Here is a 461,373-nt window from a genome sequence, read left to right as displayed (position 1 = left end):
GCAGTTGCAAATACCAGACGACCTTATAAATCAATATTTACAAGGCGGTGGTATTGAAAGGCTCGTTATCGATAAAGCGAATAAAAGTTGGCATTTTAATTTACAAGTGCCACGTATTTTGCCTACAGAATTATATGAATTGCTAGAAACAAAGCTTAAGCAATCATTTTCTCATATTGCAAGAACAACATTTGCATTAGAAACAGAGAACAAACAATTTACTGAAGAAGAAGTGAGGGCGTATTGGCCACTTTGTACGGAACGAATTACATTTTCACCTATGTTTGCCTATTTAAAGAAGCAGCTTCCGCAGGTCAATGGAGTGAAGTTACTTATAAATGTGAATAATGAGCTGGAATCTACTGCTTTAAAGAAAAACGTTGCGAAACCAGTAGGGGATCAATACGAGGCTTTTGGATTCCCGCGTTTCCAGTTAGACACACATATACAGCAAAATACAGAAGAAATGCAAAAGTTTCGTGAGCAAACGCAGCAAGAAGACCGCGAGCGTGTTATACAAGCTATGGAAGAAATGGCAAAGAAGCAAGCTGAAGAAAGCAGCGTTGTGCATGAAGGACCGATTACACTTGGGTATCTTATTAAGCCAGATGAAGAGATTACACCGATGCGAGAAATTCAAGATGAAGAAAGAAGAAAAACAGTTCAAGGATATGTCTTCCATGTGGAAACAAAAGAACTTCGTAGTGGACGTACGTTATTAACTTTAAAAATAACGGATTATACAGATTCTATTATGATCAAAATGTTCTCACGTGATAAAGAAGATATTCCAATGCTACAATCCTTGAAAAAAGGAATGTGGGTGAAGGCTCGTGGTTCTGTTCAAAATGATACATTTGTTCGAGATTTAGTAATGATTGCAAATGATATTAATGAAATAACAGGACCGTCTCGTAAAGATAAAGCACCAGAAGGCGAAAAACGAGTAGAGCTCCATCTTCACACGCCAATGAGTCAAATGGATGCTGTTACTCCAGTTTCTAAGCTTGTTGCTCAAGCTGGTAAATGGGGGCATGAGGCTATTGCCATTACAGACCATGCTGTTGCACAGTCATTCCCAGAAGCATATTCAGCTGGGAAAAAAGCCGGAATTAAAGTTATATATGGTGTGGAAGCAAACTTAGTGAATGACGGTGTACCAATAGCGTATAACGAAGCGCATCGTTTACTTGCAGAGGAAACGTATGTTGTTTTCGACGTTGAGACGACAGGTTTATCAGCTGTATATGATACAGTTATTGAGTTAGCTGCTGTAAAAGTAAAAGGCGGCGAAATTATTGACCGCTTTGAATCTTTTGCAAATCCGCACCAACCATTATCGGCAACGATCATTGAATTAACAGGTATTACAGATGATATGTTAACCGACGCACCAGAAGTGGACGAAGTGTTTAAAAAGTTTGAAGAATGGATGGGCGACCATACACTTGTTGCTCATAACGCAAGCTTCGATATGGGCTTTATTAACGTAGGATTTAAAAAAGCTGGTTTAGAAAAAACAAAAAATCCAGTAATAGATACGTTAGAGCTTGCACGATTCTTATTCCCAGAAATGAAAAATCACCGTTTAAATACGTTGTGTAAAAAGATGGACATTGAATTAACTCAGCATCACCGTGCGATTTATGATACAGAAGCAACGGGATACTTACTAGTGAAAATGTTAAAAGATGTAATTGAAAAAGGTTTTGAATATCACGATCAATTAAACGATAGTATGGGACAAGGGGATGCATATAAGCGCGGGCGTCCAAGTCATATGACATTACTTGCTACATCGGATGTTGGATTGAAAAATTTATATAAACTTGTTTCATATTCTCATTTAAATTACTTTTACCGTGTACCACGAGTACCAAGATCACTATTAAAAAAGTATCGTGAAGGTATTTTAGTAGGAACGGCTTGTGATAAAGGTGAAGTGTTTGAGGCGATGATGCAAAAAGCTCCTGAAGAGGTAGAAGAAATTGCGCAGTTCTACGATTACATTGAAGTAATGCCACCAGAAGTGTTACGTCATTTAGTAGAGCGTGAACTCGTTCGAGATGAGGGACAATTAAAAACAATTATTTCTAACTTAGTAAAACTAGGTGAGACGTTAGATAAACCAGTTGTGGCTACAGGAAACGTGCATTACTTAAATCCAGAAGATGCAATGTATCGTAAAATTTTAGTAAGTTCACAGGGTGGAGCGAATCCGTTAAACCGACATTCATTACCACCTGTACATTTCCGTACAACGGATGAAATGTTAGAGTGTTTCTCATTTTTAGGTGAAGACGTAGCGAAAGAAATAGTCGTAACGAATACACAAAAGATTGCATCATTAATTGGTGATGTTCATCCAGTAAAAGATGATCTATATACACCGAAAATTGAAGGTGCAGATGATGAAACGCGTGATATGAGTTATAAAATGGCGCGTAGCATTTATGGTGAAGAGTTACCTGAAATTGTAGAAGCGCGTTTAGAAAAAGAATTAAAAAGTATCATCGGGCATGGATTCGCCGTAATTTATTTAATTTCACATAAGCTTGTGAAAAAATCGTTAGTAGACGGATATCTAGTAGGTTCGCGTGGATCGGTAGGTTCATCATTCGTTGCAACGATGATGGAAATTACAGAAGTAAATCCATTACCACCACACTATGTATGTCCGAAATGTAAGCAATCAGAATTCTTTAATGATGGTTCTGTAGGTTCTGGTTTTGACTTACCGGATAAAGAATGTCCAACTTGTAATATTCCATATGTAAAAGATGGACATGACATTCCGTTCGAAACGTTCCTTGGATTTAAAGGAGATAAGGTACCCGATATCGATTTGAATTTCTCCGGGGAATACCAACCACGTGCCCATAACTATACGAAAGTACTATTCGGTGAAGATTATGTATATCGTGCAGGAACGATTGGTACAGTTGCGGAAAAAACTGCTTATGGATATGTAAAAGGTTATGCAAATGATCATAACTTAACAATTCGAAATGCAGAAATTGACCGCTTAGTAGCAGGATGTACCGGTGTAAAACGTACAACAGGGCAGCATCCAGGTGGTATTATCGTTGTGCCAGATTATATGGACATTTTTGATTTCTCACCAATACAGTATCCAGCAGATTCAATAGGTGCTGAGTGGAGAACAACACACTTTGACTTCCACTCTATTCATGATAATTTACTGAAGCTTGATATACTAGGACACGATGATCCGACAGTTATTCGTATGTTACAAGATTTAAGTGGTATTGATCCAAAAACAATCCCAACGGACGATCCAGAAGTAATGAAAATTTTCTCAGGGCCAGAATCGTTAGGCGTAACGGAAGAACAAATTAACTGTAAAACAGGTACACTTGGTATACCAGAGTTTGGTACGAAATTCGTAAGACAGATGTTAGAAGAGACGAAACCGACGACGTTCTCAGAGTTAGTCCAAATTTCTGGATTATCACATGGTACGGACGTATGGCTTGGTAATGCAAACGAGTTAATTTATAACGGTACATGTACGCTGAGTGAAGTTATCGGTTGTCGTGATGACATCATGGTATATTTAATCTATCAAGGTTTAGACCCATCATTAGCCTTCAAAATCATGGAGTCAGTACGTAAAGGTAAAGGTGTACCAGAAGAATGGGAAGAGGACATGAAAAGTAATAATGTACCAGGTTGGTATATTGATTCATGTAAGAAGATTAAGTACATGTTCCCGAAAGCCCATGCGGCTGCTTACGTACTTATGGCTGTGCGTATCGCATACTTTAAAGTACATTTCGCGCTTTTATTCTATGCGGCATACTTTACGGTTCGTGCAGATGACTTTGACGTAGAAGCGATGGCAAAAGGTTCAGCATCTATACGTGCAAGAATTGATGAAATTGCGCAAAAAGGTTTAGATGCAGCACCGAAAGAGAAGAGTTTATTGACTGTACTAGAAATGACACTTGAAATGTGTGAGCGTGGATACTCATTCCAAAAGGTGGATTTATATCGCTCACATGCAACAGACTTTATTATTGATGGAGACTCATTAATCCCTCCATTTAATGCGGTGCCTGGTCTTGGTACAAACGCAGCTTTAAGTATTGTGGAAGCACGCAAAAATGGAGAATTCTTATCAAAAGAAGACTTGCAGCAGCGTAGTAAGGTTTCGAAAACAATTATTGAGTATTTAGATAGTCAAGGTTGTTTAGGTGATTTGCCGGATCAAAACCAGTTATCGCTGTTCTGATAGGTAGGAAAAGTCTTTGCAAATCAACATTTGGTATGGTATACTATTAACCGAGATAACCATGTCATGTATATTGTGTGAAAAGAAGAGTGGGGAAACCCACTCTTTCGTGTTACTATCTACATTTTATTGATGTGGAGAGGTAAGAAATTTCTGTCGTATATACATATTTTGTTACAAGTTTTACTTCTTAAATTTGGTAATACTAAGACAGATATTCCCTGCTTAACGGCAGGGGCTTTTGTTAGCTAACGAGAAAGAATAAGATAGACCGTTCTATGGACGGGGTCTTTTCTTGTGAATGGTACATGGCGGCAGGAAGGAGGCTGTTTATGGATAAGAAAGTCACAGAAGTTGTAGAAGCATTTGCGCAGCCAATTGTTGAAGAGTTAAATCTTGAACTTGTAGATGTAGAGTATGTGAAAGAAGGACAAGACTGGTTCTTACGCGTATTCATCGATTCTGAAAAGGGAGTCGACATTGAAGAATGCGGTGCGGTGAGTGAACGTTTAAGCGAAGCTTTAGATAAAGAGGATCCAATTCCTCATCTTTACTTTTTGGATGTGTCATCTCCTGGAGCAGAACGTCCATTAAAGAAAGAGAAAGACTTCCAGCAAGCGGTAGGAAAACAAGTGGCAATTAAAACATATGAGCCGATTGATGGTGAAAAGATGTTTGAAGGAAAAATGCTTTCCTACGATGGTACTACAATTACACTATTATTAACAATTAAAACACGTAAAAAAGAAATCCAAATTCCAATGGACAAAGTTGCAAATGCGCGACTTGCTGTTACGTTTTAGTTAGAAGGGGGATCTTCATGAGCACTGAGTTGTTAGATGCCTTGCTCGTATTAGAGTCAGAAAAAGGAATTAGCAAAGATATTATTATTGATGCGATTGAAGCAGCGTTAATCTCTGCTTATAAACGCAATTTTAACCAAGCACAAAACGTTCGTGTGAGCTTTAACCCACAAGTGGGAACAATCCAAGTTTTAGCACGTAAAGACGTTGTTGATAATGTGTTTGATCCACGTCTTGAAATTTCTGTTGAAGAAGCAAGACAAATTAATCCAAACTATCAAGATGGTGACGTACTAGAAATTGAAGTAACACCAAAAGATTTCGGTCGTATTGCAGCACAAACTGCAAAACAAGTTGTAACACAACGAGTGCGTGAAGCTGAGCGTGGTGTTATTTACTCTGAGTTTAGTGACCGTGAAGAAGATATCATGGTTGGTATCGTACAACGTCAAGATGCTCGTTTCATCTATGTAAGCTTAGGAAAAGTAGAAGCTTTATTACCTGTAAGTGAGCAAATGCCAAACGAACAATACAAACCACATGATCGTATTCGCGTATTCATTACGAAAGTAGAAAAAACAACAAAAGGACCACAAATTTACGTATCACGTACACATCCTGGTCTTTTAAAACGTTTATTCGAAATGGAAGTTCCTGAAATCTATGATGGAACGGTTGAAATTCGTTCTGTAGCACGTGAGGCAGGAGATCGTTCTAAAATCTCTGTACATGCAGAGAACATTGATGTGGATCCAGTAGGTTCTTGTGTAGGACCGAAAGGACAACGTGTACAACGCATTGTAGACGAACTAAAAGGTGAAAAGATTGACATCGTTCGCTGGTCAAATGATCCAGTAGAATATGTTGCCAATGCTTTAAGCCCATCACAAGTTGTGAAAGTACTTGTAGATGAAGAAGAAAAAGCAACAACAGTTGTTGTTCCAGACCACCAACTGTCATTAGCTATCGGTAAACGTGGACAAAATGCACGTCTTGCAGCTAAATTAACAGGTTGGAAAATTGATATTAAGAGTGAGTCTGATGCGAAACAACTTGGTATTGTAACAGAAGAAGATAGCGTAGTCGCATTCGGATTCGATTCTGTTGAAGACGAAATCGAATAGAGGTGATGAGTATGAGCAATCGAAAAGTTCCGTTACGAAAATGTGTTGCAACGCAAGAAATGAAATCAAAACGAGAGCTCGTTCGCATTGTTCGTTCCAAAGAGGGAGAAGTGTCTATTGATTTAACTGGAAAGAAATCAGGACGAGGTGCTTATTTATCAAAAGATAAAGAAAGCATTCTTCAAGCTCAAAAGAAAAATGTTTTGGAACATCATCTAAAAGCGAAAATCGACAGTTCTCTTTATGAAGAACTTCTTGAGCTTGTTGAGAAGGAGTCGAAATAAGTGTCCGATTGGAAATCGTTTTTAGGACTAGCAAACCGGGCTCGAAAAATTATTTCGGGTGAAGAACTCGTTTTAAAGGAAGTACGAAGTGGCAAGGCAAAACTTGTGTTGCTATCTGAGGATGCGTCAGTAAATACTACAAAGCGTATCACGGATAAAACGACGTACTACAACGTACCAATGAGAAAGGTCGAAAATCGACAACAATTAGGGCATGCGATTGGGAGAGATGAGCGAGTCGTTGTAGCTGTGTTAGATGAAGGCTTTGCGAAAAAGCTGCGTAGCATGCTCGATACAAATTACCGGGGGTGAAGGTATGAGTAAAATTCGAGTGCATGAATATGCGAAAAAACATAATATCTCAAGTAAAGATCTTATGACAAAACTAAAAGAAATGAATATCGAGGTTTCGAATCATATGACAATGTTAGACGATGAAGTAGTAAACAAATTAGATAATGAGTATCAAGCTGAAAAACCTTCTGTTGCAGATGAGTTTGAAGTAGAAGAAAAAGTTGTTCGTAGTAAAAAGAACAGCAATAAGAAAAAGAAAAAAGGCAAAGGAAATGAAGATAAGCGTCAAGAGAACTTTGCTGGAAGACAACAAACACAAACTGTAGAAACACCAGATAAAATTACTTTCTCTGGAAGTCTTACAGTAGGTGATCTTGCTAAGAAATTAAGCAAAGAGCCATCTGAAATTATTAAAAAGCTCTTCATGCTTGGAATTATGGCAACAATTAACCAAGATTTAGATAAAGATACAATTGAGTTAATTGCTAACGACTACGGTATTGAAGTAGAAGAAGAAGTAATTGTAAGCGAAACTGAGTTTGAAACATTCATCGATGAGCAAGATGATGAAGAGAACTTAAAAGAGCGTCCAGCTGTAGTTACAATCATGGGACACGTTGACCATGGTAAAACAACATTGCTTGACTCTATCCGTAACTCTAAAGTAACTGCTGGTGAAGCGGGTGGAATTACTCAGCATATTGGTGCATACCAAGTTGAAGTAAATGACAAGAAAATTACATTCTTAGATACACCTGGTCACGCGGCGTTTACAACGATGCGTGCTCGTGGTGCACAAGTAACGGATATTACAATCCTTGTTGTTGCAGCTGATGACGGTGTTATGCCACAAACAGTTGAAGCAATTAACCATGCGAAAGCAGCAGGAGTACCAATTATTGTTGCTGTGAATAAAATGGATAAACCAGCTGCGAACCCTGATCGCGTAATGCAAGAACTAACAGAATATGAATTAGTTCCAGAAGCATGGGGCGGAGACACAATTTTCGTACCAATTTCTGCGATTCAAGGCGAAGGAATTGACAACTTACTAGAAATGATTCTTCTTGTAAGTGAAGTAGAAGAGTATAAAGCAAATCCAAACCGCTATGCAACTGGTACTGTAATCGAAGCCCAGCTTGATAAAGGTAAAGGAACTATTGCGACATTACTTGTTCAAAACGGTACGCTTCGAGTAGGAGATCCAATCGTTGTTGGAACTACATTCGGTCGTGTTCGTGCAATGGTAAGTGATATTGGTCGTCGTGTAAAAGTTGCTGGTCCATCAACTCCTGTTGAAATTACAGGTTTAAACGAAGTACCACAAGCAGGAGATCGTTTCATGGCATTCGCTGATGAGAAGAAAGCTCGTCAAATCGGTGAATCACGTGCACAAGAAGCGTTACTTGCTCAACGTGGTGAGAAATCTAAATTAAGCCTTGAAGATTTATTCCAACAAATCCAAGAGGGCGATGTAAAAGAAATTAACTTAATTGTGAAAGCGGACGTACAAGGTTCTGTAGAAGCAATGGCAGCATCACTTCGTAAAATTGATGTTGAAGGTGTTAAAGTTAAAATTATCCATACAGGCGTAGGTGCGATTACAGAATCTGATATCATTTTAGCTTCTGCATCTAATGCAATTGTAATTGGATTTAACGTACGCCCAGATGTAAATGCGAAGCGTACAGCTGAATTAGAGAACGTTGATATTCGTTTACACCGCATTATTTATAAAGTAATCGAAGAGATCGAAGCAGCGATGCAAGGTATGCTAGATCCAGAATTTGAAGAAAAAGTAATCGGTCAAGCAGAAGTACGTCAAACGTTTAAAGTAACAAAAGTTGGAACAATCGCAGGTTGTTACGTAACAGATGGTAAAATTACACGTGATAGCGGCGTGCGTATTATCCGTGATGGTGTGGTAATCTATGAAGGTCAACTTGATACGTTAAAACGTTTCAAAGACGACGTAAAAGAAGTTGCTCAAAACTATGAGTGTGGTATTACAATTGAGAAATACAACGATCTTAAAGAAGGGGACATCATTGAAGCGTACATTATGGAAGAAGTGAAGCGATGATTATCGCTTCTCTCTCATTTGAGTGTATGATTTACGATGTGCATTCTTTAAAAGAGAAACGAGCAATTTTGCAACGGGTGTTAACTCGTGTGAAACAGCGTTATAACGTAGCTGTTTCAGAAGTAGGGCATCAAGATGTATGGCAACGTACAGAAATTGCGATTGTTTCCGTATCCTCAAATCGTGTTATTTGTGAAAAAGAAATGAATCGTGTACTTGAGTATATCGATTCATTTCCTGAAATTGAACGTACGATAACACAATTGGAATGGTATTGAATGAGGTGAAGAGTTATGAAATTACGTGCAAACCGTGTAGGCGAGCAAATGAAAAAAGAATTAGGCGACATCATCAGTCGTAAAATTAAAGATCCACGTGTCGGATTTGTTACTGTAACAGATGTACAAGTGAGTGGAGATTTACAAATTGCTACAGTGTATATTTCTGTTTTAGGTGATGAAGAGCAGAAAGAAAGTACACTAAAAGGTTTAGCGAAGGCAAAAGGCTTCATTCGTTCAGAAATTGGCCAACGTATTCGTCTTCGTAAAACGCCTGAAATTTCCTTTGAATTTGATGAATCTATCGGATATGGTCATCGAATTGATACACTTTTACATGAAATTAATAAAGAAGGTAAACGTGAAGAATAATGGATAGACATTTGTCTATCCATTTTTTCAATGTAAAATAAGTTTTAGGTAATGATTATGAAAGAATTACGATGAGGTGAACATATATGGAAGGTGTAGTATTATTACATAAGCCAAAAGGCATGACATCACACGATTGTGTATTTAAATTAAGAAAGATATTGCGTGAAAAACGAATTGGTCATACAGGAACATTAGATCCAGATGTAACAGGAGTATTGCCTATTTGTGTTGGACGAGCAACGAAGATTGCACAATTTTTAACAAGTGAAACGAAAACATATGAAGGTGAAGTAACATTAGGGTTTTCAACAACAACTGAAGATGCTTCAGGTGAAGTTGTGGAAACGAAACATGTAGATCGTGTTATTACTCGTAAAGAAGTGGAGGAGGTTCTTGCCGCATTAACAGGTACGATTGAGCAAATGCCTCCGATGTTTTCGGCTGTAAAAGTTAACGGAAAAAAATTATATGAATATGCAAGAGCAGGACAAGAGGTTGAACGTCCAGTTCGTACAATTACAATTCATGAATTTGTATTACTAGATGATCGTGAAGTGTTTGAAGGAGAAAATATTTCATTCCGTTTCCGTGTAACGTGTAGTAAAGGAACATATGTAAGAACATTAGCGGTAATGATTGGTGAAAAACTTGGTTTTCCATCACATATGTCTCACCTTGTAAGAACGGCTTCAGGTGAATTTGTATTAGAAGATTGCATATCATTTGAAGAAATTGAAGAAAACGTGCAAAATGGAACAGTAGAGTCTATCTTCATTTCAATTGATGAAGCATTAAGTAAGTTCCCGAAAATGGTTGTAGATGAAAAGCAAGCAGAAAAAATAAAAAATGGTATGTTCTTAAAAAATGAATTGCAAATAACGGCGCCATTTATAACAGTGTTTGATAAAAACGATCGTTGCCTTGCAATTTATGAGCACCATCCAAAACACCCTGGTATGCTAAAGCCGATGAAAGTACTTGTGAATAATCAAGAACTAAAGCTATAATGAATTATTGGAAGGATTATTACAGAAAAAGGTGAATTCAAGCGTGAAACTTATTCATTTAACTCATCCACATGAACAAAATAAATTAGAATTACCACCTACTGTAATGGCATTAGGATTTTTTGATGGCATTCATTTAGGACATCAATGTGTGATTCGAACTGCGAAACAAATAGCGGATGAAAAGGGATATAAAAGTGCAGTGATGACATTTTATCCGCATCCATCTGTTGTTTTAGGTAAAAAGGAAGCGCATGCGGAGTATATTACACCAATGTGTGATAAAGAAAAAATAGTCGAGAGTTTAGGAATCGATATATTATATGTTGTTAAATTCGATGAATCATTTGCAGGCTTATTGCCACAACAATTTGTAGATGATTATATTATTGGTTTAAATGTAAAGCATGTAGTAGCAGGGTTTGATTATTCATATGGACGTTTAGGAAAAGGAAAGATGGAGACTTTACCATTTCATGCAAGAGGGGAGTTTACACAGACTGTGATTGAAAAAGTTGAATTTCAAGAAGAGAAAGTAAGTTCTACGGCATTACGAAAGTTAATTCGAAATGGCGAAATGGAGCAAATTCCATCTATTTTAGGTAGAGCATATACAGTAGGAGGAACGGTTGTACACGGTGATAAACGTGGACGTCAAATTGGTTTCCCAACAGCTAATGTAGGTTTAAGTGATGAGTATCTATTACCACCTGTAGGTGTTTATGCAGTGAGATTAAAAGTTCACGATGAATGGTACGATGGTGTATGTAATATTGGATATAAACCAACCTTTAAAGAAGATGAGCGCCAACTATCTATTGAAGTGCACTTATTTGAATTTAACAAAGACATATATGATCAAAATGTTACAGTAGAGTGGCATATGCGTATAAGAGAAGAGAAGAAATTCAATGGCATCGATGAGTTAGTTGAACAAATCGCAAAAGATAAGAAAACAGCACAAGAATATTTTGCGAACGAAAATAATATACTTGCTTTTTCAAATGAAAAGTAGTATTCTATGTTATGTACTTTATGACAACCATTGCTTGGCATTGCGACTCACCGACGCTTGCTAGGTAATCGGGGGTTTAATTAATAGGAGGTGAAATAGGATGGCTTTAACACAAGAGCGTAAAAATGAAATCATTGCACAATTTAGAACTCATGAGACTGATACTGGTTCTCCAGAGGTTCAAATTGCTGTCCTAACGGAGCAAATTAACACTCTAAACGAGCACTTACGTACTCACAAGAAAGATCATCATTCACGTCGTGGTCTATTAAAGATGGTTGGTAAACGTCGTAACTTACTAACTTACCTTCGTAATAGCGATATCACACGTTACCGTGAATTAATCACAAAGCTTGGCTTACGTCGATAGTCAAAGAAGCGGGAATATTCCCGCTTTTTTGTTAGGTAAAAATATATCTTCTACTCTTTATAGCTTACTTCATTTTCGGTAATACTAGAGGTAGAATATTGTGATATACTATCCATTTACATAGAAGAATTGAATACTTTAAATTGAGAGGGGTACTTAAATGAGTCAAGAAAAGCAAGTCTTCTCGATAGATTTAGCTGGTCGCCAGCTAACAGTTGAAACAGGTCAGCTTGCAAAGCAAGCAAACGGAGCAGTATTAGTAAGATATGGCGATACAGCGGTTCTATCTACAGCAACTGCATCAAAAGAAGCAAAAAATGTAGATTTCTTCCCACTTACAGTAAACTATGAAGAGCGTTTATATGCAGTCGGAAAAATTCCTGGCGGTTTCATTAAACGTGAAGGTCGTCCAAGTGAAAAAGCAATTTTGGCAAGTCGTTTAATCGACCGTCCAATTCGTCCACTTTTCGCAGATGGATTCCGTAACGAAGTACAAGTTGTCAGCATCGTAATGAGTGTTGATCAAGATTGTTCTTCTGAAATGGCAGCTATGCTTGGTTCTTCATTAGCGTTATCGATTTCAGACATTCCATTTGAAGGTCCGATCGCGGGTGCAACAGTTGGTCGTATTAACGGCGAATTCGTTATCAACCCAACAGTAGAACAGCAAGAACAAAGTGATATTCACCTTGTTGTAGCTGGTACGAAAGATGCAATTAACATGGTTGAAGCAGGAGCAGATCAAGTGCCTGAGGAAACAATGTTAGAAGCAATTATGTTTGGTCATGACGAAATTAAACGTCTAATTGCATTCCAAGAAGAGATTGTACAAGCTGTAGGTAAAGAGAAATCAGAAGTGAAACTTTATGAAGTTGACGCTGATCTTAACCAAGCTGTACGTGAAATGGCTGAGAAGGATATGCATTCTGCAATTCAAGTACATGAGAAACATGCACGTGAAGATGCAATTAACGAAGTGAAAAAGCGTGTAATTGAGCATTACGAAGCGCAAGAAGCTGATGCTGATACATTAGGACAAGTAAATGAGATTTTATATAAAATTGTAAAAGAAGAAGTACGTCGTCTTATTACAGTTGAGAAAATCCGCCCAGATGGCCGTAAAGGTGACGAAATCCGTCCATTAGCATCAGAGGTTGGCATTTTATCTCGTACACACGGTTCTGGTTTATTCACACGTGGACAAACACAAGCATTAAGTATTTGTACATTAGGCGCATTAGGCGATGTGCAAATTTTAGATGGCCTTGGTGTAGAAGAATCAAAACGCTTTATGCACCATTACAATTTCCCATCATTTAGTGTTGGTGAAACAAGACCAATGCGTGGACCAGGTCGTCGTGAAATTGGTCACGGTGCACTAGGAGAACGTGCTCTTGAGCCTGTAATTCCGTCTGAAAAAGATTTCCCATACACAGTACGTCTTGTATCTGAAGTATTAGAATCAAATGGTTCTACTTCACAAGCGAGTATTTGTGGTAGTACTTTAGCAATGATGGATGCTGGTGTTCCACTTAAAGCTCCAGTTGCAGGTATTGCAATGGGCCTAGTTAAATCAGGTGAGCATTACACAATTTTAACTGATATTCAAGGTATGGAAGATCATTTAGGTGATATGGACTTTAAAGTAGCAGGTACAGCACACGGTGTAACTGCACTACAAATGGACATTAAAATCGATGGTCTATCTCGTGAAATTTTAGAAGAGGCATTACAACAAGCGAAAGTTGGTCGTATGCACATTCTAGATCATATGTTATCTGTAATTGCAGAGCCACGCACTGAATTATCAGCGTACGCTCCAAAGATTATTACAATGACAATTAACCCGGATAAAATCCGTGATGTTATCGGACCAAGCGGTAAACAAATCAATAAAATTATTGAAGAAACTGGCGTTAAAATTGACATCGAGCAAGATGGTACAGTATTCATTTCTTCAATAAATCAAGAAATGAACGACAAAGCTAAGAAAATTATCGAGGATATCGTTCGTGAAGTACAAGTAGGTGAAATCTACGAAGGAAAAGTGAAACGTGTTGAGAAATTCGGTGCTTTCGTTGAATTATTCAGCGGTAAAGATGGATTAGTTCACATTTCTGAACTTGCACTTGAGCGTGTAGGTAAAGTAGAAGACGTTGTGAAAATCGGTGATGTAATTACAGTTAAAGTTATCGAGATTGACAAGCAAGGTCGCGTGAATTTATCTAGAAAAGTATTGCTAAAAGAAGAGCAAGAAAAAGAAGCTGCTAAAGAAGAAAACAAACAAGAGCAGCAATAAGCAAAAGCCAGTTTAACTGGCTTTTTTTGTTATGTAAAAATATGATTTGCATATATTTTTATGTCAGTATAGGTATAGTTTTCATTATAACGCTCAAATTAACAAAGATAAGAAGAAAAATGGTTTTTTATATAGTTAATGGGAGGGTTTATATGAAAACTCGTATATTGGTATACATATGTATATTCTTTTTATATGTCAGTGCAGGTTCTTATTCTGTTTTTGCACAGGATCACTTATATGAAGAAATTCAAAAGCATGCAAAACAATATGAGATTGCACCGCAAAATGCGATGATTGATAAGATATGGAAAGCAACACCAGGATATAATGGAAGACAAGTTGATATGGAAGCATCCTATAACAATATGAAGAAATTAAAGCAGTTTGATCAAAAACATCTTGAATTCAAGGAAGTATCACCGAGTGTCCACTTAGAAGATTTATCACCAGCACCAATTTATAGAGGTCATCCGGATAAAAAGATGGTCGGGTTAACAATAAATGTGGCATGGGGAAATGAGTATTTGCCTCGTATATTAGAAATATTGAAAAAGCATGATGTGAAGGCGACTTTCTTTTTAGAAGGACGTTGGGTGAAAGAAAATTTACGATTTGCAAAAATGATTGTCGATGCAAATCAAGAAGTTGGAAATCATTCTTACACACACCCTAATATGAAAACGTTATCTTCTGATGAAATAAGAGATCAGTTACAAAAAACAAATCGAATGATCGAAGCAGCTACGAATCAAAAGGTAAGATGGTTTGCACCGCCGAGTGGAAGTTTTCGGGATGAAGTCGTGAAAATTGCAGATGATTTTCAAATGGGAACGATTATGTGGACTGTTGATACAATTGATTGGAAGCGACCTGAGCCAGGTGTACTATTGCAGAGAGTAATGAGAAAAATACATCCAGGTGCTATCGTATTAATGCATCCTACTTCGTCCACAACAGAAGCATTAGATACAATGATTACAAAATTGAAGGAACAAGGATATAAAGTAGGGAATATAACAGAATTACTGGATGAAAAACGTGTAGATTAAATACATTTGCATGACATTCATCCTTAAACTTGTTATCATTAAATAATAGCACTTATTTAGAGAAACTGGCAGTAGGAGGAAAGTTTTTGATTAAAAAATATACTTGTAAAAATGGTGTAAGAATAGTTATGGAGAATATACCAACTGTAAGATCGGTTGCGATTGGTATTTGGATCCATGCAGGATCAAGAAATGAAAATGAAAAAAATAACGGGATTTCTCACTTTTTAGAGCATATGTTCTTTAAAGGAACAGAAACACGTAGTGCACGTGAAATTGCAGAATCATTTGATAGCATTGGTGGGCAAGTGAATGCTTTTACTTCAAAAGAATACACTTGTTACTATGCAAAAGTGCTAGATGAGCATGCTAAATATGCTTTAGATGTATTAGCAGATATGTTCTTTAATTCAACATTTGATGAAGAAGAACTGAAAAAAGAGAAGAATGTCGTATGTGAAGAAATTAAAATGTACGAAGATGCTCCAGAGGATATTGTGCATGATATGTTAACGAAAGCAACATATGAAACGCATCCGCTTGGATATCCTATTTTAGGAACAGAAGAAACGCTTAATACGTTTACAGGTGATACGCTACGTCAATATATTAAGGATCACTACACACCAGAAAATGTAGTTGTATCAATTGCAGGAAATATTGATGAAGCCTTTTTACAAACAGTAGAGCAATATTTCGGTAGTTATGAAGGAACGACAAACCGTGAACAAGTACATAGCCCAATTTTCCATTTTAATAAGGTAGCACGTAAAAAGGAAACAGAACAAGCTCATTTATGTTTAGGATATAAAGGCTTACAAATGGGACACGAAGATATTTATAACTTAATTGTATTAAATAACGTTTTAGGCGGTAGTATGAGTAGCCGTTTATTCCAAGAAGTACGTGAGCAACGCGGGTTAGCTTACTCAGTATTCTCTTACCATTCTTCTTATGAAGATACAGGTATGTTAACGCTGTATGGTGGAACAGGTAGCCAACAATTGGATACACTGTATGAAACAATGCAAGAAACATTAGAAACATTGAAAAATACAGGTATTACAGAAAAAGAGCTTATGAATAGTAAAGAGCAATTAAAAGGAAACTTAATGTTAAGTTTAGAAAGTACGAATAGTCGTATGAGCCGTAATGGTAAAAATGAATTGCTACTTCGTAAGCACCGTTCACTTGATGAGATTATTGAAAGTGTAAACACGGTAACAAAAGAAAATGTAGATGAGTTAATTCGTAACATGTTTACAGATGAATTTTCTGCAGCATTAATTAGTCCAGATGGAAAACTTCCAAAAGGAATAAAACTGTAATTACTATATATGATTTAAAAATAACCGTATCTCTTTTAAATGAGATACGGTTATTTTTTGTGGGTATATAGAATAGGTACTAATTATGGATAACTTAAATGAATAATTTGGGTAGGGGGAGAGAGTATGCGATTAAGTGAACTAAGTGGGAAAGAAATTGTTAATTTAGAAAGAGCAGAAAAAATGGGGGTTTTAGGTTATGTGGATTTAGAGGTTGATGAGAAGGATGGACAAATACAGGCTCTTATTATACCTGCTGGGAAATGGGGAGGTTTCAAAAAGGAACCACAAGAAATAAGAGTAGCATGGAGGCAAATTAAAAAAGTGGGGCATGATATGATTCTTTGTGATATTACAGATCGTTCAAATTCGAAGTGAAAGATGGCCATTTTGGTCATCTTTTTTTGTTCATTTTACTCAGAGCAAAATCCAACAGAATATCTTTTCCTATGCCGAATTTTGAGGTAGGGCCTTCCTACATACAAATAGCGGGATACATGATAGGTGCTTTTTGTTTTTCAATCACCTAAAACTCGTACATTACATATGATGTGGAGGAAAAAGAAAAAGTAGGCACTTTTCTTATAAATGACAGAAAAAGAAGGTGAATTAGGGAATGTTGACTGAGATGCATATTGCTGTCATAGGAGGAGATGCAAGACAGCTAGAAGTAATTCGCAAGCTCGTTGAATTGGATGCGAAACTTTCATTGATAGGGTTTGATCAGTTAGACCATGGCTTCACAGGGGCAGCAAAAGAAAGTATACAAAATTTAGATTTCACTTCTTTAGATGCAATTATTTTGCCAGTTGCAGGTACAAATGCCAAGGGAGAAGTAGATACTATTTTTTCAAATGAAAAAGTTTCTATAACGAAAGAACAAATTGAAAATACACCAGAACATTTTACTATATATTCAGGTATTGGTACGCCTTACTTGGAAAATCTCGTATCTACTACAAACCGTAAACTAATTAAATTATTTGATCGTGATGATGTGGCAATCTACAATTCTATACCAACTGTAGAAGGTACATTAATGATGGTAATTCAACATACCGACTATACAATTCATGGTTCTAATGTAATGGTTTTAGGATTTGGTAGAACAGGGATGAGCGTTGCCAGAGCATTTCAATCATTAGGAGCCCATGTCAAAGTTGGAGCAAGACGATCGGAACATATTGCACGTATTACAGAAATGATGTTTTCTCCTTTTCATATGCAGAACATTGAGAAAGAAGTAGGGGATATCGATATTGTCATTAATACAATTCCACATCTCGTTGTGACAGCAAATGTCATTTCAAAAATGCCGGCCCATACGTTAGTAATTGATTTAGCTTCTAAACCAGGCGGTACCGACTTTAGATATGCAGAAAAAAGAGGAGTCAAAGCGCTGTTAGCACCTGGATTACCAGGTATTGTTGCTCCAAAAACAGCAGGACAAATTTTAGCGAACGTTCTTTCTCAGTTATTAGCAGAAGATGTAATCGCAAGAAAGGAGAATGGGGAATGAATTTAAAAGGGAAAAGAATAGGGTTTGGTTTTACGGGTTCACATTGTACGTACGAAGAAGTAATGCCTCATTTAGAAAAGTTAATTGCTGAGGGAGCTGAAGTGCGTCCAGTTGTTTCTTACACTGTTCAATCAACAAATACGAGATTTGGCGAAGGGGCAGAATGGATTAAAAAGATTGAAGAAGTAACAGGTTTTAAAGCGATTAATTCAATCGTTGGCGCAGAACCACTTGGACCTAAAATCCCATTAGATTGTATGGTAATTGCTCCTTTAACAGGAAATTCTATGAGTAAATTTGCGAATGCAATGACAGACTCTCCAGTACTAATGGCAGCAAAAGCGACGCTAAGAAATGGCAAGCCTGTCGTATTGGCCGTTTCGACGAATGATGCTTTAGGGCTTAATGGAGTAAATCTCATGCGCCTAATGGCCACAAAAAACATCTACTTCGTCCCATTCGGTCAAGACGCACCAGAGAAAAAACCGAACTCAATGGTAGCTCGCATGGAGCTGCTTGAAGATACAGTATTAGAAGCACTGCAAGGGAAGCAATTGCAACCGGTTGTCGTAGAAAAATTCAGATATATGAATTAAAAAACGAAAAAAAACGGACAATTTTTGATGAAACCATCATTCTTACTGTAGAATATGATAAAATTAACGTTATTAAGATTAGAAGGGGTATTCTATACTCCTTCTCATTCTAAGTTATAGAAGGATTGGTATCTAGAAAGGGGCATAGTGATGGAAAAGCAAAAAACTTTTCATGTCGCTGTAGTTGGAGCAACCGGCGCAGTTGGTGAACAAATGTTAAATACTTTAGAGAAACGAGAATTTCCAATCGGGAAGTTAACGTTACTTTCATCTAAACGATCTGCAGGTAAGAAACTTGTATTTAAAGGCGAAGAATTTACAGTTCAAGAGGCAACTCCTGAAAGTTTTGAAGGAGTAGATATCGCACTATTTAGTGCTGGTGGATCTGTATCAAAACAATTAGCGCCAGAAGCAGCAAAGCGCGGTGCGATTGTTGTTGATAATACAAGTGCATTCCGTATGACAGAAAACGTGCCACTTGTTGTACCTGAAGTAAATGAAAACGACTTAAAAGAACATAACGGTATTATTGCAAATCCAAACTGTTCTACAATTCAAATGGTAGTAGCTCTTGAGCCAGTTCGTCAGCAATATGGTTTAAAACGAGTAATCGTTTCCACATATCAAGCTGTATCAGGTGCTGGTGCGGCAGCGATTGAAGAACTTCATGAACAATCACAAGCAATCTTAAATGGTGAAGAAGTGAAGGCGAATGTTTTACCTGTATCAGGTGATAAGAAACATTTCCCGATTGCTTTCAACGCGATTCCACAGATTGATAAGTTCCAAGATAATGGATTTACATTTGAAGAAATGAAAATGATTAATGAAACGAAAAAAATTATGCATATGCCAGAGCTAGAAGTAGCGGCAACATGTGTACGTTTACCAGTTGTATCAGGTCACTCTGAGTCTGTTTACATTGAAGTAGAAAAAGAGGGCGTAACAGTAGAGGAATTAAAGAACTTACTTGCAAATGCGGAAGGTATCGTTCTGCAAGATAACCCAGAAGAGCAATTATATCCAATGCCAGCTACTGCAGTAGGTAAAAACGAAGTATTCGTTGGAAGAATCCGTAAAGATTTAAATAACGATAAAGGATTCCATCTTTGGGTCGTATCTGATAACTTATTAAAAGGCGCTGCATGGAATTCTGTTCAAATTGCAGAGCGCTTAGTAAAATTACAATTAGTGTAAACGGCTAAGAGAAGGTGCAAAATATGAAAATTATTGTTCAAAAATTTGGTGGCACATCTGTACGTGATGAAAATGGACGTAAGCATGCGCTTCATCATATAAAAAAATCGCTAGATGCGGGTTATAAAGTAGTGACTGTCGTATCTGCTATGGGTCGTAAAGGTGAACCATATGCAACTGATACGTTGTTAAGTCTTGTAAATCAAGAGGAATCTCACATTTCTAATCGTGAGCAAGATTTATTATTATCATGCGGAGAATTAATCTCAGCAATCGTTTTCTCTAACATGTTAAATGAGAACGGTATAAAAGCGGCGGCATTAAATGGTGCACAAGCTGGTTTTGTAACAAATGATGATTTTACAAATGCTAAGATTATTGAAATGAATTGTGATCGTATACACGAAGAGCTAGAAAATGTAGATGTAATCGTTGTGACAGGATTCCAAGGACAAACGAAAAAAGGTGATACGACAACACTTGGACGCGGAGGTAGTGATACTTCAGCTTCAGCTTTAGGTGTTGCGCTTCATGCTGAATATATCGATATCTTCACAGATGTAGAAGGTGTGATGACTGCGGATCCTCGCATTGTAAAAGATGCACGTCATCTTCAAACTGTAACGTATAACGAAATTTGTAACATGGCATACCAAGGTGCAAAAGTCGTTCATCCACGTGCAGTTGAAATTGCGATGCATGCAAAAGTACCGCTTCGTGTACGTTCTACGTACTCTGATAGTGAAGGTACGCTTATTTCAGCATCTGACGGCGCTACAAAAGGCCGTGATGTAGAAGAACGTCCTGTTACAGGTATTGCACATGTATCAAATGTGACGCAAATTAAAGTACTTGCAAAAGAAACAGCATATGATTTGCAGCAGCATGTGTTTAAAGAAATGGCGAATGAAGGAATCAGTGTCGATTTAATTAACATTTCACCTACTGGGGTAGCTTATACGGTGAGTGATAATGTATCAAATCGTGCAGTTGAACTATTACAAAACCTTGGATATGAGCCAATTGTGACAGAGCATTGTGCGAAAGTATCTATTGTAGGAGCTGGAATGGCAGGATACCCAGGGGTTACTGCGAAAATCGTTACAGCTTTAGCTGAAAAAGGTATTCAAATTCTGCAATCAGCAGATAGTCATACAACTATTTGGGTTCTTGTAAAAGAAACTGATTTAGTGGAGGCTGTAAATGCATTACATAGTGCGTTTGAGCTTTCAAAAGAAAAGCAACTGGAACAATAAGGAGTGAGACCATGATAGATTTTGGGACAATTGCAACCGCGATGGTAACACCGTTTGATATAAACGGCAATATCGATTTTGCAAAGACAACGAAATTGGTAAATTATTTAATTGATAACGGTACAACAGCAATCGTGGTAGGAGGAACGACAGGAGAATCTCCTACATTAACTTCAGAAGAAAAAGTAGCGTTATATCGCCATGTCGTATCTGTTGTCGATAAAAGGGTGCCCGTAATCGCTGGAACAGGTAGCAATAATACGCATGCTTCTATTGACTTAACGAAAAAAGCAACAGAGGTTGGTGTTGATGCAGTAATGCTAGTAGCACCGTATTATAACAAACCGAGTCAAGAAGGAATGTATCAGCACTTTAAAGCAATTGCTGAAAGCACGCCGCTTCCGGTTATGCTATATAATGTTCCGGGACGATCTATTGTACAAATCTCCGTTGATACAGTTGTTCGTTTATCAGAAATAGAAAACATTGTTGCGATTAAAGATGCAGGCGGCGATGTGTTAACAATGACAGAAATCATTGAAAAAACAGCGGACGACTTTGCAGTATACAGCGGTGATGACGGTTTAACGCTACCAGCTATGGCAGTTGGAGCGAAAGGTATCGTTTCTGTAGCATCTCATGTTATCGGAAATGAAATGCAAGAAATGATTGCAGCGTTCCAAGCAGGTGAATTTAAGAAGGCGCAAAAATTACATCAATTACTTGTAAGAGTAACGGATTCATTATTTATGGCGCCAAGTCCAACACCAGTAAAAACAGCGTTACAAATGGTTGGATTAGATGTAGGTTCTGTACGTTTACCACTTCTTCCATTAACAGAAGAAGAAAGAGTAACGTTACAATCTGTTATGCAATCTATCCCTCGTTAATAAAAAATGACCTAGTGTAGAACTAGGTCATTTTTTTATTGGTATGAAATCTTTTCTTCTCTATTCTCATCTAGATACATTCTTATAAGATCTATATTATGCACCTAACTAATCACTTTTTTGTTATGTATTGCAACATGTATAAGAAAATAATCGTACCCCTTTAAAGGAATTAAAAAATCATAGTCATTATAGAATAAACATTTGTATGAACATAATAAACTACCGGTTTTGTTTTTAGAGAAAATCCTTCAAATAGGATGTAATTCATAAAAAAACTCCATTTTGTAAGTGTTTTTGTTCAATTTTAGAAAAATAAGTCTTTAAAATCTATATTATGAAATAAATTTAGAGTATTTATAGCTATTTCTTCAAAACGATATGGGGTACGAAATCGGAGTAAATATAAAGGACATCAGTTCGATAAGTTTGTTGGGAATGCGTTCTTTTCCTTTTTCTTTCGCACGATTTAACTTGTGTTCTATTTCTTGTATCAGGTATAATATGGCTAAGTAGCTTAGTACGGGTATGCTTAGCAAAATTGGTAAAAATTATAATTTGATTACATTTTCATATCATATCGAATAAGATATTTGATTTATATAATGAAAGAGAGGTGAAACCTGGTTTAAAAAATAAACAAGGACATGATATCGCATAACGGTAAGGACATTCGTCTTGGACGGTGAATATATGGTGGTTGTAGAGTTTCCCCTGGTGTCTCTGCAATTTTAGTGAAATCAGTGTTTGAAAGATTTTTAAACCAGGCAACAACATGAAGAGAAAAGAGAATGAGTCTGTTAAAGTATTTGCTCTTGGTGGAGTAGGTGAAATCGGGAAAAACATGTACTGTGTTGAAATTGATTCTGAAATCTTTATTGTAGATGCAGGGTTAATGTTCCCGGGAGATGAAATGTTTGGAATTGATATCGTTATTCCTGATATTACATATTTAGTAGAAAACCAAGAGCGAGTAAAAGGTTTATTTATTACTCACGGTCATGAAGATCATATTGGTGGCATTGTTTACGTACTTCGTAAATTATCAATTCCAGTGTATGCAACGAAATTAACGGTAGGACTTATACAAGAAAAACTTGGCGAAGCGGGTATGTTAGGCCGTGTAGATTTAAAAACAATCGATTCAAATTCAACAGTAGAGTTCAATACTACAACGGTGTCATTCTTTGGAACGACACATAGTATTCCAGATTCTGTTGGTGTTTGTTTCCATACATCAAAAGGTGCGATCGTATATACGGGAGACTTTAAATTCGATCAAACTCCAATTGGAAATAGTGGAGCAGACCTTGGGAAAATGGCTCAAATCGGAAATGAAGGCGTTCTATGCTTATTATCTGATAGTACAAATGCTGAGCGTCCAGGCTATACAGGTTCTGAAAAAGAAGTTGGTGTAGAAATTTCTAAAGTGTTCTACGGCGCAGAAGGACGTATTATCGTTGCTTCATTTGCATCGAATGTACATCGTATTCAACAAGTATTTGATGCAGCTGCTGAAACAGGACGAAAAGTAGCGGTTGTAGGACGTAGTATGGTGAAAGTGGTAGATATCGCAAGACGTCTTGGTTATTTAGATGTTCCAGAAGGTATGGTTATTTCACTACAAGAAGTAGACAATTTCCCAGAGAAAAAGGTAGCTATTTTAACGACAGGTAGCCAAGGTGAACCGATGGCAGCCCTTTCTAGAATGGCAAAGCAAGCTCATAAACAAATTTCAATTCGTAAAGGTGATACGGTTATTATCGCGGCATCTCCAATTCCAGGTAATGAAATATCTGTATCAAAAATTATTGACTTGTTATTTAGAGCGGGAGCTGAAGTTGTTTATTACGGTGAAAGAAAAGTTCACGTTTCAGGTCACGGTAGCCAAGAAGAATTAAAATTAATGTTAAATTTAATGAAACCGAAATATTTTGTACCCGTACATGGTGAGTTCCGTATGCAAAAAGCACATGCATACTTAGCTGAAGATGTAGGTATTGCAAGAGAAAATATCTTTATTGTAGAAAAAGGCGATGTAATTGCTTTTGGTGACGATGAAGCAAACTTAGTTGGCAAAGTGCAAGCTGGTAATGTGTTAATTGATGGATTAGGTGTAGGTGACGTTGGTAATATCGTTCTTCGAGATAGAAAAATGTTATCTCAAGATGGAATATTAGTAGTTGTTGTAACACTGGGTAAAGATGAAAAGAAAATTATCTCTGGTCCAGAAATCATCTCACGTGGATTTGTATATGTACGTGAATCAGAAGCGTTAATTGACCGCTCTACAGAGATTGTACGTATGATTGTTGAGCAATCAATTAAAGAATATTCAATTGAATGGTCTATGTTAAAACAAAATATTCGTGAATTATTAGGGCAGTTCTTGTACGAAGAGACGAAGAGAAAACCTATGATTTTACCGATTATTATGGAAGTATAAAAAAAATCACCTTTACGGGTGATTTTTTTTCTTTTTTCACTCTATCGAATGAAATTTATAACTTAAGAAATACTAATTATATACGAGTGAAAGGGGATGCGATATGACAGAACGTGATCGTTATACAAATGAAGAGAAAGAGGCTGAGCCGAAAGAAACCGGAAAAGAAGCTTCAATAGTGGAAAAAATTCAGCAGCTTGGACAAACGAATGTACCGCAAATGAATGAATCACGTATTCATTGTTTAACAATTGTTGGACAGGTGGAAGGTCATGTTCAGTTGCCACCGCAAAATAAAACAACAAAATATGAGCATATTATTCCGCAAATTGTTGCGATTGAACAAAATCCGAAAATTGAAGGCTTGCTTTTAGTGTTAAATACAGTTGGAGGTGACGTTGAAGCTGGGCTAGCAATTTCTGAGATGGTCGCTTCACTTTCAAAACCGACAGTATCTTTAGTTTTAGGCGGAGGGCATTCTATCGGTGTACCGATTGCAGTTTCTACAGACTATTCATTTATTGCAGAAACTGCGACGATGACAATTCATCCGATTCGTCTAACAGGTCTTGTTATAGGTGTGCCGCAAACATTTGAGTATTTAGATAAAATGCAAGAAAGAGTCATTCGCTTTGTGACGAAGCATTCGAAAGTAACGGAAGATCGTTTTAAAGAGCTTATGTTTGCGAAAGGGAATTTGACGCGAGATATTGGTACGAATGTAATTGGTGGAGATGCAGTGAAGTATGGTCTTATAGATGATGTCGGTGGTATCGGAAATGCGATTCGAAAATTAAACGAATTAATAGATAATCGCGCGGATGATCATGTAGAAGGGACAATGTTACAATGATTTTATATACAATTATGCCAGAGCAACTCGTGTATCCAGCCGATTATTCGCAATGTGAAAGTCAAAAAGTCGTAAATATAAATGGTGTTGAATTAATGGTTTCAGAGGAAGAACATGGGTATTATTCTATTGTACGCGTGTTAAGTACGGATCCGCTTCACTACTTAGAGTTTCAGCCGGGACAGAAAATAACCTTTTAGCAAAAAGAAGGATTTTGTTTAGAAGCTATGGTATAATATAAAAAACAAGACGGTTGAGCAGCCATGAGAGGGCTGCTTTCTTCTGTTTATTTAACATTTTACAAGAAGTGTAAAAATAGAAGATATAAAGACCTGAAAAAATAGAGAAAACAAACATATAAGCAGAGTTTTTTAGGAATTTTTACTTATATGTAGATCACGAGGTGAAGAAATGGCAAAACAAAAGCAAAGAGGGACGAAGGCAAAGGCAAGACGTACGATAAAGCCAACTTTGTATTATGAAATCGTCGGTTTAACTCTTTTTGCACTTTCAATCATTACGATTTTACAGCTAGGCGTTGTAGGAAAATCGTTTGTGTTATTTTTTCGCTTCTTCTTTGGTGAGTGGTACATAATTGGTGTGTTAGGTGTAATAGCTTTATCCGTTTCATTCGTTATAAAACGTGGATGGCCGAACCTTTTAAATAAACGGTTAATCGGTTTTTATTTAATAGTATTGGCGATATTAATGTTTAGTCATATTACATTATTTAACCTTCTTACGAAAGATGGAGCAGTGCAAAATACTTCTGTTATTGTAAGTACGAAAGATAATTTCTTTCTTGAAATGAAAAAAGGGCCAGATAGCGTTCATTTAGGTGGTGGCATGTTTGGTGCACTTATGTTCGCCACTTGTTACTTCTTATTTGACGAAGTAGGAGCTTATATTATTGGTATTATTTTAGTTATTCTCGGTATACTTTGTATAACAAATAAGCATATTGGAGAAGTGTTAGCTCCAGTTGGTAGAATTCTTAGAAGTCAATTTCAAGTGATGCAAGGGGACTATAAAGATTGGAGAGCCAAAAGAACGGCTGAACAAACAGAAAAGAAAAAAACAACAAGAAGCACAAGGAGCAAACGTGCTGCAGAACATGAAGAAATTATTGAGCCGATGGAAGAAATCTCAATTGATCCTCCGATTATTTCGAATTTCACTGAGAATTATCCTGTAAATGAAGAAGAGGATAAACGAATTGAAGTAGAGGAAGAAGAGTTAATCACTTCACCGTTTATTGAAGAGGCTCCACCAGTTGAAGAGCCGAAGAAAAAGCGTGGAGAAAAAATCGTTGAATCGCTAGAGGGGGAAACACAAGCACCTCCTATGCAATTTTCAAATGTAGAAAATAAAGATTACAAGCTTCCTGCGCTTGATATATTGAAATTTCCAAAGAATAAGCAAGTTACAAATGAAAATGCGGAAATTTATGAGAATGCTCGTAAATTAGAACGTACTTTCCAAAGTTTTGGAGTGAAAGCGAAAGTAACAAAAGTACATAGAGGTCCTGCAGTTACAAAATATGAAGTGTATCCTGATATGGGAGTAAAGGTAAGCAAAATCGTCGGTTTAAGTGATGATTTAGCACTTGCGTTAGCGGCGAAAGACATTCGTATTGAAGCGCCTATTCCCGGGAAATCAGCTGTAGGAATTGAAGTTCCGAACTCAGAAGTCTCCATGGTAACGCTTAGAGAAGTTCTTGATTCTAAAGCTAACAATCATCCGGAAGAGAAGTTGTTAATAGGCCTTGGACGAGATATTACAGGTGAAGCTGTATTAGCCCGCTTAAATAAAATGCCCCATTTGCTAGTGGCGGGTGCGACAGGTAGCGGGAAAAGTGTATGTATTAACGGTATTATTGTTAGTATTTTAATGCGTGCAAAACCACATGAAGTAAAATTAATGATGATTGATCCGAAAATGGTAGAGTTAAATGTATATAACGGTGTGCCTCATTTGTTAACACCAGTTGTAACGGATCCGAAAAAGGCATCGCAAGCATTGAAAAAAGTTGTAAGTGAAATGGAGCGTCGTTATGAGTTATTTGCTCATAGTGGCACGCGAAATATTGAAGGATATAATGATTATATAAAAGAGCATAATAATCAATCAGAAGCGAAACAACCGGAATTACCTTATATTGTCGTAATTGTGGACGAGTTAGCAGATTTAATGATGGTTGCTTCGTCGGATGTAGAGGATGCGATTATGCGTCTAGCGCAAATGGCTCGTGCTGCCGGTATTCATTTAATTATTGCAACGCAACGTCCATCAGTTGATGTCATTACGGGAGTTATTAAAGCGAATATTCCGTCACGTATTGCATTCGCTGTATCTTCTCAAACAGATTCTCGTACAATTCTTGACGGCGGTGGTGCAGAGAAACTGCTAGGTCGTGGGGATATGCTATTTATACCAATTGGTGCATCGAAACCTGTACGTGTACAAGGTGCGTTTTTATCAGATGATGAAGTTGAGAGAGTTGTAGAATATGTTATTGGTCAGCAAAAAGCGCAATATCAAGAAGATATGATCCCGCAAGATGTTCCTGATACGAAGCAGGAAGTAGAAGATGAATTATATGATGAAGCAGTTCAGCTCGTAGTGGAAATGCAAACAGCCTCTGTTTCTATGTTGCAACGTAGGTTTAGAGTTGGTTATACCCGTGCTGCCCGATTAATTGATGCAATGGAAATGAATGGTGTAGTAGGTCCGTATGAAGGTAGTAAACCACGTGAAGTGCTCATTAATGATGTACAAGAAAAAAGTTCATAAAAAAAGCCTAATTGTTTTTACAATTAGGCTTTTTTATATGCTGGTTTTGTTATATACTATATTCAGCGTTAAAGAAAGGGCTTACATTTAAGGTGGTTCTTTAGAATACGAATACTTTTGTATGGTTTTTTGTGAACGTTCGATATTTAATGTAGAAAAATGTTAAATTTTGTTGACACGTATGGGAGCAAGTGGTAAGATTACTTCGAAAAGAATCACTGCCTCATATAATCTTGGAGATAAGGTCCATAAGTTTCTACCTGGCAACCATGAATTGCTAGACTATGAGGGGAAAAGTGTGTAACAAAGGATGTAAGAGATCTTTGTGCCGAACTTTTTCTCGCTATGAGGAATGTTTATGGTGCAAAGTTTTTTTTATGCAGTAAAGAGTGAAAATTTTATTTTAAAAAATTATTAATATTTATTCGACAATTATGCTTATTTTTAGTATTTAGCAATTTTTATTATGTTGTAAGTTGAAAAAAGAGAAAAGAAGTCTTACATCAGAGGTCGAATAATTGAAATGCGGGGGAGTCTTATGTCAGTAAAATCCGATAGTCGTCACCTATATTTACGGGTGATTGATCACATCAAAGAAAAGATTAAAGATGGGGCTTACAAAGAAAGACAAAAGTTGCCATCAGAGTTTGATTTAGCGAAAGAACTTGGCGTAAGTAGAGCGACTTTAAGGGAAGCGCTGCGTATTTTAGAAGAAGAAAATGTTGTCATTCGTAGACATGGTGTAGGAACATTTGTAAATGCAAAACCGTTATTTTCTTCTGGGATTGAACAACTTTCTAGTATTACAGATATGATTTCTAGTGTGGGGAAAACACCAGGAACTATCTTTTTATCATCATCTACAACAAGTTTAACAGAAGAAGAAAAAGAGAAGTTTAATAGTGAAGATGGTTTTAATGCAGTGATGATTGAGCGTGTGCGTACAGCAGATGGGGAACCTGTTGTATATTGTATCGATAAACTTGCAAAAGAAATCTTGCCAGATTTATCGGGATACAACGAAGAATCATTGCTTACAGTGATACATAACAATACGCACAAACGTATCACATACGCAGTTGCTCATATTGAGCCAATTGGCTATCATCCGAAAATCTCACCGATTTTGGAATGTGAACCGGAAACGGCACTGCTAGTATTAAAACAAATGCACTATGATCAAAATGATGAGCCAATCTTATATTCTATCAATTACTTTAGAGCTGATAAGTTTAGCTTCCACGTACTAAGAAAACGTATGTAGGTAAGTTCCTTTTTAGGGAGGTGACAGCAAGAAGTTAGGGACAGCAGCGTATAAAAAATAGACAAATCATTTCAGGAGGGGTTTCTAGTATGAAGAAAAAAACAGGTCTTTTATTATCATTAACATTAGCAGCAAGTGCGGTGTTAGGTGCATGTGGTAACTCGGATAAAGCGAGTAGCGACAAAAAAGAGTTTAAAGTTGGTATGGTTACGGATGTTGGGGGCGTTGATGACAAATCATTTAACCAATCAGCTTGGGAAGGTTTAACGAAATTTGGTAAAGACAATAATTTAAAGAAAAATGAAGGATATCGTTATCTTCAATCAAGTAAAGATGCTGATTATATCCCGAACTTAACGAAGTTTGCGAAAGATCATTATAACACAACATTTGGTATTGGTTACTTAATGGAAAAATCAATCGAAAAAGTGGCTGAGCAGTATCCAAAAGAGCAATTTGCGATTGTAGATACAGTTGTAGAAAAGCCAAACGTAACAAGTATTACATTTAAAGACCATGAAGGTTCATTCCTAGTTGGTGCTGTAGCAGCAATGACGACAAAATCAAATAAAGTTGGTTTTGTTGGTGGCGTGAAGAGTCCATTAATTACAAAATTTGAATCAGGTTTCAAAGCTGGTGCAAAAGCAGTAAACCCAAATATTGAAATCGTATCACAATATGCTGATGCATTTGATAAGCCGGAAAAAGGATCAGTATTAGCTTCAGCAATGTACGGTGGAGGCGTTGACGTAATTTATCATGCTTCAGGTGCAACTGGTAACGGTGTATTCACAGAAGCGAAAAACCGTAAGAAAAAAGGTGAAAATGTTTGGGTAATCGGTGTTGACCGTGACCAAAATCAAGAAGGTATGCCTGAAAACGTAACTTTAACTTCTATGGTAAAACGTGTTGATGTTGCAGTAGCAAAAGTAGCACAAGAAGCGAAAGATGGTAAATTAAAAGGCGGTAAAGTAGAAGAATTCGGTTTAAAAGATGACGGTGTTGGTATCGCGAAAACTACTGACAATGTGAAAAAAGTAAATCCAGAAATTTTAACAAAAGTAGAAGAGTTCGAAAAGAAAATTACTGATGGTGAAATTAAAGTACCTGCAACTGACGAAGAATATAAAGCATATGAAGCTTCTCTAAAGAAATAATAATAGAGAAATAGCAAAGGTTAGTTCATAGAACTAACCTTTGCATATATAAAAATATCTTTAATAGAGTGTAATTGGGGAGTGTTCCCTGCTAAAAGGAGGAACAAAATGGAATACGTAATTGAGATGAACAATATTACAAAAGTATTCCCAGGCATTGTAGCGAATGACGATATTACGCTGCAAGTAAAACAGGGAGAGATACATGCTTTACTTGGAGAAAATGGTGCAGGGAAATCAACACTGATGAATGTGTTGTTCGGTTTGTATCAACCAGAACAGGGAGAGATTAAAATTAAAGGAAATCCTGTTAAAATTACAAATCCGAATATAGCAAATGACCTTGGTATTGGGATGGTCCATCAGCATTTTATGCTTGTTCATAATTTTACAGTTACAGAGAATATTATTCTTGGAAATGAACCGAAGAAAAACGGGAAAATTGCTGTTGAAGAGGCTGCAAAAGAAATTAAGCAATTATCTGAACAGTATGGTTTAGCTGTTGATCCACATGCGAAAATTGAAGATATTTCTGTTGGGATGCAGCAAAGGGTTGAAATATTAAAGACTCTTTATCGTGGTGCAGAGATTTTAATATTTGATGAACCAACTGCGGTGTTAACTCCTCAAGAAATTCATGAGTTGATTCAAATTATGAAAAAGCTTGTGCAAGAGGGGAAATCTATCATTCTTATTACACATAAGTTAAAAGAAATTATGGAAGTTTGCGATCGTTGTACAATTATTCGTAAAGGTAAGGGGATTGGTACTGTTGATGTAGCGGAAACGGATGAGCATAAACTTGCAGAGTTAATGGTCGGACGTCAAGTGAATTTTAAAACAGAAAAAATAGAAGCTAAACCAATGGAAGAAGTACTATCTATTGCAAACCTAATTGTTCATGATACGCGCAAGTTACCTGCTGTAAAAGGCCTTGACTTAACTGTTCGTGCAGGAGAAATCGTTGGGATTGCAGGGATTGATGGAAATGGTCAAAGTGAATTAATAGAGGCGATTACTGGTTTACGAAAAGTTGAGTCAGGTTCTATTGCAATTAAAGGAAAAGAAATAACGAATTGGCCTGTTCGAAGAATAACAGAAGAGGGGATTGGTCATATTCCTGAAGACCGTCATAAACACGGACTTGTTCTCGATTTTTCTGTTCGGGACAATATTGTTTTACAAACATACTATAAAAATCCATTTTCAAAGAAAGGGATTTTAAACTTTAGTAAAATTACAGAAAAAGCGAAAGCACTTATTGAACAGTTTGATGTACGTACACCTAGTGAACAAACGTTAGCTCGCGCTCTATCTGGTGGAAACCAACAAAAGGCAATTATTGCACGTGAGGTAGATCGTAATCCAGATTTACTAATTGCAGCACAGCCGACACGTGGTTTAGATGTAGGTGCGATTGAATTTATTCATAAAAAATTAATTGAGCAGAGAGATAATGGTAAGGGAGTATTGCTTTTATCTTTAGAACTGGATGAAATTTTAAATGTAAGCGATCGAGTGGCTGTTATATATGAAGGGAAAATTGTAGCAATTGTGGATGCGAAAGAAACAAATGAACAACAGCTTGGATTATTAATGGCCGGCGGGACAGGGAAAGAGAAGGTGAACACAAATGGCTAAAAAATTTTTAACAGAACGAACAATTAATATTTTAGTACCTGTGTTATCCGTAGTTTTCGGTTTACTTGTTGGTGCCATTGTAATGTTAGTTAGTGGATATGATCCAATTGTTGGATATGCCGCGCTTTGGGAAGGGATGGTTGGCAATCCACAAGCTATCGGTGAGACGTTGCGTACGATGATTCCGCTTGTATTAGCTGGTCTTTCAGTAGCATTTGCATTTCGTACAGGTCTTTTCAATATTGGGGTGGAAGGACAGTTATTAGTTGGGTGGCTCGCTGCTGTTTGGTTTGGATATGCAGTGTCGTTACCAGCAATTTTGCATATTCCGTTATCTATTTTAGTGGCGGCAATTGTTGGCGGTTTATGGGGCTTTATACCTGGATATTTAAAAGGGAAACTTAAAGTAAATGAAGTAATTGTTACAATTATGATGAACTACATTGCACTTTATGTTACGTATGATCTTATTAAACGTTTTATCCACGAAGGTAATGAAAAATCTTATGACGTACAAGCAAGTGCTTCGTTAGCTTCTGATTGGTTATCTTCATTGACAGATGGATCTCGTTTACACTGGGGAATTATTGTGGCTATTATCATTGCGATTGTAATGTGGTTCTTATTAGATAGAACAACGTTAGGGTATGAATTAAAATCGGTTGGTTTTAACCAAAATGCCTCTCAATACGCAGGAATGAAAGTATCGCGTAATGTTGTATTATCAATGACAATTGCTGGTGCTTTTGCAGGAATTGGTGGAGCTATGGAAGGATTAGGGACATTCCAAAGTATGACAGCAATGTCTTCGTTTACTGGTATTGGATTTGATGGGATTGCGGTAGCACTTTTAGGCGGAAATAATCCATTTGGTATACTATTAGCAGCTTTACTGTTTGGTGGTTTGAAAAGTGCAGCACCACAAATGAATTTCGAAGCAGATGTACCTTCGGAGTTAATTAACGTTATTATTGCATGTATTATTTTCTTTGTAGCGTGCAGTTATGTTTTACGCTGGGCACTTACACGCATGAGCAAGGAGGGGAAATAAATGAGCTTTTTAGATATTTTAGCCATTCTTGTGACGGGTACGTTATATACGGCAGCGCCACTTATTTTTACGGCGTTAGGTGGAGTGTTCAGTGAACGTTCTGGAGTTGTAAATATAGCGTTAGAAGGTTTAATGTTATTTGGTGCATTTATTGGTATTGTTACAACGTTATTAATGGGTGATACGTGGGGATCGATGACTCCTTGGATTGCATTATTATTTGCAGCAATTGGTAGTGGATTGTTTGCACTTCTTCACGCAGTAGCATCCATTACATTCCGTGCAGATCAAGTAGTGAGCGGAGTAGCAATTAACTTCTTAGCACTTGGTTTAACAGTATTTGCGATTAAGAAAATCTTTGGCAAAGGACAAACTGATTTCATTCAATACCGCATTGAAAAAATCGATGTTCCGGGTCTTTCGGATATTCCGGTAATCGGAAAAATCTTTTTCTCTAATGTACCGTTAACATCATATATTGCTATTATTTTAGCGTTTGCCGTTTGGTATATCATTTATAAAACGCCGTTCGGTCTTCGTCTTCGTGCGGTTGGTGAGCATCCAATGGCAGCGGATACGATGGGGATTAACGTATATAAAATGCGTTATATTGCAGTTGCTATATCTGGAATGTTTGCAGGAGTTGGTGGAGCGGTCTTCGCTATGTCGATTTCTGGTAACTTCTCAGGTGCTACAATTACTGGACAAGGTTTCTTGGCGTTAGCAGCAATGATTTTCGGTAAATGGAATCCACTCGGTGCTCTTGGAGCGGCTCTGTTCTTCGGATTTGCTCAATCATTAGGAATAACAGGCGGTACAATTCCAGTACTAAAAGAAATTCCAAGTGTATTCTTAACGATATTGCCGTATGTATTCACAATATTAGCGCTTGTTGGTTTTGTAGGTCGTTCTGAAGCTCCAAAAGCATTAGGAACTCCTTATGAAAAAGGAAAACGATAAGTATAAAAAAAGCTCGCACATTAGTGCGGGCTTTTTTACATAGACTATATTTAATACGGAATTTTACTATGTTCCTTACATATTACAGTTTTTAGAAAGGGCCTAATGTAAGTATAGTGAGGAAGAAAAGTTGATTTTTCATTTCTAAAAACTGTATATTGAAGAGGAATATTCCTATATACGTAAAGGAGGGCTATAAATGAAACTGATGGAACAACAGTTACATGAGTTAGGTGGTTTACGAGTACATATTATTCCAACTGATAAATATAAAACAAATACATTTGTATTTCGTTTGAAAGCACCTTTAAATGAGGAGACGGTGACAGAACGTGCCCTATTGCCATACGTATTGCAAAGTGCGACAGAAAAGCTTCCTTCTGTAATTCGTCTTCGTCAATATTTAGAAGAATTATACGGATCTTCTTTGGCAGTAGATGTAAGTAAAAAAGGAGAAGATCATATCATCTCTATTTATGTAGACATTGCAAATGAAGTATATTTACATGATGCACCACCGTTATTTGAAAAAGCGCTTTCTATGTTATCGGATATCGTTTTACATCCAGCGAAAGAGGGGAATGGTTTTCTGCCTTCTATTGTAGAAAGTGAAAAGAGAGCGCTCTTACAACGAATTGAAGCGACGTATGATGATAAAATGCGTTATGCAAACGAGCGTTTAATTGAAGAAATGTGCAAAGTAGAACCGTATCGTTTAAGCGCAAATGGGAAAAAAGAGAGTGTTTCTTCTATTACAAATGAAAGTTTGTATCAATATTATCAAAAAGTGTTAGCGGAAGATGAAATGGACCTATACATTATTGGTGATATTTCAGAAAACGCAGTTGATCTTGTAAGTAAGTATTTTTCTATTTCAGCACGTCCTGTGAGGGAAAGAAATGTACTTCTTCATAAGAGAAATAATGAAGAAAAAGAAGTTGTGGAAAAACAAGAATTAAAACAAAGTAAATTGCACATCGGATATCGTACATTTATTACGTATAAAGACGAAGATTATTTTGCGCTGCAATTGTTTAATGGATTGTTTGGAGGATTTTCTCATTCGAAGTTATTCGTTAATGTTCGTGAAAAAAATAGTTTAGCGTATTATGCAGCATCTCGCTTTGAAAGTCATAAAGGTTTATTATTTGTCATGTCAGGAATCGAAGCGAAAAATTATGAAAAAGCGGTTGAGATTATTAAAGAGCAAATGCTTGCAATGCAAAATGGTGATTTTTCTGAAGAAGAGATGCATCAAACGAAAAGTGTTATTCGAAATCAAATATTAGAAGCAATTGATACACCGCGTGGATTTGTGGAAATGCTGTATCATGGTATTATTTCAGATCGTACGCGTCCGGTTGAAGAATGGCTTACAGGTATTGAAAGTGTGACGAAAGAAGAGATTGTGAAAGTTGCTAAAAATATTGAATTAGATACAATTTACTTTTTACACGGAACGGAGGGAGAATAAATGGAGAAAATTGTTTATGAGCAATTAAAAGAGACACTCTATTATGAAAAACTTCCTAATGGATTAGATGTATATATTTTACCGAAGCAAGGATTTAATAAAACATTTGCAACGTTTACGACAAAATATGGTTCTGTGGATAATACATTCGTACCACTAGGTAAAGAAGAAATGATTCGTGTGCCGGATGGGATTGCTCATTTTCTTGAGCATAAACTATTTGAAAAAGAAGATCATGATGCGTTCCAATTGTTTAGTAAACAAGGGGCATCGGCAAATGCTTTCACATCTTTCACAAGAACAGCTTACCTTTTTTCGTGTACATCAAATGTAGAACAAAATTTAAATACATTGTTAAATTTCGTACAAGAGCCTTACTTCTCTGAAAAAACAGTTGAAAAAGAGAAGGGTATTATTGGGCAAGAAATTCAAATGTATCAAGATAATCCAGATTGGCGCTTATACTTTGGATTAATTGATAGCTTGTTTGTAAAGCACCCGATTAAAATTGATATTGCAGGTACAATCGAGTCTATTAGTAAAATTACGAAAGACCTACTATATGAATGTTATGAAACATTTTATCATCCAAGTAATATGTTGATGTTTGTTGTAGGTGCAATTGATCCAGAGAAAACGATGGATTTGATACGTGAAAATCAAGCGAAAAAAGATTACAAAAACCAACCAGAAATAGTACGTTCATTTGAAGAAGAACCAGATGCGGTAAATGAAAAGAAGAAAATTATTTCAATGCCTGTACAAACTCCGAAATGTTTAGTTGGTATTAAAGCGACAAACTTAAAAGAAAAAGGGGAAGCCCTTTTAAAACAAGAAATTGCGCTTACGTTACTTCTAGATTATTTATTTGGAAAAAGCTCCGTTCATTACGAATCTTTATATAACGAAGGACTCATTGATGATTCGTTCTCATATGATTATACGGAAGAGAATAACTTCGGTTTTGCAATGGTTGGCGGCGATACGAAGCAACCTGATGAGCTGGAAGAGCGTTTGAAAGGTATTTTATTAAATACAAATTATGATCAATTAGATGAGGCGGCATTAGAACGAGTAAAGAAAAAGAAAATAGGCGGCTTTTTACGTTCCTTGAATTCACCGGAATATATTGCAAATCAATTTACACGATATGCGTTTAATGAGTCGAGTCTGTTTGATGCATTGACTGTATTAGAAAGTTTAACTGTTCAAGATTTACAAGAAGTAGCCAAATTACTATTATCAGAAGAAAAAATGAGTGTTTGCCAGGTTTTACCGAAAAAATAAAAGATTTTATAATAATACCTTCATCTTATCATTGATAAATTGTAAGATGAGGGTATTATTTATTTGTAGAAAAAAGATTTTGTTGAGATAAGAGAGGAATTGTATGAAAAAGTATGCATTAGTAACTGGAGGGAGCGGAGGGATTGGCTCTGCTATTTCGAAACAATTAATTCAAGATGGATATACAGTATATGTTCATTATAATAACAGTGAAGAGAAAGTGAATGAGTTGCAGAAAGAATGGGGTGAAGTAATTCCTGTTCAAGCAAATTTAGCTTCTACTGATGGAGCAGAGCAATTGTGGAAACAAATTGAACATCCTCTTGATGTTATCGTATATGCAGCTGGGAAGAGTATTTTTGGACTCGTAACAGATGTAACGAACGATGAATTGAATGATATGGTAGAACTTCAAGTGAAGAGTATCTATAAATTATTATCGATGGCATTGCCATCTATGATTCAACGGAGAAGCGGTAATATTGTACTTGTTTCGTCTATATGGGGACAAATTGGCGCGTCATGTGAAGTTCTTTACTCGATGGTAAAAGGTGCGCAAAATTCATATGTGAAAGCTTTAGCAAAAGAGGTTTCATTAAGTGGAATAAGGGTGAACGCGGTGGCGCCAGGTGCAATTGAAACGGAAATGTTAAACGTATTTTCAGAAGAGGATAAGAATGAAATTGCGGAAGAGATTCCGTTAGGACGATTAGGATTACCGGAAGAAGTAGCAAAAACTGTGTCATTTCTCGTATCACCAGGTGCATCTTATATAACTGGACAAATTATTGGAGTAAATGGCGGGTGGCATTGCTAAAAATTTCTTACATAAAAAATGAAAAACTGTACAAATTAAGCATGATTCTATTACTAAGTAGTGAGGTGCTTACACATGTCAGTTTTAGATAACTTTGATCAATGGAAGAGCTTTTTAGGAGAACGTTTAGAACAAGCGCAAGGAAAAGGTCTTGATGGTGGTGCTGTATCAGATATGGCATTTCGTGTTGGTGATTATTTAGCAAATGAAGTAGAAGCACGCAACGATCAAGAGAAATTATTAGCTGAACTTTGGAAAGTTGCTGACGAACAAGAGCAACATACAATCGCAAACTTAATGGTAAAGTTTGTACAACATAAGTAAAAAATAGAGAGGGGATTCTCCTCTCTATTTTTTTTGTATAATAATTGAAAGGGATAGATTATACATTTAGCTTCCCTATTAAGGTGAAATCATATAATATAGTACGTAGGTGTAAAGTAAGCAAGGGGAGTGATCTTGGATGATTGAATGGTATTTTGAATATGAAATACATAAAAACCGACCTGGCTTGCTTGGTGACGTTTCTTCGTTAATCGGTATGCTCGGCATTAATATTGTCACAATTAATGGTGTAGATAATGCAAGGCGTGGATTACTCCTTATGTGTGATAATCAAGAGCAAATCTCTAGACTAGAATCAATTTTAAATACGATGGATAACATAACGGTAACGAAATATCGTCCGCCAAAGCTAAGAGATAAGCTAGCGGTTAGACATGGTAGGTACATACAACGAGATGCAGATGATAAGAAGACATTTCGGTTTGTGCGTGATGAATTAGGGTTACTTGTAGACTTTATGGCTGAAATAATGAAAAAAGAAGGCCATAAGCTAATTGGTATACGAGGAATGCCTCGTGTTGGAAAAACAGAATCCATTGTTGCCGCAAGTGTTTGTGCAAATAAAAGATGGTTATTTGTATCGTCTACTCTTATTAAGCAAACTGTTCGTAGTCAATTGATTGAAGATGAGTATAGCGACGACAATATTTTCATCTTAGATGGAATCGTGTCAACAAAGCGTGCTAACGAAAGGCATTGGCAGCTTGTTCGTGAAATTATGAGATTGCCTGCAACGAAAGTTGTGGAACATCCTGACGTATTTGTGAGTCAGTCAGAATACACATTGGATGATTTTGATTATATTATCGAGTTGCGTAACGATTATGATGAAGAAATTCAATATAATTTAGTAGATGAAATTGAGCAAGGTACGCAAAATAATTTCTCTATGTTTGACTTTTAAAGAAATATTGAGGTGTTAGTAGTGACAGAATTAGGACAAAAGCTGAAAGAAGCAAGAGGAACGAAAGGCTTGTCTATTGATCAGCTGCATGAGATTACAAAAATTCAAAAACGCCATTTAGTAGCAATTGAGGAAGGCAGTTATGATGTATTGCCAGGAGCTTTTTATGCGCGTGCATTCATTAAACAATACGCAGATGCGGTTGGATTAAATGGAGAGGAACTGCTTGTAGAATATCAGAGTACGATACCACAATCTGAAAAACGCGACGTTCCACAAGTGTCAACCGGACAAAAAACACAAGAAACAATGCAGAAATCTTCATCATGGCCAATTGCAGATCATATGCCGAAAATCTTAGTTGCGCTGCTAGTAATCGCAGTTGGAGTGGTAATTTGGTTTATTTTCCAAGCGTTAACTGGAAAAGGTGATGAGAAGGTTCCGAATGCTCAAAGTGAGAAAATTGAAGTTAAAAAAGCGGAAAATTCTCCGTTAGATACGAAGAAAGATGAAGTGAAAGCGGAAGAGCCGAAAAAAGAGGAACCAAAAAAAGAAGAATCGAAAAAAGAAGAGCCAAAGAAAGAAGAACAACCAGCGCAACCAACAGGACAACAAGAAATCAAAGTAGTTGGGACAACTGGTAAGGAGTCCACTTTGGAAATTCATAACAATAAAACGTTAGAATTAGAAATTACAACAAAAGGTGCAAGTTATGTAGGTATTAAAAATGAGGCAGGAAATGATATCTTTAGTGGAACAATAGAGGAAGGTCAAACTCAAAAATATGATTTATCAACAGCGAAAGTGGTAAACCTTAATATAGGAAGTGCACCGAATGTTGAATTTAAATTAAATGGCCAAGTGGTTACATTCCCGTTGAATCCAGAAGAGAATTATCATCAAAAATTCTTGATTAAAAATCTAGGGATAGAGCAACCTGCACAATAACAGTCATCGCTTCGATGACTTTTTTCAATGAACAAATGTTTTTGATATGATGGAGGAATAGCTGTGAATTTACCAAATAAAATTACAATATCTAGAATCTGCTTAATTCCAATTTTTATGGTAATTATGTTAGCGCCCTTTGATTGGGGTTCATACACAATTGGTGATGTTGATTTACCAATTCAACATTTAATAGGAGCGCTTATCTTTATTGTTGCTTCGGCTACAGATTGGATTGATGGACATTACGCAAGAAAGTATAATCTTGTAACGAATTTAGGGAAGTTCCTTGACCCGTTAGCTGATAAATTACTTGTTTCAGCGGCACTTATCACGTTAGTTGAGATGCAATACGTACCTGCTTGGATCGTTATTGTCATTATAAGCCGTGAGTTTGCGGTCACTGGTTTACGTCTTGTACTTGCTGGAACAGGGGAAGTAGTTGCGGCAAATCAGCTAGGGAAAATTAAGACGTGGACACAAATCATCGCGATTGCGGCATATTTATTACACGATGTACCTTTAAATTTAATCCATATTCCAGTTGCTGATATCTTTATATGGATTGCATTAATTTTTACTGTTATTTCAGGATGGGATTATTTCTGGAAAAATAGAGCGGCTTTTGTAAACTCAAAATAGAAGTTTATGGGGGAATTGGGATGAACGCTGAAATTATTGCGGTTGGAACAGAATTATTACTTGGACAAATTGCAAATACGAACGCCCAGTTTTTGTCTGAAAAGTTAGCTTCAATTGGAATTAACGTGTACTACCATACTGTAGTTGGTGATAATAACAAGCGACTGCAGCAGGCGATTGAAGTTGCAGAAGAACGTGCGGATATGCTCATTTTCACAGGTGGATTAGGACCGACAAAAGATGATTTAACGAAGGAAACAATAGCGTCTAGCTTAGCGGAAGAGTTTGTATATGATGAAAAGGCATTAGCATCAATAAGCGATTACTTTAAGCGAACAGGTCGAGAGTTCACGGAGAATAATAAAAAGCAGGCGCTCGTTTTGGATGGAGCGACTGTATTTGCAAATGATCACGGTATGGCACCTGGTATGGGATTAAATAAGAACGGAAAAGTTTATATTTTATTACCAGGACCACCGAAAGAAATGAAGCCGATGTATGTAAGTTATGTGGAGCCTTTTTTACGTAACTTTACAACAGGAGAAAACATATATTCTCGCGTGCTTCGCTTTTTCGGAATTGGGGAATCTCAATTAGAGGTGAAAGTTCAAGATTTAATTGATGGACAAACGAATCCGACAATCGCCCCGCTTGCCAATGATGGAGAAGTGACATTACGTTTAACGGCTAAACATCAAAATGCTCATGAAGCGGAGAAACTCATTCAGCATGTGGAAGATTTGATTTTAGAAAGAGTTGGAGAATTTTTCTACGGGTATGACCAAGAGTTTCTACATTATAAGGCGATAGAGTTATTGAAGAAAAAAGGATTAACTTTAGCGTGTGCGGAAAGTTTAACAGGTGGTCTCTTTGGTAATCAAGTAACAGAAAACGCTGGTGTGTCTTCCGTATTTAAAGGCGGTGTCATTTGTTACCATAATGATGTGAAGCAACATGTATTACATGTACCTGAGGAAGTCTTGTCTACTGACGGTGCAGTTAGTAAAGAATGTGCTCGTTATCTTGCTGAAAATGTTAGAGAATTATTAAAAGCGGATATCGGAATTAGTTTCACTGGGGTAGCAGGACCAGATGCTTCAGAACATAAAGAGCCGGGAACTGTATTTGTTGGATTGGCGATTAAAGATGAACCAACTGTAGTCTTTCCTCTAAATTTAAGCGGAAGTCGTCAACAAATTAGGGAACGCTCAGCAAAATATGGATTTTATCATTTGTATAAAAAGCTAGAAGAGATATAAGTCTCTTTTAGCTTTTTTTAATGGTTAAATGTGGTTATATTTAATGAAAAATAAAAAAATCGAATAAATGTTCGATTTTTGTTGGCAAATTGAGTTGAAAATAGGTATAATAAGATTAGCAATTCAGTTAAGGAGGAATTTTGAATGAGTGATCGTCAAGCGGCATTAGATATGGCGTTAAAACAAATAGAGAAGCAATTCGGTAAAGGTTCAATTATGAAATTAGGAGAACAAGCGGAGCGTAGAGTTTCTACAGTTTCTAGTGGTTCTTTAGCACTTGATGTGGCATTAGGGGTAGGCGGATACCCACGTGGCCGTATTATCGAGATTTATGGACCTGAGAGTTCAGGTAAAACAACAGTTTCATTACATGCAATTGCAGAGGTACAGCGTCAAGGTGGACAAGCAGCATTCATCGATGCGGAGCATGCAATGGATCCTGTATATGCACAAAAATTAGGTGTTAATATCGATGAATTACTATTATCACAACCTGATACAGGGGAGCAAGGTTTAGAAATCGCAGAAGCACTTGTACGAAGTGGTGCGGTTGATATTATCGTAATTGACTCTGTAGCAGCTCTTGTACCAAAAGCTGAGATTGAAGGAGACATGGGTGACTCACACGTAGGTTTACAAGCTCGTCTAATGTCTCAAGCACTTCGTAAACTTTCAGGTGCAATCAATAAATCAAAAACAATCGCAATCTTTATTAACCAAATTCGTGAAAAAGTTGGGGTTATGTTCGGAAACCCAGAAACAACTCCAGGTGGTCGTGCGTTAAAATTCTATTCAACTGTTCGTCTTGAAGTACGTCGTGCGGAGCAATTAAAACAAGGTAACGACATTGTTGGTAATAAAACAAAAGTAAAAGTAGTTAAAAATAAAGTGGCACCACCATTCCGTGTTGCGGAAGTTGATATTATGTACGGAGAAGGTATTTCAAGAGAAGGTGAAATCTTAGATATGGCTTCTGAACTTGATATCGTTCAAAAGAGCGGTGCTTGGTACTCTTATAATGAAGAACGCTTAGGACAAGGTCGTGAAAATTCGAAGCAGTTCTTAAAAGAAAATACGGATTTAAGAGAAGAAATTGCCTTCTTTATTCGTGAGCATCACGGAATTAGCGAAGATTCAGGTGCTGAAGATATGGAAGATCCAAGTCTTCTTGATTAAAGTGGGATAAAAGACACGGCTTCGTGTCTTTTATTTTTGTATCATTATGAAAGCGTTGTATATCGTTGGAGATAAAATATTTAATCCATCTAAAACAGTATGTGTACAGAGGGATATATGCGTGTTTTACATGAATAAACTGGAATTTACTAAGGTTTTCCAGGATAATATACTCTCTGCTTTTTAAATTCCTATATAAATTAGAGCTGAAGGTAAAGAAAGTAAAAGTAGACAACGCTTGACAATGAAAATTGCGATAGATACAATGAGAATGTATATTTTTTCTTATATACGAAACACTCTTCTCAAGAAGAGAAGTAATATTCGGAGTAAGACTTAAATCTTGCCGAAATAATAATATGACATTTTAATTGTGAAATGAAGAAAGTCCCTTAAAAAAGCGGGACGACGGTCTTTGCTGTATGTTGGTATTCAATGTACATGCCGACAGTCTTTTTTCATTCATAGCAAGGGGAGGTGAAATCATGAGTAGTACAGTTTGGATACTCATCTCCATTTTGCTTGCAACAGTCGGTGCAGTTGTTGGCTTTTTTGTTCGAAAGTCTATTGCTGAAGCGAAGATTAATGGTGCAGCCAATGAAGCGAAACGTATTCTAGACGAAGCGAATCGTGAGGCTGAAGCACTTAAGAAAGAAGCGCTTTTAGAAGCAAAGGATGAAATTCATACACTTCGTACAGAAGCTGAATTAGAAATTCGTGACCGTAGAAGCGAATTACAAAAACAAGAAAATCGTTTAATGCAAAAAGAAGAGAACCTTGATCGTAAAGACGAAACGCTCGATAAACGCGAGCAACAGTTAGAAAAGAAAGAGGATTCTCTTGTAGCGAGACAACAACAGATTGAAGAGTTGGAAAGCAAAGTGGGAGAGTTAGTTCAAAAGCAACAAACAGAATTAGAGCGCATTTCCAATCTGACACGCGAACAAGCGAAAGCAATTATTCTTGGTAAAGTAGAAAGTGAAGTTTCTCATGAAATTGCCGTAATGGTAAAAGAAAGTGAAGTTCGTGCGAAAGAAGAAGCGGATAAGAAAGCGAAAGAGATTTTATCTCTTGCAATGCAGAGATGTGCAGCTGATCATGTTGCTGAAACAACCGTTTCGGTTGTAAATCTTCCAAATGACGAAATGAAGGGACGTATTATCGGACGTGAAGGTCGAAATATTCGTACGTTAGAAACGTTAACAGGTATTGACCTAATTATCGATGATACACCAGAAGCGGTTATCCTTTCTGGATTCGACCCAATTCGTCGTGAAACAGCTCGTATCGCTCTTGATAAACTAGTACAGGACGGACGTATTCACCCAGCGCGTATTGAAGAGATGGTCGAAAAATCAAGACGTGAAGTGGACGAGTATATTCGTGAAGTCGGAGAGCAAACAACGTTTGAAGTGGGTGTTCACGGTTTACATCCAGATTTAATTAAGATTTTAGGTCGTTTAAAATACCGTACAAGTTACGGGCAAAACGTCTTAAAACACTCTATGGAAGTTGCATATTTAACTGGACTTATGGCAGCAGAGCTTGGTGAGGATGAAAAACTAGCAAGACGTGCTGGTCTATTACATGATATCGGTAAAGCGATTGACCATGAAGTAGAAGGTAGCCACGTTGAAATTGGTGTTGAACTCGCAACGAAATATAAAGAGCATCCTGTAGTTATAAACAGTATTGCATCTCACCATGGGGACACAGAACCAACTTCTATCATTGCAGTTTTAGTTGCAGCAGCAGATGCATTATCAGCTGCAAGACCTGGAGCTCGTAGTGAAACACTTGAGAACTATATTCGTCGTCTCGAAAAGTTAGAAGAGATTTCAGAGTCTTATGAAGGCGTAGAAAAATCTTTCGCAATTCAAGCAGGACGAGAAGTTCGTATTCTGGTAAAACCAGATACAATTGATGATTTAGAAGCTCATCGTTTAGCTCGTGATATTCGAAAACGTATTGAAAATGAACTGGATTACCCAGGGCATATTAAAGTAACTGTTATTCGTGAAACACGTGCAGTGGAATACGCAAAATAAAGTGGTGAAACACCACTTTATTTTTTTGTGTTGGAATTGGTTAAAATAAAGGAAATTAGTTATACCTAGCATACAAGTGAAACAAACTTATAATAAATATATTGTAAGATAATTACTTGAAGCTATAGTAATAAAAAATGTAGTACATAGGAAGGGTAAGACATATGAGAATATTATTTGTTGGGGATGTAGTAGGATCTCCTGGTAGAGGTATGATTCAACAATACGTACCGGCATTAAAGAAGAAATATACACCTACAGTAACCATTATTAATGGGGAAAATGCAGCAGGTGGACGTGGAATTACGGAAAAAATATACCGAAACTTTTTAGAATGCGGAGCACAAGCGGTTACACTTGGAAATCACGCTTGGGATAACCGTGAAGTATTTGAATTTATTGATGATGCAAAATATCTTGCAAGACCAGCTAACTTCCCAGAAGGCACTCCAGGAAAAGGGCTTATTTTTGTGAACTGTAATGGAACAGAAGTTGCAGTTATTAACTTACAAGGACGTACGTTCCTTCCTCCAATTGATTGTCCATTCCGTAAAGTGGATGAATTAATTAACATTGCGAAAAAACGTACGAATATTATTTTTGTTGATTTCCATGCGGAAACTACAAGCGAAAAACAAGCGTTAGGTTGGTATGTAGATGGTCGTGCTACAGCGGTAGTAGGTACACATACGCATGTTCCTACAGCAGATAATCGCATTTTACCAAGCGGAACGGCATATATCACAGATGTTGGTATGACAGGGCCGTACGATGGAATTTTAGGTATGGACCGAGAAGCAGTATTGAAGAAGTTTTTAACAAACTTACCAGTACGATTTGAAGTGACAAATGGTAGAACACAATTAAGTGCAGTGCTAATTGATGTGGACCCTAATACGGGAAAAGCTAAGAAAATTGAGCGTATCTTAATTAATGATGATCAGCCATTTTTTGAGTAATTCCTATTAAAATTTAGATAAATTATTATTTTTTAATTTTTTAGAAAAATTACAGAAATTTAGCAGGAATACGTGTCATTCCTCGTGAATATAAGTTAAAGTGAAATAATTGCTAATACTTTTTATAGAAACGAGGAGGAAACGCGGAATGGAAATATTAAAAGTTAAAGCAACGTCGGTCCCTAATTCTGTAGCTGGTGCACTTGCAGGTGTTATTCGCGAACGCGGAACAGCAGAAATTCAAGCCATTGGTGCAGGTGCATTGAACCAAGCGGTAAAGGCAGTAGCAATTGCAAGAGGATTTGTAGCGCCTAGTGGTTTGGACCTGATTTGTATCCCAGCGTTTACGGATATCATGATTGATGGGGAAGAACGTACAGCAATAAAATTAATTGTAGAACCTCGTTAAGTTTAAACAACCTGTTTGCAGTATGCAAACAGGTTGTTTTTATAATGGAGGAATGAAAATGAAAATTTTTGATGCTCATTGTGATGTGCTTCTTCAGTTATGGAGTGCACAAGGGAAAAAGGATTTTAAACATGATTCGCAATTACATATTACATTTGAACAGTTAAAGAACAGAAAAGGAAGTATACAATGTTTTGCTATATATGTGCCAGAAACAGTGGCATATGAAAACCGATTTGAAGTAGCATTGCAAATGGTAGATATTTTTTATAATGAAATTTTATCCTTACCAGGTGTGAAGTTTATTCAGACAAAAGATGATATGAACATGTTAAAACAGGACGAGATTGGAGCGATATTAACATTAGAAGGATGCGAAGCAATTGGAAAAGATGCAATGAAATTACGGTTGTTGTATCGCCTAGGAGTACGTTCTTTTGGACTAACATGGAATTATGCCAATCTATTAGCTGATGGTGCGCTAGAGACACGTGGGGCAGGTTTAACGACTTCTGGTAAACATGTTGTACAAGAACTGAATGCGTTACATGTATGGACTGATGTGTCTCATTTGAATGAAAGAAGTTTTTGGGATGTGATTGAAATTGCAAAAAATCCTATTGCTTCCCACTCAAATTGTATGAAACTTTGTCAGCACCCACGTAATTTAAACGATGAACAACTTAAAGCTCTTATAAAGCGAAATGGCATGATCGGTGTCACTTTTGTACCGCAGTTTCTAACAAATGAAAAACAAGCGAATGTAGCAGATATAGTAAGACATATCGAATATATTTGTTCATTAGGTGGAGAGAACAATATAGGGTTTGGTTCGGATTTTGATGGGATAGTAGAAACAGTTGTAAATGTATCAGCGTATCGAGATTATGAAAATGTAATGAACGAGCTTTGTAAACACTATGCTGCATCTACTGTAGAGCGATTTTTATATGATAATTTTGTTGAACATATAAGCTTTTAAAATTTTTGTTTTAAAAATCCAGAAAAATTAGAATTAATTCATTTGATATTATTGCTTTTTTTAAGACCTAATACTAGAATGAAAAACAAAATAGCTTTATACTAAAGATTCAGGGAAATCAGAAGAGGCATAATTTGCGTCCATTGTAGTTTATTTGCATAAAAAATGCTAAACTATTACTGTAAAAAAATACACTACAATGAATGCAGCCAAAAGGGGTGTAGGAGATGATTAGTCAACTTTCATGGAAAGTTGGAGGCCAACAAGGTGAAGGAATTGAAAGTACAGGAGAAATCTTCTGTATTGCATTAAACCGATTAGGATATTACCTATACGGTTACCGCCACTTCTCATCACGTATAAAAGGCGGCCATACAAATAATAAAATTCGTGTAAGTACAACAGAAGTACGCGCGATCTCAGATGATTTAGATATTTTAATTGCTTTTGATCAAGAAACAATTGATTTTAACTTCCACGAACTACGTCCGGGCGGGATTGTAGTTGCAGATGCGAAATTTAATCCGACAATACCTGACAATACAGATGTAAATCTATATGTGATACCGTTTACAGATATTGCATCAGAATTAGGCACATCATTAATGAAAAACATGGTTGCTGTTGGAGCATCAAGTGCGGTATTAGGATTAGATGAAACAGCTTATTTAGATGTTGTTGAAGAGATCTTTGGTCGTAAAGGAGAGCAAGTCGTTCAAAAGAACATGGACGCAATTAAGCGCGGCTCTCAATATATGAAAGAGTTACTAGGTGAGAAAGTAAACATGATGCAGCTTGAAAAAGCTGATGGTCAGAAGCGCATGTTTATGATTGGGAACGATGCGATCGCATTTGGTGCAGTAGCTGGTGGTGCTCGCTTTATGTCTGCATATCCAATTACACCTGCATCTGAAATTATGGAATACTTAATTAAAAAATTGCCAAAAGTCGGCGGAACAGTAATCCAAACTGAGGATGAAATTGCAGCTTGTACAATGGCAATCGGTGCAAACTATGCTGGTGTTCGTACATTAACTGCATCTGCTGGTCCAGGTCTATCTTTAATGATGGAAGCGATTGGTTTAGCAGGTATTACAGAAACGCCATTAGTAATTGTTGATACACAACGTGGTGGTCCAAGTACAGGATTACCAACGAAACAAGAGCAGTCTGATTTAATGGCAATGATTTACGGTACGCACGGTGAAATTCCAAAAATCGTAATGGCGCCAAGTACAGTGGAAGAAGCTTTCTATGATATTGTAGAAGCGTTTAACTTATCTGAAGAATATCAAGTACCTGTTATTTTCTTAACAGATTTACAGCTTTCTTTAGGGAAACAGACAGTAGAACCACTTAAGTTAGATAAAGTGGAAATTCGTCGTGGTAAGCTTGATTTAGAAGCGGAATTACCAGAACGTGAAAATAAAGCATACTTCAAGCGTTATGAAGTAACAGAAGATGGCGTTTCACCACGTGTTTTACCTGGTATGAAAAATGGTGTTCACCATGTTACAGGTGTAGAACATGATGAAACTGGTAAACCATCTGAATCAGCATTAAACCGTAAAGATCAAATGGACAAACGTTTCCGTAAAATGGAGAACTTGAAGTTTAATACCCCTGTTTATAAAAATGTTAAGCATGAAGAAGCAGACGTATTGCTTGTTGGATTTAACTCAACTCGTGGTGCGATCGAAGAAGCAATGGAGCGCTTAGAACAAGAGGGTATGAAAGTAAACCATGCTCATGTGCGTTTAATTCACCCGTTCCCAACAGCTGAAATCGATCCACTTGTGAAAAATGCGAAGCGTGTTGTAGTGGTAGAAAACAATGCAACAGGTCAACTTGCTAACATTATGAAAATGAATCTTGGTAACGGTGAGAAAATTTCTAGTCTTTTAAAATATGATGGGAACCCATTCTTGCCGAAAGAGATTTACAACGAATGCAAAAAAGGGGTTGTATTAAATGGCAACATTTAAGGACTTTCGTAACAGTGTAAAACCAAACTGGTGCCCAGGTTGCGGAGACTTCTCGGTGCAAGCTGCAATTCAACGTGCGGCAGCTAACGTTGGCTTAAATCCAGATGAACTTGCTGTTATTTCTGGTATCGGCTGTTCAGGTCGTATTTCAGGTTATATTAATTCATATGGTGTGCATAGTATTCATGGTCGTGCCCTTCCAATTGCACAAGGTGTAAAAATGGCAAACCGTGATTTAACAGTTATCGCATCAGGTGGTGACGGTGATGGATTTGCGATTGGTATGGGACATACGATCCATTCTATTCGTCGTAACATTGACATTACGTACATCGTAATGGATAACCAAATTTACGGATTAACAAAAGGGCAAACTTCACCACGTAGTGAAGCTGGATTTAAAACGAAAAGTACACCACAAGGTTCAATTGAACCGTCACTAAATGTTATGGAAATGGCTTTAACAGCTGGTGCAACATTTGTGGCACAAAGCTTTTCAAGTGATTTAAAAGAATTAACACAAATTATTGAAGCTGGTATTAACCATAAAGGATTTTCATTAATTAACGTATTCAGCCCATGTGTTACTTACAATAAAGTAAATACTTATGATTGGTTTAAAGAGAATTTAACAAAACTAAGTACAGTAGAGGGATATGATCCGTCTAATCGCATGATGGCTATGCAAACATTAATGGAAAACAACGGATTAGTAACAGGGCTAATTTATCAAAATACAGCGCAGCCTTCATACCAAGAACTAGTAAAAGGCTATAGTGAGAAGCCTTTAGTGCAATCTGATTTAAACATGGATCAGAAAATGTTTGATGAGCTTGTTGCTGAATTTATGTAATGTAAGAAGAGGAGGTTGCCATTTGGCAGCCTTTTTTAATGAGTAAAAATATAAAGCAGTCTTATTTACTTGGAAAATTCAGAATGGTAAAATAATATATAAATCGTTGTATGAAAATTGCATGTTCATTAACTAGGAAATGTAATAATAGGATAAGCCTTCTTCTTTGTAAAAATTGGCGAAACACTTCATACTATGGTAATGTGTATAGGGATAAAGCAATATGCTTTTGAGTAGGACAAAAGAAATACAAAAAGGGAATGTCTATTTGTGTGGGGAAGACTTCATTCTTATAGATGATTAGATTGATTACTCAAGTTTCAAAGGACAAGTATCTCTCAAGCTATCTAACCATTTTTGAGGTGGGTCTAAGCGCATTAAAATGGACTACAAAGTGTGTATAGTTAAGGGTGAAAGGAGATTACCGATGAACGAGCAACAACGATTAGCAAGTCAACAAGTGAATTCCTCTACGAAAAAAGAAGAGAAAGATTATAGCAAATACTTTGAAAGTGTATACCAACCACCTTCCTTAAAAGACGCGAAAAAGCGAGGGAAAGAAGAAGTTAAAATTGAACGGGATTTTGGCTTACCTGAAGAGTTTCGCAATTTCGGTACAGGAAGAAAGTTTTATATTCGTACATATGGTTGTCAAATGAATGAGCACGATACAGAAGTAATGGCGGGTATTTTCACTGCACTTGGATATGAACCAACCTTTTCAACTGAAGAAGCAGATGTAGTATTATTAAATACTTGTGCTATTCGTGAAAATGCTGAAAATAAAGTGTTCGGTGAACTAGGGCATTTAAAGGCACTAAAACGAAGAAATCCTGATCTTTTAATTGGTGTATGTGGTTGTATGTCCCAAGAGGAATCTGTTGTAAATAAAATTATGCAAAAAAATCAGCATGTAGATATGGTGTTTGGAACGCATAATATTCATAGATTACCGTACATTCTAAAAGATGCAATGTTCTCGAAGGAGACGGTAGTTGAAGTTTGGTCCAAAGAAGGAGACGTAATTGAAAATCTTCCGAAAGTACGTCGTGGTGATATTAAAGCTTGGGTAAATATTATGTATGGCTGTGATAAGTTCTGTACATATTGTATCGTACCGTATACACGCGGAAAAGAGCGAAGCAGACGTCCAGAAGACATTATCCAAGAGATTCGTCATTTAGCTGCGAATGGTTATAAAGAAATTACGTTACTTGGACAGAACGTAAATGCATATGGTAAAGACTTTGAAGATATAGAATACGGTCTTGGCGATTTAATGGACGAGCTCCGTAAAGTTGATATTGCCCGTATTCGTTTTACAACGAGCCATCCACGCGATTTCGATGATCACTTAATTGAAGTGCTTGGAAAAGGTGGCAACTTAGTAGAACATATTCACTTACCAGTTCAATCTGGAAGCACAGAAATGTTAAAAATTATGGCGCGTAAATATTCACGTGAGCATTATTTAGAGCTTGTAAGAAAAATTAAAGAAGCAATTCCAAACGCGGTATTAACAACTGATATTATTGTCGGTTTCCCGAATGAAACAGATGAGCAATTTGAAGAAACAATGTCGTTATATCGTGAAGTAGGGTTTGATACTGCCTTTACCTTTATTTATTCTCCGCGTGAAGGTACACCAGCTGCAAAAATGAAAGACAATGTACCGATGGAAGTAAAGAAAGAACGTCTTCAACGCTTAAATGCATTAGTAAATAAATTGGCAATTGAAAAGAATAATCGTTATAAAGGTCAAATTGTAGAAGTGTTAGTTGATGGAGAGAGTAAAAATAATCCAGAAGTACTTGCAGGTTATACTCGTACAAATAAACTTGTAAACTTTGTTGCTCCAAAGTCTTTAATTGGTCAGCTTGTGAAAGTAAAAGTAACGGATGCAAAAACTTGGTCTCTTAACGGAGAATTAGTTGAAGAGCCGATTGAGGTGGAATAATAGATGAAAGTATATTCGAAAGATGAAATTGTTGAGCAAGCGAAAGAATTAGCAAAAATGATTTCTGAAACAGAAGAAGTTGATTTCTTTAAGAAAGCAGAGGCACAAATTCATAAAAATGAAAATGTGAAGCGCGCAATTGATGAAATTAAAGCACTGCAAAAACAAGCAGTAAACTTGCAACATTACGGGAAATGGGAAGCTTTGAAAAAAGTAGAAGCTGAAATTGATGCCCTGCAAGATAAGTTAGATAGCATCCCAGTTGTACAAGAATTTAAATCTTCACAAACATATGTAAATGACTTACTACAGCTAGTTGCAAGTACGATTTCTAACAACGTAACAGATGAAATATTAATTTCAACTAATGGCGATGTATTGAAGGGTGAAACGGGCGCAGCGGTAGAAAGTAAAAAAGGAAATTGTGGTTGTTAAAGAGATGTCGAATTGACATCTCTTTTTTTAGTGGATTAAACGTAAGTTCTTCTGAAAAAAAGAATGACACATTCCGCTATTGTCACGCATATGATTAAGTGAATAGTGATTGAGGAGGGTTACGAATGTCCGAATTTAGAGAGATTATTACAAAAGCAGTGGTTGGAAAAGGACGTAAGTATACAAAGTCAACGCATACATGTGAATCGAATAATGAGCCAACAAGTATTTTAGGGTGCTGGGTAATTAACCACTCGTACGAAGCAAGAAAGAATGGAAAACATGTGGAAATTGAAGGTTTCTATGATGTGAACACTTGGTATTCATTCGATGGCAATACAAAGACAGAAGTTGTAACAGAACGTGTAAACTACACAGATGAAGTAAGCATTGGATATCGTGATAAAAACTTTTCTGGTGATGATTTAGAAATTATTGCTCGTGTCATTCAGCCACCAAATTGTTTAGAAGCTCTTGTATCACCAAATGGTAATAAAATTGTTGTAACGGTAGAACGTGAATTTGTAACAGAAGTAGTTGGCGAAACGAAAATTTGTGTAAGTGTAAACCCTGAAGGTTGTGTAGAATCAGATGATGCTTTCCAAATTGAAGATGATGAGTTTGAAGAGTTAGATCCGAACTTTATCGTTGATGCAGAAGAAGAGTAATAGAAAGCTAGGGAGAAGTTCTTCCTAGCTTTTTACTTTACATAAGTGGTGCTTAGATGAACATGATTGCTAATGAAATGTGCTATAATGAAGAAAGACTCCTGAAATAGGAGATAAGAGTGTCCGTGAAATGTGACATATATGAATATAGATTATTATGTAAGAATTATGGAGGATAAGTATGACGCAATATACGCCTATGATACAGCAATATTTAAAAGTTAAGGCAGACTATCAAGATGCCTTTTTATTTTTCCGCTTAGGTGATTTTTATGAAATGTTCTTTGAGGATGCGGTTAAAGCAGCCCACGAACTTGAAATTACATTAACGAGCCGAGACGGTGGTAGTAGTGAACGTATACCGATGTGCGGTGTACCGTATCATGCGGCTAAAAACTATATTGAACAACTTGTTGAAAAAGGATATAAAGTAGCGGTTTGTGAGCAAGTAGAAGACCCAAAAACAGCTAAAGGTGTAGTGCGCCGTGAAGTCGTACAATTAATTACGCCAGGAACGATGATGGAAGGGCGTACGATTGATGAGAAAGAAAATAACTTTTTAGCCGCATTAACACATTTTGAAGATGGATCATATGCGTTAGCTTGTAACGATTTAACGACTGGGCAAAATACAGTAACGTTATTGACTGGTTCAGTAGAGGATATTTTATTAGAAGTGTATGCAACTGGTTCGAAAGAAATTGTTGTAGATTCTTCCTTTTCTAAAGATGAACTAAACAAGTTAACGGAAACGTTAAAAATGACGATTTCATATGAAGATGCAACGGCAATCCCAGAAGGGTTAGAACATCTTGTGAAAAATGTTTCACAAGCAAAGTTAATTAAAGCAGTTGGACGCTTATTTAACTATGTAATAAGAACGCAAAAACGTTCATTAGATCATTTACAGCCTGTGGAAATTTATTATACGAATCAATTTATGAAAATTGATGTGCATTCAAAGCGAAATTTAGAGCTGACAGAAACACTTCGAACGAAAGAAAAAACAGGATCATTATTATGGCTATTAGATAAGACGAAAACGGCTATGGGTGGTCGTATGTTAAAACAGTGGATGGAACGTCCACTTATACAGAAAGAACGAATCGAAGAGCGTTTAGAAATGGTTGAAACGTTTGTAAATGATTACTTCTTGCGTGAAGATTTAAAAGAAAAGTTAAAAGAAGTATATGATTTAGAACGTTTAGCAGGGAAAGTTGCATTCGGTAATGTCAATGCAAGGGACTTATTACAGTTAAGACGATCTTTACTGCAAGTACCAGCTATTTTAGAAGCGATTAGTTTGTTAGATAACGCGTATGCAGCGAGATTAATTCAAGGTGCAGATCCATGTGAGAGCTTAACAGAATTATTAGGAAGAAGTATTCAAGAAAATCCACCGCTTTCTATTAAAGATGGAGATATTATTAAAGATGGTTATAATGACAAGCTTGATCAATATCGCTATGTGAGTAAAAACGGAAAAACGTGGATTGCTGAGCTTGAAAAACGAGAGCGTGATATTACAGGAATTAAATCGTTGAAAATTGGATACAACCGTATTTTCGGTTACTACATTGAAGTAACGAAAGCGAACCTTGGAGCATTACCAGAAGGCCGCTACGAGCGTAAACAAACGCTTGCTAATGCGGAACGTTTCATTACAGATGAACTAAAAGAAAAAGAAACATTAATCTTAGAAGCTGAAGAAAAAATTGTACAACTAGAATACGATTTATTTACAGCGCTTCGTGAAGAAGTAAAAGTATTTATTCCGAAATTACAGCATTTAGCGAAAGTAATTAGTGAATTAGACGTACTGCAAAGTTTTGCAACAGTTAGTGAAGAAGAACAGTTTGTAAAACCTGTACTAACAACGAAGCGCGAAATCTTTATTAAAGATGGTCGTCATCCTGTCGTTGAAAAAGTATTGAACGGGAAATTGTATGTACCGAATGATTGTATTATGCCAGAGAATATGGATGTATTTTTAATTACAGGACCGAACATGTCTGGTAAAAGTACGTATATGAGACAATTAGCACTTGTAACGGTTATGTCGCAAATTGGTTGTTTCGTACCAGCAACAGAAGCAGTATTACCTGTATTTGACCAAATCTTTACGAGAATTGGCGCAGCGGATGATTTAATTTCAGGTCAAAGTACATTTATGGTCGAAATGTTAGAAGCGAAAAATGCCATTGCAAATGCATCAGAAAGAAGTTTAATTTTATTCGATGAAATTGGACGCGGTACATCTACGTATGATGGTATGGCACTTGCACAAGCAATCATTGAACATATTCACGACCAAATTGGTGCAAAAACGTTATTCTCTACGCATTATCATGAATTGACCGTGCTAGAAGACAGTTTAGATCAACTGAAAAATGTACACGTTTCAGCTATTGAAGAGAACGGAAAAGTAGTATTCCTTCATAAAATTCAAGACGGTGCAGCTGATAAAAGTTACGGAATTCACGTTGCGCAACTTGCAGAGCTCCCAGATAGCTTAATCACTCGTGCGAAAGAAGTATTAGCGCAACTTGAAGGACAGGAAGAAATTATTATTCCAAAGCGTGTAGAAGTGAAAGCGCAGGCGCAAGAAGTTATTCCAGAGCCTGTAGTTGTAAAAGAAGAACCAGTAGAAATAGAAGAGACGAAAGCAGAGACTGAAGAAGAATCACAACTATCATTCTTTGGCGGAGAACAATCTTCGAAAAAACAAGACAAGCCAGTTTTAGATGCAAAAGAAACGGCAGTACTGACGCAAATTAAAAAAATTGATTTACTTGATATGACACCTTTAGAAGCGATGAATGAACTGTATCGCTTACAGAAAAAGTTAAAGAAAGGATGAGTAAGTAGATGGGGAAAATTCGCAAACTCGATGACCAACTCTCAAACTTAATTGCGGCAGGGGAAGTAGTAGAGCGTCCTGCCTCAGTTGTAAAAGAACTTGTGGAAAATTCTATCGATGCGAATAGTACATCTATTGAAATCCACTTAGAAGAAGCTGGGTTATCGAAAATTCGTATCATTGATAACGGTGATGGTATTGCAGAAGAAGATTGTATTGTCGCTTTTGAACGACATGCGACGAGCAAAATTAAAGATGAAAACGATCTGTTTCGCATAAGAACACTCGGTTTCCGCGGTGAGGCATTGCCGAGTATTGCCTCAGTTAGTGAATTAGAATTAATCACTAGCACAGGTGATGCACCTGGTACGCACCTTATTATTAAAGGTGGAGACATTATAAAGCAGGAGAAAACAGCGAGCCGAAAAGGAACAGATATTACAGTACAAAACTTATTCTTTAATACACCAGCGCGTCTTAAATATATGAAAACTATTCATACAGAGCTTGGTAATATTACAGATATCGTATATCGTATTGCAATGTCACACCCAGAAGTATCGTTAAAGCTATTTCATAATGAAAAGAAATTGCTTCATACATCAGGAAATGGTGATGTAAGACAAGTACTTGCATCGATTTATAGCATTCAAGTTGCAAAGAAGCTTGTTCCAATTGAAGCGGAATCTTTAGATTTCACAATTAAAGGCTATGTAACATTACCAGAAGTAACGAGAGCATCTCGAAATTATATGTCAACAATCGTAAATGGTCGTTACGTTCGAAATTTCGTATTAATGAAAGCTATTCAGCAAGGATACCATACATTATTGCCAGTCGGACGATATCCAATCGGCTTCTTATCGATTGAAATGGATCCAATGCTAGTTGACGTTAACGTACATCCTGCGAAATTAGAAGTTCGTTTTAGTAAAGAACAAGAATTGCTAAAGCTTATCGAAGAAACATTGCAAGCAGCATTCAAAAAAATACAGCTCATTCCAGATGCAGGTGTAACAACGAAGAAAAAAGAAAAAGATGAAAGTGTGCAAGAACAGTTTCAGTTTGAGCATGCGAAGCCGAAAGAACCATCTATGCCGGAGATCGTTTTACCGATGGGCATGGATGAAAAACAAGAAGAACCGCAGGCTGTGAAACAGCCAGCGCAGCTTTGGCAACCGCCAAAACAAGAATGGCAACCACCACAATCGCTCGTAAGAGAAGAACAAAGTTGGCAGCCATCTACTAAACCGATAATGGAAGAACCGATTCGAGAAGAGAAATCGTGGGACAGTAACGAAGAGGATTTTGAACTAGAGGAATTAGAAGAAGAAGTTCAGGAAATAGAAGAAATCGAAATGAACGGTAATGATTTACCGCCGCTTTATCCAATTGGACAAATGCATGGAACATATATTTTCGCTCAAAATGATAAAGGCTTATATATGATTGACCAACATGCCGCGCAGGAACGTATTAATTATGAATACTTCCGTGATAAAGTAGGACGAGTAGCACAAGAAGTACAAGAACTACTCGTACCATACCGTATCGATTTATCTCTTACCGAATTTTTACGTGTCGAAGAGCAACTAGAAGAACTAAAAAAAGTTGGACTATTTTTGGAGCAATTCGGCCATCAATCCTTTATCGTTCGCTCGCATCCAACGTGGTTCCCGAAAGGGCAAGAAACAGAAATTATCGATGAAATGATGGAGCAGGTCGTTAAACTAAAAAAAGTTGATATTAAAAAATTACGTGAAGAAGCAGCCATCATGATGAGCTGTAAAGCTTCCATTAAAGCAAATCAATATTTAACGAACGATCAAATATTTGCTTTACTGGAAGAACTTCGTACAACAACAAACCCATACACATGCCCGCACGGAAGACCAATTCTTGTGCATCATTCTACTTATGAGTTGGAGAAGATGTTTAAGAGGGTTATGTAGGGATAATATGATTTAATAAAAAGAAGCGATGAAATAAATCGCTTCTTTTTTGTTTAGATATTCTTTTTTTATAAATTCTTCATCTGTAACCAATTATAGAAAAATTATATGAATCCATAGTTTTCATACAGGTTGCATGTAAAAACTTCTTTTTCTCTCAATGTTTTTTCTTTTCCTTATAGAATCCTTATAATTATCATTTATTCTAGAATTACAATATACGAGGAGGAAGTTTAGGATGAATGAGATTATGTTAGAAACAAAAAATCTTTGTAAAACATTTAGAAAGCAAAGTGTCGTACAAAATATTTCGCTTTCTGTACCGAAATATTCAATCTATGGATTGTTAGGTCCTAATGGAGCGGGGAAATCGACCACTTTAAAAATGATAACAGGCATGCTTACACCCACTTCTGGTGAGATTTACTTTGATGGTCATAAATGGACGCGGCACGATCTACATTCTATTGGTGCTTTAATTGAGTCTCCTCCGCTTTATGAAAATTTAACAGCAAGAGAAAACCTGCAGGTTCGTACGACTGTTTTAGGTTTGCCTAAATCAAGGATTGATGAAGTATTGCATATTGTGGAGCTAGAGAATACAGATAAGAAAAAAGCGAAGGATTTTTCTATGGGGATGAAGCAACGACTGGGAATTGCGATTGCATTGCTGAACCATCCGAAATTTTTAATATTAGATGAGCCGATGAATGGACTGGATCCTTTTGGAATTCAGGAATTAAGAAAACTCATTCTATCCTTTCCTGGAAAAGGAATTACGGTCATTTTATCGAGTCATATTTTAAGCGAAGTAAGTCAAATTGCAGATCATGTTGGGATTATATCAGGTGGTGTATTGGGGTATCAGGGGAAATTGAATAAGAATGATGACTTGGAAGATTTATTTGTACAAGTGGCTGGAAAGTATAGAAGGGAGGCATAAGAAATGAATCTATATATTGCATCTGAAAAAATTAAAATTAGACATACTTTTTTGAATAAACTTATATGGCTAGTTCCATTTGCTACAATACTAATTGCCTTTTTATTATCGGCGGATTATTTTCAATTATCTAGTTACAACTGGTGGTACATTACGATGCTTCCGGGAATGGTTTCTTTAAGTTGTGTACTTCTTGCGGAGAAAGATAAAAAAATGAATAATCGTTCCATTTTATCGTTACCAGTTTCATTAAAACGAGTGTGGATTTCTAAAGTATTACTAATTTTAGGGATTTTGAGTTTTTCATGCATACTGTTTTTCTGTGGAATCGAGTTATCTAGTTTACTAGTAAATAAAGAGAATTTCCGCATCATTCCTACGGTAAATGCACTATTAGGAAGCGTTCTTTTAATCGTTACTTTTATGTGGCAAATTCCAATCTGCTTGTTTTTAGGTAACAAAATAGGTCTATTTCCGACGCTTCTGTTGAATGTAGGGGCAAATGGAATTTTTGGAGTTGTATTGGCAACAAAAAATATTTGGATGATTAGCCCATACACATATCCAAGTAGACTGATGATCCCTATTTTGAAAATACTACCAAATGGTTTGTATGCAGAAACCGGAAGTGTAACGTTTAAACCAGAACTACTTTCCTACGATGTGATTTTGCCAGGCATAGTAATTTCTGTTGTGTTGTTCCTGTTATTTACTTATGTGACGGCAAAGTGGTTTGAAAAGCAGGAGGCAAAATAATATGGCGGTTTTGTCGAGGATATTAAGAGCTGATTTTATAAAAATGAAACACACGATTTTTTTCTGGATACATGTAGCGATGCCAATCATCGGTATTGCTCTTTTTTTAAGTTATTATTCCTTTTCAAAATTTGATTCTATAAATAAAGTTTCAGGCTATATACAAGTATTATCGATATCTTTTCCGTTGCTAATTAGCATAGTGTGTTCTTCTGTCGTGGAACAGGAAGCTTTGGCAGGAAATTTTAAAGAACTTTTATCAACGGAATACGGAAGACGTAAAGCGTTAATTAGTAAAGTATGTTTACTTTTAATATGTGGGTTTTGTTCCACTATGTTGGCAGTCGTTGGGTTTGCGACAGGTTTTCATTTTCTGTTAGGACAAAATGAAATTCCATTTGCTTTGTATGTTGAAATTTCCTTCATTCTTTTTAGTTGTCAAATCTTTATGTATATATGGCATCTGTTCTTAAATTTTCGCTTTAGTAAAGGTGCTTCCATTGGGATTGGAATTATAGACAGCTTGCTGGCAGCTTTAATGCTTACAGGGATGGGGGATGTAATTTGGAAATACATGCCATGCGCATGGGGCGCGAGATTATGCAATTATTTTTTGGGATACAAATTAAGTTCTAGTTCTATTCGTGTCTTACCAGTAGAAGCAGCAACTGGAGCAGTGATTTGTGTTTGTTTCACGATCATTGCATTTGTTATTTCTCTTATGTGGTTTTCCTTTTATGAAGGCCGTAAAGAAATGTAAGTACATTTGTATTATAATGGAAGCGAGAGGAGGGATTTTATATGGCAAGAATATTAGCAATTGATGATGAAGAAGGCATCCTTTATATTATAAAAAGTGCTTTAGAGAAAGAAGGCCATGAGGTAACTGCTGTTAGTAATCCTCTTACTATACCAAAGGAGAAATTTTGTCATTATGATTTAATTCTATTAGATGTCATGATGCCAGAAATAGATGGTTTTACACTTTGTAAGGAAATACGGGATTTGGTTGATAGTCCAATTGTATTTCTAACAGCCAAAACAATGGAGAAGGATCTAATCACAGGGCTTAGTCTCGGTGGAGATGACTATATTACAAAACCTTTTGGAATTGGAGAACTGCGTGCGAGGGTATCCGCGCATGTAAGGCGTGAGCATAGAGAAAAGCAAAATGCATTTTTCCTGTCAGGTCTTACATTTCATCTGTCATGTAAAGAAATATGGCATGACGATACATCTATCGCATTTACGAAAAGTGAGTATGGAATTTGCGAATATTTAGCTTTGAATCATGGACAAGTATTTTCAAGAGAAAAGATTTATGAAAATGTTTTTGGTTATGAGGGAGAAAGTGATAACCAAGTAATTGTGGAACATATTAAAAATATCCGTCATAAATTATCTAAGTATGGCATGAATCCAATAGAAACAGTATGGGGAATTGGTTATAAATGGAGAAAGTGAAAAAGCAAGTCAATCTTAGTAAGATTTTAATACAGTATATTTTTGCATTTTCAATAGGGACGATTGCTTTAGTGACTTTTTTTATGATTCTATTCCAAGTTGGAGTTAACGCAGAAATAATCTTACCAGCAAATTATTATGAAAAACAGATTGAGTCGCAAAGAGATGCTATAGTTAAAGCGGAACAGGAAGATGATCAAATTTTAAAACAATATAAATATGCTCTGTATGATTTTTCAGGAAACGTTATACAAGGGAGTATTAATAAAGATTATGCAGGACAAATATGGAATAACATACATAATGATGAAAAAGGTGACAGTACGTACTACTATGCAATTATAGAACGCGATAAAGATATTTGTGTCATTCTATATACGTTACACGCTACTTTTAAAAATCCTATTTTGCAGAAGTATTTACCGAGTCCGGAAGTTTGTGAAATTGTTCTTTTTATTCTACTATTTGTTGCCGAAGTGATATTTCTATCTCGCTCTTTTGGTAAATCATTGTCAAAGGAAATGATGATTTTGAGAAAGGTAACAGATAAAATTCAAAAGGAAGATTTAGATTTTCAAGTGGAACAATCTAAAATAAAAGAAGTGAATGAAGTATTAACTTCTTTAGTAAAAATGAAAGATGAATTAAATCATTCGTTACGTACACAGTGGAATATGGAAACAAATAGAAGAGAGCAGATTGCTGCTTTGGCACATGACATTAAAACGCCGTTAACGATATTGAGAGGAAATGCAGAGCTATTAAATGAATCAATGCTAGATTCAAATCAGAAGAAATGCAATGAGCATATTTTGAAAAGTATTGATGAGATGGAAATATATATGAAATCTTTACTCGATATTACGAAATGTGAGGAAGGCGCTCCACTTCAATTCAAGCAAACAGATCTCCGAGACTTTATTCATAATATTATAGAAGAAAGTGCAATTTGTGTTTTAGGCAAACAGTTAAATCTAATTGAAAATGTTCAGGACATACCAAATTTTATTCCTATTGACGAGACCGCTTTGAAAAGAGCAATTATGAATATAATGATGAATGCAATTGAATATTCTCCGACAAAGGGTGACTTGATGTTCTCAGTGGAAATGATTAGTGAAAAACTGCAATTTATTGTAGAGGACTCGGGAAGAGGGTTTACAGAAGAGGAAATGCATTCAGCTACAGAGCAGTTTTATAGGGGAGATAAAAGTAGAAACTCCAAAGATCATCATGGAATGGGGTTATACATTGCTAAAAGCTTTGCAAAGCAACACGGTGGAAATCTTTACTTAAGTAATTCGAAAAAGCTGTACGGTGCAAAAGTTGTTTTGGAAATATCAGCGAAGTAGAGGGAGGGGGGCAGATTATAACAATTCGCTCCTTTTTAATATACTTCTTTTACAACTATATGTTAAAAATTCATTTATAAACTAGAGATAACCTCAACCTATTTGTAATTTATATGTACGTTCTTAATTTGTTTGTAAGGAAAGAGGTTTTTAATTTACAGACTTATCGGAATTATGTAAAGTGTAGATAAAACCATAAAATGGGGTGTTCTTTATGTGTACTAGTTTGACATTAGAGACAAAAAACGGTCAGCATCTTTTTGCAAGAACGATGGACTTCACATTAGATATGAATCAAGAAGTAATAATCATTCCTCGACATTACCAGTGGAATAATATAACTGGTGAAATCATTAATACGAAACATGCTACGGTCGGAATGGGAATTAATCATCAAGGAAGGATCATTATGGCGGACGGAGTAAATGAAGCAGGTATGACATGTGCAACACTCTATTTTCCAGGATTCGCTACTTATAGTCAAAGCATAGATGACAATAAAACGAATTTAGCTCCATTTGATTTTGTAGCTTGGAGTCTTACACAATTCAATTCTGTCAAAGAGTTAAAGAAATCTGTAGATAGCATTACCTTTTTGGATATACCATTACCGGATTTAGGACTTACGCCACCGCTACATTGGATCTTAGCGGATAAATGGGGAGATTGCATTGTACTGGAGCCGACAAATGAAGGATTAAAGATGTATGATAACCCACTAGGAGTGATGACGAATAGTCCGGAGTTTAATTGGCATTTGCAAAATTTAAGACAATATATTGGCCTTAAATCGCAGCCATTCGCGCCAACAGAATGGAGTAATTTACCATTAAGTGCTTTTGGCCAGGGCTCAGGCTCAATGGGACTTCCAGGGGATTTCACGCCGCCATCGAGGTTTGTGCGGGCAGCATATGGCAAACAAAACATTCAAGGTATAGATAGTGAAGAAGAGGGAGTATCCGCCCTTTTTCATATCTTATCAAATTGCGAGGTACCTAAAGGCGGAGTAATAACAGAAGAAGGTGCATTAGATAATACCATATATACAAGCGTAATGGGTATGGAGTCCGGAACATATTATTATCATACTTACGATTGTAGACAAATTATAGCTGTTCATTTATTTCATGAAAATTTAGATACAGATGAGATTAAAGCCTATCCGTTCCAACGGAAACAAAAAATATTTTATGAAAACTAAGTAGCTTTGAAACAATGTTTGGTGCATTTTTGAATATATATAATAGAGCAATAATGGTTTATATCATTCTTGGATGCTTCTTTAACTTTGGGATTTATCATAAATCTACTCCTTTCTGCAATGACTCCAACGAGTAGAATTTTGCTGCTAGGAGCATTGGCTAAGGAGCAGTGAAGGTGGAATTTATTTATAAATAGTAAAGAACCAAAAAGGTGTGGAAAATATCCATACCTTTTTGGTTCTTCTATTATCTATGTATAAAAAAGCGCTGTATATCAGCACTTTTTAAAAGTACATGAGTTGTATAAGAAAAACTTATATATTACCTATAACTATACAAGGGCTAATATAGATTCTTATTTGATTAATTGTTATAAGAGCCTATACGCTTATTTATTTTTATTATTATTAATTTTTTCCGTATATAGCACCTGCTCTTTATAATGCTTCTTAATTGGGAAAGTATGTGTACCAGAGCCGTTTTTGAAATTTTTATTGATAGGGTTTTTTAGCGGGATTGTTGTAGTTTCGGTAAATTCATATGGGTAGTTTATTTTAGATTTATCTTCAAACATGAAAATGCCTCCTTTTAGGATTTCCTGAATTCTTTACTATAACATGATATGCATATAGATTTTTTTTGGACTAGTTATTTATAGAGGTTAATGGAATTTAATTACGAAACTACTGAAATATTTTAAAGGAAAATAATTTGTGAAATATATGATATTGATTTTTGTTATTTGTTTGGGGAGGTGTTTTTGCATATATATTCGTTATAAATTGTTTTTATAATATGATTCATATAGGTTTTTCCTGATAATATAATGCGGAATATTATAGTGTTATTATGTTATTAGGAACATTTAATGCTGTTTCATAACTGAAAGGGAATTGAAAAAAAACTGAAACTTTTCTCATAAAAATTCAATCTAACTTGAAAAATGAAAGGAAAATGAAATTTTCCAAAAGATATTCTTTGTTAAGATAAAAAGCATACATAAATAAAGTGTTGACATATCTTAAAAATGTATTTTCAAGATATAGTGGGGGAAAAGATGAGAATAGAAAAACAATTAATAAAAAAGATGTATTATGAAACATTCCTAATGGAGAATGTAACAAAACCACCTCTTGACGTACTTGGAGAAGCTTATGTAAACGAAGAAAAAAATGAGATTTCTGATGGATCTTATATTCGTTTTGCGCAAGGTGAATTTTATTATCAGCATCAAGATTTTGAAGCAGCTATTTTTAAATGGGAGAAGGTTAGTAATGAATTAGCACCATGGGCACAAAAAAATATTGCGGATGCTTATTTCGAACTGAATCAATTAGCAGTTGCTGAAAATGTTTATACTTCCATTGCTACTGATAATATAATATTGATGACAGAAATTAGATTACAATTACTTTCTCTTTACATAGAGCAAAATAATTTTGAAGCAGCTTTCGCTGTTATTAAAGAAGCGGTTTCTTTAAATCCGGATTATCCGAATGTCACAAAAATTGCCCGTTCCTTTTATGAGGAACAACAAGATTTTAATAGTGCAGTAGAGCTTGCTGTGAATGAGTTAATTCGAATAGAATCTTATCCGTGGTTTGAGGTGTTAAAAGGATATATCGATAAAGGATTTACTAAACATATTTCACCAGATTATTTTTATGATGCATTAATTACATTAAATAATGTAGATCAAGTACAATTTACGCAAATGGTTTCATCACTTTGGAACAGTTATAAAAATGAACAAAATTACTTATTGTGGCTTAACACAATAAATGAATTTTTCTTACATATTGAAATAGAGTCGTCCGATATATGGGACAAAATTTCTTCTCTTTACGAAGAAACATACTTTGCATTAATTCAAGGGCAATATATGCTTAAACAATTACACGAAATCATTCCAAGTCTTTTAACAAATTGGTTAAAAGTAGTCAATCCGTCTTATGCTGTATTTCCATCAGCAGCTGTATTGGCATGGGATGAGATTTTTCCATCTAAAATAGATTCAGGCGATATACAACATGCGGAAAAGCTACTGTCATATTCTATGAATCATGTGAATGGTTTAGAGTACAGTCTACATCTTTTTGAATCTATTACACAGTGGGCACAAAAGAACAATATAGAAATAGGTCAACGATTTAGATGGTTAGTTGACGAACTTGCAGATTTAAGAACGAATCGTATTTTAGTAACAGGAACTTCAGGGAACGGAAAAACTACATTTATCAACTCTATATTAGGAGAAAATATATTAGAAAAATCAATTTCGAATGTAGTAGTTTTAAAAAATGATGCTCATACAGAAATTAACGCCATAACAGATGCTGCAATTACAACAACGGAAGATATCTCTGATTATCATAATATGATGTCTCAACACCATCAAACGTATAGAGATAGAGCATGTGTTGAATTTAAATTACCATGCAAATTTTTAAGTGAAAATAAACTTACATTTGTAGTTACACCTGGCTTTAATAGGAATAACGACACTAGGGATGAGGTATTTGAATATCTAAATTCCGTGGATGAATTATTGTTTGTATTGAATGCGGATTCACCTTTTACTGATAAAGAGCGTGATATTCTATTAAGCATTCAAGAACATACACCAAATTTACAAATTCATTTCTTATTAAATAAAATCGATAACATTTACAGTGAAGCAGAAGTGAAAAGAGTATTACAAGATACGGCAGCGAGAATAAACACATATTTCCCGCAAGCGAGAATTTTTCCTTATTCTTCGTTATATACAAGTAGTCAACAATTAAATGAGTTAACTGAGTTTATTCATTTTAACTTTAATTATAAAAATATTGATGCAGAACGTACTGAAAAGCTATTGTTCTTCATCCGAAAAACAATTACATATCTTTTAGCTAAACGCGTTGAGAAAGAAAACAATCTAGTGGATGCGATTAAGTGGAATGAAGATATGCTAGTGAAACTAAACGGTAGCATGAATAACCTTACTGCATTTGAGAGGGAAAAAATTCATTTCATTACAGAGTCATATCGTACAATGAAAACGGAAATTACGAATGATCTTACTGAAAATATACCGAAGGTATTACAGAGTTGTTCTGATTTAATAAGTGAAGAAAGCGATTTCGGTCACATGGATACGCAACTAAATAAAGCAATGAATGAAAGAGTGCATAAATATTTAGAACAAACGGTATTACCTCATCTTGCTCTTTCTATGCAAAATTGGATTGCAACTTCTCATAATGAGCTCCTTCAAAGTCAATCGTACTTAGAAGAACTTAGTGAAGGACTTAATTCTTTATTTGGAGAAAATCGAATACAGTTAGAATGTGACTTTAAAGTGTTGGATGACTGGCGCAGAGATACTGACAGAATGACGACTAGAATACAAATGGATGAAGTAAATATTTTACGTCGATTTACGCCAGCACAATTTTTACTGAAAAGTGCCGGTAAATTATTTGGAGTTCTTCCTAAAAATAAAACTATGTTATATAACAAATACAAACAGTATGTAGAAAATGAAGATTATACTGAGGTAACGGATTCTATTATGAAGAAATTTTTCTTGCAATTTGAGCTATTCGAAAACACACAAGAGCGAGATATTCATATCTTCTTTAGGAATCCATTTAACTCCTTGAAACAAGCTGTAGAAAATATGCAATTAGAAATACAAGAAAAACAAGAGATGTTACATAAAATGAAATCAAATCCTGAAGTTTATCATGATTCTATCATGCTCTTTGAATTGAGATTACGTCAATGTGAAGTAATTTTACATATGGGTGATGATCATACTTATACAGATGTAATTTTAGAAACAAGTGCAGAATAAAAGTAAAATATTTAAGATTTTTTATGTGAAATTGCATCACATGTTATAAGAGAGTAAAAGGGAGCAACTGTAATGAGTTGCTCCCTTTGCATATTCACATTATTTTTCAGTTTCTTTAATTTTAGTTTGTACTTCGCCAGTTTTAATTTTATTACTTTCTGAGAAACGTAGTAAATCTCCTTCAATAATTTTGTCAGACATTCGTAATTCATTTTGTGCACGGTTAATGAGTGCTTGAGCTTCTTTTTTTGGTAAATCTACAATTTCACCTGTTATGCGGTCATAGAAAGTGTTGTTTTTGTATGCATATTTGTCTGTAATGAAGCTACCATCACGTAAAACAACAAAACCGGTATATTCATCTGAAAACATATCATGACCAAAACGAATATCGTTCGTAGTATCAATCCCTAATAAATTGAGAATAGTAGGTTTCATATCGATTTGTCCCGTAGGCTTTGAAATCGTTTGACCTTCTGTTTGTCCAGGGACATGAATATATAAAGGTGTACGTTGTAAATTTAAAGTATCAAATTCTGTTATTTGATCTTTTTCTAAAAACTGTGCCATTGCACGATTATGTTTTTCAGAAATGCCATAATGATCACCGTATAATACAATAATAGAATCATCATACATTCCCTCGGCTTTTAAACGCTCAATAAATTTTTTAATTGATTCGTCTAAGTAACGTGCTGTTACGATATAACGATCAAATACGCCATTACCAGAGTTATATGGTTCAATGAATTTTGTATCTTCATCATACGTAAATGGATAATGGTTCGTTAAAGTAAGGAAACGAGCATAAAATGGTTGATCAACAGTTTTTAATATATCTACTGATTGATCAAAGTATTCGATATCTTTTAATCCCCAATTTAAATTAGTTTCGGGCGTAATTTTGTAATCAAGTTCATTATAGTAACGATCATAACCGAGAGCAGAGTACATGATATTACGATTCCAAAATGTTGCGTTATTCGCATGGAATACAGAAGTGAAATAACCTTGCTGACGTAAAATTTCTGGAGTCGCAGTATAATCATTGTTACCGTGTGTGAAGAATACAGCTCCTCGATTTAATGGATATAACGACGTATCAATTAGAAATTCAGAATCGGATGTTTTTCCTTGCCCAGTTTGGTGGAAAAAGTTATCAAAGTAATAGCTTTCATTTATGAATTCATTCAAAAATGGTGTAACTTCTTGTCCGTTAACTGTTGCGCCTATTAAAAAGGTTTGTAAGGATTCAAGAGTAACAACAATTACGTTTTTTCCTTTTGCTACACCAAACATGTTAGGATTCGGCTGACTTTCGTTTGCCTTCACGTAGTTTTCTGTTTCTTGTAATTTACTACTATCAGCAAGTGCCTTTTGTGATCCTGCTTTTACTTGTAGTGTTAAATCATATACTTGATGCGTGTATAGTCCTAAATTTTTAACAAGCATGACTCGGTCGAATGATCTCGTTAGTAATTCAGGTCGCTCTTTTTCTGCAAGATGTAGATTTGCAAAAAATACACCAATCGTTAAGAGAAAATATAACAAGCGTGCCGAATGAGTTACGCGCCCCGTTTGGAAGACTAGTGCCTTCTTCTTTAATAAAATAAAGAAGAAAATAATGTCTGCGAATGCGAGTATAATTTTGTAGTTCAATATTTCTATAATACTACCGCCTAATTGGCCAAAGTTTGATGTTTGTCCAAGTACTGGTAACGTAACGAAATCACTATAAAAATCATAGAACATTACATTCCCAACAAGTACAATTGTTAATAAGAAATTAATACATAGCGCGATATAATTTCGCTTTTCACCGGTTGCAAATAATGCGAATCCGACAAAAGCTAATGATGCAGCGAGTGGGCTAATAAATAAAATCAGCTCTTGTGTAGAAGACTCAATTTTTAAATCAAAACTGAACCTTGTAATAAGATATGTTTTTAACCATACTGCTAAAGCAATTATTAAAACAAAGCTTATATTTTGCATTTGTAAATTGATTTTATTTTTCATTTTTACTCCTTCTTTTTGTAATTTATTTAACTTGTGTTATATATTATGTTTTTATAACTATTAGAGTGTGCTGAACCATTTAGTTAATGGTTTCTAAAGGTAATAATATAAAGTATTCACATACGTACAATGAGGAATTTTAAAGCGTAAATCTATTTTTTAGAACAGAGCAGAAAAAGTCATAGTTATAGTAAAAAATACTTATAGACATCCTAACATATTAAACACTATGGTGATGTTACAAAATATCGAACAAATGAAGGTGGAACTGAATAGAGGCTTGTAAAACTATTGACATTCAATTTGTTAGAATTGAATGTCAATAGTTATATATACACGTTTATATTACATATGTATCTCATGAAATCTCGATTCCTTGTGGGATAATCGTTAGCGGAGGGAGGATAGTGATTTATGCTATTACTACATAAATAAAGCGTTGTGAAACTTAAAATATTTGATTGGTATCTTAATTATGCAATTAGATGTCAGATAAATATTTTCCAACATACAATCCACTTGCAGCAGCTTGAGATAATGAATGAGTGACGCCTGAACAATCCCCAACTAAAAATAGTCCATGTATACTTGTTTCAAAATGATTATTGAGTTTTATCGTAGGAGCATAAAACTTTCCGTCAATTCCATATAATAAAGTATCTGTATCGATCGGTTCTTGGATGAATTGTTCTAATCGTAATAAAAATTCTTTAAGTCCTTCAATATATAACGGAGGAATTTCTGTATTCAAATTTCCATAATCTCCTTGTAGCGTAGGTTGTATACGGTTATATTTCATGTCGTTCGCTATTGTAGGCTGTTTATTTAGTAAGTCCTCTAAGCGCTGTATAACAATCCGATCTCGTCCTTGGTTAATGTTTTTAATAATTGAACTTGCATATATATTTGCTTCTTTGAGAGTTGGAAAATAGCGCGGGATGAATAAAGTGAAATTTAAGTTAGGTGTGCCAGTTCCTTTCTCTCGAAAATTTTGACCGTCAGGCATAACTAAACCTTCTTCGTACTTTCTAATAATGCGTCCTTTTGGATTCATACAGTACGTAGTCGCTGTGAAATCCTCATGCTCATAAGAAAGTTTAGTCTCAAATGTATCTTTTAATATAGAACGTAATTGGTGTTCTTTCATCTCTACTCTAATACCTAAATCTACACGAGTTTGTTCCTGAGAAAGATGTAGAGAAGTGCACATCTCCTTTAACCAATCTGCTCCGGAACGCCCAGTTGCAAATACTAGTTGCCTAGATTGAAATGTTCCTTCATTTGTATCTATAGTAAAATGATCTTTCTGTTTCATAATATGTTGTACATCTATATGAAATTGTATATTTATTTTCGTAAGTAAAAATTCGTAGAGTTGCTGAAAAATTTCCTTTGAAAGGGTAGTACCAAGATGCCGTACTTCTGTTGTTAGCATTTGTAAACCACACGATTCAGCTCTCTTATTGAGATTTGGATTTTCTGTAGAATATTTTGAAACTGAATTTCCTCCGAACTGACATAGAATTTCATCTACTTCAGCCATAAGTTGTATAAAGCCCTCTTTACCAACTTTTTGCTCAAGTTCTCCACCAAATCCGTTTGTATAATTAAATTTCCCTTCAGATTTTCCTAAACCAGCAAATCCGAAATATTTATCACATGTAGTACAATTACACGCTTTTCCTTCGTCTAAAGGACAATGGCGAGCTCCTAGCGCTTTACCTTTATCAAGAATTAAAACTTTTTTGTTACTTTTAACTAGTGAATAAGCCAGAAAAATGCTACTTACTCCAGCGCCGATAATTGTAACATCATACATATTCTTTCACCTGCTAACGAATAGTTTGTTTTTTATTTTTTTAGTGTATAACAATTTTATGAAGGTAAGAAATAAATTTTATTAATAAAGGGGAGTTTTTGAACTTGATGCTTTTTTAATTTCTTAGAGTGATGAAGTAAATACAAGTGTCTTTATTTACAAGAAGAATTAGTTTTCAAAGACCACTATATCACATGATAAATAAATTCTTACATACAAAAAAACAGACCTTTTAAGTGAAGAGGTCTGTTAATGATTTTAAATGTTATTTAGCGAAGACGTGGTTACCAATTACTGCTACTGTTTGACGTGTCGTAATCCATTTGTCTGTTGATGTTTTCGGATTATAGAAATAAAGCCAATCAGAATGTATTCCATTTGTGGAGATAGCCTCTTCTACAGCCATTTTTGCTTCTGCGCTTGCAGGTTGATTAATTCTTCCATCTGTAACAGGAGTAAATGCATATCCGTATTTAATAGGTTCATAAATAACGCCTGTTATTGTATTTGGAAACCCATTTGCATTTACACGGTTTAGTATAACTTTCGCTACAGCCACTTTTCCTCTATATGATTCTCCACCTGCTTCAGCGGTAACTAAGCGTGCCATTAAGTCTTTTTCTTTTTCTGAAATGCTTGAGTTGATTTTCAAATGTTGTCCTGCATAGAGCTTGTTTCCGACTGTATTGTTAATTTGTTTTATAGATTGAACGGTAACATTGTAACGCTTTGCTATCGTTTCCAATGAATCTCCCGGTTGTACTTGATAAATAATTTGCTCAGAAATGTTCGCAGGTTTGGCGTTTTGGTGAACAGTGGTTTCATTTGAGTTGACGGAACCTGGAATATGTAACTGTTCGCCAATGAAAGTTTGATCGTTTCCTTTATGGTTAGCCTGTTTAATGGATTGTATTGAAACGTCGTATCGTTTACTAATGCCCCAAAGTGTATCATTCTTTTTTACTGTATGAATGGTAGAAGCCTCAGCTGTACTTTGACTACATACGAATGTAATTGCAGCCGCAGATAAAGGGATTATATGTTTTATTTTTAATAATTTCATTGTAAATCCTCCTAAGAAAAAATTAAGGTGAAGCTGTTAAGTACTGTAGTTCAAAATGTCTATATATAATATTTTAATGTAAGTATATTAGCACATATAAAATAAATAATCATTATAAGTTTCTTATTTATGTAGTGTAGAGTCCGAATATGAAATATTGCATATGAAAATCCGTTGAAGTTCATATTGCTGATTACTATAATCTATTTAGTAGAGGGGGGATATGTTATATAAATAAAATTATTATAGATTAATATAATGATTAAATATTATTAATAGGAGAAGTGATGTAATGAATATATTTAAAAGAATATTTGTTTCAGCTGTAATCATTTCAATGTTTTTAGGAATAGGAGGCACTGTCAATATTGTAAATGCTGATTCTATAGAACAGCAGAGTAAATTAGGAATAGACCAAGAAACAGATAAGCAAATCATTGTAAAATTCAATGCGGATTTGAAATTACCATATGAAGATGGTATTGAAAAACAAATACAATCTCAAACGAACGATAAAGTACTAGAAGATCTTTTGGTAGAATATCCAGATGTAACATTCATGCGTTTATTCACATCTGTAAGTCCAGAGGAAATAGAAGACCTTGAAGTGAAAGCGCCCAATAATGTATCTACAAGTTTATTAAACTACTATATTCTTCAAACTCAAAATGGTGAACAAGAGGAAGAACTAGTAGATAGGTTAAAGAAATCTTCTTTAATAGAAGATGTGTATATGAAGAAACAAGAAAAAATAACGCCACCAGAAGTGCAACCATCAAGTGTATCTCTTAATCCTAATAACAATCCTAGATTTAAACAACAAGGTTATTTAGAAGCAGCACCATACGGTATTAATGCGCCCTTCGCCTGGGAAGTTCAAGGCGGTAAAGGAAACGGTATAACTTTTGTTGATATGGAATATGGATGGTTATTAAATCATGAGGATTTAGTACATCAAAATATTGAATTAATGTCTGGAATAAATATAGATCAACATGTCGGTCATGGGACGTCTGTACTAGGAATTGTATCCTCTGAGGACAATGAAGTTGGGAATATTGGGATTGCGCCAAAAGCGAAAGCAAAGGTGATTTCTCAAATAAGAGATAACGGACAGTATAATACAGCTGATGCAATATTAAGTGCTGTAAATCAGTTAGAAGCTGGGGATGTTTTATTGTTAGAGGCACAAGCATCTTTCGATGGATATGGTGATAAATATTTACCTGTTGAAGTACAACCAGATATCTTTGATGCGATCCGTGCTGGTACAGATAAAGGTGTTGTCATTATAGAAGCTGGAGCAAATGGTTGGAATGATTTAGATCAATTTAAAGATAGAAATGGTAAACAAATTTTAAATCGTAATAGTAAAGATTTTAAAGATTCAGGTGCAATTATGGTAGGAGCGGGCTCTTCATCTCTCCCTCATGAGCGTATGTGGTTTTCGAATTATGGCAGCCGTATTGATGTGTATGGTTGGGGAGAAAACGTAGATACAACTACAGCAGAGCAAAGTCGAAGTGCTGTAAACCTGTATACATCTAGCTTTAGTGGCACGTCGAGTGCGTCGCCTATTATTGCCGGAGCAGCGACTTTAGTACAAAGCATTGCGAAAGAAAATTTAGGACAACCATATAGACCGAGTGAACTAAGAGCGATATTAAGCAACCAGAGCACAGGAACAAAATCTAAAGATCCATATGCAGATAAAATTGGTGTTTTACCAGATTTGAAGTCTATACTAGTTAACTTAGGGTATGGAAAAAGAAAACCAAACGGTGGGAATGAGTTACAAGTAACAGAAAATGAACCAAATAATGAACGTATACAGGCAAATAAAGTTAACTTTCATACACCGGTGAAAGGAACGTTACATAATAGTGATAGAGTAGATGTATTTACTTTCCAAATTGACTCTATGGAAAATATTAGCATATCCCTACTAAATGAACAAAATATCGGAATGACATGGGTACTTCATCATGAATCAGATTTAAATAACTATGTAGCATATGGTGAAAATGAAGGAAATGTAGTGAAAGGAACTTATAATGCAAAGCCAGGTAAATATTATTTATACGTCTATAAGTATGAGAATAAAGATGGTTCATATGTATTGAATATAAAGTAAACGAAAGGAGCTTCAGATGAAGTTCCTTTAAATTTTTCTAATTCAGGATATATGAATGTTTTTTAACTTTATTTCTATGCAATATTTCATACTTATGAAATGATATTTATTTTTTACTCACTAGATTATATTATATTCAATAAGTTTGATATAAAACAAAAAAAGGAGGAATAATAATGAGCAGTAAGAAATTTATTTTGAAATTATTCATATGTAGTACGATATTTATCACATTTGTATTTGCTTTACATGAGAAGAGGGTCGTTGCGGCTAGCTCTGTTAATGAGCTTGAAAATTGGTCAAAATGGATGCAACCTATACCTGATAATATCCCGTTAGCACGAATTTCAATTCCAGGAACACATGATAGTGGAACGTTTAAGTTGCAAAATCCGATTAAGCAAGTATGGGGAATGACGCAAGAATATGATTTTCGTTACCAAATGGATCATGGAGCTAGAATTTTTGATATAAGAGGACGTTTAACAGATGATAATACGATAGTTCTTCATCATGGGCCATTATATCTTTATGTAACCCTACACGAATTCATAAACGAAGCGAAACAATTTTTAAAAGATAATCCGAGTGAAACAATTATTATGTCTTTAAAAAAAGAGTATGAGGATATGAAAGGAGCAGAAGGTTCCTTTAGTAATACGTTTGAAAAAAATTATTTTGTTGATCCTATCTTTTTAAAAACAGAAGGAAATATAAAACTTGGAGATGCTCGTGGGAAAATTGTACTACTAAAAAGATATGGCAGTAGTAATGAATCTGGAGGATATAATAATTTTTATTGGCCAGATAATGAGACGTTTACGACAACTGTAAATCAAAACGTAAATGTAACGGTACAAGATAAATATAAAGTGGGTTATGATGAGAAAGTAAAATCTATTAAAGATACGATCAATGAAACGATGAATAATAGTGAGGATTTACATCATCTATATATTAATTTTGCAAGCTTGTCTTCTGGTGGTACAGCATGGAATAGTCCATATTACTACGCCTCTTACATAAATCCTGAAATTGCAAACTATATAAAACAAAAGAGTCCTACAAGAGTAGGTTGGATCATTCAAGATTATATAAATGAAAAGTGGTCACCATTACTGTATCAAGAAGTTATAAGAGCGAATGAGTCACTTATAAAAGAATAAAGATGATGAGAGTAAGAAGCGATAAAATACGGCGCTTCTTATTAAAAATACAGTTTGTCTTGTAAACGGGACAATTTTCGAATTATCTCAATCGATGTTTCATTATGAAAAGGCCAAACTTTTAAATCGGATCAATTTTAAGTGAAAAATGAATGTAATTAACTTTACGAAAAAGCAACTGATTATAAGTGATCAGTTGCTTTTTATTTTTAAAGTGGATGAGCAAAAAAACATGAAAGTGGTTGGTCCGTTTTTGGCAAACATCCATTATGATAAGAGAAGAAAGGTAGTATGTTATTAACATTTTAAAGAGGAAATTCTTTATTAAAATAGATTGTCTTTAGAGAGGTGAAAATACAATGATTTTTGCAATTTCACTAGTCGTTATTATTGTAGTTGGATCGCTGTTTGGGACCGTGCTAGTTGCGCGAAATGTGGAGGAGAATTACGGCAAGTCCACAAAGAGAAATGTGAAAAATTTATCTGCAATCTATATTCTCCTTCTTTTTGTTCTACTGCTAGGGGTAACATGGTATGCGGTAATAATTTGATAGTTTGTAACAGAACTAAAGCGAGAGTATGAAGCTGGAATTTCAGAAGCTATCGAGTAATCAGAAACGGGGCTATTTTAATATATCCATTTTAGGATGAGACAATGTGACTAATTAATACTATTTTTACGGTAAATACTGTTAGTAATAAATTGAGGGTAGTTAGCTTTGAAAGGAGGCAACTATATGGAATGGAAACCAAATCGTGCAGATAAGACGCCTGTATATAAACAAATAGCGGATTATATTGAAAGAGGTATTTCTTCAGGTGAGTTTCCTTCTGACAGTAAGTTACCTTCTGAGCGCATGTTAGCAAAAGAATTACAGGTGAATAGGAGTACGATAGTAGCTGCATATGAAGAATTAAAATCACTTGGAGTAGTAGAACGGCAAAAAGGAAGCGGAACACGGGTGAATACAGACATATGGGGTGTTTCACATAAACGAATACCGAACTGGGGTAGGTACGTTGAGGATGGATCATTCTTACCTAACGTACCACTCGTTCAACAAATTAGAACGGAAACACAAAAAGAAGACTTAATTAATTTAGCGAGTGGTGAATTGTCACCAGAATTAATTCCGAGTGATAGATTCCGAACAATTTTGTCGGAGAAAACATTTATGGAAAACCTCGGTTATGACCATCCACTTGGAAATGAAATGTTGAGAAAAACAATTGCGGCACATGTTCAGCAATATAAACAAATTGAATCAGATTCGAATTCTATCCTTATTACATCAGGCGCACAACAGGCACTTAATCTTATCGTTCAATGCTTATTAAAACCTGGTGATGCGATTGCAATTGAGGACCCTTCGTATTGTTTCTCATTGCCGATGTTTAAATCTGCTGGTTTAAAAATATTTCATTTACCTGTTGATCAGCATGGAATGAATCCAGATGACCTAATTGATTTGCATAAAAAGCATCGTATTCGCATGGTATTTTTAAATCCAGATTATCAAAATCCAACGGGAACTGTGCTGTCATTAGCAAGACGTAAAAAGATTTTAGAACTGTCTTCTGAATTTGGTATACCGATTGTAGAAGATGATCCGTATAGTTTAACGTCCTTTAATGGAGAAGTGAATCCAACATTAAAATCAATGGATCAAAACGGGAATGTTCTTTATGTAAGTTCATTATCAAAAATTGTTGCATCGGGATTACGTATTGGCTGGGTAATTGGTCCTACGCGTGTAATAGAACGTTTAGCGGATGCGAAGCAGCAAGTTGATTTTGGGCACAGTGTATTTACGCAGTGGGTGGCAAATCAATTTTTAGAATCAGACGATTTTCATGCGCATATTACAATGCTTCGTAGACAATTGAAAGAAAGAAGAGATGTATTAATTAGAAAGCTTGAAGAAATATTAGGAGACCAGGTTGAATTTTTTGTTCCAGAGGGTGGAATACATTTATGGTGCAAAGTGCAAGGAACGTTTGATGAGTATCATTTATTAGGTGAATCTATACGAAATGGTGTAGCGTTTGTCCCGGGTAGTGTTTTAGGTACTAAAAGTGAATATATTCGTTTTACTTTTGGGAGAGTAAATGCCGAACAAATTCAGCTGGGAATGACGAGGTTTGCTGAAACGTTAAATGAGATTTCATAATAGTGATACGTAATATTGAAATGAGGGAAAGAAATGAAGTACGTGATGCTTTTACTTCAAGTAGGCGTGCTGTATGTATTTAGTTTAGTTGGTACGTGGATTCAAGGAGTATTCCATTTATCAATGCCAGGAAGTTTAATAGGAATGTTAATGCTTTTTCTACTCCTTTCTATTCGTATTTTACCATTAAAGTGGTTTGAGGAAGGTGCGGAAAAGTTAATCGTATTTTTACCGTTATTTTTAATCCCTTCGACAACAGGACTGATGAAATACGGGTCTTTTCTTTTTAGTAAGGGAAGTAGTATATTCCTTTTAGTAGTTGCAAGTACGGTAGTAACTTTGATTGTTTCAGGGTATATAAGTCAATTAGTAGTAACATCCAAAAAATAAAATCGACAAGGTGCAAGATGCAAATGGTCTTAATTATTATTACAGTAGTAATTTATTTATTGGCGACAAAGTTATATAAAAAATTTACGTTTCCATTCACGTTACCGGTGTTAACAGTTACTACAATTATGATTTGTTTATTTTTGATTTTTGGTATTTCTCATCATGAGTATAGGGGAAATGGGGGAGACATTCTTTCAAGCTTATTGAGTCCTGCAATCGTAGCGTTAGCGATACCACTATTTAAAGAGCGAAAGATACTGATGAAAAACTTTTTATCGATACTAATCGGCGTAGTGACAGGTATACTGGCTTTAACGACTATGAATGTAGTGATTGGTGGAATGTTACATATAGATAAGGAACTTATACTAGCCACCCTACCACAATTAGCAACGATGCCTATTGCTATTTCAATAGCGGAGCAAATTGGTGGCATTCCATCTATGACTGCTAGTTTTGTAGTTGTTGCGGGAATAACAGGTGCTATGATTGGACCAACAGTACTTAAGTTGTTCCGTATAACAAGTACGATTGGAAAAGGCGTGGGAATGGGCTGCGCATCACATATTATCGGGGTAAGTCGTCTCGTGAAGGAAGGCGAGAGAGAAGCGACAATCGGTTCGGTGACGATGATTGTTACGGGAATACTTATTAGTATATTCATACCGTTTGGAACGAAATTTATATTTTGACATGTAATGGAGATGATGAAAATGACAACATGGTTTATAGTTACATTATTTGTTTTTGGAGCTATTAAAGTATTAGTTTCTAGTATGCCGACTTCTGTTGTAGAATCAATTATTAGTAAATTTGAATTGCATCAAAAACTTGAGGAAGAGAATACCTCTATATCGATAGATGGAAAAAATATAGAGGGAGAAACGAAACTACAAGTTATTCATGAATTTAATGAGGCTTTATTTTTAGATAAGCATTATTTTCCGCCGCACGGGGAAGGAACACCAATCGTGATTAAAACGAAGAAAGGGAATAAAGAGATTAGCTTTTCTTTATATAGCCATGAAGAACATATTGATGTAATAAAGCAATATAAAAAGAAAATTGTTGCCTATCGTTTACGTTCAAAAAGTCTTCAAACTCTTGCACCATTAGTAATAACCGAAGAGTATGCTTAAGAAGAGATCTATAAGGATTTTTCAGACTGTAGACAAACTATTTTTTAAGAGTGCAGATGCTAAAAATAGTTTGTCTCTTACTTTATAGTGAATTTATCCAATGAGATATATACGTAGTGTTTTCTATGCTACAATTTACTATAAGTGAGGAAGGAAGGTGTCTTATGAGAATATCCGTTTATGTTGCAAGTGCATTTAGCAAGGATCATAAAGGCGGAAATAAAGCAGGAGTGGTATTTACTGAGAATAATACATTGACCACAACTCAAAAAATGGCAATAGCTAAACAACTGGGCTATGCGGAAACCGCATTTATATCAGAATCTGAAATTGCTGATTATAAATTTGAGTATTTTACACCAAAAGAAGAAGTTGATTTATGTGGTCACGCTACAATTGGCTCTTTCGTGATACTGATGCATTTAAATAAACTTTGCCAGAATCGCTATACGATTGAAACGAACAGCGGTGTTCTTACTATTACCATAAAAGATGACATCATATTTATGGAACAAAACAAACCGATATTCTATGATGTTGTATCTCCAAACGAGTTCATCGACTGTTTTGACATGAAAGCTATAGACGATAAATATCCAATTCAAATTGTCTCCACAGGCTTAAAAGATATTTTAATTCCTATAAAAAGCGAAACACGATTACATACACTGCAACCTAATTTTGAAAAAATTAAAGAAATTAGCAAGTATTATAATGTTGTCGGAATGCATCTATATACTTGTAATGACAATCGAATTATATGCAGAAATTTTGCTCCACTATACGACATCAATGAAGAAGCAGCGACTGGAACTTCAAACGGTGCATTAGCTTGCTACCTTTATGAACAGCACAACTTGCAAAAAGAAGTCTATGTATTTGAACAAGGTTATTCTTTACACTCGCCTTCTGAAATATTAGTTAAATTAGCAACCAATAGCAACAATAAAGTAGAAAAAGTTTATGTTGGCGGCAAAGGCTATTACTGTGAAACTAAGTATTTAAATGTAGAAAATATTGATTGAAAATAAAGAGATCTATAAGGATCTCTTTATTTTTGTATGAAATCATATACTTTCCAAATAAAAGAAAAGAAAATCATATAGCCAAATAAAGAATATGTATGATTCCAATCTAAGCTATGAATAAAGAAACCGAATCTTTCAGCAATCTGTTCAAAAATGCTAGCACAAATACCGATTGAAATAATAAAAAGAATTCTAGAAACTGTAGATAATCTTTTTGAAATTTGTATAAAAATCGTTGTTAAAATCGGTAGTACAAAGAGAGTAAAGCCGATGTTAACTGAAAATATGGAGGGAAAGGGTCTAACCGGAAAGGAATATAATTGTTTTGCAACAAAAAATGCATCTAAGTAAGTTCCGATAATAGAAGAGAGTAAGATTGTAATGACTAATGCGAAAAGGTTATTCGTCTTCTCGAAGGAGAACATTTTTCTTTGCAAGAATGGCAAGTTCAATTTTTTCGAGTGTTTTACAGTAGTCTTCTGTAATTTGTCCATTTATATTTTCCTCCTTATCCACTAAGTAATTTACGACTTGCCAGTCCGTAAACCAATCTTCACTGTCAACTTCTTCATGCTCTATATCTCGCCATGCGTAGATGAGTGCAGGACTGTATATACGATAAGCGCCATTACGCAACTGGCATTTCTTTATTCGGCGTTTATAAAACTCACGAGAAAAAGATTCATTCACACTTGAAAATAAATGAGGCCAGTAATCTTTCCTTGAGCCTGTATGAGGATGGTGTTGGGCCCAGCTTATTACTTGAGATAAAACATGTGTATCCCGAAATAATAATGAATACAACCTTTTTCCAATTAAGATCCGTTCGTGTAAGGAAGTGAAATGTTTCATTGTATCACCAAATAGTAATACGTTTTGTTTCTTATCATTTGCGTAGAATGGGAACAGGATATGATTAAACTGAAAGAAATCAAATAGTTTAAATCCAATACTATTTAGTACAGTCTTTTTAAAGTGTACATTTTGAATCACTCTTTTTTCTAAGTAGTTTTGTTCATTAATAATAGTTGCAATTGCTAATGTTTTTTTGTTACCTGTTTTCCAAAAATCGTTCCACATCGTTTCCATAAATGTAGAAACATTTAGGTGAGGGAGAAGGTGAAATAGCTTTTGTGCTCTTTTTACACTTTGTTCATAAAGCAGAAATTGAGGATAGACATCTTGAAAAATAAGCCAATTTCCTCTTTCTAAAAAAGAAAAAAATGTGATTTGCTCTTTCTCTGATAAAATTTTCGTATATAAATCTCCCCTTAAATCAGTCATATTCCAACCGCCGTTACGTGATACCATATGCCCAAGTAGTGCCCAATGTATTTCCGGATATTGAACGTAAAATTGGTAGTATGCACGTGTTCTTGTGACATTATTTTTATTTAGCTGTTCTGTCTGCATTTTTATGTTGTTGATGATGATTTGCTCTTCTTTCGTTAATTTATACATCGTGCCAGAATGAGTGAGTTTACTTTTTTGTTTCAATTCATTTTTCACATCAAATAGGGAGAGAGGCAGTGCCTTGGAAGGTCCGTTATATGTATGATTTGAATTGCTTCGGTACATTCCGTTACCTCCCTTTTCCATAAATTTAAACATGACTATTGGCTATGAATCATTCTATTTATTTTATTACGAGTATAAGAAATAAATGAGCGCTGTTTATTACAAGGAATTTATCATACAAACAGTATAAAAAATCTTACTGTTGTGAGGTGAAATGAAAAACAGAAACTATTTTTAATAGTTTCTGTTTTTTTATTTTGTCAATTAAATGTAACAAACGACGATTATGATTTGAATCAATTGAAAATAATTCAATAAATGTTAATTGAAATGCTTGGTAGGAGGAAAAGGAATGCTAAATAAAATAATTTTAATCACTGGTGGCACAGGTTCGTGGGGACATGAGCTTATAAAGCAACTATTAGAAAAATCACCGAAAGAAATTAGGGTTTTTTCAAGAAATGAAACGGTTCAGTTTGAAATGCAGCAACAGTTTATAAATGATGATAGATTAAAATTTATTATTGGAGATATTCGTGACAAGGATCAATTAGTTTATGCATGCCAAGGTGTACATTATGTATTCCATCTTGCAGCTTTAAAACATGTTCCAGTATGTGAGTATTATCCTTATGAAGCTATAAAAACTAATATACATGGTACGCAAAATGTAATCGAAGCATCTTTACAGATGCAAGTTGAGAAAGTTATATATGTTTCAACGGATAAAGCAGCCGATCCATCAAATACGTATGGGATGACAAAAGCAATTGGTGAAAAGTTGATGGTTCATGCGAATGTACAAACGAAGAAAACAAAATTTATTTGTGTTCGTGGTGGAAATGTTTTAGGGACGAGTGGAAGTGTGGTACCGCTTTTTAAAAAACAAATTAAAAAATCTTCACAAGTAGGGATTACCGATGCGAATATGACTAGATTTTTCTTATCAATTGAAGATGCTGTTGGATTGTTATTTAAAGCCGTATATCAAGGCAGAGGCGGAGAGATCTTTGTTATGAAAATGCCGGCATGTAAAATAACAGATTTAGCAGAAGTGTTAATTGAAGATTCGAAAAAAGAAAATGTGAAGTTAAAAGAGGTAGGGATCAGGCCGGGTGAAAAATTAAGTGAAATGCTTTTATCTGAGGTAGAGAGTAAAACGAGTATAAGTTTTGATCAAAATTATTTTGTGGTACTACCTACTATTCCTATAGAAGGGCTTCAAGAATATTATGCTAGTTTTCCGCTTGTGGATGTGAAGAGTTTTAGTTCACAACAAGACTTACTTGCAAAACATGAAGTGAAACAAATGCTATTAAAAGGAGGATTTTTACGATGAAAAAAAATGCGAGCCTTTTAATAACTGGTGCAAATGGTTTTACAGGACACCATGCTTGCCAATATTTTTTAGAACAGGGCTTTCATGTAATTCCTATGTTTCAAAATCGTACACATAGAGAAAAAAATGAAAATGGTATTACTTGTAATTTAACGAATAAGAGCGAAGTAATGAAGGTAATGAAACAAATAAAGCCAGATTATGTATTACATTTAGCCGGTAGGAATTCAGTCATAGAGTCTTGGACAGCTGCTCTTGAATATGTAGAAATTAATGCAATAGGGACGTTATATTTATTAGAAGCAATTAAGCAAGAAGCCTCGCATTGTAGAACATTAGTTATAGGATCTGCTTTGCAAGCAGATAGTATAAACGAAATAAAAATTTCAAATCCATATAGTTTAAGTAAAACGATGCAAGTCATTATTGCAGAGGCTTGGGGCGAATTAATGGGTTCAAATATTATCATTGCAAAGCCCTCAAACTTAATTGGTCCAGGAGTATCAAATGGCATTTGTTCGATTCTCGCAAAAAAAATGATAGATATAGAATCAGGTAGAAGTAAAGCCATTATTGAAGTAAACAGTTTGAAAGATAGTAGGGATTTTCTAGATGTACGTGATGCGGTTAAAGCGTATCATGTGTTATTACGAGATGGAATAAATGGAAAACAGTATAATATCGGATCAGGAGTGAAACGATCTTTATTAGAGGTACTAGAACAATATAAAGAATTAACTCAGCTGAATTTTTTCATAGAGGAAACAGAAAAAAGTGGCAGTGATTCAAATGATAGTTTAGTAATAGAGGAAATAAAAAGGTTAGGTTGGATCCCAGAAATTCAATTCCATCAATCATTAAAAGATGTACTTGAGTATGCGAAGTGTAGTGACATCTGCATGCAATGAAAAACAAAAAGGGTGTAAGAAATATATGAATGGCTATGAAACAATAAATAATCAAAATACACTATTTCTTTTAATTGTTGATACGCTGGACTGGAAGAATGAAGAAGAGCATGCTTTGCGTATCTATGAGGCGATAAATAAATGTCGAGCCTATGTGGAAGGGAAAAAGGGTGATCGGAAAAATCCAGTAATAGATGCAGGAACTAGGCCTGTAATCCGAGTTTTTGCTCAGTATGAATGTAGTGAGTATGGAAATGATTTTTATGACCTCATGAAAGATTTTTTGCAAGATATAGGATTTGAGTTAAAGGTTTATATAAATAATGCTAAGGTTACTTACATGTAATAGATTAGTATAAAATAAGATTTTTTAATCATAAAGGTGGATATAAATTATGAATAAAAAGATTCTCTTTACTGGGGGCGGTACAGCCGGACACGTAATGATTAATATAGTATTGATTCCTAAATTTATGGAAAAAGGATGGGGAGTTGAGTATATTGGATCTCAAAATGGAATTGAAAAACTATTAGTTCAAAATGTTAAATACAATATTGTTTCAACAGGGAAGCTTAGGAGATATTGGGATTTGGAGAACTTTAAAGATCCTTTTAAAATAATAAAAGGTTGCATTCAAAGCTATAAATTAATGAAACGAATAAAACCAGATGTTATTTTTTCGGCAGGAGGATTTGTTTCTGTTCCTGTAGTAATAGGAGCATGGATGAATAAAGTACCCGTAATAATACGTGAACCAGATAGTACGTTAGGATTAGCAAATAAAATAGCATTACCTTTTACTACAAAACTATGTACAACATTTCCTCAGACAGGAGAAAATGTAAGTAATGAGAAGAAGGTTTATGTAGGACCAGTTGTAAGGGAAGAAATTGAGAGAGGCAACGTATTGCGGGGAAGAAGCTATTGTAAATTTAAGCAAGATAAACCGGTATTGTTAATTATGGGTGGGAGTCAAGGCGCTCAATGGATAAATGATATGGTAAGAAAAAGTTTGGAAACATTGTTATTAAATTTTAATATTGTTCATATGTGCGGTAAAGGGAAGGTAGATTCATCTGTTGGCATGGAAGGTTATATGCAATTCGAATATATAGGGGAAGAATTGCCGCACATACTAAATATGGCGAGTGTTGTAGTTTCCAGAGCGGGTTCTACTGCTATTTCTGAATTGTTATTTTTGAAGAAACCGATGTTGCTTATCCCGTTAACTAACAGTTCCAGTAGGGGAGATCAAGTTTTAAATGCTGAATATTTTTCTCGGCAAGGATATGCGGAAGTTATACTCCAAGACAGAGTAAGTACGAATACATTTATACATGCAGTAAATAAGTTGTATACAAATAAGGAGAGATATATTCAAAACATGAATGGATATAAGAAAACTAATAATGAGGGGATTCATCAATTAATAGATATAATAAATGAAGTAGTGAAGTAATAGAAATGTAAATAAAAAACAAAAGGAAAGAAGATCTCTTCTTTCCTTTTTGCTATAGTTGTTCAAATTCATTATTACTTATAACAATTAGCCATGTACTATGGGTGAATCCCGATTTCTAATAGTTCAGTAAATGCATGCGTATGGATAGGTTTACTATAATAGTACCCTTGAATAAACCGACATTTATTTTTTTGAAGGAAACTCACATGTTCTTTCGTTTCTACACCTTCCGCGATAACTGACATTCCTAATGTATTTGCTAATGTGATGATTGTTTTAATAATTTCCATTCCATCGTCACATGTTTCAGACATTGTAATAAATTCTCGTGGGATTTTTAACGTATCGATTGGATATAAAGGTAAGTAAGCTAGCGAAGAATAGCCTGTACCAAAGTCATCGATTGAAATATGAATCCCTAAACTTTTTAGTGTACGTAGTTTTATTAATGTTTCTCGCTCATCCATCATTGCAATTCGCTCTGTTAATTCAAGATCGAGAGAACTTGCTGGTAAACCAGTATTTGTTAATGTAGCAGAAATAGACTTTACAAAATCTTCTTGTTCAAATTCTTTAGCAGATAAATTTACACCTATTTTCAAATGTGAATATCCGCTTGTGTGCCAACGTTTCATTTGTTCACAAGCTTGTTGTAGTGTCCATTTTCCTATTGGAATGATTTGTAGCGTTTCTTCTGCAATCGGAATAAACTCGTATGGAGAAATAACACCTAATTCAGGATGATTCCACCTAATTAAAGCTTCAGCACCGATAATTTTGTTAGATTTGCTATCAACTTGAGGTTGATATAAAAGGAACAATTCTTCATTTTGAATTGCATTTGGTAAATCTTTTTCTAATCGTAATCGTCTTTCAATTTTTTTGGCAATTACATCATCATAAATAGAGACAGAATTAAGTTCTTTTGCTTTCGCATCATACATTGCAACATTAGCGTTTTTCAGAAGTGTAGCGGTATCGATTCCAGAATGTGGATAAATAGCGATGCCGATACTTATTGATAGAGTTAATGTATGTTCATATATGACAAACGATTTTTCCATGCATTTAAATAACTGGTTGCATAACTGGAATAAGGAATCTTCGTCAGTATAGTTTTCAATTAAGATTGTAAATTCATCGCCACCGATTCTTGATAGATGAGTATGTGATGGAAGACAGGATTGGAATCGCTTCGCTACTTCTTCTAATATGTAGTCTCCTGCCGAATGTCCAAGTGTATCGTTAACTGCTTTAAAGCGATCTAAGTCCAAATATAATAATGCAAACTCGCTTTCTGTCGTTTTAGCATTTTTTATAATTCTTTTTAATTTCTTATGAAAAAAGGCACGGTTCCCAATTTTCGTTACAGTATCATGGAATGCTAAATATTTTATTTCTTCTTGCTGTTTTTTTAGCGCAGTAATATCTTTCATCATAATATAGCTTCCTGAAATTTGCCCGTCTATCATAATAGGGACGATGGTAACGTATAAAGAATAAGTAAATCCATCTTTATATTGAGAACTAAGTTGTAAGGATGCTGATTCTTGTTGTTTCACTTTTTCTAATGCAGATGCTAGTTTATATTTGTCTTCATCTAAAATAATCGAAAAACAAGTTTCACCAAGTAACTCATCCGTTGGTGCACCGAGTAGTATACTTCCAGCTTTATTTACATTTAAGAATACGCCATTTAAATCAATTGTAAAAATAGGGTCAGGATGATATTCATATAATGATTTGAATTTTTGTTGCTTTTGAGATAGAGCCTCTGATTTATGAACTAAATCTGAAGTTCGTAATCTAACTTTTTCTTCCAATTGGGCATTGAATACTTGTAAACGTTTGGTTAGAGAATTGTTTTGCATACGTACAATAGAATGACGAATGAGTACGAAAATAAAAGCAATACAATTTCCCGTAATGAGAATGGAAGATGCTGTTTGTTCTTTTAACGTAAACCCGATTAGTATTGCAACAGCAAGATAGGGAAATACAACTAAAGCCTTTTTTCCTATTATAGGGTTAACAATGAAATAATTTTTATGGCTATTATGATCTTCTGAAATAGATCCAGCTATTGCAATAAGTAATATAGGTATTCTATATAAAAGACGTAATAATGTTATCGTTTCAGTTGATAAATGGTTATGTAAGTAAAAATAAATATAGTTAAAAGTTGCAGAACTTATTAATACAAAAATAAAGATATAAATTTTCCGTTTAGAATTAAAAATTGTTGGACGGAAAAAGAGACTAACACCTAGTAGAAGAAATAATAAATCTGCAATTGGATATAGAAATGAAAGGAAAACATCTCCTAGTGAAAGAGAGAATATATTTAAATTTGGTTGATTAAATAAATACCATTCCAATGTGAATATGGAAGTAAGTACTATGCATATATCACAAATAAAGAACGATTTTTCCCATTTATCGCATTCTTTTAGGATTTTATAGCAGAAAGCGATAAGACAGAAGAGTAGAAAAAGCATATAAAACACATCAGAAATAGTAAAACGATGTATTGGAATTTTGAAGAAGCTCTCTTGATATGTATATACTATTTTTCCTAACAAAAAACTACCAATTGCTATCGTGATACATATCCAAAACGGATTTGAACTAACTTTTTTAGAATATATAGAATAAATGAGTGATACAAATGTAATGGCTTCAACAATAAGGGAAGCGAAGCGTACATCCGAATTTGAAAAATGAGTGGGGAACAGATAGAAAAACATAAAATAGATTGAATAACACATTAATGTTCCAATTAATATACATAGCTGTAAATTTTTATTTAATTTCAATAAAATCACCTTCTTTAATTATGCACTATATTCGTAATATCTATACATAATAATATTATTTAAGAATTGTATCAGATTTCCTTATAAAAATCATGTTTATAAGGAAGTTTTGAAAAGTGTAATTGCTCTAAAAAATGAAAAATATTGCATTTGATAGTATATACTGTATAAAGATTTTAAATAGAAATTGTATATTTAGTCATCTTTTGAATTGTAAAGGTTTTTTAGTGATTTGAAAGTAGAGATGCAAAATTGCATATAAAATGATAAAGGCTTTTTTGAATTTTAATTTTTGACTGATAGAGGTTATTTTAAGTAAGACCTTTGTATGTATTTATTCTTATACTAATGAGTGATTTCAAAAATGTGTTACGTATGTACAATAATACGTAACACATTTTTGAAATTTTTAGTATGGGAGGAAAATCATGAAAAATTTGGTGAAGTTTCGAATTGCACGTCCGACGAATAAGTTTGAAGAGGTTATAGCATTCTATGAAAAAGGATTAGGCTTAAAACGTATAGGTGAATTTTACGATCATGAAGGTTATGATGGGGTCATGTTTGGGCTCCCAGATGAAGAGTATCATTTAGAATTTACAAGACATATTGATGGGAGTCCTTGTCCAGCTCCGACAAAAGATAATTTACTTGTATTTTATATGAGTGAAGATAGTGAAATGAAGAAGGTGAGTAAAAGGCTGCATACATTGGGATACGATGAAGTGGAACCAGAAAATCCATATTGGAAAGATAAGGGGATAACGATTGAGGACCCAGATGGTTGGAGAATTGTGTTGATGAAAATAGAAGAACAAGGTTTCAAATTATGATAGGGTAAAATTAAATTAGCTTCCTTCTATGTAATAAGAATAGGAGGAAGCTTTTTGGTTTTTGTAAACTGAAAATTCATATTTGACAATTAATTAAAGAGGGATGTACATTGAGAACATGTATTCTTATAAGTTTGCTAGTGTTTCTATTCAAAAGGAATGTATAAATAGGGAGGACTTTTTATGTTATTTCGAATTAAAGATGCAGAAATATACTATGAAATCGTTGGAGAAGGAAAACCAGTCATTATCATACATGGCTGTGCGCCCGATCATAGGTTAATGATGAAATGTATGGAATCAGTATTTCAAAAATATGAAGGTTATAAGCGAATATATATTGATTTACCTGGAATGGGAAAGTCGAACGCTCCAGATTGGATAAATAGTTCAGATCATATATTAGAAGTGTTAACTATGTTTATTGAAGAAATCATTCCAAAGAAAGATTTTTTACTAGTAGGAGAGTCTTTCGGTGGATATTTAGCTAGAGGGATACTTTCAAAAATGTTTGAGAGAGTCAATGGACTATTATTAATATGTCCTGTGGTTGTTGCGATGCAAAAAGAAAGATGTTTACCGGATAAACAGATAATTGTACAAGATAAGGAGTTTTTAAATACGTTAACTTCTACCGAAAGAGAAGAATTTAGCGAGTTAGCAGTAGTAGCAAATGAATATACATATAAGCGATTTCAAGAGGAAATTAAGCCAGGACTAGATATTGCTAATTATGAATTTATTGAAAGGTTGCAAAAGAATTACTCTCTTACTATGGATTTTCACCGTAAGAAATATGAGAAACCAGTTCTTTTATTAGCCGGAAGACAAGATATATCGGTAGGTTATCAAGATATTATAGAAATTATTGATGATTACCCAAGAGCGACATTAGCGGTGTTAGATATGGCAGGGCATAATTTGCAAATTGAACAGCCTGAATTATTTGAGAGTTTAGTAGGAGAATGGATTAGACGAACAAATCAGCAAAGTTTATAAAAAACGAATGAATATTTTTAAGGAGGAAGTATGAATACATATATTTATATGGTTAGGCATGGTGAATCACCAAAATTAGAAGGGAGTGAAAGAACACGTGGATTAACTGAAAAGGGAAGTTTAGACGCTCATAGAGTAACGGACATATTAAAAGCAGAGGCAATTGATACTTTTATTTCAAGTCCGTATAAAAGGGCTGTGTTAACGATAGAAAAAGCAGCCAATTTCTATGAAAAAGAAGTATTAATATATGAAAATCTCAAAGAGTGTATGTTTTTAAGTGAGGATCAGGTTATATCAGATAAAGAAGTGTATCCACTTGTAAAGAAGATGTTCTCTAATCCGGATTTTGCACCAACGGAAGGAGAGTCATATACGGATTGCCAGAGAAGAGTAGTGAAAGTATTAAGAGAAATCTTAATGGATTTTCAAGGACAAAAAATTGTAATTGGTACACATGGGCTTGTCATGACATTAATGATGAACTATTTTGATGAACAATATGATTTTGAATTTTTAATGAATACGTCAAAACCAGATATATATAAGATGGAATTTAATGAAGAACAATTAATGAATGTAGAGAGATTATGGAAAGCGGAATAAAGTTGGTTGTATGGATTTTGTTGTAAAAGTTACTTTTATAGCAAAATCTTTTTTATTTCAATAGAAAGCATTTTTATCAACTATTTTTAGAATGTTAAATCAATAAGTAATTATTCAGTTTCTGAATAATATAATTAAAAGTTGGTTTAAGCAAACAATTTTAAATGTGACAAAACTCCAAACGTTGGATTTATATTCAATAGGAGAAAAAGATGTAGAAGTTTGTCTTACTGTCCTCGTTTACTTTTTATTTCATTACATATAGGCTTTGTGGTGTAAGGGAGGACATCACCTTTACGCAAAATCTATAAGGAGGTCATTGTAATGAAACAAATTAAAAAGTTTGCGGGAGTTGCTTTAGCGGGGACGATTGGATTAAGTGGACTACTGTTTTTAGAACCAAGTATAAGCGCTGCGGAATCACAGCAAGTGAAAGAGGAGAATTTCAATGCAATTGATGTATCGATGAATCTAAATGAATTATATGTATTAAGTGGCAGAAGCATTGATATTCTTTCTGGAGATAAAGAAGCAATTCAGCTAAATAAATACACAATTCGTTTTAGTAAACCCGGGAAGTACGTTATTAGGGTAAATGGTTGTATTTATAACGATGTATATACTTTTATTGTGAATGGTTAGTATATCTTCTTAAATTATGGAATAAAAAAGAAACACCCTATTTGCGGTGAGAATCGTAAATAGGGTGAATTTATTTGTATTAAATTGTACTTTAAACATGTTCACTAATTTTCTTTTTGTTATGTAGAGTATGTAAAAGTGTTTGAAATACCTTAAATGATTGCTGAAAGATTGGACTTTGAATAAAGGTATACAGAAAAGTTACGATAAAAACAGGACCCCCTAGCATAAATCCAATAACTAGTACAATGCATTCTACAATGATTCGAGCACGGCTAATAGATAGACCTGTTTTGTCGGAAATAGTAAGCATGAATCCATCACGAGGTCCAGCACCAATTCCAGCCGCAACATACATACCTCCACCGATACCTGTAATGGCAATACCAGAAAATAAAATGAGTAAGTTTATCCATAAATAATCACTAGCGTTTGGAAGAATATTTGATTGTAAGAAAAAGTCCATAATGGGACCGATAAGTAGTGCATTTAAAAATGTTCCCACATTTATATATTTTCGATCTACTAGTAAAGAAATGAGAACGAGACATAACCCACATATGACACTCCACGTACCAATCGTCCATCCAAACCTTTGGTAGAGAGCCATATTTAAAACTTCCCAAGGATGTAAACCGAGAAATTTTACTTTGACTGCAAGAGCATTTCCAAGCCCAAAGAAGATTAACCCTAAGAAAAAAAGAAAATAGCGAAAGAGAGTTAGCCTCATTTTTAAAACCTCCCATATTGTATAATTATGTATATTACATGTAAGGGTTTTAATGTGCAAATTTTACGACTTTTCAGCCGGTATTTAAAATAGCTAAAATACAAATGAAATATATGTATTCACAGTCAAAAAAGTTAAAATATTTCGTCTCAAGGATTATAATAGAGAAAGAAGTATAAAAGGGAGTGAATGAATTTGAAACAAGAACTTATTGAAAGATTTACGAGATATGTAAAGATTGATACGCAATCAAATGAAGACAGTCATACAGTGCCAACAACACCAGGACAAATTGAGTTTGGTAAGTTATTAGTTGAAGAGTTAAAAGAAATTGGGTTAACAGAAGTAACGATGGACGATAACGGATATGTAATGGCAACACTTCCGGCTAATACGGATAAGGATGTTCCTGTAATCGGCTTTTTAGCACATTTAGATACAGCAACAGACTTTACTGGAAAAAATGTAAAACCACAAATTCATGAAAACTTTGACGGGAACGCAATTACATTAAATGAAGAGCTTAATGTTGTATTAACGCCAGAACAGTTCCCAGAATTACCGTCTTATAAAGGACATACGATTATTACAACGGACGGTACAACACTGTTAGGAGCAGATGATAAAGCTGGTCTTACAGAAATTATGGTTGCAATGAATTATTTAATACATAATCCGCAAATTAAACATGGGAAAATTAGAGTTGCGTTTACGCCGGATGAAGAAATTGGCCGCGGCCCAGCGCATTTTGATGTAGAAGCGTTTGGCGCTTCATTTGCTTATACGATGGATGGAGGTCCATTAGGTGGTTTAGAGTATGAAAGCTTTAATGCTGCAGGTGCTAAGTTAACGTTTAACGGAACGAATACACATCCTGGAACAGCGAAAAATAAAATGCGTAACGCAACTAAACTTGCTATGGAGTTTAATAGCTATTTACCAGTAGAAGAGGCACCAGAATATACAGAGGGGTATGAAGGATTCTATCATTTACTTTCTTTAAATGGTGATGTTGAGCAAAGTAAAGCGTATTATATTATTCGAGATTTTGATCGTGAAAATTTTGAAGCGCGTAAACATAACGTTGAAAATATTGTGAAGCAAATGCAAGAGAAGTATGGACGAGATGCAGTCGTTTTAGAAATGAATGATCAATACTATAACATGCTTGAAAAGATTGAACCAGTGAGAGAAATTGTTGATATTGCATATGAGGCAATGAAAAGTTTAAATATCGAACCAAATATTCATCCGATTCGCGGTGGAACAGATGGATCACAATTATCGTATATGGGATTACCAACCCCAAACATTTTCACAGGTGGTGAAAACTATCACGGTAAATTTGAGTATGTTTCGGTAGATGTTATGGAAAAAGCGGTTCAAGTTATTATAGAAATTGCAAGACGATTTGAAGAACAAGCTTAAAAAAGAACCAAGTAGTGCAAAAACGCTACTTGGTTTTTTAGTATAATACTCGCCACAGATAAAAAGTTGCGTAAGACTCCCAGTTGATCCAATTTGCCGCAAAATCTTTTATTTCCTGTTTAGTCGGTTTACTTTCAGAACCTGTTATATATTTAATTGCATTGTGCAAACCAACATCGTCAATTGGAAAAGCGGAAGGGAATCGTAAACAGCGCATTAAAACATAGTGAGCAGTCCACGGACCTATACCATGTATAGCAGTTAATTGTTTTTCAGCAATCTTTACATCTTGTGTTTGTAGTAAAGATTCTTTTGATAGTTTTCCTTCTGTAATAAGCTTTGCAATACCGATTAAATATTCACATTTTCTAGTCGTCATTTTTAAATTTTTGAGATCCTCTACGTGTAAATTGGCAATTGTTTCATGTGATGGGAATATCCAATGCTTTCTATCGTTCCATTCTACATAACTTCCAAATGTCTCGACTAATCTTCTTTTTAGTGTATAAGCATAAGTGAGGTTAATTTGCTGCCCGATAATTCCCCAGGAAAGTGCCTCAAATAAGTCTGGAATACCTAAAGTACGAAGGCCATAATATTGTTCAATTGGTCTTTGAAGGAGTACATCATGTTTAGCTAATGTATAAAAGGGAGCTAAATCAGTAGTTAAATCAAACCATTCAGTTACATAGTTAGCTACAGCATCGCGTATCGGTTTTGCAGAGATATAGGCTTCTCCTAAAAAACGTATTTGAATAGTATCATCCGCATTCATACTAATTTCAACTAAAGGATTTACATCGTGAACAGGGATAACTTTATAAATTTTGTTATCTTCAATGTGGAACATACATTCATTGTTAGAACGGGATAGATAGCGTAAATTTTCTTGAAAACTAAATTCTGTTGGAACTGTTAAAGTTAATGCGTTACTATATTCGGCTGTCATATGAATTCCACCTGTAATTTTTCTAATGCAAGCAATTCTTTCTTCATTTCTAATCCCCCTCTAAAACCAGTTAGTTTACCATTCTTTCCAATAACACGGTGGCAAGGAATCATAATGAGAATTGGGTTGGCAGCAATAGCAGACGCAACGGCACGTACCGCTGTAGGTTTTTGAATTTTATCTGCAATTTCTGTATAAGAATATGTTTTTCCATAAGGAATTTCACGTACCGTACTCCAAACAGATAATTGAAATGCAGTTCCGTAAGCAGCGATAGGGGATGTAAAGGTTTCTCTCTTGTTTTCTAAATACTCGATCATTTCTTTTGTATATACTTGTAAGTAATCTGGACTATGGATCAATATATGTTGAGGCAGTTTTTTTCTAGCCCATATATTTACTTCTTCAAAGGTTTCGTTTTGTGATCCAATGAAACATAGTCCAGTTTCAGTTGCAGCAATATGAAACTTCCAATTTGCATGTGTCAGTAGCGTCCAATATATATAATTATTTTTGTAAGAATTCATTATTGTATCCCTCTTTCATTTCATTCTTTTTTCGATATTCAGTAGGGGTAAATCCAGTTTTCTTTTTAAATAAAGTTGCGAAATATTCTGGGTTTTCTATCCCGACGGCAGTACTAATTTCTTTAATGGGTTGATTTGTGTGTAAAAGGTGTTCTGCTGCTTTAACAATTCTGAACTGCTGTATATATTCTATCGGACTTATTCCTGTCATTTTTTTGAAAGTGCGTTGTAAATGAAAGGGGCTACCATGGCACATTTCCGCAAGTATGTCTAGAGTTAATAATTCATCAAAGTGTTTTTCGATATACTCTTTAATTTGTTCTACCCACTCTTCATTAGGTAAAGTGAGCCCATTTGGTTTACAACGTTTGCACGGGCGAAAGTTTTCACTTAATGCTTGCTCTGCATGATGAAAAATTCGTACATTGTTTTTATTCGGTATTCTTGATTTGCATGACGGTCGGCAAAAAACCCCGGTTGATTTCACGGCATAAAAGAATTTGCTATCATAGGAAGAATCATTATGAATAATTGCTTGCCAATGCTCATTTGTTAACGTAACTCCTTCATTGTGCAAAGAACATCACCTCTGAAATTAGTATAACCTGAATAAAGTGTGTATGTATGTATTCATAAATGTAAGAGCAAGATTACAAAGGTGAAAATATTGGATGGCGTTTAGATTATTTTGTTGTTTCCGAGAGAATGAAAGACCAAATAACAGCGGCGAAAATTAATAGTGAAGTAATGGGGTCAGACCATTGCCCAGTTGAATTACATATAAATTTCTAAAAAAAGAAGTATCTACCTAACATGAGGCGGATACTTCTTTTTTAATTCAGTTTGTTAAAATTTTTCAAATCTTTCTTGAAATAATTGCATATTAAATATATAATTAGTAACGATAATCATTATCAATGAAAAAGATTATCAATGGGTGAGGTATAAAAGAATTATAGCTTAGGGGAAGTGAACGAGAATGAGTTCTGGATAGAATTATTAATCTAATAAAATATATATGTAGGACAAGTTTCATATAGTTAAATTTTATTGAGAATATAGTTTGGAAATTCGAGAGGAGATATTTAAAGATGAATAAGAAGTTATTTACATTAGGTATGGTAACAGTTTTAAGTGTAGGACTAGCAGCATGTAATAGTGCGGATAAAACTTCAGGAGAAAAAACTCAACAGACAAAGGCTAGTGAGACGAAAAAAGACGAAAAACGAAAAATTACATATTTAGGTAAAGAATATACAGTGCCAGCAAAAGTAGATAAAATTGCAACAGCTAGTTTAGAGTCAATGGAAGATGCAGCAGTACTTGGAATTAAACCAGTTGGTGCGATTACGGTTGGTGGTAAATTACCAAAGTATCTGGAGAAAGATTTAGAAGGTGCGAAATCTGTTGGTGAGAAAATGCAACCAAATTTCGAAACATTACTTCAATTAAAACCAGACGTTATTACATCTAGTACGAAATTCCCAGCAGAAACAGCTGAAAAGTTTACGAAAGTAGCTCCTACATTCCCGGTATCACATGTTTCAACAAATTGGGAGGATAACTTAAAGTTAATGGGAGAATTAACTGGTAAAAAAGATAAAGCTGAAAAAATTATTAAAGATTACAATGCGGACGCTGAAAAAGCAAAAGCAAAACTAGGAGATAAGTTAAAAGACAAAAAAGTCCTTGTAATTAGACTAAGAGCAAACGAATTATTCCTATACCCAGAAGGAGTATACTTCAACCCTGTAATTTATAAAGATCTTGGATTAACTGTTCCAGAACAATTGAAAACTGTAAAAGCACAAGAGAAAATTTCATTTGAAAAACTTGCTGAACTAAACCCAGATTATATTTTCTTACAATATGAAACAACTGAAAATAAAAACCCGAAAGTGCTAGAAGAAATTGAAAATAATCCAATTTGGCAAAGTATGAATGCTGCGAAAGAAAAGAAAGTATTTGTAAACGTTGTTGATCCAATGGCACAAGGTGGTACTGCTTGGAGTAAAACAGCGTTCTTAAAAGAAGCAGTGAAAAATTTATCTAAATAATACAATAAGTAAGGTGCGTTGAATGATATGCAGAAAACAAATGCAGTACCAGTAACTATATTATGTATAGCACCCATACTCATCTTATTTACAGTTATACTTTCTATTTTGTATGGGGCGAAAAGTATTGATGCTGAAACGGTGTGGAACGCGTTATTTCATTTTGATTCAAGTGATGTAAATCATAATATTATTATTACTTCACGTTTACCAAGGGTAGTTGCAGCTCTTTTAGTTGGAGCATTTCTAGCCATATCAGGAGCACTTATGCAGGGGATGACAAGAAACTATCTTGCATCCCCTTCTATTATGGGTGTGACGGATGGGGCAGCTTTTGTTATTACACTTTGTATGATTTTTCTTCCGGGAATGTCATCGATTGGTATGGTTGTATGTTCAATGATTGGTTCTGCATTAGGAGCCGGTATCGTATTTGGTTTTGGTTCGCTCCTTCAAAATGGTTTATCGCCAGTTCGGTTAGCGATTATTGGGACAGTTATTGGAACATTTTTAAGCAGTGTGTCTGCTGCAATGGCTTCATACTTCCAAATTTCTCAAAATGTTAGTTTTTGGTTTAATGCAAAATTAGACCAAGTAGACCCTAATATCATTAAAATTACGATACCGTTTGGGATAATTGGAATAGTTTTAGCGCTGTTAATATCAAAATCTATTACGATTCTTTCTTTAGGAGAAGAAGTTTCTATTAACCTAGGGCAGCGTACAAAACTAGTTAAAGCGATGGCTATTTTATCAGTTATCTTTTTAACAGGAACGGCAGTTGCTTTAGTGGGGAAAGTTGGTTTTGTAGGTTTAATTATTCCGCACATTACTCGCTTTATAATTGGGGTAGATTATAAGTGGATTTTGCCATGCGCAGGCGTTATTGGCGGCGTTTTTCTAGCGTTATGTGATATTTTAAGTAGGTTTGTAAACTATCCATTTGAAACACCGATTGGAGTCGTTACCTCCTTAATTGGAATTCCTTTCTTCCTTTATTTAATCCGTACAAGAGGAGGAGAGAGACATGCTTAAAAGTTCAAGTCAACGTTTTGGAATGACGATGGGGATTAGTATATTTTTAATACTATGTGCTATTTATATTAGTTTAACGAATGGTACGTTTGATATTACGATTACAGATGTATGTAAAACACTCCTTAGAATAGATCCAGTACCAGACCATGATTTAGTTATTTTTGAGTTTCGTCTCCCGCGCATCATAATTGCGGGATTAGTAGGGGTAGGTCTCGGTGTTGCAGGTGCTGTTATTCAAGGAATTACGAGAAATGGATTGGCAGACCCAGGTATTTTAGGAGTTAATGCAGGAGCAGGAACAGCAATCGTCATTTTTATGTTTTTCTTCCAAGGGCAATTAAAAAGCACAGACTGGGTTTCTATTATGATGATGCCAATGTTTGGTTTAGTAGGCGGATTAGGTGCAGCTATCATCATTTATCTGTTTTCTTGGAAAAATGGTAAGTTAGATTCGCAGCGTCTTTTATTAACAGGGATTGCGATTGGATCAGGATTTGGAGCCTTTTCTATGTATTTATCACTCAAAATGAAGTCAACCGATTTCGAGATGGCTGCAGTTTGGGTGTCAGGCAGTATATATAGTGCAAACTGGAAGTATATTATTGCAATGTTACCGTGGCTTATCATACTGATTCCACTTATACAAAAGAAAGCTTATTTATTAGATTTATTTCAATTGGAAGAAACGAGTATTACAAGTTTAGGTGTTTCAGTAGAAAGAGAGAAATCAATTTTACTACTAAGTAGTATCGGACTTGTAAGCGCATGTGTTGCAGTTTCAGGAAGTATTGGTTTCATCGGATTAATGGCACCGCATATAGCGAAAAGACTTGTCGGTATTCAGCATAAGCATATCATTCCTACGTGCGGAGTAATTGGAATGTTTCTTGTAATTGCTTCAGACTTTATCGCAAAAACAGTTTTCACACCTGTAGAGTTACCAGTTGGAATCGTTATTTCTATTGTCGGTGTACCTTATTTCTTATATTTACTTTATAAGGCGAAAGCGTAAGAGGAGGAATAAAAGTGAGTATTTTAAGTGCGAAAAATTTAGAAACAAGTTATGAAAAGCTTACAGTGTTTCGCGATTTAAATGTGGAAATACAAGAAGGAAAAGTAACGACAATTATAGGACCAAACGGGTGCGGTAAATCGACACTGTTAAAAACGATGGGAAGAATTTTAAAGCAAAAGAGTGGTAAAGTATATTTGCAAGGACAGGATTTACATACAATTCCAACGAAAGAAATTGCGAAGCAGTTAGCTCTACTTCCGCAAACTCCAATTGCACCAGGAGAGCTTAAGGTAGAAGAATTAATTTCTTATGGACGTTATCCACATCGAAATAATGTAAATAAGTTAACTTCAAAAGATAAAGAGATGATTGACTGGGCATTAGATATAACGAAAACTTCTGCATTTCGAACGAGACAAATTGCAAATCTATCAGGTGGTCAACGACAAAAGGTATGGCTAGCGATGGCTTTGGCACAAGAGACAGAAGTGTTGTTATTAGATGAGCCAACTACATATCTTGATATGTCTCATCAATTAGATGTATTACAAATTGTGGAGAAATTAAATAAAGACCATAATTGTACGGTCGTTATGGTATTACATGATATTAACCATGCAGCAAGGTTTTCAGATGAAATTATTGCAATGAAGGAAGGAGAAATCGTTACAACTGGTAGCCCAGAAGAAATCATTACAAATGAAGTGTTAAAAGAAGTATTTCATATTGATGCACGTGTCATGATTGATCCGTATAATGGGTCTCCTGTTTGCTTCGGTTATGATAGCGTTGTATTTCAAGAAGAAAAAGTAGAAATATATGTAACGAGTTAAGAAGGGGGGATATAAGATGAACACTACGATTGAAAAACAGCAGATTGTAACATCTAATACTGAACAGTGGAACATGTATTCAAAATTAGATGGTAAGGAATATCAAATTCATATTTCAAAGCCGAGGCAACCAGCACTGGATTCAGGATATCCTGTCATTTACGTATTAGATGGTAATGCCTTTTTTCAAACATTCCATGAAGCGGTTAAAATACAATCAGTTAGAGCGGAAAAAACAGGTGTTTCACCAGCCATTATAGTAGGTATTGGTTATCCAATCGAAGGGGCATTTTCAGGTGAAGAAAGATGTTATGATTTTACGCCTAGCGTAATTTCAAAAGATGCGGCTTTAAAACCAGATGGTAAACCTTGGCCTAAAACAGGAGGAGCACATCATTTCTTTACTTTTATTGAAGAAGAATTAAAGCCGCAAATTGAAAAGAATTTTGAAATTGATAAAGGAAAGCAAACACTATTTGGGCATTCTTTAGGTGGACTATTTGCTTTACATATATTATTTACAAACATAAATGCCTTTCAAAATTATTTTATTAGTAGTCCATCTATTTGGTGGAATAACCAATCTGTGCTTGAAAAAGAAGGGAATCTGATAAATGAATTAAACAAGGCAAAGGTTAAAACAGGAGTATTTCTTACAGTTGGTTCACTTGAACGAGAGCATATGGTTGTAGGGGCAAACGAATTATCAGAGCGCCTTTTCAAAGTAAAACACGATCAGTTTCGATTTACGTTTTATGAGGCGGAAGGGGAGAACCATGCATCTGTTGTACCGACTTCTTTAAGTAAAGGATTGAGGTTTGTTAGTCACATATAGAAGAGGGAAAAGGTGAGCGATTGCTTACCTTTTTTTTCATTATTGTTTAAAAGCAACGTATCCATCAATTAAAAAGCTAGTGAGAAAGCGAGTAATTTAATATAAACGAGAAACATTCAAATGAACATTTGAATGTTTCTCGTTTATAAGGTATACTACATACATAATCAAATATATATTTGAATAAGAGGTGTTACATATGAGTGAAGAGTATTGTGAACTTTGTTATCATGATGAGCAAAAAGTAAAACATGCAAGTGATATGCTAGAGAAAGAGAATATAAGTAGTGTAGCGAAGATGTTTAAGGCACTTGCAGATGAAACACGTTTAAAAATTGCTTATGCGTTGTATACAGAAAAGGAACTTTGCGTACGTGATGTCGCAAGTATTATTCATAGTAGTATTGCAACAGCTTCACATCACTTAAGACTATTACAAACGATAGGATTGGCGAAAAAGCGTAAAGAGGGGAAACTTGTTTTTTATTCATTAGATGACTCTCACGTAAATGGATTAATTGAATTAGCGTTTAGTCATAGTAGTGAAATAAACAAAAAAGAACTAAATATGTAACAATGCATTTTCATAAAGATACTTCTTTATGAAAATGCAACTTTCAAAGGAGAGGAGATAATAAGTATGGTTAAACTTGTATTAATAAGACATGGACAAAGTGAATGGAATGTTGAAAATCGGTTTACAGGTTGGACAGATGTTGATTTATCAATGAAAGGTATGAAAGAAGCAAGAGAAGCTGGAATAATGCTGAAAGCTAATGGTTTCTCGTTTGATATCGCATATACATCTGTTTTGAGAAGAGCGATGCGTACTTTATGGATTACTCTCGAAGAAATGGATTTGATGTGGATACCTGTTCATAAAACATGGAAATTAAATGAGCGACATTACGGTGCGCTTCAAGGATTAAATAAGGAAGAAACAGCGAGAAAATATGGCGATGAACTAGTAACATTATGGAGACGTTCAACAAATGTACGCCCACCAGCACTTACAAAAGATGACGAAAGATATGAAGCAGCACATCCGAAATATAGAGATGTAAAAGATTATGAGTTTCCTCTTACAGAAGATCTAGAAGATACAGAAAAACGAGTTGTTTCCTATTGGAATGAAGAGATAGCTCCTAACGTAAAAGCTGGTAAACAAGTAATTATAGCAGCACACGGCAATACAATACGTGCTTTAGTAAAACATTTAGATCAAATTTCAGATAAAGATATAGAAAATGTGAACATTCCAACAGGAACACCATTGGTTTATGAATTAGATAGCGATTTAAAACCGATATGCTATTATTATTTAACTAGAGAAATAGAAACTTTAGAAGGAAGTTTGGTATAAATATACCCTACCTATGTATTGTATATTTATATCGGAGGTGATTTATAGTGTTATATTATACGGTTGTAAATAAAAAGAATTGTGAGGCATGTGGACTATGTATTTCTATAGCACCTGATATATATCAGGTAGACGGAAGAGGAAAATCATTTGGTGTATTAGATAATAACCAAGGAATAATGGGTATTCCAAAAACTTTCTTGCAAGCAATGTTGGCGGCAAGTGACGGCTGTCCAACAAGTTCGATTCAAATAAGAAAAGAGCCATTTGTAAATAAAATAAAAATTTAATAGTGGAATTATGAAAGACAAACAAAATTAAAAGGAGGCATTTATATGGGACATCATCACGGTCACCAACATCATGGGCATGCTCACGGGCATTCCCATGGCCATCATCATTTTGAGGAAAGTAGGAAAGGTAACAGAAAAGGATTAATTACAGCCTTAGTGATTACAGCAACTATCATGTTCCTTGAATTTTTCGGGGGACTAGTTACAAATAGTTTGGCTTTATTATCTGATTCAGGACATATGTTAAGCGATACAAGTTCATTATTATTAAGTTTAATTGCTATTGGATTAGCAGCTAGAACGGTTACTTCTAAAAAAACGTATGGATATTATCGTTTTGAGATTTTGGCGGCATTAATTAATGGAATTACGTTATTTGTTGTAGCAGGGCTTATCGTATGGGAAGCAATTGGTCGGTTTTTTGAACCACCAACTGTTTCAAGTGGTCCAATGATGTTAATCGCATCAATTGGTTTACTAGCAAATTTAATTAGTGCATGGGCACTGATGAGACAAGGTGATGTGAAAAATAATGTAAATTTACGTAGCGCGTATTTACATGTTCTTGGAGATGCTTTAGGGTCAGTGGGAGCATTAGTAGCTGGGGTACTTATGTCGTTATTCTCATGGTATATAGCAGATCCAATTATTTCAGTAGTTGTTGCTTTATTAATTTTAAAGAGCGCGTGGGGAGTAACAAAACATTCCATTCATATACTTATGGAGGGTACACCCGTTGCAATTGAACTAGAGAAAGTGAAGCAAGCGATTAAAGGAGTAGAAGGTGTACGTGATTTACATGATCTTCATATTTGGACAATTACATCTGGATTAGACGCATTAAGCGTCCATGTAATGATTGATAAAAAACAGGATGATCAAGAAGTACTTCAAAATATTATTGATATGTTAAAACAAGAGTTTCATATTGAACATGCTACCATTCAAATTGAAACACTTACTATTAAACATAATGAAATGATCGTCTAATTAAATGTAAGCAAAAGGCTATGGGGAAATTCTCCATAGCCTTTTGTTTGCGTAAGTAGAATTGTCCTTTTTGAAAGTTTTGTTTCAATTTTTCGTCTAAAGAGACAAAAAGTTGTCACAATTCGTTCACAATTAGCATAAACATAAAATAGACGAAATGAACTTATTTCCGAAAAGGCTTGGTTCATTCCAATTATGATTCGTAGAGCTGAAAAAGCACGGATGAAAAGTTCACTATATTCTCAAGGAGGTAGATCGTATGAAAACTATTCTCGCTATCGCTGGACTTATTTGGGTTTTATCGCATGGTATCCCAATTTATGAAGGAGAACAAATTCGCAGTGCTCTAAATAAAAATTTTAATGAATATCATATCATTGATCGGCAAGATAATGTTGTGACAGTTCGTGTAAATGACTGTTTTCATACGGTAACCGTTGAAGGAACTTCAGTAGTGAATGATACAAAAGTATGTGATCAGCAATAATTATATATAGGAAGAAAAAGTCTCAATTTACATGTGTGAAGATTGAGGCTTTTATATTTGGGAATGAATAATAAGCGGGGATGGACAACCCTCGCTTATTATTGTTTTTTGAAAAAAGGAAAGGGTATAATGAAAATTAAGACTGAGAAGCTAACAATGTGTTAAGAATAATCATAAAGTGGAAATATACTCATATGGGGTATCATGCATAGATATTTAATGCTATAATTGGTATACTCGTAAAAGTAATTGTTTTATTGGATGAAGAGAAACTTTAAGAAGGTGATAATATGGGGCATAAAGAGCATGAAGCAGTAACACATAGATCAGAAAAAGAAAAAGAGCAAATTATAAATAGATTGAAGAGAATTGAAGGGCAAGTTCGGGGTATTCAAAATATGATTGAAAATGATCGGTATTGCGTGGATATTTTAGTGCAAATTTCAGCGATTAATGCAGCGATGAAAAAAGTAGGAATGGGTGTATTAAAAAACCATACGAGTCATTGTGTTTCAGGTGCAATTAAAAATGGTAATGGTGACGAAGCAATCGAAGAATTAATGACAGTATTTGAACGTTTTTCAAAAGCGTAAAAACAAGCTAGTGTGTAACTAGCTTGTTTTTTGTTTATCCTTGTATTGGTGTGAAAAAGTGTGTGTAAAATAAACTTTTAGAAAATAATTGAAAAATCATGATAAAAACCATTGATTACCTTAGGGGGGTATGGTAAGATGTAACTGTGATTAACAAACAATGAATAAACAAGAGGAGGATTTTAAATGGAACAGTTAACATTACAAGTTGAAGGTATGTCTTGTGGACATTGTGTAAATGCTATCGAAAGCAGTGTGAAAGAGCTAAACGGTGTTGAACAAGTGAAAGTTCAATTAGCAGAAGGAACTGTTGAAGTTACTATCGACTCGTCAGTTGTAACATTAAAAGATATCGTTGCTGTAATTGAAGATCAAGGATACGATGTTCAATAATTATTTTTAGATATGGAAATAAATCGTACTTTATAGGAAGTACGATTTATTTTGCTAATAATTATACCTCATAAGGGTATATAGAGGTGAGAGACATGAATGAACAAAAAGAGGCCAATCTTCAAATATCAGGAATGACATGTGCAGCATGTGCAAATAGAATTGAAAAAGGTCTAAAAAAAGTAGAAGGTGTTCATGATGCAAATGTAAATTTTGCACTTGAAAAAACTAAAATAATGTATGATCCCCAAAAAACAAATCCGCAACAGTTTAAAGAAAAAGTTGAATCATTAGGATATGGAATTGTAAGTGATAAAGCTGAATTTACTGTTTCAGGAATGACATGCGCAGCATGTGCCAATAGAGTAGAAAAGCGTTTAAATAAGTTAGAAGGTGTGAACGAGGCGACAGTAAATTTCGCTTTGGAATCGGCTACAGTAGATTTTAATCCTGATGAAATTAATGTAAATGAAATGAAGAGTGCAATTACGAAATTAGGATATAAATTGGAAGTGAAATCAGATGAGCAAGATGGATCAACTGATCATCGCTTACAAGAAATTGAGCGACAAAAGAAGAAGTTTATTATTTCGTTTATTTTATCATTCCCGTTACTGTGGGCAATGGTAAGTCACTTCTCATTTACATCGTTTATTTATTTACCTGATATGCTTATGAACCCTTGGGTGCAACTAGCTCTTGCAACGCCAGTTCAATTTATCATTGGTGGACAGTTTTATGTTGGGGCTTATAAAGCGTTACGTAATAAAAGTGCTAACATGGATGTTCTTGTGGCACTTGGAACGTCGGCCGCCTATTTCTATAGTGTATATTTAAGTATTCAATCTATCGGTTCTTCGGAACATATGACAGACTTATATTTTGAAACGAGTGCGGTACTTATTACACTAATTATTTTAGGAAAATTATTTGAAGCAAAAGCAAAGGGACGTTCATCAGAAGCAATTAAAAAGTTGATGGGTTTACAAGCAAAGACAGCTACAGTTGTGCGAGATGGAACAGAAATGAAAATTTTAATCGAAGAAGTAGTAGCTGGTGATATCGTTTATGTAAAGCCTGGTGAAAAAATTCCGGTAGATGGTGAGATTGTAGAAGGAAAGTCAGCAATAGATGAATCGATGTTAACAGGTGAAAGTATTCCAGTTGATAAAACAATTGGGGATGTAGTAATCGGTTCTACAATGAATAAAAATGGATTTTTAAAAGTGAAAGCAACTAAGGTAGGAAGAGATACTGCATTAGCTCAAATTATTAAAGTAGTAGAAGAGGCTCAAGGTTCAAAAGCTCCTATTCAAAGGGTAGCAGATCAAATTTCAGGTATTTTCGTACCGGTTGTAGTTGTGATTGCTATTATTACATTTGCAGTGTGGATGATATTTGTTACACCAGGTGATTTTGGCGGAGCACTTGAGAAAATGATAGCAGTACTTGTTATCGCTTGTCCATGTGCATTAGGTCTTGCGACACCTACATCTATTATGGCTGGATCAGGAAGATCAGCTGAGTATGGTATTTTATTTAAAGGCGGAGAGCATTTAGAAGCAACGCATCGATTGGATACAGTTATTCTAGATAAAACAGGTACTGTGACAAATGGAAAGCCAGTGTTAACGGATGTAATTGTCGCAGATGGATTCAATGAAGAAGAAATATTACGTTTAGTAGGTGCGGCAGAAAAAAATTCTGAACACCCACTTGCAGAAGCGATTGTAGAAGGAATTAAAGAAAAGAAAATTGATATTCCAAGTTCAGAAACGTTTGAAGCGATTCCTGGATTCGGTATTGAATCAGTCGTAGAAGGGAAACAATTATTAATTGGTACACGCCGATTAATGAAGAAATTCAATATTGATATTGAAGAAGTTTCTAAATCGATGGAAGAGTTAGAACGAGAAGGTAAAACAGCAATGCTTATTGCAATTAATAAAGAATATGCTGGTATAGTAGCTGTTGCAGATACTGTAAAAGATACTTCAAAAGCAGCTATTACAAGGCTTAAGAAAATGGGTCTAGACGTTGTTATGATTACAGGAGATAATACGCAAACTGCTCAGGCGATTGCGGGGCAAGTTGGTATTGAACACGTAATTGCAGAAGTATTACCAGAAGGAAAAGCAGAAGAAGTGAAAAAACTTCAAGCGCAAGGTAAGAAAGTAGCAATGGTTGGAGATGGAATAAATGATGCTCCAGCACTTGCTACGGCGGATATCGGTATGGCAATTGGAACAGGAACGGATGTAGCGATGGAAGCGGCAGATATTACGTTAATTCGTGGCGATTTAAATAGTATTGCTGATGCAATCTTTATGAGTAAGATGACGATAAGAAATATTAAGCAAAATTTATTCTGGGCACTAGCTTATAATGGCTTAGGAATCCCGATTGCAGCGCTTGGTTTCTTAGCGCCTTGGGTTGCAGGAGCAGCGATGGCATTTAGTTCTGTATCGGTCGTATTAAATGCATTACGATTGCAAAGAGTGAAGTTAAAATAATAAAACTTTAAATCTATAGAGTAATTGCATATGCTTTTAAACAAAAAACAATACTTTGAAACAAGTATTGTTTTTTGTTTATATAGAAAGAAAAAAGATATAATAAAGCAAAAATATTGAATCATAAATGGTAGAAAAGTTAAATGATAGTGTAGTAAGGAGATTCAAATATGTTAAAAGATACAATCATTAGGGCCTTCCATAAAGATGATTTAGGTCAAGTATTACAGTTGTTCTATGAAACAGTTCATACAATTAATGCAAAAGATTATAACGTGTTACAGCTACAGGCATGGGCACCAGATCAACTAGATAGGGAAAGCTGGTTAAAGTCTTTAGAAAAGAATATTAGTTATGTAGCGGAGCATAACGGTGTGATAGTCGGATTTGGGGATTATAATGATGAGCATTACGTAGATCGTCTATTCACGCATAAAGATTATCAAGGGAAAAGGATAGCTTCATACATACTACAAAAGTTAGAACAAGAAGCAGTGAACTTGGGGCATAGGGAGATATATACAGAAGCGAGTATTACAGCAAAACCTTTTTTTGAAAGTAAAGGCTTTATTTGCATAAAGGAACAAAAGAAACAGCATAATGGTCAGATTTTTATTAATTATGTAATGAAAAAAATAGCCCTCTCGTAAACGAGAAGGCTATTTTTCATTATTTTACAGCTTCTTTTAGTTCTTTACCAGCTTTGAAAGCAGGTACTTTAGAAGCTGCGATTTGCATTTCTTCACCAGTTTGTGGGTTACGGCCTGTACGAGCAGCTCTTTCGCGAACTTCGAATGTACCGAATCCGATAAGTTGTACTTTTTCACCAGCAGCTAAAGTGTTAGTGATTGATTCTACTACAGTTTGTACAACTACAGTAGCTTCTTTTTGAGAAATCTCAGCATTTTGTGCTACGTTTTTGATTAATTCTGTTTTGTTCATGTTTTTCACCTCATATGTAAATAATGCTATTTAAGTTGTTATTATAACGTATAAAACATTCGAGAACAAGTGTACGCACATATATTCATAAAAAAAATGGAATTTGTAATATTTTTCAGGATTGCTGTATAGTCGTTCCATTTAAGCGGATACAGATTTATTCTTTAATTCCGTTTGTTCTTTAGTAGAAGGTAGTTTCTTATTATAAGATATGAAATAAGGTAACGCTACAAATAACATACCTCCTACTAAGTTTCCGAAGAAAACAAAAATGAAGTTTGGAAAATATTCAAACCAAGTTAAATGACCTGCAAAAATTATAGCTGGGATGACAAACATATTGGCTACAACGTGTTGAAATCCAATTGCAACAAAAGTCATAACTGGGAACCAAATGCCGATAATCTTTCCGATAAATTCTTTACTTCCCATACTAAGCCAAACAGCTAAACAAACGAGCCAATTACATCCGATTGCAGAAATGAAGGCTTGTAGTGGTGTATCTTGTAGTTTAGCTTGCGCAATAGAAACTGTTTTTGCTAAAAAAGCTCCCTCTGTTAATCCGACGATATGACCGAAAAAATAAGCAACGAATACAGCACCTATGAAATTGCTCAATGTAACAATAATTAAATTTCGTATGAAATAAAATAAAGTAATTTTCTTTTGAAGCCAGGCCATGGAAACTGTCATCATGTTACCAGTTACTAGTTCACCGCCTGCAAGAATAACGAGAATAAGACCGATAGGGAATACAGCAGCACCTAGAAAACTAGTAAATGATCCCCAAGCCTTTGGCATTGTTCCAATAACATGAATATCGAGTAAATACCCTAATGCTATGAAAGCACCGCCAAAAAAACCAAGAATTAACATAGGGAGTAATGATAAATGAGCTTTTTTTCTTCCGGAATTAGCAGCAAGTTCCGTAATTTCTTCTGGTGTAAATACAGACATGAATAATCTCTCCTTAATAAAATGATAAAAGAATAAATGGAACATTTTTAAGAATCTATGTATTATAAAAATATGTTATGACTTCTGTATAAATTTGTCAAAGTGAGCAGGGCTGGAATTAAATATAACTAACATTGTTCGTGTTGTCACATTCATGTAACAATAAGGTTTTAAAGTACTTCTAGAGGTGAGAACATGAATACGTATCACGTAAAAGAAGAACAAAAAAAATCAATCGTCAAGGTATCTATAATCAGTTTTGTAAGTGTAGTAATGATTTCTATAAGTTTGTATTTCTATGCGACAGAAATAGAACGAAAACTAGTAACAGTTACGTGGAATGAAATAGAATCTTCTACAATTCCTAAAGAGTTTCATAATAAAAAAATATTGCAGTTCTCAGATGTACATTTAGGACCAGAATTCACACTGAAACAACTAGAAAAATTGGTGGAGAAGATGAATGCGTTACGTCCGGATGTAGTAGTTTTTACAGGGGATTTAATAGATAAATTTGGATCGTATCAAGCCGAAAAAGAAGAAGCAAAAGGCATATTACAGCAAATACATGCACCCTTAGGGAAATATGCAGTGTTTGGGAATCATGATAGGGGCGGCGGAGGTAGTTTATTTTATAAAAAATATATGGAGGAAGCTGGTTTCGCTGTGTTAGTCAATGAAGTGCAGAAAATTAAAGCGGAAAACGGTAAATATATTACAATATCAGGTTTGGATGATTTTTTATTAGGTAAGCCGCAAATAGACTCAACTTTAAAACATGTAAGGCAACAAGATTTCAATATGTTATTAGTACATGAGCCGGATGTTGTAAACAAAGTAACACGTTACCCAGTTGATTTTCAAATGTCAGGCCATAGTCACGGAGGACAAGTTCAAATTCCTTTTATCGGTCCATTCATTACGACAAAACTAGCTGAGAGTCATGTTGAAGGTATGTATGAAGTAGAAAGGAAGAGTAAGCCGTTATATTTATATGTAAATCGTGGTATTGGGACAACCCGAATGCCTGTTAGATTTTGGAGTGTACCTGAACTTTCAGTATTTGTATTGAAGCAAAATAGTAACTAATGTATTCAATTCCACATCATCATTCTCAATTTGATTTTGATGAACGAGCGATGTTAATTGGTGGTAAATAAAAAACAACAATAGGTCATATAAAACCTATTGTTGTTTTCATTATTTTTGCAAGGGAATCGCATCGAAATATGTTCTATAGTTACTAGAGAATTCAAAGTTGTTTTTTGCATCCCAATTAATAGACCAAGACATTAGGCCGCGGAATGCAGGATAGCCACTCTCATTTGAAAGTTTATACTTTCCTCCGAAAGGAATTCCCTTAATGATATAATCTAAAGCTTTTTTCATTTCAGTTGGAGAAATATACCCACCACTTGGAGCGGCCGCTGGTGCTGCAGGAAGTCCAATCATTACTTGATCCGAACGAAGAGCTGGGAACATGTTATTTGCATTACCACCTACAGGAAAACCATGTAAGAGCATATCTGCCATAGCGACCTCGTAGTCTGCAGTACCTTGATTGTAGTTATTACCGTCCATTCCAACCCCGCTGCCAGCGTTGTAGTGTTGAACGTGAATGTATGTCAGTTTGTCTTTCACTCCGTAAATAATCGGTAAATATGCACCCCAGATGCTTCCGTATGCACTATAACCGCCTTGAACATAAGCTGTTTCAGGAGCCATGCTTAATAGAAAGTCGGGACCGTAATGATCTGAGATTGTTCGAATAGCCGAAATAAGATTTACGATTTGAGGAGTAGTTGGGTTTTTGAAATTAGTGTCATTTCCGTTTAAGTAAATACCTGATTCAAGGTCAATATCTATTCCATCAAAACCGTATTTATCAATAAGAGATTGTATGGAATTAATAAAGCGTTGCTTAGCGGCATTGTCAGGAAGTAAAACGACTCCATTTTGTCCACCAATTGAAAGAACTACTTTTTTTCCTTTACTCTTTAAATAAGAAATATCTGATTTGAATTCTGCATCTGTACCATACACAGGAGAAAATTCAACAGTAGAACGATCACCACCAGTTTCCCCGAAAGATACATTAATTACATCCCATTTTGGTGAAACGTCTCTTAATTTAATAATGCCAGTACCGTTATCAAAGTTATGCCAGTATCCAACGAGTAGTTTTGATCCTAAATTGTTTGCTGCTTGTGCTTGAAAGGGGGCTAGTGGTAGCAGTAAAAAAATGACTAACGTACAACAAATGAATTTGAACTTGTTTAACATATCAACACTCCTATACAAAAAGTTGTCTAGATGTATAATCTTGTTTATTTAATGATATCTGAAAATTCGTTCTTTCGTAAGGTAGCTATAATTTTCTCAACAATTGTATATGGAAAATTATTAAACCTAATGTAATAATTTTTATAGGAGCTTGCATTACAATTGTTAAATTCAGAATATTTTGATATATTTTAAAGTGTAGGCAAGGTTTTCACATAATACTCTTACATAAATTTCAAAATTACGTTTGGAAGGGGATGTATAAGAGTTGGATAAAAATCTTAAGAAAGACCTCAAAATACGCCACATTACAATGATCTCAATTGGCGGCGTAATAGGAGCTGGTTTGTTTGTTGGAAGTGGGGCAGTTGTGCATTCAGCAGGACCAGGTTCTATCGTTTCATATGCATTAGCAGGACTTCTAGTCGTTTTCGTTATGAGAATGCTTGGGGAAATGGCAGCTATTAACCCGACAAGTGGGTCATTTGCAACATATGCAAGAGAAGCAATTGGTCCATGGGCCGGTTATACAATTGGGTGGCTATATTGGTTTTTCTGGGTAATTGTTATTGCGATAGAAGCCACAGCAGGTGCTGGTATTATTCAATACTGGATTCCAGAAATCCCACTTTGGTTATTAAGCCTAATATTAACGATTTTATTAACATTGACGAATGTTTTTTCGGTGAAATCATTTGGAGAGTTTGAATATTGGTTTTCTTTTATTAAAGTAATAAGTATCGTTTTGTTCCTTTGTCTTGGATTAGCTGTTATTTTAGGATTTGTACCAGGAACGGAAGCACCTGGCACTTCGAATTTAGTAGGACAAGGAGGATTTATGCCAAACGGTATAAGTTCGGTGCTACTTGGAATTACTGTCGTTATATTTTCATTTATGGGATCTGAGATTGTTGCAGTAGCTGCTGGAGAGTCTGCTGAACCTGTAAAAGCAGTAAAAACAGCAACAAATAGTGTAATTTGGCGTATTCTCGTATTTTTCATTGGATCGATTGCTGTAGTTGTTACACTTCTTCCATGGAATTCAGCGAACATATTAAAAAGTCCGTTTGTAGCGGTACTGGAACATATAGGGATACCAGCGGCAGCACAAATTATGAATTTTATCGTTTTAACAGCTGTACTTTCTTGTTTAAATTCTGGTTTATATACGAACTCAAGAATGCTTTTTTCAATGGCAGAAAGAGGAGATGCTCCAAAGGCATTTTTGAAATTGAATAGTAGTGGTGTTCCAGTTCGGGCCGTTTTATTCGGAACGTTCTTCGCTTATATTGGAGTTGTTTTTAGTTACATATCTCCAGATAAAGTCTTTTTATTTTTAGTGAATGCATCTGGCGGGATTGCGTTGCTCGTTTATCTCGTTATAGCTGTTTCGCATTTAAAGATCCGTAAAAAAATGGGGAAAGTAGAACAACAAAATTTGAAAGTGAAAATGTGGTTTTTCCCGTATGTAACGTATGTTACAATTGCCGCTATTATAGCTGTTTTAGTTACGATGCTTGCAATTGAATCTTTACGTTCACAAGCACTTTTGACGATGCTTGTTACTGTTCTTATAATACTTTCTTATTTTATTTTTAATAGAAATAAAAATAGTACAGTATCGAATACTACAAGTAAGAATGAGGAATCTGTTCGATTCTAATTTCTTGTTTTCGAAGAGAGTTACACCCAATCATTGCTATAAAAGAATCATATATAATCATAAAAATGAGTAATTACTATTGTCATAGTGAATATAAACTTTTTTCTTGACTTTTTATGCGAAGGCGAGCAAAATGATAAAAAAGGAAGGGGGGATGACGATGGAAGAGTACGTATTAGAGCTGTATAACCTGCTATATACGACAGAATGGCAAGATATTGTTTCGTTTCTAGGAATCGTATTTTGTATGAAAATTGTAATTGTATATATGGAAGAGCAAGGTATGTTCTATTCCTTCTCATCCCCGTTCGATATGCAACGCGAGCCGTTGCTGAACTATGCCAAGGTAAATTACGAACAATTTCCTTTTGTATTTTTCTTTATGATTCGATTTATTACAGCAATTGTAAAGAAAAAGGAAAGTGACGATGAAGAGTGCCACTCAACTTGTAATATAGCGAATGTTCTTTAAGCTAAATACAAGGAGGAGATTTATATGTGGTTTCGATTTCTTATGATTGGTTTCTTTTCATTAACAGCAATTTCTTTAATGGGATATCAAGTGTCTGAAATTTTTCAAGCATATAGCGATACATTTTTTAACAAAAACTAATCGCATTGCTATTTGAATAATAAAGCGATAAAATCCTTCTTAAGAAGTTTTATTAAGAAGGATTTTTTCTTTGTTTTGTCTTGCTGTGTCAAACTATTGTCACATTTACACTGTGAATAGTATGTTAAAATAGTGAGGTTACGTATACATATTTGAAGGAAGAGGGAGTGACCATTTTGGTGGATCAATCAACAAATCAGAAAAGCTATGCTCCTATTGTGATAACGCTTTCTGTAATTGTAAATGCGATTATTTTATTTTTGTTCTTTGGACCTGTTGGCTATGAAGGAGAAGTACATTTTGATGTAACGATTTTACCAATGTTAAACGCAATTTTTAATAGCTTTACGTTCGTATTTTTATTAGCAGCGTTATTCTCTATTATTAAGAAGAATGTGAAAATGCATCGTGGCTTCATCCTAGCAGCATTTACAACGACGTTGCTATTTTGTGTTTCTTATTTATCGTATCATTACTTGGCGCCAGCAACACATTTTGGTGGCGAAGGATTCATTAAATATGTGTATTTCATCATTTTAATTACACATATTATCCTAGCAGCAATTATCGTACCACTTGCATTGTTTGCACTTGTATTTGGTTTTACAAATCAATTAACACGTCATCGTAAAATTGTACGTTGGACAATGCCGATTTGGTTATATGTAAGTTTATCTGGTGTTATTGTTTACTTAATGATCTCACCTTATTATCAATAAAAAATCTCAGCCTATAGGCTGGGATTTTTTTGTTAGGCAAATGTTTTTGTAAAATGAAAAAAATATGGTATACAAAAGTATAGTTGCTTTTCATATAGAAGGGATGGTAAAGGGATATGCAAAATTTTGTATTTCGTAATCCAACGAAACTTATTTTCGGTAAAGGTCAATTAGAGCAATTGAAAACTGAAATTCCACAGTTCGGTAAAAAAGTTCTTCTCGTATACGGGGGAGGCAGCATTAAAAGAAACGGTATTTATGATAATGTAATTTCTATTTTAAAGGAAATAAATGCAGAAGTATTTGAATTGACAGGTGTTGAACCGAATCCACGTGTATCAACTGTAAAGAAAGGGATTCAAATTTGTAAAGATAATGGTGTTGAATTTATTTTAGCAGTTGGTGGAGGTAGTGTAATCGACTGTACGAAGGCAATTGCAGCTGGTAGTAAGTACGATGGAGATGTGTGGGATATTGTAACGAAAAAAACATTTGCCAGTGAGGCATTACCATTTGGTACTGTGCTTACTCTTGCGGCAACAGGATCTGAAATGAATGCTGGTTCTGTCATTACAAACTGGGAAACGAATGAAAAATATGGCTGGGGTAGCCCAGTTACCTTCCCTCAGTTTTCAATTTTAGATCCAGCTCATACTGCGTCTGTACCGAGGGATCAAACAATTTACGGTATGGTAGATATTATGTCACACGTATTAGAACAATATTTCCATCATGGAACAAATACAGAATTACAAGATCGTTATTGTGAATCTGTTTTAAAAACAGTCATTGAGACAGCTCCTAAGCTTTTAAATGATCTAGAAAATTATGAGCATAGAGAAACGATTTTATACTGCGGTACTATGGCGCTAAACGGTATTTTAGCGATGGGAGTAAAAGGAGACTGGGCAACACACAATATTGAGCACGCGGTTTCAGCGGTTCATGATATACCACACGGAGGTGGCCTTGCGATTTTATTCCCGAACTGGATGAAGCATGTTGTAGATGAAAATGTAAGTCGTTTTAAACAGTTCGCTATTCGTGTATTCGATGTAGAAACAGATGGAAAGACTGATCGAGAAATTGCGTTAGAAGGAATTGAGGCGTTACGTCAATTTTGGACTTCAATTGAAGCACCAGTAACGTTATCTGATTATGCTATTGGAGAAAATGAAATTGATGTAATGGCGGATAAAGCGATGGCTTATGGCGAATTTGGTAACTTTAAAAAATTAAATAAAGACGATGTTTTAAGCATATATAAAGCTTCCTTATAAGTGAAGCGAGTAAAGGAACCCATTTGATATAACAATCCAATGGGTTTCTTTTTTGTTGTTTATAACTGTTTGTGATTGTTTTTGGTTATTTGTGAATGTTTATGGTTGATTTTTGTGATCGTTTTCATTATACTGTAATCAAAGAAGAGGTGAATAAAATGTTAACTCCTGAACGTCATCAAATGATATTGCAACTTGTAAAAGAGCAGAAGGTTGTTAAATTACAACAATTAGTGGAAAGAACAGAAAGCTCTGAATCAACAATTCGTCGTGATTTAGCGCAATTGGAAAAACAACGGTTATTAAAAAGAGTTCACGGTGGTGCAGCTGTTTTAACAGGAAAAGGACAGGAGCCGACGATGGTTGAAAAATCATCCAAAAACATTCAAATAAAACAACAAATTGCGAAGTATGCGGCTAACGTTGTGGAACAAGGTGATTGCATTTATTTAGATGCAGGAAGTACAACATTTGAAATGATTCCATTTTTAATAAATAAGGATGTTACCGTTGTTACGAATGGACTTATGCATATTGAAGCTTTAGTTGAAAATCATATTCGTGCATATTTACTAGGCGGAATGATGAAGAGTAGGACGAAAGCTTTAATCGGTGCTATGGCACAGGAAAGCATGCAGAAGTATCGTTTTGATAAATGTTTTTTAGGAGCGAATGGTGTACATGAACAACTTGGTTTTACAACACCAGATCCGGAAGAGGCACTTTTAAAGCAAATGGCATTAACATTAGCAAATGAAGGATATTTCTTAATTGATGAAAGTAAGTTTTCGGAAGTTGCGTTTGCGAAAATTGCCAATGTTGAAGAGGCGAATATTATTACAAACCATTTAGAAATTGATTTAGAAAAATATAAAAGACAAACCAATGTAATTGAGGCTGATAAACAATGATCTATACAGTAACTTTAAACCCATCTATTGATTATATAGTACAAGTTAATTCCTTAGAGTTAGGCGCAGTAAATCGAGCAGAAAAAGATATGAAGTTTCCTGGAGGAAAAGGAATTAATGTTTCTCGCGTTCTTCATCGTTTAGGTGTTGAAAATGTAGCGCTAGGATTTACTGGTGGATTTACCGGTCGATTTATTAAAGATGTATTACAGGCGGAAGGTGTAACAACAAACTTCGTCCAAGTAGATGGAGATTCTCGAATTAATGTGAAAATAAAAGGGCAAGAAGAAACAGAATTAAATGGGCAAGGACCTAGTGTGACTAAGGAACAATTTGAACAATTAATGAAACAAATTGAAAGTATGCAAAAGGGAGATTGTGTTGTACTAGCTGGAAGTGTACCAGCGTCTATCCCAACTACCTTTTATGAATCAATCGCAGCGTTCGGAGCTGAAAAAGGCATTCGTGTAGTAGTAGATGCAAGTGGTAGTGCGCTGCAGCATGTAGTTAAAAATAAACCATTTTTAATAAAGCCTAATCATCATGAACTTGGTGAGTTATTCGGAGTAGAGATTTCCACAGTAGAAGATGTTTTACCATATGGAAGAAAATTAGTTGAACAAGGTGTAGAGCACGTTATCGTATCAATGGCCGGAGATGGAGCTTTATTATTTACGGCAGAAGGTATATATGAAGCAACTATTCCAAAAGGCGTTGTAATTAATTCGGTTGGGGCTGGAGATTCTCTCGTTGCGGGATTTGTAGGAAGATATGAACAGACAAAAGATATTGAAAAGGCATTTCAATATGGCGTTGCAACAGGGAGTGCAACAGCATTTTCAGCCGATTTATGTGAAAAGGAAAAAGTAGAAGAATTATTGTCGCAAGTAATTGTAACTAAGCGATAGGGGGAAGCAACATATGAAAATTACAGAACTATTAAAAAGGGATACAGTTATTATGAATTTGACAGCTTCAAATAAAGAAGCTGTCATAGATGAGTTAGTTGAGAAATTAAACGGGGCAAATCGTTTAAATAGCAAAGCTGAATTTAAAGAAGCTATTTTAAAAAGGGAGTCACAAAGTACAACCGGCATTGGTGAAGGGATTGCTATACCTCATGCGAAAACAAAAGCTGTTAAGCAACCAGCGATTTGTTTTGGTAGAAGTGTAAGCGGTATCAACTATGAATCGCTTGACGGACAACCTGCGCATTTATTTTTTATGATTGCTGCAAGTGAAGGGGCGAATAATACGCATTTAGAAACGTTATCACGCCTATCTACACTATTAATGGATGAAGGGTTTCGTAAGCAATTGTTAGAAGCGAAGGATGAAGAAGAACTTCTTCGTTTATTTGATGAAAAAGAAAATGAAAAAGAAGAAGAAGAGGTTGAAGTTGCAAAACCAGAAGGGAATGAACCGTACGTATTAGCTGTTACAGCTTGCCCGACTGGAATCGCTCACACATATATGGCTGCAGATAGCTTGAAAGCAAAAGCAGCAGAGCTAGGAATTGCAATTAAAGTTGAAACGAATGGATCAACAGGTATAAAAAACGGTTTAACGAAAGAGGATATTGAACGCGCAACAGCTATAATTGTTGCGGCAGATAAACAAGTAGAAATGAATCGTTTTGCTGGTAAACATGTTATTCAAGTGCCAGTCGCTGACGGGATTAGAAAAACTGAAAAACTTCTTAATCGGGCTGTAAAACAAGATGCACCAATCTTTAAAGGTGTAAAAGAGGATGGAAAGGCAGAAAATACGGAGAAAGAAAATGGATTAGGAATTTATAAGCATTTAATGAACGGCGTAAGTAATATGCTTCCATTCGTTGTTGGTGGCGGGATTTTAATTGCGCTAGCGTTTTCGTTTGGTGGTATAAAAGCAGAAGGTCCTTTAGCTGAATTGTTCATGTCTATTGGAGGAGGGGGAACAGGGGCATTTTTATTCCTTGTACCAATTTTAGCAGGGTTTATTGCTAGTTCTATTGCTGATCGTCCTGGTTTTATGCCCGGTGTTGTCGGAGGATTTTTAGCGGCACATGCGAATGCTGGATTTTTAGGTGGATTAATTGCTGGTTTCTTAGCCGGATATGTTGTTTTAGGATTGAAAAAATTATTTTCAGGCCTACCAGTACAATTAGAAGGAATTAAACCTGTATTGTTATATCCGGTCTTTGGATTATTGATTACAGGAGTTGTTATGCAAAAAGTAGTAATTCCGCCTGTAGTAGCATTGAATGGAATGTTAACAGGATGGTTAAATGGTTTGAACGGTACAAATGCTATATTACTAGGTCTTATTTTAGGTGCGATGATGGCAATTGATATGGGTGGTCCAATTAATAAAGCAGCATTTACGTTTGGTATTGCTGCGATAGAAGCGAAGAACTTTGGGGTACATTCAGCGGTTATGGCTGGTGGTATGGTGCCACCGCTTGCAATTGCGTTAGCAACTACCTTCTTTAAATCGAAGTTTACAGAAGCGGAACGTAAGTCTGGTTTAACAAATTATATTATGGGGGCATCGTTTATTACAGAAGGTGCGATTCCGTTTGCAGCAGCAGATCCGGTTCGGGTAATTGTCAGTTGTGTTGTCGGTTCAAGTATTGCAGGTGCATTATCAATGTTATTCCAAATTACATTACCAGCACCGCATGGTGGATTGTTTGTTATCGCTTTAGTAAATAAACCAGTGTTATATATTTTATCGATATTGATAGGGGCAGTTGTTTCTGCTCTTATGATGGGAATTTGGAAAAAGAAAGTTAAATAATACGTGTAAAGGGAGTAGCTTTTATTAGCTGCTCCTTTTTATTACAAAAAAGGAGGTTGATAATTGGAGAATGATGAATTTTGGTAAAAGATGTAATGAAATATGATTTTTTTGTAACAAAAAAGTAATACTGTAATTTTTTCTGGAAAAAAATTCTGGTGCTTGTATGTGGAAAATATATGAAAACTATTGGGAATTCTATTGGAAATGTAATTCATTAATATGGAAATTTATGTTACAGCTCATTAATCGTATATTACGAATGGTTTGTAATTGTGTGTTTTCTAAAAATCTTAAAAATCCGTTGCTATAATAAAAATACGAAAACAAAGCAAATGGAGGCTATTCATGAAAAAATTATTAGGTATAGCAACGGCGGCAGTTTTTGGTCTTGGGATTTTTGCAGGTTCTGCGAAAGCGGAAACGATTGTAACAACAGACGTATTAAATGTTAGAGAAAACCCAACTGTAGAGTCTAAGCTTGTAGGTAAAATGTTAAGTGGAAATAAATTAGATGTTGTAAATACAGAAAACGGATGGACAAAAATTAAATTAAATGGTCAAGAAGCATTTGTAAGTGCTGAATTTACAAAAAGTACATATTATGTGACGGCGGGTGTGTTAAATGTTCGCGCTGGAGCGAATACTGACTCAGAAATTCTTGGAAAACTGAATAAAAATGATGTAATTGAAACGACAAATCAAGTTCAAAATGAATGGTTGCAATTTGACTATAATGGAAAAACAGGATATGTTCATGTGCCATTTTTAACAGGAACGGCACCAGTGATTGAAAAGAAAGAAGTTGCAACGAAAGAAGAAGCGCCGGAAAGAGTAAATACGCCGGTTAAAAGTAATAAAGTAGTTAAGAGTAAAGAATCTGTTAAGAATGTAGAATCAAGTAAACCTGTGGCAAAACAGCAGTCAACTACGAAACAAGTTGCGAAATCTAATGAAACAAGTGCACCGACTAGTGGACGTGAAATAACGGTAGAAGCGACAGCATATACAGCAGATCCGAGTGAGAATGGTTCGTATGGTGGTCGTGTATTAACTGCAATGGGGCATGACTTAACAGCGAATCCAAATATGAAAGTAATTGCTGTTGATCCTAAAGTAATTCCACTTGGATCAAAAGTATGGGTAGAAGGATATGGAGAAGCGATTGCTGGAGATACTGGTGGTGCGATTAAAGGAAATCGTATTGATGTTTTAGTTGGCTCAGATGGTAGTGCGAATAGCTGGGGGCGCAAATCTGTAAAAGTGAAAGTTATAGAGTAGTATATATGTATTAATATAAAAGGCGGTTGCTTGAAAGTATGTAAGCAATCGCCTTTTATGGATTATTGAAAAGGATAAATAGTTTTACCTGTAATAATTTTATATGCGCTGCAAAATTGGTTTTGTATATACTCTGTATCTTTATTTTCTAGATGTAATGTTGTTTCTTGGAGAGCAGAATGAAAAGAACGTAGTAAACAATTTAAGGCGAAGTATAATTCTTCTTGTGAACAATTGTGTTCTTTTGTAGCAGTAGCTAAAATGAGGTCTTTTGTCAAAGATGAAAAATTGATAGTGGATTGTTTCATAGTTAACTCATCCTCTCGAAGGTATTTTTAATCATGTATATGCGGAATTGGACAAACTATGTTCTTTTTTATTTATAATTTCATGTACCGTAATGAAAGAACTTGCAATCATGCCGTTAAAATTGGTAAGATTGGATATAATCAATAGATGGAGTACATTACATAAAGAGAGTTGAATGATATGGGAGAAGTGCAACGTGAAAAAGTTGCTGTCATCATTGGACCAACTGCTGTTGGGAAGACGAAGTTAAGTATTGATCTTGCCAAAGCGTTAAATGGTGAAATTATAAGTGGAGATTCCATGCAGATTTATCGTACGATGGATATTGGAACCGCAAAGGTGACGAAAGAAGAGATGGACGGAATTCCACATTATATGGTTGATATAAAAAATCCAGAAGAATCATTTTCGGTTGCCGAATTTCAAGAACGTGTTCGTAAGCATATTCGCGAGATTACAGAGCGTGGTAAATTGCCGATTATCGTTGGTGGAACTGGTCTGTATATACAATCTGTTTTATTCGATTATCAGTTTACGGATGATGCTGGTGATGCTATATACCGAGAACAAATGGAAAAGTTAGCATTAGAACGTGGTGTGGAATATGTACATAAGAAATTACAGGAAGTAGACCCAGAAAGCGCTGAGCGTATTCATGCAAATAATGTACGCCGTGTCATTAGGGCGTTAGAAATTTTCCACACGACGGGTGAAAAAATGAGTGATCAACTTGAAAAACAAGAAAACGAGTTATTATACGATGTTTCCTTAATTGGCTTGACAATGGATCGTGAAATGCTATACGATCGCATTAACTTACGAGTTGATATAATGATGGACCAAGGTTTATTAGAAGAAGTAGAAGGGTTGTATAATCGAGGGATACGAGATTGTCAATCTATTCAAGCGATTGGGTATAAAGAGATATATGATTATTTTGAGGATCGTGTCTCTTTAGAAGAAGCGGTATCACAATTAAAGACGAATTCACGTCGTTATGCAAAACGTCAATTAACGTGGTTCCGTAATAAGATGGATGTCACATGGTTTGATGTTACAGACGGTGAAAAAACGTCAGAAATTTTACGATACATAGAAGGAAAGCTACAACTAAAGTCGAATAATAGTAAGTAGAGAAAAAGAGGAGGATTCGACATGAAGCAATCAATCAATATTCAAGATCAGTTTTTAAATCAACTCCGTAAAGAGAATACGTTTGTTACGCTGTACTTATTAAATGGTTTCCAGCTTCGTGGATTAATTAAAGGATTTGATAATTTTACAGTCCTACTGGAAACAGAAGGTAAGCAACAGCTTATTTATAAACACGCAATTTCTACATTTGTACCACAAAAAAATGTTTCAATTGAATTAGAATAGTAATGAATTATTGTACATAACAAAAAAAGAGCGAGTTTCTCGCTCTTTTTTTATTTGCCATAAACGATAAATAGTGAAATTTAAGCGATTCTAAATACAGTTAGACGAATGTTAGTATTTCCTGTTGCAGGGATCGTAATCTCGTTAAGAGTAGATTGGACAGAAATGTTTGCTCCGGCAGCTAATGTTTCGATTGTAGTAAATGAAAGTGAGTCGCCTATTAAATTTGAAGAGAAGTTGTCAGTTGCGACTGCTCCATTTATTGAAATTCCTACTCCGAGTGGCGCACATCCTGGTGCAGTTGTAGAGATGGATACGCTAATTACATAAATACCACCGTTGATAACTGTAACTGTGTCTGTGCCATTAAAGATAATATTATTTACGTTAATTGCAGTACTGAAGATAAAGTTATTAAATTGTAGTACTGTTTGTTGAATGTTGTTTGTTACAACAATTGTTGCTATAGGGAAGCTAGGTCCAGTAGGCCCAGTAGGTCCGGTAACTCCTATACCAGTAGCGCCCGTTGGCCCTTGAACGCCTTGAGGCCCAGTGGCACCAGTAGCACCCGCCGGTCCTTGAGCACCTTGAGGTCCAGTGGCACCAGTAGCACCTGCCGGTCCTTGAACGCCTTGAGGCCCAGTGGCACCAGTAGCACCCGCCGGTCCTTGAACGCCTTGAGGCCCAGTGGCACCAGTAGCACCCGCCGGTCCTTGAACGCCTTGAGGCCCAGTGGCACCAGTAGCACCCGCCGGTCCTTGAACGCCTTGAGGCCCAGTGGCACCAGTAGCACCCGCCGGTCCTTGAATACCTTGAGGTCCGGTAGCACCTGTATTACCTTGAGGTCCCTGAGGTCCAGTAGGTCCAGTAGGTCCACCAGAAGGTCCAGTAGGTCCGGTAACTCCTATACCAGTAGCACCCGTTGGCCCTTGAACACCTTGAGGTCCAGTGGCACCAGTAGCGCCCGCCGGTCCTTGAATACCTTGAGGTCCAGTGGCACCAGTAGCACCCGCCGGTCCTTGAGCACCTTGAGGTCCAGTGGCACCAGTAGCACCTGTGTTACCTTGAACGCCTTGAGGTCCAGTAGCGCCAGTAGCACCCGCCGGCCCTTGAACGCCTTGAGGTCCAGTAGCACCAGTAGCACCCGCCGGTCCTTGAACACCTTGAGGTCCAGTGGCACCAGTAGCACCTGTGTTACCTTGAACGCCTTGAGGTCCAGTAGCACCAGTAGCACCCGCCGGTCCTTGAACACCTTGAGGTCCAGTGGCACCAGTAGCACCTGTGTTACCTTGAACGCCTTGAGGTCCAGTAGCACCAGTAGCACCTGTATTACCTTGAACGCCTTGAGGTCCAGTAGCACCAGTAGCACCCGTGTTACCTTGAGGCCCTTGAGGTCCAGTAGCACCTGTATTACCTTGAACGCCTTGAGGTCCAGTAGCACCAGTAGCACCCGCCGGTCCTTGAACACCTTGAGGTCCAGTAGCACCTGTATTACCTTGAACGCCTTGAGGTCCAGTGGCACCAGTAGCACCTGTGTTACCTTGAACGCCTTGAGGTCCAGTAGCGCCGGTAGCACCCGCCGGTCCTTGAACACCTTGAGGTCCAGTAGCACCGGTAGCACCCGCCGGTCCTTGAACACCTTGAGGTCCAGTAGCACCGGTAGCACCCGCTGGTCCTTGAACACCCTGAGGTCCAGTGGCACCAGTAGCGCCCGCTGGTCCTTGAGCACCTTGAGGTCCGGTAGCACCAGTAGCACCCGTGTTACCTTGAGGTCCCTGAGGTCCGGTAGCACCAGTAGCACCTGTGTTACCTTGAGCACCTTGAGGTCCAGTGGCACCAGTAGCGCCCGCTGGTCCTTGAGCACCTTGAGGTCCGGTAGCACCAGTAGCACCCGTGTTACCTTGAGGCCCTTGAGGTCCAGTGGCACCAGTAGCGCCCGCTGGTCCTTGAGCACCTTGAGGTCCGGTAGCACCAGTAGCACCCGTGTTACCTTGAGGTCCCTGAGGTCCAGTAGGTCCAGGAGGCCCGCCGGAAGGTCCGGTAGGTCCGGTAACTCCTATACCGGTAGCACCCGTGTTACCTTGAGGTCCTTGAGGTCCGGTAGCACCAGTAGCACCCGTGTTACCTTGAGCACCCTGAGGTCCAGTAGCGCCGGTAGCACCTGTGTTACCTTGAGCACCTTGAGGTCCAGTAGCGCCGGTAGCACCTGTGTTACCTTGAACACCTTGAGGTCCGGTAGCACCCGTGTTGCCTTGAGGCCCTTGAGGTCCAGTGGCACCGATAGCACCCGTGTTGCCTTGAGGTCCTTGAGGTCCAGTAGCACCGGTAGCGCCAGCTGGTCCTTGAGATCCGGTAGCACCCGTGTTACCTTGAGGCCCTTGAGGTCCAGTGGCACCGGTAGCACCAGTAGCCCCCGTGTTACCTCGAGGTCCGGTAGCGCCAGTAGCCCCCGTATTACCTTGAGGTCCGGTAGCGCCAGTAGCACCCGTGTTACCTCGAGGTCCGGTAGCGCCGGTAGCGCCCGTGTTACCTTGAGGTCCGGTAGCACCAGTAGCGCCCGTGTTACCTTGAGGTCCGGTAGCACCCGTAGCGCCCGTGTTACCTCGAGGTCCGGTAGCGCCCGTAGCGCCCGTGTTACCTTGAGGCCCTTGAGGTCCAGTGGCACCCGTAGCGCCCGTGTTACCTTGAGGCCCTTGAGGTCCAGTGGCACCCGTAGTGCCCGTGTTACCTCGAGATCCGGTAGCACCAGTAGCCCCCGTATTACCTTGAGGTCCAGTAGCACCAGTAGCCCCCGTATTACCCCGAGGTCCGGTAGCGCCAGTAGCACCTGCTGGCCCAGTAGGTCCAGTAGGTCCTTGAATGAATGAAGCAGAATTAACTAAAGCGGTTTGTAATGCTGCTATTAATTTGAGAAGCTCTTGAAGTGTGCAAGGGTCAATTCGGAATAGTTTTGTAATGGATAGTAAATAATTAATTAGATTTTGAAGCTCGATAAATACAGCGCTTGCTACGAAAGTTGGATTTTTTAATATAGTTATTAAGTTTTTAATAATAGCTAACCCTTGTGCTTTCAGGGAGGAAGTAGCATCTAGTGAACAAATAAATTTACTTAGTAGGTTCAATGTATCAATTAGATCTTCAATATTTTGGGGAGATGGATTTGCGAAAAGTTTTGGGATTATTTTTGTTAAATCGATAATGATTGCGCGGAATGTTCTAAGTTGTGCCTTAGTAACTGGGATTGATGGAGTATTTGGAATTCGTCCAGCGCTACTTGGAAAGCATGGTTTGGAGAATTTGTTCTGACTGTCGTTATAATGAGACATTAAATCTCTCCTTTCTAATGAGGATATGAACGAAACTCATCATAGTAGATGCAAAAATTAGTTAAATGGTCATAGTAAAATCGTTTGTTTGAAGAAAAAATAGAAAAAACGCCTTATAATAAGGCGTTTTTTCTATTTTCTGCGTATTGATAATATCGTTTTAGTGAAATCTTTGATTTGAAGCCAGCTAGCTTTATAATTTCTGACTCCGGAGTTTCTTTTTTTATTAAGTTTAAAATATAGGTGTTACGAAAGTGTTGTCCTGAGATTCCTTTGCGTAAATTAGCTCTGGATACTTCAAGGCGAATCATTTTTTGGATAGCGATTTCTGTTAATCCCTTCGGTGCATCATTTTCGTATACCCATCTATATGTTCCGCGATTAAAATCGAATGCGACAAATAATGGGTCATTACTATGATATTTTGGACGAACGGGTTCGGGGATGCTTTTGTAATAAGTATATAGTTGTTTTTTGTCTTCGCTAGTTAAAGTAATTGTTCTTTCTACTCCTGCGGTTGCAGGTATAGATAATGTGTTAGTTTCAAAGTGGACGTGATGCATAGTTAATGCTGTAAGTTCCTGTAAGGATAATCCATAGTCAATTAATAAATTTAAAATAGCGATATTACGATCCATCAATAAAGGGCGTACAGGACGTTGTTTTTCTGAAAGTCCTTCTAATGAAGTGACTATATGTTTTAATCTTTTTTCTTCATCAGATGAAATGAAATCTTCATTGCGGAGTGTGCGGTCTGGTTGAATAGAAATTTCCATGTTCTTTAATGGGTTGGGAATATTTAGAAAGTGATGCATTCGATTTAATACAATGAATACACGGTGCATCGTTTTCTCTGAGTAATGTCGATTCTTTTTTAAGTCGGAAAAGTAATCTTCGTAGTCTTTTGTACAAAGTGTAGCCCATATATTACTGGAAGGGAGCTTTTTGTTTTTTTCTAACCAATGTCCGAAATCTTCAATGTCATAAACATAACGTTTAATGGTTGAAGGTTTTCGGCCTTTATTCAATAAAAAAATAGAAAAGGCTTGTATTGTATCATGGAATTCCGTTGTCTCCATAGTCCCACCACCTTCATTATTTCTTTTATTATAGCAAACTTTTCTGAAAATAGTCATTTGCAAAGGAGACAAGAATAATAATATTTGGTGAGTGGATAAAATGAGGTGATTGTATGGAACAATCGATGCGAAAGAAAAATAATAATCAAATTAACATTGTGTTAAATCATCGAAAGAAAATTTCTTTACCGGCTGCAGAAAATAAAACAGTAATTTCAAATGAAACTACTACGAAACATGAGATGCTGCAAAGAATTGAAGAAGAGATGGGAAAACTCGTTGGGATGGATGATATAAAAAAGATAATAAAAGAAATATATGCTTGGATTTATGTGAATAAAAAAAGACAAGAAATAGGATTGAAGTCTGAGAAGCAAGTACTCCATATGTTGTTTAAAGGCAATCCGGGTACAGGCAAGACAACTGTTGCTAGAATGATAGGAAAATTGTTATTTGAGATGAATATTCTATCAAAAGGGCACTTAGTTGAAGCTGAACGTGCAGATCTTGTAGGAGAGTACATCGGTCATACGGCTCAAAAAACAAGAGATTTAATAAAAAAAGCAATGGGGGGAATTTTGTTTATTGATGAGGCTTATTCATTAGCACGAGGGGGAGAAAAAGATTTTGGAAAAGAAGCAATTGATACGCTCGTAAAACATATGGAAGATAAACAACACGGTTTTGTATTGATTTTAGCTGGATATTCCAGAGAGATGAATCACTTTCTTTCATTGAATCCAGGACTGCAATCTCGTTTTCCGTTTATAATTGAGTTTGCGGATTACTCAGTAAATCAGCTGTTAGAAATAGGGAAGAGGATGTATGAAGAACGTGAATATCAGTTATCGAAAGAGGCTGAATGGAAATTTAGAGATCATTTACATGCTGTAAAGTACTCATCGCAAATTACATCCTTTAGTAATGGACGATATGTTCGGAATATTGTTGAAAAATCAATTCGTACACAAGCTATGCGGTTGTTACAAGAGGATGCGTATGATAAATATGATTTGATTGGAATATCAAGTAGTGATTTGATGCTTGAAGAGGAGACGCACAGTACGTAAACTGTGCGTCTGTTTTTTTATATAAGTGCTCTACTATTTTTTTGCTTTTTCTTGATAAGATTTATGGAAACGTTCCATTTTAGCGCTTTTTTCGTGTGCAGAATTAGGATCATGTCCAATTTGACCTACTGAGCTTTTTTGAGCCCCTTTATTCACATGGTTTGTCATTTGTGTTCACCTCGCTTTGAGAATTAGTATAAACATTATGTAAGGAAAAACTCGTTAGAAAAGAAAAACCTCTTTACGATCTGTAAAGAGGTTGGATTGCTATTTATGCATTGAACGTTCGTTTGTGTCGATGCGTCTATGCGGTAAATGCCATTTGTAATGAATAGAAACCATGCGGAAGCAAACAATTAAAATGAATAAGGTGTATAGAGCCCAATCGCTAACAATAATTTGAGCGCCGATTAAGAAACCTGCCAGAATCGTCCAAAAAGCATATACATCAGCTCGAAGAACGAGAGGTTTTCTACGGGCTAAAAGATCGCGGATAATACCGCCTCCAATGCCAGTTAAAACGGCTGCTACGATTGTAGCGCTAATTGGTAAATTTAATTTTTGAGCGTATAATGCCCCTTGTACGGCAAATGCTGATAAGCCGATAGCATCAGTGATGTTTTCCCACTTTTTCCAGTGTCTAATTAATTTATTTGGAAAAAGAAAAATAATCGTCATTGATAAAAGTGCGATTTGGAATAACATGTCTTGTTGCCAAAATGCGACAATCGGATAACCAATTAATAAATTACGAAGGGCACCTCCCCCAAATGCGGTTGCCATTCCTAAAATATACACCCCGAAAATATCATAATCCTCTTCCATTGCAACAATAGCCCCGCTTAATGCGAAAGCAATTGTGCCTATGATGCTAAAAATCTCCCATGCCATGAATTTTCTCCCCCGCTAACTAGATGAAATGTGCTTCCTCTGCTATTATATTAGAAGGTTTAAATTTCGAAAAGGATGAGTGAACATATTTGATGGAAGAAAAAGAGAAAGTCATATTAGTGGGCTGTCAATTGCCGCAAGATGATGATGAAAAATTTATGCATTCCATGAAAGAACTTGCATCATTAGCGAAAACTGCACGAGCAGAATTGTTAGTGTCTACAACGCAAAAACGACCGAAGTTTCATCCGGCGACTTATATAGGTAAAGGTAAATTAGAAGAGCTTACAATGTTAACTGAAGAACTAGAACCGGATGTTATCGTATTTAATAACGAATTAACACCGAGTCAAATTCGGAATTTATCCGCAGTATTAGATGCGAGGGTAATTGATCGAACGCAACTCATATTAGATATTTTTGCGCAACGTGCGAAGTCGAGAGAAGGGAAGCTTCAAGTAGAATTAGCTCAGTTGCAATATACAATGCCGCGTCTTATGGGGCAAGGATTGTCTTTATCACGTCTTGGTGGTGGTATTGGAACGAGAGGGCCAGGTGAAACGAAACTTGAGACTGATCGTCGTCATATTCGAGCGCGCGTTGATGAAATAAAGAAGCAACTTGCAGTTGTTGTGGAACATCGAAAAAGATATCGTGAGAGAAGAAAAGATAATAAAGTATTTCAAGTTTCGTTAATAGGATATACGAATGCGGGAAAATCTACACTGTTTAATAGATTAACGGAAGCTGATACGTTTGAAGAAAACTTGTTGTTTGCAACACTAGACCCGACAACAAGGAAGATGCCGCTACCTTCTGGTTATACAGTATTACTAACTGATACAGTTGGTTTTATACAAGATTTACCTACGTCATTAATTGCTGCATTCCGTTCGACGTTAGAAGAAGCTGGTGAAGCGGATGTTATTTTACATGTTGTGGATTCTGCAGATCCTAATTATGTAGGGCATGAGAAAACAGTAAAACAATTATTATCAGAACTCGAAATAAATCATATTCCTATTATTACGTTATATAATAAAAAAGATGAATTACATCAAAACTTTATTCCGTTTCCGAAAAATGACTTCTTAATGACTAGTGCTTTTGAAGAAAAGGATCTATTACATATAAAAGAAGCGATAGAAACGAAAATGAAGGAAGAAATGAATCGTTATCAAGTGGAGATTCCTCCGAGTGAAGGTAAGTTATTAACTCTATTAAAGACGGAGACGCTATTAACAAAAATGGAGTTTTTGGAAGATAAATTTGTATATGATTGCGCGGGGTATATTTTTGCTCATTCATCGCTTAATGTACAATTAAAGAGATTTTTAGTGGAAGAAGGAGAAAATAAAAATGTTTGATCGTTTGAAAAATGGAGAAAAAATTGCTCCAATCGTAAAAGAAGTAGAGAGCCAAATTACAGAAGTACATAAACGTGCGGATGAAGTAATTGAAAGTAATCAGTTTCGTGTGTTAGAAAGTTTTCGTAAACATAAAATTAGCGATTCACATTTTATTCCAACGACAGGTTACGGTTATGACGATATTGGTCGTGATACGTTAGAAAAAGTGTATGCAGATGTATTTGGAGCGGAAGCTGGTCTTGTTCGTCCGCAAATTATTTCAGGTACTCACGCAATTTCAACAGCGCTATTCGGTATTTTACGTCCGGGAGATGAGTTATTGTACATCACTGGTAAGCCGTATGATACGTTAGAGGAAATTGTTGGTGTACGCGGAAAAGGTGTAGGGTCATTCAAAGAATATAATATTGGTTATAATGCAGTTCCGCTTACTGAAGAGGGGCTTGTTGATTTTGGAGCTGTTGCGGCTGCCATTCATAGTAATACGAAAATGATCGGTATTCAGCGCTCAAAAGGTTATGCTACTCGTCCGTCGTTTACTATTTCTCAAATTAAAGAAATGATAGCGTTTGTTAAAGAAATTAAACCGGATGTTGTCGTGTTTGTAGATAACTGTTATGGTGAGTTTATTGAAGAGCAAGAGCCATGTCATGTTGGTGCAGATTTAATGGCAGGTTCGCTTATTAAAAACCCGGGTGGGGGAATTGTTAAAACTGGTGGTTACATTGTTGGTAAAGAACAGTATGTTGAAGCGTGTGCATATCGTTTAACATCTCCAGGAATCGGTGCGGAAGCAGGGGCATCTTTATACAGTCTGCAAGAAATGTATCAAGGTTTCTTCTTAGCGCCGCATGTAGCAGGACAAGCGCTAAAAGGTGCGATTTTTACAGCTGCATTTTTAGAAAAGTTAGGAATGAATACATCACCAGCGTGGAATGCACCAAGAACGGATTTAATTCAATCTGTTCAATTTGATGACAAAGATCGCATGATTGCATTCTGCCAAGCAATTCAATATGCATCCCCGATTAATTCTCACTTCACTCCATATGCTAACTATATGCCGGGGTATGAAGATGATGTAATTATGGCTGCGGGAACTTTTATTCAAGGTGCAAGTATTGAATTGTCAGCTGATGGTCCAATTCGTCCGCCTTATGTTGCTTACGTACAAGGTGGGCTAACTTATTCGCATGTGAAGATTGCGATCTGTTCTGCAATTGATGCATTAATTGAAAAAGAATTATTAACAATTTCTTAAAGGGAAGCTGTCGATTTCGACAGCTTTTTTTCGTGTGAAAGTAATGATTTATTGCATTAGAAAAAAGAATGAAAAAACTTTTAAAAAAATCATGTAAGAAAAGCTAACATCTATTGACATCAAACATAACATGGTATAAAATGAGAAGCAGTTAAGGCGAAGGAGGAACTGAAACGATGAAAGAAGATAGACGTTCTGCCCCGCTGTTTCCTATTGGTATTGTTATGGATTTAACACAATTATCTGCACGTCAAATTCGCTACTATGAAGAGCATAATCTTGTTTCTCCAACCCGTACAAAGGGGAATCGTAGATTATTTTCATTTAACGATGTAGATAAGTTGTTAGAGATTAAAGATTTATTAGATCAAGGCTTGAATATGGCTGGTATTAAACAAGTGTTACTAATGAAAGAAAATCAAACAGAAGCAGTGAAAGTAAAAGAAGAAACGAAAGAAATTTCAAAAACTGAGCTTCGCAAAATACTTCGAGACGAACTACAACATACAGGTAGATTTAATCGAACTTCATTGCGACAAGGTGATATTTCAAGGTTTTTTCACTAAAGAGAACTGATTCTGAAGGTGTTTAGAGGGACTAAGGAGGAATTTATAATGGCTAGGTACACAAAAGAAGATATTTTCCGTTTGGCGAAAGAAGAGAATGTAAAGTATATACGTTTACAATTTACGGACCTTTTAGGAGTAATTAAAAACGTAGAAATTCCAGTGAGCCAATTAACAAAAGCTCTTGATAACAAAATGATGTTTGATGGATCTTCTATTGAAGGTTTCGTACGTATTGAAGAATCTGATATGTACTTATATCCAGACTTAGATACTTGGGTGATTTTCCCTTGGACAGCTGAAAAAGGTAAAGTAGCTCGATTGATCTGTGATATTTACAATGCAGATGGCACTCCATTTGAAGGGGATCCACGTAACAACTTAAAACGTGTATTAAAAGAAATGGAAGCTTTAGGATTCTCAGATTTCAATCTTGGACCAGAGCCAGAATTCTTCCTATTCAAAGTAGATGAAAAAGGAAATCCAACATTAGAATTAAACGATAACGGTGGATACTTCGACCTTGCGCCGATGGATCTAGGGGAAAACTGTCGTCGTGATATCGTTCTTGAACTTGAAGAAATGGGCTTTGAAATTGAAGCGTCTCACCATGAGGTTGCTCCAGGGCAGCACGAAATTGACTTCAAATATGCAAATGCAATTCGTTCATGTGATGACATTCAAACATTCAAACTTGTTGTAAAAACAATTGCTCGTAAACACGGTTTACACGCAACATTTATGCCAAAACCATTATACGGTGTGAACGGTTCAGGTATGCACTGTAACTTATCACTATTCAAAAATGGTGAGAACGTATTCTATGATCAAAACGGTGACTTACAATTAAGTGATGATGCTCGTCACTTCATCGCAGGTATTTTAAAACACGCACCAGCATTTACAGCGGTGGCAAACCCAACTGTAAACTCTTACAAGCGTTTAGTACCTGGATACGAAGCTCCTTGTTACGTAGCATGGTCTGCACAAAACCGTAGTCCATTAGTACGTATCCCTGCATCTCGTGGTATTAGTACACGCGTAGAAGTACGTAGTGTTGACCCAGCTGCAAACCCATATTTAGTAATGGCTACATTATTAGCAGCAGGTCTTGATGGAATTAAAAACAAATTAACTCCACCAGCTGCAGTAGATCGTAACATCTACGTAATGACAAAAGAAGAGCGCGAAGAAGCAGGTATCGTTGACTTACCAGCAACATTAGCGCAAGCTTTAGTTACATTACAATCTAACGAAGTAATTAGTAACGCATTAGGAGATCACTTACTTGAGCACTTCATCGAAGCGAAAGAAATTGAGTGGGATATCTTCCGTACGCAAGTTCACCAATGGGAACGCGATCAATATATGTCTCTTTACTAAGAGGTGAGGAGCCCTGATACTACGGTATCAGGGCTTTTTTATTTGTTGGCAATATAGGTGTTAGTTGAAATGAATTGAATAGATGTCTGAAAAAATTATGACGGTATTTAAATTTCTATTCCATATCTTTAATGTAACGTGGTGAAATTCGAATTGTTTTGTGTTCCAAAAGGGTGGATAAGTAAAAGTAACATGCGTAATATCTATGGATATAAAAAATTGAATGATATGTTGTGTTCGGTATTGGATATGTTTCATACTAAAGTTCGAGTGTTTAAAAATATAGTACCTTGCAATAAACAATACTAAGTGGTATATTATGGATAAGGAAGGTACTGTGTATTGAACAGTACTGAAATGAGAAAGGGGGATTGTCCTTGAACGTTCAGTTTAAAAAAGGTGTGTTAGAACTATGTGTACTGGCACTTGTGAAACGTAAGGATTGTTACGGCTATGAACTTGTTCAGCAAATCTCAAATAAATTTTTAATATCGGAAGGGTCAGTATATCCTTTATTACGCCGTTTAACGAAGGAAGGATATTTTCAAACGTATTTAAAAGAATCTACGGAAGGACCACCTCGCAAATATTATCAACTAACTGAGCAAGGGGAAACGCAACTGAATTTGTTAGTAACAGAGTGGCGTGATTTTGCGAAAGGTGTACAAGAAATTATTGAAGGGGTGGAATGGGATGAGTAAAGAACAGTTTCTTAATGAATTATCAAGTCATCTTAGAAAGTTACCGGACGAAGAGAGGAAAGATATTTTATTTGATTATGAAGAGCATTTTCAGTTTGGGATAGAAGAGGGGAAAACTGAATCGGAAATAATAAAGGGTCTTGGCTCTCCGAAAGTAATTGCAAAAGAATTACTTGCGATGTATCGATTTGATGAAATGAAAAAAGATCCGTCAACTTCAAATGTGACAAGAGCTGTCATGGCAGCGATTGGACTTAGTTTGTTTAATTTCATTATTGTATTAGGCCCGTTAGTTGCAATTATCGCTTTTATATTCTCTTTTTGGGTCGGTGGGATTGTTAGTGTAGTTACACCATTTTTCGTTATTGGAAAAGTATTTATGGGTACATTTATATGGTTAGATGTATTCGTAAGTATAACATTTGTTGGGATAGGTTTGTTGTTATGTATTATCGCTTATTATAGTACGAAGTGGTTTAAAAGGTTATGTGTACGTTATGTCATATGGAACTTCAAAATGATAAAAGGGGAGTAGATGATGAAAAAAATATTGTTAGTAGCGATCGCTTGTATCATTATTGGAGTAATAGGAATTTCACAAACATATGAAAAAGCAGTGCAAACTGCAGAAAAAGGAAACAAAGAAGATATAATTAAAAACGAAACACTAAAAAATATAGAAGTTAAGTTAGATGTCGGGGATATTGTTGTCCAAAAATCTCCTGACGCTTCTTTTTATGTAAAGCAATTAGGAGATGCGCGTAAACAAGAGATTCATATTACTGAAGATGGTGACACATTAAAAATCATTGGGGAAAGAGAAAAAGGTGCTTCATTTGATTTTTCTTTTTACGATTTTAGGTTTCAAACGTCTACATTGACTCTCCTTGTGCCTGAACGCTCTTACCAAGATGTAAAAGTAAATTCATCTGCTGGACAAATTGAAATAAGTGATGTGAAAAGTGACCGTGTAAGTGCTAGAACACTTACTGGAGAAGTGGATTTGAAACATGTAACGGCTAAGAATGTGGAGGGATCTACAAAAGCTGGTGAAGTAAACTTTAAAAAAGTAATAGGGAAAGTGACTGCAAAAACGACCAGTGGGGAAATAAATATTCTAGATCATGATTCTAAGTACAATCTAGAAGCAAGTTCAACTGCGGGAGATGTAAATATTACTTTATCGGAAAAACCAAAAGATGCGGTAATTACTGGGCAAAGTGCTGCCGGGGATGTAACAATTTTTAATGAAGAAAATAAAGACGTAACGATTGGTAATGGGAGTAAAAAGATTAGCGGTAAAACAGCTGCGGGCGATGTGACGATTGAAACGCGTTCGTAAGAAATAGAATGTGTGAAAATCTATCAAAATACAAAAAAGAAGATAATTACCTTATATAAATAAGGTAATTATCTTCTTTTTTATTCTTAATGTAAATCACGATATACGCCAATTACTTTACCGATAACTGACACTTGCTTTAAAATAATAGGTTCTAATGAAGAGTTTTCCGGTTGTAGACGGAAATGGTCTTTTTCTTTATAGAAACGTTTAACAGTTGCTTCATTATCTTCTGTTAAAGCGACTACAATTTCACCATTATATGCAGACTGTTGTTGGCGAACAACAACTAAATCTCCATCGAAAATACCAGCTTCAATCATACTATCTCCAGAAATACGTAACATAAACACTTGATCTGCTCCTGCGACAATGCTAGCTGGAAGAGGGAAGTGTTCCTCAACGCTTTCGACTGCTGTAATTGGTAATCCAGCAGTAACTTTCCCGACAATTGGAACTTGAATAACAGATTGTGTTTCTGTATCCATTCGGTCTTCACCTAAAATTTCAATTGCGCGTGGTTTTGTTGGATCGCGTCGAATGTATCCTTTTTCTTCTAATCTTGATAAATGTCCGTGCACTGTAGAACTAGAAGCGAGGCCGACTGCTTGGCCAATTTCACGTACGGAAGGTGGATATCCTTTTTCTTGTACTTTTAGCTTAATAAAGTCGAGAATGTCTTGCTGGCGTTTCGTTAACTTTTCCATGTTTTCTAACACCTCGTTTTCTTTCATTTTTCTTATTAATAAGTATAACATGTGAAAAAACATTCTACAAACATAAGTTCGAACAAAAGGCGAATTTATGTTACACTAAAGGGAAATTATAGTGAGAAAGAGGGGTTCATAATGAATGCAATTATTTATGCGCGTGTGAGTACAACAAAAGAAGCGCAAGAAACATCATTATTACGTCAAAAAGATGAATTATTGCATTTAGCGGAGCGCTATCAAATGAATGTTACTAAGGTGATTGAAGAGCAGGCTAGTGGCTATACAATTGAACGTGATGGCATATTAGAAGTGCTAGATACAATTCGAGACGAACAAATTGATGTGCTACTTATACAAGATGAAACGCGCCTTGGTAGGGGGAATGCAAAGATTGCGTTAATGCACTGTTTACATAAAGAAGGAATAAAAGTATATACGCATACACATAATGGTGAATTGCAATTGTCGGATTCTGATTCAATGGTATTAGATATTATTGGTATTGTTGAAGAGTATCAAAGAAAGATTCATAATTTAAAAATTAAACGTGGTATGCAACGAGCAGTAGAAAAAGGCTATCGTCCAGAAAATAATTTAAAGAATCGTCATTTAAGTGTAGGACGAGAGAAGAAAGAAGTGCCAATTGAGGAAATTGTACGTTTACGTAAGAGTGAACTTACTTTCGAAGAAATTGCAGCAACACTACGTGGCTTTGGTCATAATGTTTCAAAAGCGACGGTACATCGTAGATATGTAGAGTATACAAAGCAATTGCTTGATAAAGAAGAGTAACTATTGTATGATAATAATCAGTTTTGAGTAGAAGGGGGATTCGAGATGCTTAGTCACGAACTCGTTGAACGCATTAACTTCTTAGCGAAAAAAGCAAAAGCTGAAGGTTTAACTGAAGAAGAACAACGTGAGCGTCAATCGCTACGTGAACAATATTTAAAAGGATTTCGTCAAAATATGTTAAACGAACTAAAAGGAATTAAAGTCGTTAACGAACAAGGTACTGATGTTACACCGGCGAAATTAAAAGCTTTAAAAAAGCAAGATAATGCAAAATTAAACTAAAAGATGGGCGAAGCCCATCTTTTTTTATTTATTTAATAACTTTCCAGTTGTTATTAACTGTTGCTTCTATCTTTTTATGCTTCAATATATAGTTAGCGATAAGTTCAGACATATCTGTTGGTATATCTTTTATTACGGGCTTATTTTGAAACATAAAGAAGTTCCCTCCGCCGCTCGCGCGATAATTATTCATAACGACATCATATTCTTCACTCATATTAAGAGGAGTGCCTTTATGCTGTAAAGATTCTACTCTGTCGCCAATTGGTTTGGAAATGTTTAATACGTACGAAATTCCTTCCCACATATCGTAATTATAGTGTTGCGGTTTTGGTTCTATGTAGCTAGGGTTTACGATGATGGTTCCATCTTCTTTTAATGTGAAATAAGAAGCAGAGAGTTCGAGAGCATCTTTTATATCAGCTCCAGTTATTCTAATTACTTTTAATGTATTTGGATAAATATAATTAGAAACGATGTCACGCATTGTTACATATGTCGGGAAACCCGGAGATGTATTATGGAATAAGCTTGTACAAGAAATAGAAACATTAGCCATATCCATCTGTATTTTATTTATGAATTCAATAAAAGGATGGTCTTGCAAACGAGTTTGCATAGCATCTGAAATTTGCATGTCACCGTGGATGGTTCCAATAGGTTGATCAAGCCATTTTTGTGTTTTCTCTTCATAATCAGTTACCAAGTAAAGAACATCTGGATCTGCCTCGATTTCTTGCACAGTCAATAGTTCGGAATAACTCTCTTTTTTTACCCACTCTTGTTTCATTTTTTCAAATGTTACAGTTACTTTTCCAACTGAATGTCCGTTACATCCAGTCTGTAAAATTGTTACATCATTACCCACTGTTTGAGCCATTTCTCGGTGCTGATGGCCTGTTAATAAAATATCTATGCCCTCAATTTCATGACACATAGCATACCCTTGGTTTTCGCCTGTTAAAACTTCAGTCGGTTCTCCAGTTTGTAAATCGCGTTCAAATCCCCCATGATACGCTACGACTAGTAAATCTGGTTTCTCATGTTCGTGAATGTAAGAAACCCAATTTTTTGTTGTTTCTAACGCATCTTCAAATTGCAAGTCTTTAATGTGATGGGGTTGTTCCCAATTTGGAATATAATGCGTTGTCACCCCTAAAATAGCAATTTTTATATTTGCTTCAATATGTTTTATTATATATGGTTTCCCGAAATAAGGTTTTTTACTGCTTTTGTCTAAAATATTTGCTGATAAATATGGGGAGTTTGCAGTAGAAATAGCATTGTTTAATACATCCATTCCATAATTAAATTCATGATTCCCAATCACTGCAGCGTCATAACGTAAATAGTTTGCTATTAATGACATTGGGTTTTTCTTATCTTTTTCATATGTAGCGTAATGGTAAGTAAATGGTGTTCCTTGTATGAAGTCACCGTTATCAATTAAAAGAACGTTTTTATTTTGGGACCGTTCTTTTTTTATAAGAGTAGAAATCTTAGCTAAACCAATTTCTGCTGGAGAGTTATCTTGGTAGTGAATTGGATAAACAGTACCATGTATATCACTTGTTAATAGGATGTTTAAAGTTACAATTTGATTTTGATTCAATATCATTCACCTTTTCTATTATTATCTACTGATTAAGCATATCAAATATATGGAGAGAATTTTAATGTGAGTGTATAGAATGTGTAAAGATTCTGTAAATAATCAATTATTTGTAAAAATGTGTGATATATTTCTTCATGTTTATGAAAGGTTATTTTATAACAATGAAAAATGGAGGCATTAACATGTTGAAAAAAGTTTTTGCAATGAGCACAACAGTTGTATTAGCAGCGGGTTTGTTAAGTGGCTGTGGAACGAAGGAATCAAGCGCAAGTAAAAATGAAGATACGAAAAAAGGGTATGTACCGAAGACTTTAAATGTTCAATTTGTTCCTTCTCAAAATGCAGATACGTTAGAGGCGAAGGCAAAACCACTTGAGAAGCTATTAAGTGATAAGTTAAATATTCCAGTAAAAGTTAGTATTTCAACGAATTATAATACAATTGTAGAAGCGATGGCATCTAAGCAAGTAGATGTGGGATTTTTACCCCCAACAGCGTATGTGTTAGCACATGAGAAAAAGGCAGCAAACGTAATTTTACAAGCGCAACGTTTTGGCGTAGATGATGAAACGGGAGCTCCTACAAAGGACTTAGTAGACTTTTATAAATCTGAGTTTGTTGTTAAGAAAGATTCAAATATTAATAGTGTAAAAGATTTAAAAGGTAAAAAAATTGGCTATCAAGATGTAACGTCATCAGCGGGATATGTGTGGCCTGCGGCTGTACTATTAAAAGAGGGCGTTGATCCGTTAAAAGATGTGAAACCTGTTACATTAAAAGGTCACGATCAGTCGCTTATTGCTCTTTTAAATGGTGACGTAGATGCAGCTGTTGTATTCCAAGATGCTCGTAATATTGTAAAAAAAGATTATCCGAATATATTCGATCAAACGAAAATAGTGAAATTTACGGAGAAAATTCCAAACGATACGATTTCGGTACGTTCTGATTTAGATGAAGAGTGGAGCAAGAAATTACAGGATGCTTTCATTGAAATTGGAAAGAATGAGGAAGGTCACAAAATCATTAAAGAAGTATATTCACATGAAGGATATGTTAAATCTGATGATAGTAAATTTGATATCGTTCGTGAATATGGAAAGAAAGTAAAAACGCAATAATACATATGGAAATGGCAACTAGCTGGAAAGGTATGTTTTCAGTTAGTTTGCCGTTTTGAATACATAGAAGGTAGGTAAGATGTGTGATAGAGTTTCGAAATGTTTCCAAAGTGTATCCAAATGGTACAAAAGGATTGAATAATATAAACTTGAAAATTCAAAAAGGTGAGTTTGTTGTAATGGTAGGGCTTTCCGGAGCTGGAAAGTCTACACTTCTAAGATCGGTAAATCGTCTTCATGAGATTACAGAAGGAGAAATCATGATTGAAGGTGAGTCTATTACGGCTGCGAAAGGAAAAGGATTACGCCGCATGCGCCGGGATATTGGTATGATTTTTCAAAGTTTTAACCTTGTAAAGCGATCAACAGTATTAAAGAACGTATTAGCTGGCCGTGTTGGGTATCATTCGACGTTGCGTACAACGTTAGGTCTATTTCCGAAAGAAGATTTGGAGCTTGCTTTTCAATCGTTAAAAAGAGTAAATATTTTAGAAAAAGCATATGCGCGTGCTGATGAATTATCAGGAGGACAACAGCAACGTGTATCGATTGCTAGAGCGTTGGCGCAAGAAGCAAAAATCATATTGGCAGATGAACCTGTTGCATCGTTAGATCCGCTAACAACAAAGCAAGTATTAGATGATTTGAAGAAAATTAATGAAGATTTTGGAATTACAACAATTGTAAACTTACATTCTATTGATTTAGCTAGGCAATATGCGACGCGCATTATTGGATTACATGCAGGAGAAATTGTTTTTGATGGCTTAGTAGAAGAGGCAACGGATGAAAAGTTTGCTGAAATTTATGGTGACGTAGTACAGAAAAGTGAATTGTTAGAGGTGGCAGTTAAATGAATGACGTGACGATATATTCGAAATCGATACCGAAGCCACCGAGTAAGTTGAAACATATGTTAACGGCTGTTCTAGTCATTTTACTGTTGTGGGGAAGTAGTGTACAGGTCGATGCATCATTGTCAAAACTAGTAGTTGGTTTTCCTAATATGATGGATTTGTTAAAAGAGATGGTGCCGCCAGATTGGAGTTATTTTCAAGTTATTACAACAGCGATGTTAGATACAATACGTATGGCGATTATCGGGACGACTTTAGGTGCGATTTTAGCTATTCCGCTGGCACTATTTGCGGCAAGCAATGTGTTTACTAGTGCATTTTTGTACAGTCCAGCTCGATTGATTTTAAATTTTATCCGAACGATACCAGATTTATTATTAGCGGCAATTTTCGTAGCGATTTTTGGAATCGGGCCACTTCCAGGTATTCTGGCTCTTACTTTTTTCTCGATTGGGCTCGTGGCGAAATTGTTGTATGAGTCAATTGAATCAATTGATCCAGGTCCTTTAGAGGCGATGACAGCAGTAGGAGCAAATAAAGTGCAATGGATTGTTTATGGAGTAATTCCGCAAGTGAAAGCGCATTTTGTCTCTTATGTTCTGTATACATTTGAGGTGAACGTACGTGCAGCAGCTGTTTTAGGTTTAGTAGGAGCAGGTGGTATTGGATTATACTATGATCGTACACTTGGATTTTTACAATATCAGCAAACTGCATCTATTATTATCTATACCCTTGTTGTTGTATTGTTAATTGATCATGTAAGTACATTGTTGCGGGAGAAATTATAATGAGTAAAACGACGATAATCGTACCAAAACCGAAGAAACCGAGTGTGTATCGCTTGTTTATTTTTATAGCACTTATATTTGTTTACGTATGGGCTTTTTCAGGAGTACCGCTAGAAGGAATTAAGGATACGGCAGGAGAAATTACAAAAGCAATTATGACAGGTGTATTGAATCCAGATTGGGCGTACGTATCTTTGCCAGATGGTGAAGATTTATTACATGGTTTAATTGATACGTTGGCAATAGCAATATTAGGTACATTTATTTCTGCCTTTTTATCTGTTCCATTTGCTTTTTGGGCGGCGACGAATATGAGCAGTGGAAAACTAACTTCAGGAACTGGGAAATTTGTACTTAGTTTTGTTCGTACATTTCCTGAATTAGTTATGGCCCTTTTATTTATAAAGGCTGTTGGACCAGGCTCTTTTGCCGGCGTCCTAGCTTTAGGATTACACTCTATTGGAATGTTAGGGAAATTATATTCAGAAGGAATTGAAAATATAGATAAGGGGCCGACAGAGGCGTTAATAGCTACAGGCGCAAACCGGTTCCAAATACTTTGGTATGCAGTATTGCCACAAGTATTACCAGATTTTCTATCGTATACATTATACAGGTTCGAAATTAATGTACGATCCGCTGCCATTTTAGGTGTTATTGGAGCAGGTGGTATTGGTACGCCCCTAATTTTTGCACTGAGTTCACGTAATTGGTCTCGTGTGGGAATTATTTTATTGGGCATCATTTTAATGGTCATTATCATTGATTTTATTTCAAGTTCGATTCGGAAACGGATTGTTTAACTGATTTGAAAAGCATCGAATTTAGATGCTTTTTTGTATTTTTAACGCATTATCCGAAAGAAATCTCCTTCCTGGGGCGTGTGAAAGACGAATTTCGGTTTGGCGTAGCCAAACATTTGGTTTTCCTATTTATTTGACCCCTGATATAATCAGTCTTATAAGAGGTAAAGTTTGGTATAACAATGAAAGTAGATAATAATCATGTTAAGTGGGGGTAGTTCACAAGTGGGTTAAAAAAAGTTAGTATTGAAGAATTTTGTATATCTGTATAAATATACAGATAATTCCCTTTCTTTCCAAAATAAAAATAATGAAAAAGTATGTCATATTGAATACCCATACATTCCCGAAAACATTGATTTTTTTATAAAAAATCAAAAAAACATCAACATATTTGTCGATACATGTTGTATAATCTTGCGTGGGAAGCTATCATATAAATGTATAAAACGTTTACTAATATAAGCGAAGGGAAGAATAGCATGTCACATTCAATCGAACAACTTTCTATCAACACGATTCGCACATTATCCATCGATGCGATTGAAAAAGCAAACTCTGGTCACCCAGGAATGCCAATGGGTGCAGCACCAATGGCTTATACATTATGGACTCAATTTATGAAACACAATCCAAATAACCCAACGTGGTTTAACCGTGATCGTTTCGTATTATCTGCAGGTCATGGTTCAATGTTATTATACAGCCTACTTCACCTATCTGGTTATGATGTAACAATGGATGACTTAAAGAACTTCCGTCAATGGGGAAGCAAAACTCCAGGACATCCTGAGTACGGTCATACAGCTGGTGTAGATGCAACGACTGGTCCACTTGGACAAGGTATTGCAACTGCTGTAGGTATGGCAATGGCAGAAAGACATTTAGCTGCTAAATATAACCGTGATGCGTATAATGTAGTAGATCATTATACATACGCTATTTGTGGTGATGGAGATTTAATGGAAGGCGTTTCTGCTGAAGCATCTTCATTAGCTGCTCATTTACAATTAGGTCGTCTTGTTGTGCTTTACGATTCAAACGATATTTCATTAGATGGCGATTTAAATCGTTCATTCTCTGAAAGTGTAGAAGATCGTTACAAAGCATACGGATGGCAAGTAATCCGTGTTGAGGATGGAAACGATATTGAAGCTATCGCGAAAGCAATCGAAGAAGCGAAAGCTGACGAAAAACACCCAACGCTAATTGAAGTAAGAACGACAATTGGTTTCGGTTCTCCAAACAAATCAGGAAAATCAGCTTCACATGGTTCTCCACTTGGTGTAGAAGAAACAAAGTTAACGAAAGAAGCATACGCTTGGACTGCTGAGCAAGACTTCCATGTAGCAGAAGAAGTATATGACAACTTCCGTAAAACAGTACAAGATGTTGGTGAAACTGCGCAAGCTGAGTGGAACACGATGCTAGGTGAATATGCACAAGCATACCCAGAATTAGCAAACGAACTGCAAGCAGCAATGAACGGTCAACTTCCAGAAGGTTGGGAGCAAAACTTACCAACTTATGAATTAGGATCAAAAGCAGCAACTCGTAATTCTTCTGGTGCTGTAATTAATGCAATTGCAGAATCTGTACCATCATTTTTCGGTGGATCAGCTGACCTTGCTGGTTCTAACAAAACATACATGAATAACGAAAAAGACTTTACAAGAGATGATTACAGCGGTAAGAACATTTGGTACGGTGTACGTGAGTTCGCAATGGGTGCAGCAATGAACGGTATTGCACTACATGGTGGTTTAAAAACTTACGGTGGTACGTTCTTCGTATTCTCTGACTACTTACGTCCAGCAATTCGTCTTGCAGCATTAATGCAATTGCCGGTAACATATGTATTCACACACGACAGTATCGCTGTTGGTGAAGATGGTCCAACACATGAACCAATCGAGCAATTAGCAGCGCTACGTGCGATGCCAAATGTATCTGTTATCCGTCCAGCTGATGGTAACGAATCTGTTGCAGCTTGGAGACTAGCTCTTGAATCTACAAACAAACCAACTGCTTTAGTATTAACTCGTCAAGATCTTCCAACATTAGAAGGTGCAAAAGACGATACGTATGAAAAAGTAGCAAAAGGTGCATATGTAGTTTCTGCAAGCAAGAAAGAAACAACTGATGTAATCTTACTTGCAACTGGATCAGAAGTAAGTCTAGCTGTTGAAGCTCAAAAAGCATTAGCAGTAGACGGTGTTGACGCATCTGTTGTCAGCATGCCATCTATGGATCGCTTTGAAGCTCAAACTGCTGAGTACAAAGAATCTGTATTACCAAAAGCAGTAACAAAACGTTTCGCAATCGAAATGGGTGCTACATTCGGATGGCACCGTTACGTAGGTCTTGAAGGAGATGTGTTAGGTATCGATACATTCGGTGCTTCTGCTCCTGGTGAGAAGATTATGGAAGAGTATGGATTTACTGTAGAGAACGTTGTTCGTAAAGTAAAAGAAATGCTTTAATGATTTTAGAAAAATCTCTCCGGCATGGAGAGGTTTTTCTATGTAAATGAGTTTTTTCGACAGAAAAAGTTTTTTCTCTCTCCGCAGTCAGACAATCATTGCAAAATTTCTTCTATATAATGAAGAGAAAAGGTTGTCCAGATTGGGAGGCGAAAGATGAAAACGTATGAATTGTATTTAATTCAAGAGGATATTGCGAAAGCTTACTTTGGTCGTGAATATTTGTTTTTTGATTTATTTGCTCGATTTTCAGAATCTGGGTCCCTTTCGGAGAAAAAAGTGTTATATAAACAAATGATGTATATAACGATGCCATTACAAGTAATGAAAATTCATCATAAATTAGAACAAGCTTTGCGCGTTCTTGGTAAATATGATCGAACACATCATACACATACACTTTATACAGGGGCGGAATATGGCGAAATAATGGTGAAACCACACTATATTCGCATGAATACCTCTGGAAATGTTTCTATGGAAACGACTTTCTTTGAGGTGCTTCGGAAGTGTGAATTAACATTTTTAGCTATGGATTATGAAAATACAAAGTACGGATGGCTGAATCCTCTAAAACAAGTACGAACATATGTGTAAAAATGTCGAATTGTATCTTGTCTTATTGAAAAGGTTTTAGTACACTGTAAGGTAGACAACATGAAGGAGGAAAATATATGCCAATTTGGTTAGGTATTCTAGTGGGCGTAGTAGCACTAGTAGCAGGCGTGGCGTTAGGATTTTTCATTGCCCGCAAATACATGATGAATTACTTACAAAAAAATCCACCAATTAACGAACAAATGTTAAAAATGATGATGATGCAAATGGGACAAAAACCTTCCCAAAAGAAAATCAATCAAATGATGAGCGCGATGAATAAGCAACAAATGAAATAAGCGCTAAAAGACACTCGCTAAGAGTGTCTTTTCTTTTTGATATGGACAGAGTTTAAAACTTTTAAAAATTCTGTATTTTTGGTAAACTGAAAACATCGCTCATTTTAAGAGAGGGGGAAAAATATGAAAGTGTTTATGAATTTAGCGTGGTTTTTTAAACAAGAAAAACGAGCGTACATAACCGGAATTATTTTATTATTTGGCGTTGCACTTTTAGAACTTGTAGCACCAAAAGTGATTGGGATTGTTGTAGATGAAATTAATGAGGGAACATTAACGACTGATAAGTTACTAAAATGGGTTGTACTCTTAGTACTCGTAGGTATTACGATGTACATATTACGTTACGTGTGGCGTATTATGATTTTCGGATCTTCATTAAAATTAGCTCGCCAATTACGAAAAAATTTGTATGAACATTTTACAAAGATGAGTCCATCTTTCTATCAGTCAAATCGCACAGGTGATTTAATGGCGCACGCGACCAACGATATTCAAGCAATTCAGCAAACTGCTGGGGCGGGTGTTTTAACACTTGTTGATTCATTGGCTGTTGGAGGATGTGTACTCGTAGCAATGGGTTTTACAATTAGTTGGAAGTTAACATTGTTAAGCTTAATTCCAATGCCGATTGTAGCAATATCGACAAATTATTACGGCACTTTATTACATAAAAGGTTTCATAAAGCACAGCAATCGTTTTCGGAAATCAATGATAAAGTGCAAGAGAGTATGAGTGGGATGAAGGTAATTCGATCGCTTGGACAAGAAAAAGAAGATTTGCAAGCGTTCCGAAAAAAATCAGAAGATGTCGTACATAAAAATATGTTAGTTGCACGTATTGATTCGTTATTTGATCCAACAATCGCTCTTATCGTAGGATTTTCATTTTTAATCGCAGTATGTTACGGGTCAGTATTAGTTGTGAGAGGTGAATTAACAGTAGGTGATCTCGTTACATTTACGACGTATTTAGGTACCCTCGTTTGGCCGATGTTAGCGTTTGGATGGCTGTTTAATATTATGGAGCGTGGGCGTGCTTCGTATGACCGTGTAGAAAAAATTCTCTCACAAAAATCAGATGTAGTAAATAGAGAAAATGCTGTGCATACAGTAGCGAGCGGTGATGTTTCATTTGCGGTCGATTCGTTTTCGTATAAGAAAAATGAACTGTTACATTTAACAGATATTCATTTTGATTTGAAGAAAGGGGAAACGTTAGGGATTGTAGGACGTACAGGTGCAGGGAAAACGACTTTATTAAAATGTTTAATCCGTGAGTATGATCATTTTAATGGTGAATTAAAAGTTGGAGAGCGGGATATTCGCGATGTAACACTTTACGGTGTCCGTTCTGCTATTTCATATGTGCCGCAAGATCATTTTTTATTTTCAGCGAGTATTGGGGAGAATATTGCCTTTGGAAAGGCGGATGCTACATATAATGAAATTACCCGTGCTGCAGAGATTGCTTGTATTCACAATGACATCCTTCAATTTTCAGAAGGATATGAAACAGTAGTTGGGGAAAGAGGCGTTTCTTTATCTGGAGGTCAAAAACAGAGAATTTCTATTGCGCGTGCTTTATTAACGGATGCTGAAATATTAATTTTAGATGATTGTTTATCAGCGGTAGATGCAAAAACAGAAGAAACGATTTTAAATGCTTTAAAGAGGGAGAGAGCAGGGAAAACGACAATTATTACTGCCCATCGTTTAAGTGCAATTCAGCATGCCAATCTTATTCTTGTTGTGGATGAAGGTAAAATTGTACAACGAGGTACACATGAACAACTAATGAAAGAACATGGTTGGTATAAAGAAATGTATGAGAGCCAGCAGTTAGAAGCATTAGTCGAGAAAGGAGGCGTATGATGGCTGAGAAAAAACAGAGCGATTTAAGAAGATTACTGTCTTATATGAGGCCATATAAAGGACTGTTAGCATTAGCATTTTTATTTCTAGTTGGTGCAACTGTAACAGAAATGATGGGTCCTTTTTTAATTAAACAATTCCTTGATGAACACTTAGTACCACGTAACTTTGATCAATCAGCACTTGTTACTCTATTTGTAGTGTATATTGTTGCTCACTTATTAAAAGTATTATTTACTTATTTAGACTTGTTATATTTTCAAAATATCGCTTTTAAAATTGTTCAAGATATGCGTGTTGAAGTATATGAGCATGTTCAAAAGTTGTCATTAAGTTTCTTTGATCGTACGCCGATTGGTACGCTTGTATCGCGCATAACGAATGATACAGAAGCAATTAAAGACTTTTATGTCAGTGTATTATCAACATTTGTTAAAAATATCGTATTTTTAGTAGGGATTTTAGTAGCGATGTTTTTATTAAATGTAAAATTAGCGCTATTTTCTCTCGTATTAATTCCGATCATGTTTGCGATTATGGTATTATATCGCCGGAAAAGTGCAGCTTTTTATTTAGAAGTCCGTAATCAATTAAGTGTGTTAAATGCAAAGTTAAACGAGTCCATTCAAGGGATGAATATTGTTCAAGTGTTCAGACAAGAAAAGCGCATGAGAAAAGAATTTGAAGAAGTGAATAATAAACATTATAGTGCAGGGCGACGTACATTAAAGTTAGATGCATTGCTTTTACGTCCAGCAACTGATTTAGTTCATATTGTAGCTATTGCGTTAGTACTTGGTTTATTTGGAATTGATGCTTTGAAGAGTCCTGTTGAAGTAGGCGTTTTATATGCGTTTGTTAACTATATCCATCGTTTCTTCCAGCCTGTAAATGAGATGATGATGAAATTATCATTTTTCCAACAGGCACTGGTTTCATCATCACGTGTATTTCATTTAATGGATGAGAAAGATTTAGCGCCAGTTCAAAAAGGAGATGGAAATCCTCAAGTTATTAATGGAGATATTGAATTTAAAAATGTTACTTTTTCGTACGATGGAAAACGTGATGTTTTAAAAAATATATCTTTTCACGTGAAACAAGGGCAAACGGTTGCTTTCGTTGGGCACACTGGTAGCGGGAAAAGTACCATTATGAATTTATTACTGAGATTCTATAATATTAATTCCGGAAATATTGTAATAGACGGTGTAGATTTAGAGAAATTTGAAGAACAAGAAATTAGAAAGAAAATAGGACTTGTATTGCAAGATGCATTTTTATTTGCGGGAAATGTAAAGCAAAATATTCGTATGTATAATGAAGAAATTACGGATGAAGAAGTAAAAGAAGCGGCACAATTTGTGCAAGCGAATACGTTTATTGAAAAATTACCAGAGCAGTATGAAACGGAAGTAGTAGAAAGAGGAGCTGCATTTTCTAGTGGTCAACGACAATTAATTGCTTTCGCTAGAACGATAGCAACGAATCCGAAAGTGTTAGTATTAGATGAAGCAACAGCAAATATTGATACAGAAACTGAAGATGCAATCCAAACAGCGTTACAGCAAATGCGAAAAGGACGGACTACGATAGCGATTGCACACAGATTATCTACCATACAAGATGCAGATCAAATTTTTGTTATGCACGATGGAGAGATAGTAGAGAGAGGGACACATCAAGAATTACTGAGTGAACAAGGATTGTATTATAATATGTACTTACTACAAAATAAAGGAAGTTTACAAAAAGCCTTGTAATTACAAGGCTTTTTTACTTTGTTTATAAAATATGTTTGCTCTTTATGTCTATAGTATAAACGTCGTCACAGCAGCGATTTCATTAGAAGCTTTGCAAGGAAATGGAACAAATGGTGGTGGAAATGTTTACCGGCCCAGTAGTGCTACTGCAGTCTATGGTGTTACTGTAATTAATGGCGATAATGTAAATTTATGGGGTGGACCATCTTTACAGTCAAATGTAATCCGTCAGCTAAATAGAGGAGAATCATATGAAGTTTTGGACGAACAAGATAGTTGGCTTGCTTTAGGTGAAAGCGAATGGATATACTATGATCCGAGTTATATTCAGTATAGTGTACAATAAAATGAACGTAAAAGGTATCTCGCTTGAGATGCCTTTTATTATAAATATGTAATTTTTACAAAGTGTATATTAAAAGCATAGTATAATATAATGGATGTTTATAAAAATAATTGAAAATGCAATAAAGGAGAAAAAATATGGAATATGTGCTAATAGGTGTAATTTTATTATTATTAGCTGCAGTATTCGTGCTGTTTTATAAAAATAAACAGTTAGAATCAGAGAGTCAGCAAGCGGAATTTGAAAAAAAACAAGCAATTGAAACGTACGAAAATGAAATTGCAGCTACGGTTACAGAACATAAAGAGCAGCAAAATACATTAAAAAATATAGAACAGAAAAAATATAATGATTTACAAATAAGTGCAGCGAGAGAACTTGAAAATATGCGCATGATGAAAAATCAATTAGCTGTGCAACATAGTAAAGAACGCAGTGAAATGCAAGAAAAACATAGTAACGAAATACATATGTTTCAAAAGTTAATTGCAGATTTGCGAGAGTATACGAAAAATGGAGCCGAAGTGAGTACACACGAAACATTACAGTATATGAAGCGTGGCTTCGTAGAGCAAGGCATAATACTAGATAATGAATTTCATATTATGCCGAATGTTTTTATGAGAAATCAGCATGGAAGAAATGATTTTCGAATTCATCATCTTGTTTTAAGTAAAACGGGTATGTATGTACTTGAAACGAAAGAATGGACAGGGAAATTAATTCATGGCTTAACGAAAGAAAATGCTAGTACATATTCATTTATGATTGATGAAATTGGCAAGTATCAACAAGAGATAGAGAAAGAAGAGACGTTTGAATATATTACAGGTGAAGATTCATTAACGATACAAGTGAAAAATGAAGGGAACCCAGTATATAGAGCGAAGAAACTATCTCATATTCTATACAATTGTTTGAAAGAAATGCAAGTTGATATTGTAAAGGAAAACATAAATCCGATTGTATATTTTTATAATGAGAATGGGAAAGAAGTGTTAGATCTTTCTGAAGAAAAAACGGCGAGATTAAAAGATAGAGAGCAACTTGTATCGTTTTTCAGAAATGAATTCTTAACGGGGAAAGTAATATATACAGGTCAAGAGTTAGAAAAACTTCGAGAAACCATTAATCGAATGAATTATATAATGAATTAAAAAGAGGTGGGCTTTCTGAGTGCTATATTAAGGGGTATTTTGTATGTTTATATTTGTTTGTATATACTCATGTATCTTGCTCTTATGTTTATTATTGGTATGGCTCATACGTCATTAAGTGTAACGAGCATTTTTATAATAGTCATGCCATTTGTTTTATTAGTTATGATTCAAAAGTCGATCTTATATGTTGCTAAAAATCGTAATGAAGAAAAGAAGCAAATGTCGGGAGTATTAATAGTAGCACTTATTCCGTTAGTAGTATGTACTGCACAATTAAGTATGAATACGTACACTTCCAAGTTTAACCAAGATCGGTGGTTACACGCTGAAGATAAACGGGTACATATGGTAGATGATCTATTGCAAAAATATAAATTAACAGGAAAATCAAATGAAGAAATTACACAATTATTAGGAATGCCTACTGAAACGAGAAATGAAGAAAACGGGGTTATCACTTCGTACTATCTTGGAACTGAACGTGGCTTTATTCCCATAGATAGTGAACATCTTGTTTTACAATTTGATAGAGATGGTAAAGTTTTGGAATATAAGGTGCATACCGATTAAAGAACCGTAGAGAGAAGCTATATATTATAGCTTCTTTTTTATATTCCAATATAGTAAATGTAGGCAAATAGTAGTCATTCCTATCTATACGAATTGGAATGAGTCTGTTATATTGTAAATGGTTATGTTGCTTAATAGTTTAGTAGATAATCTATATTTTGGTTGAGGAGGGGAATTTTAACACGAATTTAATGATATGCGTGTTAAGTAGTATGATGAAAAAAGGATTTCATAATGTTTTAGCTGCATCAATTGTATTTAGTATGGTAACGATTCCAAATTATTCCTATGCTAATGAACTTGGAAAAACTGTTACAGTTTCATCTGAAGAACAAGCTTTAAAAAGTATTGAAAACCATATGAAAGATGAAGATGGTCGGGGGGAAGATAAAGGAGTAAGAAGTGAAGTGCAAGGTGAGTTTCTTGTACATATAGTGAAAGAAGTACCTTTATACGATTCTAGTAATTTTCAAAAAGAGACAGGGATTCGTATTTCGAATCAAGTCGTAAAAGCTGAGAAGAGAAAAGGAAACGCTTACTATGTTCAAACTTCATCGGGAACGGGATGGATACAAAATAGTGATGGAAATGTAGAGGTTAAAGAAATTCACCCGTTATTAAGTGAAAAGTTAGTTATTAATGAAGAAAGCTCTACTTACTCTCAACCATTTACTTCATACAAAGAAGAAAATGTACTGGAGCCGCAAACTATTCAAGCAATTGGACAGGCGGGAGAATGGTTTCAAGTAAAAATAAATAATGAGATGAAATGGATTCATTCACCTTCAGCAAAATTTGAAGGAACAAAAGCTTCACTTATACAAGATGCAGCACCAACACGTACAAAACGTGCAGCAGCTATGTATGCTGCGCCAATAGAAGAGAAAACAACGGATATTTATGGTGTACCTTTAAAAGAAATGATTGTACCAAAAGGAAATGAAAATATTCGTCCAGGTTATGCGATGAACCCGAAGTATATTACGATTCATGAGACCGATAATTATAATGTTGGGGCAAATGCTAGAAACCATGCGATATATTTATATAACCAAGCAACGGGAACGGAAGATCGTTCAGCGTCGTGGCACTTTACGGTAGATGATAAAGAGATTTATCAGCATCTCCCACTAAATGAAAATGCTTGGCATGCTGGAGATGGAGCTGAAGGAACTGGGAATCGAGAATCAATTGCGATTGAAATTGCTGTAAACGAAGATGGTGATTATAATAAAGCTGTTGAAAATGCTCGTAAACTAGCAGCTTATTTAATGGGAGAATTAAATATTCCTTTAGAAAATGTGAAAAAACATCAATTTTGGAGTGGAAAGATTTGTCCAGCCATTATGATTAAAAATAATGGGTGGGAACCATTCTTGCAAGGAACGAAAGTTTATTATGATGCGAACCATAAAGATGATATATCGGGTGGTTGGTATGAAGCAGACATTCGTGAATTAGATAAGCGCGGTATTATGGTTGGAGATGGAAAAGGTTCTTATTGGCCAGAGCGCCTTGTGACACGTGGTGAATTTGCAAATTTAATATCAAGATCATTGCAGCTACCTGAAGGATCATCGAATTTTAATGACTTAAATACAGCACATCCATCGCTAATAGATGGTATTAATCGTGCAGCAAGTGCTGGGATAATAAGTGGTAGAGGAAATGGTATATTTGCTCCAAACGATACGATTAAACGAGATGAAGCTGTTATCATGATTGACCGTGCACTGCAATATAAAAAAATTAAAGGTAACTTAGTCTCGTTACCATTTTCAGATCAAGATTTAGCATATGATAAACAAGCTGTACAACGTGTTTATGGATTAGGTATTGTAAAAGGAAATGAAAATAATGAATTTATGCCGAAAGGTTCTGCAACGCGTGGAGAATCGGCAGCATTTATTAATAGAATGTTAAAAGTAATAGAAAGTAAATAATGAAAAAGCATTCGCGATTGCGAGTGCTTTTTTTATTTTTCAATACGTTATGGAAGGGAGAGAAGGGTTTTGAAGGGAATAAGGAATGAAAGCGGAGGTGATGCATATATATAGATGCGTTAAGTTGTTTTTTGCATATTGTATAAATGAAAAGGAGGTAAGACGGTGAAAGCTATACCGACTGATGTCCTGAGTAAAGAATTGATGGAAAGAGAAGGCGTTATATCTATTACAGTAAAGGAATTTGAAAAAATCGAAGTAGCTGGAGTAGTAGTCGCTGGTCCCGCGGTTATTTTGATTAATCAAGATTAAGTACATAGTATTGAAATAAAAAGTATCCTAGATGGATGCTTTTTATTTGTGTAGAAGAAAGAATATGGTGGATAATTGCCTTACTGGAGGGAGAGTATGTGGCAATTATTATAACGATGTTAGTAATGGGGATTTTATTAGGGTTTGTTGGAGCTGGGGGAGCCGGGTTTATTATCGCGATACTCACTTTAGTATTCCATATTCCTATTCACGTTGCACTTGCAACGTCTTTAACTGCTATGGCATTTACGACATTATCTGGGGTTATAAGTCATTATCGTGAAGGAAATGTAGTACTTACTATAGGCGGGATTGTTGGGGGATGTGGAGCGCTTGGTTCTTATATCGGTTCAAAAATTGGTTCACTTATACCAGGACATCTTCTTCATTGGTTTACAGCTGGGATGCTATTTTTATCTGCAATTTTTATGTTTATTAAATTAATTAAGTTTCAAAATAGGGAAGAGTTACTTTTAGCAGAGATTAAAGATTTTTCGAAAGAGAACATAATGAAATGTATATGTCTTGGATTAGTCACTGGAATGATGGCTGGTTCATTTGGGATTGGTTCTGCACCATTTATTCAACTTGGATTAATGGTTCTATTAGGATTGACGATTCAGCAATCTGTAGGAACAACAATGCTTGTTATATTGCCCATTGCGATTGGGGGTGGGTTAGGGTATAGTTCAGAAGGGTATCTAGATTATATATTATTATTGCAAGTATTAATTGGGACGATGCTAGGAGCTTATATCGGTGCGAAGTTTACAAATTATGCACCACGTATGCTTTTGAAGTTTTCAATGATTATGACACCAGTTTTCGCTGGATGTATGTTATTAATGGGATAAAAATAATATAGCAAACTAATATGTTTTACGAATGAATTATGTAAGTAATTCATATTTCCCATATAAAAGGATTTGCTTTAATATAATGAGTGTAAAGTTCGAGTATTCGAAGTACTACTTGAATTATATCCCTATCCCTTTTCTAAAAATGCGAACAAGTTTTGCCCTATTCTATTCAATATTTAATTGTATAGAAATATATTGTTCGATGACCATTATGGAACGTACATAATGGAACGTACATAATGGGAAAATCCCGATCCTTAAAGAGGATGCCCCTAATCTTCATGTGAAAATATGATCGGATATGAAAGCTGACCAATTTATGGTCAGCTTTCTTTTTGTTCAAAAACTATTTCTTCTTTAATTTCAGTTTGTAATAATAAAGCTTTTCCGAAACGACGTTTACATTCTGCACGCACTTTTTCAATGGCTAGTAGCTGAGTAGTAGCAGGAACTGTGACGATAGCTTGGCGAGGTTTTCGATTTTCTTCACAAAAGACACATTCCACAACATATTTAAAAATCATGCTTTCATCCTTCCGTTTTTAATTTCTAAGAAGGAACTGCCTATGAAGTTGATGTAAAATTTCGTCATTGTTTTCCTTTTTTCCTCTTTTTTCAAGGAGAAAATACAAAAGGAGACGAATAGTAGTACGGGAGGGGTGTATATGGAAAGATGGATAGGTTGCGCAGCAGTATGTGTAAATGAAAGAAATGAAGTTTTAATGGTATTACAAGGACAAAAGGATGAAGAAAAAAGGTGGTCCGTCCCAAGTGGAGGACTTGAAAAAGGAGAAACATTAGAGGAATGTTGTATCCGAGAGGTTTGGGAAGAAACAGGCTACAATGTGGAAGTTGTAAGTAAAATATACGAAAAAGAAGCGATTACATATGGGGTTCCTGTATACGTTCATTATTATGTCGTAAAAAGAATAGGCGGTAGTATGAAAATCCAAGATCCTGATGAGTTAATACATGAAATTGCTTGGAAGAGGATAGATGAAATGAAGGAATTAACGTTATCTTTCCCGGAGGATTATGAGATTTTAAACAAATACATAAATAAAAAAGCAAGTGTGTAAACACTTGCTTTTTCAATGTATCCACGATAAGAAAAGCGGAACGATAACTAAACTAGCTCCTGCAGTTAAAAGCATAGATAAACTTGCAATCGTTCCTTCTACAGGGCCGATTTCGAATGCTTTTGATGTACCAGTTCCATTTGCGCTCGTTCCTAACATAATACCTTTTGCAATTGCTGTTTTAATACGGCATATACGAATGAGAGAAGGTCCGAGCAATGCTCCTGTTAACGCAGTTAAAACAACAAATACTGCTGTTAATTGTGACATACCACCAATCATTTCTGAAATGGCCATTGCAATTGGCGTCGTTACAATATGAGGTGCTAAACTATGCTCTAACGATGAATCAATTTGAAAATAATTTGCTAGTAGTGCTGAAGTAATAACTGATAGAAACGAACCGACAATGACATTAAGTAAAATAGCCATTCCATGTTTCTTAAGTAAATCAAAGTATTTATAGATTGGCCATGCAAAAGCAACTGTTGCAGGTTTTAATAATTCTGTTAACCAGTGGCCTCCAGTTTCATACGTTTCATAAGATGTGTCTAGTCCGAGTAATAACGCGATTAAAATAATAGGACATACGAGAAGAGGAGAAAGTAAGCTCCAATTCCAGCGTTGATACATTTTCTTCGATATCCAATATGTGAATAGTGTTAATAGTAAACAAAGAAAGCCGATCATTGCACGGATCCTTTCCGCTTTAGTAGCAATTCTGTTAAGAGTCCTGTAACGAGAGTGACACAAAGTGTACTAATCATAATAATTAAGATGAGATCGATTCCATATTGTGATAGTGTATCTTTGTAGCGTATGACAGCGACTGCAGAAGGAATGAAAAATAAAATAAGTTCTTTTAATAAAAAGTCTGCACCGTCTTGTATCCACTCTTTTTTCACTAGGTTAAATTTTAACGAGATTAATAATAAAAAAATACCGATAATACTTCCTGGAACTGGGAGGTGTGCCTGTTTTGCAATCCATTCACCTGTCCAAGCGAAACAAAATAATAGTAAAATTTGTCCGCTTAATTTCCACCATTTCATACAGTAACCACCTCTTTCTTTTTTTACATAAAAATTGTAAAAAAGAATTAACAATTTCTACTATACGTTCATTCAAAAAATTTGTCTAATATATAAATTATATGTTATTAATATATTAGACGTATTAATTGAAATGGAAAAGGGTGTCCAAAATGGAATTACGGCATTTGCAATATTTTGTTGTAGTGGCAGAGGAGTTACACTTTGGACGAGCAGCTGCTCGTTTACAAATGACACAACCACCGCTTAGTCAACAAATTCAGCAATTAGAAAAAGAAATGGGAGTTATGTTATTTTCAAGAACGAAGAGAAAGGTTGAATTAACAGAAGCTGGAGAAATGTTTTTGAAAGAAGTAAAAAAAGCGTTTGAACAAATTGAAAAAGCTGTAGAAATTGCACAAAGTGCCCAAAGGGGAGAAGTGGGCTCACTTTCAATTGGTTTTGTAGGTGCGGCGATATATGATATTTTACCATCTATCGTAAGGGAGTATAGAAAGAAATTTCCGAGGGTGTCTGTTGCATTACATGAATTATCTACTCCAGATCAAGTGCATGCACTTCATGATAATCGTATTGATATTGGATTTTTGCGTCCACCAATCCCGACACAATTATTAGAATTAGAGCCAATTCAAAAACTATCTTGTACGTTATGTTTACCGAAGGCTCATCCACTTGCAGAGAAAGATGAAATACATATAGAAGATTTACGGGATGAACCGTTTGTATTTATTACGAGACCAGTATGGCCAGCTTTGTATGATACAATTTTATCCCTTTGTAGAGAAGTTGGATTTAGCCCGCGTATTGTGCAAGAAGCAACGGAATATCAAACAGTTATGGGACTTGTAGCAGCAGGGATTGGAATTACAGTCATACCGGTATCGGCAAATAAATTATATAAAACGGAAGTTGTATATAAAGAGCTATATGATTCTAATTTTGTTGCAGAAATGTCAGTCGCTTACAAAAAAATGAATAGCAATCCAGAGCTTTTAGAGTTTTTAAAAATTGCAAGAGAGAAGAAAAGAATAGAAGTTGAGGATGAGATTAATTAAGTTATTGAAAAATACACCTCGTTAAACACTAAAGCGGAAATGTAATTGCATTTCCGCTTTAGTGTTTTTTTAGTTCTATACGAAAGAGATAAACATGTTCATTTTTGTTTTCTAGGACTAAAGACTTAGAGAAAATTCCGATTGTAGTGCGATGTTTAAAATGTCATATTTTTATACACTAGTAGTATAGAATGCGTATGTAATAAGGTAGGGGAAGAATTTTATGTCTTTATGTCGGTTAGCGAGAAAAAATATAAGAACATTTGCTACCAAAAGGATGAAGCAATTTATGTGGATTGCTATGAGTATTATGATTTTGTTTTTTATGATATCGCTACAATTTAATGAAGTAGTTGCTGGGGAATTAGGGACTACACTTTTATTTCAAATGTGTTTTTACACGTTGTTTATCGTAGTCATTTTCATATGTACGTTTATTACATATAAAATGACTTATTCTCTTTTGCAAGCGAGGAAAGAAGAAATTAAATCTTATGTAGCAGAGAATAGGAAGAGAAATGATGTACTATGTTTATTATGTCAGGAGCAATTATTTATTTATGGAGCAGCGTTTGTTTTTGGATTAGTTAATGGGATGTTATTTTTAAAATTATTTACGATTATCTTTATGAAAATAACAGGAATACAAGGGATAAATAGTGCACCGATTACAATATATGCAATAGTAGTAGTGAGTATAATTATGATTGTTATCCTTCTATTATCGATGGTGCAATGTATTCGATTTGTTCAAAGTTTACAAGATGAAAATTCATTTCAGTTTAAAGAAAAGGCATGAGAAATCATGCCTTTTTCCATTTTACACATAAAAATAATCATGTTACAGTGTAAAGACCTGACAAAGAATGGGAAGGAAAGGTTGTATAGCATGACAAATGAACAATCGATTGTAAAGGTTGAGCGGTTAACGAAGCGAATCGGTTCAAAGACACTTGTAGAAAATATTAGTTTCGAAGTTAAAAAAGGTGAAGTAGTTGGTTTGCTTGGACCAAATGGTGCTGGAAAAACGACTTTAATGAGAATGATGGTCGGCATGATTCGTATGACAGAGGGCGAAGTTTGGATTGATGGTCAATCTGTAAAACAGCAATTTGAAAGTACTGCCTCGAAAATTGGAGCGGTAATTGAGACACCGGAATTTTATCCGTTTTTGAGTGGCTATGAGAATTTAACATATTTCGGACGCATGAATGGTAACGTGACAGAAGAACGTATCGATGAAGTAGTGAAACTGCTAGGTATGGGACAAGTCATTGATCGCAAAGTAAAAGCATATTCACTCGGCATGAGACAACGTTTAGGAATTGCCCAAGCGCTTATTCATGATCCAGATGTATTAATATTAGACGAACCAACGAATGGATTAGACCCTAGTGGAATACATGAAATGAGAATGTACATAAAGAAAATTGCACATGAACAAGGAAAAGCGGTACTGGTATCTAGTCACTTACTTTCGGAAGTTGAATTAATGTGTGATAGAGTTATCATTATTCAGCACGGAGAATATGTCGCGATGCAAAATATTCAGCATAATCAAAGTGAAGAGATGGAGACAATCCGTATACGCGTAGATGATGCGAATAAAGCGGCAGAAATGTTAGACCAAGATGTTTTAATAAAAGGTAATGATTTACTTATTCATGTAAAAGATGAAGAAATCCCAAATGTTATTCGTACATTGCTTGAGAAAAACATTCAAGTGTATCGTGTATATGAAGAAAGAAAAACGTTAGAAGAGCAATTTTTAGAATTAACAGGGGGAAAAGATATTGTTTAATTTAGTGTATAACGAATTGTATAAAATATTTAAGCGAAAGCGAACGATTATTCCATTTGCAGTTATTGCAGTATTAATAATCGGATTAGGATGGGTTACTGTAAAGTATTTGGAGCCGGAAACAAAAGGATGGAAAGCTGATTATACAGAACGAACTGTAGAAATTGAGAAAAAGCTAGGCATGGAAAAAGGAGCAATTTTAGCGGAACGATCTGGGGATGAGCTTGTAAAGGAATATCAGCTCAAGATGAAGCATTTAGATACAGATACAGCACCGGCAAGTAGTTCTCCACTTTCTTTCATGAGAGATACAGGCTTTATCGTATTTCCAATATTACTTCCGTTTATCCTCGTGTATGCAAGTACAATTTTTGCGAATGAATATAGCTGGGGAACATATAAATTTTTAACAATACGACCAGCGAGTCGCTTTAAAATTTTGACAGCTAAGTTTTTAGCAATTGTCATATTTGCAGCATTATTGTTTATATTTAATATGATTTTCTCCATTTTATGTGGACTGGTTATTTATAAATTCCAGCAGCCTGCATGGAGCGAGTTTATTTTCCAAGATGGAAATATTATAAAACAAAATATTTTTGTAGAAGCTAGTAAGTATTATATTTTATCGTGGTTGCCGACGATTGTGTACGCAGCGTTTGCGTTTATGATTTCTGTGCTAACAAGATCTAGCGGAGGCGCGATTGGTATTTCACTATTTCTCGCTTTATCAGGAAACATCGCATTACTAGCAGCAACTAGATATGATTGGGCGAAATATTTATTGCCAGCAAACACAGATTTATATAGTATTGCAAAGAATGGAAGCTTTATTGATGGAGTAACGTTCCCGTTTGCATCATGTATGTTATTACTGTATTTATTTGTATTTTTAATCATTTCCTATACAGTATTTTTAAAACGTGATTTAACTTAAAAAAAGGAGCCGTTAAGCATTTCTTAACGGCTCCTTTTTTAGGAAAAATGTTTAAGTGCCCTTTCAGCTAACAAAGCGAAGTATTCTGCACTTATAGGTAACGCTCGCTCATCTACTGTAAAGCTTGGATGATGCCATTCATGTGTACCACTCGTTCCCATAAAGACGAATGATCCTGGTATGTGTTGTTGATAAAAAGAGAAATCTTCGCCAGCCATGGAAGGAGTAGGGGTAATCACGTCTAGTGACATTTCCTGTGCAGTTTGTGTACATAAATGAGTAAGACTTTCATCATTATGGACAGCAGGAGGGCCTGAATGAAAATGGAATTCTGTCTTTACACCTAGTGCATCAGAAACGCCCTTAATGATACGTTCCATTAAGGCTGGAATTTTTTCGCGTGTTTCAGCTTGGAAAGTACGAACAGTACCTTCTAATATTGCTTTTTCAGGAATAACGTTCCACGTATTTCCTGAGTGGATGTTTGTGACACTAACGACGGCATTATGTGAAGAACTTATATTTCGGCTTACAATAGTTTGTAGTGCCATCACAATTTGAGAAGATGCGACAATAGGGTCTACCCCAGCATCTGGTACAGCTGCATGTGTACCAACTCCGTGAATTTCAATTTCAAATCGATCAACTCCGGCCATCAGTGGACCATCTTTAATACCGATTGTACCTACTGGTAAATCAGGTTTATTATGCATACCGAAAATAGCTTGTACACCACGTAAATGCCCGGCTTCGATGACGTTGCAAGCACCATTACTACTTTCTTCAGCTGGCTGGAATATAAAGCGTACAGTTCCGCTAAGAGAAGATTCTTTTTCTTTTAGCAAATAAGCAGCCCCTATAATAGCAGCTGTATGAAAATCATGCCCACAAGCGTGCATTTTTCCATGGATTTTTGAAGCGTAGGATAAATTTGTTTCTTCCTGAATAGGAAGGGCATCAATATCAGCACGGATTGCTATAAGCGGTCCGTTACGATTCCCCGAAATTTCAGCAATAACGCCCGTTTCTAAATTAGAATTTATAATCGTAATGTTTTTCTCTTCCAACCAATTCTTTATAGCTTTCGTCGTTTCAAATTCTTCGTATGATAGTTCTGGATGCTCATGTAAATTTCGACGAATAGAAATTAGCGTCTCAGTTAATTGCTCTAGATTTGCTGCCACTTATAATGCCTTCTTTCTTAAATAAAGTATTTACATTAAGTATACAATATTAAAAGAGAGGATTCTCAAATGAAAATCCCCTCTCGTTTATGCTGCCAATTTTTTGTGTGTATGATGTTTACGATAACGTCCACGCATTGCATAAGCAATTTGCGGGATTGCAATCCCGATTAAAATAAGTGATACACCGAACCATTGTGAAGATAGTACAGCTTCTTTTAAAACGAATACAGACATAATTGTTGTAACTGGTAGTTCCGCAGCGCCAAGAATAGTCGCTAAGCCAGAACCAATCTTTGGAATACCAATTGTAAAGGCGATAGAAGGAATGACGATACTGAATGTTCCTAAACCTAAACCGTATTTCCAAAGTCCTTCAGAAATTGCACCGTTAAAAATAAATGTTGGAGGGAATACGATCATTACTAAAGTTAAAGCACCAGCCATTAAAAGAACACCGCGTGGTAATGAAGGTACTTCAACAGCAACTTTTCCGCTCACGAAAATGTATGTTGCAAATGTAACAGCAGATAATAGGCCTAATATAATTCCAGTCGTATCGAAATCACCTGCTGATTTTTCTAGTAAACCACTTGATAAAAATGTACCTGCAAGTAAGAAAATAACAGAAATAACTTTTTCTCTTGAAGGTAAAGTTTTTGTTGCGACTGCTTCAATAATAATTCCGACCCAAACGAATTGGAATAAAAGTATAATGGCGATAGATGCTGGTACAGTTTTTAATGAAGCATAATAAAAAATTCCAGTGAAACTTGCAGATGTACCTGCAACGAATAAAATTAAAGCTTGTTTTAATGGAACACGATGTCTAGAAAATAGAAGTGTAATAGCAAGCAAAATAATCCAACCGAACAAATATTGGCTGCCAATTACCTCTCCAAGTGAAAATCCTTCTGCATATGCAAGTTTAACGAAAATAGCTAAAATCCCATAACTACACGCTCCTAATAAAACTAAAAGAGAATAACGAAGCATGAAATATTCCTCCCATCTATATGAAATTGTTCCGTAACGGACATATATAACTAGAGGGAAGTATACAAAATTAAAAATGAAGGGTCAAATAAAAGAAAAGTGTGACATTTTATAGAATAATAATAAAAGTATGATATTTATGCATAATCTTGAAATTAGTAATAATAGAAGTATTGTAAAATCAAGTTTGTATTGTATAAAGACAGCATTTGAAAAAAATATTTTTTAATCAATATGTATATAAACGTACGAATAACATGCTAATCATTTGAGAAACTATATTACCTTTGTTATGTTAATAACATTAGAGAGGTTTTGTAGTGTAATTGAGATTTTTCTATATAAATAGAAGGAAATGAAAACGTTTTTTCAGAAAAAGTGTGAAAGGGTAGTTTTTCTTATTATCACGTTGGAAAAGTGATTTCACGAATTGTTCATAGTATTTTTATATGTTTTTGCTACAATATGTAAGGAGAGGAGTGGAATAATGCAAGATATTAGTATTTTTTTAGCGTTTGGTGCTGGGTTTTTATCATTTATTTCCCCATGTTGCTTACCGCTTTATCCGGCATTTTTATCGTACATAACAGGTATGTCGGTTTCTGAGTTGAAAGAAGAAAATGCAATGCTTCGCAAAAGAAGTATGATACATACAGCGTTTTTCTTACTTGGATTTTCAATTATATTTATTGCAATTGGATTTGGTACAAGTTTTATTGGAGGCATCTTTACAAATTATAAAGATTTAATTAGACAGTTAGGTGGTATATTTATCATCGTGTTCGGTCTTATTATTGTCGGTGTGTTTAAGCCGAAGTTTTTAATGCAAGATCGTAAATTCACGTTTAAAAATCGTCCGAGTGGTTATTTTGGATCTGTTTTAATTGGGTTGGCATTTGCTGCAGGGTGGACGCCTTGTACAGGACCTATTTTAGTGTCTGTAATCGGATTAGCAGCAACAAATCCAGAATCAGCAATGATTTATATGATTGCATACATACTTGGATTCGCTATTCCGTTCTTCGTGCTATCATTCTTTATTACGAAAATGTCTTGGATTAAAAGAAATAGTATGAAGTTCATGAAAATCGGGGGATACATTATGATTATCATGGGTATCTTCTTATACTTTAACTGGATGACAAAAATTATCGTATATTTCTCAAGTTTATTTGGTGGTTTTACGGGTTTTTAGTATTATTCTGTGAAAATGTTGGAAATACTAACGGAAAAGCATATAATGAAAGTATATTTTGCATATAGCCACAAAAAAGGATGAGAAAATATGAACATAGTTGTTTTATCCAGTATCGTTGCTGTTTGTATGGCTGTTGGTGCGATGTTTATTCGTTTAAAAGCAGCTAAGAAACCTGCAACATTGAAAAAAATTATACTTCCACCATTTTTTATGAGTACGGGAGCGTTGATGTATGTTTTTCCTGAATTTCGATTAACTCCAGCAGAAATGTTAGAAGCGATTGGCGTCGGTTTGTTTTTCTCTATTTTTCTTATTAAAACATCTAAATTTGAAATTAGAGGACAAGAGATTTATTTGAAGCGTTCCAAAGCATTTGTTTTTATATTAATTGGATTACTTGTCGTGCGAATTGTATTTAAAACATACTTAAGTCAATCTCTTGATTTAGGACAACTTAGTGGGATGTTCTTCTTACTGGCGTTCGCGATGATTGTGTCATGGAGAATTGCTATGTACCGTTCCTTTACGAAATTACAGAAGGAAATGGAAAAAGAAGATGGTTTTTATAATGAAAAAGATATGAAATTAACTTAAAAACTGTATATGTATAAAATAAAAAGACAGCGTTTTTTGACGCTGTCTTTTTATTTTATATTGCTAACATCTTCTATTCCAACCGCGCCGGATAAAACGTTCCCCATTAAAGAAACAATTTAAATTTGGTGAGACGAACGGACCGATAAACGGAATAATGTTTGGCTCTGAAGTTTCATCAACGAAAGTCGGTGGTTTAGTAGGATCTGGTCTGAGTGTATAGCGAATGCGGGCGGTATTTTGAATGAGACCATTTCGTGGCTCTGCTGTTACTTGAACGATAAAACGAACAACAACGGATTCACTTGGATTAACAGTATTGATAAGAATACCGATAGTTGGGCTAGTTCCGGGACGTGCTACTCCATTTACTGTTACTGAATTTGGATAGAAAGTAACTTCAGGAGGAAGTGGGTCGGTAATGAGTACGTTATTTACTGGGATGGTGCCATTGTTAGTAAAGGTAAGTGTATATGTGATGAAATCACCGAGATGGGCGCTATTTACATTTGCGGTCTTAATAAATGTGTTTGGCTCATTAGGGTTTACTTCTATCGTAATTGGTGGTGTTGTAGTCGTTGTTGTGATAGGTGGTCTAGTAGGGTCGGGTTGAGAAGTATACGTAATGGATGCGATATTTGTAATCATTCTATTAGCTGGAAGTGTAATAACCTGTACTTTGAATGAAATAGTTACGGATTCTGTTGGATTAAGAGTTCCGACTGGAATGCCTGTGGATGGATTTGCGTTTGGAACGGGAATGTTATTAATTGTGACACTATTTGGAACGAATGATGTGCCGACAGGAAGTGAGTCTGTAACAGAAATGTCAGTGACAGGAATCGTACCTTCATTTTGGAATGTGATAGTAAATGTAATCGTATCACCTACTGAAACGATGGATTTATCAGCGGTTTTTATCGGGTTAATAGTCCCAACGTTTACAGGAGTAATTGTAGTAGGTGTAGGCGTAGTAACGGATACAGGTGGTTTAGTAGGATCGGGTTGGTACTGGAAGGAAACGTTACCTTGGTTTTGAATTTCTCCGCTTGGTGGAATTGAAGTAACTAGGACACGGAAAGAAATCGTTGCGGATTCAGAAGGAGCAAGTGTTGAAATTGGGATGCCTGCTGATGGATTTGCAGTTGGTTGCGGCACGTTGTTAATTGTTACACTATTTTGGATGAACGAAGTACCGATAGGAATTGTATCAGTTACAAGTATATGATTAGCAGGAATGGTACCTGTATTTTGGAGAGAAATCGTATACGTAATGATATCACCTAAAGTAACTGTTTCCGGCGTGGCTGTTTTTTTCGGATTTAATATAGCTGTAGTTACATTCGTTGTGTTAATTGGAGTAGGGTCTGTAATTGTAATAGGAGGTTCACCAGGACCTGGTTCATATGTGAAAGTAACAGTTGCTTGATTTCGAATAATACCACCAGGTGGTACACTTGTGACTCTTGCTTGGAATTGAACAGTAATTGTATCGTTTGGATTGACTGTTCCAACAGGTATACCTACAACAGGATTTGCTCCAAGATCTGAAATGCCATTTATTACAACAGTACCTGGAAGAAACGTTAACCCATTTGCTAACGGATCAGTAATGATAACGGAAGTTGCAGGGACTGATCCGCGATTTTGGAAGGTTACAGTATACGTTATGATTTCATTTATATCTACAATTTGTTTGTCGGCTAGTTTATTTGGGTTAGGTGTAGGTGTAATAACGGATACTTCAACAGTTGGAGTAGGATCTGTAATAGTAATAGGGGGTTCGCTAGGGTTTGGCTGGAATGTGTAAGTGACAGTTGCAGTGTTTTTAATAATACCGTCTGGTGGGAGTTCAGTTACAGTAACTTGATAAGTTAATGTAACAATTTGTCCTGGAGTTACAGTCCCAACGTTTACACCATTATTTGGATTTGTTCCAGGTTGCGTGACGCCATTAATCGTAACGCTATTCGGAATGAAAGTAGTACCAGATGGAGTAGGGTCTGTAATAATAACATCTGTCGCATTAATATTCCCGACATTTTGGAACGTAATTGTATATGTGACAGTATCACCAAGATTAATAGTTTGAGGGTTACCTTGTTTGTTAGGATTAATAGTAACTTCACTTACTTGCGTCTTTGTAGTAGGTGTAGGTGTAGTAACAGATACAGGTGGTCTAGTAGGATCTGGCTGGTATTGGAATGAAACGATCCCTTCATTTTCGATAAAGCCTGTCGGTGGTATCGAAGTTACTTGAACTTGGAAAGTTACGACGGCTGAAGTGTTAGGTTCTAATGTACCGATAAGAATTCCGGAACTAGGAACGATACCTGGTTGCGTGACGCCATTAATCGTAACGCTATTCGGAATGAAAGTAGTACCAGCTGGAATAGGATCGGTTACAAGTACATTTGTTGCAGGGACAGTTCCTGTATTTTGTAAGGAGATTGTATAGGTGATTGTGTCACCTAATAAAGCAAATACTTTATCAGCGGATTTTGTAGGGTTTGTTGTTGCCGTGTTGACATTGGTAGTAGTAGGAGGCGTTGGAGTAGTCACTGTTACTGGAGGTTCTCCAGGATTAGGTTGGAATGTGTAGGTGATAGTAGCTTCATTTATAATAATTCCGTTAGGTGGTATGGAAACAACGCGAACTTGAAAAGTTACAACAACTGATTGACTAGGATTTAATGTGCCAAGAGGAATGCCAAGAGCTGGATCAACATCACTAGTTGGGATACCATTAATTGTTACACTATTTGGAATGAAAGTCGTACCAACTGGAATCGAATCTGTAAAAATGATATTTGTTAGTTGAACAGTTTGTAAGTTTTGGAATGTAACGGTGTACGTAATGATATCGTCTATATCAACGTTGTTTCGATCAGCCGTTTTCGATGGATTAATAATACTATTAATGATTTCAGTATTAACTGGTGGTGTTGTCTCTGTTTCCGTAATAGGAGGTTCATTTGGATTAGGCTGAGATGTAAAGCTGACTGAACCGACATTTGTAACAACCCCGTTAGGCGGTATATTCGTAATCGTTACTTGGAACGTAATGGTTATTATTTGATTTGGTTGTATTGTACCAATGAGTATCCCAATGCTTGGATCAACACCTGGTTGTGAAAGGCCATTTACTGTAACAGAATCTACAATAAATTGTGTGCCTACTGGTGGTTGATCAATGACAGATACATTTGTCATAGGAATATTTCCAGTGTTTTCAAGGGTAATTGTATAAGTGAGTGCATCGCCAATGTTAGCGATTGGCAAATCTACTGTTTTTGTTGACTCTAATTCTGCATTTTGTACAATTGTTTCTGCGATTGGAGTCGGTGTGGTTGTTGTAATAGGCGGGAGTGTCGGATCTGGTTGAGATGTGTAAGTGACATTTGCTTCATTTGAGATAATGCCATTTGGTGGTAAAGTTGTTATTTGTACTTCTAAAGTAACAGTCACTACTTGTCTAGGGTTTAATGTGCCAACTGGGATTCCTGTTTCAGGGGTCAAATTAGGTTGTGGAATGCCATTAATCGTAACGCTACCAGGGATAAATGTAGTTCCAGTAGGGATAGAATCTGTAATAATGACATTAGTTGCAGGTATATTACCAGTATTTTGAAGGGTGATTGTATAAGTGAGCGTATCACCAATACTTGCAAACTCACGATCCACTGTTTTTTGCGGGTTCGGGTTAGCGGTACGAACAGGTAAAGTTACGGTAGGAGTCGTTTCTGTTGTTGTAATAGGAGGTTCGCTAGGATTAGGCTGAGAAGTGTAGGTAACACTTGCTGTATTTTCTATTTTTCCATTAGGAGGAATAGCGTTTATTTGAATCTGGAATGTAACAGTAACTGTCTCGCCGGGATTAACTGTTCCAACAGGAATTCCTGTGACTGGACTTACGCCAGGTTGAGCGACATTGTTTACAGTAACACTATTCGTAATAAAAGTTGTACCCGGTGGTAAAGAATCTGTAATTGTTACACCAGTAGCAGGTATAGTTCCTTGGTTTGTAAATGTGACAGTATAAGTTACAATATCGCCAATTTCTGCAAACGTAAGGTTTGCTGTTTTTGTTGGACTTATGACTACAGTTTGGATAGGAGTTGTTGTTTCAGGAGTTGTTTCTGTTTTTGTGACTGGAGGTAAATTTGGATCCGGTTGATAATTAAATGTTGCACTACCTTGATTTCGGATTTCGCCGCTAGCAGGGATGTTTATTACTCGTACTTGGAAAGTAATCGTTGCGCGTTCGGATGGCGCTAAAGTTCCAAGTGAAATTCCTGATGATGGATTTGTTCCTGCTTGAGGAATCCCATTAATCGTAACACTATCTGGAATAAATACAGTACCGGCAGGGATAGAATCTATTACTGTTATATTCGTAGCAGGAACAGTACCGGTGTTTTGAAATGAGAGAGTATAGGTAATGACATCATTTAATGCAACGAAGGAGCGATCTGCTGTTTTTTGTGGATTTAGTGTAGCGGTATTAACTGCTGTTTCTGTTTCAGGAGTTGTAATAGTTGTCGTAACGGGAGGTTCATTTGGATTTGGCTCGTATGTGAATGTAACATTTGCTTGATTTCTAATAACTCCTCCGGGCGGGATACTATTTACTACACCTTGGAACGTAACTGTAATACTTTGACCGGGATTTACAGTGCCGACGGGTATACCAATTTCAGGGTTTTCTCCAAGTTGTGATGTGCCATTTACGACAATGCTACCTGGAACGAAAGAAACACCAGATGGAAGTGCATCTTTTATAATAACATTTGTAGCGGGGACGGTCCCTCTATTTTGGAATGTTACAGTAAAAGTAATCGTATCCCCTATATCAACAACTTGTCGATCAGCAGATTTTGTAGTCGTTGGATTAGGATTATTAATTGGAATGTTTACACTTGGAGTGGTGGTAGTTGTTGTGACAGGAGGCTCACTTGGGTTCGGTTGATATTGGTAAGTGAAGGATGCTTGGTTTCTAATTATTCCATCAGGTGGTAAGTTTGTAACGACAACTTGATACGTGATTGTTTTCGTTTCTCCGACAGAAATGGTACCAAGTGGTATACCAAGTGATGGGGCTGCTCCTGGCGTTGTAATGCCATCGATTGTAACACTATTTGGAACGAAAATAGTTCCGTTAGGTGTAGGGTCTGTAACGACTACATTTGTAGCCGGAACGGTCCCGTTATTTGTAAATGTGACCGTGTAGGTAATCGTATCTCCTAAATCAGCAACTTGTTTGTCGGCAGATTTTGTAGGCGCTGTAATAACGGTCCCAACTTGAGTTTCTGTTTTAGGAGTTGGGGTAGTTGTTGTAACAGGAGGCTCATTTGGATTAACAATATAATTAAATGATACACTGCCTTGGTTTTCTATAATTCCATTTGGCGGGACACTTGTAACTTGAACTTGGAATGTAATTGTTTTTGCTTGATTTGGATTTAAAGTACCAATCGATATACCGTTTTCAGGATTACTGTTAGGTTGTGAGACACCATCAATCGTGACGCTATTTGGAATAAATGTTGTACCGTTTGGAATTGGATCTGTTAGTACAATATTTGTTGAGGGAACAGTGCCGTTATTTTGTAAACTAATTGTATACGTAATAACATCACCAATATCAACGAAAGTACGATCAGCAGATTTTGTAGGGTTAACTGTAGCGGTATTAACGGAGACTGTAGTAGGTGCTGTCGGTTCGGTTGTGGTAACCGGCGGTCTTGTTGGATCTGGCTGGTACGTATATGTCGTTGAAGCTTCGTTTGCAATAACACCGCCAGCTGGAATTTGTGTAACAAGAACTTGGAAAGATAGTGTTTTGGTTTCACCGGGATTAATTGTTCCAACCGGGATTCCTAGTGCGGGATTTGAATTTGGAACCGGTACATTATTTAAGATTACGCTATTCGGAATGAATGTTGTACCAGTAGGAATGGTATCAGTAAAAACTACATTTGTAGCAGGGATCGTACCATCATTAGTGAAAGTAATCGTATACGTAATAACATCACCAATATCAACAGTAGTTTTATCCGCCGTTTTAACAGGGTTTGTAATAGCGGTGTTAACAGGAGTAGTAGTAGGTGGTGTAGGGTTTGTTGTTGTAATAGCTGGTTTTGTAGGATCTGGTTGATACGTAAATGTTGTGGTTCCGATATTTCGGATTAGGCCATTCTCTGGGAGAGCGGTAACTTGAACTTGGAAAGTGACAGTGACAGTATTACCAGCTGCGATTGTTCCAATTTGTATACCGCCAGAAGGGTTTACGCCAGGTTGTGAAGTACCGTTAATTGTGACGCTATTCGGAATAAATGTAGTGCTACTTGGAATTGGATCAGTTACAATAACGTTCGTTGCAGCGATGTTTCCTGTATTTGGTACAGTAATCGTATACGTAATAATATCACCGATATCAGCAATTTGTGGACTAGCAGTTTTTGTTGGATTTACAATTGCAGTTCGTACAGAAGTAGTTGTTGGAGGTGGTGTTATCGTAGTGGTTGTTGAGGGTTCAGCCGGATTCGGTTGCGACGTAAATGTTACATTTGCTTCGTTAGTAATCGTTCCGTTAGCTGGGAGGGAAGTGACTTGGACTTGAAATGTGACAGTTGTAGTTTGACCAGCAGGAATTGTACCTAGCGGAATATTTGTTGGAGTTACGCCAGATTGTGCCGTTCCATTAACTGTAACACTGTTTGGAATAAAAGTAGTGCCAGTAGGGATAGGGTCGGTGATGGAAACATTTGTCGCTGAAATATTACCGTTATTTGGAACAGTAATCGTATACGTAATGATGTCACCAATATTCACAATTTGTTGGTTTGCACTTTTAGTTGGATTTATGATAGTAGCATTAATTTGTGTTTCAACTATATTACTTGTAGAGTTTCTGTTAATTGGTGGTTGGTTTGGTGGATTATATTGAAAGCTTGAAGTTGCACTATTTGGAATAGGGTTAGGTGTAGGGAGAGTATTAACTTGAACTTGAAACGTAATTGTAGCATTCCCGTTTGCAGCAATCGTTCCTACATTTATTCCAGTAGCAGGATTATCTGTAGTAGAAGTACCATTAACTGTAACGCTACCCGGTACGAACGATGTGCCGGCAGGAGGCGTGTCTGTAATGATAACATTATTAGCAGCTAATGTGGCTTGATTTGTGGCCGTAATTGTATACGTAATCGTATCACCGATAGTAGCAATTGTTTTATCTACTGCTTTTGTTAATGCGACATTAGCTGTGAAAATATCTGTATTAACAATATTGCTTGTTGTCGTACGTGTGATAGTGGGTGCGTTAGGTGCAGGTTGAAATTCGTATCCAAATGATGCTACGTTACTTGCAACTGGTGGGGTAGGGACACTTGTAACATCTACTTGAAAGGTAATTGTAACAGAGCCGCCAGCAGGAATGTTGCTAATGGGAATACCAGTAGCAGGATTTCCAGCTGTTGCAACGCCATCAACTGTAACGCTGTTTGGAACGAAAGTAGTGCCAGCGGGTATGGGGTCTGTAAATGTAACGTTTTGGGCAGGAAGTGTTCCGGTATTTTGGACAACGATTGTATAGGTTAAACGACTTCCTATTGTTGCTATTGCCATTAGATTCGTCCTTTCTGTATAAATTTAAATCCGGTCAAGGCATGGAATATTTACAAATAGCATTATTTAATAATCTAGAAACAATACTATGTGTAAATATTAGTATAAAATGAGCTCGTCATTGCATCCTATTCAAATTTAAATGAATAGGAATAGGCAAAGGCTTTTTTTTTGCCCAAATTAGTCTGTGCATATACAAATGGAACTTTTTTTACTTGTTTGCATTAAATGAAATAGCGAATAAATATTTATCTTATATGGAAGGGGAGTGGAATTGTTGGCTTTTGTACAAACATATACGAAAACGGACTCTTTATTTATGGTACACACAGGGAATACAGTTGGCATACGTGGTATTACAACAGCGACGGCGTATCAATACAATGCATTAATAACAAGAGATACAAATTTAAGTTTTGCAGGAGTTCCTTCTTCGGTAGATCCATTAACTTTTGCGGGAACGACAAATGATTGGACATTAAATGGTTCTTGGGCAAGACTTAATCCTTCAGTAACAGATGTACCAGCAACAGCAACTATAGACTTTGCAATGCTAGTATGGCAAGGAACATTGAGTGCAACTGTGACAGAAACGGTGGTAAATAACAATATACCTACTTTACAAACACCGGATGGGGTCACTCATACAATTACGAGTGTTCCTGCATGGGGAGAGACGAGATCAAGCGGAACATTTCAAGGTACCATTTATACACGTGCTGCAAATGTAACAAATATTCTACAAGGGCTTTCAAATCGAGCAGCGGGGGATTATTTTGTAGAAAGGGTTCCCACGGCAAATCCTCCGACGCAAGGGACAGGCGTAGGATGGGCATTGGTTGTTGTATATCGCGATAATTCATATCCTATTAGGAATGTTAGTTTATATACTGGTTTACTCATTTCTACATTGGGTGAGACAGCAACGATTTCAAATTTTATCACTCCAGCTGTAGCGCCGGTTAATGCTCGTGTATTTACAATGGCAATTAATGGTGATACTGATGCGACAGGTGATAGATTTAACTTAAACGGTACGGGACTTTCAGGACCTAATAATTTAATAAATAACTTTTTTGCTTCACAAGTAAATAATTATTTGGGAAATTTAAATACAGTCGGAAGTTTTGGGGATAGAAATATACCAATTGGTACTTCTGCGACTAATCGGCGTGCAGAGTTTGATGTGACAAATGTACCCGCAAATGGCGTGTTAACAGCCGGCTCTACTTCTACTATCGTGAATATCCCAAATACATTTGATTATCTTTACGCTGGTGCTGTCGGTTTACAAATAGATTTAGCGGAGGCACGTTTAACTGCTACAAAATCAGTAATAGTGAGTTAAAAAATTGAAAACTTTAATAAAATTTTTATCCTAATAGGAGTGAATTCTATTGGCTTTTGTTCAAGCTTACGGTAAAAACGATAACTTATTTATGATGCATACGGGTAATACGATGGGAATGCGCGGTACTGCAAATACAAACTTTGCTTACAATGCACTTATAACATTAAATACAGATTCTACTTTTGGAGGAGTTCCTTCATCGACGGACCCGAATACATTTGGAGGTACAACAAATGATTGGACATTAGATGGCTCATGGGCTGAATTAAATCCATCAACTACTATCGTTCCAGCTACGGCGGTTGTAGATTTTGCGTTACTTGTTTGGTCAGGTGGATTGGATACGGCTGTTACAACTGCTGTTGTTGATGCGAATCCGCCAAATTTAGTTACGCCTGATGGAACGAGTACACAAGTGACAATTAATTCAGCATGGTCATCAGAAGGGACAAATCTCCCTTTTATAGCCAATGTTTATAATCGAGCAGCAGACGTTACATCTTTACTGCAAGGTTTACCGAATCGAGCAGCAGGAAGATATAGTGTGACAAGATTACCTACGCGTCAGCCAGTTGGTTATGGTGCAGGATGGTCGTTGATTGTTGTATATCGTGATTCCTCATATCCGATGAGAAATGTGAGTTTATTTCCAGGTTTTTTATTATCCGGTACACCACAAACCATTTCAGGATTTTTTACACCAGCTACAGGGACGGTGACAGCAAGAGCTTTTGTAATGGCGGTAAATGGTGATCCGAATTTTACAGGTGATAATTTTCAATTGAACTCTGTGACATTAACAGGACCAAATAATCCAATAGGGAACTTTTTTAGAGGGCAAGTAAATGATATTAATGGAAATTTAAATACAATTGGTAGTTTTGCAGATCGGAATTTTTCTGGAACGACTACAACTGCAAATGCAAGAGCTGAGTTTGATATTACAAATGTAAATGCAACAGGTTCTATTGCACCAAATACGACATCTACACAAGTAAATATTACAGGTACCGGAGATACAATTTATACAAGTGCGGTTGGATTACAAATAGACTTGGCGGAGGCTAAATTAACAGCAGTAAAATCAGTAACTGTAAGTTAAAAAAGATTGCTATAAGTTAGCAATCTTTTTTTATGAGGTAGATTTTGTTAGTAAAGATTGATAATGAGAATAATCAATCTTTTTTTCTTGTAGTTTTTTTACTAAAAATTTATGATCACGCTTCGGTGTAGCAATAATATACCCTTTAATAATTAAATCTTGTGTAATTTGAGAGGCTTTTTCTTGTAAGGCTAGTTCACCGATTTTGCCAGCAATTTTTGATTTAGCAACATCGCGAAATAGCTCTGGAACAGGACTTACGAGCTCTTCTAACAATTGTTTTTGTTCGTCATCCCATAAATGCCTCGTTTTATTAATATAGTGCTCTTCCCAATCTAAAATGGACATACCATCTTCTTTTGGTAGTCGTTTTAAAAATTTTCTGAACATAAAGTATCCACCGATAGACATAAGTCCTAATAAAATAACAGTCCACAGTACAATAAACCAACTGAACCATCCTTCGAGCAAGAGTATCCCCCCTTAATGATTGCGGTTTTCTTTTATTTATATTATAAACAGTGAGATTCATAGAAAGCAAGAACGCTTGGTCATTTTGACCAAGCGTTATCATTTAAACGAAGTATAGTTGTTCCACACATAAATTATTATTATCATCTTCTACATATTCAATGATTAATGTGCCAACTTTACGATCTTTATCTTCAGTTGTGAAAATAGAGTAAGAAGTAAAACGTGCTGTTGATAGGCCGCTTATATGTGTAGGTAAAGAAATGTAGTCGTTATCGCGGAAGAATTCCATCAGTTCAATATCCTCAAATTCTTTTCGGTCAACTTGTTTGTTTGTATAGCGGCGTTGAAGTTGTTTTAAAGACTCGTTCCAAGAAATTGCTTTTGTATCGTATACCATTGTCTTATCTCCTTACTGTATGTAATCATTAAGAACATACGTTCTAATCTAGTATACTCTTTTTATTTGAAAAGGGAAAGCAAAAAATAATGTAAGCTTGGATTTCCAAGCTTACATTATTAATGCGTCCGTCATAATCTCTATTTTTTATTATATGTTAGATAAGAATAAGAAACAAGATGATATATATTTTGTTGATAGTTTTCAAGATTCTGTATATTATAGTTTTACTAAAGCGCAAGGGAATGAGAGGAATGGCATATGTAATTTCACTCCAAGGACCGATGGCAAGCGGAAAAACGACATTGGCTAAAAGGTTAGAGCGATGTGGGTTTTCAGTTATATATGAAAACCCTTATCCAATTGTAGAAAAGCGAAGAGTATTAAATTTGGATATAAATTCAAAAGAAGGGTTTATTCTAAATCAAAAAATGTTTATGGAAGCAAAAATAAAGGAGTTTCAAAATGTAAAAGATTCAGTTGTAATTTTTGATCGCGGGCCAGAAGATATTGAGTTTTTTACGCTCTTTTATCCAAAGATTATAGGAGAAGAGTGGGATATAGAAACTGCATTAAGAGATGAATTATATAAATTAAGAGAATGTCGTTCAGATGCTATTTTTTATTTAGATGGCTCGGAAAGTAATTTATATAATAGAAAAAATAATGATAGAACAAGAAACAGAAGTACATTTGAGGAGCAATTTAAATTAGTAGAAACTGAAAAAGACTGGTATAAACAATTTCCTGTAACTTATGTGGACACGAATAGATTAACAGCGGAAGAATTAGAGGGATATTTTATGGATTGGTTAAAGGAGAGAGGGATATGAAAAAAATACTTTTATTTGTATACCCAACATTTGCGGAGTTTGAAATAACAGTAGCAACGGCATTGTTGAAAAATAAATATGAAATTATTACAGCGAGTTTAACGAAAGAATTGATTATAAGTGAAACAGGTTTGCAAGTGCAACCGCATATAGAATTAAGTGAAGTACGTGTAGAAGAATATGAGGGGATTATTATTCCAGGCGGAGATGCGATACATATGAAGGATGCAGAAGGACTCTTTTCAGTCATCCGTCAGTTTCACGAACAAGAAAAATTAGTAGCTGCTATTTGTGCGGGACCGTATGCACTAGCAAAAGCAGGCTTATTCAAAGAAAACTCGTATACAGTAACTATGGACTATAGAAAATTAGGTTGTTTTCCAGTAGAAAATTTTGTGTATGAAGAAGTTGTGGAACATTCAAACATTATTACAGCGCAGGGGCATGCATTTGTACCATTTGGAATAGCGATTGCCTCTTATTTTGGGATAGCGAACGAACACAATATAAATTTTTACAGTGGTAAGGGGAATGTGATGATGGAGGAGCTTTTGCCTGAGAATGTATAAAAGCTAGCATTTGCTAGCTTTTTTCTTTTTGACATCGATAAATGGCTAACGTTTTCGGATCGCGCCATATACCGTTATGAATTGCCAATTCATTTTCTACTTCTTCTTTTAGCCATTCCTTCATTTCGGCGTGAAGATGTGTATTATCAGGTATATTTAGCGACGGAAACATGCTAGAAATATAGTTTACAATTGGAGTAGCATGATGAAAAACGAGAGCATTATGAATAACTGCTTCTTCAACAGTTGAAAAAACAGACTGTAATATCTCTTTACCATTTTCCAAACAAAATGGCGTGACTGAAGATGTTGTTTTCGGTAAATCAAATGCGTCTAACATGCGATTACACATTTCAACTATACGAGGTAATGTAACGTCAGAATTTGTAGTAGCTAAAAGTGAGCCACCAGGACGTATTACTTTATGGAACCCTTGGATAGTTTTTTCAACATCTTTCATATGATATAACATATGTCTTGCGACGATCCAGTCGTAGCAATTGGCTTCAAAAGGAAGTTTTTCAGCGTCACCTAGTCTCCATTCAATTAAAGTATTTGTTTTAGTGGCTTCAGAGAGCATGGCTTCTGATTGATCAAAACCTGTTAATTGACCTTTATGGCCATTCGCTTGCAAAAAGGAAAGAAATTTTCCGTTAGCGCACCCAACCTCTAATATTTTCTCGTCTCCTTGAAGTTGTAAATGATCCATGACGACTTCATCTAAATTCACTTGTTTTTCTTCGTAATGTTTATGCGTATCAATACGTATTTGTAAATGGTTGCTTACATTGTACTGGCGTTTTACATCATTCATCTTTTCGCATTCCACCTTCGTGCAAAATTGCTGAATTGCGTGCGTTAATACGTCGGTTTTCTTTAAGCCTTCGTAATGGAGTGCAGCTTCAAACCTTTCAAGTAATTTTTCTTCAATTCGAAAATGAATATTTTTTCGCTTTGTCACTGAAATCTCTCCCCTTTGTATCGGTTAGTGAGACTATAACACGCCTGAAAAATTTGTGTAAATCATTTGTGTACACAAATGGAGGGGATGAAAAAATTGTTTGAATGTGAGTTTAAACTATTGACGATTTAACCGTTTTCATATATTCTTAAATTAAGAAATATTCAAATAATTAAAAGAAATGAGAGAGTCACATGCTTCTTCAAGGAACACATCGAATTGGTCGTATGGCCATGCTGTTGGCACTTGCGGATGAGAATGAAAGCCCTGTATTATCTATCCCAAAAGGTTGGAAGTATTGTACGGGGAAAGTGGGTTCGATGAATTCGCAAAAGGTTGTCGCAGCAATGGAAACAGCGGCTAAGAGCAACCAAGTTATTGAAACAGACGTTTACAGAGAAACACATGCACTTTATCACGCAATTATGGAAGCTTTGTACGGAGTGACGAGAGGTCAAATTCAGTTAGCAGACGTTCTTCGTACAGTAGGACTTCGCTTTGCGATTGTGCGCGGTACACCATACGACGGAAAAAAAGAGGGCGAATGGGTTGCTGTTGCATTATATGGAACGATTGGTGCACCTGTAAAAGGATCTGAGCATGAGGCGATTGGTTTAGGAATTAATCACATATGATTTGCCCATAGTCTATTAGTTAGAAGGGGGCCTTACTTTTTTAGGACAGAAGTCTGTCTTAAAAAGATAAGGTCCCCTTTTGCCTTTTTAAGGAGGAAAAACAATGATTACGTTAACAGGACACACATTGACAATTGAAGAAATGAAGAGGTTGTTACTTGAAGGAGAAGGTGTAACAGCTTGTCCAACTAGTATGCAAAAGGTGGCGGAGTGCCGCGAAGTAGTTGAGAAAATTGTAGAGGACGGAAAAGTTGTTTACGGTATTACAACTGGATTTGGAAAGTTTAGTGATGTGCTAATTCAAAAAGATGATGTAAAGGCACTTCAACATAATTTAATTCAGTCACATGCATGTGGGATAGGCGAGCCATTCCCTGAAGAAGTATCACGCGGTATGTTAATTTTACGAGCAAACACGATGCTTAAAGGAGTATCTGGTGTTAGACCGCTCGTTGTAAATATGCTTCTTGAGTTTGTAAATCGTAAAATTCACCCAGTTGTTCCACAACAAGGCTCACTTGGTGCGAGTGGCGATTTAGCACCTTTATCTCATCTTGCGCTCGTATTATTAGGCGAAGGTGAAGTGTTCTATAAAGGAAAACGCGTTCATGCAATGGTCGCTCTTACAGAAGAAGGTCTTGAGCCAATTGAACTTGAAGCGAAAGAAGGTCTGGCGTTAATTAATGGGACGCAGGCGATGACAGCGCAAGGAGTTCTTTCTTATATAGAAGCAGAAGCAACGGCTTATCAAGCTGAATTAATTGCATCTATGACAATTGAAGGTTTACAAGGCATTATTGATGCATTTGATGAAAATGTTCATAAAGCACGTGGTTATAAAGAGCAAGTGGAAGTAGCAAGCAGAATTCGTGACATCCTTCATGATAGTAAATTAACAACGAAACAAGGAGAACTACGTGTGCAGGATGCCTATTCACTTCGCTGTATTCCGCAAGTACACGGTGCTTCTTGGCAAGTTTTAAATTATGTGAAAGAAAAATTAGAAATTGAAATGAATGCCGCGACAGATAATCCACTTATTTTTGATGGCGGAGAAAAAGTAATTTCAGGTGGTAATTTCCACGGTCAACCAATTGCATTTGCGATGGACTTCTTAAAAGTTGGAATGGCAGAACTTGCAAATATTTCAGAGCGCCGTATTGAACGCTTAGTAAATCCACAGTTAAACGATTTACCACCATTTTTAAGTCCAGAACCAGGACTTCAGTCTGGTGCAATGATTATGCAATATGCTGCAGCGTCACTAGTTTCTGAAAATAAAACGTTAGCACATCCGGCGAGTGTTGATTCAATCCCGTCATCAGCTAACCAAGAAGATCACGTAAGTATGGGAACAATTGCTTCACGCCATGCACATCAAATTATTCAAAATGTAAGACGTGTTCTTTCAATTGAGATGATTTGTGCGATGCAAGCAGCAGAATATCGCGGTATTGAAAACATGAGTACAGTGACGAAGAGCTTCTATCATCAAGGTCGTCAACAAGTACCTTCTATTACTAATGACCGTATATTCTCAACGGATATTGAAAATATTGCGTATTGGTTAAAAACGAATTATTCGATAAAAGAAAGATTAGATGTAAACGCAGCACTATAAAATGAGAAAAGGGAGAGAGTGAAATGGAAAAAGTTAAACAAACAATTCGCGCGCCAAGAGGTACTGAGTTACAAACGAAAGGGTGGGTGCAAGAAGCTGCACTTCGTATGTTAATGAACAATTTAGATCCGGAAGTTGCTGAAAAGCCAGAAGAATTAGTTGTATATGGTGGAATCGGCCGTGCAGCTCGTAACTGGGAAAGCTACAATGCAATTGTAGATTCATTAAAAACGTTAGAAAGCGATGAAACATTACTTGTTCAATCAGGAAAACCAGTTGCAATCTTTAAATCACATGAAGATGCACCTCGCGTTCTTTTAGCGAACTCAAACTTAGTACCGAAGTGGGCGAACTGGGATCACTTCCGTGAACTAGAGAAAAAAGGTCTTATGATGTATGGACAAATGACAGCAGGTAGCTGGATTTACATTGGAACACAAGGTATTTTACAAGGGACATATGAAACGTTTGGTGAAGCGGCACGCCAACATTTCGGTGGTTCATTAAAAGGTACATTAACACTTACTGCTGGTTTAGGTGGTATGGGCGGTGCACAACCTCTTGCTGTAACGATGAATGGCGGTGTTGTTATCGCTATTGATGTTGATAAGCGCAGTATCGATCGCCGTATTGAAAAGAGATACTGTGATATGTATACAGAATCATTAGAAGAAGCATTAACGGTTGCGAACGAGTATAAAGAGAAGAAAGAACCGATTTCTATTGGTTTATTAGGAAATGCGGCAGAGATTTTACCAGAGCTAGTGAAGCGTAATATTACGCCAGATTTAGTTACAGATCAAACATCTGCTCATGATCCATTAAACGGTTATATTCCAGTAGGTTACACATTAGAAGAAGCAGCAAAACTTCGTGAAGAAGATCCGGAGCGCTACGTACAATTATCAAAAGAAAGCATGACAAAACATGTAGAAGCAATGCTTGCTATGCAAGCAAAAGGCGCAATTACATTTGATTACGGAAATAACATTCGCCAAGTTGCTTTTGATGAAGGTTTGAAAAATGCATTCGATTTCCCAGGATTCGTTCCAGCATTTATCCGTCCATTATTCTGCGAAGGAAAAGGACCATTCCGCTGGGTAGCGCTTTCTGGTGACCCAGAAGATATTTATAAAACAGACGAAGTAATTTTACGTGAGTTTGCTGATAATGAGCATTTATGTAACTGGATCCGTATGGCTCGTCAGCAAGTTGAGTTCCAAGGTCTTCCGTCACGTATTTGTTGGCTTGGTTACGGTGAGCGCGCGAAATTTGGTCGCATCATTAATGAAATGGTTGCAAATGGTGAATTATCAGCACCAATCGTTATCGGTCGTGACCATTTAGATTGCGGATCAGTAGCATCTCCAAACCGTGAAACAGAAGCGATGAAAGATGGTAGTGATGCAGTAGCTGACTGGCCAATTTTGAATGCATTAATTAACAGTGTAAACGGTGCAAGCTGGGTATCTGTTCACCACGGTGGCGGCGTTGGTATGGGTTATTCACTTCACGCTGGAATGGTTATCGTTGCAGATGGAACAGAAGCAGCGGCAAAACGTATTGAGCGCGTATTAACTTCTGACCCTGGTATGGGTGTTGTTCGTCACGTGGATGCAGGATATGACTTAGCTGTGGAAACTGCGAAAGAAAAAGGCGTTAACATTCCAATGATGAAATAAGGAGGAGAAAACATGCTGGACACTTTACTAATCAATATCGGTCAATTACTAACAATGGATCAAGAAGATGGCTTGTTAAGACGGGAAGCGATGAACACGCTTCCTGTTATCGAAAACGGTGTGGTTGGGATTGAAAACGGCGTAATTACTTTCGTTGGAACAGCAGAAGAAGCGAAAGGATTACAAGCGAAAGAAGTAATTGATTGCGGCGGGAAAATGGTTTCTCCTGGTCTTGTTGATCCGCATACTCACCTTGTATTTGGTGGATCTCGTGAAAATGAAATCGCATTAAAATTGCAAGGAGTGCCGTACTTAGAAATTTTAGAACAAGGCGGAGGTATTCTTTCAACTGTAAATGCAACGAAAAAAGCGTCGAAGGAAGAACTTGTTCAAAAAGCGAAATTTCATTTAGACCGTATGCTATCTTTCGGAGTTACAACTGTAGAAGCGAAGAGTGGTTACGGATTGGATGATGAGACGGAATGGAAACAATTAGAGGCAACTGCACAATTACAAAAAGAGCATCCAATCGATTTAGTTTCTACATTTTTAGGTGCTCATGCAGTTCCGAAAGAGTATAAAGGTAGATCGAAAGAATTTTTACAATGGATGTTAGACTTACTGCCAGAAATGAAAGAGAAGCAATTAGCTGAATTTGTTGATATTTTCTGCGAAACAGGCGTGTTCTCTGTTGAAGAGTCGAAAGAGTTTTTATTAAAAGCGAAAGAGCTTGGCTTTGATGTGAAAATTCATGCGGATGAAATTGATCCTCTTGGTGGTGCGGAAGCGGCAGCTGAAATTGGTGCAGCATCAGCGGACCATTTAGTTGGTGCTTCTGATAAAGGAATTGAAATGCTTGCAAACTCTAATACAGTAGCCACTTTATTACCAGGAACAACTTTCTATTTAAATAAAGAAAGCTTTGCTCGCGGTCGTAAAATGATCGATGAAGGTGTTGCGGTAGCTTTAGCTACAGACTTTAACCCAGGCAGCTGTCCAACGGAAAACATTCAGCTTATTATGAGCATCGCAATGCTGAAGTTGAAAATGACACCAGAAGAAGTTTGGAATGCCGTAACAGTTAACTCTTCTTACGCAATTAATCGTGGTGACGTAGCTGGGAAAATTAGAGTAGGTCGCAAGGCAGATCTAGTGCTATGGGATGCTTACAATTATGCTTACGTACCGTATCATTACGGCGTAAGTCATGTAAATACAGTATGGAAGAATGGTAATATCGCATATACAAGAGGTGAACAATCGTGGAGCACGGCCACTATTTAAAGAAAAATGCCAAGTTTATCGATCGTGAAGTGACAAAATGGAGTGAAATGATTAAAGATTGGGAGGAAGGCGTGGAAATATTCGGTGCGGCCTTAATTGGAGCACCCCTTTCTAAACCGTCTATTAGTCATTCAGGAGCAAGTTTTGCTCCAAAAACAATTCGTGCGATGTTAGATGCATATAGCACGTACGCAATTACAGAAGAACATGATATGAAAGAAAGTGTCTTATATGATTGCGGCGATATTACGATGCATGTGACGGATATAAAAGAAAGTCATAACCGAATTGCGAAAACAGTTGGTCATGTAACGAAAGTAAATCCGAACATGATACCAATCGTTCTTGGTGGGGATCACTCGATTAGTTTTCCGAGTATAACAGGATTTGCAAATAGTAAAGGGAAGGTCGGTATTATTCAATTTGATGCCCATCATGATTTGCGCAATTTAGAAGATGGTGGTCCGTCAAATGGTACACCGTTCCGTAGTTTATTAGAAAATGGTGTTATTACAGGAAAACAACTCGTTCAAATCGGTATTCGTAATTTTTCAAATGCACGAGCGTACCATGAATATGCAAAAGAACATGGCGTGACAGTGTATACAATGAAAGATGTACGAGAGCGAGAAATAAAAGATATTATGACGGAAAGTATCGAAGTATTAAGAAAGCAAGGCGTGACTTCTATTTATATTTCTCTTGATATGGATGTACTAGATCAAGCATTTGCGCCAGGTTGTCCAGCGATTGGTCCTGGCGGAATGGATAGTGCGACTTTACTGGATGCGATTGAATTTCTTGGTAAAGAACCTCTCGTTCAAGGGATGGATATTGTAGAAATTGATCCAACCCTTGATTTCAGAGATATGACGAGCCGAGTAGCTGCGCAAGTGATTATGAGTTTTCTTTTGGCGAGGGAGACAGTTAGTAAGCAGGTTAGTATATAGACGGAAAAGTAGATTTTTATTTACGCTTTATCAAAAACACATTACTACTCAAATGTAGTGATGTGTTTTTATGTTAAAAGAGAATGAATGTGTGTGGAACCGTTAATAAAATTGCGGTTTTTATAGTGTATTGTGTGAATTTAATTTCTTGCTTCTGAAGTGTTGACGTGTAAAATATTTTTGTGATAAAATAAAAATTTTGCTAAAAAACTAAAAGTGTGTTAAATTTGAGAAGGTTACCATATATGGAGGTGGATTATTTGTTTCAAATTGGCGATAACATTGTTTATCCAATGCAAGGAGCAGGTATAATTAAAGCCATAGAAGAGAAGGAAATCGCAGGAAAAAAACAACAGTATTATGTTATAAAAATGTCGGCTAGTAATATGGAAATAATGATTCCTGAAGGGAAAATATTGAGTTCAAATATACGACCAGTAACGGATATCACGGCATTAATACACATAATAAATATTTTTCAACATGGAGAATCAGATAGATTACTTACGTGGAAACAAAGATATAAATTGAACACTGATAAAATAAAAACGGGTAAAATGCAAGAAGGTGCTGAAGTTGTGCGTGATTTAATGCGTATACAGAAAGAAAAGGCACTTAATGCAAGCGAAAAGAAAATGTTAGATAACGCACATGAATTTTTGATTAGTGAACTGGGATTAATTGAAGGTATCACAGAAAATCAAATAAAAAGCTTTTGTTAAGGTTCATTACAAATAATATATGGTATCCCAAAAAAGGTTTTGAATTTTTTGGGAACATAATTATAGACAATCAATCATTTCAAAGACATTCAACTCTTTCAAACCACTTTTAGAGCATTAACCTCTTTTGTTATTACTACAATCAAATCCATTTTTATTTTTTAATTCTTTTACGAATGTTCGAAGTTTAATTCAATACTTCGATAAAATAGTTACTTGATTTTTGCAATCCTGATTCACACTGGCACGGACGAGGAGCCGTAAGGATGAAAGAGAGGTAGGGCTTTCATTGTTTTAGGTATATAAGTTATTATTTTTAGAAGAATACTGAACCATTTTCACTTCTATTGATAAGGGATTCTTTATATTAAAGAGATGAAGAAATTGACAGCCATATATGATCAACTAAAAAAGGTTTCCTACTAAGGAAACCTTTTTAGTTTATTTATAGCATTCTGTTTTTGGGATATTCGAATGTTTTATAGAAAAGTCGTATAAATTGACGTTACTATCTAAAAGTAAGTATGATGCGATTGTAGTAAGAATTTTTTTAGGGGGAAGAAACATGACAAGTTCGAACAAGAAAGCGGCAAGTATTTATGAAGGAACAAATGTAAACGCTTGGGGATCTTTTGAAAATATTGAAGAAACGAAGTTGTTTGATCAGATTCAAGTCGGAGCTTGGTCTCTTCGTAATCGCATAGCAATGGCACCGATGACAAGATGCTTTGCAGACAATGAAACTGGAGTAGTTGGTGCTGATGTAGTGGAGTACTATAGAAAGCGTGCTGCTGACGGAGTTGGATTAATTATTACAGAAGGAATCGTTATTAGCGCAAGAGCAAAAGGAAACCCAGGAGTACCAGGGATTTATACGCAAGAACAAATTGATTCATGGAAACCTGTTACAGAGGCAGTACATAAAGAAGGCGGGACAATTATTGCTCAGATATGGCATGTTGGTCGTATGAGTCATCATGAAATAATTGGTGGGCAAATGCCCCAAGCGCCTTCTGCCATCGCTGCAGAAGGGAATGTTCCACGTTTTCGCAAACCATTCGATACACCAGAAGCAATGACATTAGAAGAAATACAAGAAGTTATCAGTCAATACGCACAAGCTGCAAAAAATGCGATTGAAGCTGGGTTTGATGGGGTAGAAATTCACGGTGCACACGGATATTTAATTGATCAATTTACTTATGAGTTTGCTAATAAGCGTACTGATAAATATGGCGGTGACTTAAAGCAAAGATTAACGTTTATGAAAGAAGTAACTGAGGCTGTAATAGAAGCAGTTGGAGCTGATAAAACACTTCTTCGTTTCTCTGCTTTTAAAGGGGATAATCCTACTTATATGTGGGAAAACCCTGAGCTGGCAATTGAAACATTTGTAAATATGTTTAAAGAAGTTGGATTAACGATGATTCATCCTTCAACGATGAATTATACGCAAGTGATTGCTGACGGAAAGAATTTTCATCAATTAGTAAGAAAATATTGGGATGGTACGATTGTTGGGGTTGGTAATTTGAATCCGAAAGAAGCTGAAGAAGCGTTGCAAGAAGGAACAATTGACGTAGCTGCATTCGGAAGACCGTTAATTGCTAATCCAGATTTTGTTCATCGAATTAAACATGCTGAAAGTTTAGTTGAATATGACGCGAAAGAGCATCTTGCTACATTAATTTGAATAAAGATAAAAGGAGAACACATGGAGTGTTCTCCTTTTATTATGGGATTTCATAGGGGGAAGCGAGATGAGTGAAACGCTACTCGTTATTATTAGTATATTACTATTATTAATGTTGCTTTTAATCGTCTTTTTTATTATCACATTTTTTATAAAAAAACGGACGCATCATTCTATTTTAAAACTACATCCATACTTAGGAAGAATGCGTTACTTACTGGAAAAGATAGGGCCGGAATTCCGGCAATATTGGTTTGATCACGATACAGATGGAAAACCTTTTTCACGTTACGACTTTCAAAGTGTTATGTTTTTAGCGAAGTATCGCTCTGAAATACTTGGTTTTGGGTCGAAACGAGATTTTGAAGCATCTGGTTATTATATTGCTAATACGTTGTTTCCGGTATTAACAGAAGAATTAAGTGTGAACGTAACGCAAGAACGTGAAGGGAAAAAGTATGTGATTCATAAAGAAGGATTATTTTCAAGGAGAGAAAAATTGACAGCGGATACAACGAATCTTTGGTTATACGAAGAAGACGATGCAATTATCGTCGGCGAAAATCGTAAATATCCGTGGAAACTGTATGGCATGTTTGGGGCATCAGCAACTTCTTACGGTGCGATTGGCGAAAATTATATTTTAGCGAGCGGCTTTGGAGCGAAAATGGCAGGCGGATCGTGGATTAATACTGGTGAAGGTGGCGTTATTCCAGAACATTTACATACAGGGGCGAATATCGTTGCGCAAATTGGTCCAGGACTATTTGGATACCGTGATGAGGACGGGAATTTTTCAATGGAGAAATTTATGGAGAAAGTGAAAGAAAGTAATATTAAAGCATTTGAATTGAAATTTGGGCAAGGTGCGAAAATACGTGGTGGTCATTTAGAGGGGCAAAAAGTAAATGAGAAAATTGCTTCTGTTCGGAATGTACGAGTAGGAGAAACGATTAATTCTCCGAATCGATTTTCATTTTTGAACAATGCGGCAGATACACTTTATTTTATTCAGCGTTTGCAAGAAACTGGCGGGAAACCAATCGGTATGAAAATTGTAATTGGACAGCAGGAGCCGTTGGAAGATTTATTTAAAACGATGAAAGAGTTAAATATCTATCCGGATTTTATTACAATTGACGGTTCAGAAGGTGGATCAGGAGCAACATATAAATCGATGGCAGATAGTATGGGGATGCCGCTTATTCCAGCGTTACTGACATGTATTGATACAGCGAATCAGTATGGTGTTCGTGATAAATTCAAAGTGTTTGCCTCGGGGAAATTAATTACACCAGATAAAGTGGCAATTGCTTTAGCGATTGGTGCAGATGCTGTAAACTCGGCACGTGGTTTTATGATGGCAAGCGGTTGTATTATGGCGCTTCAATGTAACTCTGGCCAATGTCCATCTGGTGTGGCCACGACGAATCCGCACTATCAAAAAGCGTTAGATCCGTATGAGAAGAAGTGGCGAGTTATGAATTATATTATTAGTATGAGATATAGTTTGTTTTCGTTAGCAGCAGCAGCGGGAGTAAAGAGTCCGCGTCATTTAACGAGGGAGCATATTGTATTTAAAGATGAGGTGGGGCGGGTGGTGCCTCTTTTGGAATTATTTCCTATAATAAATCAAACCTAAAAGTATATTGAAAATGTAAGATTTTTCGAAGGGATAATCATATTATTTAGGAAATATTAGGAGTATAATGGGAAAAGATTTTAAAAATGACTATTTTTAGGGAGAGATTCACTTGCAGCAAGGTTCGTACAGTATTACAATTTTTTTACTCGTCATAGGGCTCGTTATATTTAGACGTATGCGTTCTATGAATCGGCCAATTAAAAATAAAGGAAGACGACTATTATTGCCATTATTCTTTTTATTACCAGGTTTTTCTTTATATGCTGCACCGATACAACTTGCTGGTTGGCAAATTGGGATAGCTGCTGGGATTGGACTGTTATTGTCAATTCCACTTATTATTTTAAGTGGGTATGAAGTGAGAGAAGATGGTCAAATTTATGCGAAAAAAAGTATTGCTTTTATTGCTACATTTTTAGTTATCGTTCTTTTACGTGCTTATTTTAGAAGACATTTACAAGGTTTAGATCCAAAGTCAATCGGCATTCTTTTCTACACTCTTGCGGTTTGTTATATAGTACCTTGGCGTATTGGCTGCTATATAAAATTTCGTAAAGTTTACGTAGAGAAAGAGAAAATTACGATGCCAATAAGCTAAAAGCCATGCATTTGTATGGCTTTTTCTTTTGGAAATTTGTCGGATAAATAAATGAAAATAAGAAGTGGAAAAGTGTTTTTTTGTTTTCTGAATATTTTTACTTTAATTTCTTTTAAAAACCGGGTAATCCACTGGGATAAAGGCGTTTATGAAGGTTTTCACATGCAGTAAAAAACACCTGTTCACTTGAAAGAACAAAAAATGTTTGTTAAGGTAGGGAACCATAAGCGAAAACAAGAAAATAGAAAAAGTCATTTTTCGAAATTTTGAATGGCTTATGTAACTAAGGGAGAGATTTGGTGAAGATTGAGATTATGGTTTCGCTTGCTATTTATATGGCAGGTATGTTGTATATCGGTTATTGGTCTTATAAGAAGACATCCGATTTATCAGATTATATGTTAGGCGGAAGGGGACTCGGTCCAGCAGTTACAGCTTTATCAGCTGGTGCTTCTGACATGAGTGGTTGGATGCTAATGGGATTACCTGGTGCGATGTATGCGACAGGGTTATCAAGTGTGTGGATTGCGATAGGTTTATTAATAGGTGCTTATGTAAACTATTTAATTCTTGCCCCGCGTTTGCGAACGTATACAGAAGTGGCTAATGATTCAATTACGATTCCAGACTTTTTAGAGAATCGATTTAAAGATCGTACGAAAATACTTCGTTTTGTCTCCGCTATCGTCATTTTAGTATTTTTCACATTTTATGCGTCGGCTGGTTTAGTATCAGGTGGACGTTTGTTTGAAAATTCTTTTAACCTTGATTATAAAATTGGTTTATTTGTAACTGTTGGTGTCGTAGTTGCTTATACACTATTCGGTGGTTTTTTAGCAGTAAGTTGGACCGACTTTGTGCAAGGGTGTATTATGTTTATTGCTCTCGTATTAGTACCAATTGTTGCTTTTACAGATGTCGGTGGTGTAACAGAAACATTCAATACGATTAAGCAAGTTGATGCATCGCATTTAGATATGTTTAAAGGGACCACAATTCTTGGTATTATTTCCTTTTTAGCATGGGGTCTTGGGTATTTTGGTCAACCACATATTATTGTCCGCTTTATGGCAATTACCTCTATTAAAGATTTGAAAACTTCTCGTAGAATCGGTATCGGTTGGATGACGATTTCAATTATAGGTGCAATGCTTACTGGTCTAGTTGGTATTGCTTATTACGCTAAAAATAATGCGACATTACAAGATCCGGAAATGGTCTTTGTAACATTCTCAAATATTTTATTCCATCCGTACATTACTGGATTTTTATTATCAGCTATTTTGGCTTCGATTATGAGTAGTATTTCCTCGCAATTACTTGTTATTTCAAGTGCAGTAACGGAAGATTTCTATAAAACATTTTTCCGTCGTAACGCAAGTGATAAAGAACTTGTATTTATCGGTAGACTGTCAGTTTTAGTAGTAGCTATGATCGCAGTTGTTTTAGCGTATCATCCAAGTGATACAATTTTAACACTCGTCGGTTATGCTTGGGCAGGATTTGGTTCAGCATTCGGACCTGCCATTTTATTAAGTTTATATTGGAAGAGAACGAACAAATGGGGCGTTCTTGCTGGAATGATTGTTGGTGCAGTAGTTGTAATTACTTGGGTAGAAATTCCAAGTTTAAAAGCGACTATGTATGAAATGGTACCTGGATTCTTCTGTAGCTTATTAGCTGTGATTGTTATAAGTTTATTAACGAAAGAACCAGTTAAAGCAATTCATCGTGAATTTAATGAGATGGAAGCAGTGCTGGAAGAAGAAACGAAATGATCAGCGAAGAGAGTAAACGAAACTGGCGTTTACTCTCTTTTTATTTAAAATGAAAATAAGGAACTTGTTGACAACTAAAAGTAAGTAACTTATAATAAATTTGAGTTCGAGTTAATTTGTACTTTGAATAAAGATTTCAAATGGATTAAATATTTTTTTAATAATTATCTCGAATTTGAGATAATTTAAGGAACTGGAAGTTAATGTGTAATTTTAAAATCAATATCTCGAATTCGAGATAAAATTATCATGACGGATTTTACTAGTCAGTATGGACAAAATGAATAATGAATCTTAATGTAAAGCAATTTTTATAATGGAATAAAAAAGGAGTGGAAGAAATGGAAAAGAAAACAATGGGCATCCACCATATTACAGCGATTGTAGGGCATCCACAAGAAAATGTAGATTTTTACGCTGGTGTGTTAGGTTTACGTTTAGTGAAACAAACAGTGAATTTTGATGATCCAGGTACGTACCATCTTTATTTTGGTAATGAAGGAGGAAAACCGGGAACAATTATTACGTTTTTCCCATGGGCAGGTGCTCGTCAAGGAGTTATTGGTGACGGTCAAGTAGGAATCACTTCTTATGTTGTACCAAAAGGGGCAATGGAGTTTTGGGAAAATAGATTAGAAAAATTCGATGTTTCGTATACAAAAATGACTCGATTTGGGGAACAGTACTTAGAATTTGATGATCCACATGGTTTGCATATAGAATTAGTAGAAAGAGAAGAAGGCGAATTAAATAATTGGACTTTTGGGGAAGTTACGCCAGAAGTAGCAATTAAAGGATTTGGCGGTGCAGTTCTTTTATCAACGCAGCCTCAAAAAACTGCTGAACTGTTAGAACATATCATGGGTCTTGAGAAAATTGGAGAAGAGGGTGAATTTGTTCGATTCCGTTCTTCTGCTAATATTGGCAATATTATTGATTTGAAATTATCGACAATCGGACGCGGTCAAATGGGTGTTGGTACAGTTCATCATATTGCTTGGAGAGCGAGTGACGATGCTGATCAGCTAGACTGGAAAGAGCATGTGTCCCGTTTTGGATACCACGTAACTCCTGTACAAGATCGAAATTATTTTAACGCAATTTATTTTAGAGAACACGGTGAAATTTTATTTGAAATTGCAACAGATCCCCCTGGTTTCGCTCATGATGAATCGTTAGAGACGATGGGTGAGGAATTAAAGTTACCGGAACAATATGAAAAACATAGAAAACAGATTGAACAAACGCTTTTACCATTTGAAGTGAGAAATTTAGATTAAAGTGATTGAAAGGGGAAAAGGATTATGATGAAACATGTTTTTCAAAAAGGAAAAGATACGTCAAAACCAGTATTGCTATTACTTCATGGTACAGGAGGTAATGAATTAGATTTATTACCACTTGCAGAAATAATGGATCCGGAAGCTTCAGTATTAAGTGTCCGTGGAAATGTATTAGAGAATGGGATGCCACGTTTCTTTCGTCGATTAGCAGAAGGTATTTTTGATGAAGAGGATCTTATTTTCCGTACGAAGGAATTAAATGAGTTTTTAGACGAAGCTGCAAAAACATATGAATTTGATAGAAATAACATTGTAGCTATCGGTTATTCAAATGGAGCAAACATTGCGGCAAGCTTATTATTCCACTACGAAAATGCGTTAAAAGGTGCTGTGCTTCATCACCCAATGGTGCCTAGAAGAGGAACACAATTGCCTAATTTAGCTGGGAAATCCGTGTTTATTGCTGCTGGGACAAATGATCCAATTTGTTCATCTTCTGAGTCAGAGGAATTGAAGCTACTATTAGAAAATGCAAACGCTAATGTAACAATGCATTGGGAAAATAGAGGACATCAATTAACGATGGGTGAAGTAGAAAAAGCAAAAGAATGGTATGGAAAAACAGTTCTATAAGTATAAATAATAAAAGAAGCATCTGCTAATCGTTAGCAGATGCTTCTTTTATTATTTAAGACTGGATTGCAAGGTGAGGTGAAGAAAGTGGTAGGTGAATATCAACGACCGTACCTTTATTTAATTCACTTGAAATGTGTAATTTACCATGATGTTCTTCAATTATTTTGTAACACATCATTAATCCTAGCCCTGTGCCTTTTTCTTTTAAACTATAAAAAGGTTCGCCTAAACGGGAGATACGATCTTCTGGGATACCGCAACCTTCATCGATGATCCGTATTAAGATGAAATTACCCTCTAATGGTTTTGTTTGGATGAAAATATTTCCGCCATTTGGCATTGCTTCAATCGCATTTTTTAATATATTTATAAAAACTTGTTTTAATTGGTTACCGTCACATTGAATGTCATATACGTAATCAAAATGATCCATAATGATATGAACGCTATGCATAATTGCGGTTGGTAAAATAAATGTAACTACCTCTTCAATTAAAGTTTGTATGTTACAAGTTTGGATTGCTAATACTTGTGGTTTAGACATCGCCATAAATTGACTCGTGATAGATTCCATCTGTGAAATTTCACTTAACATAACATCGATATACCACTTCTGCTCCTCATTTATTTCAGGGAGTAGCAATGTTAGAAAACCTTTTAGAGAAGTGAGTGGATTTCGAATTTCATGAGCAATTCCAGCTGTCAGTTGTCCGACTACTGCGAGCTTTTCAGATTTTCGTAATAACTTTTCCGTTTCCTTTAGCTCAGTAATATCTCTTCCCATTACGATAAGACCTTTACGGGAGCCGTCAGGGTGATAGAGAGGAACTTTCGATATACTTAAGATTAGGTCGAAATCATCTCTATGAATAATAAATTCTTCACCATGAAGAATTTGTCTTTGTTGCCATGCTAATTCATCGACTTCTTCACAATGTAAAAAAGCTTCTCGGTACGCTTCATTATATTGAATGAGTTCACTATCTTTTTTTCCGTGGTAAGGTACATGATGGAAATTGAAGCAAGAAAGTGCGTAGTCATTTGCCTCAAGCCAGCGCCCTTCATGATCTTTAAATATAACAAACGCAGGCATGGAGTTTACTAATGTGCGTAATCTCTTCTCACTTTCTTTCAGCTTTTTCTCAATTCTTTCTGATTTTTCAAGAGGCTTCATAATGGCATATACGCCAGTTAGACGATTTTGGACAAAAATAGGAACTAGTTTTGTCACGACATCTAATAAGAATCCATCTTTATGATAAATAGATAAAATATACTCTTGTTGATTATCCGCTTCCGTATTCTTTATATTTTGTAATACTTGCTCAGAAATATGAGCTTCTAAAATCGAGGTAATGCTTTTTCGCTCTAATTCTGAAGAAGTGTAACCTAGTATTCTTTCAGCAGAAGGATTAGTGTGTATAATAATTCCCTCTAAATTTAATGAAATAATACCATCAGGGTTGTGTTCGAACAGAGATGCGTACATTTCTGCTAATGAACGATCTTGTATATGGTTTCGCAAACGTCTAGAAATGTTCGGATGACGTTTTTTTTGAGTTGATGAATATTTTTTACGACTCATAATAGTTCCTCCGTACAAATAGCATCTAAAAAGATTTGTCTATTCATAACTATAATATAGATGTAACGTGTATTTCTATAAAAAATGGAAGTTATATAATAAATTTTGTTTTCTTTATTTTGGAAAAGTACGTATAGGGTGGTAATAAGGGGAGCTTATATTGTTTTATAAATCATTTGTAAGTTACAGGAGTAGGTTTTCCTTATAACATTAGGGTAGAAGAGGGGGAGAGAAAATGAGAACTTATATTCAAGGGATCGATCATGTACAAGTAGCTGCGCCTGTAGGGTGTGAAGAAGAAGCGCGCGAGTTTTATAGTAATAAAATTGGTATGGAGGAAATCCCAAAGCCAGAGGAATTAAAGAAGCGCGGTGGGTGCTGGTTTAAGTGTGGAAATCAAGAGATTCATATCGGAGTTGAGCAAAACTTTACCCCAGCTAAAAAGGCACATCCGGCTTTTTATGTTTTAAACATAGATGAATTTAAACAAGCGTTAATACAGCAAGGCATTGAAGTAATAGATGATCATGCACGACCAGATGTAATTCGATTTTATGTGTCAGATCCGTTCGGAAATCGAATTGAATTTATGGAAAATAAAAACTAGGTGGAAATCCACCTAGTTTTTTAACCTTTTCTAAACAATCCTAATACTTCAACCGTTTCTGTAATGTTAACAAATGCATGAGGGTCAATTTCAGAAATTGTTAATTTCATACTTGCTAATTCTTCACGAGAAATGACTGTCATAAGTACACGTTTCTTTTCGCTAGAATAAGCACCTTCGCCATCAAGTAATGTAATGCCACGTACAACAGTTGAAAGAAGTTGTTTTTTCATTTTTTCTGCTTCATTTGTTACAATCATAAGTGTAACCTTCCGATGTTTCGTATGAATAGCATCAATAACTTTACCAGTTACATAAATCGAAAGTAAGCTTGTAAGAGCAACATCCCAAGTGAAGAAGAATCCTGCAATGATTACAACGACTGCATTTAAAATAATAAGGAATCCGCCAAGTTTAATATCTCTTTTGCGAGATAACAACATACCGATAATATCAAATCCACCAGTTGATCCATTACAGTTAAAAACAAGACCGATACCAGCTCCGGCAATAACACCACCAAAGATAGATGATAAAAGTGGATCTGTTGCTACGACTTTCACTGGAACATAGTATAATGCAACAGATAATACAATAACAGAGACAATCGTGTTAAAAATGACTTTTTTTCCAAGACCTATGTATCCTAAAATAAGGATAGGTAAGTTTAATACAAAGTTAATAATACCTGTGTTTACAGGAGTTACAATCCCTAAAATAATAGCAATTCCGCCAATTCCACTACTTAAAATTTTGTGGGGGATAAGGAAAAGATTAAAGGCAATCGCAATAATAATAGAACCAATAATAACACCAAGAAATCTGACCATCTCTTTCCCGTCCTTCACTGAAAAATTCATATTATTTCAAGATTATATATGATATTGAAAGTTTTGGGTAAAAACAGTTTATTTCGGAAAATTAGATTAATCAAAAGAATTTGAGTATTTTACCATTTGAAAGGGGATACAGTTGTGAAGATAAAAACATATCAACAGAAAAGCCCGTTGAAGCAAGAATGTGAGGATTCTTATTTTTGTAATGAAGAAAAAAAGATTTATGGTGTATGTGACGGTGCAACACCACTTGTCCCATTTCGTGATGAAAAGGGACATAATGGAGCATACATCGCTTCACATTTATTTGCAAGTTATTTTAATTCATTCCGCGAAAATCATAGTTTACAAGTTGCAGTTGCAAAAGCAAATGAAGCATTGCAAAGAAAAATGTTAGCATATGGAGTAGATACGAGAAAGAAAGAGCATTTGTGGTGCACATGTATCGCGGCAGTCCAAATAGTTGGTGAGAAAATTGAATACGCACAGTTAGGGGACTGTATGATTGTCACAATATTTCGAAAAGGAACGATGCAAGTATTAACGAAAGATACGGTTGAAGGAATTAGTAAACGAGCAAAAAAGAAAAGAGAAGAAGATCGTAAAAAAGGGTTATCTGTACCAGAAGAACATGTTTTTCAAGATGTGCGAGAACAGTTAAAATACAATCGTTATCTTGCAAATGTGAAGGGGGGATATTCCGTTGCGAATGGAATGAAAGAAGCAATTCATTATTTGCAGCATGGGGAATTACATGTAGATGAAGTGAGTGGGATTTTTATTTGTTCAGACGGATTATTCCACCCAGATTGGCCACTCGAACAAACTGTTGCATATATAAGAAAGAATAGTATAAATGAATATGTAGCAATTATTGAAGAGTTAGAAGGGGAAAAGAGAATACGACCAGATGATAAAACAATTATGATGATTGATTTTTAAGGGGGATATTCAAATGGAAATTAAATGTGTAAATTTAGCATTTCAAGATGAATTAGTTCCTTTAGAAAAAGTAAACAAACTGATTATTCACCATACATCCGAAGATGGATGGGATGTGTATAAAACACATGAATTTCATCAAAAAGTAAGAGGGTGGAGCGGGATCGGTTACAATTATTTTATTGAAGAAGATGGAACTGTAGTCGAAGGACGTGGTTTACATATTGGAGCACATGCGAAAGATCATAATAGAGATACAATTGGAATATGTATGACGGGTAATTTTGATAAATATGATCCAACTACCGCACAAATGAATGCATTATATTCTTTATGTAAAATGTTTATGAATCGGTTTGCTATAAAGAAAGAAAATATACTCGGTCATAGGGAGCTAGAAGGCGTTACAAAAAGTTGTCCTGGAAAGCGTTTTTCTATGGTAGAGTTAAGAAACATACTATCTTACATATAGAGGAGTAATAAACGATGATGAATATAAAAATACCAAATGATAAAAAAGAAGAGCTTGTAGCACAAATTCAGCAATTTTTCGTTGAAGAAGATTTAGATGAAATTGGACGTTTCCAAGCAGAGCGTTTAATAGAAGAAATGATTAAATTAGTTGGACCATTTGCATACAATCAAGCAATTGGAGAGGCAAGAAAGCTTGTAACAGAGAAACTATCTAATATTGAAGAAGATTTGTATGTGTTAGAGAAAAATGAAGGGAAGTAAGCTTTCGTCAATTATAAAATAAGTGTTATGTCACGGCCTTTTTCGATGTTTTATTTGGAAAAGGCCGTGACATTTTTTTATTGTCATCAGGGAAATAATGAAACTTATTCCTCTATCTCGTACTCCATTCTTTTGCCATTTCATCATGATATGCTTCTGTCCAATGATATGGTTGCAACTCTTTTAAAGGTTTAAAAATAATATCTTGTTTAGCATTTGTAATCGCACACTGTACTTTTGGTCCCCAATAAAATAAACGTTCTTGGCATACACCACAAGGCGAGAGTACCTTTAATTCAGAATGCTCATTTTCTCTCGCAAGACAAATAGAATGTGTAACTTTCTTTTGAAATTTATGAGCTTCTAAAATTGCACCTGTTTCCATACAAAGTTCAGTTGAAGCATTTATTACATCCGGAGCAACGCTTGTATAAATTGTTCCATCTTCTACACGAATCGCTGCGGCTCCACCCCAATCGTTTGGATATCTTTGTTCAATTAACTGTTTCACCACATCATATGATTGTTGCTCAATATTCAATTTCTTTTCCTTATTTCTGCCCAAATTCAGGGTTTTTTATTTCGGAATATTCTTTCTTTTATCATGATAACATAAACAAAAAAATAGAATGAACTTTTAATTTCAAGCCATCTTTTTTGCCAAAAGGAACGTTTTTTATAAAAAAATTGAGATTAAAAATATATTATCTTAATTTTATCTTTTTTTAATAATTTGTTTATGGGCAATTTATAGTTCCTATTTATAATTCCTATATATAGCAGCTATTGATACTACAAATAAGAAATTTGGATGTGTAACACTTTGTATTCCATTAGCTGTAATCAAAATTTATAACATAAATTGCGCACATAGAATCTTCTTTTGAAAGAAAAGTGGTGTAATTATTTGTTAAATGAAGGAAGGGATTGGGAAGCTATGAATAAAACAATTTTAAAAACATGTATCATATCAGCAGTTTTAGGTGGAAGTCTATTAAGTGAAACGACTGGAGAGGTGAAAGCAGAAGTAGTTACACCAAACACGAATCATACTGGGGTATTCAAAGATGTTCCAAAGGGGCACTGGGCATATGAGGCGATTCAGCAATTAACAGACGAGAAAATCATTTTCGGCTATGATGATGGAAGATTTGGTTTTGGAGATAACGTGACACGCGAACAAGTTGCAGCTTTACTATATCGTTATTTTAATTTGGCAGAAGACAAAAATTATCAGAACCCATATGGAGACGTAAGTGAAGATTCGACAAGTTATATAAAGGAGATTTTGTCTTTAACAGAAATGGGCGTTTTTAAGGGTGACGAGCATGGGAATTTTAGACCGAAGGCTTCCTTAACGCGTGCAGAAATGGCACAAGTTCTTACAAATGCTTTTCATTTAAAGGCAAAGAGTGATCACACTTTTAATGACGTTTCAACGAACTCATGGGCAAGCAATGCAATTAGTGCTGTTCAAACAAATAATATTGCAAAAGGAGTAGGCGGAGGAAATTTTGCTCCAAATATGGATGTGACGCGTGAACAGTATGCACAATTTTTATACAATGCAATACAAGAAACTAAGCAAACTCAAAAGACGAAGGGGCAACAACTAGCTAGTATACTTGGTGAAACAAACTGGCAAGGGACAAAAGTCTATGACAAAGATCATAATGATGTAACGAAAGAAAATCAAAATTTCATCGGGCTTGCAAAGTATGATGCTAAAACGGCAAGGTATGAATTTTTTAATGCAAGTACAGGAGAGAGTCGTAATGATAGCGGTACCTTTTTTATAACGAATGATGGAAAGAAAAGAGTACTAATTTCTGAGACGCAAAATTATCAAGCAGTTGTTGAATTAACGCAATTAGATAAGGAGAAATTTACATATAAAAGAATGGGGAAAGATACAAAAGGGAACGATGTAGAGGTGTTTGTTGAACATATTCCGTACCATGAAAAAGAACTTTCTTTCACGCGGCCTGATAAAAATTTAGAAAGTTCGACAGGTAAAATAGTTAAAGATGTTGATGGAGATGAAATTTTATCTAGTACACTATGGAACGGAACGGTGGTATTAGACGACCAAGGTAATGATGTAACAAAATATAACTCAAACTTAATCAGTCTAGCAAAATACGATAAAAATACAAATAAATACGAGTTTTTCAATGTGAATACTGGAGAAAGTCGTGGAGACTACGGTTTCTTTGATGTTGTACATGGTAATAAAATAAGAGCTCATGTTTCGTTAGGAAATAATAAATACGGTGCAGTTCTTGAACTTACAGAATTAAATAAAGAGAAATTTACGTATACAAGAATGGGGAAAGATGCGAATGGAAAAGATATAAAAATCTTTGTTGAGCATGAACCGTATACAGGTGATCTAAAACCAAATTTCACAAAGTAAGCCTTTACTGTAGCAAAGGCATTATGTTAGAAAATGTTAGTAAGGAAAAGCTTAAGGGTTGGGTAATTAAAATAGTTATTTATAGACAAATAGATGCCTTGAGGCATCTATTTGTCGTTTTAAAATGATTTTTTATGGGTGCAATTTCTCTTTTCTCAAATCTAGTAACTTACTACTTGCACAACCCTACATTTTCGTTTTTTATTTATTTTCTTTATTCTCTTTATATTCATTAACTTTCTTTTTTACATTACCGACAGTATCTTTAGCAGTGCCTTTTACCTTATCCCATTTTCCTTCAGCTTGTAATTTCTTATTATCAGTTACTTTCCCGACAACTTCTTTTACTTCACCTTTTACTTTATCAATAGCACCTTCTACTTTTTCTTTTAAACCATGATCATGTTTAGTCATACATTTCTCCTCCTTGTAGTTTGATTAGAATGCTCTTTTCATATTGCAAGTTGAATGATGTATCTAGCAATAGCGTAACAGATTTAGTTTGAATATTCAAATGATTAATAGAGTTGAAAAGGAATTGTCATAAAGTGTATAAAGTTGTAATGAGAAGAGAAAGAATGTTAATTATATGTTTTTGGCGGTCCAGATTGATTTTGTATAAGCGATCTTCATATGGGCACGTTCCATATTATTTTGACTGCTGCTACCGAATCTTGCTTGTCCGACTATTAAATGACAATTGGATTCAATAGCTGTCTCAATTCGTTTTTGAATTAAGGCAGTATGACAACCTTTACGCTGAAATTCTGGCAAAGTAGCAGAAGCAGCTAATGATGCGACACCCTTATTTATATACAGGACACCAATGCCAGCAGGAATGTTTTGAACTTCAGCTATGAAAAAATGCCATCCTGGTTTATCGTAGAGAATTTCGTTATTTTGGCGCACACCATCTTTTGTAAAGGATGGCATGTTAAATCCACGTACATATATGTCTGCAAAAACATCAAACTCATTTTCTTTTAGTTTGCGTACTGAAATGTTAGAAGGAAGAAGGGACGGATCTTCTCGCGGTGTACTATATAAAGCGGTATGGAAGCTAGATTGATAAAAACCTTTTTCAGATAAGTATTGAAATAGTTCAGCTGTACCTTGCGCTGGTGTAATTTCAAAACGGCAAGGAATTTGTAGTGATTGATAATAAGAGAGAATCGCATCTATCTCATCTGTATTTGTAAAGGTAACGCCTTTTACTGTATTAAAAGCAGGACCAGCAATTACTTTTGATGAAAAGGCAGTGGCACTACCGAACTTTTTCACTTGTACCTGCATTGGATTTCCGTCCATTGCTTGTAATAGTGCTAATCTAGAAGAAAGCATATGTATTTCTGCGTTTTCAATTTCTTGTGCGGTATTGATTGTCATAATTGTACTCATGAGATTCCCCCGTCAATAAATATATTTCATAGTACATATACGATGTTTGTTCTGAGATTCCTGTTGAAATGTAAGAGAATAAGAGGTTTTTTGGAAGGGAAATGGAAGTGAACTGTCGAAGGGAGTAGAAACAGATTAAAGGTGGTGCTCTCATGAAACAGAAAGACGTGCAGACATGCTCTAATTGTGGTTCTCAAAATATAGGAGAAGGTGAGTTTGTCGGTTATGCACAAATACGGAAAAAGGAGACGATGTTCACATCTTCACCAGTAGATGCTTATATTTGTACAGATTGCGGGAATGTCCTTTTATTAAAAGTACGACATTATGAAAAGTTTAAGCAGAAGCCGTTATGATTATTAAAAAGTGTTTTTATTAGGGAAGTTAATAGGAGAAATATTTACATATATATGAATATGCCTTATATAAAGAGATGACAACATATACTGTGTGGGATGCTTATGAATCGTTGCACAACGTACAAAAATGTATAGAAGAAATTGTGAATTAGTATGAGAAAGAAAAATTAGCTCATCTTAGAATATTTCATATCGAAAACTCCTTTAAATAAATAAAGGAGTTTTTATTTTCGGGTAACAATAATTACCTTTAATTGTTATAATTGGTTATTGAGATGGGAGGTTTTTATTTACACCATAATCATAAAAGAAAACTAGCTAAATTGTATAGAAAACCGCTATATAACACATTCGCAACCGTAAGTTGACAAAGTGCAACCGCAGGAAGATAGAGATAAAGGCAATGTTTACATACAATTTAGGTAAGAAAACAAAGGGGGACACACACATATGGGATTTGGTGAAAAGCTTTTTAAATTAAGAAAGGAAAAGGGCCTTTCTCAAGAAGCATTAGCTGAGAAATTAAACACAACAAGGCAAGCGGTTAGTAAATGGGAAAACGGTCAAGGTTTTCCTGAAACTGAAAAGTTAATAATGATTGGAAATGTTTTTGAAGTATCACTCGACTATTTATTAAAAGAAACTGCAGAGAAAAGTAATGAAAATGTGGATGGCTATTACGTAAGTCAGGAAATGGCAGAAGGGTATGTAGCGTATGGACAAAAAATTTCTAAATATATAGCGCTAGGATTTAGTTTACTCATTTTATCTACAATACCATATTTACTATTTAAAGAAGATGCAACAATGTCGACATTCCTTGTCATTATTGTTGCTGTTCTTGGAATTGGAGCGATGATGGTACCTGTAATGATAGAAGAAAGTCGATACAATGTATTAAAAAAGGAAGAATTATTATTTGATCAAAACTTTCTAAAAGAATTGACAACAAGATATGCAATTATTAAGAAAAAGTATGCTGTAGTAATAATCGTTGGATTTTGTTTTATAGCAGCAGGAGCGCTACCTTTTTTATTTGAGAAAAAGCATATCACTTCAGGAGAATTAGTCCAGTATCACCCTTATTGTGTTGTACTTATTGCTATTGGAGTTTATCTTTTTGTTCGTGTGTTAGGAGTATTAGAGGCGTATCGAATTTTAGTAGAAAATAAAGAATATAGTAATCGTCTTATTTTTAAACTGAAAAAGAAAGTGAGAGAAAAAGTGGATAATTTTTAATAAATGAAAACATATTTTTATGAAAAGTTAAGATAGGAGTGTAATGATGTCAAATCTTCTAGAAATTGAAAATTTAAGTAAATCATTTGGAAACAAAGTTGTTTTAAGAGATGTTTCCTTCAATGTGCCGTCTGGATCAATTGTTGGATTCATTGGTGACAATGGAGCAGGGAAATCAACAACCTTTAAAACAGTACTAGAATTAATTTCTAAAGATAGTGGTACAGTAAAAATATTTGGTGAAGAAAATATAAATAAAGATGCCAAGATTAAGGAAAAGATAGGAGTCGTATTTGATGCTATGAATCTACCGGCTCATCTTACGATAAAGCAACTAAACAAAGTTTTTGAAAAGATGTTTGAATCTTGGGATCAAGATAATTTTTATCGATTAGTTCATACTTTTTCTTTACCTACTAATGAGAAAGTAGGTAAATTCTCGCGTGGAATGTCCATGAAACTAACTATAGCTGTTGCGTTATCGCATAATGCAAAATTATTAATTCTAGATGAAGCGACGGGTGGTCTCGATCCTTCATCTAGAGAAGAGGTGTTAGAGGAATTAAAAAGTTTTGTGAGTAAAAGTAATGGTGGTATACTACTTTCTTCTCATATTATGAGTGATGTAGAAAAAATAGCTAGCCATCTTATCATTATAAAAGATGGAGAAATTTTATTGAACGAAGAAAAGGATAAAGTTTTGAAAAGTTACTCCATTGTAGACGTTGATGAAGAACAATTAGCTTTAATTAACAAAGATATAGTTGTGGCTAGAAGGAGACTTGGTTCATATTTCAATGTACTCGTATCAGATATATATAAATTACCAAGTGGTATTGCTCATAGAACCATCTCGATAGAAGAAATAAGTGTCTTATTAACGAGGAGTGAAAAATAAATGAGAGGTTTATTATTGACAAACTATTATCTAGTGTATCGAACTTTCTTTATGTTCATGGGAATAGCGATATTGGGAGCTGGATGCGTTTTTTATTTTGGTAATGCTTCAATGTACCGTTTAATTGCTACGTTTATTATCTTTTTTGCTGCAATTCCTGCACTTGAAGTTATTAAATATGAGAGTAAGTCAGGTTATGAAAAATATGTACTTACTTTACCAGTTACTAGAAATAACATTGTGCAAAGTCACTACCTTTTCTATTTTATAGTTGTAATTATTGGTACTTTATTATCGTATAGCATATTTTACGTACATGCTTCAATTTCAGGTACGCCAATTGATGATGGTATATTTAAGAGTGTTTCTTTAGGGACGTTTATCATCCTTAATGCCGGAGCAATAGCCTATCCACTCCTCTATATTTTTGGAGCAGAAAAATCTGATGCTATTACAATTGGAGGCGCATGCGGGGGACTTGTTACTTATTTTGGATTACAAAGTGTAATTGGCTATCTAATAGAACAATTTCCAATATCAAATTTAAATTCATCTTTATATGCTTCCATTCTATATACGATATTTGGCGTTATCATATATATCTTTTCTTTTGTTATTTCGGTATTTATATATCGTAAGAAGGAATTTTAGCATATCTTCTCTTAGTATTTTCTGAATTATTTCCAAAGAAATAATTCAGAAAATACAGAAAAATGTCGCGATTATTTGTAGAAGTCTGTTATAATAAACGAAAAATGAAAACGCTTTAAAGGGGGATATAACCAATATGATGATGAATGTACCGCTAACAATTAGTTCTATGATGGAAAGAGCAGAAAAACTGTTTTCGAAGAAAGAAATTGTTTCACGGACACATGACACAGTTACGACATTAACGTATAAGCAGTTAGGTGAAAGAACGAGAAGGCTTTCCAGTGCGTTAAAAAAATTAGGAATTAAAGAAGGCGAGCGTATAGGAACGTTAGCGTGGAATCATCATCGACATGTGGAAGCGTATTTTGCTATTCCTGGTATTGCTTCCGTTTTACACACAATTAATATTCGTTTATCTCCTCAACATATTTCATACATTATTCAGCACGCAGAAGATCGAATTCTACTTATTGATGAAGATCTTGTACCACTTGTTGAAAAAATTCAATCTGAATTATCAACTGTACAAGCCTACATTATTATGACTGATAAAGATGGACTTCCAAATACTACGCTAGAACCTGTATATCATTATGAAAAGCTATTAGAAGAAGGCGATCCAAATTTCCAATTTGTAAAAGATATTGATGAAAATACACCTGCTGGTATGTGTTATACGTCAGCGACTACAGGAAATCCAAAAGGTGTTGTATATACGCATCGTAGTACTGTACTGCATTGTATGGCACTCGGTTTAGCGGATACAGCTGCTTTATCGGAAAGTGACGCGGCGATGGCAATTGTACCGATGTTCCATGTGAATGCTTGGGGACTTCCTTTCGCTGCTACTTGGTTTGGATCAAAACAAGTTCTTCCAGGACCGATGTTTACGCCGAAAATTTTATTAGAAATGATTCAATCTGAAAAAGTGACGTTAGCTGCTGGTGTGCCGACAATTTGGCTTGGTGTATTACAAGAGTTAGAAAATAATAGTTATGATTTATCTAGTATGACGAGAATACTATGTGGTGGTGCAGCCGCACCGAAAAGTGTTATTAAAGCATTTGAACAGAAACACAATGTTCCTTTCATCCATGCATATGGTATGACCGAAACAAGCCCACTCGTAACACTTGCACGTTTAAAAAGTTATGAAACAGAATTATCGTATGAAGAGCAATTAGAAATTAGATCAAAGCAAGGGTATCTTGTCCCTGGTGTAGAAATGAAAGTAGTCGGTACAAATGGTGAAGTGAAGTGGGATAGTACGGAGATGGGAGAACTATGTTTACGAGCGCCATGGATCGCTGAAAGCTATTATAACGATGATCGTACTGTAGAAGGCTTTCGCGATGGATGGTTATATACAGGAGATGTTGTCACAGTCGATGAGGAAGGCTGCGTAAAAATTGTCGACCGTACGAAAGATGTGATTAAAAGCGGAGGCGAGTGGATTTCTTCAGTAGACCTTGAAAATGCTTTAATGGCACATGATGCTATATTTGAAGCGGCTGTCGTTGCTGTTCCTCATCCGCAGTGGCAAGAGCGCCCTGTTGCCTGCGTCGTTCAAAAGAAAAATAGTACAGTTACGAAAGAGGAAATATATGAGTTTTTAAAACCACAGTTTGCGAAGTGGTGGTTACCAGACGATATTGTATTTATGGAAGAAATACCGAAAACATCTGTTGGGAAGTTTTTAAAACAGGCGCTTCGGAAAGAACTTGAGCATTTGCATAAAGAGAAATAATGGAATTTATATTTGTAAACCTAATTTAAAAATAAGTTGACAAACGCTAAATAGAAAGATAATATAACTCCTATAATATGTTATCTAAAAATCATTTTGAGTTTACAAATAGGAGAAGCAAATATGAATACAAAAAATTTAGTTTTCGTCGCTTTATTTAGTTCTATTATGGGAGTGTTAGGGTTAATACCTCCAATTGCTCTTTCTATTACACCAGTTCCAATTACATTACAATCACTTGGTGTTATGCTTGCTGGTGGATTGTTAGGATCACGTCTTGGTGCATTAAGCCAGCTTATTTTCTTACTTATTGTAGGAGTTGGAGCGCCATTACTTGCTGGTGGACGTGGTGGCTTTGGCGTATTTGTTGGGCCAAGTGCAGGATATTTACTTGGTTATATCGTTGGAGCATTTGTCATTGGTTACTTAATTGAGCGTTTACGTGAAGTTTCTATTATAAAAGTATTATGTATTAATATAATTGGTGGTATTTTCGTAGTTTATGTATTTGGTATCCTTGTGCAAGCTTTCGTAATGGATATTTCTGTATGGGAAACGATGAAAGTGAGTGTTGTGTTTTTACCAGGTGATTGCATAAAAGCGATTATAGCAGCAGTTCTTGTAACAAAATTACACCGTTCATTGAAATATATTATTACGCCTGCTCTAAAGAGAAGCAAATATACAAATGCGGGATAAGAAAGAGAAGAAACACGTTCGTTGCGTGTTTCTTTTTATTATTTTGGAAAGAAAGGACGTCTCATATGGGTATTACAAAAGAATATAAAAAGCATGCCTCTTTACAACCAAATAAAATAGCAATTAAGGAAAATGATAGAGTTTTAACATATGAAGATTGGTACGAGTCAGTATGTAAAGTAGCGAATTGGTTGCACGCAACAGAATCGAAGAGTAAAAGAGTAGCAATTGTATTAGAAAATCGTATAGAGTTTTTACAACTATTCGCTGGTGCTGCTATGGCCGGATGGGTTTGTGTGCCATTAGATATAAAGTGGAAAAAGGATGAGCTAAAGGAAAGACTAGCAATCAGTAATTCAGATATGATTATTGCGGAACGATATAAATTAAATGATATTTCCGATGAAGAAGGAAGAATAATTGAAATTGATAAATGGAAACAAATAATAGAGAACTATCTTCCTACAGAGCACATTGTAGAAAGTTTACAAGATGCTCCTTTTTATATGGGATTTACATCAGGATCAACAGGAAAGGCAAAGGCATTTTTACGTGCGCAACAATCGTGGGTTCATAGTTTTAATTGTAATATACATGATTTTCATATGAAAAAAGAAGACTCTATTTTAATAGCTGGAACGCTCGTTCACTCTCTTTTCTTATACGGTGCAATAAGTGCATTATATATAGGACAAACCGTACATATTATGAGGAAGTTTATTCCAAAACAAGTGTTGGACAAGTTAGAAATGGAACATATTTCGGTCATGTATACAGTTCCGACAATGCTAGAATCTTTATATAAAGAAAAAAGAGTAATAGAAAATGACATGAAAATTATTTCGTCAGGAGCGAAATGGGAAGCTGAAGCGAAAGAAAAAATAAAGAATATATTCCCTGTTGCAAAAAAATACGAATTTTACGGTGCATCAGAACTAAGTTTTGTAACAGCATTAGTTGACGAAGAGAGCGAAAGAAAGCCCAATTCAGTAGGGAAACCTTGTCACAATGTGCAAGTGCGAATATGTAATGGAGCAGGAGAAGAAGTAACGAAAGGCGAGATAGGAACTGTTTATGTGAACAGTGATCAGTTTTTTATGGGCTACATATTGGATAAGGTTTTAGTTCCAGAGTTGACTGCAGATGGCTGGATGACAGTGCGAGATGTAGGTTATGAAGATGAAGAAGGCTTTATTTATATTGTCGGTAGAGAGAAGAATATGATTTTATTTGGAGGAATTAATATTTTCCCAGAAGAAATAGAAAGCGTATTACATGAACATCCAGCTGTTGATGAAATAGTTGTAATTGGTGTGGAAGATAGTTACTGGGGTGAAAAACCTGTCGCCATCGTAAAAGGAAGTGCTACGAAGCAACAATTAAAAAGTTTTTGCTTACAACGATTATCCTCTTTTAAAATACCGAAAGAATGGTATTTCGTTGATGAAATACCGTATACAAATAGCGGGAAAATCGCTCGTATGGCAGCAAAAAGTATAATTGAAAACCGGGAGAAGATATATGAATAGAGCGGTTATTGTAGAAGCAAAAAGGACACCTATTGGTAAGAAGAATGGGATGTTAAAAGGGTATGAAGTTCAGCAATTAGCAGCACCTCTTCTTACATTTTTAAGTAAAGGAATTGAGAGAGAAATAGACGATGTTATATTAGGGAATGTTGTTGGACCAGGAGGGAATGTTGCAAGATTATCTGCTTTAGAAGCAGGACTTGGATATCGTATTCCTGGTGTAACGATTGACCGGCAATGTGGTGCCGGATTGGAAGCGATCCGCACCGCATGTCATTTTATTCAAGGCGGGGCCGGTAATTGTTATATTGCAGGAGGAGTAGAGAGTACAAGTACATCACCATTTCAAAATAGAGCGCGATTTTCACCAGAAACAATTGGTGATCCTAATATGGGAGTGGCGGCTGAATATGTTGCAGAGCGTTATAATATAACGCGAGAAATGCAAGATGAGTACGCTTACCTTAGTTATAAACGGACACTGCAAGCATTAGAAAATGGATATTTACAGGATGAAATACTTTCTTTTAATGGATCTTTTGACGAAGCTATAAAACGAGAAATGAAGTATGAAAGAATGATTAAAAGAACAAAACCCGTATTTTTACAAAATGGTACAGTAACGGCCGGTAATTCGTGCGGTGTAAATGATGGAGCATGTGCCGTTCTTGTAATGGAAGAAGGGAAAGCCCGAAAATTAGGATACAAGCCTGTTCTTCGTTTCGTTCGTAGTGCTGTAGTTGGAGTGGATCCAAATCTTCCGGGGACTGGTCCGATATTTGCGGTGAACAAATTATTAAACGAAATGAATATGAAAGTAGAGGACATCGATTATTTTGAAATAAATGAAGCGTTTGCTTCAAAAGTTGTTGCTTGTGCAAAGGAGTTACAAATTCCATATAAAAAATTGAATGTCAATGGTGGAGCAATTGCGCTTGGTCATCCATACGGTGCATCTGGGGCTATGCTTGTAACGCGCTTGTTTTATCAGGCGAAACGAGAGCGTATGAAATACGGAATCGCGACGTTAGGAATAGGGGGCGGAATAGGGCTTGCACTATTATTTGAGAAAGTAGAAGACTAGCAAGGAACTAGTTCTCTACTTTTTGAGGAACATAAGCATTGCTACCAGGCTTTGCTTTTATTTCGTTCCAAGCAGCGATAGCATCAGCTTTTGATTTTCCTTTGTTATTTGGATCTTCGAAAAAGTCACGAGTAAAGCGATTGTATTCAAACTGCGCGCTGATAGTTGTTTTATATGTAGGGTCTTTTTTTCGTTCGTTTTCTTCATACCAAAACGTTATCGCATCTTCATATGTTTTTCCAATATTCTCTTTAAAAAACTTTTGAAGAGCTACTGTAAAGCGGAATTTTGTTCCGATTTTTTCTTTAAAAAAAGCACGAACATCTTCGCTACAGCGGTGATTGTTAGTAATAATCGTTTGAAGAGAAAGGTCTTTATAAGAGAGGGAAGTTTTACTCGCTTTTGGACCAGAGCTGTTTTTTAATATTTTACCAGTATGTAAATAATGGGAGATACGATTGGCTATTTCAATCTTAGAGCCACTAGCTGGCAACCCATGCTCACGACAAAATGTTTGCAGTTCTTCTTTTAACCAATAATAGTTTTGGAAATCTTCAAGTGATATAGACTTTGTTAAAGGTGGACGCATGAATGTAACAACTTCTTTCTTCCATATTTTTCTTTAATTATAAAACGTACGTTCTTTTTATGGAAGGATTAATTTGTAAATATAATGGGAAGAGAAGATTACATATGGAAAATGTAATGCAAGTTCGTGTTACTGGAATTTTAATTGAAGATGAAAAAGTATTGCTAGTAAAGCAAAAAATTGCTAATCGGAATTGGTCTTTACCTGGAGGAAGAGTGGAGAATGGTGAAATGTTAGAAGAGGCGATGGTTAGAGAAATGAGAGAAGAAACGGGATTAGAAGTTAAAATTAAGAAGCTACTCTATGTTTGTGATAAACCAGATGCCAGTCCATCTTTATTACATATTACATTTCTACTTGAAAAGATTACAGGGGAAATTATGTTACCATCAAATGAATTTGATCATAATCCGATTCATGATGTACAAATGATGCCAATAGACGAATTAAGTCAGCATGGTTTTTCGGAAACCTTTATAAAGCTTGTAAATGAAGGGTTTGCAAATGCAGGGAGTTACCAAGGATTGAAACAAAATATTGGCCTGTAAATATAGTTGAAGGATAGCCGTTCGCTATCCTTCATAACATGTTTTACACTGCTGACTGTAAAGAAGAAACAAGTTGATTTAAAAACTCATCCCCAGTCATAATCGCTTTCCCACCGCCACGAGCACTTTTTTTATTTCCGCCACCTTTTCCTTCAATTGTAGGAAGTGCCTCTTTTAAAAGAGCATTCATATCGAGTGTGACTGTTTTGCCACAAGCGAGGATGCATTGTAATTTGTCCTCGTTTTCAATAACGAAATATGTAATGGCATGCTCTTGTTGTTCTGTAATAATAGCGGATAGCTTTGCGATTTCTTGCATAGAACGATTTGTAAACACTTTAGAAATAAGTATGCCAGCATGTATTTTGGTAGGTTGTTGAAGTAGTTCGTTTGCCTCTGCATATAATAATTTTTCATTCATTGTTTGCATAGCTTTTTCGGTTTCTTTTTGAGAAGTTAGAAGCTGTGCTACCTTTACTGGAATATCAGCTTCGCTACTGTTTAATTGTTTAGAAACATCCTTCATAATTTGTTGTTGTTGTCCCATTAATTTAAGTGTGCGCCAGCCAGCGATAAACGTTAGTCGTATGCCACCTTTGTTGCGCTCCCAGCTAAGAACTTGAATAGGACCTACTTCACCAGTACGTTTTGGGTGAGTTCCGCCACAGCCGTTATAATCAAAGTTTTCGATCATAACAACGCGTATATTTTCTGTCATAGTCGGTTCTTTGCGAAGTGGTAATGTTTTCGCTTCTTCTAAGTTCATCCATTTAATAAGAATTGGATGGTTTTCAAAAACAATATTGTTCGCAATTTGCACTGCTTTTTCAACTGTTTCTGCATGCAGATTTTCTGTTTCTAAATCAATTGTTACCGTCTCTTTACCAAGATGGAATCCAATTGTAGGTATGTTAAAATGGTCCCAAAAAGCAGCAGATAAAATGTGCTGAGCCGCATGTTGTTGCATATGATCAAAACGGCGCTCCCAATTAATTTTACCTTCTACTTCTTCTGTATGTAATTGTTCTGCAATGAAGTGGTGGATTTCTTCGTCGACTTCTTCAACACCAAGTACAGCAATGCCATTTAAAGTTCCAGTATCATGGGGTTGCCCGCCACCTGTTGGGTAAAATGCCGTTTCGTTTAAAATAACGTATAAGTTACCGTCTTTATCATAATCTTGCTTTATAACTTTTGTAGTAAAGTCTTGCTTATAAGCGTCAGTGTAATATAATTTTTGCTCCAATTTTCTTTCTCCTCTCGCATTAACTAGTTTCATTGTAAAGCAATTGAAATTCGTTTCCTAATATTTCAGAAGAAAGAAGCTTTTTTTAGAATTTTCTTGCTATAATAAGAAAAAGAAAATGCGGGGGTGGAATGAATATGTTGTATGAAAACGGCGTAGATAAACTGCTTAGTTTAAGCAAAAATATTTCTGAATTGTATCGAGAATTAAACGAAATGACCCGGATTTTAACGGATTGTAACCGCGAAAGTGTGAAGTTTGATCGGTTATATGTAAAAGAGTTACTGTGGAAGAAAGAAGATGTAATAGAGAAATATGACCAGCTACTTGTGCAACTGTGTATAAATGAATGCTTTGATTTAAAAAGTGTCATTACAGGGGAATATAAGTATACATATGAAGAAGTAGAAAACATCGTTTTACAATTTAATGAAAAGTATAATGTCGCAATTTTAATTAAAGACGTTTGTAAAGAATTACAGTTTACATATGGCATAGATATGGATATAACGAGAACAACTCGAGTATCAACAGCTCAAGTATAAAAAGGGAAAAGAAAGCAGATCCTTTGCTTTCTTTTTTTATGTGATAACAGGGAGAGTAGGTTTTTAAGATGAAGGGGAAGTTACAAAATATTCATCCGTTAGGAATGACAATTATAATAGGGACTTTATTTGCGAGGTTCGCCACGTCAATGAGTATTCCTTTTTTAGCAATTTATTTAACGACTGTTAAAGGCGTATCAGCTGGAATGACGGGTGCTATTATTGGAACGAGTGCACTTGTTGGAGTGTTTGCTAGTTTTATCGGAGGGAATTTATCTGATCGATTCGGTCGAAATATGATTCTAATATGGTCCATGATCGTTTGGGTATTTGTATTCATAGGATTTTCACTTGCAGATCATGTTTTAAGTTTCTTTTTATTAAATGCTTTAAATGGATTATGTAGGTCCTTTTTTGAACCGACGTCAAGAGCGTTATTATCAGATTTAACGAAACCAGAGTATCGTTTACTCGTATATAATTTGCGTTACGGTGCAATCAATGTTGGAGTAGCGATTGGGCCACTTGTCGGATTACAGATTGGAAGCGCAAAATCAACAATTCCTTTTTTAGTAGCAGCTGGGGTATATATTCTATATACAGTTATACTAGCGTTTCAATTCAAGAAATATCCAGTGGAACAAAAGAAAATCAATAAAGAAAAGCCTGTTACAATGCTAAATGCGCTGCGTATATTACGAAAGGATGTCGTATTTTTAGTTGCGTTAGTTGGTATTATTTTGAGTAATTGTGGTTTTTCTCACTTAACGACGACAGTATCACAATATTTTGCAAATGCACATATATTCCAGGATGGAGTGAAATTATTTTCATATATGTTAGCATTAAATGCGATTGTTGTAGTCGTAATTCAATATCCTGTTATTCAAATGTGTAAAAAGTATACACCATTAGCATCCATTATGGTTGGAACTTTATTTGTGAGCGGGGGATTATTTGGATTTGGAATAGTAGAATCTATGCTAGGTGCTGCTATTTGCACAATTATTTTTACAATTGGAGAAGTCTTAATGTTTTCGATGACGGATGTATTTATTGATGATATAGCTGTTGCGCATCTAAAAGGAACGTACTTTGGAGCAATGGGCTTTTCAGGAATTGGAGCAGTAATTGGTCCATGGTTTGGGGGCGTACTTCTCGATTACTACGGGTACCAAAATGGATTTAGTGTCTTTTCAGCGCTAGCTATATTTTCAACTGTAGCATTTCCTGTACTTTTAGTTACAAAAGGTTTATTGAAAAAAAGATATGATAGAAATTCTAATATGGAAGTACATGCGAAATAAAATAAGCCCCAGTAGACGACTGGGGCTTATTTTTGTATTTATTTTAATTCTCAATTTGAAAAAGAACTTTTTCCTCATGTTTATGAGCTACTTCGTTTTTGGAAATATGAATGGCTAAATATCCATTCTCTAAGCAGGCTAGCATCTTTTTATAAATAATATTATCGGGTAAAGGAATGATCCTCTGCAAAGAAATATTTTTATGAAGTATGCAAATGTTTAGGCCTGTCTTCATCTTTTTAATGACTACATTTTGTTCTGTCACATTTGGTACATCTGTTTCCAAAATGTATTCTTGTTCCGTTTCACAAAGGTCAATATGAATTTGATTTGGGAAACTAAAGTTGCTACAAGAATCAGAACAAAACTGATCCATCCATTCTTCGAAACCATCAACATGAAAAAGACAATCCTTCTTTTTCTTGCCCATGTAAGACACCCTCCGTAAAATCTCAATTCATACTATGTTATGCATGAATGAAGTAGGGGTGAAGAATAAATGGAAAAATATAAATATTGTATGTGGAAAAGGTAGCTAGTGTGCACTTTTTGTGTTACATATCATGATGCGCATGATGTTTTTGGCGTGAATGGTTACGGTTTTTTACTTTATGAGATCCGCTTAACGGTTCAGGTTGTCCCTTTTTCTCTTTCGCTTCACGATTGTTTTTTCCCATTGTATGTGACACCTCCTCTTTCTCTTTAGAATGAGAGAAGTTTGCAAATTTATACGAGAATGTTTTTAGAAAAAAAGGTAAAGATAATTGGGACTAACTATTATGGAAAGGGGATTGTATAATGCCATATCATAAAGATAAACAACAAGCTTTTCAAGCGGCTCAGCAAGGTGTTACACAAGCAGAAAATGCATTTAACAACATTGTAAAAAATGATCCAAACTACGGTCATGATTTAAAAGAATTACGCCAAGAGGTTCAGGAAGCCTATGAACAGATTCAAAATGCACTAGAAGTAGCTTCGGAAACACAACGCCCACAACTTGAGCAATACGAAAATAATCTTCAAAATATTATGCAGCATGTAGATCAATTAGAAAAGTAAATGAGGTTGTTGTGTATTCGACAACCTCTTACTTTAACGAATATTATGCGAAAACAGAAAGTTTTTCTACTCATTTTTTCTTTATTATGCGCAGTACATATATTTCAAGTTGAAAAAGTGGAAGCGAAAATGTTGCTCAGAAAAGAGCTAGAACCAACTGGCTATGTAACATGGGAAGTACCTAATAATGAAAAGATTATTGCTATTACATTTGATGATGGACCGGATCCAACTTATACACCACAAATTTTAAATTTATTGCGCCAATATAAAGCAGAAGCGACATTTTTTATGATTGGATTTCGAGTTCAGCGTAATCCATATTTAGTGAAACAAGTGTTAAAAGAGGGGCATGAAATTGGAAATCATACGATGAACCATTTTTATGCAAGTAATTCATCGGATGAAAAATTAGAAAATGATATTTTAGATGGAAAGAAATTTTTCGAAAAATGGGTGAAAGAGCCTTTGCTATTCCGTCCTCCTGGCGGTTATATTAACGATGCTGTATTTAAAACAGCGAAAGAAGCTGGTTATCAAACGGTTCTATGGTCGTGGCATCAAGATCCACGTGATTGGGCAAATCCAGGGGTTGAATCTATCGTAAATCATGTAGTGAAACATGCTAAAAGTGGTGATATCGTATTGCTACATGATGGAGGAAATAATCGTAGTCAAACAGTAGCAGCGCTAGCAAAAATATTACCTGAACTGAAAAAGCAGGGCTATCGATTTGTAACGGTTTCGGAATTGTTACGTTATAAACATTAGAAAAAATCCCAAAAGGTGAATGCTCCTTTTGGGATTTTTCGTTACTGGTTCTTTTTGCGTTTCTTATTATTTTGTCGTTCTGCAGGAGTTAAGTTTTCATTTGCAAACTCTTCGTTATAACCAGCACCTTGTCCTTGTGCAGATGCTGCATTCATTCCTGAAATAGTATGATTAGCTTTTCTTTTACCCATTTTATTTCACCTCTATAACTTTTTTGTAAGTTGAATGATGAGCGGTTCATAGTGCATATGAACTGTAAGTAAAGCGCTAATAGAGCACTTTACTTTATGGTAATAGTATTCATAAGGAACATGAACACTATTCAAATTTAGAAACATAAAGAAAACTTATGATAATCTATAAGTTTCTTATTATTTACTTATTTAGAAAGTTGTAATAAGATATTATCGTAAGGTATTGAAAAGTTTGTCTACATTTTATATTCAGACAACTTAGTCACGTTTAACAGGGGGGAAACATAATGGTCAAACATAATCCATTTCAATCACGTGCAACTTTTGAAGTAGATGGAAAAACGTATCATTATTATGATTTGAAAGCGCTTGAAAATGCAGGGGTTGGCAACGTATCTCAATTACCATATTCCGTGAAAGTTTTACTTGAATCAGTACTTCGTCAAGTGGACGGACGTGTAATTACAGAAGAGCATGTTACAAATTTAGCGAAATGGGGAACGAAAGATGTGCAAGATATCGATGTTCCATTTAAACCATCTCGTGTAATTTTACAAGATTTCACTGGTGTTCCAGCTGTTGTTGATTTGGCTTCGCTTCGTAAAGCAATGGCAGACATGGGTGGGGATCCTGATAAAATTAATCCGGAAATTACTGTAGACCTTGTAATTGATCACTCTGTACAGGTTGATAGAGCGGGTACGGCAGACGCGCTTGCATTCAACATGGACTTAGAGTTTAAACGTAATGAAGAACGTTATAAATTTTTAAGCTGGGCACAAAAGTCATTTGATAACTACCGTGCAGTTCCACCAGCTACAGGTATTGTACACCAAGTAAACCTTGAATATTTAGCACCAGTTGTTCATGCTGTGAAAAATGCTGAAGGTGACTTAGTTGCATACCCAGATTCGTTAGTTGGAACAGACTCACATACAACAATGATTAATGGTATCGGTGTTCTTGGATGGGGCGTTGGTGGTATTGAAGCAGAAGCGGGAATGCTTGGACAGCCTTCGTACTTCCCAGTACCTGAAGTAATCGGTGTAAAATTAACTGGTACACTTCCAAGTGGTACTACAGCAACAGACGTTGCATTAAAAGTAACACAAGTATTACGTCAAAAAGGTGTAGTTGGTAAATTTGTTGAGTTCTTCGGTAATGGCTTAAAGAGCATGCCTTTAGCTGACCGTGCAACAATTTCAAACATGGCACCAGAATACGGCGCAACTTGTGGATTCTTCCCAATCGACGAAATTTCATTAGAATACTTACGTTTAACAGGTAGAGATGAGGAGCAAATTCGCGTTGTTGAAGAATATTGTAAAGCGAACGGCTTATTCTATACAGCAGACAGCAAAGATCCAATTTACACTGATCTTGTTGAAATTGATTTAAATACAATCGAATCTAACCTTTCTGGACCGAAACGCCCACAAGATTTAATTCCACTTTCAGATATGAAAGATGCGTTCCACAAAGCTGTTGTAGCACCAGTTGGAACACAAGGACTTGGATTTAATGAGCAAGAGTTCGATAAAGAAGTGAAGGTTACATTAGAAGATAAAGAAGTAACGATGAAAACAGGTGCAATCGCAATCGCTGCAATTACAAGCTGTACAAATACATCAAACCCATACGTATTAATTGGGGCAGGTTTAGTTGCGAAGAAAGCAATTGAAAAGGGACTTAAAGTACCTGAATACGTAAAAACATCATTAGCACCAGGATCTAAAGTTGTTACGGAGTACTTAGATAAATCAGGTTTAACAACGTATTTAGATCAATTAGGTTTCCAAACAGTTGGTTACGGCTGTACGACTTGTATCGGTAACTCTGGCCCATTAGCACCGGAATTAGAAGAAGCAATCGCAGCAAACGACTTACTAGTAACATCTGTTTTATCCGGTAACCGTAACTTTGAAGGTCGTATTCACCCGCTTGTAAAAGCAAATTACTTAGCATCACCACCACTTGTTGTGGCATATGCACTTGCAGGTACTGTTGATATTGACCTGAAAAATGATGAAATCGGTAAAGATGCAAATGGCAATGCTGTTTACTTCAATGATATTTGGCCATCAGCTAAAGAAATTGAAGATGTAGTTCAAAGCGTTGTTACATCTGAGCTGTTCAAGAAAGAATATGCACAAGTATTTAACAGCAATGAGCGTTGGAATGAAATCCAAACTTCAAACGAAGCTTTATATACTTGGGATAATGATTCAACATACATTCAAAACCCACCATTCTTTGAAGGTTTATCTAAAGAACCAGGTGAAGTTGAAACGTTATCAGGCTTACGCGTAGTTGGTAAATTTGGTGACTCTGTAACGACTGACCACATTTCACCAGCAGGTTCAATCGGTAAGCACACACCAGCTGGACGCTACTTATTAGAAAACGGCGTACAACCAGTTGACTTTAACTCTTACGGTTCTCGTCGTGGTAACCATGAAGTTATGATGCGTGGTACATTCGCGAACATCCGCATTAAAAACCAAATCGCACCAGGAACAGAAGGCGGATATACAACATACTGGCCAACTGGTGAAGTAACATCAATCTATGATGCTGCTATGAAATATAAAGAAGATGGCACAGGTCTTCTAGTTGTTGCAGGTAAAGATTACGGTATGGGAAGTTCTCGTGACTGGGCTGCAAAAGGTACTAACTTATTAGGTATTAAAGCAGTAATCGCAGAAAGCTTCGAACGTATTCACCGCAGTAACTTAGTGTTAATGGGCGTATTACCACTTCAATTTAAAGATGGCGAAAGTGCTGAAACATTAGGTCTTGTTGGTAACGAGTCATTTGAAATTCAAATTGACAAAACAGTTAGACCGCGCGATCTTGTAAAAGTAGTTGCAACTGATGCAGATGGCAACGAAAAACAATTTGAAGTAGTAGCTCGTTTCGATAGTGAAGTTGAAATTGACTACTACCGTCACGGTGGTATCTTACAAATGGTTCTTCGTGAGAAAATTGAAGAGTCTAAAGTGTCAAACTAAACAATTGAAATGAATGATAAGGAAGCTAACAACTGTTAGCTTCCTTATTTTATGGAAAGGGATGAAACCAAATGGTTTCATCCCTTTCTTTTTACTATAAAAATGGAGGGAATACTATGAAAGAATATAAAAGAATTTTGTTACCGTTACAGAAAGAAAAAATATTAGTAATAGCAGCTGTATGCAGTGGGGTTTTTGCAGCTATTTTAAATCTATCCCGTCCACTATTCATGGGACTAATTGTAGATAACCTAATTCAACGAGAGCTGAAGGGAGCGTATTTTTACATTACTTTGTTTACAGTTACCCGCTTATTGATGTGGGTGAACAATCTTTCATTTGATTATGTAAGCTCAAAAGCGAGCCAGCGAATATTACGAGAGAAGCGTATAGATGTATTGCGCCATTTTTTCCTATTACCGTTTGAAGAGAGTGAGAAAATCAAACAAGGAGAGCTAGAAACGTTAGTCGTATCTGATATTCCGAACTGGGTCAGGCTATATGGTTCTATATTAATAGAATATATACACGCCATTGCGCAATTTATCGGTGCGATCATAGCACTACAACATATAGATATACAGTTCATATTGTGGATAACTCCGTTTTTATTTTTAAGTGCAATGGTTCCAATACTTTTAGGGAAGAAGGTAAGAAATATTGCTAGTATTGCTCAAAAAAATCAATCAACTGTTGTAGAGATGGTGTCACAGTTTGTAAAAGGAGCGCAAGATTTACGTAGTTTGCAAAAAGAAAAATGGGCTATTGGCTTATTTAAAGGAGTAACGGCACAATCTTATAAAACAGAAGTAAAGAAGACGATGATGCAGCATTACATTGGAGTAGTTGGAACAGTGATTGAAACAGGAGCATATATCGTTGTTCTTATTATAGGTGCGCAAAAAATAATGCAGGGCGAAATGGAGGTTGGTTCACTTGTTGCAGTGTTAGCGACAATTGAGATGCTCTTTTTCCCTGTCCGTTATGTGGGGGATTTATTAATGATGACACAAGTTGCAGCTGCTTCGGCAAGTAGAGTTTTTTCCTTTTTAGATAAACGAGTGGCAAATAGTAATGTAGAAAAAGCGATGGGGATGACAATAACAAATGTTTCATTTCAGGAGAATGGTGAAGAGAAATGCAGAATTAAGAATATTGATTTGCAAATTAATCCTGGCGAACTCGTTATGATTGTGGGAGAAAGTGGTGCAGGAAAAACAACGCTTTTAAAATTAATGACAGGTTTGTATCAACCATCTAACGGTAGCATTGCTTATTATGGAAATGAGGCTCGATTGACTACAGTGTGGCAAGAACCTCGATTCTTTCGGACGACAGTAAAAGAGAATATGTATTTCGGGGAAGTGGGCTTAGAAAACGAGTTAGAAAAAAGTGCTGAACTTGTAAATGTAACGCCGATTATTAGGGGGTTACCTGAAGGTCTTCAAACTGTACTACATAAAAGCGGTGAAGAGTTTTCGGGAGGAGAAAGAAAACGGCTTGCATTATTGCGAGCAATTGGTTCAAATCCGAATTTTATTATTTTAGATGAACCGACTGCGGGATTAGATCCGGGCAATCAAGAATTTGTTTGGAATATGATAGAAGGACTAGGAAGCGATGTAACGAGAATTGTAGCAACGCATGATGTAGAGAAAGTAATACTAGCAGATCGCGTTGTCATCATGAAAGAAGGAAGTATTGTAGCATGTGGAAGTCCTGAAAAATTAATAAATAGTCATTTGTTTTTTTAAGGGATGTGAATAAAGATAAGAGCATTGTTCTTATCTTTATTCAGCGTCATTTATTTGATACTCGATAGATTCGGAATGATTCAGATCAACATTAAAAGTAGCAGTCATAAGGAAAGTTGTAATTCCGAGGATTATGAAAAGGACGAATGAGACTAGAGAGATGTAAAGACAAATACGCCCTACTTTCTTTTTTTCAATATCTTTACTAAAGAGTGAAATGATCCATGTAATAATACCGATTGGATATAAAAGAAAACTAAGAATATATAATGTTATTTTTTCGAATGAATTCATAAACAATCCCCCTTTTGCTGAAGGTTATATAACCATGAAAATAAAAGGTGAATGGGTCTAGAAGAAGATAGGTAATACTTCATTTGTTTTTCTAATTATATGATAAAAAGGAAAAAAATGCACTTTAAATAAGAATATTCTAATTATTTAGACTGTGAATATTTCCAAGCTTGTCCGTATAAGCTAAAATAAGGTATATAGCATTTTGGTGAATATGTTACAAGACAAACACGTTAGGGTGATATAAAATGTGGCGGAAGCTTACGATTATTGTAGTGTTACTTTGTTTAGCGGGATATGCAGCTTATGAACAGTTTGGTAAAAGCGATCAGGTGGCCCAAGGAGAGCAAGAAAAAAGTAAAGCTGCTATGAAAGAGATGATTGCAAGTAACGGTATTGAAATAGGAAAGAGTGCGCCAGACTTTGAATTAACGAAGTTAGATGGAACGAATGTAAAGTTATCGGATTTAAAAGGAAAGAAAGTGATTGTAAATTTTTGGGCAACGTGGTGTGGACCTTGTCAGCAAGAAATGCCAGATATGGAGGCTTTCTATAAAGAACATAAAGAAAATGTAGAAATTTTAGCAATAAATTATACGCCTTCAGAAAAAGGCGGAGGGATAGAAAAGGTGAGTAATTTTGCTAAGGAGAAAGGAATTACTTTTCCTATTTTATTGGACAAGAATATTGATGTGACAACAGCGTATAAAGTCATTACAATCCCAACTTCGTATTTTATAGATACGAAAGGTGTCATTCAAGATAAGTTTATTGGACCGATGACGCAAAAAGAGATGGAGAAACGAATTGCTAAATTAAAATAACAGTGAAAAGGTAGAGATGGAATATAATCATTTCTGCCTTTTCTTTTTCACGTAGTGAAAGCTTCATGATATGATAAAAGAAATATAAACGTTGAGAGATAAAGGAGTGTATTTGGAGTGGGGAATATATCCTTACCGTTAGATTATGTTGTAATTGACTTTGAAACAACAGGATTTAACCCTTATAATGATAAAATTATTCAAGTGGCAGCAGTGAAATATCGTAATCATGAACTAGTAGATCAATTTGTTTCCTATGTGAATCCAGAGCGTCCAATTCCAGACCGAATAACGAGTTTAACAGGTATTACAAATTATCGTGTTTCAGATGCACCGACGATTGAAGAAGTGTTACCTTTATTTTTAGCATTTTTACATACGAATGTAATTGTCGCTCATAATGCATCTTTTGATATGCGCTTTTTGAAAAGTAATGTGAATATGCTGGGGTTGCCGGAACCGAAAAATAAAGTGATTGATACTGTATTTTTAGCGAAGAAATATATGAAGCACGCTCCTAATCATAAACTTGAAACGTTAAAGCGAATGCTTGGAATTCGTTTGAGTTCTCATAATGCATTTGATGATTGTATTACTTGTGCAGCAGTTTATCAAAAATGTGCCTCTATTGAAGAAGAGGCGAAAAGGAAATCGAATACAGAAGTACTTGATGAGACAGCAGTATATGAAGCGGTAAAAGAGATACTTGTACGAAATAAACGTGATATCGAATGGATTCGTTGCATGAATGTAGGAAGCTATTTAGATATAAAAGCTTTTTATCCAGTTATGAGATTAAAGGTAAAAGGGCGAAAGAAATACGTATTAACAGACATATTAGAAGATGATGTGAAAGAAATATGTACGAGTTTAGCCTGTGAACCGGCGTTAAAAAGTGAAGTTGGTAATACGAGAATTATGCTGAATTGCTTAGAGGACGTCCTGAAATTAGAAAGTTATATTTTAGAACAGTATGATTTCGTACTGCAAGCGCTGCATGATTATAAACAAAGTGAAATGAATGCAGATGAAAAGTTAAAAGAGTATTTAAATATTATGGTATGAAAAACTCCGTGTACATTTTATTGTACACGGAGTTTTTTTAGGAGTATTAAAACATAAAATTTTCTTGCAAATCTGATTAAAGAGTTTTTCCTTTGCTCATACTATGTATAGTAAGAATGAGAAGGAGAGAGGGTGAACAGCATGAGAAGAAGTCGTCGCAAATCATTTGACGAGCTTGTGAAAGAAAATAAACAACAATTATTAAGCGATCGCGATGCAATCGATCGCATTGAAGAGCGTATTGAAAAACGTTATGAAATGAAACTTTTTAAGCAAGCTGAATAATTCTTAACACTAGTACGATACTACTGTTAAGGAGGCGATAGTAATGGGTAATCCGAAAAAGAATTCAAAAGACTTTGTACCGAATCATATTGGAACACAATCAAAAAAAGCTGGTGGCAATAAAGGAAAGCAAATGCAAGACCAAACGGGTAAACAACCGATTGTTGATAACGGTTAAAAAGGGAGAATGTTATCATTCTTCTTTTTGTGACGAGTTTTTAATAGTAAAAAAGGGCTGACTTTTGTCAGCCCTTTTTCGTAATCGTAAAGTTTTCAACGAGTAAACGCCAATTTTGCGGGAATGGTAAACCAATCTTCCAATAACTAATACCACCTATACCTTGTTCTTTCATTAAATTAAACTTACTTTGAACAGAACGTGAATCTTCAAACCAAACTTCGTGTTGTACACCATTTTCATCGAAATAATTAAAATGAGGAGCCTGTGCTGTGAAATCATAGCGGATCGGAACATTGTATTTACGAGCTAGTGCAACAGCTGCAACAGAGCTAACTGCTTTTGCAGGCGGATTTCCTTCTTTGAATGGAAGTTTCCAATCGAATCCGTACAAATTTTGTCCCATCATAATTTTTTGCGGAGGCATTTGAGATTTTGCGTATTGAAGTACTTCTTTTACAGGACCGATAGGAGAAATAGCCATCGGTGGTCCGCCCTGCCAACCCCAGTCATATGTCATAATGACGACGAAATCAACAATTTGACCTTGTGCTTTATAATCATGAGCTTCGAAAAATTTTCCCTTTTGATTTGAACTTGTTTTCGGTACAAGTGTTGTACTTAGTGTGTACCCGTTAGGCAAGCGTGTTTTCACATTTCGTAAAAAACGATTATACGCTTCGCGATCTTCAGGTGCCACGCTCTCGAAATCAAAATGAATATCTCGCATACCGTACTTCTCAGCTGTTTGCAAAATGTTTGTAATAAATTTGTTTTGGATTGTTGCGTCCCGTAAAATAACGGATGTTAGATCAGCACTGAAGTTTCCATTTTCGATGTTCGTAATAACGAGCATAGGGATGGTATTACCTTGCGTTGCAATATTAGCAATTTTAGCTGTTTCAGTTGGTTCTTTTAACGTACCATCTCTTTTTGCCTCAAAACTGAAGTAGGCTAAATATGTTAAAAAGGGATTAATGGCACGTGTAGAATTAACTAAACTTTCTTTAATGGGTATAGTTGAAGGTTGTAAATAAGCGATGGATTCTACTGCTCGTTTCGTTCCTTTCGGTATATATAATTGCTGTCCAACATGGAGAATGGATTTTAAAGATAAGTTATTCACTTTAGCTAAACTAGCGAGAGGAACGTTATATGTTTGAGAGATTCTATATAGGCTATCGCCAGGCTGTACATAGTAATTATTTCCTTTCGTATTCACAATTAGTGCCTGACCAACAACGAGTGTTTCAGCTGGATTTAATCCATTGTCTTTTACTATCTCGTCAGGTGTTGATCCATATTTTGATGCCAAGCTATATACGCTATCACCGCTACGAACCGTTACAATTTGAATCATATGCTTGCTCCTTTCGGTAAAAGATTCACTATTTTTATTTTATTTTTGATGTCACTGTATTATGATTAAATGTATGCAAGGTAGCAGAAGTGAAAGAAGGCGAATATACATATGTTTGTAGCAGAACATGAAGTTGAAATCCGTTATGCGGAAACAGATCAAATGGGTGTTGTTTACCATTCAAACTATTTAGTGTGGCTTGAACTAGGTCGCACGAAACTTATACAAGATTTAGGGTTTTCATATGTTGAAATGGAGAAGGAAGGAATTATTTCTCCTGTTTTAGATTTGCAAATTTCTTATCGTAAAGCGATGCGCTACGGGGAAAAAGCAATTGTAAAAACGTGGGTTGATACAGTGAGCCCGCTTCGCGTTGTATATGGATATGAAATTTATAATGGTGATGGCGAACTTTGTATTACTGCAAGTACAACGAATATTTGTGCAAAAAAAGAAGGGTTCCGCCCTGTATCATTTAAAAAGTTCTATCCAGAGTGGTATGCGAAATATGAGGAAATTAAGAAAAAATAAAAAAGCGTGGCGGAAGCCACGTTTTTTTATTTTTCATAATTAAATTGCGGGAAATCATCACCGTCGTTAAATGTAACAACTAAATTATGTCCATCGAAGAACCACTCATCATCGCTTTCAATAAAGAAGTTAATATCTTCTTCTTGAATTTGCACAGCAGGATGTGCAGGATCATCTTTACGAATACCTAAAGAAAGTCCTTTTTGCACAGTACTGCAACCACCGTATTGTACGAAAAAGCGTAGTGTTTCACCTGATTGTAAGTTTAATTCGTTTTTATACCATTGTGCTGCTTCTTTTGTTACGGAAAGATTCATGTATAGTTCCTCCAAATTATGTTGCTTTTTCTTTAGTATAAAAAATAACGCAAAAAGACGCTATTAATATGCTTCACGTTTTCTTTTTGCGTTATGTGGGTTACGATCTTATTTTTGCTTTTTTGAAAAGTTTGCTTTCGGTTCAGTTTTATTTATAATTCGTCCAATATTTGCACGGTGTTTATAAATAACCATACCTGCTAATAAATACATCGCAATAATGAAGATTTTATCCCCGCTAACAATTGATGCGATAACGGCAACGACAGCTGTTACCATAGAAGAAAGTGATACGTATCTTGTTGTAAATAAAAGGCTGAAAAAGACAACAGCTAAAATTGCAAAAACAACTGGTGAGTAGCATAATAGCACGCCAGCAGAAGTTGCAACTGCTTTACCACCACGGAATTTCGCGAAAATCGGATACACATGTCCAAGAACAGCTGCTAATCCGAACCATAGTGGATGAACATCTAACGCGAAAATAATCGGTAGACTCGTTGCTAATGTACCTTTTAAAATGTCAGCAATTGTAACGATAAAACCTGCTTTTTTCCCTAATGTGCGGAATGTATTTGTTCCGCCTAAATTACCGCTTCCGTGCTCACGAATGTCAATTCCATAACCAATCTTTCCAACGACTAGTGCAAATGGAATCGAGCCAAGTAAGTAGGCAACGATAAATAAAAGATATGTAGTAACCATAAGTTCAGTCTCCTTTATTCAAATGTGTTGATAAAGGGTAAAAAGAGTTTTTCCCGTATATTGTACCATACATTTGTAAAGAGCACATTTCTTTTTTGTAAATGAAAAATTCATTATTTCGTGCAAAAAATTTCACAGGAATGTTACATTTCTCACAGAAATAATAAGACTATATGTAGTAACATTTTAATCAAAAGACAACAACATATTGGTGGAGGGTTATAAATGTTACAAAAAAATACACGTGGAGAAGAATTAATGAGAGTGTTTGAGACGATTGTCCACGGCAATGAACAAGATTTAATGCAAGAAAATGCAAATGTAGACGGCCGCTCTCCAATGGGAGTAATGGGAACGTTCGCATCTGAGAGTGCAAAATATTATGCTGTTGAAAATTTATTGTCAGATCAAGTGAAAAAAGCGATAAATGAAAATATATTATATCCACATGATTTAGATTTTTATGCGACAGGAACGACGACTTGTTCACAAATTCCGTTAGCGCAAATGCTTGCGAACGGTTTTCATACCGGACATGGACATATGAGACAACCGCAAGACATTAAAAGTGCATTAGCTCTTTCATCTATTATTTTTCAAGCGAATCAAAATATGCAGCACGGTGGTCAATCGTTTGCACTCTTTGATGTTGATTTAGCTCCATATGTGAGAAAAACAATAGAGAGACATAAGAAACGATTACAGTCATATCCGCTCACGAAAGAACAAATAGAAGAATTTGCGTGGAAAGAAACAGAAAATGATACGTATCAGGCTTGTGAGGCTTTCATTCATAATTCAAATAGTATGCATAGTAGGGGCGGCGGGCAAGTACCGTTTATTTCTATTAATTATGGAACAGACACATCAAAAGAAGGAAGACTTTTAATTAAACAACTTTTAAAAGCGACACAAGCTGGTCTTGGTAAAGGAGAAACACCAATTTTTCCTATTCAAATTTTTAAAATGAAAAAAGGTGTGAACTTTGAAGAAAGTGATCCGAACTATGATTTATTTGAATTAGCGTTAGAGACAACGGCTGAACGATTATTCCCTAACTTTTCATTTTTAGATGCGCCATTTAATGCTGTGCATTATGATGGACGACCGGAAAGTGAAGTATGTTACATGGGATGTCGTACTCGTGTTATGTCGAACATACATGGAGAAGAAACGGCGATTGGAAGAGGGAATTTATCATTTACATCTATTAACTTAGTGAAATTAGCATTAATTAGTGGTTCAAAAGAAGCGTTTTTTGAAGCGTTAAATTATTATTTAGATTTAGGAATTAAGCAATTATTAGAGCGATTTGAGTATCAATGTACGAAACGAGCAAGAGATTTTCGATTTTTATACTCACAAGGTGTATGGCGCGGTGGAGAAAAGTTACAGCCTGAAGATTCTGTAGCATCCATTTTAAAGCAAGGGACGTTAAGTCTTGGTTTTATCGGTCTTGCGGAGTGTTTAGTAGCTTTAACAGGAAAGCATCATGGAGAAGATGAAGAATCATGGAAACTCGGGTATGAAATCATTTCCTTTATGAGAGATAGAATGGATAAAGCGACAGAAGAACATGAACTGAATTTCTCGGTAATTGCAACTCCGGCAGAAGGATTATCAGGGAAGTTTGTGAAAAAAGATAGAGAAGAATTTGGCGTGATTAGCGGTATAACAAATCATAATTACTATACGAATTCATTCCATATTCCAGTTTATTATAACATGCAAGCGATAAATAAAATTCGTTTAGAAGGCCCGTTCCACGCTCTATGTAACGGGGGACATATTACGTATATTGAACTAGATGGAGCAGCAATGCATAACAAAAAGGCATTAAAACAAATTGTACAAGCGATGGCAGAGAATGGCGTTGGATACGGTTCAATTAATCACCCTGTTGACCGTTGTAAGTGCTGTAGTTATCACGGAGTTATTGGAAATGAGTGTCCGAGCTGCGGAAATGAAGATGAGGCTAACATAGAAAGAATTCGCCGTATAACAGGTTATCTTGTAGGAGATATGTCGAAGTGGAATAGTGCGAAACGTAGTGAAGAGATGGATCGGGTGAAACATAAATGAAAGTGATGAACATCATTCATGATAGTGTAGTAGATGGAGAAGGGTTGCGGACAGTCGTGTTTTTTGCGGGCTGTCCGCATCGTTGTTTCGGTTGCCATAATCCGAAATCGTGGAATATTTGTAATGGAACTGAAATGACAGTAGAAGAAATTGTGAAAGAGATTGCAAGTAATCCATTAACTGATGTAACATTTTCAGGTGGAGATCCATTTTTCCAAGCTACTGAAGTGAAAAAAGTAGCAAAAGCTGTGAAAGATTTGAAAAAAAATCTATGGATGTATACAGGTTATACGTTAGAAGAGATACAGAGTTCTCAAAATAATGATATGATAGAGTTGTTACATTATGGGGATGTTTTAGTCGATGGAAGATTTGAAATCGAGAAAAAAGATTTAACACTTCCATTTCGCGGAAGCTCCAATCAACGTATTATTCGATTGAAAGAGTAAAAAGGCGGGATAGATTATTATGAATAAAACAGTATTACTTGTTGAAGATGAAAGAAGATTACGTGAAATTGTTAGCGATTATTTTCGCAATGAAGGCTTTGAAGTAATCGAAGCAGAAGACGGAAAAAAAGCGCTAGAATTATTTGCAGAGCATGAAATTGATTTAATTATGTTAGATATTATGTTACCAGAAATAGATGGATGGTCTGTTTGTAGAAGAATTAGAAAAGAATCAGCAGTACCAATTATTATGTTGACAGCACGTTCGGATGAGGATGATACATTGCTAGGTTTCGAATTAGGTGCAGATGAGTATGTAACGAAACCTTTCAGCCCGAAAGTGTTAGTAGCTCGCGCAAAGACTTTATTGAAGCGTGCGGATGGCGTGGTAGGAGTAGCTGAAGAAAACGCTATGTCTTTAGCTGGAATAGAAGTGAATCGTCTATCTAGAACTGTTTTAGTAGATGGAGAAGAAATTATTTTGACACATAAAGAATTTGAACTTCTCGTTTATTTAATGGAGAACAAAGGAATTGTGTTGTCACGTCAACATTTATTAGATCAGTTATGGGGATATGACTATTACGGTGATGACCGAACTGTTGATACTCATATTAAAAAACTACGAAATAAGCTAGGAGATAAAGCGAAGCATATCGGTACTGTTATTCGTGTTGGTTATAAATTTGAAGAATAATTTGGAACGTATTGTGTGCTTCAGTCTAGGAAAATAACAATTTTATATCCTCTTTTGCAGGTGGAATGTACAAAAAATGCTTTTTTTGTCTACAATGTTAAATAAGTGTATTTTTTTAATTGGATTTCACGATGAGTTCACAAGAAGGACACAAAACGTGACTATACTAAAAATACGAATTCACCAGAGAGGGGAAGTAAACATGGGATATTACGACGGACCAAATTTAAATGAAGAGCATAGTGAAACGAGAGAAGTGAGAAAATCGGGCAGTAAAAAAGGCTATTTTTTCACAGGTTTAGTCGGAGCTGTAGTTGGGGCTGTTTCAATTAGCTTTGCGGCACCATATATGCCATGGGCTCAAAATAATGGAGCGACTGTATCATCTTTTAGTTCAGATTCAAAAGTTGAAGGTACTGTAGTTCCTGTTGTCAATAAAGCAAAAAATGAAACGGACTTACCTGGTATGATTGAAGGCGCGAAAGATGTTGTTGTAGGTGTTATTAATATGCAACAAAGTATTGATCCATTTGCAATGCAACCGACGGGTCAAGAACAACAAGCTGGTTCAGGATCAGGTGTTATTTATAAAAAGGCAGGAAATAAAGCATATATTGTAACGAACAATCATGTAGTAGATGGTGCAAATAAACTTGCTGTAAAACTGAGTGATGGCAAGAAGGTAGATGCGAAGCTTGTAGGGAAAGACCCTTGGTTAGATTTAGCTGTTGTTGAAATTGATGGTGCTAATGTAAATAAAGTTGCCACTTTAGGTGATTCTAGTAAAATCCGTGCGGGTGAAAAAGCAATTGCAATCGGTAACCCACTAGGATTTGATGGAAGTGTAACGGAAGGCATTATTAGTAGTAAAGAACGTGAAATTCCAGTAGATATTGATGGCGATAAACGTGCAGATTGGAATGCTCAAGTTATTCAAACAGATGCAGCAATTAACCCTGGTAACAGTGGTGGTGCGTTATTTAACCAAAACGGAGAAATAATTGGGATTAATTCAAGTAAAATTGCACAACAAGAAGTTGAAGGAATTGGATTTGCTATTCCAATTAATATCGCAAAACCAGTTATTGAATCTCTTGAAAAAGATGGAGTAGTAAAACGTCCAGCGCTTGGAGTAGGTGTTGTTTCATTAGAAGATGTGCAAGCTTATGCAGTCAATCAATTGAAAGTACCGAAAGAAGTAACAAACGGTGTTGTATTAGGTAAAATTTACCCAATATCACCGGCTGAAAAAGCAGGTTTAGAGCAATATGATATTGTAGTAGCATTAGATAATCAAAAAGTAGAAAATTCACTTCAATTCCGTAAATATTTATATGAAAAGAAAAAAGTAGGAGAGAAGGTAGAAGTTACATTCTATCGTAACGGTCAAAAAATGACGAAAACAGCTACTTTAGCAGATAACTCAGCTACAAAGAATCAATAATCGGAATAAAAGAAAGTCTCTTTCATATTGAAAGAGACTTTCTTTATCGGCTATACTAAAGGAATAGGAGGGATAATTTATGACAATTGAAAACCCAACTCGTACGGAAATTGGTGAAGTATTAAAGAAAAGCAAAACGATTGCAGTTGTTGGTTTATCGGATAAGCCAGAACGTACATCGTATATGGTTTCAAAAGCAATGCAAGATGCTGGATACCGCATTATTCCAGTTAACCCAACAGTAGATGAGGTGCTTGGAGAAAAGGCAGTTGCTTCACTAAAGGATATTAAGGAACACGTTGACATTGTAAATGTATTTCGTCGCTCAGAGTTTTTAATGGATGTTGCAAAAGAATTTGTAGAGATTGATGCAGATGTTTTTTGGGCACAATTAGGAGTACAAGATGAAGATACATACAAACTTTTAAAAGAAAAAGACTATACTGTAATAATGGATCGTTGTATAAAAGTAGAACATGCGATGACAAAATAGTATAGATTGTAAAGGTAGGAAGATTGCTTCAGCCCTCATGATAATAAGTAGGGCCGATGAACGAGGTGTTCATCATGAGATTTTTTAAAGGCTGTTTTTGGGGATTGTTACTTGTAATCCCGTTTTGGATCTTGATCATTTGGATCATAATAAAGGTTTGGAATGTGTAATCTTGGAATACATATCCATTTCTCGTTGACAAACGATTATTTTTCTGAAATAGTAGCCTAGAGGAATCCTTGTGAAAAAACAAGGATTTTTCTATTGAAAATGGTATATAAAAGAGATAAGATAACTTGCCAAAACTATAGTCGAGGCGTTATTCTATAATAGAAACATATGTTCTGATTTTGGATTAGGAAAGGGGCAAGGAGTTTGGCGAAGCATCAGTTCCAATATAATGAAGATGCGATTCAAGTGTTAGAAGGACTTGAAGCCGTTCGAAAACGCCCGGGTATGTATATCGGGAGCACGGACAGCCGTGGATTGCATCATTTAGTATACGAAATAGTAGATAACTCCGTTGATGAAGCGTTAGCGGGATTTGGCGACGAAATTTCTGTCGTAATACATAAAGATAATAGTATTAGCGTTATAGATAAAGGGCGAGGAATGCCTACGGGAATGCATAAGCTTGGAAAACCTACACCAGAAGTTATTTTAACTGTACTTCATGCCGGTGGTAAGTTTGGTCAAGGTGGTTACAAAACCAGTGGTGGTTTACACGGTGTTGGGGCGTCAGTTGTAAACGCCTTATCTGAATGGTTAGTCGTAACGATTAAGCGTGACGGAAATATTTATGAACAACGCTTTGAAAATGGCGGTGTTCCTGTAACGACGCTTGAGAAAATCGGAAAGACGAAAGAATCTGGTACGACAATGCATTTCAAACCAGATACAACGATTTTCAGCACAACAAATTACAATTATGAAACATTATGTGAGAGATTACGTGAATCTGCATTCTTATTAAAAGGGATGAAAATCTCAATAAAAGATGAAAGAAATGATTTAGAAGATGTCTTTCATTATGAAACAGGAATTGAAGCTTTCGTTTCCTATTTAAACGAAGAAAAAGATTCAATTCACCCAGTTGTATACTTCACTGGTGAACAAAATGGGATTGAAGCAGAACTAGCATTTCAATTTAACGATGGCTACTCAGAAAATATTCTTTCGTTTGTAAATAATGTACGTACAAAAGATGGTGGAACACATGAAGCTGGATTTAAGACAGCGATGACGCGTGTGTTCAATGAGTATGCTCGCAAAGTTTCACTATTAAAAGAAAAAGATAAAAACTTAGAAGGTACAGATATTCGTGAAGGTGTAGCGGCTATCGTTTCTGTACGTGTACCAGAAGAAGTACTTCAGTTTGAAGGACAAACAAAAGGGAAACTAGGTACAAGTGAAGCTCGTTCTTCAATTGATGCCATTGTATCAGAGCATTTGGCTTACTTTTTAGAAGAAAACCCGGACGTAGCCACACTTCTTGTGAGAAAAGCAATTAAAGCAGCGCAAGCACGTGAAGCTGCTCGTAAAGCGAGAGAGGAAGCGCGTACTGGTAAAAAGAAAAAGAAATCAGAAGGTACATTAAGTGGTAAGTTAACACCTGCACAATCACGTAACCCGCAGAAAAATGAACTATACCTAGTAGAGGGTGACTCTGCCGGTGGTTCTGCAAAACAAGGGCGAGATCGACGCTTCCAAGCGGTATTACCATTGCGTGGTAAAGTAATTAATACAGAAAAAGCAAAGCTTGCTGATATTTTCAAAAATGAAGAGATTAATACAATTATTTATGCGATTGGCGGCGGTGTAGGCAATGAATTCGATGTGGAAGACATTAACTACGATAAAGTTGTAATCATGACCGATGCCGATACAGACGGAGCGCATATTCAAGTATTGTTATTAACATTCTTCTACAGATATATGAAACCACTTATCGAAGCTGGTAAAGTGTTTATCGCACTTCCTCCTTTATACAAAGTAAGTAAAGGAAAAGGAAAAAGTGAAGTAATTGAATACGCATGGTCAGATGATGAATTAGATGAAGTAACGAAAAAAGTTGGAAAAGGTTACATGTTACAGCGTTATAAAGGACTTGGCGAAATGAATGCGGATCAATTATGGGAAACAACGATGAATCCTGAAACGCGTACATTAATTCGCGTGAAAATTGATGATGCAGCAAGAGCAGAGCGCCGCGTAACAACATTAATGGGCGATAAAGTAGAACCGCGCCGTAAATGGATTGAGCGTAATGTACAGTTTGGTATGCAAGAAGAAGGAAATATTTTAGAAAATGAAATGATTATGGAGACGGAGGTGGAATAACATGCAAGCAGAGAAGTTTCATGACCTCCCGCTTGAAGACGTGTTAGGTGATCGCTTTGCACGTTATAGTAAATATATTATTCAAGATCGCGCACTTCCAGATGCGCGTGACGGCTTAAAACCAGTACAAAGACGTATTTTATATTCTATGTATGTAGAAGGAAACGTGCACGATAAAGCGTTCCGTAAGTCAGCTAAAACAGTCGGTAACGTTATTGGTAATTATCATCCGCATGGTGATTCCTCTGTATATGAGGCGATGGTACGTTTAAGCCAAACTTGGAAAGTACGTAATGTTTTAGTTGAAATGCATGGTAATAACGGCAGTGTTGATGGGGATCCGGCAGCAGCAATGCGTTATACGGAAGCACGATTATCACCAATTGCATCGGAGTTATTACGTGATCTTGATAAAGAAACAGTAGAATTCGTATCAAACTTTGATGATACGAGTGAAGAACCGGTTGTTTTACCAGCAGCGTTCCCGAACTTATTAGTGAACGGATCTACAGGAATTTCCGCAGGTTATGCAACAGAAATTCCTCCGCATCATCTTGGAGAAGTTATTGACGCTACAATGATGCGTATTGATAAACCGAATAGTACTGTTGATGATTTATTAACAGTTATGAAAGGACCAGATTTCCCAACAGGTGGTATTATTCAAGGGATTGATGGTATTAAAAAGGCGTATGAAACAGGTAAAGGTAAAATTATTATTCGCGGGAAAGCAGAGGTTGAAACGGTTCGTGGCGGGAAACAGCAAATCGTAATTACTGAAATTCCATACGAAGTAAATAAAGCAAACCTTGTTAAGAAAATGGATGAGTTACGCCTAGATAAAAAATTAGATGGCATTGCTGAAGTACGTGATGAGACAGATCGTACAGGTCTTCGCATTGTCGTAGAATTAAAAAAAGAAGCAAATTCTGAAGGTATTTTAAATTATTTATATAAAAATACAGATTTACAAATTCCATATAACTTTAATATGGTAGCGATTAATAATCGTCGTCCAACGCTTATGACATTACCGAAAATTTTAGATGCATATATTGGCCATCAAAAAGAAGTTGTTACGAGACGTTCACAATATGAATTACGAAAGGCAGAAAATCGTCAACATATTGTAGAAGGTTTAAAGAAAGCATTATCGATTTTAGACCAAGTTATTGAAACGATTCGTGCTTCAAAAGATAAGCGTAATGCAAAAGATAATTTAAGTGCGAAATTTGGTTTTACAGAAGCGCAAGCGGAAGCAATTGTATCCTTGCAATTATATCGTTTAACGAATACAGATATTACAGCGCTACAACAAGAGGCAGATGAGCTTAATAAGAAAATTATTGAGCTACAGGCAATTTTACAAAGTGAAAAAAGATTACTTCAAGTTATTAAAACAGATTTAAAGAGAGTTAAGAAAACATATAGTGATGATCGACGCGCGATTATTGAAGATCAAATCGAGGAAATTAAAATCGATGTAGAAGTGATGATCCCACAAGAAGATGTCATCGTTACTGTAACGAAAGAAGGATATGTGAAACGTACTGGATGGCGCTCACATAATGCCTCAAATGGCAAAGACTTCGGTATGAAAGAGGGTGACATCTTACTTGAACGATTCGATACGAATACGACAGAGACAGTCCTCTTATTTACGAATAAAGGAAACTATATATATCTGCCAGTATACGAAATGCCAGATATTCGTTGGAAAGATTTAGGACAACACGTTGCTAATATCGTTTCACTTGACCGGGATGAAACCATTATTTGGGCAACTGTCGTACCGAACTTTGAGGAAGAAAAGCGATTTATCGTATTTGTAACGAAGAACGGTATGATTAAGAAGACAGAATTAAACCAATATAAAGTACAACGTTACTCTAGAGCATTCGTTGCTGTAAACTTGAAAAAAGATGATGAAGTTGTTGATATATTTGCGACAGATGGAACGAGTGATATCGTTCTTGCTACACATGGTGCATATGCACTTATTTTCCATGAAGATGAAGTAAGTCCAGTCGGTGTAAGAGCCGCTGGTGTGAAAGCAATTAATTTAAAAGAAGATGACTATGTCGCTTCTGGTAAACCATTAAATGCTGATAAAGATCAACTTATTCTCGTAACGCAGCGCGGTGCTGTAAAACGCCTAAAAGCATCAGAAATTGAGAAATCAACGAGGGCAAAGCGAGGTCTTGTTATTTTCAAAGAGTTAAAACGTAATCCATACCGCATTGTCGGTATTGAAATCGTTAGAGACGATGAACTAGTTTACATGAAGACAGAGAAACACATCGTAGAAGAAATTGATCCGAAAGCGTATCGAAATAAGGACAGGTATAGTAACGGTAGTTTAGTACTAGATGTTAATGATACTGGTGAAGTTATTGAAACGTGGACGAAAAAACGACCGGAATAAAAAAAGCATCTTGTCATGAATAATGGCAAGATGCTTTTTTCTAGGCAATTTATTATGTAAATTATAATAATCTTGTTATAATAACTGAATGAAATCGTTCTCATGAAGTGGACTTACTACCCACAAATAGCGGGATAAATGGAGGGGCAGCAATATGAAAAAAATAGGTGTAGGGATTGTAGGGTTTGGATTTTCTAGTACAACATTTCACATCCCATTATTACAAACGATAGAAGAATACGATATTCGTGCCGTATTATCTTCAAAAGAAGAGGTAGTAAAAGAAACATTACCGAATGCTAACGTCGTGAGTACAATTGATGAATTGGTGAAGCGAGCTGATATTGACTTAGTTGTTATTACTTCACCAAATACAACTCATTTTCCATATGTAAAAGAAGCAATATTAAACGGTAAGCATGTTGTTGTAGAGAAACCATTTGTTGTTTCAATTGAAGAAGGAGAAGAGCTTATTTCATTAGCAGAGCAGCATAATGTCGTATTAAGTGTATATCATAATCGTCGTTTTGATAATGATTTCTTAACAATTAAGAAATTATTAGAAGAAAATAGAATAGGGAACCTATACGCATATGAAGCGCATTTTGATCGTTTCCGTCCACATGTACGTGATCGATGGAGAGAAAAGAACTTACCAGGATCAGGTATATTATATGACTTAGGCTCGCATTTAATTGACCAAGCATTATCATTATTTGGGAAACCAAATGCAATCAGTGCAGATGTAATCAAACAACGACCAGGTGCAGAAATTGATGATTATTTCCACATAGTACTTCATTACGGAGTTAAACGTGTCATTTTACGTAGTAGCAGTTATGTGAAAAAAGCCGGTCCGCACTTTACACTGCATGGAGATAAAGGCTCTATCGTGAAATACGGTATGGATTCACAGGAAGAACAATTAAAAAATGGAATGAAGCCAGGCGATAACGGTTATGGAGTAGACATTGAACAGAATTTTGCTACTCTAGAAACAGAAGAAGAGTCAGTACGTATTCCAACAGAAGTCGGCTGTTATGACATGTACTATAAAGGTGTAAGAGATAGTATTATAAGTGGTGAGAAATTACCTGTAACAGCACAAGAAGGTTTAGAAGTTATTAAGCTGATTCAATTAGCGGTTGAAAGTAGTGAAACAGGTAGAGTTATCACTGTAAAATAAAAAAGACACGAATTTCGTGTCTTTTTATTTTTGTGGAACAGAAAGACCATAGAAAAACATAGTGACAATATCTTGAATATGTTTTTCGCGATCTCCTTCAAGAAGCTGTGCCCCAAAATCATCACCTAATTTTGTAAACATTTGAATGTAAAGTAACATCATTTCTTTAGTAAGGTGAGGGTTAATTTCATTTTTTTGCTGTGCTTGTTCTAATATTTCTAAATACCAAGGCAAGATTTTTTCGTTTTGATAACTATAAATAAACTTTCGGAGCTCTTCATCTCTTTGCATCATTTGTAGTAACATATCCGGCTGAAATAACCCACCAGTATTCATTTTTCTTACAATCATTTTTTGCATCATATCATGAAAAGGTAATTTTTCCGCTGCAAGATCTTTATAATATTGAAATTCAGATATAATAAATTCTTGTATAAGCTCTCGAAATAACGCATCTTTACTTCCGAAATGATTATAAATGGTAACTTGAGAAACGTTTGCTTCTTTTGCAATATGTTCTATTTTCACTTCATTAAATCCGCGTTCTGAAAATAATAAGAAGGCTGCCTCTTTAATAGCACGTTTTTTCTTTTCTTTCACTTTTTCAAAGCCGTTCAATGCAATCACCTCAATTAAAATATACAAGAAAAAATAATGAAAAACAATAATTTTGAAATATAGACATATAAATATTTCAAAAAGTTGTTGCGAATATGAAAGATGAGGAGTACAATATTTTTGAAATATCACATATTAAATATTTCAAAAAATGAGGTGGATTTATGATTTCAGTTCAAAATGTTACAAAACAATTTTCGAATGGAAAAGGTTTGTTTCATATTACATTTGATGTAAAAGAAGGAGAAGTGTTCGGTTACTTAGGACCGAATGGTGCAGGTAAATCAACGACGATTCGTAATTTAATGGGATTTATAAAACCGACATCTGGAAAATCTTCAATTTTTGGATTGGATTGTTGGAATGAAGCAGCGAAAATTCAAAGGGAAGTTGGTTATTTGCCGGGTGAAATTTCTTTTATTGAAGGAATGAACGGATTAGAATTTCTGAAGTTAATGCAAGGAATGCGTGGGCTAAAGGATACGAAAAGACGAGATGAATTAATAGAACGTCTACAATTCGATGTGAAAACACCGATTCGAAAAATGTCTAAAGGAATGAAACAAAAAGTAGGGATTGTTGCTGCTTTTATGCATGATCCAGAAGTGTTAATTTTAGATGAACCGACTTCAGGGCTCGATCCACTTATGCAGCAAGTGTTTATAGATTTAATAGTAGAGGAAAAGCAAAGGGGAAAAACGATTCTTATGTCTTCACATATTTTCACTGAAATTGAGCGTACATGCGACCGAGTAGCGATTATTAAAGATGGGCGCCTTGTAACGGTTGAAAATATTCATGATTTACAAGGGATGAGACGACAAGTGATAGATGTAACCGTATCATCAGAGGAAGAGATTGATTCTCTTACAAAATGTAATTTGCAATTTGAAGCGGTAAAAGGTAGAGAGGCATCGATTATTATACAAGGAAACTATCAAACTGTTTTACAAATACTTTCAAACTATAATGTAACGGCACTTCAAACGAGAGCGATGGATTTAGAACATTTATTTATGCATTATTACGATAAGAAAGAAGGGGTAAAGCATGAATAAGCAATTGTTTTTAGCTAGTTTGAAAGAGACGCAAAAAAGTATTTTGAGTTACGCAACTGGTGCAGCTCTATATTTATGGTTGTTAATTTGGATATTCCCTTCAATGGTATCAGCGAAAGGTTTAAATGAATTAATAAGCGCTATGCCTGATAGTGTGAAAAAAATTGTTGGCATGGAAAGTCCGATTCAAAACGTAATGGATTTTTTAGCTGGTGAGTACTATAGTCTATTGTTTATTATCATATTAACAATTTTTTGCGTTACAGTTGCAACACATTTAATTGCCCGGCATGTAGATAAAGGGGCGATGGCATATTTATTGGCGACACCTGTATCTAGAGTGAAAATTGCAATCACGCAAGCCTCTGTTCTCATATTAGGACTACTAATTATTGTAGTTGTTACGTATGTAGCGGGCATAGTAGGTGCAGAATGGTTTTTAAGTGATAATAACTTAAATAAAGAATTATTCCTAAAGATAAATATAGTCGGAGGGCTCATATTTTTAGTCGTTAGTGCATATTCATTTTTCTTTTCTTGTATATGTAATGATGAAAGAAAAGCACTTAGCTACTCAGCAAGTTTAACTATTTTATTTTTTGTACTAAATATGGTAGGTAAATTAAGTGATAAGTTAGAGTGGATGAAAAGTCTATCGTTATTTACACTGTTTCGTCCAAAAGAAATTGCGGAAGGAACGTATAATATATGGCCGGTAAGTATAGGTTTAGCTGCGGGAGCGCTTTGTATTTTTATAGTAGCGATTGTATTGTTTAAGAAGAGGGATTTACCGTTGTAGAGTAGAAAGTCCACTATATGAGTGGACTTTTTTTGATGAGGAGGAAACTAGTGGATCATTTATTCCGGGTGCAGCTATATGTAAATGATATAGAAAAGTCATTATTGTTCTATGAAGAAGTAATTGGTTTAAAGTTGTATAAACGAAATATGCATGCAGCACGTTTTAATTTCGACCAGTTTTCTTTATTACTAGTTAGTGATTCAAGATTGAATGAAAATCACTATTTTTACAATCGAAAAGAGATGAAGGGGAATGGCTTTGAACTAATTATTGTTGTCAATCGGATTGAAGAAGTATATGAACGTTGTAAAGAGAATCGGTGCACAATACAAGAAGAAATTCAAACTTATCCATGGGAGATGAGAGGATTTAAAGTAGTGGATCCAGATGGATATTTCCTTAGGATCACATCTAAGTAAAGGTAAACATGAAAAATGTTTACCTTTTTTTATGGAAATATTCAAAAAAATGAACCTTTTTCTAGGCTCATACGTCTAATACATGTAAAGTTAAATTTGAAGCGAGGATGAAACAGGAGGAGCAATTGTGAAAGTAATCCCTTTATATAAAATGTTTGTAAAAGAAGAAACAGATGTTTCCTTAGCGAAAAAAGGTGATCATGAAGCGTTTATGACGCTTATACATACAGAAAAAGTGAAGATGTATCGTATTGCAAAGGCTATGTTACGTGATGAGACAAATATAGAGGATGCGATACAAACAACAATTTTAAAAGCCTATGAAAATATAAAAAAATTAAAGAAGGAAGAGTTTTTTCAAACTTGGTTAATTCGAATTTTAATGAATGAATGTAATAACATTATTAGAACGTATAAAAAGATAATTGTGACAGAAGAGAATGATTACAATATGAGTGCGTGCGATCAGTATGAAGATATAGATTTGTGTAATGCGATTCAATCGTTACATGAAGAGTTAAGAGCTGTTACGGTACTTTATTATTATGAAGATATGAATCAAGAGAGTATAGCGAAGCTTTTAGAAGTACCAAAAGGAACAGTGAAATCGAGATTGGCACGTGCGAGGGAACAACTACAGAAACGATTAAAGATGGAATAGGAGGTGCAAAGGATGGATAATGAAAAAATATTTGATGAGAAATTAAAAAAGAGAATAAACGAAGAGAATGTTATAGTACCGCCAGAGTTAAATGAAAAGATTAATCGTACACTACATAGTCTTCCGGTAAAAAAGAAAGGTTACAGAGTTTATATGATGGTTATAAGTGCTGCTGTTCTAGCACTTTCCATTGTGTCTATGTCGGAGTTTTCTGATCAAATTTTTGCTCAAAACGGCGGAGTGTTTGAATATGTAAAGAAAAAGGCATTTTCTGATTACGAAAATGAAGAGGAAATAAAAGCGAATGCAAATTATCCAGATAAAGAAAAGATTCATGAAAAAATGCTAGATTCCATTGATCATTTTAATAATATTTCAGGACAATTTGAGGAATATTCTAGTTCGTCAAGAATTGCTACAACATACAAATATGCGATTGATACGGAGCAACAAAGAGGAATCTCTTCAAAAGAAGACAAGCTAACGAAAAAACGAACCATTATATATAACGAGGGCAAGAAAAAAGAATTTGATGATGAGAAGTATACGTACAAAGAAACAAAATGGAGCCCGAAAGAAAGAAACTATGAACTATTAAAATTAAATCCTACGGAAAGGTTATTGAGAAAATCAGGTGAGAAAAAAAGATATGATGATGAATATGTGGGATTCGCGAAGTATAGTATTCAATCCGAATTTGCTGATCTATTAATCCGATATAAAGATTGGAATTATAAAGAAACGAAGTATCTTGGACTGGATTGCTACAAAATAGAAGGGACAATAAATATAGAAATGCCTGTAAGTACATCTGAAGATTTAAGAGGGAAATTTGAAATGGTTGTAGAGAAAAATACAGGGATTATGCTGAAATTCCTTAGTTTCCACGAAGGTATGATTCAATATTCGATTACAACTGAATGGATACAAATAAACAAAGGATTGAAAGAGAATACATTTCAAAAGGAAAGCACTAATTATGAGAAAGTGAAAAATATATTAGATGAATAGAAAACGGAGGAAACTATATGGAGAATCATTCTTCTTCAAGAGAAAAGAAAAATAAACGAAAATATAAAAAGACAACGATAATAAGTGTATTGTTAGCGATATTATTATTTGGCGGATTTGGATATGGTACTTACGTATATATGAAAACTTCTAATCTCGTACAAAAATCAAATGTTAATTTGGCACGTGGTGAAAAATCAAATTTACGTGAGGAAACGGTAAAACCGATTACTAATAATGTTTCACTTTTAATTATGGGAATTGATGAAAATCAAGAGCGACAAAAGGAGTATAATGGTGCATTTCATACAGATGCACTGCTGTTAGCTACTTTTAATAAAGATGATAAGACTGTGAAATTGACGAGCATACCACGTGATACATACACATATGTTCCGGTTGAAAAGAAAAAAGATAAAATAACGCATGCATATGGAAGTGGTTTCGTTAAAAATGGTAAAGATGGAGGGCCGCAAGCTTCAGTGGAAGCGGTAGAAAAGTTATTACAAGTGCCTGTTGATTATTTTGTAAAGTTTAATTTTAATTCATTTACTAAAATTGTTGATGGATTAGATGGGATTGAAGTAGATGTCCCAGTTGAATTTACGGAGCAAAATAGTAAAGATGAACCTGACGCGATCCATTTGAAAAAAGGACTACAAAAATTAACAGGGGAAGAGGCACTTGCCTTAGCAAGAACGCGTCATATTGATAGTGATGCAATGAGAGGACAGCGCCAACAACTTGTTATGGAAGCGATTTTAAGTAAATTAAAAAGTGTAGGATCGATTACGAAGCTAGAAAAAATAGTTGAGGCGGTTGACGGTGATTTTAAAACAAATTTAGTAATGGATGATATTTTATCTTTTTATAAATACGGTTTAAACAGTTCAGTTGAAAAAATACAATTAGCTGGTGATGATTTATACTTACCTAATGGCCCAAACGGCCAACGTGTATATTATTATAATCCTAATAAAAAAGATCTACAGAGTTTGAGCAATACTCTTAGAACACATCTAGGATTAAGTGAAAAGCAGATTGAGGAGAATTAAAGCAGATGTGATGTCTGCTTTTTTATTACGTTAAATAGTATGTCGTTTATATACAAATGTTATATACTATTTTCAAAATTAACATAATAGTGTAACATAAAGTTAAGGTTTAAGTTACATAACAGAGGGCCATCACATAGAATAAATGTTATTGATGAAAATAGTTTGGGAGAAATGAAAAAATAAGGGAGTATTAAAAATGAGAATTGTAAAGAATTTAACATTTCAAGTTATTGTGGCCATTATTTGTGGTATTGCAGTAGGAGCGATTTGGCCGAGTGTTGGACAAGAGATGAAGCCAATTGGTGAAACGTTCATCAATATGATTAAAATGGTTATTGCACCGATTATCTTTTTAACAATTGTGCTTGGTATTGCAAGCATGGGAAGTATGAAAAAGGTAGGCCGTGTTGGCGGGAAGGCACTATTATATTTTGAAATTGTTACAACAGCGGCTTTAATAATTGGTATCATTGTAGCGAATGTTGTGCGTCCAGGAGACGGATTAGATCCCTCAAAACTAAAAGGCGGAGATGTTTCACAATATGTACAAAGCGGGCAAGAAATGAAATGGATGGATTTCTTTTTACATATTGTGCCGTCTAACATGTTTGAAGCATTTGCAAAAGGTGATATTTTACAAGTTTTGTTTTTCTCCATTTTATTCGGTGCAGGGTTAACGATGTTAGGGAAAAATGGACAACCGGTAATCGACTTTTTTGAAAGATTATCGAAAGTATTTTTTAACATTTTATCAATTGTAATGAAATTAGCACCAATTGGAGCATTCGGCGGGATGGCGTTTACAATTGGTAAATATGGTTTAAGTACACTTATTCCACTTGGTAAATTAATGATTTGTGTATATGCAACAATGGCATTATTTGTTTTTATTGTTTTAAATTTCATTTGTAAATTTTATAAATTTAGTTTGTGGAAATATTTAGCGCATATTAAAGAAGAATTACTTATTGTTCTTGGGACATCATCATCAGAATCAGTATTACCGCGAATGATGACAAAGATGGAAGACTTCGGATGTTCGAAGCCGGTAGTAGGTTTAGTCATTCCGACGGGGTACTCTTTTAATTTAGATGGAACAACAATTTATTTATCGATGGCCACTATATTTTTAGCACAAGTCTTTCACGTCGATCTTTCACTAGGTCAACAATTAACGATAATAGCTATTTTGTTAGTTACATCTAAAGGAGCAGCCGCAGTAACAGGTGGAGGCTTTATTGTACTAGCGTCTACTTTATCTGCGATGAATGTTATTCCATTAGAAGGGTTAGCGCTATTACTTGGTGTAGATCGTTTCATGTCAGAAGCACGTGCTATCGTTAATTTAATTGGTAATGGTATTGCGACTGTAGTAGTTGCAAAAAGTGAAAATGAATTTGATAATGAGAAGTATATGAAAGTACTAGAAGAAATGAAAAGAGAGAAAATGGCCGGATAAAAAGTCAGCTTTGCTGACTTTTTTATTTTTGTAGAAAAGAGGTTTGTTATAATATACATTATTTATTAACAATAATTTACAGGTTTTTTGTAGAGAAGGGATGTAAAGACTATTAAATCAATACATAAAATTCAATGAGGTAGAGTGTTTTAAAAGATTATGGAATTTTTATGAATATTACTGTAATAAAATAATTTTTAAAAAATTTTCAATAATAACACTTTACAAAACTCAAAAAATTAGTAGAATAATAGTTAATAAGAATCTTCTGATAAATATATAAAGAAAAACAGAATTATCAGAAAATTCTTAAATGAGAGCGTTAAGAATTAGGGAGGGTACAGAAAGTGAAAAAGAAAAAAATGAAAAAACTAACAGCAGTTGTAGCACCAGTTTTAGCAATGAGTATGGCATTAACAGCATGTTCTACATCAGGTGGAGATAAGAAGACAAGCACAAATTCTAGCTCTGGCGGAGATAGCAAATCAGAAGAAAAATTAGCAGCGAAACAAGTACTAAATCGTACTGAAACAAATGAGATTCCAACAATGGATACTTCTAAAAATACAGATACATTAGGTTCTCAAATTTTAGGGAACACAATGGAAGGTTTATATCGATTAGATAAAGATAACAAACCAATCCCAGCTGCGGCAGAATCAAGCACGAAGAGTGAGGATGGTAAAAAATATACATTTAAACTACGTAAAGATGCAAAATGGTCAAATGGTGATCCTGTAACAGCAAAAGATTTCGTATATGCTTGGCAACGTCTATTAGATCCAAAAACAGCTGCCGAGTATGCATTTATTGCATTCCCAATTAAAAATGCAGAAGCTGTTAATAAAGGGGAAAAACCTGTAACGGAACTAGGAGTAAAGGCAGTAGACGATCTTACTTTAGAAGTTGAATTAGAACAAGCAGTACCATATTTCTTAAACTTAGTAGCATTCCCATCTTACTATCCATTAAATGAGAAGTTCGTAAAAGAAAAAGGGGATAAATACGGTTTAGAGTCTGATACGACAGTATATAACGGACCGTTCGTTCTTACTGATTGGAAACATGAACAAGGATGGAAACTGAAGAAAAACGATCAATATTGGGATAAAAAGACTGTAAAACTAGATGAAATTAACTATAGTGTAGTAAAAGAAGTAGCTACTCGAGTGAATTTATATGATACAAATGCAATTGATTTTGCGCTATTATCAGGTGAATTCGTTGATAAGTATAGAAATAATAAAGAAGAGTTTGGTACATACTCACAAGTAAGTACATTCTTCTTACGTATGAACCAAAAACGTGGCGGACAAGATACACCGTTAAAGAGCCAGAAATTACGTGAAGCTATTGCACTTTCAATCGATAAGAAAAATCTATCAAACGTTATTCTAAATGATGGATCTAAACCTGCGGACTTCTTAGTACCGAAAGGATTAGCAACTGGACCAGACGGTAAAGACTTCCAAGAAACATTTAAAAACGGTATTAAACCAGATGCAAAAAAAGCAGCAGCTGCATGGGATGAAGCGAAAAAAGAACTTGGAAAAGACCAAGTTACAATTGAGCTATTAAACTATGACACTGGTAATGCGAAAAAAGTTGGGGAATATGTAAAAGATCAAATTGAGAAAAACTTAAAAGGTGTAACTGTTAATATTAAACTTCAGCCATTCAAACAAAAGCTGAAATTAGAAACAGAGCAAGATTATGATTTATCATATGCTGGTTGGGGACCTGACTACGCTGACCCAATGACATTCTTAGATATGTTCCAGTCTAATCATTCTCATAACCAAATGAGCTTCGCTGATCCGAAATATGATGATATGATCAAAAAAGCTGGCGGAGAATTAATGGGTGATGCGAAGAAACGTTGGGAAGAGCTAGGAAAAGCTGAGAAATTACTTCTTGAGCAAGATGTAGCACTTGTACCTTTATACCAACGTGGTGATGCATACGTTCAAAAACCAAATGCAAAAGGCATCGTTCACCATAACATTAGCCCAGAGTATAGCTTCAAGTGGGCGTACATGACTGAAAAAGATGGAAAATAATTTTTAAGCAGTGAGGCTATATTTAAGTGGATGTATATAGGTTTCTTAGCTTATTTTGTAGTGAGAATCTCATTATCCACTATAGAAAGATAAAATGATAGAGCATTCTAAAAGTAGACTATTTACTTTTGGAATGCTCTTTTATTATGAGAATACATGCGAATAAATAGATAGATGTAGGAAAGAACTTGTATCGTGATAATTGTAAAGAATACTCGTTACTATCACAAAAAAATAATTTTTAGAATATTTTAAAAATAACTTTACAAAACCGGAAAAATTAGTAGAATATTAATTAATAAGAATTTTCTGATAAATAAACATTAGAAAATCTCTCAAAATTAGTTTCGTACATATAATTGGGGAGGGTACAAAAATGAAGAAAAAGATGAAGAAGTTCACGGCGGTTGTAGCGCCAGTTTTAGCGATGAGTATGGCGTTGACAGCTTGTTCTGGATCTGGTGGGGAGAAGAAAACAACTACGACGTCTAATGGTGGCGGGGAAGAGAACAAATCCGAAATTAAATACGCAGCAAAACAAGTATTAAATCGTACAGAGAATCAAGAAATTCCGACGATGGATACGTCTAAATCTACTGATACGTTAGGGTCACAAATTTTAGGGAACACGATGGAAGGATTATATCGTCTTGATAAAGATAATAAGCCAATCCCAGCTGCTGCAGAATCTAGTACGAAAAGCGAGGATGGAAAAAAATATACATTTAAATTACGTAAAGATGCAAAATGGTCGAATGGTGATCCTGTAACAGCGAAAGATTTCGTATTTGCATGGCAGCGCTTACTTGATAAAAATACAGCGTCAGAATACGCATTTATTGCTTACTATATTAAAAACGCAGAAGCAATTAATAAAGGTGAAAAACCTCTAACAGATTTGGGGGCAAAAGCAGTAGATGATTATACACTAGAGGTAGAATTGGAAAAGCCAGTACCATATTTCTTGAATTTACTAGCATTCCCGTCATACTATCCGTTAAATGAAAAATTCGTAAAAGAAAAAGGCGATAAGTACGGTTTAGAAGCAGATACAACGGTGTATAACGGGCCGTTCGTGATGTCTTCATGGAAACATGAACAAGGATGGCAGCTAAAGAAAAATGATAAGTATTGGGATAAGAAGACTGTAAAATTAGAAGAAATTAACTATAGTGTAGTGAAAGAAGTTGCGACGAAAGTAAACTTATATGATACAGGGTCAATTGATTTCACACTACTATCAGGAGAGTTTGTAGATAAATATAAATCGAACAAAGAAGAATATGGCGAGTATGCAGAATCAAGTACATTCTTCTTACGTTTAAATCAAAAGCGTAACGGACAAGATACGCCGTTAAAGAGCAAAAAGCTTCGTGAAGCAATTGCATTATCGGTTGATAAAAAAGGACTGGCAAACGTTATTTTAAATAATGGTTCAAAAGCAACAGATCAATTAGTACCAAAAGGACTTGCGACAGGACCAGACGGTAAAGATTACCAAGATACATTTAAAAATGGCCTGAAATATGATCCGAAAAAAGGTGCAGCAGCTTGGGAAGCAGCGAAAAAAGAACTTGGAAAAGATCAAGTTACAATTGAATTACTAAGCTATGATGATGGAACTGCGAAAAAGATTGCTGATTATGTTAAAGATCAAATTGAGAAAAATTTAAAAGGTGTAACAATTAATACAAAAATTCAGCCGTTCAAACAAAAATTAAAATTAGAGACTGCACAAGATTATGAAATTTCTTATGCAGGTTGGAGTCCAGACTATGCGGATCCAATGACATTTATTGATATGTTTGAATCGAAGAGTCCATATAACCAAATGAGTTATTCAAATGCAAAATACGACGAAATGGTACAAAAAGCAGGTAATGAATTAATGGGTGATGCGAAGAAACGTTGGGAAACGTTAGGAAAAGCTGAAAAACTATTCCTTGAAGAAGATGCTGGGCTAGTTCCTTTATATCAAACAGGAAGAGCGTATGTAATGAAACCGACTGTTAAAGGAATTGTGAAACACAATATTAGTCCAGAATATAGCTTTAAGTGGGCGTATGTAACGGAAGGGAAATAAGAAAAAAGAAAAAAGAGCGTTTGAAAAATATATTATTTATTTTTTTTAAACGCTCTTTTGCTATCCAATTAAATTTAAATAGATAGAGAAGAATAAGAAAAGTGGTACTTACATATAGTAGATGGGGGAGAATTCGTATAGTAGTAATAGATTGTTATCGAAGTAAATAAATTAATTATTATGAATATTTTAAAAACACTTTACATTCCAAGGGAAAATAGTAGAATAATAATTAGTAATAATTTTCTGATAATTTAAATTAGAAATCTCTCAAAGTTAGTTTCGTACATATAAATTGGGGAGGGTACAAGAATGAAGAAAAAGATGAAAAAGTTTACGGCGGTTGTAGCACCAGTTTTAGCGATGAGTATGGCGTTAACAGCGTGTTCTGGATCTTCAGGTGGGGAGAAGAAAACGACAACGACATCTAATAATGGTGGAGAAGAGAAGAAATCTGATATTAAATATGCGGCAAAGCAAGTGCTAAATCGTACAGAAACGAATGAAATTCCGACGATGGATACTTCAAAAAATACAGATACACTTGGCTCACAAATTTTAGGGAATACAATGGAAGGTTTATATCGATTAGATAAAGATAATAAGCCAATCCCAGCTGTAGCGGAATCTAGCACAAAAAGCGAGGATGGCAAAAAATATACATTTAAATTACGGAAAGATGCAAAATGGTCAAATGGTGATCCTGTAACAGCGAAAGATTTCGTATTTGCATGGCAACGTCTAGTAGATCCAAAAACAGCTGCTGAGTATGCATTTATTGCTTACTATCTTAAAAATGCAGAAGCGATTAATCAAGGAAAAGGAGAAGTTTCGACATTAGGTGTAAAAGCGGTAGATGATTATACGCTTGAAGTAGAACTAGAAAGACCTGTACCATATTTCTTGAACTTAATGGCATTTGCGTCATACTATCCATTAAATGAAAAGTTCGTAAAAGAAAAAGGGAATAAATTTGGTTTAGAGTCTGATACAACACTTTATAATGGTCCATTTGTGCTTACTGATTGGAAGCATGAGCAAGGCTGGAAATTAAAGAAAAATGATCAATATTGGGATAAAAAGACTGTAAAACTAGATGAAATCAACTATAGTGTAGTAAAAGAAGTAGCTACAAGAGTAAACTTATTTGATACAGGTGCAATTGATTTCGCACTATTATCAGGTGAATTCGTGGATAAGTATAGAAACAATAAAGAAGAGTTTGGGGCCTATTCGGAAACAAGTACGTTTTACTTACGTCTAAATCAAAAACGTGGTGGGCAAGATACACCGTTAAAGAGCAAAAAACTACGTGAAGCAATTGCATTATCAATTGATAAGAAAGCTTTAACGAATGTTATTTTAAATGATGGTTCAAAACCAGTGGATTACTTAGTACCAAAAGGTTTAGCAAGTGGACCAGACGGTAAAGATTTCGCAGAAACGTTTAAGAATGGTTTAAAACAAGACTCCAAAAAGGCAGCAGCAGCATGGGAAGAAGCGAAAAAAGAACTTGGAAAAGATCAAGTGACAATTGAACTTTTAAATTATGATACTGGTAATGCGAAAAAAGTTGGGGAGTATGTAAAAGATCAAGTTGAAAAGAATTTAAAAGGTGTGACAGTAAATATTAAGTTGCAACCATTTAAGCAAAAACTAAAATTAGAATCAGACCAAGATTATGATTTTTCATATGGTGGCTGGAATCCAGATTATGCGGATCCAATGACATACCTTGATATGTTTGAAACAAAAAATTCGCAAAACCAGATGAGCTACTCAAATTCAAAATATGATGACGTTATTAATAAAAGTAAGACAGAATGGATGGCTGATGCAAAAAAACGTTGGACAGAATTAGGGAAGGCAGAGAAATTGTTACTTGAGGAAGATGTAGCACTTGTACCTTTATATCAAAGTGCTAAATCATATGTTATGAAACCGAATGTAAAGGGAATTGTGAAACATAATATTAGTCCGGAATATAGCTTTAAATGGGCGTATATTGAAGAGAAATAAAAAAGAGAAGAGCATTTTCAAGTTGCGGTATCGCACTTGGGAATGCTTTTTTATGTGCACTAATTATGGATGGGTGAATATATGTATTATAGAAAATTTAAAGGAGAATTTTATGAAACGAAACACATACATCGATTTCCTAGCTTATTATGGAATAGGGAGTGCTCATCCTGGTGGTTTTACGTTAACAAAACAACTGTTAGCACAATTGCCTTTTAGATATGGAGCAAATGTCCTTGAACTCGGCTGCGGTACGGGGAAAACAGCGGCGTATATGACAAAAGAGTGTGGTTATAAAGTAACGGCGGTTGAAAAGAATGAAATTATGATTCAAAAGGCGAAAGATAGATGGTTGTTTGAAGGACTAGACATTCAATTAATTGAAGGAAATGTAGAGCAATTACCTTGTTTACATGATTCATTTGAGTTCGTACTCGGAGAATCGATACTCGCTTTTACAGAAAAAGAAAAGGTTATTTCAGAGTGCTATCGTGTATTACAGAAAGACGGTAAGCTTGTTGTCATTGAAATGATTATTGATAGGCACATCGATAAGGGAGAGGAAGAAAAAATCGCTCAATTATACGGGATGAAAGAACTATTAACTGAGAGCGAGTGGGTACAATTATTTCAGAAAGCAAATTTTCGGCGGGTTACTATTGCTGGCGGTGGCACAATTGCCGAAACGATTTCTGGCTATATAGAAGAGCCGGAATGGAATGTATCACAATTTATTCCGAATGAGTTATATGAGGCATGGGTACAGCATGAAAATGTACGACTTATGTACCAACATATTTTAGGTCATCGTATTTTTATATGTGAAAAATAAAGAAAAAGAGTTGGCTAAAGATAGTCAACTCTTTACTTATGTTAAATGAAAAATAATGCAGCTAATGTAATTCCGAAGATGAAACCAAATCCGAGTTCAACACCCCAGCCACAACCGCCGCCTCCCCAGCCACCGCAACCACAATTACTACAACCACGACCACCACATCCACAGCCGCTGAATCCACCACCACAACCAAATCCGCAACTATCACATCTGCTAAGGCCGCCGCAAAGGTCGCAACCACCATTTGCATAAGCGTCATAGTATCCGAATCCTGAATCAAAAGATGAGCGCTGTTGCACCGGTTCAATCCATACAGAGCTTTGTGTCACATCGATTATTTTACCTAAATGTATACGGCCATCACGGTCTTCAATCCGAACCACTTTTCCGAAGTAACGTCGGCACGTATCATAACATTTTTGTCTATGCATATTCATTCCTCCTTCCCCATTACAGTAATACGATATGTAAGGGGGACAAGTGCGGCTTGTACGAATGCCCTAACTATCATAATTGTTATAGGAAAGGGGAAATATAGGAAGAGGATATATAAGGAGGAAAAGGCATGAAATCTACAGATCAGTTTCAGACATACGAAGTACCGTGGGAAGAATTTATTGAAGCATTGCGAGAGGAAATGAAAAAGCAAGTAGGGGCAGATATTATTGATACAGTAGTTTGCAATTTAGAAGATGGTTTTGAAGTGTATACATATGTGCAGGGGGATTTGGATTTTGAATATAAGGAAGCGCTGGAAAGGAAATACGGGAGTGATGTAAAAACTCCTAACGTGTTAACGATTATGTTATTAGCTGGCATTTATCGTACAAGTGAAGAGAATATACGCTTACATGCGGATCATAAAGATAATCCGATTGTTGAAGTGTATGTGAAGAAATGAAACACGCTGTGAAGGCGTGTTTTTTATTTGTCCCGCATTAACGGACAGTAAAATCCCCATCTCAAAATTCAGCGGAAGCAAAGAAGGGGGGCAGGGGATCAATTGTCCGTAAAAGCCCGATTGGTTCAACTAATAATAAGCGGGAGGTGAACCCCCCCCACTTATTAAAGTTTCACTTTATATGGTAAAATGTTAGAAAATTAAGAAAGATGGTGATGGTTTGAAAATTAAACATCTTAATTTAACAGTTTCAGATGTAGCAGCTACTAGAGAGTTTTTAGAAAAATATTTTGGTTTAACTTGTAGCGGGGCAAGGGGAAATGGCTTTGCAGTTATGCTTGATAACGATGGGTTTATATTAACGTTAATGAAAGGGAAAGACGTACATTATCCGAAAACATTTCATGTAGGGTTTCCTCAAGAAAGTGAAGAACAAGTAAATAAGATGAATCAAAGGTTGAAAGAGGATGGATTTTTGGTCGAACCTCCTAAGCATGCACATGCGTATACGTTTTATGTGGAAGCACCTGGTGGATTTACAATAGAAGTGATGTGTTAAGTCAAAAATCAAACTTTTTGTTATTTGTTTTCAATATAAAAAGTAGGAAAAGTCTGTTTTAAGTGTAGAGCTTAAACAGGCTTTTTTACTTATATGATCGGATAGAAAACGCTAGAAGGAATCATATTCAGTTTTTATCACTGTTTACATAATAAAGTTATGCTGCGTTCGTTGTCCTAAAATACAAGTCATATATCTTGTATCCTCTCATAAATTTAAACATAGGAATTTGTCTACAAAGGTGGCGAAGCCTCATCATGAAAATTCGAATTTGTGCCACATTCATGTTGTTTCTATTTATATGGTTACATCCTTTTTGGACTTTTGCAAAAGGAGAGGAGGCAAAGGAAAGGGTCGTTTCACTTGTATATGATGATTCGGGCAGCATGAGAAATAACGATCGCTGGAAATATGCCAATTATGCTTTGCAAAGTTTAGTTGCGCTATTAGATGAAAAAGATACATTTTCTTACGTTCCAATGAGCAAGCCGAATGATCCATTAAACATTTCGTTAACGAAGGATAAGAGACAAACGGAAATTGAGGGAATTGGAGCGTGGAAAACGTATTTAAATACTCCGTTTAGCGCAGTAGAAACGGCGATGCAATCTATAAAAAAGGAAGCAGATATAGATGGGAAACGTGAATTTTGGCTTATTGTGTTAACTGACGGGGCATTTAATGATTTAGAGAAAGATAAGATTGGCGGAAAAGAACAAATTACACAGAAGTTAGCACAGTTTAAGAAAGAAATGTATGCAAAAAAGATATCATTACATCCAATTTTAATTACGATGGAAGAGGATTTAGGACAGCAAGAAAAGGCACAACTAAATACGTTTAAAGAAATATGGAAGAAAGAGATAAATGGAGTTACGATGCCATCTAGTGGAGAGGATGGTATTGTAAAAAGCGTCAATCAAGTGGCGGCATTAGTTGCAAATCGTGATCCGTTCTCCTCTGTTGAATCGATTGTAAAAACGAAAGTAGTAGGGAAGAAAGTAGAGATTACAACACCATTTCCGTTAAAGCGTATGACGCTTGTGCGACAATCGCCTTCTCTGCCCGATTATCAGGTCACACAAATTTCTAAACCATTACAATTACAATCTTCTTTTTCCATACATGCACCAGGTGAAGCGAAATTGTTCGGAAATATAGTTCATATCAGTACGGAAAATGAAGAAGTTATTAAACCAGGAACGTATACGATAGAAGTGGACCGAGATATTGAGAAAGAAGGATTACAAGTACTAGTCGAACCGGCACTTAATTATACTGTTTCTACTTATGACAAAGAGGATAAGGATAGAAAAAATGTTGAGGAAATGTATGAAGATGTGACAGCTGTTATTGAAGCAAAACCTACTGAGTTGCCAGTTCAGTCTTCTTACTTTCAGGCCGAAGTAGAAATAGACGGGAAGCAATATGCGATGAAGTGGGACGATAAAAGACATGTATTTTATTACGAAACGAAGCTTACTAAAGGATTAGTACGCGGGAAAGTTCATATGAACATAAAGGGGTTTTACAGACAGACGAAAGAATTTAAAATCGAAACAACGAAAAAGCCTAAATTATCACTTCAAACTGTCACGAAAGATTATGAAGAAAAAGTAACAAATTTAGAGAATAGTAAACCATTTATTATACAACCACAGTTAGATGATAAGCCGATGACAGAAGAGGCTGTAAAAAAACTATTAAAATCTACTGGTGTCACATCTAAACAATCAATCAACTATGAAATAAAACAGCATGGTAATCAAATTTACATTTATCCTCGACCGCATTACTCCGACACGTTCAATTTTACAGATACCGGCACCGTAGAAGCTACCATCGTAGTGCAGGATTCAAAATTACCAAAAGTAAAGAAAGATATAACACTCCATATTCAAAATGCGCCGTTTTATGAAAAGTATGCGCTTATTTTTAAGCTTGTTATTCCTATCACTTTATTACTGTTAATAGTAGGAATAATCGTTTTAGGATGGATTGTCCGTCCAAGATTTCACCGGAAAGCATTATTGTATTACGAATGGGATCAAGAGGTAGCGAAAGATTGGTTATATCAATCTGAGCCAGAGTTACTCAAAAATAAATGGTGGAAACATTATTTTGGTATTCCGTATAGAGCAGAAAGAAAGACTGTGCAATCCGTTACGTTTATAGCAAAGAAAGGATCGAAATCGATATTTGTAGCGAAAGAGTCACAAGTAGTAGGAATGATTATTGATGGGATGTTTATAACAGAGGATGAGGTTGGAATGGAACATAAGACACTATATCCAAATGAACTTTTAGTAATTGATAGAGGATATGGTAAGGAGATTTACAAATACGAGTGTGAATAGTAGATGGGGAAAAGAGGAGAGTATTATTTTTCCCTCCTTTTTTCAAACAAGCAAGAATAGGAAGGTGGTTCACATGACGTTACAAGTTCCAACAATATTAATTGGTTTAGGTGGAATCGGTAGTACTGTGACACATCAAATATATGAAAGACTACCTGAGGAGCGCCGGAAAAAAGTAGCAATGCACGTATTTGATACAGATGTGAATACATTGAGTAAATTCGATCATATTCGAAAGTTTAAGACGCAAACGAGCTCTAGTAAAACACCTAGGGAGTATATTGCGGGAGATCCGACGATTCCAGAGTGGTTTCCGATGGATCCAACTATACTTGATAAACCATTAACAGAAGGAGCAGGACAGTTACGCGTCATTTCCCGTTTAGCGTTACGTGCTGCGATGAAAGAAGATAAATTAACGTCCTTTTGGCAAGAAATCGAGAAGATTTTTCCAGTTACAAGCGATCAAACGGAATATGGAGTACGTGTCATTATCGTAACATCACTAGCGGGCGGAACAGGTTCAGGAATGTTTCTACAAATTGCATTATATTTACGTGAAATGCTTCGAAAAAAACTGCAACATCACAACATTTTAATACGTGGTGCGTTTCTAATGCCGGATGTGTTAGTGAAGACGAGAACAGTTAGTGCGAAAGAGTTTGAAACGGTGCAAGCAAACGGCTATGCCTCGTTAAAAGAATTACATGCCATTACGCTCGGTTCTACAGGAGAACTATCCAAACGCGGCGGGGTTACGATTGAATTAGAGTATCGACCGGATCAAGTAGATGAGGATGGGAGAACAAATCACACGATTAAACAACACCATTTACCGTACAATTATTGTTTTTTATACGATTACGAAAATTTACATGGACACCATCTGCATAATTTATCAGATTATATGGAGCAAATGGCAAATACGATTTATTTACAATTATTTAGTCCGATGTCTGCAAATCATTTTGCACAGGAAGATAATCAAATTCAGCAATTAGCAGAATCAAGCGGGAAAGGGCGATATTGCGGGGCCGGAACGGCAAAGATTATTTATCCATATGAGCATGTGTTAAAATATTGTGCTTTAAAATGGGCCGTGCAAGGTTTAGATGAATCGTGGCTTCATTTAGATCAATTGTTTCAAGAGAAGAAGCATAGATATGACCAAGATGTAAAACGTGGTATGCAGCGTGAAAAGCCAGAGCGCGGGAAAAGTTATTTAGAAGATTTAGAACATCTTGCTACTCGTCCAGAGCAGGCTCATATTTTCTATAGACAAATGTACAATGAAACGCGTGAAGGAGCAGAAGGCGGCAAGGTTGGTGTTGCGAAATCTAAACTGTTTTTAGAAGCTGTAGAGAGTTATGTACAGCGTACGGTACAAAAAGACGAGGAATTAAATCGTCTGCAGCATGAGTGTAAAATTTCGGCTGCGAAGCTAAAAATGACGGAACAAATGAAAGGTGAAGTAGCAAGGGTCGATCATGCGGTTCGTTTATATGCGTATGCGATTCCGAGCCGTGTACATGAACATGTAACGACACTTTTATATGACATGATTGAATCAGACCGTTTTTCACCAAGTGGTTCTGAAGGCCAGTCATATCAATTAAATACATGGTTTTTAAAGAAAACAGATCCAGTTCATCCAGTAGCAGCTCGTTTTATGTTGTATGAAATTCGAAAGCAGTTAGTGGAAAAAATGAATCGACTACATGAAAATAATGAACAAAAGCGTAATTTAATTCAAAATTACGATAAGAAATTTAATGTGAGTAACATTGATGGAACGGTAACAGCTGTACGTCGAGTAGAAATTGCGCAACAACAAGGTTGGTTCGGAAAAATGATTAATAACCAGCAGCGTTTATTTAAAAAGGAATTTGAGGATATTGTAACGCAGTACGTACACAAATTAAACGAATACCGTAAAGAAATGCTATTAGAACTCGTTTATCAATCGTTATATCAAGCGGTTAATAAAATGATTCAATATTGGGAAAGGTTTTTTGATAATTTACATGAAACACGTGAAAATTTATTGTTCGAAATTCAAAAACGAAGCAAAGAATTTGAAGGGAAAACAAACCCAACGAATGTATACGTATTAGCGGAAGAGAAGTTACAAGAAAAGATATGGCAAGATATGCAACAACATTTAAATTTAGGTGTATTACCGAAAGATATATCAGCAGAAATTTATATGAGCTTATACGGGGAATATTGCCGGGATGCGAAAACAGAAGAAATTCAATCGAAAAAGGTAGAAGACTTTTATCGTGAGCACATACTAAGTTATTGCTATGATGAATTACAAATACGCTATCGCGATAAATTAGAGCTGAATATCGTTGAGGCATTACGAAAAGAAGCGGATTATAAGAATCGTGATCGTGATGAATATGTTCGTGAAAAAATTGAAGACTTGTTCCATTTAGCAAGTCCATTCGTGCCGAAAGTTTCTCATCATAGGGAATTACAATATTGGGGTATACACCCATCTTTAAAGAAAGAACTGCAAGAGGAATTAATGCAAGAAATGTTTAAAGAAAAAGATACAGTAAATGAAGCTTTCTCGCCATTTGAAGTCATTTGTTATCGTGCACATTACGGTTTATCACTACAAGACTTTCCTAAGCTTTCGTCTGGACATATTGCAAATGGATTTATGAATGATAAAGGTGATTATTTTCAGTCGTACTATCGCCGTGTAAACAAGTTGAATAGTAAAAAATCTAGTTTAACACCGCATTTAGATAAGTATTGGCACTTACCAGCATTCATGCCAGACTTAAATGCAACGCAAACGAAGTTAGATTATGATAAATGTAATCGAGCTCTTCTATACGCGTATATATATCGCTGGATTAGTTTAGTTGCTGTTGATGGTCAATTCGTGTATCAATATAACGGCGTTGGACGTAGTTTCTTAATTCAGTCGATGGGGAAAAATATTTCAAGCGAAAGTTATAAATTGCACAGAGCGTTACTTCATAATCCGTTCATTTATGAAAACATCTTATCCAGGTTTGAAGAAGAACAAGAAAAGGCGATGATACAAGGTGGGCATTTATATACACATCCATTTGTATTAGGTGCTCAAGATATTAGATGGCTACGTAAAGAGCATGTCCATAATATTTTAGATATGATTTTAATGTATGACCGTGAAGCGAAATATGATCCAACGTTAGAAGAAACTTCTGATGAATTATTAAGGTTATTCCTTGATGAAATTGAGTTATATTTCCAAAACTATTACGGTACAGGTGCCGATATGGTTGCCAAGAAAGAGAAAGAAATGTTTATTAAACAATTGTGGGATCGTTCGTACGCGAAAGGATACGTAGATCCAAATAGTGCGCCTTATAAAAAATGGCAAAATTTATTAAGCGTTCATGATGAAGAAGAAACGCCAAAAACGAATGTATAATGAATGAAAAGGGAATCCTTAAAAGTGGCAATACAACTTTAGAAAAGAGGGATTCCGATGCCGTTTTTAGGAAGTGTATATCAAATATTTGGATTGTATCCAGAAATTTATTATGGGATGATTTCAGATGAAATTGCGGAGCAGCAAAGATTGGAACAAGCGGAAAGTGAAGAACAAGAAACAGAAGTGTAACTGTATAAGAAGCTTCAAAATAAAAATGATAACACGCTACTTACTCTTTAAACGTATAAGAGCAAGTAGCGTGTTTTTTTGCTATTTAATAATCCCATTTTCTAAAATTTTAATCGTAGGTGTTACTTTCACGTTAGCTTTTGAAAAGACACTCGGCCAAGCGTCTTCAACTTTTTTCCATTCTTCATATTGAAACGCTCTCGCATAATCACCAAATCCGAATGGATCGAGTTGTTGTTTTTGAATTTTGTGGATTAAATTGTTCAAATCTTTGTTTAGTTGTTTTGTAATAAGAGAAGTTAATTTCTTCCTATCTTTATCTATATCCATATTGAATGTAAGTTCAGATACGGCAATTTTTAAATCCATTTTAACATTAAATTTGAAGTGGTTATCGCTATAGCCTGTACGGATATCACGATTCATGCTAAGAACGTTTATTGATACGAAATCTTCACCTTCTGTATCTTTTAGATGACTATTACTTTCAACTGAATGCGAAGGGATTTTCATTGTAAGTGAAACAGGTATATTAGCTTTTTTTTGCAACATGAGCAGAAGGGCACTTTCATAGCGATTTAAAGACATCTTATAAATTCCGCGAGAAGTTAAAAGTGCAGAGCCTGTAACGATAACATCTTTTTTTCCTTTTTTTATTTCTGAAATAGCAGGTGTTATACCTTTATTAAACGTTTGTCTATGAAATTCATGAAATGGTGTGAAAACTGTCCGATTGTATAATTTATTTGTATTAATTAAATCTGTTAAATACTCAGGAAGAGCAGGTTTATCTTTAAAGTTGTTATATATAACAGAAGAAATTGGCCCGTCTACTGCAACCATGCGCATGTTTCCGGTATTTTTAGGATCGCGGTACCAAACATCAAGGTAAGGCATAGCACCTTCTTGTTTTAAAAATTTCGTACTAAATAAAATGAGCTGTAACTTTTCTGTAGACACTAAACCGCTACTTGAACTATTAAACGTTGCTTTTGCTTCTCGGGGTGTACGTACTTTCGCTTCATGAGTTTCGTACTTTTTCTCCACATCTTCATTAAAAATAGGGTTTACGTGGTACACAATTAATTTACCTTTTGCTTTTGCGTCAAAGCCGTAAATTAATGAAATCGATTGTTTTTCTAAGTCTAGACGATCTCCACAGCCTGTTAAAAAGGTTATGAGAAAGCAAAGTATAGTGAAATGAATAAAGCGCCTCATTTAAACTCTTCTCCTTTCCCAATACTGATATAGTGTCATGTATAAGAGAAATACGACTGGAAATAGAAAAACGATAAAATAACTGGCAGCTCCCCAAAATTCTCGCAACGCACTTATTTGGTAAGAGGAAGGGATATAAAAGAATAGAACGAAAATGCATCCGAATAATAAAATCCAAACAGGTAACGAACTCCCTTTTTTGTTAAGTAATTGATTGATTCCATCTGAAGCGGTAAAAATATAAGGAATGCACGAATCGAAAATAATGAAGAGGTAAAATGACAAAAAGATAATTTCAAACCGTTCCAGAAATGAAAAGTGAAATGGTGTAATAAGAGAAAGAGTCGGCCATAAAAACTTAGTTATACCATCTGGGCTAAAATAAACGAAAGAAACGAACGTAACTTGTAGGTAGACGAATAACGTAATCATATTTGCAAGAACGATGCCTTTTTTTGCAGCTGATTTGTTAGTTAGATAGGGATAAAGGACGAATGCAAACTCGAATCCGAGAGACGCAATGATAGTTGATTTCACTGTGGTTACAACTGGTAGCCATCCTTCCTTTAGAAAGGGAAGAAGATATATCCAATGACCATCTTTAAGAGGGATAAACAATAGTAATGGTATCCAGAGGGTAAAAAGCACAGTGAAAACGGCAAAGCGACTAATAATAAGTACACCTTTACATGCAAGCATAAGCATTGGAATAGAAAGCAAAATCATAATTAAAAACATTGGAGTTCTAGGTAAAATCCAAATGTGAATGACATATAAAAGAGAAAAGATTAAGGAGACCGCAGCAAGTATAGCGTATAAAATCCAAAGAAGCATAGCGAATTTTCCTAGCCACTTCCCAAGATAACGAGTCAGCACATCAAGTAAAGTATACCCAGGATGCTTTTCCATAATTTTTACAATACATAGACTGACTAAAGTAGTGATAGCGCATCCAATAATAATAGAAATCCATCCATCTGTATTCGCCCCTTGTGCAACTTCACGAGGAAGTGTAAGGACACCGAATCCTACTTGAACACCACTAATCGTTAAAATGTATTGAAATAAACTAATCTCCCTCTTTGCACGCTTTGTCACTTCTCTTCCTCCGTTCCTTCTATATCGCGTTGTCGATTCTCTTGTTTTAAGTTAAGGGATAGTGGGCGCTTCTTCATTATTTTCCATGGTAAACGTATAAGAATATCTTTTAAATCCGAAGCAAATAACGGAGAAAAAGGACTACCATAAGGAACACCGAGAGATTCCATAGAAAGTATATGAATAATAATGATTGCCATCCCAACCATAATGCCAATGACACCAAATAAAGAGGCAATTATCATCATTGGGAAGCGAAGAAGTCGAATTCCTGCAGACATTTCTAGATTAGGGATGATGAAAGAAGCGACTGCAGTAATAGATACGACGATAACCATGACATTACTTACTATTCCTGCTTGAACTGCAGCTTGTCCGATGACAATCCCTCCTACGACGCCAATGGTTTGTCCAACGGGACCCGGAAGCCGAACTGCAGCTTCGCGGAGCATTTCAAGTACTAATTCCATCAAAAGTGCTTCTAATATAGGAGGAAAAGGAATTTTAGCTCGAGATTCTCCAATCGTTAACAATAATTTAAGTGGAATCACTTCATAATGAAAGGAAATCATAGCAATATAAAGAGCAGGAGCAAAAATTGCAATAAATAATCCAGTGAAACGAAGTAATCGTATAAAAGATGGAATCATTGGTCTGAAGCTGTAATCATCTATCGTCTGAAAAAAAGCTGAAAAAGTCATTGGTCCTATTAATACGCCTGGTGAACGATCTACAACAACAGCAATTCGCCCATCTAGAATATGATGTGCTGTTGTGTCAGGACGTTCAGTTATTGATAATTGCGGAAAGAGAGTATAGGAATTATCTTCAACAAATCCTTCTAATTCTCCGGTAGTAAGAATCGCATCCACTTTTACTGATTCGATACGGGATGCCATTTCTTTTACGACATCTTCGTCCGCAACATCTGCTAGATAAAGCAAAAAAACCTTTGAAGTAGCTCGTTCACCAACAGTGAATTCCTTCACTTTCAATTCGCGATTTGGAATATATCGACGAATAAGTGCAAGGCTGTCGCTCGCTACTTCATTAAATCCTTCGTGTGAGCTTTTTATGGAGCTCTCTGTTGTAGGCTCTTCAATGCTCCTTTTTGGTGCCGCTTGCGTATCAAGCTCTAAAGCGGATAATTGCCCGTTTATAAATAAAATACTTTTGCCGTGTAAAAGAGATTGTTCAATGTCTGTCCACTGCTCAATCTTTTTAATATTTCCGATAGAAACAGAGGCTTCCCAAAAATCGTCTTCATTCCACTCTTTAAATAAGAGAGGACGAAGGATGTTTACGTTAATAACAGTTTTGTCTACAAGTCCTTCCATATATATAAGTGCAGCTTCCTGTCCGTTTTTTAATGGAAAATTGCGTGTTATTAATTCTGGAATACCGCTAAACAGTTTGGACAAGTGCTTTAAATTAAGGGGAAGGGAAGAAGAAATAGATTTATTTAATGTGTGATCAGCTTGCTCTTGGTTAGAAAAAGATTTTTCACCACGAATCCATTTATTAAAAGACCCCATTTGTTTGCTTACTCCTTGTTATGTTTTATCCCGATTGGTGAGGGCTGATTAAAGTTTCACTTTATATGGGTTATTATGGATAGTTCCATACGGACATATGCGTAGTTTAAATTTTATATTGTATATTTTTAACTTTAACGCTATAATTATAGTGTTAAAGATGGAATCGTGATATGACCTGTTATGACTCTATCGTTTTATTTATGAATAAATGGATTGGTATTTTAGCAAGATGTGCTAATAAACTACTCCACCATGATAATAACGTGCCGAAATGTGGTGCGTATATTTTCGTGGTGGAGTTTTTTTTATTCTCAAAAAGGGGGAAAGACCATGAATAACAACATGGTTCATATTACAATTGACGGAAAAAAGTATACAGCGGAGCCCGGTTCAACGATATTGGGTGTTATAAATGAGAACGGGATTGAACATCCGCAAATTTGTTACGTGCCAGAAGTAGATCCTATTCAAACATGTGACACTTGTATTGTAGAAGTTGACGGAAAGTTAATGCGCTCTTGTTCGACAGTAGCGACAGAAGGTATGAACATTGAACGTAATTCTACTCGTGCGAAAGAAGCACAAACAGAGGCGATGGATCGGTTACTAGAAAATCATTTATTATACTGTACAGTATGTGACAACAACAATGGGAACTGTAAACTGCATAATACAGCAGAATTAATGGAAATTGAACATCAAAAATATCCTTATGAACCGAAAGTAGATGTAAGTGAAGTTGATATGACGCATCCGTTTTATCGTTATGACCCGAATCAATGTATTGCATGTGGTCAATGTGTAGAGGTGTGTCAAAACTTACAAGTAAATGAAACATTATCGATAGACTGGGAAGCGGAACGCCCACGAGTGATTTGGGATGAAGGAGTAAATATTAATGATTCTTCATGCGTTAGTTGTGGTCAATGTGTAACCATTTGTCCTTGTAACGCTTTAATGGAGAAAACGATGCTCGGTGAAGCTGGATTTATGACGGGACTAAAGCCAGATATTCTTGAACCGATGGTAGATTTAATTAAAGAAGTAGAGCCTGGATATAGCGGTATTTTTGCGGTATCAGAAGTGGAAGCGGCCATGCGTGATACTCGTACGAAGAAAACGAAAACAGTATGTACATTTTGTGGTGTAGGTTGTTCATTTGAAGTGTGGACGAAAGGGCGTAAAATTCTTAAAGTACAACCTTCTTCTGATGCGCCAGTTAACGCAATTTCTACTTGTGTAAAAGGAAAATTTGGTTGGGATTTCGTAAATTCTAAAGAACGAATTACGAAACCTTTAATTCGTAAAAATGGAACGTTTGTTGAATCAACATGGGAAGAAGCGTTGAATGTAGTTGCAAGTAAATTAGGATCGATTAAAGAAGAGTACGGTAAAGATGCTATCGGTTTTATTTCTTCATCTAAAATTACGAATGAAGATAATTATGTGATTCAAAAATTAGCTCGACAAGTATTTGAAACGAATAATATTGATAACTGCTCACGTTATTGTCAATCACCAGCGACAGACGGATTATTCCGTACAATTGGTATGGGCGGAGATGCTGGAACGATTAAAGATATTGCACAATCTGGTCTTGTTATTATTGTAGGTTGTAATCCGACAGAAGGTCATCCTGTTTTAGCTACACGTATTAAACGTGCACATAAATTACACGGACAAAAATTAATTGTGGCTGATCTTCGTAAAACAGAAATGGCAGAGCGTTCAGATGTCTTTATTAGTCCAAAACAAGGAACAGATCAAGTATGGTTAATGGCTGTTACGAAATATATGATTGATCAAGGCTGGCACGATCAACGATTTATTGATGAGAATGTAAATTTCTTTGAAGATTTCAAAGAGAGCCTTACAGCATATACACTTGAATATGCAGAAGAAATGACTGGTATTTCAAAAGAAACACTGATTCAAATGGCTGAAATGATTCGTGATGCAGATGGTACATGTATCCTTTGGGGAATGGGGGTAACGCAAAATACAGGTGGATCTGATACTTCCGCTGCGATTTCAAACTTACTACTTGCAACAGGTAATTATCGTCGTCCAGGCGCTGGTGCATATCCGCTTCGAGGTCATAATAACGTACAAGGTGCTTGTGATATGGGTACTTTACCAGGATGGCTTCCTGGATATCAACACGTTACGAACGATATGGAACGTGCGAAATTTGAAATGGCTTATGGAGTGAAAATTAATAGCGAACCAGGTCTGAATAATATTGAAATGCTTCACGCGATTGACGAAGGGAAAATGAAAGCTATGTATCTTGTCGGAGAAGACATGGCTCTTGTAGACTCTAATGCGAATCATGTACATGAAGTATTATCAAGCCTTGATTTCTTCGTTGTGCAAGATGTTTTCTTATCTAAAACGGCTCAATATGCAGATGTTGTATTACCAGCAGCGCCATCTCTTGAAAAAGAAGGTACTTTCACAAATACAGAGCGTCGTGTTCAAAGACTATATCAAGTTCTTCCTACGCTTGGAGATGCGAAGCCAGACTGGTGGATTGTGCAGGAAGTTGCGAATAAATTAGGTGCAAACTGGAGTTATAGTCATCCAAGTGAAATTTTTGCTGAAATGGCAAGTTTATCACCACTATTTTCACAAGCAAACTATGAAGTATTGGAAGGGTGGAATAGTTTCCATTGGGGAAGTTTTGATGGAACGAATACACCGCTTCTTTTCCAAGATGGATTTAACTTCCCGGATAAAAAAGCTCGTTTTGCGATTGCTGACTGGGTGCGCCCAGCTGAATTCCCAGCTGAGTTCGACCTTCATATTAACAATGGTCGTATGCTTGAGCACTTCCATGAAGGGAATATGACAAATAAATCAACAGGTATTCAAACGAAAGTGCCTGGCGTTTTCGTTGAAGTTTCTCCAGCACTTGCAAAAGAACGTGGAGTAAAAACTGGTTCATTAGTCCGTCTTGTCTCTCCGTTTGGAGCGTTAAAATTACGGGCACTTGTAACAGATCGTGTAAAAGCGAATGAGTTATATTTACCGATGAACTCTACAAATAATGAAACAGCAATTAATTTCTTAACAGGTCTTGCCGTTGATACGCGTACGAACACACCTGCTTATAAACAGACGAAAGTGCGTATGGAAGTGCTGGAAGTTGATGGCGAAAATCCGATGCCAAAAGCGAACCCGCGTAATAAAAAACGTCATCCTCAATCTGGTATTGAGGTACATCGTAAGTGGGCACGTCCAGGGTATGTGCATTTAACGGATAAGTAGGAGGAGAAAAATATGGCTGCACCTATAAAAATGATTCAAAAACAAGAATTAACTGAGGAAGAAGTAAAACAGCAAAAATTAGATGATTTAAAAGAACTTCTAACTAATAATGAAGACGCTCTAAATCAAATGTTTAATATAGTAGGGGAATTGAATGATATTGGCATGTTAGAAGCAGCTAATTCTATGCTAAAGGCGAAAGAACCAATCGCAAAAATTGTTCTTGGCCAAGTGACTCGTGAGCCTGTTACAAATTTAATTAATAATATGATGGGGGCTGCAGGTGCTTTAACAGAACTTGATCCGGAACTTACGAAAAAGCTTATAAGTAGCTTATTGGTAGGGCTAGAAGAAGGTAATGAACATTTAGAGAGTAATAAAAAGGTAGGGGTATTCGATCTTATGAAAGTATTGAAAGACCCAGACATTAACCGTGCTATCGGATTTGGGCTTCATTTCTTAAAAGGTATGGGTAAAGGGTTAAAAGACGAGTAACCTTCACGAAGTGAATCTTTTCGCCCAAATGTTTGTACGAAATAGTTTGGGCGGAAGGCTCATTTTGGTAAAATATATAATAAAGTAAAATGAGGTTTTTTGGGAGGTATAATTGTATGTCAAAAAAAGTACATGAATTTAATGATATGATTCGAAAACTTCGAAAGGAACTTTTCGGAAAAGGGCCAGAACGAATTCATACTGTTTTCGCTGAAAATATGGCGATTGCGACTCTTTACGGAAACTTAACACCTACTGAAAAATTCATTTCAAGTACGATGGACGGTGCGGAAATGGTTCATATGGCTAGAACGAAAATGATTCAAGAAGTGTATGCTGCAAATTCCCGTGAACATTTGGAGGAACTTGTTGGAGCGAAATTAGTGAATCTATTTTCAGATATGAAAGTAGAAGAAGATATTGCAGTTTCGGTATTTGTTTTTGATAAAAATATAACGTGAGAGAAGGATACTGATCGTGAAACCGATACAGGTAGAAAGAGAAATCTTTCGTTATGAACAAGGGGCGTTTAAACATATAGAGGACAGCATTGTAACAGAGTTTCCAGTCACGATTAAAATGAACGGACAGGAGTTTGTTACAATGGTTAGTACTCCAGAATATATAGAAGATATGGTAATAGGCTTCTTAGCATCTGAAGGAATCATTCGGAAGTATGAAGATATTGATGACATATGGGTACAAGAGAAAGAAGGATTTGTACATGTCACGACGGCAAAAGTAAATCCGTATTACGAACAAATGCAAAATAAACGTTATATTACTTCATGCTGTGGTATGAGTAGACAAGGATTTGTTTTTGCAAATGATGCACTAAGCGCAAAGAAAATGAATGGCGTCCATGTACAGGTTACTGCAGAAGACTGTTTTCGATTAATGAAAGAAATGCAGCAATCTGCGGAGACATTTCGTCATACAGGGGGCGTTCATAATGCATCTTTGTGCAATGTGAATGGTATTATTTTAAGTCGAATGGATATCGGAAGGCATAATGCGTTAGATAAAATTTACGGTTATTGTTTAAAAAATAATATTTCTATAAGAGATAAAATTATTGTTTTTAGCGGTCGTATTTCTTCGGAAATATTATTGAAAGTTGCAAAAATTGGTTGTGAAATTATACTGTCAAAATCAGCTCCAACTGAGTTGGCTTTACAGCTAGCTGAAGAATTAGGTATTACTACGATAGGATTTATTCGGAATGAATCCTTAAATGTATATACGCATCCGGAGCGTGTTTTAAATATAAACTAAATAAAAGCGAGGCAATAAATATGAAATCTGTCACATTAGACAAACTACAACGTCCGTTAAAGGATTTACGTATTTCAGTTACTGATCGCTGTAATTTTCGCTGTCGATATTGTATGCCAGAAGAAATATTTGGTCCTGATTACTCGTTTTTGTCTAATGATAAAATTTTATCTTTTGATGAAATTGAAAGGATAACGCGTATTTTCGTTTCTTTAGGTGTTAGAAAATTACGGATTACAGGCGGAGAACCGTTACTTCGAAGAGGTCTTCCGCAGCTTATCGAACGCCTGAATAAAATAGATGGTGTGGAGGATATCGGTTTAACAACTAATGGATCGTTACTTAAAAAGTTTGCTCCTGATTTATATAAGGCGGGTTTATCACGTGTGACAGTTAGTTTAGATTCCTTAGAAGAAGAGCGGTTTTTCTATTTGAATGGTAATAGAAGCAAAGTACAAAGGGTTCTGGAAGGAATACAAGCTGCAGCTGAAGTCGGTATGAAAATTAAAATAAACATGGTCGTTCAAAAGGGGAAAAACGAACAGGACATCTTGCAGATGGCGCAATACTTTAAGGAAAACAAGCATATTCTTCGTTTTATTGAGTATATGGACGTTGGAAATTATAACGGTTGGGAGTTAAAAGAGGTCGTCTCTAAACAAGAAATAGTAGATACGATTCATCAAGTTATGCCATTAGAACGAATAGAAGCGAATTATGTAGGAGAGGTTGCGACTCGCTATCGTTATATTGGAAGTGATGAAGAAATAGGTGTTATTTCATCAGTAACAGATTCTTTTTGCTCTTCATGTACGAGAGCTCGTATTTCTGCAGAAGGAAAATTATATACTTGTTTATTCGCTTCTAAAGGAAATGACTTGAGAGACCTGCTTCGATCTGACTGCACTGACGAGGAAATAACAGATGTCGTACGGGACATATGGAACAACCGAGAAGATCGTTATTCAGATGAACGGTTAAGTAATAGTAATAAAAAAGCTATGCCTAAAATTGAAATGTCACATATCGGTGGTTAATATAAAGTTGACATAAAAGTGAAAAATGGAAGGTGTACAAGAATTGTAGATTTTCTATTTTATAGTAAAAGTGATGATTGATCTCTCTGTAAAAGATGTGCAGAGAAATTAAGCAGCATTCAAAAACCTTTATTTTGAAGAGGTTTTTTGAAGCTGCTTTTTTATTTGGAGAAAATGGAGGAATTGGTAATGTCATTTCATAAACCGGAACAAATTGCTGAGCTTGTTATTGAGGCCGGTGTTCAAAAAGTAAGTCAGACCTTGCCAGCAATGCTTATTCTCGGTTTTTTAGGAGGAGCATTTATTTCGCTCGGTTTTTTACTTAACATTCGCGTTTTAGGTAATTTACCTGAGCGCTGGGGGAGTTTAGTAAATGTTTTAGGAGGCGCGGTTTTTCCTGTTGGACTCATGCTCGTCGTATTAGCAGGAGGAGAATTAATTACCGGAAATATGATGTCAATGTCTATGGCGCTTTATGCAAAGAAAATTACATTCGTAAGTGTGCTGAATAACTGGATTTGGATTACTTTCATGAATTTTGTAGGAGCTATTTTCGTAGCGTATTGTTTCGGGCATCTTGGCGGATTAACAGAAGGGGATTATTTAAATAAAACAGTAGCGATAGCGGAAGGCAAGTTACACGAATCATTTGGAAGAACTTTAATTTTAGCAATTGGGTGTAATTGGCTCGTTTGTTTGGCGCTTTGGCTCGCTTATGGGACGAGTGATTTTGTCGGAAAAATAATCGGAATTTGGATTCCAATAATGGCATTTGTAGTGATTGGATTTCAGCAAGTAGTAGCAAATATGTTCGTCATCTCAGCAGTCATTTTTGCAGGGCATCTGACGTGGATGGATCTTGCTAGAAATTTTGTTCCTGTCTTTATCGGAAATGTAATTGGCGGGGCTGGTTTTGTTGGATTTGCGTACTTTGCTTGTTATCAAAAACAGCATTCTAATATGAAATAGAGTTCGTGAGAGGAAGGGTATATGTAATGGCTGAGCGGTATTCACGACAACAGTTGTTCAAACCGATTGGGGGTAGAGGACAAGAAAAGATTCGAAATAAACATGTGTTAATTGTAGGGGCAGGCGCATTAGGAAGTGCAAGTGCTGAAAGTTTCGTACGTGCAGGCATTGGGAAGTTGACGATTATTGATCGTGATTATGTTGAATGGAGTAATTTACAAAGACAACAACTGTACTCTGAAGAAGATGCGAGAGAGAAATTGCCAAAAGCAATCGCTGCTAAAAATCGGCTAGAAAAACTTAATTCGGAAGTACAAATAGATGCTTTCGTAATGGATGCATGTGCAGAAAACTTGGAAGGACTATTAGAAAATGTTGATGTAATAATTGATGCAACAGATAATTTCGATATCCGATTTATAATAAATGATTTATCACAAAAATATAATATCCCGTGGGTATATGGTTCTTGCGTTGGCTCGTACGGTATGAGTTGTACAATTATTCCGCAAGAGACACCTTGTTTACATTGTGTGCTGAAGAACGTTCCAGTTACAGGTGTGACGTGTGATACAGCTGGAATTATTAGCCCGACTGTACAAATCGTCGCAGCATATCAAGTGGCGGAAGCACTCAAAATTTTAGTAGAAGATTTTGCAGCAATTAGAAAAACATTTTTCATATTTGATATATGGAGTAATCAAAACCATTTTATAAAACTAGGGAAAATCAAGACAGACAATTGCCCTTCGTGCGGTTTGAATCGCATTTATCCTTATTTATTATACGAAAATCAAACGAAGGTAGCTGCTTTATGCGGAAGAAATACAGTTCAAATTAGACCAGTAGACAATAGAAAATACAATTTTGATGATATAGAAAAAGTATTAAAAAAAGTGGGGGAAGTAAATCGGAATCCGTATTTACTATCTTGCCAATTAGATGAGTACCGCATCGTTGTTTTTCGGGATGGTCGTGTTTTTATTCATGGCACAAATGATATTTCGAAAGCGAAACAACTATATTATCGCGTATTCGGCTAATAGAAAGGGTTGTCAACAATGGAAAGAAGAGTACCAATCACAGTTGAAGAGGCTGTTCGTAAAGTGATGGGATTTGCTCATAACGGCTTAAAGGAGCTACTACCTATTGAATTAGCTTACGGACGTATATTAGCAGAGGATTTAGTAGCTGACCATGATGTGCCGTCATTTAATCGTTCACCGTATGACGGGTTTGCTATTAGAGCAGAAGATACGAATTTAGCAAGTTATGAAACGCCAATTGTATTTGAAGTAGTGGGTGAAATTGGTGCAGGATCGCTATTCGATGAGAAAGTAGGTCCGTTTCAAGCAGTTCGAATTATGACGGGAGCACAGATTCCGAGTGGATGTGATGCAGTTGTTATGCTAGAGCTGACCCGTCAATATGAGGAGGCTGGCAGTAAGTATATGGAATTGAAACGGTCATTCAAAACGGGCGATAATATTTCTTTTCAAGGTGAAGATGCTCGTAAAGGAACGGTTCTTGCAAAGAAAGGAACATACATTCATCCAGGTATTTCAGCTCTTCTTGCTACGTTCGGGTATAGCGAGGTGCCAGTTGCGAGAAAGCCTGTAGTTGGACTATTAGCGACTGGCAGTGAATTACTGGATGTAAACGATTCATTACAGCCAGGGAAAATCCGAAATAGTAATACGTATATGATATTGTCTCAAATCCGAAGAGCAGGCGGAAGAGTAAAATATTTTGGGAAGTTTAGCGATGATTTTTATACGTGTTTTACGGCTGTAAAAGAAGCAATAAGCCAAGTAGATATGCTCATTACAACAGGTGGTGTATCAGTAGGGGATTACGATTATTTGCCAGCTATATATGAAAAATTAGGTGCATCAGTTCTTTTCAATAAAGTTGCAATGAGGCCAGGAAGTGTTACGACTGTAGCGCAATTAAATGGCAAGTTATTATTCGGTTTATCAGGAAATCCATCTGCTTGTTACGTAGGATTTGAATTGTTTGTAAGACCTTGTATTCGAACGTATATGTTTAGTGAAAAAGCACATGTGAAAAGAGAAAAAGCGTTATTAGGAGAAGACTTTTTAAAGCCAAATCCATTTACAAGATTTGTACGAGGAAAACTAACATATAACGAAGGGCAGTTAATCGCTTATCCGTCAGGGTTTGATAAATCTAGCTCAGTTTCTTCTCTAGCAGAGACAAATATATTTATTGTACTTCCAAGTGGTACGAGAGGGTATAAAAAAGATATGTTCGTAGATGTTCTCTTGTTGGAAGATAACGAAGGTAGTGAATGGCCTTGGACATTTTATAAAGTGAGAGGTGATTCTAATGGGACAAGTGCTATTTGAAATTGTAGATATACCGATTGTAGTTGAAGAAGTAACAAATAAGGTTGCAAGAAGAGACGCAGGTGCGATTACAACTTTTATTGGTACAGTGAGAGAATTAACAAAAGGAAAACGAACGCTACATTTAGAGTATGAAGCATATGAAACGATGGCAGTAAAACAACTTATGAGAATTGGTGAAGAAATTAGTGAAAGATGGCCGGACGCAAAAATAGCAATTACGCACCGAGTAGGACGGCTAGAAATAATGGATATTGCGGTAGTCATCGCAGTTTCATCACCGCATCGCAAAGTAGCTTATGAAGCGAATGAATACGCAATTGAACGTATAAAGGGAATCGTCCCAATATGGAAAAAAGAATTTTGGGAAGATGGGACGATGTGGATTGGCGATCAACTTGAAAATACACCATATCCAGCAGGAAAACCGAAGAAGGAAGAATGAGAAAATGATTACAATTTTACTGTTTGCAAATTTGCGTGAGGAAGTCGGGTTAGATCGATTCGTAATTTCCGAAAAACAAGAAATGACTGTGCAGCAATTAAAAGAATGGCTCAAAGCAAACTATAGTTTACAATCGCTTGATAGAGTGATGGTGGCTGTTAATGAAGAGTTTGTAACGAATGAAGAGATGATACGAGCTGGAGATATTGTCGCATTCATCCCGCCTGTTAGTGGTGGATAATAAGCGTTTCTTGAAACGATAAGAAGATGCTATATATAAATTCGAATACGAGAAGGGATGAGTTCTATGCTTACTCAAGAACAAATAATGAATGCGTTAAAACATGTAGAGGATCCAGAATTACACAAAAGTATTGTGGAGTTAAACATGGTTAGAAATATACAAATGAATGGAACAGAGGTTAAACTTGAAGTAGTGCTAACGATTCAAGGATGTCCGTTAAAATCAAAAATTCAACAAGATATTGAAGAATCGCTTCACGCAATTGGTGCCTCTAAAGTGGCTGTAACATTTAGTTCTATGACAAAAGAAGAACGTGCAGTCTTAACAGAGAAGTTAAAGAAAAATACTAGAACAGAAACTGGTATGCCAAGCATGCTTCGTCCTGATTCAGGAGTACAATTTCTTACTGTAACGAGCGGAAAAGGTGGGGTCGGAAAATCAACTGTAACAATTAATCTTGCAACAGCTTTAGCTCGTATGGGCAAAAAAGTGGGGATATTAGATGCAGATATATATGGTTTTAGCATTCCAGCTATGATGGAAACGAATCAAAAACCAACGATGATTGATCAAACAGCAATTCCAGTTATTAGTCACGGTGTTAAAATTATGTCTATGGGATTTTTTACAGAAGGAAATAATCCGGTTATGTGGCGCGGACCGATGTTAAATAAATGGATTCAAAATTTCCTTGCGAATACGCACTGGGGAGAATTAGATTATTTACTTCTTGATTTACCACCTGGTACAGGAGATGTTGCTATTGATGTTGCAGCAATGATTCCGCAGGCGAAAGAAATTATCGTTACAACACCACATAATGTAGCTTCATTCGTAGCATCTAGAGTAGGCGTAATGGCAAAACATACGAAACATGAGATTTTAGGTATTGTGGAAAATATGGCTTATTATGAAGAACAAGATGGATCGAAAAATTATCTGTTTGGAAAAGGCGGCGGCGAAATGTTAGCAGAACAATTGCAAACAGAAGTAATCACACAAGTACCTTTTGCAAAACGTGAAGAAAATAGCGGTTCATCTGTATATGATGAAGATTCTCTTGTTGGAGAAGTGTTTACATCGTTAGCAGAAGATATTATTTATAAAGGATAGAGGAGGGATTTTTATGGTGTGTAATATCGATCATTCTATTGAAGATGTAATGAATAAACTTGAAAGTCAAAAGAGTTTTTTATCTGAAGAGATTTTTAAAGGATTAAAAAATTTTTTGCAAGGTAATCACTCACAAGAAATATTAAATGATGTCTTTCATCTTCTAAAAAAGTATGACTTAGTTAGTGAAGAAGAAAGAGAGACGAGAAATACTCAATTATTGCTGATTATAAAATAAATAAGCTTTGGCTTTTGTTTTGTAACAGGAGGGGTAAATGTAATGAATATGAAGAAGATGATTGAAACGATAGAAGCAACAAAAATGACTGATGAAGAATTATCGATTGCTCATTTACATCAAAAGCTCGTGAAGCTATATAGTCAAAAAAATGTTGCTCATTATACGGAGTTATTAAAATATATTTTATCCTTATCCGTGCAGCTTGATTTACATTTCGTATTGAAATATTTTGGTGTGCGACCGGTTGTTGCTATAGACGAGCGTATGCAATTTCAAGAGATATTTAAATGTTTAGCTAATAAGGATGATAATGGGGAATGGTTTTTACATTTCGTTTCTTTATATGTAGGGCTAATTGTAGTTCTTCACTTTGATGAAAAAGTGATTGAGAGAAGTTTTTTTGATGCTATGGTAGTGGGTGAAGGGAATGAAATATAAGGATCTTGCCCATAACACCTTTCTATTTAATAGCTATAATTAGTCTTTTGATTGGCTATGTAAATATGGAGGTAACGAATTAATAAAAAGTGTTCTTCAGTTGTTTCCATCGTTTTTTCATGTTACCATTAAGCGAATTTTTCATAGGGAGAGAAAGCGATGAAATGGATTTATTTTATTATGATTAACGTTATAGCTTTTAGCCTTATGGGGCTTGATAAACGAAAAGCGCAGAAGAAACAGTGGAGAACGCCAGAAAGTACGTTGTTTTTATCAGCAGCAGCTGGGGGAGCAGTTGGAGCTTGGATCGGTATGTATATGTTTCATCATAAAACTCATAAAAAGAAATTTGTTTTCGGCATACCGTTACTTGTTGTAATAACGGTATGTTTATTATTCGTTGTATGAGAAATGTCGAAAGAAATGCAGATTGATTATTGGTAAAGTGAGCACGTGGGAACGTATAATGGAGAAAAAATGAGAAGAGGAGAAAAAGGAAGATGGGGAGTCAATCAGCAGAGCAAAAAAAAGGGATTATATATGCGGCTGGTGCGTATACGATGTGGGGAATACTACCAATCTATTGGAAATGGGTTGAGGAAGTCCCAGCAGATGAAATATTAGCACACCGCATCGTTTGGGCGTTCGTGTTTATGTTAATCGTATTAGGTGTTACGAAGAGATTTCGTCAGTTTATTGGAGAGTTCGTGAATCTTTTTAAACGACCTAAATTATTAATGTCATTAACAATAGCTTCAGTCTTGATTAGCGGAAACTGGTTTGTCTACATATGGGCCGTTAATCATAATCATGTCATTGAAGCAAGTCTTGGCTATTATATTAATCCGCTTATTAGTATTTTACTTGGTACAGTCGTTTTAAAGGAAAAGTTAAACTTTTGGCAATACGTTGCAGTTGGCTTAGCTGGAGTAGGGGTTATCATTTTAACAGTACGTTTCGGGGCTATTCCGTGGGTTTCTTTATCACTTGCCCTTTCATTTGGATTATATGGATTAACAAAAAAAATGTTAAACTATGATGCGACAATTGGACTTACGATGGAAACGATGTTAGTAACGCCGTTTGCGATTATTTATTTAGTAATGACAGGAGTACATGGTTTCGGCTCATTTGGCTCGATCTCAATGTCATCGACATTACTATTAATAGGAGCGGGCATTGTTACAGCATTGCCACTTTTTTATTTTGCAAAAGGAGCCCAACTTATTCCGCTTTATATGGTAGGGTTTTTACAATATATTGCACCAACAATTAGTTTGATTTTAGGTGTATTCGTATTTGGTGAACATTTCACATCTACTCATATGATTGCATTTTTCTGTATATGGGTTGCATTAGTTGTATTCTCGGTAGCGAAAACAAAGTTCTTAGTGCAGAAACAACCGAAATTTATAAAAAATAAATCAGCAAAAGTATCGTAATGCGTAGTATTTTCTACGCATTTTTCTTTATACTGATACTATAGGATTTCCATTATAGCTAGTAGGGAGCTGAGAACGTGGAAACGATTTTACATAACGATCCGCTTATGGCCGCTGTAATTTCATGGTTTTTAGCACAATTAACGAAAGTAGTCTTTAAATTATTTAAAACGGGTGAATTTGATTTTGCAAAGTTTTTCGCTTCAGGTGGGATGCCAAGTTCTCATGCTTCAACTGTTACAGCATTGGCGACAGGTGTTGGCGTTGTGGAAGGTGTGGAAAGTACTTTATTTGCAATTGCTGCTATTTTTGCCATTATAGTTATGTATGACGCTTCAGGAGTAAGGCTTGCAGTAAGTAAACAGGCGAAAATATTGAATGAGTTTTTTCACGGTAGACAAACAGAATATAAGAAGTTAAATGAACTTGTCGGGCATACGCCGTATGAAGTAGTAGTTGGTGCTTTATTAGGGATTATTGTCGGAGTAGGATATTGTTTATAAGCAGAGCATCTTATATGTTCTGCTTTTCTTTGTATTCATACATATTCAGCTACTTTCTTGAATATCGTTATACGGATTTCGAAAGGGTGGGTGAGTAACTTGTTATTATATGAAAAAGTGCATGAAGAAATAGCGAGAAGAGCAACTGCACTTCAAACGATGCAACGGCAAGATGGTACGTGGCGATTTTGTTTTGAAGGAGCTCCATTAACAGATTGCCATATGATTTTTTTATTAAAATTATTAGGTAGAGATAAAGAGATAGAACCGTTTGTAAAAAGGTTAGCATCACTTCAAACAAATGAAGGAACGTGGAAATTGTATGAAGATGAAGTGGGAGGTAATTTATCAGCTACCATTCAATCTTATGCCGCCTTACTTGCTTCGCAAAAATATACAAAAGAAGATGCGAATATGAAGCGAGCGGAAAATTTCATTAAGGAACGCGGAGGCGTGGCGCGTGCTCATTTTATGACAAAGTTTTTATTAGCAATTCATGGAGAATATGAATATCCTTCACTCTTTCATGTACCAACACCAATCATGTTTCTACAGAATGATTCCCCCCTCAGTATATTTGAATTGAGTAGCTCAGCACGTATCCATTTAATTCCGATGATGGTGTGTTTAAATAAAAGATTTCGAGTAGGGAAAAAGTTATTGCCAAATTTAAATCACATTGCGGGCGGGGGCGGAGAATGGTTTCGGGAGGATCGGTCTCCTTTGTTTCAAACGTTATTAAGTGATGTAAAACAAATTATCTCGTATCCACTTTCGTTACATCATAAAGGATATGAGGAAGTCGAACGTTTCATGAAAGAGCGTATTGATGAAAATGGAACGTTATATAGTTACGCAACTGCCTCGTTTTATATGATTTATGCTTTACTTGCGTTAGGGCATTCTCTTCAATCATCAATGATTCAAAAGGCTATAGCTGGTATAACATCTTATATATGGAAGATGGAAAGAGGGAGTCACTTGCAAAACTCTCCTTCAACTGTATGGGATACGGCTTTACTCAGCTATGCGTTACAAGAGGCACAAGTTCCGAAAGATCACAAGATGATTCAACAGACAATAACATATTTATTAAAAAAACAGCATACAAAAAAAGCTGATTGGAGCGTACATGCTCCCGCACTTACTCCTGGCGGTTGGGGTTTTTCGGATGTAAATACGACAGTTCCAGATGTTGATGATACAACTGCTGTACTAAGAGTGTTGGCAAGAAGTAGAGAGAATGAAAAGGTAAATAATGCTTGGCAGAAAGGGATTGATTGGGTTAAAGGATTACAAAATAATGATGGGGGCTGGGGAGCGTTTGAAAAAGGTGTGACGAGCAAATTATTAGCAAATTTACCAATCGAAAATGCAAGTGATATGATTACAGATCCTTCCACACCAGATATTACAGGAAGAGTGTTAGAGCTTTTCGGGACATATACGCAAAATGAATTACCTGAGAAACAAAAACAAAGTGCGATAAATTGGTTAATGAATGCACAAGAGGAAAATGGATCATGGTATGGGAAATGGGGGATTTGTTATATATATGGTACGTGGGCTGTTATGACAGGTTTACGGTCACTCGGAATTCCATCTAACAATCCATCATTGAAACGAGCAGCTTTATGGCTTGAACATATACAGCATGAAGATGGTGGATGGGGAGAATCATGCCAAAGTAGTATGGAGAAAAGATTCATTACTTTACCATTTAGTACACCATCTCAAACAGCATGGGCGTTAGATGCTCTCATTTCTTACTATGATACAGAAACGCCAGCTATTCGAAAAGGCATTTCATATTTGCTTGCGAATCCTTATGTGAATGAAAAATATCCTACTGGAACAGGTTTACCTGGTGGGTTTTATATTCGTTATCATAGCTATGCCCAAATTTATCCGCTACTTACTTTGGCACATTATACAAAAAAATATAGAAAATAAACCGAGAGATATCTCTCGGTTTATTTTGTTGGGTAGTAGGTCCCTGTTGAAAAGAATAAGGTTGTGCTTTCCTTATTTTTCAGTTGACTGGCGTTTTTGACGTGCATCAGCGGCATTTGCACGTGCGTTTGCTTCTAAGTCATTGTGGTCAGCAAGTTCACGAGAGAACTCTACATCAATGCCATCAGTAGCTTTGTTTTGTTTGAAATTTTTTTTGTTCATTCGACACAATCTCCTTGCACTTTATCCCGCTTTAATGGGCAGTAAGACCCCCACCTTAAAATTTAGTGAAAGCAAAGAAGTGAGGTGGGGAATCAACTGCCCATAAAAGTCCGATTGGTGAGGGCTGATAATCAGTGGGGATGAAGAAAATCCCACTGATTAAAGTTGCACTTTATGCGACGTTGCAAAGTTAGTTTGACACAAATAGACTTTTTTATACAAAGAGGAATTGGAAAGTAAAAAGCCGAAATATACAGTATAAGTAATAGAAATGGGGGATAGGTATGGAGTTTTTAAACGGGAAAACAGCTGTTGTAACAGGAGCTGCACAGGGAATTGGAAAAGAGATTGCAAGGGTGTATGCAAAACTAGGGGCGAAAGTATTAATTAGCGATGTAAATGAAGAGAAATTACAAAAAACGACACGTGAGTTCTTGGATGAAGGATATGAAGTGAGCTTATATCGATGTGATGTGAGTAATCAAAATGAAGCAAAGTCGTTAATTGAATATGCGGTTCAAAAATTCGGAACATTACATATTTTGGTGAATAACGCTGGGATTACAAGGGATGCAATGTTACATAAAATGGAGAAGTCTGCTTGGGAACAAGTATTACAAGTGAACTTAACTGGAGTTTTTTATTGTATGCAACCAGCGCTGCTTTACATGAGACAACAAGGGTATGGACGTATTATTAATATATCTTCAATTAGTAGAGAAGGAAACATAGGTCAAGCAAACTATGCAGCTACGAAGGCAGGCGTTGTAGGTTTAACGAAAACGGCAGCGAAAGAAGTTGGAAATTTCGGTATTACGTGTAATGCGATTTGCCCAGGATTTATGGATACAGATATGACAAAAACGATACCAGATAAAGTGAAAGAAAAGATGGTCGGCGCGATTCCGGTTGGTAGAATTGGAACGCCAGAAGATATTGCGAACGCAGCTGCCTTCTTAGCATCAGAATACGCATCCTATATTACAGGAGAAGTATTAAATGTGAGCGGGGGACTGCAAGTTTAAAGACATACATAATGAAAAGAACCTGACCGGATAGGTCAGGTTCTTTCTCTTTAATTTAAGTTAAGCCAAACGCTCTTCACTTCTGTATAGTTATTTAATGCATAAGATCCCATTTCACGGCCAAGACCGGATTGTTTAAATCCTCCAAATGGAGATGCTGCATCAAAGACGTTATAACAGTTTACCCATACTGTACCAGCACGTACTTTACTTGCAACGTAGTGTGCTGTTTTAACATTTTCTGTCCACACACCAGCTGCTAAGCCGAATTGTGATTTATTTGCACGTTCAATTACTTCATCAATATCGTTAAACGGTATAGCAGAAATAACTGGACCGAAAATTTCTTCTTTTGCAATCGTCATTTCATCATTTACGTCAGCGAATACTGTAGGAGAAACGAAGTAGCCTTGATCAAATGGATTACTTCCTCCGCAAAGTACTTCAGCACCTTCTTCAATCCCTTTTTCGATGTAGCCCATTACACGTTTTTGTTGTTCTTCGGAAACGAGAGGACCGATTGTAGTTTCTGGACTTAAGCCAGCACCTTGATTTAATTTTTTAGAGTAAAGGACAAGGTCAGCCATGACATTATCATACATTTTCTTCGGAACAAATAAACGTGATCCAGCAGAGCATACTTGTCCTTGGTTAAACATAACACCAGAAAGTGCACCAGGAATCGCGCGAGATAAATCAGCATCTGGCAAGATGATATTTGGTGATTTACCGCCTAACTCAAGTGTAACACGCTTTAATGTTTCAGATGCTTGGCGCATAATTTGCTTACCGACTGGAGTAGAACCAGTAAATGCAATTTTATCAACGAGTGGATGATTAACAAGAGCTTGTCCAGCTGATTCACCGAATCCAGGAACGATATTAATAACACCTTTCGGGAATCCAGCTTCTTCAATTAATTCAGCTAAGTATAAGGCAGATAGTGGAGTTTGTTCTGCAGGTTTTAAAACGATTGTACATCCTGTAGCAAGCGCTGCTCCCATTTTCCACATTGCCATAAGAAGTGGGAAGTTCCAAGGGATAATTTGACCAACGACACCAACAGCTTCATGACGTGTATAGTTAAAGTAATCACCGGAAACAGGGATTGTTTGACCAACGATTTTCGTCGCCCAGCCAGCATAATAGCGCATATGCTCAATTGCAAGTGGTATGTCTGCTGCCATTGTTTCACGGATTGGCTTTCCGTTATCTAACGTTTCAAGCTGTGCAAGCTCTTCTTTATGTTCTTCCATTAAATCAGCTAACTTGTACATAAGCCGGCTTCGCTCAGCAGTGCTCATGCGAGACCAAGGACCTTCGTCAAAAGCTATGCGAGCTGCAACGACAGCTTTATGAATATCTTCGCGACCAGCTTCAGAAACGACGGCAAGTGTTTCGCCAGTTGCTGGGTTAGGTGTGTTAAACGTTTTACCGGAAGCGCTTTCAATGAAAGATCCATTCACATATAACTTTTTTGTACCTTGAAGAAACTTTTCTACCTTTTCATGAAGATTTACAGCTAGTTGACTCATTGTATAACCCCCTTGAAAATATAATGTAAACGCAGTACGAGACGGCGTTTATTCCGAAATCAAGGATGTGGAAACTAGATGGAAAGCCTCTAATTAAAATCATAATTAACAAATACTGAAAATTCAAATTTCATTTGTGTTACAATTGTAAAAAATATGTAATGTAAGAAAGTCTTCTATATGATTATAAAAAATCCTGCTTGTTTTTGCTTTCTAGTAGGAAAAACTAGAAGAACAATGGTACAATAATACATCGTGAGAGGAGGGAGAAAAATGAAGAATTATCATGATGATCCACGCTTTCGAATCGCCCATAGAGAAGCGTTAATTGGTCTTGGACTTGCTATTATTAATTTTATAATATGGTACGGATTTGCTTATGGGCTTGGTAGTAAAAATCCAAGTGAATATACATATGTATTTGGTTTTCCAGCATGGTTTTTTTATAGCTGTATCGTTGGATTTATCGTTATGGTTATTTTACTTAGTTTAGTTGTTCGTTTTGTATTTCAAGATATTTCACTCGATGAGGAAGAAAAAAGTGAGGAATAATAGATGAATTGGTATGTAATCATTCCAATGATAATTTCGTTTATCGTTGTATTTTTAATTGGTGTATATGCTTCAAGACGTGTACAAGCGACTGCCCATAATAAATTTTTGCAAGAATATTTTTTAGGTGGGCGTGAGCTCGGTGGTTTATTATTAGCAATGACAATGATTGCTACGTACGGTAGTGCTAGTAGCTTCATTGGTGGCCCTGGTATAGCATACAATATGGGGCTCGGATGGGTATTGTTATCTGCGATTCAAGTTGTAACAGGTTATATCGTTTTAACAGTTATCGGTAAAAAGTTTGCCATTATTGCTAGGAAGATGGAAGCCATTACTCTTATCGATTATTTAAAGGGAAGATATAATAATAAAGCAGTTGTCATACTTTCTGCGTTATGTATTATTATCTTTTTATTTTCAGCAACAGTAGCTCAGTGGGTCGGCGGTGGCCGATTAATCGAGTCGCTAACGGGTCTTTCTTATACAACAGCACTATTTTTATTTACTTTTTCTGTACTTGTGTACGTATTAATTGGTGGATTTCGTGCAGTTGCTTTATCAGATACGTTATTAGGTATCATTATGTTAGTTGGAACGACAATCATCTTAATTGCTACTGTCGTTGCCGGTGGTGGAATTGAAAAGATTATGCAGGAACTTGTTCAAATCAATCCGAATTTAATTACACCATTCGGAGCAGATGGTAGTTTAACGAAATCATATGTGACATCATTTTGGATTTTAATTGGAATTGGCGTTGTCGGTTTACCGCAAATTAGTGTACGTGCCATGTCTTATAAAAATTCAAAAGCGATGCATCAAGCGTTAATAATTGGGACGATTGTTGTCGGTACAATTATGATTGGTATGCATTTAACGGGTGTGTTCGCACGAGTCGTACTTCCAGGTATAACGGTACCAGATAAAGTAATGCCGCTACTCGCGATGGAAGTGTTGCCACCTTGGTTAGCTGGGGTTTTCTTAGCTGCACCAATGGCAGCGATTATGTCTACAGTAAACTCGTTATTGCTACTTGTAAGTTCATCAATCATTAAAGATATATACGTAAATTACATAAATAAAGATGCGGCAGATAGTACGATTAGAAAAGGGAGTTTATGGATTACTGCTATCGTAGGACTGCTCGTTTATGCAGCAGCAATTAAACCACCTGATTTTTTAATATGGTTAAATTTATTTTCTTTCGGTGGATTAGAAGCAGCATTCATTTGGCCAATCGTATTAGGATTATATTGGAGGAAAGGAAATGCAACAGGAGCGCTTGCATCTATTTTAGTTGGGGTAAGCTCATATATGTGTATCCATCTTTTCTATCCAAATCCGTTCGGTATACATACAGTTGTCTTCCCAATTTGTTTTGCGTTTATCGCTTATATCGTTGGAAGTATGAGTGCTGTAAAGAAAACAGTATAGGTTAGTGGGAGAACGTAGTCCTTAGAGGACTGCGTTTTTTCGTATAAATTTGTTCTTTTTATTCTGTAATCCTGTGAATATTCATAAATTAATAACAATTGAGGGGATGGAGTTGAGGGTGATGAAAAAAGTATTGTTTTTAGGAGACCCGGGAATTGATGACTCTTTGGCAATTATGTATGGATTGTTACATCCTGATATTGATATTGTTGGTGTAGTAACTGGATATGGAAATGTAACGCAAGAAAAGGCGACAAGTAATGCGGCATATTTATTGCAACTGGCAGGGCGGGAAGACATACCTGTTATTAATGGTGCAAAAATCCCTTTATCTGGAGATATTACAACATACTATCCAGAAATTCATGGGGCGGAAGGTTTAGGACCAATTCGACCGCCAAAAAATCTTTCTCCAAATATAAAGCCTTTTTGTGAGTTTTTTGACATACTTGAAAAATATAAAGGAGAATTAATTATAGTTGATGCTGGTAGGTCAACGACACTTGCGACAGCATTTATTTTAGAAAAACCATTGATGAAGTATGTGAAGGAATATTATATAATGGGCGGTGCTTTTTTAATGCCTGGCAATGTGACACCAGTCGCAGAAGCGAATTTTCATGGTGATCCTATTGCGTCACAATTAGTAATGCAAAATGCCAAGAATGTGACATTGGTGCCGCTTAATGTTACATCTGAAGCTATAATTACGCCAGAGATGGTAAAGTACATTACGAAACATTCTAAAACGAGTTTTAATAAATTAATTGAACCGATTTTTACGTATTATTATAAAGCTTATAGAAAATTAAATCCGAAAATAACAGGGAGTCCAGTACATGACGTCGTTACAATGATGGTTGCGGCAAATCCCTCTATTTTGGACTATGTATACCGCCGTGTCGATGTAGATACAGTAGGGATTGCAAAAGGAGAGAGTATTGCTGATTTTCGTCCTCAACCTGATGCAAAAGCTTTAAAGAATTGGGTTCGAATTGGTTGGTCGTTACACTATAAAAAATTCCTCGAAGATTTCGTTAAAATTATGACGTAGACATAATGGGAGAATACAAGTTAAAATAATGGAGATGATTACTAAAATAATCATCTCCATTATTTTGTTTGTAAGAGATAGATAGAGAAGAGCTACACAATAGGAGAGGAATTTTACTTGAAAAAAACTATAGTATGCGCAGTGATTGTGGGTATTTTCGTTTTGCTAATATCGGGTAATTTTTTAGTGAAAAAAGTTTGGAGTTCGAATAATGATGATGCGCAGTATATCGCATCTTTTATTGAAGAACATAAAGATGAAAAAAATAGCGCGCTTCTAGTAAAAAGAAATGATAAAGTCGTTTATTCTGTAAATCCGAATGTTGTATTGCCAGTTGCTAGTACAATGAAATTAATTGTGGCGCTTGAATTTACGAAACAAGTTACGGAAGGGAAAATTGATTCGTCTAGTTTTGTTTCCATAAATGATGTGAATCGTTATTATGTACCGAATACAGATGGTGGTGCGCAAGATAGATGGCAAAGGTATTTGGAGAAGACAGGTAAGATAACTGAAGGAGCGATTTCTTTAGAAGAAGTGGCAAAAGGAATGGTTAAGTTTAGTTCGAATGCGAATGCTGAATATTTAATGGAAGTGTTAGGATTAGATAATATTAATCGGAATTTACAAAGTTTATCGCTTCCAGCACATCAGCCGCTATTTCCAATCGTTTCATCTTTATACATTCCAGGATATTTGCATAAAGAACTACACGTTCCGAAATATAAAATAGAGAAAAAGTTAAAAGAAATGTCTCAAGAGCAATATCGTCAATATGCGATGATTATTCATGAGCGCTTAAAAAAGAAGGGACCATTATTACAGAAGGAAATTCCTCTTTATTTAGAGGAACGTTACGATAAAATTTGGTCAGATCGATTGCCAGCTGCTTCTGCAAACGATTATATGGTACTGCTTCAAAAGGCAAATCATAAGGGTGGACTGACAGAAGCAGAAGAAAAAGTATGGGCTAACATCGTTGAAACAGATATGAGCGCTAAGAAATACCGTAAAACATTTAGACATGCAGGGCAAAAAAACGGCTATACGCCATGGACAGTTACAAAAGCAGTTTATGCGATGGATAAACGGGGGAACTGTACAGAAATAGTGTTTTTAGCAAATAATTTAAATGAGGACGACAGTGCAGAAATACGGAAACATTTAGCAAACTTGCATTTCCAAGTGTTGCAAAGTGATAAGTATGATGCGACTTTTATTAAATAAACTCGGTGCAGAGAGCACCGAGTTTATTTTTGTGTACAAGCACTTTTTTGCTATCTCTGGGTATGATGGGTAGTAATACTTAGGTGAAAGGGGAAAAGGTGATGAAACAAAGTAAAGAAGAGTTTATAAAGAGTGAAGGCGCTGATTTCCCTGGGAAAACATATGTGGATTGTGTATTACAACATGTATTTAATTTTCAACGAAATTACTTATTGAAAGATATGTTTCAAGTGCATAAAGCGCATATTACGATGCTGATGGAAGAAAATTTAATGAAAAAGGAAGAAGCTAAAGTTATATTACACGCGTTAAAAAAGGTAGAGGGAATGCCAGAAGAGCAATTGCTCTATACAGAGCAGCATGAAGATCTCTTTTTTTTAGTAGAACATTTAATTTCTCAAGAAGCAAAAAGCAATTTTGTAAGTAATATGCATATTGGTAGAAGTAGAAATGATATGGGTGTCACGATGTATCGCATGAGTTTAAGACGGTATGTATTACGATTAATGGAACATCATTTGTTATTGCAAGAGAGTATATTGCAACTTGCTGCTGATCATAAGGAAACGATTATGCCAGCTTATACCCATACACAACCAGCGCAGCCAACGACATTTGGTCATTATACGTTAGCGATTTATGATACGATGCAGAGAGATTTAGAACGCATGAAAAAAACGTACAAACTTTTAAATCAGTCCCCAATGGGAGCCGCTGCGCTAGCTACAACAAGTTTCCCAATTAAACGAGAGCGAGTTGCCGAGTTACTTGGGTTTACAAATGTAATTGAGAACTCATATGATGCTGTTGCTGGAGCGGATTATTTATTAGAAGTTAGCTCTTTACTTATGGTAATGATGACGAATACGAGCAGATGGATTCATGACTTCTTACTATTAGCGACGAAAGAATATGATGGTATTACTGTGGCGAAGCCATATGTGCAAATTAGTAGTATTATGCCGCAAAAGCGAAATCCAGTTTCCATTGAACACGCCCGTGCAATTACGAGTAGTGCTTTAGGAGAAGCATTTACAGTATTTCAAATGATTCATAATACACCATTTGGTGATATTGTTGATACAGAGGATGACTTGCAGCCATACTTATATAAAGGGATTGAAAAGACTATTCGTGTTTTTTCTATTATGAATGCAGTTATTCGAACGATGAAGGTTGAGGAAGAAACGTTGAAAAATCGTTCCTATAAACATGCAATTACGATAACTGATTTCGCAGATGCTTTAACAAAAAACTATGACATTCCATTTCGGCATGCGCATCATGCAGCGAGTGCTATTGCAAATATGTTATTGGAGCAGAAAAAGGAGCTTCATGAATTACATTTGAAAGATGTGAATATGTACTTACAAGAAAAATTTAATATAACTTTATTAGAAAAAGAGTGGAAAGAAATTATATCGCCAGAAGCTTTTATACAAAAAAGAAATGTATACGGTGGGCCGAGTAAAAAAGAAATGGAGCGCATGATTAACAATCGAAAAGAGTTATTTCGACAAGAAGAAGAGGTATTTGAAAAGGAAAAACAGAGAATTTTACAAGCTGAAAATAATTTGAATACGTTAGCTTCGAATATTATTGAATCGTAAAAGAGGGATTTAGTGAATTAATCGCCAATACCTTAATAAAACTATAAATAGAGAGAAGAGATTGTCGATGATTCAATTGCATGTATATGAAGAGATTGTTAATTTTAAAGAAGAGGTTACACCATTTCTAGAAAAGAATGAGCAGGAAAATAATCTCATATTAGGCGTATTACAAATGGTCCACCAACCGATATTTATGGGGATAGCGAAACAAGGAGAAGAAATTGCGGTTGTATTTCTTCAAACAGAAGAGAAGAAACAAATTATTGTTGCTACGTCTGAAATTACGGAAGAGGACATCGTGGAACTTGCAAAAAAATTAGCGGAAGTATATCCAAATGTTCCTGGATTAATCGGTAATAAGAAAATTGTACAGAGATTAGCCGAAGAGATTGCAGTGTTAGCAAATAAGAAAACTACTGTTGCGATGGAGCAAGGTATATATGAATTAAAACAAGTGAAGAAAAAGTGGAACGGAGATGAAGTCTTTCGAGAAGTAAATAGTGATGAGCTAACATTAATAGAACAGTGGATATACCAATTTTGCGAAGATGTGAATCTTCCTACTACGAAAGAGGAAGCAAAACAAACGGCACATACATTAATTACTAATCATCGTTTATTTGGTCTAGAAGTAGATGGAAAACTTGTTTCTGTAGCAGCAAAAACACGTCCAACTAAAAATAATATAACAGTTAATTTCGTATATACGCCGAAAGAAGAAAGGAAAAAGGGATACGCATCTAATTGTGTAGCGGCACTTAGTCAACGTATGTTAGATGAAGGTTACAAAACAACGACATTATATACGGACCTGGCAAATCCAACATCGAATAAAATTTATCAAGAAATTGGTTATGAACAAATTGCGGAGTCTGTGCTTATATTTTTAGAGAAGTAGAACAAAAAGGCGTGCTAAAATAGCACGCCTTTTTGTTATTCATCAATTCTAATAACCTCGCCTTGAGGGAAGTCTTCGGTTTCTAGTAAGTTACGAATAGCTTTTGCAACGTATTCAGGTGATAATAGCTTTCCTTCTTCTTTTAATGCGATGAATCGATCTAAATTTGTGAAGTCTTCTTTATTTGTTTCCCGAATTTGTGCTTGCATATTTGTATCAACAACACCAGGTGCAAAAGCGACGATTTTTACTGGGAATTCTTTTGCTGCTTCTTCCGTTGCTACGCACTGTGTAAACATATTTACGCCAGCTTTCGTTGTACAATAAGCGCCCCATCCGAAGTAAGGATTTTTTCCTGCACCAGATGAAATGTTTATAACACGTTTATCTACTTTCCATTCTTTCGTATGTTTCATGAAAGTGGAGGTGAGAATCATAGGTGCAAGTAAATTAATGTGAACGTTCGTAATGAATTGTTCACTTTCTGCTTTTTCAATTGGCTTCATAGGAGCAACCGTACCCGCATTATTAATTAAATGAATAGAAGATACACTGTCTTCTTGAATAGATGAAATGATTTTGTTAAAGTTCGTTTCTAAATTATGTACATCTTGAAGATCTAAGGAGTGGAAAACACAATTGCTATTATATTGTTCTGCGAGTTTCGTAAGCTCTTTATTTTCTCTTCTAGAAATAGAGATGACAGTTGTATTTTTTTCTAACAATTGTGTGGCAATAGCCTCACCTAAACCTTGTGAAGTTCCTGTTATAATAACGTAGCGCATAGTTTTATAAACCCCTCTCATATGTGCGGAATTTTGTTGGACAACGTACATTGTATAGTTTGTCTACATTTTATAGTATAGAGCACTTTTTACTATAATTGAAATGAGATGATTGTGTGCCTTTTATAAATCGGTTTACGACAACAGTACCTGGTGCCGTCACGTTTACTGGGAATACGCTGGGACTTAGCCCTACATCGCCTGCACCAGGTAATATTTTTGGTACACTTGCTGTGTTTACGACAGTAAATACAGCGCTGCAAGTACCAGGATTCCCAGCGGGTACAACGGATGACTGGCGATTGAATTCTTCTAGTGCAATTTTAAATCTTCCAGCGGGAAGCAGTGTGTTATATGCAGAATTAGTTTGGGCTGGTACTTTCCGGACTGATACGGAAGATGTTTTACCATTTTTAAATGATAACATTACATTTACAACGCCAGCAGGGACGTTTTCTGTTACGCCAGATCCTGCTACCGCGCAGCAAGGTTCAGTAGGAAACCAGTTTTATTATGCTCGCTCTGCCAATGTAACGAATCTTGTTAGTGCAGGTGGGGGAGGCACATATACAACGGGTGCTGTGCCAGCTGCAAGAACTTCAGCCGACCCAACAATTAGTCGTTCAGCGGGCTGGACGCTTGAGGTTGTGTATCAAAATGCAAGTTTACCACTTCGAAATTTGTCAGTATATGCAGGTCAAGAAATTATTGATGCTTCATCACCACCAGTTGATGCTACTATTTCCGGATTTGCTACGCCAGCTACAGGAGCTGTAACAGGAAGGGTACTTGTAACTGCTCAAGAAGGTGATTCTAACATTTCTGGAGATCAACTTCGCTTTGGACCGAATGCGAGTGCTACAGTTGCATTATTCGGGCCGAGAAACCCTGCAAATAATTTCTTCCAGTCTCAAATTTGTAATGACAGCGGAAATTTAGATACGAGCGGTACATTTGGAGATTTAAATCAGCCGTTAGGGGTAGCTTTGGCTGTCCGAAGACAGGGGTGGGATATTACGAATGTAGATGCCTCCGCATCTTTAGTAAACAATCAAACGTCAGCAACTGTTCGATTTGTTACAAATGGAGATGGATACGCTGCAGCTGGTTTTGGTGTTCAAATTGATGCAACAGGTCCAATTATTAATCCTGTTAAATCGGTAAATAGAACAGTCGCAGGGGTAGGGGATACTCTCACTTATACGATTACGGTCCCAAATACAGGAACAGGAAGTGCAGAAAACGTTGTATTACGTGATAGTATTCCGAGCGGAACGACGTTTGTTGCAGGTAGTGTAACGATAGGGGGGGTAACGCAGCCGAATGCAAACCCTGCTAATGGAATTAATTTAGGAACAATCCCAAGTAACACGCAAAGAGTTGTTACATTTCAAGTACGAATAACATCGTTTCCGAACCCAAACCCTATTCCAAATCGGGCAATGGTGTCATATCAATTCCGTCCTTTTGTCGGTAGTTCTCCTATTACAAGTACATCTTCTTCAAATACAGTACAAACGACAGTGAACCAAGCAACTATAAGTATGCAAAAATCTGTAGATCTACAGACTGCGACACTTAATGATGTATTAACATACACAGTTAATGTTATAAATAATGGGAATGTCGCTGCAAACAATGTAATTTTTGTTGATAGTATTCCTGCAGGAACAACATTTGTCGCAAACAGCGTTACGGTAAACGGAGTAGCACGTCCAGGAGCAAATCCAGCAAGTAGTATTAATCTAGGAAGTATTAATGCCTCGCAAACGACTGTAGTGCGATTTCAAGTTCGAGTAACATCTAATCCTCTTGTCAACCCAATTCCGAACCGTGCGAGTGCAACATTTACCTTTACTCCAGTGCCTGGTCAACAACCAGTTTCGGGGCAAGCGACAAGTAATACTGTAGTTACGACAATTAATATAGCTGATATAAGAACGAGAAAAACAGTGGATAGAGCTTTTGCGACAGTGAATGATGTTCTGACGTACACTGTTACAATTGAAAATACAGGAAATGTACTTGCAACGAATGTTGTTTTTCAAGATCCGATCCCAATTGGAACGACTTTTATCACAAATAGTGTGACTGTGGACGGGGTTTCACAACCTGGGGCAAATCCAGCGACTGGGTTTACAGTAGCTAATATATCTCCTGGCGGAAGTAGGACTGTTACATTTCAAGTACGAGTTACATCTACACCATCGGGAGGTACGATTGCGAATCGCGGAAATGTATCTGCTAATTTCGTCGTTATTCCGAATCAGCCACCGATAACAATTAATAGACAAACGAATACAGTTGTGACACAAGTTAATACAGGCGGTTTAAATGTAATAAAAGAAGTAAATACAACGCAAGCGGCGGTAGGTGATACTTTAACATACACAATTGCCGTCCAAAATACAGGAAACGTTTCGTTAACAAATGTATTTTTCCAAGACGCTATTTCTTCCGCTGTTTCATTTGTTGCAAATTCTGTAACAATTAATGGAGTACCACAAAGTGGATTGAATCCGAATACAGGATTTTCTCTTCCTAATATCCCTGCGGCTCAAACAGTCGTAGTTACATTTGATGTAGTAATTGTACAGGATCCAGAAAATGAAGATATTTTAAATCAAGCAAATGTAACAGCAAGTTTTCAAGTGAATCCGAGTGAACCACCCGTAACAATCAATGTTCCGAGTAACATTGTGAATACAACTGTACAATCAGGTAACTTTGAAGTTGTGAAATCAGTAAATACGGATGTTGCAACGGTAGGGGATATTTTAGTATATACAATAGAAGTCATAAACGCAGGTAGTGTACCAGCTACAAATGTATTTTTCCAAGATTCAATTCCACAAGGTACATTATTTATTGAAAACAGTGTCTTTGTGAATGGGATCTTACAAGAAGGGGCAGATCCAGAATTCGGATTCCCATTAAATAATTTGCCCGCTGGTGCGAGTGTAATTGTTACATTTGAAGTATTAATTGATGAAGTTCCACTTGGAAATAATGTTGTAAACAGTGCGAATGTTACAGGAGATTTCCTTGTAAATCCAACAGAGCCACCGATTACTGTAACAGAACCAAGTAATACTGTTATGACGGTCGTAAATTCTTCAGGATTAAATGTAATAAAAAGTGTAAGCGCTACTGAAGCTGGTGTAGGAGATACGTTAACGTATACAGTACGTATACAAAATAGTGGGACAGTAGCAGCAACTAATGTATCGTTCCTTGATCCGATTCCAGTTGGAACCACTTTTGTAGCGAATAGTGTAACAATAAATGGGACACCTCAACCAGGTTTAAACCCGACAACTGGATTTCCACTTGCTAATATTCCAGTAGGAGGGATGGTAACAGTTACTTTCCAAGTAACAATCACGAGTGTACCACCAAATAGAGTTCTTCCGAATAATGCGAATGTAACTGCTGATTTCCAAGTAAGTCCTCTCCAGCCACCAATTACAATTGTAACGATTAGTAATATTGTTGTGACGCGAGTGAATGTAGGATCACTTAATATAATGAAGAGTGTAAATACACCACAAGCAGGAGTAGGGGATACGTTAACGTATACGATTCTTATTCAAAATACAGGAACTGTTCCTGCAACGAATATTATTTTTCAAGATCCAATTCCGTCCGGTACTGCGTTTGTAGCAAATAGTGTGACGATAAATGGAGTCGTTCAGCAAGGCGCGGATCCTATGGCAGGATTCCCAGTACCAAATATTCCGGTCGGGCAAACGGCCACGGTTACGTTTCAAGTTACCGTGACGAGTGTTCCGAGCGGTGGAAATATAAGAAACCAATCTAACGTTACTGCCAGTTTTCTTATAAACCCAGCAAACCCTCCAATAACGACTGTTACAAATAGTAATTTCGTTGTGACGCAAGTAAACACAGCACAGTTAAATATACAAAAAACTTCATCTGTACAACAAGCAGCACTTGGAGAAACTTACACGTATTCTGTTGTCATTCGTAATAATGGTACAGTAACAGCAACGAACGTTTCTTTCATTGATCCAATTGCTCCAGAAACAACATTTGTAGCAAATAGTGTAACGATAAATGGAACACCACAACCTGGATTTGATCCAAATGCTGGATTCCCGCTTCCTAATATTGCAGCTGGAACATCATTGACCGTAACGTTCCAAGTTACTGTGGTTGCACCATCTACACGTGGAGCAGTATTAAATACAGCATCTGCTACAGCCACTTTCTTATTAAATCCTTTACAACCACCAGTAACAACAACGAACTCAAGTAATACAACGGTAGTTACAATACCGTTACCTCCTCCTGGTGAAGTAACAGCAACAAAAACAGTTGACGTTGCAGCTGGAGCGGTTGGGGATGTATTAACGTACACTGTGCTCATTTCAAATGTAGGAATTATACCAGTTACAGATGTGTTCTTCCAAGATGTCATCCCAGAAGGAACGACATTTATAGAAGGTAGTGTAACGATAGGTGGAGTGCAGCAACTTGGTTTAAATCCGGAAATAGGATTTACAGTTACTCCATTATTAATCGCTGGTGGAAGTATTGAGGTCACGTTCCAAGTGACCATTACGGAAATTCCAGATAATGAAGTCATCTTAAATGATGCAGATGTTACATTTACTTCACAACCAAATCCGCAGGAACCACCGATTACAGAAACGATATTAACGAATTTAGTCGTTACGACAATTAATATAGCGTCTATTTTTCCGTTAAAACTAGTAGATAAGGAAGTAGCCACTGTAGGAGAAATATTAACGTATGATGTATTGATATTTAATTTCGGAACAGTGCCAGCGACCAATGTTCAATTTATCGATACGACTTCTGCTGGTGTAGCATTTGTACCAGGAAGTGTGAGCATCAACGGGGTGTCTGCACCAGGATTAGATCCTTTCATTGGTTTTACAGTTCCAAATATACCTGTAGATGATTTTGTAGTTGTCACATATCAGGAAGTGGTTACAAGCATACCAGAAGGTGGTACGATTGTTAACTTTGTAGACGTTACAGCTACATTTGCTGTAAGTGAAACAGAACCACCGATTACGGAGACGACGACAAGTAATACGACATTAACAGAAATCAATGAGCCTGGTTTGAATGTTTTAAAATCAGTAAGTCAGCCGGTTGTTGCAGTAGGCGATACAATCACATATACAACAGTAGTTCAAAATACAGGGACAGTGCCAGCAACGAATATTCAATATAGTGATGTACTACCTTCCTCTATAGCATTCGTGCCGAACAGTGTAACGATAGACGGTGTGTTACAACCTGGATTCAATCCGAATAATGGATTCCCGCTTCCAGATATAAACCCAGGTGAAAGTGTAGAAGTCACATTCCAAGTAACTGTTGTTAGTGTTCCGTCAAACGGAACAATTGCCAATACGGCAAATGTAACTGGAAGTTTTGTATTAGTACCAGGAGAACCACCAGTTATAGTAAATCAGCCAAGTAATACAACACTCACAACTGTAAATAGAGGACGCTTTAATGTTATTAAACAAGTAAATAGAGCCGCTACTCTAGTTGGAGATGTATTGACGTATACAGTGCAAATAACGAATACAGGAACAGTAACAGCTAATGATGTTCAGTTTATTGATACCATTTCAGCAGGAGCGTCATTTGTACCAAATAGTGTAACGATAAATGGAGCCCCGCAACCAAACTTAAATCCGATTACTGGATTTGGAGTTGGAGATATACCAGTTGGTGAAACGGTTATAGTGACGTTTCAAGCGACAGTTACAAACATCCCGTCATCAGGAACAATTACGAACGTTGCAAATATAACAGGAAGCTTTACTTTAGTGCCAGGAGAACCACCAGTTGTAGTAACAGAGCCGAGTAATACGACGATAACTAGAGTGAATAGAGGACGATTTAGCGTTATAAAATCTGTAAATAAAGAAGCGACACGTTTAGGAGATACGTTAACGTATAGTGTGCAAGTTACAAATACGGGAACGGTAACAGCAACGAATGTTCAGTTTATCGATTTTCCGTCACCTAGTTTAGAATTCGTTCCTGGAAGTGTACAAATAAATGGGATTCCGCAAGTAGGATTAGATCCATTTGTAGGCTTTTCATTACCGGATCTTGCTGTAGGGGATAGCGTATTAATTACATTTGAAGTAAATGTAATCTCGGTTCCGTCTTCTAGTAGCATTATGAATACAGCGAGAGTAACGGGTGATTTCGAATTGATTCCAGGAGAACCTCCGTCTACAATTACAAATTCAAGTAATACGACGGTTACACCGGTAAATAGAGGTAGCTTAGATATGCTAAAAGAAGTAGACCATTCAATTGTTGGCGTAGGAGAAACGGTAACGTATACGGTTCGTATATTAAATACTGGTACTGCTGATGCAATGAATGTTCAATTTATCGATGTGCTATCTCAGGAAGCTGATTTCGTTCCAAATAGTGTAACGATAAATGGGGTTCTGCAACCGGGGGTAAATCCGCAAATTGGATTTACGATACCAGATATTCCAGTTGGTGAGACGGCACTTGTAACATATAAAGCTACGATTACAAGTTTTCCAGATGGTGGTACAGTAGTAAACGTTGCTGGGGCGTTAGCAGAATATATTTTAGTACCAGGAGAGCCTCCAGTTACAGTGATGGACACGAGCAATACAGTTATAGTGACGGTAAATACTGCAATCTTATTTGTTGCAAAAGGAGCAAACTTTGAAGTAGCAATGGTAGGAGATGTTGTCACTTACGGAATTGCCGTTATAAATGATAGTACAGTTCCTGTGACCAACATTGTGTTAACGGATATCATTGATCCAAATACGTTATTTATAAATGGCACGGTAACGGTAAACGATGTAGCTCTTCCATTTGCTAATCCAAATACCGGTATTCCATTAGGTGATTTTCAGCCAAATGATGCAGCCATTATTAATTTCCAAGTTGTCATAACAGGAGGACAAATAAATAATTTAGTTACAAATACTGCTATAGCAAATGGGCTAGCAATTGTAAATCCGAATGAGTTACCAGTAGTAGTGGAAGGTGATAGCAATACAGTTGTTATCCCGTTTATTCCTCAAAATGTCTCAACGACAGTCGTAAAAACGGCAGATTTACAGGCAGCAACGATTGGAGATGTTATTACCTTTACGACAGTTATTACAAATACGGGTGATACTGTCATACAAAATATTCGTTTTCAAGATATGTTAGATAGTAGTGTTCGATTTGTCCTTGGAAGTGTAACGGTTGATAATACACCAGTACCAAATGTAAGCCCGGTATCAGGATTTCTTATAGGGAATTTAAATCCAGGTGAAGCACGAACAGTTTCGTTCCAAGTAGTAGTTCAGAGTGCCCCAAGTGGTTCGGGGAATTATATAAATCAAGCAAGTATTCGTTTCGAACATCAAGTAGGCACAGTGTTACCACCTGTTATACAAATAGTAGAAAGTAATATAGTTGTTATTCCATTTGTTCCAACGATAGAACAAATTTGCGAAACGAATCTTAATTGTTTAGGGAAAATTTCTTTTCAATGTTCTCCGTGTGATCACTTGCAAATAAAGAGAAAATAAATGCAGAAAGAGCATCCTGTAAGAGAAGGATGCTCTTTCTGTATGAATCAAGTAGATTCTTTTTCGGGTGAGCTGAAAAATTCATCAATTTTGTCGGAGAGTAGAAATGGAATAGCTCCTTTTATAACAGAAATGTCCCAGTCCCACCATGAGATATTTTCTAGTTTGTCAATTGTTTCTTGTGGGAAACGATATCGAACAAATTTTGCAGGATTACCAGCTACAATTGCATATGGTGGTACATCCTTTGTAACAACACTCTTTGCGCCAATAATGGCACCGTTACCAATCGTAACACCAGATAAAATGCAGGATTGATAACCAATCCATACATCATTGCCGACTACAATATCACCTTTTGAAGAGGGGTGACCAGTAATATGGGCTCCTTCGCTGAAAAGAGCGTTAAATGGATAAGTCGTTATCCAGTCCGCGCGATGTTCTCCGCCAAGTATGAAAACAACTTCTTCTCCTAATGAACAAAACTTACCTATTTTTAATTTCGTTTCATCATTCCAAGAAAAAATAGTTGGACCTACTTTACTATAAGTATAATCACCGATATCATACTTACTATATTCAGGTTTTTGATTTAAATATAACATGATTCTTCAACCTTCTTTCTCAATCAAGAAATAAGCGTGGAATATTATATGCAAGGTGTAGTAAGGTGACCAGTGTTAATAGGTAAAATAAATGGGAGTGGAATGTATGAGATATGAAATGGGATTATATAATAAACCTTTTCAGTCAATTCAATCAGGAAAAAAAGTGTATGAAGTGCGCTTATACGATAAAAAGCGTCAACTCATAAAACAAGGCGATCATATTGTATTTACGAACCTTACGACAGCAGCAACGATGGCTGTAAAAGTAACGGAGATAAAACGATATAAAAACTTTCAAGCAATGTACGAACAAATTGATAAAAAATTATTGGATTGTGGAAATGATAGTTTAGAGGAAATGTTAGAAAGTACATACAAAATATATACGAAAGAACAAGAACAAAAGTGGGGAACAGTTGCGATCGGTATTGAGGTAATAAAATGACAAGAAATCGCGGCGCAGCTATCATTGTGCAGGAAGGGAAAATTGCTCTTATAAAACGTATCCAAGAAGATGAAACGTACTATGTTTTTCCAGGTGGAGGAATTGAAGAAGGAGAAACACCTGAAGAAGCAACAAAGCGAGAAATTTTTGAAGAATTAGGGGTACATATAAAAGTGGAGCATCTAATTGCAAAGGTGGAGTATAAGGGTACGGAGTATTATTTTAATGCCGATATTGTAGGTGGAGTTTTTGGAAGTGGTAAAGCTGAAGAATTCGAAATGAAAGATAGAGGGATTTATATTCCGTTATGGTTGCCGATATATGAGTTGAAAAAAGTGAATATAAAACCGTATGAAGTGGTTGAAAGTATATTAGAACATTATAAAATATAAGGTCTGACAACATACAAAAAAAACCATTGACATAGTCTTCTGATTTAAGTATTGTATTCGAGTATGTTTATAATCAGGAGGTTTATATGAGCAATCAAACAACTACACATCATGTGAAAATGACAACAGCAGATCCATCTGGAATCGGTCTATTTGGATTAGCGATGGTAACACTTGTAGCATCATCTCAAAAGTTAGGCTTAACAGATGGCGTTTCACTAGTATTACCATGGGCAATCTTTTTAGGAGGATTTGCACAAATCTTTGCTTGCATTCACGATGCAAAGCATAACAATACATTCGGTACAACAGCATTCGGTGCATACGGTCTATTTTGGCTAGGTGTTGGAATGACTTGGTTAATTCAACTTGGAGTATTTGGCGAAAAATTAGCACAAGCTGCAGATTCAAAACAGCTTGGTGTAGCCTTTATCGGATATTTAATTTTCACAATCTTTATGACAATTGGTGCAATGGAAACACATAAAGTATTATTTATGATTTTCGTCCTTATTGATTTCTTATTTATCGGTCTTTCATTAAGTACTTTAGGTGTTATGCCGCATGCAATGCATAATTTAGCAGCATATTCTGAACTTCTTATTTCATTATTATCTTTCTATGGTTCAGCAGCAGCAGTGTTAAACACACACTTTGGTAAAGTTGTTTTACCAGTTGGAAAGCCGTTTGGTATTTTTAAAAAGTAATAAAAAGCACAGATGATTGTATAGTCATCTGTGCTTTTTTATATGGAATAAATAAAAATAAAAAATACAATTGAAATTGATTCTCATTATTAATATAATGAGAATGAGAATCATTTATTGAAAGAGGGGGATGCCAAAGTGGCGAAAATTTTAATAGCTTATGCAAGTATGTCAGGAAATACAGAGAGTATTGCTGATTTAATTAAAGTTAGTTTAGATGCTTTTGATCATGAAGTAGTATTGCAAGAAATGGAAGGCATGGATGCTGAAGAATTATTAGCTTATGATGGAATCATTTTAGGATCTTATACGTGGGGAGATGGGGAATTACCATTTGAAGCGGAAGATTTCCATGATGACTTAGAAAATATAGATTTATCAGGGAAGAAAGTAGCGGTATTCGGATCAGGTGATACGGCGTATGAACTATTTTGTGAAGCGGTAACGATATTTGAAGAAAGACTTGTAGAGCGCGGTGCAGAGCTTGTACAAGAAGGGTTGAAAATCGAACTAGCTCCAGAAGATGAAGAGGATGTTGAAAAATGCAGTAATTTTGCAATTGCATTTGCTGAGAAGTTCTAAGAATGGGAGTGTCAACGTGGAGACAATGTTAAGTGCGACCGCTATTACAAAGTTAAGAGATGGAAAGCTTATGTTAGCTACTACATATAATGGTTTATTTATTGAACAAGACGGAGAATGGAAACAAATTTTAAATGGTTTTCAAAAACGAATTAGGGATTTACATAGCGAAGATAATGTAGTGTATGGTGTAGGTGACGAAGGAATTTTTATTCGTAGTATGAATGGTGGAGAGAATTGGACGGTTCAACGTTTTCCAACAAAGGCAACGAGTTGGAATGTATGTAGTAATATAGAAGGAACTGTCATTGCTCATGGAGATAAAACGTTGTATCATTCGAATGATTTTGGTTCGACATGGGAAACCATTCATCCATTTCTTGAATATGGTGGCGGAGCACCATCTATTCGATCGTTGTTTTTATATAAACATTACTTATTTATCGGTACGAAAATACATGCTAAATATGGTGGTGTTTGGCTCTTTAATTTGGAGACACTTAAATTAAAGAGGATTAAAATCGTAATGAATCAAATGATCTCAGCGTTGACTTTACACAACTCTTATTTAGTAGCAGCCAGTGGATCATGCAAAGGCATTAGCGGGAATATTTCTTTTTGTAAAATAAATGAAAGTATTGAGAGTGAAAAACCATATTGGCACACATGTCAAAGTGAGCAAAAAGCAAGTAGCTATTTAGACTTAAGTGTAGATCAACATGTGTTATATACAACGTCAACGCAAAATAAGGCTGGGATTAGTACTGTTTGTCGTGTACTTTTAGAAGAAGGAATTGTAACAGTATGTGATTCAGTTAAAGGGCATGGCTGGCGCATTGTGAACCAAAAAGAAGCCTATTTTGTAGCGGGATCAGGTGAATCAAAAGCGATGCAGTGGAAGAAAAAAATTGTATAGCAAAAAAACTTTGCTTTTATTATATTGATATGATATATTATATTTAAACCATTTTACTTTTAATAATATAGAGATTTAAATGAGCTGTAACTTCCGAGGAGGATAGCAATGTTAAATCTCCTCAGAGTTGCAGTTTTTTTAATGTCTGACTTATTTTTGTAAAGTGGTTGAAAATGAATATGTACATATAGGTACATTGTAGGAGGATTTTTTACATGCAAAACGGTAAAGTAAAATGGTTTAACTCAGAAAAAGGTTTCGGATTCATCGAAGTTGAAGGCGGAGAAGACGTATTCGTTCATTTCTCAGCTATCCAAGGCGAAGGTTTCAAAACTTTAGAAGAAGGTCAAGAAGTTACTTTCGAAGTAGAACAAGGTAACCGTGGACCTCAAGCTACAAACGTTAACAAGAAGTAATTGTGGAAGAAAGAAGGGCTTGCCCTTCTTTTTTTTTGCGTTTTAATTGAAGAACCTCCTATGTACATAGCATAATGAGATTGAATTTTCGTTTTTTAGATGAAGTATTACATGCATAAAGTGTATGAATAAATAAATACTGAAAATAAAGTATGTGTGTGAAAAGGAATGTAGAAAGAGGTAAATAAATTGGAAAACGCTACACATTTTATTGTGTTTGATATAGAGAGAAATTTTAGGCCATATAAATCAGAAGATCCGTCAGAGATAGTTGATATCGGAGCTGTAAAAATAGAAGCAAGTACAATGAAGATAATTGGAGAATTTTCGGAGTTAGTAAAACCCGGTGCACGACTTACTCGTCATACGACAAAATTAACGGGAATTACAAAGAAAGATTTAATGAATGTAGAGAAATTTCCGCAAATTATAGAGAGATTTATTCAGTTTATCGGAGAAGATTCTATATTTGTTACATGGGGAAAAGAAGATTATCGATTTCTATCTCATGATTGTACGTTACATGCTGTAGAATGCCCTTGTATGGAAAAAGAAAGAAGAATTGATTTACAAAAATTTGTTTTTCAAGCGTATGAAGAATTGTTTGAGCATACACCAAGTTTACAATCTGCAGTAGAACAGCTCGGTTTAATATGGGAAGGGAAGCAGCACCGTGCTTTAGCGGATGCTGAGAATACAGCGAACATACTTCTTAAAGCATATAGCGAGAGAGATATTACTAAAAGGTATAAAAGGCATGGTGAACTTGAACTAGTAGAGAACGGAAAACTAACAGAAAAAGCGAAAAAAAAGATGCGAAAATGGGTATTTAAAGAAATGAGAAAAAATACTGAGCGTCCTTTCGTTTGGAGTACATTTGAAAGTAGCGACACGTGGGAAAGTATAACGGAAAGATATTATATAAGTGAACCAACAATAGAACTTCTGAAAAAACATTTTCGTACGGCGGTTCGAAAAGCGGAAAGGCAGATTAGGTATTTGGCTGAGATGGAGAAGAATGCAGAGGTTAAATGACATTCTTCTCTATTTCTAGCTACATAAATTTACTGTCATTGTATTGATGGATGAATAAAGTATTCATATAAATAGGAATTGATTTGTTGTGCTACTTTGAAATTTAAGGTGTGGTAAGAAATTTTTTAATATATTCATAAAATTAGAGCCCATAGAAATGAAAGAGGGTAAAGTTGAATGGAAGCAATCTTTAACATTGTAACAGTTTTAGTTTTTGGGATAATATTTACCACGCTATTAGCGGTAATTACACTTCCTTTCATAGCACAGAAGAAGAATTGGAAAAGGCTTAATATATCTTTAAATCGTGGTGTATTAAAGATTAAAATAGAAGAGTAAGCTAAGAGTCTTATATATATATGGGAGGTGTGATAGTGATAGACTTGGATATTAACGATGTTACCGTACAGATGGAATTAAACGGAGTCTTTTGGAATGAGGATGGGATTGCTGAAATGACGGTGACTACAAAAGACGAACATTCTCTTATTCTTCGTCTAGTAGTTGATTTAGAAAGGAAAACGATTAGGGCGACGAGTATTGAAATAGTGAATGGATTCTGTCCGCTATGCAAACAGAAAAGGAACGAATGTAGTGAATTGAATGACTTGCAAAACAAAATGGATATTTTAGAAGAAGCTTACGATTGGGTGAGAGAGCATCCAAAATATCGTTTTCAATTATCTTTTTACGAGTACAATAAATTTGAGGTAGTAAAGTGAAAATTTCATTTTACCAATATACATAGTGACTACTCTAATGGAAATACACTTGTACACCAAAAAACAAATCTACTGAATCCTGTGACAAATGTCCTCTTGGATCAAAAATAAGCATATTTTATTATAAAGCAGAAAAACCGATTCTTAGTAGAATCGGTTTTTTACATAACTTTCAAATGTGTCACAAATAAAAGATCGTTTGTTAATAGTGCTCTGTAAAAATAGGGATATAGAATGGTTTATTCAATCCCGTTCGGATCATAAGAATACTGCTGCTTATTCTCAATCCGTTCAATTACGTCTTGCAACTCGTCTGGCTTCAGAAATTCAATAGGAGAGAAGCCTTTCTCAAATGTAAGTGTATCAGCCTCAATCATTAATACGTATCGGTCATTTACCTTTGCGATATGTATTTGATCCCCGAAATCAGCAAGTAGGGCTTTCACAGAGATATGATCCGCTTTTAGCTTCAATTCCACTTCAGGCGCATGCTCGACGATTTGAGCGGTAGCTTCCATTACTTCTTCGGTTGAAAATTGTTCCATAATTTCGCGTTTCGGACTGGCAGCCCATACTTCCATTGCTTGGTCGAACTGTTCGCGCTCTTCCGTACCTTCTTCAAATACATCTTCAATTTGGTCGTATACCATGTCCATTACTTGTGTTTTCATAATTTCAGGCATAGAGCGTTCGTATTCGACGAATTTTAAGAAGTCTTCAAAGTAACGGGCGTGTGATGCTTGGTGAATCTTTAGCTCGCCCACTTCGACCATACCTTCTTCGGGCATGTACGTTTGAAAGATGAGGAATAGCCTTTATACCAATGGTTATACGTTGTAATATAAGTTGTGGACACAACTTTGGCAACATTTCGCCTATACATTAGTAATTTTATCGAGCTGGTCAGATACGGACTTTTGCATATCTGGAATCACATGACTGTACGTATTGAGTGTTTGTTGCACGTCTGCGTGCCCTAATCTGGATTGTATAAGCTTTACATTGACATTTTGTTCTATCAATAGCGTGGCATGGGTGTGTCTTAAATCATGAAATCGTATCTTTGGTAAATTAAGTTTGACTGTTAGATTATAAAATTCTTTACGTAAATTACGTGGAATCATTGGTTTACCTATACGAGTACATATTACAAGATCATTATCTTCATAACCTTCACCATGATACAAACGTTCTTCTAAAATTATTTTTCGGTGTGATTTTAATTCGCTAATGAGCTTGTCAGGTATGTGTATTGAGCGTATGCTCGACGCATTTTTTGCACCAACTTTTATTTCCGCTGATTGAGTCAATGTTTGCCTAATGTATATAACATTTTTATCAAAATCAATATCTTTCCACCTTAATCCCATGATTTCGCCTTGACGTGCTCCCGTGAGTAATGAAATTACTATTGCGACGTAACAGCGTGTTAAACGATGAACATTTTTAGCTTCTTTTAAAAAATAATTTATTTGTTTCAATGACCAGACGTTCAATTCTTTCTGCTGCTTTTTTGGTAAAGTAGTACCAGTTGCTGGATTATCTTTAATTAATTTTAGTGTTTTAGCCTTTTTTAGAGATGCACTAACAATTCGAAAAACTAAATGAATAGTATGTGATGAGTAATTTGTTTTATTTACTAGGTTGTTTACAAATTTTTGAATGTGAATAGGTTCTAGCTTTTGCAATTTGAAATGTCCTAACCTAGGTTTTATTACATTGTTACAAAAAATTGAGTGTATCTCATACGTAGATTTTTGAAGGAAGATACGTCTTTCCTCAAACCATTCATCTAAATATTTAGCATAGGTCATCTGTGATACATCGGTAAATTCCTCATTTAGCATTTCAGCCTGAATTTTAATTAATGCTTCTTCGGCCATTTGTTTCGTTTTAAAACCGCGTCTTTTCTTCTGTCTTCTTTTTCCTGTAAATGGATCTTTTCCTAAATCGAAAGAAAAGTACCAAGTTCCTCTTTTTTTATCTTTTAATATGCTACCTTTCATAATTAAAACCTCCGATAGGTTCTAACGATTGAAATAATAGCTTCCATAACTTGTATTTTAATACTTTTGGCCCGCTTTTGTATAGGGATATGTAAGAGTAAAGAAAGTTAGAAAAAGAAATATATGGTATTATTTATAGTGAGATAATAATATGTAAATTCAATTTTATAAAAAGGGAGTGTGTCTGGGTGAGTGTAAAACTTAACTTCGCCTTGTGCGGAACAAATATCGTACATATTGAAGAGAGACTATATAAAAATATTAAATATAGGTGTCCACACTGTCATGAAGACGTAATTTTTAAAAAAGGGAATAAAAGAGAACACCACTTTAGTCATAAACCTGGAAGCGATTGTACTATCTCTAGTGAAACCCTCTTACATTTCGAAGCGAAGCATTTTCTTGTTAATAAGATAAATAAAGAAGAAGACATTAAGCTTAAAATTGATTTAAGTTATTTTAAAAAGAAATACAAAGAATTTTTAAGGGCCATTAATATAGATTCTTACGAGATATCATTATTAGACATATTGAAGTTTTACAAAAAGAGTTTTGCTGAAGTTGAGCAATGGGTAGGGGATTCTATAGCCGACGTTGTAGTAAAAGATGAATATGATGATTCTCAACCATTTGTAATAGAGGTTTATGTAACACATGCAAACGAAGATGTGAAAGTTCAATATTTTGATGAAGAAGATATACGATTTATAGAAGTAATTCCAACCAGAAAGAACGGTGAATTCATATACGAGGTATCTGATGCCTCTATTTCTAAGTATATTGATTATATATCTTCAAAAATTTCATTATCTGCAGCTGATATTAGTTATAATATCTTTAAAGATGAATTGATTGATATAGCTAGAGAGGACTTAACAGATGAAATATTGCTTCAATATAAAAAACAAGCAATCTCTGAGGTTGAGGAATTAATAAAGAATATAAATTACCGTTACTATATTAATGGAGATATTTATAAAAAAATGAATAGCGTTGAAGCTAAATCCTATATGAGTATTGAATCTAGCCGAGAAGAACTATTTGATATATCTTATAAAAGTTCTTCTCAATCTAAAGATAAATACTTGATGATAAATGATCGTTATTTCTTATCTAACGAACAAAATTTATTATATTCATTAATATACGAAATACAGGAACATTACCAGGTTGAAGCTATTGTGGGTGGTTGGGAACATACCAAAAAGAAAAAAGTAATAGGTTTTAATATATTAATGCCTAATAGTAAAATTGTAGTAGAAGAAATGAATAGAATACTAAATGATATGTTATCTATAATCAAAAGAGACTGAATAAAAAATTAACTTTATACATCGGATGAAGTAACATATATAATATAGGAAACTCGTTTTATTCTATTTAAAGGAGTAGTTTTAATGTTAGACATCATTCAATTTGATAACAGTCTTAAAGAAACCCTGGTAAGTAATTCGTTATTGCCACTTGATTCAAATTCACTATGGCGTTGTTTCGAAATCACTTTTAAATATAATGAGAATGAAAAGCATACGAAAGGCCTACTATTAAGAAGAAAAATCGATGAATCTGTTCCTAAAGATAAGCGAGGATTATATGTATTTGTCGATCCTACTACCGAGGAAGCTTTATATGTAGGTGAAGGTTGGATACGCAATAGATTGCATAGACATATTAAAAAGCTATACCTTTTAGAAAAAAAGGCTAGCAGAGAGTTCTTTAAATCAATTCAAGGTGATGTTCGAATATACTGGACTGAATGTATAGGTTATCATAGAAGAATCGCAATTGAAGGGGCTCTACAATGTGTACTCAAACCTCGTTATAGAAGAAATGATGATTGAATAAAAACTATATTTTATACAAAGGGGATTAAAGTGATGAATGAAGAAAACAAGCACCAATACAGATTCGAATTTCCAACCCCACCCAAAATGGACTTCGCTTCTGAAGTTGCCGAAACTACCAGATTAATGCGAGAAATAGGACAAATGGGACAAAAACTTGTAGAGGCACAAATGCATATATGGGAATCAATTAGTGAATCATTATCTTCCTTACATGATATAGATTGGGAAGACGTTGAGCAATCGAATAAAGAAGCAGCAGAATCATTAGCTCAAAAGGGTTGGACTCTTCCAATGAATATGGATATTGAAGAAATATTTACATTATCACAAGTTGAGTCCCAGGAAGAGGTAGACTCATCATTTCATGTATTTTATTCAAACGAAAAAGAATATCAGAATATAAAGACTGATATTCTCAAGCACGAGTTAATTAAAGAGTGGAGAGGGCTTCTTTCACAATGTTTTGATAGCTATGAAAAAGGTCATTATTTAATTGTGATTCCAAGTTTATTTATCGTGATCGAGAGTCTTGCGAACATGTTGATTTCACCAAGATTTCAAAAATATATAACAACTGAGATGAAGAAAAAACCTTCTTTAAGAGTTCAATTTAAAAAAGTAAAGCGAGAAATTGAAGATGACAAAACCAATATAATAATATATGTATCTGTAATGGAATTCTTATATAGTGTGTTCCGAGTCGGGAATTTCGATAAAAACACGAGCCGTTTCCAAATCATTAACCGTGACTGGGTATTACACGGACGTGATTATCCGAATAACTGGACTCAGGTAGATGCATTACGATTATTTAATGCAATACATACAATCATACAACTAGATTTCTTGCTGGAAGATTTAGAAAGAGAAGAAGCTGAAGCAGAATCTATTAAATAAAAGTTTAATTTTATATAAAGACATAAAAAGGGGATACTTACACATGAATGAAAACAAAATTATTAAATCAATTTCTTTTACAAGAAGTGACAAATTTGAAATGCAGCTATACAACCATGCAATGAACCATAACGCTTTTGCGACATACGTTAAACGCTTAATTCAACGAGATCTAGAAGAGGGTAAAAAATTCGATTTTCAAATTGAAGAGTCACAAACTATTGATAGATTGAATAAGCGTATTGAAGAACTAGAACTAGCTTTATCAAAAGTTGAAAACCTAATCAAAGAAGTTAAATAAAAGATTGGTCTTATACAATAAGGAGAGATTGATATGTTGATAGCAGGATTTGAAGAAAAAGCTAAAGCATACCTGGAAAGCGTAGGATGCAAGCTTGTTAAAATTGGTTGCGACCACAATATGCTTATAGGTCATTCAATATTCTATATCGATAGAGATGGGGAATCCGCAACTTGTGGAGAGTATCATATTATTAAGCATTTAATGAAGCCGAAAGAGGACGATATCAAATGTCGGGAAATATCGATTATGTGGTTAAAAAGGGATAAAAAAATTGTTTCCTTTGATGAAACTAAAGTTTTAATACAAAATGAGATTGATAAAAAAGAAGAGCAAATGCAAATACTTGAAGAAGGTTTAGCTGTATGGAGACACAGAATAGCTGAGTTAGAAGCGAGATAATAATAACTTTAATGTGTTATATGATTTTAGCATTACATAAAACAAGAGTTTTATTAAAGGAGGAAACACCTCGATGTACAAGATTACTGATGTTTTATCCATAACACAACCAGAGAAACCGATATATACTTACACAATTACTATACATACGGACGATCACATGCAGCTCTTTGCAAGTATTGATTCTGTTGAAGCGGGTTTAGAAAGTAAAATTCAAGAAGAATTTGTTTCGTTTATTGAAAATATTGAACATCACGAATCATTCTTATTAATAGATTCAGAAGCTATAAAACTTAAGAAAATTGTTTACGTAAAAATAGATAGACGTACATATCTAAATTTTTAGACCGAGATATGTATAAAAATTTAATTTGTAGTATACAACACTAAATTTGGAGGGAAATTCAAATGAAAAAGCAAAAAGAATTTTATCATTTAAACGGGAATGCAATCTTAAAACGTGGTCCAGAACATCCAATAAACAAGTTATTTGCAAATAAAGAAGAAATGGATTCCGAAATCAAAAGGTTTAATAATAAATACGCCCAAAATCCTACTGTTAAAGACTTTTACATAGAATACCAAATACTTTCAATGAAAGAATTATTTAATATGTTCACGGTTGAAGAAATTTGTGAAGTGGACAATGAGTTTAAAAATTTAATTGAATGGAATATGGATGAGATTTCAATTATAGAAGAATAAGAAAAGAGTTTTATTCATCCTTTTTAATATTGTTAGTGAGCAATATAATTCTAGGGATAGAAGGTTTTTATCTCTGCCTATCCCTAAATTCACACCAATGTTGTATTCAAATTGTGGGTTTATATTTAATTGGTTTCATGTCTCTAGATGGTAGGTATTTGAACTGTAAAATTTCGTTCCACCATTCAAATTCAGAACGCAAATATAAATCGTACCAATATTTTGATTGATTTTGAGTTCCTTCTTTTAAAGAGTCTTCGTATTTTTCTCCGTAATGCCATACATCTAACTGTTTAGTAAAAATAGGTGCTAATTCTAAGGGGAATATATTGTTAATTGTTTCATTATCGTATTCTTGGAAAAGTAAGTATTTGATCTCACTAGGTTCACATTTTTCTTTTGTGCTATTATCATAATATCTTTGATTCTTTAATTTTGTACAAATTGTGTTACAGATATCGTAATCATATTTCACTAATTCTATCGTTTCTGTTATTTTCTTATGATTCCCTTCAAAATTAGTATCCTGTAAAATGTGAATAAATGAGTTGGTATGTTCTGCAATCCTTATCGCATTAATTCTTTTTTCATCTACAACATCCACAAGAATATTACCCTTATCTTCATCTGTTTCTGATATAATTGTACGAAACATAAAAACAGCGTCATTTAAAAGGGTATTAGTGTAATTCACTTTAATAAAGTCATATCTGTATGTGGGATTTAATTTTAGGTGACCATTATGGTCTAAACTAATCTGCATTTTATCCAAATAAATCTTCCTTTCGTTATGAATTATAACGAAATTTAATGTATATAAATACAAGAAACTATTGGAGTATATGACGTTATATTGAAGTGAAAACAAATACTTGAATTATATAAATATCGTTTGGATTTTTTGGTGGGAAAGTGCATTAATAAAAAAATGAAATTGTAGGCCTTATTATAGAGATACGTAGTGAATATAGGGGAAAAGGTAAATGGCAGGATATAAGTAGGAAGGGGAATCATGATTTCTATTTTTTTAATAATTAGAATTCTTCAGATGAAACCAGCGAATTTGTGTGTCATTAATTTACTTCTATATAATTATATCTACAAGCTAATTAAAAATAAATATTTGAAACGAAAACTATCTATTTTTGAGATAGTTTTTTTATTTTATTTACTCTAATTAGCAAAAAAGGAGGACGTTTAATGAAGAAAATACAATTGATGAAAGATTTAGAGCTTAATAAGGAGTATGAAGAAATTTGCGGAAAAATTAATTATGATAATTATACCTGTTTTGTTGAAAATTTAGATAGAACAATTTACGAACCAGAAGAAGTAGTCAATGTTTCGGAGGTTAATTCACGTATTATAGAAAATGTAGTAAATGAATATCGGGAGTTATTTATCGAGTGGAAAATGAATCCAACCGACGAACAGATTGAATTTGCACGAACTACTGCAAAAATCCTTTTAGGTGAATTGAAAAATCGTAAGACTATTCCAGTTATTCCAGCTCCTTGTGGGTTCGGAAAAAGTACTATAACATATGTTTTTATTAAAGAAGTTTGTAAAGCATTGAGAGAAGGCTCAATTCAGGAAGGAATGATTATTGTAACCGATAAGTTGGACGATTTAAAAAGAATACATAATGAATTAGAAAAGGAAATTGGATATTACAAAACTGAATTTATTATTGATAAAGAATGTAAAACTCCATTTACATACGTATTAGAAGGGTGGACAGAAAAATCGTATGAAAAAGGTATTTGTAAAAATAAAAGAATGAAGGCCTATAAAGTCGGGATGTGTAGTAAAGAAAATTGTCCATTTTTTGATGAATGTAAAATGTCAAATCAAAAAACAAAACAAAGATTTTCTCCGATTCTCCTTATGACGAATGCCAGACTTGAAACGTTTGGTGAAAATCTAAATCAATACGAACATTATGAAAATAAGGACGGAGCGATTAAGTCACGGACGATGATAATCAATGATGAAAAGCCAGTGATGGTAGATAGTATGTCCGTTTCAATGCAAATGATTAATAATATTGATAACGCTATTCGTGATATTTCGATTAATAATGAAAAGGGTAAAAGTGAAAAAAAGAAATTAGAAGAGAAATGGGATCAAATACGCACAATTCTAAAAGATAAATTAGATCGTTATTCTACTAAATACGATAGATTTTTAGTCTCTAATAATAATAACGAGCCTATTCTATTGAACGATGAAGAGTTTAAATTGCTTTGGGATAAGCATATGGTTAACAAATACAAAAACGAACTAAAACATATTCACAGAGCTTTAACAGTGGGAGGTTTATTCTGCAAGACTAAGAAACAAGAATTTATTAATACGATTTCCATGAAAGATGATATAGTCAATGAGAATTTTAAAACTGTAATATTCGATGCTACAGCACTTATTGATCCAGATTATGCAAGCTCAGAAGGGAATGCGTATGAGGATGTGATACGGTTTGTGAATATTGAAAACGCTAGAAGGTTCGATAATATTACTTTTAAATTCAATCAATCTCATAAGATAAATAAGACGCAATTTGGGAGTAAAAAATATCTTGTTGATGCTTGTGTGAAATTTATAGAAAATATGCAAAAAAATAAAGCTACTTATGTAGTTACCTACAGAGAAGTAGCTGCAAAAATGCTGAAAGAACTAAATAATCGTAAAAATGTACTAGTAAATACAAATAAAGAAGAGTTATCGAGAATTATAAATAAAGTTGAAATTGTAGCAGATGAAGATACAATTTTTTATTTTGGAAACACAAAAGGAAGCAATAAAGCAAAAGATTGTGTTCAAATGGTGCAATTCGGATGGAATACTTTACCTGATTATGTTTATGCAACAAAATATTTGTGTACAGATTTTAATAAAAAGAAAATGAAAGATATTCTTCAAGAATGTTGTAATCCTGAAGCAGCTGAAGTGTTTTCTGAATATCTGATGCATGGGGATAAATACAAATTTAAAAACAAAAGTCTTTATCTATATCAAAATTACTCAATGCTAACAGATTTCGTACAAGAAGTTTTTAGAACCAAATTAAGAAATTATAATTGTGATGAGAAAATAGAAATAAATTGCTTTCAAGCTGATAAAGTACTTATTAGCATGGTAAAACAACTTTTCCCTGGTTGTAAGATAGATGATAACCCAGATGAATTGAATTGTTTTGCAGAAGAGAAAGTTGTAAGTCGAAAAAATGGAGACAAATCAATTATCTTAAAGGAGTTCATTGACAATTGGCCAATTGGTCAAGAAATGACGACCAAAGATATTTATGAAGGTGCAGGATTAACAGATAAAGATTTTGATAATTTGAAAAGTAAAAACATCTTTTTTAAGAATTTATTTGAAAAATATAAAGTGAGACGAGGGAAATTTATCAAAACACTATAAGATTTATCCTACATTTCTTTATATAAATAATATAAGAGATTGTAGGGTAAGTTAAAATACATAATAAAAGAATATAAAGATTAACGCCGTGAGGGTTCGGGTGGTGCGGCGAGGTCTTGCATTTTGGAGCAATAGCGGAAAATGCAAGAGATGGTGACAGCACCCGAGGTTTTATCTTTTTACATAATAAAATAATTTAGAGAACAAATCAGAAACTTATTAGATATTTAGCTTAAAAGTGGTGTATTTGCTATCGGAAATAGTAGCTGAGAACAGGTTGAAATCATTCGAAAGTGAGTAAAAAGTGGTGAAAACTGCTTCATAACTGGGTGATTTTAGCCTATTTTTGTTGATTTTTTACGATAGCATGTCGATAGCAAATGTTTTGATAAAAATTTAGTGGCTGAAAGTAGTAAATGATAAAAAGTCAGTGTTAGCAAGGGTGAAATCGAAGGGTGAGTGTGGATTTTGGAGTGTTCGGTGGCCTATCTGCTATGTAACATACTTCAGTATTGTAAACTATCCCCCTGTTACATGTTTGTTAAGTGTATCAATTATTTAAATTACATATAAGTTGTATGTGCAGTAGTTATTATAATTGTTGTTTCTATTATATTTAACAGATATCATAATTGCCTAACATGAGATTCCCTATGTCTTTACATGCGATGTCGGGGATTTATTTTGTAGAATTTACAGCACAGGTTCAGCAAATAATTACATGCTTTGAAGTAGGGGGAGAATTTAACTGATAAATAGCACGTCTATTTGAGGAATCTTACGACTCATATAAGTCTTGTGTTCTCTTTGGAAGCCCTCTACTACCATTGGTGAGAATTGAGTCTAAAGATTATCGGCGACGTACATATGAGGAAATAATATCGGGATAAAATTGGAGTTTTATTCAATGGCATTTACAAGGCTTCAGAAATGAAGAAAAGAGTCAATGTTATATTGAATAGATTGGCCAGCTGGTCGAGTCAAGTGTACTTATACAAGTATATTGTTTGTATAAGGTTGTTAGTTAATTATTGACATTTGTTTGGAGGTAACGCACATAGGTAGCCATGCGATGGTGAGGGCTTGGTACTTTAATTGTAAGTCTGTTAGTGGTATGACTACAATGTTGTGATATGTGCATGTGTGTGATTGTCTATGTCATCATGTCTTGCTAGGAGTGTGCATGCAGAGAGAGCATGTAGCAGCACACTCTATTAGTTAGTCTATGTAGGTTGTCTGTGTGTAACACCTGCAAAGAACGGACACAAGTGACTATCTATCACGTTCTCGATCTCGGTGAATGAGATGTATTGCTTGGTTGTATTGGCTATCTTCCTAGATATGTGAAGTCATGATCTTCTACACTGGTGATAGTGCCATGACAAAAGAGCAATACATTTGTATCGTTTGCGAATAAGTAGTTACATATACGTTTGGCTTGTACATGAATGTACCCTTATCACGACTGAGTATGTTCATGTTTCATCTCTCCTTTTGAATTTATAGTACAAAGTCAGCTAAACTATCTTCTATCTCTTCTTCTGTTATGCCGATGTATGTTAATGTGACTGAAGGCTTTGAGTGGTTTAATATTGTCTGGAGTTGTGCTACATCTTTCCTACGCTTGTAGTGCCAGTAACCAAAGGTTTTACGCATAGTGTGAGTGCCAATGGCTTCAACACCTGCAAAGTCTGCAGCTTTGTTTAACTGTCTATATGCTTGTATCTTGCTTATTGGCTTGTCACCTTTTCGTGATGGGAACAACCATTGTGAATTAACAGTCTGTAAGTATTCTTGAATCTCATTATAGATGTTGGTGAGATGAATGGTACGTGATTTTTTTGTTTTTCCCTCTTGTATTAATACTTTCTTCTTTCCTTTGACATCGGAAACTTTTAACTTCAATAAGTCGCTTACACGCAACCCTGTATTAATCCCAACAAGAAACAAGATATAATCTCGTTCGCCGCAATGACGTTTCAATGCCCATTTCATATCTTCTATTTTTTGTAAATCTCGAATGGGTTGGACATCGATGATATGTATTTTCTTTTCTCTTTCCTGTTTCATTTCCACAACTCCTACAATCCTTTATTATCGATGTTTTGAATGTATACTTTTTTTGTTAATTTGATAATATCACTGAATTTCAAACAAAGTCAATAAAACAAATGATTCCAATGTAAACTTTTTATTATTAGTTTACATTGTTGGTTGAATATAAAAAATTATATTGTCCAAAAGGAGGTGACAATATGGGGAGACTAATTCCAGGTGGAAATGGTACAAAAAAAGAAAACTACAGGACACGAAAAAGTAGATTTAGATAATCCTGCTTACTCTGAGGAAAAACGAGCATTAAGTGAAGTCGATGCTCGGGAAAAGTATTTTAGAGACATAGGATTAGATCCTGATGATGACTAGTAAAAAAATAGCATTTAAAAGTCATTCTTTTTGTGTGCGAAGTGGATTTTTCTTGTGATCATAAAAAAAGAAGAACTCCTTTAATTTGGAGTTCTTTTAGATTAAATTTTTAAACGAATATTGATTTTTAGGATCTTAATTTGGATTGCTTCGCTCGTATCCATCATCTCCACCGCGCCAATACCCATCAACTTCTGTACCGTCAGAGCGTTCATATCCGTCAACCCAGTGTGGATCTACATGCTGAGTATCTGCATTATCAGGTTCTACATCGTCATAGTCTTCACCAATATTCTCCTCATAATTACTGTTTGGATGTATCGGATCAATATTTTCCTCAAAAAAGGATCCAATTAATATGAAAAACAAATAAGGAATACCAAAAAAAACACAGATTATAGGAATAGTCATTGGAAATATTAAATATAAACCTTTATTAGTCTCTACTACGGGCCATAAAGGGGATAAAATTATCATTACAATAGACATATAAACAAGAAATGTTTCACCTGCTAATAAAGAAAGAATAAGACAAATGATAGATACAGCTATTATAAAAATACTCATTTCTTTGAACTTTTCCCAGTAAAAATCCCGATTCATTATTTAAACTCCTTCAAATAGATATTTCACTTTTAATAAAAGTATATCTTTATATAAGGTTATAGTAAAGTTAATCAGGAATAGAACTGTTTTGTGTTCTATCGTAAATAATGAATGAAATCCAGCTTGAATTTCTCGATGATTTTTTAATTGGACTTTTTCTCCTAAAAATAATCAATGTTTGAATACCTTGATTTAACGTTTATAAATAACTAATTAATATCTATTTTTTTAATAACAATAAAGCTTATATCGTATCGAAATTACAGTATATAGGATTTATTTCCTAGTGAATTTACCACATATGTAATTGTTTTACATGAATTGACCAGCAATGCTAAAAGAAATAATTATTTGTATGACAGGGGTGAAGGAATAATCTATAAAAACATGTTAATAATAAATGATTTTTGATGTTAAGATTCCAAAACTGTAGCGACGTACATGAAACTTTTTCATAATTGGTCCTGTTTCCTGAATAGAGTTGCTAGGTTATAAAAGAAAAGGAATATATGTATTTATAAGAATATGTACAATTGCTATCTAATTCATCAATGTTATTCTTCACTGGAATAAAAAAAGTGAGATAGAAGATGGTGTAAATGGAGAAATTCTATTTTCTGTCTTTCTTGTATAATAAAATAAATTAAGAATATACAATTGTGTCATACATATAATGAGATATGGGGAAAAAGAGAAAGGTGAAAATAAGATAAAAGAACTAAGAAGTAGGAGGGACAAAACATATAAAGAAGTGACGTTATATAAAATTTTAAGAGAAATCACTGTAATTAAATAGGAAGGGAACTTATCGGTTTCTGCCTAATAAAGCATGGGTAATAAACCGATAAGTTCCTCTTTCCCAAAAGAGAACACGGTCTACCCATGCTAATTTTTTTGAAAAAATTAGATGGGACGTGATTATGTTGATGAATTTCGGTGAACAACATGTTAATTTCGACATTGAAAGTGTTGAAGCTTTAACAATTAAAATGGAACGTATTTCGCAAAATCATAAGAAAACATTTGAAGAGAAGTTGAAGTGGTCTAGAGATATTCATGATTTGGCAATGAACAATTTAAACATGTATAGTGAGCTACTAAAAAAAGAATTCGGGAGCGTATTTCGATATAAAATTCGAGAAACGATTGATGAAAAAGATGAAAAGAAACGAATATTACTAGATTGTGAGAAGTTTATAGATAATAGAATTCAGGTGTATTTCCCTGACGAAGTTTTCCCGATTTTGTTGAACAACGGATATCGCGTATTAACAGTAAATAATGCTTTTCCAACGACTGTAACAATCTCCAAAGAAACTAAAACAGCAAAAAAACCATGTGAGCTCTATAGCTTACCGAACCTGCAATACTTTACATGGATATATTGGGACAAAGATTTGGAACGTATTAAAGAAGTTATTATTGTGAAGCAACCTTTTCGCATTTTCGAAAGAATTAAATTTAACCCTGAGTTCGAGTTTCAAGAGCGAGAAACAGAGAAGGGATATTTTGTTTCAATTCCTGTCGAACAAGAATTATTTAAAGAATTGATTGTATTACATTTAAAGCCCGAAGACTATACGCATTGAAAACTCTAATTTCCCCCAGCTGAAAGTTGGGGGATTCTTTTTGTGCAAACGTCATGTAATTTCAAAATATACAATATAATTTATGCTTTAGACTAGGAGTAGAAAAGACAGCCACCCAATAAAGAGCGGCTGTCTTTTTAATTAAAGATACGGATTTAAATAATTTCTAGCATAAAAGTTATAATGTAGTACATTTTGTTCAATCATTGGTATAAATTTGAAGCATATTGTTTTGGGAAACTCATCCCTGTTGTGTAGTATGGTCTCTTAAAAATAAAATAGATCTTTAAAAATGGTGTTAAACTGGGGTTTCATACCACTTTTTGTTTTTTCTCGGTATAATAAAAATATGATTAAATTTCAAAAATTGGGTTTGAGGATAGAAAATCTTTTAGAAAAGAATTATTAGGATAGAGTATTTATCATTTATACAGAGTGAAAATAGTTATTTATTAAAAAGGTTATCAAAAAGAAAAGGAAAAACAAAAGTGATAAATTATTAGTAGAGGGAGATAAATTTCAATGTACATTTCAAATATCAATATAATCAATTATAAAAATTTCCGTGCCAACTCTATAAATTTTAATGATGGTATCAACGTTATTATTGGACATAACAATGCTGGTAAATCAAATTTATTACGAGCATTGGCATTAATTTTTAATACTAATAGTAAAAAGCATTTATCAATTGATGATTTTAATAAAAACATACCATTAGATGAATTAAAGGTATATCCACCTAGCATTAAAATAACTGCTACTTTACAGCAAGAAGATTGTGAAGAATTAATGAGTGATGACTTAGTAACTATAAGTAACTGGTTAACTAGATTAGAAGAACCTTATGAAGCTAAATTACAATATGAATTTTACCTACCAACTAGGTTTCATGAAAAATATCAAAGTGCAGTAAAAGAAGCAGAAGATATAGTTGAAGTATGGCAACTTGTCCAAGATGAATTTCTGAGATTGTATACATATAAAATATGGGGTGGAAATCCTATTAATCAAGTTACTGCTGATAGTGAAGCATTAAAAAAATTTGATTTTCAATTTTTAGATGCAATAAGAGATGTTGAACGAGATATGTTTAGCGGAAAGAATACGCTATTAAAAAATGTTTTAGATTTCTTCATGGACTATAACATAAAATCGGATGGAACGTTAGAAAAGGAACAAAAAGAAGCGGAAATTAAAATTAAAAAGAAAGAATTTGGGGAATCAGCAGGAGATTTAATTTCACTATTGAATGAGCGGATGGCAGAAGGGAAAAAACACATTTTATCATATGCACAGGATATAGGTGCTTCATATGATAAATCTACTCCAAATTTCGATGGAAGTATAACAGATATTGAGCTCTATTCTGCTTTGAAATTAATAGTTGAATATGAGACAGGTATTAAGATGCCTATTATTAATAATGGACTTGGATACAATAATTTAATATTTATGTCGCTATTACTTGCAAAAATGCAGGTTGATGCAAATGAAGATTATTTAGGTAGTAATGCCAAGGTATATCCAATGTTAGTTATTGAAGAACCTGAAGCACATTTACATCCTACAATGCAGAGACAATTATTAAATTTTCTTAAAAAAAATTTGAAGAACAAAAAAGTGAGACAAATTTTCGTTACTACACATTCCACTCATATAACGGGTGCTGTAAATTTGGATGAATTAATTTGTATTTATAAAAATGGAAGCGAAACTTTAATTGGTTATCCAGGAAAAACTTTCGGTGAAAATAAAAAGAGTAAAAAATACGTCCAAAGATTTTTAGATGCTACTAAATCCAATATGCTATTCGCCGAAAAAATTATTTTAGTAGAGGGATTGGCAGAACAGTTACTTATGTATATATTCGCTGAATATATGAATATTTCTCTAGAAGATAATCATATAGCAGTAATTAATGCGGATGGAAAATATTTCGATCATTTTTTACATTTATTTAATACTTCAAATCCAAATGCTATTAGAAGAAAAGTAGCGTGTATAACAGATAGAGATCCAGAGCGGAAAAACTTAACTCCTAGCGAAAAAACTGAAAAAAAATCATTTAAAAAATGTTATCCATTTGAAATGTATATAGATGAAAAAGGGTATGAGTATAAAAGAAATGAAGAGAAAAATAGTTATCCTGATAATATTAGATTCTTTCTGCAGGATGAAAACTATGGTAAAACATTGGAGTACGACTTGATTCGTTTTAATCCAAACTTTAAAGGATTGGTTACAGAGTCTACTGCCAATAGAGAAGAGATCTTTAAGCTAATGGATCAATATAGTGAGGGTAAATCAGTCGATTTAATGCTTGGAAATTTAAATGCTTCAAAAGAAAACGAACGGATTAGACAAGCATTAGAAGATAAACGGTTAATATGGACAGACGAAGATAAGAAAAAAGCATTAATTGCTTCAAGATATTTAAATTCAGTGGGAAAAGGAGAAAATGCATTAGAATTAGCTTATGTACTAGAGGAAAATCTATTGAAAAAGAAAGTTTCTGGCCAAAAAGAAAATATTGAATTTAAAGTGTTTAATGTACCCGATTATATTAAATTAGCTATAGAATGGATGTGTAAAGAATGATTCCAATTTCTTCTCAAGATACAATAGATATTGAGCGACATTTCAAAGTCACTGCGGGACCTGGTGCTGGTAAAACTCACTGGTTAATAAATCATATCAGAAATGTTTTGGGCCATTCTGATAGATTAGAGAAAACACGTAAAATAGCATGTATAACATATACTAATGTAGCTGTAGAAAATATTTTGAATAGATTAGGGTCACAATCCATTAATCAAGTAGAGGTTTCGACCATTCATAGCTTTCTATACGTTCATATTCTTAAGCCATATATTAATCATATAGCAGAATTATTTGGAATAGACTTTCAAAAAATAAAAGGTCACGATAAAATTGAACCTAGATATAGTAAAGTTAAATTATGGTTAGAAAATCATTCTCAGGTTGAGAAACTCAAGCATCCTTATACAATAAATCAATTGCTAAATAGACCACAAAACAAAGATGCATTATTCAATTGGTTAGCTGGCCTTAAATATAGATTTAATTGTGACCAAAACTTAGATTTAAGTGGTGAAGAAAGTGATGCTAGACAGTTACGTAAGGTGGTTAAAATTCTAGAAACAGATTTACTTAATTATAAAAAAATATATTGGCAAGAAGGTAAAATTGATCATGACGATGTACTGTATTTTAGTTATGAATTGATTACGAGATATCCATTTATTCTAAAAGTCTTACGCGCTAAATTTCCTTATTTTTTCATAGATGAATTTCAAGACACTAATCCGATTCAAGCTAAGATAATATCTTTATTAGCAGAAGAAGAAACTATTGTAGGGGTAATTGGAGATCCTGCACAGTCAATATACTCATTCCAAGGTGCTAGTATAGAAGATTATCTTAAATTCAAAGTTGATAATCTAAGTGAATATACTATTACTGAAAATAGAAGGAGTTCTAATCAAATAATTGATTTGTTAAATGGAATTAGAGCGGATATTGAACAAACTAAAATTAGAAATGTAGACTGTGATAGACCTATTTTATTTGTAGGGAATAGTATAGAGGCATTTAATAAAATCCAAGACATGTTTGGTAAGGGTTTATTTATTCAAACCCTATCTAGGGATAACCCAACCGCAAATTCAATGAAACTTGGAGTAGACAATAGTAATTTGAATACTAAACTGTTGGGTGAATTAGCTTCAAAAGATACTAATATCCAACGATACAGTATTATAAAAAATTCAATGGAAGCTCTAGAGTTTGCTAAACATAATGATTACAAAAATGCTATAAAAATAATGAGTGCTAATTTTAATGGTTATTCTGAAAAAGAACAATTCAATAAATCTGTATCAATGTTACAAAAATTAATACAGTTAAAAGAGACGTTTTTCGAAGAACCTTTAATGTTATTCTATCAGCTAATTAGAGAAGCTATAAGCATGTCGGGTTTTAGAAACGGTGCTATTCAAGATTTTTATAATACATATTCTTATAAAGAAATAGCATTGTGTATAAATTATAAAGAAGATATTAGTCAGCATAGGACTATTCATAAATCAAAGGGCGATGAGTTTCAAAATGTCTTATTGATAACAGATACAATCGAGTTTCTTACTAATCCAAACTTAGCTGAAGATGAAGAACAACGAATTTATTATGTAGGTATAAGTAGGGCTATGGATAGATTATTTATAGTAACACCTAAATTATTAAAAGCGAATCGAGTAATAATAGAATCTAAATTGAACTTCCAAATAATAGATTTAAAAAAGGAACCTCAATTAATTTAAATATAATTAAAGCTTTAGATAGAATAAAGAGGATATTTTTAATTATTGGATATCCGAAATTAAATAGCTTTATTATTTTTAAATATAATATTATAATTAAAGGATTTAATTTCGGGTTTTCTCTAAGTATGTGTATCTTTATTCGAAATGAGTAAGTTTGCTAATTTTATTTAGAATATTTTTATAAGAAAAAATTGATAATAATGATCAAATATAAAATAGGAAATATCTCGGCGTTTCTTATTTTACATAACGGCTCTAAAACATATTTTTACGCTCAAAGGAGACATGTCAACAAATAAAAAAGTACTTTCCCGAGTAAACGGTTGTGTAACAGGTTAGCCTTGGAATAAAGAAGGAAATGTATTTATTACTTAAGGGTAACAAATGAGTAATGTTTTTATTTATAAGTATTCTATATAGTTGAGGCGCGTATATAATGAAGAAAATCATATATTTTGATGAAACGTCTGCTTTAGACTTAATAGATATTAAGTCTAAAGGTAGATCTGAAGAAATTTTGCAAAGTATGGTTGATAAGGCAAGTAAGTTTGGTGGGAAGGTGTATTGGTATAGGATGGTTAGATAATTTAACTACAGGTATTACAGGGAGTTTAAAAGTAGGTTTATCTAGAAATAAAAGAAATATTATCTTTATCAATATTACTAATACCATTTTAACTAGCTTTTTATAATTGTTAGATAATTCGAAATCAAAAAAAGGAGATAAAGAAATTCAATTAGAAACAATTAAAGTGAAAAATTTATCAATTTTAATGAAGTTTGCAACGTATTTGAAATCAATCACGCTTGTTATAAAAATTTAAAAAGCGGAATTTGGTAAAAGCACATTACAAAGTGAGGTTGAAAATCTTAACTTTCATAAAATAGACGAGATATTAGAAAGTGCAAAAGGATATTATAAGCTAGTGGTAGTAGATGGATTTAGAAATAATTATAGATTACAAGATTTACAATTGATCACTTTAACACTTTATGGTGTAAAAGTAGGAGAGGGTACAAATGGGACCTATATATAGAAGAAAGTGGTCCGACCTTCTATAAATTAGTAATGTGAAAGGTCATAAATTAGTGGTTTTAGTACCCATATCCTTTTAGTGAACACCAAATAGACACGTAAATGTGACCAAAATAAAAGAGCGCTTGTTAACAGCGCTCAGTAAAAAATAGTTACATGGAAGCAATTATTCAATATTAGAACCGAAAATTTTCGTACTGGATGGTCACAAACGTGGTCACGCCTGTGGACACAAAATAGTTATTTTAAACACTTTATTAGTCACTTTTTATAAAAGAATTTATTCAATCCCGTTCGGATCATAAGAATACTGCTGCTTATTCTCAATCCGTTCAATTACGTCTTGCAACTCGTCTGGCTTCAGAAATTCAATAGGAGAGAAGCCTTTCTCAAATGTAAGTGTATCAGCCTCAATCATTAATACGTATCGGTCATTTACCTTTGCGATATGTATTTGATCCCCGAAATCAGCAAGTAGGGCTTTCACAGAGATATGATCCGCTTTTAGCTTCAATTCCACTTCAGGCGCATGCTCGACGATTTGAGCGGTAGCTTCCATTACTTCTTCGGTTGAAAATTGTTCCATAATTTCGCGTTTCGGACTGGCAGCCCATACTTCCATTGCTTGGTCGAACTGTTCGCGCTCTTCCGTACCTTCTTCAAATACATCTTCAATTTGGTCGTATACCATGTCCATTACTTGTGTTTTCATAATTTCAGGCATAGAGCGTTCGTATTCGACGAATTTTAAGAAGTCTTCAAAGTAACGGGCGTGTGATGCTTGGTGAATCTTTAGCTCGCCCACTTCGACCATACCTTCTTCGGGCATGTACGGATATTGGATAGATTTCATATTTTTTGTTGTGATGGCCATTTCAACGTTACGAATTAGTGTGGATTCATCGGAAATGGAAGCGACTTTCGGCTCAAAGTCACATTTCATAACGAAAACGAATGGATCATCAAAGTATTTGCGTAGTTTAGCTTGCGCAATTAAAAATACACCACCGCGTACAGCACTTGTGTCAAGATATGTATAAACGAGAGGTTCGCTCATATCTTTGAAGTTTTCCTTCGTTTCTGCAAAGCGGATGCGATTAAATAAGTTGTAATGAGGATTTGAATCAAGTTCGTGCCCTTCTTCTACAATAAAGCGACCGATCTTTGTCGGAGCTTGCTCTGTTTTCGCATGACGTTCTACTTTTCTCTTTGAAATTTTTAATAATTCTCCATTCAAAAATTCTTTTAAGGAGCTATCTTCATACTCTTCAGCGTCTAATGTTTGAAAATGTTTGTAGCGTTTATCAACAGCTTCACCTTTTCCTTCTACTTGTACAACATAAAAGGAAAGATAATTTATTTCAAAATCCATATTTATCACCTTGTTTCATTTCATTAACTCTTATCAGTATAGAGATGGAAAAAACTTTCGTCAATTTATATAAGGAAGGGGAAGCCCCCTTCCTTCATATATTTTTTATTTCCGAAATTAAAATCCGTCTTCTAATGCTGAAAATGGAATGTTCAGTCTGTTTTCTACTGTACGTAAACGTTGGTTTAAGCGGTTTAATCTACGTGTATGACGTTCAACCGTGTTTTCTAATTGACGTACTCTTTGTTCAAGCTCATTTACTCGTCTTTCTAATTGACGGTTTCCAGCACCAGGAAAAGAGATTGGAAGTTGGAATTGTCGAGTTTGATCATATGGATTAACTTGTTCTACTGGATCTATATATTGTTGGTATTGTGCTTGTAAATCATATTGAGGTTGATAACCAGTTTGGTTATATGGATCGTATGGATTGTAGGGGTACATAAAAACATCCTCCATTTCTTTAAAATAGGTTAATTCACCATAATGTATGTGTAAAAGCGGAGTGTGGCACGGCAAATACCTATTTATGTTCACAGGATGTTTTTTATAAATACGAATATGGAGTTTTACATTTGTATTTCGTTCGTTTTATGGTATATACTGGATAATAGGGAGAGGTTACGTAAAGGTTACAATTCTATCAAACTCAAACTTTTATGTAAATATATATAGACATTTGGAAAAGAAAAGAGTAATTTATATAGAGTAAAAAATAACTTGTAACAATTTATAAATATATTGTAAAATGATTGTAACAAAACATACATAAAAATGAAATAATACATAAAAGTAGTATTGGGGAAAAGGGGAGAGTATATTGTTCCGTAAAGTAAAGGGTATATTAGTTGGGGTTTTATGTGTAGCTGTAGTGAGTGGCTGTGGTACAAAAGTAAGTGATGTTGCATTAGTAAGTGATATTGGTGGCCACACGGTAGAGGCTAAAGCAGAAGTACAGGATTCTATTAGTTTAGTAGATGGGCGTACAGGTACGGAAGTAAAAAAGTTAGATTTGTCGAGTCTAGGTTATTTTGAAGATGAAGCGAAATTTAAAAAATCAGTTGAGAAGGTTGCTAGGGAAGTTGGGAAAAATGTTGACAAAAAGATGGTCCCTTCACGTCTAGGATCTGATGGAAGTTGGCAAGAAGGGAAACCTTCTTATGAATTAATGGAAAAAGAATTAGTAGATAAATTATTAAACGTAGGTATGTGGGATTCTTCCTATCAATTACCTATTGTTGAGAAGAAGCCTACTGCAACATTAAGTGATGCGCAAGGAAGTGGTACGGTAATTGGTAGATATGAAACGAATTTAGGTGGCTCAACAGGTGGCCGTATTGAAAATATTCGTTTGTCAGCAGCGAGCATAAATGGAGTTGTATTAGCAAAAGGAGACCGTTTCTCTTTCAATGCATTAATTGGTGATACAACGCCAGATAAAGGATATCAATTAGGAAAAGAAATTGTAGATGGTAAATTAGTAGATGGATATGGCGGTGGTGTTTGTCAAACATCATCAACATTATACAATGCGGCAGATCAAGCTGGTTTGAAAATGGTAGAGAGAACAACACATTCTAAAACGGTAGGTTACGTTCCACAAGGAAGAGATGCTACAATTGCATATCCATACTTAGACTTAGTGTTTGAAAATACGAATGATGCACCTGTGAAGCTTTATATGGGCATTCAGGGCGGAAAGTTAGTTGCTGAAGTACATAAAATGCGATAAGAATTAGAACAGACTATTTTTGTAAAGTCACCTTTTCTGAAAGTTAGAAGAGGTGACTTTTTATTATGAACATAAAAATAAGTGTAAATTCTGACTTTTCTTATTTACATAGGATGATTTTAGTTGTATCCTTCATAGTAACGGTTATATGTAATGGAAGAATATTGGGATAAGGAGATGGAGTTATTTATGGTACAGATTCATCCGAAAACACGTATTGGTCATGTTGAATTTAAGGTGATAGATTTAGAACGTCAAATTTCCTTTTATGAGAATGTTGTAGGCTTAGAAGTAATTAAGCAAGAGGGGAATAAAGCATATTTATCTGGAAAAGGTGGAAAGAATACATTACTTGTTCTTGAAAAGTTAGAGGACGGGGTACTGCAAGAGCCGCGTACGACTGGTATATATCATGTAGCCTTTTTGGTTCCGACTCGTGAGGCTTTTGCGTCGGCATTATTTGGTGTGATTCGTAATAAGAATGTAATTGATAGTCCGGCTGAGCAAGAGGGACGTTATACATATTCAAATGAAATTTTACCAATTTCAAGGTTTAATAGCGCAAGCGATCATACGTATAGCGAAGCGTTTTATTTACAAGACTTAGAGGGAAATGGTATTGAAATATATGCGGATCGTCCGCGCGATCAATGGGGAGAAGGGCCAGGAGGAAGTACCCCGCTGGATTTAAAAGAACTAGCAACGCTTGTTGATTATGAGTTTGATGGATTACCTGCTAATACTGTCGTTGGACATGTACATTTACGAATAGCTAATGTAGAAGAGTCACATGACTTTTATGTAGATACAGTAGGCTTTGAAGTGCAGCAACGTGAAGATGACTGCTTATTCATTTCTGCAGGAGGATATCATCACCATATAGGCGCAAATACGTGGAACGGAGTAAATAACCCGCATTCACCAGCACATGCAACTGGACTTAAGGTATATACGATTGTATTACCGCATAAAGAAGCGTTAGATGAAGTGAAAGAAAGATTAATAGAAAAACAACATGGAATAAATGAGATTTTAACTGGATTTACTGTAGTAGACCCGAGTGGTATTACAGTACAGTTTGAAATAGAAACAGCATAAAAGAAGTCGGAAGGTGTATAATTACCTTCCGACTTCTTTTTGATACGTAATCCAGGTAGCACAAGGATTGAAAGGAACGGATTTTAATATCTCCATTGCATATATACTTGTTGAATCGAATTCACCTTGAATGAAAGAATAGCCGTGTTTATTTGCATACATAAATTGTTCGAAAACGAGCAGTTTCAGTAAGGATAAATCGTCTTTCGTGTGAGTTCCGCACCATCCTAGTTCTACCGTATTATCCTTTTCTGATGTATGGAGGAAAGAGTATGCCATAATTTGATGCTCTTCATTTATAATGAGAAAGCTCCCATCTAGTAGTACGTCATCAGCTAAAATCATCTCTTGCCAAGTTTGTAGTGGGAATGAGGCAACGGGATTTGCTAGGTGGGTTTGCTCATAATTTTCTTTTACTAAGTAGGCTAGTTTTTCTAATAAATTATTATTTGATACGATGTTCGATAAAGTTTGTACATGATAATTTGAATTAGGGACTATATCGATAGAAACTATTTTTTGTAAGTCTAATATCGGCATATATGTTCTTCGAATTTCCGTAAAATTATGTTCTTCAAAAAACGTTTTTAAATGAGCTGATGTTTCCCATATAGAGGTTTGTAATGGGAGTTTAAAGTTTTCTCGCTTTTGAATCTCGTTTAATAAAAATTCTTCAATGTGTAGCTCTGCATAGAAAGGATTCGTATATATTCGAAAGTATGTGCAGTATGGATGGAAGTTACTGCCCCAGGTGAAAAAGATGCCTACTACATCTTTTTTATAGTAGGCAACATACGCACATTTTGTTTTATTATCTCGTAATAAGTGAAATACGTACGATTCTTCATTGTATAAATCAATAAGTTGTTTTACTTGTAGCTCATTATTTTTACTATACTTCTCTATAACAAGATTATTTTCATTGGAGGACTTCATCATAGCTCAATCCAAAAACGTCTTACTACATTCCCATCTTCCTCAATGAAATCCTCATCACGAAGCCCGCCGTTATGTAAAATTGTTTTTTCTGAAGCAGTATTTACTTCATCGCAAACGATCAGTGCTTTCGTGATGTTTAATTGCTTCGCTTTTTCCAGTGATAATGCTAGTAATTTCGTAGCATAACCTTTTCTTCTTTCAGAAGGGCGAATGCCATAACCGATATGACCGCCAGCGTTAAATAAATGTTCGGTTAAACTATGACGTATATTAACAGCTCCTACAATTCTATTATTATCTGTAACGAGCCAATACGTAGAGTCTGGTACCCAAGATTGGGGAATGTTTATTCCGTTATGCGCATCGTGTAGTTCTTGCACCATAGCTGGGAAGTTAGAAGGGTCCTTTGTAATAACCCACGGAATCATCGTTTCACCGCTATCTTTCCATTCGTTATAAAAATCTAAGTATTCTTCTTGTAAATCGATAGTAGGTGTAAGTAAAGAGACGTTCATTGTTAATAGGCTCCTTTATTTATGTAGTATGTATAAAAAAATTACGACACAAAATGAAAGCGTTTTCTTAATTTTCTCAACCTCATTTCATGTTATCCACCTTTGTTTTTTCAAGAAAATGATTGGATGTTTAAAATTAGAAGTTATTTATTTTATGTTAATATTTAAAATATTAACATAAAACGGCCTAGGTATTAAGTGTATTTTAGTAAAATTCCTTCATATCGATAAATGGATGTGTGTGATAATTTTTATTTTATCTATCTATAATGAATGAAAGGGGGAAGAGCTCGTGAGTGTAAATATTGATTTCATTATACGAATCGGTGTCGCTGGTTTGTTAGGAGCAATAATCGGTATTGAAAGGGAAATTCGATCAAAAGAAGCGGGCTTAAAAACACATTTCCTAGTAGCGGTAGGAAGTGCCTTAATAATGGTCGTTTCGAAATATGCTTTTTCAGATATTATGAATGAAGATCATATGGCACTAGATCCGAGTCGTATTGCAGCGCAAGTTGTTAGTGGAGTAGGTTTTTTAGGTGCAGGTACAATTATTATTCAAAAGCAGGCGGTGAAAGGATTAACGACAGCAGCTGGTTTATGGGCTACAGCAGGAATTGGATTAGCAATTGGTGCTGGTATGTATGTAGTAGGAATTGGAGCGACGATTCTTGTTTTAATTGGTTTAGAGATTGTAAGTCGTATTTTTAAGGTGCAATTTTTATTTCCGCAAAATATAATGGTGCAAATGTGTATAAATAAACGTGAAGCAGTACAACAAATATTAGAAACACTTCATATGAAAGGCATTCCAATACTTTCATATGAAGTGGAAGCTTCACAGCAAGGGATAGAAATTGTTTATAAGGTAGGGATGCAACTGAAAAACATATCGTCAGAAGAAAAGAATGAGTTTATTCAGCATATGCAAACATTACCAGAAGTTACATTCATAAAGTTAAAATCATAGTTTTGAAAACGAGGATAGATGTAGCGGGAATTTCGCTATTATCTATCTTTTTTTGATATAAAACGCACATAAAGTCAAGTGTTAATTTTGCATGGTATGGATACATGTGTGAACGTTACCTTATTTTTTCTCAATACAGTATAAAAAGTGAAAATAGTAAAATAATGGTGCGGTACACTAAAAAATGTAAGGTAGGGGAGAGCATGAAAGGCTATTCAAAAAAAGTGTTAGTAGGGGTAAGTTTTGCTAGTTTCATGTTAGGGAGTTTTCAAGGGGACGCATTGGCAGAAGGTACAAAGGGAGAGCAAGTTTCATATCGGAATGTGCTCAAAATGGAGCCGATTGGTTTACAATTACCAGTGCAAGAATTAGCTCATTCATCAAAAGTGCTGGAAAATAAGTCTTTTGAGAAAAGGCTACAATTTGCTGATTTGTCCCAAAGGCCACCTGAAGTGAAAAAGGAAAGTAAGCAATTAGCTGTAGCGAAAACGTATACAATTGCTGAATTAAATCAATTGAGCAATCAGCAGTTAGTGGACTTACTTGTAACAATTGATTGGGAGCAAATTACTGGGCTATTTCAGTTTAATAAGGATAGTCTTGCATTCTATCAAAATGATAGTAGAATGCAGGCAATTATTGATAAATTGAACCAGCAAGGACAAGCTTATACGAAAGATGATTCAAAAGGGATTGAGACTTTAGTAGAGGTGTTACGATCTGGTTTTTATTTAGGATTTTATCATACAGAATTAAGTAAACTAAATGAGCGAAGCTATCATGATAAATGCTTACCTGCACTAAAAACGATTGCGAATAACCCGAATTTTAAACTCGGTACGTTAGAACAAAATAGAGTTGTCTCATCATATGGAAAATTAATTGGGAATGCTTCAAGTGATGTGGAAACGATCACATCAGCTGCAAAGATTTTTAAACAATATAATGATAATTTTTCTACATTGGTAGATAATCTTTCAGCTGGAAATGCGATTTACGATATTATGCAAGGTGTTGATTACGATATTCAATCGTATTTGTACGATACGAGAAAAGCACCGAAAGATACAATATGGTATCAAAAAATTGATAGCTATATTAATGAATTAAGTCGTTTTGCCTTAATTGGAACGGTGACAGCGAAAAATGGTTGGTTAATTAATAATGGTATTTATTATACAGGTAGACTTGGTACGTTCCATAGTACAGAAACGAAAGGGTTACAAGTTGTAACAGATGCCATAAAAATCTATCCGTATTTAAGTGAGCAATATTTCGTAGCTGCTGAGCAAATTGCGACGAATTATGGCGGGAAAGATGCGAATGGTAAAGTGGTTGATCTAGATCAAATAAGAGAAGATGGTAAGAAAAAATATTTACCGAAAACGTATACGTTCGATGATGGAGCAATTGTGTTAAAAGCTGGAGATAAGGTGACTGAGGAAAAAGTAAAACGTCTATATTGGGCGGCAAAAGAAGTGAAGGCACAATTCCATCGTACGGTTGAAAGTGACCAGCCGTTAGAAAAAGGAAACCCTGATGATGTATTAACGATGGTTATTTATAATAGCCCAGCTGAATATCAATTTAACCGTCAATTATACGGATATGAAACGAATAACGGCGGTCTTTATATAGAAGGAACAGGTACGTTCTTTACTTATGAACGTACGCCAGAAGAAAGCATTTATAGTTTGGAAGAATTGTTCCGACATGAGTTCACGCATTATTTACAAGGTAGATATGAAGTGCCAGGACTTTGGGGACAAGGGAAGATGTATGAGAATGAGAGATTATCTTGGTTTGAAGAAGGGAATGCGGAGTTTTTTGCAGGTGCAACGAGAACAGATAATGTTGTACCGAGAAAGAGTATTATAGGAGGCATATCTTCAAATCCAGCAGAACGTTATACAGCAGAGAGAACGTTAAACGCAAAATATGGAACGTGGGATTTCTATAATTATTCCTTCGCTTTACAATCGTACATGTACAATAAGAGATATGATATGTTTGACAAAATTCATGATCTTATTAGGAAAAATGATGTAACAGCATATGATGCATACCGCTCTGCTTTAAGTAAAGATGCGAATTTAAATAAAGAGTATCAAGACTATATGCAAATGTTAGTAGATAACCGTGAGAAATATAATGTTCCATTAGTATCAGATGATTATTTAGCGACGCACGCACCGAAACCAGTTTCAGATATTGCAGCAGAAATTACAGCAGAAGCAAAATTAAGTAATGTATCAGTTAAGAAAAACAAATCACAGTTCTTTCATACATTTACACTACAAGGAACATATACAGGTACGACTGCAAAAGGAGAATATGAAGACTGGAAATCAATTACACAAAACGTAAATGATACGTTAAAACGTTTAAGTGCGAAAGAATGGACAGGCTATAAAACAGTAACAGCTTATTTCATAAATTACCGTGTGAATGCAGCAGGACAATTTGAGTATGATGTTGTATTCCATGGTATTAATACAGAAGAAGGTGCTGTGAATAAAGTGCCAGTTGCGGTTATAAATGGGCCCTATAGTGGAAATGTAAATGAAGCAATTTCGTTTAAAAGCGATGGATCAAAAGATGAAGATGGGAAAATTACTTCGTATAAATGGGAGTTTGGTGATGGTACGGTAAGTAATGAACAAAATCCGACTCACGTGTATACAAAAGAAGGAACATATACAGCGAAATTAACAGTAACAGATGACAAAGGATTAACGAATACTGTTACAACGAATGTAACGGTTCAAAAGAAAGAAGATAATAGTGTAGAAAAAGAGCCGAATAACTCATTCCAGACAGCAAATAAACTGCAGCTAAATCAAATTTTACGTGCTAGTTTAGGAAACGGTGATACGAGTGATTACTTTGAAATAAATGTGGAAACAGCGAAAAACCTGCAAATTAATGTAACGAAGGAAAATAATATTGGAGTAAACTGGGTTCTTTATTCGGAAGCAGATTTAAATAATTATGTTACGTATGCCCAGCAAGAAGGAAATAAGTTAGTAGGAAGTTACTACACGTATCCAGGGAAATATTATTTACATGTGTATCAGTATGGCGGGGGAACAGGGAATTATACGGTAGAAGTGAAATAGTAAAAAGGTCGCCGTGAGTGGCGACCTTTTTGTTGCGTGTTATACAAAAAAATTTACAAAAGCTTGATAGGCACTACCAAGAGAAAATAACGTAGCTACCATATGTGCAGTCCATTTAGGCATATTTAATTTCAATACGGTATTGTACAAGATTCCATATAAGGGGGCCTGCCGACGAAACGCGGAAATTATACGCTAAGCATAAGTTTACCAATAAAATAAAAAACAAAGTCTGTAAATTTATGTAAAATAATGATATAATTTAATTGAATATAAAGAAAAAGGAAACCGATACAGCTTGTGCGTATGCAGTGCATTTTGGTCTAGGTCGCAGTCTTTTAACGTGCTCGAACTACAGGAGGAGTAAGCATATTCCCGATGGATCCATTTCTGCACTTCCATTATTTTGGGAAACCCCTGGTATCCAAGACTACATTTTACCCTTACATTATTTTTTTGATGTAGCTCTTGAAGATAAAAACTATTTAATTTTCAAGGAACAGTTATTAACTTAAAACTTATTATACTAGGAGGGTGTATCATGAAAAAAATATGCTTTGTATTAATTGTCGACGCTGGTATAAATTATGGTTCAATATTTTCTCTACCATTTTTAAGGAATCACGATGATTTGAAGGAATATTTTTCTGAGTATTATGATGTTTCGATTAATTATATTAGGGATAAAAACTCAGTTGACTATTTGGTAGTTCCCAAACCGTGTCCACCTTTTGATAATGAAAATAATCTTCCAATAATTGAAGTACCAGCAAACTTATTTATGGAAAAGGATTTTGAAAAAATAAAGACTTATATAGACAATTATTTTTCTAATAACTCATAAAGAAAATAAAAGTATAAAAAGAAGTCCGATAAAAAACGAGTGGTGAAGATTCAATGAATAAGGCACAAGCAACATTAGTAAATTACCAGCACCAACTAGATTTAGCTTCTTATTGGGGAGATGGTACCACTTCGTCTTCAGATGGGATGGGCATGCAAATGGAGGTTTCATCTTTACATGCAGACGCAAATCCACAGTACGGAACAGGTAAAGGTGCTACCATTAAAGTCCGATTAGTGAAGGCTAATAATCAGTGGGAGATGAAGAAAACCCCCACTAATTAAAGTTTCACTTTATCGCTTTATGAGTGATCAATTCTCTAGCTTTCATACAAAAGTGATTAATCCGAATGCTAGGGATGCCGTTCATGTCATTGATGGTTTACTACATCACGAAACAGATTTACATATTGAAGAGCATTCTATTGGATTATTACGCCTCTTAGAACATAAATAAAACCCTTGATTTTCTGCTTAGCGTAGATAAATCAAGGGTTTTTCTTTCAAAATCTTTTTACGCGTTATAGACGAATAATTTTAAATCTTCCCCTGAGTTCGAAATGATCTCTTCGAACTTCAATCCTACTTTTTCTAAAAGCTTTCCTGACTGGATGTTATCAGTAGTAGTAATGGCTACAATTCGTTTCAGACCTAGTTTTTGTACTCCGTATTCGATTACAGCAGAAGCTGACTCGTAGCCATATCCTTTCGAACGGAATTTCTCTAAAAAGGCAAAGCCGATATCAACATCTTCTAATGAATCTCTTTTAATAAGGCCACACATACCGAGCGGAGTGAGATCTTCTTTTCGTTCTACTAAGTAAAGGCCGAAGCCCATTTTATTATACATATCAACGGGGCCGTTTAAGATGTATTTTTTTGCATCTTCTAAGTTTTTAATCCTTTTATCACCGATATACTGAATCCATGCAGGATCGTTTACTAACTCGAGAATAAATGGAGCATCTTTTAGATGAAACCAGCGAAGAACGAGTCGTTCCGTTTCAAGAACTATCACAATCTACTGCACCACCTTTAACATTTATAATCATTAGTATGGATTGTGTAATACAAAATCGCAACATATTTTACAAGATCCCGGATTGTTCACATAAAGTTCGTTTGTTTTGCATAAAGGGATATTTTATAATTAGAATTGATTGTAAAGAGTGAGATGCTTATACAATGACTCCTAGGTGACTAGGAGTTTTTACTATATAACTATCATTATTACTAAATATGACACACTACACATTCTACTCAAGGAGGTATATAATGAAGAAATTATATAATGCATCGTTTACGTATTTGATTATCGGTTTATTATCAGGGATTTTCGCTAGGGAGTATGGAAAGTATAAAGGGATTGTAGGATCTACTTTGTTAAACCTTTTACATACACATACACTTGTACTCGGCTTTTTCTTCTTTTTAATTGCTTTAGGATTAGCAAAAGTATTCGCGTTTCATGAAGCGAAAAGTTTTAATAAGTGGTTTGTTGTACATAATATCGCATTAATATTAATGTTAGGTTCATTGGCAGCAAGAGGGCTTCTTCAGTTAAATGGAGCGGACTTTAAAGGGTTAACTTATATTGTTGGGTTTTCTCATTCGCTGATGGCATTTACTTTAATTTGGTTTATGTTGTTAATAAAGAAGTCATTTAAAATATAGTTTTATAGAAAAGAACTTGCAGTAATTGTTGCAAGTTCTTTTTTTATTCGAAAGTAAGAAATGAATTTCGTATATGTAAAACTTGAATTATTTAATTTTTCGGATTATTATGTATAAAATAGTTAACATATTTTGTAATTCAAATTTATAGAAAGTAGGAGAGTGTAAGATGGAAATAACGGTAGAGCGTTTAGTAAATGAATTAAAGGGTGTACTTCCCGAAGATCGAGTAGTAATTAATACAACAGTAAGAGAGTTACATAGTAAAGATGAATCTTATCATGCTAGTAGTTTACCTGATGTAGTAGTTTTTCCGAAAACGACCGAAGAGGTTAGCACGATAATGAAAATAGCGAGTGAGCACGGGACACCCGTCGTTCCGTTTGGGGTAGGTTCTAGTTTAGAAGGACATGTAATTCCTTATGAAAAAGGAATTACGGTTGATTTTTCATTAATGAACAAAATTCTTGAAATAAGAGAGAAAGATTTTCTGGTGAAAGTCCAGCCAGGAGTGACTCGTTCTCAGCTCAATAAAGAATTGAAGAAATACGGATTGTTTTTTAGTGTGGATCCAGGAGCAGATGCAACATTAGGGGGAATGGTTGCTACAAATGCAAGCGGAACGACAGCGGTTAAGTATGGAGTAATGCGTGATCAAGTTCGTGATTTAGAAGTCGTTCTTGCTGATGGGGAAGTAATACATACTGGGAATTTAGCTGCGAAGTCGTCATCAGGTTACCATTTAAATGGTGTTTTCGTAGGATCAGAAGGTACGCTTGGATGCTTTACAGAGTTAACATTAAAAGTATACGGCATACCGGAGCATGTTATGGCCGCGAGAGCATCGTTTCCAACTATAAATGATGCAGTAGAAGCTGTTATTAACATATTGCAAGCGGGTATTCCGATTGCGAGAATTGAACTCGTTGATGAACTATCTATGAAACAAGTCAATCATTATAGTGAAACAAGTTACAGAGAAGAACCTACATTGTTTTTAGAGTTTCACGGTAATGAAGCAGGGTTAAAGCAAGATGTTGAATTTACGAAGGAAATTGTTTTTGATCATAAATGTAAAGAAGTTGCTTTTGAAACGGAAACTGCAGCGAGAAATAAATTATGGGATGCACGGCATAACCTAGCATATGCTTACGTTCATAGCTATCCTGGTAAAAAGCTTATGAGTACAGACGTATGTGTACCAATTTCAGAATTGGCTGGGGCAGTTCAACATGCGAAAGATACATTAGATAAGGTTGGGCTTGTTGGTGGTATTCTTGGTCATGTAGGAGACGGGAATTTCCACGTGCTCTTAATGGTTGATCCAAACGATAAAGAAGAAGTGGAAAAAGCAGATGAAATAAATGAAAGTATCGTTCTATATGCTCTTAAACGAGGAGGAACATGTACAGGGGAACATGGCGTTGGTATTGGAAAACGGAAGTATCAGGAAGAAGAACATGGGGCGGCATTATTCGTAATGGAAAAAATAAAGAGAGCTCTTGATCCGCAAAATATTTTGAATCCGAATAAAGTTTTTCAGTTAAAGGATAGGGGATGATGGGGTGAAAGTACTAGAAGCGATAAGTAATATAGCTGGAAAGTATTTTGCGTTTTGGGTTATTTGTATTGCAACTATTGCGTATTTTATTCCCGCTCCATTTCTCGGGTTAAATAGTTACATAACGATTTTACTCGGGGTTGTTATGTTTGGGATGGGGTTAACATTAAAGGCTGTTGATTTTAAAATTATTGCTACAAAACCATTGCCAGTTATTATCGGTGTATGTGCTCAGTTTATTATTATGCCACTTGTCGCATACGTACTAGCCTACGTTATGAATCTGCCAGCAGAATTAGCAGCTGGATTAGTATTACTCGGTTCAGTACCGGGTGGCACCGCATCAAATGTTATGGTTTATTTAGCAAAAGGAAACTTAGCGTTGTCTATTGCAATGACATCATTATCAACGTTACTAGCACCAATTGCTACACCTCTTATTTTATTATTACTTGCAGGACAATGGATGCCGGTTAATCCTATGTCTATGTTTCTTTCTATCGTACAAGTTATTATCATACCTATTATTTTAGGATTAGTAGTGAAGAAGTTATTCCCTAAAACTGTTACGAAAGGAATGACCGTTATCCCTTTCATATCGGTTGTAGCAATTATCATTATTGTTTCTGCAGTTGTTTCAGCGAATGTAAGTAGTATTACTTCTTCAGGCCTTCTTATCTTTATTGCCGTTATGCTCCATAATGCTTTCGGTTTTTTACTCGGATATATAACAGCATTCATACTTAGACTAGACGAAGGGACAAGAAGAGCTATTTCAATAGAAGTAGGAATGCAAAATTCAGGTTTAGGTGTTGCGCTAGCAACAGCACATTTTGGACCAGCTGCCGCCCTCCCAAGTGTGTTAGCAGCAGTATGGCATAACATTGCAGGACCGATTTTAGCAACCATCTGGTCAAAAAATGCAAAGGATACTTTCAGTGATGAAACTTTATCGGTAAATATAGAAAAATAGGAATGATAAAGAATGCAAAAACGTATTGTACATTTTGAAGGGCTAGTTGTTTTCATAGCTGCGATTTATGCGTATTCATTATATGAATTTAGTTGGATAATATTTTTTCTGTTCCTTTTAGCTCCGGATTTATCAATGTTAGCGTATGGTATAAATAATCATGTTGGGGCTAACATTTATAATTTATTTCACACATATATCATATCGATATTAATTGTTATCATAGGTGCTTATTTTAAGATAGATATAGTTATTATGATAGGCCTAATATGGACAGCACATATTGGAATGGATCGAATGTTTGGATATGGATTGAAATATGAGACGGATTTTAAGGATACTCATATTCAGAGGTTATAGTTGCTTTTGAGGAGAGGGATACTTTGAAACAGAGAATTACTATCGAAGAGTATAACATCAAATGGGAAAGTGAATTTAATAAGTTACAAACTCTCATTAACGATGTAATGGAAGACAGTATTTTATCCATTGAACATGTTGGGAGTACATCTATTAAAGGACTTGCAGCAAAACCAATATTAGATATTGATATCATAATAGAAGATTATGGGTTTTTTCCTAAAGTAGTAACAAAGCTTGAAGCGATAGGATACTATCATCAGGCAGAATGGAGCTACAAAGGGAGAGAGGCGTTTGGCAGAAAGGACGCTTTCGTTCCGTGGGACGGAGAAAGTACAGATTGGATGGAACATCATTTGTATGTGTGTGATAAAGAAAGTGAAGAGCTAAGAAGACATATAGCGTTTCGGGATTATCTTCGTGAACATGAAGGTGTTGCTGTTGAATATGGACGTTTAAAGAAAGAATTAGCAAGAGAATCGAAAAATAGAGCGGGTTATAGTGAAGGTAAGACGGCATTTATTACAAATATATTAGAAAAGATAAACTAAGGCGGCATGGAATACATGCTGCCTATTCTTTTGAAATAGAACACTGCCATTATAAAACAAATACAAACTGGCCCTGTTGAATGCTACGATACTTAAATATAATGAGAAATAAAAGATCGGAAAAGAGGGAACTTATGTATATACCAAAATATTTCGCAATACAAGATGAAGAAATGAAGTATGAGATAATGGAACAAAATAGCTTTGCGACATTATTTTCTCAACATAACGGGGAACCATATGCATCGCACTTACCGTTGTTATTAAATAGGGAGACCCTTACTTTACATGGTCACTTCGCACGGCCGAATGAACAGTGGAAAGATATTGGGACTCAGCAAGTACTAGCTATATTTCAAGGACCACATAGTTACATCTCTCCGTCATGGTATGAAACAAACAATGCGGTGCCAACATGGAATTACGTTGCGGTGCATGTATATGGTGAATTAGAAATTGTTGAAGATGAACAGGAATTAATAGACTCTCTTCAAGAGTTAGTACATAAGTATGAAGATCCGGAGAGCACCTACTCACTTAATGATGTAGATCCGAATTATATGGGAGGATTGAGGAAGGGAATAGTTGGGTTCAAAATAAAGATAAATAAAATAGAAGGAAAAGCGAAGTTAAGTCAAAATCATTCTGTGGAAAGAAGAAAATTAGTTGTGGAGAAACTTGAGAAAGTTGGTAGTGAGGGGAGTAAGGGGATTGCGGAATTGATGAAAGAAACAAAATGAGTTTGGTAAAATAAAGGTGATTTACTAATTTTGTAGAAATATATTTTACTTGCAAGAAAAATGCCTCCGTAGCTCTAGAAGGGAAGAGCGCCGGAAAACATGTCGCACCGGGTCGCAAGGCGAAGGTTTCAGAAGCACCGAAAAGAAAATAAGCTGAGACAGGTGGAATTCCTGTCGGTGAAATTCCGTAGGGAAGCGTGTTCCCCTTAGCCTATGCTAACGAAAGGAGTGCGGGTTCGAATCCCGTCGGAGGCATATGGAAACCTCTATATGAAGAAACATTTGATTACATTAACTCTAAATAAGCGCATTTAAAAAAGACCCTCTTAAATGAAGGTCTTTCGTTTTTTAAAGTGTTTTTTCAGCTGTTGTTGAGTTATAGTCTTTACCTACGTCAACGGATTGAACAAGGTCAGGCCTTTGTGGTGCAGGGAGATCGGCGTGACTTGCTTGATATGTAAAAGCACTATTTATCCCAATAGAAATAATACCAATAACAGACAGTCCTAGAACGACAGAACTAATTTTTTTAATCATTTTAGAGCTCCTTTCTCAAACGTTTTTTCTTTTGCTTGTAACGCTTTATGAAAATACTCACTCGCTTTCACATGATTATTTTCATCATAAAATTTAGTTGCTAATTTCTCTGAATATTCTTGAGTGTAGTTATATAAAGATTCTTTGTCGAAATACGTAATTCCTTCAAGAATAATCTTTTCTAGATCTTCAGTTGTCTCATTATTGTTAAGGGAATTTAAAATTTTAAAATGAAGTATATATTCAATATTGTTTAGTTCTGTACAAACTCCCAATCCTTTTTTTATAAATTCTTCAGCAATGTTTATTTCACCAAGTTTATAATGCTCTCTGGCTTGTAAAAAGAGTGCTTTAAAGTGTGTAGGCACTTTTGTTGTTACCTCTGATAAATGTCGAATCGCTAGAGAAGACAGGTTTTGACTTGCATAGAGCCAACCTAGATTATTGCGAACGCTTAATACTAAATCCTTTTCGTTTAGTTTTTGTAAAATTGAAAGAGCAGAATTGAATTTTTCCTCTGCTTGTTCATATTGTTTTAGAAATACACATGAGGAACCTATTATATTGTCGCAAAGTGCTAACTTTATCTCAAATCCATTTTCAGTCATGAAAATATTTCTGGCTTTTGTTGCTTGCTGAATTGCATCAATCGGTTTATAAAAATGTTGATTAAAGATAGCGAATCGGTAATTATATTCAGCTTCCTCTAGTTTATCTGAAACATTAACTAATAGCTTTTCAGCATTTTCATAATGTTCACTTGCTAAATTATAATTTGTTGTTAAAGTAGCATGAATCGCTTTAAATAAATGATAGTAGTAAGAAAGTTGGTGATTAGGTGAAATCGCGTAAGAATCTATTTTATTGAAACTGTCTTTTGTGATGCTTAAACCATCAGTTAAAACTTTGAAACGAAAATCTAGTAGAGAATAGTATAATGCTAAGTTTTCATCTTCTTCAAAGTTTAGTTCTTTTTCCTCAATTTCATGCTTTAAGTTTGTTGCCTGGGACACATCTTGTTTTAGCATAGCTAAATACCAATCATTAAATAATTTTGTAATTTGTTCATTACCTTGTAGTTGAACGTTCATGAAATCCCCTCGCTTTTTGAATATTCTTATAAAATATAGTATCAAAAATAACAATATTTAGAAATACGATTTTTATTTCTCAATATTTGTTTAACAAACTTTTCAGTAAGCCGATTGGAATAGTATTAATTTGTTTTGGAGTAAAGAAAAGGTGTCGGGGGAGGGGGCATTTTAAATTTCTAGTTGAGAGGTGAAAATATAAAAAAGGGTGCGTTCACACAATTTGTATGAACACACCTTTTTACAGATTAAACAATCAAGTCCCACAAAAAGTACGATAAGGGCGATTCGTAGGCGCAGGTGGAAGGCAGTATTCTTCTTGATCTGTAGAATATGCATAAGGATTTGCTAGAGCTTCAAGAAGTTTTTCCATTACGCTATAGTCGCCATTTGTGACAGCGGCTTCTAGTGCTTCTTCTACGCGATGGTTTCTTGGGATGATTGATGGGTTATTATTTTTCATCATTTCGTAGGCATTTTCTTTCGATTCATCTTGTTTTTCTAATCGAGATTGCCACAGTTTGTACCATTCTTTAAATTCAGGGCTATCGAATAGAGGGGTATTTTCTAACGTATTAAGAGTTAATGAACGGAATGTATTTGTGTAATCCGCTTTAAATTTCTCCATCATTTTTAAAAGTTGCTCAATAAGTGATTGATCTTGTTCTTCGTTGCTAAATAGTCCTAATTTCTTTTTCATTCCAAGGAACCACTGTTTTTCATACTGTACGCTAAATTTTGAAATTTCGTCTTGAGCAATCTTTAATGCTTCTTCTTCATCTTCGTGTAGGATTGGTATTAAGGATTCAGCTAGTCGCGCGAGATCCCATGCGGCCATATATGGTTGATTTCCATATGCGTAGCGACCTTGTGTATCAATGGAGCTAAATACAGTTCCTTGGTCGTAATTGTCCATAAATGCACAAGGGCCGTAATCAATCGTTTCACCGCTAATCGTTATATTGTCAGTGTTCATTACGCCGTGAATAAATCCAACAAGTTGCCATTTTGCGATAAGACTTGCTTGTCTTTTAATGACCTCTTGTAGCAATGCAGTATATCGGTTTTCATGATCTTCAATTTCTGGATAATGCCTTTTTATTGTATAGTCAGCTAGTGATTGAAGATCCTCGATAGAACCGCGAGCTGCAGCATATTGAAATGTGCCGACGCGTATATGGCTGCTTGCTACTCTAGTTAAAATAGCTCCAGGTAACTTTGTTTCACGATATGTTGGTTCGCCTGTTGTGACAACTGCTAAACTGCGGGTAGTTGGAATATCAAGTGCATACATTGCTTCGCTAATAATATATTCACGTAGCATTGGACCGAGTGCAGCACGACCATCACCGCGGCGTGAATACGGAGTAGGACCAGAACCTTTCAGTTGAATGTCAAAACGTTTACCTGAAGGAGTCATTTGTTCACCAATTAAAAGAGCACGACCGTCGCCTAACATATTAAAATGTCCGAATTGATGACCGGCATATGCTTGAGCTAATGGACGAGCTCCTTCTGGGAGTGCATTACCAGCGAAAATAGCGATTTCGGCTTCCTTCTTCAATTCTTCAGGATTAAAGCCAAGAGATATCGCAAGTGAATGGTTTAGCTTAACTAACTCCGGTGAACTTACGGGAGTAGGGGGGATTTCTGTATAAAATGATTGTGGTAAAGTCGTATAACTATGGTCTAAATTCCAACCAGCTTCATTATTTTTAGTCATTTTATCTCCTCCTTGTTTATTTTTTTATTATGTATTTGTACGTATGTATTCTTTGTAAAATTAGCTAAAAGTATAATATGATATTTCCCCTTGCAATCTATTGTAAGGACTTCACTGCACTATGTCTATTTAACAGTAAATATAAAAACTCCATTTGAAGAAAATGGAGTTTTTATTATTATTTCATTTTTACAATTATTTTCCCCTTTGCTCTTCCAGCCTCTGAATATTCCATTGCTTTTTGCGCATCTTCAAAAGGGAAAACTCGATCGATTACAGGTTTGATTTTTCCGGCTTCAATATAGTTTGCGATAGTACGTAATTGATCTCCGCTTGGCTTCATAAATAAAAATGAATATTGAGCATTATGCTTTTTTTCAAGTGCAGTAAGTTTTTTACTTGCTAATGAAAATAAGAATGTTTTAAAAAATCCAGAACCAAATTCTTTACCGAAACGAGCGTTTGGCATTCCTGAAACGGAAACAATGTTGCCGCCGCTTTTTATAATATTGAATGATTTTTCAAGTGTTGTACCACCAATGGTATCAAATACTGCATCATAATCTTTTAGTATTTCTTCAAATTTTTCTGTTTTGTAATTAATAATTTGATCTGCTCCAAGAGACTTTACTAAATCGGAACCAGCTTCACTAGCAGTTGTTGTAACGGTAGCGCCCATTATTTTTGCTAACTGAATTGCGAAAGTACCAACACCACCAGATCCAGCGTGAATTAAAATCTTTTGATCTTTTTGTAATTGCATAATGTCATGTAATGCTTGATAGGATGTTAAGCCAACAAGTGGAATTGAAGCAGCTTCTTCAAAACTTAAATTTTTCGGTTTTAAAGCTATGTCATCTTCATGAATGGCTATATACTCCGCAAAAGTACCAATCTTATTTTTTCTTGGACGTGCATATATTTCATCGCCGACTTTAAAACGAGTTACTTTTGATCCAACCTTTATGATGACACCAGCAAAGTCATTCCCAAGGATTAGGGGTATTTCATATTTAAGTAACACCTTTACTTTTCCATCGCGTATTTTAAAATCAATTGGGTTAATACTAGCTGCATGAATTTCTGCGAGCACTTCATGCTCATTTATTTCAGGAATAGGTACCTCGGCCATACGCATTGGGACTTTTCCGTACTTATCAATTATCATCGCTTTCATTTCTTATACCTCCAAATTTCAATAAAGTGAAACTTTAATCAGTGGGGGGTTCTTCATCCCCCACTGATTATTAGTTGAACCAATCGGACTTTTATGGGCAGTTGATCCCCTATCTAAATTCTTTGCTTTCGCTGAATTCTGAGGTGGGGGTCTTACTGCCCGTTAAAGTGGGATAAAAGTTGTGCAATAGCTTTTCGATATCTAATACAAGATTTTTTAATAAACTTAATTTTGTACGTATATCAATATAATAAAAGTTTTTTGTACCTTCTTTTCGCATTAAAATAATACCGGCTTCTCGTAAAATTCTAAGGTGATGTGATACCGCTGGTCGAGAAAGGTGTGTTTGTTTCGTAATTTCACCTACACGTAATCCTGTTTGACATTCCGTTTCCATGAGAACTAACAAAATAGCTTGACGTGTTTCATCGCCAATTGCTAATAATACTTTTTGAGAATCAATAAAATCTTTTTTTATAACATTTAATTGTTCTTGTTTATTCATTTCAATTACTTTACCTCCTGCTAATGAGTCGAAAGGTTTAAGATGATGGACCATTACTTCGATACGGTAATGCTACATGATTGTTGTATGAGCTGCAATATTGGGAAAGAAAATCGAGACGAATGAAATTTTATGAGTTGAAAATGGTAGGAGATAGAAAAGGCTTAATAATACGTTGTTTACAGATGAGGATGGTTAAGTCATTGCACAAAAAATTAAGCGGTCGTAACCCTATATAATTTATTGGGTTACGACCGCTTATCATGTTTTTATTATTTTGAAGTGAGTTGTTTCGTTTTACTCTTTCATACATGCATAATTCAAGCAGATTATAGATGTATGAAAAAGTAAAAGTAATTTGGGGCGTAATCTATCTATATGATAATTTAAAATGAAATATAAGTCTATATCTTTGTTGTTTTTTTGATTATATTTATGTCACTGAGCTCAGAACAATGATGTGGAGGATAAGTATATGGAATCGAATGATGTACCAGTTTTAATTGTTGGAGGGGGATTATCAGGATTAGCGTCTGCGTTATTCCTTGCAAAACATAATATTGAATACTTGCTTATTGAAAGGCATCCGTCTACTGCCATTCATCCGAAAGCAGGTGGAATCACTTTTCGTACGATGGAGTTATTTCGAGAATTAGGTTTAGAACAAAGAATTAGATCAGCGGGTAAAACATTAGAAAATTGCCGAGGAAGAATAGCTGTTCATACAATAGCTGAGGCGAATCAGGAAGAATTCGCACAATTGAGGGTGACTCAGTATGGAAACGATGAAAAATTACTTCGAAAAGTAAAAGAGATTAGTCCATCAAAACAAACTGCTTGTTATCAAATTACTTTAGAAGAGATGATGTTACAAGAAGCGAGAACATTAGGCGGAGAATTATCTTTTTATCATGAATTGGTTTCTTATGAACAAAATGAGCAAGGAGTAATCGCAACGATTCGAAATCGTGAAACAGAAAAAGAAAGTGTCATACATTGTGACTATGTAATTGCAGCGGATGGAGCGAAAAGTAAAATACGTGAGCAGCTAGGGATTAGTACCGAGGGCCGTGGAACAATTGGTGGTTATTATATGAATATTTATTTTGAAGCGGATTTAAGTGAATTTATACAAGGAGATGCATTTGGTTTTACTATGGTACTTCATCCTGAAGTTCTTGGTGCGCTTATTCCAGTTGATAACGAAAGAAGATGGATTTACCATGTATCCTACGATCCATTAAAAGGAGAGCAACCAGAAGATTTCACTATAGAACGTTGTAAACAAATTATTCAAACCGCAATAGGAAGTACAAATGTTGAGTCAGAAATAGTAAGTGTTTTACCGTGGGAAGCGACTGAAAGTACTGCTACAAAATTTCAAGATAATCGCATTTTTTTAGTTGGTGATTCTGCACATATTATGCCGCCAACAGGAGGGTTTGGTTCCAATACAGGAATACAAGACGCACACAATCTAGCCTGGAAATTAGCGGCTGTTATAAAAGGAAAGGCAAAACCAAAATTGTTAGAAACATATCATGAAGAGAGATATCCTGTTGCAAAATTAACGACAGATTATGCGAGTAGTTTACTGTTTCGTGCTGCGAATAGAGAAGAAGGTATTTTAAATAATATGGACGGTTTAGCTGTTACAGTTGGATATCAGTATTGTTCAGAAGCGATTATAGATGACTCAGTCACTCCACATAGAATGGATAGCGTAGAGTTGAACGGGAGACCTGGAACGCGAGCGCCACACTTTTGGGGGATGTATAAAGGGAAAGAAGCTTCTATATTAGACTTATTTGGTAACAATTTTGTATTACTTACTGGAGTAGACAATAGCTCTTGGGCTGAAGCTGTATTTGATGTTTCATCTAAATTAGGAATAAATATTAAACTGTATCGAGTAGGTGGAAGTGGAGACTTTATTGCTCAAGAAAATGTTTTTCGTGAATTATATAGGATAGAGAATGGAGGAGCTGTATTAATTAGACCAGATGGCTTTATAGGATGGCGTTTGGCAAAAGCAGTGGTAAATCCAGATGTAATGCTGGAAGAGGTAATGGGTAATTTATTATGTGATTTTTAAGTAACTACGGAAGTATTGTCTTATATAGGACGATACTTCTATTTTTTTAGCTTACAAAATAAAGATTGTGTAGTGAAGAGACATTACTATTATAAAAATATATGTAAATTAATTCCCTTTATTTTTTGTTGTTAGAATTTTTTTAGTTTTTAGTTATAAGTGTTGGCAATTACTAGATTGAATCATTTTTTTATTGTATTATATTTCCTAGAGGTTACAGACTACATTACCTTTAGCCGAAGTAAAGCAAATAAATGATGTAAAAAGACATGTTTTATCACCAAAAGAATTTTTTAAAGGTTCATTGAAATTAAAAACAAATGCTTTAGGTTATGCAGCTGTAGGATGGGATGTAATTAATGATACAAAGGAAAATATTGAAAATAAAGCGTCAAAAACTAAGCTAGCTGGTGATATTATTGGTGATGCAGCAATTGGGGTTGGTTCTACTGCTGCTAGTGCATTAACTGGTGCTGCAATAGGTACAGTAATTAGGGGACCAATTGGAACTGTAGTTGGGGCCGGAATTGGCTTTGGTGTTTTTATCGGGATAAGTTGGTTAACAGATGGAATCAAATTTAACAAAGGTGATTGGAATCATGATGGCAAACAGGATTCGGTAAAAGATAGAGTTAAATCAGGAATTGGAAATGTATTAGATAAAATTTTTAAATTTTTATGGGGTGTATAATGGACAAATATAATGGCAACAGCATAGATGATTGTATGCGGATATTAATACCATTTGATATAAGAAATATTGTAGGGGCCTTTGTGTGGGTTATCATGAATTTTATGCTACTCATCATTTTATTCATATTTCCACCGTACAATATATACTCTTACGTAGCTTTACCATTTTATGTGATATGTAATCTATGGGGAATTTGGGTTTCTATTCATAAGCCTCGGCAGCCTCAATTGCAACATTTATTATATTCTGGATTTGTTGCGTTAAGTATTTCATTTTGTAGTTTTATAGCTGTGCAAAAGTTAGCTTACGAATTCGTAGAAATAGAATCTCCTTTATTTTTTATTCTATCGCTTATTGCATATAGTTTAATTGTTTATAAATCTGAATTATTCTGGATTAAATATTTTACAGCTCGCTTAAGGGGGATCACTGATCAAGATGTGAAAATCTCTAAAATTGTATATTTTTCGGGTTTAGGTTATATGATTGGTCAAGTTAGTATTGGAATTTTGAGCCAAAAAGCTATGGCGATTGTGCTAATCGTTATTTTTTCATTTATTTCAGTTGTTTTCCTAGCGCTAAGTACACATTTGTATTTTTACTTTGATTTCAAAAAACAAGGTATTACTTCGCGACATTTAAAAGAATTATATTTTCAAAAGAAGCCTAAACTGTCAAGGAAGGAAAGGAGACAATCCGTGGCTGCTTTGGGACATGTAAATATACCACATTCTCAAAAGAAACCTAAACTTGCAAGAAAGGATATACGAAATTAAGAATTTGTAATTAAGTAAAGCCTAGATTTACGTGAATATCATGTCAAATGACAATAGAATTTTATCTTGTATGAATGGAAATTAAAGAAGTTAGATAGGAATCGGGCTGTTCGGAAAAATTCGATGTGTTCAAATACTAATTAGTATAAGATAGATATATAACTTATACTGATTAAAGCTTTACCGTACTGAAAAAATAATATTCACAAATATTAATAGGTTTGGTATGATTAATTTCGACAAGTTAATCGAGGCCGGAGATATTTGAGATAAGCCATAAATTTATTTAAGGATACAGAAGTGTCCTCTAAATAATTTATGGCTTTTTTTATTGATGAAATGTAATCAATAGGAAGTTACATGTGAATAGGGGGGATATGGAAAATAAATAGTATAGTAATAACATAGGGGAATTATATTTGTAAGATTGAAATTTTAATATAAACTTATAAAAATGATGAAAGTATATCTTCTATTTCGTGTAAATCTCATTAACTTGTTGAAATTTGTAACGTAGGAAGGGTTAGAAGGATGAGAAAAATTATTAGCGTTTTAGTTATCTTCTTTATGACGGGAAGTATCTTTGCTGGGGGAGCTGTTCATGCGAAAGCAGAAGGAAAGCATGAGTGGAATAAGAATAAGTTTTTAAATATTGCACATCGCGGAGCAAGTGGACATGCACCTGAGCATACTTTTGCTTCTTATGATTTAGTGAAAAAAATGAAAGCGGATTATTTGGAGTTAGATATTCAATTAACTAAGGACGGCCAGTTGATTGCAATGCATGATACGGCAGTTGATCGCACGACAAATGGTACAGGTGAAGTACGAGATAAAACATTAAGTGAAATAAAGAGTTTAGATGCAGGATCGTGGTTCAATAAAGCGTATCCAGAAAAGGCTAAGCAAGAGTACGTTGGTCAAAAAGTTCCGACTCTTGAAGAAATTTTCCAAAAGTACGGAAGAAGCATGAAGTATTACATTGAAACAAAATCACCAGATGTGTATCCAGGAATGGAAGAGAAATTATTAGCTTTATTAGAAAAATATAATTTAATAGGTCAAAACATGTCTTCTAGCCGTGTGATGATTCAATCATTTAGTAAAGATAGTTTAACAAAGATTCATAGTATGAATGAAAATATTCCGTTAGTTCAACTGCTTTGGTATTATCCAAATGAAAACAATGAGATTGTTGAATGGTCTGCTATTACACATGAACCGAAACATGTAACGAATGAAGATTTTCAAGAAATTAAAAAGTATGCAGTTGGTATTGGACCAAACTTACGTAATGATAACGGAGAATTAATTATTGATGAGTCATATATGAAAATAGCTAGAAATAATGGACTGCTAATTCATCCTTATACAATTAATGAGAAACCAGATATGAGATTGTTAATAAAATGGGGTGCTACAGGAATGTTTACAAATTATCCTGATCGATTACATAGTGTGTTAAAAGAAAAATAAATAGGAGAAAAGGTATACCGACATTTTGGTATACCTTTTTTTATTATGCTAGATTATAGTAATAGGATACATATTCTTCTAAACCTTCAACCTCATTTTCAGGTGGCTCAATGCCGCCCTTTCTACCGTAGCAAACATTTCTCAAGTATTCTCCAAAAATCATAGAGCGACTTTTTTCATTTTCCATCCAATTATATCTATTAATGATAAACTCACCATCGAAACTTGTATCAAATGTATATGGGATACAAGTAATAGTTTTAGGTAAATGTTTTTTTAATACTCGATATTGCCGACCAGCGCCTAAACTTTTGCAAACAAATAGTAGCTGATTAATCTTTGTAAAATCAAAAATCTTTTTCGCTTCCATTACATTAGCGATAGAATGGAGGGAGTTTTTCTCGAATAGGATAGCATCTTTTGGTACGCCATGTTCAAGTAATTTATTTACAATTACTTCTGCATCTGACAAATCCCCGTAATTCCAGCTCGGATGTTTCATGCCATGTAAACTAGTACCACCTGTAACGATAATTTTATTTCCTAAACCTTGTCGATAAGCTTCTAGAGGAGCTTGCCAATTGCCAGGGTGTGAACCGCTGAAAACGAATATTGCATCACATTTTTGTGGTGTTATTTCTTTTAGAAAAGTGATTTCTGTAATTTGATCGATTTGTTTTTTCGTAAGAGTAGGGACATCAGGATATTTAGGTATTACCATTTGAAAACCTCCTATATAATAAAATGACAAATTCATCATATAGCGATTTTAATAAGTGGAAAAAGGGAAGCTTTTCATTTGAAAGTACCCCTTTTAAGATAACTCTCCAATAAACCAAATCTCTTTTTTATCGATTGTATCTTCATCATAAATGACTTCTTGAAAGTGAAACAGTTGGGCAGTAGGGCGAATTGAAATCCCCCATGTTTCCCAAAAATTAATTTCATTTGAAAGAGGGACCCAATTTTGAAATTCACTATTTCTATTAAAGAAATTATGAAAGTACCTTTCATTTTTAAATATAATAATTTGCGAATTCCACAAACTTTCTATAGAAATGAAAACAACAACTCGATATGTATGTGTATCATTCGGTTTTATTTTTATTAAATGATTCACTCGATCTATTAAGGTTTGTATACATAATCGTTTTACTTTTCTAGGTGTTTTATGAGACTCGATAAAAGCTTGAGAAACTGGTAAAGGCATATACCAATATTCATCGTTATAGAAAGTAGAAGGGAATATTTTTGTATGTTCCTCAATGCGTTTAATCATAGTGTTTGTTTTTCGTTTCATCCCACGTATTTTCTTTTCATGCATTGTGAGTCATCTCCATAAATTTTTGTAATGCAGCTGAGCGAAATATATCGTTTCTAGTAATGAAAGTAGTAGGAACCTTTTTGAAGCTATTTGGTAAAGGGTTGAATGATACGTCATGTTCATGTCCCTTTAAAATTGATTTCATCATAATCGCTACGCCTATATTTGATTTTACACATGCAAGTATCGCTTCGATTGTTCCGAATTCTAATACTCGTTTAGGCGAGATGTCTTCTTCTTGAAGCCAGTCTTCTAATAAACTTCTATAATAGCACCCGTGACTAAAAGCGAGTAAATTCATATCTTCTATGTCTGTAAGAGAGGATAAAGGTTTTTTACTAATGAGAACCAATTCTTCTTCATGAAATACAGTTGTATGGAGTTTATTATGCTGAGTAGAGCCAGCTATAAACGCTCCGTCTAGTTTTCGCTCTAATACAAGCTTAATTAGTTGTTCAGTCGTATTTGTTTCCAAAATCAATTCGACTTCTGGGTACCTCTCATAGTAGGCCGTTAATATAGAGGGAAGCCTTACCGCAGTTGTAGATTCTGTACACCCAATTTTTAAAGTACCTTTAGGATCAGTTCCATTACTTTGAACCGCTTTTATAGATTGATCCATTAAGTGGATAATTTGTTTGGCGTACGTTAATAAAATCTCACCGTTAGAAGTTAAAGTTACACCTTTTCCGTTTCTGTAAAATAAAGGAACACCTAATTCATTTTCTAGTTGTTTCATACGCATCGTTACGCCTGATTGCACGTAGTTCAAATTTTTCGCTGCGTGAGAAATATTATTTTCCTTCGCGACTTCGTAAAATACAGTTAAATCTTTTATGTCCACGTATCATCCCTCCGAAAAGGTATCAATTTTTTTGATGGATTATATGATGAATCTTTATTTTATATGATATCAGAACTTTCATACAATGGAAGGGGGAGGGATTATTATGTTGATTGAAGAAAGGGTGAATAGTACTTATAAATGGGTTATGTTAATTGTTGCGACGATTGCTCAAACAACAGCGACACTTATAACGTATGGTGTCGGGGTTTTCGCTTTATTTTGGAAAGAAGAATATGCACTTACGAATACGGAGAGTGGATTATTAGTAAGTGTTGTAAATGTTGGACCGTTATTTTGTATGCTTTTTGTCGGTCGGCTACTTGATCAACATAATGAAAAAATATTAATTTCTATCAGTTCATTTTTGCTAGGGAGTTCGCTTTTACTGACTAATATAGTAAATGGATTTAATGGGTTATTATTTGTACTTTTATTAATAGGAATGTTTTATAGTGTTTCCCAGCCAGGAGGAAATAAAGTGATTTTAAAATGGTTCCGAAAAGAAAATCGCGGATTAGCGATGGGAATAAGGCAAGCGGGTATACCGATTGGTGGCGCGTTAGCGGGAGTGTTAATCCCGTTTCTTACAGTACAATATAATATGACTTACGCGATCAATAGTATCGCATGCATTTGTATAATGGGAGGAGTATTATTTTTTGTGTTTTATAAAGAGCCATATGTTCAGGAGGAAGCGAGGAAAGGACATAATAACATTTCCTTTTGGATGGAGCTAAAAGTAGTGATATGCAAAAAAGAGTTGTATCCAATTTATATAACGGGTATTTGCATGATTTCATTACAAATGGTGTTAGTTGGACACTTCATGAAATTTTTAGCAGGGGAACAATCGATTACATCTATTGTAGCCGGAACAGTATTTTCAGTTATGTTCTTTTCTGGAATGATTGGTCGTATTGCATTAGCAGCTATTAGTGATGTGTTGTATAAGGGGAATCGGCGTATACCTTTATTTATAGCTGTCTGCGCTTCTATCGGCATGATTTTATTGTTAGTAATGAATATACATACAATAATGAGTGGAGTCTTGTATAGTGTAAGTGCATTGTTAGGATTCTTTTCAATTGGATGGTTTAGTCTTTTTATAGCCGAAGTTGCTGAATTGGCAAGTGAAGAATCTGTAGGAATAACAGTGAGTGTAGCACTTACATTAAATCAAATTGCTATTATTGTTGCACCTGTTTTATTTGGTTATATTGTGGATGAGAAAGGGTATGCGTATGCGTGGTTATGTATAGTAGTATTGTTAAGTATCTCGGCAGTCAGTTTATATAGAAAAAACAAGAAAATAAAAGAAAGTTAGCAATGTAAATTTTTTATGAAGAAAATATAAAGAAATGCCGAGTGAGCGACATTTCTTTTTTTATTTGTTGTATAATCAAAGTATAAATGAGATTCATTTTCAATGAAGTTCATTGCCTGTAATTTTAGCTATAATGATTTGTTTTTCTTTATCGTTATTTACATGATTTATTTTGTTTGAAAATTTTTAGTATCATTTCCTTTTAAAGTTGTAATCTATTTTACTTAATATTAAATTATAACTATATTTTATTGTAGGATAATGAAACGTCATATCATCTAAACGATTGTTTTTATCTGTGTTTTTCATCTTAACAACTCCGTTTCTTATCTTGTGTAACAAATGTTACATAAGATGTTGAAATTATAGTAGGGTGCATCCGATTGTATGGTGGAAATTTTGCGAGAAAGAAATACAATAGAGAGTAGCCGAAAACTGAATATGAGAAAAAGGAATCTAGTTCATTTAGGTGAATAATAGGTAGTATTATAAAAAATTTAAAAATTAATAGATATAGAATAGAATGGATGCGCGTTAAGTGAAACTATATAAAAGAGGGTTCCTATTATGCTAAAGAAATGGTTAATCGTTTTCTTTGTTTTTGCTATTTTTTGTGGGAGTGTCGTTGCACTAATACATGCAAATAAAGGTAAGAAATATGATATAAAGGCATTTTCTAATGTAAATAGTAAGCAAAAGGACGATATGCAAGAAGTTGATGCAACTGAGAAAAAACGCTATGAAGCTGTAGCTGGAAAACTAGATCAATATTTAAAAGATAAAGGATTTAATGGGAGCGTTCTTGTAGCTAGTAAAGATCATGTGATTTTACGAAAAGGTTATGGATATGCGAATGTGAAAGATAAAGTAGTAACAACGCCAAGAACGAAATATCGTATTGGTTCTATTACGAAAACGGTCGTTGCAATATCTATTATGCAGCTAAAAGAAAAAGGGAAATTAAATATTGAAGACAATGTAAATAAGTATATCCCATCGTTTCCAGCAGATAAAAACATTACGTTACGAAATCTATTAACACACACATCTGGCTTGCCAGATCAAGGACAAGGTAGGGTGGATGCAGGGTCACGTTTAAAGTTAGTAACGTGGATTGGAGCGCAAAAATTGCAATTTCCTGCAGGGACAGGCTGGAAATATACAGACTATAATTATATGGTGCTTGCATATATTGTAGAAAAAATTACGAATAAACCGCTCGCTGAATACGTGAAAGAAAATATTTTTACTTCTGCTGGCATGTATGAATCTGGAATGGGGGCGACTCTCCCAGAAGATATTTTTTTAGCAGAAGGTTATACGAGAAAAGATAATGAATTAATAGCTGCCCCCCGCTTAAAAATGAACTGGTTGTATGGGTGTGGTGAAATGTATACAACTGTTGAAGATATGAAAAGATTAGATGAGGCAATAATGGATGGAAAGCTGTTATCTAAACAAAGTGTATTAGATATGTTTACTGCATCACCTGCAAGAAAATATGGATTTAGTTTCTATACGTATCCAGATTATTATCATAACCACGGGGTATTAGCAGGGTGGAATACTTTTAATAATTTTAACTGGGATAAAAAAACATTCGTCATATTGTTCTCTAACGTTCAAAATGGTATGAATGATACATTTAATCAAGAGTTTAGGAAAATGGCGAATGATTTAATAGAAGGAAACGGAGCATGAAAGAGAAAGAGCCTCTAGCGAGAGGCTCTTCTTTTTTATAAAGTTGAAAACTCTTCAACAAGTTCACTAAAACGATGTAATGCACTTTCAATCGGTTCTGGCGTAGTTAAATCAACGCCAGCTTTTTTCAGTAGATTTAATGGATAATCTGAACTTCCACCTTTAAGGAATTCGAGATAGTTTTTCTGTGCATTTGGATCGCCGCTCAATAACTTATCGGCAATTTGGATTGCAGAAGCGAATCCGGTGGCATATTTGTACACGTAAAATGGACGATAGAAATGCGGTATTCTAGCCCATCCGTATTTTACTTCTTCGTCAAATACGAGGGAGTCGCCATTATATTCTCTAAACAAGTTTTCGTAAACCTCACTAAAGGTTTGGGCATTTAATGGTTTACCTTGCTGTGCCATTTCATGTGTGATTTTTTCAAACTCAGCGAACATGATTTGTGTAAAGAAAGTGCCTTTAAATTTCTCGATGAAATGGTTTACTAAATGGTTACGCACGTTAGCATCTTTTGCTTCTTTTAATAAATGATGAATTAATAGCACTTCATTTACTGTAGAAGCGACTTCTGCGACGAAAATAGTATAGTGTGCAGAAATTCTTGGTTGATATCCGTGTGAGTAGTGCGTATGCATGCCATGCCCACATTCGTGAGTAAGGGTGAAAAGGCTATTTAAATCATCGTGATGATTTAAAAGAATGAATGGATGAACGCCGTATACACCAAAGTTATAAGCACCGGAACGTTTTCCTGGCGTTTCTCTTACGTCAATATAACGTTTATCTTTAAAGCTTTTTAATGTTTCAATATATTCTTCACCTAAAGGAGCTAGTGATTCAATCATGATGTCAAACGCGTTATCATATGGAATGTCTTGTTTTACACCTTTTACTAAATCGACACTTAAGTCATATTGTCTTAGTTCATCGACATTTAATTTCTTTTTTCGAAGTTCATTATATGTATGTAAAGATTGAATGTTTTTTTTCGTCGTTTCAATTAAATTTTCATATACTTCTTTCGGAACCATGTCGCCAAATAATGATTTCTCTAACGCTGATGGATATTTTCTTAGCTTAGAAACAGTAACATTATTTTTAATAGCAGCAGATAAAGTAGAAGCGATAGAATTTTTCAATTGAACGTATGGCTTGTAATAAGCTTTATAGGCTTCTTTACGTTTTTCGCGGCTCTCATCTTCTATTAACTTTGCATACATTCCTCGTGTTAAAGTAACTTTTTCTCCATCATTAGTAGTCACTTCACCAAATAGTATATCTGCATTATTTAACATGCCGTATGTATGCTGAGGAGAGGAAAGTGCTTCGCCCATTTGTGATAAAATCTCTTCTTGGTCCTTATTCAATACGTGTTTTTTATAACGGTATAATTCAAATAAATCTTCTTTATAATATTGTAAGCCTTCAGCTTCTTCTATGTAAGTGTGTAATGTGTTTTCATCTACGCTAAGTAAGAATGGGGAAAAGAAAGATTTAGCCGCACTTACTTTCACGTGTAATTGTGATACTTTATCGACAAGAGATTGGGCGTCAGTATCGCGTGTATCAAGATCAGATTGTAATCGTGCATAAGCGAATAGTAAAGATATGATGCTAGAAATTTCTTCACTCTTTGTTAAATAGGCTAATAAACTATTGCCATCGTGAATATTTCCATTAAACTCTTGTAGTTCTTTCGTTAATACTTCAATTTTAGGAAAATCACTTTCCCAATCTTCAATGGTATCGTAAATATCCGTTAAATCCCATTTTTCTTTATCATCTACTTGTAGTCGATCTTTAAGTTCTGTCATAATCATTTCCTTTCTAAATATGTAGTTATATTTCTATATAACTATGAAATACAACAAATTGCAAAAAATCCCTGCTGAAAATTAAAAAGCCTTGCTAAAAGGCAAGGCTAAACAAATTATAATGTAATTCCGAATTTTGAATGTAAAAGATTTTTATATTGCACATCTGTAACTTTTTCTTTCATTTTTTTACCGTTTTTCGCTATTGTTAGACTATCCTTCGTTAAAGAAGCATGCCCATCTTCAGTTAGTTTTACAATAAGAGGTACTTTGTTAAATGGTGAGCACTCATGTTCAACGATAATTTTTTGTGCTGCATTTGCTTTTTCTTCATCCACTTCTTCTATATAAAATGCATAGCCTAACGTCCAATCATCAGTAGAAGATTGATCCAAAAACTCATTGTTTTTACGCATCTCTAACATGTAGTTTCCTTTTTCGGTCATTTCTTTACGAATACGATAATCTCCTGTAACGGAGTGAATGACTTCACCTGAGAAAGGAACAGGTGCAAGTGGTAAGTATGATCCGAATCCAACTTCAATTAAATAAAGCTCATTATGATGTGTTAAAACGGTTGCGATATGGCCAGAATCAACAGCCCATATAGAATTTGCAGCGTTATACACTGTTCCTGAAACGAGATGAACATCGAATCCAGCGTCTTTAAGGAAGTGATACATAGTAGGATTGAGTTCATAACAAAGACCACCACGATTGTTTACTAAAATTTTTTCTTTTAGATTTTCTTTTGATATTTTCTTAAAATTCTTTTCGAGAACATTTAAGTTTTCAAATGGGACAGTTTGTGCCATCGCGTACATAATGTTAGGTAAATCTTCAAATGAAACTTTGTCTTTTTCTTCTATATGTAATCGTGCGAAAAATTGTTTTTGAAAGTCTGTCATAGAAACCCCTCCGTTAAACGATTTATATATATTGTATCTAATATCGCAAGAGGAAACATCTGCATATGTGCGTACGACTAAAGTATGACACCTTTACTTCTTGCTATACATATAGTATGATGATTTCAGTAAATTAGATTTCAATGACCATAATATAAAATAATGAGAGGTGCTTTTTGTGAGTGCGGTAGGTACTAAATAGGAAAAATTGAATGAAATAAATCAGATAAGAACAGGGGATTTTTATGTATACCATACCCCTAATTTTGTCATGGATTTATTTCGATACCTATGAAGATACCTACAATACTTTATAAAGCGTGTAATAAGGGGATTGCCATCCGTTTTTTATGGTTTATTTCCCCATATGTTATTACTCATGCCTTGTAAATGTAAAAGCTGCGGTATCCCCGCAGCTTTTTTGTGTATATTTTTAATGTTTAAAAAGGGTAATTGAATAATGTAGAACTCATTGGAATCTAATGAGTAGGTATCTTCATTTATGATAGAAATCAATCATAGTGAGGAGAAACAAAATGAATACAATGACTTTTGAAAAGTTACAATATAACGAATTAAAGGATATAGTGAAATCTTATTGTGTAAGTGGATTAGGAAAAGAATTAATAAATAAATTAGAGCCGAGTGCAAGTATAAAAGTAGTAAGGAATCGATTGAATGAAACGACAGAAGCACGAGCTATATTAGATGCAGAAGGGCATGTTCCTTTCTTCGGTATTTCAAATATCGCAAGTACAATTCAAAAATTAGAAAAAGGGATGATTTTAGATCCAGAAGAATTAGTCAGTGTTTCAGACTTTTTACGCGGATGTAGAAAGATTAAAAAATTTATGTTAGATAAAGAATTTTTTGCACCAGTATTAGCTTCTTATGCAAATTCAATGACTGAATTTAAAAGTATTGAAGAGGAAATTAATTTTTCAATAAAAGGTAATAGTATTGATTCTGCCGCTAGTAAAGAGTTAAAACGAATTCGAAATAACATGGATTCGGTAGATGGGAAAATAAAAGAACGTTTAACGAAGTTTTTAAATAGCAGTGCAAATAAGAAGTATATTCAGGAGTTCTTTATTAGTAAAAAAGATGATCGTTATACGATTCCGATTAAATCTTCTTATAAAAATCAAGTTGCCGGAAGTATTGTTGAAGCGTCGGCTAAAGGTTCTACTGTATTTATAGAACCGCATACGGTTACAAAGTTAAATGCGGAACTGGCAAGTTTGAAAGCAGAAGAAGCGATGGAAGAATATCAAATTTTAGCGACTTTATCAGGAATGGTAGTAGAAAATATATATCATATAAAAATTAATATGGAATTAATTAGTCAGTATGATATGGTGTTTGCGAAAGCGAAGTTTAGTAAATCGATTGATGGAATAGAGCCGAAGTTAAATGATCATGGCTACGTTCATTTAGTAAATTGTAAGCATCCGCTTTTAAGTGGAAAAGTAGTACCATTAAACTTTGAAATCGGTCAAAACTATCGTAGTTTAATTATTACAGGGCCGAATGCGGGCGGGAAGACAATTGTGTTAAAGACGATTGGATTGTTAACATTAGCGACAATGTCAGGTTTGCATATTGCCGGAGATAAAGAAACAGAAATTGCTATTTTCGAAAATGTATTTGTAGATATTGGTGATAATCAAAGTATCGAAAATGCACTAAGTACATTTTCATCACATATGAAAAATTTATCTGAGATTATGAGGATGTCAAATAATAATACGTTGCTATTATTTGATGAAATAGGAAGCGGGACTGAACCGAATGAAGGAGCAGCACTTGCAATTTCTATTTTAGAGGAGTTTTATCTTGCAGGATGTATTACAGTTGCGAGTACGCATTACGGTGAAATTAAACGCTTCTCAGAAATGCACGATGATTTCATGAACGCAGCCATGCAATTTAATAGTGAGACGCTAGAACCGCTTTATAAATTAGTGATCGGTAAATCAGGTGAAAGTAATGCACTTTGGATTGCAAATAAAATGAACGTAAGAGAACGTGTACTGAAAAGAGCGAAAGAGTACATGGAAAATAAAGAATATACTTTAGAAAAAGTGAATGAAAGTAAAATTAGAAAGCCGAAATTCCTGCAAGAAAAAAGAGAAAATCATTACGAGTATAAAATTGGCGACCGTGTAAATTTATTGGATCATGATGATTTTGGTATCATCTATAAGGAAAAAGATAACTTCTATAATGTCGTTGTATATTATAACGGTGAATTCATTGAAGTGAATGTAAAACGTATTACTTTAGAGGTATCAGCAAAAGAATTATATCCAGAGGGATACGATTTAAATACGCTATTTGTCGATTATAAAGAAAGAAAAATGCAACATGATATTGAGCGGGGATCGAAAAAAGCACTTCGTAAAATTCAAAAAGAAATGAGAAAGAATAGAGGGTAATCCAGAGTGGTAACGATTAGACAAGAACGACAAACCGATTATAGAAAAACGGAAGAAGTTGTACAACAAGCATTTTTAAATGAAGAATTTAGTGATAAAAAGGAACATGAACTTGTAAAACGTATTAGAGAGTGTGACGCATTTATTCCAGAGTTATCAATCGTTGCAGTAGATGAAGAAATAGTCGGTCATATTATGTTATCTAAAATTACGATAGAACAAGATGGAGCTTCTGTAGATTCATTAGCGCTTGCACCAGTATCAGTTGCTACGGGATATCAGAAAAAAGGAATTGGTGGAAAGCTTATAGTAGCTGCGTTAGAAAAAGCGAAAGAACTTGGATACGGATCAGTTGTAGTATTAGGACATCCAGAGTACTATCCGAAATTTGGTTTTAAGAAAGCCAGTGAGTGGAATATAAAAGCACCATTTGAAGTGCCTGAAGAAGTGTTTATGGTAATGGAATTAACAGAGAATGCTCTTGAAAGTGTAGAAGGAGTTGTACAATATTCGAGTGCATTTGCTGAGTAGGAGTATCGGTTAAGAAATATAATCATAAAAGACGCTATCTTTTTGTATGGATATACAGAAAGGTAGCGTTTTTTATTAAGCGAAGCTACTTACATATATTTTGCTCAATGAATAATTGAGGTGTTAAAATTGAGATAGAAATGTAAAGGGAGAGAAAAAAGAATGAAGAATCGAGAAACAGATAGCAACGTAGTTACGTTATATGTTACAAGACATGGTAAAACAATATTAAATACGAACCATCGCGCGCAAGGTTGGGCAGACTCTCCGTTAGTAGAAAAAGGTGTGGAAGTTGCCTCTAATTTAGGAACGGGATTAAAAGATATTCATTTTACAAGTGCGTATAGTAGTGATAGCGGCCGCGCGATTGAAACTGCTAATTTAGTATTAAAATATAGTGAGCAATCAAAATTGAAACTTGAGCAAAGAAAAAAATTACGAGAATTAAATTTTGGTATTTTTGAAGGTGAAAAACTTGATAATATGTGGGATGCGGTTGGAAAAGCTGCAGGCGTTGCATCACCAGAAGAACTTATGAAGTTTTCTATTCAAGAAGTTATTGATCTTATTAGAGCAGCAGATCCTACGAAACAGGCGGAAGATTGGGAATTATTTTCTACTCGTATAAAAGCAGAGATAGATAATATTAGTGAAGAAGTAGCTAAAGATGGCGGCGGTAACGTTTTAGTTGTTGTTCATGGGCTGTTGATTACTACCTTAATAGAAATGCTAGACAGTAGTAAAACAAAACTTGGAGTGGAAAATGCTAGTGTGACGAAGATTTTATATCAAGATGGAACATATACAGTCGAGTCAGTTGGAGATATGAGCTATGTTGCAAAAGGGAAAGAAAGTGTGGAAATATAATCCTATCTCAAATAGATATAAGAAAAGGGAGTTAGTAAAATCTAGCTTCCTTTTTATTTTTTAGTGCATCATTTGAAATATTGTATCTTTATATTATGATTTTGTTTTTAATGTGTAGAATGTTTCTTTGTTCAACAATTGAGTCATTTAATTGAATAAGGGCGTATTTTTTTGAATAGGACCACTTTGTTAAAAAGGATACATCCAATTTTTAGCGAATACAGGGTTATAAATAAGAAAAGTGGTGAGGTAAATAGGAAAAGAATGTAATTCCTTTTTGGACAATAAAACAGAAAAATGTATAATTAACAGGCTTCAGAGCGCGGGGTGTGTTTTCGCAGAAGAAGAGACCAGGTTACTTATTTCAGTAGCCCAAACTCCAGAGGACCTCAAGAGAATGGTGGAAATGCGAGCCGATGGTTTACCACTTGAATATGTTGTTGGATACGCAAAATTTTGTGGGATGCGGATAGAAGTGGAGCGGGGTGTTTTTGTGCCTCGTCAACGAACCGAATTTCTTGTTCACCAAGCCGAAGCGCTGTCATGTTTTGGTGATATTGTCGTTGATCTCTGTTGTGGTTCAGGTGCTGTCGGTGCAGCTCTAGCGGCAGCTTTAGGAAGAGTTGAATTATATTGTGTTGATATTGACCCTATTGCGGTACGATGTGCAAGCCGCAATGTAATGAGTTTCGGTGGCCATGTTTTTGAAGGTGATTTGTATAAATCGTTGCCTCATTCACTTAAAGGCAACGTGAAGACCATACTTGCAAACGCACCTTATGTTCCTACTGATGCAATAAAACTGCTCCCACAGGAAGCTCGCCTACATGAACCAAAGGTGGCGCTTGATGGGGGAGCGGATGGACTTGACATTCAGCGAAGAGTAGCGAAAGAAGCATTTCTCTGGCTAGCACCTGGAGGTCATCTTTTAATAGAGACGAGCGAAATGCAGGCAAATCAGACCTTTGAAATCTTTGCTGGTGCTGGGCTTACCACGAAAGTAGCTCGAGATGAGGAATTAGATGCTACTGTTGTTATAGGATCGAAAGCTAGTTTTTAGTTTAAATCGGTACGTAGCCTTATTCATAAATAAAATGATAATTTCCTAGCGATATACAAATAAAAAACATATGCTTTTAATTGAGAAAAGAGATCGAAAATTATCCGAGCGATTTGAAGAAGAAAGGACATAACGTATTAGTTATGTCCTTTCATTTATCAACTTTTTTTACTATAGGTTTTCATAAAACTTAACCTAGATTCCTTTTCATTTTGTGAATTATGGAATCAATAAAATCTTCCCTGTACTTTTTCTGCTCTCTAATAATTTATGAGCACGGGCACCGTCTTGTAAAGAGAATGTAGTAGGACTTGCAATGTTTAATTTTCCAGTAGCGATCCAATCAAATAATTGAGTAGAGCGTTTTTTTCGTTCTTCAAAAGTAGTAAGCACGTTCCAAAGGTCTCCGCCAGTTAAAGTTTTTGAAGTATCCATAAGCATACGCGGATCAACGGGAGCAGGATTACCGCCAGCCATTCCGAAAAATACAACAGTACCACCAACTTTAGTAGCGTTAAAACTTTCCTCAAGTGTAGAGCCTACTGATTCATATACAACATTTACCCCGGTACCATTTGTTATTTCAAGTACTTTCGTAGCCCATGATTCCGTATATAAAAATATGTGATCGGCACCAGCTAATGTGGCTACTTTTCCTTTTTCGTTTGATGAAGTTAGGCCGATTACTTTTCCGCCTAGCAGTTTAATCATTTGAATAAGAAGTTGCCCAACACCGCCAGCTGCAGCGTGCACTAAAGCTATATCACTTTGTTTTATTTGATAGCTATCTTTCGTTAAATAATGTGCTGTTAAGCCTTGCAATAAGACAGAAGCGGCTGTTTCAAAAGAAATTGAATCTGGAAGCGGGATTGCTTTTTCTGATGGAACGGCAACTAATTCTGCATTTGCAAATGGAACATCAGTAAATGCAATACGGTCTCCAGGATTGATATTTGTAACGTTAGCTCCTACCTCTTCAACAATACCAGCCCCTTCATAACCTAATATATAAGGTGGATTGCCAGCAAGATGATAATCACCGCGGCGTCTGTAAATATCAGCGAAGTTTAATCCAATTGCTTTTGTACGGAGAAGAATTTCATTTGGATTTATGATTGGATCATGTATTTCTTTATATTGTAGTACATCTGGACTTCCAAACTGTTCGAAACAAAGTGCTTTCATATGGAATACCTCCATTATATTGTTTGTCGATGCTCTTTATCATACAATACAAATATCAATAGACAAAGAGGATTATTTCGATGAAATCAATCGGGAATTCCGATTGAAAAGAGGGATGATAAATGGAGATAAAACAATTAATTACCTTTAAAATCGCCGCGGACACTTTGAACTTTACCCAAACTGCGAAGAAATTAAACTTTGCTCAATCAAGCGTAACGGCGCAAATTAAAACGTTAGAAACTGAGCTAGGTACGCCGTTATTTGAAAGATTAGGGAAACGTCTTTTCTTAACCGAAGCAGGAAGAAAGTTTCAACTATACGCGGACAAGATAATCGCACTTAGTAACGAAGCGAAGACGGCTGTGAAAGATGATGAAGAAATAGCTGGTACGTTAACGATTGGTGCGCAAGAAAGCCAATGTACATATAGACTTCCTTCTATATTAAAGAGATTTAAAGCACAATTTCCTCAAATAAAACTTATATTTAAACCCGCACATTCCAATAAAGATGCGAAGGAACAATTGATGGATGGAAAAGTCGATCTTGCATTTATTTTGGATGAATGTAAAACAGAAGATGCTTTACATGTTGAGCCGCTTATGAAAGAAGAATTAAAAGTAGTAGCTGCTCCAGGGCATCATTTACTCCAGCAAACTTCTGTTTCCATAAAAGATTTAGGGACGGAAACACTTTTATTAACAGAACTAGGGTGCTCATATCGGACTTTATTTGAAGAGTTATTTCGCATCCAAGATGTGTATCCAGCAAATAAGATTGAGTTTGTTAGTGTAGAGGCAATAAAACAATGTGTTATTGCAGATTTAGGTATAGCCGTTTTACCGGCGATAGTAGTAGAAAAAGATATACGAGAGGGGACGATAAAAGAGTTACATCTAGAAAATACTATCAATCCAATTTTCACACAAATTGCTTGGCATAAAGACAAATGGATGACAGTGCCACTGCAGCAATTTATTGATGTGACGAGGGAGTTTTTTACAACGGATTAAGTGGAGAAATATTTATTTTCTATAAAAGAAGAAATGGTAATTTTGTATTGAGAATCGATGCTTGCATGAAACGAGTATCGGTTCTTTATGTTTTAAATAAAGGATGTTTTCAAATGTGTATTTCTCAACTTTTTTTCTTACAAGGGTAAGTAAATTTCTTCGTATATTCCAATAATCGTAAGGGAATTTACAACTTTTATTCGTTTCTGTAAGATGCCTCTAGGCAGCATGAAAGGAGGGGCGTACATAGGGGATAGATATACGTACTTATTTTGAGGGAGGAGATTTACAATGTTTAAAAAGTTAATGAAAGTATGTGTGTTAAGTGTAGCGAGTGTAGGGGTATTATTTAGTTTTCAAGGAAGTACATTTGCAGCTACCGATCTGAGTAGTTATTATGACGGGAAAAATCCAGCAACAACGAAAGTATACGGGGGAAGTACAACGTGTGATGCAGATGGATTTAATGCAAAGTCTACAGCGGTATACGAAGGTAGTAAAAAAGTAGGGACAGTGTATTTACGTTACAGTAATAAATGTCATGCAGCTTGGGCTAAGTTTGTTTTAGATCAACCAGCACCAGCTGTTTCAGGAGGAGTGTATGCGTACGCTGTTGTGAATAAATACAAAAATGGTGTGTTTCAAAAATCAGTCACTTCCAATCAAGGAAATGGCACAATTAAAACTGGTCAAACGAGTACTTATACAGGAATGGTATTTGATTTAACTGCTGATTTCGGATACACAGCAGATGCTGAAGCAGTTACGTTTAATAACGGTTACGGGAAAACAGCACGTTATTAATAAAGGAGTGAAATTATATGAAGCTATTAAAAAAGGTGAGTGCATGTTTATTGTTATCTTTACTCGTTGTAACTAATATGTTTAGTACGACTAATAGCGATAAAGCATACGCAGAAGACCACTCATATGATGGGAAAAGTCCTTATTATAATAGCTGTGATCAATCAGCAGTAACGAAAGAGAAGAAGTGGATTAATTCAAATTCTTATGTGGAATTAAAATTTAGCACGACGTGTAAAACAGCATGGGCAAAAGTTACTATAACTCGCCTGGCAGTTTATAATAACGAAGCTGATGCAAGAATTGTTAGAAAAACAGATGGAAAGGCATATACTTGCGGAAGTGCTGGAGGAAATGGTGTTGTAAATAAAGGGCAAACATCATGCTATACACCAATGGTATATGATTTAGATCCAAGAAAGGCACAAGCACAAGGGAAACATGCTATACCAAATAGTGATGCTTATAATTATGCCGAGACTATTTGGTATTGATGAGGATATGGAGATTGTAAGGTAGAATATTTTAAGAGCATGTTTTGATTGGTTTTCAAAACATGCTCGATTTGTATTCATCCTAAGCTTTTTGATATCAACTAATCAGGTCTGTATCAGGAGGAACATATCCAAGGTGTCTAGCCATAGATACAATTTGTCCTTTATGGTGAAACTCATGCGTCTCCGTATGAGTTAAAAGCCATAGCGGCGTTGTACTCCAAGGTTCTTTTTGCCATTTTACTTCATTTGCTATATTGTCGAGCCATCGGTCATTGTATTCATCTAAAAAGCGTTGTACGGTCTCATCTACTAACTTAAATCTAGTACGAACTTTTTCCACATCTGCATGCTCAATTTCGTAATCGCTAGCAAATGAAAAGTCTGCTCGCTTTTGTTTAAATGCGAATGATCCAAGCCAGTATCGGTAGCAATCGGCTACATGAATATGTGTCTTTATAATGCTACCGCTCCCGAAATTCGGAATTGTGCTATGTAATTTTTCTAGTGGAATTTCTTCCAAAAACGAAAATAGAGTTTCTCTTGTAGAGCTAATAAGATTATATTGTTGTTTTAAAATGTGTAACATGCAAGTACACTCCTCCTTTATTTACATAGTAAGTAATTCTATATTTACGAGGAGTGAACCTTTTTATTATTTTTAATAAGCATATTAGATGTATTTCTTATTTGTTTCTGATAGATTAAACAAGGTAAAACTTTAATAAGTTGAACATTCTTAGTTCATAATAAATGGTACATGAAGAAGGGGAACGATAAAATGAATAGACTAGTTGGCTTAAAACAATTTGAAATAACGCGCGGTGCGTTACTTACATTTATGGAGACGCTAGATGATAAAACTGCAGATACGCAGCCAAAGGGTTTTAACAATACAATTCGCTGGCATATCGGTCATGTGTTAACGGCAGCAGAAGTTTTCATGTTTGGAAAAGAATTCAAACAATTACCAACGGAATATCCAGGTATGTTTGGATATGGATCAAGACCATCTAAATGGACAACAGCAGGACCATCGTTAGAAGTGTTAACGGTTCAATTAAAAGAACAAGCAAAACGCATTAAAGAAATTCCAGCAGAAGCATTTGAAAATAAACTGCCAGAGCCATTCCTAGGATTGGAAACAGTAGGGGAACTTTACGGTATGATGCTTTATCATGAAGCTGATCATATTGGGCAAATGAAGGCGATGGAACGTATTATTAAAGCTCTTTAGTCTTAATTGCATATAACGAGCAATACAGGTGTAATGTTAAATAATATATACAAAAAAGGTAGATAAATTATTATCTACCTTTTTTGTATAACTTCTTGAAGGATTAGGGATTATCATCGTGATGCTGATGAAGAAGGGCTAAAAAATAATATATAAGGATAAAGAAATTATTATTTTTATGATGGATTATTAATTATAGTATTCCTAAATATGGAATATGCGTATAATAATAGAGAGGAACTAGAAATAGGGGTGAATACTATGATTACATTAGAACAAAAGCTGGAGCAATATACACATACATATGCACAGTTAAAGGGAGAACTAAAATGGAAAACGAGTGATTCTCGAACAGGAATGATGATTGCTGCTATGTATGCAAGTAGTGATAAATTGCTTGATCTCGGACGTTTTTTAGAAATTAGTAGTTATATTAAGAATGAGGTAGGGATGTTTTCATACTTAAAGTCTTATCATCGCTTTGTAGTGGCCGCGACATTAGATATTCACTTTACAGATTATAAGAAAGCTTTTCGAGAATTTTTAGATTTATATGAACAATTGGTCGCTGGTGGCTTTAGCCGCAGTATATTTACTTATCTTGCAGCAGCTGTGCTTTTAACAGAAGATAATGAGCATCATGGCACGCACATTCAGCGTTCAATGCAAGTATATAAACGTATGAAAGAGGATCATCTTTTCCTAACAGGTACAAATGATTATCCGCTCTCCGTTTTATTAGCAGGACAATCAGAGCATGTAGAAACACTTATGGACCGAGTGGAGCGTGTTTATCAGAAACTAGCAAAAGCTGGCTTGCGCAAAGGGAATGACCTCCAATTTCTAAGCCATATTCTTTCACTAAAGAAGGATGTCAGGGAAGAAATATTAGTTGCAACATGCACAAACATATGGAATTTGTTAAAGCAAGAAAAGGTAAAAGTGAAACAGATGCATTACCCAGCAATCGGGCTATTAGCGTTACTTGAGGATGGAGAAAAAGAGATTCATTCTATTAAAGCGTTGATTGAAAAATTGCAGGGAGAGAAATTATTCCGTTGGCATACAGATACGAATATTCTTATTGCTATTCAACTGTTCGTAAGTCAGAAAGGTGAGGAAAGTAAAGCTACCAACACAGGTTTACAAACAATGATAGAAGTCCTCATCCAAGCACAACAGGCAGCTATAATGGCAACGTTTGCCGCTTCATCTGTAGCAACATCTTCAGCTAGTAGTAGTTCATAATGTGTAACTGTTTATGCTGTTGTAAATTATAACTCCTTTGATAAGGATGGTTTAAAAAATATTACTAAAAAAAGCCCATCACCCCCTAATGAGTGATGGGCTAACTATTTTATATAATCAGTATTATCTTTTCAACTGCTTCAAATGTTTGAGTTGTGTAACAATCATAATGCTAATGACAACGAGTAAAAACCATGAGCTGATTTTACTTAAGTGAACGAGATTCCAAGCTTCCCGTTGGTTTGGATATTGCCATGCACCGAAAAATGTTGCGATGTTTTCTGCAATCCAAATAAAGAATCCGATAAGAAAAAAGGCGAGAACGAGCGGCATTTTATATGTAACGCCTCGTAATGAAAATTCCACAAATGTTCGAAAGAAAACGATGAATAGAAGTAACGTTAAGAACCATCTAAAATCGTATAGAAAATGATGTGTGAAAAAATTGAAGTAAATCATTGCTCCTAGAGGTATTACAAAAATAGCTTTCGGCCAATGATACATTTGTAAATGTAGTCTTCTCCACGCTTGGCATATGTAACTTGCAACACTTGCATACATAAAGCCGCTGTAAAGTGGAACTCCAAAAACCTTTGAATATGCCTCTTCCGGATAACTCCATGAACCGAAATGAACTTTATATATTTCTAGTAAAAGGCCGATGAGGTGGAAGACAGTAATTACTTTTAATTCGTCTTTCGTCTCAAGGCCAGTCTTGTACATAACCCACTGCATAAGAAGGCATACGATGAGTATGAAATCGTAGCGGTATAACCCTGGGATCGAAACGATTTTTGAAAGGGCTAGTGTTAAGAAAATAACGACTGGGAATAAGCAGGATAATGCTTGTTCATAGGTAAAATAGAGTAGTTGTTTTATATATAACATTGCATCACCTTAGATATTTTTATTTGAAAACTCAAAATAATGATTAAGTATACTACACTTTTAAAAATAAGCTAGTAGGTCTATTTTGCGTGTATTTGTAAGTTTTGGAAGGGAATTGTAATAAGTATTTTAATATTTAGCGAAGTGAAAAAATAGTTTGCTATTTAAAAAAAGTGGCGATATAATATCTAAATGAAAATGATAATTATTATCAATAATAATTACAAATAAAAAATAATTATAAAAAACAACTGAATATAAAGGATGAAATGAAACATGTTACATAAGCCTGCTGTATATGCTGGCAATAATCGCTGGCTACATATTAAGTTCATATGTTTCATGAGCTTAACAATTTTATTTTTAATCGGCTCTATATTTTTAGCTGTTGCATTTGGTGCAAAGGATATCCATTTACAAACCGTATGGACAGCGGTTTTTGATTATAATCCGAAATTAACACAGCACCAAATTATTTATGAATTAAGACTCCCAAGGGTAATTGGTGCAGCAGTTGTAGGAGCGGCTTTTGCAGTGGCTGGAGCTGTTATGCAAGGAGTAACACGAAATCCTTTAGCGGATGCAGGTGTGCTGGGTATAAATGCAGGTGCGATGTTTGTAGTAGCACTTAGTTTTGCCTTTTTCCCGCATATGCCGTATTCCTATTTAATGATTGTCTCCTTTATTGGAGCGGTCTTAAGTACAGTGCTCATTTTTATTATCGGATCAGCAACATCAGGCGGATTAACACCGATGAGATTAACGATCGCTGGGGCAGTTATGGCTGCGCTTTTACATTCGTTAAGTTCAGGTGTCGCGATTTATTATGACTTAAGTCAAGATTTAGCTTTTTGGTACGCTGGTGGTGTTGCAGGGGTTAAGTGGGAACACTTGAAATTTTTGGTTCCTATTATTCTCATAACCATTGTTTTTGCGACAATTTTAGGGCGGTCTATTTCACTCATATCAATGGGTGATGATGTCGCTACGAATTTAGGAGTAAAAACGAACCGAACGAGAATACTAGGGATGATTATAGTAGTCATTCTTGCAGGTGTATCTGTTTCAGCTGTTGGCTCTATTGGATTTGTAGGACTAGTTATCCCGCATATTGCTAGAAAATTAGTTGGTGTTAATTATCGACTCATTATTCCTATGTCAGCATTTTTAGGAGCCATGTTATTAGTTGTAGCTGACTTAGGGGCAAGAACAGTAAATCCTCCTAAAGAACTTGCAATAGGAATTATGGTGGCTCTTGTTGGAGTTCCGTTCTTCCTCTATATAGCACGTAAAGTTGGGAGGGAGTTGTAAGTGAAGAAGATTTTAAACACAGATAAAACGAGAGCCGTTATTGTAACTACAATATTTGGTTGTATTGGTATCGCTGTCATTTTGCTTAGCTTAAATACGGGGACACTTAGCATTGCACCGCTCAAAGTAATTCAAACGCTTTTCGGTCATGGTGATTTTGAGAGTGCAACCGTGCTATACGATTATCGTATGCCAAGAATTATAATCACAATGTTAGCTGGTATTGGCCTTGGGATTTCCGGTGCGATTTTGCAAGGGTTATCAAGGAATGCGTTGGCCGATCCTGGTATTCTTGGATTGCATTCAGGTGCATCTTTCGGGCTAATTATATTCGTTACTTTCTTTCACTCTATTAATGAGAATGCATCGATATTAATACCGTTATTTACATTTGGCGGAGGAGTATTAGCTGCATTTCTTATTATTTTACTTGCGAGTGATCGGTCAAAAGGCTTACTTCCCATTAGACTTATTCTCGTTGGTATTGCGGTTTCAGCTGGATTTAGTGCAATTTCGTTATTTTTCTCTCTCAAGTTAAATGATGAGACATATACATTCGCTTCTAGATGGCTAGTTGGTAACGTGTGGGGGAGGGATTGGATTCATGTCCTAGCATTATTACCTTGGATTTTCATACTAACCCCGTATGCATGGCTAAAATCTAAAACGTTAAATGCATTGTCACTAGGTGATAGTGTAGCAGCAGGACTTGGTGTTTCTGTTCAAAAAGAACGGTTACTACTTTTAGCTACAGCGGTTGGATTATCTTGCGCAAGTGTATCGATGGCAGGAGGGATTGGTTTTATCGGTTTAGTTGCTCCGCATATCGCAAGGAAGTTAGTAGGTACTACATATCAACATTTCCTTCCTTTAGCTGGCATTATCGGAATGATTATTTTAGTGCTAGCAGATACGATAGGTCGTTCTATATTTGAGCCAAACTCTATTCCAGCTGGTGTAGTAGTGGCCGCATTAGGAGCACCTTATTTTCTTTATTTACTTACAAAAACAAAATAAATACTTCAAAGAGGAGAACATATGAAAAAGAAACTTACTATTTTATTTAGCATCATGTGTATTTTAGTATTAGCAGCATGTGGTCAAACGAAAGCTAATGAAGAGGCAACGAAAAAAACGGAAAAAAGTAATGACCCAAAAATTGCTTCAATGTCTATTCATTTAACAAATGATTTACTTGCATTAGGGATTACACCAGTAGGTTCTGTAATTGGTGGAGATTTAAAAGATTTCTTACCACATGCAAAAGAACAACTGAAAGATACGAAAAAACTTGGTGTTGTAACTGATCCGAATATGGAAGCATTACTTCAATTAAAGCCTACTGACATTTATGTGGATGAAAAATACGCGGGTAAAGATGTAGCGAAATACGAAAAAATTGCAAAAACACATACTTTCAATTTAGATGAAGGTACGTGGAGAGACCATTTAAAACAAGTTGGTAAACTTGTAAACCGTGAGAAAGAAGCGGATCAATATATTCAAGATTACGAAGAGCAATCAAAACGAGTAAAAGGTTTAATAGATAAAGAGCTAGGTAATAACGAAAAAGTAATGGCAATTCGCGTTACTGCAAAAGAATTACGTGTATTTAGTACGAAAAGACCGATGGGACCAATTTTATTCCAAGACTTAGGATTACAACCTGCAAATGGTGTAGAGAAAATCGATGGAAACCGTCCTTTCGAAGTCATTTCACAAGAAGTATTACCTGACTTTGATGCAGATGCTATTTTCGTTGTTGTAAACAGAGACGATAAAGCAAAAGCTGCATTTAAACAACTTCAAGAAACACCAATCTGGAAAGACTTAAAAGCAGTTAAAGGCAAGCACGTATACATTATCAATGACCAACCGTGGCTTGACTATTCTGCTTTAGGAAACAAAATGGCAATGGATGAAGCGGAGAAAATGTTTACGAAATAATATCAATTCGTCGTTAGGAAGATCCTCTAAATTTAGAGGGTCTTTTTTTATTGTTAGAATAAATGAAAAATTATACAATGAATTTAATTTAACGTAGAGGAGATGTGCCAATGTCAGCGCTTATTGTAAGTATCCCGTTTACAAAGCAGTTTATGGAAGAAGGGGATAAATAGGCTAAAATAAGTATCCCCGTTATTAAAAAAGGGGGAGTTTGAAATGACGATGAATTTTATCAACATAAAACGATTAAATTAACAGCTATGAGAGAAGCAGTTCAAAGAGATGGGAAGTGTTTTGACCGTATGATTATGGGGATATTGCGGGATGAATGGATAGAGCTACAAGGTTAGAAAGTATATTCGAAATTATATATGTAGTATGCAGGAGATATAATAATAATTGGCGAATTTTTACAGTGTACTGATTGCATTGATAAGGAGCTATGTGAGATGAATTTAGAAAAAGCAAAACCAGTAAATGAAGAGGTCGCTGAATTAAAGGAGTTAATTAAAGAATTGCACGGAAGTGTACATCAATTGCAAAGCGAAGTGCAGCAACTAAGGCACGAAAGACCAGTTGTTGAAGTGAGAAAAGGTGTTCAACTATCACCAGCAATCGTTGGACAAATTGGTGGTATGATTTTAGGTGGATTAGCAATTATCGGTATATTTTGGTGAACGAAAAAAGGTATGCAGTTTAGCGCTGCATACCTTTTTTCGTTGTCGTTATTTGTCGGTAAGTCGATATTCTCTGTCGAATCGTCGATATACTTAGAAAATCGTTGATATATTTTAAAAATCGTCGATATAATTTCATGCAATACAACTTTTACATTAAATAACGTAAATATATATAAGCATGTGATAATAGTAATGCAATGATTGTTAACGGCAAACCAATTTTTAAGAAGTCCATATAAGAGAAAGCATGTCCTTCACGTTTAGCGATACCAGCAACGACTACGTTTGCTGATGCTCCGATTAACGTTCCGTTTCCTCCTAAGCAAGCTCCAAGTGATAATGCCCACCATAGTACTTCGATTTGCGGAGAATCGACAGATAGTCCGAGCCCTGTAGCTAAATCTTGAATAAGTGGGATCATCGTTGCGACAAATGGGATATTGTCAATTGTCGCAGATGCGATCCCTGATACCCATAAAATAAGTATAGCGGCAAAACCGATATCACCATTCGTTACGTCGAGTACTTCTTTTGCGAGTGAAGAAATAAGTCCGATATCAATTAACCCGCCAACGAGAACAAATAGTCCAGCGAAGAAGAAAATAGTTACCCATTCAACGTGGGCAAATACATCTTCAATATCGTGTTCTTTTACTCCAATTAGCATAAGAAGTGTAGCGCCTGTCATCGCGACAACCGCAGCGTCTACATGAATAACAGAATGAAGGATAAACCCTAAAATAGTTAGTCCCAAAATCGTGATCGATTTTAAAAGGAGGCTTTGATCTTTAATATAATCTTTTTCGTTTAATACCATAAGTTTTTCGATTTGCTCAGTTGTTGTTTTTAGTTTATTGCGATACATAAAGTAAATAATGCCAAGTGTCACGATAGAAATAATAATTACGATAGGAGCTAAGTTAAGTAAAAAGGCATTAAAGTCTAAATGCTTATTTGCTGATCCAATCATAATATTAGGTGGGTCACCGATTAATGTTGCTGTTCCGCCTATATTTGAAAATAATACTTCTGAAATCAAATAAGGAACAGGATTTACTTTTAAAATACGTGTAATAGATAGTGTAACAGGTACGATTAATAAGACGGTCGTTACATTGTCCAAAAATGCAGATCCGACAGCAGTTAATAGGGATAGCAATAATAAAATGCGGATTGGTTTTCCGCCAGCTGCCTTCGCTGCTTTAATGGCCACAAATTCAAAGACGCCTGATTGACTCGTAATATGTACGAGAATCATCATCCCAATTAAAAGGGTGATTGTTTCCCATTGAATATGTGATGTGAAAGCGGTATGTAAATCTACAATTCCAAAAATAATCATAATAGCAGCACCGAATAGTGCAATTACAGCACGATTCAATTTCTCAGAAATAATAAATCCGTACGTGACTAAAAATACGGCAATTGCAAAATAATATTGCCAATTTGCTACTCCATGTGCTGATTGTTCCAATCATGTCACCTTCTTTAAAGTATGTATTCAATTGTAAACATGCATCCTTCTGCATAATTTATATTGTAGCAAATTCAAAAAAGAAAGAAAACTATTTAACAAAGTGAAGGAAAAAATGATGATTTTACAGATTTTCCGAATAGGAAAGCCCACTACGGTGCGATAGTACCCCCTTTAGGGGTGGATGATAGTGAGGTCAAATGCGATGTACAGATAAAATACCGAAAGTATGTTCTGTACATCAAGTATTTGAAATGGTATAATTTTCATAACAGACAAGTAAAAGTCTCTAAAACAATCTTGTTCTCTGAAAACAGAATACATATGAGGTTGGAGTAACAAATTCTTCTACTCCGTAAAATGTATTGAGTCGTCAAGTACAAGACGCTAAAACACATTTGAGAACTCACAATCTGACTCGTTTGGTAATAGAACGAGTGCCGTATCTGCTAGATGCACTGGATACGGAGTGGTGATGGCACACCGCAATCTTGCACGTCAGCGATACTAGAAATAGACGTCGCCTTTGGTAGCAAGAATCCCATTGACGTTAGTCAGCTTGCGGCTTTAGCCGTGGGAGTGCCAAATATGATATAAAAAAATGAAGAAACACAGTGCAAATTATTAGGAAAAGTGAGAGTTGTCCTCTAATATAGAGATAGCAATTTACATTATTTTTGCGTAAAATGGTTTAAAGAGGTGAATTCCGATGGAAATAGTAAAAGATAGTTCTCTTATTCAAAATGAAATTGAACGTTTTGTAAATAAAGATGTATATATTCATTTAGAAACGACGAATGGAGCGTACGCGTCACACTTTAATGAAAAGATGATGACAGTTGGAGCATTCATTCGAAATGCAATGATTCGCTTTGAGCGCGGAAAGATTACTGGAACAAACCCATACCGAGTTGGTCTAAAGATGGATCATGGCTGGGTATATGCAGAAGGTATTACGCACTGGGAAGTAGACGATAAAGAGCGTTTATTACTTGCAGGGCACGATAACCAAGGCCGCTTAGCAGTTGCACTTGAGTTAAGCTTAACGCCATTTAAGTAAGAAGGAGGGAAACTTATGGAGAGACATGTACTTGTTGTATTTCCGCATCCAGATGATGAAGCATTTGCGGCGGGAGGAACAATTCGCTTATTAACAGATCAAGGAGTACCTGTAACGTATGCGTGCGGTACGCTAGGACAAATGGGACGTAACATGGGTAAGAACGTATTTGCTAACCGTGAAACGATTCCGAATATCCGTGAAAAAGAATTAAAAGATGCATGTGAAGCGATGGGAATCAAAGATTTAAGAATGCTTGGTTTCCATGATAAAACGTTAGAATTTGAAGATGTTGATTTCGTTGCAGACAAAATTGAAGCGATTATTCAAGAAGTAAATCCATCTCGAATTATTACATTTTATCCAGAGCACGGCGTACATCCAGATCATGATGCATTTGGCCGCGCTGTAGTTCGAGCTGTATCACGTATGTCAAAAGAAGAACGTCCAGTTATTCATGCGGTTGCGATTACGAAAAATCGCGAAGCTGTACTCGGTGAGCCAGATGTTGTAAATAATATTAGTGAAGTATTTGAGCATAAATTAGCTGCACTAGGTGCGCACCGTTCGCAAACAGAAGCGATGCTTGAAGAAACACACGCGAAAATTAAAAACAAAGATGCAGCAACATTAAAATGGTTGCAACTTGAACAATTTTGGACTTATAAATGGGAGTAGACTAGAAGGGAACCTTCTAGTAGCTCTTACATAGAAAAAGCGCCGTCACTTGTGACGGTGCTTTTTTGTGCTATTAACAATATTAGCATCATCCCTTTCTAAAGATAGGACAGCTTTAGCTACTTTCTTACTAGAATGAGGATGTTATAAGAAAGTTTGTTGCTTTTATCATTATTTGGAATCTGTATTATTACATAAAGTTCAAGTGGAGAAGAGAGTATACTTTTTGTATGGTGTAATAAAGATATAGCCCGCCTACAGAAATAGGCAGGCTATTTTTTATAAAGAAAAGACAACTTAAGGCTAGAGCCCTTGTTAAGAAATAGGGTGAAAACAAGATTTTTTAACGAGAGATAAGGTCGTTCAACAGATAAAGATATCGTATTTGAAACATGTGATTATTCGTGGGTTAAGTTATATTTTTGATAAAAAATCTTTAAAAAGCATTACAATTCCTAGAAGAGATAAGACTTCAATCGAAAACCAAAATACACTTTTTTGAGGTTTTTTAAATTCCATTATTATGGAGAAAAATAAAAAGATAGCAATGAGAAAAAAAATTAAGAGACGAAGTATATCAAACATCAATAGCACTCCTAATAGTTAATTTGTTTCACTATATAGTTATTTCCAATATTACAGAATTTAAGAAGCGACTAATTAATATTAAAGCAAAAAGTTCTCAGAATTCATGAATTAAAAATGAAAAAATTTGAGCCACTGAAAACAGGGGGATTATATATTAATTAGTTTAGCGATTGAAAGAGTAATTTTTTAATCTTGTAAATGTCTGGTTAGTTCAACTAAACAATTAGTGGGGGATAGATACCCCTCTTAATGATTAGAATTTCACTTTTTTTGTTTTCTTTTTTATATAAAGCCTTAGAACTGGAATTTAGTAATGGTTTATAAGAAACATATATTTTGAATTGTTTAATAGAATAATATATATTTATATAGATTTAATTATTTTAGTTTGCTAAAAATGGGGAAATCGATATGAAGGTTAAATTTGCTGTAATAAAAGATGAAAACTTTGACTGTAGTTTATTAAAAACAAAATTACTGAAAACTTTTAAAGAAGTAGATTGTGAAGCAGATATTGTAAAGGTTGAGGATGGAATTTTTGAAAACAATGATATACAAACACATCTATCAGAAATAACCATTCATGTTACTGGAAAAAATATTGGGTATAGGTCTGTTTCCGCCAGTATATTTATTGTTCTAGAGAGTTTATCAATGGAACTATTTCGTATTACTATTAGTATACATTAAGCAGCTAACAAAGTAGACTCTTCATAAAATCATACTGACTATATTGAGTTAGTAAACATGAAAATGGTGATGAAAACAATAGAAATTATCTTAGGTGCTCTCGTATGCTGGAGAGCACCTTGTTTGCTGTTACATAAACAAGGGATTCCTTTTCTATATTTAATTTATCCTAACGCTAATTTTAATATAGAAGAATGGAAACATAATTAGATTGTGCAAATAATTTGGTGCGCACATATATGGAATGTATTCACCGGTAAGAGGGTTGTCTCATAATATATATAGATTTTTCTATTAAGATGAACAGAGGGTGTGAATATATGGAAGATGTTTATGCTAAAATTGACAGTCTCAAGGCCGACCAAAAAGAAATTATGAGAGACATTCGTGCTTTAGAAACGCGTACTACTATTAATGAGAAAGACATAGCAACAATTAATAAGCAATTAGAAAAAATAAGTACAAACACAACTTGGATTTTGCGTATTATTATTAGTACGATAATAATGTCAGTTTTAGGATTGATATTAAAAGGGATGATTTAAAAGAAAGAGGGGAGCTCCCTCTTTCTTTTATGTAAATAAGAAGTTATACATTTTCCGTTTTTTTTTCATCTGCATACTTATCCTCTAAGGAAATTAATAGAGGGATTGATATAGTTACAAGAATGATTAAAGTAGTTATAAAAGATTTAGAAAGAGAAAAAGAACCTTCAATTAAAGGTGATAAAAACTTGAATGAAAGTATACTTGTTAGTAAGGAAATTACTAAAAAGCTAAAAAGAGATATATTTTTATTCTTTATAGATGTCTCTATAAAGTCTTTAACGCAGGTTATTAAGACAAATATAGTTAATATGATAAGAGAAACAAAATAATGTGTTACATTCGTCATACTAATAGTAGGGTCGTCTATTATGTAAGCAAGTAACTTAGATACTAACATGCCTCCAAACAATAAAATAATAAAAGCGAGTAATCCTTCCAATATATAAGTGCTGAAATTATCTTTCTTGTTAAAAAGCTTATAGTTCAGAGTAGATTGGGTTATTTGAATTAGGAATAGGCTAATAATCCATACATAATATACAATTGGTAATTCTCCTGAGAATAGAGAAATTAGGAAGTTTAATAGTGTCCTTAAAATTTCAATCATTACGAAAGTCCTCCTGTTTGTAAGCTTGGCGAAATTAGAAATATGCTAGTCTATCGTTTAATAATTAAATCTATCGATTCAAACTATTTCTAATTATTCCATAAAAAGGTTGTTGATTCAAGGTATCTCTTTAATAAATCTGCCAAGGCCGAATAATAGAAAAAGAAACGCAATATGTAATATAATTGAAAAAGTGTATTTAAAAAATCAATGTTAATATTACCCTCCTATAAGTATTAACATACGTAATTGAGGTGTTTTCTTTGTTGTTTTATGAGCGAATTTCTATCATGGCCCCTCCTGTTCCGTAGCTAAGGAAAGTCTTTTTATTTCTGAGATTTTCAAAGTTATAGGAGGGTATGAAAAATGAAAAAAGTCTCAGTACCATCACTTTTGTTAATGATTATTCTTGTCGCATTTCCGCAAATTAGTGAAACGATCTACACACCGTCTTTACCGGACATTTCAAAGGCGTTACATGTAAGTAATAATGAGGTACAGTTAACGCTTAGTGTGTATTTTGCTGGATTTGCTTTAGGTGTATTTTTTATTGGATGGTTATCAGATATAATTGGCCGTCGCCCAGCAATGTTACTTGGAATTGTCGTATATGGCGTTGGGAGTTTCTTATGCTTTATTACAAATTCCATTGAAGTTTTATTGGTAAGTCGTTTTATTCAAGCGTTTGGAGCAAGTGCAGGATCAGTTGTGACACAAACGATTCTACGTGAAAGTGTAGAGGGGCATAAGCGCCACGTTATGTTTGCTCAAATTTCGGCAGTTATTGCTTTTACACCAGCGATAGGACCGTTAATTGGTGGCTTTCTTGATCAAATGTTTGGATTTAAAATCGTATTTTTAAGTTTAGTAGTTATGAGTATCGGTATTTTTCTGTATACGTTTGTTTCTCTTCCAGAAACAAAAACGGACTCGGTAACGAATAAAATAAATGTGTTTGCAGTCTTAAAGAAGTTAATTACAAATCCGAAAGTAGTAACGTATGGGCTATTAATTGGAGGAGCAAATGGTGTTTTATTTAGCTATTATGCAGAAGCACCGTTTATCTTTATTGAATACTTTCAATTATCGCCTAGTATGTATGGATTTTTAGGGATTGTTGTTGCTTCTGCTTCTATTATTGGAGCGAAAGTTTCAAAACGATTGCTTGCCACGTATAAACCAGAGAAAATTATATATATCGGTTGTCTCGTAATGACAGGAGGAGCTATCCTTTTATCTGTTATTACGTTTGTTGGACCAAATCCGAATGCAATATATATGGTTGTATTTTTAGTAGCGATGTTTATATTGCTATTAGGAATTGGGGTGGCGTTACCTAACTGTTTAAGTTTAGCATTAGTAGATTTTCAAGATGTCATTGGTACAGCGGGCGCATTGTTTAGCCTAGGGTACTATATAGTAGTAACAATGATAATTTTGGGAATGAGCGAGCTTCATACAGGCTCATTAATAGTGATGCCACTTTATTTTCTAGCTATAGTCGTTATCATGATGGTGTTTACTAAAGTGTTTATTTTAGGTAAACAAACTTCAAAAACGATTTGAAAATAAAATGGGAACAAATCGTTATTTTGTGTAAAGGTATTAACCCTTAAGTATAAAGATAAAAATGCTCTCTCAAAATTTTTTTGGAGAGCATTTTTGTTTTAGCACATCTAAAATAGTTTTTTCATTCAAATAGATTCCTAAGTTTAACATTTTTTGGGTAATGTAGTTGTGATGAGGATATTCTTTTATTATAATTACTTATATATTAGAATTGATATATATTAGAAGGAGCGAACGTTTGTTGAGTGAAGTATCTAAAGAAATTAAAATAGCCGAGAAATTAAAATTTTGGGAAGAGCAAGATCAAATAAATAAAGAATTAATACCGAGAGTTGTAAAAAACCATGAAATGATTACAGACTTGGCAGCTCAATTTGATAAAAATTTAATATCTATGTCTTTGTTACAAGAAAACATAGATGAAAATAATGAGGAAATTGATAGTTTACATGAGAAGTTAAAAAACGAATCATCTAAACGGATGGAACAAATAAGTAAATTAACTGCTAAAATAGAAGAACAAGATATACATATTAGTGAAATGAAAAGTATGTTGATGAATCAAGAGGAAGAGATTAGAGAAGTAAAAAAAGTTCTGGAAAAAGTGAATAAAAGTTTAGGAGTTACAGGGAATAATAAAGGGAATGTAGCTGTCAATATAGGTGTTTTAATTGCAATAATACTATCTATGATTGCAATTACTCTATGAGGTGTACGTATGAAATCTTATCAAATGTTGGAGTCATTAAAAAAGATACCGAAATCAGCATCCACATCAAGTGATTTATCAAAAGAAGAGATGTTTTCTCATTTAGAAACACTAAAAGATAGGGATGTTGTGCTACAAGCAGGCATATATTCATCAATAATAGGTTATCAAATACTTGAAACAAGAAATGTTCCAGATGAGTTGTTTGCTGCATATGCTTCCCAGTATCCACAACTTTCTAATAGTGGTGTATCCCTTTATGAAAAGTATGTAGAAGTTTATGAAAAGGGAGAAAGTTCTATTACTGGTTTTGTAAATGGGGTTAAAGGAAAGCAATTTGAATATTATGTCCAAAATAATTTATCAGAAAGATATCCGGACTATGATTTTACTATCGCAGAGAGTGCCAACCAACCTATATGGGATATAAAAGGTATTAGCCAAGAAAACGGGGAAGAAATGTTAATTCAGGTGAAAATGATGGATACTGCGCAAGCAAACCATTTGTCTAATATTATGCAATCTAATCCAGATGTTTATTATGCTACTAGTTCAGAAATACGAGAAAAAATTCTTGCTGCAAAACCGGAATTACAGGAACAATTTATTCCAATCGATATCTCAAGTTATGAATTTACACAAGATGTACAAGATGGATTGGAAACATTGAGGGAAAACTTAGGAATTGATTTACCAGATGAAGTTTTTGCATTAGCACCATATTCAACAGAAATAGTTTTAGGGATAAGACTACTCTTCGATTTAGCCTCGGTGAATAGAGATTTTAAACAAGTACAAGCTACTGACAAAGCACGTCTAGGAGCAGTGAAAGCTTTAATTCTGTTTTCAAGGTTTGGCATCAATACAATTTTAGGTGTTGTGGGATCATCACTAGGTACAATAGCAATACCTGGTATCGGTACAGTGATAGGTGTAGTAGCTGGGGTATATGTAGGGAGTAAATTAAATAGAAAAATTGCACCATACTCACTGAAAATTGCATACACATTAGTGGGACTTAATGAAGAAGATGTATTCTACTTTAAAAATATGGAAAGGGTACATGATTTGGCACTTGAGTATAGAAAAAATAGTTTGCTTTTACAACAACCGTAAGTTTATTTATAAAAGAGTCTCATTTTTTAATGAGACTCTTTTATATTTTATGAAAATAATTATAGGTATGAATATGTAATAGGTATTAAAATATAACAAAGTTGTATAATTATAGTTTTTGGAGGGTGAAAATATGTTAATGAATTTAGTATGCATTCTACTAATCATTTCCGGATTTATAATAGTTATACGAAAAAATTTCATTGTAAATCACTATCTTTGTAATTTGATGGCATTCTTTTGTGCTTATATGACAACATCTTCCTATGTATTAGAGCAACTTTCATTGACAAAAACTATATTGATACTATGTTTGTTGTTTATAACTTTTATTCTTGTATACTCACATTTCGACATTAGAGGATTAGCTTTTAACGATTACACAGTATTTAATCTACCTTCTAGCCAAGTGAATATATTAGTGAAAGAAGGGTTAACTGAAGCGAACATAGAATTTACTGTGAAGAAAAATAATATATATTTATTAGGTTCTCCTGTTAAAATTCGAATATTAAATAGACCATTACATACAACTAATATTTTATTTAGAAAATGCCCAGATGATATAAAGACAAAAATAAAAGATATTATTAAGGAAAAGATAAAATTTGAAGAGAAAAGTTTTCCACTTTCCGGAGTATTGTTGATTGTTTTAAGTGTAGTTATATTTTTCTTAAAATAGGAGATGGAATAAATAAGAGGTGTAGAAGCTAGTGACTTTGTAGTTCTATTAATATATTAAGTCTCGGCGTGGTGCGTTAATTGTATGTGTAAGCAATTACAGTACAAACTATAAGTAGTGAAATAACTGAGGAGGATATGATTTCCTCGGTTATTTATATTGTAATAATATTTATACCGGAATCATATTGAATAGATGTATTTTATTGTTAATTTAGTTAAAAATTAATCAGACTTATGTATAATAATTTATTGAAAAAATAATTGAATTTTTCAGATTAATGAATTAATATAAGGTAAGTAATTTTAAGATTTATAGAATGTTGGAAGATGAAAGGTTTTGAGAATTTTATAAGAAGCAGAAAAACGATTTTAGGATAGCTTTAAAGCTAGTGTAAAATGACGTTTGCTTCATCATTTTCAGGGCCGAAAGGAATTAGGGGAAAGCATCTTGTTTTAAAATGCGGCTATGAATCATCTAAGAGGGGGAAGTGAAGTGGCAAACAAAGAATTGAAAAGAGGTTTAGAAGCACGTCATATTCAAATGATTGCTTTAGGCGGAACAATTGGTGTTGGTTTGTTTATGGGGTCAGCCAGCACAATTAAATGGACAGGTCCGTCAGTTATGCTTGCGTATGCAATTGCAGGTATTTTTATCTTTTTCATCATGCGTGCCATGGGAGAAATGTTGTATATGGAGCCAAGTACAGGTTCATTTGCAACATTCGGTCATAAGTATATTCATCCGCTAGCTGGTTATATGACAGCGTGGAGTAACTGGTTCCAGTGGGTTATCGTTGGGATGTCAGAGATTATCGCAGTTGGAGCGTATATGCAATATTGGTTCCCTGATTTACCAGCTTGGATACCAGGTGTAATCGCAATGGTTATTCTTGGCGCAGCTAACTTAATTTCTGTTAAGTCATTTGGTGAATTTGAATTTTGGTTTGCGATGATTAAGATCGTTACGATTCTATTAATGATTATTGCGGGATTTGGACTTATTTTCTTTGGAATTGGTAACGGTGGAGAAGCGATTGGCATATCGAATCTTTGGTCAAATGGCGGTTTCTTTACAGGTGGTTTTTCTGGATTCTTCTTTGCATTATCACTTGTAGTTGGAGCGTATCAAGGTGTGGAATTAATCGGTATTACTGCTGGTGAAGCGAAGGATCCGAAGAAGACACTTACAAGAGCGATTCAAAGTACAATTTGGCGTATTTTAATTTTCTACATCGGTGCGATTTTCGTTATTGTAACTGTGTATCCGTGGGATCAATTAAGTACAATTGGAAGTCCGTTCGTAGCAACTTTTGCGAAAGTTGGTATTACGGCAGCTGCGGGACTTATTAACTTCGTTGTTATCACAGCAGCAATGTCTGGTTGTAATAGTGGTATTTATAGTGCTGGTCGTATGCTATATACGTTAGGTGTAAATGGACAAGCACCGAAATATTTCACGAAACTTTCTGGAAATGGTGTACCTTTATTCGGTACAGTTGGCGTAATTATCGGTTTAGCGGTCGGTGTAGTTCTAAGTTATATTGCACCAAAAAACTTATTCGTATATGTATATAGTGCGAGTGTACTTCCTGGTATGGTACCATGGTTTGTCATTTTAATTAGCCAAATTAATTTTAGAAAAGAAAAGGGAGCAGAGATGAAAGATCATCCGTTCAAAATGCCGTTTGCTCCTGTTACAAACTATTTAACAATTGCCTTTTTAATTATGGTATTAATCGGAATGTGGTTTAACGATGATACGCGCATTTCACTAGTTGTAGGTATTATTTTCTTAGCTATCGTTACAATTAGTTTCTATGCTTTCGGAATAGGGAAGCGAACTCCGTTAGACGTTCAAAATGATCAAGAGATTTCAAGTAAATAAAGATAGTAAAAAGTCCGATTTCTTATTTGGAAATCGGACTTTTTGTTATTAAAACTTTTCTAAAACGATCTTCCCAATTGTACTTCCGCTTTCAAGCAGGGCATGTGCTTTTTTTACATTTTGAGCGTTAATTGGTGTGAATGTTTCATTTAAAGTAGTCTTTAAAATGCCTTCATCTAGTAGTTCGCTTACTTTATTTAATAGTTCGTGTTGCGTAATCATGTCTCCAGTTTCATACATCGCTTTTGTAAACATAAATTCCCAAACGAGTGTAGCACTTTTACTTTTTAAAATACCCATCTCAAGAGGGTGCTCATTTTCTACGATAGAACAAATTTTCCCTTGTGGTTTAATGAGGTCACACATTGCTTGCCAATGTTGATCTGTATTGTTTAAGCAGAAAATATAATCTACATCTTTTAGCCCGAACTCTAGTATTTGATCTTGTAAAGGTTGGTGATGGTTAATGATATAATCAGCACCAAATTTTTTAACCCAGTGTATCGTTTCATTGCGGGATGCAGTTGTAATAACATTCAGTCCAGCCCATTTTGCAAGTTGAATGGCAATTGAACCTACACCGCCAGCACCGCCTATAATTAAAATGTTTTTAAAGGAGTTCGTATCTTTCTTATTATAATCAATACCTAAACGTTCGAATAAACCTTCCCAAGCTGTAATAGCTGTTAACGGAAGTGCTGCAGATTCAGCATCACTTAACGTTTTTGGTTTTTTACCAACGATTCTTTCATCAACTAGGTGGTATTCACTATATGTACCTTGTCTCGTAATGCTTCCAGCGTAAAACACTTCGTCGCCTTCTTTAAATAACGTACAATTTTCGCCGGTTTGTACAACAACACCACTCGCATCCCAGCCAAGTATTTTCGCTACTTCTTCTTTTTTATCTTTCGGAGAGCGAACTTTTGTATCAACTGGATTAACGGAAATAGCGTTAATTTTAACGAGTATATCTCTTCCTGTAGCAACAGGTTTTTCAACTTCCATATCAATTAAACTGTTTTCTTCTTCAATAGGTAAGTATTCATGTAAACCAATTGCTTTCATTTGTATTCCCTCCATTAAAGTAAGAGTCATTTACTCTTTTATTTTTATTATAGTAGGTGGAGTGTCATTATGTAAAAAAGTTAAGTCTCTTCTATTTTGTAAAATGCCTGTTTCAGCATCATGTAGTACCGTGTAACTGGAGAGGATCCGCCATCGTTTTGATTTTATAGGCGTTGGATGAAAGTTATACTTATTTTTCCAGTGTACCTTGCAATGAACAATACCGAGTGTTATATTATACTTGTGGTTACTTATTATAAAACAGTACTGAATAATAAATAGTAGTGAACATCAATTAGAATAGGGTGAATGAATATTGAATGTACAATTTAAAAAAGGAGTTTTAGAACTTTGTGTTCTTGTCTTACTTGATAAGCAAGACCGTTATGGGTATGAATTAGTTCGAAGTATTTCCAATCGAATTGAAATATCAGAAGGGTCTGTTTATCCTCTACTGCGTAGATTAACTAAAGAAGAATATTTTACAACGTATTTACAGGAGTCTTCAGAAGGTCCTTCAAGGAAGTATTATACGCTGACGGATAAAGGTAGAACGTATTTGTACCAACTTTTGAGGGAATGGAATGAGTTCTCACAAGGTGTCAATCAATTAATAAAAGAAGGTGTAAGTAATGACGAAAAATGAATTTTTACAACAATTAAATGCATCTCTAAAAAGATTATCTGAAAAAGAGCGTGCAGATATTTTAAAAGATTATGAAGAACATTTTACTTTCGGATTAGAGGAAGGGAAAAGGGAAGAAGAAATTGTAGCTTCATTAGGTTCTCCAGCTCAAATCGCCAAAGAGTTATTAGCAGATTATCATATTGAGAAAGTAACAACAAGTGCAACAACAGGAAATGTTTTTCGTGCAATTTGGGCAGTAATTGGATTAGGTTTTTTCAATTTGTTAATCGTACTTGCACCTGCAATTACATTAGCGGCATTGATTTTTTCAGGTTGGGTTCTAGGTATCTCATTTTTAGGTGCACCATTACTTGTTTTAGTTGATACGATTATACATCCAAATACATTCTTGTTATTTAATCTTTTCGTTTCTTTAGCACTTTGTGGACTTGGATATTTCATTGTTATTGCTATGTTATTTTTAACGAAGTTAGCAACGAAAGGATTTGTTCGTTATTTAAAGTTCAATATAGCACTAGTAAAAGGTGGTTTGAAGCATGATAAATAAGAAGAGTTTCTCAATCATTGCAGGTATTATTTTCATTATTGGTATTATCGGAAGTTTATTCACTTATCGTTCAATTGCTGGGGTACCAATTTCAGAAGAAAAGGTCATTAATAATAATGTGTCAAGCGTCATTATCGATACGAATAATGTTCGTGTTAACATCAACCCTACAACAGGTAGTAACGTGAAAGTAAAATTAGATGGTGAGGTTAATCCAAACGTAAAAAGAACATTAGCTACGGATGAGAAAGATTCAACGCTTCTTATTTCTTATAAAGAAAAACAACAGAGTTGGTTCAACTTTAATATTTCTGAAGTGTTGGCGCCATTAACATTAAATGTGTATCTACCTGAAAAACAATATGAATCATTAAAAGTTTCCAATAATAATGGCTATGTTTCTGCTAAAAAACTAAACGCAACAAATTTTAATATCAATACAAGCAATGGACGTGTTGAATTAAGAGAAATCAATTCGCCAAAAATTATCGCGGAAACAAACAATGGAATTATGGATTTCAAAGATGTATTGGCACAAAATATTCATGTGAAATCGAACAACGGACGAATAATGCTAGACCATGTTGAAGGTGAAATAGAGGGGCAAACTAAAAATGGTAGTCTTACTCTGAAAACGAATGAACTAGATCGAAATCTCAATTTTACGACTCACAATGGAAAAATTAATATTGAAACTGAAAAAGAACCAACTAATGTTCAATTTAATGTTGCTGTTGATAATGGTAGAGCGAATATCCTTGATAAATATAATGGAAATACCGTTATTGGAAAAGGAGAAAATGTAATTAAATTAAATACACATAACGGAAATATTACAGTGGAAAAACAATAGCATATCTGCCAAATTTAAACTGCAAAATTATTGAAGGTGATTATGAAGTGGTACCTGGTGTTCGGTTATTGTATACACCAGGACATTCTCCAGGACATCAGTCATTATTAATTGAGACGGAAAAAAACGGTCCTGTACTATTAACGATTGATGCATCTTATACGAAAGAGAATTTTGAAGATGAAGTGCCGTTTGCGGGATTTGATTCGGAATTAGCTTTATCTTCAATTAAACGTTTAAAAGAAGTTGTGACAAAAGAGAAACCAATTATTTTCTTTGGACATGATATAGAACAGGAAAAGGGTTGTAAAGTGTTTCCTGAATATGTATAGTGCAAAAAGTCATGAGCTCACGTGCTCATGACTTTTTCGTTTAAATAATTTTTTTTAATAAGTTATAAACTTTTTTGGAACTATCTTCATTTAGTTGATAGTACGTTAGGTTTACATCATCAGGAGTATCTTGCTGAGCAATCATCACTTCGTTATTGTGATGATCAACTACCCAAATGAAATATTTTTTATAAGTTCCATCTTCGAAAGTAATCCACATATCACAATCTATTAAATCTGATCCTTCTTCATCTAATGTTAATTTTCCTTTTTTTGCGGTATCCATACTATTAATAAACGTTTTTAATTCATCTGTTTTTGTGAGGAAGAGATCCTTTTTTGTTTTAATGGATTCGACATGTATATCTTTTATTTCCTGTTTTCCTAAAAAGACAGGGGGCTCATTTGGATCCCTTTGAGTGGAAATAATAGTAGCTTTTTTCTTGGGCTTATTTGCTGTATAGAGATCTTGAATAGATTTTCCAGAGTTTATAAACCATATGATCCCACAAATAATCAATGTGCTACAAAGCAGTAAAATAATTTTCTTAATAGAATATTCTCCTCTCTATTACTTCGTATAAAGAGCTTTTCTATTAATATATGATAGGTAAGCGTAAAGTATTATAGTTGAACGTGGCTATTCTTAACAGTTTTAAGAGGGCGATCAACGAGTAAATTGTAAGTAAGCCCAATTAATACGAAAACACCGCCGATAATCTTTCCAGTTGAGAGTTCATTTGTCAGGAAGAAATCAATGATAGTCCCTGCAAATAACTGTCCGATAAAGATGAGTAACGTTAAATAAAATGCTGATATTTTAGGAGTGATATAGTTCGATAATGAAATAACGATAACGCCTACTAATCCGCCTAAATATACAGCGATAGGTATGGATTGTAACGTATGCATTGGAATATACATTGAATCTGAACTGAAAATTAAAAATAACATAGAGAAAAATAAGCCAGTAATATAATTAAAAAACGTGCCTTCCCAATTTCCAATTTTCGCTGCTAAATTTGCGTTAATAATTCTAGCAACGACGATAGAAACACCAGCTAAAATAGCGATCGTAATATATAACATTTTCTTGCCCCCATTAATAAATTGTCATGATTATAATTCCAGAAGAGATGAAACATAATCCAATTAGTTTTTTCTTTTCAAACTTTGCAACTTTCATTCCTAATAAACCGAAATGATCAATAACGATGGAAGCAATGGATTGACCGAGTAAACTTAATGCGATCGTAATAGAGGCACCAAGGACGGAGAAGCTTATATTGTTAAAAAGAACAGTGAATACCCCAATCGCTCCAGCGCTATATAAAAAAAGTGAAATATTTTTATCAAAATGGATTTTATGTTTGTTTATGATTAAAACGAAAATAACTGCAATTAAACCGACAAGGTGAATGACGATACTTGCTGTATACTTGCCAATTAACTCAGATAAAATCCCATTCAATGGAAGCATAACGGCGATGAGCACACCAATAAAGACAGAAAGAAAGTTATACAATGTAATATCCCCTTTGTATTTCATATTTGTAATGACTGTATCATGCTAAAATTGTGTATTACTATGACATATGTCATAGTGGAAGGAGAAAATTTTGATTACAATGGGGAGTAGTTGTAAAGGCGGGGGAACTATGAAGAAAATATGTAATTCTATTAAATTAGCAGAGTATATGAAACAAAATAATATTGACTCATTTTTTAGTAATGATATGAAACCATATATGGAACTTATATTTTTTAAGAAGAATGAGTTTATTTGTAGAGAAAATGAAGAGATAGATTATTTATTTTTCTTCGTTGAAGGAAAAGCGAAAGCGTTTAATACATTAAGTAACGGGAAATCTGTATTATTATGCTTTTATGATAGCTTGCAGCTGTTAGGAGATGTAGAGTTAATTCATTCTCAAAAGACAACTTCAAACGTACAAGTGATGGCAGATTCATATTGTGTTGGTTTGCCTTTAGGGAAAGTGAGAAATCAACTATTTCATGATGCGAAATTTTTACGATGTATTTGCGGATCGTTAGCGCATAAGTTAAATCGGCTTTCAAAAAATAGTACCATTAATTTACTATATCCTCTTGAAAATAGACTTGCGAGTTACATGTTAGCAGCAGGAGAACGGGCAGTACAGCACGGAAATAGAATTGTATTTAGTGGGAATTTAACGGAAACAGCGGAATTGTTAGGAACGAGTTATCGGCATCTATTACGTACATTAAATATTTTTTGTGATAAAGAGATTATAAAGAAAAACAATGGATGCTTTGAAGTAGTGAATGTGGATGTTTTGAGAGAATTGGCGGCAGATGTTTATAAATAATATAGTAAAGTGGGGATTTAGATGAAAATAGCAATCATTTCAGATGTTCATGGAAATAGTCACGCTTTACAAGCAGTATTAAAAGATTTGGAACGTCGCAAGGTCGAAATGATAATAAATTTAGGAGATAGTGTGTATGGGCCGTTAGATCCTTTAGGGACCATTGAAATATTAATGAAGAACGAGATGGTACATATTAAGGGAAACTGTGATCGCATGCTTTGGGAACCTATACAAGAGCAGTCGGCTACACTAACTTTTGTCCAAAATCAATTAACAAAAAATCATATAGATTGGTTACAACAACATCCGTCACAATTTATTATAGAAGATATGTTATGTTGTCATGGTACGCCAATTTCAGATGAAGTGTATTTGTTAGAAGAGATGAATGAAAATGGTGCGATATTAAAGAATGAAAAAAATATAATGGATCAACTCCAAAATATTGAGCAAAAAATAATAGTATGCGGTCATACGCACATTCCTAGAGTTGTATATTTAGCAAACGAAAAAATCGTTATAAATCCGGGGAGTGTAGGACTTCCAGCATACAAAGATGAGTTACCTGTTATGCATAAAATGGAATCAGGAACTCCGCATGCAAAATATGTAGTGATAGAAGAGGTTTTGGGAGAATGGATAATTGAACAAATTTCAGTTCCGTATAATTGGGAAGAAGCTGCTCGGTTAGCTACTCAACATGAAAGGCATGATTGGGCACAGGCGATAAAGACTGGGAAGATAGAATGAAGGGGAGCTTACTTTATGGTAAACTGCTCTTTTTTATTTTGAGTACATATTGAATTATATAAAAATAAAATGTTATGATTATGGAAACGTATGAATATATGAACAATTATTCATATATTTGAGAAGAGGAGGGATTAGAATGAAAGATCTAATTATTATTGGAGCGGGTCAAGCTGGATTAACAATGGGATATTACTTGAAACAAGAAGGGTATAATTTTTTATTACTTGAGGCAGGAAACCGAGTTGGTGATTCATGGAGAAATCGATATGATTCTTTACAGCTTTTTACTCCGCGGCCTTACAGTAGTTTACCAGGTATGGCGTTAATAGATGAAAAAAATGAATTTCCATATAAAGATGAAATTGCAACGTATTTAGAAGAATATGCAAGACATTTTCAATTACCGATCCAATTGCAAACTAAAGTTTTTAAAATAAAGAAAGAAAGAGATATATTCGAATTACATACCCCTACAGAAATTTTACAAACGAAAAAAGTTATTATCGCAACAGGTGGTTTTCAGCAACCGTTTATTCCCTCAGTTTCAGCAAATCTATCATCACATGTTTTTCAAATACATTCATCACAATATAAATCACCATCACAAATTCCTAAGGAGAAAGTACTCGTAGTAGGTGGCGGGAATTCAGGAATGCAAATTGCAGTAGAACTGGCAAAAACTCATGAAGTTACACTGTCTATTAGTCATCCTTTAACGTATTTACCGTTACATCTTTTTAGAAAAAGTATTTTCAATTGGTTAGAAAAATTGGGTTTATTGTACGCCGAAGTAAATACAAAGAGGGGGGAATGGTTTCAAAAGAGAAAGGATCCCATTTTTGGATTTGAAGGTAAGGAACTCATTCGTAATGGATCAATACAACTACAAGAAAAAGTAGTAAGTGCATCAGAAAATAACATTATGTTTCAGAACGGTGAAACATATAGTGCAGAAAGCATTATATGGTCAACAGGCTTTATTCAGAACTATAACTGGATTGAAATAGAAAAGGCAGTGGATGAGAATGGATTGCCTAATCATGTAAAAGGAATAAGTCCAGTAAGAGGATTATATTATATCGGCTTGCCATGGCAGTCTCAAAGAGGTTCTGCACTTATTTGTGGTGTAGGAAAGGATGCGGCGTATTTACTTTCTGAAATCAAAAAAATAGATCAGTAGCAGCGACTACTGATCATCCATATGTACATGAATTAGGAGAGGTCAAACATTTATTGACTTTATTATAATTGATTTTCATAAGAATAAAAACTGAAAATTCTAATTTCGTGTTGAGAAAGTTTTTTGTATCGAAATATATAAAAGAATAGGGGGTTTTTAGTAAAAAGAAATATGATATTTATATTTTAATAAATTATGATATAGTTTATAAAGAGTAGATTACATAAAATGTTATTTTATTACATATAAAGTAAGGGGGATGGCTGTGAAGTTTGATGATCAACGCCTACTAGGAGTACGATTAGGTTCTGTACTTGTAACAGAAGAAAATCAATATTTAGTAATAAAGAAAAAAGATCATTATGCACTTTTAAATATACATAATTTAGAATGCACACATGTTGAAGTGCAGCTAGAACATATTGAAGAAATGTTGCAGGAAGATTTCCAAGAAAGTATAACGGAGATTATCGCACCAGAACATATAAAAATTGTTGCGAAAAATGTTATATAAGAAAGAAGCTGAAAGGAACAGCTTCTTTCTTTTTCATTGTAAGGATAATGTTTTTAAAATCTCACCAATAATCCCTTCCATTTGATGAACACCTAAGTCAGTGTTCGTCATAATAACAGCACCATTACCCCGGTATGGATAACAAACCATCATACATTGAAATCCCACGCCCCATCCGAGTGAATATATTTGTAAGTCTTCATTTGAATCATCCAGAAAAACACCTAGTCCCGTCCATTTTGAGCAACCTTGAGGAGAAATCATATCTTGTACTGTTTTTTGAGAAAGTTTTAGTTTACCCTTTCCTTGTAAGGAATGAATGATTTCAATAACTAAAGCTGATAAGTCAGTTGGTGTTGTCCAAATACCTGAAGAAGCTGCGAATGGATAAAATGGATACTTCTCATTTGTAACGGTGCCATCTTTATTATGTCCGCAAGCAAAAGCATCGGTTTTATCTATGTCTTCAGGAGAGAAGATTGTACTATTTTCCATTTGCAGTGGTTGAAATATATATTCTTCTAGTAAAAGGTTGAATGGCTTTCCAGTTATATCTTCAAGTAGTATTTCGATTATACAAAAGTTTGCATCCGAGTAGTGAAATTCGCTTTCTGGTTTATAAGTTACTTCTATAGGTACGGAGCAATATGGTGTTTTACCGGCAAGGAGTTTAGACATGCTTGGTTGCCCATGTGCAAGTGTATAATGTTCAAAACTATTAGGTGGGTCAATGATTCCAGATTGGTGACTTAACAAGTTTCGCAATGTGACTTTTTTCTGTGAAGTAAATAGATTAGTAGGGATGTTCCAAGATGTGAGTCTATCATTTACGTCTTCATCTAAATGTACGATTTTCTGATCGGATAATGTTAGTACGAGAATTGTGGTGATAAATTTGCTAATAGAACAAGAATTGAATATGGAATCTGTAGTAACAGTTCTAGTTGTTCCAGATTCAAGTGTTCCGAAAGCAGCTGTTTCATTTAGCTTGCCGTCGTGTATAACAGCAAGACTTAAACCTACAATGGAATATTGGTTCATTTTCTCGTATATATTGTTACTTTTTAATTTCATAGTGACTCCTTTCGTCGAAAAAGACAGAATGTTAGTTCTATTATACAGTAGTAAATAGAGAGAATGAGAGAAAAAGAAACACTTCATCGATCAAAGATGAAGTGTTTTAGTTAATTCGAAGTGAATGTTTTAAAAAATTTATCGCGGTACATGTACATAAGCCATGAGGCTGTAATTAATGAAATAATGATTTGTTTGTTTTGAATTGGCGCCTTGAAAACAAGCCAGCCAACGATATCAAATAATAAATGTAGTGCAATTGAAAGAACTACAAATTGTAGTAACGTCTTAAAAAATCTTTTCATAAAGTGTCCCCCTGAAATAAAAGGTTTATCAACAGTGTTGTATATTACTATTATACATTAAATGTGTTTCGTGGTAAAATTTACATAAGTTAGTGAAATAAAACAAATGAAAGCTAGTGAGGAGGGATAGTCATGGAATTTTGGATGATCATACCGATAGCGATCTTTGGGTTTATTTATATCGTTGAAAAGTTAAATAAAATTGAAAAGAAAACGGATGCGCGTTTAAAGCGAATGGAAGATAGGTTACAGCTAATTACGAAAGAAATGGGAATTGTAGATAGAGAACCGGAAATTAATAAAGAGTTGCGGCAGCTTATGGAAGAAGGAAAAACAGTTACAGCAGTTAAGAGAGTAAGAGAAGCTTTTGGTTTTTCTTTACTAGAAGCGAAGCAATATGTTGATAAATTATAAGAAGATCATCCGTGTGGGTGATCTTTTTTCACTGCACCATGCGTGTATTTACATAAGCAGCGATTATAAAGTGTCCAATTATAATGATAGGAAATAAGATTTTTACATTAGGAGTAAGGAAGACGCTACCAATTGTGGCAATAACACCAGCAGTTAAATTATAAAGACCAACTATTTTTGATAACTTATCTTTTTCTGGTACACGGCGTTCATTGAATCCTGATAAGAGCCAAGTGTATTGTTTTACTCCGATGAAATAAGCTAGTGCAAATGAAATAATTGCTAGTATGAATAATGATGGGGAAGCGAAGAGAGTCATTGAAAACACCTCCGTTAAAGGGTTATAAATAAATTATAGTATGAATGTTATAAATTAACAAAAAAATCGGTTTTAAGTGTAATAGAAAAATAAAGTATTTGTGACAAGGAGAGATGAAGTATGAATATTGTGGAATTCCAGAGATATGTATCAAATTTCAGTAAAGAAAAAGGATTTCAAGATACAACAATTGAAGAGCGTACGATGTATGCGATGGCGGAATTAGGTGAATTAGCGGAAGTTATATTAAAGCGTGATAAAATTCAAGATGCCAAAAGAGAAATCAGTTTAGAAATGTTTGATGTAATTTGGAATGTATGTGATTTAGCGAATAAGTTAGAAATTGAGTTAGAGAAGGCATTTGAAGAAAAAATGATGATTAATAAAAAACGTGAATGGTAAAAGGAAAGTTAAAAAGCGCACAAAATTTTGTGCGCTTTTTATTCATGGTATAAAAAATATGTAAGAAAAGATGGAACAAGCACTGAAGATGAATTGTCTAATATAGGTAATAAATATTTCGTTTGAAAGAAAGGTGGAGAAAATGAAAAATACATTATTAAAATTAGGGGTATGTGTTAGTTTACTAGGAATAACTCCAATTGTTAGTACAATTTCTTCTGTACAAGCAGAACGAACGGTAGAGCATAAAGTAATAAAAAATGAGACAGGAACTATTTCAATTTCTCAGTTAAACAAAAATGTATGGGTTCATACGGAGTTAGGTTATTTTAACGGAGAAGCAGTTCCTTCGAACGGTTTAGTTCTTACTACTTCTAAAGGATTAGTACTTGTCGATTCTTCTTGGGATGATAAGTTAACGAAGGAATTAATAGAGATGGTAGAAAAGAAATTTAAGAAGCGTGTTACGGATGTTATTATTACACATGCGCACGCTGATCGAATTGGCGGAATAAAAACGTTGAAAGAAAAAGGCATTAAAGCGCATAGTACAGCGTTAACTGCGGAATTAGCAACGAAAAATGGATATGAAGAACCACTTGGAGACTTACAAACCATTACAAATATGAAGTTTGGAAATATGAAAGTAGAAACGTTCTATCCAGGGAAAGGACATACAGAAGATAATATTGTCGTATGGCTACCGCAATACAACATGTTAGTTGGAGGCTGTTTAGTGAAATCTGCATCCGCGAAAGATTTAGGAAACGTTACTGATGCTTATGTAAATGAATGGTCTACATCGATTGAGAATGTGCTGAAACGATATAGAAATATAAATTTGGTAGTACCTGGTCATGGAGAAGTAGGGGACAGAGAATTACTTTTATATACATTAGATTTGTTAAAATAAAAAGCGAGGAGAAACAATTTCTCCTCGCTTTCTTCTAACTATATTTAAATGCGAAGCTATCCATACGTTACTGAGATTTTAATTCTAAGTATACAAATACCAGTACCGTCATAATTGCGATAACAACGTAAGTAGCATCAAGCATAATAAGTGTTTTCAAAGTTTCAGTCATCCGAATTCACCCCTGGCATAAAAATCATAAAGATAACAATGTACATGAGATTTCTTAAGTAGTTTCTATATAAATATATCATATAAATAATGTAAACAATGTTAAGATAGTGTAAATGTATTGTAAATGAAGGGATTTCCCATAGAATCTTTAATCAAAAAAATTGCTAGTTGCTAATAGTTCTATAAATCTATTAACTAGCTATTTGAAAGTACCAACAAAGATGTGCATTTTTCATTAATGTTTTTAGAGTCAATAAAAATATTATGTCAACAATATGAACTGTCACAAATTTATACATATTATTGTGATTGACATCACATCCTTTATTCCTAATGGGTATTATGCTTGATTTGTAAGGAATAATTGGGAGAGGGTGGGATGAAATGTTTTGTTATCAATGTGAGCAAACCCCAACAGGCGGATGTAAAGTAATGGGTGTGTGTGGCAAGAATGAAACGATTGCGAGTTTACAAGATACGATTGTTTTTGGGTTAAAAGGAATTGCAGCTTATCGTACGCATGCTGCTCAGCTAGGGTATACGGATGCTTTTGTAGATGCTACGACGCAAGAAGCATTGTATATGACATTAACCAATTCTAACTTTAATGAACAAGAACATATTGATATGGCTATGAAAGTTGGGAAATCAGCTTTACGAGTAATGGAGTTGTTAGATGAGGCACATACGAATCACTTTGGTGTTCCAGAGCCTGTTCAAATTACACAAAACCGTGTAGAAGGTAAAGCTATTGTAGTTACAGGCCATAATTTATTTGCGTTAGAAGAATTATTAAAACAAACAGAAGGAAAAGAAATTAATATTTATACGCATTCGGAAATGTTACCAGCACACGGGTATCCGCAGCTGAAAAAATATAAACATTTAAAAGGAAACATCGGTAAGGCATGGTATGATCAAAGACGCCTTTTTGAAAAATTTACAGGTGCCATATTAGCGACAACGAACTGTGTTATGCCAATTAAAGGATCATACTCTGATCGATTTTATTCATATGATATTGCCGGCCTAGAGGGCGTACAAAAAATTGAAAATGATAATTTTGCACCATTGATTCAAAAAGCGCTAGAACTTCCAGAAGTACATATGGAGTCGGATGAACAGTTAGTAACAGGGTTTCATCATAATACAGTCTTATCATTAGCTCCAGAAATTATTGAGGCAGTAAAAGAAGGAAAGATTAAGCGTTTCTTTGTCATCGCAGGTTGTGATGCACCAGGAAAAGGCGGGGAATATTATCGTGAATTAGCAACGTCACTTCCGCCTGAAACAGTGATTTTAACGACTTCTTGCGGAAAGTTCCGCTTCAATGATGTGGATTACGGCGTTGTACCTGGTACCGAGATTCCGCGCTACATCGACTTAGGACAATGTAATAATTCCATTTCTACAGTGAAAATAGCGGCTGCTTTAGCTGATGCTTTCCAATGCGAAGTGAATGAATTGCCAATAAGCATTGTCTTATCTTGGTTTGAACAAAAAGCGGTTGCTATTTTGCTTGGGCTATTTAGTCTTGGAATTCAAGATATTCGCATCGGTCCAAAGGCGCCTGAATTTATTTCAGCTGGCGTGCTCGATGTATTACAAGAAACATTCGGTTTGAAATTAATTACAAATGCAGCAGAAGATATGGATATGATGTTATCGTAACAAGAGGATGATTGGTCTTATTCAGAAGAAGAGCTAGCTTATAGCGCCCCAAAACAATAATATAGAATTATTGTTTTGGGGGATTTTCTTTTCTTAGCGGGGTGGGTAGTAGTTGATTTTAGAAAAATATAAAAATCGAGTTGACATTTACAACTACTCAGTCATACAATGTAGTTGTAATAGGTGATACTGAGTAGTGTTGTTTCTTAAAAAACTTTTCACTAAATAATAGGTAATAGCGGATTTTAGAAGAAATTTGAAAATCAGTTGACATGTACCGCTACTTAGTCATACAATGTAGTTGTAATAAGTAATACTGAATAGTGTAGTTTTACTCAAAAGCTATTCAGTAAAAATTCGCCTTAGTACTCTGTAATACTGAATATAAGTCAGACAGAATAGGGGGTAAAGGAGGATCAGAACATGGAAAATTTAACTGAAATGTTGAAAGGTTCACTGGAAGGGTGTGTGCTGGAAATCATTAGTCGCCATGAAACGTATGGTTATGAGATTACTCGCCACCTGAATGATCTTGGGTTTACAGAAGTCGTGGAAGGAACAGTCTATACTATCCTCGTACGATTAGAGAAGAAAAAGCTTGTGAATATTGAAAAGAAACCATCAGATATGGGACCGCCTCGTAAGTTTTATTCATTAAATGAAGCTGGACGTCAGGAACTTGAATTGTTTTGGAAAAAATGGGATTTTGTATCGTCAAAAATTAACGTCTTGAAGTCAAACTAGCCTCATAATATAAAATGTTTCGGCTCATATTTGGAGAGTTTCTGGTTCTGCTTTATAAAAAAGGAGGAAAATAAGATGTTGGAAATATTCAAAAAATTAATTGGTGATAAAAAAGAGTATAGAATGATGATGGCACGTGTTGCAGCACTGCCAGAAGACTATCAGTTTGTGTTTAAGAAAATTCAAAACTACATGTGGAATTTTTCGACCGGAAACGGGATGGATATGCTGCACATTCAGTACGAATTAATCGATTTGTTTGAAGCTGGTGCAGCGGAAGGGAGACAAGTGCTAGATATTACTGGGGAAGATGTGGCATCTTTTGCTGACGAACTAGTGGCAAACGCTAAAACGTATGTTTCTAAGTATCGTGAAGATTTGAATGAAAGTATTATGAAGAAATTGAGAAAAAAATAAATGCAACAAGTAATACCGACTGATTAGCTGGTCATAAATGTGAATTAACGCCATCGCTATTCAGTTATATTTTTAAACCGCTACTAAGTAATACAGATTATCAGTGGTACTAAATAGAGGGTGCAGGTAATTTAATTTTATAAGGGGGAAAAAGTATGAGTAATGCAGCGATTTCTGTAAAAGGGTTAAAAAAAGCTTTTAGAGATAAAGAAGTCTTAAAGGGAGTGGATTTTGAGGTGCAGCGTGGAGAAATTTTCGCGCTGCTAGGCTCAAATGGAGCGGGAAAGACGACAACGGTTAACATCCTTTCGACGCTACTGAAACAAGATAGCGGTGAAGGAAGTATTTGCGGATTTGATATTAAGCGCCAACCAGATCATGTTCGTCAAAGTATCAGTTTGACAGGACAATTTGCAGCTTTAGACGGCATGCTTACCGGGAGGGAAAACTTAATCATGATTGCCAAGTTACGTGGTGTTTCCAATCCTGCTCAAGTTGCTGACGATTTGCTTGATAGATTTAGCCTGACAGATGCGGCCAATCAAAGGGCAGATCAGTATTCAGGTGGGATGAAGCGCCGGCTTGATATCGCAATGAGTTTGATCGGGGCGCCAGCAGTTATTTTTCTTGACGAACCAACGACTGGGCTTGATCCTGAAGCGCGCATTGAAGTGTGGGATACAGTTAAAGAGCTTGCTGGTGGAGGAACAACTATCTTACTAACAACCCAGTATTTAGAGGAAGCAGAACAATTAGCTGACCGTATCGCTATTTTACATGGTGGAAAAATTATTACGACAGGTACTCTTACTGAACTGAAAGAGATGTTCCCGCCAGCAAAAGTGGAGTATATCGAGAAGCAGCCTACATTGGAAGAAATATTCCTTGCGATCATTGGCAAAAAGGAGGAGATGTAAATGAAAAGCAAAACAGGGGTATTACTTGGGCGCTTAATGCGCAATATTATGCGTAGTCCAGATACAATTATTACGGTAGCGATTACACCGATTATGATGATGCTATTGTTTGTATACGTATTTGGTGGGGCTATACAAACAGGAACAGATAACTACGTCAATTATTTATTGCCAGGAATTTTGCTAATGGCTATCGCATCTGGTGTCGCTTACACTTCTGTACGATTATTTACGGATGTAAAGAGTGGGCTTATGGCACGTTTCATTACGATGCCTATTAAGCGCTCATCGATATTGTGGGCTCACGTTTTAACCTCTCTTGTTGCGAATGTACTTACTATCTTAGTTGTTATTCTTGTTGCGCTCTTAATGGGTTTCCGTTCCAGTGCGAATATTCTAGATTGGCTTGGAGTAGCTGGGATACTAGGGATGTTTACGTTAGCGCTAACATGGTTGGCTATCATTCCAGGGCTGAAAGCGAAGTCTATGGAAGGGGCGACAGCATATTCGTACCCACTCGTTTTTCTTCCATTTATTAGTTCGGCCTTCGTACCTACCGAAACTATGCCGAAAATTGTTCGTGCATTTGCTGAAAACCAGCCTGTAACTTCAATCGTGAATGCGATTCGTGTTCTTTTATATGAAGGATCTGTTGGAAACGATATTTGGATTGCGCTCGCTTGGTGCGTAGGGATCATGATCATCTCTTACTTTTTCGCTAGTAAAGCATTTAAACGTCAGTTAGGGTAAGTAAATCAAATCCTCCGAAATAATATATATCTTTGAAAAAGCACGGGAAGATTTTCCGTGCTTTTATTATTTGTTGTGCTCTCGCTGTAGTAAATAAAATGATATTAAAAAAGGATATCTACCCAGTGACAATGGCTCACTGCTTATGGAGTGTAAAAGCACAATTGCTTTTGTAAATTCTCTAGTATTTCTTCAGGCATTTCCCTAATTGTAATATCTTTCCCTAGGAAAAGTAGCCAATTTACTATTTCCGTTACTTCATCCGAATTGTTAACATTGATAAATGTTTTTAAAATGGCTGTGGATTGGTAAGGATTTGTATAAGATATTGAAATTTTGAAAGGGTGGTATTTTTTGAATTGGGCAATTGCTTTTGGACCAAGTTCAAGTATAAGGTTAATCACTTCATCCTTCTTACTTAGTTTTTCTAAAATCTTTTTCTTATTTAGCTTTTTTTTCGTCGTGTATGGTTCGATATGGATGAGATGATCGACAGGAAACATTCTCTTCTTTTCTTCTTTTAAGTCAAAACCTTCAATGATCCATTGACTTTTTTCTTGATACAGGTGTAATAGATAAATGGAATAAGACTTGATTTCTTTCTCTTCTTTAATGGAAATCAATAAATGCCTATCCAAAAGAAGGATTTGGATGAGTTTTTCTAACATAGGGTGAGGGAGGTCAGAAAGCTCAAGTAGATCAGGGTTATATGGGTTAGTCCCTTCAAACAGCAAGAGTTGATTTAAAAGAACGATATCATCTTGCTGGGTTTCTGAGATGAGTCCTAACAGTTTTTCGGCTAAAGATTGACGACTTTTTAAATAGGGAAGTTGTTGATTTCTTGTAGCCATAAAGGCAATAAAAAGAGCTTTCACTTCGTTATCAGTAAAGCGAACAACGGGCAGGATAGAGTTATGCATAACAAAATATCCCCCAGTCCTCCCAACTTCAGCGACAAGTGGCATGCCCATAGCTTCTATTTCTCTAATGTCCCTAATAGCTGTCGATCGAGAGATGTTAAATTCTCGTATGATTTCTGAAATTGTAAAGTGGGAGCGATTGTTGATATACCGCATAATTGTATTAATCCGTTCAACTTTTTTCATTTGGTTCTCCTAAACAGTATCATTTTTTGACATGATTTAAAGTTATTATAAACTCATCAGATGAAAAGATAAATCATTTGATTCATTTTAAAAGAAGGAAGGTTTTGAATATGAAAAATTATACGATTGAAGAAAAAGATAGCTTTATTGTGTTAGGTATTGGAACTGAAATTAAGAGTGAATATACAGATTTTGTTGGAATAAAAAAAGAAAAGGAAGACTTTTGGTCAGCTGTTAAAGAAGATGGAAGGCTGGATACTTTAAAAGCTCTAGCTACAAATGATTACATTTTTTCTGTGAGCGAAGCGGTGAATAACAAGATGATGTATTATGCGGGTGTCATGACAGAAGCACAAATAGAAGAAGAATCTAGAGTAATCCAATTTCCTAAGGGAGAATACTTAGTAGTAAAAGGGGAAGACAAAACAGCTGAAGAGCTAAGTAATAAGCTTACTGGCATCGCCTTCGGTCAGGCTTTACGAGAAGCAACAGATTTTGCTTATGTTGGTGGGCCAAATACGACGGTTGAGATGGGGAAAAGAAACGGTTTAGTGTTTGGTGAAATGTGGATTCCGGTTGTTAGGAAGTAAATAGTTAAAAGGAGAGATGAAATTGTCCTGTATCGTTGATTTTAAAAATGTAACTACAGTTGGTTTAGAGTCTTCACCTATAGTAGAAGCGCTAGCTGGTTTACGTGCTCATGAAGCCCGTTACTTTATGAATAAATACAAGCATGAATTTATAGTTGTACCAGCTAGTGCAAGCCAGAAGACTCTTGATTATGTGAACCGCATTTTGAAGGAAGAACGTGATATTGAATTTGCGGCGAAACCTTTAGAAACATCGTATTTTCAAGTGGAAAATATTAAGTTTGCATACGTCTTTTATGAAGATGGTCTTGTGATTAACGTCATGTATACATTGGATAACCCGAAGAAGAGGGCTGTTGGATTTAAGCTTTCTGATGGAATGGAGGTACCAACAGAATTGGCAGAGAAATTTAAGTTTGCTAGGCAGAAGTCTAAATTAGCTGGAACAATTCGGGGTTCGTTTTTTGTAATTAAAGGAGAATATAGTGTAAGTTGAAGAATCCAGTCGTTTGTAGTATTTTAAAATGCACGATTATGGAATATGGAGGCTAACAATCTTGAATTGTTGGCCTTTTTGACGTGAGTATAATATTCATACACTACTACACATTATGTTCTGATAAACTGGAATGAAAGGTAATTATTGTAAGGTGGTGGCGAAGTGAATAAAAAAAGATTATTTGAGCTATCCATAGTAACATTTGTTTTTCTTTTCCTCCATGTAAGCACATTTACTAATGAAAAATTTAACGATAAATTGGGATCCTTTACTTTCATTGTGCTACTTCTTATGCTTTCTACTTATACCGCATTTATAGAAAAGTATTTTCATGATATACAAAAGTGGATTCGAAATATCACATTTTGTTTTGCTTTGTTAGTAGTAGTTTTAGTAGCCCTATGGATAGGTTACTTTTAGAACTTTATTTCTAGGAAAGTTCATTTAGTGCCCAATATTTTGTCCATCTATAGGGAAAAGGAGATAGGTAATGCTTTAAATGGAGAAACCAAAGTGGATATTTTTTAAAGTAAAAAGAAGAGGTATGTGAAAAAGAGATTGGTAGTATGTATAATATACAACGTCAAAAAAACTAATACCCTTCTCATAAACAGTAAATACTTTTTATGGGAAGGGTATTCAATTTAAGTCTATAAAAAGGAAATGCAAGTTCTCACTTATTTAGAATAAGAGAAAAGATGATGTTTTATTTGTTCAATAAAATAATGATGGTGTATATTATCGTTAGATACACGACTTGCCATAATAGCGCCCTCCATTGAAGAGGCAAGGAAAGAAGCGAGCGAAATAATGTTTATCTCTTCTTTAAGTTCTTGTTTCTCTATTCCTTCTTTTATGAGAGAAGCCATTAACATTACTGTATCATCATAGCCTTTTGCTGCTGCTTTTTGTAATTCTGGAAATACGCCAGTACTTTCAATTGCGCTATTAAGCAATGGACAGCCTCCAGCGATAGGGGGGTTATTAGCTGCATCTTGATATACAAGGAAAATTGCAAGGATTTTATCGATTGCTGTCTTTTTATTTTCCATTGCTTTATGAAAATGACTCCACATAATCTCACCACTTTTGTCGTAGGCAGCAAGAACAATTTCTTCTTTATTTTTGAATCTACGATAAATAGATCCTTTCGGTAGTTCAGTGGCTGTCATTATATCCTGAATGGATGTGCGAGTTATCCCATTAGTATTAAATAAATATAAAGATGTTTCAATAATCTTTTCTTTTACCGTATCAACTTTAGTCATGCTTTCTAGTCCTCCTAATAAAAACGAGCTTAATATTCCAGGTAATGTTTACCCTCTATTTTCTTGATTTTTTTGTAAGTAGAAATAAGTTTGGAACAAAAAATATCTTATCAATTCCTATCTGATGGAAACCTCAAACTGTATTATCCATACTATTCGAATGAATTTTCTGTCAAAAACAATATGACCAGTTGGTTAATTCAGTCATATCATGCAACTAATTTTACCGTATCGACATATGAGTATTATATATAATTTTAATTAATATGTTTAGCTAAAATGTTTGAACTACTCTCATTTTCACTTCGTTTAATTAGGAGATCTTGCGGTTAAAAGTCGTATCACTTCATACTATAAAAGATTAATTGTTAATAATGAATGAGTACTGGAATTTGATTGTAAATCAGAAGCTGAAATATAAATTTATTTGCTTTTTACCGTTTTGATTTTGTAAATAATTTATAAAGGGGGTTTAAAAAACTAGAAACTTATAGTATCATTAGTTTTCGGACCGAACCGTCCGGTCTGAAATTTATATAAGTATATTTAGAAGGAGAACGTTATGCAGAAAGAAAAATCAAAGATTCTAAGTAATTTCATTATGGGGGTAATAAAGTGAGCTTTATAAAAACGAATACAAAAGAACTTATTATGCTAATAGTTTATATACTGTTTGCACTACTTCAAATTGGCTTGTTCATATTATTTGGCATATCCCTTTTAACTAACAGTAATTTAGTTGAATCAGAATTTGCTCTTAGTGCCATCGGTGTGACTGTACCTGCTATTGTAGGAATCATTTTCTTTAGGAAAGAAATTATTGAAAGTTTTACTTATTTTAAAGAGAAAACAATTTTGAAAATAGTAAGCATTCCTATGGTAGTTTTACTTATGATAATTGTGGAAAATTCTATTATGCATTTTCTAAATACAGGTCAGCCAGAGAACCAAGAACAGATCCTTACAAATGGCGCAGAGATGCCTATTATATTCACATTACTTGTATTTGGGATTATAGGACCAATAATTGAAGAAATTATATTTCGTTATATATTAGTAAATCGTTTTTCGGAATATGTTGGTACTGCTATTGCATCCATCGTTTCGATTATAATTTTTGCAGGTCTTCATTCAAATCAACTTTCGGATCTTGCTATATATTTACCTGGCGCGGTGATGCTTACTGCAGCTTATCTTATTTCTAATAGATCCCTTGCATATGTTATAGCGATACATGTGTTAAACAACACTATTCCTTTTATTTTGTCATAGAGAGACACATGCAATTGAATATTATAAAAAATTAGGAGGGTGTCAAACATGATTGTAACAACAACGTCTGGAATTCAAGGTAAAGAAATTATTGACTATATTGATATTGTAAATGGTGAAGCTATTATGGGGGCCAACATTGTACGCGATTTATTCGCTTCTGTTCGTGATGTTGTCGGTGGTCGTGCTGGTTCTTATGAAAGTAAGCTAAAAGAAGCTCGTGATATCGCAATGGACGAAATGAAAGAACTTGCAAAACAAAAAGGTGCGAACGCTATCGTTGGTATTGACGTAGATTACGAAGTTGTTCGTGATGGAATGTTAATGGTTGCTGTAAGTGGTACAGCTGTACGTATATAAGTAAATAAAAAAACGGATTCCCTCCTTGGAATTTATACTTTCAGGAGGGATCCTGGTTCTGTTGCAGATTTTAAGACTAAAAACAGAAGTTGATAAATCATTGTACGTCAAAAAACCACAGTTTGGGTGTAAACTGTGGTTTTTTATATAGAGGCCCCAACACGTCCCTATTAAGCTAAGCTTATGCAACGTCAATTTTTGTTAGCTTAATAGTATCTCAGTTACAATTTACATAATATGTCTATATTGTTTTAAGTGCTTTTTTATAATAAAACTTAATCAATTTAAATATATGTTATGTATAACATATATTTATCTAAAATAAGGGGGAATATCATGACTGAAATAAACGAATCTTCAGGAAGCGATTTACAAAAAGATGTGAAGTTTTCTATTATAATCCCTGCACATAATGAAGAAAAGTACATTAGAAAATGTTTGGATTCAATTGCAAAAGCATCAGAGGCATATAAAGAGCAAACGGAAGTTATAGTTGTTTTAAATCGTTGCACAGATAAAACAGAGGAAATAGCAAAATCTTATGATTGTATTACATTAAAAAATGAAGATAAAAACTTATCTAAAATCCGAAATGCAGGGGCAGAAATAGCTAGTGGAGAAATAATCGTTACTATAGATGCTGATACGATAATGACAGAGTCTTTGTTATCTAATGTAGATAAATATTTATCTTCAGGTAAATATATTGGTGGTGGGGTGAATGGGAAGTTCGAAAGAATGTCTTTTGGAATATTCTTTTCTGCAATTCTAATTATAATTCCCTTACTTTTTAAGTACGGAGCTATATCTGTGGGGATTTTTTGGTGTTATAGAAAAGATTTTATGGCAATTAACGGATTTAATGAAAACATGCTTATGGCAGAGGATGCAGATTTCGCGAAACGCTTAAAAGAATGGGGAAAACGAAATAATAAGAAATTTGGTACCATTAAAAATGGCATGATAACTTCATGCAGAAGATTTGATACATATGGAGACTGGGCTTTACTTAAAAATCCAAAAGTAATATTAGCTTATCTAAAAGGAAATGATCAAAAATATGCAGATAAGACATATTATGATAATCAAGAAAGATAACGATGGAGAAAAGCGGCAGGAAATAGGGAGAACAGCAGATTTTTTTATACATAATGAGAGCCTAACTTAATTTAATAGATATGATAAGAAAACCATCAATTTGATTAGCCCTTTTTCAAATCAATGGTTTTTATTTTTGAAATAAATATGTATTTTTTATAAAAAATATTTTTTGACCCCCATAAAACTTTGTATTCCTCCGAATATGTATAGTGAAGAAAATAGATAGAAGAAAATTGATTATGAAAGAATATTGACGTGTTAATAAAATTACTAGATTAAGTGGGGCATCCGAAATAAAAGGGTGAAATTACCAATGATATAGAGAAGAGTTATGCAAGGATTGCAGATAAAATAGAAACAGAGCAAGCAAAACAAGCGGAAGAAAATAAGAAAGTAGAGTGAAATGTAGGCCTAACTGTAAGAACGATAGAAAAGTTGGTTTTGAAAAATATAAACAACAAGAAGACAAGCCTAAAGAAAATGTGGTTGAATGGTCACTTGTTTAGTGACCATTTTTCTATTTCAAGCAGAAGGAGGGAGAGAGATTACCCGTGTTGAGTTTAGTAATGAAGATCTTAAGAAAACCGAAAATAGAAGATATCGTATGTAACATACAAAATAATGAAGAAGATAAAGAAGCTTTTATCGTACAGTATCAGCCGTTTATTAGAAAATCAATCTCGTCTGTCTGCCGCCGATATATTACAGAACAGGATGATGAATATAGTATTGGATTGTTTGCGTTTAACGAAGCAATTGAACAGTATTCTTATAAAAAAGGGAAATCTTTTCTAGCGTTTGCTGATCTTCTTATAAAAAGAGATGTAATTGACTATATACGCAAGGAGTCTAAGCATAACCTTGTCTTTTTAAAAGAAGATGAGCAAGAGGAAATGTTAGAAATGCAAGTATCGCTTACGGAGTATATGAAGGAAATAGAAAATGGTAACCGTAAGGAAGAAATTCTCCATTTTCAAAGTGTGTTAGCTGAGTTTAAAATCACATTTTCAGAGCTTGCTAAAGAATCTCCTAAGCATCGTGATACGCGTGAACACTTAATAGAAATTGTAAAGATGATTATAAAAGAAGAGGAAATGATGGAGGAGCTGTTCCGGAAGAAAAAGTTACCGCTTAAACATATTGAACCGCGTGTTAGGGTAAGTCGTAAAACGTTGGAACGGCATAGAAAATATATCATTGCAATGTGTATTATCTTCGCAAACAACTATACATACATTCTTGATTATATAAGGGGAGGGAAGCATGATGAATAAAGGAATTGTGATGGATATAAAAAAACATAGCGTAGTTGTTTTAACGCCAAATGGAGAGTTTATTACGTGTAAAAGAAAAGGGGATTCTTGCATGATTGGAGAGGAAATTTCATTTGATGAGCAAGAACAAAAAGCATCGCGTTTTTCAATCCCTTATTTCTTAAAGCCGGCATCCTTACTTGTTGCTTGTTTTCTATGTGCGCTGTTATTTTTCTACAACCAACCGGAAGAAAAAGTATTCGCTTACGTCTCAGTTGATATAAATCCAAGTTTAGAAGTGAGCGTAACGAAGGATCTTCGCGTTATAGATTTACAAGCTTGTAATGATGATGGAAGACGTATTTTAAAAGAATTAAAGCAATGGGAAAATAAACAATTGCAAGAAGTAATACGTACAATTATAAAGCAGAGTCAAGAGGATAAGTATTTAACGAATGATAAGCAAGTTATGCTAACCGCTATTGCAAAGGATAAGTTGCTAGAACCGAAGTTGGAAAAGGTAATGAAAGAATTAAAGAAAGAATATGAGCTAAAACATATTACAGTCGAATATCAAAATAGCACGATGCAAGTACGAGAGAATGCTAGAAAAGCTGGAATGGGCACAGGTGTCTATATAAAGCAAGAGAATGAGAAGAACAAATCGGTTACGCCGCCCGCCACGCCGTCTAATCCGGTGGAAAACGAAGAAGAGAGGCAATCGCAGCCGGATTCATCTCCTGATGTAGCGCCAGATTTGTCTTCTGTAAAAGACAAAAAATATGAGAAGCCAGAGCATAAAGAACAAAAGAAAATAGAGGAACAGCCAACGAAGCAAATAAAAGAAAACAATGGTAGAGGATCTCAGCAAGAAAATAGAGGGAATAAGCAGGAGAATAACGGTAGGGAATCCCAACAAGGAAATAATGGGAATCAGCAAGGAAACAACGGTCGAGAATCCCAACAAGGGAATAATGGAAATCAGCAAGGAAATAACGGAAGAGGATCGCAAGGGAATAATGGGCACCAGCAAGAGAACAATGGAAGAGGATCGCAAGGGAATAATGGGAATCAGCAAGGAAATAACGGGAGAGGGTCCCAAGGAAATAATGGGAATCAGCAAGGAAACAACGGAAGAGGGTCCCAAGGAAATAATGGGCACCAGCAAGGAAACAACGGAAGAGTACCCCAAGGAAATAATGGGAATCAACAAGGTGACAATGGTAGGGGATCTCAACAAGGAAATAATGGGAACCAGCAAGGTGACAATGGAAGAGGATCCCAAAAAGAAAATGTTGGGAACGAGCAAGGAAATAATGGTAGGGGATCTCAACAAGAGAATAGAGGCCACCAGCAAGGGAATGAAAAGAAGAATCAATAGAAATATAGAAGTGGGAGATTCATTTTAAAGTGAAAAGGAGTTATCTCACTATTGCGGGCAGTAAAACTCCCATCTCAAAATTTGGCTAGGGTAAAGAAGTTAGGTGGGAGTTGGGCTGCTTAAAGTTGCACTTTATTATTCTATCGTTCTATTAAGAAGGAGTATGTGAAAAATATAATGGAGAAAAACATTCAACAAGAGAAAGATAAAGTAAAACCTGTTTTTTATGATCCGAAAGGAAGAAGAAACATAGCTTTTATTTCGTTTCTATGTATTTCAATAGTTAGCGTAAGTATTGTATTTTATTTTTTCTTTCAAAGTATTTTTTCAACACCAGAAATTCCAAATATGAATACCGCTGTACAACAAGATAATAAACTTGTACCAATTAATCAAAAACTTAGTGATCAGCAGTTAAAGAAGGAAGAGTTTAAACCAAATACCGAAACGAAGGATATTAAAAATTTGGTGAATTCGCCGAAGGATAGTAAACAACGTAAAGAAGTGTATGGTTTTTATGTAAACTGGGATGAAAATAGTACCGCTTCTTTAAAAGAAAATATTGATTCATTAACCACGCTAGTACCGGAGTGGTATCATTTAAAAGCAGATTTAACGATTAGAAGTGAGATAAAACCTGAGATAGTAAAGTTAGCAGAAAAAAATCAAGTGAAAATTATGCCTTTACTAACTAACTATACTGAGGAAGCTTCTGGTCCGGATAGTGGGCTAATTCATAAGTTGCTGAATTCCTCAAATGATGTAAAGACAAAGTTTATAAATGATTTAGTAAAGCAAGTTGAAAAGAATCGATTTGCGGGTATTAATATTGACTTTGAGGCCGTACCTGAAAGTGATAGAGAAAACGTAACAAATTTTATGAAAGAACTTACTACGGTCTTTCATAAACATGATTTGCTCGTTACACAAGATGTTCCAGCTAATGATAAGGCTTTTGATTATAGTGCGTTAGCAAAAATAATAGATCGAATGATTGTAATGATGTACGATGAGCACTATGGAGCAGGAGAGCCAGGACCAATTGCTTCAAATAAATGGTTTCAACATACATTGAAAGAACTGAATATTCCGTCTAATAAACTTATAGTTGCTTTCGGTAACTATGGATATGATTGGAAAGTAAATAGTAAGGAACCGGCGAAATCTTTAACTTTTTCAGAAGTTATGGTAATGGCTCATAATTCAGATATGAATATTCAATGGGATAAGATGAGTGGAAATCCTTATTTTAGATATAAAACAGGAGATAAAGAACATACTGCTTGGTTCTTAGACGGCGTTACTCTCTATAATCAAGTGAAAATCGCAATGGACAACAAAGCAAAGGGGTTTGCGTTATGGAGATTAGGAGCAGAAGATCCTACAATATGGAAAGTTTTAAAAAATCCGATTGAGGCACAAAAAAATCCTGATGTATTACATAAAATCACTAGTTTAGATGAAGTGAATTATTCTGGACAAGGTGAAATTTTACAGATTGAGAATGAAAAGCAAAATGGATTGAGAGATTTTAAAGTAGATAAAGATGGTTATCTTACAGATGAAGTATATCAATCCTTACCATCTGCATACGAAGTGCAACGATATGGAAAAACGAAAGGGAAACAAGTAGTACTAACATTTGATGATGGACCAGACCCGAAATATACGCCGGAAATTTTAGATATATTAAAAGAGAATAAAATAAAAGCTGCTTTTTTTGTCCTTGGTGAAAACGCGCAACTAAATCCTAGTATTGTAAAAAGAATATACGATGAAGGGCATGAAATTGGCAATCATACTTTCAAGCATCCTAACGTAGCTGATACGTCTTTACTACGAACAAAAGTAGAACTTAATACGACACAACGTCTGATCCAGGAAATAACTGGGCATTCTACAGTTTTGTTTAGGCCACCATACGAAGCGGATGCGAACCCGGATTCCTCAAATGAAATATTGCCTATTTTACGGGCACAAAATATGAACTATACAATGGTAGCAGAAAAAGTGGATCCTGAGGACTGGGCAACACCATCAACAAATGAATTAGTAAAGCGTGCTCTTAATCCCGTTTATAAGGGAGAGGGAAATATTATTCTTCTCCACGATGCGGGAGGGAATCGTACCCATACGGTAGAGGCGTTGCCGATCATTATTAAAGAGCTTAAAAAGCATGGATATAGTTTTGTAACAATTTCAGATTTAATGAATAAAGAACGAGATGAAATTATGCCCCCAGTTTCTTCTGAGGGTGAGCAATATTTACTTTACAATAAAGCTGTCTTTTCAGGGGCGGGATACTTTAAACATATATTAACAACTATTTTTTATATTGCTATTGGATTAGGGATTTTTCGATTCTTATTCTTAATTTATTTTGCGTGGAAGCAGAAAAGAAAAACGCTATCTCGCTCTATTCATTCGTCCTATCAACCTTTTGTTAGTGTTGTCATAGCAGCATATAATGAAGAAAAGGTAATAGCTAAGACAATTCGCTCAATTTTGGATAGTAAGTATGGAGAATTTGAAGTTATTGTTGTGGATGACGGATCGACAGATGGTACGTCAAAAGTAATGCAAGAAACATTTTATAAACACCCTAAAGTTCGTTTCATTCAGAAAGAAAACGGCGGGAAATCATCGGCAATGAACTTAGGGTTTCAACAATCGCGAGGAGAGATCATTGTCACTTTAGATGCGGATACTATTATTGCGCAAGACGCCATTTCTCTCATGGTTAGACACTTTGAAGATCAAAATGTAGCAGCAGTTTCAGGTAATGTCAAAGTGGGGAATAGACGAAACTTGTTAACTACTTGGCAACATGTTGAATATATAACAGGATTTAATTTAGAACGTAGAGCTTTTGATGAGTTAAATTGTATTACAGTCGTTCCAGGGGCTATTGGGGCGTGGCGTAAGAAGAATGTAGTTGAATCTGGATATTTAAGCGAAGATACATTAGCAGAAGATACAGATCTTACTATTACATTTTTACGTCAAGGACATAGAATTGTATATGAAGAAAAGGCGTATGCTTTTACGGAGTCACCTGAAGATGTGAAAAGTCTCATTAAACAGCGATATCGTTGGTCATATGGTACACTTCAATGTCTTTGGAAACATCGAAAAGCGTTATGTAATTCAAAGCATAAAACGTTAGGGTTTATTGCATTGCCTAACATGTGGTTATTCCAATATGTTCTGCAATTCATTGCTCCTTTTGCAGATATATTAATGATTATGGGGTTATTTAGTAGTAGTCCGCTAAAAGTTTTAGGATTTTATTTTGTATTCTTTTTAATGGATCTTCTCGCATCTCTATTTGCATTTAAATTAGAGGAAGAGAATCCGAAACCATTAGTATGGTTAATTTTACAACGCTTTATTTATCGTCAATTTATGACTTATGTTGTCGTTAAATCTATACTTTCATCGATTCGAGGAGTAGCGGTAGGTTGGAATAAGCTAAAGAGAATAGGAAGTGTAAAACATTCCACGGAACATAAGGAGGCATCTTAAGAGAGCAGGTTATCTGCTCTCTTTTTTATTGATTTTAGTGAGCTGAGTGTAGAGTACATACATCTGTATCTATAAGAGTTCTAATAGTGAGACATTATGTGAAGATACTCCTTTAGTTTCGAGAAAAAGTTTTTTTATATTTTTTTAAAATGACGGACATAAAATCGTATATACCTTCGAATTATATATATGGATAACATAAATATGTATATAAAAGGGGAGCAATAAGATGAAAGAACAAAAAGAAATGTTTGAAGAAATCTCTGAAGTACTAAAGGTATTGGCGCATCCTGTTCGTTTATCATTAGTAAAAATAATGCTTGCAAAAGGTCCTACTAATGTAACAACAATGTATGGGGATTTGGAAATGCCTCAAAGTACAATTAGTCAACATTTATCTAAACTAAAGGCTGCTAAAATGGTTACAGGTACTCGGAAAGGATTAGAAATTTATTATGAAGTAACTGACAATCGCACAAAATCAATATTAGCATGTTTAGTTTAAATGCTGACTTCTATTTCAAAATAAGAAACGCTATTCTTTTCTATGATTTTACAGAGAGAATAGCGTTTTTTATTTTTAAGGAGTATCTTTTTATTAGCTTGATGGTGATATGGTATTATCTCTAAAATAAAAAAATATTGATTTCGCTTTTATTCTTTCTCAGGAGTTTGAGCTCAAAAGGCCGACTATCACTTTGTTTCCAATGCAGTGGACAGTGGAAGAACTTATATTTTTGAATAGAGGGAATTATATGTTTTTGATATATTAATAGTTAGGAACCACAAATAAGGGGTGAAGATATAGAAATGGAATTATTTGATTACTATAAACGAAAAGGAAAGTTGAAACTGTTAATTGGGACGGGTATTTTTATTCTTGCTTTATGCGCTGTATATGAAGATTGGGGACATATTAATTGGGGGCAGTTTATCTTTTTTGTTATCGCTGCTTCTATCTTTTTTGGGATTGGATTTTGGCAGTTAAGAAAAGGAAAGTTGATACAAAAGAATATGATAAAAAGTAATGCAACATTTTGGGATGTTGATACTTTGGTTGTATTAGAATTACCAAAACGAAACAAGCAATTTGGTCTATATCATCCTGATGGTAAGTATATAGCAGGAACAAAGATGGTTTCATCAAATATTCTTTTTTCAGTAATACCCTTTTTACATAATAAAGATGTTTACGGATTAGAAACGAGTAGCGGGGAAATTCTAGCTTATTTTCATACTGAAGTGGACGGATATGATTGGGTAGTCTATGATTCAAATTATAATCAGATTGGTATGTTTAAAGAAAAAATGATACAAGGATTTACTATGATACGAGGTACTTTGATGACAGATAAAGCCACAAAATTGTCAGATGTAGAAGTTGAGTTTGATTTTATTCAAAGTACTCTCCGTACAATAGATGGACGTACATTAGTAATTGGTAAGCAGGGATATATGCCTATAGAATGGAGTGAAAGGTTTATGGGTTTAAATGTACCTACTATTACCTTAGGTTCTAATGCGTCTAATAACGAAAAAATTCTCGGTTTAGGTGTGCTCCTTTATAGTTTACGTACAATTGAGATTAGAAAAAGTCGGGCAAGTGTTTAATGAGGTAGAAGTAGTGTTTATATGCGAAATTGTATAGAAATCTCATTTTTCTAATTATATCTTTTTAGATTGATGGATGTGGGGTCACGTCCATCAATCTAAGAAAACAAGTTAGCCCAAAAACGATAAAAATAGAATTTATAAAAACATAAAATATAAACATTGAGGATTAAAAAAAGTATATAGTGGCTTTTTAGTCATGTAATCTTTTGAGCTGATGATCTTTTCCCCATTCAAATAGTTCATTCATAATTTGCATTAAAGATTTCCCGTATTCGCTTATTGTGTACTCAACCTTTGGTGGTACTTCTTGATATACAGTACGATGGATAATTCCATCAGCTTCAAGTTGCCGAAGTTGTTGAGTCAGAACTTTTTGCGTAATGTTTGGGATTTCTCGTCGGATTTCATTTGTTCGCATTTTTCCATCCATCAAAACACATAAAATATGAACTTTCCATTTTCCACCGATTACATCGAGCGTCGTTGCAATTGGACAGTTATCATTTTGATTCATATAACACCTCCAAAGGTACCTCAAGGTTCCTATAGCACCTGAAAGTACGTACTTTTCAATTATATGTAATGCATTCATACTAATATGTAAAGGATTGATTCATTTATAAAGGGGATGGAAAATGATGAGAACACTTGTAATTGTAGCACACCCTCATATTGAAAAATCAAAAATTAATAAAAGATGGATAGAAGAACTTGAGAAACATTCAGATGAAATTACGGTGCATGAATTATATAAAGTGGCACCAAACTGGGAGTTTAATATTGAAGAAGAGCAAAAGTTATTAGTAGAACATGACAGATATATATTCCAATTTCCGCTTTACTGGTACAGCACACCGCCATTATTAAAAAAATGGTTTGATGATGTATTAACATATGGATTTGCATACGGATCAAAAGGGGATAAAGTGAAGGGAAAAGAGTTTGGTGTAGCAGTTTCTATAGGTGGATTAGAAAAAGATTATGAAAATAGCGGAATTACGATGGATGAGTTGACGAAACCATTCCAAGCTACATGCTTATATACAGACATGAAATTTATACCTTCATTTTATTTATATGGTGCCGAATATAAATTAAGTGATGAAGAGATTGATAAAAGTGCACCTGAGTATGTGCAATATGTAATGAACAAGAAGTATTCTAATATATAAGAGGAAATAGCCATTTACTTGTGAAGTAAATGGCTATTTTATATTCTTGTTATATTCACTAAGTGTAATCTTTAGTAAATTAATAGTTAATCTGGTAAAATAAAAAACCTAACATATATAAAGGGGAGTTTTACTTGAGAACGATGCAAAAATTATTACAAAAAAGAGCAATGCAATCACCAAATTTGGAAGCGCTTGTAGGCGGAGGGAAAAGATATTCGTTTCAGCAATATAATGAACGAGTAAATCAGCTTGCACATTATTTATTACATAATGGTGTGCAAAGAGGAGATCGTATAGGAATACTATGCAAAAATAATCACCCATTTCCAAGCGTTATGATGGCAAGTTTAAAAATTGGAGCGGTATGTATTCCGCTAAATCATCAGCTTACTGTATATGAATTAGAAACGATTGTAAAAGAAGCGAAATTAAAAGTGTTAGTTATTGATGAAGAATTTAGTGAAGTGTTATTAAATGTTGATGCTGTTAAAGAAATTCCTTATGTAATTCAAACGACAAAAGAAGGCTTTGGTTCATTTGAATTAGAGTTGCAAAAACAGCCAATGACAGAACCGAACGTAGAAGTTCATGAAGAAGATGATGCCATTTACTTATTTACTTCAGGAACGACTGGACAGGCAAAAGCATGCGTAATTGGACATAAAAACTTACATCATTATTTTGCAGAGATTGCAGGACAAAGAGAAATTCCAGCAGGTGAACGCTTTTTATCCGTGCATCCATTATTTCATATGAGTGGCGTGCTTTCTATTTTAAATTGTATTTATCATGGTGTTACGATGATCTTCTTAGCTGATTCGAGTCCTACTCTTATTTGGGATAAGATTGAAGAAGAGAAAATTACTACGATGCTTGCATTCCCGGCTGTTTATAGCTATATGCTTGATGAACTAAATAAAAAAGAACGTAACATTTCAACCTTTAAAGTAGCACAAAGCGGTGGAACAAAAGTGCCAGAAACACTCATCCAAAAATATATGGAAAAAGGAATCTATATGGTGCAAGGCTATGGTAGTACAGAAGGTTGGGTTGTAACATCATGGCATCCAATGATGGGAAAAGAAAAGATGTCTTCTGTTGGAAAAGCCTTGAAAAATGTAGAGGTGAAAATTGTTCATCCAGAAACAGGACATGAACTTAAAGCAAATGAAGTTGGAGAGATTCATGTAAGAAGTCCATATATGTTTAAAGGGTATTGGAATAATGAAAAGGCGACAAAGAAGGTAGTAAAAGATAATTGGTTTAACATGGGCGATGCTGGCATGATAGATGACGACGGATTCTTGCATATTATGGGAAGATATAAAGACGTTATTATACGCGGTGGTGACAATGTATATCCAGACCAAGTAGAAGATGTTATTCATGAAATACATGGTGTTTTAGAAGTTGCAGTAGTTGGAGTTCCAGATGACTTTTGGGGAGAGGTTCCAAGAGCTTACATTGTGAAGGATGGCGAAACAACAGTAACAGAAGAAAGTATTATTCAGTATTGTAAGGAGAAGTTAGCAAGTTACAAAATTCCAGAAGTGGTATTCGTAGAAGAATTACCGAAAAACGCTTTAGGGAAAGTGTTGAAGAGGGAATTAAGGGATGTAGTTCTTGTGAAATAAAAATGTTATTAAACGATGAAGAACCCAGTTATGTATAAAGCATGACTGGGTTTTTGTCTATCAAAACATAATAATTTACTAGATTTTGTATTTTGTGTAAGATAATAAAGAATATTCAAATATTAATTAAGGGAAGAGATGTAAATGAAGCTACCGCTATTACAGGTAGAGACAGAGAGATTGATGATCCGTCCGTTCCAAAATGATGATTATGAAAGTTGGTTAGATGGATTTCATAAGAGGTTACCATCGCAGTATAAATATGACGATGGTTATCAAGTTATGGCATCATCAACGAAAGAATGGTTCACGGAATGGATTAGAGGCTTTGATGAAGCAGCACATCGAGATGAGATGTACGTATTAGGTATTTTTCGTAAAGAAGACGGAGCTAATATTGGTAAGCTAGAGCTGATTAAAATTTTACGTATGGACTATCAATGGGCGATGATGGGATATTCCATACATAATCAATACTGGAAAAACGGATATGGCATGGAAAGTGTGAAAGCTGCAGTATCGTTATTTTTTAATCGTCTTCATTTTCATAGAATCGAATTACATATACATGTTGGTAATGAACCATCCGTTCGTCTTGCGGAAAGAGCCGGTTTTTCTTTTGAATGCAAGAGAGAGGCGTTTTCATTAGAGAATGGTAAGTGGATGGATTTTCTTATTTATTTTAAAAATAAGGAGATGAATATATGAGAGTTCTAATTACAGGTGGAAATCGCGGATTAGGGTTACAGTTAGTAAAAGTGTTTCATGAAAATGGACATATCGTTTATCCGTTAGTTAGAACTGAGGTTGCGTTAACACAATTGAAGAAAATGTTTAGTTGCAGATGTTTTCCTATATTGGCAGACTTATCGATTGATGAGAGTACGGAGCAAATGAAAAACCAGCTTGAGGAATATACAGAGTATATTGATCTAGTTATAAATAACGCAGGAATTACTGGAAAGGAGACTGAGGTTTTACATACGAATTCAGAAGAGTTAACGGACTTATTTAATATTCATTGCTTAGGTGTAATTCGAGCTGTAAAAGGTACATATGTGGCTTTAGCTAAATCGGATCATCCGAGAATCATAAATGTGTCCTCTCGGTTAGGTTCATTGCATAAAATGGCCAACAAAGAGTTTCCGCAAGGCCATTTCTCATATTCATATCGAATTGCTAAAGCTGCACAAAATATGCTAACACTCTGTTTACAACAAGAGTTTGAGGATAAAGGAATTCGTGTAACTGCTATTCACCCTGGAAAATTAAAGACTGAAATTGGTGCTTTTGATGCGAATATGACCCCGGCTGAAGGAGCAAAAAATATATATGATTGGATAATAGATTCAAATGAGGATGTTTCAGGGAAGTTTATTGAGCCAGGTGTAGGTGAATTAAAGTGGTGATATACGATCTTGCAATCATTCAGAATTTGTTTGGCCCTTCTAAAAAAGTATTAAATGGCTTACCAAATGCAGTAACGATTGAAGAAATCGAAGAAGACGTTTTGTATAACGTACAAACATATAAAGAAAAGATAAGTAGATTTGAAGAGGTTTGTTTTAATTGGGAGTTAAAAAGAGCGAGTATTGTATTAAACAAAAGGTTTAGTAGTTATAACTCAAGTGTGAGAGTGTTACTTGATGCCGGTTTTTCTTTGCACGCAGCAAAGATAGAAGTATGTAGAGAATTGAACAATATAGAAGAACTTGAAAGACAATATACATATCGATCAATAGCAGAAGGAACGTTATCGGAAAAAGATTTTAAATATATTTGGGAACAATGTATGTCGGGTTCAGGGAATCAAACTTCAATTTTAACTATCGATGAACATTTTTATTCTGTACAAACAGAGTTAGGTAAGGGTTGGGAAAAGTCATGTATTGTTTTTTATGATAAAAATGAGCCGATTGGTATGTCCATACCGCATATAGAAACTGGAACAGAAAGTGAAGGACGATTATTTTATTTTGGGGTAATGCCTTGTTATCGTGGGAAAGGAATTGCTTCCCGGCTGCATCTTCAATCTTTACATATGTTAAAGGAAATAGGGGCTACTTATTACATCGGAAGCACACATACTTCAAATGAAAAGATGCAGAGAATATTTTGGAGAAATAATTGTTCGTTGAAAACGGAGATAGAGCTTTATTATAAAATTTTTAAAGAAGGTTAGGAGAAAAGAAAATGAAGACTATAAACGTATTTCATTATGACGCATTTACGAATAAATCGAATATGGGTAATCCAGCAGGTATTGTATTAGATGCAGATGGATTAACAGAAGAGGAAATGCAGCGTATTGCTGAAAAAGTTGGATATAACGAAACAACTTTTGTTCTTTCCTCAGAAGTAGCAGATATAAGAATGCGTTATTTTACACCTGGTTATGAAATGGATTTATGTGGTCATGGGACAGTTGGAACTATATACGCCTTACGTGAAAGAGGTTTATTAGAAGAGAAAACAAATATTACGATTGAAACGAAGGCAGGGATTTTACCGATACAAATAGATGTAAATGAAAAGGAAGGAACCTTTATTAAAATGAGGCAGGCTACACCTCAGTTTAAAGATTTTACAGGTTCAAAAGAAGAATTAGCTCATAGTATCGGTTTAGAAGTAAATGATTTAGATGTAAGTTTACCGATTGTATATGGAAGTACGGGGAACTGGACCGTAATTGTACCGGTTAAAAATCTAGATGTATGTGAGAGAATGAAACCTAACAATGAGGTGTTTCCATCGGTATTAAAAGAAATACCTAACGCTTCTATTCACCCAATTTGTCTAGAAACTTATGACGAGAAGGTACATATGCATGGGCGTCATTTCTCATCAGCTTATGCTGGAACGATTGAAGATCCCGTGACAGGAACAGCTTCAGGTGTAATGGGAGCATATTATGCGACGTATGTGGAGAAAGATTTTGACCATGAAATGGAGTTAATCGTTGAACAAGGGCAAGAAATACATAAAGATGGTCGTGTAACGGTATATGTAACGAAAGATGTAGAAAATGAGAAGTTACAAATAGATATTGCTGGTACAGCTGTGTATGTGAAAGAGTTTGAAGTTTTACTATAAAAAAGAAAGCCCGGCATACATCCGGACTTTCACTATCTGTTCAATACTTCAATATACGAAGCATCTCCAGTTGTTCTTAAAGCAGAGCGGAAATTGTTATTTTCTAACGTTTTAGCGACTTGTTGTAACTGCTGTGCATCATCATGATGGATGAGTAAGCTGTCAGCACCGCTTTCCTCTATATGAATGTGTTCGACATTTCCGATGGCATCATGTACAGCTTTTAAAAATTCAGGTTTCATATTGTCCTCCTATATGTATGTAACGTTGTTGTTAGTATTTCCTTATTTTTGAAATATAAAAGTAAATGAAAGGAGAAATAAAAATGAATATAACGCAATTTAATGAATATATAACATCATTATTTGGAGAGCATCTTCATAAATACGGTGATGGTGAATATGGATTTACTCATATAAGTAAAGATGAATTTCACAAAATTGGTTACACAACAAATTTGACGTTAGAGACGATTGAAGAAGGGTATAAAAATGGAATCGACATGATAGTTACACATCATGCACCGTGGAGTTTTTTATTTGGAATGGAAGAGGCTTGTATTGAGAAATTAAAACAATATGAAATGAATCATTTTTGGATTCATTTGCCGTTAGATTTTATTGAATTTGGTACGTGTACATCATTATTTAATGAAATTGCGATAGATACAATTTTAGAATACTCTACGTATGAGGAAGAGGAATTACCTGGAATAGGAGAATTTAAAGCACCGATTGCATTTTTAAACTTGGTTGAAAGACTTGAAGAAAAAATGGAAGAGAAAGTGAAGAGCTGGAGAAACCATGATAAACCAGTAAAACGAATTGCGATTTTAACTGGTGCAGGGAACAATACAAATTTGATTGAACGTGCATTAGAAAAAGGGTGTGACACGTATATAACTGGAGAAAAAACATTATACACAGTGCAACATGCGAAATTTAAAGGCATTAACTTAATAGTAGGTAGCCACACATTTACAGAAGTTTTTGGTGTAGAAAGTTTAGCTCGTAAGTTAAAAGAAAGAGATAATTTAATAGAAATTACTAGATTAAATGAAGATCATTTGGAGTGAAGAAATTGTATCACATTATCATAAATGGAATGAATTATTTGATGAAATATTGAAGGAAGCAGTTGCAATGAAATAAAATTATTTTTTGTTATATTAAGATTTTTAGGAGGAATTCCCTTGTGTTTGTCAAATAATAGTAAAGTTGTCTTTTGAATTGAAGAAATCTTCGGGATTAAAGGGTGAGGGAATGGACATTTCAACAATCGCTGCACAACTAGTTAAGGAGAAAGTGATTTCACATTATCCAACTAGCGTAAAAGTGCTGAACGGGGGAACGACAAGTACTGTATATTTGTTGGATGAAAAATACGTTGTAAAACTTAATGAAGCGGAAGTAATACGTGAAGAAGCTATTTTTCTTTCTTTTTATGAAAGGAATACTTTGTTTGCAAATCTTTTGTATAAGGAACCTTTACATACATATATTGTGTATTCTTTCCTTGAAGGTAGTACTTCGTGCGGACGAGGACAAAAAAGAATTACGCTTAGTACCCTTGTAAAAGAAGTTATTAATAAGTATGAAATAGTTTCACGTATAGATGGCTGGGGATGGAAAGAAAGTCCGGTTCAATCTTGGAATGAATTTTTAACGACAAATGTGGTGGAAGCTTATGAAAATGTAAGACGTTACATAAGTGAGGAAGAGTATAGAACAGTTCTTAAGTTAGCAAATAGCCCAAATAGAGGGACTGGAATAAATCATCCATTTTTACTGCATGGTGATCTTGGATTTCATAATTTTATATTTCAAGGAAATATGCTACATGGTGTAATTGATCCCCTACCAGTGTTAGGAGATCCTATATACGATTTAATTTATGCGTTCTGTTCAACCCCGGAAGATGTAACGAAAGAAACGATTGATTATGCGATGAAACAATGTGTATTTCATAAAACAGAACGTGATTTATATGAAGAAATAGTTATAGGATTATATTTGCGTATAGATACGTGTTTAAGACATCACCCGAAAGATTTAGAAGATTATTTAGCAGCTTGGCGTTATTGGATGGACGAGGTTGAGGTGACTTTATAGTACAAATATTTTTGGGGGGATCGTGAAATGAATGTTTCAGACGCGAAAAAGGATTTAGCAATCAAAACGAAGCGAGGATTACCGATTATATTAGCTGGTGTTTTATTTTGGATAGTTATGAGTATAATGGGCTTTGTTCTTTCTGAAAAACAAGTGGTGTGGGTATATTTAATCGGTATGGGATGTGTGTTTCCTTTTGGATTAATGATAGCTGCTATATTGAAAATTGATATGTTTGCGAAAGGAAACCCGTTAGGGGTTTTGGCAGGATTAATTGGTGGGATAAATGTATTGAATATTCCGCTTGTATTACTTGCCTATTTTCAATTTCCAGAATGGTTACCTTTTGTAGTAGCGATGTTAATAGGTGTTCATTTTATCCCGTACGTATGGATTTATGAAAGCAAAAGTTATGGTTTATTATCCGTAGGGACTGTATTCGTAACGTCAGTTTGCGGGATTCTTTTTGCAGAAAAAGGATTTACTGTTATTCCATTATCCGTTACAGGTGTTTATTTACTTACTTTTATCAGTTTATTAATTGAAAATAAAAAAGCAGATCATTATCAACAAAAATCAGCTTAATAAAAATAGAGGGATAGGGGAAATTATGATGAAAAATTTCGTTTGTACAACGTGTGGCGTGCAGTATGCAGCGGGTGTAGAAGAACCAGTGAGTTGTCATATTTGTGATGAAGAGAGACAATATGTGAATCCGAAAGGGCAGTCTTGGACGACGCTAGAAAGCTTACAAACAAGTGATACATATAAAAATGAAATAATCGAAGAGGAAAATGGGCTTTTTAGTATTACAACAAAACCAGGATTTGCGATTGGTCAAACGGCATATGTAGTGAAAACAGAATCATATCGTTTACTATGGGACTGTATTACTTATTTAGATGAAACGACAATTGCGAAAATAAAAGAGCTTGGTGGACTAGATGCAATTGCCTTGTCTCATCCTCATTATTATTCAACACAAGTAGAATGGGCAGAGACATTTGATGTACCGATTTATATACACGAAGATGATAAAGAGTGGGTGATGCGCCCGAGTAGTCGTATTATTTATTGGTCTGGTGAGTCTTTACAATTAGCGGATGGATTGGTTATTCATCGTTTAGGTGGTCATTTTAAAGGTGGATCTGTCTTACATTGGGAAGAAGGTAATGATGGGAAAGGAATTTTGTTAACAGGTGATATTATTCAAGTTGTAGCGGATGAACGATGGGTAAGCTTTATGTACAGCTATCCAAACTTAATTCCATTACCAGCGAGAAAAGTGGAAGAAATGGTGAATCGAGTGAAGCCGTTACAGTTTAATCGTTTATACAACGCTTTTCATCGAGTAGTAAAAGAGAATGCAATTGAGGCAGTGGAACGTTCTGCTGAAAGATATATTAAGGCGGTAGAAGGAAAGTTGTTTCATACGTAAAAGGAGAGTTAGTTTTATGAAAACGTTAGTATACTTTGGGGATAGTATTACAGCTGATGAAATGTTTTTCAATGGAACACCGAGGTTAACACCACGTTTGCGAGAGATGTTTCCGAATTGGAACGTAGTGAATGCAGGTGTTCCAGGTGATAATACGTTTGATGCGTTAAAAAGGATTAAAGAAGATGTATTATCACATAAACCAGATTTCGTAACAGTTTTTCTTGGTACAAATGATGCAGTCTCTTTTTCGCAAGGGTCATTACAAGCATACAAAGAAAATTTAGAGAAGATTGTGAACCATATTTCTTCAGGTAAAGTACTGCTTATTAGTCCTGCCCCAGTTGATGAAGAAAGACAGCATAATAGAACAAATGAAGTACTCGGTCAGTATGCAGACGTGGTAGAGGAAGTGGCGAAAGAAACAGGAAGCTATTTTCTAAATTTGTATGCTGAAATGATTCAAGAACGGAATTATAAAAGGTTTGTAGAAAATGATGAAAAAGATGGGCTACACTTTGGACCAGAAGGCTATGAGTATGTAGCGAAGTTAATTGGTGAAAAGTTAAAAGGGATTTTATAAAAAAGCAAAGCGATATCGCTTTGCTTTTCATTGTTTTTAATAGCTCAATCTAGAAATGCTTGTTGCAATGCTTTCAGTCCATCACTGTAAATACTATGAAAAAGGTTTATTGCCTCTTCATCACTAACTTCAACAGGAGTGAACGTACCAGACCACTCTACTACCGATGTGTTACTTTCAGTACCTTCTTTCACCTGGATTGTAGATAAATAATTAGTGACTGGGAATGGTGCATTCATGATTGAATACGTGTAGTATCGTTCTTTCTCATTGAATACTTCTAATCGTTCTATAATCGTGTCACCATCTGGATTAGCTAGGTGACGTACACGACCGCCTTCCGTTAATTTACTGTTAGGTATATAAGGTAACCAGTCTGGAAGGGAGTTGAAACCTCCGATTAATTGCCATACTTGTTCAGGTGAACCGAAAATTTCCATAGATGTAGTAGTCTGTGCCATGTTCATTACGCTCCTTTTCATCCCGGTATTTGCGGGTAAATAATCAGTGGGGATTGCCCCACTGGTTAAGGTTTCAATTTATTTTACGTTGATTGGTAGTGGTGCATTAGGTGCTACTAGTTTTTGTTCGCGCATTTCTTCCCAGAATGCTGCTGGAATTACTGTATTTAAGGCGTTTTGGTCTTCTACAATTCGTTCCGGTTTACTTGCACCAGGAACAACGGCAGCAACTGCTGGATTCGCTAGTGAAAATTGTAATGCAGCAGCTTTGATACTGATTTCGTGACGATCTGCAAGAGCTTTGATTTTCTCAACTTTTGCAATGATTTCTGGTGATGCTTTTTGATATTCGAAGTGAGCACCCCCAGCAAGAATACCTGAGCTATATGGGCCACCAACAACAATATCCATATTATGCTTAACAGCTGCAGGCATTACTCGTTGCAATGCACGCTCGTGGTCTAGTAATGAATAACGACCAGCTAGTAAGGATATATTTGGCTGCGCTTCTTCTAAATCAAGCATTAGTTCAATTGATTCTACTTTGTTTACTCCAAGTCCCCAGCCTTTAATAACGCCTTCTTCACGTAAACGTGTTAGTGCACGGAATGCTCCTGTTCGAGCTGTTTCAAATTGTGAAATCCACTCATCACCATAAAAGTCTTGAGCTAAATCATGAATGAAAACAAAGTCTAGACGATCTGTTTTTAAACGTTTTAAACTTTGCTCAATAGAACGAAGTGTTGCATCTGCACTATAGTCATTGATCATTTTATTTTTGCGGCCAAATTCGAAAAGTCCGCCTTTTTCACCTAAATCGCGTGCAGATGGATCTTCTAGTTCATCTGAAATCGTTCGACCGACTTTTGTGCTTAAAAAGTAATCATCACGATTTCTTTTTGATAGTGCTTCGCCAAGACGAATTTCTGCTAAGCCAGATCCATAAAGTGGAGCTGTATCAAAGTAACGAACGCCATTATCCCAAGCAGCATCCACTGTAGCGATTGCTTCTTCTTCTGGAATATTACGGTACATATTTCCTAGTGGTGCTGTACCAAAACCAATTTTTTCTTTTAGTAATTTACTCATTATTAATATCCTCCTAAAATGTATTTGAAAATTAATTCATCATTGTGAATGGATGTGAAAATGAAAATATGTCATTTCATCGTCGGACAAAATGTATGATAAAAATACTCACTTTAAAGTACCGGGACAAGAATGTAATTTCTAATACTGCATGACTCACTCAACTCTTACAAATGCTATTATGAAATGTATTTTACATAATGAAAAGTACGTACTTTAAAGTGATATAGATACTAAAAAGTAATACAGGTACTTTTTAGTGCCGTACTACTCATCTGCTGTTTACGTATGCTATTATGAAACATGTTTAATAGGATAAAAAGTACGTACTTTAAGGTGCTATAGATACTTAAAAGTAATATTTAAATCTTTAGCTTACTTGCCTTATCACATTATTAAAGGAGATTTTTATATGAAAACATACAATATTCCTGTAGAGGCGACTTTACAGGTTATCGGTGGGAAGTGGAAAGTAGTGATCCTTTGTCATTTAAAGAAAGATAAAAAGAGAACGTGCGAATTAAAACAATTAATGTCTGGTATTACACAAAAGATGTTAACGCAACAATTACGTGAATTAGAAGAAGATGGTGTAATCGAGAGAAAAGTGTATAACCAAGTGCCGCCAAAAGTAGAGTATTCGTTAACGGAATACGGTCATTCTTTAGATGCTATACTCGATTCTCTTTGTAACTGGGGAGAACATCATCTTGAAAAGAATGGCAACACGTCTATGCTCATTACAGCAGAATAAACAAGAAAAAAACGAACGAGAATACGTTCGTTTTTCTTTTTGTATATAGGAATATTTTTAAACGGCATAATTACTTTTTGGTAATATAGGTACTTTTTTGTGCTGTAGGAACTAAAATGTGCCGTATAGAAAATTATTTGTTTTTACGTAACAATAGAGAAGAAATTTAGAAAAAAGGAGGGAGATCGCGTGAAACAATACAATATACCGATAGAAGCAACTTTAGAAATTATCGGGGGAAAGTGGAAAGTCGTCATTTTATGTCACTTAACGAAAGGAACGAAGCGAACGAGCGAGTTGCAGCGTCTAATTCCTGAAATTTCTGTTAGAATGTTGACGCAACAATTACGTGAGCTAGAAGATGATGGTGTGATTACACGTGAAATCTATAAAGAAATTCCACCCCGAGTAGAATACTCCTTAACTGATTATGGGTGGTCTTTGCAAAATGTATTAAATCAATTGACCGTATGGGGAGAACGATGCATAGATAGAAAAAATAGTAAAGTTAAGTGAAATCTATATATGTAATATTGAAACGCCACCTATTGATGAGGTGGTGTTTTTTCAGTATAAAACTTTAGAAAGTTACTACGGTGAAAAGTAGGGATCTATACCAGAATAGCAGTTGTTTTAGCCGTGATGAATAATGGATTAAAGTTTTCATAGGTACTTAAAAGTGCCTTCATCACTTTAAAGTACGTACTATGCTTCATAATATAACCGTTTTATAATGACACTCGTAGCAAGAAGTCATAACGGTTTTAAGCTATGTTCAAAAAGACTTATTAACTAGTATAGTTTTTTGTTCAATTTCTTTAGTAGGAGATGTTTATATGGTTGAAGAACTTTTTTATAAAAAAATACTTAAAAATCTTTTTTCAGATCCAGTTCAAATTACACTTTGGAATGGAGAAACAATACAATATGGAGAAGGGGAACCTCAATTTCATGTAACATTCCATAAGCCGCTTTCAAAAAAAGAGATTGCTAAGGATCCTTCTATTGCATTCGGTGAAGCATATATGAATGGGGATCTTGAAATAGAAGGGAATCTTGAAAAAGCAATTCAATCTATTTATAAAAGGCAGGATAGCTTTTTAGGTGATAGTAAGTTGCAATATTTCAAAAGTAAATGGAATTTCTCAAAACAAAAAAATAAAGATGATATTGCTTATCATTATGATATTGGGAACGATTTCTATAAATTATGGCTTGATGAAACAATGACATATTCTTGTGCGTATTTCCAAAATGAGCAAGATTCTTTAACGACAGCTCAGCATAATAAAGTGAATCATATTTTGAAAAAGTTGAACCTTCAAAAAGGTGATACGCTATTAGATATTGGTTGCGGGTGGGGTGAGCTCATTACAGCTGCCGCTAAGCAGTACGGTGTGAAAGCGATGGGAGTAACGTTAAGTGAGGAACAATATGCTAAGACTTCCGAACGAATTAAACAAGAGGGACTTACGGATTTAGTTGAAGTATCTTTACTTGATTACCGTGATATTAAGAATCGTAAATTTGATAAAATTGTTAGTGTAGGTATGATTGAACATGTAGGAAAAGACAACATTACACAATACTTTGAGACAGTGAATGCACTACTAAATGATGGTGGGATTTCGCTACTTCATTGTATTACTTCTCCGGCCAATGGTGGTGCTACGAATGGTTGGATTGAAAAATATATATTCCCTGGCGGATATGTTCCTGCTGTTAACGAATTAATCACGAACATGACAAACGAACAATTTTACATTGTTGATGTGGAAAGCTTACGTAGACATTATGGGAAAACATTACAGCATTGGGCTCGAAATTTTGAAAACGTACTGGAGGAAGTTCGCAAAACGAAAGATGAGCGATTCATTCGTATGTGGCGCTTATATTTAAATGCATGTGCAGCTTCGTTCTTTACAGGTAATATTGATTTACATCAATTTGTATTTACAAAAGGTATTAACGATACAATTCCGATGACACGTTCTTATATGTATGAATAAGAGCATGTAATGAAGCAGCTCTGTAACTACTCATCGAGTGTAAATAAAATGATGGTAGGACATAAGTCTATAACTTAAAGTCGAGATTGGAATCAGAAAATGATTTCCATCTCGACTTTTTTATATATAATTTTAAAAACAAAACTATATACTTTTAATGATAAAAATATATAATAAATATAGAATCAAAAATTTATGAGCAAGGAAGTTGAAGAATATGACATTAACAATGGGCTTTATTGGATTTGGAAAATCAGCTAACCGCTATCACTTACCGTATGTGAATATACGTAAAAATATAAAAGTAAAAACGATTTTTGCTCGCCAAATTAATGAAGAATTAGCGGCTCCATATAAGGAAAAAGGTGTTAGTTTCACTACTGATTTGAACGAATTGTTGAATGATAAAGAAATCCAAGTAGTGACAATCTGTACGCCAGCACATACGCATTACGAATTAGCGAAAAAAGTTATACTTGCTGGAAAATCAGTTATCGTTGAAAAACCATTTTGCGATACAGTGGAACATGCGAAAGAATTATTAGCTTTAGGACGAGAAAAAGGTGTAGTAGTTATGCCTTATCAAAACCGCCGTTTTGATGGTGATTTCTTAGCAGTGAAGCAAGTTGTGGAACAAGGATTCCTTGGTGATATTGTTGAGGTTGAATCACATATTGATTATTTCCGTCCTGGTTCAATCACTCACGAAGGTCCGAAAGAAGAAGGTTCATTTTACAGTTTAGGTATTCATACGATGGACCGTATGATTTCACTGTTTGGCCGTCCAGATACGGTGACATACGATATTCGTAATAATGAAGTGGAAGGTGCGGTTGATAATTATTTCGATGTTGGTCTACATTACGGAAATAAGTTGAAAATTAAACTGAAAACGAACCATGTTGTAGCGAAAGATTATCCGCGCTTTATCGTTCATGGAACAAATGGATCGTTTATTAAATATGGTGAAGATCAGCAGGAAAATGATTTGAAAGCGGGTATTATGCCTGAGAGTGCAGGATTTGGTGAAGATTCACCGATGTACTATGGAATTGCGAAATATCGCAACGCAAACGGTGATTGGATTGAAAAACAAATTAAAACGCCACTTGGTGATTACGGTCGTTTTTATGATGCAGCGTATGAAACAATTGTAAATGGTGCACCAAAGCTTGTGAAAGACGAAGAAGCGGTAACGAATATTGAAATCTTAGAAAACGGATTTGCTGCGCCATCACCTTCCGTTTACAAACTTGAGGCTTTAAACTTAAATGAATAGAAGAGGGAATACAGCATAAAGGAGGTATGGAAATGGCAAGCGGATCCACACAAGTAAAATACCTCGGCATTTATCAAAAAATGAAACAGCAAATTTTAGACGGCGAATATAAGATTAAAGAAAAAATTCCAAGTAGCCCCGTCCTTGCTGAAGAATTTGATGTTTCTGTCCTTACTATAAAAAAGGCGCTGGATCTGTTAGTTAGAGACGGCTACATCATTCGCCGGCGCGGAAGTGGAACGGTCGTTCAAGATTGGCGTCAGCAAGAAAAGGCGCGAATGATTCAAACTTTAACAGGTACAAAAGCTGTTTATGGCAGTGAGGTAGAAAGTAAAATTATTGAGTTTACGATTGTCGGTGCCGATGAAGTCATTGCTGAAAAATTGGGTATTTCAGTAGGGGATTTTGTATATAAAATCATCCGCCTCCGCATCATTCACAGTATTCCAACGATTATGGAGCATACATGGATGCCGATTTCGGTCATTCCAGGTGTTGATGTTTCTGTTTTAGAGGAATCAATCTACTCCCACATTCAAAATAAACTAGGTCTTCAAGTGGGAACATCCGTTGTTAGGGTTAAAGGAATTCGCCCGGATGATAAAGAAAAGCAGTTTATGAACTTAACAAATCAAGATTTCCTAATGAGAGTGGAACAGGTGGCCTACTTAACGGATGGACGCACTTTTGAATACTCTTACGCCGATCATTTGCCGGAAACCTTTGAATTCGAAACAGTTATTACTGCAAAAAGTTATAAAGAGGTATAAAAAATAGGTTGGGGCACGTATTGCCTCAACCTATTTTCTGTTTTCAATATAGTAGGAACAGCTATTATTCATCTGCTGTAATCAGCATGGATGTGTTCCCGGTTTTTTCAAGATGAACTTCTCCCCAGGAACAGAGGGAATCGAGTATAGCTCCTAAAGACGAACCGTAATCCGTTAAAGAGTACTCTACTTTCGGTGGCACTTGGTCATATACCTTCCTTTGGATTACACCATCTTCTTCTAGTTCCCGTAATTGTTGTGTTAACATTTTTTGTGTAATACCAGGCATTAAACGTTTTAATTCACTCGTTCTTTTTGTTCCTTTTTTTAAATGGCAAAGGATAACAACCTTCCACTTTCCGCCAATAACTTCTAAAGTCGCTTCTACAGGAATATTGTATGTCTTCATAAAAAACCCCTTTGATGAATGTAGATTACAGTTTTGGACTTACATACGCTTTAATAATAAAATTATTTCTTTTTAGTGCCTATAACACTTTAAAGTGCGCACTATTTATTGTGCGAAATATCGTTTATAATAACCGATGTAGAACTGCACTAGAAAGTTTATATGTTACTTTTTAGTACCTATAACACTTTAAAGTACGTACTTTTTATTATGCGAAATATCGTTCATACTAACACATGTAAGTAAGAAATGAATAAAATGTACTTTGAAGTGCATTTGGAATGGGTCGGCATAACACTATGGGGACATTCACAAAAAATGATTAATTAATCCAAGACTTAACATTTGATTAATAGAACTGTAAGGTTTAAAATTACAGTATAGATTTAAGAAGTGAGTTGTCATCATCTGTAAAATGTAGTTTCAACTATTTTATAAAAGAAGCATGCAAAGAACTGAGTAGTAAAAAATAAACGAAACATTGCCGAATAACTAACATTACGTGAATTTGATTCTAAACTGTAATTTTTTTTAATACATTTCAACAAACGATATTTAAAGTGTACATTTTATAAAGAACATTAAAGGAGTGAGTGAAATATGGTGGTTTTATATACAACAGCAAGCTGTGGTTCATGCCGAAAAGCGAAAGCATGGCTGGAGGAGAATCAAATTGATTATACTGAAAAAAATATCGTATCCAATTCTATGACAGTGGATGAACTTAAATCCATTCTTCGTTTAACTGAAGAGGGTGCTACTGAAATTATTTCAACTAGATCCAAAACTTTTCAAGACTTAAATATAAATATAGATGAGCTTTCGCTGAATGAATTTTATAAATTAATAATTGAGCATCCGCTAATGTTGCGTCGCCCAATTATGCTGGACGAGAAAAGATTACAGATTGGTTTTAATGACGAAGAAATTCGTAAATTTTTACCACGTAGCGTTCGAACATTTTTAAATATTGAACTGCAAAAGTTGGCTAATTAATAAGTAATGGTATGAGAGAGAAATTTTTTGAAAGGAGGAAACTGAAGGTGATAGAAGTATGCGTTACAGTGAATTATAAAGATAGAAACTATCAAACAAATGTTATTGTAAGCAAAGATACGGTGTGGACAAAAATTAAACAATTGGCAGAAGAACAAGTCAAAAAACAGTGGGATTTTTAAATATGATTATCAAAAAAATGAAGTTATAGGTTAGAGATTATAACTAAACCCAAGACTTTTCAGGACTTAAATATAGATAAGAAATTTGTTTGAAAGGAGGAAGCAGGAAATGATAGAAGTATGTGTTACAGTCAATTATAACGATAGAAATTATCAAACAAATGTTATTGTAAGCAAAGATACGATATGGACAAAAATTAAACAGTTGGCAGAAGAGCAAGTGAAGAAACAATGGAGTCTTTAAATGTATGTTTAACTTAAAAAGCTAAAGGGAGTTATGGAATGTATTTCTTTATGCTAAGAATGGTTCTTATATATTTTAACGTTTGACTAACCTATCTGTAATATTTATGGCTACAGTATGTTAATATAGGAGAAACAATATTTTTGATCGTAGGAGGAAAACAATGAGCAGCGACTTTACTTTGGCCATACACAGTTTAACTTATTTAGCTTTACAGCCAGACCGGATGTCAACAAGTAATGCGATTTCAGAAAGTGCGGGTGTTCACCCAGTACGTATTCGCAAAGTACTAAGTTTATTAAAAAAACATAAGTTTATACAATCAAAAGAGGGGACTGGTGGAGGTTTTATTTTCGCTCGGGATTTAGATGAAGTTAATCTATGGCATATTTATCAAATAACCTCTGAAGGTGCGTTGCAGCCTAAGTGCCCAGAATCAAATGATCAGTGCATTGTAGGTTCAAACATGCGAAAAGTGCTGTTTACTATTTTCTTAGGTGCGGAAGAACATTTAGGTGAATATTTAAAGAACTATACAATGAAAGAAGTTGTTGATCTTATCAATCAAGAACGTTAAGTGGCTTACTTGTTATATAGAGACGTAAGTTCTTACCATTTAAATGTAATAGAAAATATTACAGTTTAATTTCATTTTTATCGCCACAAAAAATATTTATAAGAAGGTGAAAAAGTATGATGTCAAATAATAATCAAGTTTTAAAAGTAGGAGATTGGGTTCGTGGAATATCAAATGAGGGCGAATTTATAGTTGGTTACGTTGTATCGCTTGATGAAGTGGAAGATGTAGTTACAGTTAGTATTGTGAAACGCGACGACAAGTACACAAAAAACGAAGCGATTTTACTCTTTAGTAAACATGTTAACAAACTTCCTGAATCAAAGGTAATCAATAAGGAGCAAATCCTTTATCTGATAGACCTTGCATTATTAACAGGAGACGAAGAATGGTTTATCGAGCTTTCTTCAAAATTAAACTCGATAAAAGAGCTAGTTAACGAGAGGTTTTAGAGATTACATGATTTGCTTTTAATAGGTTGAATCGTGCAATAATCAATAATATCATCTCTAAGGAAATGATATAAAAACGATTCATTATAAATATAGAAATATTCCTGAAGAAGAGTTGAAAAAATTCGAATTAAGATTACATTGCATTCAGTTGTTTGCACACCTCTGATAACAATTGTTATGTAAATAAGCTGCCCGATATGGGCAGCTTATTGTATTTTTGCGTTTAGCGTAGGTTTTTGTAAAATGTTAGCGGTCCTCTTATTGCCATCAAGTAAAAAGGTAGCTTCCTAAAAATGTATATGAATGCAATGTTGATAATATATATCCTGAAAATTAGTTTATACATTTAAAAAGATATTTCTTTTTAACCACATTAATTATTTATTAGAATATCTTTTTAAATTAAAATAAATTTTTTTGACAAAGAAGAATATAAGTATCTTCATAATAAGTAACTTGGATAAATAATATGTGACTGTGTTTTATGCTAATTCATTCAGTTTTAAGCGATAGGAACAAGGGTTGCATGCGAACTGTAAAATGTTATCTATGTAAAATTATATCCAATTAATATTTCTGAAAATATAAAAATATTAATTTTATAAATATACACGTTATAATGAGGGCGTCGAGAGAAATTTTATTATCTCTGGAGAAAATATAAAAAATGCGATTATTAGTAAGAAAGGTGTGTGATTAGAGGCGAAATGTATGTAAAGTACTTCAGTGGCTTGTGTAAGCAATATCATCAGTGCTACCGAAGTTATGAAAGTTAATGTATAGAATTGAGAAAGAAATGCCTCGCAAATGAAGAGAGGCCGGTTTAGCTAAAATTACTGTTAAAAGTAAAAAAGAGAAACCATGAAAGTAATACACTGTTATTAGAAATGTTGCAACGTATTTATGAAGTCTATTCTATATTGTTCTCTTAAGGGGTCTTTATATAAAGAGCGGATATTACGAGTAAACTTTTTTGTGAACGCTAACAATTATATTAGGACGCTAATTAGCGAATGTTTCAATTTGGATTCATTATGATGAAGGACATACAATGTGGGGCAACTTGTAAGGAATTCATTTTCCGGAAAGGGAATATTTGTTAGATGCAAAGAGAGATGCAGGAATAGATACAAGGGGGAGTTATTATATGAACGGGAATACTGCAAAGAAAATAGAAGTTCAAGCTGAAAATACCGCACTAAACAATGAGCAATATGCAGATCCGAAAAAGTGGCATAAGCAGGATACTACATGGGCACTCAGTCTATTTGGAACTGCAATTGGAGCAGGGGTGCTCTTTTTACCGATTAATGCAGGTTCAGGTGGTTTATTATCTTTACTGCTAATTACATTGCTTGCATATCCAGTTATGTACTACTCACATAGGGCGCTTGCTAAAATGATATACGCTTCTAATTCTGCTGATGAGGGGATCACAGGTACAATTAGAGAGTATTTTGGAAATAAAGCGAGTATCATTTTTAACATCGTATATTTCGGTTCAATTTATACAATCGTACTAATGTATTCGGTTGCGCTTACAAACACTGCAAGTAGTTTTATCGTGCATCAATTGCACATGCCAGAACCTCCAAGAGCAATTTTATCACTTGTATTAGTTCTTGGTCTTATCGCTATACTAAATTTTGGTCAAGATATTACTGTAAAGGTAATGAGTATGTTAGTGTATCCTTTCATCGTTTCTCTACTGTTTATCGCAATATCTTTAATTCCACAGTGGAATACGTCAATGCTTAGTTTTTCAGCTGTTTCAACTGCTTCAACAGGAACAGGCTATTTTGGGACGATATTGATGATTCTACCAATCATCGTATTCTCATTTAATCATTCACCTATGATTTCATCATTTGTTGTGAAACAGAGAGCTACGTATGGAATCGAAGCCACTGATGCGAAATGTGCGCAAATACAAAAGGTTTGTTATATCATGACATTCGCTGTTGTTATGTTCTTCGTTTGGAGTAGCGCATTGAGCTTGACTCCAGAGGATATAAAAATGGCAAAAGAACAAAACTTATCAATTCTTTCATATCTTGCGAATGAGCTTAATTCGCCTGTAATCACGATTGCAGCTCCAATTATTGCTTTTGTGGCTATTACAAAGTCATTCCTTGGCCATTATATCGGAGCATTTGAAGTAATGCGTGACATGATTATTAAGTTTGGTAAATCACGTGGAAAAGATATTGAAGAAAAAACAATTAAGACAATCGTCCTTACTTTTGTTGTATTATCATGCTGGTTTGTTGCTTATACAAATCCAAGTATTCTTGGACTTATTGATTCTCTAAGTGGTCCATTAGTTGCTGCTATCTTATGTCTATTACCGATGTATGCGATTCAAAAAGTACCGGTATTAGCTAAGTACAAAGGGAAAATGAGTAACGTATTTGTTATTATTGTAGGTGTACTTACTGTTTTAGCAAGTATTAAGTCATTATTCTAATTCACGATTTTTGATTTTAGTGTCAAAGTAGTGGAATATGAAATATCTATTTTGGGACAAACTTCTCACGTTGGAGAGTTTGTCCTTTTTATTTAATCTATCAACAAACAGCCACCTTTTCAGAGATAAGGTGACTGTTTCGGTATTAATTTGTTTTAATTATTCACGTCTAAATGGACCTTTTGGAGCAATTAGCTCTAAATTAGTACCATCTGGATCACGGAAGTAGGCAACGCCTGTACCAAATCCAGATTTCAAGCCATCTTCTTCTTGGAAGATAATTGGCTCTCCATCTGGTTCTACCCCAATTGCTTTTAGACGTTCTACAGCGGCGTCGATATCTTCTACTTCAAAACAAAGATGCATCGCACTAATTTGATCATTTGAGTAAGATGCTTTATCTGATTTAGGGGCAACGTATTCTAGAATGTCGATGTTCAAATTGTCTAAGTGTAGATTGGCATATTTAATACGAGTATCTTCAAGTCCTTGTGTTTGCGCCATTCTTGTTCCGCCAATTTCATCAATGTTTGATACTTTCTTACCTGTTAATGCTTCATAAAAAACGATAGATTTTTCTAAATTGCTTACTGTAATTCCGACGTGATTTACTTGTGAAAAGCCTGCTGTTTTTTCACTCATTTTTGTTACCTCCTATTTTTAGGTGGTGTAATGTATCGTTTCACCAATCTTTTACTGTAATTAAAATGGGCCTTTAGTTGAAGTTCTATTCTAATTCGTTTTTAACAACTCAAAAGAAATATAAGAGTATTTTGTAGATAAGAAAAGAATCTAGTATCGGCTAGGTTCTTTTATTTTTCGTTTGTTTTTATACAAAAATTTGATGGGCTTGCATTACAGCCATTGAGCAAAAAAGTTTGATATGAAAAATATTATTCTTTAGTACATACATTTTTAAGATGTTAAATATATTTCATAATAGTCTCTGTAAGATAGGGATAAGTAAAATAGTACTTTAAAGTACCTATAGCACTTTAAAGTGCGTACTTTTTATAATTTTGAATATCATTCATAATAGCACCAGTAAGAAGAAAACAAGCTTTTCGGTACTAGTTACTAATGAGGTTATAACAGTTTATTTAGATTCAGATTGTTTAAAAGGTTGTACGATATGGCCTAATAATTTCAAAAAAATGTCGGTGTGGCATAAAACAATTATGGAGGTTAAAAATATGAGTTCTTCAAATTTGAATGAAATAAGTAAACAAATTTTAAAAGAGGAGGAAACACTTCAATTTTCCTCTTTTACAAATGAAGATGCGTTGCAACTAGGTTTATTTATCGTGGAAACAGCAAAGCAAGAGGGTAAAGTGATTGCTGTTGATATAACAAAAAACGGTGTGCAATTATTTCATTTCAAGATGACAGGGACAAATGCGGAAAATACGAAATGGATTGAGCGTAAAAAGCGAGTCGTTTCCCTGCATGATCGTAGCTCGTATTATATGCAGATACAAAGTGAAATAACTGGAATTTCATATAATGAAAAATATCTTTTAGATACTTCAGAATATGCTGCGTTTGGCGGGTGCTTTCCTATCAGAGTAAAAAACGTAGGGGTTATTGGAATGATAACAGTATCAGGATTACCACCAGAAGAAGATCACGAATTGGTAGTAAGGGCAGTTAAAAATCATTTAAAGCAACAGTTGTAGCTAGTGAATAAATAATTAATTAACTTTAGGGGGCAATACTATGCCATTAATTGAACTAAATACTTGGCCAACCATGTCAATAGAAGAAAAGAAAGAATTCATTTATAATGTAACGGAACTTACAATAAAACGATTAAAAATTGTCCCTGACAAAATTCAAGTGTTGATAACGGAACTTGAGAAAGAAAATTGGGGGAAAGCTGGAGCTGTAGCAAGTGATGCTACCTTTGCTGAGAAAAGTAGGGTGTCCAATTGGGAGACAAAAGAGTCCTACGATACATCGTCTGGTAACGTTGATGGAATGGCTATTATTAAGATTGATATATGGAATACATTTGATCAAGAGACGAAGGATAAGTGGGTAAATGAGCTTACACAATTAACCTCTAAATATACGCATGCACCTTTGGATAAAGTGCTAATTCTTATTCGTGAAATGATTCCAGGAAACTGGGGGCAAAGTGGTGTAACGGGAGCCGATAAAGATTTCCTTTCCAAAAGTCGTACATTTTAATGAATTAATAAAAAGGCAAAAATGAACATATTTCTGTTCGTTTTTGCCTTTTTTATTATTTGTTTGTGATAATGAATAGATCCTTTACATTTTCAAGTAATATCCTCTAAAGTCGCCTCTCTAGGAAGAGAGTATTTCTCCATATGAAACCTTTCTTCGTTGAATGTAGATGTTAATTTTGGAGCAAAATAAGCTAGGTTATATAAATGTTACTTTTTAGTACCTATAGTACTTTAAAGTACGTACTTTTTATTATGTTAAATATGATTCATAATAGCACATGTGAGAGGGAAACAAGCTTTATGGTACTAGTAATTAACTATGTTACTTTTTAGTACCTACAGCACTTTAAAGTGCGTACTATTCATTATGTTAAATATATTTCATAATAGTACATGTAGGAGAGAGACAAGCTTTACGGTACTAAAAAGTATCTATAGTACTTTAAAGTGCGTTCTTTAAAAAGAGAATGAGACCATTCATAATAGCGTTTGTAGAGATTAAATATATGTTTTGAAAGATAAAAGGGCCTTTTTATCGCACTATTATGATAGGAATTATAGGGAAGAGGGGAAATCAATTGAATTCATATACAGCATCGTCTTCAGAAGTTCAGACGAATCGAAGAAGTATATTTGCGTTATTAGCGCTAGCAATTAGTGCGTTCGGGATTGGGACAACTGAATTTGTTAGTGTCGGTTTATTACCATCTATTTCGGAAGATTTACATGTGTCGGTGACAACAGCTGGTTTAACAGTTTCTTTATATGCGTTAGGCGTAGCATTTGGTGCTCCAGTATTAACGTCGTTAACAGCTAATATGTCACGAAAAACGTTATTAATGTGGATTATGATTATTTTCATTATTGGTAACGGAATTGCAGCTGTCGCAACAAGTTTCACTGTATTACTTATTGCGCGAATTGTTTCTGCACTTTCGCATGGTGTGTTTATGTCAATTGGTTCAACGATTGCTGCGGCACTTGTACCAGAAAATAAACGTGCTAGCGCGATTGCCATTATGTTTACTGGTGTAACAGTTGCAACTATTACAGGGGCACCAATTGGAACATTTATTGGTCAACAATTTGGCTGGAGAACATCATTTTTAGCAATTGTAGTAATTGGAATTATTGCCTTAATCGCAAATAGTATTCTCATTCCATCTAATATGAAAAAAGGTGCGTCTGTATCATTCCGCGATCAGTTTAAATTGATTACAAACGGAAGACTGTTACTAGTTTTCATCATTACTGCATTAGGATATGGGGGAACATTCGTAACATTTACGTATTTATCTCCGTTATTACAAGAAGTAACAGGATTTAAAGCTAATACAGTTACGATCATTTTATTAGTGTATGGAATTGCCATTGCAATAGGGAATGTGATTGGCGGGAAATTATCGAATCATAATCCGATTCGAGCGCTATTTTACATGTTCTTTATTCAAGCGATTATATTATTTGTTTTAACATTTACAGCGCCATTTAAAGTAGCTGGGTTAATTACAATTATTTTCATGGGACTATTCGCATTTATGAATGTTCCAGGGTTACAAGTATATGTCGTAATGTTAGCTGAACGATTTGTACCGAGTGCTGTCGATGTTGCATCGGCAATTAATATTGCGGCGTTTAACGCCGGGATTGCTCTTGGTGCTTATTTAGGTGGTATTGTAACGAATTCGTTAGGGTTAATTCATACGGCTTGGGTAGGCGGCATTATGGTAGTAGGTGCTGTTATTTTAACAGCATGGAGTATGTCATTAGAAAAACGAGATCAAGTAAAATAAAAGGAGAGAAAATATAATGAAAAACTTACAAAGTACAACAACATTGCATAACGGTGTAGAAATGCCTTGGTTCGGTTTAGGCGTATTTAAAGTAGAAGAAGGACCAGAACTTGTAGAAGCAATTAAATCAGCAATTAAGGCAGGATACCGTAGCATCGATACAGCTGCGATTTATGGAAATGAAGCAGCTGTAGGTGAAGGAATTCGCGCTGGTATTGAAGCGACTGGAATTTCAAGAGAAGAATTATTTATCACTTCAAAAGTATGGAACGCAGATCAAGGATATGAAGAAACAATTGCTGCATATGAAGAGAGCTTAAAAAAATTAAAACTAGATTATTTAGATTTATATCTTGTTCACTGGCCTGTAGAAGGGAAATATAAAGATACGTGGAGAGCGTTAGAAACGCTTTATAAAGAAAAGCGTGTACGTGCAATTGGCGTAAGTAACTTCCAAATTCATCACCTGCAAGATGTAATGAAAGATGCAGAAATTAAACCAATGATCAACCAAGTAGAATACCACCCTCGTTTAACACAAAAAGAACTACAAGCTTTCTGTAAAGAACAAGGTATTCAAATGGAAGCATGGTCACCATTAATGCAAGGTCAATTATTAGATAACGAAACATTACAGGCAATTGCGGAGAAACACGGCAAAACAACAGCACAAGTTATTTTACGTTGGGATCTTCAAAATGGAGTAATTACAATTCCAAAATCAACGAAAGAACACCGTATTATTGCAAATGCTGATGTATTTAACTTTGAATTAACGAAAGAAGATATGGAAAAAATCGATGCGTTAAACCAAAATCACCGCGTTGGTCCAGATCCTGATAACTTTGATTTCTAAGATTAAAGAATGAGTAAAAAGAGTGCAAAGTTGCACTCTTTTTATTTTCTATTCAATAAAATGTTTCTGTTTATTTGATTAGCGTTTATATTATGGCTGTTGAATTGCTTTTGGCTATGTAGAGAACTTACTCTAAGACAGTATTAAAGTTTGACATGTAATCATGCATTCTATAATATGTATGCTATAGCATGTATATTGTAAGTTATTTGGAGGTGGCATATGGACTTATATGAGTGAACAGGGTATCTTGTTCATCGCACTGATGTGAAATTAACAAAATATATAATGTAAGTTTTTAATCACATATTGATTATAAATTTTATCTTTTATATGCTATAGCATATAAAATTCGCCTCTTAAATTGTAATGGCGAAAATTTAAATAATACAGTAGATATATTATGAAACGAGGAGATTTTAGTTATGGAAAAATTTATATTAGCGTTTGATAGAGAGCTTGTAATTGCAGAAAAAAAAAGACTCAACATGGAGTGTCCAATCACAGTTTGTAGGTGCGAATCCAGTTGCGTTAGCTTTAGATCCATACGATCCAGAAAGAATGTATTGTGGTACTTTTGATAGGGGATTATGGAGAAGTAAAGATGGGGGAAGTTCATGGGAAGCGATTGGTACGTTACCTTCCTTCGGTGAAGTCTTCCCGGCTAATGCCATTCATATGAGAGCTATTACAGCAGTTGCTGTATCTCCAGCAAAGGGAGATGACGGTAACGGGATCGTATATGTAGGAACTGAACCGAGCGCCATGTTTGTATCTAAAAATGGAGGAGACAGCTTTGAACTGCTAACGGATTATCGACAAATGCCATCGTATTCATCATGGTTCTTTCCTCAACGAACATATACGCACCACGTAAAACATATTGAAATTGATGCTAATAATCCAGAAACTATATATACAACGATTGAGGTTGGGGGATTAATTAAAAGTGTAGATGGAGGTAAGACCTGGACTGAGGAAAAAGAGGGGAACTATCCTCAAGATATTCACATTCTTACATCACATCGCAATGCTCCAAATCGTTTATACGGGGTGTTAGGTGATTCATTCTTGAAAGAACCAGGTCAAGAGTATGCGGAGAGTAATGATGGAGGTAAGACTTGGAACTATATGTGTAGTGGACTCAAGCATCATTATGCATATCAAATGGCAGTTAACCCAAATGATCCAGAAAATATTATTATCGCGACATCTTCAAATCCACACGTAGCGCATGATTACAATAATGGAAATTGTGAATCATTTATTTATAAGAAAGAAAAAGATCAGCCTTGGGCAGAAATGAATGCAGGTTTACCAACTCCTAAAGGCACAATCATACCAGTATTAAAGGCAACAAGTGATGGAACGTTCTATCTGTTTAGCAATAAAGGAGTGTATCAGCCAGTAGATGGTGGTTCAAATTGGACATCATTAGAGATTCCTTGGGAGAATAGATTTATGGAACAACATCCTTATGAGATGTTAATCATTAAATAAGTGATTGATATAGATATTACTACTATTCATTGGTAATGTTTAGTTGAATTTAAATTAAAAATGTAAAAAGCCAGGTAATGCATTATTCATGCTACCTGGCTTTTTTATCATCAATTTAAGGTTATTTTCATATTTGTGTAAATATGAAACAAGCAGGATACATGAATAGAGAATGGGTAAAATAATACCGAATGATCACTAGATTGTATCAATGATGCTATAAGAGTTTTTTTAGGTAAACTGAAGCAAGAAGCAGTGGTTTAGATTCAGAATGACTAGCAATTGGTGTTATGGAGTTCAATGGTTCAAAAATGAACTCATTTCAACTCATATTATCTTCGCAATGTAACATTTTGAAGAATATTAAAACTTAGGAGGAATTGAATTATGACAAAAGATTTCTATACTGCATTGAAAGAAAGACGTACTTACTATGGGATTAATAAAGAGGTACAAGTATCAGATGAAAAAATTAAAGAAATCGTGGAGTTTGCTGTGAAATATACTCCATCCGCTTTCAATTCTCAAACTGCGCGATTAGTTGTATTATTTGGTGAAGCTCATAATAAATTATGGGATATTACAACTGAAACATTAAGAAAAGTAGTTGGAGATGGAGATTTTTCAGGAACGCAACAAAAAATGGATTCTTTTAAAGCTGGTTATGGAACAGTACTATTCTTTGAAGATGAAGCTATTGTTAAATCGCTTCAAGAAAAATTTGCTGCATATGCTGAAAACTTCCCAATTTGGTCACACCAAGCATCAGGTATGCACCAATTAGTCGTGTGGACAGGTTTAGAAGCAGAGGGGTTAGGGGCATCTTTACAACATTATAATCCATTAATCGACGATGAGGTAAAACAAGAATGGAATGTTCCTTCTAATTGGAAACTAATTGCACAAATGCCATTTGGTAATCCAACAGCTGCACCAGGAGAAAAAGAATTCCAACCGCTTGAAGAGCGTGTGAAATTTCATAAGTAATAAACGTTATTCATAAGGAATGAGTAAAAAGATCCTAGTTATGAATTCCATCACAAATGTAGCAATATGTATATTAAAAAACACGAAGACTTTAAAGTCTTCGTGTTTTTTTGTTCATGTTTGAAAGTGATAAAGGAGTATGATGGTTTTTAGTTAATTAGGATAAAAATAATCCTATAACTGTATGTAAGAATGTGTGATTTTACAACCTTTTCTATGATAAAAAAGATACTACTTTAGCAAATATAAAGAGTTAGAAATTATAGTTTATAGGGCACTTTTTTGTTCCTATGGAACTTTAAAGTGCGTAATTTTCTTTATCGTTAATATATATCATAATGGTATTTATTAGTTGGTTTTAGCTTTACTCTGCTGTTGATGTGATTTTTTAATTCCGTACAGAGTGCAATAGCTACATAATTTTCGTTTATACTCTTTTGAAAAAAGGGTGGATCAGCTTATTTTCTGTTAAAGATAAGAGAAATGAACCACAATATAAACGTAATTATTTATTCCAACGTAAGTCAATCATGTAGCACATGAATTTGGAGGGATCTATATGCATATGCAATTAAAAGGGAAAACAGCACTGGTTACTGGATCTACGGCAGGCATTGGAAAAGCAATTGCCACTTCATTAGTAGCGGAAGGAGCTACTGTACTTATTAATGGACGCCGTGAAGAAAATGTTAATCAAACGATAAAAGAAATTCGAGCGCAGTATCCTGATGCCATTCTTCAACCTGTAGTAGCTGATTTAGGAACAGAACAAGGGTGCCAAAATGTGATTGAAAAGTACCCTGAAGTAGACATTCTTATTAACAACTTAGGAATTTTTGAACCTGTAGAATATTTTGATATCCGTGATGAAGATTGGTTTAAATTGTTTGAAGTCAATATTATGAGTGGTGTTCGACTTACTCGCTCGTACTTGAAAAAAATGATTGAAAGAAAAGAAGGAAGAGTTATCTTTATTGCTAGCGAAGCAGCTATTATGCCATCTCAAGAAATGGCTCATTATAGTGCGACTAAAACGATGCAACTCTCACTTTCTCGTAGTTTAGCTGAGCTGACGACAGGAACGAATGTGACTGTTAATACTATCATGCCTGGTTCGACTTTAACGGAAGGAGTGGAGACTATGTTAAATAGTCTTTATCCTAATGAGCAATTGACAATAGAAGAAGCTGAGAAGCGATTTATGAAAGAAAATCGACCAACCTCTATTATTCAAAGACTTATTCGACCAGAAGAAATTGCCAATCTTGTCACTTTCTTAAGCAGCCCACTATCTTCAGCGATTAATGGTTCCGCGTTGCGAATAGACGGGGGATTAGTACGTAGTGTATTTTAATAAATTTAAAACAACATAATATGCTGTTGAAGGTAAAGATGGTAAGGCAAATGAGTTGTATTTTACTTATTAACAGAAATATACAAAAAATAAATTGTGATATGACAACAGCCGGATTTTCTACTATAAGAAAAATTCGGCTGTTATTTTTTTATTTGTTGTAAAGGATGGGAAGCTTTTAAGGTTGTGGCACGCCTCTTAAGACAAAGATAAGGCGAAGTGATCCTGCTGTTATTTGTATTATTTAGTGAAAGTTACCAAACGTTTTTCAACACTATTTTCCCTATTGCTTTATTTGATTCCAAATATTCATGTGCTTGTGCAATTTCATCAAACGTAAAAGTTTTCGAATCTAGCAATGGGCGAAGTTTTCCTTCTTCTACTATTTGCGTTAGTTTATTTAAAATTTCCCCACAAGCGTCACGTTTATCTGTATGTAATATTTTTAACGCCATAAAAGTAACGTGCAGAGAGAGTCCTTTTGCGTGTAAAGGAGAGAGGTCATGGGTTGAACGAGCTGCAATTGTTACGACAGTTCCGTTGATTGCAGCAGCTTCGAAAGAGTTATCGAGATTTTTGCCACCTACTGTATCAAATATAACTTCAAATCCGTTGCCATTCGTATGTTTTTGCACATATTCTTGAACAGATTCTTCTTTATAGTTAATAGCTACGTCAGCTCCGAGACGATGGGCTATTTCTATTTTGCTTTGCTGAGAAGCGGTTGTAAAAACTTTAGCACCAGCCCATTTAGCTAGTTGAATGGCTACGTGTCCTACGCCACCAGTAGCTCCATGAATGAGAACATTTTGACCAGGTTTAATATTTGCACGATCAAATAAAGATTCCCAAGCTGTAATTGCCACTAATGGTAGAGCAGCTGCTTCTTCCATTGTTATATTGTTAGGTTTGTGAGCAATTAATCGCGTATCAGCAAGCATAAACTCTGCAAGTGCACCACCAGTTTCTTTAAAACCTCCGGCACATCCGTATACTTCATCGCCAGCTTTGAATTTCGAAACACCTTCTCCTACTTCAATAACAATACCAGCTACATCGCCATGTAATATAGCTGGAAACTCAGGAGCGACTGCTGAAACGGCACCACTACGCATTTTCGTATCGATTGGATTTACACTTGTTGCTTTTACATCGATTAGAACATGACCTGGTAAAAGTTTTGGTTTTGAAACTTCTTCTAATTGAAATACAGATGAATCCCCAAAAGAATGGATAATTTGTGCTTTCATAGTTTATACCTCCTGTTTATGGTTATAGCATAGCAAAGTACGAAAAATAAGTATAATATTTTGAATTTGGTTAGTGAGAATTTTATATAGAGAAGGGGAAAGTACGTGAAATCATGTAACGTACTTGCAAAAGCAACAGTAAAGTTTTTTGAAGAAAGGATAGATGTTATTTTTGCAGCACGATTTATTCATTATGTTTATTACTACTTACTTAGTATAGGTACTTTTAAGTGCCTACATCACTTTAAAGTACGTACTGTTATTCATGTTATGGCCGATTTATAATAACACTCGTAGCACAAAGAAAGTTATGACGATGACAATCGGCAACAATGTGGTGCTACAGTATTGCTTATGAATTTTGAGAAGAAATATGAAAAGTATAGATTTATATAAATAAAGGAAAGTGAGTGAAACAAATGGAAAAGTTTGCGAATCATTTTGGATATAATCGTATGTTTGCGAAAGATCAGCTTACATTAGGAGTTCACATTCCGATTGAAAATTATCAGTTTCATGCTCCAACGATGGAAAAACAAGTAGAGTTAGTACAAAAAGCAGAACAATATGGTTTTACAGGTGTATGGCTTCGCGATGTTTTACTGCAAGACCCTGACTTTGGTGATCCTGCAACAGGTCAAATTTACGATATGATGATTTATTTAACGTATTTAGCAAGTAAAACAGAGAAAATCGCATTTGGAACGTCGGCAACCGTATTGTCACTTCGTCATCCATTGCGTGTAGCAAAAGAAATTGCTACATTAGATCAACTATTTCCAGAAAGAATTATGCTTGGCGTTTCATCCGGTGACAGACGTGCCGATTTCAAAGCGCTAGGTGTTAGTCATGAAACACGAGGTGAAAAGTTTAGAGAAGCGTTTGCTTACTTGGAAGAGATTTTGTATAAAAACTTCCCGTCTATCCAGTCGACACTAGGAGAAGTGAATGGAGCGAATTTGGTTCCAAAACCGTCTAAACGTGTTCCAACCTTTATTACAGGTTTTAGTCAGCAAAATATGGATTGGTTCGCTGAACATGGTGATGGATGGATGTACTACCCACGTAGTCCAGTGCATCAGGCAGCAGCAATTGGACAATGGAGAGAACTAGTAGAGGATTATCATCCAGATGTATTTAAACCATTTATCCAACCGATGCATTTAGACTTATCTGAAGATCCAAATGAACGTCCTACACCGATACGTTTAGGTTACCGTACAGGGCGTAAGGCACTAATTGAATTACTTGATATATATAAAAGTATTGGTGTGAATCATTTATTCCTTGCTCTATTTGATGGTCAACGTCCAGCTGACGAAGTATTGGATGAGCTAGGAGAAGAAGTACTACCTCATTTCCCAGCATTGTAAAGGAGTGAAAAGAATGAAAGCGATAGGACTTATGCAATATGGAGATAAAAGCGTACTACAAGAGATTGAAATGCAGACACCGCTATTAGGAGACACCGATGTACTAATTGAAGTATATGCAGCTGGTATAAATCCCGTGGATTGGAAAATACGTGAAGGTTTACTGCAAGACGTAATTTCTTATGACTTCCCGCTCGTTTTAGGATGGGATGTTGCAGGTGTAGTTGCTGCTATAGGGCCAAACGTAACAGCATGTAAAGTGGGGGATGAAGTATATAGTCGTCCGGATATTGAACGAAACGGTGCTTATGCAGAGTACGTGGCTGTAGATGAGAAATATGTGGCGAAAAAACCGAGGAATTTATCTTTTGAAGAGGCGGCATCAATCCCTCTTGTAGGTTTGACAAGTTGGCAAAGCTTAGTGAAGTTCGCAAATGTTCAAAAAGGTAATAAGGTTTTAATTCATGCTGGATCTGGCGGAATTGGTACGTTTGCTATTCAGCTAGCGAAAAGTTTCGGTGCACATGTTGCAACTACGACTAGTACGAAAAACATGCAGTTTGTAAAGGATCTAGGCGCTGATACTGTCGTCGATTACAAAACAGAAGACTTTTCTTCGCTTTTGCATAATTACAATATTGTTTTTGATGTGTTAGGCGGAGATGTACTAAAGGATAGTTATAAAGTGCTTGCACCAAATGGAAAGTTAGCGTCTATTTATGGTCCGAAAGGTATGGAAATTCCGCAAACCGAGATATCAAGAGAGAAAAATATTGAGAGTGACCATATATTTACTGAACCTAACGGATATGAACTTTCTCTTATTACAGAATTAATTGAGGACGGGAAGATTAAACCCGTTGTAACGCATGTGTTGCCTTTACATGTAGAAGGTGTAAAAAAAGCACACCACATAAGTGAGTCAGAGCGTGCTCGTGGCAAAATAGTATTGAAGAAACATTGGTAAAGTATGAGGTTTTAGAGACAGTATTGTGCTAAGTAGCAAATGAGTTTATATATTCTATTCTAGCAATTGTTTTAAAAGGGAGAGAACAAATGGATTCAATGACATTTCTTTTATTTGGAGCGACAGGGGATTTAGCGAAACGCAAAATTTACCCTGCTTTATACAAATTATTTAGTAATGGGAATATACCGCAATCTATTTCTATTATCGGTATTGGTAGAAGGGTAATGTCAGATGTGGAATTTCAAACAAAGGTAGAACAATCCCTTGCTACATTTTCTAGAAGATCTACTGATGACGAATTAGGAGTAGAAGAATTTATTAGCACATTTCGTTATTGTCAATTAAATACAGCGAATATAGAGGACTATCAAGATTTGTTGAGTCTTGTAAAGAGACGTGAAACAGAATTGAACATTCCTGAAGACCGCATGTTTTACCTATCTGTTATACCAGAAGTATTTGATGTCATTGCTTTAAATATTAAGGAAAGTGGATTGTGGGCTACAAAAGGATTGAACCGTCTTATTATAGAGAAGCCTTTTGGTCATCATGTAACGTCTGCTCACGAGTTTAACAAAAAATTAATTGAAGATTTTGATGAAACTGATATTTTTTATATCGATCATTATCTTTGAAAATGAGTGGTAACTAAGGATAAACTTAGAAAAGTATTACGAAATAAATAGTATGTAATTTAAGACATTTTTATTGACGATAATAATATATGTGGTTAATATACTAGACATAAGATTATTTAATTACTAAAAGTAATTAAATATATGTTATTTCGTAAAGTATTATAAATAAGTAAGTCGTGGTAGAAACGCTTTGAATTGCTACTATTAATATTGGGGACAATTAGAAAGCGAAAGGTATAAAAAGAATTGGAATTTGATAACTCTTTGTTTTTTATAAAAACATGAGCTTCTGTACAATTCATTTTTAATATATTGACCAGGATTATACAACAAGAGGGGGACTGAAATTGGAATCAATGACCTTTGTTTTATTTGGAGCGACAGGGGACCTAGCGAAACGCAAAATTTACCCCGCACTATATAACTTATATAGAGATCAAAAGCTTCCAAAGCAAATATCCGTTATCGGGCTTGGGAGACGTGAAGTATCTCATGTAGATTTTCAAAAAAGAATAAAAGAATCAATAGAGACGTTTTCTCGTCATAGAGAAGAAGGTACTCCAGAACTCGAAGGTTTTTTAGATAATTTTCGCTATTGTCCATTAGATGTGAGTAAGCCGGAAGACTATGAGAGATTATTACAAGTCGTTCGTGAAAGGGAAGAAGAACTACATATAAAAGGGAATAGAATGTTCTATCTTTCCGTTGCTCCTGAATTTTTTGAGACAATCGCTTTAAATATTAAGGAAAGCGGACTTGATAAAACGGATGGATGGAAACGCCTAATGATTGAGAAACCGTTCGGGCACGACCTTACATCTGCTCGTGAGCTGAATGATAAGCTTAGTCGCACGTTTGAAGAAGACGAGATATATCGTATTGATCATTATTTAGGTAAGCCGATGATTCAAAACCTTGAAGCACTAGAGTTTGCAAATCCTGTTTTACAATCGATTTGGAATAAAGAACATATAGCAAATGTACAAATCACAGCGAGTGAAACAGTTGGGGTTGAAGAAAGGGCAGGATATTATGATCAGGCAGGAGCCATTCGAGATATGGTTCAAAATCATATGTTACAAATATTAATGATGACTGCTATGAATTTGCCGGAAAAGGTTAATGCATGTGAAATTCGAGAGGAAAAGCGAAAGGTAATGGAGGCGCTTCGTAAAGTGAAAAAAGAAGACGTTCAAAACCATATCATTCGCGGACAATATGGTGCAGGTGAGATAAATGGCGGGCAAGTTGTAGCATATAAAGAGGAGCCAGGAGTAAATCCTTCTTCTAATATAGACACATTTGTTGCTGCTCGCTTGTGGATCGATAATCCATTTTGGACTGGCGTTCCCTTTTATATACGAACAGGCAAACGAATGAAAGAAAAGTCTACTCGTATTGTAATCGAATTTAAAAATACGTTAAAACAGCAATATCAAGATAGTAATCCAAATGCAGCACCTAACTTGTTAATAATTGAAATTAGCCCAGGTGAGAACGTTTCATTACAGTTAAATAGTAAAAATCCATTGAAAAATGGAGAAATTGAACCGATCCGTATTAACTTTACTTGTGAGCAAGCGGATGTGGGAGTACCTGAAGCGTATGAAAGACTCATTCACGATGCTGTGAGTGGAGACGCTACATTCTTTGCACATTGGAGAGAAGTTGAATTGTCATGGGAATGGGTACAACCAATTCTTGAAGCATTCGAGGAAAACTTATTACCACTTCATGAATATGAGTCTGGTTCATATGGTCCAGAGGCATCTAATGAATTATTGCAAGAAAGTGGATTTAAATGGTGGTTAGATCAAGAAACGAAAAAATAAGTACTTTCTTTCATGAAAGCATGTAGGGGGACGATTACTATGACACAAAACATAAATCAATTAGCAGTGAATACAATTCGTACGTTATCAATTGATGCTATTAATGCGGCAAATTCAGGTCATCCAGGTCTTCCGATGGGAGCAGCGCCAATGGCTTATGCATTATGGGCGAATCATTTAAATCATAATCCTAATCATCCAAAATGGTTTAACCGTGATCGCTTCGTTTTATCGGCGGGACATGGATCTAGCTTATTATATAGCCTACTTCATTTAGCTGGATATGACGTTTCAATTGATGACTTGAAAAACTTCAGAAAGTTAAATAGTAAAACACCAGGTCATCCTGAGTTTGGTCACACTTCTGGAGTTGAAGCGACGACAGGACCGTTAGGACAAGGGATTGCGAATGCTGTCGGAATGGCAATGGCAGAAGCGCATTTAGCGGCGAAGTTCAATAAGGATGGTCACTCTATTATTGATCACAATACGTACGCTTTAGTTGGAGACGGTGATTTAATGGAAGGTGTCGCTTATGAAGCGATGTCAATGGCAGGACATATGAAACTTGGCAAGTTAATTGTGCTGTATGATTCAAATGAAATTTCACTTGATGGTGAATTAAACATTGCTTTCTCTGAAGATATGCAGAAAAGAGTAGAATCTGCACATTGGCAATATGTAAGAGTTGAAGATGGAAACGATGTTGATGCGATTACAAAAGCGATTCAATTAGCGAAAGATAATACGGACCAACCTACTCTTATAGAAATTAGAACCATTATAGGTTACGGAAGTCCAAAAGTTGCTGGAACGAACAAAGCACATGGTAACCCGCTTGGAGTAGAAGAAGCGACAGCGACAAAACAAGTGTATGGTTGGCATTATGAAGAAGACTTCTTTGTACCTGAAGAAGTAACAGCTCATTTTAATGAACTGAAACAAAAAGGTATTGAAAAAGAAAATGGCTGGAATGAGCAGTTCAACTTATACAGAGAGTCAAACCCTGCACTAGCAGATGAATTAGAAAAAGCGATTACAGGTGAAGTTTTAATCGAAGCGAAAGACATTTTATCCTTCGATACTGAAAAAACGATTTCAACTCGTGTTGCAAGTGGGGAAGCTATTAATCATTATGTGAAATCGATTCCTTCTATTTTCGGTGGAAGTGCAGATCTTTCTCATTCTACGATGACAGATATAAAAGGTGAAGCAGTGTATGCGGTAGAATCGTATGCTGGCCGAAATATATACTTCGGTGTACGTGAACATGCAATGGGCGCAGCAGCGAATGGACTGGCTCTTCATGGAGGAGTAAAACCGTTCGTGAGTACATTCTTTGTATTTAATGACTATCTTCGTCCATCTATTCGACTGGCTGCATTGCAAAAGTTACCTGTTACGTACGTATTTACACATGATTCGATTGCTGTAGGAGAAGATGGTCCAACGCATGAACCTATTGAACATTTAGCAGCTCTTCGGGCAATTCCTGGTTTAACAGTTATCCGTCCGTCAGATGCAAATGAAACAGCAAGTGCGTGGGCGTATGCTTTACAGCAAACGGATGGTCCAGTCGTTTTAGTACTGAGCCGTCAAAATTTACCGGTGTTTCATGAAACGAAAGCAAACATAGAGAATCTTTCTAAAGGGGCTTACGTATTAACACAAACGAATGAAAATCCGGATGTAATTTTAATTGCGACAGGTTCTGAAGTATCCTTAGCTGCTAGTGCGAAAGCGAAATTAGAAGAAGACAATGTCTCTGTTCGCATCGTTGCAATGCCAAGCTGGGAGTTATTCGATCGTCAATCGAATGAATATAAAGAATCCGTTCTTCCGTCTTCTGTAACGAAACGAGTATCTCTTGAGATGGGTGTATCTCTCGGGTGGGAGCGTTATGTAGGACAAGAAGGAAAAGTACTATCAATTGAAACATTTGGAGCTTCAGGAACTGGTGCGGAAGTCATGAATCTATTTGGATTTACGACAGAAAATGTTGTTCAAATTACAAAAAATGTATTGAATTCTTAAGCTATGACTGTGAATACCTTTCCGTACATATCAGTGCTGCAAGGTATTCCAGATTGTAGTGATATGAATTTTTAATAAAAGATGATTTGAGGAGGAATTATATTATGCAAGTAGGATTAATTGGCTTAGGTAAAATGGGATTAAACTTAGGGAAAAATTTAATCGATCATAAACATGAAGTAGCAGCATTTGATTTGAATGCAAGTGCAGTGGAAGAAATGAAAGAGTACGGGGCAACAGGTGCATCTAGTTTAAATGAACTTGTTCAGTCATTACAATCACCAAGAGTTCTTTGGGTTATGGTACCACACGCTGTTGTAGATTCTGTTATCGATGAGGTTACACCACTTTTATCAAAAGGAGATATTTTAATTGAAGCGGGTAATTCACATTATAAAGAGTCTATTCGCCGATATGAGCAACTAAAGAAAGATGGCATTCACTTTATGGATGCAGGAACTTCTGGCGGAATGGAAGGCGCTCGTAATGGTGCTTGTTACATGATCGGAGGAGATCAAGAAGCTTGGGATATCGTTGAACCTATCTTCCGAGATACTGCTGTAGAAAATGGATACTTATATGCTGGAAAAGCTGGTAGTGGTCACTTCTTAAAAATGGTTCACAACGGAATTGAATACGGTATGATGGCTGCTATTGGTGAAGGATTTGAGATTCTAGAGAAAAGTGAATTTGACTACGATTATGAAAAAGTATCAAGAGTATGGAACAACGGTTCAGTAATCCGTTCATGGTTAATGGAATTAACAGAAAATGCATTTTCTAAAGATGCAAAACTAGATGAAATTAAGGGTGTTATGCATTCTTCTGGTGAAGGAAAATGGACAGTAGAAACAGCATTAGACCTTCAAACAGCAACTCCTGTTATCGCAATGTCTCTATTAATGCGCTACCGCTCATTAGACAATGATACATTTACAGGAAAAGTAGTAGCAGCTCTGCGCAATGAATTTGGCGGACATGCAGTAGAAAAGAAATAAACATCTTAAAAATTTAACTCATTGACGTTTAAAAAATGGAGGGAATGAATCATGAAATTTTTTATTGATACTGCAAATCTTGAGGACATAAAAAAAGCATATAAACTTGGAGTTTTAGCTGGTGTTACAACGAATCCTTCTTTAGTAGCAAAAGAGGGCATTAAATTTGAAGACCGTATCGCAGAAATTTGTCAGGCAGTTCCTAAAGTTGAATCTGTTTCGGCAGAAGTAACGCCAGATGCTGTGACGGCTGAAGAAATGATTGCTCAAGCAGAAGAGTTGATTAAGATTAACGGCGGCGATGAGAAAGTTACAATAAAACTTCCAATGACGCTAGCAGGATTAGAAGCTTGTCGCTATCTTACTGAAAAAGGTGTGAAAACGAACGTTACACTTATTTTCACTGTGAACCAAGCACTTTTAGCTGCCAGAGCAGGTGCAACGTATGTTTCTCCATTTTTAGGACGTTTAGATGATATTTCTGAAGATGGCGTATTATTAGTTGCTAAAATTGCTGAATTATTCGATGTTCACCAATTAGATACACAAATTATTGCGGCTTCTGTTAGACATCCAGATCATGTAACTCGTGTAGCGATGGCAGGTGCTCACATTGCAACAATCCCTTATAAAGTAATTGAACAACTTGCTATGCACCCATTAACAGATCAAGGTATTGAGAAGTTTGCTGCGGACTGGGCGAAAGCTCCTAAATTATAATGCATAAAAGTGAAGGAGCTTTCCGAAAATTGCTTTTCATGAGAGGACAAATCCTAAGTAACTTCATCGTTTAAACGGGATCCCGAGTTTGTAGTCTTACTATGTGAAAACAGCAAGAGAAGAAAGCGTCATTCACTTTTAAAAAAGGAAAATTTGCTTACGCGAAGTGTTTATCACAATAACATTATAATGATGAAAGAGAAATCCCCTTATCAGAGAGATGAGTTAAAGTATATCTCTGATAAGGGAGATTCTTTTTATATAAATTATTATGTTGTGAAGATGAGTTGTATATCGATATATAAATTTTTACTCAAAAAAGAACTATATAGGTTCTTTTCATTGTATATCATTTTTGAAAGGGTTTACATAAAGGGGTGGAATTGCGTATGAATATGTACCTTTTAATGATTACATTATTATCAATTGTAATTGTTATTTTAGGGGTATCGTGGTGGAGATGGCACGCGTTTATTAGTTTAACGATTGCAAGTTTATTTTTAGCAATTATGTCTGGAATGCCAATGGATAAAATAGTGAGTGCTTATGAAACGGGAGTCGGAAGTGTTCTTGGGCATTTAGTAGGTATTTTAGTATTAGGTACAATTTTAGGGAAAATGATGGCAGAGTCAGGTGCTGGAATGCAGGTGGCAGAGTTCTTTATTAAATCCTTCGGAATAAAAAACTTACCATGGGCGATGTTAATTGCGGGTTTTATTATTGGAATTCCGGTGTTTTTTGAAGTAGGTATTTTAATATTATTGCCGTTAGTAATTTCTATTCATAAAACAACGAAACAAAATATTTTATTGATAGCATTACCAGCAATTGCTGGGTTATCTGTCGTACACGGCCTTGTTCCTCCGCATCCAGGGGCAATCGTTGCAATAGGTATTTATAAAGCGAATCTTGGGAAGGTATTATTGTATTCACTCATTATTACATTTTTTGCAGCGATTATTGCAGGTCCTATATTCGCTAAATGGATTCACAAACGTGTAATTCCTGAAAATGAGCCAGAATTGATTCGTGTAAATACAAAATCAACGAAATTACCAGGAATAGGAGTTTCGTTTTTAGTTATATTGTTACCTGTAATGTTAATGGTGTTAGCGGCAGCAGCTCCTTATGTTCCGCTTTCTACTACTTTGATGAAGATGGTCACCTTAATCGGTAGTCCTATCATTGCACTTTTGATTGCATGTTTTGCAGCGTTTTATTTTCTTGGATTTCGTCAAGGTATCGATAAAAAGGCTATTAAGAAGGTAACAGAAGATAGCTTATTACCAATCGGTTCAATCGTTGCGATTATTGGTGCCGGCGGGGGATTTAAGCAAATTCTTATCGATAGTGGTGTAGGGAATGCTATTGCTCAAATGTCTGAGCATTTAGCACTATCTCCAATTGTATTAGCATTTATGGTAGCTGGATTAATTCGAATTGCGACAGGGTCAGCGACAGTCGCCTTAACAACAGCAGCGGGTATCGTTTCGCCAATCGTTGAAAATACGACAGGTGTGAATTTAGAATTACTCGTCATTGCAACGGGTGCAGGAGCATTAATGTTTTCTCACGTAAACGATGCTGGGTTCTGGATGGTAAAAGAATACCTAGGTTTAACAGTGAAAGAAACATTTAAAACATGGACAGTATTAGAAACATTACTTTCATTTATCGCTTTTGGAGGAGTTTTACTACTCGATATGTTTGTTTAAAATAAGGATGTTTTTATAGTGGGATACTGTAGTAATTTTTTGTTAGGAGGAAGAAATGGTGAGTTCAAAATATATGATTGGTGTAGACATTGGGACAACTAGTACAAAATCAGTTCTATTTTCTACGGATGGATCTGTTATTGCAAGTCATGGAATTGAATATCCTTTATATTCTCCTACGCCGGAAACAGCAGAACAAGACCCAGAAGAAATTTTTCGTGCAGTAATACATACGATTAAAGAAACTGTACAGACAAGTAGTGTACAGCCGCATGATATTCTTTGTGTTTCTTTTAGTTCGGCAATGCATAGTATCATTGCTGTAGATGAGAAGGGAAAGCCGTTAACGAGATGTATTACTTGGGCAGATAATAGAAGTGCAAGCTGGGCAGAGAAAATAAAGAATGATATGAATGGTCATGAAATTTATTTGCGGACTGGGACACCAATTCATCCGATGTCACCACTTTCGAAATTAGTTTGGTTACAGAATGAACAGGCAGAATTGTTCGCAAAAAGTTATAAATTTATTTCTATTAAAGAGTATGTTTTTTATAAGTTATATAAGGAGTATGTAATTGATTATTCTATAGCATCAGCGACAGGAATGTTCAATTTGAAATCTTTAAAATGGGATGAAGAGGCTTTACGTGTAGCGGGCATTACAGATGATAAGCTTTCTAAACTTGTTCCAACGACGCACAGCTTAACAGGATTAGATGAAGAGCTTGCCAAAGAAATGAATGTACTTGTTTCTACTCCATTTGTAGTAGGAGCGAGTGATGGAGTCCTATCCAATTTAGGTGTAAATGCAATAGATCCTGGCGTTGTTGCTGTGACAATTGGTACAAGCGGTGCGATACGTGCTGTAACAAATCGTCCTGTAACAGATCCAAAAGGTAGAATTTTTTGTTACGCCTTAACTGAAGACCATTGGGTAATTGGTGGACCGGTTAATAACGGTGGTATGATTTTCAGATGGGCTCGTGATCAATTAGGTACTTCAGAGATTGAGCTTGCGAAGCGTTTAGGAAAAGATCCATATGAAGTGCTTACTGAAATAGCAGCAAAAGTGAGTCCGGGGTCCGACGGTTTATTATTTCATCCGTATTTAGCAGGAGAAAGAGCTCCTTTATGGAATGCAAATGCACGAGGATCTTTCTTCGGACTTGGATTGCATCATAAGAAAGAACATCTTATCCGTGCTGTTTTAGAAGGAGTAATTTATAATTTATACACCGTTCTTCTCGCTTTAAAAGAACTCATTGGTGAACCGAAAAAAATTCAAGCAACAGGTGGTTTTGCAAGATCGGAACTTTGGAGACAGATGATGGCAGATATTTTCCATCAAGACGTATATGTTCCGGAAAGTTTTGAAAGCTCTTGCTTAGGAGCAGCAATCCTCGGTTTATATAGTTTAGGTGAAGTAGATACGTTGCATGTAGTTTCTGAAATGGTAGGTGCGAATTTCCACCATGAACCAAACATGGAAAGTGTAGAAAAGTATAAAGATTTAACACCAATCTATATTCGTCTGTCTCGTCAATTGGAAGAAGAATATGAAAGTATAGCAGCGTACCAAAAAAAGTGGGTTTAAAAGCTATTTAACAAGAAAATATGGTAACGTATAAAGAGGTACTCTAATTTTTTAGGATACTCTTTCAACATAAAACATTATAGGAAGTAAGATGAATGAAAAATATAGGGAGAGAGGGTTATGAAAATGAAGGATAACAAAGAGTTTATTGGGTATGTTGGAACTTACACGAAAGAAAAAAGTGAAGGAATATATAAGTTTATTTTAGACACGGAAGCAAAGAAAATTAGTAATGTAACACTTGCGGCCAAGCTGGATAATCCTACATATGTAACGATTAACCGAAAGAATGAATATCTCTATTCCATTGTTAAGGAAGGAGAATCTGGTGGTGTAGCTGCTCATTCGATTGATAGTAAAACTGGAGAGCTAAAGGAGAAAAATAGACAAGTGGTAGAAGGGGCTTCTCCTTGTCATGTGAGTGTTGATAGTGGGACTCACACGGTAGTTACAGCAAATTATCATAAAGGAACGATTGAGTCTTTCGCAGTAAATGAAGAAGATGGATCTGTAAATCCTGCGACCTCTATTATAACGCATAAAGGTTCAGGTCTGAATAAGGAAAACCAAGAGAAACCACATGCGCATTACGCAGGATATACGCCTGATGAAAAATATGTGGTAGGTGTTGATTTAGGGATAGATAAAATAATTACGTATGAAATAAAAGATAGTGTATTAAAAGAAGTGAATAGCTTGGCTGTAAATCCAGGAAGTGGTCCGAGACATATTACTTTTCATCCGAATGGAAAGTATGCGTATGTGATGACGGAGCTTAGTTCAGAGGTTATTGTGTTAACATATAATCCGGCAGAAGGAGCTTTTACAGAAGTACAGTATATTTCTACTATTCCTGCCGCGTTTGATGAAAATAATCAAGGAAGTGCGATTCATATTTCTTCTGACGGCCAGTTTGTATATGCAGGCAATCGTGGTCATAATAGTATCGCTGTTTTCAGTGTGGATCAAAACTCAGGTGAGCTTACATTTGTGGAACACACATCTACAGAAGGAAATTGGCCAAGAGACTTTGTATTAGATCCTACTGAAAAGTTCCTTATTGCTTCAAATGAAAAGTCGCATAATCTTGTATTATTTTCAAGAAATGAAACGACAGGGAAGTTAACACTTTTACAATCTGATGTTGTTGTGCCGGAGCCTGTTTGTGTGAAGTTTTTAAATGTTTAAGTTGTGTTGAAGCTGAATGCATGCAGAGGTGTCGTTATTTGTCGGTAAGTCGATATCCTTTGTCGAAACGTCGATATATTAAAAAAATCGTTGATATATTTGAATTTGTGTTCGATATATTTGAAAAATCGTTGATATAATTTCATATGCCTAAAAAAAAGCAAAGCGATATCGCTTTGCTTTTTACTGTTTCTTTTTCGGTCTACGTACTAACTCGCCGCCGCAGTTTGGACAAACGTTATGTCTTTCTTCTGTACATGGTGCACAAAATGTACATTCATATACGCAAATGTATGCTTCAGAATCTTGTTCTAGCGATTGATCGCAAATTTGACAGTTTGTTTTCATTTGTAGTGCCATAGTATCGCTCCTTTTTGTTTGAATTTTTATAATTTAATGATAATGTTTAATGGTGGAAACTGCAATTTAAAATGAAAGTTATTATTGTTTATTGACTGTCATTTGTAACTTTATTTCATATTAAATTTTTTATTTGAAAATTTATAAGAGTGAAGATTTGCGCGTTGTTATATTTAATAGATCATTGGTCGTTAAAACTGTTGCAAACATTTCGTGAAGGCTTAGTAAAGCAAATTTGTGGATATCGTTAGCGCAATAATGTTTCCCATCGTATGCAATTCTATCAAATGTAGCAGTAGCATCAGAAATTACATAGGTAGAGAAACCTAAATTACCAGCCATTCGGACAGTTGTAGAAACACAATAATCAGTTGTTAAACCTATAATTACGATAGTTTCATAATTGTGTTTTCGTAAATAGGATTCTAATTCGGTTCCAATAAAAGCACTGTTCACGCTCTTTTTGAATACGGGTTCATTTATAAGTGGAATAGCAAATTCTTGAAATTCACTACCGATGAAATCTTCTCTTAAAAGATGATTTTCTTTATTTGAAATGTGCTGTATATGAATAACAGGTCGATTGGTATCTCGCCATGTTTGTAGAATGAGTTTCATATTTGATTCAGCATGAGGATTGTTACGATTTCCCCAATATGAATCGTTGAATCCTTTTTGAACATCAACTAAAATAAGTGCGGTATTTTCAGATATTTGTTCCATTTTCATTCTCCTTTATAGGTGTGATTTATTGTTATATTGAAAGGATACTATGTATTATAAAGAGTGAGAATTTCCATTATTTTTGAAGGGTATAATAAAAAGTTTTAACAAGGGGATGTGGAACGTGGATATTGATTGGTTACGTTGTTTTCTAATTTGTGCGGAGTATAAAAGTTTTTCGAAAGTGGCAGAACGTCTTCATATGACACAACCAGCAGTAAGTAAGCAAATTAGAAAGTTGGAGGACGAGTTAGGTGTAGAATTATTACATAGATCACCGCAAGGAATACAATTGACAGAAGCGGGTATTCAGTTTCAAAAAAGAACTACTTCACTCCTTGAGGACTGGGAAATTATAAAAAAAGATATGAACAAGTTTGGAGAAAGAGTGGATATAACATTGGGGTTACTTCCTAGTCTTGCAGCATTTTATCTACCTCAAAAACTTGTTAATTATAAGGATGCAAATGTAAAAATAAATACGAATGTGTATGATATGTCAAAGGAGATAATGGAAGATCTATTGAGCGGGAAAATAGATGCTGGTTTAGTAGATGAAAAGTGGGTGCCTAAAAATTATTGGAATAAAGAATTATTCAAAGAATCATATGATGTAGTTTTTCAAAAGGAACATTCATTTCATCAACAAGGTATTGTTTTCATGAATCAATTATTGCTTGAACGGCTAGTAATGTATCCTGCTGGATGTGATATACGCAGAGCGATAATTGAGGAGTATGAGAAATGGAAAGTAAAGCCTAATATTAGTACTGAAGTCTCATTTAGAGATTTTATTCTTGGTATGGTTGCTTCTGGGGCTGGAGTTACAATTGTACCAAGAACAATTTCAGAACACATTGGTCATTTACCGTTGTTAGCAAAACCAATTTGCGATTTTAAAAAGCAAAGAGTAATATATGTAATTGCTAGAACTGAGAAAATTGGAAAGACTCTTTTTAAAATGTTTGGGGAAACAGTATGATACATAATAATTGGTGTATGAGGATAATGTTTAAGTGAGTATAACAGGGGGAATTTGGTTTGTTTGGAGAAAAAGATATGAATCATTTAAAAGCAAACTGCGAAAAATGCTTCGGTTTATGTTGTGTGGCGTTACCGTTTGCAGCATCGGTAGATTTTGCAGTGAATAAAGATGGTGGTAAACCATGTTCCAATTTACAATCAGATTTTAAATGCAGTATACATAAAAATCTTAGAGGAAAAGGTTATAAAGGCTGTACAGTATTTGAGTGTTTCGGCGCTGGACAGAAGATTTCTCAAGTTACATTTAACGGGATGGATTGGCGGAAAGATGCTAAGCATGCGAGAAAAATGTATGATTCTTTTCCAGTTATGCATCAGCTCCATGAAATGCTTTGGTATTTGAATGAAGCCATTCTATTAAAGGCGACGCAGCCAATTCATAAAGATCTGAAGGAAGCTATTGAAGAGACAGAGCGTCTTGCGAATTTAAGTCCAGATGAGTTAATGAAAATAAATGTTCCATTACACAGAGCGGAAGTGAACATTCTTCTTTTAGAAACGAGCGAACTAGTTTGGAAGGAAATGAATACTGCGCGTAGGAAACGAATCATACACCGCGGCGCAGATCTTATGGGAGCAAACCTGAAAAAGAAAAATTTACAAGGGGCGAATTTAAGAGGAGCATATTTAATTGCGGCAAACTTAAATGGT

Annotated in this window: 440 protein-coding genes, 12 pseudogenes and 1 riboswitch (2 of these 453 running past the window's edge); of the genes and pseudogenes, 355 read left to right on the top strand and 97 right to left on the bottom strand. The window is 35.2% G+C overall.

Annotated elements, in window-relative coordinates; all coding sequences use genetic code 11:
* The 55 genes from ACTFR9_RS11180 to ACTFR9_RS10910 form a co-directional block, all read left to right on the top strand.
* A protein-coding gene (locus tag ACTFR9_RS11180) for a PolC-type DNA polymerase III (RefSeq protein WP_000059980.1) crosses the window boundary here: on the top strand, positions 1–4,255 show its 3' portion. Its footprint begins 47 nt before the window's first position; 4,255 of the gene's 4,302 nt are visible here — the last part of the coding sequence; the start codon falls outside the window, past its left edge; its stop codon occupies positions 4,253–4,255.
* 332 nt (positions 4,256–4,587) lie between these two features.
* Positions 4,588–5,058 (top strand): ribosome maturation factor RimP, encoded by a 471-nt coding sequence (gene rimP / locus ACTFR9_RS11175; RefSeq protein ID WP_000359097.1) that lies wholly within the window; start codon positions 4,588–4,590, stop codon positions 5,056–5,058.
* A 17-nt stretch (positions 5,059–5,075) separates the two neighbouring features.
* A complete protein-coding gene (nusA, locus tag ACTFR9_RS11170) occupies positions 5,076–6,182 on the top strand; it encodes a transcription termination factor NusA (RefSeq protein WP_000102609.1) in 1,107 nt (368 codons plus the stop codon).
* Between the two features lie 11 nt (positions 6,183–6,193).
* The gene (gene rnpM / locus ACTFR9_RS11165) at positions 6,194–6,466 is read left to right on the top strand and encodes an RNase P modulator RnpM (protein ID WP_000071128.1); all 273 of its coding nucleotides are present in this window, start codon (positions 6,194–6,196) and stop codon (positions 6,464–6,466) included.
* On the top strand, positions 6,467–6,778 hold the full coding sequence (locus ACTFR9_RS11160; protein WP_001286523.1) for a YlxQ family RNA-binding protein: 312 nt from the start codon (positions 6,467–6,469) through the stop codon (positions 6,776–6,778).
* A 4-nt stretch (positions 6,779–6,782) separates the two neighbouring features.
* On the top strand, positions 6,783–8,843 hold the full coding sequence (infB, locus tag ACTFR9_RS11155; RefSeq protein ID WP_000036342.1) for a translation initiation factor IF-2: 2,061 nt from the start codon (positions 6,783–6,785) through the stop codon (positions 8,841–8,843).
* Positions 8,840–9,121 (top strand): DUF503 domain-containing protein, encoded by a 282-nt coding sequence (locus ACTFR9_RS11150; protein ID WP_000582364.1) that lies wholly within the window; start codon positions 8,840–8,842, stop codon positions 9,119–9,121. Before infB ends, ACTFR9_RS11150 begins: the two co-directional genes overlap by 4 nt.
* Before the next feature lie 15 nt (positions 9,122–9,136).
* Positions 9,137–9,493: a 30S ribosome-binding factor RbfA gene (rbfA, locus tag ACTFR9_RS11145; protein WP_000776443.1), complete on the top strand. Its 357-nt coding sequence runs from the start codon at positions 9,137–9,139 to the stop codon at positions 9,491–9,493.
* Positions 9,494–9,579: 86 nt separating this feature from the next.
* On the top strand, positions 9,580–10,503 hold the full coding sequence (gene truB / locus ACTFR9_RS11140) for a tRNA pseudouridine(55) synthase TruB (RefSeq protein WP_000399341.1): 924 nt from the start codon (positions 9,580–9,582) through the stop codon (positions 10,501–10,503).
* A 43-nt stretch (positions 10,504–10,546) separates the two neighbouring features.
* The gene (ribF, locus tag ACTFR9_RS11135; RefSeq protein WP_000766710.1) at positions 10,547–11,518 is read left to right on the top strand and encodes a bifunctional riboflavin kinase/FAD synthetase; all 972 of its coding nucleotides are present in this window, start codon (positions 10,547–10,549) and stop codon (positions 11,516–11,518) included.
* Between the two features lie 100 nt (positions 11,519–11,618).
* The gene (gene rpsO / locus ACTFR9_RS11130) at positions 11,619–11,888 is read left to right on the top strand and encodes a 30S ribosomal protein S15 (RefSeq protein WP_001229392.1); all 270 of its coding nucleotides are present in this window, start codon (positions 11,619–11,621) and stop codon (positions 11,886–11,888) included.
* A gap of 160 nt (positions 11,889–12,048) precedes the next feature.
* On the top strand, positions 12,049–14,187 hold the full coding sequence (gene pnp, locus ACTFR9_RS11125; protein WP_000076746.1) for a polyribonucleotide nucleotidyltransferase: 2,139 nt from the start codon (positions 12,049–12,051) through the stop codon (positions 14,185–14,187).
* A 152-nt stretch (positions 14,188–14,339) separates the two neighbouring features.
* Entirely contained in the window at positions 14,340–15,239 is a 900-nt protein-coding gene (locus ACTFR9_RS11120) for a polysaccharide deacetylase family protein (protein WP_229136213.1), read from the top strand.
* 86 nt (positions 15,240–15,325) lie between these two features.
* Complete coding sequence (locus tag ACTFR9_RS11115) at positions 15,326–16,567, top strand: M16 family metallopeptidase (protein ID WP_440048969.1); 1,242 nt, start codon at positions 15,326–15,328, stop codon at positions 16,565–16,567.
* A gap of 126 nt (positions 16,568–16,693) precedes the next feature.
* Positions 16,694–16,945 (top strand): YlmC/YmxH family sporulation protein, encoded by a 252-nt coding sequence (locus tag ACTFR9_RS11110; protein WP_001239753.1) that lies wholly within the window; start codon positions 16,694–16,696, stop codon positions 16,943–16,945.
* A gap of 238 nt (positions 16,946–17,183) precedes the next feature.
* A complete protein-coding gene (gene dpaA / locus ACTFR9_RS11105; protein WP_000954725.1) occupies positions 17,184–18,086 on the top strand; it encodes a dipicolinic acid synthetase subunit A in 903 nt (300 codons plus the stop codon).
* Positions 18,083–18,682, top strand: coding sequence for a dipicolinate synthase subunit B (dpaB, locus tag ACTFR9_RS11100; RefSeq protein WP_001049480.1), 600 nt, complete (start codon positions 18,083–18,085; stop codon positions 18,680–18,682). The genes dpaA and dpaB overlap by 4 nt, the downstream gene beginning before the upstream one ends.
* Before the next feature lie 150 nt (positions 18,683–18,832).
* A complete protein-coding gene (asd, locus tag ACTFR9_RS11095; protein ID WP_000414848.1) occupies positions 18,833–19,879 on the top strand; it encodes an aspartate-semialdehyde dehydrogenase in 1,047 nt (348 codons plus the stop codon).
* Positions 19,880–19,902: 23 nt separating this feature from the next.
* A complete protein-coding gene (dapG, locus tag ACTFR9_RS11090; RefSeq protein ID WP_000692473.1) occupies positions 19,903–21,135 on the top strand; it encodes an aspartate kinase in 1,233 nt (410 codons plus the stop codon).
* 11 nt (positions 21,136–21,146) lie between these two features.
* Positions 21,147–22,025, top strand: a complete 879-nt coding sequence (gene dapA, locus ACTFR9_RS11085; protein ID WP_000564761.1) for a 4-hydroxy-tetrahydrodipicolinate synthase — start codon at positions 21,147–21,149, stop codon at positions 22,023–22,025.
* A 775-nt stretch (positions 22,026–22,800) separates the two neighbouring features.
* Complete coding sequence (locus tag ACTFR9_RS11080) at positions 22,801–24,471, top strand: ribonuclease J (RefSeq protein ID WP_000823084.1); 1,671 nt, start codon at positions 22,801–22,803, stop codon at positions 24,469–24,471.
* Positions 24,472–24,574: 103 nt separating this feature from the next.
* On the top strand, positions 24,575–25,324 hold the full coding sequence (gene tepA / locus ACTFR9_RS11075; protein WP_048557655.1) for a translocation-enhancing protein TepA: 750 nt from the start codon (positions 24,575–24,577) through the stop codon (positions 25,322–25,324).
* Complete coding sequence (locus tag ACTFR9_RS11070; RefSeq protein ID WP_229136212.1) at positions 25,321–25,524, top strand: YlzJ-like family protein; 204 nt, start codon at positions 25,321–25,323, stop codon at positions 25,522–25,524. The genes tepA and ACTFR9_RS11070 overlap by 4 nt, the downstream gene beginning before the upstream one ends.
* A 211-nt stretch (positions 25,525–25,735) precedes the next feature.
* Positions 25,736–28,117, top strand: a complete 2,382-nt coding sequence (locus tag ACTFR9_RS11065; protein WP_001118775.1) for a DNA translocase FtsK — start codon at positions 25,736–25,738, stop codon at positions 28,115–28,117.
* A 203-nt stretch (positions 28,118–28,320) separates the two neighbouring features.
* Positions 28,321–28,422: riboswitch (purine riboswitch) on the top strand.
* Positions 28,423–28,655: 233 nt separating this feature from the next.
* A complete protein-coding gene (locus ACTFR9_RS11060; RefSeq protein ID WP_000114176.1) occupies positions 28,656–29,381 on the top strand; it encodes a GntR family transcriptional regulator in 726 nt (241 codons plus the stop codon).
* Positions 29,382–29,470: 89 nt separating this feature from the next.
* Positions 29,471–30,538 carry a BMP family lipoprotein gene (locus ACTFR9_RS11055; RefSeq protein ID WP_000730595.1) on the top strand — a complete coding sequence of 356 codons (1,068 nt, stop codon included), beginning with the start codon at positions 29,471–29,473 and terminating at the stop codon, positions 30,536–30,538.
* 108 nt (positions 30,539–30,646) lie between these two features.
* Positions 30,647–32,179: an ABC transporter ATP-binding protein gene (locus tag ACTFR9_RS11050; protein WP_073535866.1), complete on the top strand. Its 1,533-nt coding sequence runs from the start codon at positions 30,647–30,649 to the stop codon at positions 32,177–32,179.
* Entirely contained in the window at positions 32,172–33,230 is a 1,059-nt protein-coding gene (locus tag ACTFR9_RS11045) for an ABC transporter permease (RefSeq protein ID WP_440048968.1), read from the top strand. The genes ACTFR9_RS11050 and ACTFR9_RS11045 overlap by 8 nt, the downstream gene beginning before the upstream one ends.
* Entirely contained in the window at positions 33,231–34,190 is a 960-nt protein-coding gene (locus ACTFR9_RS11040) for an ABC transporter permease (RefSeq protein WP_229136210.1), read from the top strand.
* Positions 34,191–34,389: 199 nt separating this feature from the next.
* Entirely contained in the window at positions 34,390–35,664 is a 1,275-nt protein-coding gene (yfmF, locus tag ACTFR9_RS11035; protein WP_000772430.1) for an EF-P 5-aminopentanol modification-associated protein YfmF, read from the top strand.
* A complete protein-coding gene (gene yfmH / locus ACTFR9_RS11030; RefSeq protein ID WP_000411945.1) occupies positions 35,665–36,951 on the top strand; it encodes an EF-P 5-aminopentanol modification-associated protein YfmH in 1,287 nt (428 codons plus the stop codon). It begins immediately after the preceding gene.
* A 103-nt stretch (positions 36,952–37,054) separates the two neighbouring features.
* Positions 37,055–37,768 (top strand): elongation factor P 5-aminopentanone reductase, encoded by a 714-nt coding sequence (ymfI, locus tag ACTFR9_RS11025; protein ID WP_000759622.1) that lies wholly within the window; start codon positions 37,055–37,057, stop codon positions 37,766–37,768.
* Between the two features lie 75 nt (positions 37,769–37,843).
* Positions 37,844–38,092: a DUF3243 domain-containing protein gene (locus tag ACTFR9_RS11020; protein WP_000114454.1), complete on the top strand. Its 249-nt coding sequence runs from the start codon at positions 37,844–37,846 to the stop codon at positions 38,090–38,092.
* Between the two features lie 139 nt (positions 38,093–38,231).
* Positions 38,232–39,017, top strand: coding sequence for a DUF3388 domain-containing protein (locus ACTFR9_RS11015; RefSeq protein WP_000574107.1), 786 nt, complete (start codon positions 38,232–38,234; stop codon positions 39,015–39,017).
* Positions 39,018–39,038: 21 nt separating this feature from the next.
* On the top strand, positions 39,039–39,965 hold the full coding sequence (locus ACTFR9_RS11010; RefSeq protein ID WP_000137489.1) for a helix-turn-helix domain-containing protein: 927 nt from the start codon (positions 39,039–39,041) through the stop codon (positions 39,963–39,965).
* 63 nt (positions 39,966–40,028) lie between these two features.
* Positions 40,029–40,607: a CDP-diacylglycerol--glycerol-3-phosphate 3-phosphatidyltransferase gene (gene pgsA / locus ACTFR9_RS11005; RefSeq protein WP_001052963.1), complete on the top strand. Its 579-nt coding sequence runs from the start codon at positions 40,029–40,031 to the stop codon at positions 40,605–40,607.
* 20 nt (positions 40,608–40,627) lie between these two features.
* The gene (gene cinA / locus ACTFR9_RS11000) at positions 40,628–41,866 is read left to right on the top strand and encodes a competence/damage-inducible protein CinA (RefSeq protein WP_229136209.1); all 1,239 of its coding nucleotides are present in this window, start codon (positions 40,628–40,630) and stop codon (positions 41,864–41,866) included.
* A gap of 144 nt (positions 41,867–42,010) precedes the next feature.
* Entirely contained in the window at positions 42,011–43,042 is a 1,032-nt protein-coding gene (recA, locus tag ACTFR9_RS10995; RefSeq protein WP_001283859.1) for a recombinase RecA, read from the top strand.
* A gap of 485 nt (positions 43,043–43,527) precedes the next feature.
* Complete coding sequence (gene rny / locus ACTFR9_RS10990; RefSeq protein WP_000099774.1) at positions 43,528–45,090, top strand: ribonuclease Y; 1,563 nt, start codon at positions 43,528–43,530, stop codon at positions 45,088–45,090.
* A gap of 164 nt (positions 45,091–45,254) precedes the next feature.
* On the top strand, positions 45,255–46,049 hold the full coding sequence (locus ACTFR9_RS10985) for a TIGR00282 family metallophosphoesterase (RefSeq protein ID WP_001221095.1): 795 nt from the start codon (positions 45,255–45,257) through the stop codon (positions 46,047–46,049).
* A 148-nt stretch (positions 46,050–46,197) separates the two neighbouring features.
* A complete protein-coding gene (gene spoVS, locus ACTFR9_RS10980) occupies positions 46,198–46,458 on the top strand; it encodes a stage V sporulation protein SpoVS (RefSeq protein WP_000404341.1) in 261 nt (86 codons plus the stop codon).
* Between the two features lie 58 nt (positions 46,459–46,516).
* Entirely contained in the window at positions 46,517–47,440 is a 924-nt protein-coding gene (locus tag ACTFR9_RS10975; RefSeq protein WP_000688035.1) for a dipeptidase, read from the top strand.
* A gap of 227 nt (positions 47,441–47,667) precedes the next feature.
* Positions 47,668–49,425 carry a 2-oxoacid:acceptor oxidoreductase subunit alpha gene (locus tag ACTFR9_RS10970; RefSeq protein WP_000625425.1) on the top strand — a complete coding sequence of 586 codons (1,758 nt, stop codon included), beginning with the start codon at positions 47,668–47,670 and terminating at the stop codon, positions 49,423–49,425.
* The gene (locus tag ACTFR9_RS10965; RefSeq protein WP_000190154.1) at positions 49,412–50,278 is read left to right on the top strand and encodes a 2-oxoacid:ferredoxin oxidoreductase subunit beta; all 867 of its coding nucleotides are present in this window, start codon (positions 49,412–49,414) and stop codon (positions 50,276–50,278) included. Before ACTFR9_RS10970 ends, ACTFR9_RS10965 begins: the two co-directional genes overlap by 14 nt.
* 427 nt (positions 50,279–50,705) lie before the next feature.
* Complete coding sequence (miaB, locus tag ACTFR9_RS10960; RefSeq protein ID WP_001005403.1) at positions 50,706–52,235, top strand: tRNA (N6-isopentenyl adenosine(37)-C2)-methylthiotransferase MiaB; 1,530 nt, start codon at positions 50,706–50,708, stop codon at positions 52,233–52,235.
* A 3-nt stretch (positions 52,236–52,238) separates the two neighbouring features.
* Entirely contained in the window at positions 52,239–52,670 is a 432-nt protein-coding gene (locus ACTFR9_RS10955) for a RicAFT regulatory complex protein RicA family protein (RefSeq protein ID WP_000870462.1), read from the top strand.
* 125 nt (positions 52,671–52,795) lie between these two features.
* Entirely contained in the window at positions 52,796–53,338 is a 543-nt protein-coding gene (gene cotE, locus ACTFR9_RS10950) for an outer spore coat protein CotE (RefSeq protein ID WP_001288798.1), read from the top strand.
* A 181-nt stretch (positions 53,339–53,519) separates the two neighbouring features.
* On the top strand, positions 53,520–56,198 hold the full coding sequence (gene mutS, locus ACTFR9_RS10945) for a DNA mismatch repair protein MutS (RefSeq protein ID WP_000196013.1): 2,679 nt from the start codon (positions 53,520–53,522) through the stop codon (positions 56,196–56,198).
* A gap of 8 nt (positions 56,199–56,206) precedes the next feature.
* On the top strand, positions 56,207–58,150 hold the full coding sequence (gene mutL / locus ACTFR9_RS10940; protein WP_073541386.1) for a DNA mismatch repair endonuclease MutL: 1,944 nt from the start codon (positions 56,207–56,209) through the stop codon (positions 58,148–58,150).
* A gap of 238 nt (positions 58,151–58,388) precedes the next feature.
* Positions 58,389–59,093: a lantibiotic protection ABC transporter ATP-binding protein gene (locus ACTFR9_RS10935; protein ID WP_001002802.1), complete on the top strand. Its 705-nt coding sequence runs from the start codon at positions 58,389–58,391 to the stop codon at positions 59,091–59,093.
* Between the two features lie 3 nt (positions 59,094–59,096).
* Positions 59,097–59,849 (top strand): lantibiotic immunity ABC transporter MutE/EpiE family permease subunit, encoded by a 753-nt coding sequence (locus tag ACTFR9_RS10930; RefSeq protein WP_001055399.1) that lies wholly within the window; start codon positions 59,097–59,099, stop codon positions 59,847–59,849.
* 1 nt (position 59,850) lies between these two features.
* On the top strand, positions 59,851–60,609 hold the full coding sequence (locus tag ACTFR9_RS10925; protein ID WP_000279844.1) for a lantibiotic immunity ABC transporter MutG family permease subunit: 759 nt from the start codon (positions 59,851–59,853) through the stop codon (positions 60,607–60,609).
* Positions 60,610–60,650: 41 nt separating this feature from the next.
* Positions 60,651–61,313 carry a response regulator transcription factor gene (locus tag ACTFR9_RS10920; RefSeq protein WP_000101086.1) on the top strand — a complete coding sequence of 221 codons (663 nt, stop codon included), beginning with the start codon at positions 60,651–60,653 and terminating at the stop codon, positions 61,311–61,313.
* On the top strand, positions 61,301–62,665 hold the full coding sequence (locus tag ACTFR9_RS10915) for a sensor histidine kinase (protein ID WP_000416686.1): 1,365 nt from the start codon (positions 61,301–61,303) through the stop codon (positions 62,663–62,665). The genes ACTFR9_RS10920 and ACTFR9_RS10915 overlap by 13 nt, the downstream gene beginning before the upstream one ends.
* A 214-nt stretch (positions 62,666–62,879) precedes the next feature.
* Positions 62,880–63,866 carry a choloylglycine hydrolase family protein gene (locus ACTFR9_RS10910; RefSeq protein WP_440048967.1) on the top strand — a complete coding sequence of 329 codons (987 nt, stop codon included), beginning with the start codon at positions 62,880–62,882 and terminating at the stop codon, positions 63,864–63,866.
* 389 nt (positions 63,867–64,255) lie between these two features.
* Here the strand turns inward: ACTFR9_RS10910 and ACTFR9_RS10905 are convergent, their stop codons facing one another.
* Complete coding sequence (locus tag ACTFR9_RS10905) at positions 64,256–64,441, bottom strand: hypothetical protein (protein ID WP_000461128.1); 186 nt, start codon at positions 64,439–64,441, stop codon at positions 64,256–64,258.
* A gap of 453 nt (positions 64,442–64,894) precedes the next feature.
* On the opposite strand from ACTFR9_RS10905, the gene ACTFR9_RS10900 reads away from it, so the two are divergent.
* Entirely contained in the window at positions 64,895–67,708 is a 2,814-nt protein-coding gene (locus ACTFR9_RS10900; RefSeq protein WP_142242786.1) for a dynamin family protein, read from the top strand.
* A gap of 99 nt (positions 67,709–67,807) precedes the next feature.
* On the opposite strand, the gene ACTFR9_RS10895 is transcribed toward ACTFR9_RS10900, so the two are convergent.
* The 3 genes from ACTFR9_RS10895 to ACTFR9_RS10885 all read right to left on the bottom strand — a co-directional run bounded on the left by ACTFR9_RS10895 (position 67,808) and on the right by ACTFR9_RS10885 (position 72,609).
* Positions 67,808–69,727: an LTA synthase family protein gene (locus tag ACTFR9_RS10895; protein WP_048550030.1), complete on the bottom strand. Its 1,920-nt coding sequence runs from the start codon at positions 69,725–69,727 to the stop codon at positions 67,808–67,810.
* Positions 69,728–70,208: 481 nt separating this feature from the next.
* A complete protein-coding gene (locus tag ACTFR9_RS10890) occupies positions 70,209–71,546 on the bottom strand; it encodes an NAD(P)/FAD-dependent oxidoreductase (protein WP_103141511.1) in 1,338 nt (445 codons plus the stop codon).
* A 265-nt stretch (positions 71,547–71,811) separates the two neighbouring features.
* The gene (locus tag ACTFR9_RS10885) at positions 71,812–72,609 is read right to left on the bottom strand and encodes a cell wall hydrolase (protein ID WP_000771015.1); all 798 of its coding nucleotides are present in this window, start codon (positions 72,607–72,609) and stop codon (positions 71,812–71,814) included.
* Positions 72,610–72,901: 292 nt separating this feature from the next.
* Between ACTFR9_RS10885 and ACTFR9_RS10880 the strand changes: the two genes are divergently transcribed.
* From ACTFR9_RS10880 to ACTFR9_RS10840, 9 genes and pseudogenes are all read left to right on the top strand, one after another.
* Positions 72,902–74,743, top strand: coding sequence for a S8 family peptidase (locus ACTFR9_RS10880; protein WP_048557658.1), 1,842 nt, complete (start codon positions 72,902–72,904; stop codon positions 74,741–74,743).
* Between the two features lie 176 nt (positions 74,744–74,919).
* On the top strand, positions 74,920–75,909 hold the full coding sequence (gene plcA, locus ACTFR9_RS10875) for a phosphatidylinositol diacylglycerol-lyase (RefSeq protein WP_229136208.1): 990 nt from the start codon (positions 74,920–74,922) through the stop codon (positions 75,907–75,909).
* A 31-nt stretch (positions 75,910–75,940) separates the two neighbouring features.
* Positions 75,941–76,054: pseudogene (locus ACTFR9_RS10870) on the top strand (GntR family transcriptional regulator); the annotation flags it as partial.
* A gap of 214 nt (positions 76,055–76,268) precedes the next feature.
* The gene (locus tag ACTFR9_RS10865; protein WP_000575327.1) at positions 76,269–76,460 is read left to right on the top strand and encodes a hypothetical protein; all 192 of its coding nucleotides are present in this window, start codon (positions 76,269–76,271) and stop codon (positions 76,458–76,460) included.
* A gap of 186 nt (positions 76,461–76,646) precedes the next feature.
* On the top strand, positions 76,647–78,080 hold the full coding sequence (pdxR, locus tag ACTFR9_RS10860) for a MocR-like pyridoxine biosynthesis transcription factor PdxR (RefSeq protein ID WP_229136207.1): 1,434 nt from the start codon (positions 76,647–76,649) through the stop codon (positions 78,078–78,080).
* A gap of 33 nt (positions 78,081–78,113) precedes the next feature.
* Positions 78,114–78,470 carry a CidA/LrgA family holin-like protein gene (locus tag ACTFR9_RS10855; protein ID WP_000878384.1) on the top strand — a complete coding sequence of 119 codons (357 nt, stop codon included), beginning with the start codon at positions 78,114–78,116 and terminating at the stop codon, positions 78,468–78,470.
* 23 nt (positions 78,471–78,493) lie between these two features.
* Positions 78,494–79,165 carry an LrgB family protein gene (locus ACTFR9_RS10850; RefSeq protein WP_000242953.1) on the top strand — a complete coding sequence of 224 codons (672 nt, stop codon included), beginning with the start codon at positions 78,494–78,496 and terminating at the stop codon, positions 79,163–79,165.
* A gap of 21 nt (positions 79,166–79,186) precedes the next feature.
* Positions 79,187–79,612: a YfmQ family protein gene (locus ACTFR9_RS10845; RefSeq protein ID WP_000214638.1), complete on the top strand. Its 426-nt coding sequence runs from the start codon at positions 79,187–79,189 to the stop codon at positions 79,610–79,612.
* 164 nt (positions 79,613–79,776) lie between these two features.
* A complete protein-coding gene (locus ACTFR9_RS10840; RefSeq protein ID WP_229136206.1) occupies positions 79,777–80,637 on the top strand; it encodes a PhzF family phenazine biosynthesis protein in 861 nt (286 codons plus the stop codon).
* A gap of 26 nt (positions 80,638–80,663) precedes the next feature.
* Here ACTFR9_RS10840 and ACTFR9_RS10835 read toward each other — a convergent pair whose 3' ends face one another.
* Positions 80,664–81,134 (bottom strand): CBO0543 family protein, encoded by a 471-nt coding sequence (locus tag ACTFR9_RS10835; protein WP_048550015.1) that lies wholly within the window; start codon positions 81,132–81,134, stop codon positions 80,664–80,666.
* Positions 81,040–82,218 carry a DUF2515 domain-containing protein gene (locus tag ACTFR9_RS10830; RefSeq protein ID WP_000286278.1) on the bottom strand — a complete coding sequence of 393 codons (1,179 nt, stop codon included), beginning with the start codon at positions 82,216–82,218 and terminating at the stop codon, positions 81,040–81,042. Before ACTFR9_RS10830 ends, ACTFR9_RS10835 begins: the two co-directional genes overlap by 95 nt.
* 292 nt (positions 82,219–82,510) lie before the next feature.
* Between ACTFR9_RS10830 and ACTFR9_RS10825 the strand changes: the two genes are divergently transcribed.
* From ACTFR9_RS10825 to ACTFR9_RS10810, 4 genes are read left to right on the top strand one after another with little or no spacing between them, the layout of a single operon-like run.
* Positions 82,511–83,497: a UDP-N-acetylglucosamine 4,6-dehydratase family protein gene (locus tag ACTFR9_RS10825; protein ID WP_000932605.1), complete on the top strand. Its 987-nt coding sequence runs from the start codon at positions 82,511–82,513 to the stop codon at positions 83,495–83,497.
* Positions 83,494–84,405 carry an NAD-dependent epimerase/dehydratase family protein gene (locus tag ACTFR9_RS10820; protein ID WP_076855446.1) on the top strand — a complete coding sequence of 304 codons (912 nt, stop codon included), beginning with the start codon at positions 83,494–83,496 and terminating at the stop codon, positions 84,403–84,405. Before ACTFR9_RS10825 ends, ACTFR9_RS10820 begins: the two co-directional genes overlap by 4 nt.
* 25 nt (positions 84,406–84,430) lie before the next feature.
* Positions 84,431–84,751 carry a DUF6572 domain-containing protein gene (locus tag ACTFR9_RS10815; RefSeq protein WP_001014789.1) on the top strand — a complete coding sequence of 107 codons (321 nt, stop codon included), beginning with the start codon at positions 84,431–84,433 and terminating at the stop codon, positions 84,749–84,751.
* 49 nt (positions 84,752–84,800) lie between these two features.
* Positions 84,801–85,865, top strand: coding sequence for an undecaprenyldiphospho-muramoylpentapeptide beta-N-acetylglucosaminyltransferase (locus ACTFR9_RS10810; RefSeq protein WP_001035068.1), 1,065 nt, complete (start codon positions 84,801–84,803; stop codon positions 85,863–85,865).
* A gap of 98 nt (positions 85,866–85,963) precedes the next feature.
* Here ACTFR9_RS10810 and ACTFR9_RS10805 read toward each other — a convergent pair whose 3' ends face one another.
* Positions 85,964–88,684, bottom strand: coding sequence for a putative bifunctional diguanylate cyclase/phosphodiesterase (locus tag ACTFR9_RS10805; protein WP_229136205.1), 2,721 nt, complete (start codon positions 88,682–88,684; stop codon positions 85,964–85,966).
* Positions 88,685–89,112: 428 nt separating this feature from the next.
* On the opposite strand from ACTFR9_RS10805, the gene ACTFR9_RS10800 reads away from it, so the two are divergent.
* From ACTFR9_RS10800 to ACTFR9_RS10785, 4 genes are all read left to right on the top strand, one after another.
* Entirely contained in the window at positions 89,113–89,517 is a 405-nt protein-coding gene (locus tag ACTFR9_RS10800) for a VOC family protein (RefSeq protein ID WP_000794012.1), read from the top strand.
* A gap of 183 nt (positions 89,518–89,700) precedes the next feature.
* The gene (locus ACTFR9_RS10795) at positions 89,701–90,516 is read left to right on the top strand and encodes an alpha/beta fold hydrolase (RefSeq protein WP_076855444.1); all 816 of its coding nucleotides are present in this window, start codon (positions 89,701–89,703) and stop codon (positions 90,514–90,516) included.
* 30 nt (positions 90,517–90,546) lie between these two features.
* A complete protein-coding gene (locus tag ACTFR9_RS10790; RefSeq protein ID WP_076855443.1) occupies positions 90,547–91,122 on the top strand; it encodes a histidine phosphatase family protein in 576 nt (191 codons plus the stop codon).
* Between the two features lie 324 nt (positions 91,123–91,446).
* Positions 91,447–91,764 (top strand): hypothetical protein, encoded by a 318-nt coding sequence (locus ACTFR9_RS10785; RefSeq protein WP_000809488.1) that lies wholly within the window; start codon positions 91,447–91,449, stop codon positions 91,762–91,764.
* 91 nt (positions 91,765–91,855) lie between these two features.
* On the opposite strand, the gene ACTFR9_RS10780 is transcribed toward ACTFR9_RS10785, so the two are convergent.
* Positions 91,856–92,494: a YczE/YyaS/YitT family protein gene (locus tag ACTFR9_RS10780; RefSeq protein ID WP_001241263.1), complete on the bottom strand. Its 639-nt coding sequence runs from the start codon at positions 92,492–92,494 to the stop codon at positions 91,856–91,858.
* A gap of 195 nt (positions 92,495–92,689) precedes the next feature.
* Between ACTFR9_RS10780 and pepT the strand changes: the two genes are divergently transcribed.
* Positions 92,690–93,922 carry a peptidase T gene (gene pepT / locus ACTFR9_RS10775; protein ID WP_000806991.1) on the top strand — a complete coding sequence of 411 codons (1,233 nt, stop codon included), beginning with the start codon at positions 92,690–92,692 and terminating at the stop codon, positions 93,920–93,922.
* A gap of 37 nt (positions 93,923–93,959) precedes the next feature.
* On the opposite strand, the gene alkA is transcribed toward pepT, so the two are convergent.
* From alkA to adaA, 3 genes are read right to left on the bottom strand one after another with little or no spacing between them, the layout of a single operon-like run.
* Positions 93,960–94,871: a DNA-3-methyladenine glycosidase II gene (alkA, locus tag ACTFR9_RS10770; protein ID WP_000123535.1), complete on the bottom strand. Its 912-nt coding sequence runs from the start codon at positions 94,869–94,871 to the stop codon at positions 93,960–93,962.
* On the bottom strand, positions 94,868–95,398 hold the full coding sequence (locus tag ACTFR9_RS10765) for a methylated-DNA--[protein]-cysteine S-methyltransferase (RefSeq protein WP_001089829.1): 531 nt from the start codon (positions 95,396–95,398) through the stop codon (positions 94,868–94,870). The genes alkA and ACTFR9_RS10765 overlap by 4 nt, the downstream gene beginning before the upstream one ends.
* The gene (adaA, locus tag ACTFR9_RS10760) at positions 95,379–95,975 is read right to left on the bottom strand and encodes a bifunctional transcriptional activator/DNA repair enzyme AdaA (RefSeq protein ID WP_000551319.1); all 597 of its coding nucleotides are present in this window, start codon (positions 95,973–95,975) and stop codon (positions 95,379–95,381) included. The genes ACTFR9_RS10765 and adaA overlap by 20 nt, the downstream gene beginning before the upstream one ends.
* A 77-nt stretch (positions 95,976–96,052) precedes the next feature.
* Here adaA and ACTFR9_RS10755 point away from each other — a divergent pair.
* The 15 genes and pseudogenes from ACTFR9_RS10755 to ACTFR9_RS10685 all read left to right on the top strand — a co-directional run.
* Positions 96,053–96,190 (top strand): annotated as a pseudogene (locus tag ACTFR9_RS10755) (exodeoxyribonuclease III); the annotation flags it as partial.
* 299 nt (positions 96,191–96,489) lie between these two features.
* Positions 96,490–97,455, top strand: coding sequence for an iron-hydroxamate ABC transporter substrate-binding protein (locus ACTFR9_RS10750; protein ID WP_046198530.1), 966 nt, complete (start codon positions 96,490–96,492; stop codon positions 97,453–97,455).
* Between the two features lie 27 nt (positions 97,456–97,482).
* Entirely contained in the window at positions 97,483–98,490 is a 1,008-nt protein-coding gene (locus ACTFR9_RS10745; protein WP_001173060.1) for a FecCD family ABC transporter permease, read from the top strand.
* A complete protein-coding gene (locus ACTFR9_RS10740; protein ID WP_000920465.1) occupies positions 98,483–99,505 on the top strand; it encodes a FecCD family ABC transporter permease in 1,023 nt (340 codons plus the stop codon). The genes ACTFR9_RS10745 and ACTFR9_RS10740 overlap by 8 nt, the downstream gene beginning before the upstream one ends.
* 14 nt (positions 99,506–99,519) lie before the next feature.
* Positions 99,520–100,341 (top strand): ABC transporter ATP-binding protein, encoded by an 822-nt coding sequence (locus ACTFR9_RS10735; RefSeq protein ID WP_000025757.1) that lies wholly within the window; start codon positions 99,520–99,522, stop codon positions 100,339–100,341.
* A gap of 16 nt (positions 100,342–100,357) precedes the next feature.
* Entirely contained in the window at positions 100,358–101,176 is an 819-nt protein-coding gene (locus ACTFR9_RS10730; RefSeq protein ID WP_001098336.1) for an alpha/beta hydrolase, read from the top strand.
* Positions 101,177–101,375: 199 nt separating this feature from the next.
* On the top strand, positions 101,376–101,750 hold the full coding sequence (locus ACTFR9_RS10725) for an ArsR/SmtB family transcription factor (protein WP_061131629.1): 375 nt from the start codon (positions 101,376–101,378) through the stop codon (positions 101,748–101,750).
* Between the two features lie 66 nt (positions 101,751–101,816).
* Positions 101,817–102,539, top strand: coding sequence for a 2,3-diphosphoglycerate-dependent phosphoglycerate mutase (gene gpmA / locus ACTFR9_RS10720; protein WP_103141503.1), 723 nt, complete (start codon positions 101,817–101,819; stop codon positions 102,537–102,539).
* 47 nt (positions 102,540–102,586) lie between these two features.
* On the top strand, positions 102,587–102,829 hold the full coding sequence (locus ACTFR9_RS10715) for a ferredoxin (protein WP_000967685.1): 243 nt from the start codon (positions 102,587–102,589) through the stop codon (positions 102,827–102,829).
* Between the two features lie 45 nt (positions 102,830–102,874).
* Positions 102,875–103,822, top strand: a complete 948-nt coding sequence (locus ACTFR9_RS10710) for a cation diffusion facilitator family transporter (RefSeq protein WP_000509822.1) — start codon at positions 102,875–102,877, stop codon at positions 103,820–103,822.
* A gap of 259 nt (positions 103,823–104,081) precedes the next feature.
* Positions 104,082–104,309, top strand: coding sequence for a hypothetical protein (locus ACTFR9_RS10705; RefSeq protein WP_000849103.1), 228 nt, complete (start codon positions 104,082–104,084; stop codon positions 104,307–104,309).
* A 290-nt stretch (positions 104,310–104,599) separates the two neighbouring features.
* Entirely contained in the window at positions 104,600–104,902 is a 303-nt protein-coding gene (locus ACTFR9_RS10700; protein ID WP_000509877.1) for a metal-sensing transcriptional repressor, read from the top strand.
* Between the two features lie 186 nt (positions 104,903–105,088).
* Positions 105,089–105,295, top strand: coding sequence for a copper chaperone CopZ (gene copZ, locus ACTFR9_RS10695; protein WP_000436976.1), 207 nt, complete (start codon positions 105,089–105,091; stop codon positions 105,293–105,295).
* A 95-nt stretch (positions 105,296–105,390) separates the two neighbouring features.
* On the top strand, positions 105,391–107,808 hold the full coding sequence (locus tag ACTFR9_RS10690; RefSeq protein ID WP_001005294.1) for a heavy metal translocating P-type ATPase: 2,418 nt from the start codon (positions 105,391–105,393) through the stop codon (positions 107,806–107,808).
* A 170-nt stretch (positions 107,809–107,978) separates the two neighbouring features.
* Positions 107,979–108,458, top strand: coding sequence for a GNAT family N-acetyltransferase (locus tag ACTFR9_RS10685; RefSeq protein ID WP_048557667.1), 480 nt, complete (start codon positions 107,979–107,981; stop codon positions 108,456–108,458).
* Between the two features lie 19 nt (positions 108,459–108,477).
* On the opposite strand, the gene ACTFR9_RS10680 is transcribed toward ACTFR9_RS10685, so the two are convergent.
* Positions 108,478–108,750: an HU family DNA-binding protein gene (locus ACTFR9_RS10680; protein ID WP_001043904.1), complete on the bottom strand. Its 273-nt coding sequence runs from the start codon at positions 108,748–108,750 to the stop codon at positions 108,478–108,480.
* 141 nt (positions 108,751–108,891) lie between these two features.
* Positions 108,892–109,707: a formate/nitrite transporter family protein gene (locus tag ACTFR9_RS10675; protein ID WP_048557668.1), complete on the bottom strand. Its 816-nt coding sequence runs from the start codon at positions 109,705–109,707 to the stop codon at positions 108,892–108,894.
* A gap of 195 nt (positions 109,708–109,902) precedes the next feature.
* Between ACTFR9_RS10675 and ACTFR9_RS10670 the strand changes: the two genes are divergently transcribed.
* A complete protein-coding gene (locus tag ACTFR9_RS10670; protein WP_229136204.1) occupies positions 109,903–110,796 on the top strand; it encodes a metallophosphoesterase in 894 nt (297 codons plus the stop codon).
* 111 nt (positions 110,797–110,907) lie between these two features.
* On the opposite strand, the gene ACTFR9_RS10665 is transcribed toward ACTFR9_RS10670, so the two are convergent.
* Positions 110,908–111,990 (bottom strand): chitinase, encoded by a 1,083-nt coding sequence (locus tag ACTFR9_RS10665; RefSeq protein WP_000932461.1) that lies wholly within the window; start codon positions 111,988–111,990, stop codon positions 110,908–110,910.
* Between the two features lie 268 nt (positions 111,991–112,258).
* Here ACTFR9_RS10665 and gabP point away from each other — a divergent pair, with 268 nt between their 5' ends.
* The 8 genes from gabP to entD all read left to right on the top strand — a co-directional run bounded on the left by gabP (position 112,259) and on the right by entD (position 121,238).
* Positions 112,259–113,653, top strand: coding sequence for a GABA permease (gabP, locus tag ACTFR9_RS10660; RefSeq protein WP_000360127.1), 1,395 nt, complete (start codon positions 112,259–112,261; stop codon positions 113,651–113,653).
* Between the two features lie 133 nt (positions 113,654–113,786).
* Positions 113,787–114,125, top strand: coding sequence for a hypothetical protein (locus ACTFR9_RS10655; protein WP_002028298.1), 339 nt, complete (start codon positions 113,787–113,789; stop codon positions 114,123–114,125).
* A 317-nt stretch (positions 114,126–114,442) separates the two neighbouring features.
* A complete protein-coding gene (locus ACTFR9_RS10650) occupies positions 114,443–114,985 on the top strand; it encodes a DUF420 domain-containing protein (protein WP_000228315.1) in 543 nt (180 codons plus the stop codon).
* A gap of 116 nt (positions 114,986–115,101) precedes the next feature.
* On the top strand, positions 115,102–116,265 hold the full coding sequence (locus tag ACTFR9_RS10645; protein ID WP_001179105.1) for an iron-containing alcohol dehydrogenase: 1,164 nt from the start codon (positions 115,102–115,104) through the stop codon (positions 116,263–116,265).
* A 158-nt stretch (positions 116,266–116,423) separates the two neighbouring features.
* Entirely contained in the window at positions 116,424–117,176 is a 753-nt protein-coding gene (locus ACTFR9_RS10640) for a DeoR/GlpR family DNA-binding transcription regulator (protein ID WP_000957275.1), read from the top strand.
* Positions 117,173–118,084 carry a 1-phosphofructokinase gene (gene pfkB, locus ACTFR9_RS10635; protein ID WP_000640766.1) on the top strand — a complete coding sequence of 304 codons (912 nt, stop codon included), beginning with the start codon at positions 117,173–117,175 and terminating at the stop codon, positions 118,082–118,084. Before ACTFR9_RS10640 ends, pfkB begins: the two co-directional genes overlap by 4 nt.
* A gap of 13 nt (positions 118,085–118,097) precedes the next feature.
* Positions 118,098–119,957, top strand: coding sequence for a PTS fructose transporter subunit IIABC (locus ACTFR9_RS10630; protein WP_229136203.1), 1,860 nt, complete (start codon positions 118,098–118,100; stop codon positions 119,955–119,957).
* Positions 119,958–120,305: 348 nt separating this feature from the next.
* A complete protein-coding gene (gene entD, locus ACTFR9_RS10625; RefSeq protein WP_000734633.1) occupies positions 120,306–121,238 on the top strand; it encodes a cell wall-binding protein EntD in 933 nt (310 codons plus the stop codon).
* 62 nt (positions 121,239–121,300) lie between these two features.
* On the opposite strand, the gene ACTFR9_RS10620 is transcribed toward entD, so the two are convergent.
* Positions 121,301–121,546 carry a hypothetical protein gene (locus ACTFR9_RS10620; protein ID WP_000814415.1) on the bottom strand — a complete coding sequence of 82 codons (246 nt, stop codon included), beginning with the start codon at positions 121,544–121,546 and terminating at the stop codon, positions 121,301–121,303.
* A 181-nt stretch (positions 121,547–121,727) separates the two neighbouring features.
* Here ACTFR9_RS10620 and miaA point away from each other — a divergent pair, with 181 nt between their 5' ends.
* Together miaA and hfq are read left to right on the top strand one after the other, a co-directional pair.
* A complete protein-coding gene (gene miaA / locus ACTFR9_RS10615; protein ID WP_000504941.1) occupies positions 121,728–122,681 on the top strand; it encodes a tRNA (adenosine(37)-N6)-dimethylallyltransferase MiaA in 954 nt (317 codons plus the stop codon).
* A 21-nt stretch (positions 122,682–122,702) separates the two neighbouring features.
* Positions 122,703–122,927, top strand: coding sequence for an RNA chaperone Hfq (gene hfq / locus ACTFR9_RS10610; protein ID WP_000813896.1), 225 nt, complete (start codon positions 122,703–122,705; stop codon positions 122,925–122,927).
* Between the two features lie 80 nt (positions 122,928–123,007).
* Here the strand turns inward: hfq and ACTFR9_RS10605 are convergent, their stop codons facing one another.
* The gene (locus ACTFR9_RS10605; protein WP_440048966.1) at positions 123,008–126,253 is read right to left on the bottom strand and encodes a Gly-Xaa-Xaa repeat protein; all 3,246 of its coding nucleotides are present in this window, start codon (positions 126,251–126,253) and stop codon (positions 123,008–123,010) included.
* 113 nt (positions 126,254–126,366) lie between these two features.
* The gene (locus ACTFR9_RS10600; RefSeq protein WP_000450313.1) at positions 126,367–127,332 is read right to left on the bottom strand and encodes a tyrosine-type recombinase/integrase; all 966 of its coding nucleotides are present in this window, start codon (positions 127,330–127,332) and stop codon (positions 126,367–126,369) included.
* 113 nt (positions 127,333–127,445) lie between these two features.
* Here ACTFR9_RS10600 and spoVK point away from each other — a divergent pair, with 113 nt between their 5' ends.
* Positions 127,446–128,402: a stage V sporulation protein K gene (gene spoVK, locus ACTFR9_RS10595; protein ID WP_000438181.1), complete on the top strand. Its 957-nt coding sequence runs from the start codon at positions 127,446–127,448 to the stop codon at positions 128,400–128,402.
* Between the two features lie 33 nt (positions 128,403–128,435).
* On the opposite strand, the gene ACTFR9_RS10590 is transcribed toward spoVK, so the two are convergent.
* Together ACTFR9_RS10590 and ACTFR9_RS10585 are read right to left on the bottom strand one after the other, a co-directional pair.
* Positions 128,436–128,570 (bottom strand): hypothetical protein, encoded by a 135-nt coding sequence (locus tag ACTFR9_RS10590; protein ID WP_000181496.1) that lies wholly within the window; start codon positions 128,568–128,570, stop codon positions 128,436–128,438.
* Positions 128,571–128,669: 99 nt separating this feature from the next.
* Positions 128,670–129,293 carry a trimeric intracellular cation channel family protein gene (locus ACTFR9_RS10585; RefSeq protein ID WP_000312265.1) on the bottom strand — a complete coding sequence of 208 codons (624 nt, stop codon included), beginning with the start codon at positions 129,291–129,293 and terminating at the stop codon, positions 128,670–128,672.
* Between the two features lie 92 nt (positions 129,294–129,385).
* Here ACTFR9_RS10585 and hflX point away from each other — a divergent pair, with 92 nt between their 5' ends.
* The 7 genes from hflX to ACTFR9_RS10550 all read left to right on the top strand — a co-directional run bounded on the left by hflX (position 129,386) and on the right by ACTFR9_RS10550 (position 135,916).
* On the top strand, positions 129,386–130,660 hold the full coding sequence (hflX, locus tag ACTFR9_RS10580) for a GTPase HflX (RefSeq protein ID WP_000391389.1): 1,275 nt from the start codon (positions 129,386–129,388) through the stop codon (positions 130,658–130,660).
* Positions 130,653–131,924, top strand: a complete 1,272-nt coding sequence (locus ACTFR9_RS10575) for a methionine gamma-lyase family protein (protein WP_000460296.1) — start codon at positions 130,653–130,655, stop codon at positions 131,922–131,924. The genes hflX and ACTFR9_RS10575 overlap by 8 nt, the downstream gene beginning before the upstream one ends.
* A 176-nt stretch (positions 131,925–132,100) precedes the next feature.
* Entirely contained in the window at positions 132,101–132,490 is a 390-nt protein-coding gene (glnR, locus tag ACTFR9_RS10570) for a transcriptional repressor GlnR (RefSeq protein WP_000656783.1), read from the top strand.
* 48 nt (positions 132,491–132,538) lie between these two features.
* A complete protein-coding gene (glnA, locus tag ACTFR9_RS10565; protein ID WP_000135330.1) occupies positions 132,539–133,873 on the top strand; it encodes a type I glutamate--ammonia ligase in 1,335 nt (444 codons plus the stop codon).
* 377 nt (positions 133,874–134,250) lie between these two features.
* The gene (locus tag ACTFR9_RS10560; RefSeq protein ID WP_001102620.1) at positions 134,251–134,574 is read left to right on the top strand and encodes a PadR family transcriptional regulator; all 324 of its coding nucleotides are present in this window, start codon (positions 134,251–134,253) and stop codon (positions 134,572–134,574) included.
* Positions 134,567–135,109, top strand: a complete 543-nt coding sequence (locus ACTFR9_RS10555; RefSeq protein WP_000032410.1) for a DUF1700 domain-containing protein — start codon at positions 134,567–134,569, stop codon at positions 135,107–135,109. Before ACTFR9_RS10560 ends, ACTFR9_RS10555 begins: the two co-directional genes overlap by 8 nt.
* Positions 135,110–135,916, top strand: a complete 807-nt coding sequence (locus tag ACTFR9_RS10550) for a DUF4097 family beta strand repeat-containing protein (protein WP_000976123.1) — start codon at positions 135,110–135,112, stop codon at positions 135,914–135,916.
* A gap of 86 nt (positions 135,917–136,002) precedes the next feature.
* On the opposite strand, the gene lexA is transcribed toward ACTFR9_RS10550, so the two are convergent.
* On the bottom strand, positions 136,003–136,623 hold the full coding sequence (gene lexA, locus ACTFR9_RS10545) for a transcriptional repressor LexA (protein WP_000413738.1): 621 nt from the start codon (positions 136,621–136,623) through the stop codon (positions 136,003–136,005).
* 141 nt (positions 136,624–136,764) lie between these two features.
* Here lexA and ACTFR9_RS10540 point away from each other — a divergent pair, with 141 nt between their 5' ends.
* Together ACTFR9_RS10540 and ACTFR9_RS10535 are read left to right on the top strand one after the other, a co-directional pair.
* Positions 136,765–137,421: a YneB family resolvase-like protein gene (locus ACTFR9_RS10540; RefSeq protein WP_000991471.1), complete on the top strand. Its 657-nt coding sequence runs from the start codon at positions 136,765–136,767 to the stop codon at positions 137,419–137,421.
* A gap of 45 nt (positions 137,422–137,466) precedes the next feature.
* Complete coding sequence (locus tag ACTFR9_RS10535) at positions 137,467–137,706, top strand: DUF896 domain-containing protein (RefSeq protein WP_000948565.1); 240 nt, start codon at positions 137,467–137,469, stop codon at positions 137,704–137,706.
* Between the two features lie 28 nt (positions 137,707–137,734).
* On the opposite strand, the gene ACTFR9_RS10530 is transcribed toward ACTFR9_RS10535, so the two are convergent.
* Positions 137,735–139,318, bottom strand: coding sequence for a bifunctional metallophosphatase/5'-nucleotidase (locus ACTFR9_RS10530; protein WP_001075245.1), 1,584 nt, complete (start codon positions 139,316–139,318; stop codon positions 137,735–137,737).
* Positions 139,319–139,503: 185 nt separating this feature from the next.
* On the opposite strand from ACTFR9_RS10530, the gene ACTFR9_RS10525 reads away from it, so the two are divergent.
* The 15 genes and pseudogenes from ACTFR9_RS10525 (at position 139,504) to ACTFR9_RS10455 (ending at position 155,095) form a co-directional block, all read left to right on the top strand.
* On the top strand, positions 139,504–140,442 hold the full coding sequence (locus tag ACTFR9_RS10525) for a phosphate/phosphite/phosphonate ABC transporter substrate-binding protein (protein WP_000915052.1): 939 nt from the start codon (positions 139,504–139,506) through the stop codon (positions 140,440–140,442).
* Between the two features lie 83 nt (positions 140,443–140,525).
* Entirely contained in the window at positions 140,526–141,299 is a 774-nt protein-coding gene (phnC, locus tag ACTFR9_RS10520) for a phosphonate ABC transporter ATP-binding protein (RefSeq protein WP_000569254.1), read from the top strand.
* A complete protein-coding gene (gene phnE / locus ACTFR9_RS10515) occupies positions 141,296–142,090 on the top strand; it encodes a phosphonate ABC transporter, permease protein PhnE (protein WP_001000755.1) in 795 nt (264 codons plus the stop codon). The genes phnC and phnE (ACTFR9_RS10515) overlap by 4 nt, the downstream gene beginning before the upstream one ends.
* On the top strand, positions 142,090–142,893 hold the full coding sequence (gene phnE, locus ACTFR9_RS10510; RefSeq protein ID WP_000047888.1) for a phosphonate ABC transporter, permease protein PhnE: 804 nt from the start codon (positions 142,090–142,092) through the stop codon (positions 142,891–142,893). Before phnE (ACTFR9_RS10515) ends, phnE (ACTFR9_RS10510) begins: the two co-directional genes overlap by 1 nt.
* A gap of 482 nt (positions 142,894–143,375) precedes the next feature.
* The gene (gene tkt, locus ACTFR9_RS10505) at positions 143,376–145,376 is read left to right on the top strand and encodes a transketolase (RefSeq protein ID WP_229136647.1); all 2,001 of its coding nucleotides are present in this window, start codon (positions 143,376–143,378) and stop codon (positions 145,374–145,376) included.
* Between the two features lie 156 nt (positions 145,377–145,532).
* The gene (sirA, locus tag ACTFR9_RS10500; RefSeq protein WP_000860645.1) at positions 145,533–145,973 is read left to right on the top strand and encodes a sporulation inhibitor of replication protein SirA; all 441 of its coding nucleotides are present in this window, start codon (positions 145,533–145,535) and stop codon (positions 145,971–145,973) included.
* Positions 145,974–146,050: 77 nt separating this feature from the next.
* The gene (locus ACTFR9_RS10495; protein WP_001123317.1) at positions 146,051–146,272 is read left to right on the top strand and encodes a YneF family protein; all 222 of its coding nucleotides are present in this window, start codon (positions 146,051–146,053) and stop codon (positions 146,270–146,272) included.
* 123 nt (positions 146,273–146,395) lie between these two features.
* Positions 146,396–148,147 carry an ABC transporter transmembrane domain-containing protein gene (locus tag ACTFR9_RS10490; protein WP_061131640.1) on the top strand — a complete coding sequence of 584 codons (1,752 nt, stop codon included), beginning with the start codon at positions 146,396–146,398 and terminating at the stop codon, positions 148,145–148,147.
* Complete coding sequence (locus ACTFR9_RS10485; protein WP_000818388.1) at positions 148,147–149,910, top strand: ABC transporter ATP-binding protein; 1,764 nt, start codon at positions 148,147–148,149, stop codon at positions 149,908–149,910. Before ACTFR9_RS10490 ends, ACTFR9_RS10485 begins: the two co-directional genes overlap by 1 nt.
* A 64-nt stretch (positions 149,911–149,974) precedes the next feature.
* Positions 149,975–150,244 (top strand): annotated as a pseudogene (locus ACTFR9_RS10480) (SH3 domain-containing protein); the annotation flags it as partial.
* Positions 150,245–150,393: 149 nt separating this feature from the next.
* Complete coding sequence (locus ACTFR9_RS10475; RefSeq protein WP_073541923.1) at positions 150,394–151,413, top strand: nuclease-related domain-containing protein; 1,020 nt, start codon at positions 150,394–150,396, stop codon at positions 151,411–151,413.
* A 6-nt stretch (positions 151,414–151,419) separates the two neighbouring features.
* Positions 151,420–151,986: a hypothetical protein gene (locus ACTFR9_RS10470; RefSeq protein ID WP_014297940.1), complete on the top strand. Its 567-nt coding sequence runs from the start codon at positions 151,420–151,422 to the stop codon at positions 151,984–151,986.
* 215 nt (positions 151,987–152,201) lie between these two features.
* A complete protein-coding gene (locus ACTFR9_RS10465; RefSeq protein WP_002170177.1) occupies positions 152,202–153,929 on the top strand; it encodes an S-layer homology domain-containing protein in 1,728 nt (575 codons plus the stop codon).
* Positions 153,930–154,094: 165 nt separating this feature from the next.
* On the top strand, positions 154,095–154,241 hold the full coding sequence (locus ACTFR9_RS10460) for a BC1881 family protein (RefSeq protein WP_000644411.1): 147 nt from the start codon (positions 154,095–154,097) through the stop codon (positions 154,239–154,241).
* A 98-nt stretch (positions 154,242–154,339) separates the two neighbouring features.
* Complete coding sequence (locus ACTFR9_RS10455) at positions 154,340–155,095, top strand: sulfite exporter TauE/SafE family protein (RefSeq protein ID WP_000974648.1); 756 nt, start codon at positions 154,340–154,342, stop codon at positions 155,093–155,095.
* 329 nt (positions 155,096–155,424) lie between these two features.
* On the opposite strand, the gene ACTFR9_RS10450 is transcribed toward ACTFR9_RS10455, so the two are convergent.
* Positions 155,425–155,625, bottom strand: a complete 201-nt coding sequence (locus ACTFR9_RS10450; protein ID WP_000576449.1) for a DUF3903 domain-containing protein — start codon at positions 155,623–155,625, stop codon at positions 155,425–155,427.
* Positions 155,626–155,766: 141 nt separating this feature from the next.
* Between ACTFR9_RS10450 and ACTFR9_RS10445 the strand changes: the two genes are divergently transcribed.
* The gene (locus ACTFR9_RS10445; RefSeq protein WP_000442963.1) at positions 155,767–156,180 is read left to right on the top strand and encodes an NUDIX hydrolase; all 414 of its coding nucleotides are present in this window, start codon (positions 155,767–155,769) and stop codon (positions 156,178–156,180) included.
* Between the two features lie 12 nt (positions 156,181–156,192).
* Here the strand turns inward: ACTFR9_RS10445 and ACTFR9_RS10440 are convergent, their stop codons facing one another.
* Together ACTFR9_RS10440 and ACTFR9_RS10435 are read right to left on the bottom strand one after the other, a co-directional pair.
* Complete coding sequence (locus tag ACTFR9_RS10440; protein WP_000578958.1) at positions 156,193–156,870, bottom strand: LrgB family protein; 678 nt, start codon at positions 156,868–156,870, stop codon at positions 156,193–156,195.
* On the bottom strand, positions 156,867–157,232 hold the full coding sequence (locus ACTFR9_RS10435; RefSeq protein WP_000872364.1) for a CidA/LrgA family holin-like protein: 366 nt from the start codon (positions 157,230–157,232) through the stop codon (positions 156,867–156,869). The genes ACTFR9_RS10440 and ACTFR9_RS10435 overlap by 4 nt, the downstream gene beginning before the upstream one ends.
* A gap of 152 nt (positions 157,233–157,384) precedes the next feature.
* Here ACTFR9_RS10435 and alsR point away from each other — a divergent pair, with 152 nt between their 5' ends.
* The 4 genes from alsR to ACTFR9_RS10415 all read left to right on the top strand — a co-directional run bounded on the left by alsR (position 157,385) and on the right by ACTFR9_RS10415 (position 161,028).
* Entirely contained in the window at positions 157,385–158,290 is a 906-nt protein-coding gene (gene alsR / locus ACTFR9_RS10430; RefSeq protein ID WP_000423226.1) for an acetoin biosynthesis transcriptional regulator AlsR, read from the top strand.
* Between the two features lie 223 nt (positions 158,291–158,513).
* A complete protein-coding gene (locus ACTFR9_RS10425) occupies positions 158,514–159,089 on the top strand; it encodes an FtsX-like permease family protein (protein ID WP_000050622.1) in 576 nt (191 codons plus the stop codon).
* A gap of 90 nt (positions 159,090–159,179) precedes the next feature.
* On the top strand, positions 159,180–160,091 hold the full coding sequence (locus ACTFR9_RS10420) for an ATP-binding cassette domain-containing protein (RefSeq protein ID WP_440048965.1): 912 nt from the start codon (positions 159,180–159,182) through the stop codon (positions 160,089–160,091).
* The gene (locus ACTFR9_RS10415; RefSeq protein WP_000482769.1) at positions 160,084–161,028 is read left to right on the top strand and encodes an ABC transporter permease; all 945 of its coding nucleotides are present in this window, start codon (positions 160,084–160,086) and stop codon (positions 161,026–161,028) included. The genes ACTFR9_RS10420 and ACTFR9_RS10415 overlap by 8 nt, the downstream gene beginning before the upstream one ends.
* A gap of 38 nt (positions 161,029–161,066) precedes the next feature.
* Here ACTFR9_RS10415 and ACTFR9_RS10410 read toward each other — a convergent pair whose 3' ends face one another.
* Positions 161,067–162,212 carry a M20 peptidase aminoacylase family protein gene (locus ACTFR9_RS10410; protein ID WP_000729800.1) on the bottom strand — a complete coding sequence of 382 codons (1,146 nt, stop codon included), beginning with the start codon at positions 162,210–162,212 and terminating at the stop codon, positions 161,067–161,069.
* Between the two features lie 87 nt (positions 162,213–162,299).
* Positions 162,300–163,208, bottom strand: coding sequence for an EamA family transporter (locus ACTFR9_RS10405; protein WP_000947030.1), 909 nt, complete (start codon positions 163,206–163,208; stop codon positions 162,300–162,302).
* Positions 163,209–163,534: 326 nt separating this feature from the next.
* Here ACTFR9_RS10405 and ACTFR9_RS10400 point away from each other — a divergent pair.
* The 3 genes and pseudogenes from ACTFR9_RS10400 to ACTFR9_RS10390 all read left to right on the top strand — a co-directional run bounded on the left by ACTFR9_RS10400 (position 163,535) and on the right by ACTFR9_RS10390 (position 165,000).
* A pseudogene (locus ACTFR9_RS10400) lies at positions 163,535–163,679 on the top strand (peptidase T).
* A 16-nt stretch (positions 163,680–163,695) separates the two neighbouring features.
* Positions 163,696–164,403 carry a cytochrome c-type biogenesis protein CcdA gene (gene ccdA, locus ACTFR9_RS10395; RefSeq protein WP_001152681.1) on the top strand — a complete coding sequence of 236 codons (708 nt, stop codon included), beginning with the start codon at positions 163,696–163,698 and terminating at the stop codon, positions 164,401–164,403.
* A gap of 90 nt (positions 164,404–164,493) precedes the next feature.
* Positions 164,494–165,000 (top strand): CcdC family protein, encoded by a 507-nt coding sequence (locus ACTFR9_RS10390; RefSeq protein ID WP_001028639.1) that lies wholly within the window; start codon positions 164,494–164,496, stop codon positions 164,998–165,000.
* 63 nt (positions 165,001–165,063) lie between these two features.
* Here the strand turns inward: ACTFR9_RS10390 and ACTFR9_RS10385 are convergent, their stop codons facing one another.
* On the bottom strand, positions 165,064–172,626 hold the full coding sequence (locus ACTFR9_RS10385) for a DUF7507 domain-containing protein (protein WP_440048964.1): 7,563 nt from the start codon (positions 172,624–172,626) through the stop codon (positions 165,064–165,066).
* Positions 172,627–172,903: 277 nt separating this feature from the next.
* Between ACTFR9_RS10385 and ACTFR9_RS10380 the strand changes: the two genes are divergently transcribed.
* Positions 172,904–173,974, top strand: coding sequence for a hypothetical protein (locus ACTFR9_RS10380; protein WP_229136649.1), 1,071 nt, complete (start codon positions 172,904–172,906; stop codon positions 173,972–173,974).
* A gap of 49 nt (positions 173,975–174,023) precedes the next feature.
* Positions 174,024–175,079: a hypothetical protein gene (locus ACTFR9_RS10375; RefSeq protein WP_061131647.1), complete on the top strand. Its 1,056-nt coding sequence runs from the start codon at positions 174,024–174,026 to the stop codon at positions 175,077–175,079.
* 30 nt (positions 175,080–175,109) lie between these two features.
* Here ACTFR9_RS10375 and ACTFR9_RS10370 read toward each other — a convergent pair whose 3' ends face one another.
* Both ACTFR9_RS10370 and ACTFR9_RS10365 read right to left on the bottom strand, forming a co-directional pair.
* Positions 175,110–175,550, bottom strand: a complete 441-nt coding sequence (locus ACTFR9_RS10370) for a DUF2621 domain-containing protein (RefSeq protein ID WP_000889384.1) — start codon at positions 175,548–175,550, stop codon at positions 175,110–175,112.
* Between the two features lie 103 nt (positions 175,551–175,653).
* Positions 175,654–175,950, bottom strand: coding sequence for a hypothetical protein (locus tag ACTFR9_RS10365; protein WP_000262403.1), 297 nt, complete (start codon positions 175,948–175,950; stop codon positions 175,654–175,656).
* A gap of 245 nt (positions 175,951–176,195) precedes the next feature.
* Here ACTFR9_RS10365 and ACTFR9_RS10360 point away from each other — a divergent pair, with 245 nt between their 5' ends.
* Positions 176,196–176,783, top strand: a complete 588-nt coding sequence (locus ACTFR9_RS10360; protein ID WP_001998011.1) for an AAA family ATPase — start codon at positions 176,196–176,198, stop codon at positions 176,781–176,783.
* On the top strand, positions 176,780–177,352 hold the full coding sequence (locus ACTFR9_RS10355; RefSeq protein WP_229136650.1) for a DJ-1/PfpI family protein: 573 nt from the start codon (positions 176,780–176,782) through the stop codon (positions 177,350–177,352). The genes ACTFR9_RS10360 and ACTFR9_RS10355 overlap by 4 nt, the downstream gene beginning before the upstream one ends.
* Before the next feature lie 13 nt (positions 177,353–177,365).
* On the opposite strand, the gene ACTFR9_RS10350 is transcribed toward ACTFR9_RS10355, so the two are convergent.
* Positions 177,366–178,313 carry a class I SAM-dependent methyltransferase gene (locus tag ACTFR9_RS10350; protein WP_000166810.1) on the bottom strand — a complete coding sequence of 316 codons (948 nt, stop codon included), beginning with the start codon at positions 178,311–178,313 and terminating at the stop codon, positions 177,366–177,368.
* A gap of 194 nt (positions 178,314–178,507) precedes the next feature.
* Between ACTFR9_RS10350 and hutP the strand changes: the two genes are divergently transcribed.
* The 12 genes from hutP (at position 178,508) to ACTFR9_RS10290 (ending at position 192,837) form a co-directional block, all read left to right on the top strand.
* Complete coding sequence (gene hutP, locus ACTFR9_RS10345) at positions 178,508–178,948, top strand: hut operon transcriptional regulator HutP (protein WP_000926516.1); 441 nt, start codon at positions 178,508–178,510, stop codon at positions 178,946–178,948.
* Positions 178,949–179,051: 103 nt separating this feature from the next.
* A complete protein-coding gene (gene hutH, locus ACTFR9_RS10340; RefSeq protein ID WP_000631850.1) occupies positions 179,052–180,569 on the top strand; it encodes a histidine ammonia-lyase in 1,518 nt (505 codons plus the stop codon).
* Between the two features lie 23 nt (positions 180,570–180,592).
* Positions 180,593–182,251: a urocanate hydratase gene (hutU, locus tag ACTFR9_RS10335; protein WP_000416706.1), complete on the top strand. Its 1,659-nt coding sequence runs from the start codon at positions 180,593–180,595 to the stop codon at positions 182,249–182,251.
* Between the two features lie 12 nt (positions 182,252–182,263).
* Positions 182,264–183,535: an imidazolonepropionase gene (gene hutI / locus ACTFR9_RS10330; RefSeq protein ID WP_000887556.1), complete on the top strand. Its 1,272-nt coding sequence runs from the start codon at positions 182,264–182,266 to the stop codon at positions 183,533–183,535.
* Positions 183,514–184,485: a formimidoylglutamase gene (hutG, locus tag ACTFR9_RS10325; protein ID WP_000399843.1), complete on the top strand. Its 972-nt coding sequence runs from the start codon at positions 183,514–183,516 to the stop codon at positions 184,483–184,485. The genes hutI and hutG overlap by 22 nt, the downstream gene beginning before the upstream one ends.
* A 260-nt stretch (positions 184,486–184,745) precedes the next feature.
* On the top strand, positions 184,746–185,207 hold the full coding sequence (locus ACTFR9_RS10320; RefSeq protein WP_170868999.1) for a CarD family transcriptional regulator: 462 nt from the start codon (positions 184,746–184,748) through the stop codon (positions 185,205–185,207).
* A gap of 565 nt (positions 185,208–185,772) precedes the next feature.
* Complete coding sequence (locus ACTFR9_RS10315) at positions 185,773–186,900, top strand: alkene reductase (RefSeq protein ID WP_000204380.1); 1,128 nt, start codon at positions 185,773–185,775, stop codon at positions 186,898–186,900.
* Between the two features lie 67 nt (positions 186,901–186,967).
* Positions 186,968–188,542, top strand: coding sequence for an FMN-binding glutamate synthase family protein (locus ACTFR9_RS10310; RefSeq protein ID WP_000005201.1), 1,575 nt, complete (start codon positions 186,968–186,970; stop codon positions 188,540–188,542).
* 112 nt (positions 188,543–188,654) lie between these two features.
* Positions 188,655–189,143 carry a cytochrome c biogenesis protein CcdC gene (locus ACTFR9_RS10305; protein WP_001183914.1) on the top strand — a complete coding sequence of 163 codons (489 nt, stop codon included), beginning with the start codon at positions 188,655–188,657 and terminating at the stop codon, positions 189,141–189,143.
* A gap of 299 nt (positions 189,144–189,442) precedes the next feature.
* Positions 189,443–190,921, top strand: a complete 1,479-nt coding sequence (gene putP / locus ACTFR9_RS10300; protein WP_229136651.1) for a sodium/proline symporter PutP — start codon at positions 189,443–189,445, stop codon at positions 190,919–190,921.
* A 341-nt stretch (positions 190,922–191,262) separates the two neighbouring features.
* On the top strand, positions 191,263–192,201 hold the full coding sequence (locus tag ACTFR9_RS10295) for a ring-cleaving dioxygenase (protein ID WP_000412746.1): 939 nt from the start codon (positions 191,263–191,265) through the stop codon (positions 192,199–192,201).
* Positions 192,202–192,225: 24 nt separating this feature from the next.
* Entirely contained in the window at positions 192,226–192,837 is a 612-nt protein-coding gene (locus tag ACTFR9_RS10290; protein ID WP_000975470.1) for an alpha/beta hydrolase, read from the top strand.
* 55 nt (positions 192,838–192,892) lie between these two features.
* Here ACTFR9_RS10290 and ACTFR9_RS10285 read toward each other — a convergent pair whose 3' ends face one another.
* Complete coding sequence (locus tag ACTFR9_RS10285; RefSeq protein ID WP_000087671.1) at positions 192,893–194,425, bottom strand: BA3702 family sensor histidine kinase; 1,533 nt, start codon at positions 194,423–194,425, stop codon at positions 192,893–192,895.
* A 235-nt stretch (positions 194,426–194,660) separates the two neighbouring features.
* On the opposite strand from ACTFR9_RS10285, the gene ACTFR9_RS10280 reads away from it, so the two are divergent.
* Positions 194,661–195,032, top strand: coding sequence for a VOC family protein (locus ACTFR9_RS10280; RefSeq protein ID WP_001261472.1), 372 nt, complete (start codon positions 194,661–194,663; stop codon positions 195,030–195,032).
* A gap of 20 nt (positions 195,033–195,052) precedes the next feature.
* On the opposite strand, the gene ACTFR9_RS10275 is transcribed toward ACTFR9_RS10280, so the two are convergent.
* Positions 195,053–195,862 carry a YitT family protein gene (locus tag ACTFR9_RS10275; RefSeq protein ID WP_000251335.1) on the bottom strand — a complete coding sequence of 270 codons (810 nt, stop codon included), beginning with the start codon at positions 195,860–195,862 and terminating at the stop codon, positions 195,053–195,055.
* Between the two features lie 126 nt (positions 195,863–195,988).
* Here ACTFR9_RS10275 and ACTFR9_RS10270 point away from each other — a divergent pair, with 126 nt between their 5' ends.
* The 3 genes from ACTFR9_RS10270 to ACTFR9_RS10260 are packed head-to-tail and all read left to right on the top strand — an operon-like array spanning position 195,989 to position 197,545.
* Complete coding sequence (locus tag ACTFR9_RS10270; RefSeq protein WP_001997998.1) at positions 195,989–196,810, top strand: protein phosphatase 2C domain-containing protein; 822 nt, start codon at positions 195,989–195,991, stop codon at positions 196,808–196,810.
* A gap of 13 nt (positions 196,811–196,823) precedes the next feature.
* Positions 196,824–197,282 (top strand): peptidoglycan recognition protein family protein, encoded by a 459-nt coding sequence (locus ACTFR9_RS10265; protein WP_000402952.1) that lies wholly within the window; start codon positions 196,824–196,826, stop codon positions 197,280–197,282.
* A 14-nt stretch (positions 197,283–197,296) separates the two neighbouring features.
* Entirely contained in the window at positions 197,297–197,545 is a 249-nt protein-coding gene (locus ACTFR9_RS10260) for a DUF2164 domain-containing protein (RefSeq protein ID WP_000981073.1), read from the top strand.
* Between the two features lie 112 nt (positions 197,546–197,657).
* Here the strand turns inward: ACTFR9_RS10260 and ACTFR9_RS10255 are convergent, their stop codons facing one another.
* Positions 197,658–198,086 carry a cytidine deaminase gene (locus ACTFR9_RS10255; protein WP_229136652.1) on the bottom strand — a complete coding sequence of 143 codons (429 nt, stop codon included), beginning with the start codon at positions 198,084–198,086 and terminating at the stop codon, positions 197,658–197,660.
* Positions 198,087–198,482: 396 nt separating this feature from the next.
* Here ACTFR9_RS10255 and ACTFR9_RS10250 point away from each other — a divergent pair, with 396 nt between their 5' ends.
* Positions 198,483–199,961, top strand: coding sequence for a DUF4822 domain-containing protein (locus tag ACTFR9_RS10250; RefSeq protein WP_002170180.1), 1,479 nt, complete (start codon positions 198,483–198,485; stop codon positions 199,959–199,961).
* Positions 199,962–200,162: 201 nt separating this feature from the next.
* Here the strand turns inward: ACTFR9_RS10250 and ACTFR9_RS10245 are convergent, their stop codons facing one another.
* Entirely contained in the window at positions 200,163–200,375 is a 213-nt protein-coding gene (locus ACTFR9_RS10245; RefSeq protein WP_000160413.1) for a CsbD family protein, read from the bottom strand.
* A 171-nt stretch (positions 200,376–200,546) separates the two neighbouring features.
* Positions 200,547–201,359: a GNAT family N-acetyltransferase gene (locus ACTFR9_RS10240; protein ID WP_000104264.1), complete on the bottom strand. Its 813-nt coding sequence runs from the start codon at positions 201,357–201,359 to the stop codon at positions 200,547–200,549.
* Positions 201,360–201,511: 152 nt separating this feature from the next.
* Between ACTFR9_RS10240 and ACTFR9_RS10235 the strand changes: the two genes are divergently transcribed.
* The 9 genes and pseudogenes from ACTFR9_RS10235 to ACTFR9_RS10195 all read left to right on the top strand — a co-directional run bounded on the left by ACTFR9_RS10235 (position 201,512) and on the right by ACTFR9_RS10195 (position 209,568).
* A complete protein-coding gene (locus tag ACTFR9_RS10235) occupies positions 201,512–201,715 on the top strand; it encodes a hypothetical protein (RefSeq protein ID WP_000810212.1) in 204 nt (67 codons plus the stop codon).
* 18 nt (positions 201,716–201,733) lie between these two features.
* Positions 201,734–201,867, top strand: a pseudogene (locus ACTFR9_RS10230) (GNAT family N-acetyltransferase); the annotation flags it as partial.
* A gap of 301 nt (positions 201,868–202,168) precedes the next feature.
* Entirely contained in the window at positions 202,169–202,957 is a 789-nt protein-coding gene (locus ACTFR9_RS10225; RefSeq protein ID WP_000505602.1) for a helix-turn-helix domain-containing protein, read from the top strand.
* A 46-nt stretch (positions 202,958–203,003) separates the two neighbouring features.
* Positions 203,004–203,855 (top strand): ABC transporter ATP-binding protein, encoded by an 852-nt coding sequence (locus ACTFR9_RS10220; protein WP_000067330.1) that lies wholly within the window; start codon positions 203,004–203,006, stop codon positions 203,853–203,855.
* Positions 203,856–204,506 carry an ABC-2 transporter permease gene (locus ACTFR9_RS10215; protein ID WP_061184629.1) on the top strand — a complete coding sequence of 217 codons (651 nt, stop codon included), beginning with the start codon at positions 203,856–203,858 and terminating at the stop codon, positions 204,504–204,506.
* 136 nt (positions 204,507–204,642) lie between these two features.
* A complete protein-coding gene (locus tag ACTFR9_RS10210) occupies positions 204,643–206,256 on the top strand; it encodes a long-chain fatty acid--CoA ligase (RefSeq protein WP_061184628.1) in 1,614 nt (537 codons plus the stop codon).
* 123 nt (positions 206,257–206,379) lie between these two features.
* Positions 206,380–206,955: a biotin transporter BioY gene (locus ACTFR9_RS10205; RefSeq protein ID WP_001093330.1), complete on the top strand. Its 576-nt coding sequence runs from the start codon at positions 206,380–206,382 to the stop codon at positions 206,953–206,955.
* Positions 206,956–207,020: 65 nt separating this feature from the next.
* A complete protein-coding gene (locus ACTFR9_RS10200) occupies positions 207,021–208,484 on the top strand; it encodes an acyl-CoA synthetase (RefSeq protein WP_061184627.1) in 1,464 nt (487 codons plus the stop codon).
* Complete coding sequence (locus tag ACTFR9_RS10195) at positions 208,477–209,568, top strand: acetyl-CoA C-acyltransferase (protein WP_076855420.1); 1,092 nt, start codon at positions 208,477–208,479, stop codon at positions 209,566–209,568. Before ACTFR9_RS10200 ends, ACTFR9_RS10195 begins: the two co-directional genes overlap by 8 nt.
* A 7-nt stretch (positions 209,569–209,575) precedes the next feature.
* Here the strand turns inward: ACTFR9_RS10195 and ACTFR9_RS10190 are convergent, their stop codons facing one another.
* A complete protein-coding gene (locus tag ACTFR9_RS10190; RefSeq protein WP_001247754.1) occupies positions 209,576–210,157 on the bottom strand; it encodes a DUF6434 domain-containing protein in 582 nt (193 codons plus the stop codon).
* A gap of 104 nt (positions 210,158–210,261) precedes the next feature.
* On the opposite strand from ACTFR9_RS10190, the gene ACTFR9_RS10185 reads away from it, so the two are divergent.
* Positions 210,262–210,705, top strand: coding sequence for an NUDIX hydrolase (locus tag ACTFR9_RS10185; protein ID WP_000432558.1), 444 nt, complete (start codon positions 210,262–210,264; stop codon positions 210,703–210,705).
* 43 nt (positions 210,706–210,748) lie between these two features.
* On the opposite strand, the gene ACTFR9_RS10180 is transcribed toward ACTFR9_RS10185, so the two are convergent.
* Entirely contained in the window at positions 210,749–211,951 is a 1,203-nt protein-coding gene (locus ACTFR9_RS10180) for an alanyl-tRNA editing protein (protein ID WP_148662492.1), read from the bottom strand.
* Positions 211,952–212,088: 137 nt separating this feature from the next.
* On the opposite strand from ACTFR9_RS10180, the gene ACTFR9_RS10175 reads away from it, so the two are divergent.
* Together ACTFR9_RS10175 and ACTFR9_RS10170 are read left to right on the top strand one after the other, a co-directional pair.
* Entirely contained in the window at positions 212,089–212,496 is a 408-nt protein-coding gene (locus tag ACTFR9_RS10175) for a hypothetical protein (RefSeq protein WP_000965134.1), read from the top strand.
* Positions 212,497–212,564: 68 nt separating this feature from the next.
* Complete coding sequence (locus ACTFR9_RS10170) at positions 212,565–213,803, top strand: MDR family MFS transporter (protein WP_000676836.1); 1,239 nt, start codon at positions 212,565–212,567, stop codon at positions 213,801–213,803.
* A 43-nt stretch (positions 213,804–213,846) separates the two neighbouring features.
* Here ACTFR9_RS10170 and ACTFR9_RS10165 read toward each other — a convergent pair whose 3' ends face one another.
* Both ACTFR9_RS10165 and ACTFR9_RS10160 read right to left on the bottom strand, forming a co-directional pair.
* The gene (locus tag ACTFR9_RS10165) at positions 213,847–214,233 is read right to left on the bottom strand and encodes an Hsp20/alpha crystallin family protein (protein WP_000516745.1); all 387 of its coding nucleotides are present in this window, start codon (positions 214,231–214,233) and stop codon (positions 213,847–213,849) included.
* Between the two features lie 124 nt (positions 214,234–214,357).
* Entirely contained in the window at positions 214,358–214,480 is a 123-nt protein-coding gene (locus tag ACTFR9_RS10160) for a small acid-soluble spore protein P (protein WP_000517649.1), read from the bottom strand.
* A 121-nt stretch (positions 214,481–214,601) separates the two neighbouring features.
* Here ACTFR9_RS10160 and ACTFR9_RS10155 point away from each other — a divergent pair, with 121 nt between their 5' ends.
* Positions 214,602–214,865, top strand: coding sequence for a hypothetical protein (locus ACTFR9_RS10155; protein WP_001146294.1), 264 nt, complete (start codon positions 214,602–214,604; stop codon positions 214,863–214,865).
* Positions 214,866–214,910: 45 nt separating this feature from the next.
* Positions 214,911–215,636 carry a polysaccharide deacetylase family sporulation protein PdaB gene (gene pdaB, locus ACTFR9_RS10150; RefSeq protein ID WP_229136676.1) on the top strand — a complete coding sequence of 242 codons (726 nt, stop codon included), beginning with the start codon at positions 214,911–214,913 and terminating at the stop codon, positions 215,634–215,636.
* Between the two features lie 41 nt (positions 215,637–215,677).
* Here the strand turns inward: pdaB and sspO are convergent, their stop codons facing one another.
* Positions 215,678–215,827 carry an acid-soluble spore protein SspO gene (sspO, locus tag ACTFR9_RS10145; protein WP_000518052.1) on the bottom strand — a complete coding sequence of 50 codons (150 nt, stop codon included), beginning with the start codon at positions 215,825–215,827 and terminating at the stop codon, positions 215,678–215,680.
* Positions 215,828–216,117: 290 nt separating this feature from the next.
* On the opposite strand from sspO, the gene acnA reads away from it, so the two are divergent.
* Together acnA and ACTFR9_RS10135 are read left to right on the top strand one after the other, a co-directional pair.
* Complete coding sequence (acnA, locus tag ACTFR9_RS10140; RefSeq protein ID WP_000238572.1) at positions 216,118–218,841, top strand: aconitate hydratase AcnA; 2,724 nt, start codon at positions 216,118–216,120, stop codon at positions 218,839–218,841.
* Between the two features lie 116 nt (positions 218,842–218,957).
* Positions 218,958–220,595, top strand: a complete 1,638-nt coding sequence (locus ACTFR9_RS10135; RefSeq protein WP_141114604.1) for an ABC transporter ATP-binding protein — start codon at positions 218,958–218,960, stop codon at positions 220,593–220,595.
* 36 nt (positions 220,596–220,631) lie between these two features.
* Here the strand turns inward: ACTFR9_RS10135 and ACTFR9_RS10130 are convergent, their stop codons facing one another.
* A complete protein-coding gene (locus tag ACTFR9_RS10130) occupies positions 220,632–220,889 on the bottom strand; it encodes a hypothetical protein (protein WP_001083869.1) in 258 nt (85 codons plus the stop codon).
* A gap of 248 nt (positions 220,890–221,137) precedes the next feature.
* Between ACTFR9_RS10130 and ACTFR9_RS10125 the strand changes: the two genes are divergently transcribed.
* The 4 genes from ACTFR9_RS10125 (at position 221,138) to sspN (ending at position 223,241) form a co-directional block, all read left to right on the top strand.
* On the top strand, positions 221,138–221,713 hold the full coding sequence (locus ACTFR9_RS10125) for a TlpA family protein disulfide reductase (protein WP_046198956.1): 576 nt from the start codon (positions 221,138–221,140) through the stop codon (positions 221,711–221,713).
* Between the two features lie 117 nt (positions 221,714–221,830).
* Complete coding sequence (locus tag ACTFR9_RS10120; RefSeq protein WP_000526906.1) at positions 221,831–222,778, top strand: 3'-5' exonuclease; 948 nt, start codon at positions 221,831–221,833, stop codon at positions 222,776–222,778.
* A 141-nt stretch (positions 222,779–222,919) separates the two neighbouring features.
* Positions 222,920–223,063, top strand: a complete 144-nt coding sequence (locus tag ACTFR9_RS10115; protein WP_001254697.1) for an FbpB family small basic protein — start codon at positions 222,920–222,922, stop codon at positions 223,061–223,063.
* 43 nt (positions 223,064–223,106) lie between these two features.
* Positions 223,107–223,241, top strand: a complete 135-nt coding sequence (gene sspN, locus ACTFR9_RS10110; RefSeq protein ID WP_000527989.1) for an acid-soluble spore protein SspN — start codon at positions 223,107–223,109, stop codon at positions 223,239–223,241.
* Positions 223,242–223,308: 67 nt separating this feature from the next.
* Here sspN and ACTFR9_RS10105 read toward each other — a convergent pair whose 3' ends face one another.
* Positions 223,309–224,601 carry a glycosyl hydrolase family 18 protein gene (locus ACTFR9_RS10105; protein WP_098946457.1) on the bottom strand — a complete coding sequence of 431 codons (1,293 nt, stop codon included), beginning with the start codon at positions 224,599–224,601 and terminating at the stop codon, positions 223,309–223,311.
* Between the two features lie 111 nt (positions 224,602–224,712).
* Here ACTFR9_RS10105 and ACTFR9_RS10100 point away from each other — a divergent pair, with 111 nt between their 5' ends.
* Positions 224,713–225,132: an acyl-CoA thioesterase gene (locus ACTFR9_RS10100; RefSeq protein WP_000495810.1), complete on the top strand. Its 420-nt coding sequence runs from the start codon at positions 224,713–224,715 to the stop codon at positions 225,130–225,132.
* Between the two features lie 26 nt (positions 225,133–225,158).
* On the opposite strand, the gene ACTFR9_RS10095 is transcribed toward ACTFR9_RS10100, so the two are convergent.
* Positions 225,159–225,449, bottom strand: coding sequence for a HesB/YadR/YfhF family protein (locus tag ACTFR9_RS10095; RefSeq protein ID WP_001054442.1), 291 nt, complete (start codon positions 225,447–225,449; stop codon positions 225,159–225,161).
* 108 nt (positions 225,450–225,557) lie between these two features.
* The gene (gene plsY, locus ACTFR9_RS10090; protein WP_229136654.1) at positions 225,558–226,154 is read right to left on the bottom strand and encodes a glycerol-3-phosphate 1-O-acyltransferase PlsY; all 597 of its coding nucleotides are present in this window, start codon (positions 226,152–226,154) and stop codon (positions 225,558–225,560) included.
* A 225-nt stretch (positions 226,155–226,379) separates the two neighbouring features.
* Between plsY and ACTFR9_RS10085 the strand changes: the two genes are divergently transcribed.
* The 8 genes from ACTFR9_RS10085 to ACTFR9_RS10050 all read left to right on the top strand — a co-directional run bounded on the left by ACTFR9_RS10085 (position 226,380) and on the right by ACTFR9_RS10050 (position 237,270).
* Positions 226,380–228,236, top strand: coding sequence for an anaerobic ribonucleoside triphosphate reductase (locus ACTFR9_RS10085; RefSeq protein WP_229136655.1), 1,857 nt, complete (start codon positions 226,380–226,382; stop codon positions 228,234–228,236).
* Complete coding sequence (gene nrdG / locus ACTFR9_RS10080) at positions 228,233–228,685, top strand: anaerobic ribonucleoside-triphosphate reductase activating protein (RefSeq protein WP_101218301.1); 453 nt, start codon at positions 228,233–228,235, stop codon at positions 228,683–228,685. Before ACTFR9_RS10085 ends, nrdG begins: the two co-directional genes overlap by 4 nt.
* Positions 228,686–228,704: 19 nt before the next feature.
* Complete coding sequence (locus tag ACTFR9_RS10075; protein ID WP_001044683.1) at positions 228,705–229,382, top strand: response regulator transcription factor; 678 nt, start codon at positions 228,705–228,707, stop codon at positions 229,380–229,382.
* Between the two features lie 202 nt (positions 229,383–229,584).
* Complete coding sequence (locus ACTFR9_RS10070; RefSeq protein ID WP_000542648.1) at positions 229,585–230,826, top strand: S1C family serine protease; 1,242 nt, start codon at positions 229,585–229,587, stop codon at positions 230,824–230,826.
* Positions 230,827–230,905: 79 nt separating this feature from the next.
* The gene (locus ACTFR9_RS10065; RefSeq protein ID WP_000151382.1) at positions 230,906–231,319 is read left to right on the top strand and encodes a CoA-binding protein; all 414 of its coding nucleotides are present in this window, start codon (positions 230,906–230,908) and stop codon (positions 231,317–231,319) included.
* A 375-nt stretch (positions 231,320–231,694) separates the two neighbouring features.
* The gene (gene parE / locus ACTFR9_RS10060; RefSeq protein ID WP_001062205.1) at positions 231,695–233,659 is read left to right on the top strand and encodes a DNA topoisomerase IV subunit B; all 1,965 of its coding nucleotides are present in this window, start codon (positions 231,695–231,697) and stop codon (positions 233,657–233,659) included.
* 1 nt (position 233,660) lies between these two features.
* Positions 233,661–236,084 (top strand): DNA topoisomerase IV subunit A, encoded by a 2,424-nt coding sequence (gene parC, locus ACTFR9_RS10055; RefSeq protein ID WP_001147475.1) that lies wholly within the window; start codon positions 233,661–233,663, stop codon positions 236,082–236,084.
* A gap of 154 nt (positions 236,085–236,238) precedes the next feature.
* Positions 236,239–237,270, top strand: a complete 1,032-nt coding sequence (locus ACTFR9_RS10050) for an oxidoreductase (protein ID WP_229136656.1) — start codon at positions 236,239–236,241, stop codon at positions 237,268–237,270.
* 24 nt (positions 237,271–237,294) lie between these two features.
* On the opposite strand, the gene ACTFR9_RS10045 is transcribed toward ACTFR9_RS10050, so the two are convergent.
* Positions 237,295–237,897 (bottom strand): TetR/AcrR family transcriptional regulator, encoded by a 603-nt coding sequence (locus ACTFR9_RS10045; RefSeq protein ID WP_141491289.1) that lies wholly within the window; start codon positions 237,895–237,897, stop codon positions 237,295–237,297.
* A gap of 155 nt (positions 237,898–238,052) precedes the next feature.
* Between ACTFR9_RS10045 and ACTFR9_RS10040 the strand changes: the two genes are divergently transcribed.
* From ACTFR9_RS10040 to ACTFR9_RS09990, 11 genes are all read left to right on the top strand, one after another.
* A complete protein-coding gene (locus tag ACTFR9_RS10040) occupies positions 238,053–238,946 on the top strand; it encodes an ABC transporter ATP-binding protein (RefSeq protein WP_229136657.1) in 894 nt (297 codons plus the stop codon).
* Positions 238,939–239,745, top strand: coding sequence for an ABC transporter permease subunit (locus ACTFR9_RS10035; protein WP_001041449.1), 807 nt, complete (start codon positions 238,939–238,941; stop codon positions 239,743–239,745). Before ACTFR9_RS10040 ends, ACTFR9_RS10035 begins: the two co-directional genes overlap by 8 nt.
* A gap of 50 nt (positions 239,746–239,795) precedes the next feature.
* Positions 239,796–240,167: a VOC family protein gene (locus ACTFR9_RS10030; RefSeq protein WP_229136658.1), complete on the top strand. Its 372-nt coding sequence runs from the start codon at positions 239,796–239,798 to the stop codon at positions 240,165–240,167.
* A 127-nt stretch (positions 240,168–240,294) separates the two neighbouring features.
* A complete protein-coding gene (locus ACTFR9_RS10025) occupies positions 240,295–240,828 on the top strand; it encodes a sigma-70 family RNA polymerase sigma factor (RefSeq protein ID WP_000864717.1) in 534 nt (177 codons plus the stop codon).
* Between the two features lie 12 nt (positions 240,829–240,840).
* Positions 240,841–241,839 carry a hypothetical protein gene (locus ACTFR9_RS10020; RefSeq protein WP_000368233.1) on the top strand — a complete coding sequence of 333 codons (999 nt, stop codon included), beginning with the start codon at positions 240,841–240,843 and terminating at the stop codon, positions 241,837–241,839.
* A gap of 17 nt (positions 241,840–241,856) precedes the next feature.
* Positions 241,857–242,894 carry an LCP family protein gene (locus ACTFR9_RS10015; protein ID WP_000427602.1) on the top strand — a complete coding sequence of 346 codons (1,038 nt, stop codon included), beginning with the start codon at positions 241,857–241,859 and terminating at the stop codon, positions 242,892–242,894.
* Positions 242,895–243,093: 199 nt separating this feature from the next.
* Positions 243,094–244,356: a dicarboxylate/amino acid:cation symporter gene (locus tag ACTFR9_RS10010; protein ID WP_001223621.1), complete on the top strand. Its 1,263-nt coding sequence runs from the start codon at positions 243,094–243,096 to the stop codon at positions 244,354–244,356.
* Between the two features lie 347 nt (positions 244,357–244,703).
* Complete coding sequence (locus ACTFR9_RS10005; RefSeq protein ID WP_000727521.1) at positions 244,704–246,416, top strand: peptide ABC transporter substrate-binding protein; 1,713 nt, start codon at positions 244,704–244,706, stop codon at positions 246,414–246,416.
* 376 nt (positions 246,417–246,792) lie between these two features.
* Positions 246,793–248,499, top strand: coding sequence for a peptide ABC transporter substrate-binding protein (locus tag ACTFR9_RS10000; RefSeq protein ID WP_000728455.1), 1,707 nt, complete (start codon positions 246,793–246,795; stop codon positions 248,497–248,499).
* A gap of 312 nt (positions 248,500–248,811) precedes the next feature.
* Positions 248,812–250,518 carry a peptide ABC transporter substrate-binding protein gene (locus tag ACTFR9_RS09995; protein WP_229136659.1) on the top strand — a complete coding sequence of 569 codons (1,707 nt, stop codon included), beginning with the start codon at positions 248,812–248,814 and terminating at the stop codon, positions 250,516–250,518.
* Between the two features lie 112 nt (positions 250,519–250,630).
* Positions 250,631–251,350, top strand: coding sequence for a class I SAM-dependent methyltransferase (locus ACTFR9_RS09990; protein ID WP_000828278.1), 720 nt, complete (start codon positions 250,631–250,633; stop codon positions 251,348–251,350).
* 41 nt (positions 251,351–251,391) lie between these two features.
* Here the strand turns inward: ACTFR9_RS09990 and ACTFR9_RS09985 are convergent, their stop codons facing one another.
* A complete protein-coding gene (locus ACTFR9_RS09985; RefSeq protein ID WP_042875367.1) occupies positions 251,392–251,787 on the bottom strand; it encodes a hypothetical protein in 396 nt (131 codons plus the stop codon).
* 134 nt (positions 251,788–251,921) lie between these two features.
* On the opposite strand from ACTFR9_RS09985, the gene ACTFR9_RS09980 reads away from it, so the two are divergent.
* From ACTFR9_RS09980 to ACTFR9_RS09960, 5 genes are all read left to right on the top strand, one after another.
* Positions 251,922–252,257, top strand: coding sequence for a hypothetical protein (locus tag ACTFR9_RS09980; RefSeq protein WP_074540667.1), 336 nt, complete (start codon positions 251,922–251,924; stop codon positions 252,255–252,257).
* A 220-nt stretch (positions 252,258–252,477) separates the two neighbouring features.
* Entirely contained in the window at positions 252,478–252,816 is a 339-nt protein-coding gene (locus tag ACTFR9_RS09975) for a VOC family protein (protein ID WP_074540668.1), read from the top strand.
* A 257-nt stretch (positions 252,817–253,073) separates the two neighbouring features.
* Positions 253,074–255,173 carry a vWA domain-containing protein gene (locus ACTFR9_RS09970; RefSeq protein WP_229136660.1) on the top strand — a complete coding sequence of 700 codons (2,100 nt, stop codon included), beginning with the start codon at positions 253,074–253,076 and terminating at the stop codon, positions 255,171–255,173.
* Between the two features lie 73 nt (positions 255,174–255,246).
* Complete coding sequence (locus ACTFR9_RS09965) at positions 255,247–258,609, top strand: tubulin-like doman-containing protein (protein WP_000175141.1); 3,363 nt, start codon at positions 255,247–255,249, stop codon at positions 258,607–258,609.
* Between the two features lie 57 nt (positions 258,610–258,666).
* A complete protein-coding gene (locus tag ACTFR9_RS09960) occupies positions 258,667–258,801 on the top strand; it encodes a hypothetical protein (RefSeq protein ID WP_001116185.1) in 135 nt (44 codons plus the stop codon).
* A gap of 81 nt (positions 258,802–258,882) precedes the next feature.
* Here the strand turns inward: ACTFR9_RS09960 and gerSC are convergent, their stop codons facing one another.
* Genes gerSC through gerSA form a run of 3 tightly spaced genes read right to left on the bottom strand, consistent with a single transcriptional unit; the run spans position 258,883 to position 262,652 of the window.
* Positions 258,883–260,019: a spore germination protein GerSC gene (gene gerSC / locus ACTFR9_RS09955; RefSeq protein ID WP_001252193.1), complete on the bottom strand. Its 1,137-nt coding sequence runs from the start codon at positions 260,017–260,019 to the stop codon at positions 258,883–258,885.
* The gene (locus ACTFR9_RS09950; RefSeq protein WP_000166500.1) at positions 260,020–261,117 is read right to left on the bottom strand and encodes an endospore germination permease; all 1,098 of its coding nucleotides are present in this window, start codon (positions 261,115–261,117) and stop codon (positions 260,020–260,022) included.
* On the bottom strand, positions 261,114–262,652 hold the full coding sequence (gene gerSA / locus ACTFR9_RS09945; RefSeq protein WP_000534502.1) for a spore germination protein GerSA: 1,539 nt from the start codon (positions 262,650–262,652) through the stop codon (positions 261,114–261,116). Before gerSA ends, ACTFR9_RS09950 begins: the two co-directional genes overlap by 4 nt.
* Before the next feature lie 333 nt (positions 262,653–262,985).
* On the opposite strand from gerSA, the gene fdhF reads away from it, so the two are divergent.
* The 17 genes from fdhF to ACTFR9_RS09860 all read left to right on the top strand — a co-directional run bounded on the left by fdhF (position 262,986) and on the right by ACTFR9_RS09860 (position 278,449).
* Positions 262,986–265,925, top strand: coding sequence for a formate dehydrogenase subunit alpha (fdhF, locus tag ACTFR9_RS09940; RefSeq protein WP_001063649.1), 2,940 nt, complete (start codon positions 262,986–262,988; stop codon positions 265,923–265,925).
* Between the two features lie 12 nt (positions 265,926–265,937).
* Positions 265,938–266,420, top strand: a complete 483-nt coding sequence (locus ACTFR9_RS09935; protein ID WP_000729907.1) for a DUF1641 domain-containing protein — start codon at positions 265,938–265,940, stop codon at positions 266,418–266,420.
* A 116-nt stretch (positions 266,421–266,536) separates the two neighbouring features.
* The gene (locus ACTFR9_RS09930) at positions 266,537–266,881 is read left to right on the top strand and encodes a DUF2294 domain-containing protein (RefSeq protein ID WP_000039582.1); all 345 of its coding nucleotides are present in this window, start codon (positions 266,537–266,539) and stop codon (positions 266,879–266,881) included.
* 16 nt (positions 266,882–266,897) lie between these two features.
* Positions 266,898–267,695: a formate dehydrogenase accessory sulfurtransferase FdhD gene (gene fdhD, locus ACTFR9_RS09925; protein ID WP_000802675.1), complete on the top strand. Its 798-nt coding sequence runs from the start codon at positions 266,898–266,900 to the stop codon at positions 267,693–267,695.
* A gap of 20 nt (positions 267,696–267,715) precedes the next feature.
* Positions 267,716–268,732 (top strand): GTP 3',8-cyclase MoaA, encoded by a 1,017-nt coding sequence (gene moaA / locus ACTFR9_RS09920; RefSeq protein WP_000844147.1) that lies wholly within the window; start codon positions 267,716–267,718, stop codon positions 268,730–268,732.
* A 189-nt stretch (positions 268,733–268,921) separates the two neighbouring features.
* The gene (locus tag ACTFR9_RS09915) at positions 268,922–269,701 is read left to right on the top strand and encodes a formate/nitrite transporter family protein (protein ID WP_000007900.1); all 780 of its coding nucleotides are present in this window, start codon (positions 268,922–268,924) and stop codon (positions 269,699–269,701) included.
* Positions 269,702–269,727: 26 nt separating this feature from the next.
* Positions 269,728–270,744, top strand: coding sequence for a molybdopterin-synthase adenylyltransferase MoeB (locus ACTFR9_RS09910; RefSeq protein ID WP_000840955.1), 1,017 nt, complete (start codon positions 269,728–269,730; stop codon positions 270,742–270,744).
* An 18-nt stretch (positions 270,745–270,762) separates the two neighbouring features.
* Entirely contained in the window at positions 270,763–272,070 is a 1,308-nt protein-coding gene (moeA, locus tag ACTFR9_RS09905) for a molybdopterin molybdotransferase MoeA (protein WP_000442207.1), read from the top strand.
* Positions 272,051–272,515, top strand: coding sequence for a molybdopterin synthase catalytic subunit MoaE (moaE, locus tag ACTFR9_RS09900; protein WP_000531871.1), 465 nt, complete (start codon positions 272,051–272,053; stop codon positions 272,513–272,515). Before moeA ends, moaE begins: the two co-directional genes overlap by 20 nt.
* A 4-nt stretch (positions 272,516–272,519) precedes the next feature.
* The gene (moaD, locus tag ACTFR9_RS09895) at positions 272,520–272,756 is read left to right on the top strand and encodes a molybdopterin converting factor subunit 1 (RefSeq protein WP_000628477.1); all 237 of its coding nucleotides are present in this window, start codon (positions 272,520–272,522) and stop codon (positions 272,754–272,756) included.
* Positions 272,757–272,822: 66 nt separating this feature from the next.
* Positions 272,823–273,872: a P-loop NTPase gene (locus ACTFR9_RS09890; protein ID WP_000957503.1), complete on the top strand. Its 1,050-nt coding sequence runs from the start codon at positions 272,823–272,825 to the stop codon at positions 273,870–273,872.
* A gap of 13 nt (positions 273,873–273,885) precedes the next feature.
* Entirely contained in the window at positions 273,886–274,110 is a 225-nt protein-coding gene (locus ACTFR9_RS09885) for a hypothetical protein (RefSeq protein ID WP_000227057.1), read from the top strand.
* A gap of 42 nt (positions 274,111–274,152) precedes the next feature.
* Entirely contained in the window at positions 274,153–274,551 is a 399-nt protein-coding gene (locus tag ACTFR9_RS09880) for a hypothetical protein (protein WP_001056287.1), read from the top strand.
* 159 nt (positions 274,552–274,710) lie between these two features.
* Positions 274,711–274,959 (top strand): DUF1294 domain-containing protein, encoded by a 249-nt coding sequence (locus tag ACTFR9_RS09875; protein ID WP_000871344.1) that lies wholly within the window; start codon positions 274,711–274,713, stop codon positions 274,957–274,959.
* A gap of 92 nt (positions 274,960–275,051) precedes the next feature.
* Positions 275,052–275,993, top strand: a complete 942-nt coding sequence (rarD, locus tag ACTFR9_RS09870) for an EamA family transporter RarD (RefSeq protein ID WP_000535534.1) — start codon at positions 275,052–275,054, stop codon at positions 275,991–275,993.
* A gap of 77 nt (positions 275,994–276,070) precedes the next feature.
* Positions 276,071–276,496 (top strand): divergent PAP2 family protein, encoded by a 426-nt coding sequence (locus ACTFR9_RS09865; protein WP_000447815.1) that lies wholly within the window; start codon positions 276,071–276,073, stop codon positions 276,494–276,496.
* 99 nt (positions 276,497–276,595) lie between these two features.
* Complete coding sequence (locus ACTFR9_RS09860; RefSeq protein WP_000928135.1) at positions 276,596–278,449, top strand: terpene cyclase/mutase family protein; 1,854 nt, start codon at positions 276,596–276,598, stop codon at positions 278,447–278,449.
* 72 nt (positions 278,450–278,521) lie between these two features.
* Here the strand turns inward: ACTFR9_RS09860 and ACTFR9_RS09855 are convergent, their stop codons facing one another.
* Complete coding sequence (locus tag ACTFR9_RS09855; RefSeq protein ID WP_001035808.1) at positions 278,522–278,671, bottom strand: YfhD family protein; 150 nt, start codon at positions 278,669–278,671, stop codon at positions 278,522–278,524.
* Between the two features lie 284 nt (positions 278,672–278,955).
* Here ACTFR9_RS09855 and fabG point away from each other — a divergent pair, with 284 nt between their 5' ends.
* The gene (fabG, locus tag ACTFR9_RS09850; RefSeq protein WP_000395021.1) at positions 278,956–279,696 is read left to right on the top strand and encodes a 3-oxoacyl-ACP reductase FabG; all 741 of its coding nucleotides are present in this window, start codon (positions 278,956–278,958) and stop codon (positions 279,694–279,696) included.
* Between the two features lie 50 nt (positions 279,697–279,746).
* Here the strand turns inward: fabG and dhaS are convergent, their stop codons facing one another.
* Positions 279,747–281,231 carry an aldehyde dehydrogenase DhaS gene (dhaS, locus tag ACTFR9_RS09845; protein ID WP_000080286.1) on the bottom strand — a complete coding sequence of 495 codons (1,485 nt, stop codon included), beginning with the start codon at positions 281,229–281,231 and terminating at the stop codon, positions 279,747–279,749.
* A gap of 273 nt (positions 281,232–281,504) precedes the next feature.
* Between dhaS and ACTFR9_RS09840 the strand changes: the two genes are divergently transcribed.
* From ACTFR9_RS09840 to ACTFR9_RS09815, 6 genes are all read left to right on the top strand, one after another.
* Entirely contained in the window at positions 281,505–281,783 is a 279-nt protein-coding gene (locus ACTFR9_RS09840; protein ID WP_000800722.1) for a YhdT family protein, read from the top strand.
* A gap of 3 nt (positions 281,784–281,786) precedes the next feature.
* A complete protein-coding gene (gene panF / locus ACTFR9_RS09835) occupies positions 281,787–283,220 on the top strand; it encodes a sodium/pantothenate symporter (protein WP_001104829.1) in 1,434 nt (477 codons plus the stop codon).
* A 106-nt stretch (positions 283,221–283,326) separates the two neighbouring features.
* Entirely contained in the window at positions 283,327–284,274 is a 948-nt protein-coding gene (locus ACTFR9_RS09830; RefSeq protein ID WP_155005152.1) for a nucleoside hydrolase, read from the top strand.
* A gap of 117 nt (positions 284,275–284,391) precedes the next feature.
* Entirely contained in the window at positions 284,392–285,501 is a 1,110-nt protein-coding gene (locus ACTFR9_RS09825) for a serine hydrolase (protein ID WP_000751358.1), read from the top strand.
* A gap of 101 nt (positions 285,502–285,602) precedes the next feature.
* Positions 285,603–287,111: an argininosuccinate lyase gene (gene argH, locus ACTFR9_RS09820; protein ID WP_000813994.1), complete on the top strand. Its 1,509-nt coding sequence runs from the start codon at positions 285,603–285,605 to the stop codon at positions 287,109–287,111.
* Positions 287,112–287,178: 67 nt separating this feature from the next.
* Positions 287,179–288,012 (top strand): GNAT family N-acetyltransferase, encoded by an 834-nt coding sequence (locus ACTFR9_RS09815; protein WP_000615397.1) that lies wholly within the window; start codon positions 287,179–287,181, stop codon positions 288,010–288,012.
* Positions 288,013–288,047: 35 nt separating this feature from the next.
* Here ACTFR9_RS09815 and ACTFR9_RS09810 read toward each other — a convergent pair whose 3' ends face one another.
* Complete coding sequence (locus ACTFR9_RS09810; RefSeq protein WP_001271062.1) at positions 288,048–288,797, bottom strand: (S)-benzoin forming benzil reductase; 750 nt, start codon at positions 288,795–288,797, stop codon at positions 288,048–288,050.
* A gap of 116 nt (positions 288,798–288,913) precedes the next feature.
* Here ACTFR9_RS09810 and ACTFR9_RS09805 point away from each other — a divergent pair, with 116 nt between their 5' ends.
* Entirely contained in the window at positions 288,914–296,386 is a 7,473-nt protein-coding gene (locus ACTFR9_RS09805; protein WP_229136661.1) for a DUF7507 domain-containing protein, read from the top strand.
* A 47-nt stretch (positions 296,387–296,433) separates the two neighbouring features.
* Here ACTFR9_RS09805 and ACTFR9_RS09800 read toward each other — a convergent pair whose 3' ends face one another.
* Positions 296,434–296,991, bottom strand: coding sequence for a CatB-related O-acetyltransferase (locus ACTFR9_RS09800; protein ID WP_000966320.1), 558 nt, complete (start codon positions 296,989–296,991; stop codon positions 296,434–296,436).
* Positions 296,992–297,097: 106 nt separating this feature from the next.
* Here ACTFR9_RS09800 and ACTFR9_RS09795 point away from each other — a divergent pair, with 106 nt between their 5' ends.
* The 9 genes from ACTFR9_RS09795 to ACTFR9_RS09755 all read left to right on the top strand — a co-directional run bounded on the left by ACTFR9_RS09795 (position 297,098) and on the right by ACTFR9_RS09755 (position 302,209).
* Positions 297,098–297,439: an ASCH domain-containing protein gene (locus tag ACTFR9_RS09795; RefSeq protein WP_001268357.1), complete on the top strand. Its 342-nt coding sequence runs from the start codon at positions 297,098–297,100 to the stop codon at positions 297,437–297,439.
* Positions 297,436–297,831: an NUDIX hydrolase gene (locus tag ACTFR9_RS09790; protein ID WP_000197780.1), complete on the top strand. Its 396-nt coding sequence runs from the start codon at positions 297,436–297,438 to the stop codon at positions 297,829–297,831. The genes ACTFR9_RS09795 and ACTFR9_RS09790 overlap by 4 nt, the downstream gene beginning before the upstream one ends.
* An 86-nt stretch (positions 297,832–297,917) precedes the next feature.
* The gene (locus ACTFR9_RS09785; protein ID WP_000070938.1) at positions 297,918–298,538 is read left to right on the top strand and encodes an acetate uptake transporter; all 621 of its coding nucleotides are present in this window, start codon (positions 297,918–297,920) and stop codon (positions 298,536–298,538) included.
* Positions 298,539–298,676: 138 nt separating this feature from the next.
* The gene (locus ACTFR9_RS09780) at positions 298,677–299,120 is read left to right on the top strand and encodes a flavodoxin (RefSeq protein ID WP_001062756.1); all 444 of its coding nucleotides are present in this window, start codon (positions 298,677–298,679) and stop codon (positions 299,118–299,120) included.
* Between the two features lie 16 nt (positions 299,121–299,136).
* The gene (locus tag ACTFR9_RS09775; RefSeq protein ID WP_000449508.1) at positions 299,137–300,036 is read left to right on the top strand and encodes a WD40/YVTN/BNR-like repeat-containing protein; all 900 of its coding nucleotides are present in this window, start codon (positions 299,137–299,139) and stop codon (positions 300,034–300,036) included.
* Positions 300,037–300,251: 215 nt separating this feature from the next.
* The gene (gene cspB, locus ACTFR9_RS09770) at positions 300,252–300,452 is read left to right on the top strand and encodes a cold shock-like protein CspB (RefSeq protein ID WP_001179150.1); all 201 of its coding nucleotides are present in this window, start codon (positions 300,252–300,254) and stop codon (positions 300,450–300,452) included.
* 189 nt (positions 300,453–300,641) lie between these two features.
* Positions 300,642–301,487 (top strand): exonuclease, encoded by an 846-nt coding sequence (locus tag ACTFR9_RS09765; protein WP_000426499.1) that lies wholly within the window; start codon positions 300,642–300,644, stop codon positions 301,485–301,487.
* Between the two features lie 177 nt (positions 301,488–301,664).
* Positions 301,665–301,826 (top strand): hypothetical protein, encoded by a 162-nt coding sequence (locus ACTFR9_RS09760; protein ID WP_000387292.1) that lies wholly within the window; start codon positions 301,665–301,667, stop codon positions 301,824–301,826.
* A 35-nt stretch (positions 301,827–301,861) separates the two neighbouring features.
* Positions 301,862–302,209 (top strand): hypothetical protein, encoded by a 348-nt coding sequence (locus ACTFR9_RS09755; protein ID WP_000566117.1) that lies wholly within the window; start codon positions 301,862–301,864, stop codon positions 302,207–302,209.
* Positions 302,210–302,448: 239 nt separating this feature from the next.
* Here the strand turns inward: ACTFR9_RS09755 and ACTFR9_RS09750 are convergent.
* Together ACTFR9_RS09750 and ACTFR9_RS09745 are read right to left on the bottom strand one after the other, a co-directional pair.
* Positions 302,449–303,000 (bottom strand): annotated as a pseudogene (locus ACTFR9_RS09750) (DUF3898 domain-containing protein); the annotation flags it as partial.
* A gap of 84 nt (positions 303,001–303,084) precedes the next feature.
* Positions 303,085–304,215, bottom strand: coding sequence for a site-specific integrase (locus ACTFR9_RS09745; RefSeq protein ID WP_000678751.1), 1,131 nt, complete (start codon positions 304,213–304,215; stop codon positions 303,085–303,087).
* 188 nt (positions 304,216–304,403) lie between these two features.
* On the opposite strand from ACTFR9_RS09745, the gene ACTFR9_RS09740 reads away from it, so the two are divergent.
* From ACTFR9_RS09740 to ACTFR9_RS09710, 7 genes are all read left to right on the top strand, one after another.
* Complete coding sequence (locus ACTFR9_RS09740) at positions 304,404–305,528, top strand: competence protein CoiA family protein (protein WP_229136662.1); 1,125 nt, start codon at positions 304,404–304,406, stop codon at positions 305,526–305,528.
* Between the two features lie 84 nt (positions 305,529–305,612).
* On the top strand, positions 305,613–306,056 hold the full coding sequence (locus tag ACTFR9_RS09735; protein WP_000884166.1) for a hypothetical protein: 444 nt from the start codon (positions 305,613–305,615) through the stop codon (positions 306,054–306,056).
* Between the two features lie 36 nt (positions 306,057–306,092).
* On the top strand, positions 306,093–306,959 hold the full coding sequence (locus ACTFR9_RS09730; RefSeq protein WP_001001493.1) for a hypothetical protein: 867 nt from the start codon (positions 306,093–306,095) through the stop codon (positions 306,957–306,959).
* Positions 306,960–307,002: 43 nt separating this feature from the next.
* Positions 307,003–307,260, top strand: coding sequence for a hypothetical protein (locus ACTFR9_RS09725; protein WP_001004879.1), 258 nt, complete (start codon positions 307,003–307,005; stop codon positions 307,258–307,260).
* A gap of 33 nt (positions 307,261–307,293) precedes the next feature.
* A complete protein-coding gene (locus tag ACTFR9_RS09720) occupies positions 307,294–307,662 on the top strand; it encodes a hypothetical protein (RefSeq protein ID WP_000903624.1) in 369 nt (122 codons plus the stop codon).
* Between the two features lie 73 nt (positions 307,663–307,735).
* A complete protein-coding gene (locus tag ACTFR9_RS09715) occupies positions 307,736–308,008 on the top strand; it encodes a hypothetical protein (RefSeq protein WP_000276810.1) in 273 nt (90 codons plus the stop codon).
* A gap of 62 nt (positions 308,009–308,070) precedes the next feature.
* The gene (locus ACTFR9_RS09710; RefSeq protein ID WP_000744249.1) at positions 308,071–308,367 is read left to right on the top strand and encodes a hypothetical protein; all 297 of its coding nucleotides are present in this window, start codon (positions 308,071–308,073) and stop codon (positions 308,365–308,367) included.
* 106 nt (positions 308,368–308,473) lie between these two features.
* Here ACTFR9_RS09710 and ACTFR9_RS09705 read toward each other — a convergent pair whose 3' ends face one another.
* Positions 308,474–309,139 carry a hypothetical protein gene (locus tag ACTFR9_RS09705; RefSeq protein ID WP_000359969.1) on the bottom strand — a complete coding sequence of 222 codons (666 nt, stop codon included), beginning with the start codon at positions 309,137–309,139 and terminating at the stop codon, positions 308,474–308,476.
* Between the two features lie 428 nt (positions 309,140–309,567).
* Between ACTFR9_RS09705 and ACTFR9_RS09700 the strand changes: the two genes are divergently transcribed.
* Entirely contained in the window at positions 309,568–311,790 is a 2,223-nt protein-coding gene (locus tag ACTFR9_RS09700) for a hypothetical protein (RefSeq protein ID WP_000723769.1), read from the top strand.
* A 1,500-nt stretch (positions 311,791–313,290) separates the two neighbouring features.
* Here ACTFR9_RS09700 and ACTFR9_RS09695 read toward each other — a convergent pair.
* A complete protein-coding gene (locus tag ACTFR9_RS09695; RefSeq protein WP_000808211.1) occupies positions 313,291–313,860 on the bottom strand; it encodes a tyrosine-type recombinase/integrase in 570 nt (189 codons plus the stop codon).
* Between the two features lie 204 nt (positions 313,861–314,064).
* Here ACTFR9_RS09695 and ACTFR9_RS09690 point away from each other — a divergent pair, with 204 nt between their 5' ends.
* On the top strand, positions 314,065–314,214 hold the full coding sequence (locus ACTFR9_RS09690; RefSeq protein ID WP_157406501.1) for a hypothetical protein: 150 nt from the start codon (positions 314,065–314,067) through the stop codon (positions 314,212–314,214).
* Between the two features lie 135 nt (positions 314,215–314,349).
* Here ACTFR9_RS09690 and ACTFR9_RS09685 read toward each other — a convergent pair whose 3' ends face one another.
* Positions 314,350–314,817: a hypothetical protein gene (locus ACTFR9_RS09685; protein WP_001078050.1), complete on the bottom strand. Its 468-nt coding sequence runs from the start codon at positions 314,815–314,817 to the stop codon at positions 314,350–314,352.
* A 923-nt stretch (positions 314,818–315,740) separates the two neighbouring features.
* On the opposite strand from ACTFR9_RS09685, the gene ACTFR9_RS09680 reads away from it, so the two are divergent.
* The 3 genes from ACTFR9_RS09680 (at position 315,741) to ACTFR9_RS09670 (ending at position 320,752) form a co-directional block, all read left to right on the top strand.
* The gene (locus ACTFR9_RS09680) at positions 315,741–316,409 is read left to right on the top strand and encodes a hypothetical protein (RefSeq protein WP_000928913.1); all 669 of its coding nucleotides are present in this window, start codon (positions 315,741–315,743) and stop codon (positions 316,407–316,409) included.
* Positions 316,410–316,931: 522 nt separating this feature from the next.
* Complete coding sequence (locus ACTFR9_RS09675; RefSeq protein WP_000275953.1) at positions 316,932–319,010, top strand: ATP-dependent nuclease; 2,079 nt, start codon at positions 316,932–316,934, stop codon at positions 319,008–319,010.
* Entirely contained in the window at positions 319,007–320,752 is a 1,746-nt protein-coding gene (locus ACTFR9_RS09670) for a UvrD-helicase domain-containing protein (RefSeq protein ID WP_000612351.1), read from the top strand. The genes ACTFR9_RS09675 and ACTFR9_RS09670 overlap by 4 nt, the downstream gene beginning before the upstream one ends.
* 1,319 nt (positions 320,753–322,071) lie before the next feature.
* Here the strand turns inward: ACTFR9_RS09670 and ACTFR9_RS09665 are convergent.
* Together ACTFR9_RS09665 and ACTFR9_RS09660 are read right to left on the bottom strand one after the other, a co-directional pair.
* Positions 322,072–323,163 carry a DUF3900 domain-containing protein gene (locus ACTFR9_RS09665; RefSeq protein WP_000345047.1) on the bottom strand — a complete coding sequence of 364 codons (1,092 nt, stop codon included), beginning with the start codon at positions 323,161–323,163 and terminating at the stop codon, positions 322,072–322,074.
* 117 nt (positions 323,164–323,280) lie between these two features.
* Positions 323,281–323,622 carry a hypothetical protein gene (locus ACTFR9_RS09660; RefSeq protein WP_001997954.1) on the bottom strand — a complete coding sequence of 114 codons (342 nt, stop codon included), beginning with the start codon at positions 323,620–323,622 and terminating at the stop codon, positions 323,281–323,283.
* A gap of 361 nt (positions 323,623–323,983) precedes the next feature.
* Between ACTFR9_RS09660 and ACTFR9_RS09655 the strand changes: the two genes are divergently transcribed.
* Together ACTFR9_RS09655 and ACTFR9_RS09650 are read left to right on the top strand one after the other, a co-directional pair.
* Complete coding sequence (locus tag ACTFR9_RS09655) at positions 323,984–324,895, top strand: VanW family protein (protein WP_000488988.1); 912 nt, start codon at positions 323,984–323,986, stop codon at positions 324,893–324,895.
* A gap of 189 nt (positions 324,896–325,084) precedes the next feature.
* Positions 325,085–325,993: a VOC family protein gene (locus ACTFR9_RS09650; RefSeq protein ID WP_061535932.1), complete on the top strand. Its 909-nt coding sequence runs from the start codon at positions 325,085–325,087 to the stop codon at positions 325,991–325,993.
* Positions 325,994–326,014: 21 nt separating this feature from the next.
* Here the strand turns inward: ACTFR9_RS09650 and ACTFR9_RS09645 are convergent, their stop codons facing one another.
* Positions 326,015–326,932 carry a hypothetical protein gene (locus ACTFR9_RS09645; protein WP_000978258.1) on the bottom strand — a complete coding sequence of 306 codons (918 nt, stop codon included), beginning with the start codon at positions 326,930–326,932 and terminating at the stop codon, positions 326,015–326,017.
* Positions 326,929–327,447 carry a GNAT family N-acetyltransferase gene (locus ACTFR9_RS09640; protein ID WP_061535933.1) on the bottom strand — a complete coding sequence of 173 codons (519 nt, stop codon included), beginning with the start codon at positions 327,445–327,447 and terminating at the stop codon, positions 326,929–326,931. The genes ACTFR9_RS09645 and ACTFR9_RS09640 overlap by 4 nt, the downstream gene beginning before the upstream one ends.
* 292 nt (positions 327,448–327,739) lie before the next feature.
* On the opposite strand from ACTFR9_RS09640, the gene ACTFR9_RS09635 reads away from it, so the two are divergent.
* From ACTFR9_RS09635 to ACTFR9_RS09620, 4 genes and pseudogenes are all read left to right on the top strand, one after another.
* The gene (locus tag ACTFR9_RS09635; protein WP_000115697.1) at positions 327,740–328,417 is read left to right on the top strand and encodes an MgtC/SapB family protein; all 678 of its coding nucleotides are present in this window, start codon (positions 327,740–327,742) and stop codon (positions 328,415–328,417) included.
* Between the two features lie 203 nt (positions 328,418–328,620).
* A complete protein-coding gene (gene colA / locus ACTFR9_RS09630) occupies positions 328,621–331,536 on the top strand; it encodes a collagenase ColA (protein ID WP_061535934.1) in 2,916 nt (971 codons plus the stop codon).
* A gap of 541 nt (positions 331,537–332,077) precedes the next feature.
* A complete protein-coding gene (locus ACTFR9_RS09625) occupies positions 332,078–332,380 on the top strand; it encodes a hypothetical protein (protein WP_000717602.1) in 303 nt (100 codons plus the stop codon).
* Positions 332,381–332,424: 44 nt separating this feature from the next.
* Positions 332,425–332,800, top strand: a pseudogene (locus ACTFR9_RS09620) (Tn3 family transposase); the annotation flags it as partial.
* A 93-nt stretch (positions 332,801–332,893) separates the two neighbouring features.
* On the opposite strand, the gene ACTFR9_RS09615 reads toward ACTFR9_RS09620, so the two are convergent.
* Positions 332,894–333,397, bottom strand: coding sequence for a GNAT family N-acetyltransferase (locus ACTFR9_RS09615; protein WP_061535935.1), 504 nt, complete (start codon positions 333,395–333,397; stop codon positions 332,894–332,896).
* Between the two features lie 257 nt (positions 333,398–333,654).
* On the opposite strand from ACTFR9_RS09615, the gene ACTFR9_RS09610 reads away from it, so the two are divergent.
* The 6 genes from ACTFR9_RS09610 to ACTFR9_RS09585 all read left to right on the top strand — a co-directional run bounded on the left by ACTFR9_RS09610 (position 333,655) and on the right by ACTFR9_RS09585 (position 338,238).
* A complete protein-coding gene (locus tag ACTFR9_RS09610; RefSeq protein ID WP_000737903.1) occupies positions 333,655–334,053 on the top strand; it encodes a DUF2871 family protein in 399 nt (132 codons plus the stop codon).
* Positions 334,054–334,222: 169 nt separating this feature from the next.
* Complete coding sequence (locus tag ACTFR9_RS09605) at positions 334,223–335,614, top strand: FAD-binding oxidoreductase (RefSeq protein WP_061535936.1); 1,392 nt, start codon at positions 334,223–334,225, stop codon at positions 335,612–335,614.
* 4 nt (positions 335,615–335,618) lie between these two features.
* Positions 335,619–336,587, top strand: coding sequence for a bile acid:sodium symporter family protein (locus ACTFR9_RS09600; protein ID WP_061535937.1), 969 nt, complete (start codon positions 335,619–335,621; stop codon positions 336,585–336,587).
* Positions 336,588–336,599: 12 nt separating this feature from the next.
* Positions 336,600–336,947 (top strand): DUF4260 domain-containing protein, encoded by a 348-nt coding sequence (locus tag ACTFR9_RS09595; RefSeq protein ID WP_001172036.1) that lies wholly within the window; start codon positions 336,600–336,602, stop codon positions 336,945–336,947.
* A gap of 23 nt (positions 336,948–336,970) precedes the next feature.
* On the top strand, positions 336,971–337,498 hold the full coding sequence (locus ACTFR9_RS09590) for a GrpB family protein (RefSeq protein ID WP_000813605.1): 528 nt from the start codon (positions 336,971–336,973) through the stop codon (positions 337,496–337,498).
* Positions 337,499–337,632: 134 nt separating this feature from the next.
* Positions 337,633–338,238 (top strand): FMN-binding negative transcriptional regulator, encoded by a 606-nt coding sequence (locus tag ACTFR9_RS09585; protein ID WP_000275787.1) that lies wholly within the window; start codon positions 337,633–337,635, stop codon positions 338,236–338,238.
* A gap of 348 nt (positions 338,239–338,586) precedes the next feature.
* Here the strand turns inward: ACTFR9_RS09585 and ACTFR9_RS09580 are convergent, their stop codons facing one another.
* The 5 genes from ACTFR9_RS09580 to ACTFR9_RS09560 form a co-directional block, all read right to left on the bottom strand.
* Entirely contained in the window at positions 338,587–338,775 is a 189-nt protein-coding gene (locus tag ACTFR9_RS09580; protein WP_000592020.1) for a Phr family secreted Rap phosphatase inhibitor, read from the bottom strand.
* The gene (locus ACTFR9_RS09575) at positions 338,772–339,866 is read right to left on the bottom strand and encodes a Rap family tetratricopeptide repeat protein (protein WP_001102715.1); all 1,095 of its coding nucleotides are present in this window, start codon (positions 339,864–339,866) and stop codon (positions 338,772–338,774) included. The genes ACTFR9_RS09580 and ACTFR9_RS09575 overlap by 4 nt, the downstream gene beginning before the upstream one ends.
* Positions 339,867–340,122: 256 nt before the next feature.
* Positions 340,123–341,589: a protein adenylyltransferase SelO gene (locus ACTFR9_RS09570; RefSeq protein ID WP_061535938.1), complete on the bottom strand. Its 1,467-nt coding sequence runs from the start codon at positions 341,587–341,589 to the stop codon at positions 340,123–340,125.
* A gap of 178 nt (positions 341,590–341,767) precedes the next feature.
* Positions 341,768–342,766, bottom strand: a complete 999-nt coding sequence (locus tag ACTFR9_RS09565) for an NADP-dependent oxidoreductase (protein ID WP_440048963.1) — start codon at positions 342,764–342,766, stop codon at positions 341,768–341,770.
* 109 nt (positions 342,767–342,875) lie between these two features.
* Positions 342,876–343,271 (bottom strand): ArsR/SmtB family transcription factor, encoded by a 396-nt coding sequence (locus ACTFR9_RS09560; protein ID WP_001041183.1) that lies wholly within the window; start codon positions 343,269–343,271, stop codon positions 342,876–342,878.
* 475 nt (positions 343,272–343,746) lie between these two features.
* Here ACTFR9_RS09560 and ACTFR9_RS09555 point away from each other — a divergent pair, with 475 nt between their 5' ends.
* From ACTFR9_RS09555 to ACTFR9_RS09540, 4 genes and pseudogenes are all read left to right on the top strand, one after another.
* A complete protein-coding gene (locus tag ACTFR9_RS09555; protein ID WP_229136663.1) occupies positions 343,747–345,366 on the top strand; it encodes an FAD-dependent oxidoreductase in 1,620 nt (539 codons plus the stop codon).
* Between the two features lie 217 nt (positions 345,367–345,583).
* A pseudogene (locus tag ACTFR9_RS09550) lies at positions 345,584–346,057 on the top strand (type VII secretion protein); the annotation flags it as partial.
* On the top strand, positions 346,045–346,836 hold the full coding sequence (locus tag ACTFR9_RS09545) for a hypothetical protein (RefSeq protein ID WP_050541425.1): 792 nt from the start codon (positions 346,045–346,047) through the stop codon (positions 346,834–346,836). The pseudogene ACTFR9_RS09550 and the gene ACTFR9_RS09545, both read left to right, overlap by 13 nt.
* Before the next feature lie 531 nt (positions 346,837–347,367).
* A complete protein-coding gene (locus ACTFR9_RS09540; RefSeq protein WP_074543562.1) occupies positions 347,368–348,312 on the top strand; it encodes a glycerophosphodiester phosphodiesterase in 945 nt (314 codons plus the stop codon).
* 43 nt (positions 348,313–348,355) lie between these two features.
* Here the strand turns inward: ACTFR9_RS09540 and ACTFR9_RS09535 are convergent, their stop codons facing one another.
* From ACTFR9_RS09535 to ACTFR9_RS09525, 3 genes are all read right to left on the bottom strand, one after another.
* The gene (locus ACTFR9_RS09535) at positions 348,356–349,033 is read right to left on the bottom strand and encodes a YdcF family protein (RefSeq protein WP_076856655.1); all 678 of its coding nucleotides are present in this window, start codon (positions 349,031–349,033) and stop codon (positions 348,356–348,358) included.
* Between the two features lie 93 nt (positions 349,034–349,126).
* Positions 349,127–349,636 (bottom strand): DUF3916 domain-containing protein, encoded by a 510-nt coding sequence (locus ACTFR9_RS09530; RefSeq protein WP_073541296.1) that lies wholly within the window; start codon positions 349,634–349,636, stop codon positions 349,127–349,129.
* Entirely contained in the window at positions 349,629–350,480 is an 852-nt protein-coding gene (locus ACTFR9_RS09525) for a LysR family transcriptional regulator (protein ID WP_061131713.1), read from the bottom strand. Before ACTFR9_RS09525 ends, ACTFR9_RS09530 begins: the two co-directional genes overlap by 8 nt.
* A gap of 106 nt (positions 350,481–350,586) precedes the next feature.
* On the opposite strand from ACTFR9_RS09525, the gene ACTFR9_RS09520 reads away from it, so the two are divergent.
* Positions 350,587–351,807 carry an MFS transporter gene (locus ACTFR9_RS09520; protein WP_229136664.1) on the top strand — a complete coding sequence of 407 codons (1,221 nt, stop codon included), beginning with the start codon at positions 350,587–350,589 and terminating at the stop codon, positions 351,805–351,807.
* 99 nt (positions 351,808–351,906) lie between these two features.
* Here ACTFR9_RS09520 and ACTFR9_RS09515 read toward each other — a convergent pair.
* Positions 351,907–352,116 (bottom strand): annotated as a pseudogene (locus tag ACTFR9_RS09515) (hypothetical protein).
* A gap of 258 nt (positions 352,117–352,374) precedes the next feature.
* On the opposite strand from ACTFR9_RS09515, the gene ACTFR9_RS09510 reads away from it, so the two are divergent.
* Entirely contained in the window at positions 352,375–353,508 is a 1,134-nt protein-coding gene (locus ACTFR9_RS09510) for a serine hydrolase domain-containing protein (protein ID WP_000915223.1), read from the top strand.
* Positions 353,509–353,543: 35 nt separating this feature from the next.
* Here ACTFR9_RS09510 and pepF read toward each other — a convergent pair whose 3' ends face one another.
* Together pepF and ACTFR9_RS09500 are read right to left on the bottom strand one after the other, a co-directional pair.
* Complete coding sequence (gene pepF, locus ACTFR9_RS09505; protein WP_229136665.1) at positions 353,544–355,331, bottom strand: oligoendopeptidase F; 1,788 nt, start codon at positions 355,329–355,331, stop codon at positions 353,544–353,546.
* Positions 355,332–355,447: 116 nt separating this feature from the next.
* A complete protein-coding gene (locus ACTFR9_RS09500; RefSeq protein ID WP_103141371.1) occupies positions 355,448–356,239 on the bottom strand; it encodes an arylamine N-acetyltransferase family protein in 792 nt (263 codons plus the stop codon).
* Between the two features lie 536 nt (positions 356,240–356,775).
* Between ACTFR9_RS09500 and ACTFR9_RS09495 the strand changes: the two genes are divergently transcribed.
* From ACTFR9_RS09495 to ACTFR9_RS09480, 4 genes are all read left to right on the top strand, one after another.
* Positions 356,776–358,677 carry an endonuclease MutS2 gene (locus tag ACTFR9_RS09495; protein WP_001095174.1) on the top strand — a complete coding sequence of 634 codons (1,902 nt, stop codon included), beginning with the start codon at positions 356,776–356,778 and terminating at the stop codon, positions 358,675–358,677.
* A 6-nt stretch (positions 358,678–358,683) separates the two neighbouring features.
* Entirely contained in the window at positions 358,684–359,208 is a 525-nt protein-coding gene (locus ACTFR9_RS09490) for a GNAT family N-acetyltransferase (protein ID WP_000256495.1), read from the top strand.
* 162 nt (positions 359,209–359,370) lie between these two features.
* Complete coding sequence (locus ACTFR9_RS09485; RefSeq protein WP_000797124.1) at positions 359,371–360,075, top strand: histidine phosphatase family protein; 705 nt, start codon at positions 359,371–359,373, stop codon at positions 360,073–360,075.
* 277 nt (positions 360,076–360,352) lie between these two features.
* On the top strand, positions 360,353–361,135 hold the full coding sequence (locus ACTFR9_RS09480) for a putative protein N(5)-glutamine methyltransferase (RefSeq protein ID WP_076856370.1): 783 nt from the start codon (positions 360,353–360,355) through the stop codon (positions 361,133–361,135).
* 219 nt (positions 361,136–361,354) lie between these two features.
* Here the strand turns inward: ACTFR9_RS09480 and ACTFR9_RS09475 are convergent, their stop codons facing one another.
* Complete coding sequence (locus ACTFR9_RS09475; RefSeq protein ID WP_076856369.1) at positions 361,355–362,320, bottom strand: quinone oxidoreductase family protein; 966 nt, start codon at positions 362,318–362,320, stop codon at positions 361,355–361,357.
* A gap of 122 nt (positions 362,321–362,442) precedes the next feature.
* Between ACTFR9_RS09475 and ACTFR9_RS09470 the strand changes: the two genes are divergently transcribed.
* From ACTFR9_RS09470 to ACTFR9_RS09460, 3 genes are all read left to right on the top strand, one after another.
* Complete coding sequence (locus ACTFR9_RS09470; RefSeq protein WP_071741747.1) at positions 362,443–363,336, top strand: LysR family transcriptional regulator; 894 nt, start codon at positions 362,443–362,445, stop codon at positions 363,334–363,336.
* 291 nt (positions 363,337–363,627) lie between these two features.
* Positions 363,628–364,140, top strand: coding sequence for a YjfA family protein (locus ACTFR9_RS09465; protein WP_000473749.1), 513 nt, complete (start codon positions 363,628–363,630; stop codon positions 364,138–364,140).
* Between the two features lie 17 nt (positions 364,141–364,157).
* Positions 364,158–364,634 (top strand): DUF2690 domain-containing protein, encoded by a 477-nt coding sequence (locus tag ACTFR9_RS09460; protein WP_076856367.1) that lies wholly within the window; start codon positions 364,158–364,160, stop codon positions 364,632–364,634.
* Between the two features lie 97 nt (positions 364,635–364,731).
* Here the strand turns inward: ACTFR9_RS09460 and ACTFR9_RS09455 are convergent, their stop codons facing one another.
* Positions 364,732–365,223: a DinB family protein gene (locus ACTFR9_RS09455; RefSeq protein ID WP_076856366.1), complete on the bottom strand. Its 492-nt coding sequence runs from the start codon at positions 365,221–365,223 to the stop codon at positions 364,732–364,734.
* 171 nt (positions 365,224–365,394) lie between these two features.
* Between ACTFR9_RS09455 and ACTFR9_RS09450 the strand changes: the two genes are divergently transcribed.
* Positions 365,395–365,871, top strand: coding sequence for a DinB family protein (locus ACTFR9_RS09450; RefSeq protein ID WP_001997933.1), 477 nt, complete (start codon positions 365,395–365,397; stop codon positions 365,869–365,871).
* 210 nt (positions 365,872–366,081) lie between these two features.
* Positions 366,082–367,119, top strand: coding sequence for a DUF4003 domain-containing protein (locus tag ACTFR9_RS09445; protein WP_229136666.1), 1,038 nt, complete (start codon positions 366,082–366,084; stop codon positions 367,117–367,119).
* 123 nt (positions 367,120–367,242) lie between these two features.
* Here the strand turns inward: ACTFR9_RS09445 and ACTFR9_RS09440 are convergent, their stop codons facing one another.
* Positions 367,243–368,007 (bottom strand): DUF817 domain-containing protein, encoded by a 765-nt coding sequence (locus ACTFR9_RS09440; protein WP_000965757.1) that lies wholly within the window; start codon positions 368,005–368,007, stop codon positions 367,243–367,245.
* 276 nt (positions 368,008–368,283) lie between these two features.
* Between ACTFR9_RS09440 and ACTFR9_RS09435 the strand changes: the two genes are divergently transcribed.
* The 5 genes and pseudogenes from ACTFR9_RS09435 to ACTFR9_RS09415 all read left to right on the top strand — a co-directional run bounded on the left by ACTFR9_RS09435 (position 368,284) and on the right by ACTFR9_RS09415 (position 371,942).
* A complete protein-coding gene (locus ACTFR9_RS09435) occupies positions 368,284–369,318 on the top strand; it encodes a FecCD family ABC transporter permease (RefSeq protein ID WP_000902672.1) in 1,035 nt (344 codons plus the stop codon).
* On the top strand, positions 369,319–370,335 hold the full coding sequence (locus ACTFR9_RS09430; RefSeq protein ID WP_229136667.1) for a FecCD family ABC transporter permease: 1,017 nt from the start codon (positions 369,319–369,321) through the stop codon (positions 370,333–370,335).
* A 21-nt stretch (positions 370,336–370,356) separates the two neighbouring features.
* Entirely contained in the window at positions 370,357–371,265 is a 909-nt protein-coding gene (locus tag ACTFR9_RS09425; RefSeq protein WP_229136668.1) for an iron-hydroxamate ABC transporter substrate-binding protein, read from the top strand.
* A gap of 260 nt (positions 371,266–371,525) precedes the next feature.
* Positions 371,526–371,615: pseudogene (locus ACTFR9_RS09420) on the top strand (GNAT family N-acetyltransferase); the annotation flags it as partial.
* Positions 371,616–371,714: 99 nt separating this feature from the next.
* The gene (locus ACTFR9_RS09415) at positions 371,715–371,942 is read left to right on the top strand and encodes a hypothetical protein (protein ID WP_001047302.1); all 228 of its coding nucleotides are present in this window, start codon (positions 371,715–371,717) and stop codon (positions 371,940–371,942) included.
* A gap of 151 nt (positions 371,943–372,093) precedes the next feature.
* Here the strand turns inward: ACTFR9_RS09415 and ACTFR9_RS09410 are convergent, their stop codons facing one another.
* A complete protein-coding gene (locus ACTFR9_RS09410) occupies positions 372,094–373,419 on the bottom strand; it encodes an ArsB/NhaD family transporter (protein WP_074532841.1) in 1,326 nt (441 codons plus the stop codon).
* A gap of 709 nt (positions 373,420–374,128) precedes the next feature.
* On the opposite strand from ACTFR9_RS09410, the gene ACTFR9_RS09405 reads away from it, so the two are divergent.
* The 4 genes from ACTFR9_RS09405 (at position 374,129) to ACTFR9_RS09390 (ending at position 376,980) form a co-directional block, all read left to right on the top strand.
* The gene (locus ACTFR9_RS09405; RefSeq protein ID WP_000407043.1) at positions 374,129–374,479 is read left to right on the top strand and encodes a YojF family protein; all 351 of its coding nucleotides are present in this window, start codon (positions 374,129–374,131) and stop codon (positions 374,477–374,479) included.
* A gap of 15 nt (positions 374,480–374,494) precedes the next feature.
* Positions 374,495–375,157 carry a bacillithiol biosynthesis deacetylase BshB2 gene (gene bshB2 / locus ACTFR9_RS09400; RefSeq protein ID WP_000439461.1) on the top strand — a complete coding sequence of 221 codons (663 nt, stop codon included), beginning with the start codon at positions 374,495–374,497 and terminating at the stop codon, positions 375,155–375,157.
* Positions 375,158–376,156: 999 nt separating this feature from the next.
* On the top strand, positions 376,157–376,435 hold the full coding sequence (locus tag ACTFR9_RS09395; protein ID WP_000865011.1) for a hypothetical protein: 279 nt from the start codon (positions 376,157–376,159) through the stop codon (positions 376,433–376,435).
* A 320-nt stretch (positions 376,436–376,755) separates the two neighbouring features.
* Positions 376,756–376,980 (top strand): hemolysin XhlA family protein, encoded by a 225-nt coding sequence (locus ACTFR9_RS09390; protein ID WP_000390460.1) that lies wholly within the window; start codon positions 376,756–376,758, stop codon positions 376,978–376,980.
* 43 nt (positions 376,981–377,023) lie between these two features.
* Here ACTFR9_RS09390 and ACTFR9_RS09385 read toward each other — a convergent pair whose 3' ends face one another.
* Positions 377,024–377,590, bottom strand: a complete 567-nt coding sequence (locus ACTFR9_RS09385; RefSeq protein WP_229136669.1) for a DUF5823 family protein — start codon at positions 377,588–377,590, stop codon at positions 377,024–377,026.
* Positions 377,591–377,956: 366 nt separating this feature from the next.
* On the opposite strand from ACTFR9_RS09385, the gene ACTFR9_RS09380 reads away from it, so the two are divergent.
* The 5 genes from ACTFR9_RS09380 (at position 377,957) to ACTFR9_RS09360 (ending at position 383,553) form a co-directional block, all read left to right on the top strand.
* Positions 377,957–379,156 carry a multidrug effflux MFS transporter gene (locus ACTFR9_RS09380; protein WP_076856363.1) on the top strand — a complete coding sequence of 400 codons (1,200 nt, stop codon included), beginning with the start codon at positions 377,957–377,959 and terminating at the stop codon, positions 379,154–379,156.
* 244 nt (positions 379,157–379,400) lie between these two features.
* Positions 379,401–379,868, top strand: coding sequence for a hypothetical protein (locus tag ACTFR9_RS09375; protein WP_000005770.1), 468 nt, complete (start codon positions 379,401–379,403; stop codon positions 379,866–379,868).
* A 9-nt stretch (positions 379,869–379,877) separates the two neighbouring features.
* Positions 379,878–380,984 carry a DUF456 domain-containing protein gene (locus ACTFR9_RS09370; RefSeq protein WP_229136670.1) on the top strand — a complete coding sequence of 369 codons (1,107 nt, stop codon included), beginning with the start codon at positions 379,878–379,880 and terminating at the stop codon, positions 380,982–380,984.
* Between the two features lie 133 nt (positions 380,985–381,117).
* Positions 381,118–381,666 (top strand): hypothetical protein, encoded by a 549-nt coding sequence (locus ACTFR9_RS09365; protein ID WP_076856361.1) that lies wholly within the window; start codon positions 381,118–381,120, stop codon positions 381,664–381,666.
* Positions 381,667–382,161: 495 nt separating this feature from the next.
* A complete protein-coding gene (locus ACTFR9_RS09360; RefSeq protein WP_001284419.1) occupies positions 382,162–383,553 on the top strand; it encodes an amino acid permease in 1,392 nt (463 codons plus the stop codon).
* A 48-nt stretch (positions 383,554–383,601) separates the two neighbouring features.
* Here ACTFR9_RS09360 and ACTFR9_RS09355 read toward each other — a convergent pair whose 3' ends face one another.
* On the bottom strand, positions 383,602–384,621 hold the full coding sequence (locus ACTFR9_RS09355; protein ID WP_229136671.1) for a zinc-binding alcohol dehydrogenase family protein: 1,020 nt from the start codon (positions 384,619–384,621) through the stop codon (positions 383,602–383,604).
* 316 nt (positions 384,622–384,937) lie between these two features.
* Between ACTFR9_RS09355 and ACTFR9_RS09350 the strand changes: the two genes are divergently transcribed.
* The 4 genes and pseudogenes from ACTFR9_RS09350 to ACTFR9_RS09335 form a co-directional block, all read left to right on the top strand.
* Complete coding sequence (locus tag ACTFR9_RS09350; protein WP_001102641.1) at positions 384,938–385,267, top strand: PadR family transcriptional regulator; 330 nt, start codon at positions 384,938–384,940, stop codon at positions 385,265–385,267.
* Entirely contained in the window at positions 385,254–385,817 is a 564-nt protein-coding gene (locus tag ACTFR9_RS09345; RefSeq protein ID WP_000164531.1) for an HAAS signaling domain-containing protein, read from the top strand. The genes ACTFR9_RS09350 and ACTFR9_RS09345 overlap by 14 nt, the downstream gene beginning before the upstream one ends.
* Entirely contained in the window at positions 385,807–386,670 is an 864-nt protein-coding gene (locus tag ACTFR9_RS09340; protein ID WP_000608746.1) for a DUF4097 family beta strand repeat-containing protein, read from the top strand. The genes ACTFR9_RS09345 and ACTFR9_RS09340 overlap by 11 nt, the downstream gene beginning before the upstream one ends.
* Positions 386,671–386,675: 5 nt before the next feature.
* A pseudogene (locus ACTFR9_RS09335) lies at positions 386,676–387,002 on the top strand (MBL fold metallo-hydrolase); the annotation flags it as partial.
* Positions 387,003–387,042: 40 nt separating this feature from the next.
* Here the strand turns inward: ACTFR9_RS09335 and ACTFR9_RS09330 are convergent.
* From ACTFR9_RS09330 to ACTFR9_RS09320, 3 genes are all read right to left on the bottom strand, one after another.
* Entirely contained in the window at positions 387,043–387,537 is a 495-nt protein-coding gene (locus ACTFR9_RS09330) for a hypothetical protein (RefSeq protein WP_033670754.1), read from the bottom strand.
* A gap of 89 nt (positions 387,538–387,626) precedes the next feature.
* Entirely contained in the window at positions 387,627–388,091 is a 465-nt protein-coding gene (locus ACTFR9_RS09325) for a DMT family transporter (protein WP_000965806.1), read from the bottom strand.
* 13 nt (positions 388,092–388,104) lie between these two features.
* On the bottom strand, positions 388,105–388,551 hold the full coding sequence (locus ACTFR9_RS09320; RefSeq protein WP_229136672.1) for a DMT family transporter: 447 nt from the start codon (positions 388,549–388,551) through the stop codon (positions 388,105–388,107).
* 109 nt (positions 388,552–388,660) lie between these two features.
* On the opposite strand from ACTFR9_RS09320, the gene yeiL reads away from it, so the two are divergent.
* From yeiL to ACTFR9_RS09300, 4 genes are all read left to right on the top strand, one after another.
* Entirely contained in the window at positions 388,661–389,353 is a 693-nt protein-coding gene (gene yeiL, locus ACTFR9_RS09315) for a transcriptional regulator YeiL (protein WP_000717649.1), read from the top strand.
* A gap of 21 nt (positions 389,354–389,374) precedes the next feature.
* Complete coding sequence (locus ACTFR9_RS09310; RefSeq protein ID WP_000684268.1) at positions 389,375–390,106, top strand: metallophosphoesterase family protein; 732 nt, start codon at positions 389,375–389,377, stop codon at positions 390,104–390,106.
* Positions 390,107–390,245: 139 nt separating this feature from the next.
* Entirely contained in the window at positions 390,246–391,289 is a 1,044-nt protein-coding gene (locus tag ACTFR9_RS09305) for a flavin-containing monooxygenase (protein WP_000653886.1), read from the top strand.
* A 265-nt stretch (positions 391,290–391,554) separates the two neighbouring features.
* Positions 391,555–391,803: a hypothetical protein gene (locus tag ACTFR9_RS09300; RefSeq protein ID WP_000666946.1), complete on the top strand. Its 249-nt coding sequence runs from the start codon at positions 391,555–391,557 to the stop codon at positions 391,801–391,803.
* Between the two features lie 33 nt (positions 391,804–391,836).
* On the opposite strand, the gene ACTFR9_RS09295 is transcribed toward ACTFR9_RS09300, so the two are convergent.
* Both ACTFR9_RS09295 and ACTFR9_RS09290 read right to left on the bottom strand, forming a co-directional pair.
* On the bottom strand, positions 391,837–392,877 hold the full coding sequence (locus ACTFR9_RS09295; RefSeq protein WP_229136673.1) for a serine hydrolase domain-containing protein: 1,041 nt from the start codon (positions 392,875–392,877) through the stop codon (positions 391,837–391,839).
* Between the two features lie 110 nt (positions 392,878–392,987).
* Positions 392,988–393,182 carry a hypothetical protein gene (locus ACTFR9_RS09290; RefSeq protein WP_000819249.1) on the bottom strand — a complete coding sequence of 65 codons (195 nt, stop codon included), beginning with the start codon at positions 393,180–393,182 and terminating at the stop codon, positions 392,988–392,990.
* Between the two features lie 132 nt (positions 393,183–393,314).
* Here ACTFR9_RS09290 and ACTFR9_RS09285 point away from each other — a divergent pair, with 132 nt between their 5' ends.
* A complete protein-coding gene (locus ACTFR9_RS09285; RefSeq protein ID WP_000397700.1) occupies positions 393,315–393,596 on the top strand; it encodes a hypothetical protein in 282 nt (93 codons plus the stop codon).
* A 28-nt stretch (positions 393,597–393,624) separates the two neighbouring features.
* On the opposite strand, the gene ACTFR9_RS09280 is transcribed toward ACTFR9_RS09285, so the two are convergent.
* Entirely contained in the window at positions 393,625–393,915 is a 291-nt protein-coding gene (locus ACTFR9_RS09280) for a DUF3784 domain-containing protein (protein ID WP_000171761.1), read from the bottom strand.
* Positions 393,916–394,035: 120 nt separating this feature from the next.
* On the opposite strand from ACTFR9_RS09280, the gene ACTFR9_RS09275 reads away from it, so the two are divergent.
* The 7 genes from ACTFR9_RS09275 to ACTFR9_RS09245 all read left to right on the top strand — a co-directional run bounded on the left by ACTFR9_RS09275 (position 394,036) and on the right by ACTFR9_RS09245 (position 399,903).
* Complete coding sequence (locus ACTFR9_RS09275; RefSeq protein WP_229136674.1) at positions 394,036–394,317, top strand: MazG nucleotide pyrophosphohydrolase domain-containing protein; 282 nt, start codon at positions 394,036–394,038, stop codon at positions 394,315–394,317.
* 142 nt (positions 394,318–394,459) lie between these two features.
* On the top strand, positions 394,460–395,230 hold the full coding sequence (gene bla2, locus ACTFR9_RS09270) for a BcII family subclass B1 metallo-beta-lactamase (RefSeq protein WP_229136675.1): 771 nt from the start codon (positions 394,460–394,462) through the stop codon (positions 395,228–395,230).
* 558 nt (positions 395,231–395,788) lie between these two features.
* Positions 395,789–397,075 carry a hydroxylamine reductase gene (gene hcp, locus ACTFR9_RS09265; RefSeq protein WP_076856375.1) on the top strand — a complete coding sequence of 429 codons (1,287 nt, stop codon included), beginning with the start codon at positions 395,789–395,791 and terminating at the stop codon, positions 397,073–397,075.
* Positions 397,076–397,498: 423 nt separating this feature from the next.
* Entirely contained in the window at positions 397,499–397,819 is a 321-nt protein-coding gene (locus ACTFR9_RS09260) for a PadR family transcriptional regulator (RefSeq protein ID WP_076856358.1), read from the top strand.
* A gap of 75 nt (positions 397,820–397,894) precedes the next feature.
* Positions 397,895–398,236 (top strand): DUF1048 domain-containing protein, encoded by a 342-nt coding sequence (locus ACTFR9_RS09255; protein ID WP_000889650.1) that lies wholly within the window; start codon positions 397,895–397,897, stop codon positions 398,234–398,236.
* Between the two features lie 155 nt (positions 398,237–398,391).
* Positions 398,392–399,153 (top strand): ABC transporter ATP-binding protein, encoded by a 762-nt coding sequence (locus ACTFR9_RS09250; protein ID WP_000063321.1) that lies wholly within the window; start codon positions 398,392–398,394, stop codon positions 399,151–399,153.
* Positions 399,154–399,903, top strand: a complete 750-nt coding sequence (locus tag ACTFR9_RS09245; RefSeq protein WP_046198354.1) for an ABC transporter permease — start codon at positions 399,154–399,156, stop codon at positions 399,901–399,903.
* Positions 399,904–400,046: 143 nt separating this feature from the next.
* Here ACTFR9_RS09245 and ACTFR9_RS09240 read toward each other — a convergent pair whose 3' ends face one another.
* Entirely contained in the window at positions 400,047–401,009 is a 963-nt protein-coding gene (locus ACTFR9_RS09240) for a helix-turn-helix transcriptional regulator (protein ID WP_000755048.1), read from the bottom strand.
* A gap of 110 nt (positions 401,010–401,119) precedes the next feature.
* Between ACTFR9_RS09240 and ACTFR9_RS09235 the strand changes: the two genes are divergently transcribed.
* From ACTFR9_RS09235 to ACTFR9_RS09225, 3 genes are all read left to right on the top strand, one after another.
* Positions 401,120–401,599, top strand: a complete 480-nt coding sequence (locus ACTFR9_RS09235) for a GyrI-like domain-containing protein (protein WP_000801047.1) — start codon at positions 401,120–401,122, stop codon at positions 401,597–401,599.
* A gap of 16 nt (positions 401,600–401,615) precedes the next feature.
* Positions 401,616–402,095, top strand: a complete 480-nt coding sequence (locus ACTFR9_RS09230) for a hypothetical protein (RefSeq protein ID WP_025991629.1) — start codon at positions 401,616–401,618, stop codon at positions 402,093–402,095.
* Positions 402,096–402,260: 165 nt separating this feature from the next.
* Entirely contained in the window at positions 402,261–402,518 is a 258-nt protein-coding gene (locus ACTFR9_RS09225; protein WP_061184608.1) for a DUF3963 domain-containing protein, read from the top strand.
* Between the two features lie 257 nt (positions 402,519–402,775).
* Here ACTFR9_RS09225 and ACTFR9_RS09220 read toward each other — a convergent pair whose 3' ends face one another.
* On the bottom strand, positions 402,776–403,366 hold the full coding sequence (locus ACTFR9_RS09220; protein ID WP_000169674.1) for a TetR/AcrR family transcriptional regulator: 591 nt from the start codon (positions 403,364–403,366) through the stop codon (positions 402,776–402,778).
* 615 nt (positions 403,367–403,981) lie between these two features.
* Here ACTFR9_RS09220 and ACTFR9_RS09215 point away from each other — a divergent pair.
* From ACTFR9_RS09215 to ACTFR9_RS09180, 8 genes are all read left to right on the top strand, one after another.
* Positions 403,982–404,638 carry a CPBP family glutamic-type intramembrane protease gene (locus ACTFR9_RS09215; RefSeq protein WP_076856357.1) on the top strand — a complete coding sequence of 219 codons (657 nt, stop codon included), beginning with the start codon at positions 403,982–403,984 and terminating at the stop codon, positions 404,636–404,638.
* A gap of 48 nt (positions 404,639–404,686) precedes the next feature.
* A complete protein-coding gene (locus ACTFR9_RS09210) occupies positions 404,687–404,998 on the top strand; it encodes a YbjQ family protein (protein ID WP_000637502.1) in 312 nt (103 codons plus the stop codon).
* A 336-nt stretch (positions 404,999–405,334) separates the two neighbouring features.
* Entirely contained in the window at positions 405,335–406,096 is a 762-nt protein-coding gene (locus ACTFR9_RS09205; protein ID WP_000136094.1) for a glycosyltransferase, read from the top strand.
* 554 nt (positions 406,097–406,650) lie between these two features.
* Positions 406,651–407,373 (top strand): RNA polymerase sigma factor SigI, encoded by a 723-nt coding sequence (sigI, locus tag ACTFR9_RS09200; protein ID WP_013246469.1) that lies wholly within the window; start codon positions 406,651–406,653, stop codon positions 407,371–407,373.
* Positions 407,363–408,733: an anti-sigma-I factor RsgI gene (gene rsgI / locus ACTFR9_RS09195; RefSeq protein ID WP_000981243.1), complete on the top strand. Its 1,371-nt coding sequence runs from the start codon at positions 407,363–407,365 to the stop codon at positions 408,731–408,733. Before sigI ends, rsgI begins: the two co-directional genes overlap by 11 nt.
* Before the next feature lie 177 nt (positions 408,734–408,910).
* Positions 408,911–412,258 carry a glycosyltransferase gene (locus ACTFR9_RS09190; protein WP_229136767.1) on the top strand — a complete coding sequence of 1,116 codons (3,348 nt, stop codon included), beginning with the start codon at positions 408,911–408,913 and terminating at the stop codon, positions 412,256–412,258.
* Positions 412,259–412,487: 229 nt separating this feature from the next.
* On the top strand, positions 412,488–412,763 hold the full coding sequence (locus ACTFR9_RS09185; RefSeq protein ID WP_000662957.1) for an ArsR/SmtB family transcription factor: 276 nt from the start codon (positions 412,488–412,490) through the stop codon (positions 412,761–412,763).
* A 305-nt stretch (positions 412,764–413,068) separates the two neighbouring features.
* Positions 413,069–413,869, top strand: coding sequence for a hypothetical protein (locus tag ACTFR9_RS09180; RefSeq protein ID WP_000418468.1), 801 nt, complete (start codon positions 413,069–413,071; stop codon positions 413,867–413,869).
* Positions 413,870–414,062: 193 nt separating this feature from the next.
* Here the strand turns inward: ACTFR9_RS09180 and ACTFR9_RS09175 are convergent, their stop codons facing one another.
* Entirely contained in the window at positions 414,063–414,386 is a 324-nt protein-coding gene (locus ACTFR9_RS09175) for a winged helix-turn-helix transcriptional regulator (protein ID WP_001072984.1), read from the bottom strand.
* A gap of 124 nt (positions 414,387–414,510) precedes the next feature.
* Here ACTFR9_RS09175 and ACTFR9_RS09170 point away from each other — a divergent pair, with 124 nt between their 5' ends.
* From ACTFR9_RS09170 to ACTFR9_RS09145, 6 genes are all read left to right on the top strand, one after another.
* Positions 414,511–415,044 carry an NAD(P)H-dependent oxidoreductase gene (locus ACTFR9_RS09170; protein WP_002170196.1) on the top strand — a complete coding sequence of 178 codons (534 nt, stop codon included), beginning with the start codon at positions 414,511–414,513 and terminating at the stop codon, positions 415,042–415,044.
* Between the two features lie 143 nt (positions 415,045–415,187).
* A complete protein-coding gene (locus tag ACTFR9_RS09165) occupies positions 415,188–416,681 on the top strand; it encodes a class I adenylate-forming enzyme family protein (RefSeq protein WP_229136766.1) in 1,494 nt (497 codons plus the stop codon).
* A 144-nt stretch (positions 416,682–416,825) separates the two neighbouring features.
* Entirely contained in the window at positions 416,826–417,389 is a 564-nt protein-coding gene (locus tag ACTFR9_RS09160) for a GNAT family N-acetyltransferase (protein ID WP_000775369.1), read from the top strand.
* Positions 417,386–418,090, top strand: coding sequence for an SDR family NAD(P)-dependent oxidoreductase (locus tag ACTFR9_RS09155; RefSeq protein ID WP_001264497.1), 705 nt, complete (start codon positions 417,386–417,388; stop codon positions 418,088–418,090). Before ACTFR9_RS09160 ends, ACTFR9_RS09155 begins: the two co-directional genes overlap by 4 nt.
* Positions 418,087–418,863 carry a GNAT family N-acetyltransferase gene (locus ACTFR9_RS09150; RefSeq protein ID WP_000638688.1) on the top strand — a complete coding sequence of 259 codons (777 nt, stop codon included), beginning with the start codon at positions 418,087–418,089 and terminating at the stop codon, positions 418,861–418,863. Before ACTFR9_RS09155 ends, ACTFR9_RS09150 begins: the two co-directional genes overlap by 4 nt.
* An 11-nt stretch (positions 418,864–418,874) precedes the next feature.
* On the top strand, positions 418,875–419,774 hold the full coding sequence (locus tag ACTFR9_RS09145) for a PhzF family phenazine biosynthesis protein (RefSeq protein ID WP_229136765.1): 900 nt from the start codon (positions 418,875–418,877) through the stop codon (positions 419,772–419,774).
* A 32-nt stretch (positions 419,775–419,806) separates the two neighbouring features.
* On the opposite strand, the gene ACTFR9_RS09140 is transcribed toward ACTFR9_RS09145, so the two are convergent.
* Positions 419,807–420,016, bottom strand: coding sequence for a hypothetical protein (locus tag ACTFR9_RS09140; protein WP_000801653.1), 210 nt, complete (start codon positions 420,014–420,016; stop codon positions 419,807–419,809).
* An 83-nt stretch (positions 420,017–420,099) separates the two neighbouring features.
* On the opposite strand from ACTFR9_RS09140, the gene ACTFR9_RS09135 reads away from it, so the two are divergent.
* From ACTFR9_RS09135 to ACTFR9_RS09115, 5 genes are all read left to right on the top strand, one after another.
* A complete protein-coding gene (locus ACTFR9_RS09135) occupies positions 420,100–420,849 on the top strand; it encodes a Nif3-like dinuclear metal center hexameric protein (protein WP_048557280.1) in 750 nt (249 codons plus the stop codon).
* A gap of 187 nt (positions 420,850–421,036) precedes the next feature.
* Complete coding sequence (locus ACTFR9_RS09130) at positions 421,037–421,885, top strand: aminoglycoside phosphotransferase family protein (RefSeq protein WP_229136764.1); 849 nt, start codon at positions 421,037–421,039, stop codon at positions 421,883–421,885.
* A 27-nt stretch (positions 421,886–421,912) separates the two neighbouring features.
* Positions 421,913–422,470, top strand: a complete 558-nt coding sequence (locus ACTFR9_RS09125; protein ID WP_229136763.1) for a DUF7010 family protein — start codon at positions 421,913–421,915, stop codon at positions 422,468–422,470.
* A 25-nt stretch (positions 422,471–422,495) separates the two neighbouring features.
* On the top strand, positions 422,496–423,323 hold the full coding sequence (locus tag ACTFR9_RS09120) for an MBL fold metallo-hydrolase (protein ID WP_001997879.1): 828 nt from the start codon (positions 422,496–422,498) through the stop codon (positions 423,321–423,323).
* Between the two features lie 16 nt (positions 423,324–423,339).
* Positions 423,340–423,906 (top strand): SGNH/GDSL hydrolase family protein, encoded by a 567-nt coding sequence (locus ACTFR9_RS09115; protein WP_000855412.1) that lies wholly within the window; start codon positions 423,340–423,342, stop codon positions 423,904–423,906.
* A gap of 44 nt (positions 423,907–423,950) precedes the next feature.
* Here the strand turns inward: ACTFR9_RS09115 and ACTFR9_RS09110 are convergent, their stop codons facing one another.
* Together ACTFR9_RS09110 and ACTFR9_RS09105 are read right to left on the bottom strand one after the other, a co-directional pair.
* Positions 423,951–424,367 carry an SRPBCC family protein gene (locus ACTFR9_RS09110; RefSeq protein WP_000079489.1) on the bottom strand — a complete coding sequence of 139 codons (417 nt, stop codon included), beginning with the start codon at positions 424,365–424,367 and terminating at the stop codon, positions 423,951–423,953.
* Between the two features lie 78 nt (positions 424,368–424,445).
* Positions 424,446–425,456 (bottom strand): aldo/keto reductase, encoded by a 1,011-nt coding sequence (locus ACTFR9_RS09105; RefSeq protein ID WP_000040518.1) that lies wholly within the window; start codon positions 425,454–425,456, stop codon positions 424,446–424,448.
* A 412-nt stretch (positions 425,457–425,868) separates the two neighbouring features.
* On the opposite strand from ACTFR9_RS09105, the gene ACTFR9_RS09100 reads away from it, so the two are divergent.
* The 5 genes from ACTFR9_RS09100 (at position 425,869) to ACTFR9_RS09080 (ending at position 430,268) form a co-directional block, all read left to right on the top strand.
* Positions 425,869–426,210 (top strand): winged helix-turn-helix transcriptional regulator, encoded by a 342-nt coding sequence (locus tag ACTFR9_RS09100; protein ID WP_000860838.1) that lies wholly within the window; start codon positions 425,869–425,871, stop codon positions 426,208–426,210.
* Positions 426,211–426,399: 189 nt separating this feature from the next.
* Positions 426,400–426,726, top strand: a complete 327-nt coding sequence (locus ACTFR9_RS09095; RefSeq protein WP_000816333.1) for a winged helix-turn-helix transcriptional regulator — start codon at positions 426,400–426,402, stop codon at positions 426,724–426,726.
* Between the two features lie 320 nt (positions 426,727–427,046).
* Positions 427,047–428,219, top strand: a complete 1,173-nt coding sequence (locus ACTFR9_RS09090; RefSeq protein WP_000229049.1) for a cyclopropane-fatty-acyl-phospholipid synthase — start codon at positions 427,047–427,049, stop codon at positions 428,217–428,219.
* 217 nt (positions 428,220–428,436) lie between these two features.
* The gene (locus ACTFR9_RS09085) at positions 428,437–429,498 is read left to right on the top strand and encodes an oxidoreductase (RefSeq protein WP_000176610.1); all 1,062 of its coding nucleotides are present in this window, start codon (positions 428,437–428,439) and stop codon (positions 429,496–429,498) included.
* Positions 429,499–429,530: 32 nt separating this feature from the next.
* Positions 429,531–430,268: a GntR family transcriptional regulator gene (locus ACTFR9_RS09080; protein ID WP_000146299.1), complete on the top strand. Its 738-nt coding sequence runs from the start codon at positions 429,531–429,533 to the stop codon at positions 430,266–430,268.
* A gap of 64 nt (positions 430,269–430,332) precedes the next feature.
* Here the strand turns inward: ACTFR9_RS09080 and ACTFR9_RS09075 are convergent, their stop codons facing one another.
* On the bottom strand, positions 430,333–430,677 hold the full coding sequence (locus tag ACTFR9_RS09075) for a winged helix-turn-helix transcriptional regulator (RefSeq protein ID WP_000860831.1): 345 nt from the start codon (positions 430,675–430,677) through the stop codon (positions 430,333–430,335).
* Positions 430,678–431,277: 600 nt separating this feature from the next.
* On the opposite strand from ACTFR9_RS09075, the gene spxA reads away from it, so the two are divergent.
* The 6 genes from spxA to ACTFR9_RS09045 all read left to right on the top strand — a co-directional run bounded on the left by spxA (position 431,278) and on the right by ACTFR9_RS09045 (position 435,598).
* A complete protein-coding gene (spxA, locus tag ACTFR9_RS09070; protein WP_000261180.1) occupies positions 431,278–431,673 on the top strand; it encodes a transcriptional regulator SpxA in 396 nt (131 codons plus the stop codon).
* A gap of 47 nt (positions 431,674–431,720) precedes the next feature.
* Positions 431,721–431,855, top strand: coding sequence for a BA3454 family stress response protein (locus ACTFR9_RS09065; RefSeq protein WP_000573519.1), 135 nt, complete (start codon positions 431,721–431,723; stop codon positions 431,853–431,855).
* Between the two features lie 109 nt (positions 431,856–431,964).
* Positions 431,965–432,099 (top strand): BA3454 family stress response protein, encoded by a 135-nt coding sequence (locus tag ACTFR9_RS09060; protein WP_000573531.1) that lies wholly within the window; start codon positions 431,965–431,967, stop codon positions 432,097–432,099.
* 163 nt (positions 432,100–432,262) lie between these two features.
* Positions 432,263–432,676 (top strand): Rrf2-family transcriptional regulator SaiR, encoded by a 414-nt coding sequence (gene saiR / locus ACTFR9_RS09055; protein WP_000093217.1) that lies wholly within the window; start codon positions 432,263–432,265, stop codon positions 432,674–432,676.
* Between the two features lie 116 nt (positions 432,677–432,792).
* Complete coding sequence (locus ACTFR9_RS09050; protein WP_000987474.1) at positions 432,793–433,128, top strand: IDEAL domain-containing protein; 336 nt, start codon at positions 432,793–432,795, stop codon at positions 433,126–433,128.
* A 1,150-nt stretch (positions 433,129–434,278) separates the two neighbouring features.
* The gene (locus ACTFR9_RS09045; RefSeq protein ID WP_001014181.1) at positions 434,279–435,598 is read left to right on the top strand and encodes an aromatic amino acid transport family protein; all 1,320 of its coding nucleotides are present in this window, start codon (positions 434,279–434,281) and stop codon (positions 435,596–435,598) included.
* 159 nt (positions 435,599–435,757) lie between these two features.
* On the opposite strand, the gene ACTFR9_RS09040 is transcribed toward ACTFR9_RS09045, so the two are convergent.
* Positions 435,758–436,240 carry a VOC family protein gene (locus ACTFR9_RS09040; RefSeq protein ID WP_001291681.1) on the bottom strand — a complete coding sequence of 161 codons (483 nt, stop codon included), beginning with the start codon at positions 436,238–436,240 and terminating at the stop codon, positions 435,758–435,760.
* Positions 436,241–436,752: 512 nt separating this feature from the next.
* Between ACTFR9_RS09040 and ACTFR9_RS09035 the strand changes: the two genes are divergently transcribed.
* The 7 genes and pseudogenes from ACTFR9_RS09035 (at position 436,753) to ACTFR9_RS09005 (ending at position 444,280) form a co-directional block, all read left to right on the top strand.
* The gene (locus tag ACTFR9_RS09035) at positions 436,753–437,274 is read left to right on the top strand and encodes a heme-degrading domain-containing protein (RefSeq protein ID WP_175556114.1); all 522 of its coding nucleotides are present in this window, start codon (positions 436,753–436,755) and stop codon (positions 437,272–437,274) included.
* A 40-nt stretch (positions 437,275–437,314) separates the two neighbouring features.
* A complete protein-coding gene (locus tag ACTFR9_RS09030) occupies positions 437,315–437,788 on the top strand; it encodes a tautomerase family protein (RefSeq protein WP_001128292.1) in 474 nt (157 codons plus the stop codon).
* A 580-nt stretch (positions 437,789–438,368) separates the two neighbouring features.
* Complete coding sequence (locus tag ACTFR9_RS09025; RefSeq protein ID WP_001089895.1) at positions 438,369–439,583, top strand: MFS transporter; 1,215 nt, start codon at positions 438,369–438,371, stop codon at positions 439,581–439,583.
* Between the two features lie 16 nt (positions 439,584–439,599).
* Positions 439,600–440,439 (top strand): aldo/keto reductase, encoded by an 840-nt coding sequence (locus tag ACTFR9_RS09020; protein WP_000793584.1) that lies wholly within the window; start codon positions 439,600–439,602, stop codon positions 440,437–440,439.
* 425 nt (positions 440,440–440,864) lie between these two features.
* A pseudogene (locus ACTFR9_RS09015) lies at positions 440,865–441,939 on the top strand (WD40/YVTN/BNR-like repeat-containing protein).
* Between the two features lie 387 nt (positions 441,940–442,326).
* A complete protein-coding gene (locus tag ACTFR9_RS09010) occupies positions 442,327–442,926 on the top strand; it encodes a nitroreductase family protein (protein WP_000158947.1) in 600 nt (199 codons plus the stop codon).
* 559 nt (positions 442,927–443,485) lie between these two features.
* Positions 443,486–444,280, top strand: a complete 795-nt coding sequence (locus ACTFR9_RS09005) for an SDR family NAD(P)-dependent oxidoreductase (protein WP_061131026.1) — start codon at positions 443,486–443,488, stop codon at positions 444,278–444,280.
* A gap of 254 nt (positions 444,281–444,534) precedes the next feature.
* Here the strand turns inward: ACTFR9_RS09005 and ACTFR9_RS09000 are convergent, their stop codons facing one another.
* Complete coding sequence (locus tag ACTFR9_RS09000) at positions 444,535–445,530, bottom strand: zinc-dependent alcohol dehydrogenase family protein (RefSeq protein ID WP_000647245.1); 996 nt, start codon at positions 445,528–445,530, stop codon at positions 444,535–444,537.
* A 105-nt stretch (positions 445,531–445,635) separates the two neighbouring features.
* On the opposite strand from ACTFR9_RS09000, the gene ACTFR9_RS08995 reads away from it, so the two are divergent.
* From ACTFR9_RS08995 to ACTFR9_RS08945, 11 genes are all read left to right on the top strand, one after another.
* A complete protein-coding gene (locus ACTFR9_RS08995) occupies positions 445,636–445,815 on the top strand; it encodes a hypothetical protein (protein WP_000833784.1) in 180 nt (59 codons plus the stop codon).
* 134 nt (positions 445,816–445,949) lie between these two features.
* Positions 445,950–446,903, top strand: a complete 954-nt coding sequence (locus ACTFR9_RS08990; RefSeq protein WP_000410338.1) for an LLM class oxidoreductase — start codon at positions 445,950–445,952, stop codon at positions 446,901–446,903.
* A 13-nt stretch (positions 446,904–446,916) separates the two neighbouring features.
* Complete coding sequence (locus ACTFR9_RS08985; protein WP_000643802.1) at positions 446,917–447,870, top strand: NADP-dependent oxidoreductase; 954 nt, start codon at positions 446,917–446,919, stop codon at positions 447,868–447,870.
* A gap of 89 nt (positions 447,871–447,959) precedes the next feature.
* Positions 447,960–448,508, top strand: coding sequence for a glucose-6-phosphate 1-dehydrogenase (locus ACTFR9_RS08980; RefSeq protein ID WP_000377928.1), 549 nt, complete (start codon positions 447,960–447,962; stop codon positions 448,506–448,508).
* A 350-nt stretch (positions 448,509–448,858) separates the two neighbouring features.
* Positions 448,859–450,343 carry a glucose-6-phosphate dehydrogenase gene (gene zwf, locus ACTFR9_RS08975; protein WP_000445343.1) on the top strand — a complete coding sequence of 495 codons (1,485 nt, stop codon included), beginning with the start codon at positions 448,859–448,861 and terminating at the stop codon, positions 450,341–450,343.
* Positions 450,344–450,382: 39 nt separating this feature from the next.
* Positions 450,383–452,377: a transketolase gene (gene tkt, locus ACTFR9_RS08970; RefSeq protein ID WP_000193024.1), complete on the top strand. Its 1,995-nt coding sequence runs from the start codon at positions 450,383–450,385 to the stop codon at positions 452,375–452,377.
* 104 nt (positions 452,378–452,481) lie between these two features.
* Positions 452,482–453,375 carry a phosphogluconate dehydrogenase (NAD(+)-dependent, decarboxylating) gene (gene gnd / locus ACTFR9_RS08965; protein WP_001195906.1) on the top strand — a complete coding sequence of 298 codons (894 nt, stop codon included), beginning with the start codon at positions 452,482–452,484 and terminating at the stop codon, positions 453,373–453,375.
* A 51-nt stretch (positions 453,376–453,426) separates the two neighbouring features.
* Complete coding sequence (fsa, locus tag ACTFR9_RS08960) at positions 453,427–454,095, top strand: fructose-6-phosphate aldolase (protein ID WP_000667676.1); 669 nt, start codon at positions 453,427–453,429, stop codon at positions 454,093–454,095.
* 389 nt (positions 454,096–454,484) lie between these two features.
* Complete coding sequence (gene gntP, locus ACTFR9_RS08955; RefSeq protein WP_001057620.1) at positions 454,485–455,810, top strand: gluconate permease GntP; 1,326 nt, start codon at positions 454,485–454,487, stop codon at positions 455,808–455,810.
* 55 nt (positions 455,811–455,865) lie between these two features.
* Complete coding sequence (gene gntK / locus ACTFR9_RS08950; protein WP_000254937.1) at positions 455,866–457,407, top strand: gluconokinase; 1,542 nt, start codon at positions 455,866–455,868, stop codon at positions 457,405–457,407.
* A 126-nt stretch (positions 457,408–457,533) separates the two neighbouring features.
* Positions 457,534–458,595: a lactonase family protein gene (locus tag ACTFR9_RS08945; protein ID WP_048557682.1), complete on the top strand. Its 1,062-nt coding sequence runs from the start codon at positions 457,534–457,536 to the stop codon at positions 458,593–458,595.
* Between the two features lie 183 nt (positions 458,596–458,778).
* Here the strand turns inward: ACTFR9_RS08945 and ACTFR9_RS08940 are convergent, their stop codons facing one another.
* Entirely contained in the window at positions 458,779–458,955 is a 177-nt protein-coding gene (locus ACTFR9_RS08940; RefSeq protein WP_001207874.1) for a DUF1272 domain-containing protein, read from the bottom strand.
* Positions 458,956–459,096: 141 nt separating this feature from the next.
* On the bottom strand, positions 459,097–459,678 hold the full coding sequence (locus tag ACTFR9_RS08935; RefSeq protein WP_000435254.1) for a cysteine hydrolase family protein: 582 nt from the start codon (positions 459,676–459,678) through the stop codon (positions 459,097–459,099).
* Between the two features lie 124 nt (positions 459,679–459,802).
* Between ACTFR9_RS08935 and ACTFR9_RS08930 the strand changes: the two genes are divergently transcribed.
* Positions 459,803–460,660: a LysR family transcriptional regulator gene (locus ACTFR9_RS08930; RefSeq protein WP_000350558.1), complete on the top strand. Its 858-nt coding sequence runs from the start codon at positions 459,803–459,805 to the stop codon at positions 460,658–460,660.
* Positions 460,661–460,737: 77 nt separating this feature from the next.
* Positions 460,738–461,373 carry the 5' portion of a pentapeptide repeat-containing protein gene (locus tag ACTFR9_RS08925; RefSeq protein ID WP_048557683.1) on the top strand. 174 nt of this gene lie beyond the right edge of the window, so only the first 636 of its 810 coding nucleotides appear in the window; the start codon lies at positions 460,738–460,740; its stop codon lies off the right edge, out of view.

It is taken from the genome of Bacillus cereus group sp. MYBK222-1 (assembly GCF_051916425.1).
Classification (GTDB): Bacteria; Bacillota; Bacilli; order Bacillales; family Bacillaceae_G; genus Bacillus_A; species Bacillus_A paranthracis.
This window is presented reverse-complemented; position numbering and strand designations above follow the sequence as displayed.

Excerpts from the sequence above, each read along its gene's own strand:
- ACTFR9_RS10190 (WP_001247754.1), bottom strand. The coding sequence starts at position 210,157 with ATGCGTCCACCTTTAACAAAGTCTATATCACTTGAAGATTTCCAAAAC.
- ACTFR9_RS09085 (WP_000176610.1), top strand. The coding sequence starts at position 428,437 with ATGACATTAACAATGGGCTTTATTGGATTTGGAAAATCAGCTAACCGC.
- ACTFR9_RS09140 (WP_000801653.1), bottom strand. The coding sequence starts at position 420,016 with ATGAAACCTGAATTTTTAAAAGCTGTACATGATGCCATCGGAAATGTC.
- ACTFR9_RS10930 (WP_001055399.1), top strand. The coding sequence starts at position 59,097 with ATGAATCTATATATTGCATCTGAAAAAATTAAAATTAGACATACTTTT.
- ACTFR9_RS10605 (WP_440048966.1), bottom strand. The coding sequence starts at position 126,253 with ATGTCTCATTATAACGACAGTCAGAACAAATTCTCCAAACCATGCTTT.
- ACTFR9_RS10425 (WP_000050622.1), top strand. The coding sequence starts at position 158,514 with ATGTCTTTATGTCGGTTAGCGAGAAAAAATATAAGAACATTTGCTACC.
- ACTFR9_RS11110 (WP_001239753.1), top strand. The coding sequence starts at position 16,694 with ATGCGATTAAGTGAACTAAGTGGGAAAGAAATTGTTAATTTAGAAAGA.
- ACTFR9_RS09180 (WP_000418468.1), top strand. The coding sequence starts at position 413,069 with ATGGAATTATTTGATTACTATAAACGAAAAGGAAAGTTGAAACTGTTA.
- ACTFR9_RS10740 (WP_000920465.1), top strand. The coding sequence starts at position 98,483 with ATGCTTAAAAGTTCAAGTCAACGTTTTGGAATGACGATGGGGATTAGT.
- ACTFR9_RS09535 (WP_076856655.1), bottom strand. The coding sequence starts at position 349,033 with ATGGTAATACCTAAATATCCTGATGTCCCTACTCTTACGAAAAAACAA.
- ACTFR9_RS09520 (WP_229136664.1), top strand. The coding sequence starts at position 350,587 with ATGTTGATTGAAGAAAGGGTGAATAGTACTTATAAATGGGTTATGTTA.
- plcA (WP_229136208.1), top strand. The coding sequence starts at position 74,920 with ATGAGCAGTAAGAAATTTATTTTGAAATTATTCATATGTAGTACGATA.
- ACTFR9_RS09275 (WP_229136674.1), top strand. The coding sequence starts at position 394,036 with ATGAATATTGTGGAATTCCAGAGATATGTATCAAATTTCAGTAAAGAA.
- ACTFR9_RS10285 (WP_000087671.1), bottom strand. The coding sequence starts at position 194,425 with ATGAGTCGTAAAAAATATTCATCAACTCAAAAAAAACGTCATCCGAAC.
- ACTFR9_RS09530 (WP_073541296.1), bottom strand. The coding sequence starts at position 349,636 with ATGCATGAAAAGAAAATACGTGGGATGAAACGAAAAACAAACACTATG.
- sspO (WP_000518052.1), bottom strand. The coding sequence starts at position 215,827 with ATGGGTAAAAGAAAAGCTAATCATACTATTTCAGGAATGAATGCAGCA.
- fsa (WP_000667676.1), top strand. The coding sequence starts at position 453,427 with ATGAAATTTTTTATTGATACTGCAAATCTTGAGGACATAAAAAAAGCA.
- ACTFR9_RS10280 (WP_001261472.1), top strand. The coding sequence starts at position 194,661 with ATGAGAACTTATATTCAAGGGATCGATCATGTACAAGTAGCTGCGCCT.
- glnA (WP_000135330.1), top strand. The coding sequence starts at position 132,539 with ATGGCTAGGTACACAAAAGAAGATATTTTCCGTTTGGCGAAAGAAGAG.
- ACTFR9_RS10440 (WP_000578958.1), bottom strand. The coding sequence starts at position 156,870 with ATGATCGGCTTTCTTTGTTTACTATTAACACTATTCACATATTGGATA.
- ACTFR9_RS09050 (WP_000987474.1), top strand. The coding sequence starts at position 432,793 with ATGATGTCAAATAATAATCAAGTTTTAAAAGTAGGAGATTGGGTTCGT.
- ACTFR9_RS10975 (WP_000688035.1), top strand. The coding sequence starts at position 46,517 with ATGAAAATTTTTGATGCTCATTGTGATGTGCTTCTTCAGTTATGGAGT.
- ACTFR9_RS09125 (WP_229136763.1), top strand. The coding sequence starts at position 421,913 with ATGAATGTTTCAGACGCGAAAAAGGATTTAGCAATCAAAACGAAGCGA.
- ACTFR9_RS10130 (WP_001083869.1), bottom strand. The coding sequence starts at position 220,889 with ATGAATTCATTCGAAAAAATAACATTATATATTCTTAGTTTTCTTTTA.
- pnp (WP_000076746.1), top strand. The coding sequence starts at position 12,049 with ATGAGTCAAGAAAAGCAAGTCTTCTCGATAGATTTAGCTGGTCGCCAG.
- ACTFR9_RS09320 (WP_229136672.1), bottom strand. The coding sequence starts at position 388,551 with ATGAAATACAAAGGGGATATTACATTGTATAACTTTCTTTCTGTCTTT.
- ACTFR9_RS09560 (WP_001041183.1), bottom strand. The coding sequence starts at position 343,271 with ATGAATAAACAAGAACAATTAAATGTTATAAAAAAAGATTTTATTGAT.
- dpaA (WP_000954725.1), top strand. The coding sequence starts at position 17,184 with ATGTTGACTGAGATGCATATTGCTGTCATAGGAGGAGATGCAAGACAG.
- ACTFR9_RS09170 (WP_002170196.1), top strand. The coding sequence starts at position 414,511 with ATGAGAACACTTGTAATTGTAGCACACCCTCATATTGAAAAATCAAAA.
- hflX (WP_000391389.1), top strand. The coding sequence starts at position 129,386 with ATGGAAGAAAAAGAGAAAGTCATATTAGTGGGCTGTCAATTGCCGCAA.
- ACTFR9_RS10485 (WP_000818388.1), top strand. The coding sequence starts at position 148,147 with ATGGCTGAGAAAAAACAGAGCGATTTAAGAAGATTACTGTCTTATATG.
- fdhF (WP_001063649.1), top strand. The coding sequence starts at position 262,986 with ATGAATAACAACATGGTTCATATTACAATTGACGGAAAAAAGTATACA.
- ACTFR9_RS09700 (WP_000723769.1), top strand. The coding sequence starts at position 309,568 with ATGAAGAAAATACAATTGATGAAAGATTTAGAGCTTAATAAGGAGTAT.
- ACTFR9_RS10160 (WP_000517649.1), bottom strand. The coding sequence starts at position 214,480 with ATGGGAAAAAACAATCGTGAAGCGAAAGAGAAAAAGGGACAACCTGAA.
- ACTFR9_RS11015 (WP_000574107.1), top strand. The coding sequence starts at position 38,232 with ATGATTGAATGGTATTTTGAATATGAAATACATAAAAACCGACCTGGC.
- ACTFR9_RS11020 (WP_000114454.1), top strand. The coding sequence starts at position 37,844 with ATGTCAGTTTTAGATAACTTTGATCAATGGAAGAGCTTTTTAGGAGAA.
- ACTFR9_RS10250 (WP_002170180.1), top strand. The coding sequence starts at position 198,483 with ATGAATAAAACAATTTTAAAAACATGTATCATATCAGCAGTTTTAGGT.
- pfkB (WP_000640766.1), top strand. The coding sequence starts at position 117,173 with ATGATCTATACAGTAACTTTAAACCCATCTATTGATTATATAGTACAA.
- ACTFR9_RS09310 (WP_000684268.1), top strand. The coding sequence starts at position 389,375 with ATGAAAATAGCAATCATTTCAGATGTTCATGGAAATAGTCACGCTTTA.
- ACTFR9_RS09605 (WP_061535936.1), top strand. The coding sequence starts at position 334,223 with ATGGAAATAACGGTAGAGCGTTTAGTAAATGAATTAAAGGGTGTACTT.
- ACTFR9_RS10575 (WP_000460296.1), top strand. The coding sequence starts at position 130,653 with ATGTTTGATCGTTTGAAAAATGGAGAAAAAATTGCTCCAATCGTAAAA.
- spoVS (WP_000404341.1), top strand. The coding sequence starts at position 46,198 with ATGGAAATATTAAAAGTTAAAGCAACGTCGGTCCCTAATTCTGTAGCT.
- ACTFR9_RS09665 (WP_000345047.1), bottom strand. The coding sequence starts at position 323,163 with ATGGATTTTGAAATAAATTATCTTTCCTTTTATGTTGTACAAGTAGAA.
- ACTFR9_RS09210 (WP_000637502.1), top strand. The coding sequence starts at position 404,687 with ATGATTGTAACAACAACGTCTGGAATTCAAGGTAAAGAAATTATTGAC.
- ccdA (WP_001152681.1), top strand. The coding sequence starts at position 163,696 with ATGCAAGATATTAGTATTTTTTTAGCGTTTGGTGCTGGGTTTTTATCA.
- dapA (WP_000564761.1), top strand. The coding sequence starts at position 21,147 with ATGATAGATTTTGGGACAATTGCAACCGCGATGGTAACACCGTTTGAT.
- ACTFR9_RS09965 (WP_000175141.1), top strand. The coding sequence starts at position 255,247 with ATGACGTTACAAGTTCCAACAATATTAATTGGTTTAGGTGGAATCGGT.
- ACTFR9_RS09790 (WP_000197780.1), top strand. The coding sequence starts at position 297,436 with ATGACAAGAAATCGCGGCGCAGCTATCATTGTGCAGGAAGGGAAAATT.
- ACTFR9_RS10085 (WP_229136655.1), top strand. The coding sequence starts at position 226,380 with ATGTTACAAAAAAATACACGTGGAGAAGAATTAATGAGAGTGTTTGAG.
- ACTFR9_RS09060 (WP_000573531.1), top strand. The coding sequence starts at position 431,965 with ATGATAGAAGTATGTGTTACAGTCAATTATAACGATAGAAATTATCAA.
- ACTFR9_RS10725 (WP_061131629.1), top strand. The coding sequence starts at position 101,376 with ATGAGTGAAGAGTATTGTGAACTTTGTTATCATGATGAGCAAAAAGTA.
- dapG (WP_000692473.1), top strand. The coding sequence starts at position 19,903 with ATGAAAATTATTGTTCAAAAATTTGGTGGCACATCTGTACGTGATGAA.
- ACTFR9_RS09540 (WP_074543562.1), top strand. The coding sequence starts at position 347,368 with ATGAGAAAAATTATTAGCGTTTTAGTTATCTTCTTTATGACGGGAAGT.
- ACTFR9_RS09185 (WP_000662957.1), top strand. The coding sequence starts at position 412,488 with ATGAAAGAACAAAAAGAAATGTTTGAAGAAATCTCTGAAGTACTAAAG.
- ACTFR9_RS09880 (WP_001056287.1), top strand. The coding sequence starts at position 274,153 with ATGAATATGAAGAAGATGATTGAAACGATAGAAGCAACAAAAATGACT.
- ACTFR9_RS09155 (WP_001264497.1), top strand. The coding sequence starts at position 417,386 with ATGAGAGTTCTAATTACAGGTGGAAATCGCGGATTAGGGTTACAGTTA.
- ACTFR9_RS09475 (WP_076856369.1), bottom strand. The coding sequence starts at position 362,320 with ATGAAAGCACTTTGTTTCGAACAGTTTGGAAGTCCAGATGTACTACAA.
- ACTFR9_RS10185 (WP_000432558.1), top strand. The coding sequence starts at position 210,262 with ATGGAAAATGTAATGCAAGTTCGTGTTACTGGAATTTTAATTGAAGAT.
- alkA (WP_000123535.1), bottom strand. The coding sequence starts at position 94,871 with ATGACAGCCGAATATAGTAACGCATTAACTTTAACAGTTCCAACAGAA.
- acnA (WP_000238572.1), top strand. The coding sequence starts at position 216,118 with ATGGTCAAACATAATCCATTTCAATCACGTGCAACTTTTGAAGTAGAT.
- ACTFR9_RS09000 (WP_000647245.1), bottom strand. The coding sequence starts at position 445,530 with ATGAAAGCACAAATTATCCATTCTTTTGGGGATTCATCTGTATTTCAA.
- ACTFR9_RS09010 (WP_000158947.1), top strand. The coding sequence starts at position 442,327 with ATGACAAAAGATTTCTATACTGCATTGAAAGAAAGACGTACTTACTAT.
- ACTFR9_RS10495 (WP_001123317.1), top strand. The coding sequence starts at position 146,051 with ATGCCAATTTGGTTAGGTATTCTAGTGGGCGTAGTAGCACTAGTAGCA.
- hutP (WP_000926516.1), top strand. The coding sequence starts at position 178,508 with ATGCTTCTTCAAGGAACACATCGAATTGGTCGTATGGCCATGCTGTTG.
- ACTFR9_RS10845 (WP_000214638.1), top strand. The coding sequence starts at position 79,187 with ATGACAACATGGTTTATAGTTACATTATTTGTTTTTGGAGCTATTAAA.
- ACTFR9_RS11060 (WP_000114176.1), top strand. The coding sequence starts at position 28,656 with ATGTCAGTAAAATCCGATAGTCGTCACCTATATTTACGGGTGATTGAT.
- ACTFR9_RS09115 (WP_000855412.1), top strand. The coding sequence starts at position 423,340 with ATGAAAACGTTAGTATACTTTGGGGATAGTATTACAGCTGATGAAATG.
- ACTFR9_RS10135 (WP_141114604.1), top strand. The coding sequence starts at position 218,958 with ATGAAAGAATATAAAAGAATTTTGTTACCGTTACAGAAAGAAAAAATA.
- ACTFR9_RS09990 (WP_000828278.1), top strand. The coding sequence starts at position 250,631 with ATGAAACGAAACACATACATCGATTTCCTAGCTTATTATGGAATAGGG.
- tkt (WP_000193024.1), top strand. The coding sequence starts at position 450,383 with ATGACACAAAACATAAATCAATTAGCAGTGAATACAATTCGTACGTTA.
- ACTFR9_RS09045 (WP_001014181.1), top strand. The coding sequence starts at position 434,279 with ATGAACGGGAATACTGCAAAGAAAATAGAAGTTCAAGCTGAAAATACC.
- ACTFR9_RS09680 (WP_000928913.1), top strand. The coding sequence starts at position 315,741 with ATGTTGATGAATTTCGGTGAACAACATGTTAATTTCGACATTGAAAGT.
- ACTFR9_RS10205 (WP_001093330.1), top strand. The coding sequence starts at position 206,380 with ATGAATACAAAAAATTTAGTTTTCGTCGCTTTATTTAGTTCTATTATG.
- ACTFR9_RS10645 (WP_001179105.1), top strand. The coding sequence starts at position 115,102 with ATGCAAAATTTTGTATTTCGTAATCCAACGAAACTTATTTTCGGTAAA.
- ACTFR9_RS10245 (WP_000160413.1), bottom strand. The coding sequence starts at position 200,375 with ATGACTAAACATGATCATGGTTTAAAAGAAAAAGTAGAAGGTGCTATT.
- ACTFR9_RS10750 (WP_046198530.1), top strand. The coding sequence starts at position 96,490 with ATGAATAAGAAGTTATTTACATTAGGTATGGTAACAGTTTTAAGTGTA.
- ymfI (WP_000759622.1), top strand. The coding sequence starts at position 37,055 with ATGAAAAAGTATGCATTAGTAACTGGAGGGAGCGGAGGGATTGGCTCT.
- ACTFR9_RS09935 (WP_000729907.1), top strand. The coding sequence starts at position 265,938 with ATGGCTGCACCTATAAAAATGATTCAAAAACAAGAATTAACTGAGGAA.
- ACTFR9_RS10225 (WP_000505602.1), top strand. The coding sequence starts at position 202,169 with ATGGGATTTGGTGAAAAGCTTTTTAAATTAAGAAAGGAAAAGGGCCTT.
- ACTFR9_RS09980 (WP_074540667.1), top strand. The coding sequence starts at position 251,922 with ATGAAATCTACAGATCAGTTTCAGACATACGAAGTACCGTGGGAAGAA.
- ACTFR9_RS09165 (WP_229136766.1), top strand. The coding sequence starts at position 415,188 with ATGCAAAAATTATTACAAAAAAGAGCAATGCAATCACCAAATTTGGAA.
- ACTFR9_RS09035 (WP_175556114.1), top strand. The coding sequence starts at position 436,753 with ATGTCGGTGTGGCATAAAACAATTATGGAGGTTAAAAATATGAGTTCT.
- dpaB (WP_001049480.1), top strand. The coding sequence starts at position 18,083 with ATGAATTTAAAAGGGAAAAGAATAGGGTTTGGTTTTACGGGTTCACAT.
- ACTFR9_RS09440 (WP_000965757.1), bottom strand. The coding sequence starts at position 368,007 with ATGTTATATATAAAACAACTACTCTATTTTACCTATGAACAAGCATTA.
- ACTFR9_RS09040 (WP_001291681.1), bottom strand. The coding sequence starts at position 436,240 with ATGAGTGAAAAAACAGCAGGCTTTTCACAAGTAAATCACGTCGGAATT.
- ACTFR9_RS08935 (WP_000435254.1), bottom strand. The coding sequence starts at position 459,678 with ATGGAACAAATATCTGAAAATACCGCACTTATTTTAGTTGATGTTCAA.
- ACTFR9_RS10165 (WP_000516745.1), bottom strand. The coding sequence starts at position 214,233 with ATGGGCAAGAAAAAGAAGGATTGTCTTTTTCATGTTGATGGTTTCGAA.
- ACTFR9_RS10465 (WP_002170177.1), top strand. The coding sequence starts at position 152,202 with ATGAAAAAAGGATTTCATAATGTTTTAGCTGCATCAATTGTATTTAGT.
- ACTFR9_RS10235 (WP_000810212.1), top strand. The coding sequence starts at position 201,512 with ATGAAACAGAAAGACGTGCAGACATGCTCTAATTGTGGTTCTCAAAAT.
- nusA (WP_000102609.1), top strand. The coding sequence starts at position 5,076 with ATGAGCACTGAGTTGTTAGATGCCTTGCTCGTATTAGAGTCAGAAAAA.
- ACTFR9_RS08985 (WP_000643802.1), top strand. The coding sequence starts at position 446,917 with ATGAAAGCGATAGGACTTATGCAATATGGAGATAAAAGCGTACTACAA.
- ACTFR9_RS10785 (WP_000809488.1), top strand. The coding sequence starts at position 91,447 with ATGAAACAAATTAAAAAGTTTGCGGGAGTTGCTTTAGCGGGGACGATT.
- ACTFR9_RS09800 (WP_000966320.1), bottom strand. The coding sequence starts at position 296,991 with ATGTTATATTTAAATCAAAAACCTGAATATAGTAAGTATGATATCGGT.
- ACTFR9_RS09245 (WP_046198354.1), top strand. The coding sequence starts at position 399,154 with ATGAAAAGCAAAACAGGGGTATTACTTGGGCGCTTAATGCGCAATATT.
- ACTFR9_RS10830 (WP_000286278.1), bottom strand. The coding sequence starts at position 82,218 with ATGTACCGAAGCAATTCAAATCATACATATAACGGACCTTCCAAGGCA.
- sspN (WP_000527989.1), top strand. The coding sequence starts at position 223,107 with ATGGGTAATCCGAAAAAGAATTCAAAAGACTTTGTACCGAATCATATT.
- ACTFR9_RS09080 (WP_000146299.1), top strand. The coding sequence starts at position 429,531 with ATGGCAAGCGGATCCACACAAGTAAAATACCTCGGCATTTATCAAAAA.
- ACTFR9_RS10260 (WP_000981073.1), top strand. The coding sequence starts at position 197,297 with ATGATGAATATAAAAATACCAAATGATAAAAAAGAAGAGCTTGTAGCA.
- ACTFR9_RS09640 (WP_061535933.1), bottom strand. The coding sequence starts at position 327,447 with ATGAACGTCTCTTTACTTACACCTACTATCGATTTACAAGAAGAATAC.
- moaA (WP_000844147.1), top strand. The coding sequence starts at position 267,716 with ATGAAATCTGTCACATTAGACAAACTACAACGTCCGTTAAAGGATTTA.
- ACTFR9_RS10705 (WP_000849103.1), top strand. The coding sequence starts at position 104,082 with ATGAAAACTATTCTCGCTATCGCTGGACTTATTTGGGTTTTATCGCAT.
- ACTFR9_RS10925 (WP_000279844.1), top strand. The coding sequence starts at position 59,851 with ATGGCGGTTTTGTCGAGGATATTAAGAGCTGATTTTATAAAAATGAAA.
- ACTFR9_RS10765 (WP_001089829.1), bottom strand. The coding sequence starts at position 95,398 with ATGAATTCTTACAAAAATAATTATATATATTGGACGCTACTGACACAT.
- alsR (WP_000423226.1), top strand. The coding sequence starts at position 157,385 with ATGGAATTACGGCATTTGCAATATTTTGTTGTAGTGGCAGAGGAGTTA.
- ACTFR9_RS08990 (WP_000410338.1), top strand. The coding sequence starts at position 445,950 with ATGGAAAAGTTTGCGAATCATTTTGGATATAATCGTATGTTTGCGAAA.
- ACTFR9_RS10275 (WP_000251335.1), bottom strand. The coding sequence starts at position 195,862 with ATGGTCAGATTTCTTGGTGTTATTATTGGTTCTATTATTATTGCGATT.
- ACTFR9_RS09510 (WP_000915223.1), top strand. The coding sequence starts at position 352,375 with ATGCTAAAGAAATGGTTAATCGTTTTCTTTGTTTTTGCTATTTTTTGT.
- colA (WP_061535934.1), top strand. The coding sequence starts at position 328,621 with ATGAAAGGCTATTCAAAAAAAGTGTTAGTAGGGGTAAGTTTTGCTAGT.
- ACTFR9_RS10295 (WP_000412746.1), top strand. The coding sequence starts at position 191,263 with ATGGAAAAGAAAACAATGGGCATCCACCATATTACAGCGATTGTAGGG.
- ACTFR9_RS10195 (WP_076855420.1), top strand. The coding sequence starts at position 208,477 with ATGAATAGAGCGGTTATTGTAGAAGCAAAAAGGACACCTATTGGTAAG.
- ACTFR9_RS10100 (WP_000495810.1), top strand. The coding sequence starts at position 224,713 with ATGTTTGTAGCAGAACATGAAGTTGAAATCCGTTATGCGGAAACAGAT.
- ACTFR9_RS10490 (WP_061131640.1), top strand. The coding sequence starts at position 146,396 with ATGAAAGTGTTTATGAATTTAGCGTGGTTTTTTAAACAAGAAAAACGA.
- yfmH (WP_000411945.1), top strand. The coding sequence starts at position 35,665 with ATGGAGAAAATTGTTTATGAGCAATTAAAAGAGACACTCTATTATGAA.
- ACTFR9_RS10835 (WP_048550015.1), bottom strand. The coding sequence starts at position 81,134 with ATGGACAAATTACAGAAGACTACTGTAAAACACTCGAAAAAATTGAAC.
- ACTFR9_RS10840 (WP_229136206.1), top strand. The coding sequence starts at position 79,777 with ATGAGAATATCCGTTTATGTTGCAAGTGCATTTAGCAAGGATCATAAA.
- ACTFR9_RS09370 (WP_229136670.1), top strand. The coding sequence starts at position 379,878 with ATGAAATCTTATCAAATGTTGGAGTCATTAAAAAAGATACCGAAATCA.
- ACTFR9_RS09030 (WP_001128292.1), top strand. The coding sequence starts at position 437,315 with ATGCCATTAATTGAACTAAATACTTGGCCAACCATGTCAATAGAAGAA.
- ACTFR9_RS09120 (WP_001997879.1), top strand. The coding sequence starts at position 422,496 with ATGATGAAAAATTTCGTTTGTACAACGTGTGGCGTGCAGTATGCAGCG.
- ACTFR9_RS09190 (WP_229136767.1), top strand. The coding sequence starts at position 408,911 with ATGGAGAAAAACATTCAACAAGAGAAAGATAAAGTAAAACCTGTTTTT.
- ACTFR9_RS11040 (WP_229136210.1), top strand. The coding sequence starts at position 33,231 with ATGAGCTTTTTAGATATTTTAGCCATTCTTGTGACGGGTACGTTATAT.
- ACTFR9_RS10825 (WP_000932605.1), top strand. The coding sequence starts at position 82,511 with ATGCTAAATAAAATAATTTTAATCACTGGTGGCACAGGTTCGTGGGGA.
- bla2 (WP_229136675.1), top strand. The coding sequence starts at position 394,460 with ATGAAAAATACATTATTAAAATTAGGGGTATGTGTTAGTTTACTAGGA.
- ACTFR9_RS10710 (WP_000509822.1), top strand. The coding sequence starts at position 102,875 with ATGGGACATCATCACGGTCACCAACATCATGGGCATGCTCACGGGCAT.
- ACTFR9_RS09340 (WP_000608746.1), top strand. The coding sequence starts at position 385,807 with ATGATAAATAAGAAGAGTTTCTCAATCATTGCAGGTATTATTTTCATT.
- ACTFR9_RS09145 (WP_229136765.1), top strand. The coding sequence starts at position 418,875 with ATGAAGACTATAAACGTATTTCATTATGACGCATTTACGAATAAATCG.
- ACTFR9_RS10420 (WP_440048965.1), top strand. The coding sequence starts at position 159,180 with ATGACAAATGAACAATCGATTGTAAAGGTTGAGCGGTTAACGAAGCGA.
- ACTFR9_RS10855 (WP_000878384.1), top strand. The coding sequence starts at position 78,114 with ATGAAGTACGTGATGCTTTTACTTCAAGTAGGCGTGCTGTATGTATTT.
- ACTFR9_RS10535 (WP_000948565.1), top strand. The coding sequence starts at position 137,467 with ATGCTTAGTCACGAACTCGTTGAACGCATTAACTTCTTAGCGAAAAAA.
- ACTFR9_RS10170 (WP_000676836.1), top strand. The coding sequence starts at position 212,565 with ATGAAGGGGAAGTTACAAAATATTCATCCGTTAGGAATGACAATTATA.
- ACTFR9_RS10915 (WP_000416686.1), top strand. The coding sequence starts at position 61,301 with ATGGAGAAAGTGAAAAAGCAAGTCAATCTTAGTAAGATTTTAATACAG.
- ACTFR9_RS10685 (WP_048557667.1), top strand. The coding sequence starts at position 107,979 with ATGTTAAAAGATACAATCATTAGGGCCTTCCATAAAGATGATTTAGGT.
- ACTFR9_RS09455 (WP_076856366.1), bottom strand. The coding sequence starts at position 365,223 with ATGTTACACATTTTAAAACAACAATATAATCTTATTAGCTCTACAAGA.
- argH (WP_000813994.1), top strand. The coding sequence starts at position 285,603 with ATGAAACAAAGTAAAGAAGAGTTTATAAAGAGTGAAGGCGCTGATTTC.
- ACTFR9_RS10125 (WP_046198956.1), top strand. The coding sequence starts at position 221,138 with ATGTGGCGGAAGCTTACGATTATTGTAGTGTTACTTTGTTTAGCGGGA.
- ACTFR9_RS10585 (WP_000312265.1), bottom strand. The coding sequence starts at position 129,293 with ATGGCATGGGAGATTTTTAGCATCATAGGCACAATTGCTTTCGCATTA.
- ACTFR9_RS09495 (WP_001095174.1), top strand. The coding sequence starts at position 356,776 with ATGAATACAATGACTTTTGAAAAGTTACAATATAACGAATTAAAGGAT.
- ACTFR9_RS10895 (WP_048550030.1), bottom strand. The coding sequence starts at position 69,727 with ATGAAAAATAAAATCAATTTACAAATGCAAAATATAAGCTTTGTTTTA.
- tepA (WP_048557655.1), top strand. The coding sequence starts at position 24,575 with ATGACAGAACGTGATCGTTATACAAATGAAGAGAAAGAGGCTGAGCCG.
- ACTFR9_RS09485 (WP_000797124.1), top strand. The coding sequence starts at position 359,371 with ATGAAGAATCGAGAAACAGATAGCAACGTAGTTACGTTATATGTTACA.
- ACTFR9_RS10525 (WP_000915052.1), top strand. The coding sequence starts at position 139,504 with ATGTTGAAAAAAGTTTTTGCAATGAGCACAACAGTTGTATTAGCAGCG.
- hfq (WP_000813896.1), top strand. The coding sequence starts at position 122,703 with ATGAAGCAATCAATCAATATTCAAGATCAGTTTTTAAATCAACTCCGT.
- ACTFR9_RS09090 (WP_000229049.1), top strand. The coding sequence starts at position 427,047 with ATGGTTGAAGAACTTTTTTATAAAAAAATACTTAAAAATCTTTTTTCA.
- ACTFR9_RS09105 (WP_000040518.1), bottom strand. The coding sequence starts at position 425,456 with ATGAGTAAATTACTAAAAGAAAAAATTGGTTTTGGTACAGCACCACTA.
- ACTFR9_RS09445 (WP_229136666.1), top strand. The coding sequence starts at position 366,082 with ATGGAATATGCGTATAATAATAGAGAGGAACTAGAAATAGGGGTGAAT.
- hutI (WP_000887556.1), top strand. The coding sequence starts at position 182,264 with ATGCTGGACACTTTACTAATCAATATCGGTCAATTACTAACAATGGAT.
- asd (WP_000414848.1), top strand. The coding sequence starts at position 18,833 with ATGGAAAAGCAAAAAACTTTTCATGTCGCTGTAGTTGGAGCAACCGGC.
- pdxR (WP_229136207.1), top strand. The coding sequence starts at position 76,647 with ATGGAATGGAAACCAAATCGTGCAGATAAGACGCCTGTATATAAACAA.
- pdaB (WP_229136676.1), top strand. The coding sequence starts at position 214,911 with ATGCGAAAACAGAAAGTTTTTCTACTCATTTTTTCTTTATTATGCGCA.
- ACTFR9_RS10850 (WP_000242953.1), top strand. The coding sequence starts at position 78,494 with ATGGTCTTAATTATTATTACAGTAGTAATTTATTTATTGGCGACAAAG.
- ACTFR9_RS10220 (WP_000067330.1), top strand. The coding sequence starts at position 203,004 with ATGTCAAATCTTCTAGAAATTGAAAATTTAAGTAAATCATTTGGAAAC.
- ACTFR9_RS10365 (WP_000262403.1), bottom strand. The coding sequence starts at position 175,950 with ATGGTATACGATACAAAAGCAATTTCTTGGAACGAGTCTTTAAAACAA.
- ACTFR9_RS09610 (WP_000737903.1), top strand. The coding sequence starts at position 333,655 with ATGAAGAAATTATATAATGCATCGTTTACGTATTTGATTATCGGTTTA.
- ACTFR9_RS09570 (WP_061535938.1), bottom strand. The coding sequence starts at position 341,589 with ATGACTAAAAATAATGAAGCTGGTTGGAATTTAGACCATAGTTATACG.
- ACTFR9_RS10240 (WP_000104264.1), bottom strand. The coding sequence starts at position 201,359 with ATGAGTACAATTATGACAATCAATACCGCACAAGAAATTGAAAACGCA.
- spoVK (WP_000438181.1), top strand. The coding sequence starts at position 127,446 with ATGGAACAATCGATGCGAAAGAAAAATAATAATCAAATTAACATTGTG.
- ACTFR9_RS10390 (WP_001028639.1), top strand. The coding sequence starts at position 164,494 with ATGAACATAGTTGTTTTATCCAGTATCGTTGCTGTTTGTATGGCTGTT.
- ACTFR9_RS09580 (WP_000592020.1), bottom strand. The coding sequence starts at position 338,775 with ATGATTAAAAAAATTAGTTCTGTCGTTCTAGGACTGTCTGTTATTGGT.
- ACTFR9_RS09735 (WP_000884166.1), top strand. The coding sequence starts at position 305,613 with ATGTTAGACATCATTCAATTTGATAACAGTCTTAAAGAAACCCTGGTA.
- ACTFR9_RS10935 (WP_001002802.1), top strand. The coding sequence starts at position 58,389 with ATGAATGAGATTATGTTAGAAACAAAAAATCTTTGTAAAACATTTAGA.
- ACTFR9_RS09290 (WP_000819249.1), bottom strand. The coding sequence starts at position 393,182 with ATGAAAAGATTTTTTAAGACGTTACTACAATTTGTAGTTCTTTCAATT.
- copZ (WP_000436976.1), top strand. The coding sequence starts at position 105,089 with ATGGAACAGTTAACATTACAAGTTGAAGGTATGTCTTGTGGACATTGT.
- ACTFR9_RS09875 (WP_000871344.1), top strand. The coding sequence starts at position 274,711 with ATGAAATGGATTTATTTTATTATGATTAACGTTATAGCTTTTAGCCTT.
- ACTFR9_RS10880 (WP_048557658.1), top strand. The coding sequence starts at position 72,902 with ATGAATATATTTAAAAGAATATTTGTTTCAGCTGTAATCATTTCAATG.
- ACTFR9_RS10600 (WP_000450313.1), bottom strand. The coding sequence starts at position 127,332 with ATGGAGACAACGGAATTCCATGATACAATACAAGCCTTTTCTATTTTT.
- ACTFR9_RS11120 (WP_229136213.1), top strand. The coding sequence starts at position 14,340 with ATGAAAACTCGTATATTGGTATACATATGTATATTCTTTTTATATGTC.
- ACTFR9_RS10015 (WP_000427602.1), top strand. The coding sequence starts at position 241,857 with ATGGAGAATCATTCTTCTTCAAGAGAAAAGAAAAATAAACGAAAATAT.
- ACTFR9_RS10315 (WP_000204380.1), top strand. The coding sequence starts at position 185,773 with ATGACAAGTTCGAACAAGAAAGCGGCAAGTATTTATGAAGGAACAAAT.
- ACTFR9_RS10040 (WP_229136657.1), top strand. The coding sequence starts at position 238,053 with ATGATTTCAGTTCAAAATGTTACAAAACAATTTTCGAATGGAAAAGGT.
- ACTFR9_RS09815 (WP_000615397.1), top strand. The coding sequence starts at position 287,179 with ATGATTCAATTGCATGTATATGAAGAGATTGTTAATTTTAAAGAAGAG.
- nrdG (WP_101218301.1), top strand. The coding sequence starts at position 228,233 with ATGAAAGTGATGAACATCATTCATGATAGTGTAGTAGATGGAGAAGGG.
- glnR (WP_000656783.1), top strand. The coding sequence starts at position 132,101 with ATGAAAGAAGATAGACGTTCTGCCCCGCTGTTTCCTATTGGTATTGTT.
- ACTFR9_RS09710 (WP_000744249.1), top strand. The coding sequence starts at position 308,071 with ATGAAAAAGCAAAAAGAATTTTATCATTTAAACGGGAATGCAATCTTA.
- ACTFR9_RS09395 (WP_000865011.1), top strand. The coding sequence starts at position 376,157 with ATGAAGGTTAAATTTGCTGTAATAAAAGATGAAAACTTTGACTGTAGT.
- pepF (WP_229136665.1), bottom strand. The coding sequence starts at position 355,331 with ATGACAGAACTTAAAGATCGACTACAAGTAGATGATAAAGAAAAATGG.
- gnd (WP_001195906.1), top strand. The coding sequence starts at position 452,482 with ATGCAAGTAGGATTAATTGGCTTAGGTAAAATGGGATTAAACTTAGGG.
- ACTFR9_RS10445 (WP_000442963.1), top strand. The coding sequence starts at position 155,767 with ATGGAAAGATGGATAGGTTGCGCAGCAGTATGTGTAAATGAAAGAAAT.
- ACTFR9_RS09500 (WP_103141371.1), bottom strand. The coding sequence starts at position 356,239 with ATGACAGACTTTCAAAAACAATTTTTCGCACGATTACATATAGAAGAA.
- ACTFR9_RS09595 (WP_001172036.1), top strand. The coding sequence starts at position 336,600 with ATGCAAAAACGTATTGTACATTTTGAAGGGCTAGTTGTTTTCATAGCT.
- ACTFR9_RS09575 (WP_001102715.1), bottom strand. The coding sequence starts at position 339,866 with ATGAACGTTCAACTACAAGGTAATGAACAAATTACAAAATTATTTAAT.
- miaA (WP_000504941.1), top strand. The coding sequence starts at position 121,728 with ATGGGAGAAGTGCAACGTGAAAAAGTTGCTGTCATCATTGGACCAACT.
- ACTFR9_RS09130 (WP_229136764.1), top strand. The coding sequence starts at position 421,037 with ATGGACATTTCAACAATCGCTGCACAACTAGTTAAGGAGAAAGTGATT.
- ACTFR9_RS10955 (WP_000870462.1), top strand. The coding sequence starts at position 52,239 with ATGAAAGTATATTCGAAAGATGAAATTGTTGAGCAAGCGAAAGAATTA.
- ACTFR9_RS09285 (WP_000397700.1), top strand. The coding sequence starts at position 393,315 with ATGGAATTTTGGATGATCATACCGATAGCGATCTTTGGGTTTATTTAT.
- ACTFR9_RS09260 (WP_076856358.1), top strand. The coding sequence starts at position 397,499 with ATGGAAAATTTAACTGAAATGTTGAAAGGTTCACTGGAAGGGTGTGTG.
- mutL (WP_073541386.1), top strand. The coding sequence starts at position 56,207 with ATGGGGAAAATTCGCAAACTCGATGACCAACTCTCAAACTTAATTGCG.
- hcp (WP_076856375.1), top strand. The coding sequence starts at position 395,789 with ATGTTTTGTTATCAATGTGAGCAAACCCCAACAGGCGGATGTAAAGTA.
- ACTFR9_RS10105 (WP_098946457.1), bottom strand. The coding sequence starts at position 224,601 with ATGATTCAAATTGTAACGGTTCGTAGCGGTGATAGCGTATATAGCTTG.
- ACTFR9_RS11050 (WP_073535866.1), top strand. The coding sequence starts at position 30,647 with ATGGAATACGTAATTGAGATGAACAATATTACAAAAGTATTCCCAGGC.
- ACTFR9_RS09240 (WP_000755048.1), bottom strand. The coding sequence starts at position 401,009 with ATGAAAAAAGTTGAACGGATTAATACAATTATGCGGTATATCAACAAT.
- ACTFR9_RS09135 (WP_048557280.1), top strand. The coding sequence starts at position 420,100 with ATGAATATAACGCAATTTAATGAATATATAACATCATTATTTGGAGAG.
- ACTFR9_RS10265 (WP_000402952.1), top strand. The coding sequence starts at position 196,824 with ATGGAAATTAAATGTGTAAATTTAGCATTTCAAGATGAATTAGTTCCT.
- ACTFR9_RS10215 (WP_061184629.1), top strand. The coding sequence starts at position 203,856 with ATGAGAGGTTTATTATTGACAAACTATTATCTAGTGTATCGAACTTTC.
- ACTFR9_RS10540 (WP_000991471.1), top strand. The coding sequence starts at position 136,765 with ATGAATGCAATTATTTATGCGCGTGTGAGTACAACAAAAGAAGCGCAA.
- rimP (WP_000359097.1), top strand. The coding sequence starts at position 4,588 with ATGGATAAGAAAGTCACAGAAGTTGTAGAAGCATTTGCGCAGCCAATT.
- ACTFR9_RS09930 (WP_000039582.1), top strand. The coding sequence starts at position 266,537 with ATGTCAAAAAAAGTACATGAATTTAATGATATGATTCGAAAACTTCGA.
- ACTFR9_RS10665 (WP_000932461.1), bottom strand. The coding sequence starts at position 111,990 with ATGTTAAACAAGTTCAAATTCATTTGTTGTACGTTAGTCATTTTTTTA.
- yfmF (WP_000772430.1), top strand. The coding sequence starts at position 34,390 with ATGAAACTGATGGAACAACAGTTACATGAGTTAGGTGGTTTACGAGTA.
- ACTFR9_RS09910 (WP_000840955.1), top strand. The coding sequence starts at position 269,728 with ATGGCTGAGCGGTATTCACGACAACAGTTGTTCAAACCGATTGGGGGT.
- ACTFR9_RS10890 (WP_103141511.1), bottom strand. The coding sequence starts at position 71,546 with ATGTATGATGTTACAATTATCGGCGCTGGAGTAAGTAGCATTTTTCTG.
- ACTFR9_RS09725 (WP_001004879.1), top strand. The coding sequence starts at position 307,003 with ATGAATGAAAACAAAATTATTAAATCAATTTCTTTTACAAGAAGTGAC.
- ACTFR9_RS10095 (WP_001054442.1), bottom strand. The coding sequence starts at position 225,449 with ATGAATCTTTCCGTAACAAAAGAAGCAGCACAATGGTATAAAAACGAA.
- ACTFR9_RS10475 (WP_073541923.1), top strand. The coding sequence starts at position 150,394 with ATGGAATATGTGCTAATAGGTGTAATTTTATTATTATTAGCTGCAGTA.
- rnpM (WP_000071128.1), top strand. The coding sequence starts at position 6,194 with ATGAGCAATCGAAAAGTTCCGTTACGAAAATGTGTTGCAACGCAAGAA.
- ACTFR9_RS09685 (WP_001078050.1), bottom strand. The coding sequence starts at position 314,817 with ATGAATCGGGATTTTTACTGGGAAAAGTTCAAAGAAATGAGTATTTTT.
- infB (WP_000036342.1), top strand. The coding sequence starts at position 6,783 with ATGAGTAAAATTCGAGTGCATGAATATGCGAAAAAACATAATATCTCA.
- ACTFR9_RS09890 (WP_000957503.1), top strand. The coding sequence starts at position 272,823 with ATGCTTACTCAAGAACAAATAATGAATGCGTTAAAACATGTAGAGGAT.
- ACTFR9_RS09380 (WP_076856363.1), top strand. The coding sequence starts at position 377,957 with ATGAAAAAAGTCTCAGTACCATCACTTTTGTTAATGATTATTCTTGTC.
- ACTFR9_RS09250 (WP_000063321.1), top strand. The coding sequence starts at position 398,392 with ATGAGTAATGCAGCGATTTCTGTAAAAGGGTTAAAAAAAGCTTTTAGA.
- parC (WP_001147475.1), top strand. The coding sequence starts at position 233,661 with ATGCAAGCAGAGAAGTTTCATGACCTCCCGCTTGAAGACGTGTTAGGT.
- sirA (WP_000860645.1), top strand. The coding sequence starts at position 145,533 with ATGAAAACGTATGAATTGTATTTAATTCAAGAGGATATTGCGAAAGCT.
- ACTFR9_RS10405 (WP_000947030.1), bottom strand. The coding sequence starts at position 163,208 with ATGCTTCGTTATTCTCTTTTAGTTTTATTAGGAGCGTGTAGTTATGGG.
- ACTFR9_RS09460 (WP_076856367.1), top strand. The coding sequence starts at position 364,158 with ATGAAGCTATTAAAAAAGGTGAGTGCATGTTTATTGTTATCTTTACTC.
- cinA (WP_229136209.1), top strand. The coding sequence starts at position 40,628 with ATGAACGCTGAAATTATTGCGGTTGGAACAGAATTATTACTTGGACAA.
- plsY (WP_229136654.1), bottom strand. The coding sequence starts at position 226,154 with ATGGTTACTACATATCTTTTATTTATCGTTGCCTACTTACTTGGCTCG.
- miaB (WP_001005403.1), top strand. The coding sequence starts at position 50,706 with ATGAACGAGCAACAACGATTAGCAAGTCAACAAGTGAATTCCTCTACG.
- ACTFR9_RS09675 (WP_000275953.1), top strand. The coding sequence starts at position 316,932 with ATGTACATTTCAAATATCAATATAATCAATTATAAAAATTTCCGTGCC.
- dhaS (WP_000080286.1), bottom strand. The coding sequence starts at position 281,231 with ATGAGTCAACTAGCTGTAAATCTTCATGAAAAGGTAGAAAAGTTTCTT.
- ACTFR9_RS09830 (WP_155005152.1), top strand. The coding sequence starts at position 283,327 with ATGGAGTTGAGGGTGATGAAAAAAGTATTGTTTTTAGGAGACCCGGGA.
- ACTFR9_RS09840 (WP_000800722.1), top strand. The coding sequence starts at position 281,505 with ATGAAGAATTATCATGATGATCCACGCTTTCGAATCGCCCATAGAGAA.
- ACTFR9_RS09415 (WP_001047302.1), top strand. The coding sequence starts at position 371,715 with ATGAATTTAGAAAAAGCAAAACCAGTAAATGAAGAGGTCGCTGAATTA.
- fabG (WP_000395021.1), top strand. The coding sequence starts at position 278,956 with ATGGAGTTTTTAAACGGGAAAACAGCTGTTGTAACAGGAGCTGCACAG.
- ACTFR9_RS10010 (WP_001223621.1), top strand. The coding sequence starts at position 243,094 with ATGAGAATTGTAAAGAATTTAACATTTCAAGTTATTGTGGCCATTATT.
- ACTFR9_RS10550 (WP_000976123.1), top strand. The coding sequence starts at position 135,110 with ATGATGAAAAAAATATTGTTAGTAGCGATCGCTTGTATCATTATTGGA.
- ACTFR9_RS10355 (WP_229136650.1), top strand. The coding sequence starts at position 176,780 with ATGAAAAAAATACTTTTATTTGTATACCCAACATTTGCGGAGTTTGAA.
- ACTFR9_RS09650 (WP_061535932.1), top strand. The coding sequence starts at position 325,085 with ATGGTACAGATTCATCCGAAAACACGTATTGGTCATGTTGAATTTAAG.
- rbfA (WP_000776443.1), top strand. The coding sequence starts at position 9,137 with ATGAAATTACGTGCAAACCGTGTAGGCGAGCAAATGAAAAAAGAATTA.
- ACTFR9_RS09985 (WP_042875367.1), bottom strand. The coding sequence starts at position 251,787 with ATGCATAGACAAAAATGTTATGATACGTGCCGACGTTACTTCGGAAAA.
- spxA (WP_000261180.1), top strand. The coding sequence starts at position 431,278 with ATGGTGGTTTTATATACAACAGCAAGCTGTGGTTCATGCCGAAAAGCG.
- ACTFR9_RS10690 (WP_001005294.1), top strand. The coding sequence starts at position 105,391 with ATGAATGAACAAAAAGAGGCCAATCTTCAAATATCAGGAATGACATGT.
- ACTFR9_RS10965 (WP_000190154.1), top strand. The coding sequence starts at position 49,412 with ATGGCAACATTTAAGGACTTTCGTAACAGTGTAAAACCAAACTGGTGC.
- ACTFR9_RS10910 (WP_440048967.1), top strand. The coding sequence starts at position 62,880 with ATGTGTACTAGTTTGACATTAGAGACAAAAAACGGTCAGCATCTTTTT.
- ACTFR9_RS10000 (WP_000728455.1), top strand. The coding sequence starts at position 246,793 with ATGAAGAAAAAGATGAAGAAGTTCACGGCGGTTGTAGCGCCAGTTTTA.
- ACTFR9_RS10790 (WP_076855443.1), top strand. The coding sequence starts at position 90,547 with ATGAATACATATATTTATATGGTTAGGCATGGTGAATCACCAAAATTA.
- ACTFR9_RS09960 (WP_001116185.1), top strand. The coding sequence starts at position 258,667 with ATGCCGTTTTTAGGAAGTGTATATCAAATATTTGGATTGTATCCAGAA.
- ACTFR9_RS10920 (WP_000101086.1), top strand. The coding sequence starts at position 60,651 with ATGGCAAGAATATTAGCAATTGATGATGAAGAAGGCATCCTTTATATT.
- rarD (WP_000535534.1), top strand. The coding sequence starts at position 275,052 with ATGGGGAGTCAATCAGCAGAGCAAAAAAAAGGGATTATATATGCGGCT.
- rpsO (WP_001229392.1), top strand. The coding sequence starts at position 11,619 with ATGGCTTTAACACAAGAGCGTAAAAATGAAATCATTGCACAATTTAGA.
- hutU (WP_000416706.1), top strand. The coding sequence starts at position 180,593 with ATGGAAAAAGTTAAACAAACAATTCGCGCGCCAAGAGGTACTGAGTTA.
- ACTFR9_RS10730 (WP_001098336.1), top strand. The coding sequence starts at position 100,358 with ATGAACACTACGATTGAAAAACAGCAGATTGTAACATCTAATACTGAA.
- ACTFR9_RS10885 (WP_000771015.1), bottom strand. The coding sequence starts at position 72,609 with ATGAAATTATTAAAAATAAAACATATAATCCCTTTATCTGCGGCTGCA.
- ACTFR9_RS09385 (WP_229136669.1), bottom strand. The coding sequence starts at position 377,590 with ATGATTGAAATTTTAAGGACACTATTAAACTTCCTAATTTCTCTATTC.
- gerSA (WP_000534502.1), bottom strand. The coding sequence starts at position 262,652 with ATGGGGTCTTTTAATAAATGGATTCGTGGTGAAAAATCTTTTTCTAAC.
- gerSC (WP_001252193.1), bottom strand. The coding sequence starts at position 260,019 with ATGAGGCGCTTTATTCATTTCACTATACTTTGCTTTCTCATAACCTTT.
- ACTFR9_RS09885 (WP_000227057.1), top strand. The coding sequence starts at position 273,886 with ATGGTGTGTAATATCGATCATTCTATTGAAGATGTAATGAATAAACTT.
- ACTFR9_RS10970 (WP_000625425.1), top strand. The coding sequence starts at position 47,668 with ATGATTAGTCAACTTTCATGGAAAGTTGGAGGCCAACAAGGTGAAGGA.
- ACTFR9_RS10675 (WP_048557668.1), bottom strand. The coding sequence starts at position 109,707 with ATGTCTGTATTTACACCAGAAGAAATTACGGAACTTGCTGCTAATTCC.
- ACTFR9_RS09970 (WP_229136660.1), top strand. The coding sequence starts at position 253,074 with ATGAAAATTCGAATTTGTGCCACATTCATGTTGTTTCTATTTATATGG.
- hutH (WP_000631850.1), top strand. The coding sequence starts at position 179,052 with ATGATTACGTTAACAGGACACACATTGACAATTGAAGAAATGAAGAGG.
- phnE (WP_001000755.1), top strand. The coding sequence starts at position 141,296 with ATGAATGACGTGACGATATATTCGAAATCGATACCGAAGCCACCGAGT.
- ACTFR9_RS10865 (WP_000575327.1), top strand. The coding sequence starts at position 76,269 with ATGATTTTTGCAATTTCACTAGTCGTTATTATTGTAGTTGGATCGCTG.
- ACTFR9_RS09695 (WP_000808211.1), bottom strand. The coding sequence starts at position 313,860 with ATGAAACAGGAAAGAGAAAAGAAAATACATATCATCGATGTCCAACCC.
- ACTFR9_RS09005 (WP_061131026.1), top strand. The coding sequence starts at position 443,486 with ATGCATATGCAATTAAAAGGGAAAACAGCACTGGTTACTGGATCTACG.
- ACTFR9_RS10200 (WP_061184627.1), top strand. The coding sequence starts at position 207,021 with ATGGGTATTACAAAAGAATATAAAAAGCATGCCTCTTTACAACCAAAT.
- ACTFR9_RS10155 (WP_001146294.1), top strand. The coding sequence starts at position 214,602 with ATGCCATATCATAAAGATAAACAACAAGCTTTTCAAGCGGCTCAGCAA.
- mutS (WP_000196013.1), top strand. The coding sequence starts at position 53,520 with ATGACGCAATATACGCCTATGATACAGCAATATTTAAAAGTTAAGGCA.
- ACTFR9_RS09720 (WP_000903624.1), top strand. The coding sequence starts at position 307,294 with ATGTTGATAGCAGGATTTGAAGAAAAAGCTAAAGCATACCTGGAAAGC.
- ACTFR9_RS09160 (WP_000775369.1), top strand. The coding sequence starts at position 416,826 with ATGAAGCTACCGCTATTACAGGTAGAGACAGAGAGATTGATGATCCGT.
- ACTFR9_RS09255 (WP_000889650.1), top strand. The coding sequence starts at position 397,895 with ATGTTGGAAATATTCAAAAAATTAATTGGTGATAAAAAAGAGTATAGA.
- ACTFR9_RS08980 (WP_000377928.1), top strand. The coding sequence starts at position 447,960 with ATGGATTCAATGACATTTCTTTTATTTGGAGCGACAGGGGATTTAGCG.
- ACTFR9_RS10680 (WP_001043904.1), bottom strand. The coding sequence starts at position 108,750 with ATGAACAAAACAGAATTAATCAAAAACGTAGCACAAAATGCTGAGATT.
- entD (WP_000734633.1), top strand. The coding sequence starts at position 120,306 with ATGAAAAAATTATTAGGTATAGCAACGGCGGCAGTTTTTGGTCTTGGG.
- ACTFR9_RS09305 (WP_000653886.1), top strand. The coding sequence starts at position 390,246 with ATGAAAGATCTAATTATTATTGGAGCGGGTCAAGCTGGATTAACAATG.
- ACTFR9_RS10435 (WP_000872364.1), bottom strand. The coding sequence starts at position 157,232 with ATGAAATGGTGGAAATTAAGCGGACAAATTTTACTATTATTTTGTTTC.
- ACTFR9_RS10620 (WP_000814415.1), bottom strand. The coding sequence starts at position 121,546 with ATGAAACAATCCACTATCAATTTTTCATCTTTGACAAAAGACCTCATT.
- ACTFR9_RS10820 (WP_076855446.1), top strand. The coding sequence starts at position 83,494 with ATGAAAAAAAATGCGAGCCTTTTAATAACTGGTGCAAATGGTTTTACA.
- bshB2 (WP_000439461.1), top strand. The coding sequence starts at position 374,495 with ATGGAGAGACATGTACTTGTTGTATTTCCGCATCCAGATGATGAAGCA.
- ACTFR9_RS09670 (WP_000612351.1), top strand. The coding sequence starts at position 319,007 with ATGATTCCAATTTCTTCTCAAGATACAATAGATATTGAGCGACATTTC.
- ACTFR9_RS10985 (WP_001221095.1), top strand. The coding sequence starts at position 45,255 with ATGAGAATATTATTTGTTGGGGATGTAGTAGGATCTCCTGGTAGAGGT.
- gntK (WP_000254937.1), top strand. The coding sequence starts at position 455,866 with ATGGTGAGTTCAAAATATATGATTGGTGTAGACATTGGGACAACTAGT.
- ACTFR9_RS10210 (WP_061184628.1), top strand. The coding sequence starts at position 204,643 with ATGATGATGAATGTACCGCTAACAATTAGTTCTATGATGGAAAGAGCA.
- ACTFR9_RS09205 (WP_000136094.1), top strand. The coding sequence starts at position 405,335 with ATGACTGAAATAAACGAATCTTCAGGAAGCGATTTACAAAAAGATGTG.
- ACTFR9_RS09075 (WP_000860831.1), bottom strand. The coding sequence starts at position 430,677 with ATGAAGACATACAATATTCCTGTAGAAGCGACTTTAGAAGTTATTGGC.
- ACTFR9_RS09745 (WP_000678751.1), bottom strand. The coding sequence starts at position 304,215 with ATGAAAGGTAGCATATTAAAAGATAAAAAAAGAGGAACTTGGTACTTT.
- ACTFR9_RS09645 (WP_000978258.1), bottom strand. The coding sequence starts at position 326,932 with ATGATGAAGTCCTCCAATGAAAATAATCTTGTTATAGAGAAGTATAGT.
- ACTFR9_RS09585 (WP_000275787.1), top strand. The coding sequence starts at position 337,633 with ATGTATATACCAAAATATTTCGCAATACAAGATGAAGAAATGAAGTAT.
- ACTFR9_RS09230 (WP_025991629.1), top strand. The coding sequence starts at position 401,616 with ATGAAATTGTCCTGTATCGTTGATTTTAAAAATGTAACTACAGTTGGT.
- ACTFR9_RS10815 (WP_001014789.1), top strand. The coding sequence starts at position 84,431 with ATGAATGGCTATGAAACAATAAATAATCAAAATACACTATTTCTTTTA.
- ACTFR9_RS09555 (WP_229136663.1), top strand. The coding sequence starts at position 343,747 with ATGGAATCGAATGATGTACCAGTTTTAATTGTTGGAGGGGGATTATCA.
- ACTFR9_RS10310 (WP_000005201.1), top strand. The coding sequence starts at position 186,968 with ATGAGTGAAACGCTACTCGTTATTATTAGTATATTACTATTATTAATG.
- gpmA (WP_103141503.1), top strand. The coding sequence starts at position 101,817 with ATGGTTAAACTTGTATTAATAAGACATGGACAAAGTGAATGGAATGTT.
- ACTFR9_RS09280 (WP_000171761.1), bottom strand. The coding sequence starts at position 393,915 with ATGACTCTCTTCGCTTCCCCATCATTATTCATACTAGCAATTATTTCA.
- saiR (WP_000093217.1), top strand. The coding sequence starts at position 432,263 with ATGAGCAGCGACTTTACTTTGGCCATACACAGTTTAACTTATTTAGCT.
- ACTFR9_RS08945 (WP_048557682.1), top strand. The coding sequence starts at position 457,534 with ATGAAGGATAACAAAGAGTTTATTGGGTATGTTGGAACTTACACGAAA.
- ACTFR9_RS11055 (WP_000730595.1), top strand. The coding sequence starts at position 29,471 with ATGAAGAAAAAAACAGGTCTTTTATTATCATTAACATTAGCAGCAAGT.
- ACTFR9_RS10640 (WP_000957275.1), top strand. The coding sequence starts at position 116,424 with ATGTTAACTCCTGAACGTCATCAAATGATATTGCAACTTGTAAAAGAG.
- ACTFR9_RS09110 (WP_000079489.1), bottom strand. The coding sequence starts at position 424,367 with ATGGCACAGACTACTACATCTATGGAAATTTTCGGTTCACCTGAACAA.
- ACTFR9_RS09235 (WP_000801047.1), top strand. The coding sequence starts at position 401,120 with ATGAAAAATTATACGATTGAAGAAAAAGATAGCTTTATTGTGTTAGGT.
- ACTFR9_RS09795 (WP_001268357.1), top strand. The coding sequence starts at position 297,098 with ATGAGATATGAAATGGGATTATATAATAAACCTTTTCAGTCAATTCAA.
- ACTFR9_RS10800 (WP_000794012.1), top strand. The coding sequence starts at position 89,113 with ATGAAAAATTTGGTGAAGTTTCGAATTGCACGTCCGACGAATAAGTTT.
- ACTFR9_RS10075 (WP_001044683.1), top strand. The coding sequence starts at position 228,705 with ATGAATAAAACAGTATTACTTGTTGAAGATGAAAGAAGATTACGTGAA.
- moeA (WP_000442207.1), top strand. The coding sequence starts at position 270,763 with ATGGAAAGAAGAGTACCAATCACAGTTGAAGAGGCTGTTCGTAAAGTG.
- ACTFR9_RS10035 (WP_001041449.1), top strand. The coding sequence starts at position 238,939 with ATGAATAAGCAATTGTTTTTAGCTAGTTTGAAAGAGACGCAAAAAAGT.
- panF (WP_001104829.1), top strand. The coding sequence starts at position 281,787 with ATGAATTGGTATGTAATCATTCCAATGATAATTTCGTTTATCGTTGTA.
- rny (WP_000099774.1), top strand. The coding sequence starts at position 43,528 with ATGAGTAGTACAGTTTGGATACTCATCTCCATTTTGCTTGCAACAGTC.
- ACTFR9_RS09175 (WP_001072984.1), bottom strand. The coding sequence starts at position 414,386 with ATGAATCAAAATGATAACTGTCCAATTGCAACGACGCTCGATGTAATC.
- ACTFR9_RS10175 (WP_000965134.1), top strand. The coding sequence starts at position 212,089 with ATGTTGTATGAAAACGGCGTAGATAAACTGCTTAGTTTAAGCAAAAAT.
- ACTFR9_RS09355 (WP_229136671.1), bottom strand. The coding sequence starts at position 384,621 with ATGAAAGCAATTGGTTTACATGAATACTTACCTATTGAAGAAGAAAAC.
- ACTFR9_RS11150 (WP_000582364.1), top strand. The coding sequence starts at position 8,840 with ATGATTATCGCTTCTCTCTCATTTGAGTGTATGATTTACGATGTGCAT.
- ACTFR9_RS10360 (WP_001998011.1), top strand. The coding sequence starts at position 176,196 with ATGAGAGGAATGGCATATGTAATTTCACTCCAAGGACCGATGGCAAGC.
- ACTFR9_RS09625 (WP_000717602.1), top strand. The coding sequence starts at position 332,078 with ATGAAAAAAATATGCTTTGTATTAATTGTCGACGCTGGTATAAATTAT.
- ACTFR9_RS10700 (WP_000509877.1), top strand. The coding sequence starts at position 104,600 with ATGGGGCATAAAGAGCATGAAGCAGTAACACATAGATCAGAAAAAGAA.
- ACTFR9_RS09465 (WP_000473749.1), top strand. The coding sequence starts at position 363,628 with ATGTTTAAAAAGTTAATGAAAGTATGTGTGTTAAGTGTAGCGAGTGTA.
- ACTFR9_RS09390 (WP_000390460.1), top strand. The coding sequence starts at position 376,756 with ATGGAAGATGTTTATGCTAAAATTGACAGTCTCAAGGCCGACCAAAAA.
- ACTFR9_RS11065 (WP_001118775.1), top strand. The coding sequence starts at position 25,736 with ATGGCAAAACAAAAGCAAAGAGGGACGAAGGCAAAGGCAAGACGTACG.
- ACTFR9_RS10630 (WP_229136203.1), top strand. The coding sequence starts at position 118,098 with ATGAAAATTACAGAACTATTAAAAAGGGATACAGTTATTATGAATTTG.
- ACTFR9_RS10290 (WP_000975470.1), top strand. The coding sequence starts at position 192,226 with ATGATGAAACATGTTTTTCAAAAAGGAAAAGATACGTCAAAACCAGTA.
- ACTFR9_RS09345 (WP_000164531.1), top strand. The coding sequence starts at position 385,254 with ATGACGAAAAATGAATTTTTACAACAATTAAATGCATCTCTAAAAAGA.
- ACTFR9_RS09220 (WP_000169674.1), bottom strand. The coding sequence starts at position 403,366 with ATGACTAAAGTTGATACGGTAAAAGAAAAGATTATTGAAACATCTTTA.
- ACTFR9_RS09730 (WP_001001493.1), top strand. The coding sequence starts at position 306,093 with ATGAATGAAGAAAACAAGCACCAATACAGATTCGAATTTCCAACCCCA.
- ACTFR9_RS10115 (WP_001254697.1), top strand. The coding sequence starts at position 222,920 with ATGAGAAGAAGTCGTCGCAAATCATTTGACGAGCTTGTGAAAGAAAAT.
- ACTFR9_RS10070 (WP_000542648.1), top strand. The coding sequence starts at position 229,585 with ATGGGATATTACGACGGACCAAATTTAAATGAAGAGCATAGTGAAACG.
- ACTFR9_RS10900 (WP_142242786.1), top strand. The coding sequence starts at position 64,895 with ATGTATTTTCAAGATATAGTGGGGGAAAAGATGAGAATAGAAAAACAA.
- ACTFR9_RS09855 (WP_001035808.1), bottom strand. The coding sequence starts at position 278,671 with ATGAACAAAAAAAATTTCAAACAAAACAAAGCTACTGATGGCATTGAT.
- ACTFR9_RS10385 (WP_440048964.1), bottom strand. The coding sequence starts at position 172,626 with ATGGCAATAGCAACAATAGGAAGTCGTTTAACCTATACAATCGTTGTC.
- tkt (WP_229136647.1), top strand. The coding sequence starts at position 143,376 with ATGTCACATTCAATCGAACAACTTTCTATCAACACGATTCGCACATTA.
- ACTFR9_RS09785 (WP_000070938.1), top strand. The coding sequence starts at position 297,918 with ATGAGCAATCAAACAACTACACATCATGTGAAAATGACAACAGCAGAT.
- ACTFR9_RS10780 (WP_001241263.1), bottom strand. The coding sequence starts at position 92,494 with ATGAGGCTAACTCTCTTTCGCTATTTTCTTTTTTTCTTAGGGTTAATC.
- gntP (WP_001057620.1), top strand. The coding sequence starts at position 454,485 with ATGAATATGTACCTTTTAATGATTACATTATTATCAATTGTAATTGTT.
- ACTFR9_RS09915 (WP_000007900.1), top strand. The coding sequence starts at position 268,922 with ATGTCATTTCATAAACCGGAACAAATTGCTGAGCTTGTTATTGAGGCC.
- ACTFR9_RS09760 (WP_000387292.1), top strand. The coding sequence starts at position 301,665 with ATGGAAGCAATCTTTAACATTGTAACAGTTTTAGTTTTTGGGATAATA.
- truB (WP_000399341.1), top strand. The coding sequence starts at position 9,580 with ATGGAAGGTGTAGTATTATTACATAAGCCAAAAGGCATGACATCACAC.
- cotE (WP_001288798.1), top strand. The coding sequence starts at position 52,796 with ATGTCCGAATTTAGAGAGATTATTACAAAAGCAGTGGTTGGAAAAGGA.
- ACTFR9_RS10795 (WP_076855444.1), top strand. The coding sequence starts at position 89,701 with ATGTTATTTCGAATTAAAGATGCAGAAATATACTATGAAATCGTTGGA.
- ACTFR9_RS09435 (WP_000902672.1), top strand. The coding sequence starts at position 368,284 with ATGTTACATAAGCCTGCTGTATATGCTGGCAATAATCGCTGGCTACAT.
- ACTFR9_RS09100 (WP_000860838.1), top strand. The coding sequence starts at position 425,869 with ATGAAAACATACAATATTCCTGTAGAGGCGACTTTACAGGTTATCGGT.
- ACTFR9_RS11070 (WP_229136212.1), top strand. The coding sequence starts at position 25,321 with ATGATTTTATATACAATTATGCCAGAGCAACTCGTGTATCCAGCCGAT.
- phnE (WP_000047888.1), top strand. The coding sequence starts at position 142,090 with ATGAGTAAAACGACGATAATCGTACCAAAACCGAAGAAACCGAGTGTG.
- ACTFR9_RS11045 (WP_440048968.1), top strand. The coding sequence starts at position 32,172 with ATGGCTAAAAAATTTTTAACAGAACGAACAATTAATATTTTAGTACCT.
- ACTFR9_RS10810 (WP_001035068.1), top strand. The coding sequence starts at position 84,801 with ATGAATAAAAAGATTCTCTTTACTGGGGGCGGTACAGCCGGACACGTA.
- ACTFR9_RS09715 (WP_000276810.1), top strand. The coding sequence starts at position 307,736 with ATGTACAAGATTACTGATGTTTTATCCATAACACAACCAGAGAAACCG.
- ACTFR9_RS10555 (WP_000032410.1), top strand. The coding sequence starts at position 134,567 with ATGAGTAAAGAACAGTTTCTTAATGAATTATCAAGTCATCTTAGAAAG.
- lexA (WP_000413738.1), bottom strand. The coding sequence starts at position 136,623 with ATGGAAAAGTTAACGAAACGCCAGCAAGACATTCTCGACTTTATTAAG.
- ACTFR9_RS09365 (WP_076856361.1), top strand. The coding sequence starts at position 381,118 with ATGTTAATGAATTTAGTATGCATTCTACTAATCATTTCCGGATTTATA.
- ACTFR9_RS10050 (WP_229136656.1), top strand. The coding sequence starts at position 236,239 with ATGAAAAAAATAGGTGTAGGGATTGTAGGGTTTGGATTTTCTAGTACA.
- ACTFR9_RS10590 (WP_000181496.1), bottom strand. The coding sequence starts at position 128,570 with ATGACAAACCATGTGAATAAAGGGGCTCAAAAAAGCTCAGTAGGTCAA.
- ACTFR9_RS09425 (WP_229136668.1), top strand. The coding sequence starts at position 370,357 with ATGAAAAAGAAACTTACTATTTTATTTAGCATCATGTGTATTTTAGTA.
- ACTFR9_RS11080 (WP_000823084.1), top strand. The coding sequence starts at position 22,801 with ATGAAGAGAAAAGAGAATGAGTCTGTTAAAGTATTTGCTCTTGGTGGA.
- ACTFR9_RS10745 (WP_001173060.1), top strand. The coding sequence starts at position 97,483 with ATGCAGAAAACAAATGCAGTACCAGTAACTATATTATGTATAGCACCC.
- ACTFR9_RS10655 (WP_002028298.1), top strand. The coding sequence starts at position 113,787 with ATGATAAAAAAGGAAGGGGGGATGACGATGGAAGAGTACGTATTAGAG.
- moaD (WP_000628477.1), top strand. The coding sequence starts at position 272,520 with ATGATTACAATTTTACTGTTTGCAAATTTGCGTGAGGAAGTCGGGTTA.
- ACTFR9_RS10450 (WP_000576449.1), bottom strand. The coding sequence starts at position 155,625 with ATGATTTTTAAATATGTTGTGGAATGTGTCTTTTGTGAAGAAAATCGA.
- ACTFR9_RS09565 (WP_440048963.1), bottom strand. The coding sequence starts at position 342,766 with ATGAAAGCGATGATAATTGATAAGTACGGAAAAGTCCCAATGCGTATG.
- ACTFR9_RS08940 (WP_001207874.1), bottom strand. The coding sequence starts at position 458,955 with ATGGCACTACAAATGAAAACAAACTGTCAAATTTGCGATCAATCGCTA.
- ACTFR9_RS09545 (WP_050541425.1), top strand. The coding sequence starts at position 346,045 with ATGGGGTGTATAATGGACAAATATAATGGCAACAGCATAGATGATTGT.
- ACTFR9_RS09450 (WP_001997933.1), top strand. The coding sequence starts at position 365,395 with ATGAAGAAGGGGAACGATAAAATGAATAGACTAGTTGGCTTAAAACAA.
- ACTFR9_RS10670 (WP_229136204.1), top strand. The coding sequence starts at position 109,903 with ATGAATACGTATCACGTAAAAGAAGAACAAAAAAAATCAATCGTCAAG.
- ACTFR9_RS09405 (WP_000407043.1), top strand. The coding sequence starts at position 374,129 with ATGGAAATAGTAAAAGATAGTTCTCTTATTCAAAATGAAATTGAACGT.
- ACTFR9_RS09470 (WP_071741747.1), top strand. The coding sequence starts at position 362,443 with ATGGAGATAAAACAATTAATTACCTTTAAAATCGCCGCGGACACTTTG.
- yeiL (WP_000717649.1), top strand. The coding sequence starts at position 388,661 with ATGAAGAAAATATGTAATTCTATTAAATTAGCAGAGTATATGAAACAA.
- ACTFR9_RS09020 (WP_000793584.1), top strand. The coding sequence starts at position 439,600 with ATGAAAAACTTACAAAGTACAACAACATTGCATAACGGTGTAGAAATG.
- ACTFR9_RS10065 (WP_000151382.1), top strand. The coding sequence starts at position 230,906 with ATGACAATTGAAAACCCAACTCGTACGGAAATTGGTGAAGTATTAAAG.
- ACTFR9_RS10020 (WP_000368233.1), top strand. The coding sequence starts at position 240,841 with ATGGATAATGAAAAAATATTTGATGAGAAATTAAAAAAGAGAATAAAC.
- ACTFR9_RS10905 (WP_000461128.1), bottom strand. The coding sequence starts at position 64,441 with ATGTTTGAAGATAAATCTAAAATAAACTACCCATATGAATTTACCGAA.
- ACTFR9_RS09810 (WP_001271062.1), bottom strand. The coding sequence starts at position 288,797 with ATGCGCTACGTTATTATAACAGGAACTTCACAAGGTTTAGGTGAGGCT.
- cspB (WP_001179150.1), top strand. The coding sequence starts at position 300,252 with ATGCAAAACGGTAAAGTAAAATGGTTTAACTCAGAAAAAGGTTTCGGA.
- recA (WP_001283859.1), top strand. The coding sequence starts at position 42,011 with ATGAGTGATCGTCAAGCGGCATTAGATATGGCGTTAAAACAAATAGAG.
- ACTFR9_RS09660 (WP_001997954.1), bottom strand. The coding sequence starts at position 323,622 with ATGGAGGATGTTTTTATGTACCCCTACAATCCATACGATCCATATAAC.
- ACTFR9_RS09325 (WP_000965806.1), bottom strand. The coding sequence starts at position 388,091 with ATGTTATATATTACGATCGCTATTTTAGCTGGTGTTTCTATCGTCGTT.
- rsgI (WP_000981243.1), top strand. The coding sequence starts at position 407,363 with ATGATGAATAAAGGAATTGTGATGGATATAAAAAAACATAGCGTAGTT.
- ACTFR9_RS09295 (WP_229136673.1), bottom strand. The coding sequence starts at position 392,877 with ATGAAATTAAAAAGTAACAATATATACGAGAAAATGAACCAATATTCC.
- ACTFR9_RS09995 (WP_229136659.1), top strand. The coding sequence starts at position 248,812 with ATGAAGAAAAAGATGAAAAAGTTTACGGCGGTTGTAGCACCAGTTTTA.
- moaE (WP_000531871.1), top strand. The coding sequence starts at position 272,051 with ATGGGACAAGTGCTATTTGAAATTGTAGATATACCGATTGTAGTTGAA.